Genomic DNA, 461373 nt, shown 5'->3' with positions numbered 1-461373 from the left:
GCTTATCAAAGATGCAACTTTCTTTGAATGGCTGCGTGATCAGGTGGATGGTATTCTAAAGCGAAATGCTGATACCATGAAATATTTGATCTGGAGAAGTGCGCAATTACATATGGACCACATCGCGAGTGGCGATCCTTTTGAACTGGGATCTTCACGTCCCCTAGACTTTGGGCACTGGAGTGCGCATAAAATAGAACAGCTGAGTGACTTTCAAATATTGCATGGCGAAGCTGTTGCCATTGGTATTGCACTGGATACAACGTATTCTTTTTTACAGGGATATTTAAATGAATGTGATTACAAGGAAATACTGCGTGTACTGCAAGCTTATGAATTACCTATTTTCCATCAACTATTAAAAGATGAAAGGGTCATATCCGATTTACTCGACGGTTTGGAAGAGTTTAGAGAACATTTAGGAGGTAAATTGACCATTATGCTGCTACGTGCGGTGGGTGTAGGTCTGGAGGTACATGAAATGGATCACGATCGGATTAGGGAAGCGCTTGCACGTTTAAAGAAGTTAGATGAAGTTCAACAACAAAGGAAATTGGTTTCGCTTCCAGATTAAATTTGAAATTATGTATACAGCAAATGGACATTTAACTTATTGTACGAATATACATGCCGGCGAAAGTTGGTCGGCACACTTTAAAGTGTTACAGACATTTCTTCCGGCGATTAAAGAGCAAGTAGCTCCGCTACAACGGATGGGGATAGGGCTCCGCGTTTCGGAAGAGGCCAGTCGAACATTGATTCAGCCAGCGGAGCTGGCAGCCTTTAAAGACTGGCTAAAGCAAGAACAGCTTTACGTATTTACTATGAATGGGTTCCCCTACGGTGCTTTCCACCAAACCAGCGTGAAAGACTTGGTACACCAACCGGATTGGACTACCAATGAACGTTTAAGTTATACAAAACGACTCTTTGATATCTTGGCTGTGTTGTTGCCGGAAGGAATGCATGGGAGCATATCAACCTCTCCATTAAGCTATAGGCATTGGGAACCGCACAATTGTCAGGAAAGGCGAAACGTAGCGACCCAAAACATCGTCGCTGTGGCGATCTATCTCCGACAGATTGAGCAGGAAAAAGGTATACACTTGCATTTGGATATCGAACCCGAACCGGATGGCCTTTTGGAAAATGGAGACGAGTTTTTGGATTGGTATATAAACGACTTAATCCCTACCGGTAGCCGCTTGCTTTCCGCTGCTCATCATCTATCTGATGTGGAAGCAGCAGGGATACTGAAGCGTTACATTCAGCTATGTTACGATGTCTGCCACTTCGCTGTGGGTTATGAACAACACGAGGAGATAATAGAAGCCATTAGAAGTGAAGGCATACAAATTGGGAAAATACAGGCCAGCGCGGCCATTAAAGCCTCCATGTCACCCCTAAGGGAAGATAGGAACCAGCTAAAGGAAGTGTTTAATGCATTTAATGAAGATACCTACCTCCATCAGGTGATTGCAAAAACCACCGAGAACGGTTTGATCCGATATCGTGATTTACCCGATGCACTCTTGGATGTGGACAACCCTGATGTGGAAGAGTGGCGGGCGCACTTTCACGTACCCTTGTTTATAGATAATTATGGAAATATTGCTTCTACACAAAACGATGTGCGGCAAATTTTAAGTTTGCAGCGATCAGCAAAATTGAGCGATTATATTGAGGTCGAAACCTATACCTGGGAAGTCTTACCGCAAGCATTGAAAATGCCTTTGGTAAGCTCGGTAGCTAGGGAAATTAACTGGGTCAAGGATCAAATTATTTAATGGAGATGTTACACAAGACCGTTGTACTGGATGTGGTTGGCTTATCAAGTTCCTTGATAGGGGAGCATACACCGTTTTTACAAGCTTATGCCGCGGAACATGGATTGCAACCTATTGCGCCGATGTTGCCGGCGGTAACAACGTCGGTGCAATCCACCTATCTAACAGGCAAGTGGCCCAAGGAACATGGGATTGTAGGAAACGGCTGGTATGATCGGATCGATTGTGAAGTGAAATTTTGGAAACAATCGAATAAATTGGTGTTAAGCGACAAGATTTGGGAAAAAGCGAAGGAGCTAGATCCTGACTTTACATGCGCGCAATTGTTCGGTTGGTATAATATGTACTCGCAGGCAGACTACTCGGTTACGCCTCGACCAAATTACCTGGCCGATGGACGGAAAATTCCCGATTGTTATAGTCGGCCTGCCGAGCTGAGAGATTATTTACAACATCGGCTAGGGCAATTTCCTTTGTTTCAATTTTGGGGTCCTGGTGCAAATATTAAGTCAACCCAATGGATAGCCGACGCCGCCATGCTTACGGATAAACGTTTTGATCCGACTTTAAGCGTTATATACTTGCCGCATTTGGATTACGGTTTACAAAAATATGGCCCTCATGCCTCCAAAATAAGGAAGGATTTAATGGAAATTGATCGCGTTGTGCAACAGCTGGTCCATTATTATCAGGAACAACATGCGCGAATTATTATTTTATCGGAGTACGGAATTTGTCCCGTTAATCGGCCAATCCATGTGAATCGATTATTGCGGAAGGAGGGTTTGTTGCAAGTTCGGGTAGAACGCGGTTTGGAACTGCTCGATCCCGGGGCTTCGGCGGCATTTGCTGTAGCGGATCATCAGGTTGCTCATATTTATGTACAGAATAAGCGTAAAATTCCGATGATCCAACAATTGTTAGCGCAACTTGAAGGGGTGAAATTAATACTGGATCGGGATGCGCAGCAGGCTTATCATATACAGCATGAGCGGTCCGGCGACCTCTTGTTAATGGCGGATGCACAGAGTTGGTTTACTTATTATTTTTGGTTAGATGATAAAAAGGCACCGGATTACGCGCGCGCTGTAGATATTCATAAAAAACCCGGTTATGATCCGGTGGAGCTCTTTATGACATCTAAAGGACGAGCTTTTTATAAACTGCTGCGGAAAAAACTGGGTCTTCGCTATGTGATGGATGTGATCCCTTTAGACGCAACCCTTGTTAAAGGTTCGCATGGTAGCCTGGCAATCGATCCCGCTTATTATCCGGTAATCATGAGTGACGTCACGAAGCAAAATACGGGTGAATTGACCGCTATAGACGTTTATCGGGTTATATGGGAGGCGTTGAGTAGTTAAAGAGTTGAGTAGGGAACTAGTTAGGTAGTGATGAACGATGAGTGATGAATGATGAACGATGAGTGATGAATGATCAACAGTGGGAAAATAGGTTTTTTTACTTTTTACTTTTGAATTTTTACTTTATCAAAATGAGTGATGAACGATGAGTGATAAATGATCAACGGTGGGACAGTTGCTGCCTAAAGCTTGCCGCTTATGGCTTAAGGCCTATAGCTTACAGCCGCTAAGGCCTCGAGCTAGGGAAATAAGCTGATGGGCTGAAAAGCTGATATCCGAAAGCCTATAGCCTACTGCCTAAAGCTTACCGCTTATAGTTTACAGCTAATAGCTCCTATCAGGATAGAACAGGATGAAGAAATACATAATAAAAGCTATATTGGCTAAGAAATTACCGATTATTACCTAATCAAAATATGAATTATTGGCGTTTCCTATTTTTTCGAACAATTATCTTACTATGGACGTGTTTTCTGTGCTGGAAATGCGCCCCCGATGATACCGATCAATCATTTGCTGCTTTGGAAGAAGCTTTTCAACAACCGCCCGACTCCATCCAAACAAGCGTCTATTGGTATTGGATTTCGGATCATATTTCCAAAGAAGGGGTTGTGAAAGATTTGGAAGCGATGAAAGCCGTTGGTATTAATCGCGCATTTATCGGCAATATCGGTTTAGAAGATGTGCCTTACGGAAAGGTCAAACTTTTTTCGGATGGGTGGTGGGAAATTACGCATGCAGCTTTAAAAAGAGCGGGTGAGCTAGGCATCGAAATCGGTTTATTCAACAGTCCCGGCTGGAGCCAATCGGGCGGGCCTTGGGTTAAAGCCGCCCAAGCGATGCGCTACTTAGGGGCAACGGAAACGTTGGTGAGGGGCGGCAAGCAAGTTGCCGTTAAACTGCCGCAGCTGGGTGAAAACTTTCAAGATGTGCGCGTCCTCGCATTTCCCGCAAGCGCAGAATACGGACAATCAATTGCGGATGCTAGTCCTGAGATTTTGGCACAACCTAGCTTAAAGAACCTCCCCTTACTGATCGATCAGGACACACAGACCCATGTGAAGCTGCCTGCCGGCTTAGCAACAGCAATTACCTTTACGACGGATAAGGATTATAGTGCCAGAAGCCTAACCATTACGCCTGCGGCGCAAGCGATGATGCTTCATGTCCGCTTGCAAGTTGCGGTCGATACCGGTTACCGGGAAATCAAATCATTTAAGATCGATCGTAGCAATAGCCAGCTCAATGTCGGTTTCGAACCGTACGCTCCTGTATCGGTATCTTTTGCAGCTGTTCGCGCCAAGAAGTTTCGCCTAGTCTTTACGGAAGTTTCGGAAAATGCCGCCTTGGCCGAAATAATACTGAGTCCTTTACCGCGTGTAGCGCGCTTTAAGGAGAAAGTTTTGGCGAAGATGCATCCGACTCCGCTTCCTTATTGGCATGATTATCTGTGGGAGACACAAGCTCCTGTCGACGATGCGGTACAGTTGACAAAGCCAACCACTGTGTTGGATATTACGGATAAAATGGACGCTGACGGTGCCTTGATTTGGAATGCACCGAAGGGTGACTGGATTGTTTTACGAACCGGCATGGTACCAACAGGTGTCAAGAACGGTCCTGCTTCACCGGAAGGAACCGGATTAGAGATCGATAAAATGAATCACCTCCATGTCGTTCAGCATTTTGATGCTTTCCTGGGCGAAGTTATGCGACGGATTCCGCCAGCCGATCGGAAAACGTTCAAGGTGGCTGTTCAGGATAGCTATGAAATGGGCGGTCAAAATTGGACAGACAATTTCATAGAAAAGTTTAAAAAGCAATACGGTTATGATCCTGTACCCTATATCCCCGCGATGTATGGGTATGTTATCGGCAGTCAGGATGAATCCGATCGCTTTTTGTGGGATTTGAGACGATTTATTGCCGATAAGGTAGCCTATGAGTATGTGGGCGGATTGCGTGATATCAGCCATAAACACGGACTAAGCATTTGGTTGGAGAACTACGGGCACTGGGGCTTTCCCGGTGAGTTTCTACAATATGGCGGACAATCGGATGAGGTGGGTGGTGAGTTTTGGAGCGAGGGTGATCTGGGGAATATCGAAAACAGGGCAGCTTCTTCCGCGGCACACATCTATGGGAAAAATAAGGTGTCGGCCGAATCCTTCACGGCTGCGGGAAACACCTATGGTCGATATCCTGCATTGATGAAACAACGGGGTGACCGCTTCTTTACTGAAGGGATCAATAATTCCCTGCTGCATGTTTATATTCATCAACCCTATGAAGATAAAAGGCCAGGCATGAATGCTTGGTTCGGAAACGAGTTTAACCGTTTCAATACATGGTATGCGGATATGGATTTATTTGTCGATTACCTGAAACGCTGCAATTTTATGTTGCAGCAGGGGAAATACGTGGCCGATGTGGCTTATTTTATCGGCGAAGACGCGCCTAAGATGACGGGGGTGCAGGATCCTGCCTTGCCAAAGGGTTATTCCTTTGATTATATCAATGGCGAGGTCATTCGGGATCGACTGAAGGTGAAGGATGGGCGATTTGTTTTACCTGACGGGCTGTCTTATCGTATATTGGTGCTACCGAAGTTGGAAACCATGCGTCCGGAGCTGCTCGAAAAAATTGAAGAACTGGTGAGGGATGGTGGTGTGATATTAGGGCCGAAACCAAAGCGATCGCCCAGTTTGCAGCATTTTGGGGAAGCGGACAAGAAGCTACGGGACTTGGCTGACAAACTGTGGGGAAATATCGATGCTAAAAAAATAAAAACGTATGCTTATGGAAAGGGCTTGGTAATGGATGGTATAGACCTGCAAGCGGCATTGGATAGCTTGCAAATACTTCCGGATGTTAAACTAGCGGATCGGGATACGGCTTTATTTATTCATCGCCGATTGGATGGAGGCGATATCTATTTTGTGTCGAACCAAACGGATCAAGCGATCCGTATAACACCTGAATTTCGTGTTAGCGACAAGGTTCCGGCGTTATGGAATGCGATCGATGGTAGCCGACGGGAATTGCCGGAATTTAGTCAAACTGAACAGACTACAACCGTACCGCTGTTGCTCGAAGCCTATGAGAGTGCCTTTATTGTATTCCGGAAGGCCAACAAGCTCGATGAGAAGAAAAATCGGTTGAACTTTCCGTCTCCTACAAAAACGGAGATCATCCGGCAACCATGGACGGTGATATTCGATCAAACAGCCCAGGGGCCGGATAAACCGGTAGTCTTTGATAGCTTGAGCGATTGGTCGAAGCATTCGGATGAGCGAATACGCTATTACTCGGGAGCTGCGAACTATCAAACGACCATTCAACTGCAGAAACCTAAGGAAGGGCAACGGGTATACCTTAATATGGGGTCCGTTATTGCCTTAGCAAAAGTCCGGATAAACGGTAAAGATGCAGGTGGTGCTTGGACTCCACCTTATAAAATAGACATCACATCTGCTGTCCAAGAAGGGAAAAATCAGCTAGAGATCAAAGTTGTCAATACTTGGGTAAACCGGCTGATTGGTGATCTGGGTATCCCACAAGATAAGCGTACCACCTGGCTGCCGATCAATCCTTATCGAAGGGATAGTCCGCTACATCCGGCGGGCTTGCTCGGGCCCGTGACGATTGAGACCTATGCGTATTGAAGTTGATAGAAAAAAATACTCCCATGAAGAAGAAAATCCTCCTTTCACTAGTGTTCTACTGCCTGGCAGTACCCATTTCCTTTGCGCAAAAAGCAAGTATCATACCTGTCAATCTCCGGTTTGAATACTTAGAAAACCCGATGGGGATCGATGAACAATTTCCACGCTTTAGTTGGACTTTGGAAGCGAGGGATAAAAAGGCTTTTGGACAAAAGCAGGGAGCGTATCGGATCTTGGTCGCCTCGAAAGCAAGTCTGCTGGATAGGGGGGAGGCCGATATGTGGGACTCCAAATGGGTCAATTCAGACGCGATGCAGCAGGTTGTCTACCAAGGAAAGCCCTTACTGTCCGACCGAACCTATTATTGGAAAGTTGCCGTAAAGGATGAAGACGGGAAGCCGTCGCCTTGGAGCAAGTCGGCGCAATGGACTACCGGCTTGTTTGAACCAGGTGAATGGCAGGCGGAATGGATTGGCACGGATCAGCTTTTCGATCCCAAACAGAAGGACTGCAATATTATTGATCCTTGGTTGCGTAAAACATTTGAGTTACCGCGACGTCCGGGCCGCGCATCACTTTTTGTCGCCTCCGTTGGCTTCCATGAAGTGTATGTGAATGGTAAACGGATAGGCGAGGATGTGCTGGCTCCGGCAGTAAGCGACCATACCAAGCGTGCACGTTACGTAAGCTACGATATTACACCTGCTCTAAAGAAAGGAAAAAATGTGGTTGCAATTTGGTTAGGAACGTCTTGGTCCATCCACGGTCCTTACGTTTCAGACCATCGGCCCAACACCCCTATCGTGCTGGCGCAGGCTGCCATTTATGCAGAGAAGGAACCGCAGGCTGATGCGAAGCCCATATTTTTACTAGCTACCGATGTTAGTTGGAAAACCCATCCAAGCCCTAATAAACTGCTCGGTATTTGGGATTCCAATCGAATGGGCGGTGAATTATGGAATGCCAATCAGGAAATGCCGGAATGGAACCGGCTTGATGGTGGCGATTCGGCTTGGAAAAATGTGGTGGTTTATAAACCGGAGTTGAAATTGTCGGCACAGCAGGTAGAAAAAAATTACCTGTTCGACGAAATTCGGCCGGTTAGTATAGAAGAAAGGGCGGACGGTTCATTTCGCGTAGATATGGGTGTTAATTTTGCGGGCTGGACCGAAGTACCGATAAAAGGAAATCCGGGAGATACTATTCAATTTCTCTATTCGGAACGAGAACAAGACGACATGACCTTCGGTTTACATAGCGCCTATATCATAGGTGCAACGGGTAAGGGCGTTTTTCGGAATCGATTCAACTATAGTTCGGGTCGGTGGATTACTATTAAAGGTTTAAAGAAAAAGCCAAAACTATCAGCTATTCACGGCTGGGTGGTGCGCACCGGTATTCAATCCGCAACGCAATTTGCGTGCTCCGATTCGTTGCAACAATGGATTTATGATAAGGTGCGGTGGACTTTTGAAAACCTTTCGTTGGGTGGATATATTGTCGATTGTCCGCAACGGGAGCGCCTCGGTTATGGGGGGGATGCTCATGCAACCTGCGAAACGGGTATGCTTAATTATCATATGGGTGCTTTTTACACCAAATGGATGGAAGATTGGCGTGATGTAAGTGGAACGGAGAGCATCGTCGGTAATATGTATGATAGCACCTTTGCCCGTAAGAAACTGATGGGTGGCCGAATCCTTAACAATGGTATCCTGCCACATACTGCTCCGACCTATATGGGGGGTGGTGGGCCTGCATGGGGCGGGATTGTGGTGACCTTACCTTGGGCAATGTATCAACAGCAGGGCGACAAGCGGATACTGGAAAAGAATTTTGAATTGATAAAAAATTGGCTGGCTTTTCTGGATTCAAATACGAAAGAGGGTCTCTTGCAGCGATTTGGCGGGCATTGGGATTTTCTGGGCGACTGGCTCTGGCCGGGAGCTACTGCTGAAGGAATGAATAATGATAAGCCCGAAACGCTCTGTCTTAATAATTGCTACCGGGTGTACAATTTAAGGACAGCCGCAAAAATTGCAGATGCACTTGGCAAAGAGAAGGAAGCTAACCAATGGGAGGAACAGGCGAATGTCTATAGTAAAGTTATTCACGATCGTTTTTTTAACAAGACGGACAACAGCTATGCCGATAGCTCCATGGCGAATCTGGCCGCAGCACTCTTAGCGGATATTATGCCTAAAGATTTGCGTCCTCAGGTGATGGAAAGACTGGAACAAGAAATTCTGCTTAACAGGAACGGTCATATTCATGTGGGTATCACCAGTGGTGCGCTGTTGTTTAAATTGCTCCGTGAAAATAACAGAAACGATTTGATTTATAGCATGACTTCCCAAACGGATTATCCGAGCTGGGGCTACATGAAAGCGAATGGCGCAAGCACCATTTGGGAGATGTGGGAGAAAGATCTACCCGGGCATTCGCTCTTACATAGCTCGTACCTTTATCCGGGAGCGTGGTATATAGATGGTATTGCTGGCATCAAACTGGATCCAAAGCGGCCTGGATATCAACATTTTGTTGTGAGTCCTCCCAGCGCCTTACCCGCGCTGCGATGGGCGGAAGCTTCATTCAACTCTCCTGCGGGCCTTATTGAAGTGAAATGGAAAAGGGAGGAGCGCTTAGCCCTGCAGGTTATTGTGCCACCCAATTGTAGTGCAACATTGCGATTGAAACATGAAGATGATATTGATGTGGAGCCCTACGGAAATTATATCAAAAAAATCGGCCAGCAGGGCGGTGAAGTGATTTATGAACTGCAGGCCGGTACGTATTCTTTTTAGCGGATTGATCACCTTTTAATAATAAATTATGATACGGAAAGTAAATGAACATGTTTGGTGGAAATGTACTTGTTTGATCTTGTTATTTTGTGCTATCGCTATGGGAGAAAGTCAGGCACAAAAGCTTAGTTTATATGGCTTAACTTGTGAATATCAAAAAAATCCCGTTGGCATTGATATCGCAGTTCCACGGTTAAGCTGGAAGATAAAGGCGACGGAAAAAGGGGTGATGCAAACGGCTTACGAGCTGAAAGTAGCCACTGATGTTGGTGGATTGAAAAAGGGAAATACGTGGCATTCGGGAAAAGTCGCAAGTGATGCTTCGGTACTTATACCCTTTGGCGGAGCTACGCTGGAAAGTAAAACGCGTTACTTTTGGCAAGTCCGTGTTTGGGATAACAAAGGAAACGTTTCGCCATGGAGTGAGGTAAGTTTTTGGGAAATGGGCTTGCTCAATCCTACCGATTGGAACGCGAAATGGATTCAGCTTGATCAGGCAACCGCGCCTATTTCCAATCCCAGTCCTCAATTTAGGAAAGTGTTTGACCTGAATCAAGGGATAAAAAAAGCAAGACTCTATATCACATCGCATGGCTTATACGAGGCTTATCTGAACGGTGAAAAGGTAGGGGATGCCTATTTTACCCCTGGATGGACCAGCTATCATAAGCGTTTGCAGTATCAGGTCTACGATGTTTCCAAGCAGCTCAAAAATGGACAGAATGTTATAGGCGTTCTACTGGGCAATGGCTGGTTCAAAGGAAATTTGATGGGTGGAAACAATTTTTACGGAGGCGACCTGGCTCTTTTGGCTCAGCTGGAAATCGAGCTTGAAAATGGGGAAAAGATGAATGTTTCCAGCGATGGTACGTGGAGCTGCTCAACGGATGGCCCGATCCGAATGACTGACATTTACAACGGCGAAACTTATGATGCCCGTATGGAGCAGGTTAATTGGACAACTGTTGCTTTTAAGGATGATACATGGAAGCCCGTTAAAGTGAACGATTCACTTGCATACCAACGGCTAGTCGCATCGCCCGCTCCACCCGTGACGGCACAGGAGAGTATTCAACCCCTTAAGATTATCACAACACCAAAAGGCGAAAAGGTGATTGACTTTGGACAAAACCTGGTGGGATGGATTCAGTTTGACGCCAAGGGAAAATCAGGTGATTCCCTGGTTTTCTATCATGCTGAAGTATTAGATAAAGAAGGTAATTTTTATACGGAGAATCTGCGTTCGGCTAAGCAGCGATTGACTTACATTTTCAAGGGGAGCGGCTCGGAAACGTATCACCCTCGTTTTTCTTTTCAGGGCTTTCGGTATGTGAAGATTGAAGGTGCTAACGAAAAAATCAATTTAAATAATATAAAAGCAGTTGTTCTACATTCAGATATGCGTCAAACAGGGGACTTTGCAACCTCGGATAGCTTGATCAATCAACTGCAGCACAATATCCGCTGGGGGCAAAAAGGAAATTTTTTGGATGTCCCTACGGATTGTCCACAGCGCGATGAACGATTAGGTTGGACGGGCGATGCACAGGCCTTTTTCAATACGGCAGCTTATAACATGGATGTCGCTGGTTTTTTTATGAAATGGTTGCAGGATGTAAAGGCCGACCAGTTCGCCAGCGGTGCGATACCACACGTCGTACCCTATTACTGGAAAACGAAAGAGGGTGGCTCGGCTGGCTGGTCGGATGTGGCTACGATTATTCCGTGGAATTTTTATCGTCTGTACGGCGACAAGCGGATACTGGAGCAGCAATACACCTCAATGGCAAAATGGGTGCAGTTTATGGTAGATAATAGCACGAATGACCTTTGGAATAAAGGGTTTCATTTTGGTGATTGGCTTTTCTATATTCCTAATGATGATCGGGATGGACGGGCTGCTATTACCGACAAGTATCTTATTGCCCAGTGTTTTTTCGGACATTCCGTACAATTGATGATCAATGCAGCCGAGGTATTAGGAAAAAGGGAGGATGTTGCCCGTTATCAGCAATTGCTGCAGCAAGTGAAGACAGCCTTTATGAAGGAGTATGTAACACCGTCAGGTCGCTTGGTTTCAAGCTCACAGACAGCCTATGTATTAGCCCTGCAATTCGATATGTTGCCGGAGAATCTACGTGCACAGGCAGCAAAACGCTTAGCCGATAATATCAAAAGCTATGATAACCACCTTACCACCGGCTTCTTGGGGACACCCTACCTTTGCCACGTCTTGAGTCGATATGGCTATGAGGATCTCGCTTATACCTTATTAATGCAGCGTACCTATCCATCCTGGCTTTATCCGGTGTTGAAAGGTGCTACCACTATTTGGGAGCGCTGGGATGGTATTAAGGCGGATGGTTCCTTTCAAAATAAAGACATGAACTCGTTTAATCATTATGCATATGGAGCTATAGGCGATTGGATGTATCAACAGGTTGCCGGTATTCAGGCGCCAAGTGAGACACCGGGCTATAAAGCGTTTGTGATTGCTCCGCGACCTGGAGGTGGATTGTCTTTCGCCAACGCTTCGCTTGAGACGATCTATGGAAAAATCGTCTCGAACTGGAAAATTACCGGCACGAAGATGCAAATGACGGTAGAAGTTCCGCCGAATACCACCGCAAAAGTATTTTTTCCCAATGCGGTGAAAAACTCGGTGAAGGATGAAAAGGGAATTGTAGTGGATAATTCCGCTGTGGAAATAGGTTCCGGTAAGTATAGTTTTACATTTGATGTGGTACGCAATTAATCAAAAATCTGTATCTTTCGACTTTGTAACCTATATCCATGAAGTGTGATCCGTTTTTTGAGTATATAAAGATTGATGAGTTTTCGGCAACACCAAAGTATTTACAGCTAACGAATGCCATATTGAATGCCATTAAAAATGGTAAAATCGATAAGGATACGATGCTGCCCTCTATTAACGAGTTAAGTTTTGTTTTAGAGGTCTCAAGAGATACTGCTGAAAAGGGTTATCGGTATCTCAAGAAATTAGGGGTGATCGATTCCGTGCCCGGTAAAGGGTATTATGTGAGCCGTACCGACTTCAGGCAAAAAAGAAGCATCATGTTACTTTTCAATAAATTGAGCGCACACAAGAAGATTGTGTATGATGCCTTTATAAAAACGCTCGGAACGGATGCTGCGGTCGATTTTTATATTTACAATAACGATTTTAATCTTTTTAAAAAGCTCTTACAGAACCAAAAGCAGGATTATACGCACTATGTGATCATCCCTCATTTTGTGGAGGAACGTGAAAAAGCCGCCGAAGTAATCAACCAATTGCCAAAAGAGAAATTGCTCTTGTTGGATAAAAAAGTACCCGGAGTAGAAGGCGATTATGCTGCCGTATATGAAAACTTTGAAGAAGATATTTACCATGCCTTGGAAGAGGCCAAAGGGGAATTGGCTAAATACCATACCTTAAAATTAATTTTTCCGGATAAAAGTTACTTTCCACGAGAGATTATAAAGGGATTTTACCGCTTTTGTCAGCAATATGCTTTTGACCACCTGCTTGTGAGCGATATTGCGAAAGAGCCGATCAGTGCAGGCGAAGTTTATATCAATCTAATGGAAGACGATTTAGTGATTTTGTTGGATCGTATTATTTCCATGAAATTGGAAATCGGAAGCCAGGTTGGTGTCATTTCTTACAACGAAACCCGCGTTAAACGATTTATACTGAACGGCATAACCACCATCTCAACTGATTTCGAAAAAATGGGCACGACCGCTGCCAACCTCATATTGGAAAACTCCAAGCAACATGTCGAAGTGCCCTTCTATTTGTTTAAGAGAGCGTCTATTTAGTTATTGGTTATTAGTTGTTAGTTATTAGTTGTTAGTTATTAGTTGTTAGTTATTGGTTATTAGTTGTTAGTTATTGGTTAATAGTTGTGCGTTGCGAGTTGCCAGTTGTGAGCAGAGACGCTTATAAGGGCTAGGTTAGTTGTTGGTTATTGGTTACTAGTTGTTGGTTATTCGTTATCGGTTAATAGTTATTCGTACTAACTACTTAACCACTAGACTATTTAACGACTTAACTAGATTAGTTATTCGTTATCGGTTAATAGTTATTCGTACTAACTACTTAACCACTCGACTATTTAACTACTTAACTAGATTAGTTATTCGTTATCGGTTAATAGTTATTCGTACTAACTACTTAACCACTCGACTATTTAACTACTTAACTAGATTAGTTATTCGTTATCGGTTAATAGTTATTCGTGCTAACTACTTAACCACTAGACTATTTAACTACTTAACTAGATTAGTTGTTTGTTAACGGTTGTTAGTTATTCGTACTAACTACTTAACCACTCGACTATTTAACTACTTAACTAGATTAGTTATTCGTTATCGGTTAATAGTTATTCGTACTAACTACTTAACCACTCGACTATTTAACGACTTAACTAGTTATCACATCGGCTAATTATCACATTAGCTAATTCCCTACTCAACTATTTAACGTCTCAACGACCCGATCGCTTCCCCCACTTCAATCGGTAAATCGGATTCCAGCACATCGGCGCCGTCTTCAATAATGGCTCGGTAGGCTTTTGCGCGTTCTTCTTTCGTTTTTACCTTGTCATAAGTGGGCGCTGCCGAAATCATACAGCGTATGCCTTTTGCATGCAGTAACTTGTACATCACTTGATTATCGGGTTTTATATCGGGTCCGATATAAGCGATCATTTGACTGGCTGGTATTCCCACATCCTCATAAGGCTTTAACGCATCGGGGGTTTTTACAAAAGCAGAGAACATTTGATTTTTATGCTGTTCGTAATAAAATTTCGCTTGCTCGGCATTGTGTACTGTTACCATCACAAAGGCTTCTGCTTGGTGCTTTTTGATTAAGGCGGCGGTCATTTCCATCGGTACATCCTTTTTGTCGAGGTTTAGAACCGTTTTACCCCTTGCCCACTCGATTGCTTCAGAAAGGGTAGGGATATGGTAAGGTGTGACGTTTCCGTTAACATCTTTTAACTTGAACTGTTTAAGTTCTTCATAGGTGTAGTCGCTAACCTTTCCTGTGCCGGTAGTCGTGCGTTCAAGCGTCGCATCGTGCATCAATACGATGATGCTGTCTTTCGTAAGCCGTGGATCGATTTCATAAAATGCTTGTGTATATTTTAGCGTATTTTCGAATGCTTCGATCGAGTTCTCGGGAAAGCCTTTTTCCGTACCGCCCCGATGGCCTGAAATAATGGGTTTATTGCCGGGCCTATATTGGAAAAAGCGGTGTAGCTCTTTTGCCGTTTTAACGGAAATAACATGTAACTTTTCTTGAGCGGTAGCGGGGCGACTTAAGCTGCTGACAATAAAAAGGCTTAATAGAAATAATTTATTCATAAGGTAATTAAATTTTAACGTGTATTCAATTGATGAAGGCTTAATATCCCCTGATTGTCCAGTTCAAAAAGAGTGATGGCAGAATTTTCCTGAACAATCCGACGATAATTTCGCAAAGGCATTCCCAATTTGTAGGCAAGATATAACCTGTTGACGGTGTTATGAGCCACCACCATAATGCTGCGATCGCGATGCGTCTGCAACATTTCCAAGAAAAAAGCATCTACGCGTTCCACAATTTCGCTACCGGTATTACCGGTACCACCGGCTCGGGCAGTTTCGGGTGCTTTTTCCCACGCATTCCAAAGTTCAGGATCTTCCCGCACAAATTCCTCCCTGGTTTTTCCTTCCCAATTACCAAAGTCAAGTTCTTTTAAACGCTCCTCCTTCTGTATTTGTATCTTGCCCTCAATGGCTAGAGCGGCTGTTGTAAAAGCCCGTTGCAAGGGCGAAGCATAGACGGCTTCGATGGGTGTATCCTTCAGAAAGAATGCCACTCGTTTTGCCTGTTCTACCCCCCTTTCCGTCAGGCCTATATCTGTTAGGCCACAGTAGCGGTTCCCGTCTGCATTATAGGCTGTTTCGCCATGTCGTAAAAGATATACCGTTAACATGTCGCAATATATTGTTTGTCGATTAACAGATGAATAAATTGATGATAATTTTCTTCGTATATGGAAATAAGCTCTTTTTCCGGCAATACCTCTTCAGTTATCTGTGTCATGTGGTTGACGGCTTCTGTCATAGAGCCATATATGGTTTTGGACGCAGCAGCTATTGCCGCCCCCAATACACCGGTTGCTTCCCGGGATTTATAAATGGGCTTCTTGAGTACACTGCTTCGGATACGCAACCAGGGAGCGCTATTGCTGGCCCCCCCGGCGGTGAAGATAGCGCTTACCGGCTCGGATGACAGACCTTCGATTTGTTCATAAGCATAGCGTTCGATATAAGCCACGCCTTCCATATTGGCCGTATAACGTTCTTCATTCGATATGCTTGGAGGAGCAAAACCCATTGCATGCGGTGAAGTAAAAGGGAATCGTTCGCCTTTTTGTTTTAATGGCCAGGCAAGATGTGAGGTGGGCAAGAGTCGAGCGGCATGCGCGTTTAATATCGGCAGCTCTTTTTTATCAAAATCCAAACTAACCCAATCGGCACCGGTGTTGCTCGCGCCGCCCGGCATCCAATATCCTTCGGGATGCCGATGGCAATAAATGCTACCGCTGGGATCAATGATTTTGTTACGGGTTACGCCCTTAATCACCATGGTAGTCCCAATAGTCGTATTCCAATCGCCTGGTTTGACGGCGCCGGAGGCTAACTGTGAAGCGCAACCATCGGTAAGACCTACTACGACCTTTGTTTTGTCCAATCGTAGTGCCCCTGCTAAGTCCGTGGCCAATTCGCCAATTACCGTTCCTGATGAAACCACCTCCGGTAGCCAGGTGGTTGTAATAAGTCGATCGAGGTAATCCGGCCAGCAATAACGGTCTACATCAAAACCTGTTTTCAATGCATTGGTGTAATCCGTTATATCGAACCGGCCACAGAGTTTGCCGGTAATGAAGTCGGCAGCATGGATCCATTTGTGTATCCGTTCCGTCTTTTCCGGATAATTTTTGTCGAACCACCTGATTTTGGAAAGTCCACACGATGCATTAAAACCGGTAAATCCATCCGGATTGTACTGTTTTGCCAGCGCTTTGCAGTATTGACCCTCTTCGGCCGAACGGGTATCACTATACATAAGTGCGTCATGTAGAGGAATGCCGTTTTTGTCTATCGGAATAACGGTTCCGGATGTAGAGGTTGTCGCAATGGCTTTGATCGCCCGGGGCGCAATATCATTCGCTGTTTGCTTTCTGATTTCCAACAACGCTTCAAGCGTATGTTTCCACCACATATCCGGCGACTGCTCTTCTCTTGACCGGGCGGTAAGTTTAAAAGGAGTGGATACTGTCTGTATAACCGTTCCGTTTGCCTGAACAAGTGCTACCCGAACCCCCTGCGTGCCAACATCGATTCCAATGATATATTCCTTCATTTTACCTGCTTAAATGTTTTACGGACTTTAGACCATTCTTTATAAAGGGCTAAGTAGCGATCGCGCTCGCGGGGAACGCTTGTGTCCAGCACATGGGTTTCATAGGACACGGTTTGTAAAGCTTCGGTACAGATCAGCGCTGCTCCGATGATGGATGATTGTCTATAAGTATCGCGGATGATGATCTTTTTATTAAATAAGTTGGCCAGAAACTGCCGCAACGTTTTACTCTGTACCCCACCGCCGCATGCTAATACATAATCCTTCGAGTGCCCGCTAACCTGATCAAGCGTTTTGTAATTTTCGTAAATGCTGCAGGCGATATCCCACAATATGGCCCAGACAAAGTCGCCCCTCGTGAGCTGGTGGGAAACGGGTGCATTGAAAATAAAACCTCCTTTGGTTAGGGGCGATTTTTCGTCTGCGATCAGCGACCCTAAAGACGCGATACACTGGGGCTGTGATACCTTGTTCAGTTCTTCCTCAATAACCTCGTAATCTTCATTTGGATAAAAAATTTCTTTAAGGCGCTGGTAATTTAGGCCGGTGACACCCGCATTCGCTTCCAGTACAAAATAGTTGTCATCGATGTGCCGACTTGTCCAAGTACGTTCCGAGGCATCGACCAGGTAGTTGTCAACGATCTTAACAACCGGCGTGGTGGTGCCTGATACGATAACCACATCATCCGTATTGGGTGACACGCTTTTTATGGCCATTTGGGTGTCCGATCCACCGACAATGACCCGAGCCTTAGGATTAATGTTGAGTTCCAACGCTAGTTGGGAGCGGACAGGGCCTAGCACTGTTCCGGCTACATTTAGCGGTGGCAATAGTGCTGGAGATATTCCGAAAAGGTCGCCGTAGGCTGCTTCCCATTTCCCGCGCTCTACATCGTATAACAATGTCTCTGAAGCTTGCGAATGCTCATAAGCAAGGATGCCCGAAAATTTAAAGTTAACCCAATCGCTGATACTGGTAAAAGCTGTTATTTTTTTGCCTGCTCCCGTTTTTCTTTCCCTGAAGCCTACCAGCTTCAGAGCGGAAAACAGAGCGGTTGGGTATCGCCCTACGACCTTATACATGGCCGATTTGTCCTTTATCATGTCTTCCCATTCGCGTCCGCGATTATCGTGGTTAGACATGCCTATCAATTCACTTTCGTCCGGGCCAAAGACTACGATCCCTTCTCGTTGACTCGTTGCGGTAATAGCGATAATGTCGAGATTTTCTGTTTCCTGAAGCACTTGCTGGCTCATTCGAATGATCTGTCCCCATAAGCATGCCGGGTCGAACGAAATGGCGTCCGGATAGTCAGCATCTTTTTCATAATGAACGTTCTCCCGCCTAAGGGCTACGATTTTTCCGTCGGTCAGAACAGTTGCAACGCGTGCATTGCCCGTACCTATGTCTACCACTAAATAAGCTAATTGCTTTTCCTGATTCATAATTTACAGCTTAAGGCGCTAAATTTCTTTGTTGACAAGTTGTTTAATACGTTTGTTGCCATTTTTGAAGAATTCCTTTAAGCAATTATTCATAATGTCAGCATGGTGATCTTCAACTTCAAATGTTGCGCCTGCAATGTGTGGAGTTGCCAGCACGCGTTCGTGATGAATCAGCTTATAATCCATTTCGTCGGGCGGTTCATGGTCAAAGACATCCAATATAGCTCCGCCGATTTTTCCTTCCGTTAGCGCTTGCAACAAGTCCACGCGATTTACGACCACGGCACGGGCGGTATTTACAAAAATAGCATCAGCCTTCATCTTGCTAATTAAATCTTTATTAATCATACCTTTCGTTTGCTCCGTAACAGGTAGATGTATTCCTACAATATCAGCGGTGCTGAAGACCTCCTCTAAAGATACTTTTTTGAAATTTACATTTTCGGAAGTATAGTAGGGATCATAATATACGATGTCGGTCGGAAAATGTTGCAGTAAATTGGCAATGGTTTGTCCAACGGCACCAAAGCCAACCATTCCAACTTTTTTTCCGGCAAGCTCATGTCCCTTGAATTGAAGATAAGAAGCATGAGCACCGGCCTCCCATTTTTTCGCCTCGAGCCATTTAATACCGGCCAGTGTGTTACGCATAAAGGTAATCAAGTTGGCTATAAACATTTCGGCGACGGCCTGTGCATTTCTTGCCGGTGTATTAAACACCGGTATGCCTAATTCAGTTGCTTTATTTATTGCGACATTGGAGGGGGTTCCCCGGCAAACACCGATAAATTTTAAATGAGGAAAGGTGGCGATGACCTTCTCGGTAACCTGGTCATGTTCCGTGATGAGCGCATCCGGTTGTTCCTCAGTAAGTAACGCTATCAGTTCTTCTTCTGTGTAAGCACTTCCTTTGATTTTCCACTCGCGGTATATAATTTCTCCGAACAATTCCTTTAGTTCGCCTTGAGCTTTCTCATGGTAAGGGGCCGTTATTAATATTTTCATTTACGTAAAGTTTTCTTGTTTCTATTTGTGTTTTGTTTTTGGGTAGCGTTATAAATAGCGTTAGCAAGGCGCTTATAAAATATAATATGGCCAGAATCCAGATGATGCCAGCATTGCCGATTGTGCTGATGAATAAACCCACTAAGGCAGGACCGACAAATACAGGAAGTCCCGCACCGAGGTTTAGAATTGCCATAGCAGCGCCCTTGTCCTTTTCTACGAGTGAAGGAACGAGCGCAGAAAGTGGAACATAACCAGCTAATAAAGCTCCCCATAGCACACCGGCCAACATAACTGCCCAATAACTTCCTTGGGTCCATGCAGGGATATAAAAGATAAGGAGTGTGGTAAGGCCACAGCCAATGCCTCCGAACCAGATGATTGTGTTGCGCCATCCGAGACGGTCGCCCACAAAACCAAAAATTAAATTAAAGGCAATGTTTGCGGTAAAAATAGTTCCCCAGATCTGTAACCATTCTTTGGTGCTGATATTAAATTGCGCCATATAGATAGGTAAGAAGACAGGAAATGCAAATTGCGCCGTTGTATTGATAATCCGTACAATCCCTCCTAAAAGCACCTTCGGTTCCGCTTTAATAATGGTAAACCCTTTCAACAGCTCTTCCTTCTTACTGGTCGTTTGCCCCTGCGGTTGATGGGTATTAAAAGATTCTTTGTTAAACACGAGCGCAAAAAGAGCACCCAAAGCTACCCAGAAAATTGAACTCCAAAGGGTGTTCTGATATCCTAATTTTTCGATCGCCCAGCTGGAGTAATATGCTCCAAGCACGTTTAGGCCGCCGGTGAATACAAACCAAAACCATCCAACGGCTCTTCCAAGCATTGCTTTTGGTGTTTTGTAAGTAATCCAAACTAAAAATGAATAGGCAAACAAGGGATAGCCAAATCCACGGATGGCGTAGGTTATTAGCATGATGGGGTAATTCAAATTCGCCATGCCAAAGCCCACAAAACCAACGGTGCCGATAATGTATAATAATAGCCCGGCTAACATCGACTTTCGTGGGCCGAATGTTTCTGCTAATACCCCCGATAACCAAGACGATATGGCTATCGTAACGCCATACACGGTAAATAAAGCAGCGGATTGTTCAATATGCATATTGTGTGAAAGCAGGTAAGGGCTCAGCCAGCCCTGTTCAACCCCGTCACCCATCATAAAGATCAATATGCCCAAGTATCCCCAAGTCAGTGTTTTTGGAAGTCCGACTTTTGTTAGTAGGGAGGAATTTTCGTACATCATAGTTCCTGTTTATATTGGTATTAGTTGGCATCAAATAAACAAAAAGAAATAAAAAATAACAAATTTAAATATAAATAAATAAAATTAAAGTTTAGCCATTGGTATGCACGAGCAACACCAATGGCCATACGGTTATCTCGACTCCCACCCGGCATTCTGTTTTAGATCGGGATTGAGGGTTATTTCCTCGATAGGAATAGGTCTTAAATACATGAAATCGTCAAATATCCGTCGTAAATTGTTTTGTGCGACAATATTTCCGCTTGTTTGATTTGTCAAATAATGTTGCGTGCCGTTAATGACAAAATATACAATACCCTTTTGCGGATTGGAGGGTACAGCGGTTACAAAGGAGACATCGTCTTTACCATCTTCATTGAGATCATATGGTGTATTCATTGCAGGAACATAAAGTCCGGTATAAGGCTTAAGTAACAAATTAGCCAACTTCCAGCGCATGAGATCATCATATCGAAAGCCTTCCATGGCTAGTTCAATAGCACGTTCTCTGCGTATTTCAAGCAGCGCAGCGCTGAGGTTTTGATCGGCAAAGTATTCCTGTTCCAGATAAGTGTCGGCTGTTAAAGGCATTGCCGTGTTGCTTAAACCGGCACGTTCGCGAAGCAGTTTGATGGTTAAGTTCCATTCCGCCTCTGTGAAACGGTTCAGCTCGGCCATTGCTTCGGCATAGTTCAGTAACACTTCCGCATAGCGCATCAAGGGAAGTGAGTTGTTGTTTTCGGCACGTCCATCGGTTGCTTTCGAATCGAGCGTAAATTTGTAGGGCATGTAGCCGGTGTAGGTATAAGTGAAGTCGGGCGGTGCCGGCTGGCCCTCCCGTTGATAGCTGCCCATGCGAATGCACTGTTGTAGGCGGAGATCTCTGTTTTTTACTTCCTCCCAGAAAGGGATCTGATTGTAGTTCGCCTGATCGGTAAATCGACTGCCATCGCGATTTAAGAATGTATTAACGAATGTTTTCGTGAAACTGAGCCGCCGACCGTAGGTTGCACTTGTCCAGTACCAATTGGCATCGTTCAGTACGCGCAAGGAGGCGTTGTTGATTGCTGCCAACATGATTTCGTTGGTTTTTGGTTGCTCATTGATAAATAGGTTTCGGAAGCTCGTCGTCGGGTCCGATTCTATGTTCAAACGGTATTGGCCGCCGTCAATTACTTGCTTGGCTGCATCAGCGGCTTCTTGCAGCCAAGTGTTTGCCGTGGCTTGAAGACTGAGTTCTTCATGATACTTGCGATAAGTGCCTTCGAAAAGACAGATTCTGGATTTGAAGGCCAAGGCTACCGGTCTGCTGATTTGGGAAGACGTGGGATCAATGGCCGGTGAAATGTTCTCGCAGGCAAAATTAAGATCTGCTAGAACTTTTTCCATTACATACGCACGTGAGTCCTGCGTTTTGTATAAATCGGGATCATCAATCGTGAGTGTTTTTTCTTGCCAGGGAACGTTGCCGAATTGTTTTACTTTATTAAAGTAGAAATAGGCACGGAAGAAACGGGCTAACCCCTCAAAATGCTTACGTGATTCGTCGCTTATTTGCGCTCTTACCATTTGCTCGAGGAAGTAGTTGATGTTTCGAAGTGGCTCCCAGGTCCATCCACCGGCTTGTGCGGCCGAATAACTACCCGATAAATAATTGTCGATCGTGGAGCCTACGAGGAAATCACTTGTTTGGTCACCTCTGACGATATCATTGGCGCTAGGCAAATTGTTGTAGAAAGAATTCGCATATAATTGCAGATCCTTTTCGGTATTGAATGCATTTTCGGGTGAAAGCTTGTCCGGTGGATACTGCTCGAAGGATTTTTCGCAAGCAGTTAACAAAGCGAGTGTAGCAATAAAAAATATCTTTTTCATCCTATATTTTCTTTTATTCATTTTTTGCTTGTTTTAAAAGGCATTTTGAATAGATTCTTATTAGAGTGTTACGTTGATTCCCAGTGTATAGGTTTTGAGCATCGGATAAGCCATGCCCTGTCCTGCATTTGGATTCAGCTCCGGATCGGCACGTTCTATGTTTTCCGGATCCATGTTGGGATTGTGTTTGAACATGGGCGACCAGGTCCAGAGGTTTTGGCCGGTGAAGTAGACGCTCAGGTTTTCGATGTTGAGCTTACCTAACCACGACTTCGGCAAATTGTAGCCGATCGAAATACTTTTCAGGCGGATATAGGCGGCATTTTGAAGGTAACGGGTCTGATTAAACGTTAGTTCGCCGCGCGAATTAAGTGCCGTATAGCCGCGTAGGCGAGGGAAATATGCATCGGGATTTTCTTCTGACCACATGTTATTCACAACATAAGTTGGATGCCAGCTGTACGGACGATTGTAAGGTCCCCAGAAGAGCGCGTTGTCTGCACCAGGCATAAATTCACGCTTCCCAACCCCTTGAAAGAAGCTGGTTAAGAAGAAATTGTTCCAGCTAAAATTAGCATTAAAACCAAATTGAAAGCGAGGCTCCGTATTGCCGATAATCACTTGGTCGCCGGGATCGCCTAAGGTATTGGTTCCTTGGTCAATTTTTCCATCGCCGTTTATATCTTTAAATTTAATATCGCCCGGTAGGATTTTGTTAGCGGCTGACACTCGTATAAACGACTGGTCGATTGCGTAATTATCGATTTCTTGCTGACTTTGGAAGAAACCGTCATTAACAAAGCCCCAAATGTCTCCCACGCGTTGTCCTTCGTAATAGGTCGTAATCAATCCGAGTGGATTGTTGAAGCGTGTGATGAAAGCCCTGCTGTCCGCCAGCGTAAACCGTAGGTCGTAATTGATTGGCTTCGACGTTTTGATCTGGTCGCGCCAGTTAAGACTTAATTCCCAACCGATTGTTTTCAAATCAGCGTAGTTTCCTTCGGGGACATCTGTTCCAAAAATGCCTGGTAAGGGAAGTCCAACCGTAAACATATCGATTGTTTTCCGGGTATACCAGTCGAACGTAGCATTCAGCCTGTTTTTAATGAAGGACAAGTCGGTCCCCAAATTAATAGTGGTTGCTTTTTCCCAGGTTAGCCCGTTTGGTATTACGCCGGGGTTAGACGTGTAATTCGGCCGAATACCTCCCAAGATAAGACCAGATCGGCTGACGTCCATTATCTCCAGGAATTGGTAAGGGTCAATATTGCCATTACCTAAGCTGCCGTAGGAGGCTCTCAGTTTAAATTCACCAATCGCCTCTTTTAGACCGTTTTTCCAGAAGTTTTCTTCAGAAACGCGCCAACCGCCTGAAATGGACGGGAAGAAACCCCATTGCTGTCCGCGCGGAAATTTAGACGATCCATCATAGCGACCGTTCGTTTCGAGTAAATATTTACCGTCGTAATCATAACTAATCCGATAGAAACCTCCGGCAGTCAGCCATTCGTTTCCTCCACCTGTTAAGAGAAAATTTTGTCCATCAATTAAAGAGAAATCAGGAAGCGAAGGATTGATCAAATTATCACGTTCCATATAACGGCTCGACAATTTTGATCGCTCGTAATTATAGCCAAGTACGGCGTTGATATGGTTTTTTCCGAAGTCTTGTGTGTATTGACCATAGGCATTGAGCGCTAGATAGGTTGTGTTGTCAATAAGCTCGTTCATTTTGCTGATCCCTCGCTCGAGCGTAACACTGGGTGCATTGCTATACGGGACAGGCGTGTACAGGCGTGTGCGATTGAAAGCGGTTTTTTCAAAGGTGAAGTCGCCGTTGATTTTTAGCTTATTGTCGAAAAAATTGGTAAAAATCCGGGAGGTATTGCGGGTTTGTCTACGGGATTCATCCCAATGATTATTACCGGAAATAAAGCTGCCGAAAACAATGGAAGCATTTTCCGTGAGCGTTCCATCCGGATTACGCAACATGGCTACCGGAAAAGCTTCATCCGAAATACGTCGCCATACCGGGGTATTGCTTGGATGATTCAGTATGGGTGTAAAATAGGCTCTTTCGTTATAGGTAATGTCGTTTTCCACACGCAGCCATTCTTTCACCTGTATGCTTCCTTTAGCGCGTAAATTATATTGGTTGTATTTATCGGGATTATAACGAAAAATCCCGCCTTGGTTATTGTAGCGACCTGAGAGATAGAATGATGTCTTTTCACCACTGCCGGAGAAGCTTAATTGCTGCTCCATTGAGGGCGTGTGGTCAGCATACAATTCTTTCAACCAATCTGTGCTTCCATAATAAACGTATCTTCCGGTAGCCGGATCAATATCGGTAGAAGGGGTGTTGCCGGCCTCATGCCGCTTACGCAATTCTTCCAGGTATTCTTGCGACCAAGGAAACACACTATTAGCTTTTTGCGGGTCTGCATTGTAGTCGTTCCACGAGCTAAAAGCCTCATTGAACGTTTTTGCCCACGGATATCCTTCCGTTACCAGATCCGGGCGTATGGTATGATCATTTCTGGAATAGCCGGATGAATAGTTAATAACCGATCGTTCTTTACTGGGTGTTTTCGTTGTTATTAATACGACCCCGAAGCTACCGCGGGCACCGTAGATGGCTGCGGATGCCGCGTCTTTTAAAACAGTGACGCTTTCAATATCATTGGGATTCAAGAGATCGGCATTGCCCGGTACACCATCTATAAGTACCAGCGCCGATCCTCCGGCACCAATGGAGGTCGTTCCGCGAACATTAAAGGTAGCGCCACGCGTAGGTTTTCCATCGGTCATTTTAATGTTCAGGTTTGGTATAACCCCTTGGAGCCCCCGAGTAGTGCTTGCGAGGGGGCGATTTTCAAAAACCTCTTTTCCGACTTGATCAACAGCGCCGGTTAAATTTGCTTTCTTTTGTGTGCCATAACCAACCACTACCACTTCTTCCAGATCGGCCTGCCCGATTTTCATGACGACATCCAGTTGGCTTGCGCCTTGTGGGTTCAGCTGTTGTGTGATGTAACCGATAGCAGAGAATGAGAGCGTAGCGCCATCTGGAATTGATAAGCGGTAGATCCCATGCTCATTAGTAGTTGTTCCGATGCGTTTATCTGTCCCGATAACGGTAACTGAAACACCGGGTAAGCTTTCTCCACTGTCTGTCACGACTTTTCCATGAAGCGTTTTTAGCTCCTGTCCATTGGCTAGAAAAATGCAACAGAGGCAGTAGAAAAGGCTTAGGTAAATCTTTCTTTTCATTTTTTTTAGTTTTATTGATTGTTTATTTTTGTTTATAAATATTTTATAACGTTGCCAAAATTCCCTTTTGAATGTTAAAGCTTTGTTAAGTACAGGTTATTAAATCCTTTTATAGCTATTGTGCAAGGGTTTGTACTTCAGAATTCAAAATGGATTGACGCTTTTACTTGATATTTAACTACCTGCTGGTAGGCTGTATTTCGGTTGCTAACTGGTTTTAAAGCCTCTAAGATAGAATATTTAATAAAAAATAACAAAATAAATGTTTTAAAAAGTTTTAATAAATAAAAAATAACAAAATAAAACATATTTGATATGATATGATATTTAAGAAATAATAAGTACTATTGCAGTAGAATCCGTGATTATGAGGAATATTACCAAAAGACATGAGGCAATCATCAAGCTGATCAAAGCAAATGGAAGCGCAACCATTCCGGAATTGGTAGAGATGACAAAAGTTTCGGGGGTTACGATAAGAAAAGATTTGAAATTTTTGGAGGATAAGAACTTGTTGTTTTGTACCCGAGGAGGGGCTTCATTAACCAATCCGTATGCGAATGATCGTCCAATTGTGGAGAAGGCGTTGATTAATCCGGATAAAAAGCAAAAGATTGCGAAAGCATCTTTATCGTTGATCGGACAAAATGATTCCATCATGATTGGATCGGGTACAACCGTGTTCGAATTAGCAAAGGCATTGCAGCCAAACCAGCCGATTACGGTTATAACACCTGCGATTAAAGTGGCCTTCGAATTAAGTGGAAGAAATAATATTGAGGTCCTTCAATTGGGTGGCTTGGTGAGGCCAAGTTCTTCTTCTGTTGCCGGGGCGCATGCGGAATATATATTGGAAACGATTTCTTGTGGTATGTTATTCCTGGGGGTTGACGGAATCGATATAGATTTCGGTTTATCCATTAGTAACCTGGCGGAAACGGGCCTGAACCAAAAAATGATACGTGCGGCCCAGCAGGTGGCGGTTTTGGCCGATAGTACAAAATTTGGAAAAAGAGGGATTGGTAAGATTTGCGAACTCAGTGATATCGCTTACATCGTCACCGATGAGGGGATTCCGTCGAGCATGGTTAAACTCTTGGAAAAAAAGGGAATTAAAGTGGTAATTGCGTCGTAAATATTAAAACGCTATAAATTCCGTAATTTGCTGATTCGTGAAGTGAAGTGTATCTTCTTTAAAAAAATCCATTTCTTCATTCAGCTCTTGCTTGATATAGGGGATGTGAATGCGTAAAGGAAGTGTATGAAGATTAAGGTAATGACAAACACCCGTGAAGTGCTCGATCCCACGGATATTGCCATATCTGCCGGAGCTGATTCCTACCAGTGCTGCCTTCTTTCCAACGAAGCTGTCCGGAAATAAACAACTGTCGATAAAAGTTTTCAAGACACCTGGAAAGCTCCCGTTGTATTCCGGAATAACAAAAATAAATTTTGTTGTGGCGCTGATCCTGTCTTGTATGGGTTGAAATGCGTCACTTCTCGCCCCGTAAAGATCACTAACAATAAAATTATCCGGCAGTGATTCGAGTGACATGATCTCGGACCCATAACCTTTTTTGCCAAGTTGTCTGTAGTAATAGTTCGCTACTTTTAGCGAGTAGCTGTCTTTGCGATTGGTGCCGGCTATAATTGTGATCATTGTTAATAATATGTGTAAAATCTAAACCCCTTCTGGTTTTTAAGCTGTGTAAAATTTGTATCTTAGCAACCTTGTTTAAGGTGTTTAAAAACTGCGAAGATACTAAATAAACGCATTTTTAAACAAGGAGAGAAGAAAAGGGTGCGCTTTTTTTGGGGAAACCGAATCAATTTTTTTCGGGGAAAATGCTCCATTAAGGCAATATTAAGAAGACATCCTAGTTTAATGGATTATGACGGATTTAAAGCGGGAAACCATTAGGCGAATATTTTTTACTTAGGACTTATAAATTACAATGGGTAAAATCATAGCGTTAGCCAATCAAAAAGGAGGAGTGGGTAAGACCACATCCTCGATTAATTTAGCAGCGAGTCTTGCCGTATTGGAGTACCGAACACTTTTGGTGGATGCGGATCCTCAGGCAAATTCAACCTCCGGTATCGGTTTCGATCCAAGGGCTATCAAATCGAGTGTATACGAATGTATCATTAATGATTTAGATCCCAGAGAGGCTATCCAAAAAACCGAAACACCTAATTTGGATCTGCTCCCTGCACATATTGATCTTGTAGGGGCTGAGATCGAGATGATCAATCTCAATGATCGTGAGTATAAAATGCGGTCCGTATTGAAGCAGGTAAGTGACGACTATGACTTTATTATCATCGATTGTTCGCCCTCTCTCGGATTAATTACCATTAACGCATTAACAGCGGCAAACTCAGTGATCATCCCTGTTCAATGCGAATACTTTGCGTTGGAAGGATTAGGTAAGTTGCTAAACACCATTAAAATTGTTCAAAACCGCTTGAATACCAATCTCGAGATTGAAGGCATTTTGCTAACCATGTACGATGTTCGCTTGCGTTTATCCAATCAGGTAGTTGAGGAAGTGCGCTCGCATTTTAACGACCTGGTTTTTAATACCATTATCCAACGAAATACGCGTTTAAGTGAAGCTCCGAGCTTTGGTATTTCCGTGATCATGCACGATGCCAACTCAAAAGGAGCCATTAACTATCTAAATTTGGCGAGAGAGATTTTAATTAAAAACGGTTTACAGAAAGAGCAAGAGGAGGCAAAAATATAATGGCGCAACAGCGAAAAACAGGTTTAGGAAAAGGCTTAAGTGCATTGCTGAATGATACAGACGAAGTGGTAAAGCAAACAGCAGCCAGTCAGCAGTCAACCGCAGTGGGAATAGGGAAGGATGTGCCTCCGGGATCAATTAGCCAGATTAAAATTGACGCTATAGAGGTAAATCCTTTTCAGCCAAGAACAGATTTTGACGCAGACGCCTTAAATGAGCTTGCTGATTCAATTAAATTACAAGGTCTGATTCAACCCATTACCGTACGCAAAATGGGAAATGGGAATTATCAGTTGATTTCCGGCGAACGACGCTTAAGAGCATCTAGGATTGCAGGACTGACAGAGATTCCGGCATACATAAGAACAGCTAATGACCAACAGATGTTGGAAATGGCACTCATCGAAAATATACAACGGGAGAATCTAAATGCAATAGAGGTTGCCTTAAGTTTTCAGCGCATGATTGACGAGTGTAACCTGAAGCAGGAAGAGTTAGGTGATCGGGTAAGTAAAAACAGATCAACGGTTACCAACTATCTTCGTTTACTAAAATTACCACCGGCTATTCAGGCATCTATCCGCGATGGAAAATTGAGTATGGGGCATGCCCGTGCCTTAATCAATGTCGCCGATGTCGATAAACAACTGTATATTTTTCAGGAAATTATTGAAAAAGGATTATCTGTACGGAAAGTTGAGGAGCTGGTCAGGCTCGTTAACGACAGTACTTACAAGAATAAAGCGAAGCCTGATACTAAAGAGAAGCCGCTGTCGTTTGAGTTTCAAAAGATCCAGGATGACCTGGCCTCCAAATTTTCTACTAAAGTAAAGCTCAACGTAAAAAGTAAGGGTGGAAAAGGTACGATTGAGATTCCGTTTATGTCGGAAGATGATCTTAGTCGGATTCTGGAGTTATTAGATTGGTAATGACAACATTTCGGTTTCTCTCTTTACTTGTTTTTTTTGTGATGGCCTGCTCTTGTGTGCTAGCACAGGTGCCCGATAGTATTAGAACACCTAATGATATCAGTAAAGATCGTTTCAATATGACTGATACCGCTAATGTGCCGAAAAAGGAACGGAAAAGACGGGAACAAAAAGAGGAAGAGCAGAAGCCGGTCGTTTACAAAGATTCCGCTCGTTTAGCATTAGAAGCTTTGACGAAAAAGGCAGTTCGCCGATCACTTATTTTGCCGGGATGGGGGCAATTGTTTAATCGTGGTTGGGGCTATGTAAAAGCTCCGATCATCTGGGCAGGTTTCGGAGGCTTAGGTTATTCGTTTGTATTTGCACAGAATAACTACAGTGAGACCTTAGAGGAGGTTCGCTTCCGTCTAGCCAACCAGGGGCTCAGCCAGAATCCAAAGTATCCTGACTACGTGACAACTGAATGGCTTATCGGGGCGAAAGATTTTTATCGACGAAACCGAGATTTAACCATTCTGCTTACCGTTGGATGGTATGCGCTGAACGTAATCGACGCTTACATCGATGCGAAATTTAAACGCTATGATATGAGTGACGACCTCACTTTTAATATTCGTCCTACCCTGATGCAAGCTCCCGGTATGTTGGCTTACCGTTCGACTCCGGTAGTGGGGCTAAAAGCAACCTTTTCGATTAAGTGACAAAATTTACTACATTTAGGAGTTTTAAGTAAAATCGTATATTGCAAACCTAAACACATAGCAAAATATAATGAACATAGCCTTGATTGGTTACGGTAAAATGGGCCGTATCATAGAAAAAATTGCTTCTGAACGAGGTCATACGGTGGCATTGATTATTGATGAGAATAATCGACATGAGATCATAGCGGACGATTTTTCTGACATTGATGTTGCCATCGATTTTAGTACGCCACAAGGGGCCCTTCAAAACATAAATCTTTGTTTTGAAGCAGATACGCCCATGGTTGTGGGAACAACGGGCTGGTATAGTCACCTGGCGGAAATTGAAGAAAAATGTAAAGCAGGTAACAAATCCTTACTTTACGGGTCTAACTTCAGTATTGGTGTTAATGTGTTCTTTCATATCAATAAGTTATTGGCTAAAGCTATGAGTCCTTATAAACAATATGACGTCCAAGTAGAGGAAATCCATCATACTCATAAACTGGACTCCCCAAGCGGTACGGCCATTACGATAGCAGAAGGTATTTTGGAACATAACGATGATAAGGATGAATGGGTAAACAACCTGGTCGGAGAAGGCGACGAAATCATACCGAAGAAAAATCAGTTATTGATCGAATCGCATCGGATTGAGGAAGTACCCGGCACTCATACGGTATTGTACAGTTCGGAGGTGGATCAGATTGAATTTAAACACACAGCACATAGTCGTGCAGGCTTTGCTTTAGGTGCGGTCATCGCCGCGGAGTGGTTGCAAGGTAAGAAAGGCTTCTATGCTGTTACGGATATGTTTGATTTTAATAGGTTTTAGCTGTTAGGGTTTAGCTATTAGTTATGACCAAACGCTAAATGCTAAACGCTAATTCCTAAGAGCTTTTTTAATTATTGATATCTTATTTGTTTCTTAAGGCATCAATGAGCCCTCCGGGGTTTTGACCATCCCTACGGGAGGCAGGCTTTTTAATTTTTACTTTTTAATTTTTACTTTATAAGGCATGTTAACAGCTTTTTTGGTAGTATTTTTTCTGGGCACGCAGATCGGTTTATGGTTACTTTTTGTGAAAGCAGGAAGGCCCGGATGGGAATCACTGACTCCTTTCTATCGTGAATATATTATTACTAAACTTACCGGAAGACCATGGTGGTGGGTGATTTTGCTAGTAGTCCCTATCATCAATCTTTTCATCGGTATTGGGCTGTACATAGATTTTGTTCGATGTTTTGGTCGGCGTTCTTTTCTCGATCAAGTGGGGACCATTATCGTACCTTTTATCGTCTTCCCCTTATGGGGCGCTGATAAAACGGTTACCTATTGGGGAGCTTCGGCTACAGAAGAATTTAAGAAGAAGTATCCTTACAAAAAGTCTGCGACCCGGGAATGGGCTGACGCCATCGTCTTTGCTGTTGTAGCCGCAACGTTGATCAGGACTTTTTTAATTGAAGCTTACATGATTCCCTCCGGCTCTATGGAACGGAGCTTACTTACCGGGGATTTTCTTTTTGTTAGTAAAATAAACTATGGACCACGTCTTCCGATGACGCCGATTGCTTTTCCTTTTGCTCATCACACCATGCCAATAACGGGCACGAAGGCCTATTGGGACGGTTTGGAAATGGATTATCGTCGATTACCGGGCTTGCAGAAAATCAAACGTAATGACGTGGTGGTATTTAATTATCCGATGGAGGCTGATGCACCCTTTAATAGACCGGTGGATAAACGGGAAAACTATATAAAGCGTGCGATCGGTATACCGGGTGATACCATTTCCATTGTAAATGCACAGGTTTATGTTAATGGAAAACAGGGCATAACGCCCGTGGAAGGTCAACTTATGTACGAGGTGACCACGGATGGTACCGATATTAATCTAGACCGCATTAACGATATGCGGATCGACGGTGGATCAACGGGGCAAGCGAACCAGTACGTTTTCTATCTGACACCTTCGTTGGCAAATACAATCAAAGGATGGGCAAACGTGAAGGAAATTAAACCGCTTATTTATCCGAAGGGAACCCCTGAACCTACACAGGATATTTTTCCCCAAGGGTCAGATTGGAACAGAGATAATTATGGGCCGGTCATTGTGCCACATCAAGGTTGGACGGTTCAATTGAATGAACAGACCGTGCCAATTTACGAACGTGCTATTACGGTATATGAAGGCCACACGTTTGAGAAAAAAGGGGATGGTTATTATATTGACGGCACTAAAGCAACGAGTTATACCTTCAAAATGAATTATTATTGGATGATGGGGGACAATCGCCATAATTCGTTGGATTCGAGATTTTGGGGATTTGTGCCGGAAGATCATATTGTTGGTAAGGCCCTTTTTGTATGGCTTAGTTTAGATGACAAAGGATCTTTCTTTGACAAGATCAGATGGAATCGTATTTTTATGGGAATCCATTAATTTTAGTTATTCGTTGAGAGTAGTTAAGTTGTTGAGTAGGGAATTATTCATTCGTGTTCACTTTAAGGTATTCATGAGCTCGCTATGCTCGGTTAGTTAATTAGCCGATTAGCCAATTATTCATTAATGTTTATTTAAAGGCATTCCCTGAAAGACTCGGGACGGGCATGAGCTCTCCCGAGTCTTCGGAGTCGGTTAATTAATGTGATAATGTTGGTACGAACAACCAACAACGAATAACCAACAACTAACCTAGCCCTTAGGAGTGCCTCTGCTCACAACGGACAACTAATAACCAATAACTAACAACTAATAACTAATAACCAATAACTAACAACCAATAACTAACACTACGCCCCTCCACCCAATGCTCTATACAACTCAACTCTAGCCAGCAATAATTGTTGTTTAAGGCTTACTAATTCCAGTTCACTGTCAATCGCATTCTGTTGCGCCGTAATGACTTCCAGATAAGTAGCATAACCTGCTTTAAATAATAATCCCGCTTGTTTAATACCTAGTTGAGCAACCTTTACTCGATTTTCAGCAATTTCATACTCTTCCTGCAATTTTTTAAAGGTTATCAACGTATTGGTAATTTCATTAATGGCATCCAATACAACCTGTTGAAAATCCAGTTCGGCCTTATCCCGTTCGAGTTTAGCAACTTCGATGTCCGTTTTTATTTTGCGTTTATTAAAGACAGGAGCTGTCAAACTCCCTATTATACCCCCAAATAGAGAGCCGGGAATTTTAAACCAATTTTTGGATAACATACTGTTTACCCCGCCTTCGGCTTCTATGGTCAGCGTCGGATAACGATAGGCCTGTGTGACGCCGACATTTGCATTAGCAGCACGTAGCGCGAGCTCAGAGGCACGTACGTCGGGTCGGTGACTCACCATGTATAGCGGAACACCGGCCGTAACAGAATCTTCGATCAAAAAATCAGTCAAGGAGGCATCGCGTGGAATACTATCGGGCAATTCACCGGATAAAGCTCGCAAGCTATTTTCTTGAATGACTACCTGACGCTCCAATTGCGGAATAAGCGATTGAGCTGCTAAACGTTGCGACTCGGTTTGCTGGATAGCGAGCGAGGTTACCTGACCCGCATCCCGTTGCAATTTGACAATGCGTAACGTGCTATCGGTCAACCGCAGGTTTCGACGGGCTACTTCCAATTGAGCATCTAACATCAATAAGTTGTAATAGCCTTCCGCGATATTGGCAACCAATTGCGTTTGTAAGAGTTTACGAGCCTCATACGTTTGCAGATACTCCGCTAGGGTCCGCTCATTCATGCGCCGAATTTTACCCCAAATGTCCAGCTCCCAGCTGAGTCCAATACTGCTCATATGCTGCATGGTATAATCAAATAAGGTTTCCGGAGCTTCTTTACCCTTCGTTTCGTAATATTTCGAGGAGGGATTAGAATAGAAGTTTTTGGATCGGTATTGCCTATTGACGCTTCCCAAGGTAGCATTGATGTCGGGAAGAAATTCTGCACGTGCCTGGAAAACACGTTGGTTAGCGATCTGAATGTTTTTCAGAGCTTTCCGCATATCGTAGTTACTCACAAGGGCCGTGTCAATAATCTTACGAAGTGTAGTATCGACAAAGAATTCGCGCCAATAGATGTTGCCTATTCCGACCGAATCGGCGGGACTGATTTCATCTCGATATTTTTTGGGAAGGTTCAAATGCGGCCGCTTATAATCTTTCCCTACTTTACAAGCATTAAGTAATAGACTAAGGAATATCGTCAAAAGTGCTATTGAGCCGAAGTGCCTTGTTTTTATATTTTTTTTAATCATCTTCTTCCTGAATCATTTTGGATTTTACCTTTTCATCAAAATGCTGAAAAACCATATAAAGAACGGGGATAACAAATACACCAACTGTTACGCCGAATAACATACCGCCTGCTGCACCGATACTGATTGAATGATTACCTTGTGCCGACGGCCCGACCGTCCACATCAAAGGAATCAAGCCCGCAACGAAAGCCAGTGAAGTCATTAGGATCGGTCTCAATCGTAAGCGGGCTCCTTCAATCGCGGCATCGTAAATCGACAAACCGGATTTACGTTGTTGAACGGCAAATTCCACAATGAGAATGGCGTTTTTCGCCAGTAGTCCTATAAGCATGATAAGGCCAACCTGAACATATATGTTGTTTTCGAGTCCGACCAGATTGACAGCTGTATAAACCCCTACGAGACCAACCGGAACCGAAAGTAAAATGGCGAAAGGTAAAATATAGCTTTCGTATTGTGCTGCCAGTAAGAAATAGACAAAGAGAATACTTAACGTAAAGATTAGAATGGTTTGTCCACCACTTTGTCGCTCTTCCAAACTCATGCCGGTCCATTCATAGCTATAGTTTGCTGTCAACACCTTTTCCGCCACCTCATCGACAGCTTTCATCGCGTCACCGGAACTATGGCCTGCCGCTGGTGTCGCATTGATAGCAATAGCATTAAATAAGTTATAGCGATTGACGGTTTCCGGACCAAAGACTTTCCGCAGTTTTACCAAGGTATTGGCTGGTACCATGTCACCGTTTTTATTACGGACGAAAATCGATTTAAAAGACTCCGGGTCATTGGTAAATCGGGCGTCTGCCTGCATGTAGATACGATATTGTCTGCCAAAGCGACTGAAATCGCCAGCTTGTACCCGGCCGTAATAGCCTCGTATGGTTGTCATCAGATCCTTTGCGGTGACACCTAGGGCCTGTGCTTTTACAAAATCGACCTCTAGCTGATATTGTGGGAAATTGGCTTTAAACGGCGTAAATGCTGTTTCAATTTCAGGTCTTTTTTGCAGTTCTTGAATAAAATTGTTCGCCACCTTGCTGAACGATGCAAAAGTACCACCGAGGCGGTCTTGTAATACGAACTCTAAGCCACTAAAATCACCAAACCCTTGTACCGTAGGACGTGGATAAACGCTAAAAGTGGCTTCGCTAATCTGAGAAAGATCCTGACGGATACTATCCATAAAAGCGTTAATGTCTTTTATCTCTCCTCGTTCCTTATGGTCTTTTAGATTGATATAGCCTACCGCAAAGGCCGGGCTGGCCGTGGCGTCAATGGCATTGTAACCGGAAATAGTCGTCATGCCTGAAATCTGCTCGCGTTTTCTCACTATGCTGTCGGCTCGCTGTAATACTTCTGTCGTTCTCGCTAAAGAAGCCCCAGGAGGCATAGACATAGAAAAGGTAACAAAACTGTCGTCTTCTGTGGGAATAAAGCTTGACGGTGTTCTATTCATCAAAAAAATACCGGCTGCGGAAAGCAAGGCTAACAGGGCCAGGGTAAGCCATTTCTTACGCAGCAGGAAATTTAAAGAGCGTATATACTTATTGGTAAGTGTATCAAACGCAACATTAAATCCATCAAAAAACCGCCTCGAATATTTGGACAATTTGCTTCCTTTTAACTCCTTTTCCTTATCATCATGGTGGTTGTTTCTCAACAACAAAGCGCATAGTGCAGGACTTAATGTTAATGCATTGAGCGCCGAAATCAAGATAGCAGTAGCTAGCGTATAGGCAAACTGTTTATAAAATAGGCCGGACGGACCTTCCATGAAACCGACAGGAAGGAATACTGCCGCCATTACCATGGTAATCGATAAGATGGCGCCGGTAATTTCGCTCATCGCAGAAAGTGTTGCTTTCCGCGGAGATAATCCGGTACGTTCCATTTTTTGATGAACCGCTTCTACGACAACAATGGCATCATCTACCACAATACCAATGGCTAAAACGAGCGCAAACATGGTTAAAACGTTGATGGAAAAGCCAAATAGAAGTAGGAAGAAAAAAGTTCCTACCAACGATACCGGGATGGCGATTGCCGGAATCAATGTGGAACGAAAATCTTGCAGGAATATAAAGACAATGACAAACACCAAGAAAAAGGCTTCGAATAAGGTGTGTTTCACCTGACTGATCGACTCGTCTATTTGATCACGAACACTATACGTGATTTCATATTTGATACCCTCGGGAAAAGATCGCTGTAACTTTTCCATCACCTTTCGTATTTGTCCATCGATTTCCACGGCATTCGAGCCACTCGTTTGGACTACGTTGATCGTTAACCCCGGGAAGCCGTTTACTTTGTTGTCCGATCCCACATTAGAAGCACCGAATTCGATACGAGCGACATCTTTAAGGTAGAGCACAGAACCGTCTTCGTTGGTCCGAATAACTAGATTTTCATAATCCTCCGGATTACTGAAACGACCGCGATGTTTCAAAACGGTTTCGAAAACCTCATCGGATGCTTCACCGAATTTTCCCGGGGCGATTTCAAAGTTTTGACTCTTGATGGCATCGATGACATCTTGAGGTACCAAGCCGTAAACAGCCAATTTTTCCGGATTAAGCCATGTACGCATGGAATAATCTCTAGCTCCAATTCGACTGATGGCGGCAACACCTGGGACGCGTAATAACTCGCGGTTAATATTAATTTGCGCATAGGCTTGCAGGAAGGTTTCATCATAAACCGTATCAGGGTGATTACTGAAAATATTCATAGTCATGATGACACCATTCTGCTTGGGCATAACACTGATGCCCGCTTCGTTTACTTCTGCGGGAATTTGGCTGGCGGCCTTTGAAACACGCGTCTGGACATTAACGGCCGCTTGATCGGGATTGGTGCCTGCTTTGAAGAAAATATTGATACTGCCGGAACCGGTATTACTGGCGGTAGATCGTATATAGGTCATATTGTCGACCCCGTTAATAGCTTCTTCAATAGGTAGTAAGACACTCTGCGCCACCGTTTCAGCATTGGCTCCGGGATAAGATAAAGTAACGCTCACGCTCGGAGGGGCAATTTCGGGAAAACGTGTGACAGGTAATTGCAGCATGCCGACAATGCCCAACATGACCAATAAGATGGATATGACGGTAGCAAGGACGGGTCTGCTTATGACGGTTTTTAACATAGTTTTTTCCTCTCGCTAATGGAGTTAATAGGTATTTACTTTAACACGGGGATTTTAACTGCGTTTGGGATTTTGTAGTTGTGGATTAATGGCTAGGCCGTCTTCCAATTTGTCAAAGCCTGACAGTACGACGCGGTCGCCCGGCCTTAGTCCATCTTTAACAATATAGTTAGGGCCGCTGACTCCATCAAGAATGACGGCACGCATCTTTACCTTGTTATCCGGCGTTACAATATATACAAAGGTTTTGTCTTGTAATTCAACGGCAGCTACTTGAGGCATCAACAAGACGCCGGGTTTCTTTTCTTCCATCTTAAGGGTACCGGTATTCCCTTGTCTGAGAACATCATGCGGATTGGCGAAAGAAGCCCGTAAGGAGATGGCCCCCGTTGTTCGGTTTACTTGACCATCAATCGCATCTACAATCCCTTTCTCCGCATATTCGGTACCGTCGGCCAACATAAGGCGAACGTAGGGAATTAACATGTCATTGTTAGCAGACGAGTCGTTTGATCGTCCACCTTTGGTGAAATGTAGGAAATCTGCCTCGCTCATCGAGAAATAGACATACACTTCGCGAGTATCCGAAAGTACCGTGAGCGGCTGGGAGTCTCCTTTGGTAACCAAGTTTCCGATGCGTTTGGGAATTCTGCCTATGTATCCGCTCGAGGGAGCTTTAATATTGGTGAAGCCAAGATTTATCTTGGCAGTAGCTACTGCCGTTGCCGCTTTTGCTACCGAGGCTTTAGCAACCTCGTTGTTCGCTTGTGCCGTACGGAGCTGAACGTCTGATATTACATCGTTTTCTACCAAAGGTTTGAGGCTCTCGACTTCCAAACGGGCATTTTTTTCTTTAGCCTTTTCAACTGTTTCTTCTGCAATGGCATTTTTGAGCGCCTCCAAATAAGGTTGTTCGTTGATTTTAAAAAGATTTTGTCCCTGTTTCACGTAGGCACCTTCATCAACATATATTTTTTCTAGAATGCCCTCAACCTGTGGACGGATTTCTACATTTACTTTTCCTTCGATGGTTCCGAGATAATCTCGTTCTGTTAAAGCCGTACCGGTGTCAACCATAAAAACCGGAAGACTTAATCGCTTGTTGCTTTCATCTTCTGCGTTGGAGGAACCGGAATGGCAGCTGCTTGTAATTGCTAATAAAAAAAGACCTGTATTGAGTGTTAAAAGGGATTTAATGTTTTTACTCGTTTTAATAATCATTGATGTTTTTTATGTTTTAGTGTTTAAGCATGTTGTTGCTTTTCAACAAAACATTTTCAAATAAGTTTGCTTTTATAAGGACATAAAGCCAACCTGTAGGTTTCAGAATTAATGCCAAAAACGTCATGCTATGTTCGGTGATGGTAAACTAAGGTCATTCGCTAGCTTTAGTAAATCATCAAATACACTTTTAACAACAGGGATGCCATTTGCTTTTCTTTCTATGGTTGCAGCCCGCTCGGGTTCGCCGGGAATAATGACAGGTTGATTTTTGTCAATGGGTTCTGCGTTCTTAAACCGATGAATCCAATTATCCATATGCTGTTTAAAATCGTCAAGAGGACGGAAACCATCGGCTCTCAATGCGCCTAAAAAATGTCCCAAACCTTCTCCTACGGGTTGAGGATGAGGCTCTAAATAAGCAACAAAAGGCGGTGCCCAAGGGCCATAATTAGCGCCCGAAAGCACGGCACTTAGAATGTCAACCGTGGCGCTAAGTCCAAATCCTTTGTGACTACCGTGCGCTCGATCGCTTCCTAATGGAAGTAAGGCCCCTCCGGATTTAAGCTCATGCGGATTTACCGAAGGAGTGCCGTCTTTCGTTTGTACCCATCCGTCAGGAATAGAATATCCATTGCGCTGAGCAATTTCAAGTTTACCGTTAGCAGCAGCGGATGTCGCCATATCTATAACTACCGGCGGATACGCTCCTGCCGGAAATGCATAACACATGGGGTTAGTCCCTAACATCCGCTCTTTGCTGAAAGTGGGGGTTACTAGCGGACTGGCATTGGTCATGGCATAACCGATCATATCTTGTTTAACAGCTAATAAGGCATGATAACCGGCAATGCCGAAATGATTGGAGTTGCGTACAGCGACCCACCCGGAGCCATAGTCTTTCGCTTTTTTGATGGCAATTTCCATGGCATAAGGTGCTACTACCAAACCTAAACCGCGATCCCCATCTACGGTAGCCGTGGTGGGCGTTTCATGTACAATCCGTATCTCCGGTGAAGGATTTAGTCTGCCTTTTTGCCACAGCCGAACATATCCGCTTAGTCGTGCCGTCCCGTGGGAATCAATGCCCCGTAGATCGGCTGCAATCAGCACATCCGCAGCCAGTTTAGCATGCGCTGCCGTACAACCGATCGTTAAGAATACTTGTTCAGTAAATTCACGTAGGCTGGTTTCGCTTATTATAAGTGTGTTTTCCAATTGTTTGTGTTTCTTTTTGTTCAAGTGCTTCGCAAACTTAATAAATTGTTGTTAGTTATCGTTATTAGTTATTCGTTGTTGGTTATTAGTTATTCGTACCAACATTATCAAACTAACCGACCCCAAAGACTCGAGGGAGCTCCTATAAATAATGCCTTTAAATAAACACTAATGAATAATTAACCAACCCACTACTTAGCTATTTAACGTCTCAACCACTCCACAATTTCTCTACTTCACGCCCATGCTTCATTGGCTAATTCACCAATTGGCTAATCGGCTAATTAACTAATCCCCTACTTAACTATTTAACGTCTCAACTACTCAACAAAAAAATAAAAAAATCATGCAACCTTTTTACTGCTCTTGACATCTAAGAGAAAAAGGGAACATAATTTGAAGCAATTATACACCATCGATGATCTATTGGAAGGTTGCCGCCGGGGAGAGCGAAAGGCACAGGAGTCGCTCTATCGGGCAATTGCTTCGAAGATGTTCAACCTTTGTTTGCGTTACGCCACATCCGAGATGGAAGCAGAGGATATGTTGCAAAATGGTTTTATCAAGGTGTTTCAGTGTGTAGCTGGTTTTAGAGGCGAGGGGTCTTTCGAAGGTTGGATACGAAAAATCTTTGTAAATACAGCGATAGAGATGATACGGAAGAATAAGCGAATACAGAACACAATAAGTGTTGACGCCGTTTTTGACGAAGAACAACAGACATTTGATATGGAAGGGCTGGAGGTACGTGATTTGCTTGCGCTGATTCAACAATTGCCTGACGGTTATCGTATCGTATTTAATATGTATGCCCTGGAAGGTTATTCACACAAAGAAATAGCAGAAGCACTGAGTATCAGCGAAGGTGCTTCAAAATCGCAATTGTCCCGTGCGCGGGCATGGTTAAAAAGTAAATTGGTAATGTTAGAAAGAGGGGGTAATTATGGATCGTATGCGGAATGATATTTTTGATGAGGAAGTTCGGAAAAAACTTGATTCTTTTGAACCGCAGGTCTCGAACAAAGTATGGTCGAATATCGCCGAACAGTTGGATCAGCAGACAACCGGATCGGGAGCAAGGTCGCTTCAAGTGAAGAGAGCCTTGATGAGGTGGTCGATAGCCGCCATGATTGCGCTTACTTTAGGGGTGGGGATAACTTATATCAAACAGCCACGCAAAGTTGTATATTTAAGTGCAAAGAAAGAAGTTATAAAAGACGAAGGGGCTGCCTTACCAATGCCGGTGACCAAAAGCAATAATGGAATCGGTAAAGGCGAAAAGATGGTTCATAGGAGCGTATCCCCTGCGAAAAGGAATTTAAAGGAGCGAATAGACGGGCGGAAAATAACGGTATCGGAAAATAGGGCAATGACAGATCCCGATGTTATTATGGAAGACACGGGCAACCGGCCCATGATCGTCAATGAGGTAGTATCAGTCGCCGTATCTCCAGGTAATGGACGCGTGGAGCAACCGGCGCTACAGTTTGCTTTTATTGAGACTCCGACGTTAAAGGATACAAAGATGAAGAGCCAAGAAAAGAAAAATTTCGGCATAGGTGAGATTTTAAATTATGTCGTAGGTTCGGTTGATCATGGCGATGCAAAGGTGCTGTCTTTTGCCAGTGATGATGAAGGCACATTGAAAGTAGCCGTTGATTTGAAGGCATTGAAGGTTAGGCTGTGATGGGGGAATGGTTAAGTAAGGGGGATAGTCAAGTAGTTAAGTAAGGGGGATAGTCAAGTAGTTAAGTAGAGGAATAGTCAAGTAGTTAAATAGGGAAGTAGTTAAGTAGATACGATTTGACGACTCCACGACTCGACAACTTAACTATTTAACGACTCAACGACTCAACCATTTAACCTCTCAACGACTCAACAACTCAACGACTCAACTATTTAACGTCTCCAACAACTAATAACGAACAACTAATAACTACATATATGAAGCATATTTTATTTACAGGGTTAACTTTTTTAGCGTTGATTGGCACCGTTCAGGCAAGCAATACTGAATTATCGAAGGTGGAGGGGATACGTGATACAACGGATATGGACACCGTAAAAACTGAACGGAAGCGAAAGCTAACCGTCAAATGGAGCTCTGATGGAGATAATATGGTCAAGGTTGAACGTTGTAATCCTTGCGATAGCTTAAATAAAAGTAAGAGTACTGACTTTTTGAAGCAGAAGCCGAAGGTTATTTTAGGAATCACATTTTCCCGCTTTGATTTAGGATTGGCTACCTTACTAGATAATGGTAGTTTTACGCTTAGTCCGGAGAACGATTTTCTAAGGAACCGAACATGGAAAACAATTAATGTGGGCTTTGATGTTTTCCAATTCGGCTACCGCTTCAACGAAAAGTTTAGATTGTTTTTGTCTGCCGGTTTTGATTGGACCCACATCCGCCTGAAAAATGACATCATATTCGACCGGAATACTACACCGCTAAGCTACACCGAATCGGATATACATTATAGCAAAAACCGTTTCAGCTCCAGTTATCTTAGGATACCGATAACCTTCGAACATCGATTGGGCATGGATCGTGATTTACGAATTGCCTACGGCCCAATTGGAGGTTTCTTGCTAAGTGGAAGCCAAAAATTTAAGAGTGAAGAGGAAGGCAAACGGAAAGTTAAAGACGATTTTAATTATGCTAAATTCCGTTATGGTGCTTTTGCACGTGTAGGCTATAAATGGGTCGGTTTATATGCCAAGTACTATTTCAATGATATGTTTGAGAATAGTCCACAGCAAGAGGGCCTGAGAAATATGTCTTTCGGACTGATGTTCTTCTTCTAAAAACTTTTGCTTTTATAGGTCGATCAGTGCTATCACGATCGACCTAGTTCATGAATGCCTAAAATTTTTTTATCTTCGAGGCGTTTACACTATAAGTGTAATGTTTTTTGATGGCAAATAATACAAATACACCTTCCTGCGATTTTATTCCTTCGGATACGCAAAAGCAAGGACTCGCATACATTCAGGTCGATAATTTATCAAAACGTTTTTCGGATAAACCGGATAGTTTAGGGTTAACCCAGATCTCCTTTGGTGTGGAGCAAGGTAAAATCACGGCGATCATAGGGGAAAGTGGAAGCGGAAAAAGCACACTGTTGCGATTAATTTACGGTCTTGCAAGTCCTGATGAAGGGGAAATTCGTTTCAAAGGATGGAAGGTGCCGGGGCCCTTCGATAAATTGATTCCGGGGCATGAAGACATGCGTCTGGTATCTCAGCACTTTGATGATTTAAATACCTATGCTAATGTTTGGGATAATGTGGCGTCTCGTTTATCAAATACCAACTTACTGGAAAAACACGATAAAACGGAAATCGCCTTAAACAGTCTGAATATTTTGAGGCTATCCAAACAACGTATTGCTGATCTAAGCGGAGGCGAGAAGCAGCGGGTAGCCATCGCCCGGGCACTTGTGACCGGACCGCAGGTCTTATTAATGGATGAGCCCTTTAATCAGGTAGATGCTTCATTCCGCGACCACTTGCAGCAAGATATCCGAAAGATAGTAGATGAGATCGGCCTAACGGTCATTATGGTATCCCATGATCCAAGTGAAGTACTGGCTTTATCGGATGCTTTATTAATTTTACAAGACGGTAATTTAATGGGGGTCGGTAGCCCGAAAGAAATATACAATAATCCACCCAATGCGTATACCGCTAGGTTATTGGCAAGGAGTAATATATTGTCCGAGGAGGAAGCTAGTTATCTATTACCGGAGATAAGTGCAAAAGAGATCATTATCCATCCGGAGTGGATACGAATAGATGAGATCGTACGGACTACTACGCCATTTACTATTCAGAACATCCTTTTTAAAGGCTTTTACGAAGAAATTATATTGTCGGATGAGAAGCTCCAATTGCGATGTATCAATAAAATGCCGAATCGATATCAGCTTGGACAACAGGTATCAATTGAAGTCTTGCAACATAAAGCGATTAATTAAGCCTCTTATCCAGGACTTCTAATAGCTTATCAAACTCTTCTTCCGTATAACCAAGGGATAAATAGATGATTTTGCCCTCTTCATCTACCACGACGTTTCTAGGAATACCGCTGTTTGCGTATTTTGAGAATATTTCCCGCTTCACATCAGGGAGGATGGGAAAGGTGTAGCCCGTTTTTTCAATGAATGGCCGCAGTTTGTCCCAATTCTCTTCACGGCCGAAGACGAATAACTCAAACTTTTTGTTAGTCTTGTAACGATCGTAAATTTCTTTCTGAACGCGAGGGAGTTCTTTTCGGCAAGGAGGGCACCATGTTGCGAAGAAATTGATCAATACGACCTTTCCTTTATAATCCTGTAGGTTTTTTAAGCTGCTGTCGGCTAGAGTGAACGAAAAATCAGGTGCCTTATCGCCTATTTTTACCAACCATTCTTGCTGATCTTGTGCATAGGAAAATGCCCGTAGAAAGCTTATCAGGAAAAGGAACATGTATTTCATTGCTGTTGTTTTATTAGTTATTAGGACAAAAGTATCAAGATAAAAGTATTAGGACAAAAGTATCAGGATAAAAGTATCAAGGCGAAGACTGTTATGTTATTATTCTAGCACACACATCTATTGTCCTATGTCCTACTACTTACCTGCCTGCAGGCAGGTGGTTATAACGGTACCAATACAAAAGTATCAAGCCTGCCTGCGGTAGGCAGGTATCAAGACAAACGCGAAATTATTTGCCTGTCAGTTGGGATTACTTTCTCCCGTTGGTCGGTCAGTTTCGGTTTTAACATAGAGAAGGAGGTGTTTATATTAAAAAAACCTTTATTTTGTCACTTTCTTCCGAAGAAAGTAACCAAAGACTCGTCGCTTGGAACTTTGCTTTAAACGGTAATGCATCAACGTGCAAACCGCAAATTTCCTAGGCGACATTGTGGCAGAACGGAGGGCTTTTACTTTTAACCGGACGTATTAGCTTTAGCCCTAAATATAGCCTCGTGTGTGGGAAGAACGGCCTTGGAGGATATCGACGCAACGAGCAGTAAAGCATTTGCACCCTCGCTCATATTGCAATCCCCAAGCGGATTGACGAAGTGAAACGGCTCCAATACGCGCTAATGATGCTTTGCCATCAGTTGCAAGGCAGCCTACACAAGCCTTGATTTATTCAGGCTTGTTTATTTTTAAAGGTGTTCATGAACTCATCACTACGTTCTTCGGTTTGCTCAACTTTTATCAAGAAAAGTTGATTAAGAAAAAGGTTCTTTTTTAAAAACGAAATCCCTTTGACAGCTATGGTTCTATGTCATGTTACCTAGACCTTATGTCCAAAATTCGCTCATTATAAAAAAAAAGCTCACAACTAGGAATCAAAAAACTTCTTTACTGCACCATTTTATTCGCACAGGTTGAGCTTGCAAAAGCCTCCGGTTTCGCTTTGAATACAAAGCCCATACTTAAAATGTATCCCATAGCTTCATGAAGTGCCTGATTGGATTTAAACATAGGATTAGTGTTAATATCGGCATGTACTTCTAAGTCGACATGATAGGTGTCCAAAATATCGCAAAGTGAATAAGCCGTTTCAATAGAACGCTGTACTTCCGCGAGCATTCGTTCTTTGATGCTCATTTTAAGCAGGGACCGTTCTTGGTGAATGAACATAAAGCCACCTTTCTTTTCGCGGATAAAAGCAATCACCGTTGCAAAATCAGTGATTTGCCCTTTTACCTGCGAGTCGGTGCCGATGCAGACTTTGAGCTTGTTTCCTAATGCATATTCTTTCGAGATGGCTGTGCTTACTTCTTCGAGAAGTGGTTTGCGAATGGGTTCTCCGCTAAATTTTTTCCAGGTCATAAATTAAAGGTATTACGTTAAATCTAAATAGCCCTTGCCTGCGTATCGATCTTTGCTATAAAGTTAGCGCATTTGAAGTGTTTCCTGATAAAGAGAATGTGGTTTATTTGTTAACATTTGGTTAATTATCAACACGTTGGGTTGTTGAGAGGTTAAGTCGTTAAATAGTTGAGAAGTTAAATAGTTAAGTAGTTGATTAGCCAATGTGGTAATGTTGTAGGTAAGTGCGTGCCTAAAGCTTACTGCCTATAGCATAATGCCTCGCAATAGTTGAGTAGGGAAATAGTGAATTAGTGAATTAGCCAATTAGCAGATTAGACAATTAGCCAATGTGGGTAGATGGCTGCCTAAAGCTTACTGCCTATAGCCTAACTCCTCGCAATAAATAGTGAATTAGTCAATTAGCCAATGTGGTAATATTGTAAGTAGGTGCGTGCTTAAAGCTTACTGCCTATAGCCTAATGCCTACTAACAAATATCCAATATTTTACATCAGATTCTTCGTCCTTTTTAAACAAAATACGTTACTTAGCTGTATTATTAGATTAGATATTAATCTTATTAGTACTTATCGTAAAAAAAATAGCAATATGAACTTTAAATCTCAAATCATGACGCTGGTAACGGGCGCTTTCATAGCAGCTTCTTTGTCGGCATGTAATCAATCTGGCACAAAATCAACAGAAGGAACCGACAGCACTACTGCCACTGAGGCTGCAACGAGTGCGATCAGTGTTACACCTGTCGCAGATTCAAAGGCATTTCCAGGTGCTGAATTGGCCGTCTCTTCTATTACGGCTACACCGGGTGCTTCCCAGGATTCAGTGAAGTTGGAGGTTAAATATGCGGTAAAGAATTTTACGTTGACAGAACATACAGCCGATCATAATGCGGATCATATGGCTAATTCAGCGGAAGGGCAGCATATCCATTTTATTTTGGACAACCAGCCTTATACCGCACTTTATAAACCGGAAAATAGTGTAAGTCTGAAGAAAGGAACCGAGCACTATTTATTGTCCTTTCTTTCACGTTCTTACCATGAATCCATAAAAGAGCCAAAGGCTTATGTTTTAAAGCATTTCAAAATTACCGATCAGGGAAAATATGAGGAATTACCCGTTCCTGCGGATGCCGCTTTATTCTATAGTCGTCCGAAAGGCGAATATAAGGGAAAAGATACCGAGAACTTATTGCTTGACTTCTACCTAGTGAACACGGAGTTATCGGCTTCGGGCAACAAAGTGAAAGCAGAGATTAATGACACTACGATCACGTTGGATAAATGGGGACCTTATGAAATCAAGGGAGCTCCAAAAGGGAATCTAAAAGTCAAATTAACGTTGGTAGGACCTGATGGAAATGAAATAAAAGGAGACAATACTTCTATAACAAGAGAAGTTAAATTGAGCGAATAAGAAACAATTTTTAAAGAGGGGGCTGTTAGTGATTATATCCTGGCAGCCCTTTTTTATACCCCTCATTTTATCTAAGTTTGCTTCGTAAACAATAATACTATGCAAGATTATACCTCGTATTTGTCGACAGTTGTGAAGGCTTTAGGTTTGGATGAAGCATGCGTAAAACTACTGGAAGAAGACATCAACTTAACACAGCAACTTCATCATATTGATCAAATATATGAGCGCATCTCTTACATAGGAACAAGCTTGAACGTGTCTCGAGAAGCGGAAAAACTAATCGAAGAACTTGCTGAGCGTATTAATATCGTGGTTCACAAACTGAAATTTATAGCAGATAACCAACGACCTACTGTTAAAGTGGTAGCCGAATCGACGCTTGATAACGAACCGGAGGCTTATATTAATACCATTATACGAACTGCAGGGGGAAGGGTATATAACGAAGTACTGGATACGAAGGGACCTCAGCTTTTCATCTTTCTAGCTCAAAATAGGAGTATGTTTCAATTATTAGGTGAAATCCCAGGCTTTTTAGCAGATGAGGAATGGGAAAACACGCCGGCTATTAAGGAAAATAAGGTGTTTTTAATTGACGGCGAAAAGCACTTACTTGCTAGTTTGCCCGAGGCCGCAGATGATGTAGAGCTTTTGGCAGAAATTCTTTACCCTCAATATTTTGTGTTTGGCGGGGAGGGAGAATCGTGGATGAAATTTGAGCTTAGTTAATTCGTTGGGTAGGGAAGTAGTTAAGTAGGGGAGTAGTTAAGTAGAGAAATAGTTAAGTAGGGAAATAGTTAAGTAGAGAAGTAGTTAAGTAGGGAAGTATTAATACGATTTAACAACTCGACAACTTAACGTCTCAACTATTTAACGATTCAACGACAAAAGAAGATGTGTTTTTTATGTTGAGGAAAAATATATAGTTATTCGTTACCGGTTACTAGTTATTCGGCCAGTGTTTGACGAATTACCAATAACCAATAACGAACAACTAATAACTAATAACAAACAACTAATAACTCGCAACTATTTCACCAACTTCTTGTATTTAATCCGCTTCGGTCCTGTGTCTCCCAATCGTTTCTTCCGGTTCTCTTCATACTCCGAGTAGTTTCCTTCAAAGAAATAAACTTGGGAATCGCCTTCAAAAGCGAGGATGTGTGTACAGATTCGATCTAAAAACCAACGGTCGTGTGATATAATCACGGCACAGCCACCAAAATTCTCGAGACCCTCCTCCAACGCTCGAAGCGTATTCACATCAATATCATTGGTTGGTTCGTCCAGCAGTAAAACATTGGAACTTTTCTTAAGCGTAATGGCTAAGTGCACGCGATTGCGCTCACCGCCCGATAGTACGTCGATTTTTTTCTGCTGGTCGGCACCATTGAAGTTGAATTTGGAAACATAAGCCCGGGAATTAACGGTGCGATTCCCTAGGACGATATTATCGTGCCCTCCGGTGATATTTTCCCAGACGTTTTTGTTCGGATCTAAGTCGTCATGCATTTGATCCACATAACCCAATGCAACGGTTTCTCCTACCCGGAAGGAGCCGCTGTCCGGTTGCTCTTGTCCGGTGATTAATCGGAACAATGTAGTTTTTCCTGCACCATTTGGTCCTATAATACCAACAATGCCCGCAGGAGGAAGTGAAAAAGTGAGGTTTTCAAACAGCACTTTATCGCCGTAAGCCTTGGTTACATTTTGCGCTTCAATCACCACATTTCCCAAACGAGGGCCTGGAGGAATAAAGAGCTCCAACTTTTCTTCCCTTTCCTTCGTTTCTTCAGAAGCCAACTTTTCGTAATTGGAAAGACGGGCCTTGGATTTAGCGTGACGCGCTTTCGGAGCCATCCGCACCCATTCCAACTCCCGTTCGAGTGTTTTTTGGCGTTTACTTTCCGTCTTTTCTTCCTGTGCCAGACGTTTAGCCTTTTGATCTAACCAGGAAGAGTAATTGCCTTTCCAAGGAATACCTTCCCCGCGATCTAGCTCCAAAATCCATCCGGCCACATTATCCAAGAAATAGCGATCGTGTGTTACCGCAATCACCGTTCCTTTATATTGTTGTAGGTGCTGTTCCAGCCAGTCGATCGACTCGGCATCCAGGTGGTTCGTTGGCTCGTCTAACAGTAACACGTCCGGCTCTTGAAGTAGAAGCCGACATAATGCCACTCTTCTGCGCTCGCCTCCTGACAAATTGGCAATGGATGCGTCGGGGTCGGGGCAGCGCAGAGCATCCATGGCTCGTTCAAGCTTATTGTCCAATTCCCAAGCACCGGTGGCGTCGATTTTATCCTGTAGTTCACCTTGTCGATTCATTAATTTTTCCATCTCATCCGGGTTTTCATACACCTCCGGCAACCCGAATTTTTCATTAATTTCCTCGTATTCCGTTAAGATGGCCTTCGTTTCAGCGACTCCCTCTTCCACTACTTCTTTCACTGTTTTTGCGGGGTCTAAAATAGGTTCTTGCGCTAAATAACCCACCGAATACCCCGGAGAAAAAACAACTTCACCCTGGTAAGATTTGTCTAAACCGGCTATGATTTTTAAGAGGGAAGATTTTCCGGAGCCATTTAAACCAATTACGCCAATTTTAGCACCGTAGAAAAAAGATAAATAGATATTTTTTAGTACCTGTTTTTGAGGCGGGTAAATCTTATTTACACCGGCCATCGAAAATATTACTTTCTCGTCTGACATATTCGTGATAAAATTCTACTGCAAAGATGGCGATATTTAGTCATAAACGCGTAACTTTAGGTATCATAAAGACTGACAAGAATTGCATATGAGAGAAATGGCGTAATTGTTGATAAAAGTTACATAAAGCGCTCAAAGTTTTAATTAATAATTTTATACATTAGAGCATTAAAAGAAAGGTAAATACATTCATGGAAGCAAAATTCTCGCCACGCGTAAAAGACGTTATCTCCTATAGCAGGGAAGAAGCGCTTCGACTTGGACACGACTACATCGGCACCGAGCATCTCTTGCTGGGCCTGATCCGCGAGGGAGATGGTTTAGCAATCAAAATATTAAAGCATGTGGGGGTAGATACTGCCCGTTTACGCCGCTCCATCGAAGAGGCTGTAAAAGGGACGTCATCCACTTCGGCTAATCTTGGCAATATTCCACTGACGAAGCAGGCGGAAAAAGTGCTCAAGATTACTTACCTAGAAGCTAAGATATTTAAGAGCGAAATTATTGGCACCGAGCATCTATTACTTTCTATCTTAAGAGACGAAGATAATATTGCTTCTCAGATACTTCAGCAATTCCATATCAATTATGATATTTTCAAAGCTGAGGTAGAGCAGAACAAAACGGAAATCACCGACCAAGCAGCCGGTTCGGCTGCGGGAGATGATGATTTCCGCGATGAAGATAGCTTCAGCCAACCTAAAAAAGTGTCAGATATTAAATCGAAAACCCCGGTACTGGATAACTTTGGTCGCGACTTGACCAAAGCTGCAGAAGAAGGACGTTTAGATCCAATCGTTGGACGTGAAAAAGAGATTGAACGCGTATCTCAGATTCTTTCACGTCGTAAAAAGAATAACCCGATTTTAATTGGTGAACCGGGAGTTGGTAAATCGGCTATTGCCGAAGGCTTAGCCTTGCGCATTGTACAACGGAAAGTTTCTAGGGTGCTCTTTAACAAGAGAGTAGTTACCTTAGATTTGGCTTCCCTAGTCGCAGGTACTAAATACCGCGGTCAATTTGAAGAGCGGATGAAGGCGGTGATGAATGAACTCGAAAAATCACCTGATGTGATTTTATTTATCGATGAAATTCATACCATCGTGGGCGCCGGCGGAGCTTCCGGATCACTGGATGCTTCGAACATGTTTAAACCAGCTTTGGCACGTGGAGAAATTCAATGTATCGGAGCTACTACGCTGGATGAATATCGCCAGTATATTGAAAAGGATGGCGCCTTGGACCGTCGTTTCCAAAAAGTAATGATCGAACCGGCAACGCATGAGGAGACGATTGAAATTCTTAACCGTATCAAGGATAAGTATGAAGAGCACCACGCGGTAACTTTTACACCGGAGGCGATTGAAGCCTGTGTGAGTTTAACTACTCGCTACATTACTGACCGATTCTTGCCGGACAAGGCTATTGATGCCTTGGATGAAGCAGGGTCACGTGTTCACCTAACAAATATTCATGTTCCTCAGAGCATCATTGATATTGAAGAGAAAATCGAAGATATCAAAGTGGAGAAGAATAAAGTAGTTCGTAGTCAGAAGTATGAGGAAGCTGCTAAGCTTCGTGATACGGAGAAGAAATTACTGGAAGAGTTGGATCGTGAAAAGCAAGCTTGGGAAGCAGAAACGAAAACCAAACGTTATACCGTTACAGAAGATGATGTTGCTCAAGTGGTGTCGATGATGACCGGTATTCCTGTTCAACGTGTTGGACAAACCGACAGCCAAAAGCTGTTAAACATGGCCGAATCGATGAAAGGAAGGATTATCGGACAGGACGATGCGGTGAAGAAACTTGTGAAGGCGATTCAACGCACCCGTGCCGGTTTGAAAGATCCGAAAAAGCCAATTGGTTCCTTTATCTTCTTAGGGCCTACAGGTGTCGGTAAAACGGAATTAGCGAAAGAGTTAGCACGTTTTATGTTCGACAGCGAGGATTCTTTGATCCAGATCGATATGAGTGAATACATGGAAAAATTTGCTGTATCACGTTTGGTAGGAGCGCCTCCAGGATATGTCGGTTATGAAGAAGGCGGTCAGTTAACTGAAAAGGTACGTCGCAAACCGTATTCTGTAGTTCTATTAGATGAAATCGAAAAAGCTCACCCGGATGTGTTCAACTTGCTATTACAGGTATTGGACGAAGGACAGTTAACCGATAGTTTGGGTAGAAGAGTAGATTTTAGAAATACGATCGTTATCATGACTTCGAATATCGGTGCCCGTCAATTGAAAGACTTTGGTCAAGGCGTAGGTTTCACTACTAGTGCGAAGGCTACACAGGCTGAGACGCATTCTCGGAGTGTCATCGAGAATGCCTTAAAACGCGCTTTTGCTCCGGAGTTCTTAAACCGCGTAGACGATGTGATTGTGTTCAATTCACTTGGTAAAGAAGAGATCTTCAAGATTATCGATATCGAGTTAAAAGCATTGTTCACCCGTATCCAAGGTTTGGGCTATACCGTGAACTTAACAGAAGGTGCAAAAGAATTCATTGCGGAGAAGGGCTTTGACAGTAATTTCGGAGCTCGTCCATTGAAACGTGCCATTCAGAAGTACTTGGAAGATCCAATTGCGGAAGAAATTCTGAAAGGTGATTTAGCAGATGGCGCTACTTTAGAAATTGACTACAATAAGGAAAAAGAAGAGATTGTGGTAAATGGCTCACATAAGAGCGATAGTAAGAAGTCGGCTAAGCCTACAGATATCGAGAAAGAGCATGAAGATGAGAAAGACGGAAGCAATAGTAAGTAGCTAAGGGCTTTCAGCAATCGGCTATCAGCTTAATATAGAAAAAAGCGTCGCGCATTTGCGTGACGCTTTTTTTGTTGGGGATTTGTTAAATCGTTGAGTAGTCGAACCGTTGATTTAATTAGCCAATAGTTGAATAGGAAAATAGTTGAGTAGGGGAGTGGATCCAGTTGTTAATATGCTTTTGAGCCTCCTCAATTCGTTTAATATCTTCTTCTGCCCAAGCGGAAACTTTTAATATTTTCTTTTTGTAGGAAGAGAGATTCTCCACTTTTTTTTCTTTTTGTTTAATAGAAAGTCAACAAAGTCGCTTACCTCTTTTTGTGAAGCGGCATCAAGTAAATTGTATTTTATTTGAATGTTCGTCATGGCATCTTTGTTATTTCTACTACAAGGATAACAAAATGAGGTGAAATTACGTTATTCACTATGCGTTGAAAAAGAGGATAATGCTACTCCATACTCCATATTAACTACTCCCTATTCACTAAATTAAAATTATGGAGCGATTCTTGCTTAAACCTTTTCATGTTTTGTCACTCTAAGAAGTAGATACTCGTTGAGTGGTTGAGACGTTGAATAGGGAATTAGCTAATTAGTTAATGTGATAATGTTAGTACGAATAATGATAACCGTTAACAATTAACTAGTCTAGTTAAGTAGTATTGCCCTTACGAACGCCGTCACCAATAACGAACAACCAAGAACGAATAACGAATGGCTGGCAACAAATAACCAATAACGAACAACTAAAAACAAATAGCGAATGAAGAAGTATTTATTTTTAATGATTGCCTTAGTAGGTTTGGTAGGTATGAGTGGGTGTAGTAAAGATGATGATCCAACTTTTAATCCTAATAGAACATTTGTAATGGAATTACCTTCGTCTTCGTGGAGGTCTATTGATAATGGAGAAGCTTGGGAGGTTGAAATACCACTTGATGAGTTGACAAGTGAAGTTTTTGAGAACGACGACGTTTCGGTTCATCTTATGTTTGAGGACGAAATTTATGAACCGTTAACGACGGTATATAACGGGATCGCTTATCGCTATGATTATGCAATTGGCAGCATACTATTAGACGCCAAATGGGCAGACGGAAGGGGAGGGGTAATGGAAAACCGTCCTCCAACAAGATATGTGAAAATAATATTATCAGAATCTTGGTAATAAATCAAATAATATTAGCGGAGAATAAACTTGGATATTGTTACTTCTCCGCTAACCCTAAAACTGTTGGCGCTACAAGGCTTGCTAATAACTCAAGCAAGGTCTAAATAAATCAGCTCTATCAATTTCCAGCCAAATCGTACATTTACTTACTCTTTATCATCTAATCATTTCTTCTTCGTTTTTTCTGCCTTTGCTTTAATACGATCGATTTCGGTCTTCTTTTCTAAAAGTATGGTGTAAAACCATTCAGCTTCTCTTAGTGGTTGATGGTCAGGGCCGATGGCCGTTGCCTGATTTTTTATATACATTTCCTCATTAACGCAAAAAGCGTGTAAGAAACCGGCGGGATTCATTGTTTTTTCGCCAATCATTTTTCGTTGTTCTAGCCAGTCGAGTTGATAATAATGCAAAGAAAAATAGACAAATACCAAGGCTTCTTTGGGTAATTTTTTAAGGCATTTCCATTGTACATCAAAGGTGGCGGGCAGCGGAGGTTGTTCCATTTTTGATTTAACGAGCATAATTTCTTCCTGTGCCAGTATTTGATATGCTTCCTGCGCATAGTCAATACTTACCAATGCTACCCGGAGAAAAGCTCCGGGACGGGGGTTGATATTACGCTGCAAGAAGGGAATATCTTGCTTTGGTGTGAGCGCATCGATAGTGATCTCTACGGTACCGTCTGGCTGAATCGAACAGCGGGGAAAAACATGCAAGGTTTTCTCAAAAGGAGCATCCGGATTGAATTGGAAACCGATAAAGGGGCTAGGATCTATTTGGTTTAGGTTTTTGTGGCCAGCGGCTTCCGGGAGTTGACTGACGCATTTTTGCATAACCGCATTTAACCTGCCCGAAACATAAGGATCCATATACTCAAAAAGCAAACTCCCTATCTGTCGGATAATTTTGGTTGCATTGCTGCTGATACCAAATTCCTGCGCAGCAATGCGGGTATTGGTGGTTTGCTTTACCACTCTCGGCATACTTTGTACGATGGATTCGCCATTTACATCCCGATAAACTTCATGTCCTTTTTTTCCGCTCAGTCGTCCGTTTTTGTTAATCTTCGCCATAATTTATATATTCGCTTTTAGCCAATACTTGGCCGTTTCAATTATTAATTCCGGTTCTTCTTTTCCTCATACCAAGTCTATACTTTCTTCATATCTTCTTCGCCTTTATTGAACATGCAATCTATATCATTTCCAGGGTGAGTCCAGGTTTTTAACTTAAAACGTGGACTCACCCTGGACTCAATGTGGACTCACCCTGGACTCACCCCGAAGAAGGTCCCTAGCAAATGGCTACTTGGCCATTTTATAGTTCAAAGAAATTTGCTGTTTTTAATAGGTATTTGAAAGGAGCGTTATTGTATTAAACGCGAAGACAAGATAATAATTTACAGGCGAAACTGAAAATTTAAAGTATAAACCTATATACATTTACCAAAATATTTTATTCATCTTGAATGTCTTCCTCCTAGTTATCGGGGGATGGCAAAAACCTCCTGACTGAGTACGTCGTAGCGGAGTCCTTGCTGTTAACGCTAAGGCAATATCTAAACAAAAAAGCAACGGAAATTCCCCGTTGCTTTTTGCTGAAAAATATAATTATTGAACACTTACCCTTCAATACCGAATTTCTCCAAAATGGTGCTGGTAACACCGGTAGAAGAATATCCACCATCGTGGTATAAGTTCTGCATGGTCACCATGCGGGTCAAGTCTGAGAATAAGGTAATACAGTAATCAGCACATTGTTCTGCGCTGGCATTGCCTAGTGGTGACATGGCATCGGCAAAATCAAAGAAATCGCCAAAGCCTTTGATACCCTGTCCGGCAGTGGTTTTGGTAGGCGACTGTGAAACGGTATTAACACGTACCTTTTTGGCGACACCATAATGATAACCGAAGCTTCTCGCAATGGATTCTAAGGCAGCTTTGATATCAGCCATATCGTTGTAGAAGGAGTAGGTGCGTTGAGCGGCTGCATAGGTTAAGGCTACTACACTTCCCCATTCATTAATGGCATCTAATTTCATCGCTACTTGAAGCATTTTGTGCAATGACAAAGCTGATACGTCCATGCCCTTTTGAAAGAAGTCGTAATTAGCTTCGGTATAAGGAATGCTTTTACGCACGTTTACACTCATACCAATGGAGTGTAACACAAAATCGATTTTACCGCCTAAAATCTCTTGAGATTTGGTGAATAGATTGGTTAAATCGTCTACACTGGTTGCGTCCGCAGGAATAATTTCCGCACCTGTTTTTGAAGCCAGTTCATTGAGTTCGCCCATACGCATAGCGATAGGAGCGTTAGTTAACACAAATGTAGCACCTTCTTCATGTGCTTTCTCGGCAACCTTCCATGCAATAGAACTGGAATTTAACGCGCCGGATATAATACCTCTTTTACCTTTCAGTAGGTTGTATGCCATATCGGTTTGATTTATTGTAAACTGTATTTATATAAGGGGGTAAAATTACACTTTTTTTCATTAGAATAATCTATTTTTTAATGGCAATGAAGCTTGCATGAGCTTAGATTTATTCTTATCTTTTTTGAGTTGCAACTCATGCAGGTTTCATCTATTGGGAAGCGCTCTTTAGGGAAGATGAAGTTTTGCTGTCAGCTTTTTTAATTTTTAATTTTTAATTTTACCTTATTACGTACCTTTGATGCTAATCATGTATAATATGACAAGAACCTTCGTTTCTTTTCTTCTATTCAGCATTGCGACGCTGGCACCGGCATGGGCGCAAGACTTAAATGCGCGGGTGCAGATTTTGTCGCCGCAGGTTCAAGCAACCAATAAGCGTGCTTTCGATGTATTGCAGCAAGCAATGACGGACTTCCTTAATAATAAGAAATGGAGTAATCAGCAAATCCTGCCTGAAGAACGTATCGACTGCAGCTTCGTTATTACAGTGAAAGAGTGGGACGGTAGCAGCAACTACAAAGCCGAGGCGCAGATTATTTCAACGCGCCCAATCTACAACACCACCTATAACAGCCCTATTCTTACTTTATCCGATAAAAACTTCGATTTCACCTATACAGAAGGAGAGCCCTTGGATTTTTCCGCGCAGCAATATCTAAGCAATATCACTTCATTGTTAGCCTATTACGCCTATCTTATTGTCGGGCTCGACGCTGATTCGTTTAGTGAGAAAGGTGGAACACCCTATTATACACTGGCGCAGAACGTACTGAACAATGCGCAGACAGCCAATTTTGCAGGCTGGAAATCGATCGAGAGCATGAACAACCGTTTCTGGTTGGTAAATAACATGCTCGACAATAATTATGAACCGCTACGTAGCTTTTCTTATCGTTATCATTTAGATGTATTGGATAAAATGGCAGATAATCAGAATGCTTCGAAACGAAAGTTGATCGACTTGCTACCGCTCCTAGCGAAGGTAGATCGGATGGCGCAGGGGGCCATGTACAACCAAGCTTTTTTCACTGCCAAATCCGATGAGTTGGCAAACTTAATCGGCGGATTAACAGGACCGGAGAAAATAAAGGCAATCAATATATTATCAGAGGCCGACCCGGGAAATAGCAATAAGTATGAAACAATAAAAAGTCTTTAAAAAAAACACGATCCGATACAGATGCTTAAGCGCTTATTAATAAAAAACTACGCTTTAATAGATGAACTTGATATCAGTCCTGCCAAAGGACTCAATATATTGACGGGTGAAACCGGTGCAGGGAAATCCATTATATTAGGAGCCTTATCCCTCATTCTCGGGCAAAGAGCCGAAAGCAAATACTTCTATAATCAAGCGCAGAAATGTGTAATCGAAGGTTTTTTTCAAATTGAAGAATATAATCTAGGTGATTTTTTTCAGGAAGAGGATCTCGATTATGAGCCTGAAACCATCCTCCGTAGGGAAATAAGTGCTGACGGAAAATCACGAGCTTTTGTAAATGACACCCCGGTTACGCTTAGCACCCTTAAAGCATTGGGCGAACGGCTGATTGATATCCACTCGCAGCACGCTACCTTGGAAATCAATACAGAGGATTTTCAGCTTATGACCCTTGATAGTGTGGGTGAAAATGGATTGCTCTTAAAAACCTATCAAGAAACCTTTAGGAAATATAGACAGGTAACACAGGCTCTTCATGACTTGATAGAGGAAAGTAAGCAGGCGCAAAGCGAGGCCGACTATCATCAGTTTTTATATGACGAACTGGCCGCTGCCAAATTGAATGGCGATGAACAGGAAGCCTTGGAACAGGAGCAGAATCAACTGAGCCATGCGGAAGAAATTAAGCGCGCCTTATTGGCTGCCAACTTTTTGTTAAGTGAGCAAGAGCAACCTGTTATTAATTCATTGAAGGAGGCAGGACTGCAGATACAGCAAGCGGAGCGTTATGTCAGTAATCTCCATGAGTTAAGTGAACGCTTGCAAAGTGCTTTGATAGAAATTAAGGACATTGCGGAAGAAGTAGAACGGACCGAGCAGCACATTCTTTTTGATGAGGGACGTCTAACCGAGGTAAACGAGCGCCTGAGTTTACTCTATCAATTACAACAGAAACATCATGTAAGCAGTGTTGCAGAGCTTTTAGCCATACAGAAAGATTTGGAAAACAAGCTTATTAAACTCTCGTCCAATGATGAGGAGATTGCAAAACTTAAGGCAGAGAGCGATGCGCTCCGTGAGACTAGTGAAAAGCTAGCCGAAGAACTAAGGGCCAATCGACAAAAGGCCATCCCATTGGTACAAAAAGCAGTGATTGAGGTGTTATCAGAAGTAGGTATGCCAAATAGTGTTTTGTCTATTGAGCTGGATTCAAGTACATTGCGTTTATCCGGAGCAGATACGGTACGTTTCCTTTTCACAGCAAATAAGGGACAGGTGCCACAGCCATTAAATAAAGTTGCCTCAGGTGGGGAATTGTCGCGATTGATGCTGGCCATTAAATCGCTCATTGCTAAAAGTTCGGCACTTCCAACCATCATTTTTGATGAAATTGATACCGGTATTTCGGGCGAAGTTGCCCTTAAAGTCGGAAATGTTATGGAAGAAATGGCTAAACACATGCAGGTTATTGCCATCACCCATTTACCGCAAATTGCATCGAAGGGAAATGCCCATTACAAAGTCTATAAAGCAGAAGCAGGAGAAGTAACACGCAGTAACATGAGGAGGCTAAACGACGAAGAACGGGTGGTTGAAGTTGCGCAAATGTTAAGTGGCAGCAATCCGGGCGAAGCGGCTTTGAAACATGCCAGCGAGTTGCTGAAACATCGATGAAATGTTTTTATTTATAAAACATTTCATCGATGTTCTATTCATTGTACATTCCTGTAGAATAGGGCTGTTAAGGTGCCTGATCCTGTACACACCTGAAGCCTAGGTTATTGCTTGCACTACTCACTTCTCCTTTTCCTCTGCTACCTGCTTTGTAACGTTCACAATATTGCTCGTTACATAAAAACGAGCCGCCTCGTTGGACACGCTTTACCAATCCTGGTTCGGCGGGATCATAACTATCACTTGGGCCCTTGGGATTATCCTTCTCCGCATGCTCATAAGCATCGGGACGATAGAAATCAGCACACCATTCCCAAACATTTCCGTCCATGTCATATAAACCATATGCGTTTGCTGGAAAGGATTTTACGGGAGCAAGCTCCACAAAGCCATCTTCCGCCGCATTACTCACCGGAAAATTTCCCTGATAAGTATTGGCAACCCATTTACCTTGCGGTTTTAATTCATCCCCCCAATAATACTTTTTTCCCACTTGTCCGGCACGCGCAGCATATTCCCATTCCGCTTCGGTGGGCAGGCGCTTTCCGGCCCATTTGGCGAATGCCTCTGCATCTTCATAGCTTACTTGAACAACGGGTTCGTTTTCCTTTCCATTAATGTTACTCCCAGGCCCTTTAGGCTGTCGCCAAGAAGCTCCGGGCACATACTTCCACCATTGTAGATGGTTATTTAGATTTACCGGCTCTTTGGGGGGCGTGAATACCGCCGATCCCGGAACGAGTAAATCCCTCGAAACTCCGGGGAAGTCGGCCGGGTCCAGAGCCCTTTCCGCTACGGTGATGTAACCGGTAGCCTCTACAAACTTAGCGAATTGCGCATTGGTTACCTCGTGCTCATCCATCCAAAAATCATGGACCTTCACCTCATGAATCGGCTGGGTATCAGCAAACTCGCTTGAACCCATTTGAAAAAACCCTCCTTTAATAAAAACCATCTTCGCATCATCAGCTCCTTGTAACAGGTTTTCTTGTGTCTTTTTTACGGCTGCAGCTCGTGAAGGAATCCCTTCTGAAACACACATTGCTACGGAGTCTTTTTGATTGGCTGATTTATCCGCAGTTGAATTACAGGCTGATAATATCATTGCTCCGCCTACCAAAGCCTGAATCCATCGATTGCTATAGTTGTTCATAGATTGCATAATATCGCTTGCACTGTTTGCTCCTTCTTTAACCTGTCGTAAATTTCATTCCTTCTCCTATTCATCTATCCGAAAAGAAGCATTGCCAGTACTAAGGTAAGGATGATATTAAATAACTGAGCGATTAGAAAAACCCAAAATGGGCGCTTGCTATTCTCTCTGATTAAATCCTTAAAGTTTGTTTCTAAACCGATACTTGTAAACGCAAGGGCAAACCATAAGCCTTGTATACTTTTTATATCCCCTTTTACCGACGCCACCGTATCGGGTTGCAAGAAAAATGAAAATAATAAAGACGCGGCGATAAAGCCTAAAACAAATTTGGGGAAACGTTCCCAAATGACACCTAAACTCGGTTTGTTTGCGGCTTCCTTTCCTGCAGGATGATTGGTATAGGTCCAATAAACAGAAATAGCAAGTGCAGCTACTCCCAATAAGACGTTTTGAGAAAATTTAACGATCGTGCTTATTTTTAGCGCCGTTTCGCCTACCAGGGAACCGGAGGCTACCACCGCTCCCGAGGTATCGATACTTCCGCCTAACCAAGCTCCTGTTACTTCTTCCGAGAAACCAAAATAATTCGCGATGTAAGGCATGATAATCATCATGGGAATAGCCGTAATTAACACCATAGAGACAACATATGATAATTTCTTGGAGTCGCCTTGTATAGCGCCTGATGTAGCGATGGCGGCAGAAACCCCGCAAATGGATACGGCACTGGATAACATTAAACCCAATTCTTCATCTATCTTAAACTTCTTACATAGCCAAAAAGAAAAATACCACACTGACAATACAACAACTAAGGATTGGATGAGGCCTAGTGAACCCGCTTTGAGGATATCGGAAAAGATCACATTTGTTCCGAGCAATACCAAGCCTATTTTCACCAAAAGTTCGGCCGATAAGGCTTCTTTAAGCCAAACAGGCAGTTTAACCGTATTGCCTACCAATAGGCCTACAAGCAGACTGAAAATAACGGCTTCCAATCCCAGATCTTCCATCGTTTTATTGCCTGCTAATAGCAAGGCGAGTGCCGTTAAGAAAAATACAACGGGAAAACCGAGCAAATATGGCTTTATTCTTCTACCTGTTAACAGCCCCCCCAGAATCAGCAGCGCAAAAGTAAAAATAAGCTGCTTGAATAGCTTGAGGAGGTTCGCAGCTTCAAACACGGAAGACAAGCTCTCAATAGCTGACCATTTGTACTTGGGTGCTTCCACGTGAAAACCTAAAATAGCAAGGCCGATAATGATGAAACCCAATATCACGACGGTCCAATCCTCTGTAAGAAAATTCCGCTTCGGTAGATTTTGTAATTCCGGCGATAAATCTTGTTCCTGAAGAACGGTTTCGGCCGATGTTATTCCTTCACTCATATTTTTTAGTATCTGATTTGATTAGTATGGAATCAAATCTATCATAATATGTTAACATGAGAAAGGATTTTTTTAAAAAATCCTTTCTCATTACCAGCTTAAGCGGTGAACCTCGGTTGAATTCCGTCGGTTTCCAAGGGTGCGGTTACTTCTTCCTTTGTGTTATTTACTTCCACCTCATTTGGTTGGATGTTTTCGCGTACCATCGGGCCATGTGCAGCCAATTCGCTTCCGGGCACGCTGGATTTTAATAGGGGCCAAAGGAGCTGTGCGTACCACTCATCACCTTCATAATGAGAAATACCATAAGATTTCGGGTATTGCCGGGTTATTAACGCCGTCCCAAAAATAACATCCCAAAGGAAAAACATATTACCGAAATTTCCTTTGTAATATCCTATCCCATCATCGGTTGTATCTGCATGGTGAGCATGATGGGTTGCCGGTGTGGAAATCGTTCTTTCAAGTATCCATGCAAGTGGATGAAGCCATTTTTTTTCATAAAAAGGTTTATCCCATTTAATACTCGAATGTGCCATTTTAGTAATCAATGACTTTATTCCCTTTGCAAACAAAGCAGGGTAACCTAAACCTAAATACACTAAAATAACTGTTAAGTAAGTTTGCGAGAAAAAGATCGTATAAATAATATTTTGTCTGGATGCCATGGCCATTCCCATATACGAAGCCGAATGGTGTGTTCGATGAAATCGCCAAAGCCAGGGGATTTCATGATGAAGCCGATGATACCAATATTGCGTCAAATCGTCATAAATACAGATAATCACAAAGCCCCAGAAAAAGGGAACCCACTCAAATGCATCCTTTGCGTGCGGTAAAACGAAGGGAACAAGTTTCAACCCAAAATAAGCCACTAACGGCCTTGTCACCAATCTAGGCAAAGCATAGCAGGCAAGGTCAAGTATTTTTTCATTTCGATTCCATTCCTTTCCGTAAAGGCCTAACGAAAACTCAGCAATACCGACAATCAGCGTCAGCACCGCAAGCCCCCATGTGTTTAAATTTTCAAATATGGCTTCAATAAATTGTATCATAATAATGTGTCATTAAGGGATAATGGATAATAGTTCTACACGCATCTACTTAACCCAAGGTTTTTCACCGGTCAAATAGAAATAAAGAAACATGAGCAAAATGGGTAGTGCATAAATAAATATACTAAGCAGGACATTTCTTACAATCCGATCTTTAACTTCTTTTTCCAATTTCATTTCAATACCTCCTATGCAATAAGTTTTTGTAAAAAGCTAATCGTAAAAAAGATAATCAACACGGGAATGGCTGTTACTACAAGGCCTACCAGTATTTTTTTTGCCAACAAAACAATATCTTGAAAAGTCATGTCATTAAATTTTATGTTTATTCAACTCGGTAAGAATTTCTTCTTCCGAACTCAGTCCGTGTTTTTTCCAAACCACCTCTTTTCCCTTGTATAAGATGAGTGTCGGTAATGCGTCCACAGCTAGCGCTTTCGTTAGCTGCTTATTATCGTAGGCTTCGATATTAACCAATTTAAGTTTATCCTTATTTTCTTCCGCTAACTTCTCCACGATCGGTTTCAGTTTTTTACATCCGCCACAATAACGAGATCCGACATCAACTAATACCAACTTTTCTGATGTAATTTGCTCGTTAAATCCTGCCAATGACAAACCATCTCCCACTGTCGATTCAACGGGTTTCCCCTGTGCTATCCATTTACTAAGTCCTCCCGGAAATTCATACACCTCCTTAAAATGCAGTGCGCGCAAAACCGCAGCCAACTTAGCACTTCGCCCGTTGCCAATAGAGTAAATAAATACGGGCGCCTCCTTTCTTAATTTCGATGCTATTGATTTAAACTGCTTTTCATCGGATACATTCAGCGCTCCCTTTACATGATTTTGTATAAACTCTTCTTCAGAACGAGCGTCCAAAATTTGGGGATCAGGTCCGGCAGCCAATAGCTTTTTTTCAAATGTCTCGAAAGGCAATAGGTTAGTTGTTTTTTCTTGTGCCATTACTGCCTCTAGCGTGAACAGTAATAGCACGCCTAAGATTAATTGTCTCATCTTTCTATATCTGATTTATTTGACACCGAGTTATTATTGTTTTGACAATGTATTTCGCCTATCAGCAACATCATCCCAGGTTATATAGGGGTATATATTGTTTTTCTTTGCTTCCTCCTCGAATAACGCTTTCAGCTCCTCGAGTTTAGCGGGATTTTTCTTAGCCAAATCATGTTGTTCATTGAAGTCTTCATGAAGGTTAAATAGCTGCCAGTCGATATGGTCGGGGTCTTCAAAGCTCACATTGCGACTTTTCCCCCCTTTACCATCGGCAATCTTAAAGGCCAAGCTTGCCTTCCAACCGTCTTTATAGATAGCCCGTGAACCGAAAATGTAATAGTATTGGACGGAGTGACGTGATGGAGCGTTCTTTTCAGCAAAAGAATACAACAAAGACGTTCCTTGAATGGTATCCTGTTTAATACCACGGATATACGCAGGCGCTTTAATATTGAGAAATTCCAGCGTGGTGGGCAATAAATCGTTCACATGGCCGTATTGATTCCGAATCCCTCCTTTATCCTGAATCGATTTCGGATAAAAAACAATTAACGGATTTCGTGTTCCGCCCTCTGCGTGCGCATCTTGCTTCCAATATTTAAATGGTGTATTGGCAGCTTGAGCCCACCCTAAAGGATAGTTTCCATTGGTGGCTTGAGGAGTGCCGATCAGATCGAAATTTGCCAGATTGACCTTGAGCGCCTCCTCTTCGCTCAGATCTTGTTGCAGGGCAGCTGTCGGTGAGCGCTTGATGGTACCGTATAAAGTTCCTTCTTTACTGGCTCCGTTATCTCCGAGAATGACAAAAATTAACGTATTATCCAACTGATTGATCTCTTTTAGGTGATTCACTAAACGACTTACTTCATAATCGGTATAAGTTAAATAGCCTGCATAGACTTCAAAAAAGCGAGCATATACCTTTTTCTGGTCAGCCGATAACTTGTCCCAGTCTTTGATATTGGGATTTCGTGCAGGCAAGTTGGCATTAGCCGGTATGATACCCAATTCCTTTTGCCTTTTAAATACTTGTTCTCGGTAATGATCCCAGCCCTTATCAAATTTTCCTTTATATAAATCTCGCCATTTAGCTTCCACCTGATGCGGTGAATGCGTAGCTCCCGGGGCATAATACAAAAAGAAAGGCTTATCCGGGGCAGCGCTTTTCTGTCGGTCGATAAAGCTGATCGCTTTATCGGTTATCTGCTCGCTCAAATGCTTGCCATTGGGCGTGACGTGTGCATTGTCTTCTACTAAATCCGGTTCATATTGGTCTGTTGCCGACCCAAGAAAACCAAAAAAATGTTCGAAACCCTTACCGGAAGGCCATCGGTCAAAAGGGCCTGCATCCGTTGCGTCCTGATCAGGTGTCAATCCGTACTTCCCCACGGCGAAAGTGCTGTAACCCTGTTCTCTTAATATTTCGGCGATGGTACCTTTGTCAGCAGGTATTCGGCCATCCCAGCCCGGAAAGCCAAATGCTGACCATCGGTGGGAGAAACCACCCTCATGTACACGATGGTGATTACGGCCTGTTAGAAGAGCCGCTCGCGTGGGCGCACAGATGGCTGCGGTATGGAAATTGGTATAACGCAAACCATTGTTCGCTAAACTGTCAAAAGTTGGGGTATTAATTAAACCACCGAACGTACTGCTTGCTCCAAATCCAACATCATCCAATAAAATCCAGATGACATTTGGCGCGTTCGAGGGGGCTTTTATGGGGTCTACCCAAGATTCCTTTGAATTCGCATAATTGGTGCCAACAACACCTTTAAAAGGTTCTTGCTGTTGCGTGATATTTTGCCCCTGTACTGCCGAGAGCGTACCTAGCAAAAAGAGAGAAGTATTGATTATTTTCTTCATAATAATAATTGATTATTGGGAGTCATTTTATCTTACATATACAATGTTTTTAAAAACCGGGGTTTTGTGTTAGCAAATGATTGTTGTCGATTTCTGATTGCGGAATAGGGTATAATCGATGTTTCTCTGCAGCGTTAGTCTTACCCACCTTATGTAGACTTTTTACAAAAACACTGTTGCCCGAAGCATCTTTCTCTCTGATCAGATCAAACCAACGTTGATATTCATATACTAACTCCAGCCTTCGATCAAGGTAAACCGAATCGCGAAATTGATCCTTGGTGAGGCCAGGTGTCAAATCGGGTAGTCCCGCTCTCCTTCGCACGCGATTGATCGACTGATACGCTTTAAGGGTAGGGCCATTCTGCTCATTTTCTGCTTCGGCATGAATCAATAAAAGTTCCGCATACCGAATAATAGGTACATTGGCGGCTGATTCACTTGGGACAGCCGTGGAATTGGGATCCCACCATTTATGAAAAAACGGCGTCGAATCTCCCGGTACGGCGGGGTTGTTAAGCGGAAGCGCATATTGACGTCCGTTGGTTGGACTGATGAAACTGGTAACAAAAGTGACAGATCGGCGTTTATCGGATGGTTTATACAATTTATAGATACTGAAAAAATTATCGCTACCTTCTTTATAATAACGTACCATATGCGCATAGTTCCCTCGCAATCCCGGAACACCGCTCAATATGGCACGTGGATTTTCATTATTACCCTGATTAAGGGAATTTGACTTAAACTGGGCTGAAAAGATGTGTTCCTTCCCATTTTTAAAATCGGGAAGAAATACCTCGGCATAGTTTTCGAAAAGATCGTATCCGTAATTTCCGGTACCACCATCTTGGGCAGAGAGCACTTCTTCAGCTGTTAGCACGGCATTGGCATAATTGTCCTCCAGCTTCAATGGTAAAGATGCTTCCGTTAAATAAACTTTTGCCAATAAAGCTTTCGCAGCGCCAGCCGTTGCCCGGCCGATATCGGGCGCTGCATAGCGATCCGGCAATACTTCCGCAGCTTCCTTTAGGTCCTTTTCAATCTGTGCGTAGACCGCTGTGCTAGGTGTCCGCGCAATTGCATAATCGTTGGCATCAATATAGGTTTCATAACTAAGTACTAATGGAACGTCGCCATACAAGCGAACGAGATTAAAGTAGTATAAGGCACGTAAGAATTTTGTCTCGGCCAGTAACCTGTTTTTTAAACTGCTGTCGAAATCTATGTTGGGGATTTTTGCTAAAGCCACATTGGCACGCTTAATAGCCGCATAATGCTGCTGCCAGATTTCATAAATTCGGAGATTGGTAGATGAGTGGGCCAGAACGGAAAGTGACCGTACATCCGGGTTCGTCGCTCCAGGGCCTGGATCCTCATCATCACCGGCCATGTTCATCCCGGTATTAAATAAGGTGTTGTAAGGTGTTTGAACAGAAGATCCGCCCGAGTTAAGAAAAAAATATACCGCGTTTACCGCATTGAGTGCATCATCCTGTGTCTTATAAAACTGATCTTCCGATATAACGGAGGCGGGCTCCTCTTCCAGAAATTTCTTGCAAGAAGAAAAACTAAGTCCGATAATGAGTATTAAGATATAGCTAAGAATTTTCATATTTCACGCGTTATTTATAATGTCAATGAGAGTCCAAGTTGAAAAGATCGACTATTAGGGTAAACACCTTGGTCAATTCCCTTATTAATTAAAGATTGTTCGTTTAAGCTCACCTCCGGATCAAAGCCCGTATAGTCGGTCCACGTCCATAAATTTTGTGCTGATACATAGATGCGAAGTGAATCGAAGCCGGAATTTCCAAAAACTCGTTTAGGTATGGTATATCCAAATGATAGATTTTTCAAACGGAGGTAAGTTGCGCTTTCAATAAAGCGGTCGGAAATGGTAATTGCCGGGTCTTGAAAAGCAGCCTTTACATCCGTATCGGTGTGGTTAGGCGTCCAGCGGTTTAGCAGCACTTTGGACGCATTTACATAACCGGTACCTAGTTCCAAATTAGCCCGATTGGCATTGTAAATTTTCCCGCCTACAGAACTCTGAAAGAAAACGGATAAATCGAAACCTTTATAAGAAAAGTTATTGGTAAATCCGGCCGTGAATCCAGGTTGATTGGAGATTACAACCCGATCCCCTGCCTGTGTAATTTGGCCATCACCGTCAATATCCTTATATTTTTGTCCACCTGGATTTTTGTTTTGTTGCGGTGTTAGGGGCGTGTCGCCTTCTTGAATGATGCCATCGGTTTGGTAAACGATAAAAGAGCCCAATGGATAGCCTACCTTAGCAATGGAGGGTTGTGAGATTACCGGAATAATTTGATCGACGCCCTCTCCCAAGTCAAGAATCTTGTTTGTATTTTTAGCGAAAACCAAGATAGATTTCCAGGTAAAATCTCCGATCAAATTATTCGAGTTGACATATACCTCTATTCCTTGATTAGACACCGCCCCTATATTCTGATAGATGGTGGATGCTTGTCCGCCTCCGAACTCGGCTAAGCCTGACGTCCCGGGCACGGTACGGCTTAGGAGCAGATCGGTCGTTTTTTTATAATAGTAGTCTGCAACTAAACTGATCCGATTGTTAAAAAAACCTACGTCAATTCCACCGTCAAATTGAAAGGTCTTCTCCCAGCCCAAATCCGGGTTTGGGACCGTGATAGGTGCGAAACCGTGTACGGTTGTATTTGAGAAATTATATCTAAAGTAACTCAATCGCGATAGCGACTGATAGGACGGGATATTTTGGTTGCCTGTTGTACCCGCGCTTAAGCGCAATTTAAGTTGGCTTATCTGTTTTACATTCTTAAAGAATGCTTCATTACTCACATTCCAACCAAACGCCGCTGAAGGGAAATATCCCCATTTATTCCCAGCCCCAAACTTAGAGGATCCATCAGCCCTAAACGTTAGGGTGAATAGATATCGACTGTCATAAGCATAGTTCACTCTTGCCAGATAGGAGGCAAGCGACCATTCATTGGCAATCGAGCTCGGTGTTCTATTGGTTACGCCCGTCCCTAAATTGTTAAAGCTAAAGGCATCGGTCGCAAATCCAGCTGCTTCCGCAACGGTGCCTTCACTGTTCGATTGCTGTGCGGTAAACCCTACCACGGCATTGATCCTGTTCTTTTCACCGATCACCTTGTCGTAACTTAACGTGTTTTCGTTTAACCAGTTGGAGGTAAAAACAGAGCCGACTTGTGCCAAGCCACCTAAATCCAAACCTTCGGCGGTGGTTTTTGGTAAATAACGATTCTGTTTATTATCGACAATGTCGACACCTATCAGCACTTTCGCTTTTAATCCTGTAATGATTTCATATTCACCCGCGATATTCCCCAGCAAGCGATTGGTTTTTGTTTCATTTAACTGATTGTATAGGGAGTTGATAGGGTTCTGTAAACTTGATTCGAAAGGACTATAAATTACATACGAACCGTCGTCCTGATAGATGGGAAGGGACGGGGGGGTCAATAATAAATTAGCGACAACTGCTGTTGGGGCAACATCGGCTTTCGACTGGCTTGCTGAAATATTGCTTGTAAACTTTAATTTTTCATTGTAGTCGTGGGCAACATTTATTCGTCCGGATATTCTTCTAAATCCGGTGTTTTGTAGAATCCCATCTTGATCAAAATAGTTGCCTGAGATAGCTAACCGGGTTTTTTCGCTCCCTGCTAAAATAGACAAATTGTGGTTTTGAATAGGCGCTTCCCGAAAAGCGGCCGCCTGCCAATCGGTCCCCACGCCACTCGTATCTAATGAATAGCCCGACACCGCTGGGAGCGAAGCTGATTTACCTGAGTTAACGGCCGCATCCTTTCGCAACTGCCACCATTCCCCCGCGTTCAATAAAGGGATGGTTTTTATCACCTCCTGGAAGCCATAGTACCCATCATAATTTATAGAAGATTTATTCCGACTTCCACTTTTAGTAGTGATAATCACCACGCCGTTAGCGCCCCTCGATCCGTAAATCGCAGTTGCCGAAGCGTCTTTCAATACATCAATAGACTCAATGTCAGAGGTGTTAATGGTAGATAAAGGGTTTATTTTGGAACCCGTAGTGACGCCGGCGTCGTTTAGTGAATAGTCGTTATTAAGCGGGAAGCCGTCTATAACATATAAGGGATCACTGCCGGCCGTAATGGAGTTATTCCCCCTTATCTGCACACTCACTCCGCCGCCTGGCTGACCAGAGGTTTGCGTAACAACCACGCCCGGTACAGATCCTTGTAATAGGCGCTCCGGAGAAGCGACAGGTTGGCTCTTTAGCTCTGCCGGAACAGAAGCAACCGATCCCGTCAGGTCACCACGTTTTTGTGTACCATAACCTACCACTACCACGTCTTCCAATTGGTTGAAGTCGGGCTCTAGTCCAATGGCTATTGGACTTCCCGTTGCAATAACTTTCTTAACTTTATAACCAATATAGTTAATGATAAGTGTATAGGGGAACTTTTGTCCAGTGATAAAATTGAATTTCCCATCGCCATCCGTACTAGCTTTATGGGTGGTTCCTTCAATCGAGACAGTGGCGCCCGGGAGTGGCTCTTTCGAGTTACTATCAAACACTTTTCCATCCAGTGTGGAATTGATCAAAGGCTTTGTAACCTGTGCACATAGATTTCCGCTTAAAAATAAAAGAAGAGTTGGCAAAAATATTTGCCATAAATTTTTGTGGAACGGAAAAATAAGCCTATATAGTTTAGCAAAATGATTAATCATTGTATATTATTGTTAGTTGCATACAGCTTCGTAATCGACACGAAGTGATTAGGAAAAGCAAAAGATGAAATCGTTAGAAAATGGAATAATTTGCGGAGATGGGTTGTTAGCAACAACAGGAATAGCACATGGCTGATTGCATAGAATGGATCGTAAAGGCGGGACTATTTAGGCGTTTTTTAATGACCTCTTCCTTCTTTAAGGGCGTTCTTTGTTCAATTGTATTCATTTGTATGTTTTTGCTGATTTTAATAAATAGACTACTTATTTAGTAGACATTAAACTCAACACAAATATACAGGCATGGAACATGCATCGTTAGGAATAAAAACTTCCTATTTAGGCTATAAATTTTACCTATTTGGCCTAAGATCGCTTATGTAATGCTAAAAATCTACTTCAATTCCGAAACGCTTTTTTAATGCTTGTTTTGCGGCATGGTATCCACACATCCCATGCACACCTCCACCGGGAGGCGTTGAAGAAGAACAAATATAAATGTCTTTCGCAGGCGTGCCGTAGGGCGACCACCGCAAAGCGGGTCTGGTATATAATTGTTTAAGATCCATTACGCCTCCATTGATGTCGCCACCTATATAGTTTGGATTGTAGATTTCATAGGCATGTGTATTCATGCATTGCTTGGCAATTATTCGATCTTTAAATCCCGGAGCATATCGTTCTACTTGTTGTTCAATGGCCATGGTCATATCAACAGTTGAACCGTTTGGGACATGGCAATAGGCCCAGGCAATTTGATGATTCCCCATTACGCGGGTGGTATCGAACAAACTCTGTTGGGCAAGCAGTACAAAAGGTCTCTCCGGATGTTTCCCTTCCCAGACTTGTCGTTCTGCATGGGCAATTTCCTGTAGACTATTACCGAGATGTACAGTGCCGGCTTTTCTGCATTGCTCTGACTGAAAGGGTATAGGACCGTCAAGCAACCAATCAATTTTAAAAACACCCATCCCATAGCGATATCTGCCAAGTTGTCTCCGATAGGAGGCATGGAATCGATCCCCTGCAATTTGTATCAATTGCTTTGGCCCTAGATCAAAAAGAAATGCTCGGGCCGTAGGAAGCTTTTTAAGCGAGTCTACATAAAAACTTGTTTCAATGTCCCCGCCAATCGACTTAAAATAAGAAGCCAAGGCATTGGCTATTTGCTGCGATCCGCCTCGGGGAATAGGCCAACCTCCGGTATGACCGGCGATAGATAGCACCAATGCCACCGCCGATGTAGTCATATAATCTAAGGGCAACATGGAGTGAGCCGCCATACCTGCCCATAGAGCTTTCAGTTCTTCGGTTTGAAAGCGTTTTGCGAGTTGCGTTGCCGATAGAAGTGCGTTCTTGCCAAAACGTATGAGCGGGAAAGGATTCGAAGGTATATGAAAAGGGGCTAATAAGTCGCTGATCAGTGTGGGCCATAACTTTGTTAAGGGTTTAAATAAATGAATGTAGGCGTTTTTATCTGTATTGAACTGACCGGATGTTTGCTCTAGTGAAGAAAAAAGCCCTACAGCCTTCCCCCCGTCTAGGGGATGAGCCGCCATAATCGGCGGATTTATGTAAGTTAACCCATGCTGTTCAAGAGGTAACCTCTTGAAAAAGGGAGATTGAAGTGCCATCGGATGTATAGCAGAACATATATCATATATATTTCCTGAATCCATAAATTGTGCGGATCGTAGGCCGCCTCCTATTGTTTCCTTCGCTTCTATCAGTAAAACTTCCAATCCGGCTTTCTGCATGGTGATGGCTGCTGCCAACCCATTGGGGCCGGAACCCACCACAATCGCATCGTAAGAATCCCTTGTCATCTGTAAATAATTAGTTCGTTCGTGTTTGTTTTATTTATGAACCCTTTGTGGTTTAAACACAACCGGATATTGTAAATTACGTGAATAAATTTACATTCCACTGTGTGATGAACATGAAATTTTAAACATGGAGGTTCCTCTTTTATAAAGATAGATGCATGGAATATAAATTTCGAAATGGCAGCGGTAAGCAATAGGCGTTAGACTTGCACAGGCCGCCTCATTATCACCGTGGCGAATTTTATTTAGTATTTAAAAATCGGATCTGTTACTTTTGTAATATTAATTTAGAAAGTGTTATGGGATTACGTATAAAATTTAGGTATATGTTGACCTGTTGTTTGTACGCTTTGTATCTACAAGGGTGTGCAATGGCCACACAGGAAGAAGGACCTTTGACGGCCAAACAGTATCAACAAAAACTAAAAGATAACTCCTCTGAGACTGTTCAGTTGATCGACGTGCGGACTGCTGATGAGTTTGCGGATGGACATCTTGAGCATGCGCTTAACATTGATATTAAGGATAATGATTTCGACAAAGAGCTTAGTCGTTTGGATCGGACAAAGCCTGTATTTGTATACTGCCTGGGAGGAAGTAGAAGTGCAAAGGCAACGGCAACATTAAAAGAGCTTGGATTTAAGGAAATATACGATTTAAAAGGTGGTATTATGGCCTGGAAAAATGAAAATTTGCCTGTAACACCCGGAGAGAAGCCAGTGAAGAAAGACTTATTCACCAAGACAGATTTTGACAAGATTTTGCATGAAAACAAAGTTGTTCTGATTGATTTTTATGCAGATTGGTGTATCCCTTGCAAGGAGATGGAACCGACTTTGAAAAAATTAGCTAAGGAGTATGAAGGAAAGGTGTTCATTTATCGGTTAAATATTGATCAAGCCAAGGCTTTGACCCGTGCGATGAAGGTGGAGGGAATACCGGTTTTTCATCTTTATAAGCAAGGAAAGTTAGTAAAGGAAGCGCAAGGCTTTCAGCAAGAAGAGCAATTGAGAAATTTATTGAAATCTATATAAATAATTCAATCGATACAAAGGGAAACGTTACATTTCCCTTTGTATCGATTGAATCGAGTATTAAAAATTGGTTCCTTCTTTATCCCACCAAAGACGGGTCCCGCCATTGTCGGGGCCTCCTAAAAGTTGGATGGCTTTTTGAACCTCAGCAGCATTTGTATTGTATTCGTTCTGAGGGAAAGGTAGCCTCCTAATCTGTACTTCAGTATCGATCAGGCCTCCACTGTTATTAACAACCACCGGGAAAATCCTCGGATAGCCGGTCCGTCTAAATTCACTCCAAGCTTCCTGACCTTCAGGAAAGATAGCTAACCATTTCTGTGTGATAATGCGCTCCAGTTTTTCTTCTGCTGTCGCGCCTTCGTTCCATTGTACGGTAATGGTTGTCGGTGCGGGGGCATTATTGCGGCTGTTCCGAGGGTCAACATAGGCAATAGGTGTATTGGTGTTATTTTGTATATAAGCGTTGGCTCCTTGTACACCCCATTGACTAAAGGAGCTTTGGATGCCCTGTTCATAAAGAGCCTGTACGGATCCACCGGCATTGGCCCATCCCCGAAGAGCGGCTTCTGCTCTTAGGAAATATACTTCAGCGGCGGTCATCAACATCGGTGCGGTACTTGCGCTAAAGGTAGGCGTACCATCGTTTATGTTGAGCGAAGAATAACCGATATAAGCGTCTTTCGTTAGCCCCGCAGCACCTGCCCGAATCCCTTTGTACTGACCGGTTATGACCTTGTCGGTTGCCTTGTCCATGTATTTGGCTATGCGCGGATCTTTATAGCCCACCATATAAGATTCCAGGGAGGCATTGATTCGGGTATCCCCCCAGTTTTTAGCTATAAAGTAAAGTGGGTTGGAAAAATTGGCATCCGATGGAACCGTTATGCGGAAATTATCGGCGTTATTGTCGATGACACCACCATTGGCGGGATCCAGTGCCTTTTCAGCTTCGGTTTGCGCCAACTGAGGGTTTGCTTTTACGATACGCATCGCCAAACGTAAACGGAGCGAGTTGGCCAGACGAATCCATTTTTGGAAGCGTGTTTTGTTATCAACTCCCTGGTAGACCAGGTCTGCCTCCCCGATATTCGCAGGCACCTGTGTTGTGTCGGTACCGTTATTGAAGGTTAATAATAAATTACGTGCCGTGTCGAGTTCCAGGAACAGCCGTTTATAAATATCTTCCTGGCTATCATAGGGGATACTGCCGGTAATACCTACACGGCTGTATGGAATAGGGCCGTAGATATCAGTTACACGGCTGGTTGCTTCTGCCTTTACTACCAGGGCGGCTGCCCATACTGCCGGATATGTTTCTGCAAGGCCGTTGTTTTTAAGCTTATTCAGCGAATTCAGAACGTTTACATAAAGCACTTTGAAAGGTTCACCGTTCCAGCCGTTGACCATCGCATAATTGAGGTTGTTCTGTCCGCTGTTAAAAGGTGTGGGTGACATAAAATAGCCACTGTAAACATCGGCATTCAGATTCTGCTGCACCTGGTACGAATTCGGATCGCCGCCACCTGAAAAATTATAGATAGACATTTGCGCCTGACGGAAGAAAATTTCCAGATCCTGACCATTCGGCTTCAGATCTTCATCCGAAACGCCAGTATTATTGGTGTTGAGATCCTCAAAATCTTTTGTACAGCTGCTAAATCCGATCGCCAACGCTGTAAAAAGGACCATATATTTATTCAAAATTTTTGTCGTATTCATTAGAAAGTTGCATTTAGTGTTAAACCATAGCTGCGTGTAGCGGGCATCATGAAGATATCCAGACCGCTCAATGTATTGCCGGTTGACATCGTTACCTCGGGGTCAAAAGGAGCCTTTTTGTAGAAATAGATAAGGTTTCTTCCAACGGCTGACACTTTCAGGTTCTTGATAAATCCTTCTTTCAATGGGATGTCATATCCGAGTGTAAGTTCGCGTAGACGGACTACCGTTCCATCATAGATATAATTGCTGGTTACAGGCCCGATACCACCGGTTGAAGTATACCAAACCTGCGGATCGATCGTATTCACTGCGTTGCCTTGCGGATCTACACCGTTGATGGATACCCCGCCTGCTAAACGCGCATCGCCGGTCGCCTTTGATACGCCATAACCGTCCATAACGGATTGGGTTACGGACAGGACATCATAGTTGAACTTTCCGTCAATTAAAAATGAAAGCGAAAATTTCTTATAACTTAAATTGTTGTTCCACCCCATTTGCCAGAGCGGATTGGCGTTACCAAGCTTGGTATATTCCGAATTTTTCAAGGGGATGCCGTCCGCGCTGATCATAATTCTGCCCTGATCATCCCGTTGGAAATCCTGCCCGTAGATATCGCCAAAAGAGCCTCCAACTTCAAATTTTGAAGCAAAGTTATTTCTACTTTCACCCGTTAAAGCAAACTCCTGAATGTTATCGGAAAGTTCGATGATTTTGTTTTTGTTATAGGAATAATTCAGGCTCGTTGTCCAGTTGAAATTTTCTGATCGAATGGCATCGAAACTGATGAGTGCTTCAACACCCTGATTCTGGATGTTTCCTGCATTGATTGCGTAGGTGTCATAGAATGAAGCCTGACTGGCGGCAATTTTAAAGAATTGATTTTTTGTGTTCGTCTTGTAATAGGTTAAGTCTACCCCCAAGCGGCTATCAAAGAATTTCCATTCCGTACCGATTTCCAACGAGTTGGTAATCTCCGGTTTCAACTCTTTCAGGAAGGTAGTGGTGTTCATTCCGATTACACCGTATGGATTCAATGTGTTCAACAGATAGGTAGTATATGGAGGAAGATCATTACCGACCTGGGCGTACGAACCACGGATTTTCGCGAGATTGATAAAATCCGGGAAGTTGAGTTTTTCATTCAGGGCAAGTCCCAAACCTACAGACGGGTAGAAGAAGGAGCTGTTATTCGTGAAACTCAATGTACTCGACCAGTCGTTTCTCGCGGTAAGATCCAAAAATACCCAGTTGTCATAGGACAGGTTCGCACTGGCAAATATAGATTGCAATTGCCTTCTATTTCTGGCTAGGGTGCTGATATTTGGTGTTTCGGAGTTTTGCATGGTAAACACATTAGCGGTTGATAAACCGGCCGTGCCGCTGTTGTAATTTGACCCTTCTGTTTTCCAATCAGTAATGCTTGTACCTACTACACCGGTAATGCTTAGTTTATCCGCCACCTGGAAGTTCATGTTGGCGATCAAATCGGCATACTGTTGCGTAATTGTGGTATTTGTATAATTATAGGCGCCACCCGGGCGAGCTAAAATGTTATGTGTGCCGGCAAAGATCTTTGTTTCGTATACTTCACTGGTACGATCAAGACTTCCACGTGCCTGAACAGAAAGCCAGGGAGCCACTTTGTATTTGGCGCTGGCATTCAGTAATAACCGGTTTCTGTTCGAATAGTTCTGGTTGCGGTTAACAATCCACCAAGGGTTCTGTTGAGTGGTTTCGCTGTCCGAAAGAAATGGCCAGTTCTGATCATTCAGGTTTTTCTGTGCGTTGAATTGCTCAAAGGTCTTATAAGGGGCAATATCCATGCCCCGTGGAAATAGGTACAATCCTACCATCGGATTGAAATAGAAGCCCGTTTGCGGTGCATTATCCAACTTCTGGGAGATGTAGTTCGCACCGGCCGAAACCTGTAGTTTGTCGTCCAAAAAATTAGCCGTTTCCTTAAAGTTGAGGTTATGTCTACTTAGGTCGTTGTTGGGCTGTATACCCTTTGCCTGTGTATTGGCATACGAAAAATAGGTCTGCATTTTATCATTACCGCCAGACAGGCTCAGCGAGTTTGTTAGATTACTTCCTGTTCGCAGAAACGCAGACACATTATCGTACTTCCTGCTGTCAGTTGCGGCACCCCAGCTGTTTAAGGAAGAGGTATTGGAAACCCCATCCATTCCCTGGCCGAAGCTGTTCTGGAATTCAGGCGTGTAAGCTGCTCGATCTATTAAAGCGCTGGAAGAGAAGTTAATGACCGCTCTGCCGGATTTACCGGATTTGGTAGTGATCAGAATAACCCCATTTGCTGCCTGACTGCCATATAAAGCGGCCGCTGAGGCACCTTTCAGGACTGATATGTTCTCAATATCCTCTGGATTAATTGTAGAAATGGGATCACCGGGATCGCGTTCACCTCCGAACACATTCCCTGGTTGTGCACCGGTTGTATTGTTATTAATAGGCACACCGTCGATCACATATAATACCTGATTGTTTCCGGAGGCCGATTTGTTCCCACGGAGTACAACTTTGGCCGAACCTCCCGGTCCGGACGAGCTGGGAGCAATGTTAACACCCGCCACTTTACCATTTAGCGTATTAATGAGATTCGGGCTTTTTGCTTTATTTAATTCCTCAGCACCGACCTGTTGGGTGGAATAGGTCAGCGATTTTTGCGCCCGGTTAATACCAAGTGCAGTTACTACCACACCTTCAAGCTCTTGTGCCGAAGCGGTTAGCGTAATATTTAAGGTAGTGGTCTGCGCATTGATCGGCATCGTTCTGGCGTCATACCCAATAGAACTGATACTTAAAGAGCTGGCATTTTCGGGTACATTTAGCTGAAATTTGCCATCGACATCAGTTGATGTAGCGATATTGGTTCCGACCACTTTAATAGTAGCCGCGATAATAGGAGATTGATCCTGTGCATCGGTTACTGTACCCGTTAGTTGTCGTGTTTGTGCAAATGCACTCAAATGGGGCATAGTTAACATCAAAATCGCAAAAAACAGCGATTTCAATGAACACAACGTTTGGTTATTGATTTTCATTGGAATGAATTTGTTTTTTAATGGCAATGAAGCTTGCATAAATTATTCATTTGCATTTGTTTGTTCATTTCGTGTCTAATCCAAAGGTGTTATTCATGAACGTTTATGTTCAATGGTATCATGAGCTCATGTCACTCGGTTCATGCTACCTTCGGCGGTTCAATGACATTCATGAACTCACTACATTCAGTTATTTACTGTCTTCAGTATTGCAATTTATGCAGGTTTCATCTGTGTTACATTTTATGATATAAAAGTTCTTTCGATAAAGCCTCACGCTTTACCGTTGCATTCCTGCCTGTGCTATATTTGGCAGGTCCAGTTTATCATAATCTTAGGTTTGAAGGGTTATCGCCTCAACGGGAGGGGGATTCGTATGAGGTGCAAACGTGTAAAAAGTTGAAACAGGTAAAAGGGTATATTGCCAGTTGGTTGCTGACAACAAATAGAGATTAAATTGGGTGAATCTCAGTTTTGAAAAATAGTTAGCCATGTGTGATAATAAAACGCCATACATAATCTTTTCGCATCAACGGTTCCGTGCACGCAGAAAGAAATCTCAGAAAAGTAAAATGTGTTTGTTTTAGTATGTTGTTAAAAGCTTTTAGCAAGCATACGGTTCAAAGGTAGGATTTAATTTAATAAGTACGAATACGGGTCTCGTTTTTTGAGAAAATAACGAGAAATGTTACAAAGATAAATCCTTTACGACGCTCAGGTTGAGAATAAAAATGATTGGGTAAAGGATTTATCCTTTATTTACTCTTCTAAATGTGCGTCTACAGCAATATTTGTATTTAACAATTTAGAGATGGGACAGTTCTTTTCTGCATCGGTTACCAATTCATCTAACTTCGTTTTAGGAATACCGGGGATTTTTGCCCGAACCGTTAGAAAAGAGCTCGTAACGCTTCCGTCCTTTAATTCGATGTTACAGGTAGTTTCCAACTTTTCTACTTCAAAACCTGCCGCATCAATGTTAAAGGCAAGTTTCATGGTAAAACATCCGGCATGAGCTGCCGCGACGAGTTCTTCCGGATTGGTGCCTTTTGCATCTTCGAAACGGGTTTTATAGGAGTAAGGAGTTTCCTCAAGTACATTACTTTGTGTGGTTAGTGTGCCATTTCCTTCTTTTCCTGTTCCTTGCCAAACGGCCGTTGCGCTTCTTTTCATTTTAAAATTGTCTTAATTTTTCTATAAAGTTTGATTAACAACAAATATAATGCAGTTTTGTTTCTTTCAAAGAAGTACGTAGGTCCGATCTTGAGCAAGGTGGAAGCTTCGAACGAATTAATTATTTACAGATGAAATCGAGATGTAAACCGGACGCATATTAAAATAAATAATAGGATGAAATTGAATTTATTACGTTTTGTTTTTCTTTCTTGTTTAAGTATGTTGACTTTGACGGCCCAAGCCCAGAAAATCGATAAAGAATTTCGAAGTTTTTACAAGGGGCTTCAGCGAAATATAGAGACGGATAGAGTGGATGCGATAACAAATATCGTACATTTTCCTTTACAAACGATTTATTGGGTAGACGAGCTGAATAACCTAAGTGAAGAAGAAAAGCGAGATGGTTTATTAGAGTCTGAGGATTTTGATCGTTATCGATCGGTTATCTTCAATGAAGATGTAAAGCGAATAATTCCCCTGCGACAAGTGGAGCAAGTGCAGCAAATTGATATTGAATCGAGTGGCGACTATTATAAAAGGCTTGCTGAATTAATTGACCCTGGTAGTACGTTGCTGGAACTGTACTGCCAATACGGAGAATATGATACAGTAGGAGATAATTATTTTGCTTTTGTATTTGGCAAAGTCAATGGCGAATACCGGATACTTGCCTATTATACGGACACAAGAGTTAAAGAGTAGGGGGTTAAAATACCCCCTGTATAATTCTTTTGGTCGGTTCCGGGTTACCCATTGTGTAAAAATGCAATACAGGTGCTCCCATTTTTATAAGGTCTTTACACTGCTGGATCATCCATTCAATGCCAACATCTTTTACCTCTTTTTCACTTTTGCAGGCTTGTACGGCCTTGCTTAACTCTAAAGGTATATCCAAATGGAAAACCTTCGGCAGGCTTGTAAGCTGTTTACTGGTGGTAAGGGGCTTTAATCCCGGAATAATGGGGATGTTAATATCGTTAGCACGGCATTTATCAACAAAGGCTTTATATTTATTGACATCAAAGAACATCTGGGTCACAATAAAATTGGCGCCTAGATCCACTTTTTGTTTCAGGTATTGGAAATCAGTTTCAAGGTTCGGCGCTTCGAAATGCTTCTCTGGATATCCCGCCACCCCAATGCAGAAATCGGTCTTCTCAGTATTGTCCATATAGTCATGCAAGTATTGACCATTATTCATGTTAACGACGTGTTGTAGCAGATCGGATGCATAGGCGTGGCCTCCGGGAGTTGGTACAAAGGAGCTTTCGCTTTTTCGTGCATCGCCACGTAGTACAAGAACGTTATCAATACCTAAAAATTGTAAATCAATTAAAGCATTTTCCGTTTCTTCTTTTGTAAATCCACCACAGATAAGATGTGGTACGGCATCTACCTTGTATTTATTCATAATAGCTGCACAGGTTGCAACGGTACTTGGCCGTTTGCGATATGCCACCTTTTCCAGCAAACCGTTTGGATGTTGCTTGTAAATATAGTCTTCTCTTAAATAAGTAACATCGATAAAAGGGGGATTGAACTCCATTAAGGGATCAATGGTATTAAAGATGCCTTGAATACTTTGCCCTTTGATGGGAGGGAGCAGTTCGAAGGAGATGAGGGTTTTGTTTTTCGCGTTTGAGATATGATCTGTTATTTTCATTAATTGGTTATTCGTTGTTAGTTATTTGTTGATCGTTTAAATTTCGATTTAGCTTCAGAAAGCCTCTATAATATCTTATGAACCCGTTAAGTAATTTCTTGCATTTTTCGACTAGATGTAAGCAAAAATTAAGATGTTCTTGGCATAAATATGTTAAATCAAAAGATAATATTAATTGTGTTTCTAATTCGTAAAGTGAGCCTCTAGCAATATAAAAGAATTGTAAGCTATCTTTTGGACTGTTTCTGCCACACCCTTCAGCGATATTGGATGGAATTGAAACAGCACTTCGTTGAATCTGGTTTGTTATTCCGTATTGTTCTTCTTTAGGAAAGTTTTTTGTTGCTAGATATATTTCTTTTACTAGTCCTCTGGTCTCTTTCCATACGTCGAGTTCAGTATAAGGTTTGTTGCCACTTTTCATTTTAATGTTCTTATTTTGGTTAATTTGTATTTATGTATCGCTCAAAATAATCATTATGCAACTTTTTTACACTAATAACTTTTAGTTAGGTTAACCAACAACCAACAACCAATAACTAACAACCAACAACCCGCAACTAATACCCCAAATTCGGGCCCAACCATCTTTCAACGACCTCTACCGTTTCATTCTTCCGTTTGGCATAGTCTTCTATTTGATCTTTTCCTAACTTCCCAACACCGAAGTACCTGGATTCAGGATGAGAGAAATAGAAACCGCTAACGGCAGCGGTTGGATGCATGGCTAAACTTTCGGTTAGGTAAATGCCGGTGTTCTCTTCGGCATCTAAAATATTGAAAAGCGTAATTTTCTCTGTATGTTCCGGACAGGCAGGGTATCCCGGTGCCGGGCGGATTCCGGCATATTGTTCCTTAATCAATTCTTCATTGCTAAGTTGCTCATCGCTGGAATAACCCCAGTATTCTTTGCGCACCATTTCGTGCATCTTTTCGGCGAAAGCTTCAGCCAGTCGATCAGCCAAGGCTTTTACCATAATGCTGTTATAATCGTCATAATTCTTTTCATATTCGGCGACAAGTTTATCACAGCCAATACCGGTGGTAACGGCAAAGCCTCCCCAATAATCATTTACGCGACTGCCGACCGGAGCAATAAAATCCGATAAGGCATAATAGGGTTGGTCTTTTGCTTTTTCCGCCTGCTGACGTAAGGTATGGATCCGTGTTAGTATTTCCTTTCGCTCTTCATCCTTATATAAAACGATATCATCGCCAGTAGCGTTAGCCGGCCAAAAGCCAATCACACCTTTAGCGGTTAACAATTTGTTGGAGACGATTTCTTGTAATAACTTTTTCGCATCATCAAACAGTTTGCTTGCTTCTGTACCGACGGTTTTATCGGTTAAAATACGAGGATAGCTGCCGCGTAGCTCCCACGTATGGAAGAAGGGAGTCCAATCGATATAAGGTAATAAATCGTCAAGCGGAAAGTCATCAAACACCTTAGTGCCTAAAAAGGCGGGTTTGGGAGCTTGGTAGCTTTCCCAATTAATTTGAAATCTCTTTGCTCTCGCTTCTTCAATAGGTACTAGCTTTTTCTCCGATTTCTTTCGAAGGTGATTCTCTCTGGCTTGATCGTATTCGGCGCGAATAGTGGCAGCATAACTCTCTTTACTTTCCGGGTTGAGTAAGTTACTGGCAACGGTAACACTACGGGAAGCATCTAATACATGCACAATGGTGCCCGAATAATTAGGAGCGATTTTTACGGCTGCATGAATACGGGATGTGGTGGCCCCTCCGATCATAATCGGAATTTTAAAACCTTCTCGTTCAGCTTCTTTGGCAACATGCACCATTTCATCAAGGGAGGGTGTGATAAGACCACTCAAACCTATAATATCAACTTGGTGTTTTCGGGCTTCGTCCAATATTTTTTGGCTAGGTACCATAACGCCTAAGTCGATTATTTCAAAGTTGTTGCAGGCTAGGACCACGCCGACAATGTTTTTTCCAATATCATGCACATCCCCCTTTACCGTAGCCATCAGAATCTTGCCCGCATTTTTTCTGTCGCCGGCCGAAGGGTTCTTCGCTTTTTCGGCTTCAATGAAAGGCAGTAAGTAAGCAACAGCTTTCTTCATGACGCGAGCCGATTTCACAACCTGGGGTAAAAACATTTTTCCCGCTCCGAAAAGATCGCCCACGATATTCATTCCGTCCATTAATGGACCTTCGATGACTTCCAAAGGACGAGGGTACTTTAGGCGGGCTTCCTCCACATCGTCGTCCAAAAATTCGATAATTCCTTTAACCAACGCATGTGATAATCGCTCTTCAACCGGGCCGCTGCGCCACTCGGCACTTTTTACTTCTGCCTTATCTTTACTTTTAACGGTTTCTGCAAATTCGACTAGGCGCTCGGTAGCATCTTCCCGACGATTGAGTAAGACATCCTCCACATAAGTTAGTAGGGTTGGATCGATTTCTTCGTATACTTCCAACATGCCGGCATTAACGATGCCCATATCTAACCCGGCTTTGATGGCGTGATATAAGAATGCTGCATGCATCGCTTCACGAACAACATTATTGCCTCTAAAGGAGAAAGATATATTACTTACACCGCCACTCACCTTCGCCAGCGGCAGATTTTGCTTGATCCATTGGGTCGCGTTTATAAAGTCGACCGCGTAATTATTGTGCTCTTCTAAGCCGGTAGCAACGGTTAAGATGTTGGGATCAAAAATAATGTCTTGTGGAGGAAAGCCTACCTCATTTACAAGTATATCGTAAGAACGCTTACATATTTCGATGCGGCGTTCGTACGAATCAGCTTGGCCAACTTCATCAAAAGCCATAACTACAACAGCGGCGCCGTAGTGCATAATGGTCGTAGCTCGTTCCTTGAACAAATCTTCCCCTTCTTTCAGAGAAATGGAATTGACGATGCCTTTACCTTGTAAGCATTTCAAACCTGCTTCAATGACTGACCATTTTGATGAGTCGACCATGATAGGAAGCTTGGCAATGTCCGGTTCGGAAGCAATGAGATTCAAGAAGCGGGTCATAGCGGCTTCTGAATCCAACATTCCCTCGTCCATATTGACATCAATTACTTGCGCTCCGCCTTCTACCTGTTGGCGGGCAACTGATAACGCCGCTTCAAAATCGCCGCTGAGAATGAGTTTGGCAAATTTGGGCGAACCAGTTACATTGGTCCGCTCGCCAATATTCATAAAGACGCTATCTGGGGTATAGGTAATGGGTTCTAAGCCGCTTAAACGTAAAAACGGCTCTGGTTTCGGTACTTTTCTTGGTTTTGCTTTCGCCGCTTTATCGGCAATACACCGAATATGTTTTGGCGTGGTACCACAGCATCCACCAACGATATTGACAAAGCCACTTTCAATAAAATCTTCTATTAAGTGCGCAGTTTCGTGCGGTTGTTCGTCGTAACCGCCAAATTCATTTGGTAATCCGGCATTGGGATAAGCGGAAACATAACAGCCCGCTTTTTCTGAAAGCTCTTCAATATGCGGACGCATTTCTTTTGCTCCCAAGGCGCAGTTGAGACCTATACTTAGGATATTTCCATGGTTAATAGAATTAAGGAAAGCCTCTACGGTTTGACCGGAGAGTGTTCTGCCACTGGCATCGGTAATGGTGCCGGAGATCATGATATCGATCGATTCACTGCGTTTACCGGCCGCTTTTAATTCGTTTTCATATTGGATGATAGCAAAAATGGCTGCCTTGGCATTCAGGGTGTCGAAGATCGTTTCAATCAGCAGGATATCAGCACCGCCATCAATCAAGCCACGTACTTGTTCATAATAAGCATTTACTAGATCGTCGAATGTTACTGCCCGATAACCGGGATCGTTAACATCGGGCGACAAGGACGCGGTTCTGTTGGTTGGACCGATTGCACCCGCTACGAAGCGGGGTTTCGCCGGATTTTTGTGTGTAAACTGCGTGGCAGCCTCTTTGGCAATTCGAGCTCCCTCGTAGTTTAACTCATACACCAAAGATTCCATTTGGTAATCTGCCATTGATATTACCTGCGAGCTAAAAGTGTTCGTCTCAATAATATCAGCGCCAGCTTCGAGGTAAGCCTCATGTATCTCTTTTATGATAAGCGGCTGGGTTATGTTCAGTAAATCATTATTGCCTTTTACTTCACAGGGGTGATTTATAAACCGTTCGCCACGGAAATCAGCTTCGCTGAGTCCATAGGGTTGAATCATCGTGCCCATTGCACCATCGATGATCAAAATGCGTTTGTTCAATTCTTCTCTAATACTCATACGGCACTTAAACCATATACAGGTTGTTATCTATCTCCCAAATAGATATTTTATCGTTAAAATGATGCTTGCATTGAGAAAAAGCCTAGAAAATGACTTTTGCTTATCTTTCCCGATATTGAATCAGGTAGAATGTAGCACCTTGTAAGCACAGGTTGCCAAGACTTCGCAGGGTCTAATCCCTCCGTCTTTCTCAATAAGCATTGCAAATGTCGGTAATAATTTGATGATTATCAAATGTTATTTGAATGATGTGGTTAGGCGAATTTTTTAAAATGCTGCTGTCCGGTCTATTGGCCGTCTATTCATCCATAGGGATCATATGTTTAAGTTTCTGACCGGATTGGCTGTCTTTGCAGATTAATTCAATATAATCAACGTTTGGTTTAAAAAGCGAGCCACCATTGATCCGCACAAATATACGTTCAACGATAGCCGGCTTATTGTTAATGGAAGTAAAGGCTTCATATTGTTTGCTTAAAGGGCAATAAGCCAAACGGAAGGGGATGCTTTTACATGAAGTTAAGCGGATTTCGTATTCATTATCGCTTACCTTTTTGTGGTCAATTCCATAGGCAAATTTTCGTTGAATATAGGATAGATCTTTCCGCTCGCCATCTTCTTCATATAAGATCCAATAGGCGCTAACGGGCTCATCTTCGTCAATTTTACCATCTTTTTTGTTCAGCGTATAAACGACCGTGTTCTTGTTGGGATCGCGTTGTAGATAAAATAATTGCTCCTTTTCATTCGGAACCGGCAACTTCGTCTTGTCTACTTGTTTGCTGGAATTGTTGCTGGAATCCTGTGCACATACATGATTGCCATAAAGAGAGGATGCAACCAATAATAAAACAAAAGTCTTCATAGGCCATTGGTTTAATATGATGCTTTAATTTATTATCTTTTTGGATTTAGGAGCAAGCTTTGTACCAAACTTAACGAAAATGTCTTGCATTTGCAAATCCGGAGAAAAGAGCGCTTACAAGCGGGGAAGACAATAGAGAGGAGATGTATTATATGAAAAGCAGTGTCAATTTTTAGCTAAACCCGGATTTGAAAGAGTTAGTAGAGCCGTTTCGTTAATTGCTCTTCTACGGCACGAAAGACTTGAATTGGTTTATGGTTACGCCAGCTCATTTCATCTAGGTGGCCACCAAAATTGATAAAATAATCAATGTTTGAATTTTTGAATTCATCAATTACATGGTGTCTGAAGTTAAGTCCTGCAATCCAGCCATCCTCTATTTCCTGAAACCATTCTTCATAATAGCAATCATCCGAAGCGTGGAAATTCAATATGTTTTCACCTATGAGAATAAATTTGTTAATTCCTTGCGCAATCATCAGTTCGATAACTTCTCTTTTAAGTAACATGATGTCGTTGTTAATGGCATCATTCCATTCGCCAATCATTTCAATGATCGCATATTGATGATCATAATCAGCAAAAAGTATCTTCAGATACAAGGTGTTGGAACCGAAGTAATCCCATTGGGGATGTAATAGAAAATTATAAATCTGCTTATCGAATTCAAATTCGTTATACTCGGTACCGTAAAAGGGCGAAAGTTCATCTTCTGATGCGACGTAGTCGTCTCGCCAACGATAAAAGGGTTCAATCTCGTGCATTGTTTGTTCAGTGTTTTGCCAATAAAGAACTTTTCTTCTGTAATAAATATTTTATTGACTGGTGTATGTTAACGGAGTAGTTTAACAGGCTTGTTAAAAGACAGTCCAATAATGCAAATATTCTACACAAAATTAGATAAAATTGCTTTGATATACAATAAGACGCTGCGAGCTGAAGTGTTGTCTTGATAAGGACCTAAGACGCCTGCCTGCCGGCAGGCAGGTAAGTAGCAGGACATAGGACAATAGATATAGGTGATAGAATAATATAGTCTTGAAACTTAAGTCTTGATACCTGATACCTATATTCACTTGTGCTATAAACTCACATATTTATGCTATTAAAACAAAAAAATGCTAAAGCGAAATCCCTGTAAAATCCTCCCTTTCTGTTAGAATTTTCTTTATTATAGTTAACTTAGCAGCACTAAAACACTATGAGTCCCGAAACTAGAAAAAACTTACTAACCGCTGCCACTTATGCCGGGGTGCTTTTCGTAGGTTTATTGTTGGGGCAAAGTTTTGTGGATGAGGAGTCAAAAAATTCTTCCGGAATTCTACCCTCCGTTTTGGTTGATAAAAGTGGCAAGCTACAACGATTGATCCAAGTTGTAAATGACCGGTATGTAGACGTAGTGGGCATCGATACTCTTCAGGATTTTGCGATTAAGCAAGTTTTATCTCATCTGGACCCACATTCAACCTATATGCCGCCTAGCCTTGCAAAGGCGATGGGAGAAGAACTGAATGGCAGTTTTGATGGTATAGGCTTAGAATACTATCGCCTTCGCGATACACTTATGATTACGGCATTGACGCCTAATGGTCCTGCAGAGAAGGCTGGTGTGGAAATAGGCGACAAGCTAATAGGTGTGGATGATAAACCTATTTCCGGTGTAAATATGAAAGAACAGGAGGTTGCGGCAAGAGTTCGGGGAAAAAGAGGCAGTACGGTTAATCTCTGGATTAATCGAAAGGGGGTCGATTTAACGGAACCGATTAAAGTAATCCGCGACAAGATCATCGTAAGTAGCATTGATGCAGCTTATATCATTGACACGGCTATTGCTTATATCAAAATTAAGCGTTTTGGTGCGCAAACGGCCAGTGACTTTAGAAAACATATAAATCGAATGAAGCAATATGGTGTGGATAAGCTCATTATCGATTTAAGGGAAAATGGCGGGGGCTATTTGCGTGCAGCAACGGCTTTGGCAAGCGAATTTTTTAAGGAAAAGAAGTTGTTGGTTTATACGCAAGGAGCTCACGAACCCCGAACTGAATATTATTCAAAAGGGGATGGTGTTTTTGAAGAAGGTGAGCTTGCCATTTTAATCGATGAACGTTCCGCATCGGCCAGTGAAATTGTGGCAGGAGCTGTACAAGACTTAGATCGAGGTATCGTTGTTGGTAGACGTTCTTTCGGAAAAGGGCTTGTTCAAGATCAATTTGATTTTGACGATGGTTCAGCCATTAATTTAACGATTGCGAGATATTATACTCCATCTGGTAGGAGTATCCAAAAATCCTATAAAGACGGATTGGAAAAGTATTTTAACGAAATCAATCGGAGGTACATTTCCGGAGAACTGACTCAGAATGAAAACACTAGTCCACTTGATACATCCTTATTGAAAGGAATGCTTTATCATACGAGTTCGGGTCGCCCTATTTATGGTGGTGGGGGCATTATGCCGGATATTTACGTGCCGATCGATACGCTGGGTGCCAATAGCTTCTATAAAAAAGTGCTGAAGACTAACCTGATAAATGATTACGTTTATAGCCGGCTGGTTTCAACTCCCGCGGACTTTTCGATTGATCATTTTTTAACTCACTATAGTTTACCAAAGGACACATATAGTAATTTCGTGGAGTTGGCAAGACGTAATGAAATCGAGTTTAATAAAAGGGAAGTTGAGGTCGCTCGTAAACTCATAGAACTCGATATGAAAGCGCTGATAGCGAGGTTTTTCTTCGGGAGTGAAGCCTATTTTAAGATAAAAAACGGGTCGGACCATATGCTCGCACGAACCATAGAAGCGTTGAAACGCTGATTTGTTTTTCGATAACGTTCTCGGTGATTTCCTCCTAAATTTTTGCCATTCAGAGCGGTTTCTCATTTTTTTGAATAATGCAAAGGGATAGATCCCTTCGTATTACCAACCCTAAGTGAGAAATTATGAAAAGAATCTTGCCTTTTAAAGCCTTTCTGCGAACATTTTTGCAAATATGGATGGTGTTTTTAATGCCTATTGTGGTATGTTCACAGCAACGCGGCAACATAGGGGGCGTCGTTAAGAGTCAAAGCGACGGACAACCAATCCCCGGTGTAAGTGTAAAAGTAAAAGGAGCGAAAACCGGTACCTCTACTGATACCAAGGGAAATTTTAGTTTAGCGGCAAAAGAGGGTGATGTACTGGTTTTTTCTTCCGTTGGTTACCAGTCTAAGGAAGTGCCTATTAGTTCCGATCAAATGCTAAATATCACCTTGGTAGAAGATGCTGCTCAATTAAGCGAAGTTGTTGTTACCGCATTGGGTATAGAACGACAAACACGATCACTAACCTATGCCACCCAAGAATTGAAAAACAATGATCTGACAAACGTTAAAGATCCTGGCGGCAATGTAATGAATGCCTTAAACGGTAAGGTAGCCGGTGCGGTTGTTACGCCCGCGGCCACAGGACCGGGTGGTGCTGTGCGTGTAGTTTTACGAGGTAACCGTTCAATAAGTGGGAACAATAACGCATTGATTGTGGTAGATGGGGTACCCATCGATAATACGATGACCACCGAACAAGGGGGCGGTGGATCGGCAAACACGGTGGCTACACAGCAAAAGAGCTTAAGTAGCGGATATTCAGGAAGTGATGGCGGTGCAAGTATCAATCCGGAAGATGTAGAATCGGTAACTGTGCTGAAAGGACCGGCTGCGGCGGCACTTTACGGAAGCCGCGCTGCAAATGGCGCCCTCATGATCACGACTAAGAAAGGTAAAGAGGGAGCTGTACGCCTTAATTACAGTGGAGGCGTGGCAATAGATAAGCCTATGCTGTTAATGGATCTACAAAACAGTTTCGGTAGGGGTAACGGTGGTGTGTTCGGAGCGGATGCGGCCGGAAGTTGGGGTGCGCCTACGCAAACATATCCAAATAATGTTCGTGATTTCTATGATACCGGAACGACACTGAATAATTCGATAAGCGTTTCAGGTGGTACCGGAAAGATGCAAGGTTATGCTTCTTATACCAATAACATCATCACCGGTATTATTCCAAAAAATCGATTGGATAGAAATACGCTGAATTTACGCTTAAACAATGAAATACTTCCAGGGCTGACGACAGATATCAAACTTACCTATGTCAATCAAAAAATAAAGAATAAACCCCGATTAGGGGACAATGGTGTAACGAATGAGGCGCTCATTATGCCTCGGGACCTATCTCCGGAAGAGTTAAGGGATTTTGAAACCATCAATGAGGAAACGCTACAACCACAACCAAAATATTGGACAAACAGTTCCTTTTTTCAAAATCCTTATTGGGACATCTATCGCATGTCTTTAAATGAAGAACGCAATCGTATCATGTTGGTTGGATCCGTTAAATATCAATTGACCGATTGGTTGTTTGCTCAGGGGCGCTTCAGTTTAGATCGGTACGATGATAAAATAACAGGTTCTTTTTATGCCGGAACGCTTCCTATTCCAACGCTTACCGGCGGCAGGTATCAGGAGAACAATGTGAATAGGTGGGAACGCAATATAGACTTCCTCTTATCGGGAACGAATAAAATTGGAGCTGATTTTGGAGTGAACTATAACATTGGTGCAGCAGTCTTGAACAATAGCGGCTATAATACGCAGGCTCTGGCGAATGGATTGCGTATACCGAACATGTTTGATTTAAATTTTGCGAGCACACCTGCTTTCAGTAACATCGTGGCAAAGAAGGAAATCCAGTCGGTTTACGGAAGTGCGCAATTGAATTATAAGGAACAACTATACCTGGATGTCACTGCAAGAAACGACTGGTCGTCCACACTGCCCGCACCTCATAGTTATTTTTATCCATCTTTTGGGTTGTCGGGTCTGCTTTCTGAGATGGTTCAGCTCCCATCATGGGTGAGTTATGCTAAGGTGAGAGGAGCTTATACACAAGTGGGAAATGATGCGGATCCTTACTTGCTTCAACAGACCTATTCTTATAGTCCGGGCGCCGGTAGTGGTTTCGTAGCACGTGATCAGATTAAATATATTGACAACTTGAAACCCGAAAAAACAAAGGCATGGGAAATCGGTACTGAGTGGCGATTTTTTGATGGGCGATTAGGTTTGGACGCTTCCGTCTATAAAACGAATACCGTAAACCAATTAATCTTTATCGGACTTCCTCAACCATCTGGCTACAATAATCAGTATGTTAATGTAGGTGATATTCAGAATAAAGGTATGGAATTGATGTTAACGGGTAATCCAGTTAAAAAGGAAGGATTTAATTGGAATACGACCGTGAATTTTGCGCTGAATCGAAATAAGGTGTTATCCTTACTTCCAGGAATTGAGCAAGCGAGCATTTCCCCTTCAACCAATTTTGGGAGCTTATTAATCAAGCCCGGGGGAGCCTATGGGGATATTTATGGCTATAAGTGGGCAAGAAATGAGGATGGACAGTATCAAATCAATGCGAATGGTCTTCCTGTCGTAGAGCAATTGCAGAAGATCGGAAATTTTAATCCCGACTACACGTTAAGCTGGTTGAACCAGTTCGATTACAAACAATTTAATTTCTCCTTTATGGTTGACGGTCGTGTTGGTGGTACCGTTGTTTCGGGAACAGATGCTATGTTAGCCTACTTTGGTTTAGGTGATTATACGACCGCTTACCGGGATGGCGGGCTGATTTTAGCAGGTGTTCATGCAGATGGAAGCCGGAATACGACCGCCATATCCGCTGAACAACTTTGGACTCAAGTTTCGCAGGGAGGTACAAATGCCTACGGTGAATTTTTCACCTATGATGCTACCAATTTCCGACTTCGAGAACTCTCTGTAGGTTATACGTTGAACATGAAACGATCTCCTATTAAAACGGCTCGTTTTTCATTGACGGCTCGGAATTTGTTCTTTTTTTATCGCGGGAAATCAAAGCTCGATATTCCGGGTATTGGAAAAAGAACCTTGCCGGTTGACCCCGAGGTAGCCATAGGAACTAGCAACTTTCAGGGTATTGAAAGTGGGATATTACCGTCCACACGCAGCTTCGGGTTTAATGTAAATCTATCTTTCTAATCAAAATCTGCAATTATGAAACCGAGAAGTAAATAATATTGACATACAGTACAATTATTATTTACTCGAGTTCTCATCAGCAATTAAAAGAAATAATACGATGAAAATAAGAGCTATCTATATAGTCGCATCCATTTGGTTACTGGCAATAGCAGGGTGTACCGGCGACTTCGACGAAATTAATACCAATCCTTCCAAACTGACCGAAGCCGGTGCACGTGAGCTTCCTTTTATGTTTTCGAGAGCACAATCGGCAGCAACCATACATCGCCCTTACTATCAGACGATATCGATCCTAATGCCGGACTTGTACGCGCAGTACTATGCGCTCACAACGACCAGTTTCACTACCGATCGATATGCCATGAATGATGGCTGGCTTTCCCGACCTGCTATTATTACCTACGTTCTTACGATGCCTCAACTTCAGGCAATCTTTGATAATACAGAACGGAGTTCGGGGGAATATGCCTTAGCCAATATCATGAAAGCTTATGTTTTTCATAGATACACCGATCAATATGGACCTGTTCCTTATTTTAAAGCCGGTAGTACGGATAGTAGCATTCCCTATGATTCGCAAGAAGCAATCTATGATGACCTATTTAAGCGACTTGATTCTGCCGTCACCAATTTAAAGAACGGTACAGCAACGAATATCTTTGGTAGTCAGGACTTGATCTATGGTGGCGATGTTGCCAAATGGATTCGATTTGCGAATACATTACGATTGCGAATGGCTATGCGTATATCCAAAGTGGCTCCCGACCGGGCAAAACAAGAAGCGGAAGCTGCGGTTGCCGGCGGTGTCATGGTAGCTAATAGTGAAACCGCCAGCATCGAACGCTCATTAAATGGAGACGATGCCAATGGCTTGGCCTTTAATGCAGCAAACAATGAATTTAGCATGAGTTCTACCATGGCGTCATACTTAAAGGGCTATCAGGATCCTCGGCTTCCTGTTTTTTTTCAAGCAGCGGTGGCCACCGGAGAATTTAAAGGACTTCGTAATGGGTCCTCACCGACGGCAATCAATCTGCCGGGAAACAGGCCTAATCAGACTTCAAACTTAGGCCTGAAATGGGTTCAACGGAATACGGATAATACGGCATGGGTTGCGCAATTAGGTGCAAGGCAAGAGGTAATGGCAGCCGCGGAAGCATATTTTTTATTAGCCGAGGGGGTATTGAATGGATGGAATATGGGAGGTGGTACGGCGCAAAGTTATTATGAAAAAGGAATCGAATTAAGCCTGCAACAATGGGGTATTAATGATGCATCCACAATCAATGCTTACATACAAAGTGATGCTCGACCTATGGCGCCGGGTGATGAAGCAAATTCGCAAGCAGTGAGTGAAATACCGGTTCGCTGGGCCAACAACGAAGCTATGCAGCGAGCACAGATTGCTACACAAAAATGGCTGGCCGTGTTTCCGGATGGGATAGAAGCTTGGGCAGAGTTCAGGCGCACGGGCTACCCTACGATGTATCCGCTTTTACAATCGGATAACGCCGATTTGCCGGTGGGGACATTTATTAAAAGACTGCCATACTCGTCAGTGGAGGCTTCCACAAATGGTGCAGCCTTAGCAGAAGGGAAGAAGTTATTAGGAGGCCCCGATAACGCCGCTACCCGTGTATGGTGGGATGTGGATTAATGATCAAATTAACGAAAGGTGATAATATCAATGCGTCAGCAAGTGCAAGTTCCCGCGGTATTTGAAGAAAAGGAAGCAGCGAATGATTATATCCTGGAACATTATCGGGACTTGGCATCGCGCGCGTCTAACCATTGCTTGTCTGCAAATAAAAGAAAAGAATGGAAGGACATTGCGCCGGCTCTAAGGCAAAAGGTCATTAAAGAAGCTAACCTAAGTTTTTTCAAGACCTTAGACTTTGATGTGAAAGAAACGGCCAAAATTGAGCGGTCAACTTTTCATATCAAAAATATTGCCTTTCAGACCAGACCGTCTGTTTATGCTACTGCGAATCTATATCTGCCAAAAATAGAAGGGCGGTTACCGGCAATTTTAGTTGCCCACGGACATTGGGCCGGAGCAAGAAATGCTGGCCTATTTCGTCAAGTAGCACTTGGTTTAGTAAACGCCGGTTATATTGTATTGACCATGGATGCTTGGGGGGCCGGCGAACGGGGCAGCGTGGCGCATCTAGAAGAATATCATGGTGGCAACTTAGGTGCATCCCTATTTAATATAGGAGAAACCTTAATGGGTATGCAACTGACCGACAATGTGAGAGCGTTGGATTTTTTGTGCTCGCTCCCCATGGTAGATACACAGCGAATAGGTGTTACCGGCGCAAGTGGGGGAGGAAACCAGGCCATGTGGTTAGCGGCTTTAGATGAGCGCATTAAAGCAGTTGTTCCCGTAGTAAGTGTGGGGACCTTTGAATCTTATGTGATGAATAGTAATTGTGTTTGTGAGCTATTGCCAAATGGCTTGACTTTTTTGGAAGAATCACATGCGTTAGGATTGATAGCACCCAGGGCACTTAAGGTATTGAGCGCAATAAGAGAAGATAATCCCTCCTTTTATCATAGTCAGATGCTACATTGTTATAAATATGCAGAAGCGATATATGCTAAATTGGGAGCAAAAGAGAAGTTGGCATATGAATTATTTGATCAAGAACATACCTATTCAGTAGAAATGCTTCGAGCCGCTGTCGATTGGTTTGATCTTCATTTAACAAATAGTAGAAAACAGGTGCATAGAATGGAAGATGCGATTAGTAAAGAAATCGATCAGGAAGTATTGATAACCTACCATCATGCGAGGCCGGTATTTGTGGAAACTACTGAACATTTTTGTCGTGAACGAGGATCGATCTTACACAGCAAAAGTTTATTGGATGAGGCATCGATTCCGGATAAGCTTAAAGAACTAGAGGGTGTACTTGGACACATTGAGGACAAAAAGCTTAGACAGATTATAAAAAAAGGAAAAGAAGGGCTGTGGCAAAAAGTCGTTTTGGAATGCACCAATAACCAGAAAATACCTTTGCTTTTATATGAGCCGGCCAAGGGCTGTACCACATCTTGTAAAGTATTCTTTCATGGGGAGGGAAAAGAAGCAATTCCTCTTCAACTACTAGAGCAGGCCTTCGAGGAAGGGAGCATGTTACTATTAGTAGATCTTTGGGGTTTAGGTGAACAAGGGTCGCCTGCAGCGTTAAAATTAGACGAACATCTGCCTCCTTTCCATACATTGGCACGCTCGGCTTTATGGTTGGGACGAACCGTGCTTGGCGAGTGGTTCTCGGATATGCAAGTCGTATATAGATGGCTAATCGATCAGCAATTTGGATCATTGACCTTTGTCTGTTTTAAAGAACCAAGTGTAGCGGCGCTGCTTTTTTCCACGATGCACAATTTGAAGTCTTTAGTGCTTTATGACTCGCCTTATAGCTATATTTTTGATAGTAGAGAGGGCGTAGATTATTATAATATGTCTATTCATCTTCCGGGTGTCCTTTACTGGGGAGATATCATGACGATGGCCGGTTTAAGTAAAGCGGAGGCCATAGAATTTGTTCGTGCTCGAAGTATGTCGGGTAGGTTGATTGACCTTGAAACAAAACAGCAGTTGGAGAAAGAAATAGCTGTTTTGAAGGCAAGATGGGATCAGGAACATAATATCAATTTTATCATTAACTAATGTTAAATACTAAAATAATATGAAAAGTAACCGTAGAGATTTTTTAAAATATGCAGGGATAACGGGCCTTGGCGTAGTGGGTGGAACAGGTTTAAGTGCATGTAATGATAAAGATGGTTCGAAAGCAAAGGAGGAAGATGGGGCATTGATGCACATTCTAAAAGCGAGTCAAAAAGATCATCACCAAACATTCAATATGTGTGGCTATGCAGCGCCTAAGATGAATGTTGTACGAATTGGATTCATAGGTGTGGGAAATCGAGGAGGTGCGGCAGTTGAACGTATTAGTAGGTTGGATGGTGTAGAGATTAAAGCGATATGTGACATACGTCCCGAACAAGCAAAAAAAGCGAAGGATCGTATTCAATTTTCCGGGCATGAAGCCACTTTGTATCATGATGGTGCCGAAGCTTGGAAGCATGTGTGCGATCGGGATGATATAGATCTGATTTATGTTTGTACGCACTGGGCTCTTCATACACCGGTTGCAGTTTACGCAATGGAACATGGAAAACATGTAGCGGTCGAGATTCCTGCAGCAACTACCGTTGAAGATTGTTGGAGACTGGTAGAAACATCGGAGAAAACGAAGAAGCATTGTATGATGCTTGAAAACTGTTGTTACGATTTCTTTGAATTGTTAACGCTCAATATGGTTCGGCAAGGTTTCTTCGGGGAACTCATTCATGGTGAAGGGGCGTATATACACGATATTTTAGATAGTTTTTTTGATAAAGACGCTAGATGGAATCTCTGGCGTTTACGGGAGAATGCAAAACGGAACGGTGATCTATATCCGACACATGGTATAGGTCCTGTTTGTCAGGCAATGGATATAAATCGCGGAGATTATTTGGACTATATGGTGTCTATGTCGTCCAATGATTTTCTCTTGAAGCCTTTAGCCGAAGAGAAGGCTAAGGAGGATTCAAGTTTCAAAGAATTCATCAACAGTCCTTTTAGGGGAAATATCAATACGAGTACTATACGGACAGGGAAGGGACGGACCATTATGCTGCAACACGATGTGTCATCACCAAGACCGTACTCCCGTATCCATCTATTGAGTGGAACAAAGGCGACGGCACAAAAATATCCACTACCCGGCAAGATTGCTACAAGCCATGAAGGGTGGTTAGAAGACGAGGAAATGAAGTTGCTGGAAGAAAAGTACACGCCTCCCATCGTGAAAAAGATAGGCGAATTAGCGAAAAAAATCGGTGGACATGGAGGAATGGATTTTATGATGGATTGGCGTTTGATCGACTGCCTCCGAAATGGTTTACCGCTAGATATGGATGTTTACGATGCAGCGAGCTGGAGTGTTATCGGTCCTTTGAGCGAATGGTCAGTAGCAAACGGAAGCAAACCCATCCGTATACCGGATTTTACTTCCGGCAAGTGGAAGGAAAATCAACCCTTAGATATGTCGTTAGCGGAAGGAGCAACAACGGGCGCAAGGGTTTAGTGTTGGTAATGGATACAATCATAACATATGTAGAAAATAAAAACTATGGATATTCGTATATTAAAAGACCCAAGGGAACTGGGGCAGGCTGCCGGGAAAGAAGCTGCCAAATTAATTAATGAAGCGATTAATGAGAAGGGATTTGCTAATATAATTTTAGCAACAGGTACCAGTCAATTTGAAACGATTAATCAGTTGATAAAAGAGCAGGTGGACTGGTCAAAGGTTACAATGTTTCATTTAGATGAATACATTAATCTACCGATCAGTCACCCCGCCAGTTTTCGGAAGTACTTGAAGGAGCGCTTTCTTGCTCATGTTCCGTCGCTGAAAGCGGCTTATTTAATTGACGGAGAGTCGGATTCGGGCGAGGTACGAAAAGAACTGAACGACTTGATTCGTCAACATCCGATTGACGTGGCCTTGGTAGGGATTGGGGAAAACGGGCATTTGGCATTTAATGACCCACCAGCTGATTTTGATACGGAAGAGCCTTATTTGGAAGTTATCTTGGACAGGCAATGTCGGATGCAGCAATTAGGAGAGGGCTGGTTTAACTCGCTTGATGAGGTGCCCTCAAAGGCTATCAGCATGTCGGTACGGCAAATCTGTAAGTCAAAGCATATCATTTGCTCAGTACCGGACGCCAGAAAAGCGCAAGCCGTTAAAGATAGCGTTGAACAAAATGTTAGCAATGCTTATCCTGCCAGTATTCTACAGAAACATGCTAGCTGTTCGTTATATCTAGACGAAGCAGCTGCAAGTTTATTAAAATAAGTAGGATTTTCGCTTTAAGCTCTTTGTGTCGACTCTCTGACGATTAATTCTGCAGGTAGTATAATCTCCTGACAAGGAGTTTGCTTTTTAGTTATATGTTTTAAAAGCAATTCACAACTTATGAAGCCGATATCAAAAGCGGGTTCAGCGACCGTACTGATACTTGGACTTACTAAACAGGAAATAGGATCATTGGTGAAACCGATGATCCCTATTTCTTTTCCAATTATTATACCCTGCTTCTTCAGGGTTATACTTGCTCCGACAGCCTTTCTGTCGTTTACGGCGAAAATAGCATTCGGTTTCATGTTTTTTGCCAACTGTAGCAATTCCATTGCGTCTGACTCACCACATTCTTGTGAAAAACCGGAAGCGATAATCCACTCTTCTCTAATGGGTAGACAATGTTTTTTTAAGGCGTCAAGGTAGCCTGTTAGCCGCTTTTCCGTTAATGGAAGATTTCTGGGGCCGGCGATATGTGCTATTTTGGTGTAGCCTTGCTCAACCAAATGACTGGTGGCAAGAAAAGCTCCATTGTAGTCATCTTGTACCACCTTGGAAGTTTCTACCTTTTCAATTACTCTATCAAAAAATACAATAGGTATTTTATTACGAAGAAGGTGCTGTAAGTGATCGCCGGTTTTACAACAGGTAGAAATTAAAAGGCCGTCTAAATTCGCAATAGAAAGATTGTTGATAATTGCCAGTTCTCGCTCCGGCGAATCGTTTGTTACATAAAGTACGATATTATACCCATTATTATAGGCGGCTTCCTGTATGCCTGTAATAACTGTAGAAAAATAGTAATTAGTTATAAATGGCAACACAATGCCGATATTGTGGGATTTTCCGTTAGCTAAGCCCATGGCATTAAAGTTCGGTTTGTAGTGTAGGGCGGTTGCCATTGCTTCGACCTTACTTTTTGTTTCCAAACTTACGTCATGGGCATCTCGTAGTGCCCTCGAAACGGTTGAAACAGATATATTCAGTGCCCGAGCTATATCCTTTATTGTTACGAGATTAGACATGTTGATAAAAAATAAGCTTTCGGTTTTCGAGGAAAATACCAACGCTACCGATAAATAGCCTCAGTTTTAATCTCAATTGGTCTGCCCGATAAAGATAATGATAATCTGCTTACATACCAATAAAACGATAGAATAGCCTTATTTTTGTCGGAAAAATATCTGAATCGGTACGCCGGTGAAATCGAAATGCTCACGTAATTTATTTTCGATAAAGCGTTTATATGGATCTTTAATATATTGCGGGAGATTACAGAAAAAAGCAAACATAGGTGATCGTCCTGTAATTTGCGTAACATATTTGATTTTGATGTACTTTCCTTTAGTTGCTGGGGGTGGATAATTCTCGATAATGGGAAGCATAACATCGTTCAGCTTCGAAGTCGGGATTTTCTTATACTTATTCTCGTAAACCTTTGTTGCTACTTCTATTGCTTTAAAGATCCGTTGTTTTTCGATAACAGACGTAAAGACAATGGGATAATCCGTGAATGGAGCCGTTTTATTTCTGATCTCCTCTTCAAATCTTTTAAGGGTTTTATGATCCTTATCTACTAAATCCCATTTGTTTACGAGCAACACAACACCTTTTTTGTTTTTTTCTGCTAAATGGAAAATATTTACATCTTGTGATTCTAGTCCTTCAGTCGCATCGATCATAAGAATAACAACGTCCGCTTCTTCTAATGCTTTAATGGTACGCATGACCGAATAAAACTCAATATTTTCCTTCACTTTTGTTTTTCGACGCAGTCCGGCGGTGTCTATTAACATGAATTCGTGCCCAAATTGATTGTAGTGAATTTGTATTGAATCTCGTGTTGTGCCGGCAATAGGCGTTACGATATTGCGTTCTTTGCCTATTAAGGCATTAATGAAGGATGATTTGCCGACATTAGGCCGACCAACAATTGCATATTTGGGTAGGCTGCCTTCATCTTCCTGCACTTCGTCAAAGTGTTTTACGACTTCATCCAATAGTTCGCCGGTGCCTGAACCGGTCATGGAAGAAATATTGTAGATTTCGCCTAGTCCTAAAGCATAGAAAGTGGACGCATCCGTATGTAGTTGATGGTGGTCAACTTTATTGACAACGACAAAAACGGGTTTATTTGAGCGACGTAATAGATGTGCTATATCGTCATCCAAATCGGTGATTCCGACAGTTACATCAACCATGAATAAAATGACCGATGCTTCTTCAATGGCTATTAACACTTGTTCTCGGATAGCAGCTTCGAAAATGTCCTCGGACCCATGCACATATCCGCCTGTATCAATGACCGTAAAAGTTTTTCCCACCCATTCAGCTTGACCATAATGCCGATCGCGAGTTACCCCGCTCATGTCATCCACGATTGCTTTTCTACTTTCTGTTAAACGATTATATAATGTTGACTTGCCAACGTTTGGTCGGCCGACTATGGCAATGATATTAGACATTTTGTTCCCTTTATCCCTTAAGTGTTGTTTCCCATCTCTCCGATTTTGACGAGAGACGTCTCATAAAGCCGCAAAGTTAAGGATAAGGATTGACATTGTTAGGCTATGATGGATATATTGTATGATCAAGTAGCAAGACATAAGTACAAGGCAACAGGACATAGGTATCGGGTAGCAAGACGACTATATTGCTCTATCACATATCCTGTAGTCTTATGTCTTGCTACTTATGTTCTTTAATTGTGTCAAGGTAAGTAGTATAAGCTCTTAATAAACTTAAAGGCGGTATCGTAGACAGATTAGTCTGCCGATTGCATTCGCAAAGTCACTATCTAAGCCAGCTCCTTTGAATACCCATGTGCGGCCCTCCCGCTCGATAACATAGGTGTTTTCATCCAGCAAAATTTCAATCTCATTAGTTGAGGCGGTGATTTTCGTTGGTTTAATTACCCTAAAATAATAATCGAGGTGTTGGTAGGTAATTCTAAATAGTTGACCCTTATTATTTAATATATCTTCTGTGTGATTGCTTTCCATAATCTATCCGTGTGGCTAAAATACGAATATTGGCGAATAAAAGAGCACAAGTTTTTGCAGTTTTTTTCGCACGGTTTTGGAACGTTTTTTCTCGCTTGAAGCTCATTTATTTAGCCTTTGACTTTTTTGAACTTACTTTATTTTTTGCCGAGCAAGAGGAGTGGTATCGTAGTTTTAAAAGCCAGTTTTTTCGTAATACTTTTGTGGAATAAATCCCTGAAGAACCCGTAGCTTTTTCTTACAGAAATAACCAGATCTATATCATGTTCATTTGCAAAGTGAATAATCGCTGAGGCCGTATCTTCGTGATCAATATAGTTATATGTCGGATTCAAATCATCCAGCAACTCGTGAAGCTTGTATTGCTCAGGTATAGTGTCGGCAATTGGTTCAGATGCGGTGGGTTGTATGTTAAGGATATGAAGCTTTAAGCTCAGGGTACTAACAAAATGACGGATATGTTCCAGGGGAAGTGTGTCTTCCGTGTGTTTCAAATCGCAAGCAAGAACGGCCTGTTTCGGCGGACTGAACGTGTGTGTGGCAGGTACGAGTAGTACGGGCGTGCTGATTTCTTTAGCTACAGTTAGGGCATTACTCCCCATTAATACTTGTTCAAGATTACTTTTGCCTGTTGTGCCAATCACAATTAATTCTGTTTGATTTTCCGCAATCATTGTTTCAATGCCTGAAACCAATGTCTGGTCATTTGCTTCCGATTTTATACTGATTGATTTTGGGGCAATTTTTTTGAGCGCTACCCGTAGTTCCTCCAGTGCAATTAATGATTTCTCACGCTGTGTTTGAAGTTGCTGTCGGTTAGGAATTGGAATGTCTGTTGTTACATACAATTCATTATCGTATGAATGATAAATAATGAGGGTGTCAACAAGGAGACTTGCGCTTAGATGAGCAGCGTAACATGCTGCAGCATATGCTGCTTTTGAAAAATCCGTTGCTATAATGATCGACTTCATAATACATAGCATTGGTATACTATAAAGTTACGGAAAAATCGCGGGAATCAACAGTTTTTTTGAAAAATAGCAGAAACGAAAAGAACCCTAAATAAAAAAGGAGATGTTTTACACCTCCTTTTTTATTTGATCGCAAAGCTTAATGCGATACTAGGCTATTAATTATTTCGTTAAGTGTTGCACTCGGACGCATAGCTCTTGAGGCCAGCGTATCGTCAGGCGCATAATATCCTCCTATATCTACCTTTTTGCCTTGAGAAGCGTTTAGCTCTTCATTAATTTTGCCTTCATTACTAATTAGCTTTTCTGCCAAATCAGCAAACTGTGCTTTCAGCTCAGTGTCCTGATCCTGTGCAGCTAATGCTTCGGCCCAGTATAAAGCTAAATAGAAGTGGCTCCCCCGGTTATCAAGTTCGCCAGCCTTTCTAGATGGTGATTTTTGGTTATCTAAAAGTTTGCCGGTTGCTTGGTCTAAGGTATCTGCAAGCACAAGGGCTTTAGGGTTGTTATAATTTGTTCCTAGATGTTCTAGTGAAACAGCGAGTGCAAGGAATTCACCTAATGAATCCCATCGTAAATGGCCTTCGTCCAGGAATTGCTCAACATGTTTTGGAGCAGATCCACCGGCCCCGGTTTCAAAGAGCCCGCCACCATTCATTAAGGGGACAATGGATAACATTTTTGCACTCGTTCCAAGCTCAAGGATTGGAAATAAATCCGTCAAATAATCGCGAAGCACATTGCCCGTTACAGAAATTGTATCTTGTCCTGCTTTAACTCGTTCTAATGTGAACTCAGTTGCTTTAACAGGTGATAATATGCGAATGTCTAAGCCTGTAGTATCGTATTCAGGTAAATAAGCATTTACTTTTTTGATAAGCTCGGCATCGTGTGGGCGCTCCGCGTCTAGCCAAAATACAGCAGGTGTTTCAGAGGCGCGTGCACGTGTTACAGCAAGCTTTACCCAATCGCGAACAGGGGCATCCTTTACTTGGCACATTCTCCAAATGTCACCCGTTTCTACCTCATGGCTTAATAAGACGTTTCCTTTGGTGTCAATGACTTCAACTTTACCATCCCCGGTAATTTCGAAGGTCTTATCATGCGATCCATATTCTTCCGCTTTTTGTGCCATTAAACCAACATTGGGAACCGTACCCATAGTCGCCGGATCGAAAGCACCATTTTTCTTACAGAACTCGATGGTTGCATCATAAACTCCTGCATAGCTACTGTCAGGAATAACCGCTTTGGTGTCTTGAAGCTTACCGTCAGCATTCCACATTTGCCCTGAACTTCTGATCATGGCAGGCATGGATGCATCAACAATTACATCGCTCGGAACATGAAGATTGGTTATTCCCTTGTCTGAATTGACCATAGCAAGGGCAGGACCATTAGACAATATGTTCTGTATCGCGTTGTTTATTGCTTCTTTTTTGTCGTCGGGAAGTTTATCTATAGCGCTTAATACATCCCCTAAACCACTGTTTGGATTGGCTCCAACAGCTTTAAGATCTTCACCGTATTGCGCGAAAACATCCTTAAAAAAACTTTTTACCGCATGTCCGAAAATAATCGGATCGGAAACTTTCATCATCGTTGCCTTCATGTGTAGCGAGAATAAAACTCCCGTTGCTTTAGCGTCAGCGATTTGGGCATCCAAAAAAGACAAGAGTGCTTTCTTGCTCATAACGGTAGCGTCGATAATCTCGCCTGCCAATAAATGCGTTTTCTCTTTCAGTACGGTTTGATTCCCTTGTTTGTCCGTGAAAATTATTTTCACGTCCGTTTCTTCGTTAATTGTTAACGATTTCTCATTATGACGGAAATCACCGCTACTCATGGTTGCGACGTGCGACTTTGAAGCGGCACTCCAGGCTCCCATGCTATGAGGATGCTTTTTTGCGTAGTTTTTTACTGCCTTTGGTGCACGGCGGTCTGAATTTCCTTCCCGTAATACCGGATTCACCGCACTTCCTTTTACTTTGTCGTATTTCGCTTTAATATCCTTTTCTTGGTCGTTTTTGGGTTCTTCGGGATAATCAGGTAATTTATAGCCTTTTGCTTGCAACTCTTTGATAGCTGCTTTTAATTGAGGAACAGAGGCGCTAATATTAGGAAGCTTAATGATATTGGCTTCCGGTTGAGTTGCTAATTCGCCTAATTCGGTTAATGCGTCAGAGACTTTCTGCTCTTCAGTAAGAAATTCCGGAAGGACGGCGAGGATTCTGCCGGCCAAAGAAATATCTCTGGTTTCTACATCAATGCCGGATGATGCTGTAAAAGCTTTAACAATTGGAAGTAGAGAGTAAGTTGCTAAAGCAGGAGCTTCATCGGTTTTGGTGTAGATAATCTTGGATGTATTTGACATAATATACTTAAATTTTTACTTTTTGAAACTAAAGCTTGCTCGTGTTACACTTACACGTATGCGGAGCACAAACTTATGTAAATTGCTTTTATTATGCAATTTAAAAGATGAATGTAGGTAGGGATTTAATAACGGAGAATAAGGGAAGCCAAAAATAAAAAAGCCGACCAAAATTTTGATCGGCTGTAGTAGCGGGGACACGACTCGAACGTGCGACCTTCGGGTTATGAGCCCGACGAGCTACCAACTGCTCCACCCCGCAGTATATTTTATTTTAAAATTGCTTTCCTACTGCTGAAAAACAATATTTGTTTTCGTTTGATTGGAGTGCAAAGATATATTTTGTTTCTTTGCTGTGCAAATAAAATTTAAAAAAAATGTCACACAAAGCTGGATTTGTAAGTATAGTAGGGAAGCCAAACGCTGGTAAGTCAACCTTAATGAACTCATTAGTAGGCGAGAAGATGTCCATTGTTACACCTAAAGCACAAACAACGAGGCATCGTATTTTGGGTATTGTAAATGAGGAAGATTACCAAATTGTGTTTTCAGATACACCAGGTGTTATCAAGCCTGCCTACAGTTTACAAGAATCCATGATGAATTTTGTTCACGGATCGTTAGTGGATGCTGATATTATTCTTTTTGTTACTGATATTAACGAAAAGTATGACGAAACAGATGTGATAGAAAAACTACAAAAAACAGATTCGCCGGTGGTTGTCTTAGTAAATAAGATCGATAAATCAAATGAAGACGATGTAAAGGCGAAGATAAACTACTGGCAAGAGACACTAAATCCGACCGCCATATTCGCCATTTCTGCTCTTTTAGGACATAATATTCAGGCTGTTTTCCAGTTTGTGCTGGAGCATTTACCGGTTCACCCCCCTTTTTATGAAAAAGACGAACTCACTGATAAATCGGAGCGTTTTTTTGTGTCTGAAATGGTTCGGGAAAAAATTTTTAAATTGTATGAAAAGGAGATTCCTTATAGTACAGAGGTAATTGTCACATCATTTAAGGAGGAGGAACAATTGGTCAGAATTAGTGCAGAAATCATTGTTGAGCGTGATTCACAAAAAAATATCATTATCGGTACGGGGGGGAGTATGATCAAGAAAGTGGGCACCTATGCACGACAAGACATTGAAGAGTTCTTGCAGAAAAAGGTTTTTTTAGAGCTTTTTGTAAAGGTAATTTCAGACTGGCGAAGCAAGAAGAATTACCTTAAGCGCTTTGGCTATGAGCAATAGAGGGTGACAAGTTGCGTTGAATAGACCATCGATTCCATTATTATAATTAGGGAATCGATGGGTTAAGCTACCCTTTCCTCAAACTCTTGAAAACGAGTAGCAGGCTAGCGAACATTAATAAGGCCGCGAAAGAAAAAGGTGCTCCCGGAAAATATATCGGTGCATTAGCGCCTGCAAATCTGGCGAATAAAAAGGTCATAATCGGTGGTCCGATAATAGCGCCCATACTCATTAAACTCGTTAAGCCGCCTTGTAATTCACCTTGCTCATTATCCGGTATCTGGTTGGATAAGAAACCTTGAAGCGCAGGATTGGCAATCGCGCCTAAGGCATAAGGGATAAGGAAGGCGTACATCATCCAACTTTGGCTAGCAAAAGCAAATAACGTTAAGCTAATCGTATAGAGCATTATGCCAATAACGATGGCACGTTTTTCTCCCAGTTTAGGTAACAAAATACGAGTTAAACCTGCTTGAACAGCGGCAAAAGCCACCCCCATAAAACCAAGAGAATAACCAATTTCCTGTTCGTTCCATTTGAATTTTTCGATCGTAAAAAACGACCATATACTTTCCATGGAGTGGCCTGCAATGTTGATTAGCAACAAACTAAGTATGAGTCCGGCAACTGCGGGAAATTTACTTAGATGTTTGAAGGAACCGATTGGGTTAGCACGAGACCAATCGAATGGACGTTGATTTTCTTTTTTTAAAGACTCAGGCAAAACAAAGAAGCCGTACAATAAATTTAGAAAACTAAGCAGCCCTGCTACAAGAAAGGGGGCATGTGTACCATATTTTCCTAGTAGTCCTCCTATAACGGGTCCGATAATAAAGCCAACACCAAAAGCTGCACTGATTAAACCAAAGTTTTGTGCGCGTTTTTCAGGACTGCTGATATCGGCAATATAGGCAGAAGCGACGGTATAGCTGGCACCCATAGCGCCAGCTATAATGCGGCCTAAAAATAACCACCAGATAGTAGGAGCGAAGGCCATCAAAAGACAATCCATCCCGAATCCAAAGAGCGATAAAAGAAGGATAGGACGTCTGCCATACCGATCACTTAAGTTGCCCATGATAGGAGCACATATAAATTGCATCATCGCATAGGCAAAGGTGAGCCAACCGCCGTATTCAGCTGCTATGCTTATGTCGGCGTGAATCAGGTTGGAGATCAGTTTCGGTAAAACAGGGTAAATTAGGCCAATTCCGGTGATGTCAATAAGCACCGTAATAAAAATAAACGCAAAAGCTGCGCGAGATGTAGATTTCATTTAATATAGTAAGTTATAGCAGATATGCGTTTCTCTTTTCTAGTAAACGCTAAACGTAATAAGTGAATAGATAGGGTAAAACATTTGTTCCTATCCGTACAAACTCATACCAAAGTTTGTTTATCGAAGGGGAGTTGCTATCATAATGATGCAAAAATAGCTAAAGATTTGTAGTGGCAAAAATAATTGACAAATTTCTTCCACTACAATACTTTATATAAAGGTTGTATAACACGAGAATCGTGCTTTGAGCGCAAATACCACCTCCGAGGTGCCGCCGGGGAGGTAGTATACTTAAAATTAAAATTTTGCTTCGTCTGCGCTAGGGCCGTAGCTGCCCGGAATGGGAATATTCAGTAGCCTTAAGTAAACTCCAAGCTGTGCACGATGATGGGAAGTTTGACTGAATGCAAGCCGTATCATGCCATATTTAGTACCATCCCATAATATATTCTCTGCCTGACGTAAAACCCATCTTTTTTCAAGATCCTCCAAACGAACCTTATTAAGTGCCTCGTTGCCTTGTTGAAGGGATGCTTCAAACATGGATAGTAATTCTTCATTGTTAGCGCAGGATTTAGGACTATATCCGCTGACAGCGAAATCCAATTCGTCGGTGTCGACAGCCAAAGCAATCCAAGAAGGTAATTCAGCAATGTGAACCGCAAGATGTTGCATTTTCATACTTTTTTCGTGCGGGGCCCAGTCGTATTTGTCTTCGGGGATAAGTTTCAGAAACTTCCTAGTGGTTTCCGCTTCACCTATCAATTCTTGTTTTAATGCTTTTATCAAGTCCATAATATTCTGTTTTTTGAAACAAAGAAAGAATGTATATTGACAACCCTATGTCAGTATACTTAAATCATTTGTTATTTATTTTCAGTAAGCAGCATTTTAGCTAAACGGTCGTCCCGGTCGTAAATGTCTTTTCTAAAGTTAATCTTTCCCTCTCGATCAATGAACGCAGTAAAGTAAGCAATAAAGACCGGAACCGTTTTCTTTAAGGTTACGTATTTTTCTTTTCCTGCATGCATGGCTTTATAGATGGATTCCTTATTCCAGGTTGAATCACTTCTTAGAAGGAAATTGGCTAATTTCTCCGGCTCGCTTACTCGGATGCAACCATGGCTAAAGGCTCTGCTGGACTCGTTGTACAAAGATTTTGCAGGACTGTCGTGCAGATAAATATTATAACTATTCGGGAATAGAAATTTTACCAAACCTAGCGAGTTTTTGGGGCCGGGCTTTTGCCTGACATTAGGTAATCCACCGCTTTTTCCTGTGATTTCCATATTATGTTTAGCAATATAGTTACGATCTCTCCGCATGCCGGGGAGTATTTCGTTCTCTACGATACTGGGTGGCACATTCCAGTAGGGGCTGAAAACAACATATTTTACGTCACCGTGAAAGATAACGGTTTTATGCATGGCTTTGCCCACCACTACGTTACAGCTCCAGAGCAAACTATCTGCATGATAGACGTGCAATTTGAATTCGGGAATATTGACGGCCAAATAATCGGTTTTTAGACTTACCGGTAGCCATCGACTGCGCTCCATATTCACGGCTATCTGCTTTAAGCGCGCTGCCGGAAGTACATTAAGCTCATTAATGGTACCGCTTCCAATTGCACCATCAGGACGTAATCCATGTCGGGATTGAAAAGATCTCACACCGGAAAATAGTGTACTATCGTATAAATTGGTGAGCGTATCTCCTTGATAATCGCCTAAAAGGAATAATCGTGTCTTTATCTGTCTAAGGACGGTTGATGAATCTCCGATTTTGTAACTTTTCTTGTCTGCGATAACAGGATTCCATTTGTGTTTGGCCGCTAATTCCCTATATTTCTTCAGGTATCCTCGTAGTTGTTCGTACTGCCGGTATACAGGCTCGATAGAGGCGCCTGTTTCATTAACAGGATGTTTTAGGAGACTATCCAAATAGTCGGAATAAGATACTCTTTTCTTAGGAACAAACCAATCGTTCGCTTTCACATTGGCGTCATCCATGCCCTGCCAAGCGACATCGGCAAAGAGGAAGTACTGCGATGTGAGCATGAATTCCAGTTCCTCATTGGTTATTTTAGTTCCTTTATGCTGACTGTATGCGTCTATCAACGAATCCAAATGTTTACTATATGGAAGTTCCCCATCAATCCCTTCGTCTTTTAGATTAAGCATCCTGTCAGTTAAATTTCCTGCTTGTTCAATGAGCCCTTTATCATCGAACCAAGCGAAATGATAGTTCCTGTTCCGGTAAAACTTCCTTACCTTTTCTTGGTAGGGACCTAGATTTTTATACGCATTAAAGAATGTATCTAATCGTGCGCTATCAAAACTTAGTTCAGTTTGCTCGCTGAAATTTCCCGGTATGGTTTTATTCCACTCTTTTAAAGCTTTTTTATGCAATGAATCAATGGGATTTTTTTTCTTTTGCTCGGTGCCTTGATTACATCCAGACCACAAAGCGGATAACATGAATAAGTAGAGTAGCGTTTTTTGAAGGTTCATATATTGCTTATTTAGGATTAAAAACTGATTTCTATCATGCGGTTTTCTCCTGTAAAGTCATAAATCTCATCGAAGATATCTAAAAAAATATTTCTTATAAAGTAAAGAAATATTTCAAACATAATAGGGGGCCAAATTGTTGGAGGAGAGGTTCTGATTACCATGATCGAAATAAAGCAAACATCAGGTATATACACGTTGCTAAATAAGCAGATTCTTCCTCTATCGATCGACGAAGCTTGGTCTTTTTTTTCTGCGCCGAAAAATTTAACTAAGCTTACCCCTACAGCGATGAATTTTGAAATCACCAATGGAGAGTACGACGAGATTTATGCAGGACAGATCATCACATATATGGTTTCGGTTCTGCCCGGAATGAGAACGAAATGGGTGACTGAAATCACGCATGTTTTAGCAAAAACTTACTTTGTAGACGAACAACGATTCGGACCTTATGCGTTATGGCATCATGAACACCACTTTAAAGAGACGGACAAAGGTACCCTGATTCATGATAAAGTAGTGTATAAGCTTCCGTTAGGGACAGTGGGCCGGTTTGTAGCAGGAAGGTTTATAGAAAGTAAATTGCGCACGATCTTTGGCTATCGCGAAGCTTTTTTGCATCGCAATTTTGTGCAGCTTAATGCTTGATAAGTATTAAATGGTTTACACGGTCACATGGTGATGGTTTGGCTGCTACTTTCCAATCGACTTTAAGTATTGCATTTGCTGAAAAACGATTAAAAATTAAAGTTTTTTAAACAAAATAGTTTGGATAAGCGTAACCTAATATACATTTATTATATTAAAAACATGTATTATGGGAACACTTAATGAAAGAAAAATTGCGATTTTAACGGAAGATGGGTTTGAGGAGGTTGAATTGACCAGTCCGAAGGAAGCGTTGGTAAAGGCGGGAGCAACTGTTCACATTGTCTCTCCAAAAGCAGGAACGGTGCGAGCAAAAGAAGGCGATGAATGGACGGGAACATATCCGGTTGATAAAAATCTAAAAGAAGTATCCGCTTCGGATTATGACGGACTGCTTTTGCCGGGCGGCGTTATCAATCCCGATAAGTTACGCACTAATCCGGACGCGGTTCAGTTCGTTAAAGATTTTTTTGTAGCGGGAAAACCGGTTGCTGCCATTTGCCATGGCCCGCAGACATTAATCGATGCCGAAGTGGTAGAGGGTAGGAGAATGACTTCAGTAGCTGCTATTAAAAAAGATTTAATCAATGCAGGCGCTCAGTGGGAAGATAGCGAAGTGGTTACCGATCAGGGCTTGGTCACTAGCAGAACCCCGAAAGATTTACCGGCTTTTAATGGTAAAATCGTGGAAGAATTTGCAGAAGGCAAACATGAAGGGCAGCACGCATAGTTTTGGGGGAGTATCCCCCATTATTCAATCATTGTAATTCTTGTTCTGGCGAAGGCTTCGGGGAAGTTTGTACGGATATATTTTACCATTTCTTCTCGTACATAACATCTTAGATCGAATGCATCCCCTGAGTTTCTACAGCTCATTAAACATCGAATCTCCATTGTTTGCTCTCTTAGATCGGTTACTTGTAATACATTCACTTTGCCATCCCACAGGCGGTTACCCTTCAGCAGTTCGGCAAATTTCTGGCGTAAATTTTCAACTGGAACCAGAAAATCAGTATAGATAAATACAGTACCTAAAATTTCGGCAGTTGTTCGAGTCCAATTTTGAAAGGGTTTCTCGATAAAGTAATTGATTGGCAACACGAGACGACGCTTGTCCCAGATGTTCAAAACTACGTAAGTTAAATTGATTTCCTCGACCTTCCCCCACTCACCTTCAACGATGAGTACGTCGTCCATGCGTATGGGTTGGGTAAAAGCAATCTGAAAACCGGCTAGCAGATTTCCGAGGGACTTCTGAGCTGCAAAACCGACGATAATTCCTCCTATTCCTACACCGGTTAGTAGCCCTGCGCCTATTTTACGCATGCTCTCAAAGCTTAGTAAGATAATGGATACCGTAATGACAACAATGAGCGTTATCAACAATTTTCGAATAAAGACAATTTGCGTACGAATTTTCCGCTCCCGAAGATTGTTTTCTTTACTTATATCAAAACGGTGGTAAAGATAATCTTCGAACACGCGTAACATTCGGATAATAATGATCGCAAAACATAGCGTTATTAGAATCTCTGTTGTTTTAGAAATAACTACGTAGCTAGAAGCATTGAATTTAGTTAATGGAAGTAGGGAACTAAAGGTCAAAAGAGGAATGAAAATGGTGAAAATTTTATTGAAATGACGAATAATGGATCTGAAAATTGAATACGATAGTTCTTTTTTTGACTGTTGTTTAGCTAAGGGAAGAAGTATAGACTTCAAAATGATGCCAATGGATATCGAGAACAGAATTACGGTTAAATTCCAAATCCAATCTGGCATTTCTTGTGAAAGGTGTTGCAAATAATCAAGCATTGTATATTCAATTGTATAAAAACAGACAATAATAGAACAATAGGTGTGGGTTGGAGTTTTAAATTTCTTCGTTTCTTCTGCCGAAGAGGGAAAAGCCGGTATTTAAACAACTCGACTTTGACTGATTAAGCTGACTGAACCGGTGATTAGTTTCTGTTTTTCGAACAGACAAAATGGATGTAATGACTGATCGCTGCGCGTAGCTGAAGAGTAAAAAATCTTTTGGATGTTCTGCTGTTGGCTTTAAGTAGAAGAAAGGTAAAAAAAAACGGTTTGATTTCCAGTTTGTTGTAAAAAAAAGCTATGGTCCGGGGCGCGAAACATTTGGGGGAACGGGGGAAATTCGTACCTTTGCCATCCCGTTCGGAAGGCGGGCGCTCCGCAAACGAAGGGATGCGGTTGTTTTTTGAGGTACGGAGGTGAACGGCAGGGGAGGAAAAAATATTTTAAAAAAATATTTTGGAGAAAAGAAAAAAGCTGTTACCTTTGCACTCCCAATCGGGAGAGAGGGGACGACGGAACGGGCGCGATGCCCGGGAAGGTGAAAGAAAAAAGCAGGAAGTACCGGAGGGGTGACCCGATGGATACGGCGGAGGCCGAAGCGTGAGCGGAGGCGTTTAAAGTTCTTTAAGAAATCAGATTCATGTAGCGTAACGGACGGCCTGTTTTTTGGCGGAAGTCAAAAGGACAGGCCTGAACGGTCCGTCGGCCGGAAGATACAAAAAAGATCGGAAGGCTGCACTGAAAGAAGTGCGAAAGCCGAGATCGGAAACTTAACATTATACAATGGAGAGTTTGATCCTGGCTCAGGATGAACGCTAGCGGCAGGCCTAATACATGCAAGTCGAACGGGATCGGGGGCTTCGGTCCCCGTGAGAGTGGCGCACGGGTGCGTAACGCGTGAGCAACCTGCCCGTCCCAGGGGGATAGCCCGGAGAAATCCGGATTAATACCGCATGAGAATGCAGGTCCGCATGGGCCTTCATTTAAATATTCATAGGGGACGGATGGGCTCGCGTGACATTAGCTGGTTGGCGGGGTAACGGCCCACCAAGGCGACGATGTCTAGGGGCTCTGAGAGGAGAAACCCCCACACTGGTACTGAGACACGGACCAGACTCCTACGGGAGGCAGCAGTAAGGAATATTGGTCAATGGGGGGAACCCTGAACCAGCCATGCCGCGTGCAGGAAGACGGCCCTACGGGTTGTAAACTGCTTTTGCACGGGAATAACCCCCGGTATGTATACCGGGCTGAATGTACCGTGAGAATAAGGATCGGCTAACTCCGTGCCAGCAGCCGCGGTAATACGGAGGATCCGAGCGTTATCCGGAATTATTGGGTTTAAAGGGTGCGTAGGCGGCGCGCTAAGTCAGGGGTGAAAGACGGTGGCTCAACCATCGCAGTGCCTTTGATACTGGCGCGCTTGAATGTACCTGAGGTAGGCGGAATGTGGCAAGTAGCGGTGAAATGCATAGATATGCCACAGAACACCGATTGCGAAGGCAGCTTACCAAAGTACGATTGACGCTGAGGCACGAAAGCGTGGGGATCGAACAGGATTAGATACCCTGGTAGTCCACGCCCTAAACGATGAACACTCGATGTCGGCGATAGACGGTCGGCGTCCAAGCGAAAGCGTTAAGTGTTCCACCTGGGGAGTACGCCCGCAAGGGTGAAACTCAAAGGAATTGACGGGGGCCCGCACAAGCGGAGGAGCATGTGGTTTAATTCGATGATACGCGAGGAACCTTACCCGGGCTTGAAAGTTACTGAATTGTCCAGAGATGGACAGGTCCTTCGGGACAGGAAACTAGGTGCTGCATGGCTGTCGTCAGCTCGTGCCGTGAGGTGTTGGGTTAAGTCCCGCAACGAGCGCAACCCCTATGTTTAGTTGCCAGCACGTCAAGGTGGGGACTCTAAACAGACTGCCTGTGCAAACAGAGAGGAAGGCGGGGACGACGTCAAGTCATCATGGCCCTTACGTCCGGGGCTACACACGTGCTACAATGGGGGGTACAGAGGGCAGCGACACCGCGAGGTGAAGCCAATCTCAGAAAGCCCCTCACAGTTCGGATCGGGGTCTGCAACTCGACCCCGTGAAGTTGGATTCGCTAGTAATCGCGTATCAGCAATGACGCGGTGAATACGTTCCCGGGCCTTGTACACACCGCCCGTCAAGCCATGAAAGCCGGGGGTACCTAAAGCATGTAACCGCAAGGAGCGTGTCAGGGTAAAACCGGTAATTGGGGCTAAGTCGTAACAAGGTAGCCGTACCGGAAGGTGCGGCTGGAATACCTCCTTTCTAGAGGGCCCTCGGGCCGTTCGGTTACGCCATGAAGATTTCTTGAAAAAAGAGAGAGAGAAAAAAGAGGAAAGTGCCACAGTGCCCCTTCGGGGTCACCGGTGCGGAAGCGAAGCAGTCCCGTAGCTCAGTTGGTCAGAGCACTACACTGATAATGTAGGGGTCAGCAGTTCAAATCTGCTCGGGACTACCTGAAAAGGGAGGATGGTCACGGGGACAGTCCGCAGTGATATAATGCAGGGTGCTGTCAACGGTTCGAATCCGTTATTCTCCACGCTTTTCAAATTCAAAAGTAAAAATTCAAAATTCAAAAACGCGGTACGCCGGTCGTTTTTACTTTTTGATTTTGACTTTTTAATCTGAAAAAAAAGTTCTTTGACATATCGGAAGAAAAAACACAAGAGAAGACAACAGCAGAGACGTTTCTTTCCTACGGGGAAGGGACATGACACAAAAGCATCCCCGTACGGCAAAAGGGTACGGGGAGAAGAAAGTAAGAAAGGGCACACGGGGGATGCCTAGGCTCTCGGAGGCGATGAAGGACGTGATAAGCTGCGATAAGCGCCGGGGATCTGCAAATGAGATGAGATCCGGCGATTTCCGAATGGGGAAACCCGGCATGTTGAAGACATGCCGTTTAACAACGCGAACGCGCCGAACTGAAACATCTAAGTAGGCGCAGGAAAAGAAAATAAGAATGATTTCCTGAGTAGTGGCGAGCGAAAGGGAAAGAGCCCAAACCGGATATGTTACGGCATATGCGGGGTTGTAGGACCACAATGTGGTACAGTCGGAAGAAGTGGAAGGGTCTGGGAAGGCCCGCCGTAGAGCATGAGAGCTGCGTACACGCAATGAAGACCGGCCTAGTGAGTTCCTGAGTACCGCGGGGTCGGAGACGCCCTGTGGGAATCCGGCGGCACCATCCGCCAAGGCTAAATACTACCGAGAGACCGATAGTGGACCAGTACCGTGAGGGAAAGGTGAAAAGAACCCCGAACAGGGGAGTGAAAGAGAACCTGAAACCGTGTGCTTACAAACTGTCGGAGCCCCAATGGGGGTGACGGCGTGCCTTTTGCATAATGAGCCTACGAGTTACACTTCACTGGCGAGGTTAAGCGGTTAAGCCGCGCAGCCGAAGCGAAAGCGAGTCTGAACAGGGCGTACAGTCAGTGGAGGTAGACGCGAAACCTTGTGATCTACCCATGGGCAGGTTGAAGGTGCGGTAACACGTACTGGAGGACCGAACCGATAAACGTTGAAAAGTTTCCGGATGACCTGTGGGTAGGGGTGAAAGGCCAATCAAACTGGGAAATAGCTCGTACTCCCCGAAATGTTTTTAGGAACAGCGTGGACATTGAGTCTTCCGGAGGTAGAGCTACCGATTGGGTGCGGGGGAGTCACATCCTACCAAATCCAGACGAACTCCGAATACCGGGAGATATGGTCCGCAGTGAGGCGCAGGGTGCTAAGGTCCTGCGCCGAGAGGGAAAGAACCCAGACCACCGGCTAAGGTCCCCGAGTGTACGCTAAGTTGAACTAACGAGGTCCGGTTGCCCAGACAGCTAGGATGTTGGCTTGGAAGCAGCCATTCATTTAAAGAGTGCGTAACAGCTCACTAGTCGAGCGGCCGGGCGTGGATAATAAACGGGCATAAAGTGTACCACCGAAGCCGTGGGATAGAAATATCGGTAGGGGAGCATTCCGGCACGGGAGAAGCGGTTACGTGAGTATCCGTGGACGTTCCGGAAAAGCAAATGTAGGCATAAGTAACGATAAGGCGGGCGAGAAACCCGCCCACCGAAAGACCAAGGTTTCCTGATCAACGCTAATCGGATCAGGGTAAGTCGGGACCTAACGCGGACCCGAAAGGGGCAGCGGATGGCCAACGGGTAAAGATTCCCGTACTCTTGTATGCTGCGAAGCGGGGACGGAGGAGTGACACCGCCGCGCACTGACGGAATAGTGCGTTGAAGGCCGTAGGTAAACGTGACCCAGGCAAATCCGGGTCGTGTGCCGAAGGCCGAAAGTACGGCAAACCTCCGGGGGCGCCGATAGCGCGGGTAACCATACTCCCGAGAAAAGCCGCTAAGCTCCAGGCATATAAGACCCGTACCGCAAACCGACACAGGTGGTCGGGGAGAGAATCCCAAGGTGCTCGAGTGAATCATGGCTAAGGAACTCGGCAAAATGGCCCTGTAACTTCGGGAGAAGGGGCGCTTCCTCCGGCGACGGAGAAGCCGCAGTGAAAAGGCCCAGGCGACTGTTTAACAAAAACATATGGCTTTGCCAAATCGAAAGATGACGTATAAGGCCTGACACCTGCCCGGTGCCGGAAGGTTAAGAGGGGATGTCAACCTTCGGGTGAAGCATTGAATCGAAGCCCCGGTAAACGGCGGCCGTAACTATAACGGTCCTAAGGTAGCGAAATTCCTTGTCGGGTAAGTTCCGACCTGCACGAATGGTGTAACGATCTGGGCGCTGTCTCGGCCATGAGCTCGGTGAAATTGTGGTACCGGTGAAGACGCCGGTTACCCGCAACGGGACGGAAAGACCCCATGAACCTTCACTATAGCTTAACATTGGGACTGGGTGCAGGATGTGTAGGATAGGCGGGAGATTGTGAAGCGGGTTCGCCAGGATCCGCGGAATCGTCCTTGAAATACCGCCCTTTCTGTATCCGGTTCCTAACCCCCCTTTGGGGGGGACATTGTTTGGTGGGTAGTTTGACTGGGGTGGTCGCCTCCAAAAAGGTAACGGAGGCTTTCAAAGGTAAGCTCAGTACGCTTGGTAACCGTACGCGGAGTGCAATGGCAAAAGCTTGCTTGACTGTGAGACATACAAGTCGGACAGGGTCGAAAGACGGACATAGTGATCCGGTGGTTCTGCATGGAAGGGCCATCGCTCAAAGGATAAAAGGTACTCTGGGGATAACAGGCTGATCTCCCCCAAGAGCTCATATCGACGGGGAGGTTTGGCACCTCGATGTCGGCTCGTCACATCCTGGGGCTGGAGAAGGTCCCAAGGGTTCGGCTGTTCGCCGATTAAAGTGGCACGCGAGCTGGGTTCAGAACGTCGCGAGACAGTTCGGTCCCTATCTGTTGTGGGCGCAGGAAGTCTGAGTGGGGCTGACCTTAGTACGAGAGGACCGGGTTGGACCGGCCGCTGGTGAATCTGTTATGCCGCCAGGTGTACGGCAGAGTAGCTATGCCGGGAATAGATAAGCGCTGAAAGCATCTAAGTGCGAAACTAGCCACGAGATGAGACTTCCTTACAGGGCCGTGGGAGACTACCACGTCGATAGGCGGCAGGTGTAAAGGTAGAGATACCACAGCCGAGCCGTACTAATAGCCCGAAGCTTTCTCAAGCGCAGCAGGCTGTTGTCTTCCTGTTTTTTTTCTTCCGTTATATATGTCGACCGGGTTATAAGTTGTAGGTTATAGGTTATAAGTTGCAGGTTATGGGAACTTAAAACGAATAACTTAAAACGTAAAACTCAGATAAGATATTCAGGTGCCTATATCGGCGGTGTCCACCTCTTCCCATCCCGAACAGAGAAGTTAAGCCCGCCAGAGCCGATGGTACTGCAGTAACATGTGGGAGAGTAGGTCGGTGCCGATCTTTACAGAAGGCCGCCGTGCATTGCACGGCGGCCTTTCTTATTATATCCCGTCCCAAAACAAAGCGTGCCGTCGAAAGCAAGACACGTATTCCTCCATACTGTATCATTATCGTAAAAAATATAGACCTTCCGTTCTATGTTCTAGGAAATCTAGGAAATGGCTATATGACTCTTATTAAGGAGCGCTAAGTGAAGGGGAGCAGACCGTTATAGCAGATACAAACAAGTTGTCATTACAAGAAGCTTATTCACCTTCGAAAAAGTCAATCAAAGAAGCCATATATACTTGTTGCCATCCTTCTACAATGTCTTGGTAATCTGTATCAGGAATATTTGTATGAAGAAGTTCGAGAGATGTTCCCTTTTTATGGGGATGAAGCTTGATCGTAACGATGGATGGCTCCATTTGATCACCAAAATACCACTGTTGGACTAACTTCTTGTCCTTTTCCAAAATCAAATTTTTTCCGGTAATACTACCATCCCAAAGAGAAAATTCTGAGTTCGGCGTATTGGACATGCTTACTTCATCGCCAGTCCATAACCTAATAGCCTGTTCCATAGTCAATGCTAAATAAACCTCCTCAGGGTTTGCGGGAATAATAAAATACTGCTTAAACTCTTTCATTTCATGTTAAGTCTTCGATAATAACAAGATATTGACTAGGAAAAAAGAATATTATCAAGCAACTAATTCGGTTGAATTGTACTCTCGATAAAATAAAGTAATTCCCTATTTGCTTCATTATAGGCTTCGAAAAGTGCTTTTTTTGCCGTAAGTGATCCGCCAATATTGGGTCTCGAAACAATGTTCGCAATATTCCGTGTAAGTGTTTTGCTAGTTTCTGTCCGATTGTCTTCGATAACAACATGAAATCCAGCGACGGAATTCCATTTGTTTTTGGGTAAGGCCCCCCAACTGAAATCACCTTCGCTATTACCAATAGCTGATGATGCATCAGTGCCTGAGGCCGAATGATATGCTGTTATAGCAATTCGGACAGTAATCTTATTCTTTTCTGCAGGTGAATGAAACTGGGTTGTATCTAATATATTAATAATTGCACTAGGGTAAGAAGTCATAATCCCTTGAGCTATATGATTTATTATGTCCTGTGATGAACATTCCACACGTGTTGTGTCGGTGATTTTTCTCAGATCAGAAAATACAATATTTAAATTAATTCCCCGTAACTTGTCGTTGCCAGTGCCAATTTCAGCTGTCGGTGGGCACCATACGAGTATTTTCTGTCCAAATGCATGGACTGAAAAGAGAAAAAAAACAAACATTAATAAAAATTTCTTAGTCATCTTCTATACGGTTGATTATTACAAGCTTGTCGTAAACAATTAATTCTCTGTCAGCGCTTTTTCCATTCTTAGGTATTCTATCTGTCCCTTTCTAAAAATTTCGCCAATCTCAACAAAATGATGCTTTTTATAAAAGGGAACAGCCGAAATGCGTGCATTACACCAAATGATCTTCGATCCTTGTTGATAAGCATATTGAGAAATGTGATTTAATAGGGTCGACCCGTAGCCTTTATTTTGATATCTACTATCCGTTGCGAATTTTCGGAATTGCGCTTCCTCACCTCTCACAAATAACGATACGACAGCAATAAGTTCATTATTATCGTATAAACCAAAATGAATGCCCAGGTCATCTTCATCTAGAATGATCGATTCAATCGAACTTTCCGGATAGAGAACCGCTTGGCGTAATTGCATGGTTACTGTCGGGGCTATTTGTTCGATTTGTGTCATGTCTACATCAAAAATTTACGCGAGCAAAAATACAGCTTTTTAAACCTTATTCGTTATTTTCTTTCACTAATTACGGACTTGAGTAGTAATTTGTATATTACTTTGCTATTAATAAATCGGATTTTGCAAAATACTTAATCTATTGTTAACGTTTTCTTAACATATAGTCTATATTTTCGTAACCATTATTTAATATAAAGATGAAAATAATTCGGCTATCACGTATTGTGTGTTTTATGGTATTCTCTTTCTGTGTAGATGAAGTATTGGCACAGCGGGAGAGAGACGAGTTTCCTACATTAAAAAATTTTAAAGGGTTGCAGTTTAAGTCTAGTGACTCTACAATCTACATGAATTTTCGCTTCAGGATGCAAAATCGATTAGGTGCATCAACAATTGATGGAGATAATCTTGGTATTCGGGAATTTGATGCCAGGGTTAGACGCCTCCGTATGCGAGTGGATGGATATTTATACTCACCTAAATTCTCTTACACCATTCAGCTTGCCTTTACTCGAGGAGATCAAGACTTCGATGATACAGGTGTTGCAAATATAGTTCGTGACGCGGTTGTCTTTTATAACTTTACCCCTAATTTTTATATAGCTTTTGGCTTAAATAAATTGCCTGGCAATCGGCAGCGAGTTAATTCGTCAGGTCAGTTGCAATTTGCCGATCGGTCAATCGTAAATGCTGCGATGAATATCGATCGTGACTTCGGTATAAAGGCTTACTATAAAAATAAGATAGGTGAAACCGCAGTTTATCATTTAAAAGGTGCTATAACCACAGGTGAAGGTCGTGTTGCCAATAATACCGACAAGGGGCTTGCTTACACGGGGCGTGCGGAACTATTACCTTTAGGGGCATTCACCGATGACGGCGACTATTCCGAAGGTGATTTGATGCGGGAAAGAACGCCAAAGGTTTCATTTGGCGGTGGCTATAGTAAAAATGTGGGTACAACGAGGAGTGGTGGGCAGATTGGGTATTATCTATATGAACCTGTTACCCTTCAAACCTATTTCGCAGATGCTATTTTTAAATATAATGGTTGGGCATACCAGTTCGAGTACATAAAGCGTACCGTGGATAAAGCAATTACTTATAATGAAGCAGGCGAATCGGCTTATGCTTTTAACGGCCAAGGTATCAATCAACAAATATCCTATTTATTCAAGAGCAATTATGAGCTGGCTGGACGCTATTCATGGTTGGAACCCGGGGCAAGCATCGGGGATTACCAGCAAGAAACCGAAGTTATTGAATTAGGCGCAACAAAATACCTACATCAACATCGGATCAAATTTCAACTGAATGTGAATTATCAGACTAAGCAGGGAGTCTTTGCGCTTGATGGTAAGGGAAATCGATGGGGAGGGGTTTTTCAGGTAGAATTAGGTATTTAACTTTTTAGCATACAATAGGAAGAGATCACTTGCGCAAAGTGATCTCTTCTTTTTTAGTTTACTCCTGTTCCAAAAACGGATAACGATAATCCGTTGGTGGGTTAAATGACTCTTTGATGGTGCGTGGAGAAACCCAACGTAATAAATTGATCATTGAGCCTGCTTTGTCGTTCGTACCGGAACCTCTTGCACCTCCAAAAGGTTGTTGGCCAACCACAGCGCCCGTACATTTATCATTTATATAAAAGTTGCCTGCGGCATTTTTTAATGCATCAGAGGCTTGCGCTATGGCATAACGATCTTGTGCTATAACAGAACCGGTAAGGGCATAAATCGAAGTTTGATCTATTAATCGTAAGGTATCTTCCCATTTTTCGTCTTCATAGACGTAAACAGTAAGTACCGGGCCAAACAACTCTTCTTTTAAAGTTACATAATCCGGTGTTTTGGCAAGGATTACCGTAGGTTGAATGAAATAGCCAACGCTTTTATCGTACTCGCCACCGATAATTACCTCTGCATCTTCATCTGATTTTGCTTGATCAATGTATCTTGTAAGCTTATCGAAAGACTTTTCGTCAATAACGGCGTTGATGAAATTTGAAAAATCTTCAGTAGGTCCTACCTTAAAGGAATTGATATCTTTCGTCATTAATTCTTTAAGCGCAGGCCATAGTGACTGTGGAATATACACGCGTGACGCCGCTGAACATTTTTGGCCCTGATATTCGAAAGCCCCTCGAACAATGGCGGTGTTCGCCGCTTTTATATCAGCCGATCGATGAACTAAAATGAAATCTTTACCACCGGTTTCACCAACTATACGTGGATAACTTTTGTATTTATGGATGTTTGTCCCAATCGTTTTCCATATTTCTTGGAAAACGGCAGTAGATCCGGTAAAGTGTATGCCGGCAAAGTCCGGATGATTAAAGACCACCTCACCTACATCCGGCCCATGTGCATAAATCAAATTGATAACGCCTGCCGGTACGCCTGCCTCGTGGAAAATTTCCATTAACAAATGAGCTGCATAGATTTGCGTGTCAGCAGGTTTCCATACAACCACATTTCCCATCATAGCAACACAGCTAGGTAAGTTTCCCGCTATTGCAGTAAAGTTAAAGGGAGTTAATGCGAATACAAATCCCTCCAAAGGCCGTTGCTCTACGCGATTCCACACGCCATCAGAAGAAACAGGAGGTTGTTGCGAATAGATTTCGCTCATATATTTCACATTAAATCGGAGAAAGTCAACGATTTCGCAAGCTGAATCGATTTCTGCCTGATATGCATTTTTTGACTGCCCTAACATAGTGGCCGCATTTAGCTTGTAACGGTATTTACCGGCTATTAAATCGGCGGCTTTTAAGAAGATACTAGCCCGATGTTCCCACGGCAAATCTTCCCAATTTTTCTTTGCTTCTAAAGCAGCGTTAATGGCGTCGGTTACGTGGTTCTTGCCGCCTTTATGATAATATCCCAATAAGTGTTTGTGGTCATGCGGAGGTCTTAACTCGCCCTTATTTCCAGTCCTTATTTCTTGGCCACCTATAAACATGGGAATATCCGCCTCCTGCGATCTTGCAGTACGCAAGGCTTCTTGCAATAAAGCGCGTTCCTTACTTCCGGGAGCATAGGCATATACCGGCTCGTTTATAGGGGTAGGGACACTAAAAAATCCTTTTAACATAATATATTTTTATTTTGTGTGATACTTGGCAAAGGTACCAAAAGCCCGATAGCTCTGCAATTGAAATCGGTATTTAACCGTTTGTTTATTACCTTTGTTACTTGGTATCGAAAAAAACAGATGAAAAAACTGCGCCTTTTATTACTTCCGTTCTCTTGGCTATATGGCGCTATCTTATTTTTCAGACATTTTATTTACGACCGAGGTTTCGCAAATAGTTATGGTTTTGATAAACCGGTCATTGTTATTGGCAATTTAGTACTTGGTGGGGCAGGTAAAAGCCCGATGACTGAATACCTTTTGCGTTTATTTGCCGGTGTAAGCATAGCGACGCTAAGTCGAGGTTATGGAAGGAAAAGCACCGGGTACCTCGAAGTGCAGGGAGGCAGTACGGCTGAAAAAGTAGGGGATGAGCCGTTGCAATTTAAAAGAAAATTTCCATGCGTTACAGTCGCTGTTTGCGAGGATAGAGTGGAGGGATTGAGACAGCTGATGCCAAGCCACGATATTTTTGTTTTAGACGATGCTTTTCAGCATAGAAGACTAAAGCCAGGCATTAGTATTTTACTGTTCGATTTTGAAAGCCTTCAGGAAAACAAATGGGTACTCCCCGCCGGATATTATAGAGATTTATTTATGCGACGAAATTTCGCTGATATTATCGTTATTACTAAGTCGCCGGAGGCACTTTCAAAAACGGATAGGCAGCGATGCCTACAATTACTAAAATTAGAAAGAGAACTCCCCACATTTTTCTCTTATATTGAATATGGCGATTTAGTAAATTTGATGACGGATGAAAAAGAGTCTTTTCCAATAAACGCCCGCCTAATAGTAATGACGGGTATTGCCAATCCAACACCGTTTTGCAATTATTTAACAACAAAAGGCAACGTATTGAAAATGATTGAATTTCCGGATCATCATCGTTATACAGCTGGTGATTTACTTAAGATAAAAAGGTATTGGCAATCATTGGGCGATTGTTTAATCGTAACGACAGAGAAAGATGCCATGCGTTTGCGAGATCCGGAACTGCGCTCGCATATTGAAGATTTGCCTTTACATTATATACCGATAGAAACGAAATTTCACCATAATGCGAGTGGACCAAGTTTCGACAACTTAATTAAAGATCAAGTATTTGGCAAGCAGGTGTAAATAACCCTTTTTAAAAGATAAAAGTGATTATATGTATAGATCATTAGGAGAAACCGTTACTTATATTGAACAAAGAATAGGAGATTTTAAACCCGAAGTGGGCATTATTTTAGGAACCGGTTTAGGTGGTCTCGTGAAAGATATAGCGGTTGAGCACCAACTTATGTATGCTCATATTCCGAACTTTCCTGTTTCTACCCTTGAATTCCATTCGGGTAAATTGATTTTCGGTACCTTAAGCGGTAAAAAGGTAGTAGCAATGCAGGGTAGACTTCATTATTATGAAGGTTATAATATGCAGGAGATTACATTCCCCGTACGTGTTCTAAAGCTGCTCGGTATACAAAAGTTGTTCGTATCGAATGCCTCAGGATCATTAAATCCAGCGATAAAGAAAGGTGATCTTGTCTTTATTGATGATCATATTAGCTTGTTGCCTGAAAGTCCATTACGTGGTCCGAATAACGATGATCTTGGCCCTCGCTTTCCGGATATGAGCGAACCCTATAACAGAGATTTTATACAAAAAGCGTTAAATATTGCGGCGGAAAGTAACATCCGAGTGCATAAAGGCGTTTATGTTTCTACGGCTGGCCCTAATCTGGAAACTCGTGCTGAATATAAGTATATGCGCCTAATAGGTGGCGATATTGTAGGAATGAGTACAGTTCCGGAGGTTATTGTGGCTAATCACATGGGCTTACCGGTTTTTGCTGTATCGGTAGTTACTGATGAGGGTTTTCATGAAAATTTGGAAGTCGTATCAATCGAAGATATCATTGAGGTAGCTAAAACGGCAGAACCAAAGATGACGTTAATTTTAAAAGAATTACTAGCTTTGCCAGAATGATTAAGCATTTGCGTGCCTGTTTTTTCCTTTTTGTTTTGTGTCTTTTCGCCGGTCATAGCTTTGCTCAAGAGCAAGAGGAGTGGGGCGCCGATTTGGATTCGCTTCGTCGAGCGGAAGAAGCACAACAGGACTCGATTATTTACAATGCGTCTTATATACGGTATACAACTTTAGATCGTTTGAAACAGGGGACATTTACGGTTCCACTGGATACAACCTTAAAGGGGTTTCAATATTACAATCCCCAAACGAAGCCTAAAAGTCCGACAATGAATCTTGGGAACTATGGGTTAGCTACGCGTGATTTACTGTTTTCTCCTACAACAGAAATTGGTTTCAGAACGGGGTTTACCGCTATGGATCGCTATCTTTTGACGCTTGATTCTATTCGCTTTTACAGGGCGCGATCACCCTTTTCCGAATTGTATTTTGTTACCGGAGATCAGGTTTTTAGTGCAAAAATAGGTCAGAATATCAAGCCAAATTGGAGTGTTGGCGCTAATTTTAACGCATCTTTAGCACGAGGATTTTATCAAAATCAGCGTTACAACGATATACAGCCTGCAATTTATACTTGGTATGAGTCGCCTAACCTGCGGTACAACTTGCAATCAGCGTTGATATTTAATACGCTCGTCGCTACAGAGAATGGCTCAATTCTAAACGATAGCATATTCCGGGTACAGCCGGAAAATTCGAATCCTGAATCCTTTGAGGTACGCTTAAGTCAACAACGAGAACAACGTCCGAGAAATACCTGGACAGATCACAGCTTTTTTTTACGACAAAGCATGTTTATTGGTCGACTCGATACGCTTAATAAAGGAACGCAAGAACAACAAGTATTGCCAACCATGTCAGTGGCACATAGTTTGAAACTCAATCGTAAGAAATACAAGTTCTTCAAGAACGAAGCTGATCCTAATGGAGCATTGCCTTTTAGTGAATCTGTTTTAACCAATGATTCGACCATGTTGACAACCATTACCAATGACTTTGTTTATAGTTTCTCGCTGCGTGGAAAGTCCGTTTCATTTATTAAAAATGAGGTAAAACTCGATTTAGGGTTGCAACATGATCTTATGTTTTATAAACAAGGGCGAGACTCGTTAAGCGTTCAGGATACGCTTGCTTCCAATCGGTACCGGGACATGTCTTTTCAAAACATTACTTTAAAAGCTGGATTGGGGTATCGCTTTAGTGATCGTGTAAATATTACGACAGACTTTAGACAGATAATTACCGGGCGGAATTTTGGTGATTTCCATTATGGAGCACAAGCTAATCTTCTGTATAACAATACCGTTGGCCGACTCGTACTCGCAGGGTATTTTCAGAATCAATCACCGGAATACCTTGCAGAGTCTGTAAACTATACATACCACAAATGGGACAATAATGATCGATTAGATAAAATCAAAACAACCAACTTATCGGCTGCTTATGAAAATCCCCGTTTTCGTTTTTTAGCAAAAGCTGAGTACTTTTTAATAAACAACTATACGTATTACAAAGAAGTTGACAACCCGGATCATCGATCCGAATTGTTACGGGTTATTGAAGTGGCTCAACACGAATCGCCCATCAATTTATTGAAGTTGACCTTAGGTAAGGATTTTACTTTTTTTGACAAATTGCATTTTGATAATTACGTTGTATACCAAAAATCAGATTACAACGATATATTGATGACACCGGAGTTTTATACTTGGCATAGCTTCTATTATAATACCATTTTGGTAAAAGTAATCAATCTTAATATTGGTTTTGACATCCGTTTTAACACCCCTTATGTTGCGCCTGCTTATGCAATCAACATAGGGCAATTTTATCGGCCCTATTATGGAGGTGTAGATGCAAACGGGAACGAGATTACACCAATTGAGTTTTCTAGCTATCCGATTGTGGATCCTTGGGTGACAGCAACCTTAAAAAGAACAAATTTCTTTCTGAGATATGATAATGCCAGTCAGGGACTCTTCTCAAGAGGGTATTACACCGTAAGGCGCTATCCGATGGCTCCTGCCGGCATGCGGTTCGGCGTTAGCTGGAAGTTTTACGATTAGTATATTATCGTCCCTATCTAATCCCTTCACAGCAATAAATAAATAAAATTACAGAAAGAGAAAGAATCAAATGATTACCTTTGCCATTTAATAATACTGATATGAGTAAAGCAATTATAAAAACTGAGAAAGGTGATATGACGGTGCAATTTTATGATAAAGATGCACCTGGACATGTGGCAAATTTTATTAAACTCGCGAAATCCGGCTTTTATGATGGTACGGTATTTCATCGGGTGATTCCTGATTTTGTGATTCAGGGAGGAGACCCAACCGGTACGGGAGCAGGGGGGCCGGGATATACGATCGACTGTGAATTAGATGGAGAGAATCAATACCACGATCGCGGTGTATTATCGATGGCTCATCGCGGTAGAAATACAGGTGGATCGCAATTTTTTATTTGTCATAGCAGAAATAATACCGCTCACCTGGATCGCAATCATACCTGCTTTGGCAAGGTTGTCGAAAATGTCGATGTTATTGATGACATCCGTCAGGGAGACAAAATTTTAAGTGTCGAAGTCATTGAGGAATAAGTGATATTGTAAACGTTTTAAAAAGGGATATAGATGAATTTAAGAGGAATAGTTTCCGTCACAGGACGTCCGGGTTTATTTAAGCTGATAGGACAAAACAAAACAGGTTTCATTTTGGAAAGCCTGGATGAAAAACGTGTGAAGATTGTTGTTAATATATCAACTGCAAAAATGGCTTCCTTGGAAGATATAACCATTTTTGGAACGGAAGACGATATTAAACTTGTCGACATTTTTGAAAAAATGAAAGGTCTATCGTCGTTGCCGGATGCAAAGAAAGATAGCGGTGACAAGTTGCGTGCGTTTTTTAATGAAGTTGCGCCGGATCACGATGAAGAACGTGTATACTCTTCCGATATTAAGAAAATAATTAACTGGTTTGTCATTTTAAAGGGATTTCCTTTGTTTGATGAAGAAGCTCCTGCTCCGCTTGATGCTGAAGTTGTAGGGGAGGATAAAAAAGTAGAAAGAGAAGAACTCGCGAAATAGCGATCTGCATCCAATAAACGGGGGTGTCCTTTTTTAGGCCCCCGTTACGTTTTAAAAGTAATCGCTGATTAAAGAATGAAAATAATCAATGCGGCTAAAGCAATGCCAATTACAATCATTATCCACATATTTTGACTTTCTTTACCGGTATTGATTCCCTTATAGTGATATTTTCTTGTGCTTGGTAATTTCATGAGATCCTCCTTTACAAAATGGTGAAAACCTGGTAGCTTTGTGATGGGTTATTTTACTTAAGTGTTCTACTCCCTCATTTGTTTGATGAAAACTCATCAAAAATTCCATAAAAAAGTAAAAAATTACTCGTGATGATAAGGTTCGCCTCGAAGAATGCTAAACGCCCTGTATAACTGCTCGACGAAAAATAGGCGAATCATTTGGTGAGAAAAAGTCATGTTGGACAGAGAAAGCTTGTTTTTCTGAGCACGGACATATAGGCTGTTATCGAAGCCGTAGGGTCCGCCAATTATGAAGACTAAATGCTGGGTTCCATTCAACATGTGCCTTTCTAAATACTTAGCAAAATCAATCGACCGGGGAGCCATTCCTTTCTCGTCTAAAAGGACAATCGTATCTGTTGCGTTCAGTTGTTTTGAAATTTGTTCAGCTTCCTTGGCTTTTTGCTGATCAGGGGATAGATGCTTCGTATTCTTAATATCAGGGATAATAGTCATCGAGAAATTTATGTAATGCTTAAGTCTTTGCAGGTATTTGTCAATTCCTGTATTTAGATATGACTCATCCGTTTTTCCTATACAAAGCAAGGTGATTTTCATTTGTATTCAAGTGTTGCGTGCAGAGCAGCGTTTTATATGCCGTTTTTTACGATGTTAAATTTCGTACAATTGGAAATTAATACACAAAATAAAGGATATTAATACACAAATCCCTTTTTTATAAATAATAAATATATTTATTTTTTAATTTTGCGGAAAATTAATTAATGTGAAGGCTTAGGGGCGTTTGCTTCGGGCGTTTTTACAATTGTTAAACCATCGGTGCCAGTCTAAGCGCACCTAAAAATCATTTCCGATGAAAAAAGTCGTACTGTTAACATCTCTTTTTGTGTCACTTTTATGTTGTCTACATGCACAAGAAACAAATCCTGATTCTATTTGGAAAATTCATGGTGAGAATACATTTCTAATCAATCAGAGCACGTTTTCCAACTGGGCTGCAGGAGGAATAAATTCCTTATCGGCCAACTTAGTGCTGAACTATGATTTCAACTATAAGAAAGATAAATGGAGCTGGGATAACAAAGTTTTAGCGGCATATGGTTTGACCAAACAAAAAGATTTAGGCTGGCGGAAGAATGATGACCGTATTTTACTAAACAGCTTATTGGGATATCAGGCTGCGCCTAAGTGGCTATATACTTTCTTTATGAATTTCAACTCGCAGTTTGCAAATGGATACAATTATAATGCGGATGGAAGCAGAGAAGCGTTAATTTCTGCCGGATTGGCACCTGCGTACCTGAGTTTTGGCCCTGGTATTGCCTATAAAGAATCGGATAATTTCCGTTTCAATTTATCACCTGCATCCCCTAGGTTTGTTTTTGTAACTAATCAGGAACTTGCAGATCAAGGGGCCTTTGGAGTTGATCCAGGTAAAAAAAGCCGCTTTGAATTTGGTGCCTCTTTTGACGCTTACTATCGTAAAAATATCATGGAAAATATCGGCATAGAAAATATCCTACGCTTATACTCTAACTATTTAGAAGACCCAAAAAATGTGGATGTCGATTATACGCTCAATATTTTCATGAAGGTCAATCGATTTGTTTCCGTGAACGCCGGCGTTCAAATGATCTATGATGATAATACGGATGTTCCAAAAGAAAGGGACGGTGTGAATTACAAAGGAAAAGGTTTACAGGTTAAGCAAATTTTTGGAGCTGGTTTTACCTATAAATTCTAGACGTACATAGAGCCGATATTGGTTTTTTTACATCCCGAACCGTTAGCTGCAGTTCGGGATTTTTTTATTTCACCTATCGGTAATTCAATTTTAAGCCTTATCTTAGAAAGCTATGAATACCCCTATTGTTGCATTTTACCAAGAAAAACGCCAGCTGACACAAGATAAAATCAAGCGCTTTAATCGTATTATTAATCGGCTATCTTTCGCCCGATTAGCATTAATTCTAGGAGGAGGTGTAGTTTTATTTAAGGTGGTACAATCAGAAAGTGTCTGGTTGACGCTTATATCTTCTTTTCTGATTCTCATTGTATTTATGTGGCTGGTAGCGAAGCAAAGTAAGTTGACCAAAGATAAGGAGGAAGCAGAAGATGATTTAACGATAGTAGAGAATGAGTTGAATTGCCAAGCTGGGACGACGAGCATTTATAGTGATGGCGCCGAATTTATTAATGATAAACATGGATATACCAGTGATTTAGATGTTTTTGGAATCAATTCAATTTATCACAGAATAAATCGGGCTGCGACAATAGACGGGAGAAGTATGCTAGCTCGTTGGTTGTCTGTCGCAGCAACTGATAAAGAGATTGCAGATCGCCAGCAAGCGGTGAAAGAACTCGAAGAAGATCCTTCTTGGGGGTTGAACTTTTTAGCTCGATTAGTTTTCGCCCTAAAAGAACAATCTAATTTCAAAGATACCCTGGTCAGCTATTTGAATAAACCCTATGCCGATTTTGGAAATAGCTTGTTGCGCTTTTATACAAAGGTAGCGCCTTATATTTTGTCAATAAATATTGCCTTGTCGTTCTTTTATGGGACTCCTTTTTCAAACATTGCCCTGCTTTTGTTTATATTTAATATTTTGCTTACGATGGCCTATGCCGGAAAGGTTTCACAGATCGCCGCCGGTATTGGTCGGATGGGAAACTTACTGGAACGTTTTGGAAAGGTATATGAAAGCGTTGAACGTCGAGGATGGCAAGCCGATTTGCTAAAAGACGGTTTGCTGTCTAAAGGACAAAAGGAAGGGGAGAAGACCATATCACAAAGCATTAGAGAGCTCGGATCGTTGATTAACAAACTGGACTACCGTTTAAACATACTGGTAGCGACTTTTCTGAACGGTATTTTCCTTTGGGACTTTAGGCAAGTCTTCGCCATTTTGGATTGGCGTAAAACCCATCATTATGAGATGGCAAAGTTGTTTGATGAATTGGCTTGCTTAGAGGCCTTGGTAAGTTTTGCTTTTATAAGGATTAATGATCCTTCGTGGAATTATCCGCGTATTATACCAACCGATGCTCATATCCTGCAGGCCGAAGGTCTAAGACATCCGCTCATTCCTACGGTCAGTTCTGTGCCAAATGACTATTCTTTAGATGGTCATCGTCTGGCTTTAATCACCGGGTCTAATATGGCGGGGAAGAGCACCTTTCTTCGAACAGTAGGCGCCAATATGGTATTAGCGCTTAGCGGGGCACCCGTTTGTGCGCTGCATTTAGAGCTTTCAGTAATGCATATTATTACCTACATGCGTATCCGGGATTCATTGAATGAAAGTACTTCAACCTTTAAGGCAGAGCTAGATCGATTGGATATGATTCTAAAAGTGGTTAATACGCAAAAGAACACTTTCTTTTTGGTGGACGAAATGTTACGAGGCACCAATTCAGTTGACAAATATTTAGGCTCTAAAGCAGTTATAGAAAAGCTAATAAAAGACCGGGGGGTTGGTATGGTTGCCACTCATGATCTTCAGTTAGCGAAATTAGAAGACACCAATCCCGGCTATTTGAAAAATTATCATTTCGATATACAGGTGATAGAGGGGGAAATGGTTTTCGATTATAAGTTGAAAGAAGGCGCTTGTAAGATTTTCAATGCCTCTATGCTTCTCAAAAAGATTGGAATTGACATTTCACTTTAAGTGTGTGAATAACTAACACATTGTGCAAAACTTCGATTAACGCTCGAAGCTTTCAAAGATTATCTTTGTTAGAAGATCAAGGATATGTTCTTTGAAATACTTAGTCAGCGATTATGTTGTTAATGAATTTCCAATAAAGCACGGGCTTGTAACCATTTTCTAAGCTGTTTCCCTGGTTTAAAAGCATTTCAAAAGCCGGTACAAGTACTAGATTTCCGCTGAATAAGTAATCATCGTTTCTATTAAATTTTAATTGACGGTTTCTTTGGGTAAAGGAGATTAGCCGTGAGGACGATTATCTTTTTATAAATGCCTATACATAAAACGTAAAACTATGAGCCAAGAAAATGAAGTATTGTTAAGAGAAAATAAAGATCGATTTGTAATCCTTCCGATTAATTATCCGGCGATTTGGGATATGTACAAAAAGCATGAAGCGAGTTTCTGGACGGCTGAAGAAATTGATTTATCCGGCGACTTAAAGGATTGGGCAAACCTAAATGATGGAGAGCGCCATTTTATATCGCATGTTCTTGCTTTTTTTGCGGCGAGTGATGGGATTGTGAACGAAAACCTGGCCATAAATTTTATGAGCGAGGTGCAACTGCCGGAGGCTAGGAGCTTTTATGGATTTCAGATCGCGATGGAGAATATTCATTCTGAAACTTATGCTCTACTGATCGATACTTATGTAAAAGATCCCGTTGAAAAAGATCGGTTATTCCATGCCATAGAAACGGTTGAATGTGTTAAGAAAAAGGCGGAATGGGCTTTACGTTGGATTGAAAATGGCTCTTTTGCTGAACGCCTAGTTGCTTTTGCAGCGGTGGAGGGCATTTTCTTCTCCGGTAGTTTTTGCGCTATTTTCTGGCTAAAAAAGAGAGGGTTGATGCCTGGTTTGACATTTAGTAATGAATTGATTTCACGTGACGAAGGTTTGCATTGCGAATTTGCATGCTTATTGTATAGTATGTTGGAAGCTAAGCTTCCGAAAGAACGCGTACAGGAGATCATTATTGATGCAGTAGAAATTGAAAAAGAGTTTATAACGGATGCCTTGCCTGTTAAACTTATCGGAATGAACGCCGATTTGATGAAGCAGTATATCGAATTTGTGGCCGATAGGTGGTTGGTAGAACTTGGTAATAGCAAATACTATAACGCTACTAATCCATTTGATTTTATGGAACTTATATCCCTGCAAGGCAAAACAAATTTCTTTGAGAAACGTGTAGGAGATTATCAGAAGAGCGGCGTTACCGGAGAAAAAGGAAAAGCCAGCTTTTCTTTGGATGAGGATTTTTAATTAAAGCCATCAGCGATCGGAAGTCGGAAATTGGTTTCTGGAAAAAAGAAAATGTTCTAAATACTGACAGCTAAAAGCTAATAAAGGAGAAAAATATGTATGTAATTAAGCGAGATGGACGTTCCGAGTCCGTAAAATTTGACAAGATAACGGCACGAATTGAAAAGCTGTGCTACGGTTTAAATCCTGATTTAGTGGATCCTATTGATGTTGCACGAAAGGTAATCGAGGGTTTATACGATGGGGTTACCACTTCAGAGCTGGATAATTTGGCTGCTGAAACAGCTGCGTCTTTAACCACTAAACACCCGGATTATGCCTTATTGGCCTCTAGAATTGCCGTCTCCAACTTACATAAAAATACAGTTAAGTCTTTTTCGGAAACGATGAGCTTGCTCTATCATTACATCGACCCGAAAACAGGAAAGCCAGCTCCGTTAATAGCAGATGATGTTTACGAGGTGATTCAGGCGAATGCCATGGAGCTAGACAGCCATATTATTTACGATCGGGATTTCAGTTTCGATTATTTTGGATTTAAAACGCTGGAAAAGTCGTATCTGTTAAAGCTGAATGGGAAAATTGCCGAAAGACCACAGCATTTATTTATGCGTGTAGCAGTAGGTATTCATAAACATGATATCGAAAGTGTTATCAAAACCTACGACTTGCTGAGTGAACGTTGGTTTACGCATGCAACACCCACACTGTTTAATGCGGGTACACCGAAGCCGCAAATGTCATCTTGTTTCCTGTTGACTATGAAAGATGATAGTATCGAGGGAATTTATGATACCTTGAAACAAACAGCGAAGATTTCCCAAAGTGCAGGTGGTATTGGATTAAGCATTCATAACGTACGCGCTACGGGAGCCTATATCAGTGGTACGAATGGCACAAGTAATGGAATCATCCCCATGTTACGTGTTTTCAATGATACCGCTCGGTACGTTGACCAAGGTGGTGGTAAACGTAAAGGAGCCTTTGCTATATATCTTGAACCTTGGCACGCAGATGTTTATGATTTTATCGATTTGCGGAAGAACCACGGTAAGGAAGAATTAAGGGCACGCGATTTATTTTTAGCCCTATGGGTGCCGGATTTATTCATGAAACGCGTGGAAGAGAATGGCGAATGGAGTTTGTTTTCGCCTGATGAAGCTCCAGGCCTAGCAGAATGCCATGGAGAGGCTTTTGAAAAACTATATGAGCAGTATGAGCGTGAAGGAAGGGCTAGGAAAATAGTAAAGGCACAGGATCTCTGGTTTGCTATTTTGGATGCCCAGATTGAAACAGGAACCCCTTATCTCTTGTATAAAGATGCGGCTAACGGAAAATCGAATCAGCAAAACCTCGGTACCATCAAGAGTTCCAATCTATGTACTGAAATTATAGAATATACGTCGGCTGATGAAGTGGCTGTTTGTAACCTGGCTTCTCTTGCTTTACCGAGATATGTAGATAATGGTGAATTCGATCATCAAAAGTTGTTTGATATCACGTACCAAGTGACCATCAATCTCAACCGTATTATTGATAATAATTATTATCCGGTTGATGAGGCCCGTAATTCCAATCTTCGTCACCGCCCTGTCGGATTGGGCGTGCAGGGATTAGCAGATACCTTTATATTAATGCGTATGCCTTTTGAAAGCGAGGCTGCGAAGCAACTTAATAAGGATATTTTTGAGACGATTTACTTTGCAGCAATGACTGCCTCGAAAGATTTGGCAGTGAAAGAAGGCCCCTACGAGAGCTTCAAAGGTTCCCCACTTTCACAAGGTAAATTCCAGTTTGATTTGTGGAATGTTAAACCGGATAGTGGTAGATGGGACTGGGAAGGCTTACGTAAAGAAATTAAGAAACACGGTGTAAGAAATTCGTTGCTGGTTGCACCGATGCCGACAGCATCGACTTCGCAAATACTAGGTAATAATGAGTGTTTTGAACCCTATACCTCTAATATATATACCCGTCGGGTATTGAGTGGAGAATTTGTAATTGTTAACAAACATCTTTTACGTGATCTTGTGGAGCTCGGTTTGTGGAATAATGAGATGAAGAACCGTATTATTGCGGCCAATGGATCTATTCAGGACATCAACGAAATTCCTGCAGATATCAAGGAATTGTACAAGACTGTTTGGGAGATTAAAATGAGAAACATCATTGATATGGCTGCCGATAGAGGTGCCTTTATCTGCCAGTCGCAATCACTTAATCTATTCGTTAATACACCTACGACGGCGAAATTAACCTCTATGCATTTCTATGCATGGAAAAAGGGGCTTAAGACAGGTATGTATTATCTGCGCACTCAAGCGGCTACGCAAGCAGTTAAGTTTACAGTTGAAAATCAAGCAGGTAAGAATATGGAACCGGTTATTCCTGCAAAAATAGAATCAGTTCCGGACGATATCCCAACAGGAGCGGTATGCTCAATGGAAGAAGGCTGCATAACCTGCGGCTCTTAGGGTCAGAAAGCGCTTATTCGTATATAGGTCTCTCAAAAAAATGGAAAAGCTCCTAAGAATCATCTTGGGAGCTTTTTTAGATAAATTTTTCCCACGATGAATAATCAATTTTATATACGGTATTCATCTTGCATATGAAATGCAATTTATCTAAGTTTGGAAACCTTGAAATCAACTTTCGTCAAACATGAAATTGTTCTCTGTGAACGTTGTGGCACCTCGATCGAATGTCGGGCAAACTCGTATTCCAAATGTCAATGCAGCGCCGTGGAGCTGTCTGTCAATGAGGTACAATACATAAGTGAACGATACGATAATTGTCTCTGCGCAGCGTGCTTGCAAGCGTTGAAGCAAGAATATATAGAAACGAATGAACTATAAAATGACCCTGGAAGAAAAAATAAAACAATCAGAGACAAGTATTTTTAAAGCTGTTTTCCCTAATACAACGAATCACTATGATACACTATACGGTGGAACGGCTATGGCTTTAATGGATGAAGTTGCTTTCATTACCGGAACACGTTTTTGTAGAAAGCGATTGGTCACTGTTTCCTCTGACCGGATTGATTTTACAAAGCCAATACCGGCAGGTACCATTGTTGAACTCATTGGAAAAGTAGAAAAAGTAGGACGTACAAGTTTAAAAATAGGGGTGGAAATCTTTGTCGAGCAGATGTACGAAGAACATCGCGAAATCGCTATAAAAGGAACTTTCACTTTCGTAGCAATCGATCAAGATAAGAACCCAATACCTGTTCTAGACTAGCTCCATTTTATATTAGCCATTCGCTAGGTTTTGCAAGTTCACGATTGCATGCAATCAGTCTCACAATAAATTAATGGCAGCTTATTCCAAAGTTGTCAGGAATATCTTATTTTTAGCGTCTAAAATTTTAAGAATACAACGAATGAAATTACTCGAAGGAAAAACGGCATTGGTGACCGGTGCGTCCAAAGGTATTGGTAGAAAAATAGCTGAGAAGTTTGCCGAACAGGGAGCCAATGTGGCTTTTACGTATCTGTCTTCAGTTGAAAAAGGGCAAGCGCTGGAAGAGGAGCTGCAATCCTTTGGTACGAAGGTTAAAGGATATCGTTCAGATGCATCCAAGTTTGATGAAGCAGAGGAGCTTATAGGTAATGTTGTGAAGGAATTTGGTACTATAGACATTGTGGTGAACAATGCCGGTATAACCAAAGATGGTTTGTTGATGCGTATGACAGAAGAAAATTGGGATGAGGTTATTGATGTTAATTTAAAGTCTGTTTTTAATGTAACAAAGGCCGTTTCGAAGGTTATGATGAAGGCTAGAAAAGGTTCTATCATAAACATGAGTTCAGTAGTTGGTGTGCAGGGAAATGCAGGGCAAGCAAACTATGCGGCGTCCAAGGCCGGAATCATTGGTTTTTCCAAATCAATGGCAAAGGAATTGGGGTCGCGTAATATAAGAACCAATGTAATAGCTCCAGGATTTATCCGAACAGAAATGACCGATGTACTGGACCCGAAAGTTGTAGAAGGTTGGGAAGCAAATATACCACTAAAGCGTGCAGGAGAAACAGAAGACGTCGCAAATGCTTGCTTATTTCTAGCTTCAGATTTATCTTCTTATATAAATGGTCAGGTAATCTCCGTTTGTGGGGGTATGTTGTAAGAAAGGTACAGTGACGAGAACGAGCACAAACAGTAAGCCTATTCGCTAGGCTTGCTATTTTCAATGATAAAGATGTCTTCGTTGTCTTTTTTCATCAAATATTTTTCTCGCGCAAATTTTTGAAGCCTTGTAAGATTGGAGGTAAGTTCCTCCAAGTCTTTTTTCACGATGGCTGTTTCCCGTATATAGAACTCTTTTTCATCCTTTAAGTTTTTTAACTGCGATTGATATTTGTACTGGGAAGTGATATCATTTCGGTCAAAGAAAAGCATCCAGACGATAAATGCGATAGTTGCAATGATGTATTTGTTTCTAGCAATGTTGATTAATTGTTTCATGTCTGTGCTCCTTTCCTTCGCAAACCTAAGCATAAAATTTTACAATAAAAAAGACCTGCAATCAATTTGATTACAGGTCTTTTATTAACTGCTAAAAGTTGTTTATTTAGCAAATTTGAAGCTTTTTCCTAAAAACTTAGCATTACTGCCTAACTCTTCTTCAATACGTAATAATTGATTATATTTCGCCATCCGATCAGAACGGGATGCTGAACCTGTCTTGATTTGTCCACAGTTCAATGCAACTGCTAAGTCTGCAATAGTGTTATCTTCAGTTTCGCCCGAACGATGCGACATAACTGATGTGTAACTATTCGTTTGTGCTAAGCTAACCGCATCGATAGTTTCTGTTAAAGAACCTATCTGATTTACTTTCACCAAAATGGAGTTCGCTGTATCGTTGTCAATTCCCTGTTGAAGGCGTTTTACATTTGTAACGAATAAATCATCGCCTACTAATTGAACTCTTGCACCAATTTTCTCGGTTAACAATTTCCAGCCATTCCAATCGTCTTCGGCCATACCATCTTCAATTGAAATAATAGGATATTTCTCTGTTAATTGTGCCAAATAGTCCGCTTGTTCTGCACTGCTACGTACGGCCCCTTTATCTCCCTCAAATTTTGTGTAGTCATATTGACCATCTTTATAGAATTCTGATGAAGCACAATCAAGCGCTAAGCAAATTTGATCGCCTGGTTTATAACCAGCTTTTTCGATCGCTTTTAGAATCGTCTCGATCGCATCCTCTGTTCCATCAAAGGTCGGAGCGAAACCACCTTCATCGCCTACCGCGGTTGACAAGCCTCTATCGTGTAAGATCGACTTTAGATTGTGAAAGACCTCTGCTCCCCAACGAAGCGCTTCAGAAAAAGAGGGCGCACCAACAGGCATGATCATAAACTCTTGAAATGCAATAGGTGCATCGGAGTGCGATCCGCCATTAATAATATTCATCATTGGGATCGGTAAAGTGTTTGCATTCACACCGCCAATATATCTATATAGGGGTTGACGACTTTCTTGTGCTGCGGCTTTTGCAACGGCTAAAGAGACGCCTAGAATAGCGTTCGCACCTAAGTTTCCTTTATTTTCAGAGCCATCCAGCTCAATCATGATTTTATCTATCGCGTTTTGTTCGAAAACGTCGATACCTCTTAAAGCTTCTGCGATTTTAGTATTTACATTCTCGACAGCTTTCAATACCCCTTTCCCTAAATATCTTGATTTATCGCCATCGCGCAATTCTACCGCTTCATGCATTCCCGTAGACGCGCCGGAAGGAACAGCTGCACGTCCAACGAAACCGTTCTCAGTTGTTACATCTACTTCTACTGTTGGGTTTCCGCGCGAATCTAATATCTGCCGCGCATGTACATCAATAATTGAACTCATTTTGAATTTTTTTTAATATGGGTTTGAGCTAACTTCGTGTCTTTTTTACACGAAGTGTATTCTATTTCAAATATATTCTTTTACAGCTTAATAACAAAATTAAACCACCTTAATTTACGCTGTCAGCATGGCTGTGAAATCGTCAAAAAGATATCTTGAATCATGTGGGCCTGGCGACGATTCCGGGTGGTACTGAACAGAGAATGCTTTTTTCCCCTTTACGCGAATCCCTTCAATCGATTTGTCGTTTAAGTTAACATGCGTGATTTCAACTGTATCCGAATTACGCACGTCATCGGCTACGACCCCAAAGCCGTGGTTTTGGCTTGTGATTTCACATCGATCCGCGATGATGTTTTTGACAGGATGGTTGATGCCACGATGACCATTGAACATTTTTTCTGTTCTAATTCCATTAGCTAAAGCTAATAGTTGATGGCCTAAGCAGATGCCAAACATAGGTTTGTCGGCTTTTAGTATTTCTTTAACGGTTTCCAGTGCATATGGCATTGCGGCAGGGTCTCCGGGACCGTTGGAAATGAAGTAGCCGTCAGGAGTCCAGCTTTCCATTTCGGCAAACGTAGTTTTAGCAGGAAACACTTTGACATATACATCTCTATCGCAAAAATTGCGTAGTATATTTTTCTTTACGCCCAAATCAAGTACGGCAACCCGGTAACGAGCATTTTCATCCCCGAAGTGATAAGCTTGTTTAGTAGACACTTGTGTCGAAAGTTCCAGTCCCTCCATAGAAGGCACTTCTTTCAGCTTTGCTTTGAGTGCATCTATGTCTAGTATTTCAGAAGAAATAATAGCATTCATGGCTCCCTTATTTCTGATATGTCTTACGAGTGCGCGAGTGTCAACATCCGAAATTCCAACCAAATTTCCATCCTGGAAATAACCCTGTATTGATTCCTTTGCAAGTTTACGACTAAAGGGCACACTGTAATTTTTACAAACAAGTCCTGCAATCTGTATTTGATTTGACTCGATCTCTTCCTCAGCGGTTCCGTAGTTACCAATGTGCGCATTTGTGGTTACCATGATTTGGCCAAAGTAAGAAGGATCCGTAAAAATTTCCTGGTAACCTGTCATACCGGTATTAAAACAGATTTCTCCGGTAGTGGTGCCAATTTTTCCGGCAGCTTTACCATGGTAAACTGTGCCATCTTCTAAAAGTAAAATTGCAGGCAGTTTAGTGTAATTACTCATTTTTTATATACTGATTTATGTTCTTTGTTTCCTTCTGATCATCCATACAAAAAAAACGGCCTTTAGAGGCCGATAGACTTTTAATATGAATAAAAAATAATGGGTGTGCCGGAATAAATCCGGTTAAAATCGATAAGGATATGAAGCCGCTTACTTCAATTTTCACGAGGGACAAAGATACGCAAAATTTATCATATCCGCGAAAAAAATAAAAAGCTATTTAAGAACCGAATCATGTACGACCACCTTTTCCCAATATTGACTGTATTGTTCAATTGCTTTCAAATGAATTGGATGCGTTCCATAGGTCTCCAAATCTTCAAGCGAATTAAAATATACCAATAAATTATAGGTAAAGCTATTGTCCACTACATCTCGTGGTGTGCTATTTGCTGCTTTGCCATAGTGGAGCGATTTGATATTCGGCACTTTTCGCAGTTCTTCGAAAAATCCGGTGAAATCATTAATTTCTTTTTCAGATAGTCCTTTTTTTAACCAGAAAAGAACGTAGTGCGTAATAACTTCCTGTTTGTTTTTGCTCATGTTTTTACTGATATGGTTATTAATGCTGGCTTGTGTTAGCATAGGAGTCGCAGCTATGGCTGCTACTAAGCCCGATGATCGTTTAATAAAGAGACGCCTTTTCATTATTTATTTATTAGTTGCCATGTTATACTTCCGGTTCTTGTTGGCTAAGGCAATGCCAGCTACCAAGCCCCCATATTACATCCGTACTGTCAATACCGATTACATGATGGTGTGGGAAGCAATCAGCTAAGATATCCAGTGCCTTTTGATCATTCTTGTCACGGTAGGTAGGCACAACAACCGCTGCATTGCTGATATAAAAATTAGCATAGGACGCAGGCAAGCGCTGATCTTCATGAATGACAGGAGCGGGCATAGGCAATTCGATGATATCCAACTGTTTTCCGTTGAGTAAACGCATCTCCTTCAAAAGATTTAAATTATCCTGCAAAAGAGCATAATTCTCATCACTTTTGTTTTCTTCTATTACGGTAACAACGGTACTATCATTCACAAAACGGGTAATATCATCAATATGTCCGTCTGTATCGTCTCCAACGATACCATCTCCCAGCCAAAGGACTTGCTCCACACCGTAATACTGATAGAGATATGCTTCAATTTCATGTTGATTGAGATGCGGGTTTCTATTTGGGTTTAACAAACAAGATGTAGTCGTTAATAAGGTCCCTGTACCATTAAAGTCTACTGAACCACCCTCCATGACGATTTGTGGATGAACTACGGGAAGGTTTAACGCTTTCCCAATAAGGGTAGGTATAACATCGTCTAAATCAAAAGGCGGATATTTGCCGCCCCAGGCATTGTATCCCCAATCTACAATGACTTTGGGTATGTCTGCATGCGGGTTGATCAGGAATGCAGGCCCATGGTCGCGGCACCAAGCATCATTAGTGGGGTGGTCAAAAAACAAAATCTTACTTAGATCAACGCCTTCTTTTTCTAATTGTTCTGTAGCCTCTTGTTTCAGCTTTTCACTCCCGATATTAATGCATACCTGTTCTCCCGCTGATATCGCCTTGATGAATTTGCAGTAGGGTTTATATATAGTGTCTATTTTGCCCGGCCAGCTAGCTTCCTTATGCGGCCAGCTCAACCATGTTGCCCGATGTTTATGCCATTCGGCAGGAAAAAAATAGCCTTTATCTTTAGGGTAATTCATTTTACTCTTCGTCAATAAATCTTTTTGTTATCGATTCGTAGCTGTCAATCCTTCTGTCTCGCAAAAACGGCCAATGGGATCGATAATAATCAGATTGGTTGAGGTCGACTTCCGTTACAACCGTCTCTTCATCTTCATGCGAGGCCTTATAAACTAAAGCACCGAAAGGGTTGGCAATAAAAGAACCTCCCCAAAAACGAACACCCGCCTCAATTCCAACGCGGTTAACGGAAACCACCGGGATGCCGTTTGCTATAGCGTGCGAGCGTTGTATCGTTTGCCACGCATTATATTGTTCTTCATTGGTTCCCGCATCCTGCGTAAGAGCCCAACCAATTGCCGTTGGATAAAAAAGTAATTCAGCACCCATCAGCGCAGTGATTCTAGCAGCCTCCGGATACCACTGATCCCAGCAAATTAAAATGCCTATTTTTGCAAATTTCGTTTTAAAAACTTTGTAGCCGAGGTCTCCGGGAGTAAAGTAAAATTTTTCGTAGAAACCCGGATCGTCCGGAATATGCATTTTGCGGTATTTGCCTAGATAGGTTCCATCTGCATCGATTACCGCGGTTGTGTTATGGTAAAGACCCTGCGCTCTTTTTTCAAAGAGTGAAGCGATGATAACAACCTGGTATTCGGCTGCTACTTTACTCAATGCATCGGTAGATGATCCCGGGATTGCTTCAGCCAAGACGAAATTATCATAGTTTTCTTCGTCACAAAAGTACAGTGATGTGAACAACTCCTGTAAACATATAATTTGTGCCCCTTTTTCCGCTGCCACTTTTACTTGTTCAATGGCTTTTGCCAAGTTGGTAGCTTTATCGGCTACACAGCTCATTTGAACAGTTCCTATTTTAACCTTAGACATGTAATGATATTTTTTTGAATTCTAAATCGTGTTTAAAGCATGCTTTTAGTTTCCCGAAGCCAGTTTTTTTCCTATGCCACGGGTGATTTTAAAGCTTTTTTCGCAACCTAGCAACTGGAATATTCATCGCTTCGCGATATTTGGCTACTGTACGGCGAGCAATTGTATAACCCTTTTCTTTCAAAATCTCCGTTAACTTTTCATCGGCTAAAGGTTTTCTTTTGTCTTCATTAGCTATGCACTCCTCGAGGATTTTCTTAACTTCCTTATTTGATACCTCTTCACCGCTATCCGTTTGAATGGCCTCTGAAAAGAACGACTTTAATAAAAAAGTGCCAAATTCTGTCTGAACATACTTTGAATTGGCTACTCTCGAAACCGTTGAAATATCCATGTCGATTTTATCAGCAATATCTTTCAAGATCATTGGCTTCAAGTTACGCTCGTCACCCGTCAGAAAATAGGTGTATTGATAATTCATAATCGCATTCATGGTTTTCAATAAGGTCTGTTGACGCTGCTTAATAGCATCAATGAACCATTTTGCAGAATCGAGCTTTTGTTTTACAAACTGAACAGCCTCCTTCATTTTTTTATCCTTTTGCGCTGCCTTGTCGTAGTGTTCGAACATTTCCTGATACGATCGGCTTACGCGCAGCTCGGGGGCATTTTGCGCGTTCAGCGTAAGAATCAGTATACCGTCATTGTTCGTAATATGAAAATCAGGTATAATATGCAGTTGCTTTTCAGAAGCAGATCCGGCGTCACCAGGTTTTGGGTTTAGCTTTAAAATTTCATCTACAATTTTTTTTAATTCGTCGGAATTGATGTTCAACGCTTTTTCAAGCTTATCATAGTGTTTTCTTGTAAACTCATCTAGATAATTCTCTACCACTAAAATAGCTTCCCGAATGACGGGGTTGTCCTGATCTTTTTTTCTGAGTTGGATTAGTAGACATTCTTGCAAATCACGGGCGCCTACACCGGCAGGATCAAATGTTTGAATGATTTTTAGAATTTCTTCAACCTCCTCCTCTGTTGCCATGACGTTTTGCGAAAATGCCAAGTCATCTATTAAAGATAGTATAGGCCTCCGAAGATAACCGTCGTCGTCTAGGCTGCCGATTATCTGTTGGCCAATTAAAAAGTCTTTGTCGTTCAGTGCCAACAAATCAAGTTGTTGTTGCAGGTTTTCAAAAAAAGAATTTTGAATAGCAATGGGCATTTCTTTTCGGTCTTCCTCATCATCGCTGCTATTGTTAAGATTATTTCCATAATCGTTAACATCTTCTTCTTGCAGGTAATCATCTACGTTAAACTCGTCCCCTTCACTTCCTTGTTCTTCTTCATTATAATTGTCCTCGGGATCTTTGTCGGGGTATTCTTCTGCCGGTTCGTTCATGTTCGTTAAGCTCATGTCTTCCAGTGCAGGATTTTCCTCAAGCTCTTCCTTAATACGGGCGTCCAATGATACCGTTGGTACCTGCAGCAGCTTAATGAACTGGATTTGCTGCGGTGATAATTTTTGAAGTAATTTTTGCTGTAAACTTTGTTTTAGCATATCAAATTAATGGGTACATTATTGCTTTATGATCAGCACCCTTTGGTGCAAAAGTACAGATTTTTTAAACGATAAGGCGATCCCTTTGGTATTAAAATACTATTTATTTGCTTAAATTTTTATTTGAATAAACAAAAATATTTACTTTAGTGTTACAGAAATGTTGAACTAAAAACACGAAATATGGGTTTCGCAAAAGAATTTAAAGAATTTGCCATGCGTGGCAATGTGGTTGATTTAGCTGTCGGTGTTATCATCGGAGGAGCATTTGGAAAAATCGTAAGTTCCCTGGTGGAAGATATCATTACACCCGCTATTCTTACCCCGGCTTTGGAGGCCGCCAATTTGAAGAATTTGTCTGAACTGGTGATTCCGGGGACGGCAATTAAATATGGCAACTTTTTGTCGCAGGTAATTTCCTTTATTATTGTTGCTTTTGCCCTTTTCCTAATCATAAAGGGAATTAATTCGTTGAAGAAGAAGGAAGAAGCTGCCCCGTCCGCACCGCCTGTACCTAGCAAGGAGGAAGTTCTTTTGGCAGAAATCAGGGATATATTAAAAACTAAGAATTGATGTTTTTTATACTTTGAAGCACCCAAGACGCATAGTGGACTGATAAAAGCCCATCATTGCCCGCCGGCTCCAGCCCGGTAGATAATGATGACGGTGTAAGATCCTGCTCGGCGCTTAAGATAATATAAATAAAGCAGGCAAGATAATTTGATGACGGATCGACCGGGTATTTTTCGCTCACATATTTCAGCTCGACAGGTATGGATAGCCAGTATAGGAATCTATTTTAATAATATATTTCCGCTATAAAATAGCCTTCAAATAGCGGAAAAGAGCAAAATAAATTCATTTTCTATGTAGAAGCCATTGTTTTGCATGAAAAATAAATTTATTTAGGTTTGAATATTAAGGAATAAGCCTTACCTTTGCGATCTTGTTTTAAGAACAGAAAGATGTATAGGGTGCTACTCCTCATAATACAGGGGCAGCTTAAAAATATAAAATTAATAGTAATGAAAAGAACATTTCAACCTTCGCAACGTAAAAGAAGAAATAAGCACGGTTTTAGGGAGCGTATGGCCACTGCTAATGGTCGTAGAGTATTAGCTTCCAGAAGAGCAAAAGGCAGAAAAAAATTGACTGTTTCTGACGAACGTCGTCACAAAGCATAAGTTTATTTCTCCGGTACCTTGCTTTTTTACGCCGAAGCCAGCGCCGGTTTCGCTGTATAATAAATAGCATTTGGTATTTATGGTGAGATACACATTCAAAAAGGAAGAACGACTTTGTAACAAAAAACTTCTAACGAAGCTTTTTCAAAGTGGTTCTTCCTTTATTTTATACCCATACAGAATTTCTTTTTTACCAAGCCAACACCTTCCACATCCTATTCAAATTGTTGTTTCCGTTCCAAAGCGTCGTTTTAAACGAGCGGTTGACCGAAATCTTTTAAAGCGACGTACCAGGGAGGCGTATAGGCTACAAAAGCATATTCTGCATACTTTTATCACGCACCATGAGGAGGAACTATTGCTTGCTTTCCAATATATAGGCAAGGAAATCCTCGATTATCAAACTATTCATAAGCGAATGGGGATTGCATTAGCGAAAATTCAGCATGAATATAATACGCATCATATGGCAAAGGGGAATTAAAAGCATAATAGGTTTCATTTTTTTAATGTTAATCAAAGCGTACCGATTATTTATTTCTCCTTTATTTCCCGGAACTTGTAGGTATACACCCACCTGTTCTCAGTATGGTATAGATGCAATTAAAAAACATGGCCCATTTAAAGGTGGGTGGTTGACATTAAAACGTATTGGCCGATGTCATCCTTGGGGTGGGCATGGACATGATCCTGTACCTTGACGGAATAGCTTGAATGTTTTTTAGAAAATGAATATTTTACATATTGAAACGGCAACATCGGTTTGCTCTGTAGCGCTAAGCACTGATGGGGTAGTGCGAGCCTCTATAGACCGGCATGAACCTAATATTCATGCTTCGAAATTAACGGTTTTTATTCACCAGGTTTTAAACCAAGCGAATTGTAAAATTAACGATTTGGATGCTGTGGCAATCAGTAAGGGCCCAGGATCTTATACGGGTTTGCGTATTGGCGTGTCCACGGCAAAGGGCATTTGTTTTGCCTTAGACATCCCGCTAATTGCTGTTGATACCTTGGAAGCGATGTTTAAAGGATTCAGCTCAACGGTTGCTAAAACGAGCGGACAATCGGATCTTTTCTTTTGTCCAATGATTGATGCACGAAGGATGGAAGTTTACTCAGCCATCTACAGTGGGCAAGGGAATCAAATCCGACCTGTTGAGGCTCAGATTATTGGCGCGGATTCTTTTGAGGAGTTCTCGGAGCGACAACAAAAGATTGTTCTTTTTGGTGATGGCGCTAACAAATTTTCATCGCTGTTTGAAGGAAACGAAACGGTCGTAGTGTCCGGTAATTTTCTGAACTCGGCAAAATATCTTGTTGATGAATCTTGTCGAAAGTGGCACTGTGAGGCATTCGAAGATGTCGCGTATTTTGAACCTTTTTACTTAAAAGATTTTATTCCGACCACGCCAAAAAAGCACTTAAAGTCTTAGTCTAACTTATAAGCTGCTAATTTACGGCCATCCTTACTGATTAGCGCGTACCTATGTCCATCGTTCTTCAATCCGCCAAAATAGAACGGAGCATACCCTTCCAACGGAAAGCCCTTAGCGATTGAGCCATCGTCTTCAAATACGTACAAAAGCTTGGCATTAGTGGTTATACCAATGGTATGCGTTTTGTTGGCTGACGGAAAAAATAAGGGAGGTCCTGCAATTTCGGTATTGAAATTATGACTGAATAAGAGCGTACTGTCTTTACTTGAGTAGGCATAAAGCTGTCGATCATCAGCAAATATAAGCTCAGGAATGCTGTCGCCCTGTATGTTTTCAGTAGCAAAATGAAAGTTTTCCGTCCATTTTCCGAGGCTCGTTTTGGTTTGTCTTTTATCGAAGTAAAAACTTACTAGCATGCCGCTTGTATCGGTTGTAACAATTCGTGATTCAGATTGGTCGCTTGGGTTTGTTTCTACGCCAAAGTTATTCCGAAAAACATCATTGCCGGTGCTTTCAAGTAACGAAACTAAATTGCCGTTATGATTGAATAAGTAGACCTGGCCACTGCTTGTCAGCGCTATTACATAATTGAAGTCTTCTAAAAGTGCCGTTTTCAAGTTAAATAAAATATGACCCTTAACAGTTTTGTTCTTCCATTCGGGTAATTCTTTTCCATTACTGTCATAGCCAAGAATCCGTTGCTCGGCTGGAATGAATATTTTTTCATAATCCTTATTGACACGAAATAGGGTCATACCAGCCGTTGCGGGATGGTTTAGCACAATGGGGAAGCCAAACATAGGAGAGCCATTGGGAGCAAATCTATACAGTCGTTCCGCTGTGTTGAAAACCAAACTTTTATCAGGAAGCTGGGAAATACGCCCAAGGATCGGTCCTGACAAAGCAGTTCTCCACAACTCTTTACCTTCGGTTGAGAAGGCGTACAATCTATTGCTTTTATCCTGCGTAACAATAAAGTTCGTACTGTCGGTATAAGTCCAAACGCTGGGGGGATAGGCAATTTCACTGCTCAAATCGGCAACCCACTCCGCTTGTAAATTCGACTTATCAGCAGAAAGATATTTTGCGCTTAAATTGCTGTAGAAATTCCCATTGTATCCGCTCAGTTGAAAAGAAAATGCCTGAAAATCTTTAAAATTGAAATTTGCCGTATCGTTGTACACCTTCTCAAATGCCGGCTTTAAAAGTCGCTTGATATTCAGTTTTGCGTTTTCGTTATGAATAAAGAACGTGACATTAGATTTGTTTGCCTGCAGTCGGCTGAATTCTATAAAGGGAATGGTATTTATTAAGAGTTGCTTTTCTTCATATTGTTTTCTGAGTTGCTGAAGCGTGCTAATGGTGTTGGCACAAATTAAATAATTATTGATTAAGGTGAAGTATGGCCGTTGAAAGGGAAGCATCGGATCACCAAACGAATAATACAATAGATTGGAATTGTCGAACCTGCGTATATCTTCTGTAACGGCAGTGGTGAGTTTTTCCATATTTCTTTCGAAAATAAGTGAGTCCTTCACTTTAATAATTCCTAAAGTTTCCCTTGTGTTTAACTCAATCGATGCGAATTCATTGCCCCACTGATTTAATAAGGCTGTATCGAGATCGATTTTTTTAGACGACTTTATCAGTGCTAGTTGGTCATTGATTCGATTTAATTGATTGCGTTTTTTTAGCAGTTCAGTCAATTCTTGATGGAAGCCCTTATAGTTAGAAAGGGCAAAGGCGGCATAAGCTGCGGTGTTTGCCGGGAGCACTCGCTTCAGCTCGCCTTCTACAGCCGACTGCTTGGCGTAGATCGATAGGTAATTACCCTTCGCCATGGCATGGTCCATACTACTCAACCCGCTAAACATGAGGGCATCACTTTTGAAATTCATATTCAGCGATGACATGCCCTTCAGTCCTTCCAATAATTGTATGTTATTGCCCGGTTTTGTTCTTATTAAGTTATTAACGAACTTAAACACTTCGCTATGGTTCAAATGAAGGTTAAGTATGGAATTGTCGTTCTTATGCCCATTTTTGGCTAATTCTTGAAGAAAATCGGCCGATAGATGTGTCGCTTTATCGTCTGTGGCCCGAGCAATTAAATCACGTTGATGGCTGAAAAACGCTACTCCTGATCTAAAGGCGACGTAAAAGGAATTGTCAAGCGCTCGTATTTTAATGCTATAGAGATAAGAAGATGTTGAATCGGCTGTAATTGTTCCCACACCTTCCAGGTTTTTCTGCAACATTGAGGCGGCGTTTTCGGGCGTCAATTTTGTTTTAAAAGGAATCGTCAATAGCCAGTTGATGCGGTCCTTTGTGGGATGAAAAGAAAAATAGAGCGTTTGCTTCGTCGTAGGTTCCGAAAAGTCAGGACTCTTTAAAAACTGTTTATGTAGATAGCTAAGTTCATGTTGTGTTTCCTTGCCAAGGATTGCTTCAAAGATTTTAAAATCGTTGAAGATGTTATAGAAAGACTTATCGTTTTGGAAAGATACCAAAAAAGCGGCATCTGCCGGGATATAGGCCAAAGCGTTGTTTTGATTGCGACTATTACTTTGTAAACTTGTAAAATATAGTATGGCCGCTGCAATTACTGCAACGAATAATATGCTGGTAATTATTATTAGCTTTCTCATGGGATATAAGCAAAGTTAAAAAATTAACATCGCACCAAGCGAATATGTAATAGGTTTATTAAATTAGCGGATAAAACTGAACTGACTACATGAACAAACGTATTATACTTACAGCTGCTTTTTTTGGGATGATAGCGGTTGTTTTGGGGGCATTTGGTGCACATGGTCTTTCGGGTCGAATAAGCGACCAGAGCCTGGATAATTGGCATACGGCCGTTAACTATCAATTTTACCATACGTTAGCCCTTCTCTTTTTAGCTACTTTTTCGCGCGCAAAGAACATATTGATCAATCTTTCCTATATTGCTTTTACAATCGGTATATTTTTCTTCTCGGGCTCATTGTATTTGTTATCTACACGTGAGCTAACAGGAATCAGTGCCACACATATTTTGGGGCCTATAACACCCTTGGGAGGATTGGCCTTCATCTTAGGTTGGGCCAGTTTGTTTTTAGCTACCCTGAAAGGGAGGTAGTTGGCTCCACATTTTTATAATCTTATTATTTATGTTAGAACTTCAGGCGGAAGGACATCAACAGGAAAGAACTACAAAGTTTGTTGATGTTATACTGCCATTAGCTATTTCGAAAACTTACACTTATCGTGTACCTTATGAACTGACGTCGTCGGTGGCTGTTGGGAAAAGGGTTATCGTACAATTTGGAAAAAGTAAGATATACGCTGCAATTGTCTATGCTATATCATCAAAAGCACCCGAACGCTATGAGGCGAAATATATATTGGATGTTTTAGATGATTCACCGGTCGTTACTGCAGATCAGTTGAAGCTTTGGGATTGGGTGAGCGACTATTACATGTGTCATATAGGCGAGGTCATGCAGGCTGCCATGCCGGCCGTTTTCAAACTGGCCTCCGAGACGAAAGTAATGGCATCCGATCGATTGGCTTTGGTAGACAGAACTTCCCTCAATGATAAAGAATTTCTAATATTGGATGCTCTTGATTTGGCCGGCGAGCTGAAGGTGAGCGACATCATGAAGTTGTTAGGACAAAAAACGGTGTTCCCTATATTAAAAAGCCTGTTTAATAAAGATGCCATTGTCATATCTGAAGAGCTGCGGGAACGTTACAAGCCAAAGAAAAAGGCGTTCGTCGTTCTCAGCTCCTTTTTTGATCAGGGCGAGGAGCGGCATCTGCTTTTGGATAGTTTAGAGCGTGCCCCTAAACAGCAAGATGCCGTATTAGCTTATTTACAGTTGCGTAAAAGACAAGAACACATAGCAAAGAGTGAATTATTGGAAGCAAGCGGCTGTGGGCAGTCGGCCTTAAAGGCTTTGATAGATAAAGGCGTTTTTATCATTGAGGAGCGCGTTGTAAGCCGGTTATATGGTGAAGATGTTTTCGTGGAGTCCGGTTTTGATTTAAGTGCAGCGCAGCAAGAGGCGATTGAATCAATACAGCGTCAATTTTTAGAAAAAGACGTCGTGTTACTTCACGGTATTACCGCTTCCGGTAAGACCCAGCTATATATTCGCCTTATTGAAGCGGCGCTTACACAAGGAAACACGATCCTGTATCTTCTACCCGAAATCGCTTTAACTTCACAAATAGTAGAACGTCTCCGGATATACTTCGGACAGGAAGTGGGGGTCTATCATTCCCGTTTTAATGATAATGAGCGGGCAGAAGTATGGCAAAAAGTTTTAAAGGGCGAGATTAGAGTAATTTTAGGTGCTCGATCGGCCGTCTTTTTACCTTTTCAAAACCTGGGCTTGATCATTATAGACGAAGAACACGAAATTTCTTTTAAGCAATTCGATCCCGCCCCTCGTTATCATGCCAGGGACACAGCGGTCTATCTTGGACATTTACATCATGCAAAAGTGCTGTTAGGGTCAGCTACACCTTCTATTGAGACCTATTACAATGCCAAGTCAAACAAATATGGATTAGTGACCTTGTCGCAACGATATGGTGAATCTAAGCTTCCGACGATCCGTATTGTGAGCTTAAAGGAAGAAGGTCGTGATAAGCGACTGCAGTCTTATTTCAGTGAAGTGTTATTAAATGAGATTAAGCAGGCAATAAATAATAAAGAGCAGGTAATTCTTTTCCAGAATAGAAGAGGGTATACCCCGATGCTGTTGTGCCGCACTTGTGGATACACTCCGAAATGTACAAACTGTGATGTTAGTTTAACTTTTCATAAGAGTACAGGTAAATTACATTGTCATTACTGTGGATTTAAAGAAGAGCAGATCCAGGTATGTCCTGCTTGCGGATCCACGCACTTAGAGAATAAAGGTTTTGGCACGGAGCGGATTGAAGAGGAACTGTCCATGTTGATTCCGGAAGCCAAAATCGGCCGTCTAGATTTGGATTCCACAAGGGGGAAGGATAGCTTCGAACGGATAATTACCGACTTCGATGAGCAGCAGTTCAATGTGCTTGTTGGTACCCAAATGGTAGCAAAAGGATTGGACTTTGGTAAGGTTACCGTTATTGGAATTATCAATGCAGACGCCTTGATTAATTATCCCGACTTCAGAGCTTTTGAAAGAAGCTTTTCTTTGTTGTCGCAAGTAAGCGGTCGTGCCGGAAGGAGAAGTTCCGCAGGAAATGTTATTATACAGGCTTACGCAACCCAGCATCGCGTACTCGAGCAGGTCGTAAATCATGATTATGAAGGGATGTTTATGACTGAGGTTCAAGAGCGGAAACATTATGCTTACCCACCTTTTTATCGATTGATTAAGATTGACGTAAAACACAAAGATCAAAACGAGGCGTATAATGCTGCCCAACGTTTGGGTACCTTACTGAAGGAGGCCTTCGGTAATCGGGTTTTAGGTCCTGAAACGCCACTCATTTCGCGCATCAGAAATTATTTTATTAATACCCTGCTGATTAAAGTCGAACGTGATGGAACCAGTATACAAAAAGTAAAGACGGCTCTTCGCAAGCTACTCATCACTTTTGAAAGTAACAAGGCAAATAAAGGAGTTTTTGTGCAACTGGATGTGGATCCTTATTAATATAGATTGCCAAAATTAAATTGTACACTCAGGATGCCAACAGGGCCGAAATAATACTCCCAACCTTTTTCAGTTGGTCTTTTTTCAGTCGTTTCATCGTGGGCAATTTCTATCTTTTGAAAACTGTAAGCAACGGTTAGGTTGCTCTCGGCGGCTATGGTCACTGTAGGGATAATATTAAATTTTAGGCCGATAAAGGGAGATGCCAATATCGCATCTTTCCGATCGATAACAGCATCATTTGTAACGTTTATATCGCTGCCATTCATGTATGAGCCTTTGTATTTCTGGTATGTATAACCGAGATCCAGACCAAAGTAAGGCTGTAAACGCGTATAGGTTATATTTTTTTCAAACCCAATCTTGATGGTTGTGTTTTTTAAGTTTCCGTTGCCACTGCAATTGATGCAATTGCCATTGAGCGAAACATCTTTGTCGAAATACGAGCCGGCGATTCGGTAGCTTATTTGGTTGTCATTAAACTTGAAAAATAAACCATTAAATGCCGATGAATAAAAATGTTCACGTGTAGTTTGGTCCAGTATTTTGGGGAATTGTTCGTAGGCGAAGGCTCGTAATCCAACTGAATATAAAAACTCGGAAAAACGAGGTCCTTGCTTTTGGGGGATATGAATCGGTTTGTATGCTAGCGTATCAATACGTGTAATTTGCGCACACAATGGAAAACTTATACTAAAGAATACTAAGGCCAAAAGTACTTTCCTCATGTTATTACATTTAACGATCCAAAGACGCTAGAAAGATATGAAGATTTTGTCGAATGCGCCAAAAAAGTAAAAAATAATACCCAAGTCCTGAATTAATTAGGAGTAGACCATCCAAACGAGCTTCTTTTAATGCCAAAACAAACGTATTTTTGGAAGAGTAATGGCTTATAAATTTGTAGACAACTATCGGGAAAAAGGTGCCAGAAAGCAACTGGTTGAAACATTAAGAAAAAGAGGTATTGCTGATGAGGCAGTATTGAGCGCTGTTGGAAAGGTGCCACGCCACTTTTTTTTTGATGAGACCTTTTGGACACAAGCGTACAAAGACATCGCTTTTCCTATAGGCGACGGACAGACAATCTCTCAACCTTACACGGTAGCCTATCAAACGGAGCTGTTGCATATTAGGAGAGGGGATAAGGTGCTTGAAATTGGAACGGGTTCAGGTTACCAAACATGTATTTTACTCGAACTTGGAGCCGAAGTTTTTACCATTGAACGGCAAACTAATCTTTATAATAGGACTATTAAAGTGCTTCCCTACATGGGATACCAAGCCCACTTTTTTTTAGGAGATGGTTCAAAAGGATTGCCTCAATATGCTCCTTATCACAAAATTATTGTAACAGCAGGTGCACCTTTTGTGCCCGAAATCATGTTAAAACAATTAGCCATTGGAGGTATATTGGTTATCCCGGTAGGTGATGCAAAGACACAAAAAATGGTGACGGTTATTCGTACAGGTGAACAAGATTTTGAGAAGATCGAACTTGATACCTTTCGATTCGTTCCGCTTGTAGGCGATCAGGCCTGGTAGGTTTTACATCCTGTGCGCCGTCAGGATGCAAAGGCGTGGTTGCCGATGTTACAGCTTATAAGTTCGTGACAATTCCCTTTTTGTATCCCGTTCTTTGATACTTTCCCTTTTGTCGTAATCTTTTTTCCCTTGAGCAAGTGCAATTTCGACTTTCGCATACCCCCGCTCATTTACGAAAATCTTTAGCGGAATTATCGTGAAGCCCTTTTCTTCCCCTTTAATTTTTAATTTAGCTAACTCTTTTTTGGTCAACAGAAGTTTTCTGTCGCGCTTTGATTCATGATTATAAAAGGAGCCATGTGAATACTCAGCTATATGCATATTCCGAATATACAAGCCATCATTTAAGAACGCGCAAAACGCATCCCCTATATTCGCCTTGGACTGCCGGATCGATTTTATCTCGGTTCCCAATAATTGAATACCGGCAATATACTTTTCAAGGATATGGTATTCATAATAAGCCTTTTTATTCCTTATATTAATGTCGTTAGACATAACTCTTTATCTTAATCTATTTAATAAAAATGTTCTCGGCAACCTTTTGCGAAATGGTAGTCGTTTTCCCATCTATTTCAATCTCCATTGATCCATCAAAAGCGAAGCGCTTCTTGATCAGGATGGGGTCACCAATAGCTATGCCAAGTTGAGAGACATATTGTAAAAATTCAGGACTGTTATCTTTCACTGCATTTACCTTTTTCTTGCTTCCCAACGTGGCTTCTGCCAGGGTCTTTCTTTTTTCTGTAACCAGCACCCCTTTAGCAGAGGGAATTGCATCACCATGAGGATCAAATTGTGGACAACCGAGATACTTGTCCAATCGCTCAATCAGTTTTTCAGATTTGATATGTTCAAGTTGTTCAGCAACTTCATGTACTTCGTCCCAACTAAACCCTAATTTATCAAATAAAAACGTTTCCCAAAGGCGATGTTTTCGCACCACGGCAATTGCATGAGCGCGTCCTTGATCCGTTAAGGAGATTTTGCCATATTTTTGGTAATCTACTAAGCCCTTTTCCTTTAATTTCTTTAGCATATCTGTGGCGGTAGCAGGTCGCACGTGAAGCTGTGAGGCAATTTGATTCGTGCCAGCTTCTTGTTGGCCATTGCTGTCCTCTGCAATATGCAACAATACTTTCAGATAATTCTCTTCAGTAATCGATAACATAGGGGCAAAGGTAAAGAAAAAGTGGTCAACTATACCTACCTATTATTACCTTTGCTATATGTCGATACATAAAGAAGTTAGAAAAGTTACGGTAAATAGCATCTTAGAGATGAAAGCTACCGGTGAAAAAATTTCGGTATTAACGGCTTATGATTATACCATGGCAAGTATTTTAGATGCAGCGGGTGTTGATATAATCTTAGTGGGTGACTCGGCTGCCAATGTAATGGCCGGTTACGATACCACGTTACCAATAACCTTAGATCAGATGATATACCATGCCGCCTCAGTTTCCCGGGCAATCAAACGAGCCATGCTGGTGGTTGATTTACCTTTTGGAAGCTACCAGGGAGACCCATATGATGCTCTAAAAGCAGCCGTACGGGTTATGAAAGAAACGGGCGCCCATGCGCTGAAATTGGAAGGCGGGATAGAAATCAAAGAAGCTATCAAATTAATTATCAATGCCGGTATACCGGTAATGGGACATCTCGGACTTATGCCTCAGTCGATAAACACGTATGGTGGTTACGGTTTAAGGGCGACCGGTGTACATGAAGCGCATAAATTGAATACAGATGCGCAACTTTTGCATGAGTTGGGTTGTTTTGCCGTTGTGTTAGAAAAAATTCCCGCCAAACTGGCGAAAGAAGTAACGGATCATTTGCGTATACCAACCATTGGTATAGGCGCAGGTTCGGCAACGGATGGACAAGTGCTGGTTGTTCATGACTTATTAGGGTTGAATAAGCATTTTAAACCAAAATTCGTTCGCCAGTATTTGCAACTTGATCAACTGATTACCTCCGCGGTTCAACAATACATCGCAGATGTGAAGGCCGTAGAATTTCCGAATGATAGCGAGCAGTATTAAGTATGAATAAGCTGCTTCGTAACCAAAGGTGTTAAGATAGTTTGTAATATTGTTGTAGAACACACAGCCTTTTTGAACTAATCGCTATTTTTATAACAATCAAATCAGCTTACATGAAAAAAATCTGTCTACTTGCTTTATGCCTGTATCTATTTTTTAGTAAATCCTTTGCGCAACCGGATCCACCGGCCGATACGGTTATCTCCACGAAGCATACCACCGTCATTAAAGGGAGCAAAATTGCTTATAATACAAGCATCGGTATGCAGCCGATATGGAATGACGAAGGCAAAGCCATTGCAACGGTCAACTATACCTATTATGAACGATCGGACGTAAACGACAAAAAGCATCGACCCTTGGTGATCTCGTTTAACGGAGGGCCCGGTTCGGCGTCCTTATGGATGGAAATTGGTTATACAGGACCGCGGATTCTGACTTTGGATGATGAGGGCTATCCGGTGCAGCCATATGGAGAGATGCGCGATAATCCCTATTCTATTTTAGATGTAGCCGATATCGTTTACATTAATCCTGTAAACACCGGCTATTCAAGAATTCTGGATAAAAAAACAGATAAGTCACTGTTTTTCGGAGTAAATGCCGATATCAAATACTTGGCTGCCTGGTTGAATACCTTTGTTACCAGAATCAATAGGTGGCAGTCTCCCAAATATCTAATTGGAGAGAGTTACGGAACAACGCGTGTATCGGGCTTGGCACTTGAGCTTCAGGATGCGCAATGGATGTATCTTAATGGAGTCGTTTTGGTGTCTCCAACCGACCTCGGATTAAAAAGAGAAGGGCCGGTAGACCTTGCCTTGCGGCTCCCTTATTTTGCGGCTACGGCTTGGTATCATAAGGCGCTTGGAAGCGATATGCAGCAAAAAGACTTGGATCAATTACTGCCTGAAGTTGAAGAATTCACCGTAAACGAATTGTTGCCCACGGTAACGCGAGGTGGTTCGGTACCGATGGCCGAGAAACAACAAATTGCGTCGAAAATGGCGCGATATGCAGGGATATCAGAAAAGTTAATACTTCAGAATAATTTCGACATATCTACTCAGTTTTTTTGGAAAGAACTGTTGCGTGATAGAGGTTTAACCATTGGACGTTTGGATTCGCGCTATCTTGGTAAAGATAAAAAAGATGGGGGCGAGCGGCCGGACTATAATGCTGAGCTTAGCTCCTGGATGCACTCCTTTACTCCCGCAATCAACTATTATGTTCGCAACGAACTGAATTTCAAAACCGACGTAAAGTATAATGTCTTTGGTTCTGTATATCCTTGGGATCGTAGTGATGATCATACAGGCAACGATCTACAACAGGCCATGGCAGAAAACCCTTATCTGCATGTCATGGTGCAATCCGGCTATTATGACGGTGCTTGCGACTATTTTAATGCTAAATATAATTTGTGGCAAATGGATCCTGCCGGGAAGTTTCAGGATAGAATGTCTTTTAAGGGATATCGCACAGGGCATATGATTTACATGCGGCAGGTGGATTTAGAAAAAGCAAATGATGATCTGCGGGAATTTATTGCTAAGTCGACCGTAAAGAGCGGCGTTCCTGCAAAATATTAATAATATTATTAAAAATAATACAAACGCCTGAACATGCTGTTCAGGCGTTTTTTTTTGAAGGTGATATAGAATTGAACACCTTTCGGGAGTTGAAAAAAAAAGCGCCCCAGTAGTCCGTATTCCCTAAACAAAAGCCCGATACGCTTGTTCAATGAGAGTCGATATCTTAAGAAGTTCGTCACCACGGCAATTATTTGCAGGATATCGAAGAAGCTTACGCAGAATCCTTGTTACAGATATAATGAGATTTAAAAACTATGGAACGAAAAGTCTACCCTGGTAGTCCCTATCCGCAAGGGGCCACCTATGATGGCAAAGGAACGAACTTCGCTTTATTTGCCAGACACGCAGAAGGCGTTGAACTTTGCCTCTTTGATTCAGATCAATCAGATGCCAATGAAGAACGAATACCTATCAAAGAAAGAACCCATGATATTTGGCATATCTACCTTCCGGATGTGAAACCCGGACAGAAATACGGCTATCGGGTCCATGGCCCCTATAAACCGGATGAAGGACATCGCTTTAATCCAAATAAGCTTTTGATGGATCCCTACGCCAAGGCAATAGCCGGTGTTATCAAGTGGCACGAGTCTATTTTTGGATACAATATCAAAGATGGTGAAAAAGACCTAAGTTTTAACGAACAAGATAGTGCCCCATATGTTCCTAAATCGGTTGTTATCGATGATTCCTTCGATTGGGGGAACGATCGAAAGCCTAATGTTATGTACCATCAGACCATCATCTATGAAGCACATGTTAAGGGGTTCACTTATACACATCCCGATATCCCGGATAATATCCGAGGTAGCTATGCAGCTATCGGTCATCCCACAACTGTTCAATATCTAAAAGATCTTGGAATTACTTCCATAGAACTCTTGCCCATTCACCATTTTGTAAATGACTGGCATCTCCAGGATATTGGCCTAAGCAATTATTGGGGCTACAATACGATAGGTTTCTTTGCACCTGATGTAAAGTATAGCTCCAGTGGCATGAATGGTGAGCAGGTTACAGAGTTTAAACAGATGGTGAAAAATCTACATGAAGCAGGTATCGAAGTGATTTTAGATGTAGTATACAATCACACGGCAGAGGGTAACGAATTAGGGCCAACGCTAAGTTTTCGTGGCATTGATAATAGCTCTTATTATCGGCTTACTGAAGATGGTCGTTATTACGTAGATTATACCGGTACCGGAAATACTTTGAATGCCAACCTGCCAAATGTGCTGCAACTGATTATGGATAGTCTTCGTTATTGGATTTTAGAAATGCGTGTTGACGGCTTCCGTTTTGATTTGGCATCAACGTTAGCGCGCGAGTTTCATGACGTAAATAAGCTGAGCGCATTTTTTGATATTATCCACCAAGATCCAATTATCTCGCAGGTAAAGTTGATTGCAGAGCCTTGGGATATCGGAGAAGGGGGGTACCAGGTAGGTAACTTTCCTGCAGGCTGGGTGGAATGGAATGGAAAATATCGTGATTGTATACGCGATTACTGGCGCGGAGAGGAAAGTAAATTAGGTGAATTTGCCTCTCGATTTACCGGTAGCTCCGATTTGTATCGGGATGATTACAGAACACCCACAGCCAGTGTAAACTTTATTACTGCGCACGACGGTTTTACCCTGAATGATTTGGTTTCTTATAACGAAAAACATAACGAAGCCAATGGCGAGGATAACAACGATGGGGAGAGCCATAATCGTTCTTGGAACTGTGGAGAAGAAGGTCCAACTGATAATTTGGAAGTTTTGGCGTTGCGGTCTAAGCAAAAACGGAATTTTTTAACCACCTTGTTTTTATCTCAAGGTATTCCTATGTTATTGGGTGGCGATGAATTGGGACGTACACAACAAGGGAACAACAATGGCTATTGCCAGGATAATGAAATATCATGGTATAATTGGAAAGAGGCAGATCAGGACTTGTTAGCCTTTACCAAAAAATTAATAAACTTAAGAAAAAGCCATCCAACCTTTTGCCGCCGAAAATGGTTCATGGGACAGAAGATAAAGGGTGCCGGTGTTGAAGATATCGTTTGGTTTTTGCCGGAAGGTAATATTATGCCGGACGAAGCATGGGATAATGATACTGCTAAATCGCTCGCGGTTTATCTAGATGGTAGAGGGATTAGGTCGGTAGACCCTAAAGGCAATAAAATTTACGACGATCATTTTTATGTAATCTTCAATGCTCATCATGAGCCGATTGATTATAAGCTTCCAAATGAAAAATATGGAAGTAAGTGGACTAAAGTATTAAATACCGATGACGCTCAGCTAGAAGATGAGAATGGTTATCAACCGGGTGATGTCATCAAAGTGGCCGGGCGTTCCGTTGTTCTTTTTCATGCTCCTTTACAGGATTAATTTCACGATTATATTATGAGCCGATCACTTAATTTTAATGCTTTTGGAGTAGATATTCATACCGGTCAAACCACAATAGGAGTATGGGCACCGAGTAGTAAGGAAGTCCGCGTACATGTCGAAAATGGTGACGTAATCGACCTGAAGGAGGCCGGCTTTGGTTTTTGGTCTGCCAATACCGAAAAAATAAAAGATGGTACCTTATACAAGGTAGCTTTAGATCAGGAATCCGCTTTGCCGGATCCTGCCTCTCGTTTTCAGCCTCAGGGCGTCCATGGGTATTCTCAGGCTATCGACCTAAGCAAACGCAATTGGTCAGACCAACAATGGCATAACCTGGCATTGGAAGACTATCTTATTTATGAGCTTCATGTGGGTACGTTTACTTCTGATGGAACTTTTGACGGGGTTGTCGGCAAGCTTGATCACTTAATTGAATTAGGTGTAAACGCGATTGAGATCATGCCGGTAGCCCAATTTCCCGGTGAAAGAAACTGGGGCTATGACGGTGTCTTTCCTTTTGCTGTCCAAGCAAGTTACGGTGGGCCGCGCGCTTTGCAACGCTTAGTTGACGCCTGTCATCGCAAAGGGATAGCCGTTATTCTAGACGTCGTTTATAACCATGTCGGACCGGAAGGGAATTATCTCGAATCATATGGGCCCTTTTTTACCGATAAATACCATACGCCATGGGGAAAAGCCATCAATGTGGATGATGCTTATTGCGATGGCGTACGGCAATTTATTCTTGAGAATATGCGGATGTGGTTTCGCGATTTTCATATTGACGCACTTCGACTGGATGCCGTACATGCTATCAAGGATTACGGAGCAAAGCATATTTTGGCAGCCATGCGTGAACAGCTGGATGAGCTTTCAGCCGTCAGTGGAAAGCCGTATTACCTTATCGGCGAGTGCGATTTAAATGATGTCCGTTATATTACTCCGGTAAACGAGGGCGGTTATGGACTGCATGCGCAATGGATCGATGAGTTTCATCATGCCTTGAGAGTTACCGTGGGCGAGCCCCGAAACGGATACTATGCCGATTTCGAACCGCTAATTCACTTGGCAAAGTCTTTTCGCGATGGGTATGTTTATGACGGGACGTATTCACCTCATCGAAAAAAAACATTCGGCAATAAAGCGTCCGAAGCTAGTGGAAGTCAGTTTGTCGTTTTTTCTCAAAATCATGATCAAATTGGCAATCGTATGTTGGGCGAACGCAGTAGTGCCTTATACAGTGAGGGATTGCAGAAGGTAATGGCTACTGCTGTGTTGGCGTCCCCTTATATTCCTATGTTATTTATGGGGGAAGAATATGGGGAGAAAAAACCTTTCCTATATTTCGTCAGTCATACCGATGAAGAACTTGCAGAGGCCGTAAGAAAGGGTAGACGTGCTGAATTTAAGGACTTTCATGGCGAAGAAGATGCTCCTGATCCAATGGCCGTGGCTACCTACGAACAGTCGAAACTTAACTGGTCAGCCTTAGATGAATCGAACCATCGGGAAATTTTTACCTTTTATAAACGATTAATTCAATTAAGAAAGAAATACGAAGCATGGCATCGATTAGACCGTAAGCATATAAATGTTGAGGTCTGCAGCGATTCAGGTGTTTTGCTGTTAAATCGATGGTCCGATCGGGAGTCGTTATTTTTTTATTTTAATTTCAGTGATAAGATCCAAGAAAGAAAGGATCACTTTCTGCAATATCCCAGTGCTAAAATTTTTGATACTTCTGATTCCCGGTTCTTCCAGAACGATTTTGTAATACCAAGCCCACCAATTTTGCACTTAGCTCCGCAGAGCGCATCTATTTATTACCAAACAAGCAAATAACATGTATACTGTTTTTAATCCTGTAGCTACTTATCGTGTTCAGTTCCATAAAGGATTTACCTTCAAAGATGCACTGCAATTAGTTCCTTATTGGCAAGCTTTGGGTGTAAAAAGTCTTTATGCATCTCCCATTTTCGAAGCGGTGCCTGGAAGTACCCATGGATATGATGTCATAAACCCGCTTACAGTAAATCCGGAAATAGGAACGCTCGATGAATTGCGAACACTCACGGCAAAATGTAAAGCGCATGGACTTGCGTGGATACAAGATATTGTTCCTAATCATATGGCTTTTCATGATGCAAACACTTGGCTAATGGATGTTATGGAAAAGGGGACTAACTCGCCCTTTGCCAATGTGTTTGATACCGGGCTCGGTAATGTTTTTTTTCAGGGAGCTATTATGGTGCCCTTCTTAGGGTCGACTTTAGAAAAAGCCATCGATCAAAAGGAAATTAAATTGGTATGGAAGAAAAGCAAATTATGGTTAGCTTACTATGATCAGCTTTATCCTGTAAACTTGAATGCCTATCGAGCAATAATGGATCGTTTACTCAAACGCAGTCCAAATGAAGCAAAATCAGCGAAAAGTGCTTTGGATAAAGCAGAACAAACAAGAAAAGGGAGTGCGTCGGGGTTCGAAACATCATGGCTGAACTTTTTGGATGAATGGAATAAATATACGCAAGCGCCGGGAGTGCAAAGCCGATTGAAACGTTTACTTGAGCAGATAAATCATGACCAGGAGGCACTCATCGCGGTATGTGAGCAGCAATACTACCGCCTGTGCAGCTGGGAGGAAACGGATTTAAAAATTAATTATCGTCGTTTTTTTACAGTTAATAGTTTGATCTGCACACAAGTGCAACGAGATGATGTATTTACGCTAACACATCAATTCATAAAACAAATGGTTGACGAGGCCTGCTTTCAAGGCTTGCGTGTAGACCATATTGACGGACTTTTCGATCCGGAAAAGTATTTGTACGATTTAAGAAAGCTTGTAGGACCTGAGGTATACATTGTTGTTGAAAAGATTCTTGAAGATAAGGAGAAGCTTCCGGCCGTCTGGCCTATCCAAGGGACTTCCGGCTACGATTATTTAGCCCTTTCAAACAAACTTTTCACCGCAGACAGGGAACGTGCTTTCAATAAAATTTACAACCAAGTGGTTGGTCGTCATAACGATGATATTTGTCAACAGACGATAGAAAAGAAGTCTTATATTTTGCACCAACATATGCAGGGTGAGGCCGCCAATCTATTTGAATTTTTTCGACGGTCTAAGTTTTTATCGGATGTGGAACTCGAATCGCTTGATGTTACCCTGCTGAAAGAAGCGATCTCTTCCATCCTAATTTTTTGTCCAGTCTATAGATTTTATGGTAACAGCTTTCCATTAGAGTCAAGCGAAAGAAAGCAATTAAAAGCACTTTTTCAGGCTATTCGAGCTAACAAGCCAAATCTCATTGCTGCGCTTGACGTTTTGGAAGAACTCCTGTTGACAGTGCCGAAAAACAATAATAAACGTTTTAACGAGCGGCTATTATATTTTTATCAACGACTCATGCAGTTTTCCGGCCCTTTGATGGCAAAAGGTGTGGAAGATACGCTGATGTATACGTATAACCGCTTTATCGGCCACAATGAAGTGGGGAGTTCGTTGTCAACTTTCGGGTTTTCAAAGAAAGCTTTCCATATGGAGATGGAAGAACGGCAGCGACATTGGCCGCTGGCCATGAACGGAACAGCCACGCATGATACCAAGCGCGGAGAGGATGCGCGGGCTAGACTGCAAGCATTGAGCTGTTTGCCCAAAAAATGGCAGACAACGGTATCGAATCTGGAGAATGCGGTAAAGTCAAGGCAGATCGTCGTTCCTGAAGTGAATGACCGCTATTTTATTTATCAAACGTTATTGGCGACTTATCCACTCATTGAAGAAGAACGTGAGGATTATCCTACAAGGTTATCAGCCTATCTGGAAAAGGCACTAAGAGAAGGGAAAGTGCATAGCGATTGGGCGGAACCAGATCAGGAATACGAAGAAAAGTGTATTAATTTTGCTCTTTCCATGCTCGATGAGGAAGCAGGTTTATGGCCGCTATGGGCATCGCTATTGGAAGAAGTGGATAGGTATGGAATGCTTAATTCACTGGGACAGGTATTGTTAAAAACAACAGCTCCGGGAGTCCCGGATTTTTACCAAGGTGCGGAATACCAAGACCTTAGTTTTGTTGATCCCGACAACAGACGCAAGGTTGACTACAAGCTACGCTACCGATTTTTAAAGTCGATTGAGAAGAAAGATATTGATTTGCTCACATATTGGCGCGAACATCCCAATGGCAATATAAAAATGGCGATGATCGTAAAGCTGCTCCATTATCGATCACAGCACGCTAAGTTGTTTGAGCAAGGACTTTATTTGCCATTGAAGGTTAGAGGGCGGTATCGGAATCATATACTAGCTTTTTGTCGTCGATTCGGCCAACAATGGAGTATTGCCATTATCCCTTTATATATCGCTGAGTTATGTATAGATCAAGCTTGTCCAATTGAGGATATTAACTGGAAAGACACCAGGATCGACTGGCCTGAAGATATTCCCATCGATTTTGTTGATGTATTAAATAATGAAAATGGACAAGTAGAGCGGGCGCTGCATTTGGCTGATCTGTTTAGGAACCGTTTGCCGCTAACAGTTTTGCATGTAAATGGAAGTGAGAAAACGCGAGCCGCTGGCATTTTGTTGTCGCTCACTTCTCTCCCCTCTGCGTTCGGTATAGGCGATTTAGGGCCAGAGGCTCAACGCTTTGCTTCACAGCTTTCGCGTGCGGGCCAACGCTTTTGGCAGTTACTTCCATTAAATCCTACCGGAGCGAAGGAATATTATTCTCCTTACAGCGCTTATTCGGTATTTGCAGGGAACCCGATTTTAATCAGCCCGGAAGTATTGGTTCAAAAAGGCTTACTAACGGTTAAGGAATTGGCAGATGCAAGGCTACCTATGCATTCCCAAGTCTCGTATGATGAAGTTTCAGCAAGCAAACAAAAGCTGCTTCATGCAGCATTTTTACGCTTTATTGAAGGGAAGCGAAATAGCTATCAGGAAGGCTTTGAGCGTTTCATGCGGACTGAGCGTGATTGGTTAGATGATTTTGCAATGTATCTCTTACTGAAAAAACAGCAAGAGGGACAACCTTGGTATAAGTGGCCCGATAAATTGAAATTACGAGATAGACAAACCCTCGCTGATCTTGCAAAGAAGTATAAGGTGGACCTCTTGGAGCTGAAATGGCAACAATATGAATTTTTTAACGAGTGGAAAGTTCTGAAAGCACAATGCGAAGCATTGTCAATCCAATTGTTGGGTGATCTTCCGATATATGTTAATTACGATTCAGTTGATGTTTGGACCAACCGGCACCTGTTTAATTTAGGCGAGAACGGAAACTTGCGCGGAGTTGCCGGCGTACCTCCCGATTACTTTAATGCCGAAGGACAGCTATGGGGAATGCCAACCTTTAACTGGAAAGCCCACGAGCAAGAGAAGTATGCTTGGTGGCTAACCAGATTTAAAAAAAATCTCGAGTGGTATCATTCCATTCGTTTAGATCATTTCAGAGCTTTCTATGATTATTGGGAAGTCCCGGCATCTAAAGAAAATGCCGTGGAGGGCACTTGGAAAATTGGGCCACGTGAGAAACTCTTTAAATTAGTGAAAGAAAAGCTTGGAGCCGTTGCGTTAATAGCTGAAGACTTGGGCGATATAAGTCCAGGCGTCTACGAACTGCGAGACCGGCTTGGTCTCCCGGGGATGCGGGTTTTACAGTTCGCTTTTGGAGAGGATGCGCCTTACTCGCTTCATATTCCTCATCAGTATTCGATAAACAGTGTTGTTTATACAGGCACACACGATAACAACACGGTCGTTGGCTGGTACCAGGAAGAGCTTGATCGAGCAGGAAAAGATCGCTTGCAGTATTATCAAGGTCATAAGGTTAAGGGCGCTAACATCCATGAAGAAATGATCAGAATGGCTTATGCCTCTGTCGCTAAGTTGGCTATTATCCCTATGCAAGATGTGCTTGGCTTGGGCAAAGAGGCAAGAATGAATACACCGGCAACAACAGGAATAAATTGGAAGTGGCGGCTTTTAGACAATCAATTCCGCTTAAAGCATATTAAATGGCTCAGAGAACTTGCTAAAACATACGCCCGGTAAGCGTGCAAATATTAGGCAGGAGAAAAATAAATCGTTGATAATAAGTGGGCTATTGCGAAGGTTTGGAAATAATTTAAATTTTTTTTTGAATTATAAATCTTAGATGTATTTTTGCAGTCCCGAAACGGAGAAAGCAATGATGGCCCGTTCGTCTAGGGGTTAGGACGCAAGATTTTCATTCTTGAAACAGGGGTTCGATTCCCCTACGGGCTACCTCAGGGGAAAGATTCAAACTAAACGAATCTTTCCCCTTTTTTAATGCACCTAATTCGTTGTTGATCAGTAAAATAAGCGATAGCGCTTCATTAAGTCGGGCGGTTCGATGTTTGGTTCCGTCAAAGCACAAATTTTCGGGGTACATCGAACCAATAATTCTACGCTTCCCTTCAATATCTGCCTCCATATAGTGTTTATCGATATTTGAGTATATTTCTACTACTTCATCTAATAAGGTTTTTATTATTTTTATATTCTGGGATTTGCTTGGGAGATCCGCCAATAGTGCTTCCAGTTTTTTTAGTTCTTCACTACACTCCATTTTAATGATCTTAAAATCCTTACCATCGATTTCATCTTTCATTAATTTTTTTCTAGCATTAGATAAAATAGCCTCTTGTTCTTCAATTTTTTTAAACAACAGGGCACGTTCATCTAGTTCCTCGCGATTAGATGAATGATATTCGTCCAGGACAACCATTTTGAAAAGTTCTCCTGTTTCGGGCATGATTTTGTACTTTAACAACTCCCTTTCAAAGTATCTGTTCACTTCTTCTGCCTTAAATCTACAGCCACAAGCTGAGGAAGAACAGTGATAATAATAATAGTGCCGATGACGTCCTTTTGACGCACTTCCGGTTAACATTCTGCTACAATTAGGACATTGAAGAAATCCTCTTAACGGTAACATTTCTTTGGAAATCACTTTTGTCGCAACCGAGCGTTTATTGCCATTCAGTACATCCTGAACCTTATAGAAGAGTGCTTCCGATATTATTGGTTGATGCTGCCCCTTCACAAAGTCTATTTCATCGTCCTTGTGAGGAGGAACAATAACAACACCACAATACACCGGATTACGTATAAGTTTCCAAAAATTGTTATGCCCGCATTTTAATCCTTTTTCATTTGCCATTTTGCGAATTTGCTCTGCAACATAAATTCCCTTCGCCAGCTCTTCAAACACCCATTTCATAATAGCGCCCTCTGGTTGTTTGGGCATTATATATTTCTTTCCCTCGGGTGTAACCCTATTGATATACCCCAAAGGGGCTGCTCCCATCCATCTTCCTTCCCGTCTTGCCTTTCTCATTCCATAAAAAACATTTAGTGCCCTCCTGTCATTTTCAACTTCCGGAACTGCCAAATAAATGGCAAGCATCATTTTGTTCTCTGGAATAGACACATCCACAGGTTGCTCAATCGAGTTAACAGTGGCATTTAATGATCTCAACACGCCGATCATTTCATAGGCGGCTTCTATACTACGGCTGAATCTATCCCATTTGACACAAAGTATCTGAACAGCCATTTTACGTTTTTTCTTTAGCTTTATCATCAGCTTTTTCCATTCTGGACGGATAAATGTTTTGGCAGAATGATCTTCACGGATAATGCCTAAAACTTCTATACCGTTCAAAGTACAATATTGTAGGAGTCTGTCCTCCTGCTCTCTCAAAGAATAACCCCGTCTTGCCTGTTCATCTGTGCTTACTCGAATATAAAGGTAGGTTGGTGTCATGGCATTTTTTTTAGTAAACGAATATGCTAATCTTTCCTAAAGTATTGATTAATTGTTAATTTAGCTAAAATATACAAGAAATCCAAAATTATTTTTGATTGGTCTTCGTTGACTTCAACACCATTTTTTCTTAAAATTTTTACCGCGTGCTCAGGTGTTATATTTCTTTTTTCTAACAATCTTTTTGCCATATCATCTTTATATCTATAAAAGACAATGGTGCCAAAAACGTATTTCATCGATTCACAACCTAATAGGTAGTAGCTAAAAATAATAATGACCAGCGGATTCGATGGTAGAACTTTGCGATATTTAGCAACAAAATTCTGTAAAAGAACAACGAAATTATGTAATTTTTTATCTTATTTTTTTATTTACTTTGCAGTGCAGTGAAAAAGATATTTCTTATCATATTGACATTTTTCTATCTCGGTACATCTACCGGTTTTACCATGCATTTGCATTACTGCATGGAAAAACTGATAGACACATCCTTATGGCACGCCCAAGACGATGCGTGTAAAGTATGCGGTATGAGTAAGAAATCGGAAAAGAAAGGTGATTGCTGCAAGGATGAGCATAAACAGGTAAAATTGGATAAACTTCATAAAAGTTCCGAGAACATCTTTTTGGAACTCCAAAAAATCAGTTTCCTGTTACCGAAAATTCCGAATTATATTTCTGATTCCATAACTGTTCCAACGGTAACAGAAGAGAATCCGACAAGCAATTCGCCTCCCACGGCGATCAGGACACTGTTATACCTCAAAAACCAAGTTTTCCGAATTTAGTATTTAATTCCACTTCTTTTTTTCGATCTCATCGGAGGCTCGAACGGGATGGCATTTCTGTATGCCCTTAATAACGATTTTTAAACATCTAATTCTTTTTATTATGAAATCTATCAGATTAATGCTAGTAGCTAGTATGGCTATCATTGGTACCGCTGTATACGGTCAGGAAAAAAACACATCTTTTAAAGTTTACGGCAATTGTGAAATGTGCAAAAAACGCATCGAAAAAGCCGCCAACATCGAGGGCGTAGAAAGTGCAAACTGGAATGTCGACACAAAAATGATGGCCCTAGCTTTCAATGCAGGCAAAGTGTCCGAAAAAGATGTGCAAAAGCAAATCGCTAAGGCCGGGCATGATACACAGGATATCTCTGCACCGAATACTGCCTATAATAAGCTGCCAGGATGTTGTCAATACGACCGCAAAGATACATCTCAAGACGGACATAAAGGACATCAACAGGAAAAACCACAACAACACAATCACTAAACAATAAAATTATTGAAAATGAAGAATCTAATTTTTGGTCTGATGGCTATTGCAGCCTTCACATTCGCGGCATGTAATTCAAACTCAGAAAAGGAAGCCGATAATCACCAAAGCATGGAAAACGCGGAACATCAAACAGCCGACGGAAATGCAAATATTAAGGAAATCAAGGCCAGCTTTACAGACGTGGATCCCAAAGTGGCCTCATCCATCAAGCAGATCATCGATCATTATATCCATGTAAAAACGGCCCTCTCCAATGATGATGATAAAGAAGCCGCAAGTGGCAGCGAAGCAATGGCCGCAGTCATGGGTCAATTAGATAAATCTGCCCTGACGGCGGAACAAGCAGCATTGTATAACCAAAATGAAGCTGATCTGAAGGAGCACGCAGAACACATTGCGGAAAATGTGGGCAATATCAAGCATCAACGCGAGCATTTTGTGATGATGAGCGAAGACATATACGCACTGGTTAAAGGCTTCGGAGCAGGACGAACACTTTACAATGCACATTGTCCGATGGCTAGCGATAATGAGGGAGCTATGTGGCTTACAGAAGCGAATGAGATAAGAAATCCATATTTCGGAAGTAAAATGCTTAAATGTGGATCTGTGAAGGAAGTTATCAATTAATTTTAGTTTAGCCCGTAAGTGTATACGGGCTACTTTCACGCTGCTTCTTTATTATAAATTAACTCACAAATCAGTTTCCGCAGCAAAATTACTTTATCGATATGGTACATAAAGTTATCGAGTGGTCGTTACACAACCGTTTTATTGTACTGATGTTAAGCCTGGGCATATTTGTCTGGGGGGTAATATCGGTAAAAAAGAATCCCATTGATGCCATTCCAGATCTGTCTGAAAATCAGGTAATCGTATTTACCGAATGGATGGGAAGGGCTCCGCAATTGATCGAGGACCAAATCACTTATCCCCTGGTTACAAACCTGCAGGGATTGCCCCGCATAAAATACGTTCGGGGAAGCTCAATGTTCGGTATGAGCTTTATTTATGTCATTTTTGACGACGATGTCGATATCTACTGGGCACGTGAACGTGTATTGGAACGGCTGAGTACTGTTTCCAGTGCCTTACCTACAGGTGCAGCCCCGCAGCTCGGTCCGGATGGAACGGGTGTGGGACATATTTTATGGTATACCTTAGATGCACCTAAACTGGATCTTGGAGAACAGCGAGCTGTACAGGACTGGTACATTAAGTTTGCTTTGCAAAATGTTCAGGGAGTAAGTGAGATAGCTTCCTTCGGTGGTTTTCAGAAGCAATACCAGGTTACAGTTGATCCCAACAGACTGCTCTATTATAAATTATCTGTACCTGACGTGATCAATGCGGTGCGAACGAACAATAACGAAAGCGGTGGACGAAAATTCGAAATGAGCGACATCGGCTACATTATCAAAACAAACGGTTACCTGCAATCTATAGAAGAAATTGAAAACATACCAGTTGCCAACCAGAATGGAAATCCTATCAAAGTATCGGATATTGGCACGGTACAAATGACCGGCGAGGCACGATTGGGTATTTTTGATCAGGACGGAGAGGGCGAGCGTGTCGGTGGAATTGTTGTTATGCGTTACGGCGAGAATGCCGCCGAAGTGATCGATCGCATTAAGCTGAAAATGAAAGAGGTTGCAAAAGGACTCCCCGAAGGTGTCAAGTTTGATATTGTGTATGACCGCGGAGAGTTGATAAAGGAGTCGGTCGAATCAATAAAACGCACCTTGATAGAAGAGATGATCGTTGTTTCCATAGTGGTGATCATCTTCCTTTTCCACTGGAGAAGCGCCCTCAGTATCATTATCCAGATACCGATCACATTGGCCGTCAGCTTTATATTACTCAACGCTTTCGGAATTTCATCCAATATCATGTCATTGACCGGTATCGCTCTAGCTATAGGCGTCATTGTAGATAATGGTATTATCATGAGCGAAAATGCATATAAACATTTGTCAGAGCGATATGTGCAGTGGGAATCATCCAATAAAAAGTCCAGCGAGATATAAGATGAACCGTCCATGTTTAAAATTTCATTTTTATCACACAGGGGAATGTAAATTTTAAAAATGGTAAGCTCCATCTGATCAATGGATTAAAATTATTTACAGATGAAAAAATTGAAAAATATATTCAAAAGATCACCTCAATGGATTTCTGATGAAGAAAGAATAAAGGTTATCGAAAAGAGTAGCAAACAGGTCAGTCGAGGCGTCTTTTTTGCAACCGTTATCATTATAACCTCGTTTTTGCCTGTTTTTATGTTGACTGGACAGGAAGGAAAACTTTTTCATCCATTAGCTTACACCAAAACCTTCATCATGATTGTTGATGCATTTTTGGTTATTACACTGGCCCCTGTGTTGATCTCCTTTTTTATGAAAGGGAAGTTCAGGCCAGATAACGCAAATCCCGTCAACCGTTTTCTCAGCAGAATCTACGAACCGATTATCCGGAAGGTATTAAAATGGAGGAAAACGACTATAGCCATTAATGTTATCGCTCTTTTAATAACGATTCCATTACTTAAGAACTTGGGTACCGAGTTTATGCCACCTTTGGATGAACAAAGCATCCTCTTCATGCCTGTTACGCTTCCAGATATAAGCAACAGCGAAGCGAAACGCATATTACAGGTCCAGGATAAAATCATTAAGAGTGTTCCAGAAGTAGAAAAGGTGCTCGGCAAGGCTGGTAGGGCAAGTACTTCAACGGATAACTCTCCTATCAGTATGATCGAGACCATTATTATGCTCAAACCTAAAAGTCAGTGGAGAGACGGCATAACGAAGCAGGATATCATTGACGAATTGGATAAAAAGCTTCAGATTCCGGGTGTTGTAAACGGCTGGACACAACCGATCATAAACCGGATTAATATGTTGGCGACCGGAATCCGTACCGATGTGGGGATTAAAGTTTATGGGCAGCAATTGGACAGCATAGCATCGGTATCTGAACGTGTCAAAAACGCACTGGAGGGGATTCCGGGTGTACAGGATTTATACGTAGAGCCTATTACAGGTGGAAAATACCTGAATATAGATATTGACCGATCAGCACTGGGCCGTTACGGTTTAACCGTCGATGATATTAATCAAACCGTCGAATCGGCCTTAGGAGGTGCGCCTATCGGACAGACCATCGAAGGCCGTCGGAGATTTAGCATAAACGTTAGACTAAGTCAGGATTATAGAAACAGCATTGCAAAAATCGAAAGAATTCCTCTTAAGAGCCAGTCATTCGGAGAGGTTCCGTTGAATTCTGTTGCAAACGTCAAGTTTGAAGCGGGTCCTCCTATGATCACGTCCGACAATGCGCTGCTGCGGGGTGCAGTAATGTTCAATGTTCGTGACAGGGATCTGGGAAGTACGGTTAAGGAAGCTATTGACAAAATCAACGGCAGTCAGGGATTAATGCCGGACGGCTATTTCCTTGAATGGAGCGGACAGTACGAAAATCTGATCAGGGGGCAGCAAACACTGTTATGGATTGCACCCATTGTGTTCGTGATTATATTTTTCGCCTTATATTTTGCCTTTCATTCGCTACGGGAGGCGTTTCTAAGCCTTGTGACGATACCGTTCGCACTGATCGGTGGCGCTTATATGATTTATTTCTGGGGAGTCAATCTTTCCGTAGCCGTAGCAGTGGGATTTATAGCCCTGTTCGGGATTGCAGTAGAAACAGGTATCGTCATGGTAATCTATCTTAACGATGCCATGCAGCAATTGGTCAAACTGAAAGGCAACAGTAGCGATACCATAACCAAAGAAGATTTAAGGGAATATGTAGTACATGGTGCCGCAAAACGCCTCAGACCAAAATTAATGACGGTAAGTGTCGCGTTGTTCGGTTTAGTGCCTGTACTATGGGCAAATGGTGTAGGGATCGATGTTATGCAACCTATTGTACTTCCGATGATTGGAGGGGTGCTGACATCTTCTACGCATATCCTATTAGTCACTCCGTTGATATTCCTGATGACAAAAGAATATGAATTACGTAAATACGGAAAATTGGAAATATACGATGCAAACCATTAAGAAATTACTATTTATCCTCGTTTTATATCCTGTTTTCACTTACGGGCAAGACACATCTGTGCTACGGTTAGATACTATACTGAAACGCATTGATGAGCAAAATGAGCAGCTGAAATCTTATTCGTTGAAAGCGGAAGGATTTCAGTATAGCGCAAAGGCGGCCACTTCATGGATGGCTCCAATGGTTGGTGTGGGAACGTTTATGACACCATATCCGGGGCAGGAAATTATGTCGGATAGCGATAAAGGATCGCTTATGCTTCAATTTGAACAGGATATTCCAAACCCATCAAAACTAAGGGGAAAACGGGATTTCATTGCCTCACAGGGAAGGTCGGAACTTGAATCAAGAAAAGTTAAGCTCAACGAATTATATGCACAGGCTAAAATGCTTTATTATAGCTGGTTAATCGCCGAAAAGCGTATCAATATACTCAGAGAAAATGTAGTATTGATAAAAACCATGAAGGAAATAGAAGGTATTCGCTATGAATATAACAGGTCTTCCCTAGGTAGCGTATTTAAAGCAGATGCACGCATTGAAGACACTGAGAACATGATCCGTATGCAGGAAGGGGAAATTGCCAAAGCCCGTGCATGGCTCAATAGCTTAATGAACCAGCCGGGAAATACCTTGTTTGCCGTTGACACAACTTTTTTTCCGGTATTTACGCCTCAGGCAAGTTTGGACACTTCCATTCTGGCCACAAGAAGAAAGGATATTACTAAAATGGATGCGGATATAGAAAGTATGCGACTGAACATACAATCTATGAAAAAGGAGTCAAAACCGGATTTTAAAATCCGGTTTGACCATATGTCTCCGCTGGGAAAAATGATGCCGAACGCTTATAGTATAATGGGAATGGTCAGTATACCAATAGCTCCCTGGAGCAGTAAAATGTACAAAAACGAAGTAAAAGCGATGGAACTGAATGTACAGGCAATGCAAAAAGAAAGAACCGGCATGTTGGTGGAAAGTCAGGGGATGCTATATGGAATGCAGTACGAAATACAAAATATGCAGAAGCAGATCAGCGCTATCGAAGAAAAAGTAATTCCATCGTTGAACCGTGCACTTGATGCAAATTTTCAGGCCTACCAAGAAAATAAACAGGAGATCACCGTGGTAATCAATGACTGGGAAGCTGTAACAATGATGAGAAATTCGTTATTGGACGAAAAACTTAAACTGTACAAAATGATTGTAGATTATGAGAAAGAACTTTATAAATAGCAGTATGGTGTTTTTTTGCCTAGCGGCTCTGATTGTTGGTTGCCGGCATGGCAAATCGGATAAGGTTCCAGATAAAGGACATGATCGGCATGGCGAGTCTCCTATCGATACCGCTCTTCAATCGTTATTAAAGCCGGTAAATGAGCGGATAAAAGCCAACATATCGACAATTACTGCCGATAGCGGCATACAGGTTTTTATGGTTGAAGTTCCCGGTAAAGTGACGTTTGATAACAGGAATAATACATCGATCAGCGCCCGTGTTGGAGGAAGAATAGAAAAGCTATATATAAAGTATAACTATCAACCTGTTAGGCGCGGCCAATTGATCATGCAAATATACTCACCTGAGCTAGTTTCGGCACAACGTGAAATATTGCTTTTGAGTGAAAGTAAGGATACAAATCAGCAATTGTACAATAAGGCAATCAACAAGCTTCGTTTTCTCGGTTTGACACAGCAGCAGATTAACAGCATATTGCAAACAGGCCGACCAAACTACAAGGTTTCCATTTATAGCCCTGTTGACGGCTACATCTTGGAAAAAGGCACCACCCCTGCTCCTGTTACGGCGGTAGTTTCGACTCCCGGCACGGAAGACGGCATGGGGGGTATGTCGGGGGGAGATGCCATGTCTCAAGGTAGCACGAATGAACCTTCAACGGCAAAAACCACCACCAGCCCAATAATGCTACGGGAAGGACAATACATCAGCGTGGGTCAGGGATTGTTCAATATTTATACCAACAAGGATCTGATTGCAGAATTTTCCATTTCACCCAGGCTGGCTCCCATGGTCAAACTAAATGCTAAAATACTCTACAATAGCACTTCAAACCCGGCTAAAAGTTATTTTGATAAAATCGAGCTGCTCGAACCTACCTACCGGGCCGGAGAAAATTTCACACTGGCAAGGGTTTATGGAGCAACTACCAGCCTGCGTGCAGGCGAGTTACTACGCGGAAAAATTCCAACAACTACAACAAATGGTTGGTGGCTTCCCAAACAGGCTGTATTAAAACTAGGCAGTAGATCCATCGTGTTCAAAAAGCAGGGAGACGTTTTTGTTCCTACGGAAGTTAAAAGCGGGGTCACTGTAAATGAACAAGTTCAAATATTAGATAACATCAGCCATTGGTCCGTCGCGGAAAACGCTTATTATCTCGTAGATAGTGAAAGTTTCATCATAACCCAAAAAGACAGTTAATATGAAAAGAATAACTTTTTTGAAGTCAGTACTGTTCACGGTTGTATCGCCGTCCATTATAATTACTGCATGCTCAAAAAAAAAGAAAGATGCGGAAGGGAACGTTTCAGTTAAAACTTATACCTGTCCAATGCATCCCCAGATCGTTCAGAATAAACCAGGGACCTGTCCAATATGTGGTATGGACTTGGTTCCATTCGACAAAAACAACAAAGACAAAGGCCTAACCCTCAGCAAGGATCAACAGGTACTGGCTAACATCACTACAATTATAATCGGGGCTGAAGGATTTGAAGATAACAGTTATTTAAATGGAAAGCTCGTTGTAAATCCCGAACAGACTACATTTATAAGTAGCAGGGTTGCCGGAAGGATCGAGGAACTTTATATAAAAGAAACCGGTATACCGGTCGGAAAAGGACAGGCACTTTATAAAATTTATTCGGAAGACTTACTGACCCTACAAGAGGAATACCTATTGGCCGTTGCACAAGCTACGCAATTCAGTAAGGATAGACGATTTCAGGACATCCTGAAAGCTTCTAAGCAGAAGCTAATTCTATATGGCCAATCCGAAACGCAAATCAAACACCTTGCGGATACAAAAAAGACAGATCCTTACATTATGTATTATGCACCGCAAAGCGGCAAGGTGTCGGAGATTTCTGTTACCGAAGGTCAGTACGTATCGGAAGGCTCGACTTTGCTACAATTAGAAAACTATAATAATTTATGGGTCGAAGCAGATGTATATCCTTCTGAAATTGGTGAAATAAAGGAAGGACAAAAACTAAAAGTAATTGTTGCCGGCTGGGAAAATGATCCGCAGGATATGACCCTTCAGTTTATTACGCCAAACCTCGCAAGCAGCGAGCAAATTTTGCAGATTCGCGGAAGCATTGCCAATCCTGATAATCGTTGGCAACCCGGGATGCAAGCCAATATTATTCTCGCCAAAAAATCATCGTCCGAATATTTATCAATTCCTATAAATGCCGTTATCAATGATGGCGATAGCCGACATGTATGGGTTGCCTTAGATGAAGAACGCTTTGAACCGAGAAAAGTAACCACTGGATTGGAATCCTTCGATAAAGTTGAAATTAGGTCGGGGCTAAAATCGGGTGTTAAATTGGTCGTTACGGGAGCTTATTTATTATATAGCGAGTATGTATTGAAAAAAGGAAAACATCCTTTACAGGAGGCTTAGCCACTTTATTATGTTTTATAATAAACGAGAAAAAAATGGCGGCAGCAGCGAAAATATTTAACTTTAAGTAAATATTCTTATGAACAGATTAAGCAAATCGGTAGTCGTCATTGGAGTTTGTGTACTGTTGGCCGTAGTGATCATACAATTTATTCCAAAAAAGGAAAGGAATAATGGAGCAGCTGGTACAAATGCAATTACCTTTATATATAATGTTCCTCAGAGGGTAGATGCCGTGTTAAAAAAGGCATGCTTTGACTGTCATAGTAACCGTACGGAATATCCGTGGTACAGTAATGTCCAGCCCTTTGCCAAATTTATGGAAAGCCATGTCATTCAGGGAAAAGAGGAACTTAATTTCGATGAATTCGGGTCATATCCACTAAAGAAACAATACAATAAGCTTCGATCTGTCGAAAGTCAATTGAAGGATGGAGCTATGCCGCTAAAGTCGTACACGCTGATTCACCGGGACGCAAGATTAACGAAGGAGGAAGTTGATCTTCTGATCAATTGGTCTAGGGGAACACGAAACAAGATCAATGCTAAATTGTAAAGTATAAACGAAATAAACTATCAGTTATGGAACATTCTCATTCTCAAGGAAACGAGCACACTCGTCACAGCCATCATGACCATAGTCATGATACACATGGACAGGTAGCGCAGCCAAAGCACGGCAACGGAACACAACACGCACACAATCCGCCCATGGGACATGCAGGACACGACCATCATGCCATGATGATCGTTGATTTCCGTAAGCGTTTTTATGTAGTTCTTATACTTACCGTTCCGATACTCGTGCTATCTCACATGATCCAGCAATGGTTGGACATTCATGTCGAATTCCCGGGAGATCGATACGTTCTGGCAGCACTTTCGTCAATAGTATTCTTTTACGGTGGATGGCCTTTCCTTAAAGGGTGGACGGATGAAATGCGCAGTAAAGATCCGGGCATGATGACCCTGATTGGTTTTGCCATCACAGTTGCCTATGGATATAGTGTTGCAACGGTATTCGGATTAGCGGGGATGGACTTTTTCTGGGAGCTGGCAACTTTGATCCTGATTATGCTGTTGGGGCATTGGATCGAAATGAAATCCATCGCCGGTGCCTCCAGGGAGCTTGAATTGCTTGTACAACTGATGCCGGACGAAGCGCATCTGATAACGGGTGACCAGGTCAATGACATCAAAACTGCTGATCTGAAAAAAGGCGATGTCATACTGATCAAACCTGGAGAGAAAGTTGCCGCAGATGGTAGGATAATAGAGGGTGAAAGTTCTTTAAATGAAAGTATGCTTACAGGTGAATCGAAACCCGTGCAGAAGCGGAAAGGAAATGAGGTAATAGCCGGATCCATTAACGGAAACGGAGCCATCAGGATTTCAGTCGCACATGGGGCAGAACAATCTTATTTATCCCAAGTGATTCAACTTGTTCAGGACGCACAGCATTCGAAATCCAAAACGCAGCTCTTGGCCAATAGTGCTGCCAGATGGCTTACCTTGATCGCTATCTTAGCAGGTATCATAACTTTCTCTTACTGGTATTTTGCAGGAGGGAAAGATTTGGCCTTTTCCATCGAGCGTATGGTCACCGTGATTGTCATCTGCTGTCCTCATGCACTTGGTCTAGCGGTTCCCCTAGTAGTTGCCAAATCGACTGCTCAATCCGCTAAAAATGGTTTGTTGATCAAAAATCGTACAGCCTTTGAGAATGCCCGTAAGATAACAACGTTGGTATTCGACAAGACAGGGACATTAACAGTAGGTAAATTTGAGGTATCAAAGGTCGTTAGCTATCAAAGCGACCTGAATGAGCATGCAATACTACGATTTGCTTCGGCTTTAGAACAAAATTCAGAACATCCCATCGCTACAGGTATTATCCAAAAAGTAAAAGACCTTCAAATCGATATCCCAAAAACACAGAATTTCAACGCTATTACCGGTAAAGGAGTGGAAGCTGATGTGGAGGGAAAACACATAAAGGTAGTTAGTCCAGGTTACCTTAAAGAAAATAAACTGGATTTGCCCAGCGAACAGGAGTCGGATGAATCATCCACAGTCGTGTTTGTACTAATTGATGAGGTACCGATCGGCCATATTGCATTGGCCGATATTATACGCCCCGAATCTGCTGATGCTATTCGTAAATTACAAGATCACGATATTAAATCCATCCTGTTAACAGGAGACAATAATAAAGTAGCCGCATCTGTCGCTGAAAAACTCGGTATGAATAGCTTCTTTGCTGAAGTTTTGCCACATCAGAAACTAGAAAAAATCAAGGAACTGCAAACAAGAGGAGAGTATGTGGCGATGACTGGTGATGGTGTCAATGATGCACCCGCACTTGCTCAGGCAGATGTGGGTATTGCCGTTGGCTCAGGATCCGATATAGCGGCGGAAACGGCCGGTATTGTATTGGTAAACAGTAACCCAAAAGATGTCGTTAACCTGATACTTTTTGGAAAAGCTACCTATCGTAAAATGATTCAGAACCTGGCATGGGCCACCGGGTACAACGTTATCGCCTTACCCTTGGCTGCTGGTATACTTTACGGAGAGGGGATTCTTTTGAGCCCTGCCGTTGGAGCCATTCTGATGACTGTGAGTACCGTCGTTGTTGCTATCAATGCCAGTCTATTAAAAGTAGGAAACTGAAATAAAGGATTAAGATCATGAAAAGTAAAAATATAATGAAAATAATATTGGTAGGCTTTCAATTAGCATTTGCTACTATGGTCTCGGCGCAGCATACGCATCCTAATAAAAACACGGTTGACGATCTGCCGCCCCATAAAATGGAAATGGCGGAAGGTCGGGGAAAAACGGTTACCTATCATCTTTATGTGAGCGATACAACGGTCAATTACGCAAACAATAAAGAAGTAAAGGCAATTGCAGTAAACGGGCAGATTCCGGCACCGACGCTTGAATTCACCGAGGGTGATACAGCTGTTATTTTTGTTCATAATAGGCTACATCATCACGAGACCTCCACGCACTGGCACGGTCTATTATTACCCAATATCGAAGACGGTGTTCCTTATCTTACCACCCCACCCATAAAACCGGGTGGCGTTCGGAAATTTGTCTTCCCTTTAAAACAGAGCGGTACCTATTGGTACCACTCCCATACGATGCTACAGGAACAGAGTGGGTTATATGGGCCTATTTTAATACACCCCAGAAAGGATACACATCCCATTGATCACGATGTAGTTCTACTATTGTCGGACTGGACGAATGAAAATCCTTCGGAAGTTCACCGCACACTCCGACGTAACGATCCCGCAAGTGAGTGGTATACCATCAGAAAGGGTTATGCGCAAAGCCTTGATAAACTGATTTCGCACGGGTCTTATTTTCAAAGGGTAAAAAGTGCCTGGACAAGGATGCCTGCGATGGATCTGTCCGATGTCTATTACGATGCCTTTCTGGTAAACGGAAAACGTTCCATTGATCTGTCGCAATATAAGCCGGGCGACCGTCTTCGGGTAAGGGTGATCAATGGTTCCTCTTCCACTTATTTTTATCTGAATTATGGAGGAGGAAAAATACGCCTTATAGCCGCAGACGGCTTGGATGTTACGCCTATTTCCATTGATAGAATATTGATCGGAACAGCAGAAACATACGATTTCCTCATTACGGTACCATCTGATGGCGCATACGAATTGCGCGCAACTCCCCAGGATGTTTCCGGCTCTACCTCCGTTTATATCGGCTCAGGCGAGAAATTTAAGGCTGGGAACATTCCCAAACCAGATGTATGGGATATGGACAAAATGATGATGGATATGACCGTAAACTTTCCGGGACGTATGAAAATGAAAGGCATGGATCATGGATCAATGGAAAATATGGATACGGAAGGCATGGATATGGGCGGTATGGAAGAAAAAAACAAGACTCCAAAAAAAGTTTCACAGGAAAAACAGTCTCCCAACGATAACCAAGATTCCGGTCATGACATGAAGATGGATGACGAAATGAATAGGAAGGATTCCTTACAAAAACAGGACCACAGTGGGCACAAGATGGGGAGCAAGGATATGGGGAAAATGAAAATGGAACAGGACAGCACCGATCATACGGCACATGGGCAGCATATGAAAGAAGCCCAGCCCAGCGAAAAAGTAGATCATTCTATGCATGGCGAAATGACCGGCCATCAGGTGGGACCGGATTCAACGGCAGAGGTGGTGTTTAACTACGATATGTTGAGGGCATTGGAGAAAACTACCTTTGATCCTGTGCGTCCAAAAAAGAATTATCATCTTACACTGACGGGCAATATGTACCGCTACGTGTGGTCGATCAATAAAAAAGTGCTTTCCGAAGCCGATATGATCAACATAAAAAAGGGAGAAGTTGTACAGTTCACCTTGGAGAACACTACGATGATGAATCACCCTATGCATTTGCATGGCCACTTCTTCAGGGTGCTGAATAAAAATGGAGATTATTCTCCTCTTAAACATACAGTAGACGTTCCGCCAATGACCAGCGTAACCATTGAGTTTGCTGCGGACGAGGAAAAGGACTGGTTCTTTCATTGTCATATCCTGTACCATATGATGAGCGGTATGGCACGCATTGTCCATTATGAAGGAAGCGAACGTGACACCGCATTGGCTAATGCCCCGCTGAAGAATTTATTTAAGGAAGATCGGCAGTGGTTCCTTTACGGAAGCCTTGCCGCCAAAAGCCACATGAGTGAATTGCAGGCAAATTATTTCAACTCCCGAAATGCTTTTCGTCTGGAAGCAAATGCCAATTACGAAGGACAGTACGAAGCAGAAGTGTCATATGAACGGTACCTGAATGATTGGTTAAGGCCCTATATTGGTTTTCGCGGGTTACAGCAGAAATACTATAACGTATTTAACGGTAAACAAATTTTTGAGCAGGATTATGAACTGCCGGTGCTCGGTTTTAGGTATACGTTACCATTTTTTATTGAAGCAGATGTAAGTGTAAACATGAAGGGACGTGTACGGGGTGAGCTTGAAGGCGAACAATGGCTACTTCCCAAGATGTTCTTTAATTGGCGTGTGAATACCGATAAAGAATACCATTTAGACCTTGAATATATGCTCGCGAAAAAGCTATCCCTTTCAGCGGGATATGACTCAAGGTACCGTTGGGGAGGAGGCTTATTGGTAAGATTTTAGTTTTTAGTACAGTGATTATTTCATGTGATGCCTCCAAACAGAAGGCATCACACTTTTAGTTAAAAAATTATGTAAGCTTTTCTCGGAATCATGTAAAGAGTCGGGCCACGACCTTGTCTACCTTTGTAATATCAGAATCAAAGGAAATGTTAAGTAAAGAAAATATAGAAACCATTTCACTCCCCGTGTTGGGAATGACCTGTGCAGCCTGCGCCGTAAGCGTAGAGTCAATGGTCAAATCGCTCTTCGGAGTGAATAATGCTGAGGTGAACTATGCTACCCAAACCGTAAAGGTCGCATATAATCCGGCTACGGTTCAGCCAAATAAATTCAGGGAAGCAGTCCAGTCTATCGGATATGACCTAGTTTTGGATATGGAAAGAGGTAAAGAAGTGCAAGAGGAAACACAGAAAAATCGATACAAAACGCTAAAAACCAGAATTGTTGCTACTTCTATTCTAACTATACCCATTGTTATTCTCGGGATGTTCCTAATGGATATGCCCTACGCCAATTATATCATGCTGCTATTGGCAACTCCTGTACTGTTTATCTTCGGAAAAAGCTTTTTTATCAATGCATATAAACAAGCAAAACATGGAAGGGCCAATATGGATACACTCGTCGCTTTAAGTACCGGCATCGCTTACCTTTTTAGTGTTTTCAATACTTTTTATCCCGAATTCTGGCAGCAGAGAGGCCTTCATTCCCACGTATATTACGAAGCTGCTGCTGTAGTGATCCTCTTCATTATGCTGGGTAAATTGCTTGAAGAACAAGCTAAATCCAATACCTCTTCCGCCATCAAAAAATTAATCGGATTGCAACCAAAAACCGTCTTTATCATCACAGAAGAAGGCGAAAAGGAAATATCCGTTGCCGAAGTACAAGTTGGCGACAAATTATTGGTACGATCGGGAGAAAAGATTCCGGTAGATGGGGAAGTATACGAGGGGACATCCTATGTTGATGAGAGCATGATTACGGGCGAGCCCATTGCCGTTATCAAGGCCACCGGAGATACAGTTTATGCAGGTACTATTAATCAAAAAGGAAGTTTCCGTTTCGTTGCCAAGAAAGTTGGTTCCGATACCATGTTATCACAGATCATCCAGTTAGTACAGGATGCTCAGGGATCGAAAGCCCCCGTTCAGAAGCTTGTCGATAAAATCGCTGGTATTTTTGTACCGATTGTTATTCTGATTTCCTTAATTACTCTAGGCACATGGGTTTTAATAGAAGGTGAACATGCCCTTACACAGGGTATGCTGGCAATGGTTACGGTTTTGGTAATCGCCTGCCCATGTGCGCTCGGCCTGGCTACTCCTACCGCTATCATGGTTGGCATCGGAAAAGGTGCTGAACACGGTATTCTTATAAAAGATGCCGAGGCATTGGAGGTAGGCTATAAGGTAAATGCTATCATACTAGATAAAACAGGAACAATAACAGAGGGTAAACCGACAGTTACAGATATTCACTGGAACGCAAAATTGCCAATCGATCGATCGAAATTGGAAAGCATTTTTCTTGCGCTCGAACAACATTCGGAACATCCTTTGGCAGAGGCTATCATGAAACATTTTAAGTCCGCCGATATTGTTGCCGCGAATGTTCAACATTTTGAAAGCCTCACAGGTAAGGGGGTGGAGGCCAAATTTGAAGGCGACAGATATTTGGCAGGAAGCAGCAAGCTGTTAGGTGATCTTCATATTGAGATCCCTGCGATCCTAAAAAGGCAGGTGTCCGAATTGCAGGAACAGGCAAAAACTGTTATCTATTTCTTGAATGATAAACAAGTACTTGCTATAGTGGCTATAACCGATAGCATTAAAGAAGGATCAATAAAAGCTGTTGAGGTATTAACGAAGAAAGGCATAGAAGTCTATATGCTTACAGGAGACAACCAACAAACAGCTGCCGCAGTTGCTTCTCAAGTGGGAATCACAAATTATAGGGCTGAAGTTTACCCTACGGACAAAGCGGATTTCGTTAAAAAGTTGCAGGCAGAAGGAAAAGTTGTTGGCATGATCGGCGATGGTATAAACGATAGTCAGGCATTGGCACAGGCAGATCTTTCCATTGCTATGGGAAAAGGATCGGATATTGCGATTGATGTAGCAAAAATGACTTTTGTATCATCCGATTTACAGCAAATTCCCAAGGCGCTCCGTCTTTCGCGGCAAACGGTTAAAACGATAAGGCAGAATCTTTTTTGGGCATTTATATATAACCTGATCGGCATCCCCATTGCTGCCGGAATTCTCTATCCGATTAACGGATTCCTGCTGAATCCGATGATTGCAGGTGCAGCGATGGCATTAAGTTCAGTCTCTGTTGTTAGTAATAGCCTTCGTTTAAAATGGCAAAAATAATTGAATTAAAAACAACTAATGCGAACAAATAATATACAGGATTTTTCCTATACAAGCAGTGATGGTTGTCGCCTTTATGCGACTTCGATTAATGCTACCGAAAGAAACGAAAATTCAGTTGTCATTCTGATGCATGGAGGTGGCCCGGACCATCAAAGCCTCATTCCGTTAGCAAAAGAACTATCTGATAAACATACAATTGTTCTGCCGGATTTAAGGGGGTACGGAAGATCAGTTTGTTACGATAGAAACTCATATACATGGAATCGATATGCGACGGATGTTAGGGCGCTCATCGATTATCTCCAGGTACCTTCGGTAGTATTGGGAGGAGCTGGAATAGGAACGACGATAGCGCTCAAATCGGCCATGACTTTTGCGGACAGGATACAGGCACTGATTCTTATTAGTATTGAAGAAATTGAAGACGACGAAGCAAAAGTCAAAGAAATTGAGTTGTTGGAAACGTTTGCAACGCGAGTGTTAATTGATGGTTTGGAGGCAGCTTGGGAACCTATACTTAAGAATCTATCGCCTGTTATTGGAGATATGGTGAGAGATGCCGTATCCCGTTCGGAACCGGCAAGTATTGCGGCTGCAGCGGCAATAGTATACGACCGGGCCTTTTACAATTATAAAGAATTAGAAGATATTGCCATGCCAACGTTCATCATACCGGGAGATGATGACCGGCATCCTGCCGCACTCGCCAAAAATTTAGTGCGACTTTTGGCTAATGCACAGCTTTCGATCGCATCACTTTCAAACGACATTCGGACAGTCGATGATTTCTCAAAAACCTTGGCGCCATCTATAAAACAGTTTATAAATGATCTACCATCAGAGAAAAGTCTATATAAATAGTAAAGCAGTTTAAACTTATTAATTCATCAAATAAAATCATGGAAACATTAAAATTCAAAACAAACATCAAATGCAGCGGCTGTATAGAAACTGTTACTCCTTTCCTGAATAAGGTTTCAGAAATAGAAAAATGGCAAGTCGATACAGCTAGTGCGGACAAAATACTAACTGTTCAGGGAGATCAATCTCTAAATGACCAGAAGGTAATATATGCTTTGGAACAAGCTGGCTATAAGGCTGAAAAGGTCTAATTTCAAACAGGTAGAATTTTCTACCTGTTTTTTGTTTTTTTAAAAACAAAATAAGAATACATTATGTACTAGTATTAGGAACCGGTTCTCGGCGAAGTGATATGAGAAAAGTAGGAGCCATAAGTTTTGCAGCATTCTATCTGTTACTTACAACAGGTTTGTTTGTCTGTATTTTGCATTGTAGCGGCGCCTATCTGTTCAAAAACGATTCAACGACGATTTCGATAGCACACAATAATAAACGCAAAGATCACACATCAAAGAAAACTTGCGATAAAGGAAAAGACTGCGATTGTTGTAAGGAACATGGCGAATTTGTCATTAAGGAAAATATCCCAACCCATAAACAGGCGATAGACCAATCATTATTATATTGCGTTTTCAATCAAGAAAGCAACTTCTTATCTACATTTAATACATCCGAGGTAAAAATACAGCTGGGTACTATGGATACTGGGCCACCTAAGGTCCGAAAGAAGCCCATTTATATATTAAACCAAACTTTTCTTATTTGATTTCGAGCTTTTTCGTAAAACTCTTTCTAGGGGTTGGAACTCTATTATTTTATTAAGCTTGAATATTACATGTTATTACATTCGAGCTTTTTCGTAAAACTCTTTCTAGGGGTTGGAACTCTATTATTTTATTAAGCTTGAATATTACATGTTATTACATATTAAGAACATGGTGTGCGACCGCTGTATTATGGTTGTTCGCCAACAATTGGAAAATCTGGGATTGCAGGTGCCGGAGATATCGTTAGGTACCGTCATGATATTGCCCAATCCCACAGAGGATCAATTGCATCAAATAAGTTCCTCTTTACACATCTTAGGATTCGAACTACTTAGTAAAGAAAAGAATCAACTTATTGAACGGATAAAAAATGTTGTGATTCAGTTTGTTCACCATTCTGATCTTAAAAATTTAAATGAAAGTATAATGAGCCATGTCAGCAAGCGTCTAAATAAAGATCAGGCTTACTTAAGCCGTCTTTTTTCCGATTCTCAGGGCGTTACCATTGAGCGATACATTATTCAGCAGAAAATCGAAAGAGTGAAAGAATTATTATTGTATGGAGAGTTAACCCTCAATGAAATTTCGTACGAAATGGGTTACAGTAGCAATGCTCATCTTTCCAATCAATTTAAGTCCATTACAGGTATGACACCTAGCCAGTTCAAAAGGCTAAATAACCAGGTAAGATTATCACTAGATAAAGTTTAAAACATCTACTATGAAGAACATCGTTAAACTAACGCTGACGGCATTAACTGTCTTTACATTTTCGTCCTGTTCAAAAGACGACGACACCATTAAAATTGAGGAGCATGATAAAAACATGATGATGGATATCATGCATGAAATGATGGATAATATGAATGCTATGCAGTTCACAAAAGATCCAGACATCGATTTTGCCATGATGATGCGTATGCACCACGAGGGAGCGATTAAGATGTCCAATCAAGAATTATCCGCAGGAACTAACACTACTATGCGTACGACGGCTGAAACTATCATCGTAGCACAAACTGCCGAAATAGAAGAATTAACAGCTTTCATCGAAAGCAATGAGCCATCAGTTGTCAATGAAGAATTTCAGATGAGAACAATGGAAGGAATGGAAAAATCATCTAAAAATGCCGATTTACAGATTATCAACGGTAATATTGATGAAGATTTTGCAACGTTGATGATCGTCCATCATCAAAGTGCAATCGAAAGCAGCCAACTGCTCTTGCAATTAGGTAAAAATGAACAAACAAGAGCTATGGCAAGGAAGATAATCGACGACCAACAAAAAGAGATCGCCGAATTACAGGATTGGGTACTGACCAATCGGAACAATTAATCATTTTTTAACATCAAACATTTTATCTATGTCACATCAACGGTATCAAAACTGTATTGAAGCATGTAATGCTTGTGCAGTTATCTGCAACCACTGTGCTATCGCATGCTTAAATGAAGAAGATGTAAGCCATCTTAAAAGGTGCATTCAATTGGATCTCGAATGCGCAGCGATTTGTCGATCAACAGCTGAAGTTATGAGCTTGGGAAGTAACTACAGTGAACACTTTTGTAGAATCTGCGCTGAAATTTGCAACGCCTGCGCAGAGGAATGTGAAAAACATGCCAGCATGGGCATGGAGCATTGCCGCGAATGCGCGGAAGCTTGCCGCAAATGTGCGCAAGCATGTGAGGAAATGACCCATGTAGCTTAGTTGATCATCGGGGCTCTTTTGAGGATGGAGTCCCGATGATTCATAGTAAATTAATTGAAAGTCATATGCTAAACCGATGTTATCTGTATGTTTAATACCTATCTAACCTTAACAGAACCATTTGAAGAAAGGAAGATACAACAACCTGTTAGAATTGATATTATCGATGCCTTAAGAGGATTCTGTCTATTTGGCATTATCCTTGCGCATGCCGAGAGCATATACAGACTTTCAATAGGCATCCATGCCTTAAGTAATACCGATAAGTATATTAGTCTTATTTTAGCTCTTTTTGTACACAAAAAGTTTTATGTAATATTCTCTTTTTTATTTGGTTTAAGTTTTTCCATCCAACTAAAAAATGCTCGAAATAGAGAAGAAAAATTTTCATTCAAATATATTTGGAGACTCATTATCCTCTTTTGTATAGGCTTTCTGCACAATTTACTTTATCCATTTGACATTCTTCAGATTTATGCAGTAATAGGTTTACTCTTGCTAACACTTAAGGAAGTAACCGGAAGAAACTGTCTGTATATATTTATTTTCTTCTTTTTATTAAGTTCTCTTAGCTTTTCTTACAAAGAAGAAATATACACGTTTATTAGTCCCCTAAAAATAGGGGGCTCATATTTGCCACAGTTTGCTTCGAGGCAAATTTCATCGGGACTTTTCTTTATGATAATCGGGTTATTCATTTTTGGTAAATGGCTTGGAGAGAGAGATTTATTAACTTTTTCAAGAAATGTTATAGTACTAAGGAAATGTCTAATATATTCTATTTTATCCTTCATCATTCTTTGGTTGTCCAGTCATCTATTTCATGATAGACTTTTCCAATCGAAGATTTTTAGCTTTTTTATGTCTGTAAGGCTTTCAGCAATGGAACTAATGCTATCGTCAATTTACATATTTACATTTGCTCTCGGGTATCTTCTTTTTGCCAGAATAAGTATTTTAAAGTTAGAGGCATTTGCTGCTATTGGAAGAATGGGGCTGACCAATTACATTGTTCAGACTGTGTTCTTTTATGCTTTATTTCATAGTAACCTTAACCTTTCTAGAGCTTATGGCCTGTCAATCACTATTTTGCTTGCAATTATTTTTTATATAGCTCAGATAAAGATTTCACAATGGTGGTTTAAAAAATATAAACTTGGTCCTTTGGAATGGTTCTGGCGAATCAGTACTGACCTAAAATATCGTTGTAACATACATGAAAGAAACTTGTAAGATATGAAGCAACGGCCTAATACGGTTTCAGAAACAAAGCTTTTTGAATTTTCTTTCACCACTCCCCAGTATGTTGTCAAATAATCTGACTAAATCCCCTCAACTTTGACAGAAATAATGTCAAAGCCATGAAAAGGAACACACAAAAAAAGACCATTAGAAAAGCAGATCTATACAAGGATCTGAAACCGATTATCAAGCCCGTAAGAAATACCCGCACTAAGATCAGGCAATTGCTCCGGTCTTTTATCCCACTCCATTCATCAGTTTATCCCACTCCATTCATCAGAAGACAACACAGAAAGTCACCCGCAATTCTCCAAATAAGTCAAAGTAAATCAGGATAAAATGTTCAATGTATAATCGGAGTTCGTGCTATGTCTGGGCAGGTCCGTTACGGCCAACGAGAGTCGGCAGCAAAGATGTATTTTCGTATACGAAAATATCTTTGCCGTCCTTGAGGCCGGAGACTTTACTCGGAACTCGTAAAGTCTGAACTTTCTAAAAGGTGTGATTTATGCCAAGGAAAGAAATCAAAAATCAAGAACAGGTACTTACTAATCCGATTGTTATTAGAGTCACTTTAAATGAGTTTAATAAGCTCGAAAAAATCCGGAAAGAAAGTAATTGCAGGAGCATTGGAGAAGTGGTCAGAAAGACGCTCTTAAAACAACGGATAACTTACCTGCATAGGGATGTTTCTATGAATGGTCCTATGGAAGAGCTTGCATTGATAAGAAAAGAGATCAAAGCAATAGGTGTCAATATCAATCAGCAGACGCATCGTTTTCACACCAGTCAGAGTGAGGCTGAACGGGCTTTTTTTGCCCTTAAAACAGCCAGTACCTATAAACAGATGGAACCAAAAATAGAACGGCTATTGGATATCGTTTCAAAACTTGCTGAAAAATGGTTGCAAAGATCATGATAGGTAAAAGTATTCGGGGCATATTGCATTATAACGAGCAGAAGGTTGCGGAAGGTTCTGCCACGCTGATTATGGCCAGTGGGTTTGCAGATGACATCAAAAAGTTGAATTTCGCTCATAAACTTACGCGATTTGAACATCTAACCAATCTCAAACCAAGCGTAAAAACGAATGCACTTCATATTTCACTTAACTTCCATTCAAGTGAAAAATTGGTCGACGCTGAAATGCAACAGATCGCAGCAGCCTATATGGAAGGTATCGGGTTTGGTGACCAACCTTTTCTGGTATATCGGCATCACGATGTTTCCCATCAGCATTTCCACATCGCAACGGTAAATATAAAAAAGGATGGCAACTCTATCAACCTACATAACATAGGAAGGATAAAATCGGAACAGGCAAGAAAATTCATAGAGAAAGAATTTGGCCTGATAAAAGCGGAGAGCAAAACATATCATCCAGAGCCAGCTATAAAGGCAATTGATCCTGAGAGAATACAATATGGTCATTTGCCTACCAAAAGGGCAATCGGCAGTGTGGTTACGACGGTGATGAATAGCTATAAGTTCACGTCACTTGCAGAATTTAATGCAGTGCTCAAACAGTTCAATGTCGTGGCAGACAGGGGGAGTGAGGAAAGCGAAATGTTCAGAAAAAAAGGTCTTCTTTATTCAGTGCTGGACAGACAGGGCAATAAGGTTGGAGTTCCGATCAAAGCAAGCAGCTTTTATAGTAAACCTATCCTTAAACGGTTGGAAAGAAAGTTTGAACAGAATGTCGAGAAAAGGAAGCCGTATCGCGATGATCTAAAAGAGCGGATCGACCAGGTGCTTAACAGGTATGAAGGCATCACCAAACAGACCTTGAATACCGAATTACAGAAAAGTGAGATAGCGCTTTTTTTCCGCCAGAACGAAGAAGGATTTATATACGGCACCACGTTTATTGATCACCGGTGTAAAACCGTTTTTAATGGCAGCAGTCTTGGGAAAGCTTACAGTGCAAAAGCCCTGAAGGAAAAACTTGCCGAAAACGATAAGGTCAAGACCTATCTGGCGAAGCCAAAAAGAATAAACAGTTACCTAAAACCCCACAGTGAAGAAAAGCACCTTCAACATGCCGGAAAAACCAACTTTTCCAATCTGACTGTCTCCACTACAACCGATAAAATACTGAAAGACCTTCTGAATCCCGAGTATACCGGATATGCACCTTCTATTACTTCCAAAAAGAAAAAAAGACAGATAAAGCGAAAACAACCATGAACACAGGAGAAGATATACAGGGCTTAAGGAAAATTATAGACTTTTCCAGACTGATCAGCATATTCATATTGGCTATCCATTTTTACCTATGCTGTTATAAAGTTTTTGAACAATGGGGCTGGACAGCAGAAATTACCAATCGAATCATAAGTGTTATTGCAAAGACGGGCCTTTATTCCCACATCTTCTTGCCCAAACTTGCTGCACTGGGTTTGCTGTCGATATCCCTGTTGGGAGCAAAGGGCAAAAAGGATGAAAAGATGAAGGTAAGGGTGATCGTTTGCTATATTATTACCGGACTGTTACTTTACTTCATAAGTATACTTTGTTTTTATCTCCCTACACGAATAGCGGTCATTGCAGCACTCTATATGCTGATGACATCAATAGGTTACCTCCTGATCCTAACGGGAGGCGTATACCTCTCAAGGCTATTAAAAGAAAAGCTTAGCCATGATATCTTCAATACAGAGAATGAAACCTTTCCACAGGAAGAACGGCTATTGGAAAACGAATTTTCCGTTAACCTTCAGACAAAATATCAGCTTAAGGGGAAGATAAGGAACGGTTGGATAAACTTTATCAATCTTTTCAGAGGACTATTGGTAGCGGGAACCCCCGGTGCAGGGAAAAGTTATTTTGTCATCCGCCATATCATTGATCAGCATATAAAAAAGGGGTTCTCCGTCTTCTTATATGATTTTAAATTCGATGATCTGTCCAGGATTACCTATAATGCATTATTGAGATATCGGAAGAATTATGCCGTGAAGCCAACTTTCTGGGTGATTGATTTCGAGAAAATATATCACCGGTGCAATCCCTTGGATCCCGAAAGTATGGACGATATTACCGATGCTACGGAGGCAAGCCGTACCATTATGCTTGGCCTTAACCGCGACTGGATAAAAAAGGAAGGTGACTTCTTTGTAGAGAGTCCCATAAACTTCCTAACAGCCATTATCTGGTTTCTTCGGAAGTATGAAAATGGGAGATATTGTACCTTGCCGCATGTTATAGAGCTAATGCAGGTGGATTACGATCCGCTTTTTGCCGTATTACAACAGGAGGAGCAGATCAAGGTACTGATCAACCCATTTATATCTGCTTTTCAGAATAACGCAAAAGAGCAGCTGGAGGGGCAGATCGCCAGCGCAAAAATCGGATTGGCCAGATTATCCTCGCCCCAGTTATATTATGTTCTGAGCGGCAATGATTTTACCTTGGATGTTAATAACCCAAAAGCTCCAAAAATCGTATGCGTTGGTAACAACCCGCAGAAACTACAGGTGTTCGGCCCTATACTTTCCCTCTTCATTTCAAGAATGATAAAACTGGTCAACAGGAAAGGCCAACTTAAAAGCAGCCTTATTTTTGATGAGTTTCCAACGATCTACTTTAACAATATTGATAGCCTTATTGCCACAGCAAGGAGCAACAAAGTGGCCACGGTATTAGCCGTTCAGGATTTCAGCCAGCTAAAAAAAGATTACGGGGCCGACCAAGCAGATGTAATAACCGGAATTGTCGGGAATATTATCAGCGGACAGGTGACCGGCGATACTGCAAAAAAGTTATCGGAGACGTTTGGCAAAATTGTTCAGGATCGACAGAGTCTGAGCATAAACAGCAGTGACACATCCATCTCAAAATCTACGCAGTTGGATGCCGCCATTCCGGCAAGCAAGATAGCAACACTTTCATCAGGCGTGTTTGTTGGCGTTGTTGCCGACAACCCGGACTGTAAGATACCACAGAAAATTTTTCATGCAGAAATACAGAATGACCATGAAGTTATAAAGGCAGAAGAAGCTTCCTATAGAGATATACCACTTGTTGAAAAGGTAACAGCAGCAGATATACAGGAAACCTATCTCAGTATAAAAGATGATATACAGCAGTTGATAACAAAAGAGTTGGCAAAGATGACCGGATCACTTCCCAAAGAAAATGATACCCTTCCAAAAAATATTCCAACGCCTCCTGAACAGACTTCCCTGTCTTTATAAAGTACTTTTTTAATCGATTGTAAAATGGGTGGTTAATCCGCGCCACCCTCACCACCCATTTTATTGAAAAAATAATTTTTCCTTTATGAATAAAATTCAGGCTATGGTGGAATTACGACAAAGACTACAATCCCTAAAAACAGCTAACGAAAAGACCATCATGTTGTTAGAGGATCTCTTCTCCCCAATTTCATTTAAACGAAGCTGGGTGATTTCCTATCCTACAGGTATTTCTACTGCATATCTTTATTATATCACAGGTGGTCTGGTAAGAAGTGTGGTTTCTAAATCCAGTGGAGACTACTGCTTATGGATAATCGACAAAGGTTTTATAGTGCCGGGTAATGGCTTTCTATCCGGAACAAAAAAAGAGGAACTTATTCAGGTTTTAAATGATACAGAAGGATACGCCCTTAACCTTTTACGCGCAGATGCCATTGCACGCAACAACATCAATATGTACAGAATGCTGCTGGAAATTTATGAAGAGGCCGTAGTGGAAGGTGCCGGAAGAGAGATCATGCTGCGAATTAAAAATGCAACAGACCGATATAATTACTTTCTTATGGAATATCCTGATCTTGCCAGAAAATTGACCATTGAACAACAGGCCCAATACCTACAAATTGACAGGAGATATCTGTACAAGATTATCAAATAAAATCACTACTGTAAAATCGTAGGTTTTCTCTACATCAAGCCAAAAATAAGCAGATTTTCACACCGACGATTTTTATGGGGTGAAACCATTTTATTCCACACAACATTTCTTTCAAAACTGCTCTAGTTTAACATAAAGGCTGCTTAAGCATGTTTAATGACCTAAAAATTTATCGCTTTTGTGACAAGAATCTGTGTCTTTTACGACAAGACCATGTCTCATATCCGACAAAAGTTTTCGAAAACTGATACAAAGATTTATTTCTCACTTTCAGAACTTTATCATATTAGATCACAACTTTTAAGATACTAAGATGGATGCCTCGTATATCGACATAAAAAGAAAAAAGGAAAGGAAGAGTTGGCAAGATATAACATTGGAAGTAGTTGCTATTCTTCTCATTGCTCTTTTTGGTTTAACTGCATTTGACAAGGCAATTCGCTTTGAGAGGTTTTACAGCGAATTGGGTAAGTCCCCATTTCTTATGAATTATGCTTTCATAATTGCAATAGGGACACCATTGGTTGAGTTGGCAGTGGCCGTTGCATTAAGTATAGATAAAACAAGATTAAAAGGCTTGTACGCATCGGTTTTTCTTATGAGCTTATTTACCGCTTATATATACATGCTAGTTAATTACAGTTATTTTACGTCTTGCTTGTGCTCGGCAGCCGTTGAATCACTCACTTGGGAAGAGCATCTGATATTCAATATCATATTTTTAATTCTAGCCATAACCGGAGTCGCACTTCAGGAAACCAACCAACAAAAACAAATAGGATTATGAAAAAATTTTTGAACACCTTATTTCCTCATCCACCGCCATGATGAACAACTGTACGACGGTCTCTTCTACCATGAAAAGCGAATTAACAGATAAACTTGAATAACAAAAAAAATGAAAAAAATAATTTTAAGAATAACACTGGCCGCAGGGTTGGTCGGTGTTGCAAACTGGGTAATGAATGATGATAACAAAGTAAATGCTGCTGAAGTTTCAGTAACTCCGATGACTAAAGTTCAGGAAGTGTACAGAATAACAGATGAAAGCCATCCAAACTTTGGACTTGAAGGAGATTTGGCTACAGTCCAAGCACTATGTCCGTCTTCGGGACAAGAATGCGCTCAAGAAGTCGGAAATCCAAACAATATCGAGGAATGGAACGGAGGAGCAACTAAGTTCTAATTAGTCAGCCATGACAATTGTTCTTAAAATCGTTGCTGCAATCTTGCTTGGTCTCAGCCTTGTTTTCCTACTCTGGGAAAACACCGATTTTCCAAATAAGCGCAGCAACGGTTTTTTTAGAAAATTTTTAGATATAGAGTTACAGGACCCAAAAAGGATAAACTTCGGCAGTCCTTTAAGAGAAATAATATATTTTGATGATTCGAAGATACTTTTTTCAACTGATTCACCGGGCATCATAAAAGTCCTGCATCTTAGTGCTCTCAGGACAGAGACATTACAATGGAACTTATCTGATTCTCTTAAGGCAATAATAGGTAGTACATTCTCTTATTCAATGAGCGGAAATTGCGATGATGTCACCCTTTTTGCAAAAAAACTTGCATCTATTTTCGAGCTTGAACCACTATCCCAAAAAAGAATAACAGATAACCCTTTTTCATATGCGCTAAGAATTTCCCGACACTCCTTCGTGATCAGGCAGTATTCTCGTAATACCAAGGATATGAGATTTAGGTATATCAATACAAATGATCCGATTTCGCAATGGGAGCATGATATTACTTTCAAAAGCAATAATAGCGGACTAAGTACAGATGGTCAGCTGCACTATGCCGAGGCATTTGGCCTCTGTATCTATATGCACTATTATAACAACAACATTGTAATTTTTGACACTACTCTGCATAGAAAAAAAACACTGAACACTATTGATACAATCAAGTATAATCCCGATATGGATCGTCGAAAACCATTGCTGGTAACGAACAAAAAAAGCTGTATCTATAAAAATTTAATTTTTGTCTGTTCCAACTTGAAAGCAGACAATGAAGAGAGACAGAAATATTTGAAAAATGTGCCAGTTGATATTTACGATTTCATGAATGAAAAATATAAAGGGAGCTTTTATCTCCCTTTACATAATAACAAGATTTTCAAAAGCTTAGCTTACAATAAAGGTGTTATAGCGGCGCTGTATTATGATAATATCGTACTAATCTCCAGAATACGGGGATTAAATCGCCTAACTAGTCACTAACGATTAATAAGTCGACTTCCCGATATTCCCGAACCATTGTCAATCCTTTGTCCTCAAGCGTGTTTTTTAGTATTTCGCTATCCAAAGGACTATTGTTAACGAGTCCATTTTTTGGATCTCGCAGCTTAGAGTTTTTGAAATTTACTACAAGATCTATGGGATATTTCAGGCCAGTTTCATTTATGAATGGATCAGCGTTTACAAAACGGGTCAGTAAAAAGAAAATGTCGTCTATTGGCTTATTTACAATGCCGATCTCCGTATTTGTAAGTATTAATCTGGAGCTATCGCCGTCTGAAGGTTTTATCGGTTGTTTATTATTCCGGCGGATAACCCACACTGGTACCTTTCGTTTTTCAACCTTTCCCTTAATCGGGAAATAACGATTTAAATCTTCCATCGCAACACGGAAAATACTAGAATCTGCTGTTCCATAAGGTACATGGAGTTTGTAGATATATGTGTTATCATTATCGTATTCTTGACGATTGTTGTAATGTAAGTATGGAAATCGGCTCGGAAAGAAAGGTAATGGACGTAAATCTCTATTTGCATATCTCTTAAAATTTGCAGAATCGTTCACCTGTACCAAAACCCTTTTCACATTCAGCGGAGCTAATTGACCAAGTTTGAAATAGGAATAAACTTTATAAAACAAATTTATCGGAGTAAATTCCAAGCTTATGGATTTTATGTATTCGTTATTCCGATAGTGTTTTACACTGCCCCTACCATTTCCTCCCAACTGTAGGCTAGATAACCATATTTCAGGCTCGTCCGATTTTATGGAATCGATATTAGCTTGAAAATCATTCTTGGAAGCTACATTGATTTTATCGGTGTATAGAGCTAAGCGAATGTTTTTTTCCGTGATTTCCGATTCATATGTAATGGCTTTAATGATACCCGAGGAGTCAATAATTACTTCATGCGGTATTACCTGATGTGGGAACAATTTTCTCAGTATGGTATCCCGAACCAAAAATGGTATGGAAAAGTCAATCTCTTTTGTAATTTCTGATCGTCTCAGTAAGCCTTCTACCCGATTTTCGTCTTCATGTGTAACGATTAAGAACTGCACTTCATCTCTAAAAATATGTTGAAGTTTTTGAAATTTAGGAAGGGCATTGATACAGGGTTGACAGTAGCTTGCCCAAAAGTCTATCACTATAAGTTTTCTTTTAATGTCCGAAAATTTGATCGGTTCAGTTCTATCCTTTGGCGTGCCTAGTAGCAACTCGCTGGGTATAGTGTCATTTACCTTTAGTTCCTTAATATCCATGGATTGGGCATAGGCACCGTTCATGCTAAATAATATGATAGTAAATACACTCAAATAAAATCTGATTTTCATTTTAATAGCCATTATTTTGTTCAAGATTTGGATTTAGCTCCAACTGAGCTAAGGGAATCGGCCATAGCTTTATGGAAGTATCATTAAGCCTCTTTTCAACAAGCCATTCATTCGCCCATTCCGTAAATAATTCATGACGTACCTCCGTAGTGAGAATATCAATAAGATGTGTCTTCGAAATTTCATTAACGACAGGGGGCAGATCGGCACGATCTCTTATTTTATTGATATCCTGCAGCGCTTCTTCAAAATTCCCAAGATTCACAGCCGCCTCCGACCGGATCAGATATATTTCGGCCAATCTGAATATCACTTGATATTCTGTCAGATTTCCTCCTGACTGTACTTTGTATTTATAAGGAAATGCGAAAGACCTTTCTTCGACGGTTTTATTTCCAATCCATTCCTTAAATCTCTTGTCTTCAGGTAAAAATGACCGTATGTATTGGTCACTTAAGCAGAAATTAGGAATCGTGTTATTTGTTAAAGAAGGCGTTAAAATTCGACCGATGTTGGTGTTGTAAAAAGGAAATGATGGCTTTAGTTGCCAAATCGTTTCTTTACTTTCCTTTGCGAACACATTGCGCAAATCTTGTTCCAGCTCGTATTCTCCCTGGTCAATAACTAAAGATGCGAAGTCAAAAGCTTTCTGCCAATTTCCAACGGATAGATACACTTTAGATAACAGAGCGCAAGCAGAGAAATAATCGGGCCTGATTTTCTCACCCTCGCCTCGGATATCCGCAAGCAATTCGATAGCATCTGTTAAATCTGCTAAAATCTGTTCATGTATTGCTGCAGGTATAGCACGAGCTTCTCCTGCATTATTTTCATATGCATTTTCCGTAATTAATGGAACACCACCGTATAGACTTACAAAATAGAAGTAGCAGAATGCCCTAATGAACTTAGCTTCTCCCAATAATTGATTTTTCAACGATAACTCCAAAGAAGAAGCCTGGAGTTTTTGTATTGCCAAATTGACCTGATAAATCGTTTGGTATGTAGCGGTCCACATACTACCTACGATTGAGTTATTGATCTGGATCGCCTTATTTCCAAAATCGAGATAGCTCTGTTCAGATTTTGTATATTCTAAAATACCGCTGTACATAGACGCTGCGATCTGTATATCTGCGTTTAATGGGTGCGTTATAGTAGATAACTCACTGTATATACCGGAAAATGCGGCGTTTGCCGAAGTTTTATCATTAAAGACATTCTCGGAAAATAACTGATTGGGTGGCATATCGACCTCAACAAATTTTTTGCAGGATGCCAGATAAATCAAGATCATAAATAAGTATATGCTTTTCATTATTTTTAGTTTATTGATGCCTAAAAGGTAATTTGTGTTCCCAGAGTAACGGTCCGTAATGGTGGTAATACCGTCATATTAGTTACTTCGGGATCATTGCCTTTATAGCCTGTAATGGTTAGGAGGTTTTGTCCCTGTAGATAAAACCTTACTAGTTTCATTTTTACTCTATTGGTCACCGATGCGGGAAGTGAATAGCTTAAGGATATATTCTTTAGCCGTAAAAAAGATGCGTCCGCAAATGCCCCTTCTGAAATCAGGAAGTTTGTCCTCGCTGTTGTCGCGGGTGCAACGGTGCCGAACCTTTGTACATCGGTAATATCGCCGGGATTTTGCCATCGCGATTCAAACAGTTTTGGCATGTTGGCTCCCTGAATACCGGCTGTTGCCGGTAAACTGGAGAGATAATTTCTTGCATTCTTTTTCACAAACTGAATAAATACATCCAATTGAAATCGACCGTATTGCCATTGATTATTTAGTCCGCCGTAAAATTTTGTGCTTAAATCCTTGACGACTGATCTGCCGGCGTTTAAATCCACACTCCAAAGGCCGGTCATTGGATCTACACCCAAGTATGGATAAACCTTCATAATGTTCAACGATTCACCTATGGAATATTGGCTTGCATAACTAGATTTTTCAAGATTTGGAAAATCTAACAGCTTATTACCCGCAATGGTTATGTTGAATGCTGTGTTCCATTTTATTGCCGTGTTCGCAAGGTTTATGGTGTTCAACTCTATTTCCCATCCCCTATTTTCCACTAACGCCGGTAAATTTCTTGTAACTCCGGTAAAGCCTGTTTGTGTTGGAAGGGAATATTGCAAAAGTTGATTACCGCTTCTGTTTCTGAACCATCCTGCTGAAAACAAAATTTTGTTATCGAAAAAACCCAAATCGGCAGAAAATTCAAGTTTGCGATTGCTCTCCCAACCGTAATCTGGATTGTATAGGCGTTGTGGCTTTAACCCGCTAACACCATCGTAAGGATAGGCAACTCCTCCATACGTGTCCAAAAATTGATAATCACCGATTTTATCGTTACCGGTAGTGCCAAAGCTTGCACGCACTTTTCCAAAGCTCATTTTTGGCAATTTGTTTTTTATAAAATGCTCATCAGAGAATATCCATGCGATTCCGAGCGCTCCAAAGTTTGCAAATTGTTTCCCTGGTCCAAATCGCGACGATCCATCCCTTCTGCCTGTCAGGTTAATTAAATAACGATTTTTAAATTGGTAGTTTATTCTTCCGAAGACTGCCTGATATTTATATAAGCTGTATTGTTCACTTGCGGTAATTGATGCCGCTCCAGTGGTAGTATATAGAAGTTCTTCACTGCTGTAATCAGTTGCATTGATTCTCGTTCCTTTAAGAGATTCCTGTTGCCACGTACCTCCGAACAAAATGTCAAAGGCATGATCGCTGAAAGTCTTCCGATATGAAAGTTGGGGCTCTAAAATCCAGCTGCTAAATGCTGAATTTGAAAAACGGGATTCGCCGCTTGTTCTTGTAGAATTATTCCCAAATGCAGCTAAAGGAGTAACCTCTATTTGATCATTATCTGTTTTTGTATATCCATTATTTAATCGTAAGGTTACGCTTTTAAAAAGTGAGTATGATAAGTTGATGTTTGTAATAAGATTGGTTTGTAATTGATTATAATGATGTAAGGTCATCGAAAAAGGAGAGTTTCCATAAAGCATGGTACCATCATCTTCAAAAGGCTTTAAATTAGGAGTAGAATATATCCCGGAAGTCAGATCGAATGGTAGAATATTATTGTTGTCGTTGGAATAACCGACACTCATAACTGCCAGGAACTTTTTGTCATTTGTACTGTGATTAAGGTTTAACTGACCACTATAGCGCCTATTTAGTTCTTCGCCAGGATATACGTTTCCCTCCGATCGAAATCCTCCCGAGAGCCTAAAATTCGTTTCGCCGGTTCCACCGGATAACGTAATTTGACCATTGGTGACATTTGAGCTACTTCCGATCAAGAGATCCGTCCAATCTGTAAATGTATTTTGATCGTATTGCAGAAGATCAGGTGCATTTGTAACCGTAGGTGTAATGTTGTCGTTTTTCAATGCTTCCCTCCGCATATTCAGATATTCTTCGGTATTCATTAAAGGAACAATATTTGCGACCTTATTAAATCCGTTATATACATTAACATCAACTTCGGTTTTTCCGACGCTTCCTTTCTTTGTGGTAATTAAAATAACACCGTTAGCTCCTCGTGAACCGTAAATAGCAGTTGCATCCGCATCTTTTAACACTTCTATACTTTCTATATCGTTCGGATTTAAGTTATTGAATGGACTGCTTGAACCTCCCGTAACCGTTATCTGGCCTATACTATTACTCAACCAAGGTACCCCGTCTACAATATATAATGGCTCGTTGCCGTTGTCGATGGAACTTCTTCCACGGATAAGAACATTAAAATTTGATCCCGTACGTCCGCTCTGTTGTGTTATCTCTACTCCCGGAATTCTCCCCTGTAACGCAGCTATAGGATTGGCAACCGGTTGCCTTGAAATTTCTGCTGCGGTTATACGCCCAACACTACCGGTGTTGAAGCGTTTGGTAGTTTGTCCATAAGCAATTACGACGGTTTCATCTAGGGTATTTTGCTGTGGATCAAGTTTTACGGTATAGTACTGGCTGGTAGAAATATCGTACTGAATTTCCTTGGTTTGATAACCCAAATAGGTGGCCGTAAATGTTCCCTTGTTCTTTTTGGTTATGACAGTGAAATTCCCTTTCTGATCAGTCTTTATAGAGGTGATTTCGGTACGTACGGTGGCTCCTTCAAGCGGTTCGCCATTAACCGCTGACAATACATTACCCTTCAGCGTTATTTGCTGCAAAGCCACGCCGGTGGCAGCCTCCGTGGAGGAGGACTGCCGGGCGTGTGCCAAACAAACACAGAACAAAATCTTTAAGGTTATAAGGTATATGGTGTAAGGTTTAAGGTATGAGCTATAAGGATTAAGGCCGCGCAAGGCCACTTTGGCCAAATTGGGCTTCATGTCTAGCTTAGGGAAACATCTGTTAATAATCCCTAGAGTGCCATTTGCAATAATTTTATGTCGTTCGTCCCTGCACACGGTCGTTCGTCCCAAAAAATGGGGACGGACAGTAGCGTGGAGATAGGTGATATTTCTTTTATTAGTACTTTTTTTCTTGAACAGGGATTTAGCTGATAGCCGATTGCCGAAAGCCGATAGCTCGCCTTTTGGGCACAGCAAAGCCCTTATGAGCGTTAAATTCATTTTCTGTGATTACGGTTTGGTTAAAAATTAGGTTGAACTTCTTTTTGGAAAGAAGGGGAAAGGGGCTAAACAGGAGATTTAATGAGATTCTTGTATAGGTCCTTTTTAGTGCTTTTTTCCGCAGCACATTGAATCGTTAGATTGAAATTCGAGTTATTGACAGTGATTTCTTCATCAGTTAGTATTACTATCGGACGAAATTTAAAGGATTGATATGAAAAAAGCTTAGATAGACGGTAACCCTTTAGAACCTTTTCTAAAATGGTTTGGATTGATTTTGGTGTCTTTTTCTTTTTCATAATCTATTGTTAGGAACAGCAAAGAAAAAACAAATGTGATGAAAATTAGAGAAAATCGCTTCTAGTAATTGATGTTGTAGTTCAGAAAGATGAATTTGTACGGAAGTTTATTTAGAAGTATTTGTTCTTCTGTGGAAGTTTTACTATATTTACGATCGTAAAAATTTATAAAATGAAAATAGGGAAAAACATCATTGAGATCCGAAGAGCTCACAAGTATACTGAAGAGTTTATGGCCGACGAATTGAAAATTAGTGTTGATGAATACAAATCAATTGAAAATGATGATGTTGACATAACTTTAAGTATGTTGGACGCAATTTGTAGTGTTTTGTCTTTAACTCCTGTAGAATTACTTCAGCTTAACGAACCGACCAACGGAATAAAAAATTATTTTTTTAATCATAGTGATAATTCGGGAACAAATATTAAGATTCAGGGAATTGATCAAAAAGAAGTAAGGAAAGCATACAAAGAGTTGTATAGTGAAGAGCTAAAAAGGATACCCAAGCTTGAAAAGTTGTTGCGCGAAAACAATATACCAATAGATTTTTGAACCTTTTAACATGAAAGTTGGCGATAATATAAGAGAAATTAGAGAGACCGAAAAAAACTTTAAAAGGAGCTATATGGCCGATAGGTTAAATATCTCCGAAAGGGCATATGGGAACATTGAGAATAATGTTACAGATATCAGTTTAACTAGACTGGAAGAGATTGCTTCAATATTTGAATGTAGTCCAGAATATATCCTGAACTATAAGCAATCGAAGAAAGAATTCTATAATTATTTTCACAACAAAAGCGGCAATAAGGGGACTAATATTATGCATCAAGGCGGAACAAATGTAGAGTCCGAAAACAATAAGAAAATCCTTAAATTACAAGAGGAATTGCTAGAAAGCGAACGGAAACGAATCTCTTTACTTGAAGCACTATTGAAAAACAATAATATAGAATTTTAAATATTTAAGATATGAAGATTGGAGAGAATATTAAAGAAATCCGAGAAAAGGAAAAAGGCTTGCACAAAGAGGATGTAGCAAAGGCTCTCGGTATAACAGTTAAAGCGTATAGTAATATAGAAAATAATGTTGCAGACGTTACAGTGTCAAGACTTTACGAGCTATCGGAGATTTTCGGAGTAGCCCCAGAATATATACTCAACTATCAAGAAAAGGCCACTTATACAAACCACTTTAACAATTATGATGGTAATCAGGGAGTGAACATAATGTACCAAGGTTGCTCTTCTGACCAGATCAAGAATTTAGAGGAACAGGTCGATAAAAGTAAACGGGATGCAAATCGTCTACAAGCACGCGTGCAAACGAGGAATAATTGAAACAATAAAGAAAGATTAACGCGATGCTTGTTAAAGCATCGCGTTAATCTTTCTTTTTCCACCACTTATGCGTAAATTTGTTATATGGAACGAATAGTAATAGAGTTGACGAATCAAAAAGCTTATCGCTTATTGAAAGAGCTTGAAGAGTTAAATCTGATAAAGATGATGAAAAGCCCCGTCAAGTTATCTTCGTTAAGGAAGAAAATTCAAACTCCTATGAGCGAAAATAAAATAGATACACAATTGGAGAAATTGCGTAACGAATGGCGAAGAGATACCTAATTGATACATCAGCCGTAATTAAGTACCTCAACGGTACATTTCCAGATGCTTCATTGGAAATGATCGATGAGATAATAGATGGAGAATGTGTAATATCCTTTATTACAGAAATTGAATTGTTAGTATGGTCTCCTGAAAATCCCTCAGACATTGAAACGTTCCACCAATTTGTTAACAGCTCTACAATATTGGGAGTTGATGAGCGTATTGTTGCAGAAACGATAAGAATTAGGAAGGCTTATAAGTTGAAGTTGCCTGATGCCCTTATTGCCGCTACAGCTATTGTTAACGGGCTCACCTTAATTGCTGACAATGACAAAGATTTTCTTAAAGTCCCTTTGCTGGAATATATCAATCCAAAGAAAATAGATTATTAAGTGTTAAAATCAATCAAGTATGGTTGTTTTTGACCTGTTTAAGCAGAATACATAGGTCTGTCACAATATTTTCGTGAACTAATTGTCGGATCAGCAATACGACAATTGAGTTGGACGCACTTTATTGCTTTGATATCATTGAAAAGCGGGCTTCAACGGGAATTCTATTTGAAATCAAATTCATTTAAGATTTAAATCTTAAATGAATATTTTTACGGCGTGAAGTTCGTATCCTTATTTCTGGCCATTATTGTAGTCGTGCTTTCCGTCGCACCTTGCTGTGCTTTGGAAGGGGCTGATTCATGTGCACATGAAACAACGCAAAAGGAAAAACACGTATGCGACGGGCAATCAGATGATTCCTGCAAAGATTGCTCTCCGTTCTACTTATGCGGAACTTGCATCGGATTCACATTTACCACACAGCAGGCAGTTACCTTCGCCATACCGATCAAACCTGTAAAGCATAATACGGCTTACATTACGGCCGGACTGCCTCTTATTGCCCTTTCCATCTGGCAGCCGCCTAAGCTTTATTAAGTCCACATTTTACACACTGTCCGAGATGGACTTATTTATCGAAATCAGTATTACAAAATCAAATCATGAAAAGAACAATTGTGCTTCTGGCCATGCTGTTTTTTACAGCCATGGTCTATGCCCAAAACACATACAAAGCGATCATCAAAGACGCAAAAACAAATCAACCCCTGCCGGGAGCAACCGTAAAAGTTCTGGGGACAACACTTGGATCAACATCTGACAATACCGGTTCGGTAACGCTTACCGGAATAACTTCTGGCCGGCAGGTGATACAATATAACTATGTAGGTTTTCGGACTAAAACCGATACCTTAACCTTTCCGCTTGCCGAAACTGCAGCAGCTACCGTTTTACTAGAAGCAACCGAAGAGGATGAAGAGCTGGAAGAAGTGGTGGTTTCCGCTACGCGGAGCAGCCGTACCATCGACAATATACCTACTCGTGTGGAGGTCATCTCTGGCGAAGAACTGGACGAAAAGGGCAATATGAAACCGGGCGACATTCGTATGCTGCTGGCCGAAAGCACCGGCATACAAACGCAGCAAACATCCGCTACGAGTGGTAACTCGGCCATACGTATTCAGGGACTTGACGGAAAATATACCCAGATTATCCGTGATGGTTTTCCGCTGTACTCCGGCTTCTCAGGCGGCTTGGGCCTGTTACAGATCGCTCCGCTGGACTTACAACAGGTTGAGGTGATCAAAGGATCGTCTTCAACCCTTTATGGTGGTGGAGCTATTGCCGGGCTTGTGAACCTGGTTTCCAAAAAGCCTACCGAAGAACGTCAGCTCAATTTTCTGCTGAACGGAACTTCGGCACTGGGCTTAGATGCCAGCGGTTTTTACGCGCAAAAATTTGATAAAATTGGTATTACCGTTTACGGTGCCTATAATAAAGGAACGGCCTACGATCCTTCCGATATTGGCTTAACGGCTATTCCTAAGTTTGATCGCTTTACTTTAAACCCTAAACTATACTTTTATTTCAATGCAGCGACCACCCTGTCTGCCGGGATTAACGCCACCGCTGAAAAACGGATCGGGGGTGACCTGGAATACGTTAAAGGAAATGGCAGCGCAAACCACGCTTATTTTGAAGAAAACAAAACCGGGCGTTATAGTACGCAGATCGAAATGAATCACAAAATAGATGAAAACCAGAAGCTGACATTGCGCAATTCAGTAAGCTATTATGACCGTAGTATCGGTCTGCCAAACTATCTTTTTTCCGGTGTACAGGCGTCTACTTATAGTGAAGCTAATTATAGCCGGAATGGAGAAAAAGCGGACTGGGTATTGGGTATCAATTTCCTGACGGACAACTTCAAGGAAGACCGGAAGAGCGCCACAGTCTTAAGAAACTATAATTACAATACCATTGGTGCCTTTGCCCAGAACACCTGGAATCTGTCTGAAAAATTGAGTATTGAATCGGGCATTCGCGGGGATTATCACAATGCGTATGGCTTCTTTCTTTTACCGAAGATTTCCGGTTTGTGGAAGATCAGCGAACATTTTTCAACCCGCTTGGGCGGTGGACTGGGTTATAAAGCACCTACTGTATTCACAGAAGATGCCGAGCGTATTCAGTTCAGGAATGTATTGCCTATTGATGTAGCTAACACAAAAGCGGAGCGTTCTTACGGAGCTAATTATGATGTTAATTACCGTACCTCACTTTTTGATGGTAACGTAGGGTTCAGTATCAACCACATGTTTTTTTATACCCGCATCAACGATCCGATCCTGTTAGCTGCTGCAACCGGCGGTAACCTGGCCTATGTGCAAGCCAAGGGCAGCCTGGATACCAAAGGAATGGAGACGAACGCCAAGATTACCTATGCTGACTTTAAGCTGTTCATCGGCTATACCATGGCCGATGTGAATCAGCACACCCAAAGTACCAGCAACCCCTATCCGCTTGTTTCGAGGCACCGTTTGAACAATGTGCTGATGTACGAAATAGAAGATCAGTGGAAGATTGGCCTGGAAGCCTATTACTTCAGCAAACAAAAGCTCAATGATGGCGCTACGGGCAAAGGCTACTGGACCACCGGGTTCATGGCAGAAAAACTATGGGAACGCTTTTCAATCTTCATAAACTTGGAGAATTTCAGCGATACCCGACAGACCAAATTTGACACCATTTATACGGGAAGTATCACCAATCCTGTATTCAGGGATATTTATGCTCCTGTTGATGGCTTTGTTATAAACGGAGGCGTGAAACTCAGGCTCTAGTTCAATTTTAGAAACCCTGTATCTGTTTCAGATATACTTTGCCATTTTTTATTGAAGCAGATGTAAGTGTGAACATGAAAGGACGTGTAAGGCCCGAGCTTGAAGGTGAGCAATGGCTGCTTTCGCAAAAGTAAGGGCATTGGATTATCAGAAACAGGCAGCCACAGCCAGTGCACAACAGCAGGAAAGGCTACTGTTTAGCAACTTTCAAAATGCGATAAACCAGTACAAGCAAGAGCTGCAAGAGTTTAACTATTACCCGCAGAAAGCCGTGCCCAATGCAAGGGATATTGCTTCTGCGGCCCAATTGGGTTATCGCACCGGCGACTTAGTTACGTCGAATATCTTTACGCTATGGAAACGGCTACAGACATACAATTCGACTATTTAAGAAGCATTCAGCAGGTCAATCAGTCTATTATTACTATCTATTCGCTCATTAACCAATAAGATAAAAATGAAATTCCATATAAATCAAATAATAACGGTAGCGATAATTGCTTCGGTACTTCTTATTTCAGCCTGTGGCAATAATAAACAGGAAAGCGACAAGAACCCAAAACAAGAAGCTAAAGCAGCGGAAGCCCACGAAGAAGGAACAGCAACCATTGCATCGCTTACCGAAGAGCAAATAAAAACGGTAGGTATAGAATTGGGTTCAATCCAAAAAAAGGGACTTACCGCTACCATAAAAGCCAACGGTTTGCTCAGGGTGCCCAATAACAACAAGGCCAACGTAACTTCTATATATGGCGGTGTGGTAAAGGCACTTACTGTACAAATAGGCGATCATGTAAAAAAGGGACAGGTAATTGCTACAATTGCCGACTACTGCCGCTGTACCCAATGATGCTATTGTAGAAGCAGATGGCAGGTATTTTATTTTGCAGTAACGGATAGAGAACCAGAAGGATATGCTGAAGAAGAGGAAACACAACTCATCGGTTTTCTTTTTTTACGCTAATAAAATAGGGCCGTGCGCATTATGTACCATTTTTCTTATCTTAATTTAGGCCTGCTATCAGGATTTTTCCTAATGTTTGTGATGATCGCTCTGTCATCTTTCGCAGTTTTTTCGCCTTCGGTAATATTTATCGTAAAATCAACAGTATGTACCACCCCATCTATCCGAAACTGCACCCACAATCTGTAAATGCCAGCTTTTTCGACATGGGTTTCAGCATAAATTGGAAAACCTTCCTTTGATACAGGGTGGATGTGTAAGAAGTTTTTATCGACTTGGCCTATCATCACAATGTGCGCGGGTGCTCCGAGATAGTTTTCCATATCTTTTTCCTCTAATTTGCGACCATCTTTCTCCACAGTGAATTGCAAGCGTTGGTTTCCATTTGTCTTAAAATCATTTCCGTTTAACAAAGTTACAGTAAACCCGTCCGTGGCGGAGACAAAATTAACCGCAGTTTCTGCTAATTGTAAAGTCTTTTCACCCGTTAAATTGATTTCCTGCTTATTGATATCTGCCCCGGCGCCGATTGGTTTGTAATCAACAAACAACAAGTATTTTCCTGCTGATGGAAATGTTTCTAAAACGCTGTATGTTCCGTCTGCCTGTTCTTCAGGGTGGGTATGATTAAACCAGCTTAGGTCTTCATCCACTACCAGAAAATGCATTTTCCTTTCATGCACAACGTCCAATGGTACATTTTTGCCATGTTTGGTAATGGCAATGGATAGTTTTGTCGGTTTACCCACTTCGATCGCTTGTGGCTCAGAAGCAATTTTTACTTCAAATTTTCCTTTGCTATCGGAATGTTTGTGCTGTGCGTGCTGGTGTGTGTTCATATTTGATGATTTATTTTTATTGCATTCTGCATTGTAACGGCTTAACATTTCCAAGAAACCGCTGATTGTAGCAATATTGTTTTAGATTATGTGTTTAACCCTATCAATACCGTTTTAATATTAATCTAATTGTCTAAATGCGACTTTGAATTGGGTAATGCCGAAACTCCGTACAACAATACAGCCACGGCTAATACCATTTTTATACAAATTTTAGAATTGCGATGAAGCGCTTATTGGTTCAGCCTTAAAGCCTTTACTTTTGATAATCGCTACGATTTCATCTTCTGTAATACCTTCCGATTTTACGGTAAGGATTTTATCATTATTGGCGACGTCCACATTCCATTCGCAAACTCCATTTGCATTATCCAAATCTGATTGTACTTTTGATACACAACCTCCACAATTAAGGTTTGTCTTGAACTGAAGATTTTTATTTTTCATTTTCTTTTAATTTTTATTATTGTCTATGATACAAAGTTGAGCAAACAAAGGCTACTCCTACTTACGTTATTCTTGCTTTAATTTGTAAAATTTACTGATTAATATTTTATTCGTTATCCATGTCTTTCATACCCTTCTCGCCTTATTGTTTAAGGGTTTTGATAGAAATCGTCGCAATTAATGCCGTCACCACACATACGATGCCCGCCGAGAAAAACGCGGTCTGAAAACCGGCGTTTAATGCTTCAATGTCGGCTTCACCCTTTATTTTTACGGCCTTGGTTTCCATAGCAGAAATAGCTACGATGATGGCCAATCCGAAAGCAGAACCGACCTGATAACTTGTGTTTACCAGCCCGGAAGCGAGCCCGGTTTCTTCAGGTTTAGCGCCCGACATGGACGCAATTGTCCCCGGTATATAGGTTAAGGACATACCCACTGCACCTAATAAAGAGGCTGGCAGGACATTGATTACGAAAGACCCGTCTGCAGGAATATTGCTAAACAGCAACAGCGAGCTTGCAAGTACCATAAGCCCGGCTATTATATTTGATTTAAAACCAAACCGTGCTACGAGTTTTCCAGTAAAGCCTACCATCAGTACCATAATGGCGATGGTCATGGGTAGCAGGGCGAGTCCGCTGTGAAAGGCGGAATAGTGCAGGATCTGCTGTAAGTAAAGATTGAGGAAAAACCATAGCGGTATCCATGCTCCTGCCAATAACGCCATTACGAGGTTACCAGCTAAAAGATTGGGGACTTTAAAGATTCCTATGGGGACCAGAGGTTCGCTTTTTTGCTTCTGCACTATGAAGAAAACAATGAACAAGACCAATGATAAACCAAATAGGAAGGTGGTTCGTGCTGACTGCCAACCTGCATGTTCTGTTGATACAATGGTATACACCGTTAAAACAAGTGCAGCTGTAGTCAGTACTGCACCGGCAACATCCACTTTCCCTTTTCTAGTGGCGCCCCTCAGCAATAAGCGTTGACTGAAAAGCATTACAAGAAGTCCAACAGGAATATTAATCAGAAACACCCAATGCCAGGAAAGCCATTCGGTAATCACCCCACCAAGGAAAACCCCTGCCGAACCTCCAGCAGCGGCTGATGCCCCCCAGAAACCGAAAGCTTTGTTCAGCTCTTTAGGGTCGGTAAACTTGGATATGACCAGCGTAAGGGCTGCTGGGGCAATCAATGCCGACCCTAAGCCCTGTAAACCCCTGCCCATATTAAGTGCCGTTTCCGACCAGGCTATACCTGCTAACAACGATGCGGCAGTAAGGATAGCAAATCCCCACATAAAAATCTTGCGTGCCCCGAAAAGATCAGACAAACGTCCGCCAAGTAGTAAAACCCCACCAAACACAATCACGTACGCGTTAAAAATCCATTGCAGGCCGGATTGTGAATAGCCCAAATCTTCTTTTATTGCAGGTAGTGCCACCCCAATGATTGACGTGTCCATGATAACCACAAACTGTGCAGTACATAGCAAGAAAAGTGCTGCCCAACGTTTGGGGTATGGAGCAGCTTGGTCTGTCGCTTGTATTGTTTCCCTATTCATCTTATGAATTGTCTTTAAATTGTTCTTCTAAAATTTATCTTTTATCAAAGGCTCAAAAGCCCCAACGTATGTTGCAGTTCTGTATGGAGTACCCGCAGATTATAGGTTGCCCGCAGGTGGTTTATCCTTGCCTGTGTCAATGCCAGTTCTGCATCTGTCAGTTCAAGTCTTGAACTCAAGCCATTTTCAAAGCGATTTTCGTTCATTTGGTAGTTCAGCTCTGCCGAGTTTACCGTTGTTTTCTGTATCTCCAATTGCGATTTTGCTTCTTTCCATTTGCTGATGATAGTGGCCAATTGCGTTTTGATTTCGTCCTTGAAATCGTTCAGACGTATCTGTTCCTGTTGTAATCTGATATTTGCCTGACTGATCTGAGACCTAGTTCGGTTACCATTAAAAATGGGGACAGAAAGCTGCACACCTAAAAACGACGTTCTCGGCCAGGCATAATCTCCAAATCGCATGTCATCGGATTGCGCCTGCACTTGATATTGCCCTATCAACGATAGTGTAGGCATTAGTTCTGCCTGTGCCACTTTCATTTTTTTTTGTTGAAAATCAATAGCCAATTTTTGGACGCCCAAATCCTTGCGGTTTGCTTCTGCGGTTTTCAATGCTTCATCTACTGTGTAAAACTCGTACTGACTTCTCTGTAGATCAACATCGAGTTTATCGCTCAATTGTATATCGTTTGTTTCCTCCAAACCAATAAGCCTTTTTAGCTCAATGGTAGACACGTTAATACTGTTTTTTAGATACGAAACCGAAGATTTTAAATTTTCAACAGCGATAAAACTCCGTAAGGTATCAGATTTTAATGCGCGCCCCTGTAAAAACAGTGACTGGGCATCCTTCAGTGCTTTGATATTTCGTTGCAGGCTTTGCTCCAGCAAATCTAACTGTCCCATCATCATCAATATACCGAGATAGTTAGTAGATACCCGAAGCGCAATCCTGCTGTTGAAGTCTGCTGTTTTTCCGTGCTGCATCTTTTCGTTGATCAAAGCTGCTTTTGTTTGTCGCTTTATGCTGGGGGCAAAAATGGGTTGGTAAAGGGATATAAATCCATTGTAGGCATTTCTGCCACCTACAGCTATCTCTTGTACCGGCTTGCTCGTGCCAGCAAACGAGCCGGGCAGGAATATTGTCTGTCTGTCAAAGAAATGGGAGTAGGCTACGTTTGCCGATATACTTGGCAGCAAGGTGCCTCTCTTCTCCCGTGTCAGTGCCGCAGCGTGAATTTCCTCCAAGACCTGCACCTGCAGCGCCTTATTTCCCTCACTTGCCATTCCCAAAGCATCTGCAAGGGATAACAGTTTTTTCTGTGCCTGTAAGGGGCTGTGACCACCTAATAACAGAAAAGTTGTAATAATTATATATGCTGTTTTTTTCATTGTGACTTAATCGAAATTTATAACTAGGACACTGCCGATTCGCTTATTTCCTCTATGTTTTCTTCCACAACAGCCTTTCTGCGCTTACTGCTGGATAAATAGGAGTAAACTGCAGGAATAATAAATAGTGTGAGGATGCCCGAAAAGACCAAACCTCCCGCTATCACAATTCCTAAAGACTGGCGACTGTTGACAGTAAGGGCGATCGGCAATGCCCCAAATATCATCGCAAGCGATGTCATCAAGATGGGACGGAAACGTTGTTCGGCAGCTGTTATAGCCGCATCAAGCTTAGATAATCCGGTATCTTTTAGATGATTAGCGAATTCTACAATCAAAATTCCATTCTTTGTGATCAGGCCTACCAAGGTAATAATTCCGATCTGGCTGAATACGTTTAGGCTCTGGCCAAACCAGTGCAAACTGAGGACTGCGCCTGTTACTGCCATTGGCACGGTAAGCATAATGGTAAGCGGGTCGCGCAGGCTTTCAAATTGTGCCGCAAGTATCATATAAATAAGCACCAGCGCCAATATAAGGGTAAAAGTGATATTGCCTTGGCTTTCGGTGTAGTCGCGTGATTGTCCAGCCAATGAAGTCTTAAAGTTTTCTCCCAGCACATCGGCTTTTATTTCTTCAATTTCCTGTATGGCTTCGGCAAGGCTAACGCCGGGTGCGGGTGCAGCTGATATGGTGGCAGATGTGTATTGATCGTACCGGTAAATGGCTGCAGGACTTACCGCTTCCTCTGTTGTGATGAGGTTGCTTAAGGGGATGATCTGGCCTGTTGTGGAATGGACATAGACAGCATTAAGGTCTTTGATGTTATTCCTATGCGAACGAGACAATTGTCCGATCACTTCATATTGACGATCGTTACGGAGGAAATATCCATATCGCTGCCCGGAGAGAGAAAGCTGTAGCGTACGGGCTACCTCCTCTATGGAAACACCCATTAGGGCGGCCTTTTCACGGTCTATGCTGATTTTCACCTCGGGCTTATTGATCTTTAGGTCAGCATCTGCAAACATAAGTTTTTTACTCTGACGTACCGCTCCCAAAAATTTTGGAAGTACGGAAGTCAGACTGTCCAGATTTTGTGCCTGTAATACAAACTGTACGGGCATACCACCACCATATCGTGTACCGATTGTAGGCGGCAAGTAAGGAAATAAAAGAAATCCCCTGAAATTGCCCGATGCTGCTCCATATTGATTATACAGGTCCTGTATGGAAGCTTTTCTTTCTTTAGGATCTTTCAGGTAGATACTTTGTACGGCAATATTGACAGGTGCTGGGGCCGGAATGAACGAAATGGCCACCATCGAGTAGGTCTGGTACAATCCATCAGTAGAATCGTTTACGTATTTACCTACCTCCATCATGTTTCTTTTCATGTAATCGAAGGAAACGCCTTCGGGAGCAATGGCAATTAAGTTCATATTCGAACGGTCTTCTACAGGAGCCAGTTCTGATGGTAATTGCTTCCCTACGAAATAGATGAGCCCCGTAGTGGCTATCAGAAAGACCCAGGCCAACCATCTGACCCGCATAAAATTCTTAAGTAGATGGGCATATCCGTTATTCAATCGAACAAAGAATGGCTCTGTGACCCGGTAGAACCATCCCGGTCCCTCTTTCTTTTTTAGGAAATAAGCACTCAGCATAGGTGTAAGCGTTAGCGCTACAAAGGCTGAAACCAATACAGAACCAGACACAACGATAGCAAATTCCAGGAAAAGCTGACCGCTGATACCGCCCATGAATACGATAGGCAAGAATACGGCAGCTAAGGTAATAGTCGTAGAAATAACCGCAAAGTAAATTTCCTTAGACCCTTTAAATGCTGCCTGAATAGGTGTCATGCCTTCTTCTATTTTTTTATAGATATTCTCCAGCACTACAATAGCATCATCCACCACCAGCCCAATTGCCAGCACTAATCCTAAAAGAGTGAGGACGTTGATGGAGAATCCAGCTATATACATAATAAAAAATGCAGACAAGATCGAAACAGGAATCGCCAGCACAGGAATAATAGTGGAACGCCAGTCACGGAGGAAAAGGAAGATAATCAGCACGACTAATCCGAATGCAATAAATAATGTTTCTTCTACTTCCTTAATGGATTCGCGAACGGAGCGTGTAAAGTCAAAACCGACGATCAGACGATAGTCCGTTGGGATATCCTTTCGCAGTTGTTCTAGGCGTCTGTAAAACTCATCCACTACCTCAATGGCATTGGCATCCCGTTGAATCTGGATGGCCACCCCTACGCCGATACGGTTCAAGTTTCCGGTTTCATTGATGATGGCTGTACGCTCATTCATTTCACCAAGCTCCGCAGTTCCAACATCTTTCAATTTAATTACCGTATTGCCGGTTTGCTTTATCAGCATTTCATTAAACTCTTCTGCGGTTGTAAGCCGACCAAGTGTCCGTATGCTTAGCTCACTATTCTCGCCGTCTATCCGGCCGGCCGGAAGGTCAATATTTTCCCTGAGTAGAGCTTGTCTGATATCTTCAGGCGTAAGTTTATAAGTCGCTAGTTTTACGGGGTCAAATCGGAGCCGCATGGCATATTTATGCTCGCCTACGATAGCTACGTTGTTAATGCCAGGAATAGACTGCATTCTGTCTTTGATGACGGTTGATGCAATATGACTTACTTCTTTGATGTCCTTGGTATCACTTTCAACTTCAAGAAAGGCAACCAGATTATCCGCCGAAGATGCCTTCTGAACAATCGGTGGGTCCACATCAGCTGGAAGTTGCTTACGGGATTTGGCCACCTTATCTCTAACGTCATTCAAGGCGTCTTCAATATCGGTGTCGCGATTAAATTCTATTGAAATAACGCTTACCTGTTCCCGTGATTCGGAAGAAATTGTACGGATACCGCTTGCTTCAGCAATGGATTCTTCCATTGGTCTTGTAAGTTTGGAGGCAATTACATCAGGGCTTGCTCCGGGGTAAAACGTGATAACAGAAATAACCGGCGGTTCTGTCAATGGAAATTCTCGCACTCCCAATTGTTTCCATCCTATGATACCCAATATAACCAGCAAAAGAGAGAATACTCCTGCCAATACTGGTTTTTTTATACTTAGTGACGATATACTCATAACGTATTATTTTTTGATATAATGGCTTTTACTGGCATACCCTCGCTAATGCGTAGCATATTGGAGATAATGATACTGTCGCCAGTGCTTAAACCAGATGTGATAACAGCTTCTGATTCGGTTCGGTTACCTATGGTAACTGCCACAGGTTTCGCTTTTCCATTGGCTAGAATAAAAGCATTGTACCCACCCTCACCGGGCATGAGGGCTTCGGTTGGTACGCTTACGCCTTTAGCACCTTGGCCACTGATACCAAAATATATCTTTGCAGACAGACCCGCTCGGAATTTTCCATCGGAATTATTAGCCATGGCTTGAACCTGTAGGCTTCTGCCAGAAGCATCAAGTCCGGGTTCGGTCGCCACTACGGTAGCCTCAAGTTGTTGCTCAGAAAGCTCAGTAGTAAACCGTACTTTCGTTCCAGTACTTATTAATGGCAAGTATCTTTCGGGAATGGAAAAATTGATTTTGACACTGTTTTGGTCTTGCAAGGTAACCAAATCTGTACCAGGCCTTACATATGCTCCGGTATGCACTTTTGAAATACCAATTTTTCCTGAAAAAGGGGCTTTGATCACCGTCTTGTCAAGTTCTACGCGAAGCAATTCCTGTCGTGCCTCTAAGGAGCGGAAGTGCATAAGTGCCTCGTCGTACTCCTGCTGTTTTACGGTTTCGGTTTTCAGAAGATTGTACAACCGCTGTTTATTCAGTTGTGCCAGTTCCAGTGCAGCCTCGATTTCCTTTAAACGGGATCTGATATCGGCATCATTCAATGTGTAAAGTATAGTTCCCTGTTTCACGTAGCCACCATCTTTAAAAGCCACTTGGGTGATTTTTAAGGGTAATTCGCTGACAATGGATACTTCGCGATAGGGCATCATTGTTCCTACCACGATTTCATCGTGATTAAGCTCTTTTTCTTTTGCGATCATAATATCTACGGGTAATTTGGCTGCATCGTCATGAGCAGTCGCCGTTTCTTCTAATGCGTTTTCAGGCTTGCTCTCACAGGCAATCAATATATTACCCAACAGGAGAATCAAAACCCCAAACCTGAGTTTCGTATATTTGTATAACATGGTCTTATTATTTAATTGTGCAACAAATGATTAAACTTTATTATTTTATAGCGTGATAATTGAAATTTTTACAGTATTCATATGCTGAATTAACACTACAAAGTTGATCATTCACTAAGGGGTATGAATACGCAACTCCTTGTTTGATTTGTAATATTTACTGGTTTTTTTGCGTTCTAAAGATAATGTATGTAGCCAATGTCTGGCAGATACTTGCAGCTATCACAGGCATGGTATTTATTTATTGAATGGAAAGGTATTTCGAAATTTATTTTTAAAAAAGCTTCAGAAAAAAGAGCATAAGGAGGAAATCCTGCAACACTATTTTTGAGCATGTTATGTGCTTCAATGACTGGGACTCCATAGAGCTTTTCAAATTTGCCAATACTGTATTTTGAAAAAGAACCGTAGTGTAGGATAATCTTTAATGATAGCGGAATTTTTATTGCAAACTGCAGGGCTAAACGAGCTACTTCCTTTTTAAAGTTATTGTACATTATTTCAACCTGGGTAATGGCATCATCAAATGTGGGGATGTTATTGTATTTGTAAAACAGTATAGCATCACCCTCGATTTCAGAAACCTTTAGTGCTAGACGATTGCTATCCAAAATCGATTTCAGAAGTTTTTCAGTTATATATCTACCGACGAACATATTGGTATTAATGACAAAATCAGTAAACCCTGATATGTCCGGTATCATCACCATTCCTGTTTTATATTGGGTAATCTGTTCTTCCATGACTTAGGATTTTAGTATGATGAAAAGTTAGAATAGTATTTAAGGGTCTCCATATTGGGTTCAATCTTAACATGCTTTAACCTAGCGCATCACCCTACGAATTTTGCGAATTTATATTTAATTCATTTTGTATCAGACATATCCGGCCCGTTGATTTTTCATTTGCTGCTCAAGACGCTGTATTATTCCTGCTCCAATTAGGAAGCGGGATACCAAACCTATTTTACTTGTTCTCATCTTATGTTTATTTTATGACACTTCTTTATTCCCTCAAACTGACTATTCAAATAGCAAAGGCAAAGGTCGGATTGTAACGTAGGAGCAGCTATACGAAATGACGGTTAAATGTTATGAAATTTACTTTTTTGAATGACTTATATGGGCCGCGAACCATCAGAGCTAAGTGCTTCATCCCTCCGCATGTTGATGATATCCTTTTTTTCCTGCTTCATCGGTTTAAAATAGCGCGATGTAAAGCCCGTGTATCTTTTCAACTGGTTGGATAGATATGCCTGACTGCTATAACCCAACCGATGAGCAATTTCGGTCAAAGACATTTCGGTATAAACCAATAACTCTTTTACCATTTCAATTTTTCTGTGAATGATATATTTTTCAAGCGTCACTCCCTCAGCCGAAGAAAATAAGGCACTTAATGTATTGTAGTTCTTGTGCAGCTTATTACTAATTAAGGTTGTGAACTTAGTAGGCGTTCCGCTATCCAGTTGCATCCTGATACCTTTTTCCACTAATTCCTTTATCATATTTATCGTCTTTTGGTTCTTGTTGTATATCAGTTCAAAACCATTACTTTTCAACATCGTTTTGATGGCTTCCAACTTCTGTAAAACCACTTCTGTATCTTTTAAAACCATCTCTCCCAGTTTTATATTTAAAACCTCAAAACCCAAAGCTGTCATTTCCTGTTCAAGAACATATATACATCTATCGCACACCATTCCTTTTATCAATAGTGTCATAACATCTAGACCGTTTTAATCTCTTTATTCATAGATCAAAATTCAGCATTCGAACCCAGTAAATTATTATGATATTCCAGCTTTGATTTGTGAAATTTTATGAAAAGCAATATTTCAACATTAAATATTATAAAATAAAGGGGAAAAAGTATATAGCTACTCCTGCTGTTCTTATAGAATTTTGTAGCAGGTAACATCCTAAAAAAATGAAGAACAAAAAAAGTAATGAACATCAGGTTATAAAAGTGCTGAAAGACTACAACGCTGGGAAAAGCGGTCTGGAGCTTTACGAGAAATACGGCGTTTACGGCACAAATATTTTTGAACTGAGACAAAAATACAAGGATTTAGGAATGGATATTCTCGTAGAATTAGTAAATTTAAACGAAGAAAACGGCAAGTTAAAAACAATGTATACCGATCTGTACGTGCAATATCGAAAACTCAAAGATTTGCTGAAAGAGGATTTTTGAATGGATATGTTTACTGTACGGTAATGCATACATCCGCATTCAGTGGATAGCTTTGGCATAGTAAAATTATTCCCTCCGCAATATCTTGCTCGGTCAATGCACCACTATGAAGCATCCGAATTTCACCGCCTGTTTTTACCGCCCAGCAAGCCCCACAGGTTCCCTTCCTACAGGAGCTAGGAACTTTGATATGGTGTGCTTTCATCGCCCCTAATAAAGACTGCCTTGGCTGAACTTCAATGAGTGATGTACATTCAAAAGTCTGCATTTCATCGTTCACATAGTTGTCCTCATAATAGTTTACAATAACATCTTTGGTAGTACAGTCCGTTTCCATATCGTTTGCATCTATCTGTATTGGATCAAAATATTCCATATGGATATTTTCCTCGGGGATTTTCAAGCCAGTGAGTGCATCCTTATATAAATCCATTAGCCCAGTAGGTCCGCAGATGTAATAATGGGCATCATTAACTGCCGAAACTAGCCTTTTGATGACTGACCTGAGAACAAGCAAGGAAAACCTGCCTGCAATGTGGTTGATTTTTGTTGAGATAAATTCAGGGTCGGTGAAGGAATAGCAAATGTTCAGTTTCTCGTTTGTATGCATTGTCTCCAATTCATTCCAAAAAATGGTTTCTTGTGGCAATTTGTTACTATAGACTAACAGAGGAATTTGGTTTGTATTTTCAATGCTTTTTAACATGGAGAACAAAGGAGAAATACCACTTCCACCTGCCAACAGAACAATTTCGGATTGTTCTACAATTGACTTATCCAATACAAAATTTCCAAAGGGAGCCTCTATTTCCCAGGTTTCGATATCTGCTGCATTGTCTAAAATAAAATTGCTCATCTTTCCGCCAATAACCCTTTTAATGGTAATAGCAGGAAATTCATCAGATGGCTTAGAGCAAAACGAATACGAGCGTATCAACAGTTCTCCGTTTAAGCTAATTCTGATGTTAAGATATTGACCAGGCAAATAGGCAAATTTCTGATGCCCTGGATCAAAGCATATAGTAATCGCGTCTTTAGTTTCCTTTATAATTTTATGTGTTCGCCAGGTGTATTTCTTCATTCCCAAGTTGTTCTTACGCTACCTATAAAAAGAAAACCTCCGCTTTTACGCAAAGAGAGGTTAATAGAGCCCTTTATATAGAAGGTTGCTGGTCTGATAATTATAATTCGTTTTGGCTTTCCTGCCGTTTTCTGATGATTTCCAGCTTGTTTCTTCTTATCTGTTTGAAATGGGCAGATGTTAATCCTGTATAGGTCATCAATTGCTCAGATAGTTTTGTTGGTTTTCTATAGCTTAATGCTTTTGCAATTTGCGATATAGACTGCTCGGTGTATACAAGCATTTCTTTTACCTTTTCAACGATCCGCATTACGAAAATAATTTCGAGGCTCATATTGCAGTTGATGAGGAACATCTTGTTCAATTGTTTATAATCCGTTTTTAGTTCCTTTGTAAGCTGTACGTTGAATGGTGCAGATGTTCCTGTATACAATAGGTTCTGAATATGCTGGTCTGCTATATTGCAAACCTTTGTCATGATATCCGAACAATCGCCTGAATTTTGATTAAATAACATACCTTTTTACTTATAGACCAAGATTTTTACAGTTTTATACTTTAGAGGCGGTTTGGTAAAATCCCGGAGATGTACTAAAATATCTCCCCGAGATTTGCCAAAAAAACTAGTCACAGCATCCCGTTGAACAAGTCGAAGTTTTTCCGTTGTCGTTACCCTCTACTTTGTAACCTGCTTTTTCAATAACCGCTACCATCTCTTCTTTTATTTCGTCACTTTCAACTGAAACTGCAAGTTTTCCTGCTTCCAATCTTTCGATTTTGACACCAGCAATAGCATTGATAGCATTGTTTACTCTTGATTGGCAATGTGCACTTTGCATATCTGGTATGCTTAATTCTACATTTTTCATTTTGAACTTGTTTTTTATGTTACAAATTTCCGTATCAAACGGTGGCTATTATTATGTTATTCCATGTAAGATTTATGATTTTTACTGATTTCGAGATGCTGAGTTACGCTACAATGAACTTCCCTTTCATATAGATACAGTGACCTGGAAATGAACACAGGAAATCATATGAGCCTTTTGCTGGAGCGATAAAGGTAATTTCAGTAATTTGCCCGCCGCCAATTATATTGGTTTTAGCGATTACTGCATTTTCCATTCTCTTTGGAATATAGTCATTGTCCTTGGCATCTATCGCTGCATTGGCAAAAGCATTGAAGTCTGTGCCTTGTGCAAGTATGACAACATTATGCCCCATGGCTCCAACAGGTGCTTTACCAACATGTTTCAGCATAAGCTTTACGGTTTGACCCTCTTTGGCCTTGAGTTCGGTTTTGTCGAATTTCATATCATCGTCACCATTAATGGTAATGACTTCTTCATTTCTGTTTTCAGCCCGAATAGTTGCTCTCTCCGTTTCGGGATAATGATTTTCTATTGCTTTTTCGTTTTTAGCCGTATTGTTACAGGCATTTAAAGTGATTACGGACAATACTAACATGAACTTTTTCATTTTTACTTAAGATTTATCTGTTATCTGATACCACAATTTAGGGAGTTTTGCTACCGAAACAATACCTGAAATTTTTAGCTGTTGTATTTCCCTGGTCAACAAAATAGACCTTATGTCCGTAATAGATTTTCGGACAAGGCTAGCATTTTTTATATCGTTTTTATTCATGAGAAATTTCCTCTTTGACAGTTTAGCAATATCCAAATCTACCTAACGGCTAATGTGTTGGAAGTGTGATATAACCTGTAAAATTTGTAATTTTTACGGCTCTAAAAAAACGGCGGTTCGTTTTGAATGAACCACCGTTTAACAAACGCAATCAAGTCTAGCCTAGTTATTATTTTTTAATTTATCCGCCGGAGGACTGTAGTCAGTCAACGTTGTAACACGCACAGTGTCTACTCCGCTAATATCCCAAGTAATAGGGATCATCGTCATATAACCACACTTCGGACACATATCTCCTTCTGAACCGATCATTTCTTTATGCGAGGGACAACCGGTAATCAAATGCCCAGCTGCATCTACCAACTCGCCCTTTTCATTTCTGTTGTTGCCGATTTTTCCCGGGGATTTTTCCAGCAGTTCTGTAGCGTGGTCGTGTCCATCATCCGCAGCATGTACGTGATCGTTTTTTGCCTTTTTAGCATCGCTGCCGCAGGACGAAATAATCATGACCAACAAGGCAAAAGCCCCTATTAATAATTTGTTTATTTTCATTTTTGTTGAACTAATTTAGGAAGTTAATGATGTCACTTTTTCCATTTCAAACGTAAACTGTTGCTTACCACACTGACGCTGCTCAATGCCATGGCTGCACCGGCAATCATCGGGTTTAATAAGAAGCCGTTAATTGGGTAAAGAATACCCGCAGCAATCGGGATACCAATAAGATTGTAGATGAATGCCCAAAACAAGTTTTGTTTAATGGTTGCAACAGTCTGTTTTGATAATCTTATCGACTGCGGTATCTTGGTAAGATCAGATGAAATAATGGTCATTTTTGCCACGTCCATTGCGATATCCGATCCTTTACCCATTGCGATACTTACATCGGCGGTGGCCAAAGCCGTGCTATCATTGATACCATCCCCAACCATTGCTACTACTTTGCCTTGCTCTTGCAGTTTTTTCACAAAGTCTGCTTTATGTTGCGGTAATACTTCCGCTTTGTAATGATGAATACCTGCTTGCTCAGCAATGGCTTTAGCCGTTGCCTCGTTATCTCCAGTAAGCATATATAGGTCGATACCCATATCCTGCATTTCCTTGATTGCTGCTACTGACGTTTCTTTGATTTTATCGGAAATTGCGATTACCGATAGCGCTTGTTTGCTGCTGGCAAACCAAATAACAGTTTTAGATAGTTTACCCCATTCATCAGCTTGTTTTTGCAATTGTTCAGCAATAGTGATCTTGTTTTCGGCTAACAATTTTTTGTTGCCTACATAGTATGTTTCATTATTATGATCAGCTTTTGCACCTTTACCTGTAATACTGTCAAAATTCGACAGTGAAATAGTAGAAACTTCGTCCAGATGCTTTACCACAGCTTCTGCCAAGGGGTGCTCGGATTGCTTTTCAATGCTCAATAAAATATCTTTGGTCGCATCATCATTATTTAGCCATTGAATATCGGTAAGCTGTGGTCTCCCCTCGGTAATCGTTCCAGTTTTATCTAAAACAACGGCATTTACCTTTTTTGCCAGTTCCAGACTTTCTGCGTCTTTAATCAAGATACCCTTTTCAGCACCTTTACCTACCCCAACCATAATAGCGGTGGGAGTGGCCAGGCCCAAAGCACAAGGACAAGCAATTACTAATACGGTAACAGCGGCCAATAAACCTTGCACAATTCCATTGTTGCCTCCCAAAATCAACCATAGGACAAATGTAAGGATAGCAATGCTGATCACTACAGGCACGAAAATGCCTGCAATTTTATCAACCAATTTCTGTACAGGCGCTTTACTCCCCTGTGCATCCTGCACCATTTTGATGATTTGAGCAAGCATGGTTTCTTTACCCACTTTAACGGCTTGGAAGCGAAAACTGCCTTTTTGATTAATCGTTCCTGCAAATACCTTTTCTTTTTCTTTTTTTAGTACGGGCACCGGTTCGCCACTTAGCATACTTTCATCCACATATGAAGTGCCTGAAGTTACCATACCATCTACTGCGATTTTTTCGCCCGGTTTTACCAAAATAACATCCCCTACGTTCACCTCTTCAATGGCTTTTTGTCTTTCTGTGCCGTCTGTTTCTATTATAATAACTGTTTTTGGTTGTAATCCCATTAATTTTTTAATGGCTGATGAGGTATTCCCCTTAGCTTTTTCCTCCAATAATTTACCTAATAGAATAAAGGCAATGATAACCGCTGCGGCTTCAAAATACACGTGTGCGTGTAAACCTCTCCGATGCCAGAAGTCCATAAACAGCATATTGAATACGCTGAATATATACGCAATACCTGTACTTAATGCAACCAAGGTATCCATATTGGCAGAACGATGTTTAGTCTGTTTCCATGCGTTGATAAAAAAGTCTTTGCCTAGCCAAAGAACTACTGGAGTGGAGAAAAGCCACATGGTCTCATTGGCATAAGGTATATCCATGAAGAGCATACCAATAATGACCACCGGAAGCGATAAGATGATTGCCCAAATGGTTTTGCTTTTAAGTTTCCTGAATCTTTCGGTGTGAATCGCTTCCAGGGTTTCCTGCTGTTTGGTTTCATCTTCTATCAATAGGTCATAGCCAACACCCTGAACGGCCCGCTGAATTTTAGAAGCATCAGTCATGTTGGGTAGATATTCTACGGTAAGGTTGCCCGTAGCAAAGTTAACAGAAGCATTCACAACGCCCGGCTCGTATTTTACAATGCTTTCAACACTTCCTGCACAAGAAGCACAGGTCATCCCCAATACAGGGAAGGAATTTTTAATGGTGGGAACCCCATAGCCAAGATCTTTAATCGCCTGCACGGCTGCTGCTACCACCTCATCATTGTCCACTGTAATAGCAGCTCTATGGTTATTAAGCTCTACCTTATGGGTTTCAATGCCTTTTACCTGCGCCAATCCTTTGTCAACGATTAATGCGCAGTGTTCGCTTTCTACGTCCTCCAAAGGGAGATAAACGGTTTCTCTATTGTTATTTGCCGCCATTTTCTGATTGCTTTTATTTACAATACAAATTTGGCGACAATTATTTGGATGCCTATTGCAGAATTATGGGTTTGTTTTGTAAAATTTACTTTAAACCTTGTCCAAGGGTTTTCTTTTATCCTCTCGTATTTGCTTGAAATGACTCGTTGTAAGTCCGGTTACTTTTTTGAATTGATTGCTCAAATAGGCAACGCTCGAATAGTTTAGACGGAAAGCGATTTCGCTCAACGATAGTTCATCGTACACCAACAGTTCTTTTACCCTTTCAACTTTTTGAGCAATAAAATACTTCTCAATGGTTGTACCCTCAATTTCGGAAAACAGATTGGAAAGATAATTGTAATCGTGGTGCAATACATTACTCAATATGTCCGAAAGATTGGTTTTCGCATCATTGTCCTGATGGTGCACCAAATCAATGATAACGTTTTTTATCTTTTCAATTATCCTGCTCTTCTTGTCGTCTATGAGCTGAAAGCCCAAGGGGATCAAAGCATTTTCCATTGCCGCACGCTCCTTGGTGGTCAAATCTTTTTTTAGCGTAATTTCACCCAGCTTTACGCTATTAACCGCTATGCCAAGCTTTTCGAGTTCATGTTGAACTACGAGAATGCAACGATTGCAGACCATATTTTTTATAAATAATGTACGCATATTTCGCTAAATCAATATGAATATTTTGCATAAACATATATGACAAATGTAGAATAAAATAAGTATTTATTAAGAACGGTTAAGTGATGCGATTAAGCACCTGTATAGGAAAGTACATGAAGAAAACAGCTAACATCTGCTCTATTGTAGGGGTATATGGACAATTAACCCCCTGTTTATGCATACTATTTATGAAGGCACTTCATTGGTTATATTTTCATTGTTCATCACCAAAAATTCGCTATTGGCAATGCATAAAAAGCGGTATCGGTTTTTTGTTGCCAAGGTGCCTGATGAAAGTGCCAGCATTTTTCAATTTTGTCGAAGCTTTTTCCAATGTCTATCTTTCCCCATTGATAGCCCATTTTGTAAGACTTTCCGTTTGTGCTAATTGAACCAAATACCGTTGGGTACGATGATCCGGAAACGCCATTGGTATATTGCACAGCTTTTTCTATACGTAATTTCGTTCCAGCCGGAAATGTGACAATTTCTTCCAAGTCGGGCACTGCCATATTCTTTCGCTCTTCCACATATTGCCATTGCGGATGCAAACTATCTAACAGGATAAAGGGATAATCAGTGTTATCATTCATACGGATTTTTTCTTTAAACAGTATTGTTTCCCTATTCAGTACAACGGTTTTCCCCACTCATTCTTTGAACGGCTTGTATTTATTAAGGCTGGTGGACTTGGTTTTTATTGTGCCGTACAGGATAAGGAGAAAAAACCAACACCTCCAATGATTATCAACGCAACGATACCCATTATTTTCTTGATCGTCATATTACTTTTTGTCGGTTATATAGACCTCTGTCAATCCGTCGGATGATTTGAAACGTATGTTATATCCCGTTTGTTTCGATAGTTTTAGCGGCGGGGCATACTTTCTGTTTCAAAATCTGTACTATTGAGTTGTTCTTTTGGCTTATGGCCTTTATTCATTTCCGTATTCCTTGCAAGATAATAGTCTTCTCCTTCAACTTTGACTACTTTAAACCAGCCATAACCAATTTTTGCACCTATGGGGGTACCTTTTCCTTTGTACGCTTCGTAATGTCCAAAATAAATATCACCTGCTGCAGGAGCTTCTACCAGTCTGGGAGGTCTTGCACCATTAAGAACAGATTTTACGAGTTCATTCGCGAGGATACTTTGCAATAGTGTAGTCTTACCTGTTCCTGGTGGATCATTTACTGCCAGTATGTTGCCATTTGTTTGCTGTTCGTATACCAGCAGTGACTTTCGTTGGGAATTATTTAGCGGGAATTGATTGCTGAACTGTTCGTAGTGGCCAGGTTCTGCAAAAAGCAAATTGTCAGCTGGAATCTTTCGTATTGATTTGGGTGTAAAATCTAATATGCTGGATAGTAGTAAAGGAAAGGCTCCGCTTTTCTGAAGGTCGGCATAGGTGTTCAGGATATTTTGTGCAGAAATTAGTTTATCCGATTTGATGATGCACACTTCATGCTTCGCGTTAAATTCATCGAATACTACTTTATAGTTCCTATAACCTGTTATCTTTTCAAAGAACTTAGCGGCACTTTCCCAATAGTTGTCAAAAGATTTATAATCAAACCGATGGTTCTCCAGGGCACTATCATAACTGTCCATCGTGCTGAGAATGGGCCAGATACCTGACGCTATTGAAATAGGTTCTAAAAAGCTTCGGCATATCCAGGGCTTGCGCAGGGATTCGTCTACAATAATCGTTCCTTCATGAGTTAACTTAACCTCTATCCAGAAAGGGAAATTCTTTTTTATTTCACCTTTGTTCTTTCCGTGCGCTACTTTAGTTGATATATAAAATGGAGAGATGAGTATGTTGATAGATTTTAGATTTTCATTTGACAGATCAGATTTTGAACCAACGAAATGACCTTTTTTTTCACAGACATCTGGAGATATATCGGAAAGCTCACCATCTGCCAAGCTGTTTCTATAATATTTTAGCCAATTGCCAATAAGCGTATTCTTCATTAATGTTATAACCGGTATATTATATTTATAGGATAAGTTTGTCTCAGCGTTAAATTTAAATAAAACTTTAGGAATGCAAAAAGAATTTCGGTATACTCATAATAGATACAGAAATGTGCACATAAATTCATTTTAACTAGACTTTCAGTTAATAGTTTAAGATCAGAAATACTCCTGACATTTTGTTACCCCATCTTTTCACTACATCGAAAATCTTTACCTCCGCTGTAATGTCGCTATAAAACTTTCGCATACAGAAAAGCGACATTCACATATAGAATCCCGCTATTTAAACCAAGTTAGTTGGACAGACCTCCCTAACGCTCGAAATTCGCTATCGGATATCCAGAAAACCCGTGGCCATTGGTAGGGCGTAACCGAAAACCCTTGATCAGAGTAGGCAATGGTTTAATTATACATACAAAAAAAGATGAAACGTAAAAGTGGAAAATCCCGGATAGGAAAACTCTTCAGCCGGCCCATTACATTGCTCGCATTGGAGGCTGTTATGCTGGTAGCAGAAACTGAAGATAAATGTATCCCTTATGAGGGACTATAGAAGTAGTGTTTACCGCCCGGCGGTTTTCGACCGTCGGGCTAAATCATTAAAAAAATGGAGAATGCTCTTGTAAAAAGTCATACTCTCAGCTTTGCTATCAGTGGTATAAAGGTTCCTTTAGAACCTACAAACCCCTTCTGGTACAAATTTCAGGTGGTGAGTGCAAGCTTTCGAAATTTTCTTCCATCGATGGAATATGGAGAGCACGAGTCAAATTTCTTTAAACTGTTGACCAACCAGCAGCAAAGCTATTTTGAACAGTCACTCCCAGATGTACCCAAAAACCTTAAAGTTCGCTTTCATGGCTATGCTTTGCAGGATATAAAAAATAGACCCGGAGTAATTGCTACCTTTCATAGCGGATCTTTCCGGATGATCGGGCATTACCTGGCAAAAAATGATATTCCATTTGTACTGGTGGTTTCAAAAGACGGGATGCAAAGGGAAACAGAGCTGGTTGATTCTAAATATGACAACAAAAAAATAGAACACCTTGGTTTTAGTCTGATCAATGCCAACGATAAAAGTAGCCTACTGCGAATAAATAGAGAATTAAGGGACGGAAAAAATATTTTAGTTTATGTAGATGGTAATACCGGAACAGGAGACGACCTGACGAGCCGTAACCTTATATCCATCCCTTTTCTGAACCAACATGTCAAAGTAAGAGCAGGGGCAGCTTTTATTTCTTACCTGAGCAAATCCCCGATTTATCCGGTAGTTTCTACACGGCAATGGAAGCGTGTTCCCTGTCTCGATTTTTTTCCTCCGATATTACCGAATAAGGAGCTTAATAGGCAAATATTTATAGGGCAGGCCGTTTCACGAATCTATAAACATCTGGAGAAAGTTGTCTCCATAAAGCCCTGGCAATGGGAAACATGGCTGCATTTGCATGAGCATGCCGATATCGTCAATCCGATCGCGGAACAGATATCCGAACCAATTATCACAGAAGGAAAAAAGAAAAGACTGATCAGATTCAACGAAGAGGATTATAGCTTTTTCAGTATAACCGGCAAATATTTTCTTTTCAGGAAAAGAGATTATCAATGTTTCGATATCGAACACTGGTTATATAAGCGGCTGGAACAGATTTACAGAAGGGATTATCCTTTTACAGTCCCTTTATTACAGCGGAATCATATGAGCGATCTCATAACCGGCAGAGTTGTTCTGGAAATCTAAAAAAGAAGAGAATATGCAATCATTAGATGCTATCAGTGCAAAGAGAAATAACGTTCTTTGCACACTTTTTTACGGAAAATGGCCTAATTTTTTTATCTTGTGGAATGATGAACCAAAAAATCCGGAAGATATGGCCACTTTTTTCCGTAAACACCCCCTGTTGTTCAATTTTATCTGTTGGATAATCTATGCCCAGTTTGTATATATCTACAACCTACCCAAAATCAGTTATGTCGACTACAGTCATATACTTTTTCTCTGCTTGTTGTATTCGATTATCTTTTACAGTAATTTCTTTCTCTTTAAATTTATCGAAAGCCGGAAAATAAATATTGGGATCGCTATATTATTGGTAATCTCCACTTTCTTTATACTGGCAGCACTGGGCTATGTTTGCATCTATGGAATATTGCCGCTATTTGGGGCTAAATTATATTATGAGGATGTGCCGTTTAAACTGAGCCTGTACCTGCGCAATATACTTTCCCCTTATATCAAATACGCCAGCTATGCCATTATCGTGTATTTTATACTGAAATGGTTTGCCAATCTGGCGTATAAACGCCGGATGGAAAAAGCACATTACGAAATGGAACGGGAAAAGTTCGAATATGAACAGGCATTTTTAAGAGCCCAGGTCAATCCCCATTTTCTGCATAATTCACTAAATTTTATCTATACAGAGGCGCTCTCTTTATCCAAGTCATTGGCCGAGAGCATCTACCTGCTTTCCATGATGATGCGTTATTCGTTGGACAATGCGGTGAAAGGCAAACAGCTTGTGCCGGTGCATAAGGAGCTGGAATATCTGGAAATTTACCTCGAAATCAATCGGAGACGTTTCGGCAAAGGAAAAAATATTGTATTTGAATTTGAAGGCGATCGCTATCTGCATTCGATTCCACCTTTGTCCTTTATTACACTTGTGGAAAATGCCTTCAAATATGGAGACCTATCAGATCCGCTATATCCCTTACAGATCAAGATCGTGGTCAACCGGGATAAGATTTATTTCTATAGTTCCAATAAAAAAAGGATCAGCAAAACATTGGATACTTCGGGCAGCCATGTTGGCTTGAAAAATGTGGAACGGAGACTGAAAGGTGCTTTTAAGAACAAGGCGAGACTTAGTCGTACGGAAGACAATGAGATTTATACAGTTGAGCTATTTATTGATTTTTCCAGTGATACAAAAGAAATATAATGATAAACTGTTTCGCAATTGATGATGAACCTGCCGCACTGGAACAGATTTCCCGTTATCTGGAGCAGGTACCGAACGTCCATTTGATAGGAACCGCCACAAGGCCACTCGAAGGTTTAAAAATGATCCCGAAACTAAATGTTCATGCAGTTTTTCTTGACATGGAAATGGATGAAATGACGGGTACCGAAGTGATGCGCGAGCTTGACCCTTCGGTTAAAGTGGTGGTCTGTACTGCTTATACAGAATTTGCAATCGAAAGTATCGAGCTCGATGCAGTGGATTATCTGTTAAAGCCTGTTCAATTCGATCGATTTGCAAAAGCAGTGGAAAAGCTGAAGGAAAGGATACTGCACAGAACATTGGAATTACCCACAGTAAAAAACGATTACATCTTTGTACAGATCGAACATAAAGGAAAATTAAAGAAGATAGATTTCAATGATATCATTTATGTAGAAGCAAGGGGAAACGATGTAATATTCCACAAACATGATGAATTTGTATTGACTTCCATGCGGATGGACGATGTTGAATCCGAACTGCGTCTGACTGACGGTTTTATACGAATCCACCGATCTTATATCATATCTATAAAGATGATTGACCTGATCGATGAAGGTATGGTTATACTGAAAAATAAAACAGGGCTGATCATCGGAAAAACATATAAGGACTATGTTCTAAAGACGTTGTATCAACACTAATCACCAACATGAGATGTATGCCAGATCGAACCGAATTGTGCGCGCCGATGACCTTCATGAACTCATTAATGAGGTATTGATATCAGAAACGTATTATAAAGAGAGCTTCACGTCTTATAAACGGGTCATAAAACAATATTTTTTAAGTCTGGAAACAAATATCTCGGCTACAGTCCTCCATGAGCCGTTCAGCAGGTATACATTAATAGGAAAATACCAACTCAATATAACCGATGTAATGCAGGAGTGGTGGAGGAAACTTGAACAGGAAAAGGAAAGAAGAATAAAGATAGCTTACGGGAATAACTACCGGGCTGCGGTCTATTACTATGCACTGAACCAGGGAATCCGGTTTCTGGAAGGCTTATTTCAGCACTATCCCGATTGTTTTCACGAAGACAGACCACTGCCCCCTTTTATACCCTATTTCAGGTCAACAACCTTTTTGAGGAATGTACGCACATTATTGGGAGAGCTATATAAAAATCGCGTGGATCGACAGCTGATCGTCTCCCTACAAAACTACTTTTCCGGGTTTTCTGATAAAAGCATGATGAGTTATTTTAAATGGCATCATTGGCATTATGCCATCAGGCTTGTAGCTGAATTGCCTTCACGTCTGTCTTACCTGAAATATTCGGATCGCTACGAACGGGAGCTGATCGAACAGCTGATAACCCTGAATTTCAATTATGGCCCCTTCTGTCATCTTATCAAAGAAAAAATGGCAAAGGCTGTGGAAAATCTGGACGATGAATATAAAAAAGAAGAACAATGGCTAATTTACAGAAACCAGTTGGCGCTGATCCCTGAAGTAAAAAAACAGGCCGCCGATAACCAGATGCCGTCCATAAGGCAGCAACTTTTAACATACAGTAAACGTAAGCGTAAAGAGCTCCGCAAGCGTCGAAGCTTATGGTCAAAATTTCCGGTGGGTGCAATTGATCCGGCAACGGGCCGCTACCATTTTCAGGTTTCCCTTACCGAACGGCAGCTACTTTTCTTTTTCCGCGTGCTGTTGGAAATGAAAATACTTGTGGTGGATACCAAGAAAATGTTATTTGCTTTTATAGCAGACTTTATCGGAACACCCAACAGAGAACACCTGGCGCTGCATAGTTTACTGAGTAAGGATACCATTCCCTCTCAACAGGTGATCAATAAAGTAAAACAGATGTTAACCTCAATGTTGAATTACATAAATTCCAAGTATCCCTGATCAAGGGTTCATCCTATATAGCATCCCAAGCTCTCTCAGGTAAGCCAACAGTTCATCAAACCATTCGTCGTTGATCTTTGGATGTTCTGCAACCTTTTCCAGTCCGGCATTGAAAATATCTTCTATCGTTAGCCATCCAATTTTGTTGCACGTTTTAATAAAACTAGCGCTTAAGGGGTGCTGGTTCAGGGGAAGTGTCTCCAGGCCCGTTAATTTTTCCAGTTCCGACATCTTATTCATCGGCATAAAAATAAGAATATTTTACTACTTATTAGTAGTATCTAATTAGTAGTAACTTATTAATGGTAACATATAAATATCCTTATGGCTTATTTTGTTTGTATGTCGCAAAAGGAAATATCACCATCGGAAGATGAAGATTTAAGAAAACTGGGAGAAAGGATAAAAGCACTCCGGATCAAAGCCGGGTATGCCAATTACGAAAAATTTGCCAATGCCCATGATCTAGCGCGAGCACAATATGGTCGCTATGAGGCAGGCGAAAACTTACAGTACAAAAGCCTTTTGAAAGTCATGAAAGCACTTAATGTGACACCCAAAGAGTTCTTCAGTGAAGGTTTTGACTAATATTGCACATTTTTTCTCATTTTTTCACCACCTAATACCTTTAATAGGCCGTAAATAAGCTCTGATATTACACATGTAGCTGTTCCGACACCACCTTCACCACTTTATTTCCATCCGTAAAACCTGAGTATTTGTAGCGCACCAAAATTTTTGCTTATGATACTCGAAATCGCCAATAATCTTTACCGGCAACTTTCAGATGAGCTGGCAATGATCGAACAGGAAGAAATAACAGATAAGCTGGAAATTGCCAAAAAATTGCTGACTGCGCGTTCTTATCTCGTTGAACTTAAAAACAGGACTGTAAACTATACCTTTAGCAGTGAACAGGAAGAAATAGCTTTTTTTAAGACTAAAAAGCCTACGTTTATAAGTCAGGTACTTTATTATTCTGCCAGACAACGGATTGAATTGACGAAACCGGAAGGCACGGCCGATCAACTTAAGAAATATTACCGTTATCTCCTCAAAGGGATCGAGAAATTCTATCGCGACAACCGTGAACTTCACAGCTATCATCGTTCCGGAGCTGACCACCTCGACCGCCTTCTGTTTATGCGTTCGTCTACAGAACCACCGTCATGGCTCTGTCCGGTACGGATTGACTACGACGAACGTTTCTCCACCCCGGCAGATTATCTCATCGGTAAGATTCTTTCCAATGAGCGTATGACCACCTATCTACGGAAGCTGATAGATGGAAAGGACAATGTTACCGACATCGAAGCGGGGAACGACATGGTTTGGACCGGAGAAAGCATTAATTTGCTGGAAACTGCCTACGGATGGTACTGTACCGGACAGATCAACAAGGGTCACGCGGGAATAGGTGAAATTGTCCGTAAGCTGGAAATTCTCTTCAATGTAAAAATCGGACGCCCTTACAGAAGATTTGCCGAAATCAAGCAGCGCAAAAGGCTCAGTCGTACCAAATATATTGACGAAATGGGTAAAGCTATAATCCAAAAGCTGGATGATGAAGATGCATATCGCCCGGACATCCAAAATAGACGATTTTAAATCAGATTGTCCTTCAGGTGTTTACGCGTTTATTTTTGGGTACTACCCAGTAGGTTGTCAAGCAAAAAAACGTAGTCTATCAAACTTTGCTTCGTAAAAGCTGCATAATGGAGTGCAGCTGAAAGCAAAGTATTATGTTAAAACATATCACATGGCAGGAGTTCTTACTTGCCGCCACCTTGTTGACATTCCTATGGTATATCAGCGTAATCCTGCTCCTTTTCAGAAAAGAATTAAAAAGGTTGTTGACAGGTAAAAAACACGGTGCCGAAAAAAGACCACACAGCGGAACAAAGGAGAATGACCTCGATACAGAACAAACGGAAAGCGTGGACGATGACCTGATGGGTAAGACGAAACTTCCCGAAGGGATGAGTGTCATGGGCATGGACGAATTCTCTTTCCGGAAAAGGGATGAAGAGCACAAAGAAAAAATGCTCGGCAACATTCCCGATCTGCTGGAAGAGATGAAACAGCTTTTTCAGATCCTAAAAGACGAGGAAGGGACAAAAGAAGATTTCCTTATCCTGATGGATGGATTCAAACCACGCCTCAAGGCTATCCGTACCGATTCCAACCAGCAATCCCTTAATGAATTTATTACCCGGCATGCCCCTTTTCCCCTTTCGGAAAGAGAGTTGGAAAACTTCTGGGAATAAAATTTTTTAGAGAAACTTAAAATCATCCTTATATGAATCGCAACAATCATAAAAAACAGGCTATTGCCAGGATACTCTTCGCCTTATATATCTTTTTCAGTTATCAGTTTTTCCTTTCCATTCCACTATTTGCGCAGGACGGGGATGCCGGTATCCAGTCAGCAACCGATAAGGTGAAGGGGTATTTTGATTCGGGAATTGACCTGATGTATGCCATCGGTGCGGTGGTAGGCATTATAGGAGCTGTCAAGGTTTTCAATAAATGGAATGCTGGAGAACCCGACACGAATAAAGTGGCAGCTTCATGGTTTGGAAGCTGCGTCTTTCTGGTCATTGTGGCCACTGTTCTCAAATCATTTTTTGGTGTATAAAAAGAGCAGACTATGAGCGGCATTTATTCCATCAACAAAGGTGTTTCGCAGCCAATTGTGTTCAAAGGCCTCAAGGCGCAGTATATTATCTATCTGGCAATAGGGCTGGTTGTTCTTCTGATTCTCTTTGCGTTATTGTATATCATGGATACCAGTCTGTTGATCGTTTTACCCCTGATTCTGATGCTGGGCACAGCACATTTTTTATTGGTTTTTCATTTAAGCCACCGCTTCGGAACGCACGGCCTGATGAAATATCTGGCAAAGAGAAGGCTGCCCCACACCATACGATTCCGCTCGCGCCGTCTATTTACTTCTTTAAATGCACACACGCATTCCGTTAACCATAAATAAAAAAATGATATGATAGCCGAAGCAACAAACATATTTCCTATTTACAAAGTGGAGCACGACTGTATACTCAGCAGACAGGGAGATATTACGGTAGCCTATGAACTGACCCTGCCCGAGATTTTCACTTTATCGGAACGGGATTATACGGCTTATCACAGCACCTTTGTCAAGGCAATCAAGGTACTGCAAAACCATACCGTCCTACATAAACAGGATTGGCACACACAGGCGAGCTATAAAGCAGACTACGAAGGAAAGGATGGTTTCCTTGCCCGTAGCAGTGAAAAGTTTTTTAATGAACGACCTTATCTGGCTCATTCCTGCTATCTTTTCCTGACCAAAAAGCCAAATGGGCGCAAGCCTGCCACATCCGCTTATAACAATCTTTTACGGAGGACGATTGTTCCGGCGCAAACCGTGGACGAAAACCTTTTCCAACATTTTCTGGACAGCGCGGGGCAATTCGAACGGATATTAACAGATAGCGGATTTATTAGGCCGAGGCGATTGAGAAATGATGAGTTAGCGGGAACGTCGGTAAAGGCAGGGATTATGGAACGTTACTGTTTTCTGTTAACAGAAAACGAGCAGTCGATAGTACGTGACATTAATCTGCAAAATGGTTTGAAAATAGGTGACCGGTACTGTCAGCTGTATACACTTGCTGATACCGAGAACCTTCCTGCCCTGTGCGGAAGCAGGATCAACTATGAAAAATACAGTACAGATCGGACCAAGTTCAGTATTGGTTTTGCAAGTCCATTAGGGCAGCTCTTAAATTGTAATCATATTTACAACCAATATATACTGATCGAAGATCCGCAAAAAACGATCAAGGCGCTGGAATCTAAAAAGCTCCGGCTACAATCTCTTTCGATGTACAGCAGGGAAAACGCCCTGGCAATGGAGGCAGTCAACGGCTTTCTGAACGAGGCCATCGGTGAGCAGCGGCTGCCTATTAAAGCGCATTTCAACGTGCTGGTATGGTCGGATAAACCGGAAGATGCAGAACTTAGAAATCAGGTCAGTTCGGCACTTGCTCAAATGGACTGCACGGCCAAACAGGAGACAGACGGCATGGCCCAGATATGGTACGCCGGAATGCCCGGAGCAGGGGCCGATTTTCCCATCAATGATACTTTTGACAGCTTTGCCGAGCAGGCTGCATGTTTCTTCAATCTGGAAACCAACTATAAAGATAGCATCAGTCCGTTCGGTATCCGTCTTGGAGACCGGATAAGTGGTCGACCCGTGCATGTGGATATTTCGGACGAGCCCTGGAAACAGGGATGGATCACCAATCGGGCAAAATTTATATTGGGTCCTTCGGGTTCGGGAAAAAGTTTCCTGACCAACCATTTCATGCGGAGCTACCATGAGCAGGGTGCACATATCATTATTGTGGATATTGGCCACAGCTATAAGGGATTGTGCGATCTGGTAGGCGGTTACTATTTTACTTATTCGGATGATGACCCCATACGTTTCAATCCTTTCTATCTGCCTGAAGGTAGCTCGCTCGACACCGAAAAAAAAGAAAGCATTAAGACCTTGCTGTTATCCTTATGGAAAAAGGATAGCGAACCTTACAAAAGGTCCGAGTATGTTGCGATATCCAATGCCCTAACCTTTTACTACGCTTACTTAGACGAAAATCCCGACATCTTTCCTTCATTCAACAGCTTTTACGAATTTCTCTTATCCGAATATTCGCCGGTACTTAAAGAAGCGCAGGTAAAGGAAAAAGATTTTGACCTGGGGAGTTTTCTTTATGTACTCAATCCTTACTACAAGGGTGGGGAGTTTGATTACCTGTTGAACGCCAATGAAAATCTGGACTTACTTCATCAACGGTTCATTGTGATGGAACTGGATGCAGTGAAAGACCACCCCGTGCTTTTTCCTGTGATTACCCTTGTCATAATGGAAATGATTATATCAAAGATGCGGAAAATACCGCAGATCAGGAAAGTTGTGCTGCTGGAAGAAGCATGGAAGGCAATTGCAAAAGATAGTATGGCCGAACATGTGCGCTACCTATGGAAAACCATGCGCAAGTTCTTTGGTGAACCTATCGTAGTGACGCAGGAAATCGAGGACATTATCAGTTCGCCCATCGTAAAAAATGCCATCATTAATAATTCTGACACGAAGATATTGCTCGATCAGTCCAAATATGCCAACAAGTTTGAGCAGGTACAGGAACTGCTGGGGCTTACGGATAAGGAGAAAGCACTGGTGCTATCCATGAACAAAGCTAACGATCCCGACCACTCGTACAAGGAGGTGTTTATCAGCCTTGGTGGACACAGCAAGGTCTACCGTACCGAAGTATCACCCAAAGAGTATTGGACCTATACCACGGAGGCCAGTGAAAAGGTAAAGGTACAGGAATACGCCCTGCGATATGGTAGTATGCAGAAAGGTATTGAGATGCTTGTCAAAGAAACACTCGGTCAATAATGAATAAGCTAATGAAAACTATAAAAAATTTGACGCACAAAATCAGGAAGATTATGAAGAAGTATATGATTATGCTTCCCCTTAGCGCCGCCACGTTGTTTGTAGGTGTACCGAAAGGGGCCAGCGCACAGATTGCCCTAGCGGAAGTGATCCGCACGGGCGTAAAAAGGGTCATCAAAGCGGTAGATCTAAAGATACAACGCTTGCAGAACGAAGCGATATGGCTACAGAATGCCCAGAAAGTATTGGAAAATCAGCTTTCCAAGCTGAAACTCACCGAAATTGCCGATTGGACGGAAAAACAGAAAGAACTCTACCGTAAATACTATCAGGAACTTTGGGAAATCAAATCGGCTGTTACCTACTACAAACGTCTCAAGGAACTCACGGCAAAACAGGTTGAACTGGTAAATGAATATAAGTGGGCATGGAACCTCTTTAAACGCGATAAGCATTTTTCACCCGAAGAAATCTCCGTTATGGAAAAGGTATATACGGGAATACTGGATGCAAGTGTCAAAAATGCAGACGAGCTTTTATTGGTTGTAAACAGCTTTAAAACCCAGATGTCGGACGCCGCCAGACTGGAAATCATTGCCGGTGCAGCCGATAAGATCGATCAGAACCTTTCCGATCTAAAAAAATTCAATCATGAAAATATCAAACTGAGTATCCAGCGGGCAAAGTCATTGGATGAAGTGGTCACTTTAAAGGAGATTTATGGAATACAGGAATAAGCTATCGGTATTTCGCAGCGTACTGCGCAGCTCGTTATTATACTGGATTTCAGTATTGTTTCTTTCTGCTGTGGTTAATCCTGCCAAGGCTCAGACATTCTCGGAGTTTTTCAAACAGAAAAAGACGCAGAAAAAATACCTGCTGACACAGATCGCAGCCTTGCAGCTTTATTCGGGTTATGTAAGAGACGGTTATAATATTGCCCGTTCGGGACTGCAAACAGTAAAAGGATTTACCAATGGGGAGTTTAACCTTCACCATGCCTTTATCAGTTCCCTGAAAGCTGTAAGTCCCTTCATCAGAAACCATTTGAAAGTGGCCGAAACCATTAGTTTCCAGCTTGCCATCAGCAAACTGTTCAATATGCTCGAAAAGGATGATGGAATTCTCTCAAGTTCACAAAAGGCCTATATCGAAAAGATTCACGCTAAGCTGTCGGAGGATTGTAGCAAAGATATGGAGGAATTGCTGTTAGTTATTGCTTCCGGTAAAATCGAAATGACAGAAGACCGGCGCTTGCAGCGGTTAGATAAGGTTTTTGCGTCCATGCGGGACAAGTTCTCGTTTGCACAACATTTCGCGGGACAGGTAAATGTGTTAAAAGGACAGATAAGATCAGAATTAAAGTCCGTAAATCAAATCCACAATATGTATGAAACAGTTAATTGAAAAAGGCAGGTATTTTCTGTTTGCCGTAACTGCTTACTGCCTAACAATGGCATTGCCCTTACGGTCATCTGGGCAGTCTACCGAAATACAGCAATTGATCCTCAATGCAGAAAAGTTGAGCCAGTTCAAAAACATTTTAAGGGATATGAAAACGGGTTATGATATAATCAGCAATGGTTATAATACGATCAGGAATATAGCAGAGGGCAACTTTTCCCTGCATACCGTTTTTCTTGATGGCCTGATGCTGGTCAGTCCCGAAGTGAAAAAATATGGACGGATTGCCGACATCATCAGCTTGCAAGGTAGGATCAATTCGGAATATCGATCCGCACTATCACATTTCAGAAGTTCGGCAATATTCAACTCCGGAGAATTGGAATATATGGCTAATGTGTACGGAAGGCTATTGAACCAGAGCAAAGACAACCTGGAGGATCTTCTCCTGGTGATCACTTCCTCTCAATTGAGAATGAGCGATGAAGAGCGTCTAGCGCAGATCGACCGTATTTACAACGACATACAGGATAAGTTACTTTTCCTCCGGAAATTCAATGAATCAGGTAATGTATTGCTGGCGCAGAGGAAAAGAGAAATAAATGATATCAAAGGTATCAGTCAATTTTTTAACGGTAAAAACCCATGAAAAAAATTAAACTTGCGGCCGTCCTGTTGGCGGTTGTCGCACTTGTCTTCCCGCTTGCCAGTCGCGCGGATATTGCCCAGACCTTGGGCGGCATGCAGCCCGTACTGGACAGTGTGCGGGACGACATGCAGCCGTTAAGCGGAAAACTCATCGACGTTGCGCGTGCCATAGCTGGTTTTGGCGCCCTCTGGTATACCGCCAGTCGTGTATGGCGCCAGATTGCGGCCGCTGAATCCATCGATTTTTATCCGCTTTTGCGTCCATTCGGTCTTGGTCTTGCCATTATGTTTTTTCCCGCGGTTATCGATCTGATGAACGGTGTACTGCAACCGACTGTGCTTGCCACTGGGGCAATGGTCAGAGACAGTAATGATGCAATAATAGCACTCCTGAAACAAAAAGAGGCGGCAGTAAAAAAATCCGATCTGTATAATATTTATGTCGGAGAAGACGGTAACGGCGATCGTTCCGAATGGTATAAATACAAGTATCCCGAAAACGAGAACGGCTCCGGCGAGGGACTTTTGGAAGGACTGGGCCACGATATGCAGTTCTGGATGGAGAAACAATCTTACAATTTCCGCAATTCGGTAAAGCAATGGATGAGTGAGGTTTTGCAGGTTGTTTTCGCAGCTGCTTCTCTGTGCATCAATACGATCCGGACATTTTTCTTGATCGTGCTCTCCATACTAGGGCCCTTTGTGCTTGGTATAGCGGTCTTTGATGGTTTCCAGCAATCGCTTGTCCAATGGCTTGCCCGGTATATCAACGTCTTTTTATGGCTTCCCATCAGTAACATATTCGGAAGTATACTTGGCAAAATTCAGGAGAATATGCTCAAAATAGATATCGGACAGATCGGCCAGTCAGGTGACACCTTTTTCAGTACCTATGATACCGCTTACCTGATATGTGCGCCCGTAAAGGCTTTATAATAAATGTGTCTATGGCAAGACACCAGGCAAGGTTCCGATAGCCTGTCATTAACCGACTTATCTGAAAGGGAAACTGGACAGGGAGTGTAGCATGTCGGGAAAGCCGTAAGTCAGAAAGTTACCATTCTGCGACTGAATGGCAAGATGAAATGATAGATATGAGGATAAAATCCGAATTGATTGAATGGCAGTCCGAGTGGTCGGCGTAGGGACTTTGACGTAAGGTAACTATACTCGTCAGATTACGATAACCCGCTAAGGAATATGAGTAGTGTGGTCAGGAATAAATCGTAACACAACCATAGTAAATGGTAAAGGACGGAAACCATATCCGACAATCTATCGAGCCAAGTTATTATTTAGCTAAACGGGGATTACCTAAGTCGGAACGCCGAAAGGCTATGAGGTTAAGCCTCTGAATATCCGATATGGTAACGGAGCTTCCGTAGTAGTCCGAGCAAGGGAAAGCCTTGTACATGGCGAAGGGAAGCAGTTAAAGGTTTTAATACAATTAAAGAACAATGTGAGAGACATTATGAGAAATTCTGAAAAAGTATTAAACGGTCTATCAAAGCATAGTCCACAATTAGATTACAGGTATGAAAGGCTGTACAAGAATTTGTTCAACGAAGAAATGTTCTATGCTGCCTACCAACGCATTTATGCGAAGGAAGGCAATATGACAGAAGGTTCCGACGGGAAGACAATCGACGGTATGAGCCTTAATCGTATCTCAAAACTAATCGACTTGCTTCGAACAGAAAGCTATCAGCCCCAACCTGCTAGAAGGGTGTACATTCCAAAGAAAAATGGAAAGATGCGCCCGTTGGGAATTCCGTCTTTTGATGACAAATTGGTACAGGAGGTGGTTCGTATGACGCTTGAAGCCATTTATGAAGGACAGTTTTTGGACTGTTCCCACGGTTTTAGACCATACAGAAGTTGCCACACCGCGTTGGTTAAGATACAAAAGACATTTACAGGCGCAAAATGGTTTGTGGAGGGAGATATTAAAGGGTTCTTTGATGAGATAGACCATCATATTCTGATCGGTATACTCAAGGAACGCATCTCCGACGACAGATTTCTACGCCTTATATGGAAGTTCTTAAAGGCAGGTTACGTTGAAGAATGGACTTTTCACAACTCCTACAGCGGAACACCGCAGGGAGGAATTGTCAGTCCTATTTTGGCAAACATCTATCTGGACAGATTGGACAGGTATATGGTTAAGTATGCCAAAAACTTCGACAGGGGAACAAAGCGGAAACCTCACAATACGAGGTATACGTTCGAAAGCAGGAAGGCGCGGATGGTGCTTAAACTTAAAAATGTAAAAGATGAAAACGAACGTCAAGAATTAGTAAGACAAATCAAAGCTATTGACAAAGAGCGATTAACCATCCCCAGCTGTGATGAAATGGATGATGCGTTCAAGAGAATTAAGTACGTAAGGTATGCGGACGACTTCCTTATCGGGATAATTGGTAGTAAGGAAGATGGTAAACAGGTAAAGGAAGACATCAAGAAATTTCTTGAAGTAGAACTAAAACTGCAACTATCTGAAGACAAAACGCTGATAACCCATACGGAGAAGCCCGCCAAATTTCTTGGCTACGAAGTAACTGTACGCAGAACCAATGACGCAAAAAGGGACAGTATGAACAGGCTGATTAGGTCTTTCAACAACAAGGTAATCCTCCGCATCTCTATGGATACCATCAAGAAGAAGCTACTCGATTTCGGCATTGTCGAAATTCGAAGGAATAACGATGGGAAAGAATGGTGGAAACCTAGAGAACATACAAAAATGCTCAATAACGATGACTTGGAAATTCTCCAAATGTACAATTACACATTAAGGGGATTCTACAATTACTATTCTGTAGCAAACAACAGTGCCGTATTGAACTCTTACGGTTACATTATGGAGTACAGTATGTACAGGACTTTTGCCTGTAAATACAGAAGTACAGTGCGCAAAATACTTCGTCAATATGAACGAAACGGCGTATTTACCGTGAGCTACACTAATAAAAAGGGAGATGAACGTAGACAAACTTTTTACAAGGGTGGTTATAAAAGAAAACTACCTACTGCGGACGTAAACTTGGACAATTCCCAAACAGTTTATCATTCAACCAGTACAAGTCTGATAGATAGACTTAAAGCTGAGAAATGTGAAATGTGCGGAGCAACAGAGCGATTGGACATGCATCATGTGAGAAAACTCAAAGACTTGGATGGCAAAGGCTTTGCCGACAAGCTGATGATTGCAAGACGTAGAAAAACCATTGCCCTATGCAGGAGTTGTCACTTAAAAACACACGCAGGGTCGATAGACCGATCCTTTAATGGAGAGCCGGATACGCTGAGAGGTGTAAGTCCGGTTCGGGGGCGAGCATTTGAAAACCTACCATCGAAATATGGAAAGGCGTCGGGTGCTTAGCCTACTTATGCTGATCGGAATTGTAGGGTATTTCACTGTTCCCAATGTAGCTAACTACGTGGTGCAGGCAGGAGGAGCCAATGCGATGTTGCAGAAAGTAACCAGTATCGTAACCACTTCGGCCATGGCCGCGGGAGGTTTGGCGACAGGTGGGGCTGCTGGTGTAATGCAGGGAGGTTCCAACATCTTACAGGCCGGAAAACAATATTCCGGGCAGCAGGAAGGTTCGGGCTCATATGGTGCATCAGGTACAATGGGAAAAGGAGGAGCCTACCTCTATGACAAGCTTTCCGGTAAATAATTCAAATTAAAGACAAGCCTATGTTTACACAGTTCAGAAATATTGATACGGCCTTCAGGCATATAAAAAGGTTCAGTATCGCCCTGATATTGGCCAATGTTCTGACAGTCTGTTTCTGTGCCTACAAAAGCTATCAGATGGTAGAAGCAGCTCAGCAACGGATTTATATTCTATATAACGGGAAGGTGATGGAAGCCCTTGCAACACATAGGCAAGGTAACCTGCCTGTTGAGCTACGGGATCATATCAAAACGTTCCACTATTACTTTTTTAACCTCATTCCGGACGATAAAGCCATAGAGACCAGTGTTTCAAAGGCATTTTATCTCGCGGACGAGTCTGCCAAGAAGCAGTATGACAACCTGAAGGAATCGGGTTATTACAACAACCTGATCTCGGCCAATATCTCACAGGAAATTGAGGTGGACAGCACCGTGCTTGATATAGACCAATATCCCTACACATTTATCTGTTATGCTACCCAAAAGCTCACCCGCTCAACCAGCACGGCATTGAAGAGACTGGTCACCAAAGGGAAAGTACGCGACTTAAAGCAACAGACCGATAATAACCCACATGGCTTTCTGATAGAGCATTGGGAAGTCCTCAAAAACGAAAACCAGTTGCCATGAAACTCTACAGGAAACAACAGGATAGGAAGCAGCAGCAACATGAACAGGATGAAACGGCTTACCGGATAGCGATGAAAATCGTTAAGGGACAACAACGGTTTGCTTCCTTTTTGAATAAAAAGGCCAGTGGCTTACCCCGATGGGTTTTGCTATCCGCTTTCCTCTTATGCTTTCTCTCTATTGGAGCTTACTGTATTTACCTGTTGGTCCGGGCACTGAATTGAAATTGATCATCAAAAAAAACAATATCATGATAGAACAGGAAAAAAAGAGAGACACCCGTAAAATATGGCTTTTCTTGCCATTGCTCGTAATGCCCTTTTTGGTATTTGCATTTTATACATTAGGGGGCGGTAAGGGAACAAAGGACGATGCTCAAATCGAAAAAAAAGGCATCAATACGGAATTACCTAATGCTGCATTCAGGCAAAAAAATCAACCCCGTGATAAGATGGATTTTTACCGGCAGGCGACGAGGGATGAGGAAAAAAAGCAGGAGGGTATTGAAAATGTCATAAACAGGCTGGGTTTCTCGCCAGAGGAAAATCCAAAAGCCGAGGAAATTGATGAAAAGCTAAAAGCAATCCGGCAGGAAATCAGCAGGCCACAAGAAAAACAGAAAAAATTTCCTTTTGCGGTTGTAGCTGAAAATCCAATGGTGGAACCAAGACCCAAATCAGAGATGAACAGCGAAGTAGATCGGCTGGAATCTTTGATGAAAAGCATGCATGCAGACAGCTCTGATGATAGAGAGGTGGAGCAGCTCAATGGACTACTCCAGACGATTCTGGATATTCAGCACCCGGACCGGGTCAAAGAAAAGCTCCAAAGCGAAAAAGAGATGATTGCAGCCGAGGATAGCCTTTTCAGGGCAATACCGGCGATCATTACCAATAAACAAAAAGTAGTACAGGGAGCTACGGTAAGGCTTCAGTTGCAGGATAGTATGGTCATCAAGGGCCATCATATTCCCAAAGGCTTTTATCTGTTCGCTACCTGCCGGATAGCGAATCAACGGATTATGCTAAATATCCGCAATATCCGTTTGGGAACATCGATTATCCCCGTAAACCTAAGCGTTTATAGTCTCGATGGAATGGAGGGTCTTTACGCTCCCGAAGCGGTCATCACGGAAGCCGCAAATCTTGGGACGGACAATCTGGTGCGTGGAATCGGTATGTACGGGCTAGATGGCTCCATTGCCACGCAGGTAGCGGGTGCAGGTATGGATGCCGCTAAAAACATAATCAGCAAGAAAGTTCGGAAAATAAAGGTCAAGGTAAAAGCCGGGGAGTCTGTACTCTTAAAGAACAATGATTTAAAAAACACTAGATAGTTGGAAGACGGCTTTCCTAAAAGGAGAAGAAAACAATCATTTCATATTTAACAATATCCGTAAACTTAAAAATTGAATATTATGAATCTGAACAATTTAGAAGATAGGATCGATGAAGCTAAAAACCTTGGTTTTAGCCCAAAAACCATTGCACAGATTGAAGAGAATATCAAGTTGGGTGTTCCCGAATTTAAAGCATATGACAGTATGCCTGCAACGGCAAAAGGACAGATTGATTTTACGCTGCATTACAAAAAATCCAGCCAATCGGATTTCTATTATTTCAACAAATTTGACGCCGTACACAATAAGGTCGACCCACTGGAGATCGGTCAGAAATATATGGTTATCCTAAAAGGCGAAGATGGCAAAAACATAGTCAAGAAGCTTGATAACGTTAATGAAGCGATTGAACTGTTCAAAAAGCAGGAAGGAAATACCGAACTTGCTATTGGAAAAGATGCTGCCCATAAAAGTATGGTTGCCAACATGGAAAATGGAAAGGTGAATTTTGTAGCGAAAACTTTCCAATCTGCCTATTATGCCAATCCCATACCACAGACATTTTACGTAGAAGAAGGAAAAGGATTCAACAAGGAACAGGCCGGAAATCTGGTGCAGGGACGCGCTGTCTACCGGGATGATCTGTTGAATATACAGGGTATGGTTTATAAAGCGTGGGTGATGCTGAATACTGACAAGCCCCGTGACAGGTACAATAACCTGACGACAAGGATATTCCACGATCCGAGTTATGGTTTTGATCTTAAAGAATCTCTCAAGTCATTCAATATTAAAGATCTTGAAAATCCCGAAAGGGCGGAAAAGATCTTTACAGGAATCATGAACGGAAACAGGGAGCTCGTAAAAGCGGAGAAAGCCAATGGAGAAACGGTTAACGTCTATGTAGAAGCCTCGGTAAGGTTCCGTAAGGCCAATTTTTTCCTTGAAAATGGTAAACCTGAAAAACGGGAGGAATTTTTAAAGCCGGGAGTAAAAGCCGAACAACAGAGTAGAGTATCCAGAGAAAATAAGCAGGAAAGAGCGGCAGGTATTGCCCGGTAAAGTGATTTGCCGTATTTTAGGGTTTTGAACAATAGGTTTGGTTACCCGCCAAGCCTATTGTTCGGTATTAAACAATTATAATCACAAAGATTTGGGGGCTTTTCAAAACGACCTCTATATCTCAATCTTAAAAACAATCTGTATCATGGAAAAATTCGCAGCACTGAAAGAACTTATCGCATCGGCTGAAAAAGATGCAAAGGCATTTTATGAGAAAGGAAACAAAGCAGCAGGTACACGCTTACGTAACGCGCTCCAGAACACAAAAGCGTTGGCGCAGGAAATACGCAACGAGGTTACTGCAAAGAAGAATGCTAAGTAAGTTTACTAATTAAGCCGCTAGCTATATAGCGGCTTTTTTGTTTGCTAATATAGGCTGTTTTGAGTAATACTTTCTTAATATTTTTATTTAATGTCTTATATTTGAGTTTGTTATCTAAACTCCTGATTATGGAAGCATACAGAAATTTTAGGTGGGTCGTGTTGCTATCGATTTCATCTTTTACCTTTTCCTGTTCATCACCAAAGGAGAAAACAGACTTACAAGATCAGATTGTTGGTAAATATGCATCTCAAAGCGAATCCACTTTTGACTATTACAAAGATACGGTAGAAATCAAGCCAACGGATGAAGGAAAATTTGATGTTCAGGTAATAGCCCATTGGAGCAATGCAAAAAAGGATGACCCCAAACGTCCGGTAAATAAAGTTGCCGGGGTGTGGAATAAGGGAAAGCCGGGATCTATATTGGTTGCGGATTTTCAGACCAGTGATACGACGTTGCGTATTGTAGGTCAACTAAGAGGAGGTGTGAAAATTCTCAAATTTAATCTTGATAAAGCAATAGTGGAATGGCCAGGAGATGACGGTGAAACACTGATTTATACAAAAGTCGACAATTAAGAATAAAATTCTGGCCAATATGCTTGTATAATAATATTATTCACTCCTTCAAACTGAAAGAGGACAGCCGCTTCTTCGTGCCTTGAAGCCGCTATCCTCTTATTTTTTGCAACAGGCAGCCTCGTCCCTCAGCAGCCAGTTGCTTCCTGTTCAAGTCAAACCCTTCGTTTAATGTTCTTTTAGCCCATAAAACGCTTAGTGATTGCGTACCCCCGGCGATTCGTTAGCAAAAAAATTAAACAATCCCCAACCGAGCAAGCCTGCCCGTTGGTTTGCTCGAAAAAAATCTTCCTCGCTCGTCCCTCGCGAGCGTATTTTTTTCGGCAAAGCCTTGCACGGATGGGGATTCTATTAAGGTGAGGCTGCTTAACAATTGCCGGAGGGCCCTTGCGCCCGATGGACTTAAAAGTTAGGCGCTATGAAAAAAATTAAAGGCAGAAGCCCCCCATTGACGACAGGCAGCAGCAGAACGAAGCGGCTTTCCGCTCGCTCTGCTTCAGAAAAGGAATTACACGGACGGAATTATTGACATCAAAAAATAGAAATTATGAAAACTATAGAAATAAACAGCAAAAGCAATTTGGAGAATATTGTAAAGAACAGTGTGCAAAATGGAGTTAAACCACAGGACAATGTAAAATCTTCTTTGCCTCAGGAAAAACAGCAGGAGAAGATTCTAGATACAAAAAAAGAAGCTTCTCCAATAGCTGAACAAAAAGAGCCAAAAGCGGCAGAAACAGCTCCAAAACTAGAAAAACTTGCACTGAACTTAGAAAGCACCTTGAAGCTTGTGGAAGAATTGCACCGTCGAAAAATCCAACGGGATAAGCTGATCGATACCATTGATACACTTAATGCTTTTGAAGTAGCGCAGAAAGACGATGCAGAAGAAACCGATAGCAACCATTTTCAGGGCTGCGTACTATCGATCGACGACGACAAGCGAAGAGAGTTTAGCACTAAAAACCCTTACATCATCAAGAAAGTAGCTGAATACATTAACACGCTTTGTATGGATAGGTTAGCCGAGATTGAAGGTGAAATCCAACTGCCTGCTTAGTTATGGATGCCCCTTGTCATTTACGGCAAGGGGCAAATTAATTGCTCAAGTTATGGAAACAGCATTTTTGGAGTATTTGGACGGGCTTTATTGGGAAGGTTACGGGGAGGAATTCAGAGAAGAAAACCCTAGAGAGTTTCAGGTTCAGTTAACGGCCTTTATCTGTGAGCATGCAGGTACGACCACAAACAGTAATACTAAAATTAGAGGAAATGGCACACAACATCAATTATAACAGCAATACGGGAAAACATTCTTTTTTCAGTGTGAAGGAAATCCCCTGGCATGGCCTAGGTACAATATTGCAGGATTATCCCACAAGCGAGGAAGCCATAAAATGTGCGGGGCTTGATTACGAAGTAGCGAAATCACCCAATAAGCAGGTTTTCCCGAGCGGAAAAGAACGGTTTTCAGAAAACAGTTTTTTTACCTATAGAACCGACAACGAGGAAGTTCTAGGCGAGCATGTGGGGAAAGATTATGAGGTGGTACAGAACGCTTTCGCATTCGAATTTTTTGATAGCATTGTCGGGGCAAAGAATGGGATTCTGTATGAAACGGCCGGGGCATGGGGAAAGGGGGAACGCATATTCATCACCGCTAAATTGCCTGACTTTATCAGGGTTGGCCGTGACGATCTGATAGATCAATATCTTTTCCTTACCACTGCGCATGACGGGACAAACAGTATTACCGCTGCATTTACGCCGATCAGGATCGTTTGCAACAATAGCCTTAATGCAGCCCTTCGGACAACAGAAAGGATTGTTAAGATACGTCATACAATCAGTGCACACGAGAAGCTAAAAAAGGCACATAAGTTGTTAGGGATCAGTCATACGGTTAGTTGTGAGCTTCAGGAAATTTTTAACCGTTGGTCAAAAATCCATATCACAGACGCCAATCTCAAACGATTGATACAATTGGCCTTAGCTCCCAGTAAAGAGGCATTGGACAAAATATTTGGCGAGAAACAGGAGGAACTATCGACCCATTTCAATAAAAAGATTGATGCTGTTTTAGCGTATGCTTTTAATAACCCTTCTCAGATTGACCCAACCACAAACGGGACGCTGTATGGCTGTTATAATGCGGTCACGGATGCGCCCGTACTGGATGTGCAATAAATATACCTGTAGCGAGGTATTAGGCGAGTGTTCTTTGAAGCCTATCATCAACCGACTTATCTGGAAGGGAAACTGGACAGGGAGTGTAGCATGTCGGTGAATCCAAAAAGTCAACCAGTTGTCAGGTTGCGACTGAATTGGGAAGATGAAATGAATAGATATGAGGATAAAATCGAATCTGATTGAATGATGATCCGAGTGGCAACGGCACTAGCATTGACGTAAGGCAACTAAAATCGTCACTCTGATAGTACCCACTTCTCGCCTGTTTGGAAGTAGGGCATGAACAGACTATCGGCACGACTACAATAAGTAGTAAAGGATAAGTCATATCCGACAATCTAATCGAGCTATGTTATTGCACTTCTAAACGGGGATTGACCTAAATCGGAAAGCCACTGGCGTGGCTATGAGAGCAGTCTCTGAATATCCGACATGGCAACGGAGCCTCCGTAGTAGTCCGAGCAGGGGAAAGCCCTGTACATGGCGAAGGGAGGCAGCTAATATTTTTAATACAAATAAAGGAAAATGTGAGAGACATTATGAGAAATCCAGAATCTGTATTAAACAGTCTATCGAAGCATAGTAGAATTTCAGGTTACAAATTTGAAAGGCTCTATCGCATTCTTTTCAATGTGGAAATGTACTACACTGCTTACCAAAAGATCTATGCTAAAGCAGGAAACATGACCAAAGGCTCAAATGATACCACAATTGACGGTATGAGCTTACAACGGATTGAAAAGCTAATTGATACTATCAGAGATGAAACGTATCAGCCCAATCCATCACGAAGGGTTTATATAGCCAAGAAAAATGGTCAGAAACGCCCTTTAGGTATTCCGTCTTTTGACGATAAATTGGTGCAGGAGGTTATTCGGATGATACTTGAAGCCATATTCGAGAAGCAGTTTGAATATAGCTCTCACGGTTTCAGACCTCAGAGGAGTTGCCATACTGCACTGGTACAGGTCAAAAAGACTTTTAGCGGCGCAGCATGGTTCATTGAAGGGGACATTAAAGGTTTCTTCGATAATATCAATCATGAGGTACTGCTGAACATCTTACGGGAACGGATAACAGATGACAGGTTCATCAGACTTATACGGAAGTTCCTTAATGCGGGATACATTGAAGATTGGGTCTATCACAGAACTTACAGTGGAACTCCACAAGGTGGTATTATAAGCCCCATACTGGCAAATATCTACCTTGATAAACTGGATAAGTACATGAAAGATTATGCTACAAGGTTCGACAAGGGAAAGAGGCGACAAATTACAAAGATTGCCAAGAATAATGTATACCGAAAATCCTATCTGCTCGGGAAATTGAAACTTGAAAAAGATGAAAATGAGAGAGTGCTCCTGAAAAAGGAGATTAGAATGCTTGAGATAAAAAGACTTTCTATCGAACGCTGCAACGAAATGGATGCAAACTACAGGCGATTGAAATATGTGAGGTACGCAGATGACTTTATAATAGGTGTCATCGGTTCAAAAGACGAATGCAAGCTCATTAAAGAGGATATTAAAAACTTCTTAAATGAAAAATTAAAGCTGTCTCTTTCAGACGAAAAGACACTGATTACCCATTCAAAGAAACCTGCAATATTCCTCGGTTATGAAATCACTGTCCAAAGGTCTGACTTGCGCATGAGAGACAAGAATGGCTTTTTAAAGAAAGCCCACAACAAACGAGTTATGCTAAGGGTGTCCCGTTCAACCATACTGAAAAAATTACTCTACTACCGTCGGGTACAGGTAAAATATCACAATGGTAAAGAAGTCTGGAAACCATTGCATAGAGGTTCACTTATAAATAACGATGACCTCGAAATCTTAACAAGATACAACTCTGAAGTACGGGGCTTTTACAATTACTATTCATTAGTGAACAATCTCAAACAGATTAATCACTTTGGTTATATCATGGAATACAGCCTGTACCGAACCTTTGCGGCCAAGTACAAGTCATCTGTACATAAAATCCTCAACAAATACATGCATGACAAGGACTTTACTGTATTCTATAAAAACAAAAAGGGCAAAACTCTCAAACGTGTATTCTATAACAAAGGTTTCAAAAGAAACACCGAAGCTATTAAAGACAACAAGGTGGATAACCACCCAGATGTATACTTCACAAGGTCTATTACAAGCTTGATTGACAGATTGAAAGCAGAGAAATGCGAGTTATGTGAGGCAAATGGACAATTGGAAATGCACCACATCAGGAAAATGAAAGATGTCGAGGGCAAGCAACCTTGGGAGTTGGTCATGATGGCAAGAAGAAGGAAAACACTGGCGGTCTGTCACGATTGCCATAGAAAAATCCACAACGGTGAATAGACTGCATATATTATGTGGAGAGCCGTATACAGCGAGAGTTGTACGTACGGTTCGGGGGAGAGTTCAGGGAAACCTACCGATAGTAATATCGATAAGGCGTCAGGAGCTTATCCCACGCTATCTGCAAAATGTTCATGATTACGGTAGCGGAGAAAACAAATTAAAGTCCCTTATGTGTGGAATTTCCCAACAGCAGACACAAACGGCCTTTGATCTTTGCAACGGCTTTGCACAGGTGGGCGCAGCTGCATTGAATTGATGTTTTAACTTAAACGGAGGCGCAACCGTACAAAGAGCGCGGTTTTATTATGAAATCGATAGATGAATTAACAAACACGGATAAAGCCAAATTGATACATCAGCTTTTTCCCGAAGAAATAGCACCTCTTTTGGAATATACATCATCCTTTTGCGTTAGGTTATCTGAAAATAGAGCAGTTTACGAAAGCCAGTGGAGTAGCAAAAGTATAATAACATTTAGTTTTTGGCTTCATCTTGCAGGGGAAACGGAAAAACTCATTAAACGTTTGAAATACGATATGATCAAAAGCCGACATGTTTTTGCAGAACAATTGTGCTTTAACCATAACGCTATCTTTTTTAATGAATGTTTGGTGAGGTACGCTAATGAGAAGAGCACCAATGACAAATTTAAAAAGGCCGTAGATTTGCTGTATACCTGAGAACTTAGAACATATCAATTTTTAGTCCCCTTCGATTTTTATCGAAAATCAAGGGGCTTTTTTTGCCCCGCCTTAAGTGCCTTTTATGTTCTTTAAGCATTGCGCAATTCAAATGTCTAGTATTCTTAGTAACTTTTTAGTCCCCCAATTTAGTTTTGATTAGTCAAAACAATCACTGGATAAAATCTAGAACCTAATTTTGAAAATCGATTCGTCATAACTATAGGTTATTTTTTCGATAATATTTTTCAAAGAATTTGAAGCTATCAAATGTTTATCGTAACATTGCAATAAATAATTTTAATTATGGGTTTAACTAGAACAGAAATATTTACCGACGAACAGAATAAACTAGCTGTTCTATTGAAAGCGATGGCCCATCCCGCCCGTATTGCTATTTTGCAATACATCATGGCCTCAAAAACATGCATCAACGGAGATCTAGTGGAAGAACTCGGCTTGGCGCAGGCAACCATTTCCCAGCATTTGAAAGAACTTAAAACAGCAGGATTAATACAGGGTACTATTGAAGGAGTTAGTGTATGTTATTGCATCCATCCTGAAAATTGGAACTTATTGAAAGAAACCATCGGGACTTTTTTAAAAGGTTACATCGTTAGCAACGAGTGTTGTTAAAAAAAATTTATGTTAATATATCGTTAAATTGCAATATTATGAATACGAAAGATCTAATGAACTGGGGCGAGTTCAAAGCCCAACTGACTAAAAATGAGGAAGCCACCTTACAGTTTCAATATGCCGATGATAAATGGGTAGATGCTTCTTACCATATCACAGAGATCAAACAAGCTCCTATTACCTCCGTAGACTGTGGAGGCGTGATGAATGCTTGGACGGAAGTAATTGTGCAGCTTTGGGAACCCCAAACTGGCGACTCAGAAAGAGCAATGACGGTAGGCAAAGCCCTGTCGATTGTAGCGTTGGTAGAAAAATCTCTTCCGTTAAATCCTTCTGGGGTTGTCAAGATAGAATTTGGTAATTCGGAATTTGACACCCGCCAAATGTACCCAGGTGAGTTGGTTTTGGAAGGTGAAAACCTCATTGTTAATCTTATCCCTGATGCTACCCAATGTAAAGCCATCGGTCGTGGAGGCAGTTGCGGCACCAATGATAAAGGTGAAGAGTGCTGTGCGCCGGTTCAGGAAGAAGAAAGCAAAAGCGAGATGGTCAATTTAGCGACCGTTCAAAGTTGTACACCGGGATCAGGATGCTGCTAAACTATAGACCGACTAATGGAACTAAGAACAATGAATGACACAGACTGGCCAGCTGTAAGAACTATTTATCTACAAGGGATAGCTACAGGCCAAGCTACTTTTCAAACAGAAGCGCCGAGTTGGGAGGATTGGGATGGATCGCATCTCAAGCGTTCCCGTTTTATAGCAAGTATTGATGGGCACATCGCAGGATGGGCAGCGCTATCGCCCGTTTCAAGTCGTTGTGTTTATGCCGGTGTGGCGGAAGTAAGTGTATATATACACGAGGATTACCGCGGAAAGGGCGTGGGTAGTTTTTTGATGAACGCACTCGTAGAAAGTAGCGAAAAACAAGGTCTCTGGACACTTCAATCAGGCATTTTTCCGGAAAATGAAGCGAGCATCCGCCTGCACGAAAAGCATGGCTTTCGGCAACTAGGTTACCGGGAAAAGGTTGGAAAGCACGGAAACACTTGGCGTGACACTACATTAATGGAACGCCGGAGTAAGACAATAGGAATTGATTAAATAAGACAAAAGAGCACAATGAAGAAGATATTGGTATTATGTACCGGCAATAGCTGCCGGAGTCAACTGGCAGAAGGTTATTTAAGGCACTTCGCTCAGGGAAAGGCAGAAATATACAGCGCGGGTATTGAAACCCATGGTGTCAATCCAAAGGCCGTACAAGTGATGAAAGAGGACGGCATTGACATCTCCGGGCATACCTCCAATCTCGTGGATGAATACAGCCATATCGATTTTGACTATGTCATTACCGTATGCGATAATGCCAAGGAAAGCTGCCCGTACTTCCCTACTAAGGCGCAGAAGTTCCATCATAACTTTCCCGATCCTGCAAAAGCCGTAGGTACTTCCGAAGAAGTTCTTAATGAATTCAGGGCTGTAAGAGATCTGGTAAAAGCCTATATGAAAGACTTTATTGAAGAACATGTAAACGACGAAAGATATGTCAGCAAATAATTGTGCACCGGCTACCGGCCGCAAAAAACTCAGTTTCCTTGACCGTTACCTAACCTTGTGGATCTTTCTTGCAATGGCTATCGGCGTTGGTATGGGCTATTTTATACCTTCTACCGCTTCCTTTATTAATTCTTACTCAAGTGGCACAACAAACATACCTTTAGCCGTTGGGCTCATATTGATGATGTATCCACCGCTGGCAAAAGTTAAATACGAGAACCTCGGTAAAGTATTCAAAGATGTAAAAGTGCTTAGTGTATCCCTTATACTAAATTGGGTAATAGGTCCACTCCTGATGTTCTTTTTGGCTATCACCTTTTTAAGGGATTACCCAGAATATATGATCGGCCTGATTCTGATCGGCTTGGCGCGTTGTATCGCTATGGTGGTGGTTTGGAATGAACTTGCCGAGGGAAACCGCGAATACGCAGCGGGTCTCATAGCCCTCAATAGTATTTTTCAGGTATTGTTCTACAGTGTATTTGCCTATATTTTTATTACGGTACTACCTCCATTATTCGGAATTGAAGGAGCTGAAGTAAATATCACCATCGGTGAAATAGCCAAAAGTGTTGGTATTTATCTGGGGATTCCTTTTGCGATGGGGGTAATCAGTCGATATGCGCTCATTGCATTGAAAGGCGAAAAATGGTTTCAAGAAAAATATGTTCCTTTTATATCACCCATTACCTTGATTGCCTTGTTATTCACCATTGTAGTTATGTTTAGCTTGAAGGGTGAGTTGATCGTACAGATACCCATGGATGTAGTAAGGATAGCCATACCGCTGGTAATCTATTTTGCCTTTATGTTCATCTTCAGTTTCGTAATTGCTAGACGTTTTGGAGCCGACTACTCAAAAAATGCTTCGATCGCCTTCACAGCAACTGGAAACAATTTTGAGCTTGCAATTGCGGTGGCGATAGGTGTGTTCGGGATCAATTCAGGCCAAGCCTTTGCCGGGGTTATTGGTCCCTTGGTAGAGGTTCCCGCCCTGATCGCTCTTGTGAACCTCGCATTCTGGTTCCGAAAAAAATATTATACCAAAACAGTGCTTTCTTAAGTATGACCGTATCAAATAAAAACTACGATGTGATTATAATCGGAGGTGGGCAAAGTGCGCTTGCCTGTGCTTATTTCTTGCGACGTACCGGATTGAGCTATATTCTTCTCGATGAGCAGGACGAGCCCGGAGGAGCATGGCAGCATGGGTGGGAATCGCTTACATTGTTTTCACCGGCTGCATTCAGCTCTCTACCCGGTTGGTTGATGCCTGAATCTTCCGGTAAGTTCCCTTCAAGAGCCGAGGCGATTGCCTACCTGAAGGCTTACGAAGAGAAATATAAAATACCTGCTGAGCGACCTGTTAAAGTAGAGAAAGTTGCAAAAACCGATAATGGGTATACACTTAGTACATCAAGTGGCGATTATTTCTGCAAGGCGCTTATTTCTGCAACGGGCACCTGGGGCAGCCCTTTTATTCCGAACTTGGAAGGGCTTGACTCCTTCAAAGGGAAGCAGCTTCATTCGGCACATTATACCAATGCAAAGAACTTTCACGGTAAAAAAGTGCTGATAGTGGGCGGAGGTAATTCCGGTGCGCAGCTGTTGGCCGAGATCTCGAAGGTAGCGAATACGGTTTGGTCTACCCTAACACCACCAACATTCCTTCCCGATGAAGTAGACGGCCGGGTGTTATTTGATGTTGCTACAGCCAAGTATCAGGCCATGAAAGAAGGTAAACCTCTTGATACGAAACAGTATGACCTGGCAAATATCGTGATGGTCCCATCCGTGGTGGAGGCTCGCGAACGGGATGTGTTACAGAGCAAGGGGCGTTTTATTGCATTCACGGAAACTGGTGTGATTTGGGAATCTAACGAAAGGGAAGACTTTGATATAATCGTTTGGTGTACCGGATTTAAGTATGCAACTAAACACCTGAATGAATTGGGGATAACCGATGTCGATGGGCGCGTAGTTACCGAGGGTACATGTGCAAAGGCGGTAGCTGGACTATGGCTTGTAGGTTATGGAAACTGGACGGGCTTTGCCTCTGCCACATTGATAGGGGTAGGAAGATCTGCGCGTGCTACTGTAAATGAACTAAATGAATATCTAAACCATTAAAGAAAATGAAAATTGCACTTTTTTCCGACATTCACGCTAATCTACCGGCATTGGAAGCATTTTTTAAGGACCTTGAGACCCGAAATGTCGATGCGGTTTATTGTCTGGGCGATTTGGTAGGATATAACATCTGGCCGAATGAAGTAATCGATGAAATCCGAAAAAGAGGTATTCCTACGATTGCGGGGAATTACGATTTTGGTATTGGTAGAAGCAGTGACGACTGCGGTTGCGCTTACAAAACAGATGAAGAAAAAGCTATGGGCAAAGTTTCCATTGCTTATACCAATGAAGCCGTGAAGAAAGATCAACGTGCTTATCTCCGCACCTTACCTGCACATATCCGGTTGGAGTTTCAGCTGAACGATGATAAAATGGATGTGCTTTTAGTACATGGAAGTCCCAGAAAAGTGAACGAATATCTTTTTGAAGACAGAGAAGAAAAAAGCATGATCCGAATTATGGAACAGGCAGGAGCTTCCGTGATGTGTTTCGGCCATACCCACAAACCGTATCATCGTATCCTTTCCGTAAACGACGAAGACGGTAGCGTACGCTATTTGCATGCCATAAACATTGGATCGGTAGGGAAACCCAAAGATGGTGATCCAAGGGGCGGTTATGTAATACTCACGCTTAATCCTGACAGCAGTATAAGGGAAAAAGAAAGTATCTCCATTGAGTTTGTCCGTTTTGAATATGATGTAGAAAAAGCAGCGAAGGCAGTGGAAGACAGCCCTCTTCCAAACGGATATGCAGATATGTTACGTAACGGCTAAATAATTTACACTAATGAGGATTGCACTTTTTTCGGATATCCATGCCAATCTGCCTGCTTTGGAGGCGATGTTTACAGATTTAAATAAGAGACAGGTAGATGCGATTTATTGCCTAGGCGATCTTGTCGGTTATAACGTTTGGCCAAATGAGGTGATCGAGCTTATTCGTTCCCAAAAAATACCCGTCCTTGCAGGAAACCATGATGCCAAAGTTGGTGCTTTAGAGGCAAAGGAGGCTATCGAAACCCTTGGTAAAAACTATGCCTACCACCTTATTAACGATGTTAATAGGAAATATCTTCGTGATCTACCGGCACATATACGCTTAGCATATAAAACTGCGGATGAAAAATTTGATGTCTTAATGGTGCATGGTAGTACCAGGAGGAACGATGAGTATGTATTAGTCGACACCCCTGAAGAAGATGTTTTAGCGATGATGACAGAAAGCAATGCTTCTATTTTATGTGTGGCCCATTCTCATAAACCGTATCACCGCGTGCTTAAGTCCACGGGTGTTAATTATCTACACGTTATCAACACCGGTTCAGTAGGGAAACCTAAGGATGGGAATCCGCAGGGATGTTATGTTTTGTTAGAATTAACAGCAACAACATCTATGCTTAGTCCTGAGACCTTAAACGTAGACTTTGTGCGTTTTGACTATGATGTTCAAGCGGCAGCAAATGCAGTTGAGAATAGCCCACTGCCAAATGAATTTGCAGACATGTTGCGCAAAGCTTATTAAATGTCTAATTAGTCATGAAAGATATAGCTAATAGAAAAAACAGCTTAAGTAACGAGAGTGAATGCTGCGATATCAATGAAGTTGTCACAGCTTACTATAAGGAGTTAAAAGGTTATCTGATCAATCAGACAAAAGATGTAGCATTAGCTGGAGAACTTGTGCAGGAAATTATGCTGAAAGCCGCCGTGGCCCATCAGAACGGGACAGATGTGAAGAATATCAGAGCTTGGTTCTATCAAGTAGCTCGAACTACCTTGGCAGATCATTTTCGTCAGGTTAAAAAAGATGCTAAGATATTGTCTGCTATTGCGACAAATTATTCAATCGTTGACGAGCCAAATAAAGAACTAGAAGAGCTCGTTCAAAGATATATGGATCCAATGTTAGCGATGCTTCCCGATAAATATGCTATTCCCCTTAAATTAGCAGAACTCGATCGCTTATCCCATAAACAGATCGCCCAACAATTAGGGCTGAGCTTAAGTGCAACAAAATCGAGAATTTTACGCGCCAGAGCTCGTTTGTTGGAGCTTATTTACGAGTGCTGTATCGTTGAACTCGATAAACTTGGTAATTTTATCGGGTGCACTTTGAAATCTTCTTGTAAGCCTTTAAGCGAGCTATAAATCCGATGCAACAACGTTATGCAATTGTCTAGAGGCAACAATGTTCAGGTTCATAACAATCGCTATGAAAAATCTGATTTATAGCTTTAAAGAAAGTTATCGGAAATAAGTATAGGACAATTATCTTCAGGAGTAGCGGGGTTGCAGCAGGTAACACATTTTTTGACACCCTTTATCAATTGATTTCGAAGGGCAATCATATCAAGAATTTTTGCATCCAACAGCTGAACTTTTTTTTCAATCATGTCGCTTACATTATTACACGTTGCTTCCTTCTCTTCAATCATGTTCAGAATAACCGCTGATTCATTTAAAGTAAAACCAAAGTTTTTTAAGCGTTTAATGGTAAGTAATTGTTCGAGAATTTCTTGAGAATACTCCTTATAGTTATTATTCCGTCGTTGTTTCCTTCCAATATTTATAAGCCCCTGTTTCTCATAGAAACGGATTGTGTCTCTAGAAAGGCCCGATTTTGCTGACAATTCACCTATTAACATCTTTTTTTAAAAACTACTTGACCATTGACTATACTCCATGGTTTATATTTGCAAATATAATTTTTATTTGCATCATAATATGGCGGTACTAAAATCATTAACAATATTCCTACTTGCCGGAATATGTGAAATAGGCGGGGGATACCTGATCTGGTTATGGTTAAAAGAAGATAAGTCTATTTGGTACGGCATTATCGGCGGGATTATCCTTGCACTATATGGTATAGTGGCTACCTGGCAGACAGCTAATTTTGGACGCGTATATGCTACTTATGGCGGTATCTTCATTGTCCTCTCCTTATTATGGGCATGGAAGGTAGATGGATTTCGCCCCGACCGTTACGACATTATCGGTGCTTTGATCGCGTTGATCGGTGTCTGTATCATTTACTATGCACCTCGAACAATTCAATAGCATTATGAAGTACATACTTATTTTACCAATGATGGCCATTACGCTGGCCGTATCCGGACAGAATATAAACACAACAAAAGGTGTTATGAAAAAGAAAAAAACAGCATCGTGTACGCCAAACTGCACGGATGGTTGTGGTAGTACCAACGCGCTGACCTGCAAATTAACAAGCCCTGAAATACTAGAGCGGAAGGCGACTGTAATCGCCAGCCTGAAAAATCAGGTTCTAGAGAAAAAGGAGCTTTCAAATGGATATACGTACAAATTCAAAGGAGATGACAATGTTCTAACAGAGCTTACCGAGTTTATAAAGACCGAACGACTTTGTTGTGATTTCTTCGATTTTGGGATCAGGATTGCTGGAGATGCCTCAACTACATGGTTATCCATAACCGGTCCAGAAGGCACTAAGACTTTTATCGATACAGAATTAGGCCTGTAATAATGTATCCACAAGTAATTGCCGTCATTTTTTGCCGTCATCGGGGTTTTCCTTAATTCTTATTCGTTTTTGTATGCCAATAGCCTCAGCGCGTTAAATACCACAACCAAGGTTGATCCTTCATGTGCTACTACGGCTGGGCCGATGGAAGCTATCCCGAGAATAGTTAATGGAATTAACACAGTGACAACACCGAGGCTGATCCATAAATTTTGTTTAATGATACCTTTTGCTTTACGGCTAAGCCCAATTGCAAAAGGGAGCAAATTCAGATTGTCTCCCATTAAAGCAATATCGGCCGTCTCAAGAGCAACATCCGACCCCGCAGCTCCCATTGCGATACCAACGGTGCTATTAGCCATGGCAGGTGCATCATTAACGCCGTCACCCACCATCGCTACATTCTTTTCCTGCTGCCTAAGCTTTTTTATTGCATCAACCTTCTGTTCCGGAAGCAGGCCTCCCCACGCGTCAGACAGGCCAATCTCACCCGCTATAGCATCAGCTACCTTTTGATTATCACCGGTTAACATGACCATACGGCGGATGCCAACAGCTTCCAGACTGGACAAGGCCTCCCTTGCTTCCGGGCGGGGTGTATCCATAACAGCAATCATGCCTATGTAGTCTTCATTCCTTCGTATTATCATGGTAGTATTACCCTGACCTTCTAGTTCCTGTACTTTTTTTACAAAGGTGTCCGACGGTTTTTTTGTATCTAATGTTTCAAATAGGGCAAGGTTGCCAATGTATATTGTATCTCCTTCTAACTTCGCTTTTACTCCTTTACCGAGCACCGCTTCAAGACTCTCCGCAGAAGGGATGTTTGTATCATTGAGCCTTTTCATCCCGTCCCGTACAATGGCTTTTGCCAATGGATGGTCGCTTAGCGCTTCTACTGCTATAGTAATCTTGAGCAGGGTTTCTTCATCGATATCTTTAGAAGGAAAAACCGCCGTAAGTTTTGGCTTACCTTCAGTTAATGTCCCTGTCTTGTCGAAAGCTAAAGCAGTTAATGTTCCCAAGTCTTCTAGCGGTTTTCCTCCTTTTATAAGAACACCACCTTTTGCCGCTCGCGCAACGCCGCTGAGTACTGCACTGGGTGTAGATATTGCAAGGGCGCACGGACTGGCAGCTACCAACACGGACATCGCTCTGTAAAAACTGGCACTAAACGTTTCGTCGGTCACAAGAAACGCAAAACACAGTAAAAACACTAAAATCAGGACAGCAGGGACAAAAAGTTTTTCAAAACGATCTGTAAATTGCTGCGTGGGCGACTTTTGTGTTTGCGCTTCATTAACCATTTTAATCATCCGGGAAATTGTTGAATCATTGGCTTCCCGACTTACCTTCACTTCCAATGTACCGTTTCCGTTAATTGAACCCGAGAATACTTTATACTTTGCGTCAAGTGTAGCAGCTTTATTTACATCTATCTCTTCTTTCTCAAATGCCAGCTTATCAACGGGAATACTTTCCCCGGTAATTGGCGCCTGGTTGACCCCGCTGGTTCCTTTAACTACAATACCATCTGCAGCAATTTTAGTATTGGGACGAATAACGATAATGTCGCCGATATTAAGTTGTTCGATGGGAACTTCTTCAATTTTATCGGCATGTTTTCTAAAGGCCGTTTTTGGTGCCAGATCGGTGAGTGCAGCTATTGATTTACGCGCCTTTTCTAACGCAAAGTGTTCGAGTGCATGTCCTAAACTGAATAGAAATAATAAAAGAGCACCTTCTGTCCACTGTCCAAGTGCCCCAGCTCCGGCGGCGGCCACTAACATTAAAAAATCTATTTCAAATTCTCCTTTAGAAATAGCCTCATAGGCTTCTTTAGTAACATAGTAGGCTCCGAAAAAATAAGCTCCGAAAAGGAAACAAAGGGAAACCCATGGAGCGAGACCTTCTAAAAAGGATAAACCAAAGCCTATCCCTAATAATATCCCTGAAATAATGCTAAAAACGAGTTCAGCGTTTTTGCCGAATATACCCCCATGGACATGATCATGCTCCTTTGACTTACTCTCCTCATTCTTTTTGTCCAAGTGTTTATCTATCCCGTCACTTTTCTGTCCGATAAATTGTGCTTGCTCATTAGAAATTATTTTAATTCCCATAGCTGTTATTGAGCGTTCAACCTCCTTTTGATTGATTTTGTGATGGTCGAATTCGATATACATTACTCCCGTTCCCGAAACGGATACCGTCGTAAAACCTTTGATTCGCTTCAATCTGCTTTCAATGAGCCGTGCATGTCTTACATGTCGAACACCATCTGTGTGTATCAATAAATGTCCGAATTTTTCGGTAAATGTGGCTCCCGCTTTTTTAGCTAAGCTTTGTATTCTATCGATGGAGATAACATCCGGGTCATAGTGGAAACATAATTGAGCTTTACTTTGCTTATTTTGAGGTTTGAGATGTACCTTTTCAATCCCATTTCTGCCTTCCAGCAATTTTATTAAACGCTCAACGCAACGATCCCGTTCATCGGGGATTTCGGGAAGGAGTATGTCTAAGTTTATTTTTGTTTTTTTCATGGTCACCTCTGTTGGTTTTGGTACTTAATCCTTCTTTGCTACAATAAGGGATAGAATTTATATATAGTACAAAGTTTCAGTAACATTTGTTGCCTCTTTATCGCCGGAATCGTGAAGTGCAGGATAACGCGTTATCCTGCTTTACTATACCACTTCTATTCCTCCTCCTCACTGTTTTTCATTTTTGACAGCAGGTCATAGGCGCCGTTAACTACTATTTTGGTAGAGTCGATATTTTTCGGAAGAGTAACTTCTACATATCCCGCCTCTGATAGACCTGTCGTTACTTCGACCAGTTGGAAACCGTGCATCTTTTCAGCAGGAGCATTTTCAGATTTCACATTTCTTACACCTTTTTCAATAAATATGTATTTTTTGCCTAAGTAATCTACCACCCCGCCTTCAGGAAGTGCGTTTACCTCGTTGTTACCTGTTTCAATAAACGCCTTAATATAGGTGTTGGGTATCAGGCTCTCACTTTGGATGGTAGCTAAACAGTGTACCGTCACGGTTTTATCCGGATCAATTTCGCGCCCAACTAAAATGACCTTTGCTATTCTTTCCTCTGTCTCATTATTTAATGTAAATCGCACAGATTGGCCTTTTTTTACTTTCGATACATCTTTTTCAAAAACCTTAAGTTCTACATGAAGGTTGACGTTATTAACAATTTCGAACATTACATCGTTGGGTGCGACAAATCTGCCTACATTGGTATTTACCTTAGTAACGTAACCGTTAATTGGCGCATAAATATTTATTGTACTCCTGATATTTCCTGCATTCAATGTGGTAGCATTGATATTTATCAATTTTAAACGCTCTTTAAGGGCACTAGTTCTCGACAGCATTGTCAGATATTGCGATTTTGCCTGTTGCACAGTTTTTTGTGCATTGATGTTTTGCTTCGACAATTCCAATTGCCTTTTGTATTCGGCATCGGCGAGCTCCAATTGGCTGTTACTTTCCAGGTAGTCCTGCTGCAGCTGGACATAGTCCTGATTTTCAAGAACAGCAATAACCTGGCCTCTGCGAACTGAAGCGCCCTGCAACAATGAAGTAGATTTAACGATACCTCCCAACTGGGTTGTAATGCTATAAAGGTTTTCTGGCGGGACGTCTACAAATCCGTTTACTTTCAAAACACCGCTAAGTGATTTCTTTTCAACGGTTCCGATCTTTATCTGTGAACCTTTGTATTGAGCCGGAGAAAGTTCGACAATATCCGAATTTTCTTCTTCGGCAACTGCCGTTTCCGGCTCCTGTGTTTCTGTGGTTTTGGTTCCACACGAAGAGAACAGCATAAGGATAAGTACTGTTGCTACAAGTATTTGTTTGATATTTATGTTCTTTTTCATTGCTGGATTATTGATTTAAGCCAATAAGGTATTGTGCTGTATATACTGACTGATTGTATTGATTAAGGGCCTGTAAGTATGCAAAACGAATGTCGGAATAAGTCCGAAGAGCTACAGAGAACTCAAGGTAACCGATTTCGCCATTTTGAAATGCAACTTGTGCCTGCCGCAAAATCAGATTTGCGTTCGGCAGAGCACTGTTTTGATAGTAGTCAATGCTCTTCGAATTCTTCAATAAATCTTGGTTTGCCTGTTGAAATTGCGATTTCAGATTTGTCTGAGCTAAATCGTATTGTGATTCCGCTATTTGTTTCTGAATCTTTGCAGTCTTAATGCGGTTAGCAAAAGGTTTATAGAAGATTGGCAATGCTACACCTACCTGTATTCCCTGAAACCGCTTTCCCGCATCGAACACCACTTCTTGTCCGTTTACATTCTGTGAACCGATTATCGATTGGTTAAAATATCCTAATGTAAAGTCCGGGCCAGCTTTTGCTTTCTCTATACCGATGCTTTTATCTGCTATCTCTATCTGCTGTTTTTGCATGGAAAGCCACGGATTTTCACTAACACTGCCTGTATTACTTTGCCAATGTTCTTTTTTTAAGTCGCTTTCTGAGATTTGGATGCTGTCTTGCGTATTAAGGAGCCTTTTCAGCTCGGCCATATAGATCATAATATCTGCTCTATTTTTTTCGAGCTGATTGAGGACTTCATTTCGCTGCGTTTCAGCTGTTGTTTTTTCCAGCAAGTTAGTTTCCCCTGTCTGGTAACGCAGGGATGATGCCTTGAGAAAATTATTAAATATAGAATCTTGGGTATGGTAAAGCTTTTGAAGTGAAAGGAAATACGCAAGTTGTCCGTATGTGCTTTTTACTTGGTAGATTAGTTCATTCTCGGTAACACCGAGATTAATCTCGCTACTTTTAAGCTGGGCATCGTAGAGTTTACGCTGCTTACTAAATAAGAACGGATTCACAATACTTTGACTGATGGAAATATTATTATCTCGTTTGATTGTATTCATTTGACCATATTGAAGGTCAAAATTTGTTTTCCCAAAGTCAATCGAGGTCCCGCGCAATACTCTTTGCTGATCGATTTGCAATTCTGCCGAATTCACCATTTGGTTATTTTTAAGTGCTATCTCAATTGCCTCTGCCAATGTTACCCGTTGGGAAATTGAAGATGGTTCCTGTGCTTTAGAACTATAAGGAAACATCCAGAACGCCAAAAAAGCAACCACCGCAGTTCCTTTTACTACGTGCTTTTTTAGTTTGAAGGACTCAAAATAGGTATACAATACCGGCAAAACCAGCAGCGTTAGAATCGTTGATGTAATCAATCCGCCAATTACAACTGTTGCCAGCGGCTTTTGAACCTCCGCTCCGGCTGCTGTAGATAATGCCATGGGCATAAACCCTAAAGACGCGACAGTCGCAGTCATCAGTACGGGACGAAGTCTAACGGCTGTCCCTTTTATTACAATTTCTCTTAAATCCTTTATACCGGACTTTTTCAACCGATTGAATTCGGTTATTAATACAATTCCATTTAACACGGCAACTCCAAAAAGCGCAATGAACCCCACTCCGGCGGAAATACTGAACGGCATTCCTCGCACCAAAAGGGCAAATACTCCACCGATTGCTGCCATTGGAATGGCTGTAAAAATTAATATAGATTGTTTTATTGATCCAAAAGTGAAATACAATAATAAAAGTATCAGCAATAGTGCCACAGGTACTGCAACAGATAAGCGCTGGCTGGCGGCTTGAAGATTTTCAAACTGCCCCCCGTAGGTAATGTAATAGCCGGTCGGCAATTTAATCTGACTGCCGATTTTCTGTTCAATTTCTTCTACGACACTTTCAATATCTCTTCCCCTAACATTTAGACCTACAATAATTCTACGCTTCGTATCTTCCCGTTGTATTTGGTTCGGGCCTACTTCAAAGTCTACCGACGCCACTTGCGACAACGGAACTTTTTCACCATCGGGCGTTGATATAAACAGGCCGCGAACGTTATCGATGTTCTGCCTGTATTCTTCATCCAAACGAACTACCATATCGAAACGCTTTTCGCCTTCATATACCAATCCTGCCGCCTGACCGGCAAAAGCGGCATTTACGGCCTGGTTTACAGCTTCAACATCTATCCCGAAACGGGCAAGCTGGTCGCGATCCACCTTAATGACAATCTGAGGGAGACCGCTGGTCTGCTCGATATATAGATCAGCAGCCCCTTGGACGGTTGCAACGATTTTGCCTATTTTTCGCGAGAGATCGGTTAGGTGATCCAGATCATCACCGAAAATTTTAATTCCTATGTCCTGTCGCACTCCTGATATTAGCTCGTTGGAGCGTAACTGAATAGGTTGCGAAAAGCCAAAAGTTACGCCGGTGACCGGTTCTAGTGCCTCAGCCATTTTATCAGCTAACTCTTCCCGATCAACCGCACTTACCCAATCTTTTTTATCCTTTAGAATAATGGTCAGGTCAGTTGCTTCCATAGGCATTGGATCTGTCGGAATTTCTGCTGCACCTATTTTTCCTACTACCTCTATCACTTCAGGAAATTTGTCGATGAGTATAGCAGAAGCTTGATTGACTTTATCTATCGTTTGACTGAGGGAGCTTCCGGTAAGTAATCTTGTTTCTACCGCAAAATCACCTTCTTCTAGCGTCGGAATAAATTCACCCCCCATACGGGTAAAGGCAAAAACACTGAGGCCTAACAACACTACTGCCGTAAGTACTACAGTTACACGATTGCGAAGCGCTACACGGATCATCGGATCATAATACTTATGAAAAAAGGCCATCATACGATCCGAAAAATTGCGCTTATGACTGATCTTTTTGCTCAATATAAGCGCTGACATCATCGGTACATAGGTAAGGGAGAGAATGAAAGCACCTAAAATAGCAAAGGACACTGTTTGCGCCATGGGACCGAACATTTTTCCTTCTATACCTACAAGTGCAAGAATAGGGAGATACACGATTAGAATTATAATCTCACCGAATGCAGCCGCAGATCGTATTTTTGAAGCTGACTCATAGACCTCATCATCCATTTCTTTTTGTGAAAGCTTATTTGGGTTCCTGCTTAAACCGAGATGATGCATCGTGGCTTCGACAATAATAACGGCCCCATCAACGATTAATCCGAAATCGATGGCCCCAAGGCTCATAAGGTTTCCACTGACGCCGAATATGTTCATCATCGAAATAGCAAAAAGCATTGAAAGAGGTATAACGGAAGCAACTACAATTCCGGCCCGGAGATTTCCCAGAAATAGAACAAGTACAAAAATGACTATTAATGCGCCTTCTATTAGGTTTTTTGCGACGGTTCCGATCGCCCGGTCAACAAGAGCGCTGCGATCCAAAAAGGGCTCAATGGTAACGCCCTCGGGAAGCGTTTTATTGATACGTGCTATCTTTTCTTTTACCTTGCTTACGACTTCGTTTGCATTTGAGCCCTTCAGCATCATTACAATGCCACCAACTGCTTCCCCTTGACTTTTTTTCGTGGTTCTTGTCAATGCGCCATACCGAATAGCATTACCCAGTTTGACTTCGGCAATATCTCTGATCAGTACGGGCACTTGCTTTGGACTTTTCCTGACGACAATTTTTTTAATATCATCAATACTTCCCACTAAGCCCTCACTTCGGATAAAGTAGGCGTTGGGCTTTTTATCTATATATGCGCCACCTGTGTTTTGATTATTACGTTCCAAAGCACTAAAAACATCATTAATGCTTAGATTATAACTATTCAGCTTATCCGGATCAAGTGCGATTTCATATTGTTTTAACAAGCCTCCAAAGCTATTTACTTCCGCGATACCCGGCGTTCCCAATAACTGTCTACGTACAATCCAATCTTCGATCGTGCGTAATTCTCTTGCATCATACTTCTCTTCATAACCGGGTTTTGCGTGCACTACATATTGGTAGATTTCGCCGAGACCGGTTGAGATCGGAGCGATCTCGGGTTTACCCACATCCGAAGGAATATTGTTACCTGCTTCGGTTAATTTTTCGTTCACCTGTTGACGGGCCCAATAAATGTCAACATCGTCATGAAACACGATAGTGACTACTGAAAGACCGAAACGGGAAATCGAACGTACCTGTTCTATTTCCGGAATAGTTGACATCGTTTGTTCTATCGGAAAAGTTATTAGCCGTTCAACTTCAGGTGTCGCGAGTGATGGACTTTGCGTTATCACCTGAACCTGGTTATTTGTGATATCAGGCGTCGCATCAATAGGCAGCTGCTTTAACGAATATAACCCCCAGGCAATCAATCCCAGAGTCATCAAAGCAACAATCAGTTTATTCTCAATAGAGAACTTAATAATTTTATTAAGCATATCTTATTTGAAATGAATTAAAGCGTGTAGAATCATTCCAATAATCGCTAACAGCAAAATCACTGAAAGTAGAAATATACCAACTACCCTTAGGATCTTTATCCATTGAGGTTGCTTGTAGTTTTTTCCTGGACGACCTACGCTTTTTGCTGGGAATGACGTATTCTTTTTAGTCATAGCCTGAGCAATAATATTATTTGATTTTTGTAATTAAATGGACAGACCAGCGTCCATATACGCACAGAGACGTGCTTAAGAAATCACTTTAGGCGGTTGCCATACATTTATATGGACTTCCAGGCATTTTCCGGGAGTATGCCAATTATGAGATTCAAGAACAATAGGATCGGGACTGACAATAATGTAAGCCAATTGCTGTATTGAAGGTGTAGCACAACATGTACATTGACAGAAAGGCGTACAGCTATCTTTGTGATCCTGATTTTTCGATGAGGCAATAGAAAATTCTGTTCGTTTGTGAAGACTGGTAGTCGCAATTTTATCTGTACAGGGCATCATTACCTGAACCAGTACTATTAGTGCACATATATAAGATAACAGCTTCATTATTTGCAAATATATATATATTTTTATATTACGTAACTAACTTTCCAGTTTTTATATGATATTATAATGGCCTGAAAAGTTAGTTATTTTCAAAAAACAAACGACGACGGCAAACTCCGCTTCATTTCTTAATACTTTACTTTGCTAAATTTAATATTCGAAACGCCCCTCTCAATACAATAGCAAAGACGATTGTACCAACGATCAGGTCCGGTAAACGGGACGCAGTAATGAAAACCAATATACCTGCCAGCATAACACCAATATTTATAATTACGTCATTGGAAGTAAATATTTGACTAGCTTTGATGTGTGCCTCGTTACTCTTAGTTCTGCGAAGGATTACAAGGGAAAACGCATTCCCAATCAAGGCCAATAGCGAAATAACTACCATCATTCCAAATTCAGGTGTTTCTCCAAACCCCATGAAACGTCTGACTACCTCCGAAAAACCTAAAACAGCAAGTATTATCTGAAAGTATCCACTGGCTTTTGCAATTTTCTTTTTTCGGAGGATTGTCCCACCAACGGCATATAAGCTGAGTCCATACACGAGTGCATCAGCTAACATATCCAAGCTATCGGCAACAAGCCCCATTGAATGGGAAATAAATCCTGTTATGATTTCGAGTACAAAGAAAAATGCATTGATAATCAGCACATATAAAAGTAGCTTACGTTCTTCGCGCTCAGAACTAGCTACCGAGGTGTTATCTGTTTCTTCAGTCGAAATGAAACGATCCCCTAAGCTCAGCTCTTTAATGGCCATGGCTATGCGATCGATATTTCCGGTATGTGTCACAATCAGTTTTCTCTCCGGAAGATTAAAATCGAGGTGAATAAGCTCTTCAACCCCGTCTAATTTCATGCGGACCATTTGCTCCTCTGCTGCACAGTCCATGTTTTTTATTTCAAAAGTTGATTTTTTCATGGCTATAATTTTATTTTTAAACCACCGTTAACAACGAACCCATCGAGCGGCGCATATATATCACGGAATATTGGCCTTGTAACTGTTCCAGTATAAATACTGTCAAATCTAGTTTGCCGGGTATCTGTAAAGTTCTCAAAATTGACAAAAAGAGAGAAGCGTTCCCATATCTTTTCAGCCATAAAGCCACAGGTCCAATAGGGTTTTCCCGTGGTGCCGTCATTGAGGGCCTGACGGCTATAATAATAGGCTTCCAGTCCAAGCTTCCATTTATCCTCGATCTCATACATGAGGACATTATTCAACCGGTGGCGGGCAGTCAATGGATTCTCTCGCTTTTGTGTTCCTTCACGGAGCCAGGCGTCGGTAAAGGTGTAACCTATGAACAGTTTGAAATCACCGTAGCCCAGCTTTACATTCGTCTCCCAGCCCTTTGTATCCACATAACCGTCTACATTTACCAGTTGCACCGTTCCTGAACCGGTAAATTCTGTAAGTAATGGATCATTGATACGGGTATAAAAAAAGAGCTGGTTTACGCTCAGGCTTATATTCTCGAAAAGTGTAGTCCTATAGTTGATATCATAGCTTACACCATAGGACCGCTCCAGTTTATTCGCCTGCGGACTAATCGGCAATACCGAACGGAACTGGATACGCTCTGTCTCTTCTGTGAATATGGTAGGCGTTTTATAACCCAGCCCTCCACCCAAACGGGAAGTCACCTGGGGAGAGACCGTAAAGAGCGCAGAGATCCGTGGCAAGAACACGAAACCGTAATCGGTCACATAATCCCCGCGGATGCCCGTTTCCAATTGCAACCAATCCGTAGTCTTAAAGGTATTCTGAACAAAACCTCCGAATGTGTTTTGGCCATAGTCTCTTTTCTGAAAGCCATCTTTTGGGTATTCGCTGAAATTGTCCGTGTAGAGATTGATACCTGCTACCCAATCTGCTCTTTTGCCGTTGTTGTTGTAAGCGACCTCCGAATAGGTTGACCATTGTTTTCCGTCAAACACATAATCGGGAATAGTTATGGTCCTGTTGAAGTTGTTGACCGAGTTCTTGATGGTCAGGCCACTGTTTTCTGTGAACCGGTGATCCAGGGAGAATTGAGTTGAGAAACGGCTGCTTTTGTTCTTTTCAAAATAGCTATGGACATTATCCCCTTTCCCTTTTATGTAAAGGATATCCCCGCCTGTGCGGTCTTCGAATATGGTGTTTATCCCGAAGTTCATGGTTGTTTTCGGGTTGAAGTATACGAATAGCTTCGGGTTGAGTACGTACCTTTCCGTTTTGGGAATCGCGGTAAAACCGGTGCTGGAAGGATCGTAGGGCCTGCTGGAATTACGGGACGCAAATACCGTGAGACCTACCTTTTCAAACTTCTGTCCATAAAAACCGTTGATGTCCAGGCCCCCGGCAGAAGTACCGTTCAGCAGGAAGCGGAGTTCCCTTTCCTCCGTAGGTATCTTCGATACCAGGTTGACGAGGCCGGCAATGGCTCCGCCACCGTATAAAGTGGAAGAAGAACCTTTAATGATCTCCACCTGCTTCAGGTCCAACGGCGGCGTCTGCAACAGGCCGAGCCCCCCTGAGAAGCCGGCATATAAAGGGAAGCCGTCTTTGAGTATCTGTGTATAACGCCCATCAAGCCCCTGGATACGGATGCTGGAGTTGGCAGAGGTGGCCGAAACCTGTTGCGTTTGGATACCTGTGCTTTCATTGAGCATCATACGAATATCTCCCGGCTTCATATTGCCCTTCTCTTCCAGCTCTTCCCCTCCGATAAATTCAATACGCGTCGGAATGTTTTCGATGGTACGGGTACTCCTGGTGGAAGAAATAACTACTTCCTCCAGGTCTTCATCCGTTGCCTCAAGATAAACAGTAAGGGTATCCTCAGAGGCGGGAAAATCCAGTGTATCCCGTCGCTCCTCATAACCTAAATTCCTGAACAGGAAAATATGCCTTCCCTCGGATAAACCAGTAAGGGAAACGGTGCCGTTCTCATCGGTCGTTGCACCTTTGGTTGTTCCAATCTGTAACACAGTAGCTCCTGTAAGCGGTTCTTTTGTCTCCGCATCTTTCAGTATAGTTGTTAATGTATGCTGGGCCATGCACAGGTTACCTGTACAAAGCCATAGTATCAAGCCTATAGCTTTATTCATTCTTAAATCTTTGTGTGTAAATATAAAATACGCAGCCTTCAGGGAAGCTACAACTGCAAAACGGCGAAAATATTATGCGGCTTTAGGAGGTTGCCAGATTGTTCGGGGAAGTTCCAGCAAAGGGTATTCCTGATAGGAGAAAGGTTGTTGGAGAATTGGTGACAGTTCTTTGCTGACCGCCATTATGGCATTTGGCAGAACTGCCCCGCTACAGACTCCACATGAGAAAAAAGGTGAACAGGGACAGACCGATCTGTGGTTGCGCTCTTCAGCAGGCTTTTCCCTTTCGGCTAAGCTGTAAGTTTCATCAATGCAGCAATTATCTTCCGCCCCACAGGGTACAGCGGATAAAACAAGTACATAGATGGAAAACAAATAAACCAGCCATTTCATATCCCAAAGATAAGGAAGTAAGTGAAATAATGCATAGTAGCTATTAATATAAAAGCGGGCATAGAAAAAAACAATCTAAAATTCCGCATCTTTTTTTTCCATTCTCCGTCATCCTTCAAAAAATTAATAGTTATGAGTGAGAAAATGAAAATAACCATCTACGAAATGGGTGAATGCTGTTCTACCAGTTTGGTGAATTTGCCGGAATCGGAGTTTTTCTTGCTTTAAAAGTGAATCTCGGAAAAGACGGTTTAATAATTGTGAATTCGTTCGCTCATACAGAAACATAAAAAATTCCATATATAGATAAAATTTGGTATAATAGTGTATTATTAAAGTACGATATAGTGTATTATTAAAGTACGATTGATTTAATACCATTTTTAAACAAAAAAATCGAACTTTAGGATAGGTTGTTTTATTTTGATGTAATTTGAACGTATCTGTTAAACGGCTTAAATACAGGTGTTTGTAGCGAATATTGGTCGTTCTGTCATCTCCCCCTTCAGGGTCACCGGGCAGAGTGAGGTAATCTCAGCGTGATCGAGTTTACTCGAGCTGTCCATACACAATAAAACGCAACGGTGCGAAGTAACCTTGGTATAAAGGAGGATTTGGACACCGAAATTCCACAAAAACTTAACCGGCAATTTTTCTTAAATCGTCCAAAAAACGGTTCGATATCCTTCCCCTACGGGCTACAAGGGAAAGATTCAAAACGAATCTTTCCCTTTTTTGTTGTTTCCCTCTTGTTTATCAAAATAAAATTTAATGCGGATCATACCGAAAGTTTGGGGGGTAATTATTTTTAAGCATACAGTTTCATAACTCTGTACAGGAAGAAGGTTGTGTCCCTTACGCCACGAAAGACGCTCCTGAAAGCTTTGAGCTTTGCATTGAAAGATTCTGCTGAAGCATTGGTGCTTCTGTTGTCAAAGTAATGCAGGATGTATTGGTGATGTGCTGCAATGGATCTTGCGACACTCTCAAATGAAGCAATGCCCGTATTCTCTACCTGATTGTGCCACAGTCCCAACTTAGTAAAAGCAACTTTTTTGTCCTTGCATTTATTGAAGATGTCACCTAAGGCAATACCCAGGTCATAAGCCTGTTTTAGTTTGGGAAAGCGCATGAACAACAGTTCGCCCCGGTGTTTCTGGCTTTCGGACCATCTGCATGGATGCTTGAACAACAGGTGTCTCGACCTGGCCAACAACTGTTTTAGCGTATCTCCATTGGATAGCAACTCCGGTTCATATGGAATTCCCCGCTTTCGCGATTCCATTATCTTCTTGCTTTCTGCATCCAATACTTCCCAACGGTATTTGATGCGGAGTTCCTGCACTGCATCGTATGCTAACTTTTGGACATGGAACCGATCGATCACACGCCTGGCATTCCTGAAACATCTACGGATAGCCTTAGCCATGTTCGGAGCCATATCCATGGTCACCTCCTTTACCTTATTCCTTGAACGCAAGGGGATCCGTTCAAGAACCGCCATGATATCTTCGGCTTTTGTGCCCCTTATGGTGGCCAGAATAGTTCCTTTACGGCATTTCGCTGATTTACTGCTTACGATCGTATATAGTTCCCCGTTGCTAAAGCTGGTCTCGTCGATGCTCAGGTGTTCGGAGATGTTTTCAGGAAACAATGTCCAGCTCTCTGCATGTGACTTTTGGTTCCAATCATGAAAGTCACTGAGATGATTCTTGTACTGATCCTGTAGCTGCTTGCCATCCATTTGAAAGAATAATCCTACCAAATGGGCACTTACAGGGTGGTCATCCAAATATCTTCTTTAAAAAAAGCCCGAATTCCGTAGTCATTCGAGCACCCTCACGCACTAGGTTCCAATCTCTTGTGATGATCTGTCCGGTATCCGGAACCGTCCAGCGACGGCGACGGATATGTAGCGTAACTTTCTGACCTCGAATGGGAAAGTCGGAAATCTCGGTAGAAGGTATAAAGCCTTTTGACTCCAACTTGCTGTTCTCATAGCCGGCGGGAGCAATATTGAGCTCATCTAAATAAATATGGAGTTGATTGTCAACCTGATCGACTTCTAAAATTTGAAAATATTCTAAAAGCCCTTCGGGCATCAATAGGGATAATAATTTACGTTCGGCGTCTTGCAAGGGATATCTAGTTTAAAGATGCTAAACTAAGAAATTTTTAATACTCCCCCCAAGAATTCAGCTTGATCCTTTAATGCTTTATTGAGTTGGGCGGTTCGATATCCCGCTCCATTAAAAGGCACCTTTTCAAGGTACATCAAACCGATGTTTTGGGCCTCTTCTCCATGCGGGGCAACGCCATCCCTGTCGACTATGCCTCGCTATAATCTGCTTTTATACAATGTGCACTTTATTTGGTTAATAAAAAATCATGAAGGTGATGAGTGTAATAGATATGTGTACGAAATATAAAAAAGTTATACAAAGCCATATGGACGAATTATGACAATTCCAGCATAAAATGCTTAAAAACACTATTTATAGGAGTTGATGGAAAGATGCTTGACATCCTTGCATACAGAAGATTATCGCGTATATTTGAGAGTTGTAAGGAATTCGAAAATGAGGACAAAACCATTAATAGACTATTTCGAAAATCTCCTTCCTTTAAATGAAGAAGAGAAGTCTATCGTGGAAGAAGCTTTTAAGGAGCGAAGCGTTAAACGAAGGCATTTTATCCTTCAAAAAGGCGATATATGTAAGCATCATACGTTCGTAGTTGAGGGCTGTTTCAGAATGTACATGGTTGACGAAAAAGGGAAGGAATACAATTTGCAATTTGCTATTGAGAATTGGTGGATTACGGATATTGGCAGCTTCTATTCGGAAGAGCCAAGTAAACTATACATAGAAGCCTTGGAGAATTCGACCGTCCTTCAATTAGGAAAGGAGGACCAGATCAAACTCTTTGATGATAATATAAAATTTAACCGAATTTTCAGAGTCCTGACAGAAAATGCGCTGATAAGTGCTCATCGGAGAATCCTACAAAATATTAGTTCCACCGCGGAGGAGCGTTACCTCGACTTTTTAAAAATGTCTCCCCATTTTTTTAATCGTATCTCTAACGTTCAAATTGCCTCCTATCTAGGTGTAACGCCGGAGTTCCTTAGTACCATCCGAAATAAGATTGTCAAATCTTAATCTACCTTAAGGCTCTTTCTTAAACTACCTTATAGGTGAATGCAGTTCATCTCCCTCATCTTTGTAGCATAGTTAATCTTTAAAAACATTCAAGATGGAAAAGAAAATAATTGCCGTCGTTGGTGCGACTGGTCTACAAGGAAAAGGAGTCGTAAATGCATTAATTAAGGAGGGTTCTTTCAAAGTTAGAGCAATTACCCGAAACCCGGATAAATATCAAGGTAAGGCTGATGACGTGGTACAAGGTGATTTAATGGACCGTGAATCATTAACTCATGCCTTCCAAAATACTCACGGGGTATTTGTGGTTACTAACTTTTGGGAAGGAGCCGATGAATTGGCACAAGGAAACACGGCTATTGAGGCTGCAAAAAATGCTAATGTGAATCACTTCGTTTGGTCAACGTTACCAAACGTTGAAAAAATCAGTAACGGTCAGTTTTATGTTCCTCAATTTACAGGAAAAGCAAAAGTTGATGAATTAGTAAAAAATGCAGGATTTGCAAATTATACATTCGTTCAGCCACCCTTTTACTTTCAAAACTTCAAAGGTCACACAGCACCACAGCGGCAACAAGACGGCTCTATTGGGTGGACCTTACCCATCGACCCAACTAAGAAAGTAATTCACATGGCAGATATTAGCGACTTGGGAAAAGTAGTTGCAGGAGCGTTTTTAAATCCCAAAAAAGTAGGGAATGGCAGTTATTTGCCATTAGCGGCCGAATTAAATAGCTTCAATGATGTTTTGGAAGCTTTTAAAGCTAATGGAAAAGAATACACCTTCAATCAAGTTCCTGCTCAGGTGTTTTCCAGCTTCTTTGAGGGAGCAGAAGGAGTGGCGCAGCTGTTAGCCTATTTTGAGTCTTACACCTATATGGGGCCAGATACGGACGCCTCAATTCAAATGGCTAAAGAAATTTCAACGGAGCCGTTTACGACACTTCATGAATGGATTAAATTAAACGCGTTTTAAAATGAAAAGATTATTTTTCTTTCTACTGCTTGTATATTTGACCGTTAATATTTCATTCTGCGCGGAGTTTGACGTCTTGCCACAATAGCAATTGCAGCTAAAACGTATCTCAAACCAGTGAGTGATTCGGTGAATTAGGAAAAAGGAAGTTTGTAAATTCTGATAAATAGATTAATAGTAAGTAGGTTCGATTCCCCTACGGGCTACCTCAGGGGAAAGATTCAAATTAAACGAATCTTTCCCCTTTTTTATTGCTTCTAATTCACTGTTGATCAGCAAGATAAGCGATAACGCTTCATTAAGTCGAGCGGTTCGATGTCCCTTACCGTCAAAACACAAATTTTCTGGGTACATCGAACCAATGATTCTACGCTTCCCTTCTATATCTGCGTCTTGGTAATGTTTATCTATTCTTGAATACTTTTCTACAACTATATCAAGTAGCGATTCAATTGTCTTTAAACTTTCTGATCTACTTGGAAGGTTCTCCAATTGAGCTTCTAATTTTTTCAATTTCTCATTACATTCAGATTTGATAATTTTAAAGTCATTGCCATCGATTTCATCTATCATCAATTTTTTTCGGGCATTGGCCATTATCAGCTCTTGTTCTTGTATCTGTCTGTAAAGTATCGCCCGCTCATCCAGTTCTTCACGATGAGAGGATTTATATTCATCCATTACAACCATTTTAAGAAGCTCCCCCGTTTCAGGCATGAGTTTAAACTTTAACAGTTCCCTTTCAAAATAACTGTTCACTTCCTCTGCCTTAAACCTGCTGCCGCATACCGAAGAAGAACAGTGATAGTAATAATAATACTGATGACGTCCTTTGGAAGCACTTCCGGTTAACATTCTGTTACAGTTGGGACATTGGAGGAATCCCCTTAACGGTAACATATCTTTGGAAATCACTTTTGTTGCAACTGAACGTTTATTACCATTCAGCACATCCTGGACACGATAGAAAAGTGCTTCCGAAATTATTGGTTGATGCTGCCCCTTTACAAATTCTATCTCATCATTTTTATAAGGAGGAACAACGACGATGCCACAATATATCGGGTTACGTATGAGTTTCCAAAAATTATTACGCTCACATTTCAGTCCCTTTTTATTGGCCATTTTGCGAACCTGCTCAGCAGCATAAACTCCCCTCGCAAGTTCCTCAAACACCCATTTCATAATATCAGATTCCGGTTGTTTGGGCATAATATACTTATTTCCGTCGGGAGTAATTCTGTTGATATAACCCGTAGGAGCTGTTCCCATCCATCTTCCTTCTCTTCTCGCCTTACGCATGCCATAGAACACATTTAAGGCCCGTCTATCATTCTCCACTTCCGGCGCAGCCAGATAAATAGCAAGCATCATTTTATTTTCCGGTATAGAAACATCTATCGGTTGTTCAATGGCATAGATACTCGCATTTAAACTTCTTAAAATGCCAATCATTTCATAAGCTGCTTCAATACTGCGACTAAATCTATCCCATTTGACACAGAGTATCTGTACGGCGGTTTTACGTTTTTTTCGGAGCGTGACCAAAAGTTTTTTCCATTCTGGCCGATTAAAGGTCTTGGCAGAGTAATCTTCCTTTATAATACCCAGTACTTCTATTCGATTCGTTGTACAATAGAGCGAAAGTCTTTCTTCCTGTTCACGTAAAGAATAACCTCTTCTGGCTTGTTCATCGGTACTCACTCGAATATAAAGGTACGCTGGTATCATGGCGAAATGTTTGCAGTAATAAAATATGTTACTTATTCTTAAAGTATTGATTTACTGTCAATTTAGCTAAAATATATAAGAAATCCAAAATTACTTTGGCTTGGCTTTCATTGACTTCAACACCCTTTTTTCTTAAAATTTTTACCGCCTGCTCAGGGGTGACGTTTCTTTTTTCCAACAGTCCTTTAGCCATATCCTCTCTAAATATGTTGAGGACAATAGTGCTAAGAATGTAAATCATCTATTGGCAACCTCTTGGGGAGTAGTCAAAAATAATATTCTGTTTGAAGTATCAAGAAATCAATGACTAAAAAGTAAAAGACCACTGGCCTTCTTTAAATTAATTTGCTGCAAAATCACCTCGCGGATGGAACTGCTCTCTGACAACTGATCTGTCGGGTCTTAACTCGGGAAATATGTTATTGAAAAACTAAGCTTGTTAGTTAGATAAGAAGCTTAGTCGATTTGTTGCAGGCCGTCAGTGGATAGCTCGACTAAAATCAATTATATTCTATTGCAAACGATACTCGTAATGTGAATGATGCGATAAACCACTTAATGTCAACATGAACATGTCGTCTCAATACCATTTTCTTTCGCTTGGTGCTTAAATATCAGTAATAGTGGTAATATAATCCGTAAAATGTATACGAAACCTGCTTTTCAGGCTGCGAAATTTGTGAGTATTGAATTCGATAAGGAAAATCGCATTGAAAATGAAAAAAATCAGGCAGATAGGTCTTTTAGTGATCACCAGTTTGCTCGCTAGTTATCATCCAGAGGCAGTCGGCAGGTGTCAGACAGACCAGGATGTTATAGGTAAAAAGGTGTCGAAGAATGTTATTCGTGTTACTGCTCTGCCAGGCGTTTCGGAACATGCGCTTAAACGCTTAATAAAAGACTTTGGAAAGAGACATCCGGATATCGATATGCCTACTTGGCTCGTTGTAAGCGATGGGATTGTAGTAAAATTTTCGGATAATGAAGTTTCCTATTTGGTCAGTTATACTATCGACGGTAGCTGGAAACATACCATTGAACATTATCAGCCGAATTACATACCTCCAAAAGTTTCTCTTATACTGAATGCCAAGTATGTGGATTACAAAATACTTCGTAGTAAGAAGATTACCTCCTGTGATAAGGCAGGAGAGAGTTATATCGTGCAGTTGCAAAAGGATAAGCGATTCAAGGAAGTCCTGGTAGAAGGCAGGAGCTTTACCGAAATAAGTAATATGGAGGCTTTTTAGTTAGGTATTCTATTCGATAAACATATATTTCTTCATCGATATGTGCTAATTGACTATTTGTATGTCCATAATTTTATGGGACAGTTAAAGTTAAGTACGACGCGTCATCTTTACCCAATTGCTGTGTTAGAACCGTTCGTGCTGTTTATTGTTGTTTTAGTATGGAGCCAATGGCCGTTTTAACACGCGGTCATTGGTTACCATTAACAAAAAGCATTCATACAATCTATTGCGACAGATGAATAGAGGGCATTAGCTATCTTAAACGCAACAGATATTTACAAGAGGCGGTTTTGATTTTGCAAACCGGCGAGTGCTGAGGTTGTCGCTTTCTAGACCTTCAATCTTTATCTCCACTATGATACTCCTCATCAGTAACAGCTTCCAGCCATACCGTAGGTCCCTTTTCTCTTCCCGTGATAGCTATCTGAACGAAAGCGGTGTCTGCACTAGCACCGTGCCAATGGGGAATATTTGGTGGACATTTGATAACATCGCCTTTTCGCAATATCTTTTTTGGCTGTCCTTTTTCCTGATAGTAGCCAACGCCATCTGTTACCAACAATATTTGTCCCGCAGGATGCGTGTGCCATTTACTTCTGGCTCCAGGGTCAAAGGTTACATTTCCGACCGCTGTTTGATTTAAGCTATCTGCTTCTATCAATGGCGCTACCCATACTTCTCCCTTGAAATTATCCGTTGTATTTTTATTACCCTGAGGGAAAATAAGTGTATTTTGTTGTCTTGGAACTTCGTTTTCTTTATTGTTGTTACAAGCCGAAAAAAAGACAATTACAAGCGGCAAAAAGTATTTAAGATTATGCTTCATCTTCCAAGTTTTATAGATTAGTTTTATAAAATTCAAGTAATTTATTTACAGCCTGTGAAACATACTCTGGTTTCCAATAGGTTTGAATGTGCGTAGCACCGTCGATCAGGAATAGCTCCTTGTTTTTTGCATTGGCTGCCTTGGCAAATGCCTCATCTGTCATATATTTCGTATCAGCTTTGCTTCCTACAATCATAAGTAGAGGTTGTGTAATTAATTCGATCTGATCGGTGGCATCCCACGTCATTAGATCCATTAAGCTCGCCGTGGTATATAGGAAAGTTGAATTGGGGTGGGCATGGGTTCTGTAATAGTATTCATATCCCTCGCGGTACAGGTCGGTCGGCGTTTTTGCGATTTCTTCATCTGTGATGCTTGCCACACCTGAATATGCCGGTTTACCACCTACTTCTTCCTGGGCGCGCGCGTCCGATGCTTGTTTTAAGCGTTCCTGAACGGTGTTCAATTGAGAATTCTGAAATCCGTTACGTCTTACCTCCCCCGAATTGAACATGCTCAGGGTTGCAACGGCTTTAAACCGTTTGTCCGATTGGGTTGCTTTTAAAGTATACCCACCGCCTCCGCAAATACCTAGAACACCTAAGCGCTCGACATCAACACCTGGATATCGTGAAATATAGTCAGCCATGCCATGAATATCTTCGGTCCGGTACTGAGGTTTATCTGTATGGCGTGGCTCACCGCCGCTCGCTCCCTGGTACGCTGCATCGGCAGCAATGGTTATATAACCAGCCTCTGCCAGACGCTGTGCGTATAATCCGGCAGTCTGCTCCTTTATCCCCCCGTTAGGATGTGCTACCGCTACCGCGGGGTATTTCTTTGACGGATCGTAATTTGCCGGTGTGTAGACATTGGCGGCGATTTCAATACCGTTCAGTTTATATTTTACCGGATGGATGTTTACTTTTCCTTCTTCATTTTTAGTAATGGCACCGTCATATACCAGCGTAAAAGGATTTGATTCATACCTTTTCTTAGTTGATTGTGCATTTGCCATATCTGTTGTTATTATTGAAGTTGCCAATCCAATTATTAATGATAGTCGTTTCATAAGATTTATTTGCTTTTTAATACTCCATTCAAGACGGACTGTGCTGAGTTCGCCTCTTTTTTACCAATGGATGTTTTGATAATGCCAACGTACTGTTGCAGCTGATCTGCCGTTAAGCCTACGTTCATGCAGATTTTCAGATGTGATTGTAACATAGGCTCCACACCGCCGATAGCAGCGAGCACAGAAACCGTTACCAATTCTCTTTCCTTATATGTTAGCACATCCCGCTCAAAAATATCGGCGAACAGATGTTCTTTCAGAAATATCTCAATTACGGGTGCAAATGCCGAGTAGCCTGTTTGGGGACCACGTTGGGGAGTGTCTAAAAGTGTATCCAGAATAGCTTTGCCCCGATCGTATTTGCTGCAGTCATTTTTTATAGGAGAAGCTTCATTCCCCATCACGTCATTTACACCCCTGGATTTGCGCTCGTCGAGCACGGTCATAAAAGTCTGTAGCCCACGGATACTGCGAGGAAAACCGGCATAAGCGTAGACATGGACAATGACTTCCTTGATCTGATTGACTGTCAATCCTGCTTCAAGGCCTGCCTTCAGCTCTTCTTTTAATTGCTCCAGACTGCCTTTGCCGGTGAGGGCTGCAATGCGGATAATTGCCTGTTGCTTGGGATCTAAATCCTGAGCTGCCTTTGTTTGGGCATTGGCGCTCATTGTAACACTTACTGCTAGGAGAAATAGTATTGATTTAAAAAGTTTGCGTATCATTACTGGTATTCTTTTTTAACTAACTCCGTATATTTTATACTTCGGATTAACAGTACAAAGTTCAGGATTAAATAACGGTAATAGCTATACGGATTACGGTTTCTACTACCAATATTACTTACCTAGTTCTGTTACTTTTAGCCATTCAAACATAAAATCTGTTACCGCTTCATTGTTCAGATTCGAAGATGAAAGGCGCGTTCTGGCTTTCGTAACGCATAAACATGCTTTCCAGCGTGTAGAAAACGATGGCCTTTATTTCTTAATTTCTTCTGATCGGAAATTTAGTTCTCTTTTTCGGCCGCCTTCTCCATAACGTCCAGACGTGCTTTCTTGGGGTCAGGACCACCAACAATGGAACCATCCCCACGAAATTCGATGATCTCACCTTTTTTAGAATCGTAAACAGGCCATTTCGGAAGATCTTTACCATTAGGGTCACCGGTTTTGGCGAAGTTCGTCCAATAGGTGTTCATCTTCCTGGCAATATCATAATCCTTCGGAGCAACAGCGACTCCATTCCGGATGTTAAGGTTATTAAATACATAAGGGATTTCGGATGCGTGGGCTGCACCATAACGCATCCGTCCCTTCATGGCATCGGAAACGTAGGAGAAAAGATAAATATAAGCAGGATTACCGCCCGCAGCAAAGGACCTCGCGGTGAACCTGGCAGGTTCTGCCCATACCTTATCCGTATTGATCATGGTAAGCATTTCAGCGAATTCAATAGTGCCATCCGGATCGTAGGCAGCAGTCACTTCTTCTCTCAGCAGTCCGAACTGAGAGAGTAATTCATCTTTGGAGGTGGCGTTAACAAAACCGGCAGGCACTTCCGCACTGTTCGATCCAATAATAAGTGGAACACGTGTCTGTCTGCCTGCTTTGTAAGCGCTCTCGGCTGTCTCTACAACCAGTTTACCGTCCAGGATCGGCCCTGAATAAATAGGTAAGCCCGCTGGGCCATCACTTTCCTGTCCATTATCTACGATTTCCTCCACACTCAGCGAACGTAACTTGGCCAGTGCGGCGGAATCGACACCCTCAATCCCGTGTTTACGGGCAAAGTTTATTCCAATCGTTTCTGCTGAAACGGAGTAATGGGGATCGGCATCTTCCTTATCTATTGGCCTTCCGGTTAATACACCATCTCTGCCACCACCGGATTCGATGATTGCCTTCTGGAAAAGGCCTTTTGCACAAGGCATGGTCAGTAGCGAATGTACAGAAACACCACCGGCAGACTCACCAAAAATGGTAACATTGTTAGGATTGCCTCCAAATGCTGCGATGTTCTGCTGAACCCATTTGAGTGCAGCAATCTGATCCATGTAAGCGTAGCTGCCTTTTGGTTCTTGGGGATATTCTTTAGACAATGCAGGGAATGCAAAATGACCGAGACGGCCAAGACGATAATTGAACGTTATCAGAATGACACCCTGTTTCGCAAATTGGTTCCCCCACGTTCCGGGCTGGGAACTGCTTCCTCCCACGAAACCACCGCCATAAATCCAGACCATCACAGGTAATTTCGTTTCCGTTTTTGCTCCCGTCGGTCGCCACAAGTTAAGAAACAGGCAATCTTCCGACGTATTTTCCCTGATCGTTCTGGTAGTGCGAGGCCAACCCGCCTGCGCGCAATCAGCACAAAACTTACTGGCATCACGTACCCCTTCCCATGCTGCGACAGGTTGTGGCGGCCGCCAGCGATATTCACCAACCGGAGCTGCCGCATATGGAATCCCCTTGAAGCTTTCAACGCTATCGTCTGTCACGCCGCGGACCATTCCCGACACTGTACGAACTGTCGGTTCTCCAAGCGAACCAATATGGCCAGTTTGCTGTGCATGCAAACTAAAGCAGATCATGATCGCTAGTCCTGTTAATATTTTTTTCATATAGATATGTATAAAGATTAATAAGCAGCATGCCGCTATATACCTATCGTTCCATTTACCTCTGTCAATAAAATGAAGGTTTATCCCATTCGGTATCAGGTTCGCCTACACCTAAACTTTTCCCTATAAATCGCTCGTCCTCAGCCATGATAATATCAATGATCAGTTGGACAACAGCTTCCCTCGTGACCTGTGTACTCCTGAACGGGTCTCCTTTCATGGTAATCACATAATCCTTGTTATCTTTCTGATCATAAAGCCATGTTAACCTAAGTAAGGTATAGTCCAGGCCCGAGTCCTCTATGGCACGCGCCGATTTTATCTGTGCTTGCATTCGGGGAGAACCACCGATCATCATTTTGTTCCACCGGCCAAAGGCTCCAGGCACTTCATCGTATATACCGAGAACAGAAGCACCGATCACCCGTTTCACTCCGACTTTTTTCATGGCCTCTATAATTATATTGGTAGCCTGATCATCCCCCATATCGTTGATATAAACAACATCAATACCTATCATTGCTTCGGTTAATGTACCTATATCCCTGAAATCGCCGTCGAATATCTTTACCTGCGTGGAATCTATTGCATTTAATCGCGAATATGCATTTCTGGCATAAAGTACTAAATCATAGGGAGTCCGGGCAAGAACTTCTGCTGCAAGCAATTTCCCGATTTTACCTGCCGCACCTAATATCAATATGTTCATTTTGCTTAAGTTATCACTTGATCAAATCTATTTTCTTTAGCCAGTCCTGTACCTCAACTTGCACCTCTTTCTCTTTGTCCCCTTCCATCACGAATAAAATTCCATCCCTTTCCACCCCGCCTTTAGTTGAATAGCCTTCAAGAATGTTGCTTTGTGGGCATAATTTTTTTACCGTTTCAAAGCTGCTACCGACACCATAACCGGCATTCGTATTAAAGGGAACCACCGTTTTTCCACTTAGATCGTATTGACTAAGGAAACTTTTCATGGGTGGTGGTAATTGCATCCCCCAAGTAGGAAATCCTACAAAGACCACATCATAATTTGCTATATTGTCAATCTTCGTTTTCAATGGTGGGAGATAAGCTCTGGCATTTTCATCTGCTACCTGATCCACCGTTGTTTGATAATGTTCCGGATACGGCGTCTCCAATTCAAGCGCTACCAAGTCGCCACCCACTTTTTTTTGGATGATCTGTGCAACAGCTTTGGTGTTTTTTGTACGTGACAGATAAACAATCAATATTTTCTTATCTTGCAGAGAATCATCTTTTTCTATTGATGGCTCTTCCTTTGCCGCTGATGGCGGCTCGGTTGCCGAACAGGATGTTATTGCAAACAAGAACGTACATAACATTAACCAATGTGTTGTTAAACTTTTCATCTCGTCTTTCTTTTTATATGCAATTCTCCAGTTGCTATCATTTTTTTGTATCCCTATTACTTGTCGAGCCTCTTATCCTTTAACCATTTGGACAATGCATCGGCTACCTCTACATTGTTCAGATCTGAAAAAGGAAAATGGGTATTACCCTTAATGCCCACCTCCGGGAGATGTACTACGCTAGCATCCCCTCCGTGTTTATTAATTGCCTCTGCCCAGAGCCTTGCCATTTGAAGGCCGGAGCGCCAATGGTCCATGTTCCATACCTTAGTTGGTTCCTTTGCGATGTTATCTCCATAATAGATCACAATCGGCATCTGGGTTAGTTTTTCAAAGTCCGCCAAGGGTATTTCCACACCGCTTAATGCACCGAAAAGTCCTGTTGAATTTATCGGTTGCGGTAATTCCCCCTCGGGAAACATAAAACCGCTGTACGGTTCATAGGCTACGATTGCCTTGACTTTATCATTTTTGATAGCTGTCATCCAACCTGGACCACCTCCCTGTGAATGCGTCACCAGAATACCATCACCTATCTTATTGAACAGGGTGGAAACGGCATCTGAAATAACACCGGTATCAAAACTTCCCGTATTGGGGGTCATCTGCCTAAAGAACTGTTCAAGCGAAGCAGTATCTTTAGGAAATTGAACATTTGGAAAATAGTCAGGATAATTGCCAAGCCTAAATTGTGTGAACCAGAATTGCTCGTCTGCCGTAGGCTTAATGGTTGCTTCCACAGAACTCTTTCCCGCGTCGCCACGTCTCGGCTGGTCTAGTAGGTAAACTGAAAACTTTCTTCGGAGAAAAATATTCTGAAAGCCCTCCCGTCCATCAGGTGTTGTTTCCCATGTTTTTTTGGACTGTCCAGCTCCATGCAGAAAAACCAATGGAAGTTTATGAGCCTCTTCGGGAATTTGATAAAACGCATAGGCATGATCGCCGTGAAAGGTCTGTCCTTGTGGTTTCAAAGCGCTGTCCAGATCGAATGTGCCTGTTTCAGTGGTTTTTGTGCCGCCAACCATAAAACTACCCTGCTCTTTAATAACCAAGCTGTTACTGTTATTTTCTTTGGTTGTGGTACAAGATGAAAGGCAAAAGGCGGTACCGAGCAATATTGAAGACACTGCAAAAGCCCAGACTTTTCTGTTATTACGTCTATTTCCCATACTGTTATATTTTATTTACCAACTCTGTCCTGTAATTGCGAAGGATATCTCGCACCCACTATTTCAATATTTTTCAGTGCTGCTTCTATATTGTTCAATTCAGTCTCGCTTAAACGGACATCCACCGCTCCTATGTTTTCCTGTAAACGGTGCAACTTGGTTGTTCCCGGAATGGGCACGATCCAGGGCTTTTGAGCAAGTAACCATGCAAGTGCTGTCTGAGCGGGCGTTGAACCTTTGCCGGCAGCAATAGACTTTATTAAATCTATCAATGACTGATTGGCTTTACGGTTTTCTTCCGAGAAACGGGGAACAATATTCCTAAAATCTGTAGGGTCAAATTTTGTCTTATCGTCAACGGCTCCCGTTAAAAACCCTTTGCCTAAAGGACTGAACGGCACAAAACCTATCCCTAGTTCTTCCAGTGTAGGAATAATTTCCCTTTCAGGCTCACGGAAGAACAGAGAATATTCGCTTTGTAGGGCGGCAAGCGGTTGAACAGCATGTGCTTTGCGGATAGTGTCTGCTCCTGCTTCCGATAAGCCCCAATGCCTTATTTTTCCTTCGCCTATCAGCTCCCCGATAGTTCGGGCAACTTCTTCAATAGGAATATTCGGATCAACCCGATGCTGATAAAACAGGTCAATGTAATCGGTTTTAAGTCTTTTCATAGACGCTTCTGCCACTGCTCTTATCCTTGCAGGGCTACTGTCCAGTCCTTTTTTCGAATCCCCATCCTCAAATCCAAATTTAGTGGCAATTATCACTTTGTCTCGAAAGGGTGCTAGCGCTTCACCCAATAACGCTTCATTGTCAAATGGCCCATAACATTCGGCGGTATCAAAAAAAGTTATGCCAGCATCAAATGCTGCCCTGATCAATTGTATAGCATCCTGTTTGTCAGTAGCCGGACCATAGCCAAAGCTCAGTCCCATACAACCCAACCCCAACGCAGATACTTCCAATCCGCTATTTCCCAGTTTACGTTTTTCCATTATTTTGTTTTTTTTTAGACTATATGTCCAGTTTTCGTTCACTCAACCATTTTACCATTGCCGGATCCCTATGATCAAAGAACAAGCTTGATCCGCTATCCAAAGCCGCGATGCTTTGCAAGTCCTCTTGAGAAAGTTCAAAATCGAAAATTTCAAAATTTTCGGTCATTCGTTCCTTTCGAACCGATTTAGGAATGGCAATAATAGCTCGTTGTATTAGCCAGCGAAGGATAACCTGCGCTACTGATTTATCATATTTTTCGCCGATAGCCGACAATACTTCATTGTGAAAGATGTTGTTCTTCCCTTCTGCAAAAGGCCCCCAAGACTGTATCTGTACCTCGTTTTCAAGCAGAAACTTTTGTGTCTCCATTTGTTGATGGAAGGGATGCGTTTCAATCTGGTTGATCGCCGGTGTAAAACCGCTGTTTATGATCAGATCTGTTATTCTATCGGGGTGAAAATTAGCAACGCCAATAGCCCGCACCCTTCCTTCATGATATAGTTCCTGCATAGCCCTCCACGATCCGAAAACATCGCCGTAGGGCTGGTGGATGAGATAAAGATCCAGGTAATCGAGCTGTAATCTGTCCAAAGACTTTTGAAATGCGGTCTTTGTTTTTTCATAACCTGTATCCTGTACCCATAGTTTGGTCGTTATAAATAGGTCCTCTCTCGGAATTCCGCTATTTTTAATGGCATTACCTACGGCCGCCTCATTTAGATAAGAGGCTGCGGTATCAATTAGGCGATAGCCGGTTTCAATCGCATCTTTAACAGCCCTTTCACATTCTCTCGCATCCGGTATCTGAAACACCCCAAACCCAAGGATTGGCATTTCTATTCCATTATTCAAAACTAAATTTCTCATCTTGTTTTTAACTTTTTAAGGTTATGTTACAAATGTCGGGAGAGATTTATAACGGTTTGGTATACAGATTACTGTTTTTGATACCAATATTACTGTTCCCAGGCAATACGTAAAGAACATAGCTTACCATTTATTAGTTTTGTATAGAACAAACAATTAGCTTTATGGATGATATCATAAATTTTAAAAACATCAAGCAATACAACGCGTTCAATAATAATGAGACGTTGAATCCCTTGGTCAGCATCGTTGACCTGGGCAAAGCCGAACCACGTCAATTTCGCCGTTTGCAATACGATTTCTATACTATTTTTTTAAAGAGCGTAAAATGTGGCGACCTCCGTTATGGCTTAAAAAATTATGATTACGAAGAGGGAACCTTGATTTTCTTGGCTCCCGGACAGGTTATAGGTGAATACAAGGAAGAGTACTATCAGCCACAGGGCACAGCGCTCGTTTTCCATCCCGATCTTTTGCATGGCACCTCACTGGGCAAGAAAATGGCCGATTACACTTTTTTTTCCTATGCCGTCAGCGAAGCCTTGCATTTGTCCGAGCAGGAACGAAAGATCATTCTGGATTGCTTGGAGAAAATTCAGTTCGAACTGAAACGCAACATTGATAAACATACCAAGCAATTGATCGTCTCCAATATCGAATTGTTCCTAAACTATTGCGAACGGTTTTATGATCGTCAATTTATTACAAGGGACAATGTCAACAGGGGAATTCTGGAAAAATTCGAAGAATCGCTCAATAACTATTTTGAATCCGAAAAACCCTATAATTCTGGTTTACCCTCCGTCGCTTATTTTGCCGAGCAACTCCACCTATCCCCGAACTATTTTGGAGACCTGATTAAGAAAGAGACCGGAAAATCAGCACAGGATTACATTCAGAATAAAATCATTGATATAGCGAAGGATAAAATTTTCGACACTAGTAAGACGATCAATGAAATAGCCTATGAACTGGGATTTAAATATCCGCAGCATTTTGCAAGGTTGTTCAAAAACCGGGTCGGCTATACGCCAAAAGAATATCGGCATCTGAATTGATCAGCGCTGAAATTCGTTTTGATCATTTGTTTTTTCGCTTTAATCAGGTGCAAGACGTTCTTAGGAATTCGTACTGTACCTTTGCGAAGTAAGTTTTTGTTATCCCGTGAAAGATAAAGGAGTAATTTGTTAAAGAAATACAATTTGTGGCAACTGCTGCTGGTCAGTGCCCTATCTGCAATTTTTGTTATATACCCAGATATAACCTGGTTACCCTTTGAATTAAAATGGCTTGGTAATGCAGACAAGACAAGTCACATCGTATTTTTCTTGTTCCGGTACACCTTTTTTATCGGACTGATTTTTATATTGATCACGAGTAATCTCCGATATCTGAAGAACTTTTCCTATAAAAAGAGACTAGGATACAGTATATTGATCTCGGTTTTTGCCTATGCGCTTTACGGAGCGATTTCATTCTTGGCCTTTACCAAGGTCAGGCATTTTGGCAGCCTTGTACTTTTTCAATTTTTTATCGTTTCTGTCCTGAGCTCCCTTATGGGGCATATTGTGATGCTTTACTCGGAAAAAAGAAAAAAAGAGAAGCAGATTAAGGAATTAACACTTCAGCACCTACAGAGCCGGTATGATGCACTAACCAATCAGATCAATCCGCATTTCTTTTTCAATTCGCTCAATGGCCTGACTTCCCTGATCCGCAAGAAGAATGATGAAATCACCTTAGCTTATGTCGACAAACTTTCGGATGTTTTTCGTTACATTCTACAGAGTGATAAGAAAGGACTTGTTAGCTTAGCAGAAGAGCTTTCCTTTGTCGATTCCTTCCGATACATGATGGAAGTCCGTTTTGCCAATAAGCTGGAATACCATATTAATGTAGACAGCAGCAAGTTAGCATCTAGTTTACCTGTACTTTCTATCCTTCCGCTTTTAGATAATGTGGTAGTCCATAACATGATTGATAGCGATCACAAGATGGTCATTGATATATATCTGAACGAGCAGAACGAACTGGTGGTTTCCAGCCCCATTTACCCTAAATTAAGTGCGCCCTTAACCAATGGAACCGGTTTGAAAAACCTAGAAAGTCGCTTTCTGTTATTGATGAGTAAACCTATCAAAGTCGAAAACGACGGCATAAAATTTACCGTTTATTTACCGTTAAAGTGATCATTTTATGAAGGTACTGATTGTAGAAGATGAAACAGCAGCTTATGAAAGCTTGGTGGAAATTTTAAAAGAGATTGACCCCAAAATACAGGTCGTAGGTAATACAGAGAGCGTTGGTCAAACCCTTAACTGGTTAAAGGCGAACCCTGCGCCCGATTTAATATTAATGGATATTCATTTGTCTGATGGCTCGGCATTTTTGATATTTGACCACGTGGAGGTCGAAGTACCTATTGTTTTTACGACAGCTTACGATGAATACGCTATCGAAGCATTTAAAGTAAACAGTATTGACTATTTACTGAAGCCAATAAAAAGCAGCGATCTCCAGCGGGCATTACATAAATTCAGCAAATGGTCACATGTGGATATTATAGCATATTTGTCGAAGCTTGCCAATCTAAACCCTGCGGGAAGGTATAGAGACAAAATTTTAATACCTATCAAAGACAAATTACTGCCCATTGACCTACAGCACGTTTCTTATTTCTATACAACTGATAAGAACACATCCATCTGTTTAAAGGAGGGTATTAATTATCCATATTCCAAAACATTGGATCAGATCTTTTCGTCTCTAAATCCAAGGGATTTTTACCGGGCCAACAAACAATACATTATTGCGCGAAATGCTGTCAACAATATAACGGTCTGGTTTGATAACCGCCTTTTCATTACACTGGACACCGAAGTGCCGGAACGGATCTATATCAGCAAAAACAAAGCTGCAGAGTTTAAAGAATGGATCGTAGATAGCTAAAAGGATACGTCTCCAGCAAATACCCTTTCGCCTTTAGTCTTGTGTTTTTCGTTTTGGTGCGTTCCAACAACCAGGAATAAACTAATTTCCTGAATTTTACTTCATAAGAATCTATGTACCAATAGCATAATTATGGAGATCCGGAATATACACCAAAGCACAACATTTAAACAGCATGTGACTTCCTGTACAAAGGAAACGCATACTCATATAGATACGATCCGTGCATTTAATGATTTCAATAAATTTGAAACGCGGCATACCTTGGTCAGTTTAGTGAACTGGTCAAAGACACCATTAAAAGCCGATTTCAATTTGCATTTAGGCCTCTACGGTATAGCATTACGGTATTTGGAGAACCAGGAAGGAAAGCTATCGTTCATCTTACCGGGACAGGTGCTAGGCCTGAAGCGAAAAAACGAAGCGGATAACGCGAAGGGATACACATTGGTTTTCCACCCAGATCTGATACAAGGGACATCAATGGTAAATACAATCCACCGATGGAATTTTTTCAGTCATTGTCTTTTTGATAAATTTTTGCACCTATTACCGGAAGAACGTCAACTCGTGTCGGACTGTTTTACCAATATCGCACTAGAACTGGAATACTCGCTGGATAAGCACAGCAAAAAACTAATTGTCTCTCATATTGAGCGTCTGGTAAATTATTGCCAGCGTTTCTATAGCCGTCAATTTCCATTGCCTGAGAATTGTTCCACGGGAGTTTTACAGCGCTTTGATGAATTGTTGAATCACTATTTTTCAACCGAAAAACCGTCTGAAATGGGTATTCCTTCCGTGTCCTATTTTGCCGACAGGCTACATCTATCACCTAATTATTTTGGCGATTTGATAAAAAAAGAGACGGGCAAGCCCCCTTTAGAATACATTCAGCATAAAATAGTTGATGAAGCAAAAAATAAGATTTCTGAAGGCAAGAAATCTATTAATGAAGTAGCTTACGAACTGGGTTTTACTTATCCGCAGCATTTTTCCCGTTTCTTCAAAAAGATAGTCGGACAGAGTCCTAATGAATTTAGGGCTACCTGTTTAAGATAAAAACAACAAGAAATAATCACCAAAAGTAGGACTATAATCTACTTTTTGATGATTATTTCTCATTTCGGCAAATAAAAAATAGGGCGAATTTCATTTACTTTCTTGCTGGCGGCGGTGTCATTGTTTTGGTAAACGAAAGCGATCCCATCCTCCACTTGTCGTTTTTCTTTACGTAGACTTCCGTTACAATAAATGGATTAGTGACTTCATTACCACCTACCACAGCTAACAAGGTAATCCTGTTTAACAATATAGCTGTGTTATCGATTATTTCAACCGATACGTCATGGATATCCGCTTTCTTATAATGGATACCCCCACTCTCGATTACTTGGAGCTCCCGCTCTTTTCCCCAAGATCCTCCCATATGTACAAAGACAGACTTATCATCGAAAAGATCTTTCAGTTTGTCCACGTTCTTATCGGCCATCCATTGCCATTTCTCTTTGGATAGGTTAATGACTTCCTGTTCGATGGCAGAACTTTGCGCAAAAGTTTGCATGCTGATAAAGAGAAATATCAGCCCTTGAATTGTTGTTTTCATCTGTACGTAAATTTTAAGTGTTTTTAGGATTGAATTCGTGCTAATGTTTAATGCTATGGGTATCCCGCACAGTACTAAATGTCAAGGCTAACAATTTCCAACCATCCGCATCTTTTTTATAGACCTCTGTAACCGTAAATTCATTTTTTGCATCATTACCTCTAACCACCGCATTCAAGGTAATGCGGTTCCATAGGACGACAACATCGTCAACAATTTCGACTGCCACATCGTGAACATCTGCTTTTTTATACCAAATGCTTCCGGTTTTAATAATATCGAGCTCCTCATCCTTTTTCCAAGTTCCACTCATGTGAACAAATTTTGACTTATCATGGAAGAGCGAAGCCAGTTTGTCCACGTTCTTATCGGCCATCCATTGCCATTTTGTTTTAGAGAGATTCTTGATCTCTTCTTCTATTGCCGAATCTTGTGCGAAAGACAATTGTACACCCACTATGATTAATAATAATCCGATGATCCATTTTTTCATATTTCTTTGTTTAAATAATTCTTATGGAGATTTACTGTTATACCGATTAGGTTGATTTCAATTCATTGATGAACGGCTGGTTATAAAAGCGTTTTCCGGTAGCCCTATAAAGTGCATTTGCCACGGCAGCAAAAGCTGGTGGGAATGGAGGTTCTCCCATTCCTGTAGGATCTTCCTCATTTTTTACAAAGTGCACCTCAATCGTTTTCGGTGCCTCGTTCATTCTTATCAACCGGTATGTTGTAAAGTTATTCTTTTGCGGTACACCATCCTTGAACGGAAGTTCTCCATAGAGAGCATTTCCAATGCCGTCAATAATGGCTCCCTCAGCCATATTAGTAGCACCATCTTTATTAACCACAATTCCGCAGTCAATAGCAGCTACCACTTTTTCTACTTTTGGCGAATTGTTGTTCATCACCAGATCAACCACCTCTGCGACATAGGAGTTATGGCAAAAATAGGCCGATACACCACGGTGCACTCCCTGCGGTGTTTCCTTCCATTTAGATGTCTCACGTACCAGTTCCAATACACCCGCATAGCGTGCAGCATCGTAATCATTCTTTTCGCCAACAGGATTTGTCTTTGCCCGTTCCAATAGCTCCAGACGGAAATCTATCGGATCTTTACCCATTTCCATCGCCAGTTCATCCAAAAAGGACTGTTCTGCGGAAGCAATAAAATTGGAACGTGGCGCCCGGAAAGCCCCGATGGTAATATTAGAAGGGATTTGCCATCCCTCAGCAAGGTAGTTATCTATGGCACCTGCCGGAAAACGATCGGCATGTACGGGTGTTTCGGGAATTCCTCCTGCTTTTACATGGAAAGCAATGAGCTTGTTATCTTTATCCAGCGCCGCACGATAGGTAGCACTGTAGGTAGGGCGGTAAATACCGGCGGTCATCTCGTCTTCACGTGTGTAAACTAATTTAACAGGAGCTTTAACCTGCTGGGAAATAACCGCTGCCTCAATGAAATGATGCCCATAGGCTCTGCGACCAAATCCACCACCCATACGGGCCAGTTTGATCTGTATTTTCTCTTTTGGCAGACCAAGTCTTTGCGAAAGTGTGCCTATTATAAACTCCGGAGCTTGTATAGGTCCATATAATTCCGCTTTATCTGCCGTTACATGTGCAAAACAGTTCACGGGTTCCATGGTATTATGTGCCAGAAAAGGAGCAGTGTAGGTGCGTTCGAGGATTTTTGTGGCCGATCTGAAAGCACTTTCCGGGTCTCCATCTCTGCGGATGATATTTCCCGGTTTTTTACTAAACTCTTTCATCTTGGTTTGATGCATTTCGGTACTCTCCAAACCCGAAGGATATTTCGCCTCTATAGTTTTAGCGCCTGAAGTCCACGATGATCCCATCTTAAAAGTACGTTCCGGCTCTTGTTCCCATTCCACTTTTAAGGCTTTTTTAGCCTGCAAAACCTCCCAGGTGGTATTACCAACCACTACGGCAAACTTCGTGAAGCTGGTCGTGTCGAAAAAGTTCTGTACAATATCTCCGGTAAGCGAGTCAATTGTAAATATGGCTTTCACCCCGGGCATAGATTTCGCTACGCTATCATCCATCGATTTAAACCGCATGCCAAATGCTGGAGGATGTACCACCATCGCGATAAGCATGCCCTCTGTCTTATAGTCAATCCCGAATAAAGATTTTCCTTTGAGAATATTCTTGGTTTCCACATTTTTTTTGGAAGAGCCTACAATTTTGAAATCGGAAATATTTTTTAGCCTTACCAGTTCTGGTACCGGTATCTTGGCTGCCGTGGAAGCCATCTCGCCATATCCAGCTTTTTTTCCACTGCTTTTATGCAATAGCGTACTACGTTCGGTGGTAATTTCCGAAGCAGGAACATTCCATTGCCCTGCAGCTGCCAGGATCAGCATCTGCCTTGCCGTGGCGCCCGCCGTTCGTAAAGGAGACCAAGCTTGTCGGACAGATTGACTCCCGCCGGTAAATTGTCTTCCATAGCGTTCGGGATAAAAATCTGCCTGCTCCACGATAACCTGTTCCCAATCGATGTCCAGCTCTTCGGCCAGTATCATGGGCAGGGAGGTCTTTACGTTCTGTCCAAACTCAGGGTTTGGATTGAATAAGGTAACCACACCATTGTCACCGATCTTTATGTAACTGTTCATTTCGAACCACTCCTCAGGCATTTCAAGCGCTTTCTTTCCTGCGGGCTTGCAGCTGGCAAGCCAACTGAAATGCAGCACCATACCGCCGCCTGCAAGTAGCGCTGCTTTCAAAAAGGATCGTCTGTTTACGGTAGTTTTTATTAGGGTCATCGTCTTTTGCTTTTACAATTAATAATTGGCCGCCGTTTTAATCGCTGCTTTTATTCTCAGGTAAGTACCGCAGCGGCAGAGATTACCAGTCATAGCTGCATCGATATCGTCGTCAGTAGGATTGGGCTTGGATTTCAATAGCGCTGCTGCGTTCATAATCTGTCCGGCCTGGCAATAGCCACACTGGGGGACATCGTGCTCTTCCCATGCTTGTTGCAATGGATGGTCTCCATCTTCCGATAGACCTTCAATAGTCGTAATCGCTTTATCACCAATCGCAGAAATCGGCAATGAACAACTCCGTACTGCTGTTTCATCGAGGAGTACGGTACACGCACCGCAAGATGCCACACCACATCCATATTTGGTTCCTACTAAATCAAGATGTTCACGTAATACCCACAGGAGCGGTGTGGAAGGATCAACCTCTAGGGTATGCGTTTTTTTGTTGATGTTTAGTTTAGTCGCTGTCATGGTACTATTATTTATACGATTTCTTTAACTTAATTATCAGCTATTTTGATCGACTAGATTTGTTTAGCTTGTTAATGAAGGCTTGGTGGGTAACGCTAGAAAATGCGTCGGCAAGGGCCGCAGATATGGGAGGAAGGCTTGACTCGCTCAAGCCTCTTGGATCAATATCCTTTTTTACAAAATGAACCTCTATTCCGTTTGATGTTTTTTTCATCGGATTTTGCGATAATTGGTAAAATTGTTCTGCCGCTACTAATGATGCCTCCTTCTTCTCATAATGCGCACATTACAAAAATGTCATAAAAAGAGTAATCTGCTGTATACAAATTACTGATTTAACTACCAATATTACTGATGAAATAATTAATAAGAGGCGAATCGCTTAAATTTGGATTATCAGGTTAATTTATTAGCCTCCACTTTAAAGCAGAGTATGACGATCTTATAAATTTAACTGATTTTGCTTATGGGCAAATGACGGATCATTAATGAAAGAGATAAACGATATAATCCGAGCTTACGAAACAGCATTGCAAAACGGCTATAGTATGGCTCTTGCCACGGTTGTCAAGGTAGAGGGTTCCTCTTATAGGCAACCCGGCGCACGTATGCTTGTAACAGAAGACGGAAATTTAACAGGTGCGATAAGCGGTGGGTGTCTGGAAGGCGATGCTTTACGAAAAGCCTTACTAGCCATCCATCAGCAGAAGAATAAATTAATCACCTACGATACAAGCAATGAAGATAATACCGAATTTGGCGTGCAGCTAGGTTGTAATGGCATCGTCCATATCCTGTTTGAATTTATCGATACCGATAATGCAAACAATCCGGTAGCCTTGTTAAAAAAACTACAGGCCGACAGAAAGGAAGCCGTTATTGTTACGCTTTTTTCAACCAAACATCGGGACATGCAAAGAGGAACTATTTTGCTGGCGGATAAGGGAGGAAACGTTTTCGATCCATCCTCTGACATTGATCTCTCGGTATTGGAAGAAGATATTCATAGGGCTAGAGAAGAAAAACAACATTACCTAAAAAAACTATTTCGACAGGGACAAGAGCTGGAGGCTCTTATCGAATATGTCGCCCCCGCGATTAACCTTGTTATTGTTGGAGCAGGAAATGATGCGAAACCATTGGTAGGAGCAGCTGACCTCTTAGGCTGGGACACGACCATTATTGATGGCAGAGCAACGCACGCCCTTTTGCAGCGATTTCCCAAAGCGAAGCAAGTTATTTTATCAACAGCAGATCAAGTTGCAAGTGTTGTGAAAATAGACCCTTTTACGGTCTTTGTGCTGATGACCCATAATTACCATTATGATCTGGCGGTATTGAAATTGCTAATCGGGACAGTCACACCCTATATCGGCGTTCTTGGTCCCAAAACAAAACTGCAACGTATGTTCGACGATCTCGAAACAGCGGGAATAATACTGAACGAAAGGCAGAAAGAACGGATATATGGGCCTATGGGATTGGATATTGGAGCAGAAACATCGGAAGAAATTGCCATCTCCGTGGTATCGGAAGTAAAGGCTATTTTGAGAAGGAGGAGTGGCGGCCCACTTAAGTTTCTGAAAACAAAAATACATGAAGATATCCCGATAATTCCATGAAAAATAAAATCATAGACCAGTTCGGGCGCCTACATAACTATCTGCGGATATCGCTTACGGATAACTGTAATCTACGTTGTTTTTATTGCATGCCAGAGGGTCGATCACGCTGGACGATAATCTGTATAAACGTGTACTTGGTGTGCTGCTGCTATTTCCCATTACCCGGTTTTTCTTTTTCAGAAGTCCCGGTGCGCACGAACTGAAGCCTTATAATATTTTTGGAGCCGTTGCAATCGGTGCTACTGTTGGCCTGCTATCCGGTATGATCGGCATTGGTGGTGGGATCATCCTGTCTCCGCTGTTGATACTGTTGAAATGGACGGACCAGAAACAGACTGCCGCCATTAGTGCAGCCTTTATTTTTGTAAATTCGCTATCGGGATTGGGCGGTATGCTCACCCAGGGCATTACCTTCAATAGCGATATGTACATTTACATTGCCGTTGCATTTGGTGGAGGTCTGATGGGGGCTTATCTGGGATCGAAAAAACTGAATCAGGATGGCCTTAAATATGTACTGGCAACGGTGCTCTTGGTGGCTGCCTATAAATTATTGTTCACAACAGCTTAAAAAAAATATACAAATTAGAATATATGAAAGCGATTCTTACAACTTTTTTGATTTTATCCGCTGTATTTCTTCGTGCGCAGGACATGAAGAATCTTGACATTATTACGCCTGACAACAAAAAGACAACACTTACTTTTGAAGAGACAGCCACCTTTGAGATTCATTCGCTGGATAGCTTGCGTATATATAACCATGCAGGAGTGTACCGTTCAACGCTGAAAGCGGTAAAAGGTGTGCTACTGAAAGATATATTGAAGGACATTAGCTTCGGTGAAGAATCACCAAAGGTATTGAGCGAATATTACATCGTATGTATAGCAACAGATGGGTATAAAGTAGTGCTGTCATGGAATGAACTGTTCAACACGTCCATCGGGGACAGTGTAATGGTCGTTACTAATATCAAGGCAGCTACGAATGGAGAACAGGAAGATGAACTCGCGTTGATTTCGCCAAAAGATAGGGCCACTGGAAGGCGGTACGTAAAGCAATTACAGGCAATTAAAATTTTACGTGTAAGGTTGTGAAAGTAAAATATTGACGTGGTTCATAGTTTTTTTGATCGCGGTCAATGAAATTATCGTTAGGCAAATACAGTTCTTAAGAACATATATAATGACTTTACCGCCGCCATTAAATCCCTTACCCCCTTCTCACAATTCAAGTATCAGTAATAATGGTAGCAGATTCGGTAATGATGGTACTTTTTGTCGGGGCGTATCATCTACCTTTGCCTTTATAAGTTTAATACACAACAAAATGAAAAAGTTAACATGGTTTTTCGGCACGCTATGCATCCTTTTTCTGTCTTTTTGTTATTCGCTTGGAAATGCTAAAATTGAACGGGAAACGGTGTCATATCCAAAGGATGAAATCCTTGCACTATCCAAAAAAAAATGGAAGTGGATAATAGACCGGCAAATTGATTCGCTCCAAGTGTTGTTTGATGAGAACATTGTTTCCAGGCAACCTGAAATAAGAATGGATAAAGCTGGCCATCTCGATGTCATAAAAAACGGTAATATTCGGTACAAGCAAATAAGCGTTCTGGAAACCGATATCCAAATCATTGATAATATATCAACGCTGTTGACTAAGGTCGAGTTTAACTTTCCAGGTCGAAAGAGGGCGGAAATTAAATATGTCACGGAAGTATTCAAAAAATCTGGTGACGATTGGAAACTCATCCTTTTTCAGATTAATCCGATCTAAACCTCTCGGTTACATTACCCGTGGTGCGGAATCATCTCATCCGAATATTAAATCAAAATAAGGATTAGGCATTATGGCTTATTCCGGGCATTGCCCGGAAGTGTATTCCATTAAAAATTAAAATAGATAAATCAAGCATAACACATTAATATGGAGCAAAACAAAACATTGTCGACCCCATTAAGCCGGGTTACATTACTTGATGCGCTAAGGGGGTTTTCTTTATTGGGCGTGATACTGATGCACATGCTTCAACAGTTCAGTATTTTCTCATTCTCTCCCGATGCTCGCAAACCACTATTCCCAGCGATTGACGAAACAGTACAGTGGATTGGGCAAAATGTTATCATGGGTAGGTTCATAAATATTTTTGCTTTTTTATTCGGGTTGAGTTTTTTTATTCAACTCGATCGTGCGGCTAAAAAGGGAATTGACTTCAGGGGACGCTTCATTTGGAGGATGGTTGTCATGTTGGTCATAGGATTAATCGGCAATTGCTTTTACAGCGGCGAGATCATCTCTCTTTACGCCGTTTTCGGGGCAATTTTGGTTCTACTTTACCGTGTAAAATCGTGGATTTTGATCGCGATTGCAGCTTTATTACTTCTGGGGACGCCACGGATTATGCAGGTCAGTTACAATACTTTCCGGCAAACAGAACGGACAGAAAATCCTCGGCAAGAAATTAGGCAACGCCAAGCCGCTCAGATCGATGCAGAGGCCAACAAGCCATCTTTCATTAATTCGATAAAGCACAATTTTACTCGAGGATTACAAGGAAAGTTAAATTATCAATTCGGTTTATTTGGGCGAGGGTACATCACATTGGCATTGTTCATAATCGGCCTCGTTGTCGGTCGGTTAGGTTTTTTTGAGCGAGTGCAACCGAAAAGGAAAGTCGCTTTGCTATTTTCAGCCTTTGTAATTACTATTGTGCTGATAAGCTTTGTTGTTGGTCTACTTCCCGATTTGAATTTTCGTTCGTTAATGAACGGTGAAACGAAAAGCATTCTTTCCGGACTAACCATAATGACGTTGAATGATCTAAAAATAGTTGCCTTTTCAGGAGCTATAGTTACAGGGTTCACTCTTTTATATCAAAATAGGCGTTTCAGTAAATACCTAGATGTCTTTTCACCTTATGGGCGCATGGGGTTGACAAATTATGAAATGCAGAGCGTTATTGGATGTCTGATATTTTCGATGTGGGCATTTGGACCCATTTTCCAAACCTGGGGAATGACTGAATTATTTTTATTAGGCATAATGTTATACATTTTCCAGTTGATATTTAGTACGTATTGGCTCAAAAATTATTTATATGGTCCGTTAGAGTGGTTCTTACGTTCGGCAACTTATTTAAAGATGCAACCATTTCGTAAGTAAAATGAATTAGGAAGTTTTTTTCAAAATATATCCCTCAAGTAATCTGTAGCTTGGGGGCTTTTTTTATTTTATTCCAGAGCTTGTACGAAATGTATCATTATATATAATATATATCCCTTTGCTATAATGCCGACACTTTCCGATGATTAAACCTACTAATCACGAACTTACAAGGCAAAAAAGTTGGGTATGAGTTCCAGGTTAAATAGCTCACTTATCAATCAAACACTCGAATGTCTATCAGTTAAAAGTGATAACTCGCTAGATCTGCATTAAATCTTCAACCACTCCCCAACAAGTTGTCAAACAGCCTAATAAACCTTTTTCAACTTTGACGGAAGTTATCGTCAAACCATGAAAAAGACTATAAGAAAAAAGCTTACAAGGGCACCCGAGTTTCAAAAGAACTTACAGTTAAACATTAAACCTGTACAAAATACCCGAACAAATATTAGGCAGTTTTTACGTTCGTTTATTCCGCTTCACTCACCTGAAGAAGGGGAAGACATTGATCCTGTTAAACAATTAAAGTACGGCCAAATAGGTCTAGATAAAAACAATTCATTAACAGCTAATTCAAGTTTAGACTACGTTCTGGTAGGTCAGTTATGGCCCACGCGGGTGGGCAGCAAAGATGTATTTTCGTATACGAAAATATCTTTGCCGTCCTTGAGGCCGGGGACTTTGCTCGGAACTCGCAAAGTCTGAACTTTCTAAAAGGTGTGATTTATGCCAAGGAAAAAAATCAAAAATCAAGAACAGGTACTTACTAATCCGATTGTTATTAGAGTCACTTTAAATGAGTTTAATAAGCTCGAAAAAATCCGGAAAGAAAGTGATTGCAGGAGCATTGGAGAAGTGGTCAGAAAGACGCTCTTAAAACAACGGATAACTTACCTGCATAGGGATGTTTCTATGAATGGTCCTATGGAAGAGCTTGCATTGATAAGAAAAGAGATCAAAGCAATAGGTGCCAATATCAATCAGCAGACGCATCGTTTCCACACCAGTCAGAGTGAGGCTGAACGGGCTTTTTTTGCCCTTAAAACAGCCAGTACCTATAAACAGATGAAACCAAAAATAGAACGGCTATTGGATATCGTTTCAAAACTTGCTGAAAAATGGTTGCAAGGATCATGATAGGTAAAAGTATACGGGGTATACTGCATTATAACGAGCAGAAGGCTGCAGAAGGGTCAGCCACGCTGATTATGGCTAGCGGCTTTGCGGGAGACATCGAAAAGTTGGATTTCGCTCATAAACTCAGACGATTTGAGCACATGACCTGCCTTAAACCAAGCGTAAAAACGAATGCGCTGCATATTTCGCTTAACTTCCATTCGAGCGAAAAACTGGACGACGCTGAAATGCAACAGATCGCAGCAGCCTATATGGAACGTATCGGGTTTGGTGACCAACCTTTTCTGGTATATCGGCATCACGATGTTTCCCATCAGCATTTCCACATCGCAACGGTAAACATAAAAAAGGATGGCAACTCTATCGACCTGCATAACATAGGAAGGACAAAATCGGAACAGGCAAGAAAATTCATAGAGAAAGAATTTAGCCTGATAAGAGCGGAGAGCAAAGCATATCATCCCGAGCCAGCTATAAAGGCAATTGAGCCTGAAAGAGTACAATATGGTCATTTGCCTACCAAAAGGGCAATCGGCAGTGTGGTTACGACGGTGATGAATAGCTATAAGTTCACGTCACTCGCAGAATTTAACGCAGTGCTCAAACCGTTCAATATAGTGGCAGACAGGGGGAATGAGGAAAGCGCAATGTTCAGGAAAAAAGGTCTTCTTTATTCCGTACTGGACAGACAGGGCAATAAAGTTGGAGTTCCAATCAAGGCAAGCAGTTTTTATAGTAAACCTATCCTTAAACGGTTAGAAAGAAAGTTCGAGCAGAATATCGAGAAAAGGAAGCCATATCGCGACAATCTAAAAAAGCGGATCGACGAGGTGCTTAACCGGTATGAAGACATTACCAAACAGACCTTGATTACCGAACTACAGAAAAGTGGGATAGCGCTTATTTTTCGCCAGAACGAAGAGGGATTTATATACGGCGCTACATTTATTGATCACCTGTGTAAAACCGTTTTTAATGGCAGCAGTCTTGGGAAAGCTTACAGTGCAAAAGCCCTGAAGGAAAAACTTGCTGAAAACGATAAGATCAAGACCTATCTGGCGAAATCAAAAAGAATAAACAGTTACCTAAAACCCCACAGTGAAGAAAAGCACCTTCAACATGCCAGAAAAACCAACTTTTCCAATCCGACTATCTCCACTACAACCGATAAAATACTGAAAGACCTTCTGAATCCCGAGTATACCGGATATGCACCGTCTATTACTTCAAAAAAGAAAAAAAGACAGATAAAGCGAAAACAGCCATGAATACAGGAGAAGACATACAAGGTTTGAGGAAAATCATTGATTTTTCCCGACTGATCAGCATATTCATACTGGCTATCCATTTTTATCTAAGCTGTTACAAAGCTTTTGAGCAATGGAGCTGGACAGCCGAAATTACCGATAGAATCATAAGTGTTATCGCTAGGACAGGCATTTATTCCGACATTTTCCTGCCCAAACTTGCTGCACTGGGCTTGCTGTCGATATCCCTGCTGGGAGCAAAGGGCAAAAAGAATGAAAAGATGAAGGTAAGGGTGATTGTTTGCTATATAATTATAGGACTGTTACTTTACTTCATAAGTATACTCTGTTTTTATCTCCCTACACGAATAGCGGTCATTGCAGCACTCTATATGCTGATGACATCAATAGGTTACCTCCTGATCCTAACGGGAGGCGTATACCTCTCAAGACTATTAAAAGAAAAGCTTAACCATGATGTCTTCAATACCGACAATGAAACCTTTCCACAGGAAGAACGGTTATTGGAAAATGAATTTTCCGTTAACCTTCCGACAAAATATCAGCTTAAGGGAAAGATAAGAAACGGTTGGATAAATTTCATCAATCTTTTCAGGGGCTTATTGGTAGCAGGCACCCCTGGCGCGGGGAAAAGCTATTTTGTCATCCGCCATATCATTGATCAGCATATAAAAAAGGGGTTCTCAGTCTTCTTATATGATTTTAAATTCGATGATCTATCCAGGATTACCTATAATGCGTTATTGAGATACCGGAAGAATTATGCCGTGAAGCCAACCTTCTGGGTGATCGATTTCGAGAAAATATATCACCGGTGCAATCCCTTGGATCCCGAAAGTATGGACGATATTACCGATGCTACCGAAGCGAGCCGTACCATTATGCTTGGGCTTAACCGCGATTGGATAAAAAAGGAAGGCGACTTCTTTGTAGAAAGTCCCATAAACTTCCTAACAGCTATTATCTGGTTTCTCCGGAAGTATGAAGATGGGAGATATTGTACCCTGCCGCATGTTATAGAGCTGATGCAGGTGGATTATGATCCGCTTTTTGCCGTATTACAACAGGAGGAGCAGATCAAGGTACTGATCAACCCATTTATATCCGCCTTTCAGAATAATGCAAAAGAACAGCTGGAAGGACAGATCGCCAGTGCAAAAATCGGATTGGCCAGATTGTCCTCGCCCCAGTTATATTATGTTCTGAGCGGCAATGATTTTACCTTGGATGTTAATAACCCAAAAGCTCCAAAAATCGTATGCGTTGGTAACAACCCGCAGAAACTACAGGTGTTCGGCCCTATACTTTCCCTCTTCATTTCAAGAATGATAAAACTGGTCAACAGGAAAGGCCAACTTAAAAGCAGCCTTATTTTTGATGAGTTTCCAACGATCTACTTTAACAATATTGATAGCCTTATTGCCACAGCAAGGAGCAACAAAGTGGCCACGGTATTAGCTGTTCAGGATTTCAGCCAGCTAAAAAAAGATTACGGGGCAGACCAAGCAGATGTAATAACCGGAATTGTCGGGAATATTATCAGCGGACAGGTGACCGGCGATACTGCAAAAAAGTTATCTGAGACATTTGGCAAAATTGTTCAGGATCGACAGAGTCTGAGCATAAACAGCAGTGACACATCCATCTCAAAATCTACGCAGTTGGATGCGGCCATTCCGGCAAGCAAGATAGCAACACTTTCATCAGGCGTGTTTGTTGGCGTTGTTGCCGACAACCCGGACTGTAAGATACCACAGAAAATTTTTCATGCAGAAATACAGAATGACCATGAAGTTATAAAGGCAGAAGAAGCTTCCTATAGAGATATACCACTTGTTGAAAAGGTAACAGCAGCAGATATACAGGAAACCTATCTCAGTATAAAAGATGATATACAGCAGTTGATAACAAAAGAGTTGGCAAAGATAACCGGATCACTTCCCAAAGAAAATGATACCCTTCCAAAAAATATTCCAACGCCTCCTGAACAGACTTCCCTGTCTTTATAAAGTACTTTTTTAATCGATTGTAAAATGGGTGGTTAATCCGCGCCACCCTCACCACCCATTTTATTGAAAAAATAATTTTTCCTTTATGAATAAAATTCAGGCTATGGTGGAATTACGACAAAGACTACAATCCCTAAAAACAGCTAACGAAAAGACCATCGTGTTGTTAGAGGATCTCTTCTCCCCAATTTCATTTAAACGAAGCTGGGTGATTTCCTATCCTACAGGTATTTCTACTGCATATCTTTATTATATCACAGGTGGTCTGGTAAGAAGTGTGGTTTCTAAATCCAGTGGAGACTACTGCTTATGGATAATCGACAAAGGTTTTATAGTGCCGGGTAATGGCTTTCTATCCGGAACAAAAAAAGAGGAACTTATTCAGGTTTTAAATGATACAGAAGGATACGCCCTTAACCTTTTACGCGCAGATGCCATTGCACGCAACAACATCAATATGTACAGAATGCTGCTGGAAATTTATGAAGAGGCCGTAGTGGAAGGTGCCGGAAGAGAGATCATGCTGCGAATTAAAAATGCAACAGACCGATATAACTACTTTCTTGTGGAATATCCTGATCTTGCCAGAAAACTGACCATTGAACAACAGGCTCAATACCTACAAATTGACAGGAGATATCTGTACAAGATTATCAAATAAAACCTCTACTGTAAAATCGATGATTTTCTCTATATCAAGCCAAAAATAAGCAGATTTTTACATCGGCTATTTTTATGGGGTGAAACAATTTTATTCCGCGCTACATTTCTTTCAAAACTGCTATAGTTGAATGTAAAGGCTGCTTAAGCGTGATTAATGACCTAAAATTTGTCGCTTTTGCGACAAGAGTCTGTGTCTTTTACGACAAAACCGTATCTCCTATCCGACAAAAATTTTCGAAAACTGATACAAAGATTTATTTCTCACTTTCAGAACTTTATCATATAAGATTACAGATAATGAAAGTGGCAATATTTCAAAAAAATAATCTATTATGCAGACTTAACGGCAAGTTCCGGCACTTATGGGAAGCCATTCGCTCATGGAACTGGAAAGAAATACTTATGATTGGCACAGTTGTATTTGTCATCATTTTATTTTCGTATACCGCTGTAAGCAAACTGCTAGATTATGAAAAATTTGTGTTTCAAATGCGGCTTGCTCCCGTTCCTTTTATGAAAACTATGGCACCGGTTATTGGCAGGGTTCTTCCATGGATCGAATTGGCGCTGGTGGTAATGCTCTATAAGGAAAAAACAAGGTTGTTGGCCTATAAAGCCTCATTTGTGCTGATGGTTTTATTCGAAATTTATATTACATGGATGAAAGTTGTTTCCGTCAGGACCGGAATTACCCTACCTTGTACGTGTGGCGGGATTTTATCCCGAATGGGTTGGGAGCAGCACCTTTTTTTTAACGCTTCTGTAATTGTGCTTTTACTACTGTCGATTTATTGGCATAGAGGAAAATATCCAAACAAAAATAACAAACCATAATTCACATATTTTTTCACTCTAAAACTTTAAAATTATGAAAAAGTTAAGTTCAAAATCAAACATCCTTTTAGGAGCATTCTTGTTGGGAAGTTCAATTGCGGTAGCAACAGAACTCGCGAACCAACCAAATGCTCAGGAGACTAGGTATGACTGGGAAAGTACAAGCATTGCGCCTGAAAATCCCAGCTCGTCTTTGCAAAACGCAACCACTCAGGAAGCGATCGATCATTACGGCTGCGAAAATGGCGCCAATGTCTGCGCTAACGGCGAGAAGGTTAGTGGTCCGGGGCCAGATGCCACTACATTGAATTTTGGCCTATAACACTACTTTGAGATATGGAGTCTTAGGGCTCCATATCTCTTATAATGGTTATTGGATATTTATGTTTTTCCAATTTCGTATTAAAACCATATCTCTTTTCTAATATACCTTTAATCTCTTGATAGCTTGGAAGACGACCATTGTCAAATCTTAAAGCCACATCAATCGGAAATTTTAGTTCTGTTTTATCGATAAAAGGCGGGTCAGCAGGTATGCTATTGAGATTTGGCTTTACCTTTTCGTTTATGTAATGGAATAATTCTACTGGAGAAACACGTTTTGCCGTTAACCCATCTGAATTCACCTGAATATAAGAAGTATCGGCCTTTGATGCTTTCAGTAACCCGCTCTCCTTTACGTAAATGCTTGTGCACAATATCTTTTCCCGTCTTTTTTCAATATCAAATTTGAATACCCGTTTCAGATCATTCAACATAAAGTCAAAAAAAGCGGTATCCTGAAATGGTTTTGGGAGTGTCAGTTCGTAACAGTATAGATTATCCTTCATCCAATTTGCCTTGGTTTTATACTTCGATCGGTTAAACGATTCCGGGCACTCACTCGGCCAGAAGTATCTGGTCGAATCCTTGGTTTCTATCCGCATAAGGTGGTAGTAGTTCCGAATGGATTTTTCCATACCGACTACGGACCAAAGTAAATGAGAGAGCGAAACATTAAAGGAAAAGAAACGAATTATCTCACGCTTTTTAGGATTCCAAGATCTCCGATAAGAAAGCCCTCCCGGAATTCCTTCCATGTAACCTGTCAAAATAGACCTTGAAATAAAATTTGAATCGCCTTTATGGAACGTTTCATTAAAGTTGAAACCAATCGCGTCATTCTTGTTTTTGGTCAGAGATGATTTGCCCTCAATAAGCAGGTCTATATTTGATTGGGTTATCCCTTCCGAGCCGGTAATATTCCGTACTGTTCCTGAACTATCGATCCAAACGTTATGCGGAATGATCCGATGACTGAAAATTTGGTGTAATACGGAATCTCCCAGAAGAACCGCTACACTCTTCAGTTTTAAATCAGGGTGTTTTTCCAGAAACGATACTGTATGGTCCCTGGATTCATAAGTAACGGAAATAACATTTAGTTTATCTGCATTCACCTTTGCCAGCGAATCCAATATGGGCAATTCCTTTAGGCACGGTACACACCATGACGCCCAAAAATTAATAATCAATACCTTCCCCTTGTAAAATTCTTTCAGATCTTTTGCTTCCCTTTTGCCTAAAAAGCCCTTAAGAGCGATCTGTGGAACCTTGTCCCCGATTTTCAGGCTAGGCACTGCTCTATTCTGCGCATGTAACAGATTATTCAGAGATAAGGAAAGCATGATTATCAATGTTAGTTTTTTCATTAGTATCCGGGATTTTGAGTTAAATTTTGATTGACATTGATTTCACGCTGAGGTATGGGTAAAAGATCAGAATGTTCGGTCCAATTTGGCTTATATTGGCTCATCACATTATAAATGCGCTCTGTACGCTTTAAGTCGATATACCTATAGCCCCATTCCATAAACATCTCTACTCTCTTTTCTTGTTCCAGCGCCTTGAAGCATTCTTGGCTGTTTAAATCAGCGGGAAGTGAAGAAAGTCCGGCCCGTACCCGTATTGTATTAATATCGTCTATTGCACCCGCGGTATTTCCTAGGTGTAGTTCTGCTTCGGCTCTTATTAAATATTGTTCCGAGCAACGAAGGGCAATGAGGTACTCGGGAAAAGAGGTGCTGCCTGACGAACGATTTTTGTATTTGTAAGAATAATAGTAGGTTGTTCCGTTTGCTGTAATCGTTCCCGTCCAGTTAACTTTCCTTTGATCTTCCTCTTCGAAAGTCTGCACTAAACCGCTGGACAAGGGATATGCCGGTACCCCGGAAAGTGCTATCAGGTTCGTCGCATCCTGAATGAACCCGTTCTGTGTCCAGAATTGGAAAATGGTTTCTCTACTGCCGGATCGGAAAACAACAGACAGATCTGATAAAGGAGTGAAATATTTCGAATTGATCACTTCGCTGGCAGCAGAGTAAGCTTCTTCCCACTTTTCCTGTTGTATAAGCAGTCTCGATAGCAGTGCCGTGGCTGCCCATCGATTTGCCCTTGTTCGCGAAAGTGGTCCGTCAGGACTGGTCGAAAGTAACACCTTTGATTCGGTGAGGTCGTTAACTATCTGATTAGTGATCTCTGACGATTCGGTTCTTGCACTCGATGCATTCAGGGTAACATCGGTAGTGAGGATAAGAGGGACATCCCCAAACGTATTGGCCAGGTAATAATAGGCAAATGCCCTAATAAATTTTGCTTCCCCGATCGCTTTCGTGGAAATCTGCGAAGGAATAGAGGAAGAATTTGTGAGCTGCTCAATGATGTCATTCGCTTGGTAAATAACAGCATAAAGCCTGCTCCATATGTTCAATATCATAGAATTGGCTGCAAGAATATTTCCATTATAAAATTCCAGCACCTCTTGGTTTGATCCCTGATATTGGAGCTCATCAGTGTACAGACCCATGTACTTATTGTAAGAGACGTCTATAGAACGGTTGAACTGATCATACATGTTTGCGACGGCCCCGTTCAGCGTAGCCGTGTCAGCAAATACCTTGTCTGTGGTAAGCTGGTTCTCGGGTGTATTTATTTCCACCCATCTCTCGCATCCGGAGAAGACAATGATAAATAATGATAGGATAAATTTTATGTTTGCTTTCATATCAAGAGGTTAAAATGAAGCCCGTATCCCGAGCAAAAGCGTACGCGTGGGTGGTAAGTTGTTTGCGGACGTTGTTAAGGCTCCTGACTCAGGATCTAATAGCGCCGATCTCTTATCCCATAATGTAACCAGGTTCTGTGCTTGCGCATAAATTGTCAGGTTATCGATTTTGTTAAAAAAGATCCGGCCGAAGTCGTAGGAACAACCAATCGTTTTCAACCTGAAATACGACGCATCAAAGAAATTACCTGAAGATTGCCTGAACCGCGAGTTATTATTGGTGGAAGCAGCGGGCATATCTGTGACGGTATTTTCAGGTGTCCATCTTTCCAGAATGGTTGAAAAGCCATTATAAAACGATCCCGGTGTATAATTCAAACCTCCCATAGCCATTTGCTTGGCAAACTGTCCGAAGATATCGACCGTCCATTTGCCGAATGATAAATTACTCCCGATACCTCCATAATAATCCGGTGTTTGCTTCCCAATTGTGAAAAACGCATCTGTAGCGGAGGAAGGTAGCGATGTCAGCTCACCTGAAATAGTTTCAAATAAAGGTTTTCCTTTTTCATCCAAACCGGTAAACTTGTATCCATAAATTCTTGAAATATCTTCATCTATTACAAAAGTTCTTGCATAACTTGAATTTTCTAAATTGTCAAATTCCTTAAGTACAGTCTTGGGAATAGTAATGTTAAAAGTGGATGTCCACCTAAACCGATCGGTTGCTATTATATTGGTCGATACTTCTACCTCCCATCCGGAATTGCTTACTTTAGCGGGCAGGTTTGCCTGATAACTGGTGAAACCCGTCATAGAAGGTATCGTGTACGCAACTAATTGGCTGTTACTTGTATTCATGTATCGGTTGACATTTATTAACAGCCTATCCTTGAACAGCCCCACTTCAACGGCCATCTCTATTTTTTTGGTCTTTTCCCAACGGAAATTCGAATTGGCGATACGCAGGGGCGCGAGTGCAGCAACGCCTTCATATTGGTAGCTGGAATTGCCGTAGGTAGAAAGATATTGGTAGTCGCTTATTTGGTCATTTCCTGTCGTGCCGAAACTGGCACGGAGCTTTCCATGGCTTAAAATGCCGCTGGATTTTAAAAACCTTTCTTCGCTGAACAGCCATGCAATCCCTACGGCGCCGAATGTTCCGATTTTGTTGTTGAGACCGAATCTGGAAGATGCATCTCTCCGTATGGCACCGTTCACAACGTACTTTTCTTTGAGACTGTAAGTAGCGCGACCGAATACCGAGGCATATCTGTATTGTGAGAAACTGTTGGAAAGCAAATAATCTGTTGCTGAGGCTAGGTTCTCCATTAAACTGGCTGTACTGAAATTATTGGCTCTGATAAATTCACCTGACGAATTGTTGTTCTGATATGTTCCGCCCAGCATGAGAGTTAAATTGGACGAACCGAAGCGTTTCGTATAATTAATCTGAGGCTCTATGATCAACGAGTTATTGCCATTATTACCAAAATTGGTATAATTGATTGACCCGGGGTACAGCGCGATACCTGGAAAAACCTGTCGCTGCACAAAATTGATCCTGTTATAACCGGCACTTACTGCAACATTAATCGCTTCGTCAAGGTTATACTTAAGCTGAATATTGGTTAAAAAATTGTCATTCTTCGACTTGGAATAGGCATTCATCTCCGCAACCACGTTCGAACTGTGCCAGTTGAAACTCCCATCCTCGTTATAGATGGGATAATTCGGAGGGAGCATTAAATTGAAGTATGTATTGGAGGAGGGGTTGACCAATCTGTTATTATCCAGCGTGAAAAAATTTGATAAATTTACCTGAAATTTTTGATTAGCGGATTGATGCTGAATGTTGGTGGCCAAACTTCCTCTTGCGTATTTGTTGTCGCCCGGAAGATAGGTGCTTTCCGCTCGATAGTTTCCGTTAACTGTAAATTGGGTTTGAGCGTTCCCTCCTGAGACTCTTGCAGATAGGTTGGTAATACTGCCCGTGCCGCCGAGTAAAAATTCCGGCCAATTTCGATTTAGCGTGTCGTTCCAAACGGTCAGCTCCGGCGCATAATCAGCTGAATTCGGATCCGATGAAGGCGATCTTCCATCGTTTGTAAAGGCTTCCTCCCGAATAGTCCGATATTCTTCCATGTTTAGTAATTTGGGAAGGTTTGCCACTTGGTTCAGGGCATTTGATATGTCGATCGCTATTTTCGTATTTCCTTGCTTCCCCTTTTTTGTAGTAATTAGTACCACCCCGTTACTTCCGCGACTTCCATAAATAGCAGTAGCGTCAGCATCTTTTAGAATAGTAATGCTTTCAATGTCGTTTGGGTTGATGGCATTCAAAGGACTGGCAAGACCATTGATCGCACTGGTAGACAGGACACTGATTGACGTTAAATTGCCGACTGAGGAATTGAAAGGCACGCCGTCGATTATATATAGTGGACTTGTTCCCGCGGCAATTGAACCCTTGCCCCTGATCTGAATGCTTATATTGCCACCAGGTAACCCGTTTGTTGTCTGTACGAACACACCGGGCATCCTGCCGGACAGGGCCGATAATACATTTGTTACGGGTTGTTGGTCAATTTCTTTTGCGGAGATGGAAGAAACGCTTCCCGTATTAAAACGTTTGCTGGTTTCTCCATAACCTATAACTTGAATTTCATCGAGCACATTTTCTTCAGGAGAAAGAGCGACGATATATTCATCATCGTCGCTAATTGAGAAAGGTAGGGACTTGCTTCTATAGCCCATATGTGATATACGTAATGTTCCTTTTGTCAAAGCAGTCTTGATAATAAAATTTCCATTTGGTTCCGTCTTCGTAGAAATGTTATTGCCAACAATACTTATAGTTGATCCCGTAAGTGGATCATTATTAACTGCTGATAACACTTTGCCCTTAAGTACATATTGCCGTAAAGCCACGCCGGTGGCAGCCTCCGGAAAGGAGGACTGCCGGGCGTGTGCCAAACAAACACAGAACAAAATCTTTAAGGTTATAAGGTAAAAGGCGTAAGGTTTAGGGGCGCGCAAGACCACTCCGTTCAAACCCATCTTTATGCCTGTTTTATATGGGTATCTATTGGCAACCTTTAAAGTGTGATTCACAATGATCTTATGTCGTTGGTCCCTGCACACGGTCGTTCGTCCCAAAAAATGTGGACGGACAGTAGTGTGGAGATTGGTGATATTTCTTTTATTAGTACTGTTTTTCTTGAATCGGGATTTAGCTGATAGCCGATTGCCGAAAGCCGATAGCTCGCCTTTTGGGCACAGCAACCCCCTTATGAGCGTTAAATTCATTTTCTGTGATTACGGTTTGGTTAAAAATTAGGTTGAACTTCTTTTTGGAAAGAAGGGGAAGAGGGCTAAACAGGAGATTTAATAAGGTTCTTGTATAGATTCTTTTTAGTGCCTTTTTTCTCAGCACATTGAATTGGTAGATTGAAATCTGAAGTGCTGACGATAATTTCTTCATCGTCAACGAGAGTTACTACCGGATAAAATTTAGTTGGTTGGTATGGGAAGAGCTTAAACTGAAGACAACCCTTGACCTTTCTTAAGACGGCTTTAATCGATTTAGGTGTCTTTTGCTTTTTCATAATCTATTGTTAGGAATAGCAAAGAAAAGACAATTGATACAAATGTTATAATATTTTAGGTTGATTTTTATTTGTTTTAGGTTGACTTTTATTATATTTGTGAAAACGAAAATTATGGATACATATTTTAAACCACGTAGAACACACATCGGCAAGAATATTTCGAAACTTCGCAATTTAAAAGGAATAAAGCAAGAAGCTCTTGCAATAGAAACCGGATTCTCACAACGTGAAATATCCGATATAGAAAATTCTGAAACTGTGGCAGATGAGATTTTAGCAAAAATTGCGGAAGCGTTAAATATCTCGCCAGAAGTCATAAAGTCCTTCGACGAAACGTATGCCTTTTACAGCATTGATAACAAACTAGAGAATGTCGAAATAAAAGATACTGGACATGGAATACATCAAGTTTTTAATCCAATTGAAAAAGTTGTAGAATTATATGAAAGACTATTGGCAAGTGAAAAGGAGAAGTTAGAATTTATTAAGCAGCAATCAAAATAAAGCGCAATGGAAATCAACGCTAACAAGACATCATTACATAAAGGCTTAAAGATGGAGCGGTTGCGAAAGTTACGTGGAATGACTCAATCAGATTTAGCATCGAAATTAGGAGTAACTAAGCAAGCAGTTTCTAAGCTCGAACAATCTGAAAATATCAGTGATGAAAAACTAAAAGAGATAGCTAAGGCCCTTGAAGTAACCTTCGAGGGATTACGGGATTTCTCAGAAGAGAAGGTTTTATATAACACAAACAACTTCTACGAAAACTGTGGCGTAACGGCAACCAATATAAGTTCAAATATTGAGAATATTCATAATCCATTAAAAGAAACCATTGAAATGTTTGAAAGGCAATTACAGGCGGCTAGGAAAGAGTTGATTGAAGCTTTGAAAAGTGTCAAATGACTCGGTTCGAAATATTGTTTACTGTAGGTTAAGTACTTCAAACAAGAGATAATTGAAACAATAAAAAAAGGGAGTTAGTAGTTGGTGCATCCTTACTATACACTTTAATGACGTTAATATAAATAAAGTGATTACAGGTGGTTTGCAACTGATAAATAGGGGAATTTGCAAACCTAAAGATATGAGCTAGAACCAAAAGTAAAATACACACCTAATGCCTCTTCATACAAACATACTTGATTTAATATCCGGACGGACTGTAGAAAACGACCGAGTCGAATATAAAAAAGGCTGGAATCCGGGAGCTATCTATAGGAGTATATGTGCTTTTGCCAACGATTTTGATGACATAGGCGGAGGGTATATTATTGTAGGTATAGAAGAGATAAATGGCAGACCAATCCTACCACCGATAGGGATAGATGAGGATGATATAGATCGGATTCAAAAGGAGATGATAGGGTTTAATAATCTAATCAATCCTGCCTATTACCCTAAACTAAGTATAGAAGATGTGCAAGGGAAAAAGGTTTTGGTAATCTGGGCTCTGAGTGGTCAGAATAGACCTTATGAAGTTCCGGACGAGATCAACGCAAAGGAAAAGCGGTATTATTACTATATTCGGCAGTTGGGTAGCAGCGTCAAAGCGAATAAGCAACAACGTGAAGAGTTAATCTCCATTTCCAATAAAATACCATTTGATGATCGCCCGAATACAAATGCATCTATTGACGATATATCCTTTACATTGTTGAAAGAACACCTAAGGCAAATTAACAGCAGACTGCTGGATTGGGTTGATATGCATTCAAAAAAAGAGATTTTAGGGCAAATGGAATTGCTTTATGGACCTCCTGAACTTCAATATCCAAGAAATGTTGCCTTAATGTTGTTCAGCGAAAATCCCGAAAAGTTTTTTCCTTATTCACATGTCGAAATAGTCCATTTTCCTAAGGGCGCTGACGATCCCGAATTTTTTGAAGCTGCCCCGATCGATGGGCCTGTTCCCCAAATGATTCGTCAAACACTTTTGTATTTGCGTACAACTGTACTAAAAGAGAAAGTAAGGAAGGTAAAAGGACAGGCCGAAACCATAAGAGTCTGGAATTATCCTTACGAGGCTTTAGAAGAAATAATAGCAAATGCGCTTTATCATCGCGATTATCAGACGCGGGAGCCTATTGAAATACGCATTTATCCTAATTTTATTGTAATAATAAACTATGGTGGTCCTGACAGAAGCATAAAAACTTCAGCATTTCAAGCTGGGCCAATATTTCCTCGACGTTATAGAAATAGGAGATTAGGCGATTTTCTTAAAGAATTGGATTTAACTGAAGGAAAGGCAACTGGTATTCCAACAATAAAGCGAGCATTGCTGCAAAATGGATCTCCCGATGCTGTATTCGAAACTGATGATGACAGAAGCTACTTTCAGGTAACATTGCACACGCATCCTGATTTTATTGTTGAATTAAGAGATGACAAAGGAGCCGATGGCGGAGTAAGTGGCGGAGTAAATGGCGGAGTAAACGATCTGTTGATTTTGATTGCTGAAAATCCGGGCAATCGGGTTCCTTTTTTTGTAGAAAAGATGAATGCCCCTGCTCGATCTATAGAAAGGTGGATAAAAACACTAAAAGACGAAAATCGAATTGAATTTAGAGGGGTACCGAGAACTGGTGGATATTGGAAAACAAATAATTGAACGTTCAACCACTAACCTGTTAGATATGTGGTATTTTTCATGACCGACATTCTCTACATCCAAACCTGCAATAGCTTATGTCAAAAATTCAATAGGACATAACTTGCTGATATGAGATTCGGTAATAATTTCTCTGAGAAGAATCTTAGGCGAATGATTCAATTTGCCATCATATTTTCAGATGAACAAATTGTCATATCGCCAATACGACAATTGAGTTGGACACATTTTATTGCTTTGATACCCTTGAAAAGTGAGCTTCAACGGGAATTCTATTTGGAATTATGTAAAGCTGAAGGATGGAACGTAAAGACGCTTCGTGATAAAATAAGTAGCATGCTCTACGAAAGAACAGCCATTAGCAAACTGCCAGATGAATTAATTAAACAGGAATTACAGGCACTCCGAGACGAAAACAAAATGAGTCCGGATTTAGTTTTTAGAGACCCCTACCTTCTTGATTTCTTAAATCTGAAAGATACCTATAGCGAACAACATCTCGAGGATGCCATTTTAAGGGAGCTTGAGCGGTTTATTCTGGAGTTGGGCCAAGGATTTAGTTTTGTGAAGCGTCAAAAGCGTATGATTATCGACGGAGAGGACTTTCGGTTGGATTTGCTGTTTTACCATCGAAAACTTAAGAGACTCATTGCCGTCGAGCTGTAGTTAGGTCGCTTCAAAGCAATGTATAAAGGCCAGATGGAACTTTATTTGAGGTGGTTGGAGCGATATGAGATGGAAGAAGGTGAAAATACACCGTTAGGGTTGATTCGTTGCGCCGAAGGTAACCACGAACAAGTGGAACTCCTACAGCTTGATAACGCAGGTATCAAGGTGTCAGAATACCTTACTCAGTTGCCTAGTAAAAAATTGCTGAAAGAAAAATTACATCAAGAAATGTCAAAAAAGCAAATCGGGAATAAAGCAGAACAGGGCGATAGAACTTGACAGTTATGACACGGCTAGTATAAAATAAGTAAATAGAAGTTATAAAAGGCAAGACCGCGGAGGTATCAATATGGCAAAGATAAACGCACGACCACCCTTAAGTGCCGTGCAGATAGAACTGCTCAAACTATTTTCTGTGGATTTACCTGAAAGCCAATTGCTGGAATCAAAAAGTATGATAGCTAAATTTATATTAGACCCGCACAAGATAGTGCAGATGCTATTTGGGACAAGAAGGGGTATACTAAAGAAGAACTGAATAAAATATTCGACAGTAAATCATAATTATGGTTCGTAACTATTAAGAAAACTATGCCATTGTAAATACGAAACCCCTCTATAGCTACGTTTGGGACGTAATGAGGGGCTTCAACCTAAACCTATTAAAACAAAGATAACAAATTATTCCTTTTGATAAACCAGTTGTCCAACAACCATATGTCAAAATGATTTTCGTTGGTTAAGTTGTTTACCTTTGCTGATTCCAATATCCGTTCTATACACCTTTTTCTATCCCCTCTCTAAGTATTACAAATGGAGATTCGTCGAAATAAGATGTGCTTTCCAAAAAGTCTTGAAGATTAGGATATCTGATATTATCAAGACCTGATTGGCATGACTTGTTATCCAGTTCAAGGTGTCTTGACATCTCATTGAAGGCTGATCAATACACCAAAATCAAAAACGCGCCAATCGGGTCAGATGACGGAGAAATGCTTATTTGATAGTTCTACATTCCCGTCAACACTAAATGACAAACCATGCATGTTCAAAACCTTCACATGTAGAAAAGCGACATTCACATATAGAATCCAGCCATTCAAACCAAGTTAGTTGAACAGACCTCTCTAACGCTCGAAATTCGCTATCGGATATCCAGAAAACCCGTGGCCATCGGTAGGGCGTAACCGAAAACCCTTGATCAGAGTAGGCAATGGTTTAATTATACATACAAAAAAAGATGAAACGTAAAAGTGGAAAATCCCGGATAGGAAAACTCTTCAGCCGGCCCATTACATTGCTCGCATTGGAGGCTGTTATGCTGGTAGCAGAAACTGAAGATAAATGTATCCCTTATGAGGGACTATAGAAGTAGTGTTTACCGCCCGGCGGTTTTCGACCGTCGGGCTAAATCATTAAAAAAATGGAGAATGCTCTTGTAAAAAGTCATACTCTCAGCTTTGCTATCAGTGGTATAAAGGTTCCTTTAGAACCTACAAACCCCTTCTGGTACAAATTTCAGGTGGTGAGTGCAAGCTTTCGAAATTTTCTTCCATCGATGGAATATGGAGAGCACGAGTCAAATTTCTTTAAACTGTTGACCAACCAGCAGCAAAGCTATTTTGAACAGTCACTCCCAGATGTACCCAAAAACCTTAAAGTTCGCTTTCATGGCTATGCTTTGCAGGATATAAAAAATAGACCCGGAGTAATTGCTACCTTTCATAGCGGATCTTTCCGGATGATCGGGCATTACCTGGCAAAAAATGATATTCCATTTGTACTGGTGGTTTCAAAAGACGGGATGCAAAGGGAAACAGAGCTGGTTGATTCTAAATATAACAGCCAAAAAATAGAACACCTTGGTTTTAATCTGATCAATGCCAATGATAAAAACAGCCTGTTGAGAATAAATAGAGAACTAAGGGACGGTAAAAATATTTTGGTTTATGTAGACGGAAATACCGGAACAGGAAATGACCTTACAGGCCGTAACCTTTTGTCCATCCCTTTTCTTAACCAACGGATCAAAATAAGAGCTGGAGCGGCTTTTATTTCTTATATTAGTAATACTCCGATTTATCCTGTAGTTTCTACACGGCAATGGAAGCTTGTCCCTTGTTTGGGTTTTTTTCCTCCAATATTACCGAATAAGGAGCGCAATAGGCAGATATTTATAGAACAGGCTATTTCACGAATCTATAAATATCTTGAGAACGCAGTTTCCGAAAAGCCCTGGCAATGGGAAACATGGCTGCATTTGCATGAGCATGCTGATATCGTCAATCCGATCGCGGAACAGATATCCGAACCAATTGTCACAGAAACGAAAAAGAAAAGGCTGGTCAAATTCAATAAAGAGGACTATAGCTTTTTCAGTATAGCCGGCAAATATTTTCTTTTCAGGAAAAGAGATTATCAATGTTTCGGTATCGAACGCTGGTTATATCAACGATTGGAACAGATTTATAGAAGGGATTATCCTTTTACAGTCCCTTTATTGCAGCGGAATCACATGAAAGATCTCATAACCAATAGAGTTGTATTAGAAATCTAAGAAAAGAGAATATGCAATCATTAGATGCGATCGCTGCACAGGGAAATAACGTCCTTTGCACACTTTTTTACGGAAAATGGCCTAATTTTTTTATCTTGTGGAATGATGAACAAAAAAATCCGGAAGATATGGCCACTTTTTTCCGTAAACACCCCCTGTTGTTCAATTTTATCTGTTGGATAATCTATGCCCAGTTTGTATATATCTACAACCTACCCAAAATCAGTTATGTCGACTACAGTCATATACTTTTTCTCTGCTTGTTGTATTCGATTATCTTTTACAGTAATTTCTTTCTCTTTAAATTTATCGAAAGCCGGAAAATAAATATTGGGATCGCTATATTATTGGTAATCTCCACTTTCTTTATGCTGGCAGCACTGGGCTATGTGTGCATCTATGGAATATTGCCGCTATTTGGGGCTAAATTATATTATGAGGATGTACCGTTTAAACTGAGCCTGTACCTGCGCAATATACTTTCCCCTTATATCAAATACGCCAGCTATGCCATTATCGTGTATTTTATACTGAAATGGTTTGCCAATCTGGCGTACAAACGCCGGATGGAAAAAGCACATTACGAAATGGAACGGGAAAAGTTCGAATATGAACAGGCATTTTTAAGAGCCCAGGTCAATCCCCATTTTCTGCATAATTCACTAAATTTCATCTATACAGAAGCACTTTCTTTATCCAAATCATTGGCCGATAGCATCTACCTGCTTTCCATGATGATGCGTTATTCGTTGGACAATGCGGTGAAAGGCAAACAGCTTGTGCCGGTGCATAAGGAGCTGGAATATCTAGAAATTTACCTCGAAATCAACCGGAGACGCTTTGGCAAAGGAAAAAATATTGTATTTGAATTTGAAGGCGATCGCTATCTGCATTCGATTCCGCCTTTATCCTTTATTACGCTTGTGGAAAATGCTTTCAAATATGGAGACCTATCAGTTCCGCTATATCCCTTGCAGATCAAGATCGTGGTCAATCGGGATAAAATTTATTTCTATAGTTCCAATAAAAAACGGATCAGCAAAACATTGGATACTTCCGGCAGCCACATTGGTCTGAAAAATGTGGAGCGGAGACTGAGAGGTGCTTTTAAGGACAAGGCCAGACTCAGGCGTACGGAAGACAATGAGATTTATACAGTTGAGTTATTTATTGATTTTTCCGCTGATACAAATAAACTACCATGATAAACTGTTTCGCAATTGATGATGAACCTGCCGCACTGGAACAGATTTCACGTTACCTAAGCCAGGTTCCGGACATCCGTTTGATTGGAACCGCCACAAGACCACTCGAAGGTTTAAAAATGATCCCGAGACTAAATGTTCATGCAGTTTTTCTTGACATGGAAATGGATGAAATGACGGGTACCGAAGTGATGCGCGAGCTTGACCCTTCGGTTAAAGTGGTCGTCTGTACTGCTTATACTGAATTTGCAATCGAAAGTATCGAGCTCGATGCAGTGGATTATCTGTTAAAGCCTGTTCAATTCGATCGATTTGCAAAAGCAGTGGAAAAGCTGAAGGAAAGGATACTGCACAGAACATTGGAATTACCCACAGTAAAAAACGATTACATCTTTGTACAGATCGAACATAAAGGAAAATTAAAGAAGATAGATTTCAGTGACATCATTTATGTAGAGGCAAGGGGAAACGATGTGATATTCCACAAACATGATGAATTTGTATTGACTTCCATGCGGATGGACGATGTTGAATCCGAACTGCGTCTGACTGACGGTTTTATACGAATCCACCGATCTTATATCATATCTATAAAGATGATTGACCTGATCGATGAAGGTATGGTTATACTGAAAAATAAAACAGGGCTGATCATCGGAAAAACATATAAGGACTATGTTCTAAAGACGTTGTATCAACACTAATCACCAACATGAGATGTATGCCAGATCGAACCGAATTGTGCGCGCCGATGACCTTCATGAACTCATTAATGAGGTATTGATATCAGAAACGTATAAAGAGAGCTTCACGTGTTATAAACGGGTCATAAAACAATATTTTTTAAGTCTGGAAACAAATATCTCGGCTACAGTCCTCCATGAGCCGTTCAGCAGGTATACATTAATAGGAAAATACCAACTCAATATAACCGATGTAATGCAGGAGTGGTGGAGGAAACTTGAACAGGAAAAGGAAAGAAGAATAAAGATAGCTTACGGGAATAACTACCGGGCTGCGGTCTATTACTATGCACTGAACCAGGGAATCCGGTTTCTGGAAGACTTATTTCAGCACTATCCCGATTGTTTTCACGAAGACAGACCGCTGCCCCCTTTAATACCCTATTTCAGGTCAACAACCTTTTTGAGGAATGTACGCATATTATTGGGAGAGCTATATAAAAATCGCGTGGATCGACAGCTGATCGTCTCCCTACAAAACTACTATTCCGGGTTTTCCGATAAAAGCATGATGAGTTATTTTAAATGGCATCATTGGCATTATGCCATCAGGCTTGCAGCTGAATTGCCTTCACGTCTGTCTTACCTGAAATATTCGGATCGCTACGAAAGGGAGCTGATCGAACAGCTGATAACCCTGAATTTCAATTATGGCCCCTTCTGTCATCTTATCAAAGAAAAAATGGCAAAGGCTGTGGAAAATCTGGACGATGAATATAAAAAAGAAGAACAATGGCTAATTTACAGAAACCAGTTGGCGATGATCCCTGAAGTAAAAAAACAGGCCGCCGATAACCAGACGCCGTCCATAAGGCAGCAACTTTTAATATACAGTAAACGTAAGCGTAAAGAGCTCCGCAAGCGTCGAAGCTTATGGTCAAAATTTCCGGTAGGCGCAATTGATCCTGCGACAGGCCGTTACCATTTTCAGGTTTCCCTTACCGAACGGCAGCTTCTTTTCTTTTTCCGCGTGCTACTGGAAATGAAAATACTGGTGGTCGGTACCAAGAAAATGTTATTTGCTTTTATAGCAGACTTTATCGGAACACCCAATAGGGAACACCTGGCACTACATAGTTTACTGAGTAAAGATGTAGTCCCTTCACAGCAGATCATCAACAAAGTTAAACAGGTGCTAACCTCCCTGTTGAACTATATCAATTCCAAGTACCCCTAATCAGGGGTTCATCCTATATAACATCCCAAGCTTTCTCAGGTAAGCCAACAGTTCATCAAACCATTCGTCGCTGATCTTTGAATGTCCTGCAACCTTTTTCAGTCCGGTACCGAAAATATCTTCCATTGTCAGCCATCCAATTTTGTTGCACGTTTTAATAAAACTAGCGCTTAGGGGGTGCTGATTCAGAGGAAGGTTCTCTAAGTCCGTTAGTCTTTCCAGTTCCGACATTTTATTCATCTCCATAAAAATAAGAATATTTTACTACTTATTAATGGTATCTAAATAGTAGTAACTTATTAATGGTAACATATAAATATCCTTATAGCTTATTTTGTTTGTATGTCGCAAAAGGAAATATCACCATCGGAAGATGAAGATTTAAGAAAACTGGGAGAACGAATTAAAGCGCTCCGAGTCAAAGCCGGATATGCCAATTATGAAAAATTTGCCAACGCCCATGATCTGGCACGCGCACAGTATGGCCGCTATGAGGCAGGCGAAAACCTACAGTATAAAAGCCTTTTGAAAGTCATGAAAGCACTTAATGTTACGCCCAAAGAGTTCTTTAGCGAAGGGTTTGATTAATATTTCACATTTTTTCTCAATTTTTCACCACCCAATACCTTTAATTGGACCAAAACAGGCTTTGATATTATACAGGTAGTCATTCCGGCACCACCTTCACCACTTTATTTCCCTCCATAAAACCTGAGTATTTGTAACGCACCAGAATTTTTGCTTATGATACTCGAAATCGCCAATAATCTTTACCGACAGCTTTCAGATAAGCTGGCAATGATCGAACAGGAAGAAATAACGGATAAGCTTGAAATTGCCAAAAAATTGCTCACTGCACGTTCTTACCTCGTTGAACTTAAAAACAGGACCGTAAATTATTCCTTTAGCAATGAACAGGAAGAAATAGCTTTTTTTAAGACTAAAAAACCTACGTTTATAAGTCTGGTACTTTATTATTCAGCCAGACAACGGATTGAATTAACAAAGCCAGAGGGCACGCCCGATCAGCTTAAGAAGTATTACCGTTATCTCCTTAAAGGGATTGAGAAGTTCTACCGCGACAACCGTGAACTTTACAGCTATCACCGGTCTGAAGCAGACCACCTCGACCGCCTTCTGTTTATGCGTTCGTCTACCGAACCACCATCATGGCTCTGTCCGGTACGGATTGACTACGACGAACGTTTCTCCACTCCGGCAGATTATCTCATCGGTAAGATTCTTTCCAATGAACGTATGACCACCTATCTAAGGGAGCTGATAGACGGAAAGGACAATGTTACCGACACTGAAGCGGGGAACGAAATGGTTTGGACAGGAGAAAGCATTAATTTACTGGAGACTGCTTATGGCTGGTATTGCACCGGGCAACTCAACAACGGTCAGGCAGGGATAGGAGAAATTGTCCGTAAACTGGAAGTGATGTTCAACGTAAAAATAGGGCGCCCATATAGGAGGTTCGCCGAAATCAAGCAACGCAAACGACTCAGCCGTACCAAATATATGGACGAAATGGGTAAAGCTATTATCCAAAAACTGGATGACGAAGATGCATACCGCCCCGACACCCAAAATAGACGATTTTAAATCAACCTGTCCTTCAGGTGCTTAGCCGTTATTTTCGGGTAGTACCCGGTAGGTTGTCAAACAAAAAACCGCAGTCTATCAAACTTTGCTTCGTAAAAGCTGCACAATTGGGTGCAGCTGAAAGCAAAGTATTATGTTAAAACAGATCACATGGCAGGAGTTCTTACTTGCTGCCACCTTGCTGACATTCCTATGGTATATCAGCATTATCCTGCTCCTTTTCAGGAAAGAATTAAAAAGGTTGCTGACAGGTAAAAAACACGGTGCCGAAAATGGAGTCCGCAATGGAACGAAGGAGGATGACCTCGATGCAGAGCAAGCGAAAAGCGTGGACGATAACCTGATGGGGAAAACCAAACTTCCCGAAGGGATGAGTGTGATGGGCATGGAGGAATTCTCTTTCCGGAAAAGGGATGAAGAGCAGAAAGAAAAAATGCTCGGTAGCGTTCCTGATCTACTGGAAGAGATGAAACAGCTTTTTCAGATCCTGAAAGACGAAGAAGGTACAAAAGCAGATTTCCTTGTCCTGATGGATGGATTCAAACCGCGCCTCAAGGCTATCCGTACCGATTCCAATCAGCAATCCCTTAATGAATTTATTGCCCGACATGCCCCTTTTCCCCTTTCGGAAAGAGAACTGGAAAACCTTTGGGAATAAATTTTAGAGAAACTTAAAACCATCCTAATATGAGTCGCAACAATCAAAAAAAACAGGCTATTGCCAGAATACTCCTTGCCCTGTATACCTTCTTCACTTATCAATTTTTACTGTCCATTCCGCTATTTGCTCAGGACGGGGACGCGGGTATCCAGTCGGCAACCGATAAGGTGAAGGGATATTTTGATTCGGGCATTGACCTGATGTATGCCATCGGTGCAGTGGTGGGCATTATAGGGGCCGTCAAGGTGTTCAATAAATGGAACGCGGGAGAACCTGACACCAACAAAGTGGCCGCTTCGTGGTTTGGAAGCTGCGTCTTTTTGGTCATTGTGGCTACTGTTCTCAAATCATTTTTCGGTGTATAATACGGGCAGATTATGAGCAGTATTTATTCCATCAACAAAGGCGTTTCGCAGCCGATGGTGTTCAAGGGGCTTAAAGCGCAGTATATTATCTATCTGGGAATAGGACTGGTCATCCTGCTGATTCTCCTTGCGCTACTGTACATCATAGGGATTAGCCTGCTGATCGTTTTGCCACTGATCCTGTTGCTAGGTACAGCACATTTTCTATTGGTTTTTCATTTAAGCCACCGCTTCGGAACGCACGGCCTGATGAAATATCTGGCAAAGAGAAGGCTGCCCCACACCATACGATTCCGCTCGCGCCGTCTATTTACTTCTTTAAATGCACACACGCATTCCGTTAACCATAAATAAAAAAATGATATGATAGCCGAAGCAACAAACATATTTCCTATTTACAAAGTGGAGCACGACTGTATACTCAGCAGACAGGGAGATATTACGGTAGCCTATGAACTGACCCTGCCCGAGATTTTCACTTTATCGGAACGGGATTATACGGCTTATCACAGCACCTTTGTCAAGGCAATCAAGGTACTGCAAAACCATACCGTCCTACATAAACAGGATTGGCACACACAGGCGAGCTATAAAGCAGACTACGAAGGAAAGGATGGTTTCCTTGCCCGTAGCAGTGAAAAGTTTTTTAATGAACGACCTTATCTGGCTCATTCCTGCTATCTTTTCCTGACCAAAAAGCCAAATGGGCGCAAGCCTGCCACATCCGCTTATAACAATCTTTTACGGAGGACGATTGTTCCGGCGCAAACCGTGGACGAAAACCTTTTCCAACATTTTCTGGACAGCGCGGGGCAATTCGAACGGATATTAACAGATAGCGGATTTATTAGGCCGAGGCGATTGAGAAATGATGAGTTAGCGGGAACGTCGGTAAAGGCAGGGATTATGGAACGTTACTGTTTTCTGTTAACAGAAAACGAGCAGTCGATAGTACGTGACATTAATCTGCAAAATGGTTTGAAAATAGGTGACCGGTACTGTCAGCTGTATACACTTGCTGATACCGAGAACCTTCCTGCCCTGTGCGGAAGCAGGATCAACTATGAAAAATACAGTACAGATCGGACCAAGTTCAGTATTGGTTTTGCAAGTCCATTAGGGCAGCTCTTAAATTGTAATCATATTTACAACCAATATATACTGATCGAAGATCCGCAAAAAACGATCAAGGCGCTGGAATCTAAAAAGCTCCGGCTACAATCTCTTTCGATGTACAGCAGGGAAAACGCCCTGGCAATGGAGGCAGTCAACGGCTTTCTGAACGAGGCCATCGGTGAGCAGCGGCTGCCTATTAAAGCGCATTTCAACGTGCTGGTATGGTCGGATAAACCGGAAGATGCAGAACTTAGAAATCAGGTCAGTTCGGCACTTGCTCAAATGGACTGCACGGCCAAACAGGAGACAGACGGCATGGCCCAGATATGGTACGCCGGAATGCCCGGAGCAGGGGCCGATTTTCCCATCAATGATACTTTTGACAGCTTTGCCGAGCAGGCTGCATGTTTCTTCAATCTGGAAACCAACTATAAAGATAGCATCAGTCCGTTCGGTATCCGTCTTGGAGACCGGATAAGTGGTCGACCCGTGCATGTGGATATTTCGGACGAGCCCTGGAAACAGGGATGGATCACCAATCGGGCAAAATTTATATTGGGTCCTTCGGGTTCGGGAAAAAGTTTCCTGACCAACCATTTCATGCGGAGCTACCATGAGCAGGGTGCACATATCATTATTGTGGATATTGGCCACAGCTATAAGGGATTGTGCGATCTGGTAGGCGGTTACTATTTTACTTATTCGGATGATGACCCCATACGTTTCAATCCTTTCTATCTGCCTGAAGGTAGCTCGCTCGACACCGAAAAAAAAGAAAGCATTAAGACCTTGCTGTTATCCTTATGGAAAAAGGATAGCGAACCTTACAAAAGGTCCGAGTATGTTGCGATATCCAATGCCCTAACCTTTTACTACGCTTACTTAGACGAAAATCCCGACATCTTTCCTTCATTCAACAGCTTTTACGAATTTCTCTTATCCGAATATTCGCCGGTACTTAAAGAAGCGCAGGTAAAGGAAAAAGATTTTGACCTGGGGAGTTTTCTTTATGTACTCAATCCTTACTACAAGGGTGGGGAGTTTGATTACCTGTTGAACGCCAATGAAAATCTGGACTTACTTCATCAACGGTTCATTGTGATGGAACTGGATGCAGTGAAAGACCACCCCGTGCTTTTTCCTGTGATTACCCTTGTCATAATGGAAATGATTATATCAAAGATGCGGAAAATACCGCAGATCAGGAAAGTTGTGCTGCTGGAAGAAGCATGGAAGGCAATTGCAAAAGATAGTATGGCCGAACATGTGCGCTACCTATGGAAAACCATGCGCAAGTTCTTTGGTGAACCTATCGTAGTGACGCAGGAAATCGAGGACATTATCAGTTCGCCCATCGTAAAAAATGCCATCATTAATAATTCTGACACGAAGATATTGCTCGATCAGTCCAAATATGCCAACAAGTTTGAGCAGGTACAGGAACTGCTGGGGCTTACGGATAAGGAGAAAGCACTGGTGCTATCCATGAACAAAGCTAACGATCCCGACCACTCGTACAAGGAGGTGTTTATCAGCCTTGGTGGACACAGCAAGGTCTACCGTACCGAAGTATCACCCAAAGAGTATTGGACCTATACCACGGAGGCCAGTGAAAAGGTAAAGGTACAGGAATACGCCCTGCGATATGGTAGTATGCAGAAAGGTATTGAGATGCTTGTCAAAGAAACACTCGGTCAATAATGAATAAGCTAATGAAAACTATAAAAAATTTGACGCACAAAATCAGGAAGATTATGAAGAAGTATATGATTATGCTTCCCCTTAGCGCCGCCACGTTGTTTGTAGGTGTACCGAAAGGGGCCAGCGCACAGATTGCCCTAGCGGAAGTGATCCGCACGGGCGTAAAAAGGGTCATCAAAGCGGTAGATCTAAAGATACAACGCTTGCAGAACGAAGCGATATGGCTACAGAATGCCCAGAAAGTATTGGAAAATCAGCTTTCCAAGCTGAAACTCACCGAAATTGCCGATTGGACGGAAAAACAGAAAGAACTCTACCGTAAATACTATCAGGAACTTTGGGAAATCAAATCGGCTGTTACCTACTACAAACGTCTCAAGGAACTCACGGCAAAACAGGTTGAACTGGTAAATGAATATAAGTGGGCATGGAACCTCTTTAAACGCGATAAGCATTTTTCACCCGAAGAAATCTCCGTTATGGAAAAGGTATATACGGGAATACTGGATGCAAGTGTCAAAAATGCAGACGAGCTTTTATTGGTTGTAAACAGCTTTAAAACCCAGATGTCGGACGCCGCCAGACTGGAAATCATTGCCGGTGCAGCCGATAAGATCGATCAGAACCTTTCCGATCTAAAAAAATTCAATCATGAAAATATCAAACTGAGTATCCAGCGGGCAAAGTCATTGGATGAAGTGGTCACTTTAAAGGAGATTTATGGAATACAGGAATAAGCTATCGGTATTTCGCAGCGTACTGCGCAGCTCGTTATTATACTGGATTTCAGTATTGTTTCTTTCTGCTGTGGTTAATCCTGCCAAGGCTCAGACATTCTCGGAGTTTTTCAAACAGAAAAAGACGCAGAAAAAATACCTGCTGACACAGATCGCAGCCTTGCAGCTTTATTCGGGTTATGTAAGAGACGGTTATAATATTGCCCGTTCGGGACTGCAAACAGTAAAAGGATTTACCAATGGGGAGTTTAACCTTCACCATGCCTTTATCAGTTCCCTGAAAGCTGTAAGTCCCTTCATCAGAAACCATTTGAAAGTGGCCGAAACCATTAGTTTCCAGCTTGCCATCAGCAAACTGTTCAATATGCTCGAAAAGGATGATGGAATTCTCTCAAGTTCACAAAAGGCCTATATCGAAAAGATTCACGCTAAGCTGTCGGAGGATTGTAGCAAAGATATGGAGGAATTGCTGTTAGTTATTGCTTCCGGTAAAATCGAAATGACAGAAGACCGGCGCTTGCAGCGGTTAGATAAGGTTTTTGCGTCCATGCGGGACAAGTTCTCGTTTGCACAACATTTCGCGGGACAGGTAAATGTGTTAAAAGGACAGATAAGATCAGAATTAAAGTCCGTAAATCAAATCCACAATATGTATGAAACAGTTAATTGAAAAAGGCAGGTATTTTCTGTTTGCCGTAACTGCTTACTGCCTAACAATGGCATTGCCCTTACGGTCATCTGGGCAGTCTACCGAAATACAGCAATTGATCCTCAATGCAGAAAAGTTGAGCCAGTTCAAAAACATTTTAAGGGATATGAAAACGGGTTATGATATAATCAGCAATGGTTATAATACGATCAGGAATATAGCAGAGGGCAACTTTTCCCTGCATACCGTTTTTCTTGATGGCCTGATGCTGGTCAGTCCCGAAGTGAAAAAATATGGACGGATTGCCGACATCATCAGCTTGCAAGGTAGGATCAATTCGGAATATCGATCCGCACTATCACATTTCAGAAGTTCGGCAATATTCAACTCCGGAGAATTGGAATATATGGCTAATGTGTACGGAAGGCTATTGAACCAGAGCAAAGACAACCTGGAGGATCTTCTCCTGGTGATCACTTCCTCTCAATTGAGAATGAGCGATGAAGAGCGTCTAGCGCAGATCGACCGTATTTACAACGACATACAGGATAAGTTACTTTTCCTCCGGAAATTCAATGAATCAGGTAATGTATTGCTGGCGCAGAGGAAAAGAGAAATAAATGATATCAAAGGTATCAGTCAATTTTTTAACGGTAAAAACCCATGAAAAAAATTAAACTTGCGGCCGTCCTGTTGGCGGTTGTCGCACTTGTCTTCCCGCTTGCAAGTCGTGCGGATATTGCCCAGACCTTGGGCGGCATGCAACCCGTACTGGAGGCCGTGCGGGATGACATGCAGCCGCTAAGCGGAAAACTCATCGACGTTGCCCGTGCCATAGCTGGTTTTGGTGCCCTCTGGTATACCGCCAGCCGTGTATGGCGCCAGATTGCAGCCGCCGAATCCATCGATTTTTATCCGCTCCTGCGCCCATTCGGTCTTGGCCTCGCTATTATGTTCTTCCCGGCGGTCATCGATCTGATGAACGGTGTACTGCAACCGACCGTGGTTGCCACTGGTGCAATGGTCAAAGATAGCGATCACGCAATCATGGCGTTGCTGAAACAAAAAGAGGCGGCAGTAAAAAAATCCGATCTATATAATATCTATATCGGAGAAGACGGTAACGGTGATCGTTCCGAATGGTATAAATATAAATATCCCGAAAACGAAAACGGCTCGAGCGAAGGACTTTTTGAAGGACTGGGCCACGATATGCAGTTCTGGATGGAGAAACAATCTTATAATTTCCGCAACTCGGTCAAACAATGGATGAGCGAGGTTTTGCAGGTTGTTTTCGCAGCCGCTTCCCTTTGCATCAATACGATCCGGACATTTTTTTTGATCGTGCTCTCCATACTCGGGCCCTTTGTGCTAGGTCTGGCGGTCTTTGATGGTTTCCAGCAATCGCTTGTAGGGTGGCTTGCACGATATATCAATGTCTTTTTATGGCTTCCCATCAGTAACATATTCGGAAGTATCCTCGGCAAAATTCAGGAGAACATGCTCAAAATAGATATCGGACAGATCGGACAGTCGGGTGATACCTTTTTCAGCACCTATGATACCGCTTACCTGATATGTGCGCCCGTAAAGGCTTTATAATAAATGTGTCTATGGCAAGACACCAGGCAAGGTTCCGATAGCCTGTCATTAACCGACTTATCTGAAAGGGAAACTGGACAGGGAGTGTAGCATGTCGGGAAAGCCGTAAGTCAGAAAGTTACCATTCTGCGACTGAATGGCAAGATGAAATGATAGATATGAGGATAAAATCCGAATTGATTGAATGGCAGTCCGAGTGGTCGGCGTAGGGACTTTGACGTAAGGTAACTATACTCGTCAGATTACGATAACCCGCTAAGGAATATGAGTAGTGTGGTCAGGAATAAATCGTAACACAACCATAGTAAATGGTAAAGGACGGAAACCATATCCGACAATCTATCGAGCCAAGTTATTATTTAGCTAAACGGGGATTACCTAAGTCGGAACGCCGAAAGGCTATGAGGTTAAGCCTCTGAATATCCGATATGGTAACGGAGCTTCCGTAGTAGTCCGAGCAAGGGAAAGCCTTGTACATGGCGAAGGGAAGCAGTTAAAGGTTTTAATACAATTAAAGAACAATGTGAGAGACATTATGAGAAATTCTGAAAAAGTATTAAACGGTCTATCAAAGCATAGTCCACAATTAGATTACAGGTATGAAAGGCTGTACAAGAATTTGTTCAACGAAGAAATGTTCTATGCTGCCTACCAACGCATTTATGCGAAGGAAGGCAATATGACAGAAGGTTCCGACGGGAAGACAATCGACGGTATGAGCCTTAATCGTATCTCAAAACTAATCGACTTGCTTCGAACAGAAAGCTATCAGCCCCAACCTGCTAGAAGGGTGTACATTCCAAAGAAAAATGGAAAGATGCGCCCGTTGGGAATTCCGTCTTTTGATGACAAATTGGTACAGGAGGTGGTTCGTATGACGCTTGAAGCCATTTATGAAGGACAGTTTTTGGACTGTTCCCACGGTTTTAGACCATACAGAAGTTGCCACACCGCGTTGGTTAAGATACAAAAGACATTTACAGGCGCAAAATGGTTTGTGGAGGGAGATATTAAAGGGTTCTTTGATGAGATAGACCATCATATTCTGATCGGTATACTCAAGGAACGCATCTCCGACGACAGATTTCTACGCCTTATATGGAAGTTCTTAAAGGCAGGTTACGTTGAAGAATGGACTTTTCACAACTCCTACAGCGGAACACCGCAGGGAGGAATTGTCAGTCCTATTTTGGCAAACATCTATCTGGACAGATTGGACAGGTATATGGTTAAGTATGCCAAAAACTTCGACAGGGGAACAAAGCGGAAACCTCACAATACGAGGTATACGTTCGAAAGCAGGAAGGCGCGGATGGTGCTTAAACTTAAAAATGTAAAAGATGAAAACGAACGTCAAGAATTAGTAAGACAAATCAAAGCTATTGACAAAGAGCGATTAACCATCCCCAGCTGTGATGAAATGGATGATGCGTTCAAGAGAATTAAGTACGTAAGGTATGCGGACGACTTCCTTATCGGGATAATTGGTAGTAAGGAAGATGGTAAACAGGTAAAGGAAGACATCAAGAAATTTCTTGAAGTAGAACTAAAACTGCAACTATCTGAAGACAAAACGCTGATAACCCATACGGAGAAGCCCGCCAAATTTCTTGGCTACGAAGTAACTGTACGCAGAACCAATGACGCAAAAAGGGACAGTATGAACAGGCTGATTAGGTCTTTCAACAACAAGGTAATCCTCCGCATCTCTATGGATACCATCAAGAAGAAGCTACTCGATTTCGGCATTGTCGAAATTCGAAGGAATAACGATGGGAAAGAATGGTGGAAACCTAGAGAACATACAAAAATGCTCAATAACGATGACTTGGAAATTCTCCAAATGTACAATTACACATTAAGGGGATTCTACAATTACTATTCTGTAGCAAACAACAGTGCCGTATTGAACTCTTACGGTTACATTATGGAGTACAGTATGTACAGGACTTTTGCCTGTAAATACAGAAGTACAGTGCGCAAAATACTTCGTCAATATGAACGAAACGGCGTATTTACCGTGAGCTACACTAATAAAAAGGGAGATGAACGTAGACAAACTTTTTACAAGGGTGGTTATAAAAGAAAACTACCTACTGCGGACGTAAACTTGGACAATTCCCAAACAGTTTATCATTCAACCAGTACAAGTCTGATAGATAGACTTAAAGCTGAGAAATGTGAAATGTGCGGAGCAACAGAGCGATTGGACATGCATCATGTGAGAAAACTCAAAGACTTGGATGGCAAAGGCTTTGCCGACAAGCTGATGATTGCAAGACGTAGAAAAACCATTGCCCTATGCAGGAGTTGTCACTTAAAAACACACGCAGGGTCGATAGACCGATCCTTTAATGGAGAGCCGGATACGCTGAGAGGTGTAAGTCCGGTTCGGGGGCGAGCATTTGAAAACCTACCATCGAAATATGGAAAGGCGTCGGGTGCTTAGCCTACTTATGCTGATCGGAATTGTAGGGTATTTCACCGTTCCCAATGTAGCTAACTACGTGTTGCAGGCAGGAGGAGCCAATGCCCTATTACAGAAGGTAACCAGTATGGTATCTACTTCGGCCATGGCCGCAGGAGGTTTGGCGACAGGAGGGGCAGCTGGTGTAATGCAGGGAGGTTCCAACATCTTACAGGCCGGAAAACAATATTCCGGCCGGCAGGCTTAGGCTCACATGGTGCATTAGGTACTACGGGAAAAGGAGGAGCCCACCTCTATGACAAACTTTCCGGTAAATAATTCAAATTAAAGACAAGCCTATGTTTACACAGTTCAGAAATATCGACACGGCATTCAGACATATAAAAAGGTTCAGCATTTTCCTGATATTGGCCAATGTACTGACCGTCTGTATCTGTGCCTACAAAAGCTATCAGATGGTAGAAGCGGCTCAGCAACGGATTTATATTCTATATAACGGGAAGGTGCTGGAAGCCCTTGCGACACATAGGCAAGGTAACCTTCCTGTGGAATTGCGGGATCATATCAAAACGTTCCACTACTACTTTTTTAACCTCATTCCGGACGACAAAGCGATAGAGGCCAGCGTCTCAAAGGCATTTTATCTCGCGGACGAATCTGCCAAGAAGCAGTATGACAACCTGAAGGAATCGGGTTATTATAACAACCTGATCTCGGCCAATATCTCGCAGGAAATTGAGGTGGACAGCACCGTGCTTGATATAGACCAATATCCCTACACATTTATCTGTTATGCTACCCAGAAGCTCACCCGCTCAACCAGCACGGCATTGAAGAGGCTGGTTACTAAAGGGAAAGTGCGCGACTTAAAGCAACAGACAGATAATAACCCACATGGCTTTCTGATACAGCACTGGGAAGTCCTCAAAAATGAAAATCAGTTGCCATGAAACTATATCGGAAACAACAGGATAGAAAGCAGCGGCAACATGAACAGGATGAAACGGCCTACCGGATAGCGATGAAAATCATCACGGGACAGAAACGGGTTGCTTCCTTTTTGAATAAAAAAGCCAGTGGCTTACCCCGATGGGTTTTACTATTCGCTTTTCTCTCGTGCTTTCTCTCTACCAGCGCCTACTGTATTTACCTGTTGGTCCGGGTACTGAACTGAAATTGATCATCAATAAAAAACAATATAATGATGGAACAGGAAAAAAAGAGAGACACCCGTAAAATATGGCTGTTTTTGCCATTGCTCGTAATGCCCTTTTTGGTATTTGCATTTTATACATTGGATGGCGGCATGGGAACGAAGGATGATACCCAATCCGAAAAGAAAGGCATTAGTACGGAATTACCTGATGCTGCATTCAGGCAGAAAAACCAGCCCCGTGATAAGATGGATTTTTACCGGCAGGCGACAAGTGATGAGGAAAAAAAGCAGGAGGGTATTGAAAATGTCATAAATAGGTTGGGTTTCTCGCCGGAAGAAAATCCAAAAGCCGAGGAAATTGATGAAAAACTGAAAGCAATTCAACAGGAAATCAGCAGGCCACAGGAAAAACAGGAAAAATTTCCTTTTGCAGCTGTAGCTGAAAATCCAATGGCGGAACCCAGCCCCAAATCAGAGATGAACAACGAAGTAGACCGGTTGGAAGCCCTGATGAAAAGCATGCATACAGACAGCGCCGATGATAGGGAGGTGGAGCAGCTCAATGGTCTGCTCCAGACGATTCTGGATATTCAGCACCCCGAGCGGGTCAAAGAAAAGCTACAAAGCGAAAAAGAGATGATTCCAGAGAAGGATAGCCTTTTCAGGGCGATACCGGCGATCATTACCAATAAACAAAAGGTAGTACAGGGAGCTACATTGAGGCTTCAGTTGCAGGATAGTATGGTCATCAAGGGCCATCATATTCCCAAAGGCTTTTACCTGTTCGCTACCTGCCGGATAGCGAATCAACGGATCATGCTGAATATTCGCAATATCCGCTTGGGAACATCAATTATCCCTGTAAACCTGAGCGTTTACAGTCTTGACGGAATGGAGGGCCTCTATGCACCCGAAGCGGTCATCACGGAAGCGGCAAATCTCGGGACGGACAATCTGGTGCGTGGAATCGGTATGTACGGGCTGGATGGCTCCATTGCCACGCAGGTAGCAGGTGCAGGTATGGATGCCGTTAAAAACATAATCAGCAAAAAAGTCCGCAAAATAAAGGTTAAGGTAAAAGCCGGGGAGCCTGTACTCTTAAAGAACAATGATTTAAAAAACACTAGATAGTTGGAAGAATCCGCTTTCCTAAAAGGAAAAGAATACAACCATTTCATATTTAACAATAAACGTAAACTTAAAATTGAATATTATGAATCTGAACAATTTAGAGGATAGGATCGACGAAGCTAAAAACCTTGGCTTTAGCCCAAAAACCATTGCACAGATTGAAGAAAATATCAAGCTGGGTGTTCCCGAATTTAAAGCATATGACAGTATGCCTGCAACGGCAAAAGGACAGATTGATTTTACGCTGCATTACAAAAAATCCAGCCAATCGGATTTCTATTATTTCAACAAATTTGACGCCGTACACAATAAGGTCGACCCACTGGAGATCGGTCAGAAATATATGGTTATCCTAAAAGGCGAAGATGGCAAAAACATAGTCAAGAAGCTTGATAACGTTAATGAAGCGATTGAACTGTTCAAAAAGCAGGAAGGAAATGCCGAACTTGCCATTGGAAAAGATGTTGCCCATAAAAGTATGGTTGCCAACATGGAAAATGGAAAGGTGAATTTTGTGGCAAAAACTTTCCAATCTGCCTATTATGCCAGTCCCATACCACAGACATTTTACGTAGAAGAAGGAAAAGGATTCAATAAGGAACAGGCAGGGAATCTGGTGCAGGGACGCGCCGTGTACCGGGATGATCTGCTGAATATACAGGGTATGGTTTATAAAGCATGGGTAATGCTGAATACCGACAAACCCCGTGACAGGTATAATAATCTCACGACAAGGATATTCCACGACCCGAGTTATGGTTTTGATCTTAAAGAATCACTCAAGTCATTTAATATCAAAGATCTTGAAAATCCGGAAAGGGCGGAAAAGATCTTTACAGGAATCATGAACGGAAACAGGGAGCTTGTAAAAGCGGAGAAAGCCAGCGGAGAAACGGTTAACGTTTATGTAGAAGCCTCGGTAAGGTTCCGTAAGGCCAACTTCTTCCTTGAAAATGGCAAGCCTGAAAAACGGGAGGAATTTTTAAAGCCGGGAGTAAAAGCCGAACAACAGGGTAAAGTATCCAGAGAAAATAAGCAGGAAAGAGCGGCAGGTATTGCCCGGTAAAGTGATTTGCCGTATTTAAGGGTTTTGAACAATAGATTTGGTTACCGGCCAAGCCTATTGTTCGGTATTAAACAATTATAATCACAAAGATTTAGGGTTTTTCAAAACGACCTCTATATCTTGATCTTAAAAACAATCTGTATCATGGAAAAATTCGCAGCACTGAAAGAACTTATTGCATCGGCCGAAAAAGATGCACAGGCATTTTATGAAAAAGGAAACAAAGCAGCAGGCACACGCTTACGAGGCGCACTTCAGAACACAAAAACATTAGCGCAGGAAATACGCAACGAAGTTACCGCAAAGAAGAATGCTAAGTAAGTTTCTTGGTTAAGAAGAAAAGCCGCTATGGTATGATAGCGGCTTTTTTGTATGCCAATTTAGCCTGTTTCGAGTAATACTTTCTTAATCTTTTTTTTATTAGTTTATATTTGAGTTTTGTTAGCTAAACTCCTGATTATGAAAGCATGCAAAAATTTTAGATGGATCGTTTTGTTATCGATTTCATTTTTTACGTTTTCCTGTTTATCGCCAAAAGGGAAAACAGACTTAAAAGATCAGCTAATTGGTAAATATGCATCTCAAAGTGAATCCACTTTTGACTATTATAAAGATACAGTGGAAATAAAATCAACGGATGACGGAAAATTTGATGTTCAGGTAGTAGCCCATTGGAGCAATGCAAAAAAGGATGACCCCAAACGTCCTGTAAATAAAGTTGCCGGGATATGGAATAAGGGAAAGCCGGGATCAATATTGGTTGCGGATTTTCAGACCGGTGATACCACGCTGCGTATTGTAGGTCAACTAAGAGGAGGTGTGAAAATTCTCAAATTTAATCTTGATAAAGGGGTAATGGAATGGCCGAAAGATGACGGAGAAACACTGATTTATACAAAAGTCGACAATTAAGAATAAAATTCTGGCCAATATGCTTGTATAATAATATTATTAATTCGTTCAAACTGAAAGAGGACAGCCGCTTCTTCGAGCCTTGAAGCCGCTATCCTCTTATTTTTTGCAACAGGCAGCCTCGTCCCTCAGCAGCCAGTTGCTTCCTGTTCAAGTCAAACCCTTCGTTTAATGTTCTTTTAGCCCATAAAACGCTCAATGATTGCGTACCCCCGGCGATTCGTTAGCAAAAAAATTAAACAATCCCCAACCGAGCAAGCCTGCCCGTTGGTTTGCTCGAAAAAAATCTTCCTCGCTCGTTCCTCGCGAGCGTATTTTTTTTCGGCAAAGCCTTGCACGGATGGGGATTCTATTAAGGTGAGGCTGCTTAACAATTGCCGGAGGGCCCTTGCGCCCGATGGACTTAAAAGTTAGGCGCTATGAAAAAAATTAAAGGCAGAAGCCCCCCATTGACGACAGGCAGCAGCAGAACGAAGCGGCTTTCCGCTCGCTCTGCTTCAGAAAAGGAATTACACGGACGGAATTATTGACATCAAAAAATAGAAATTATGAAAACTATAGAAATAAACAGCAAAAGCAATTTGGAGAATATTGTAAAGAACAGTGTGCAAAATGGAGTTAAACCACAGGACAATGTAAAATCTTCTTTGCCTCAGGAAAAACAGCAGGATAAGACTATAGATACAAAAAAAGAAGCTCCTTCAATAGCTGAACAAAAAGAGCCGAAAGCGGCAGAAACAGCTCCAAAACTGGAAAAACTTGCACTGAACTTAGAAAGCACCTTGAAGCTTGTGGAAGAATTGCACCGTCGAAAAATCCAACGGGATAAGCTGATCGATACCATTGATACACTTAATGCTTTTGAAGTAGCGCAGAAAGACGATGCGGAAGAAACCGATAGCAACCATTTTCAGGGCTGCGTACTATCGATCGAGGACGACAAGCGGAGAGAGTTTAGCACTAAAAACCCTTACATCATCAAGAAAGTAGCCGAATACATCAACGCGCTTTGTATGGATAGGTTAGCCGAGATTGAAGGTGAAATCCAACTGCCTGCTTAGTTATGGATGCCCCTTGTCATTTACGGCAAGGGGTAAATTAATTGCTCAAGTTATGGAAACAGCATTTTTAGAGTATTTGGACGGGCTTTATTGGGACGGTTACGGGGAGGAATTCAGAGAAGAAAACCCTGGAGAGTTTCAAGTTCAGTTAACGGCCTTTATCTGTGAGCATGCAGGTACGACTACAAATAGTAACACTAAAATTAGAGGAAATGGCACACAACATCAATTATAACAGCAATATGGGAAAACATTCTTTTTTCAGTGTGAAGGAAATCCCCTGGCATGGCCTAGGTACAATATTGCAGGATTACCCCACAAGCGAGGAAGCCATAAAATATGCGGGGCTTAATTATGAAGTTGCAAAATCACCCAATAAGCAGGTTTTCCCGAGCGGAAAAGAACAGTTTTCGGAAAACAGTTTTTTTACCTATCGAACCGATAACGAGGAAGTTTTAGGCGAGCATGTGGGGAAAGATTATGAAGTGGTACAGAACGCTTTCGCATTCGAATTTTTTGATAGCATTGTCGGGGCAAAGAATGGGATTCTGTATGAAACGGCCGGGGCATGGGGAAAGGGGGAACGCATATTCATCACCGCTAAATTGCCTGACTTTATCAGGGTTGGCCGTGACGATCTGATAGATCAATATCTTTTCCTTACCACTGCGCATGACGGGACAAACAGTATTACCGCTGCATTTACGCCGATCAGGATCGTTTGCAACAATAGCCTTAATGCAGCCCTTCGGACAACAGAAAGGATTGTTAAGATACGTCATACAATCAGTGCACACGAGAAGCTAAAAAAGGCACATAAGTTGTTAGGGATCAGTCATACGGTTAGTTGTGAGCTTCAGGAAATTTTTAACCGTTGGTCAAAAATCCATATCACAGACGCCAATCTCAAACGATTGATACAATTGGCCTTAGCTCCCAGTAAAGAGGCATTGGACAAAATATTTGGCGAGAAACAGGAGGAACTATCGACCCATTTCAATAAAAAGATTGATGCTGTTTTAGCGTATGCTTTTAATAACCCTTCTCAGATTGACCCAACCACAAACGGGACGCTGTATGGCTGTTATAATGCGGTCACGGATGCGCCCGTACTGGATGTGCAATAAATATACCTGTAGCGAGGTATTAGGCGAGTGTTCTTTGAAGCCTATCATCAACCGACTTATCTGGAAGGGAAACTGGACAGGGAGTGTAGCATGTCGGTGAATCCAAAAAGTCAACCAGTTGTCAGGTTGCGACTGAATTGGGAAGATGAAATGAATAGATATGAGGATAAAATCGAATCTGATTGAATGATGATCCGAGTGGCAACGGCACTAGCATTGACGTAAGGCAACTAAAATCGTCACTCTGATAGTACCCACTTCTCGCCTGTTTGGAAGTAGGGCATGAACAGACTATCGGCACGACTACAATAAGTAGTAAAGGATAAGTCATATCCGACAATCTAATCGAGCTATGTTATTGCACTTCTAAACGGGGATTGACCTAAATCGGAAAGCCACTGGCGTGGCTATGAGAGCAGTCTCTGAATATCCGACATGGCAACGGAGCCTCCGTAGTAGTCCGAGCAGGGGAAAGCCCTGTACATGGCGAAGGGAGGCAGCTAATATTTTTAATACAAATAAAGGAAAATGTGAGAGACATTATGAGAAATCCAGAATCTGTATTAAACAGTCTATCGAAGCATAGTAGAATTTCAGGTTACAAATTTGAAAGGCTCTATCGCATTCTTTTCAATGTGGAAATGTACTACACTGCTTACCAAAAGATCTATGCTAAAGCAGGAAACATGACCAAAGGCTCAAATGATACCACAATTGACGGTATGAGCTTACAACGGATTGAAAAGCTAATTGATACTATCAGAGATGAAACGTATCAGCCCAATCCATCACGAAGGGTTTATATAGCCAAGAAAAATGGTCAGAAACGCCCTTTAGGTATTCCGTCTTTTGACGATAAATTGGTGCAGGAGGTTATTCGGATGATACTTGAAGCCATATTCGAGAAGCAGTTTGAATATAGCTCTCACGGTTTCAGACCTCAGAGGAGTTGCCATACTGCACTGGTACAGGTCAAAAAGACTTTTAGCGGCGCAGCATGGTTCATTGAAGGGGACATTAAAGGTTTCTTCGATAATATCAATCATGAGGTACTGCTGAACATCTTACGGGAACGGATAACAGATGACAGGTTCATCAGACTTATACGGAAGTTCCTTAATGCGGGATACATTGAAGATTGGGTCTATCACAGAACTTACAGTGGAACTCCACAAGGTGGTATTATAAGCCCCATACTGGCAAATATCTACCTTGATAAACTGGATAAGTACATGAAAGATTATGCTACAAGGTTCGACAAGGGAAAGAGGCGACAAATTACAAAGATTGCCAAGAATAATGTATACCGAAAATCCTATCTGCTCGGGAAATTGAAACTTGAAAAAGATGAAAATGAGAGAGTGCTCCTGAAAAAGGAGATTAGAATGCTTGAGATAAAAAGACTTTCTATCGAACGCTGCAACGAAATGGATGCAAACTACAGGCGATTGAAATATGTGAGGTACGCAGATGACTTTATAATAGGTGTCATCGGTTCAAAAGACGAATGCAAGCTCATTAAAGAGGATATTAAAAACTTCTTAAATGAAAAATTAAAGCTGTCTCTTTCAGACGAAAAGACACTGATTACCCATTCAAAGAAACCTGCAATATTCCTCGGTTATGAAATCACTGTCCAAAGGTCTGACTTGCGCATGAGAGACAAGAATGGCTTTTTAAAGAAAGCCCACAACAAACGAGTTATGCTAAGGGTGTCCCGTTCAACCATACTGAAAAAATTACTCTACTACCGTCGGGTACAGGTAAAATATCACAATGGTAAAGAAGTCTGGAAACCATTGCATAGAGGTTCACTTATAAATAACGATGACCTCGAAATCTTAACAAGATACAACTCTGAAGTACGGGGCTTTTACAATTACTATTCATTAGTGAACAATCTCAAACAGATTAATCACTTTGGTTATATCATGGAATACAGCCTGTACCGAACCTTTGCGGCCAAGTACAAGTCATCTGTACATAAAATCCTCAACAAATACATGCATGACAAGGACTTTACTGTATTCTATAAAAACAAAAAGGGCAAAACTCTCAAACGTGTATTCTATAACAAAGGTTTCAAAAGAAACACCGAAGCTATTAAAGACAACAAGGTGGATAACCACCCAGATGTATACTTCACAAGGTCTATTACAAGCTTGATTGACAGATTGAAAGCAGAGAAATGCGAGTTATGTGAGGCAAATGGACAATTGGAAATGCACCACATCAGGAAAATGAAAGATGTCGAGGGCAAGCAACCTTGGGAGTTGGTCATGATGGCAAGAAGAAGGAAAACACTGGCGGTCTGTCACGATTGCCATAGAAAAATCCACAACGGTGAATAGACTGCATATATTATGTGGAGAGCCGTATACAGCGAGAGTTGTACGTACGGTTCGGGGGAGAGTTCAGGGAAACCTACCGATAGTAATATCGATAAGGCGTCAGGAGCTTATCCCACGCTATCTGCAAAATGTTCATGATTACGGTAGCGGAGAAAACAAATTAAAGTCCCTTATGTGTGGAATTTCCCAACAGCAGACACAAACGGCCTTTGATCTTTGCAACGGCTTTGCACAGGTGGGCGCAGCTGCATTGAATTAACGTTTTAACTTAAGCGGAGGCGCAACCGTACAAAGGGCGCGGTTTTATTATGAAATCGATAGATGAGTTAACAAACACGGATAAAGCCAAATTGATACATCAGCTTTTTCCCGAAGAAATAGCACCGCTTTTGGAATATACATCCTCCTTTTGCGTTAGTCTATCTGAGAATAGGGCAGTTTATGAAAACGAATGGAGCAGCAAAAGTATCATAACATTTAACTTTTGGCTTCATCTTGCAGGGGAAACGGAAAAACTCATTAAACGTTTGAAATATGATATGATTAAAAGCCGACATGTTTTTGCAGAACAATTATGCTTTAACCATAACGCTATCTTTTTTAATGAGTGTTTGGTGAGGTACGCTAAAGAAAAGTGCTTGAACGAGAAGTTTAAAAAGGCGGTAAATCTGTTGTATAGCTGAGAACTTACAATATGCCAATTTTTAGCCCCTTCGATTTTTACCAAAAATCAAGGGGCTTTTTTTTGCCGCGCCTTAAGTGCTTATAAAGTCCTTTTAGAACCTAAATCCAACTTGCTGATGTGCGTTTTTTTTTTTTGCTGGGCAAGTTGTTTTATTAACGTATTTCTTGGCCCTTCTTTCTCAAACTGTTTTATATATCTTATACGATAATTGACGAGTATATCAACATTCTTCGAGATTATCAATATGAGAGATTCTAGTGCATTGTTCCTATCTTTGCAAAATGTTTTACAGAAGAAAGCTGTTGTTGGGGTTATTACAGCAATTTGGCAATGTACTGGATAAAATACAGTTGCAAAAATTGCTCTTTTTAGTCACTAGGTCTCAAAGCTCTAGCAGTTACCATTTTGTTCCGTATAAATACGGCTGCTATTCGTTTCAAAGTATGTCTGACCTCAAAACTTTGAATAAGTACAATATTGTGCATATTGAAGAAAATTCAATTAGTTATATATCAGACGTCGATTACTTAAAACAACTTAAAGTCGCCGACCAAAAAGTTATTAAGGACATCAAGAGAATATATGGCAAAAAAACAAATGAGGAGTTGATGAGAACTACCTATATCTCCCATCCATATTACGCCATAAATAGTTTGGTCGCTAAAAGGTTATTGACAGAAGAACAATATAACAAGGTGGTAAAATCAAGGCCAACTGATAATACCACGGTTTTATTTACAATCGGTTATGAGGGACTGTCTTTGGAAGAATACATCAACAAATTGATTAAAAATAACATTAAACTGCTGTGTGATGTGAGGAATAATGCTGCCAGCATGAAGTTTGGTTTTTCCAAATCTCAACTAAAAAATGGGTGTGAATCGGTAGGAATCGAGTATACACACTTTCCTGAAGTGGGTATCAAATCAGAGTTCAGACAAGAGCTTAACTCTCAAAAGGATTATGATGAGCTTTTTGATGAATACAAAAAATCCGTTATTAAGGAAACCCTTTCAAGTCAAAAAAAAATTTTCACATTATTGCAAAAATATCACAGAATTGCGCTAACTTGCTTTGAAGCTAACATTTGCCAATGTCATCGTAAACCTTTGGCTGAAGCTATCACCCACCTCGAGGAGTGGGATTATGAACTTAAGCATATTTAACTTGGTAACAAGAAAAAAGATCCTTATCACCGTAACAACCTATCCATTACCATCAAGAAGCTATGATGAGCTAGTTTGCACAGCCGGTATTTTAGAGGACGGAACATGGATTAGAATCTATCCTGTCCCGTTTAAGTTCTTGTCCGGGTTGAGAAAGGACGGAATTGTAACTACATACAAGTTCACTTGGATAGAACTAGACGTCCAAAGACGTCGGGATGATTTTCGACCTGAGAGTCACTCTCCTAGAAATTACGATTTTTCTGATATTGTGGTTAAAGAAAGTATAGCAATACAAGGATCCACTAAGTCTAAGAACATAGCATGGAATCTAAGAAAGCAGGTGTGCACTAAAAATCTATACACGAGTATTGATAAATTGATTGAAGACTCTAGAGCACCTACAAACACTTCATTAGCAACATTCAAACCGCATAAACTTATCCGCTTTGAAATTGAAGAGGATGATCGGGAATGGAAAAAGGAATGGAAAGACCAATTAGCCCAGCTTGATTTGTTCTCATCACTCGAAACAAACCATGCGCCACGGAAGCTCATAGAAAAGATTCCGTATAAATTTTTTTATAAATTTGAGGATGAAAATGGAAAACAACCTAGATTGATGATAGAGGATTGGGAGATAGGCCAATTGTATTTTAATTGTTTAAAGAAACATAAAAGTGAAAAGGTTGCATTGGCAAAAGTGAGAGAGCAATATTGGGATAATTTTATAAAAAGGGATATTTATTTGTTTTTAGGAACAACAAAAGAGTGGCATTTAAAGAGATCTCTAAACCCGTTTGTTATCATTGGCGTATTTTATCCCCCCGTTATTAAAGAACAAGCAGCGATCATCAATCCTCAATTAAGTTTGTTCCCATTTTAACAGAAAAAGCTGTTCGATTAGGACTTAAACTTACTCATTTGGATGTTCTCCTCCTCCCAACCAGTCGCCGGTCAAGTGCCAGATCTCGTAATGGTATAACCAAAGACATGCCCATGGGATGATAGTTTCGCTGATCAGATCGCTGAACTTAAACTCGCCGTATAAAGGTCGATAAAGACAGAGTTTCTCCTGCGAATACATATGCGGGATTTTCTCGTCATTAAGATTGCGCTTTAGCTTAGGATCAAGTACAAATATGTCAGGATGCTGATTGAGAGAATAAATAACTTTTATGCTATATGCGCTGCTTCGCGAAGTAGGCTGTAAGCTTCCGATCGCTTTCAGTCTGCCGCTTGATACTGTGACATTAAACCCAGGCCATCTGCTACGTATAGCCTGTGCTTGAACGAGTACAGTTTTAGGATTCAATATGCTATTTGAATAACGCATTAGTAACCATAAAAAGTGTTATTTTTGATAAGTGTGCTTGATGATGTTCCCACTTGAACTATATTGCCTGAACCTCGACTGATTCCAATAGCCTTCTGCCTTCTGAAATCTTCCAGTTGCTCAACTTGACTTCGTTGAGCATTTATAAAGAGGTCGCTACCAAACAAACCTTTCAATATTTGCCCTTCCTGAAGGACTCCATGCTCCTTTTTCAATTCTTGCCACTCATTGTATAAATGATGTAGGAAGTTTTTAAATGCTTCATAAAAGGCCGGCTCTTTATCCCATTTATCAGTAAAGTCTTCCTGTTGATTTACCGGGTTTAGTATTTTTATACGATCAGGCAAGTATTGAATGTTTTCTGACATACGATTAACTATGCCTTCGACAGTATCAAAAATACTATCCTCCCCGTCATAGTATTGTCCTGCAATTGTTGTTAAAATGATGCTGGAGGTTTTATACGTCGCATCCTTTTGGAAATATACATCTCTGTACCTCTTTATTAGCTGGACAGCACGCTGTAACGGCTTTTTGTATCGAAAATTATCTGCTGGTATGTTCTCTGCTTGAAGAGCTTTTTCCAGTAAACTAGTCTTAACAGAATTGGCCTTATCCAAAAACCATTTCGCATATCCACGGGGGTTACTGCTAACCCAAAGTCCTAAAGATCGATCTGGGATGCAGAGCCTATCGTCATCCCAATCAAATTCTTGGATACCAGGCAATATGTCCATGTGGAAGTCTCCATGATACTTTAACCGTAAGCACCTGTTTTTAGCCTCCAGTATTTCTTTGTATTTCTCATGCTCCATTAGCCTGCGTTTTAGTTCTATGTAGATTTTTTGAGGCGTGTGTGAAATATGAGAGGTCTTAAGATGCAAGGCAATATCCAGGTCGAACTCATCTTTGCCAATAGGCTTTACGGTTGTTAAGATGCGTACTGATCCGTGAGGATAAACTTCATAAGCAAATGGCTTGAAAAATTTTTCATCTTTCTCAATCCAGTTCTTTACAGCTTCATAATGCTGTTTCATTCGGTCATACCTGGAGTCTCCAAGTTGCAAATTTTCTGCCATCTTATCAAGAATGTCATCAATTTGTGTTTTTTTGTCACTCAAACTAATCATCGTGGTAAAATTTTAAACGTATGTGGTAATATGATTTCTCCTTTTTCTGTAGCGCCCCGCCTTATTTCATCAGGACTGGCAAAGATTATCTCTCCTTCATTGTTTAGAAGGTTTGCTATAGCTTTTTTTTGTGCGTCTGTCTCAAGTCTTAGTTCGTATATCTCTGCATATCTGAATTCATCAATTGGAAATACAGGAGACGGTATCACACCCTCTTTATGATTGCCAATGAAAGCATACTTGACGTGTTTAAAAGGCTCCGAAGGAAGAAGGCCAGGTTCAATAAGCTCTTCATAGAATTCCCTCCATGGATCGATTTCCCGATTTTTTCTACTCTCAAACCATTTTAAAAATTCAATAAGTTTTTTCCTTTTATTTATTCTAATCCTTAAATCATGTTCTGTGTCCTCGTCTCGGGGAACTAAGTCGCAAGGTTCAATTCCGAGCTTATCAAACAACTCCCGATTCTCCTCCTTGAAGTACTTGAACGCTCCCCCTATGGGCTGATAGCCGATCCTATCTTTCTTGTGCCTTTTAATGAGTATATACTTTCCATTAATCTCGATCCTGAACAAGTAAGCAACTGTTATCCTTACTGGCTTATTGGGTTTAATAATGAAAGTCTTTAGCATTCCCCAACGTCGTCGGTTCTCAACTAAGAAAACAATGAATTCGATAAGACTTCCTAAGACGAAACCTAACGAAATCTTGAAAATTGTGGCCTTGGATTCACCACTCTCTAAAAAGAAACAGATAGCGAATCCAAGGATACCAATAATAAAACTTACTTTCCCTTTCATTCGAATGTTATTTGTCTTTTGGAGGAAACGGATCATTTCCGTAAGAATTCTTATCCCTAATCTGGCCATTAGGTCTATGGATAACAATTTCTGATTTTTGGTTAATAGCAATTCCGCGCGCTATCTTGACAGCTTCTGACTGTGTTTCAACTACTTTGGTCGCTTTTGTGTTCCCGGCTCCTTTAACAGCCCAATTATCTCCTTTGGGCACGACATGTTGGTTTTTTTTACTCATAATATCCTAAATTTGACTTAAAATCAAGCTTCATAATATATTTTAGAAGCTCTCAATTACATATGCTACCATTTCATTTTTTTTTGCCACTAATGGCAATTTTTTTTCGGAACTTAGCATCTAACCATAGATTAAGCCAATGAATCTTGTTGAAGCTATACAATCGATCGATTTAGATGCGGTCATAGACCGGATGAATGCCTATGCATTAAACCGCTTAGGTTCTGTAGGAATAAAAAGCTTCAATGGAAAAGAGCCTGTTGACTTTGTAGGCGACGTAATTCTAAAAGTTATAGAAGGAACAAGAGATTGGGATAATGCCACCTGTTCGTTTGATGATTTTTTATTCGGATGCTTAAAAAGTGAGATAAGTAATTTTTTTAAATCAAATCGCGTTAAATATGATGATGAGTTACCCGAACTGATGGCATCTAACTCCGAATACGATTTCGAAAAGAAAAGGCTTCGATTGGGAGAACTCTTAAAGGAAGCGGGGGCTGACGATGAAGAATTAACTGTTTTTGAATGCTGGATGGATGGAATGTATAAACCTGCTGAAATTTCCTCGGATTTAGGAGTAGAAGTTAAAGTGATTTATAATGTCACGAAACGTCTTCAAAGAACATTGTCAAAAATTAAATCAGAAGCAAAAAATATCATATGAGCAAGGATATAAAAAATAAAATAGATGAGGCATTGGTCTCCTTCTATAAAGAAGCAGATAAGGAGCTTATTGATGATTTGCTAAATGAGAATATTCAAGATATAAATGAATATAACAAGAAGAAAAAGCAAATTATTTTTTTAGCCAAGGCAAAAGCACAAAAGAAACGTAATGACGATCTACAGGCACTTGTTGTAAAATTTCAGAAAGCAATAGAATCAAACATTGAGAAGCCTGTAGCTATGTTAAAACAATTTATCCAAGGCAATCCATCCTTTGCTCTGTATCGCAACCTTGATAAGCTTTCGAAAGAAGATCTCATTGAGATTATCAAAGATCAAAATCTTGTTCAATTATTAGAAGAATTGGAAAATAATGAGAAAAGCCACTAATGCACATATACAAGCAAAACGGTTGTTGGAAAACTGTGGCCTAGACGAGATTACTGATTTAGATATGGATTTATTCATTGCAGGTTTAGATGCAATGTTAATAGAAGAAGAACTCAGCAATTGTGATGGTAAAATAATCTTTGGAAACAGTAAAGCAGTTATAAAAGTAAATTCAAAAATACAGTTTCCCGAAAGAAAGCGTTTCGTTGCCGCTCATGAAATAGGACATCTGATAATGCATAAAAATATGCAACTTCCCGATGATACCTTTGCAAATTTTAATATAATAGAAGGGATGGAAAATGCTTTAAAGAATGGTAAGCAAGAATTGGAAGCGAATGAGTTTGCATCGGAGCTTCTGATGCCCGAAAGTTTATTTTATAAAGAAGCTAAAGGAAAGAAATTTTCACCTTTACTTATCAAGCAACTATCCGAAAGATTTAAGACCAGTCTTACAGCTACTATATTCCGTTATATACAATTTGAGCAACTTCATCCTTTATGTTTGGTTTTTATTGAGAATGGAAAAGTCAGATATTGGAAGAAGTCGGACAGTTTAATTGTCTGGATGGGTGATTATAATAGACTGTCGCCCCCCTCGGATTCCGTCGCTGTGGAATACCTACAAAATAATTATGATTTCATCTATAAATTGGAAGAAAAAGCGCAAACGATAAATAAATCGACGTGGTTCAATTTGAACCAGTATGAGGAAGATACCCCGTTTTACGAATACTGTATCCCAACAAGACGTTACAAAACCATTCTTAGTATTATTTGGGAAGATTAAGAAATTAGCTAGCAATTCGTCGTAAATCATCCAGAAAACGGTTCGATATTCTTCCCCTAGGGTCTACAAGGGAAAGATTCAAAACGAATCTTTCCCTTTTTTGTTGTTTCTTCTAATTGAAAGAATTAAAAGGTGTTTGTTTTTAAAGGTAATAGAACGCCATATTTTCATTATGATGAATGGTTGTCCGAAAAGATCCTCGGCGTATGGGCGAGATGAGGCAAGTTGTAGCTCGCGCCTAATATTGGTTAACCAAGAATTGAATTTAATTTATATTTTTATAGCTTTATAGACAAACACATATGGCATCAGGTTTTTTTGCGATTTTAGATGATATAGCTTCATTGATGGACGATGTTGCGGTAACCAGTAAAATAGCAACGCGTAAAACAGCCGGTATATTGGGCGACGATTTAGCAGTCAATGCCGAAAAAGCGACGGGCTTTCTTTCAACACGTGAATTACCGGTGCTGTGGGCTATTACGAAAGGTTCTTTGATCAACAAGCTCATTATTGTTCCAATTGCATTGACCTTAAATGTGTTTTTTCCCATTGCGATAAAAGTATTCCTGGTGTTGGGCGGCATTTATTTAGCATTTGAAGGTGCTGAAAAAATAGTTGAGTACTTTTTTCATCGAAAGAAGCCGGGACATGAGGTAATTGAGGAACGTGAAGAAAAAAATGGAGATGTTGAAAAAGCAAAAATTAAATCCGCCATCACTACCGATTTCATTCTTTCAATAGAGATTGTAATTATAGCATTAGGTGCTGTTTTAGATAGAAGTCTAACCATCCAAATTTTAACCGTTTCGGTTGTAGCTCTTTTGGCAACCATAGGAGTTTATGGCATCGTTGCGCTCATTGTTAGGATGGATGACACGGGGTACAGGTTAATCAAGTATTCCAATGATAAGGGATTATGGTCGACGCTTGGGCACTTATTGGTTAAGTCGCTCCCCTTGGTTATCAAGTTCTTGAGTGTGATTGGTACAATCGCCCTTATATTGGTTTCAGGTGGTATCTTTGTTCACAATATTGAATATTTGCACCATATTTTGCCGAACATACCATCCATTCTCAAAGAATTTGTAATTGGGTTAGCAGTAGGCTTAATCGCAGTGGGAATTTTTACGGTCGCTAAAAGGATGTTTTCTTCCGGAACAGCCACCAATCACTGATCCTATACATAAAGCCAATTGGATTGAAGTGGATTCGTTGCATAGCATGTTTTTTTGAATTATATGGCATTTCTTGTTGATAATCAACTAAATATTTATATTTGTCTTGAGGTTGCGTAACAGTTATGCACCTGTTTTTTCACCTTTACCTTCTTAAATTATGATCTCAACAACTAAAACACAGCGTCTTTTCAGGGTGTTATTAGGATTGCTTTTGTTATTTACAGGTACCGGACACCTCACTTGGTTACATATCCCATTCCGTGCACAAGTACCTTCCTGGCTACCATTAGATCCCGATTTAGTCGTCAATTTATCGGGCGCAGTGGAGATTTTGCTTGGTATTGCATTGCTGTTTTGGGTGTCAAAACAAGTGCCGATAGGATGGTTAACCGCTTTGTTTTTCCTGCTAATTTTTCCGGGGAACCTCCAGCAGTATTTAACCCATGCGGACGCTTTTGGTTTAAACAGTGATTTTTTACGGTTATTACGTCTTTGCCTACATCCGCTGCTTATTATATGGCCTCTCTGGAGTACCGGTGCTTGGATTGCTCGGAAGCAACACAATACGGCTATACATAATCGGTGATCGGCTAAAAATATTTTAGTCTAAATAGTTTATTGTCATTTGTTATAGACAGGAAGCTCTGATATATTTGTAGTCATTACATCATCAAGTATAACAAGCTGTCTAAATGAAGGACGATATTTTAATACAAATAGGCAATCAAATCAAAGAACGACGTAAGAATAAAGGAATTACCGTTCAGGAACTAGCTGACAGAGCTTCGGTAAGTAAAGGACTGATATCGCAAATAGAAAATAACCGCGTCATCCCTTCCTTGATGGTGTTGATTGAAATCATCAAATCTTTGGATGTTGATTTGAACATTTTTTTTAAGGATATCGGTGTCAACAAAAACAATAAGACAATTCTGATAAAGAAAAAGGACGAGTATAGCCATTTTGAAAAAGAGGAAGCGATCGGGTTTCACTATCACCGAATTTTCACCAGAAATATTAAAAACTCAACGGTTGATATTGTTTTACTGCAACTAGAGCCCAATGCTTCAAGACCAATGGTAGAAACACTGGCTTTTGAATATAAGTATATCTTATCCGGCGAAATCGAATATAAATTCGAACAGGAAAGTGTCCTTTTGAGTGCAGGAGATTCGTTATTATTCGACGGTAGGATTCCTCATACCCCCAAAAACATCGGATCTTATAAGGCGGTTATGCTGGTGGTTTATTTTTTCGAAGAAGATATGGCCTAACGAAGAGGAGCTAGAAGGTAGGAACTCATTATAAGGAAGAATGGCGGAGCATATGTTTTGACATTGTTGGGTTATTCACTTTGACCGATTATCTCATCAGGAATCCAGCCCTCTTCATGAGTTGTTATATTTTGCACCCAACTCCAACCGTTTAAAGATCGTAGGATCATGATTTGCTCGTCCGCATTAATAGTTAGTTCTTTGGCGGAATAATTCTCCAACAGGCAACCACTTCTTTTATCTTCTGAAAAAGCAACGATCTGACGAGGTATCCACCCTTTATTACTATCATTCTCTGCCCAGATCCATCCTCTCCACTTTTCTTCAGTTTCCTCTTTTCCTAGTCGTACGATTTCTCCTTTTACCAGTGTAATCGGGTTTGAGTAGGGTGTTTTATAGGGTTTCAGCGTTTTATATTTCTTCTCCATTCTACTTAATCGCTGGTGACGCTATTGCTTCTAGCGAACGTTGGTTCGTTAAGAAAGAACAATAGATTCCTTGTTATATTTATTACGGTATTCAATCGGAGACAAACCGGTGATTTTTTTAAAGGTCGAACGGAAAGCTTTTGTGTCGGAATAACCAATTTCGTACATCAACTCACTTACCGTTTTTCTACTTGTTTCCAATTCTTTTTTTGCAGCTTCCATTTTTACCCGCTGTATATATTCTGTTACTGTATTGCTGGTTGCTTTCTTAAACCGTCTTTCCAAGCTTCTACGTCCGAGAGCAAGCATGTCTGCCAGTTGATCAACAGTTATTTTTTCCTGGAAATTTTTTTCAATAAACTCCTGGGCTTTAATAATCAGATCGTCTTCATGTTCCTTCTGCCCTTTAAACATAATGAAAGGTGATTGACTATATCGATCAATGTCGATCATAAACGTTTTGGCAATCAGTACAGCAATTTCTCTTCCAGCATGTTTCTCTACTAAATATAAGAGTAGGTTAGTATAAGAATAAGCGCCACCGCTTGTATAGATTCCACGATCTTCGGTCATAATTTTATCGTCAACGAGCCTTGCGTTCGGATATTGCTGTCTAAACTGGTTGGCAAATCGCCAATGTGTTGCGCATTGTTTGCCGTCTAATAGACCCGTTGCGGCCAAAAAGAAAGCGCCGACGCAAAAACTAGCTAATTCGGCACCTTGCATGTACTGTTTGACAACCCAGGGAATAAAGGCCGCATTAAGCTTGAGCGCATTTTCCAGATCACCCAGCATAGCGGGAATAATGATCAGGTCTGTTTTGCTTACCTCTCCTATAAGATGATCCGGTTTAATCGTATACACACCGTTTCGTTGGCTGGCATTCGGGTTAATCCCAACCAGTTTAATGTCGAAAAGAGGGGGTCTACCAACTCGAACAAAGCATTCGTTTACTTCTGAGAAAATCTGGTGCGTGCCTTCAATGTTAGTGATACTGGTGTGTCCTTCGGGAATCAGGATCGATATGTGTTTCATGACCTAAGATTGTTTGTTTTCTAATTGGTTTTTGCTTAATAACGCAAATATAAACGGTAATATTGTCGCAATCAACCACTTTGTGTTATTTTGTGCAATATGCTTATTCGTCTATTCCACACCCTGATTTTGTCGTTTTTCACCTCCGTTATTTAATGAATTCTGCATAACTTTGACTTATTAAAGTGTTATTTCGGCGGTCAAACGCGAGGTGGAAATTATTTATTCTGTTTTGATCTGAAGTAACGCTCAGATGCCAAATTAAAAACCATACAATATACTTATAAATCTGAGTCAACGCTCAGCGGAGAAGAATAGATAGCACCTATTTACCGATAGTAGGTAGGGAAGTTTAAACACATAAAACAAATTACTCCAATGAAAAAATCAATTATTTTGATCGCCTTTTTACTGTTTGTCTTAGAGGCGGCAAAAGCAACGGATAACGCGAAAGATTCGTTGCTGACTGTTTTTAAACAGTCGGAAACTCGCTTGTTTAATGACGTCGCCGGGTTAAGCGAACAACAAGTAAACTTCAAAGCAGATACCGCTAGCTGGTCTATAGGGCAATGCCTTGAACACATTACCAAAACAGAACATATGCTTTTAGGTATGGTGCAGGATTTGATGAAGCAGCCGGCCAATCCTGAAAAACGTACAGCATTAAAGGGCACGGATAGTGATGTGATTGGTATGATGCAGAATAGAACGCAGAAATTTAAAGCACCTGAACCTTTACAGCCCGACAAACAATCCTATCAATTGCCCAAAGTGTTGGACGATTTCAAGAAACAACGTGCAATTACATTAGACTTTATTAAGAATACGCCACTTGACGACTTACGAAATCACCTAACCATTACACCCGCCAAAGAATACGCCGATGCATACCGGATGCTTTTGTATATAGCGGGGCATAGTTTAAGACACACTGAACAGATAGAAGAAGTGAAGGGCGCAAGCACCTTTCCAAAAAAGTAATATATGAAGGGAGGGTGTCTTCTATGTTCGTATATGTAACAATTCTCAGACACCCTCTACATAAATTTACACTTTGTAATAATCCTCCCAGCCTTTTCTTGGCGGCGGCCCTACAAGTAGCTCGTTCGCGGTTTTGTTATTGGTTATCACCTTTTTGTCACGATCAAACAATAATTTCGTGTTTAGCTGTTGTGCTAATACACCTAAACAAAGTACTTGACTTAGTGGGCCCGCAATATGGAATGGCGAACGAGTTTGTTCTTTCCCTTTACAGGCCAGTAAAAAGTTCTTGAAATGGTTTGACGGGCTGATGGGGACTTCCGGTAATTTTGACGCCATTTCTTTCGCTTTTTCTTCCGGAATAATGGATAAGGTGCTCCCGTGCGAACCTCCCTTAAAGGTCAGTTCCTTACTATAGATAATTTTACCGGGATTAAGCTTGGCGGGTTCGATTTTTCCTGTACTTGGCGGTGGGATATTTGGATCCAATCCCGAAACACCGTATCCCTCCGGAATGGGAGGTAAATTGTTTACACCATCGTACCAAGTAATCTCTAGCGCAGGCATTTTCTTCCGCTTCGGAAATTTGAAAGATAGTGTTGATGCTTGCGGAAAAAAGAAATCATTATGGCCTTCGAGTTTAATGGCGTTTACTTCTTCAGGTAGCCCTAGGTTTAGAAACTGGTGCGCTGTATCCAGAATGTGTGCCCCCCAGTCCCCCAGCGCTCCAAGGCCAAAATCATACCAGCAACGCCACTGTCCATTTACATAATCATGATTGTAGTTGTGAAAAGGTCTAGTGGTAAGCCATTTATCCCAGTCTAGCGTTTCCGGAATAGGTTCGGCAGACGGCAGTGCACTGATATTCGTGTCCCAGCCATGCCAACGGCGCGGAGAATTCATATGCGCTGTGATTGCCGTTACATCTTTTATAATACCGGCTTCAACCCAAGCCTTAAACTGGAAATAGTTTGCTTCAGAATGGCCTTGGTTGCCCATTTGTGTTACTACTTTAGGGTATTTATCCGCAGCTTTCATCAGTAACTCGCATTCATTGAATGTTCTTGCCATTGGCTTTTCTACGTATACATGAATACCGCGAGCCATCGCCTCCATGCATATTGGGAAATGCGAAAAATCGGGTACGCCCACGGAAACCGCTTCAATTTGGCCTCCCATTTTATCGAACATTTCACGGAAGTCCTTAAAGCGCGGCACGTCCGGAAATTGTTGTAAGGTTTTTAGCGTATGGGGAGCGCCCATATCAACGTCGCATAGTGCAACTATGTTTGCTAAACCGGTGCTATAAAGTGCTTGAATGATCTCGCCACCCCGATTGCCTATGCCGCAACAGGCTAGATTTACCCTTTCGCTCGCCTTGGCGCGTTTTATTGGGGCGAAAGAATTGGCGTGTAAGATAGTAGGCGCAACGGCAGCGGCGGCAGATAACATCATTGCCTTCCTGAGAAATAACCTTCTTGAAACGTCTTTTGAATTCATGTTTTTTAATCGGTTAGACCTTCCTGTGCGTTTAATAACAAATACACATAAAAGGTTCTGTACTCTATTTTTATTGTATTAGTTTATCAGTAAGCTGATACCATTTAGTGTCAACCAGGTATCAATGCGAATTCGATTCGAAAGATAAGCTTTTGTGAGACAAATGTGAAAAGCTAAAATGTAACCTTTATGTTATGTGAATTTCGTAGACATACGGCTTAAAGGAGACATGCGAGGGATTTTATTTCAGTGCCTCAAAACTATCCTTAACCATATTCCAAAACTCGTCCAGCGCGATGATTCTCGGTTTAAAAAATGAAATCAAGGTTGGCCAATCTGCTTGGTTAAATACGCTCACAGGATCAATTTGGCAGTATATTCTGCTTATGATTTTTCCGTGCTCGTCTTCCGTATGCAATTTCCAGGACCAAGTTTCATTCAAGTATCCTTCCAGTATCTTTTTGAATTCCTTAAACTGCTCAAAGAACAGTTCCTGTATTCCCATATCCGGATGGTTGATTTCAATAGCGATATAGGCTTCTTTTTTGCCAGCATCCATTTTAAAATATAGATGCTTAAAACCCGTTTTGTAGTTGATCCAATTTATCTTCATTCCTTCCGACGAGGGTACGGAAGCCATGTATTGCCCAAAGGTGGTCCAAAAAGACTGTTTTAATTTAGAGGCTTCTTCTTTAGAATACAAAATGTCAAAATTAAACCTTTACTGTTGATTGCAAAAATACGTTTTCCATTGGTTATTAGGAACTAACTATCGGACTATTTGACAGCTTGCTTCTGTTTTTCCTTGCTATCACAAAAACCGGACTTGCAGTATATGCCATGAAATCCGTATCTTCCCAAGCGTTTCGAGCAAATGCAAAGCGATGAATCCATCGGAATAAAGACTAAACAACATGCTAACAGGCCAATTGAACCGCAAACAGCTTATTGCCATTCTCTTTTTGGGCGTGTCTCTATTAATTGCCATAGTGCAATGTACAGAGCAGGAATCGGGTGATGTACGTGGTAAAAAATATGCCAATCGTACGAGCTGTGTGCAATGTCATAATGATATCGCTCAAAACTATCTTCATAATGCACATTTCAATACCAGTAAAGAATTACACACGCCCTCTGCTACAGATAGCATGGGACTAGAGGAGAACGTATACGTGTTTAACGAGAAGACCAAGGTAGGTGTTGAGAAGCGAGCAGACGGTTTATATCAAGTAGCTTACGTAAATGGAGAAAACGTGAAAGAAGAGCGAACAGCCATGGTCTTTGGTGCGGGCAAAAGCGCCTATACATTTGCATTTTGGTACGGGAATAGGTTGATGCAAATGCCCTTGAATTACCTCGTTCCCGAACATGAATGGGTTAACAGCCCGGGATTTCCCACCGAGCAGATATATTTTGGTAGGGCTATTATTACGCGATGCTTGGAGTGTCATAGCTCCTTTGTGCAGTCTAAAATTATCGCTTCTGCGAACTTTCAACAGGAAGAAGAGTTTCTTAAAAATTCATTGATTGCGGGGATCGATTGTCAACGTTGCCATGGGCCGGCCGCAGAACATGTGCAATTCCACCAAGAACATCCCAACGAGAAGGAAGCTAAATATATGGTCAAATATCAAGAATTATCCCGTTCACAAAAAGTCGATATGTGTGGTGTTTGCCATTCGGGTACTAATTTGAAAATGTTGAACTCGACCTTTTTCTTTAAGCCCGGAGATACGATTAACAATTTACCGGAGTATACGAGTTATACCGGCGAAGATCCAGATGTTCATGGTAAACAAAAGCAATTGTTAATGGCCAGCAAATGTTATAAACTTAGCAATATGGATTGTGGTAGTTGCCATCAGACACACACTAACCTAAGCCCTGACCTGGCTGTCTATTCGCAGACTTGCTTGCAATGCCATCAAAAGATAAAGCATCCGTCATTGGATGAAAAGGCGTTACATCTTGCCAAAGATAACTGTATTGATTGCCACATGCCCGTCAAAGTCTCAAAAAGTATTGGTTTTCAAAGAAGTGCGAGCAAGGAAAAGATTCCATATAAACAACGAACGCATCGGATTGCGGTATATTGATGTTTTGGTCAATATTTTACTCACTTGTTGACCAGAATCCATTTTTTTATCTGCCTGCCTTAGACAATGAGGTTTTTAGAGCCGTTCGGGCTTGTGAATCCAAAACCGTGTAACAAAGTAGCCTCTGTGCTTAGGCATAAGGATAGCATGTATTAAAAAACCATTAGAAATGTAGTGCTAATGTCATTGTTTAATCTTTTTCGTATGAAATTAAAATAATAATTACATTACTCAGTTATAGAAAATAATAGTATATTGCGTTCACGATAAGATACTTACATAAAAAGCGAATTCATGAATAGATTATTAGCCGTAACGCTGTTTTTTTTATCAATGGTGTTAAACTTTCATACGGGTTTAGGTCAAGAAAAGAAAAAAACGAAAAGTGTACAGACAAAAAGAACAAAAATAGAAGATGATGATACAAGATTTATACAATCGTTAATAGATAAAGCGAAACCTGGAGATACCATAAAGTTGGCGAAGCGAATTTACCATGTACGTTCTTTGCAGCTGAAAAGTGGTGTTAGTGTCCATACCCTGGGCACTTTGAAACAGATCAAGCCAGATAGCGCAGAAAACTTTACCATGGGGAAACAGTATTCGGAGCATCCGCTCTTTTACGGTAATAAGGTAAAAGGCTTGTCCCTTCGCTTCAACGCATTTACTTATGGAGAGGCCGTTCGTTTGGATAATGCTGAGAACATAACGATTCAAGACGTGGTCGCTTTTGGCGATTCCACAAAACTTTATTCTTTTTCCGGTATTTATTTGTTTCGCAGTAAAAATATCAATATAGAAAATGCCGAATTGGCTTATTATGGAATGCCGAGAAAAAGTCCCAATTATTACCAACGGGGTACCGGCATTCGCCTTCAAACGTGTAGCGATGTAACCATCAATGAAAATCGTATTCATCACAATGGCGAGAACGGTGTCTTTCTGCACAGCTGTGCGAACATTACCCTTAATCGGAATAAGATCAGCCATAACGGAATGAGTGGTATTCAGGTAGCCTTTGGAAGCGTTGGACTTGAAAATACGTATCAAATTACAAATAATTTGATTTTTGCTAATGCAGCTGATGCAATCGATATTAATAATCCGGATATATCGAGGCAAATAAATTTAGCGGCCCTTATAGAAGGCAACACGAGTTATGATAATGGATGGGTAAAAGGTGAAAAGACACGGGACGGTTCTGGTATCGCTACATTGGTGGGGCTCAAAAATATCATGGTCCGAAATAATAAATCGAATCGGAGTAATCGGCCAGCTGTTTATCTTCGGGACTGTGATGCAGTTCAGGTGATTAACAACAATGCCGATAATTTTGCTGAAATCGTAGGAAGCCAAGGGCAAATCCATTTATATAAAAATACCTTTGCCGGCTTACGGTTATTGTCTGATTTGAAGGCTAAAAAATTGATGCTTGATTCCAATAATATTCGTTATTTAGCAATACCAAACGGAATTATGGTTGATAGTTTAGTGTTTTTAGCGAACGATCTAAAAGGTAATATCAATGTAAATATGAGTGGTCAACTCATATTTAAAGATAATGTTTTATCAAGTAGTTCTCCTAGAGGAGGTATTTCTTTATGGAAAGTTAATGGAGCCGTTTTATCCGGCAATGAAATATCTGCCAATAAAAGTGACGCTTTGTATGTGCATAATGAGGCCATGAATGTTGTTATTGAAGCGAATAAAATACGTTCTTCAACCGTGTGCATCAAAGACGCTGGTTCCCAGCAGTTGAAAATTATCAAAAATACTCTTGCTTCTGATACTTCCAATCGTTCGACATCGACCTTGATATCGACCAATCCGAAAGATTTAACCCTGAGTAACAATACCTATTACTTGGGTGAGAAAGAGGCAGAGCGGGCCGTGGAATTTGAGGGAGAAGGAACCGTTTTTATAGACGGAGAGACGCATAAATTATTCACCCCAGACGGTAATAATTAAGTTTCTCGGTGTTGCGTGGTCACGATGTTCGCATAAATAAATCCCTTGCCAGGTCCCTAGGGCCAACTCGCCCTGACGAATTGGTATTAAAATTGAACTGCCCAATATAGAGGCCTTTAAGTGCGCCGGCATGTCGTCCGGGCCTTCATAATCGTGCATATAATCCGGATCATTTTCCGGTACGGTTTTATTGAAAAAAGTTTCAAAATCACCTCTAACCGTTGGGTCAGCATTTTCATTGATAGTTAGCGAGGCCGACGTGTGCTGTATAAATACCTGGCACATTCCTGATCGAAATTCCCGAATGCCTGGAACTGCCTCTATAATCGATGGCGTAATAAGATGAAAACCACGCCTTTTACGAGGAATCTGTATTTCTTGTTGGAATATTTTCATGTTGAAACAATTTTTCTTTTAATCCATGAGCGTCTCTTGGCTACGGTGTGAACGCTACCAGCCTCTTCTGCTCTTAAGGGTTGTTATATGCGCTAAATGATGGTTGCAATGCCATGCATAAAGTCCGATGTTTTCGTCTAAGGCATATGTTCTGCCACTTTGGGGATGGATAAAAGTTCGCTTCAGATCGTCTGCCTTTAACGATTTTAATAATACCACCCATCGCTTATGTAATCCTTTTAATAAAAGCAGAGAAGGTTCGATTGCCAGACTTTTTGCGTCCGCTAATTCGGCCCAACGGTCTTCATAATAAGGCTTGATGACAGGCGTATCCTCCGTTAGGCTTAGTTTAAAGCGCACGAAGCTGTTTACATGGCTATCAGCGCAATGATGGACCACTTGTCTTATGGTCCATCCCCCTGGTCGATAAGGGGTGTCTAATTGCTCATTACTCAATTGCATTACTTCTGCGGCAAGCCGTTCCGGAAAAGTTTCAATGATGTCTATATAATCAGCTATCTGTTCTTTACTAATGATTTCAGGCCTTTGAAAAGTGCCGACGGGAAATTTTAATTGATCCTCCATTTTTTCTGCTGTTGTTTAACAAACTTAGGTAAAATGCGTGCTATTTACGAAATTGAATTGTACAATGACATTATCTTTTGCTTACCATACGCTTGGTTGAAGACCGGCCATCAATGAGCCTCTTGTCTTTGATTATAACGCCGTTTAACTAGATACAGCAAGGCAAGGCCGGCTATTCCCGCCGCTAAGAAGATTAAGCGAGGGATCATCGTCAATCGATCTTGATAAAACCAACCGGAGCAGAGAGCTCCGATGCCAATCCCTACTTCGAGCGCTATATACATGGTTGCCATGGCTTTTCCTCGATGAGCCGGGTCGCTTAAATCCACTGTCCATGCATTGGTTGCCGGTGATAACAAACCGGTTGCAATACCGTAGATAAACGAACCGGTCAATAAGCCCGGTACCGATTGAAATGAACCTATGATGGATAAGGAAATAATAAGAACGATAAGGCCAATCTTAATAATCGTTGTTCTGCCATATCTGTCAGATGTTTTTCCCGCTACGAAGCGAATCAGTAAAGAAGAAACGGTAAAGACCATAAAGAACAACCCCTTATTTTTTAAGCCGATATACTCGCTCCAGTCCGGAATCAACGTAAGTATAGTGCCATAAGCAAAGTAGGATAGCAAGGTCACAAAAGCTGCCGGAAACACACGTAAATCGATGATGTCGTTTTTTGTGATCTTAATTGATTGCGAGGAGAAGCGTTGTTTTTTTGCTAATGTCTCTTTCAAATTAAGTAAGATGCCAATGGAAAGAAAGGCCAGGAGAGAGGAGCAGTAAAAAAGCGTGTCTATTGAATAACTCGCTGTAATGGCGCTGCCGATAGCAGGACCAATGGCCATACCCGTACTAAAAAATAACCCGTGAATACCAAGAGCCTCTCCCCATCGCGAAGAAGGAGCGATGTCGGCTACATAGGCTGCTGTAGCGGTTGGCTTAAAGCCCGTGGAAAAGCCATGCAATAAGCGTAGGAATAAAAAACCGGAAACACTGCTCAAGATAGGGTAAAGAAATCCACATATAAAGCAAACGCTTGAGCCTACCGCCATAACGGGCACGCGTCCTATTGTATCAGTGAGTTTACCACTAAAGGGTCTTGAAATCCCTGCCGTTAATGTAAATAATGCTATAATTAATCCTTTATATTCTGCTCCTCCTATACTGCTTAAGTACGATGGTAGTTCGGGTATCAGCATGTTGAAACTCGCCGAAAACAAAAGTGAGCTTGAACAAAGCAACCAGAAATTTAGCGTGTATAGCTTTTGCTCCATTAATTGATATACCGTTTGTGTTCGATAAGTGAAGGTTGCAAAGATACATATCCTAGCGCTTAAGGAACAAAACAAGTGCTATTCGTAACAATTGCTATTTGGATTCATGTCCCTGATTCCTCGACATCCAAAAATCAACACGATCAATTCCCAGCTTCTCCGGGTCAAATATGGGTTCCTTCGTTCTCTTCCGCTGCTCCTCGTAATCTTTCAACAATTTGAGTGCAGGTTTGCGTAATAAAAGGATCGCTATAATATTTAACCAAGCCATCAGTCCTACGCCGATATCGCCTAAAGTCCAGGCCAATTTAGCAGTTTTTATCGATCCGTAGTAGGTTGCTGCTAAAAATAGGACCCGCAATAGCATAAGCATCCATTTTTTTTCAGTTCTTTTAAGCAGGTAACTGAGGTTTGTTTCAGCGATATAATAATAAGCCATGATCGTTGTGAAGGCAAAAAACAAAAGAGAGACAGCGACAAATCCTGAACCCATAGACGGGAAGTGGGCATTAATCGCCTGTTGTGTAAAGGCAGGACCTTCTTCAACGCCTGGTAGATTTTCGACTAGGAAGCCTCCCGACGGACTCTTTACATTGTATTTTCCTGTGAAGAGAATCATGAATGCTGTAGCTGTGCAAACGAACAAAGTATCAACATACACAGAAAAAGCTTGCACCAAACCTTGTGTAGCGGGGTGCTTCGTTTCAGCAGCTGCTGCAGCATGAGGAGCCGTGCCTTGGCCAGCTTCGTTGGAATAAATCCCTCGCTTTACACCCCAGGCAACCGCCATGCCAAATATGCCGCTGAAAGCTTGCTCTGTCCCGAATGCAGAACGGATGATAAGCATAAACATATCCGGTACCTGCTTGATATGTAATGCTATAATAATTACGGCCATTAAAATGTATGCGCCTGCCATAAAAGGTACTACGAACTCAGCTACTTTTCCAATGCGTTTAACGCCGCCGAATATAATGAGTGCTAATAACGATACAACAATCAATCCGGTAAGGTATTGAGGTATTTCAAAAGCGTGGAACGCACTCACGACGATACTGTTGCTCTGTACACCGGGAAGAAAAAGCGCTGTGCTGAAAATGGTAGCAATAGCGAAGAGTACGGCATACCATTTTATGCCCAAACCCTTTTCAATATAGTAGGCCGGGCCACCGCGATATTGCCCATCGATTTCACGTTTGTAAAGTTGACCGAGGGTAGCTTCTATATAGGCAGAAGCAGAGCCTAAAAAAGCGATAGCCCACATCCAAAAAATAGCTCCCGGACCACCCATGGCAATAGCTGTAGCTACACCTGCAATATTACCTGTACCAACCCTCCCCGATAGTGCAATGGCAAAAGCTTGAAATGAACTAACTCCTTGATCGGAAGATTTACTGCCAAATAGTAAACGTAACATTTCTTTGATCGATCTTAGTTGGACTAACCGCGTGCTGAAAGAAAAGTAAATTCCAGCTCCCAAGCACAGTACAATTAGAGCGTCACTCCAGATGATATTATTGATGTAATTGGCAATTTCCTCCATTTTATTATGCGTAAAGGTTAAGTAATTCTGTGAAAGCTGTAATGATAGAAAAAAAATGATACAATTAGTAATCTTTCTCTCTAAAATGTCGTTTGTTTAAAAAAAAAATCAGAATAGCCGTGCTTTATCTCAAGAAATAAAATGATTCATCAGTTGTATAGCTCAAATTTATAACAGTCAATCGGCTTAGTCTTTGGATAGTTTTAAACATCGAACTAAAAACAGGTGTAAACCATTCTTTTTCTCTAGGGAAGTACTAGCTAGAGAAACAACAGAAATCAAAAAAGTATCAAATAAATTTGACACGATGAAAATGTGATGAATTGTATTATCTTTAATAGAAAAACATACGGATTATTTGCAGCGCCAATTTATGAAAGGTTTTTTTGAGCAGTTGAAAACTAATTTAGGTTTGCGGGAAATCTTTCTTTCCAAGGAGCAAATGCTGACAGGTTTGGTGGATCTGTGCATGTTGCTGACAACGACCTACTTTGTTATATTCAGTTTATTGAGGAGCGTGCTGCTGGTCAGTTTTTTGGCTGTATTCTTAGTGTTTATCACTTGCTTTAGATGGTTAATACGGAAACGAAAGATTCGGATACAGTATGCAATTCATTTTTTGATTTTTATTATTACTTTTTGTCTGCTTGTTCCGTTAATGTATTTTACCGGCGGATTAAACTCCCCAATCACGTCTTGGCTTGCCCTACCTCCCTTGATATTTGTACTATTATTCGGAAATAGGAAAAATACACGTTGGTGGTTCGGTGTAATCCTTTTCATTCTAACTATTTTTACGCTTCTTTCTCAAAGTGAGTATGTTTTTCCAAATCTTATTGCACCGCATTTGCGCGATATACATTTATTTGTATCTACTGTCGGAGTGATCATCTGTATTTTCTTTATTGCTGTCATTGCCGAGCATTGGAAAAGAAATTTATTGAGCTCACTTGATCGTACAAAGAGAATGCTGGAAAAATCAAATGAAGCCGCTCGGATTGGTCAATGGGACATCAACTTCGGAGAAAATAGTATTCACTTGAGCAAATTTGCAGGAGAAATTTTTGGTTTAAAAGAGAATGAACTGTCTGTCAATGCGTTTTGTGGCCTAATAAAGGAGAAGGAACGTTTTCAATATCTTCTTGAGAAGCTCAAACAATCAAATCGCGATCAAGAGGGACGTATGGATGAGGTATTCTCCATTCTTTCATCCCGTCGATTGGAAGGATGGATCCGCTTCATTGGAATTCCGCTGTACAAGGGAGGGCAATGTATTGGTGCCTATGGATTAATACAAGATATTCATGAGCAAAAAAATACAGAATACAATCTGATAAAAGAGCGGCAACGCTTGAAGTACGTCTTGCAGGGTGCTAACCTAGGTACTTGGGAGTGGAATGTTCAGACAGACGAGATTTTATTTAATGAGCAATGGGCGGCGTTTTTAGGGTATGAGCTGATGGAGGTGCAGCCAATAACAGGGAGTGCCTTTCAGCGTTTTATTTATCCCGAGGATTTTGATAAGGCGAAGAATGCTATGGAGTCGTATTTTTCGGGAGAAACGGACATCTATCAGTGCGAAATGCGTATGATACATAAAGCGGGACATACGGTTTGGATGCTCGTGCAGGGAAAGATCTTGTCGTGGGATGATAAGGGCGCTCCGTTATGGATGTATGGTACGCATTTGGAAAACACCAAAGAAAAGCAATTACAAGAAAATTTGCGACGGAGCGAAAGTTATGCGCATTCACTGATAACCAGCATTCCGGATTTATTGTTTGTCTTAAGTAGGGATGGTGAATTTTTGGATTATAAATCGCATGAAAAGGATTTATATACCAAACCAAATCTGTTTCTCGGTAAAAACTTTAAAGATATTTTTCCTGCAAAACTGGGGCTATTAATCGAAGAAAAGATTGAACAGTCTATTCGTACTGATTCATTGGTCGAATTTACTTATAGCTTAATCTTGCATGAGCAGGAAAAGTATTATCGTGCACGCGTGGTCCCCTTCGAAGGAGATAAGATCATCGTTTTATGTAGAGATGATACGGTAAATTTCATTGCAGAAAGGGAACTGCGGGCGTTAAATGCAAAATTTAAGAGCATTGTCGATAATAGTCCTATTGGAATTGCGCTTGTTGAATATCAGACTGGTATTTTTCAGGAAGTGAATCCGGCAATTCCGATGTTTACCGGATATACGAGAGACGAGTTACTTCGGTTATCTTTTTCGGATATCACACCTAGAGCCTATCACGAAGCAGATAAGCTACAACTTAAGCAACTCCACAAGAACGGACGCTTTGATAACTATGAAAAGGAGTATCTTCGAAAGGATGGAAAGCGGGTTTGGGTTTCTGTTACCGGTGTCGCATTTACAGACGTAAACGGAGAAAAGAAAATCCTTACGATCGTTCAGGATATTTCTCAACAAAAAGAGCAGCAAAGGGCATTGAAGGCGGCCAAAGAGCAGGCGGAGATCGCAAACAATGCTAAGTCTGAATTTTTGGCTAACATGAGCCATGAGATGCGAACACCATTGAATGCAATTATTGGCTTTACCGACTTGTTATTAAAGAGTCCTTTGGGTGAAGCACAAAAAGAATATATGCGAGCGGTGTTTCAGTCCGGACAATCTTTGCTCGATTTGATAAATGATCTCCTGGACCTTTCTAAAATTGAGTCGGGAAAGCTTGATTTAGTGCTCGAATCGGTCGATCTCATTAAGCTGGCAAAGCAGGTTGTTGAAATATTAAAATATCAAGCAAATAAAAAGGGACTCGACTTTAATCTGATATTATCTCCCGAGCTACCCCCGTTGGTTTTGTCCGATGGTCAACGGTTGCGTCAAGTGCTCTTTAATCTATTGAGCAATGCACTGAAATTTACGGAAAGAGGAAGTGTTGACTTGGATATTCAAGTAGAACAACATCTTTCAGCGAAAGAAGTGATTATCCGTTTTTCCGTTACCGATACGGGAATAGGAATAGCGGAAGAGAACCGTGAGAAAATATTTGAAGCCTTTGTGCAGGAAAATTCATCCATTATTAAACGATTTGGTGGAACTGGCCTAGGATTAACCATCTCCAACAGGATACTTTCCTTAATGGGAAGCCAACTGAAATTGAGAAGTGAAACCGGAACCGGTAGTACTTTCTATTTCGATTTGTTGTTGACCTTGGTAGACACTGACCAGCCTTCGGAAGCTGAAAGGTCTTCTTTTACCGCGTCGGACAGCCAGTTGTTATGCGATGTTACCATTTTATTGGTTGAAGACAATTCAACTAACATGCTTTTGCTAAAGTCTTATTTTAATAATATTATTCCGCACGCAAAACTTTTAGAGGCCGGTGATGGGCAGAAAGCTTTGGAGTTGTTTAAAAAGTTTAAACCGCATCTTGTCATCACCGATTTGCAAATGCCTAAGATGAATGGTTTTGATCTGACCACGGGCATACGATCATTAAATGATGGAAGGGAGGTGCCCATTATTGCCTTAACTGCCGGTATTTTAAACGGCGAAAAGGAAAAATGTTTAGCTATCGGAATGAATGACTATTTAAGTAAACCTGTTTTACAAGATACCCTCCGAAGCATTGTAGAAAGGTGGCTGACAGAGGAACAAAAACAACTGATAACGTGTGTTGAGCAGAAGCCGGAAAACCTCGCGAATCTTGGCGAGCGTTTGTCGAAAGTATTAAATGTAAAAATAGAAGACGCTGTTGAAATCATCGAAGTCGCGAAACAGGCGCTTCGAGAATCTATAGTAGAGGTAGACTCCTTTTATAATCAGGCCGATATTAATGCAATAAAGCATACTGCGCATAAAATTCGAGCTACAGCACTTATGTTGGGCTTTTCCGCAATGCATAAAATTGCGTATGAAATAGAAACGGGCGACTTAACATTGCAGCAAATTCAAACAATGATTAACAAGCTAAAGCAAGAAATTCACTATGTATTGAGCTACCTTTTATAAGAACTTTTATTTATGGTTTCGAGCAAAGCTTAGACTAGGAGTATGGACGATTAGGGGTTAGCTGTTAGGTACATTAAGCTTGAAGGGCTGGTAGCTGCGATTTTTCGTTTGAGCTTTAGCATATATTAACTAAATTGCACTCCTACAAACTGATCAATATTGCCATGAAGCTTTTAGCATTTACTTTTATGTTAATTTTCAGTATCGCCGGTGTGCTTGTCGAAGATAGATTGAATGCACAAGAGTTGCAAGTCAGCACTAGAGACGGTGTGTTGGAAGGCGTTAATGAGTCGGGAGTTTATGTTTTCAAAGGGATTCCTTTTGCAGCCCCTCCCATAGGTCCTTTACGTTGGCGTGAACCACAGCCCGTGAAAAAATGGCAAGGTGTAAGGAAAGCCGATAAATTCGGCCCACGTGCCATGCAACGCCCAATATTCGGTGACATGAATTTCCGATCAAATGGCATGAGTGAGGACTGTCTTTACTTAAATGTATGGACGCCTACGAAAACTTTTCAGGAGAAACTGCCGGTATTGGTATATTTCTATGGCGGCGGATTGATGGCAGGCGATGGTTCAGAACCGCGGTATGACGGGGAAAGCATGGCTCGGCAAGGTATTGTGGCAGTCACTGTTAATTATCGTTTAAATATATTCGGGTTCTTTTCCCATCCTGAGCTAAGTAAAGAGTCTCCTTTTAAGGCTTCAGGAAATTACGGTTTACTGGACCAATATGCGGCCTTAAAATGGGTACAAGCGAATATAGCTGCTTTTGGCGGCGATCCGAATAAGGTAACGATCGCGGGTGAGTCCGCAGGGTCTTTTTCAGTCAGTGCTCAAATGGCTTCACCTTTATCAAAAGGGCTCTTTCGAGCAGCAATCGGTGAAAGCGGTTCGCTGCTTGGCAACCGACCTTTACCTACTCTAGCTGAATCTGAAAAGAAAGGTATAGCCTTTGCATCAGCAATAGGCGCTCCGTCATTAGAGGCTTTACGAGCACTTTCGGTGGATAAGCTATTAGAAGCGACTGCTCGTCCGGATGCAAATTTTGGTGTGAACATCGATGGTTATTTATTCCAAAAAAATCCGGCGGATGTTTTCAAGGACGGAGAACAGGCTAAGGTGCCTCTATTAGTGGGATGGAATTCGGAAGAAATGAACTATCGGGCCTTGCTAGGGAGTTTGCAGCCAACTAGGGAGAACTTCACAAAAGTTGTTAGAGAGCGATTCGGAGAAGATGCCGAAGCCTTGCTTGCTGTTTATAAGATAGATACGGATGAGGATGTAGAGCGGGTAGCAACTGATTTTGCGGGCGATCAATTTATTGCCTACGGCACTTGGCGTTGGTCAGATTTACACAGCCAAACAGGAGAAAACCCGGTATATCGCTATCTTTATGCAAGACCCAGGCCGGCAATGCGCGCGGAAATGGGCGACGCGGTAGCTGGTTTGGCCGGCGGGGTGATAAAAGGGGGAGAGGCAAAAAAACAGCGGATACCACTGTCAAAAGGAGCGGTGCATTCTGCTGAAATAGAATACGCACTAGGCAATTTGCCAACCAATAGGGTTTACGACTGGCAAGCCGACGATTATAAAGTATCAGCGGTATTGCAGGCTTATTTTGCTAATTTTATTAAATCCGGCGATCCAAATGGTTTAGGGGTGCCTGCCTGGCCGGCTATCCAGCAGGGCAACGCTGCAACCATTATGCACGTCGATACGGTTTCCGAAGCGATAAAAGAAAAACACCGAGATCGTTACTTACTGTTGGAAAAATTGGCTACTATGAAATAGTATTTTAACGAGTTTATGCGAGATCCACTAACGTATTTGCATGTCGTGATCTCCCGCCACTTACGGGCGGGCAGAAATACTATGTGACGATTCCAATAATAAGCGGCTCATCAGATTAAATTTTTCTTTATATAGCGGGTGTAAGTTTCCATCAGTATGGAAAAGATCGTTTCGTACAACGGGGATCGTATAGGGCAGTGTCCAAGCGCGAAGCGACTTGGCAACTGCATCCATCGCATTAATACCCTGCATGGCGTGGCCACCGCTAGCCCAGCATACCAGTCCGACTGTTTTGTTGGTGAGATATGGTGGATTTGCTTTACTGCTTATTTCCAGCCAATCCAAGCAATTTTTCATAATACCGGTCATACCGCCATGATATAAAGGAGTCAGCCAAATATGGGCATCGGCCTCCGTGAAAATACCTGTCATGATTTTCACCGATTGTGGTATGTTGACAAGACTGAGATCAAAAAAAGGAATGCCGGCATCAGCAAGATTAAATTTCGTGACCACAGCTCCTGCATCCGTTAGCCGGTTGTGAAAGTAATTACTGATGGTTTTGGAAGTACCCGTGTTCCGTTTTTCCAGGGCTCCGTTAAATATTAACACATTCATGTTTAATCAATTTGTTTGAATACAACTTTGGGCATGCCGATTTCACCATACATTAAAGCTTTAACACGGTAAGTAAGCAAAATGTTGGTGGCACCAATATAAATAGCTTCCGGAATTTGGGGATTGGCTTTTAAAACTACTTTTTGACCCCTGAGATATTCAAAATCATTCTTCTTTATTTCTTCTATCCATAAATCCATCAGGTACTCACGTTGATGTTTGCAGGAAATGAGATCGGTGAAACTGCTCAGCTTAGCGGCTATATACATGTAAACCCATTGTGGGATAATTGCGTCAATAGCACAGAACAGAGATACCGCTGTACCCTTATAAACCGACCAGTCAACACGTTCCATGTTTTCCTTAAACTCTTTTTCTTTAAGAATTAAGCCTTTATAAAGGTAAGGAGCTAGATCAAAATCTTTGAATTTGACGGTCGGTTTATAGTCCATTAAATTCATTGATTTAATATCCAATGTTTGTATTTTATTGGCTACATTCTCTATGCTGTTCATAAATCTTACAATTATTTCATATTGGCATACATGATTTGCAACGTAACCCAATAAAAGTAAAAAGCATTATTTTCTATCGTCTTCATGGCGTACCAGTTTATTTGAGAACACCCTCTTTAATAAGGGTATTTACCGCAAAGTTAAGTTCTCAAAGCAATAAACAAAGTGATTTCTTTGTTTATTGCTTTGGGATGACGTAGCTATCACTGCTCTATTAACCGTTACAAGAAAGATCAAATAACTTTAGATTACGCCTAAGTGGTTCGTTACGGTTTTAAAAAATCAGCGCATCCGATGGGCAGATACGCTGAGCTAACCAATTATAAAACCTAATATATATGAGAAGAGAAGACAAATTGAATACGGAACAAATATATAAAAAGTCTACTAAAATAGTATACTTTTTTTTAAAAAAAATTATCCCTCCTGTGAATGCTGAATTCCAGCTACAAAAACAACTTGGAAGAAGTTCGGATTTCCAAGATAGAAGGTAGCACTATTTTGGACTCGTCCTGATCGATAGGCTTTCCTTTTAATGCCTTCAATAGCAATTCCGCAGCTACTTTTCCCATTTCAAAAGCGGGTTGAGTAATGGTCGTGATGGCCGGATTAAGGATGCTTGCATGCATCAAATTAGAAAAGGCGGCTACTTTTATATCGTTGGGAATAACTAGGTTGCGTTCAGCGCAGGCCAAATAAGTAGGGAGAATGAGTTTTTCAACAGAGGCAATAATAGCGTCAGGACGACTCTCTGCCTGTAGCAGTTGATGGATGGCTTTTCGGTTTTCCTCATCTTGATTTGTACATATTAAGAGATTTTTGTCTTGTAGACTAAGGGCGTATTGATGAAGCGCGCTTTTATAGCCATTCATGCGTTGCGTGCTAATATTCAGTGACTCAGAGAAAAGAAGAAAGGCGATGTTTTTACAATCCTGTTCTATTAAATGTGCTGTTAATTTATAACTTGCTTCAAAATCATTCGTGATAATTTGTCCGTCACCAACGCCCTCTAAAACACGGTCAAAAAATACTACGGGAATGCCCGCTTGTTTGAGTTTGTTTACAGCGGTCACATCCTGACTTTGACTCGTTACTGAAATAAGAATACCATCGACACGCCCGTTTAAAAGCTCTTTTAAAATGAGATTTTCTTTTTCAACTTGTTCGTGGGTTAAATAAACCAGTACATGAAAGCCTTCCTTTTGGGCTACTGTCTCTACACCATTAATAGCTTGTGCGAAATAACTATCGGCCACTTCGGGGATAACAACAGCAATAGTTTTACTTTTTTTGCCCCGTAAGCTACTGGCGTGGGCATTCGGAATATAATTCCACTCGCGAGCTAGTTTTAAAACCCGTTGTTTTGTTTCCTCACTGATGTCATAGCTATCGCGAAGTGCTTTAGAAACCGTTGCAGTTGATAATTTCAGTTCCCTTGCCAGTTCCTTCATCCCGATGGTTGCCATATCTATGCTTTATATAATTGGTTTTACGTAAACGATTAAGTAAATATATCTAATCAAAAGCGATTTATCCTAAAGGAAATATTGCAAATTTGGGTAAACGATGCGTCGTTGAGTAGTTTAATAGCAAAATAGTTGAGATATAAAGTTGCTCTTTGGTAAGGACTTTGCTTAATATCAACGACAATGGCTAATAGTCAATAACCAACAACGAATAACCAATAACAAGCAACTAACGAACAACTAATAACTAATAACGAATAACCAATAACCAATAACCAATAACCAATAACAAGCAACTAATAACGAGTAACCAATAACAAACAGCTAACAACTAATATTATGAACAATCAAACGAATTCAATGGTTAATCATAACCCACTTACAGATTTAGAACATTGGGAGGATGATCTGCTGCGTCGTTACCCCGATCCCGACACGATCGCTACAGCAAAGACAAAAGAGGAATATCGAAATTACGAAGAACCGGCTCGCGATAGTGTGAAAGAATTTTATCGGTTAAATCATACGTATCAAACTTTTGAGTTTGTTGAAAACAAAAAGAAGGAATTCTTGCAATTCAACAAAAAGGAGATGCCGATATGGGAAGCCTTTGATTTCTTAAATCAATTGGTAGACGATTCAGATCCCGATACCGATTTGGATCAGTTTCAACATCTGTTGCAGACTTCGGAAGCGATTCGAGCAGATGGCCATCCCGATTGGATGGTGCTAACGGGGCTCTTTCACGATTTGGGAAAAGTACTCTGTCTATTCGGCGAGCCACAATGGGCTGTTGTCGGTGATACATTTCCGGTAGGTTGCGCTTTTTCGGATAAAATTGTCTATTCGGAGTTTTTTAAATATAACCCCGATTCTCAAAACGAGACGTTTAATACCAAATATGGTATTTACGAACCCAATTGTGGGTTAGATCAGGTGCAACTCTCCTGGGGACATGACGAATACATCTATCAGATGATGAAAGACTATTTGCCCGAAAGCGCTTTGTACATGTTACGTTATCATTCATTCTATGCACAGCATCGAGAGCATGCCTATGATCACTTGCTGAATAAACATGATCAGGAGATGTTCTATTGGGTTAACTTATTTAATCCGTACGATTTATATTCCAAAAGTCCGGTACCCCCTAATTGGAAGGAACTAAAACCCTATTATGAAGACCTGGTAGCCAAGTATTTGCCTCCAAAGCTGAAGTTATAAATTAGCTGTTGTGCGATAATTATGGCAGCGCCATCATTGTAATATCAATCCAATTTCTATATGTTTGTCTTTGACAATAGTGAAGAGACAAAAATGACCGTCCCTCATCCTATCCAATGCCCTCCTAAACAACGGGCATTGGATAGGATGAGGGAAAGAAATTGAACCTCTTAGAACTTATTCATCCAAATTATTTAACGCTATCCATGCCAAATCAACTCATTTTTTGGGATTATCTCGTATTTGCTTTCTACTTGGTAATAATTGTTTCATACGGATATTGGATTTATAAGAAAAAGAAGAAAAACGAAGCAAATAGTACCAAAAATTTCTTTTTGGCAGAAGGATCACTTACATGGTGGGCCATTGGCGCATCGATCATTGCTTCCAATATTTCAGCCGAACAGTTTATAGGAATGAGTGGTGACGGTTTCTTTGCCGGTATTGCCGTAGCTATCTATGAATGGTTGGGGGCGGCCGTATTAATATTGGTAGCGATCTTTTTAATGCCTGTTTATATCAAGAACAGGATTTATACCATGCCCCAGTTTTTAACGATGCGCTACAATGAGCAAGTAGCGCTTATTATGTCGATTTTCTGGCTATTTCTTTATGTGTTTGTTAATCTAACTTCCATCCTGTACTTAGGTGCGCTAGCGATCAATGGACTGTTAGGCGGTGCTTATTTTCACGAAATTATGATGGTGTTAGCTTTGTTTGCCATTTTCATCACCTTAGGGGGCATGAAGGTGATCGGCTATACCGACGCGATACAGGTTGCCGTGCTAATAATAGGAGGCTTAGCAACCACCTATATGGCTTTAACCATTGTAAGCCAGAATTTCGGATTGGGAAAAAACGCCTTCGCTGGATTTAATGTCTTGCTGCAGCAGGCTCCGGATCATTTCCATTTAATGTTTAAAAAACCTACCGCCGGGGCCCCACAAGAGTATGTTGACAAATATTTAATCCTACCGGCATTTGGTATGTATGCAGCGGGTCAGTGGATCAGTAACTTAAACTATTGGGGTTGCAATCAGTATATTACGCAACGAGCCTTAGGGGCCGATCTAAAAACCGCGCGAACGGGGATCTTATTTGCCAGTTTGCTTAAAATTTTAATGCCGGTTATTGTTATGTTGCCTGGAATCATCGCTTATGTATTATACAAAAATGGCATGCTGCCTGCTATGGAAGGACAGAATAAAGATGCTGCCTATGCGTCTATATTGACATTTCTGCCTGCCGGGCTAAAGGGGCTGGCGGTGGCGGCCTTAACCGCTGCTATTGTAGCTTCATTGGCGGGAAAGGCTAATAGCATATCCACCATATTTACCATGGACGTATATAAGAAGTATTTGAATAAACGTGCTGACGAAGAGCGTATGGTGAGAACGGGTCGTATTGCTGTCGTTGTTGCGATGCTTTTAAGTATTGCGTTTACTTGGAATGATCTGTTAGGTATAAGTGGAGAGGGTGGCTATACTTTTGTGCAAAAATATTCAAGCTTTATCAGTCCCGGTGTGCTGGCCACCTTTTTGTTGGGTATGTTTTGGAAGCGTACCAGTGGCGCGGCCGCTGTAGTCGGTATATTAACCGGCTTTGCTGCTTCTATTTTCTTTAACCAATTGGCGGTACCCCTGCTAGGACCTGAAACATGGTTATATTCAGCTTTTAAAAACTCCGAAGGCGTGTATGAGATACCCTTTTTTATATGTTTAGGTTGGTCTTTCTTTACGACGGTACTTGTCATGATAGGTGTAAGTTTAGCCGGCCCGAAAATCAGTCCAAAAGCCTTTTCTCTTGACAAAGCGATGTTTAAGCTGGAGCCGTCTACTATTATTTTAAGTATTACTACTATTTTATTACTATCCGTCATTTACGCTAGATTTTGGTAAATATATACAGAGCTCGCTAAGCCGTTTTTATCATATACAATTTTTAAGAAGCACCACCAATTATAAACCGAACGATGCCTTTAATGAAAGCTTAACATATAATAAGGGTTGAGCTAAAAGTGGCATTTTAATTTTGAGGCCATGCAGTTAACGGAAGAGCTAAAGCAAGGCGACTGGACCGCCTTTAATGCTGTTTATAAGCAATACCATCAACAGCTTTATTTCTTCATTAAAAAAAAGACGAATTCGGACTTTCTGGCGGAGGAAGTCGTGCAGCTTACTTTTATTAAGCTCTGGCAATGCCGTACAGCTGTTAATGGTCATATAGATCTTTCGTTGCAGTTGTTTCATATGGCCCGTCAAGTTATGATCGATGAGCTACGCAAGGAAGCAACGCGCACTAAGCACGAAGGAGTTTGCGCCGCTACACCCTTTACCGATAACCTCGTCCAAGCAATAGAAGCTAAAGATTTAATCCGGCTTTTTGATAACCAGCTGTCCGATATGCCACAGATTCGTCGACTTATATTTAACCTAAGCCGAGAGAAAGGGTTGAGTCATAAAGAAATCGCCGAAATGATGGGCATTTCTATGAAAACCGTAGAAGGACATATTACAAAAGTATTGAACCGGTTAAAGCAATATATGTATACCCTGTTCCTTTGATTTACCTGAATTGAAATAGCTGTTCATACTAATGTTAAATAATTGTTAAGTATCAAGGGACTCCCTTCCGGCAAACGTATTGTTTGTATATGAAGGGAAAACAAGATATCAGACGATCTATATGGCGTTGGCCAACACGTTCGATAAAAAGATACTTTACCGAACGAGAATGGGAGACCTTCCGGTCACCGGAGGAACTTGGACAAGAGAAGTCAGATCAGCTATTTGCTTCTATATCCAACAGATTGCAAAAACATGATTCGTCTCGTGTCAATAAGCGCCTACAGGTGTATTGGCCGGGTATATATGCGGCCGCAGCTACTTTCTTGCTTTTGCTAACGGTGATTGTTCTTTGGCGATCCTATATATCGTCGACTACCGAAAAAAAACAGAAACCGCAGGTAGCATCGCTCAACACTGTACCGCAATGGAAAGTTTATAACAACACAACAGAAAAGGCGGTCCGTGTGCGCTTACCGGATTCTTCATGGATGGTATTATATGCACATAGTTCCGCAAAGCATTTAGAGAAATTTAATGACGGAGAAAGAGCGTTATTTCTAAGTGGTAAGGCCTTTTTTGAAGTCGCGAAAGATGAACAGAAACCTTTCCGTGTTTACGCAGGAGGATTGAAAACAACCGTACTGGGTACTTCATTTACCATTAACACGTTGGGCAAAGGAGAAAACACCTATGTGAAACTGCATACGGGCAAAATTCAAATAGAGCCTTTGCAATTATCAAAAAACTTTCGGAAGAAAATTTTATTACCCGGTCAACATTTCACCTTTAACCGCCTAAGACAACGAGAAATTCCGGTTACGCTTGTTTCTAAGCGGAATAAGGACAATGAAATGCGTTCTTTCGAGAAAAGCGGCTTTACGCTCCATTTCAATAAGATGCAATTGAATGAAGTGCTGCAAGTGTTGGCTGAAAATTATCAAGTGGAGATCGTACTTGAGCCGAAGCTTAAAATTGAACATATAAGCTATACCGGCGAAATTAATATGCAGCTCGAACCGATTGATAATGTGTTGGCAAATATTTGTTTGTTAAACGGACTAACACTAGAACCAAATCAGGGCAACAGATTTACTATCCATAAAGGGAAAACACAAATACCATAACCATATCAAACACTTAATTAAATTAATTTCAAAATGAATGTATTAAAGCAACTAAAAACAAGCATTTTGCTGATTACCTGTGTGCTTTGTCAGCATGTTTATGCGCGGCAGGGGCAACCCATGGTATCAGGTATCGTGCAGGACGTGCTGGGCCAACCGCTTATTGGGGTAAGCGTGAAGGCCATTAATCAAAGTAGTGGAAAGAGTTTTCAAGCGAGCACATCTGAGAAAGGACTATTTCAATTCATGCAGATGCCGCTTGGAGGTCCTTATGACTTTGTCTTTAGCTATATAGGCTATCAATCGGACACACTGCGGAATTATCAGCTGAGTGCAGGAAAACAGGTAACATTAAGTGTTAAACTGCAAGAAGAAGCAACAGGTTTAGGTGAGGTCGTTATTGTTGGGTATGGTACAAGTAGCAAGCGCGAAATTACCGGGTCAATTACCTCGGTAAGTAGCGAAGAGTTCAACGCCGGGGTTTTTAGTACGCCCGGGCAGTTATTACAAGGTAAAGTTGCGGGCTTAAACATAACCCGAAGCGGTAATCCAAATGAAAAACCCACGGTAATTCTTCGAGGCCCAACTACTTTGCGCGCAGGGTCGCAAGAGCCTTTTTATGTAATTGATGGGGTGCCGGGTGCTTCCATCGATTTGGTAGCGCCGGATGATATCGAAAGCATTGACGTATTGAAGGATGCGGCTTCCACAGCCATTTACGGCTCTCGGGCAGCTAATGGTGTAATTATGGTTACCACTAAGAAAGCTAAGGCGGGTGCTACCCGGCTTTCTTATAGTACCTATGTGGCAGCCGAGCAGATTTCCAACACCATTGACATGTTAAGTGGTGAAGATTTGCGTGCCTACCTTGGTGAAAATGGTAAAACGGCTGCCCAAGATGATGGGAGCAATACGGATTGGCAAGAAGAGGTAAGCCGCACAGGTATTTCCCATAATCACAATCTGTCGTTTAGTGGAAGTGGTCAAAGCTCTTCTTATGGTGCCAGCGTAAATTACTTAAATAATCAAGGGGTTATTAAAGGCACTTCCATGGAACGATTTATTGTGCGAGGTTATATGGAACAACACGCTTTTAACGATCGCTTAAAGCTCAACTTAAATATTACCAATAGTAACACAGATAGTAAGTTGGTGCCCAATGAGGTATACAGCAATATGCTGACCTATTTGCCAACAGTTGCTGTAAAACAACCGGATGGCTCTTATACCGAAGACTTTTCAGTAACTCGCGGCTATCTGAATCCTGTTTCACTTATTGATAACAATGATATCCGTCAAAAAACAAAAGTGTTTTTGGCAAGCGGTGGTGCGAGAGTAACTATTCTCGAAGGATTCGATTTTACCACCAATGTGTCTTATCAAGATGAACGGATTGACAGTAATGTCTATTATAACCGATTTTCAGGATTAGCGCAGAATCTAAACGGACGCGTTATCCGAAATACCGTTAGTAATACAAAAAAAATCCTGGAGTCGTTCTTTAATTACAATCGTAGCTTCGGTGAGCATGGCGTAAAACTGTTAGCTGGTTATTCTTGGCAAGAGGATCGTTTAGGAGATGGTTTTCAAACTACTAACCAGGGATTTGTGACGGATGGTTTGTCTTATAACAACCCGGGTTTGGGCGATTCAAACGAAATACCGGTCGATTATGGTACCAAGCGAATTCAGACATTAAGACTCATTTCTTTTTACGGTAGGGCAAACTACCAATATAAAGGCCGGTATCTATTACAAGCCAGCTTAAGAAGAGATGGATCATCGGCCTTTGGCGAAAACAATAAATGGGGTTTGTTCCCAGCGGTATCCTTAGGGTGGTTAATTGATCAGGAGGCGTTTATGCAAGCATTACCGGTTATCAGTAGCCTGAAATTACGTGCCGGTTACGGCGTTTCCGGCAATTCACAAGGATTCAACGTGTTTACATCCAGATTCCTTTATGCAGGTACAGGGCGTTTTTATTATAACGGTCGCTTCGTTAATGCGATTGGACCTTTCCAAAATGAAAACCCCGATTTAAAGTGGGAACGAACAGCTACACTTAATATCGGGTTGGATTTTGGTTTGTTTAACAATAAACTTTCCGGTTCGGTGGATGTTTATGACAAGCGTACCTCCGATTTGCTATGGACTTATCCCGTATCAGCTACGCAATATTTTGTACCTGAATTGACAGCTAATGCCGGTGAAATGTCCAATAAAGGAATCGAGCTCGCTTTGCAGGCTACTCCGGTTAACCGAAATGGTTTTAGCTGGACAACAGCTATTAACCTGGCGCATAACCGCAATAAAATGACATCACTGAGCAATGATAATTTTGAATTGCCGCTGATACAAACCGCTTACTTAGGAGGTAGAGGACAATCGGGGAATGCTTCGCAGCGTGTACAAGAAGGTTATGCATTGGGTTCCATCTATACATGGCGTTATGCCGGAAAGAACGCCGAGGGTGTATCGCAGTTCTATGATAAAGATGGGAACTTAACAACTGCACCAACGTCAAACGACTTTTATTATATCGGTAATGCGCAACCTAAACTGATTTATGGTTGGAACAATACCTTTAAGTATAAGAGTTTTGACTTAAATTTCTTTCTCCGCGGAGTTACCGGTAATAAAATTATCAATGCAACCCTAGCCGATATGAATGCGCCTAATAATGCTACGCAAACGAATATACCACAGTTTACCTTAGATGAGCGGGAGCCTATTAATGATAACAATGCCTATTTGCTGTCGGATCGTTTTGTTGAGAGCGGGAGTTATCTGCGTTTAGATAACGCGACCTTAGGTTATAACTTTAAGAAGGACAAAAGTATGATTCGAATATATGTGGGTGCTAATAACTTGTTTGTTATTACAAATTATCGAGGAATTGACCCTGAGATTAGCATGGGTGGGATAGAGCCGGGAATTGATAATCGCAATTATTACCCCAAAACTCGCTCCTTCATGTTGGGTTTAAACGTGAATTTTTAATGGAATTTAATGTTCAATAAAGTAGACAGCAATATGATAAATAATGATGGTTGTATTGCACTAAAGATATACAAGATGAAAAAAAGAATATTTTTAATCGCCATGTTTATTGGGATGATAGCTGCAAGCTGTACGAAGCTGGACGTACCTGTTGAGTCGGAGCTGACTCCCGATAATTTTCCAAATACACCGGAAGCTTTTGTGGCTGCAACAGGACCCATTTATACACAGTTGAGGTCTGGTTATGCTGTTAACTATTGGCGTATGCAGGAACTTTCTACCGATGAAGCTATTATCCCTGCAAGAGATGGGAATTATGATGATGGTGGGCAATATAGGATGCTGCATAAACATAATTGGAATCCGGATCATCCAACGATTAAAGCGGTTTGGGAATGGGGCTTTGGTGGTATCCAAACGTGTAATCGGCTGTTGGCACTGTTCGAAGATGCGGTAGAGAGTGATTCGAAGAGACAAACCCTAGCGGAGATTCGGACTATGCGAGCGCTTTTCTATTTTTTTATGATGGATTTATATGGAAATGTACCCATTTCGATTGCTTTCGGTTCATCCGAACAACCAGCTACTTCAAGTCGTTCAGAGGTCTTTAATTTTATCGAAACGGAGTTGTTGGCTGCGGTTCCTGATTTATCGGTCGAGACAGGTATGTTGACTTATGGTCGTCCAACTCGTTGGCTAGCCTATGTAATGCTGCAGAAACTTTACTTAAACGCCGAATATTATACGGGTACGCCGAAATATACAGAATCGGTGGCGTACGCTGATAAGCTCCTGACTGAATCAAATTTTTCACTTATGAGCGATTTTACAAGCTTGTTCATGCCGGATAATGGTCCAAACAGCGAGACCATCTTTGCAGTGCCTTATGATGCCAATGTGGCTCCGGGAAATCAATTCTCACGATTCGGATTGCATACAGCTCTACAAGATAAATACGATTTACCCTTTAGACCGAGTATTGCCTTAAGCACTATCGCCGATTTCTATCGTTTGTTTAATCTAGCGGGCGACAAACGCAATGAGACTTGGCTGGCTGGAAAACAAGTAGATTTTGATGGTAATCCGATTTTGGTCAAAACAACCAATAAAGGCTTAGATGCAAGCTATAGCGGGCCGGACCCAGGGAAAGAAATTCAATGGCAATTGGAATTTACGCCCGAAATGCCTTTACGTTTGGAAGCTACGATGGACGTCGGCAATGATGAACTTGGCAAAGCCCGCGGTGTACGTTCAATAAAGTACTACCCCGATAAGAATACGCATCCCAGCAATCGTGATTCTAACAATGATGTGCCAGTATTTCGTTTGGCGGATGTTTATCTAATGAAAGCCGAGGCGATTCTCCGAGGTGCCGCGGCAACCACCGTGAAAGGTGAATCACAAACAGCAGATGTACTTGTAAATAAGATCCGTAGGCGTGTGGGCGCGGATGAAGTAATGGGTATTACTTTAGAAACTCTTCTAGACGAACGAGCAAGGGAGTTTGCTTGGGAAGCTTGGAGAAGGAATGATTTGATACGCTTTGGTAAATTTGAAGATGCTTGGGGATTTAATCCCGGAGGGCAAGCACCAACCTATCGCATTTATCCGGTGCCTACCAGCGAAATGAGATTGAATACGAAATTAATACAGAATCCTGGCTACTAGCACGCTAAACCTGTCTTAAAACTGAGCCGTTCTGCAAAGAACGGCTTTTTTTATAAACAATTGTTAAGTAACGGCAAGTGCCGGTTTTTACTCTTTATTTTCGGTTTAATAACTTTAAATGGTTGTTTTTTAGTAGTTTGATTTGTTTTTAGCTAGTCTATGTTTGGAGTTAACCAAAATTTAATATTTAAATAGTTTACTAATAATATACAAAGTTTAATATTGTTGTGTTTAAAAACACCTAATGTTAAAAGTTTGTTTATGTTAGTTCAACCTTCATCTCAGTTACGGCAGAAATCAATACTATTACTCCTGTTGACGGTTCTTTATGGCTATTCCTTCGGGCAATCTCCCGTAGTCAGCGGAAAAGTAACCGATTCGCTGACCGGCGAAACCATTCCCGGCGCGACCGTTCGTAACATGAGCACCGGAAAAATGGTGTCAACCGATCAAAATGGAAATTTTAATGTTTCGGCAAATTCGGCTGACTCGCTACAGATTGCCTTTATTGGCTATTTGACCAAGCGTATGATTGTCGATACAAAAAAAGAACTTATTATTGCCCTCGCACCTAATCAACAGGGTCTAAATGAAGTAGTCGTTACCGCACTAGGTATTAAAAAGGAAAAGCAGGCGGTTGGTTATTCTATTCAGGAAGTAAAAGGGCAGGATTTAGTAAAAGCGCGTGAGCCGAGTGCTATTTCCAATTTGGCAGGTCGGGTTGCCGGTCTCACGATCACACCAAGCACCAATCTCTTCGGTGACCCCGGTATTACTTTACGAGGGCGTAATAATGTGTTAATTGTAGTTGATGGTATGCCCATTAATACAGATTCCTGGAATTTAAGTCCTGATGATATTGAGTCGTATTCTGTATTGAAAGGCGCTAATGCTGCCGCTCTATATGGTAACAGAGGGCAAAATGGTGCGATTGTCATTACTACAAAACGTGCCAAGGCTCGAGACAAAGGCTTTCAAGTCGAATTTAATTCGAGTACCCAATTACAGACCGGTTATAATGCGATACCAAAAATTCAAACAGCGTACGGTCCCGGTTCCAATTATGAATATGCTTTTAAAGACGGTAGAGGGGGCGGGATTAATGATAATGATTACAATATTTGGGGGCCGCGTTTCGAGGGGCAACTGATTACACAGTATAACAGTCCGCTTGACCCGCAAACCGGCGAACTGGTGCCATTGCCTTGGACGGCAAAAGGAAAAGACAATTTAAAGGAGTTTCTGGAAAATGGTTTATTAAGTACAAATAACCTGGCTATTTCCACTAAAGGAGATCGGGGAGATTTCCGATTGTCGGCATCCCAGATGTTTCAGAAAGGCACGACACCTAACACAAAATTAGGAGGAACCAACGTAAATCTCTCTGGCGGTATTAATGCCGGCAGTAAGCTTCGCTTTGATGCGAGTATCAATTATAATAAACAATATTCACCCAACTATCCGAATTTAGCTTATGGTCCGCAAAGTCCCATTTATATATTAACGCTTTGGGGAGGCGCGGATTACGATATTAATGATCTCCGAAATTATTGGCAACCGGGCAAAGAGAATGTACAACAATATAATCGAGAGTATACGATTTACGATAACCCTTGGATGACAGCTTATGAAAACCTGCGAACTTATGATAAAGATGATATTTATGGACATATCATGATGAACTATAAGTTAACGGAGAAGCTGTCTTTCAATGCTCGTACGAGTGTTAGTACTTGGAACCGGAATCGCACAATTAAAATCCCGATATCAGCCAACTTATATGGCTACACTATTGGTGGAAGTAGAGTGGGGGGCTATCAGGAAACGTATGATACCTTTTGGGAAAACAATACGGAAGCGTCCTTAAAGTATCAAGACCGGTTTTTTGAAGATGTTGGTTTCACGGGATCCATTTTCGGGAACTTGCGAACCGTGAGCGCTAAATCGCTGTTTGCACGGACTGACCGTGGGTTAACAGTACCGGGAGTGTACGACTTGAGTAATTCGGTTATGCCTACCATTGCCACTAACGATAGGGCTTCCAGACAGGTTGGAAGTGTATATGGTTTTATTGATCTCGACTACAAGAGTTTATTGTATTTAAGTTTGACCGGGCGTGTTGACAAATCATCCACTATGCCCCTAAAAAACAACACCTACTTTTATCCATCGGCGTCTCTTAGTGCTATTATCTCCGAAATGATTAGCATGCCCAAAGCGATAACATCCTTGAAAGTGCGCGGTGCTTACGCAGACGTTGCCAGTGATTTTGTAGACGAAGATGCCCAGTACGATATCTACAAGTTGTTACCCTTTTATAGTAATTATGGGAGATGGGAAAATACCTATACCGGCGTTAATTATACCGGTGTATTGCCTAATCCTGATTTGTTGGCGGAACGTGTGAAGACATTTGAGCTAGGGCTTGAGGCTAGATTTTTTAATGGACGACTAGGCGTAGATGCAGCTGTTTTTAGAAATTTAGAAGGGCCGCGGATTATTGAGCTTGCTACATCCCTAACATCGGGTGTCAGTGCTCGACAGACAAATGGTTTAACGCTCTTACGCAAGGGGCTGGAGTTAAGTGTAGATGGTACGCCCATTGCCCGTGATAATTTCTCGTGGAATGTGCTTGTCAATGCCTCGACGAATCATGCCTGGTTACATGAAATTGACGGCGTGCAAAATCGTTATGGAAATATCCATGTCGGCGAACGATGGGACAGTTATTATATAAAAGATTTCCAACGGGATGATGAAGGGAAGCTTATTGTAGGGACAAACGGTCTACCTGCCTATAATCCTTATATGACGAAAATAGGACACAGCGATAATAACTGGGCTGTCAGTGTTAACAACACCTTCAAGTATAAGGCCTTTAGCTTAAGTTTTATGTTCGATGGCCGATTTGGTGGTTTGATAAAGAATGTACAAGACGCCAAACAGTGGGGATCAGGCACTCATCCGGAATCTGCCAATGAGTACCGTTTAAAGGACTGGCAAAATCGAGATGTGGACGGGTATAAAGGTAGTGTTATGACGGACGGCGTAAAAATCGTCAGCGGTCAATTGAATGCCGATCAAGATGGGAATGTAATTTCTGACACACGTGTTTTCGCTCCAAATGATATTCCGGTATTATGGCAAGCGTGGGCGACCAATTATTATCAATCCGATCCCATTGCAACGAAGAAAAGAACCTTTGTAAAGTTGCGAGAGATTGTGTTGAGCTATAACTTCCCGTCATCCTTTCTCAAACGGACCAAGTTCTTTGATACGGCAAGTGTCTCTTTAGTCGGGCGCAATCTGTTCTATTTTACAGGCAAAGGGACGCAAAATATGGATCTGGATCCGTTTACAGGTTCTAGTTCTGATTACCAGACGCCATCCGTCAAGAGTTTTGGCATCAACCTCAATGCAACTTTCTAATACTTCCATGGACCCGAAAAATATACTAATGAAAACCTTCCAATCAATAACGCTCATTTTGCTGCTAGCTTGCATGGTGAGTGCCTGTAAAAAAATTGAAGATCTACAAAAAGATCCGGCCGCCGTTTATGACCCCGCGCCTAAACTTATTTTCACCGGATTATTGATGCGTGCTTCCGATGCGCCTTGGAGCCAAGATCAGCGTCACAATCAATACATGACGCAGAATGAGGCCTATTATGCCGGACAGCCTTATAATTGGACTACCGGATCCTATGAGGACGCATATGGCGCACTCCGCGACGTAAATCGCATGGAAGTGGAGGCGCAAAAGGCCGGTGAACTCGGTGCTGTTTATCTCAGTATGGCTAAATTTTTCAAAGCCTATTTTTTTTGCCGGGCAACGGCCATGTTTGGTGATATACCGATGTCAGAAGCTATTAAAGGAGAGGCTGACAACAACTTTCAGCCCAAATATGATACACAGCAAGCGGTATATGCACAAGTGTTGAACTGGCTAGAGGAGGCTAATACCGAGCTTGAGGCGCACGCGGCGCAGGGCGCTTCGTTAGAAGGCGACTTTTTTTATGACGGGCAAATTGATAAGTGGCGCAAGTTGGTGAATTCGTTTAAATTGAGGGTATTGATGGATTTGAGTAAGCGTGCGGATGATACGCCTGACTTACGTGTAAAAGAACGTTTTGCCGAGCTATTGGCCAATCCATCACAATTTCCGCTTATATTATCCAATCAGGATAATTTTCAGTTACTATACAACACCATCAACATGTATCCTTTATGGCCTTCAGATGGTATCGTCATTAAGCGAGATGCACGTAATACGTTAGGCGCTACATATGTAGATATTCTAAAGGAAAGCAGAGATCCGCGCTTACTAATTCAGGCGCTTCCGGCAGAAGGGCTCCGTGCTGATCCCGATAATCCTTTTACCGCTTTTCAGGGAGGAAAAACCGGTGATCTACAAAGCACACTCTTGAAGCAGGCTACCGAGGGCCAACTTTCGATGATCAATTTTGATTATTGGATAGCTTCCCCTTCCGGTATTCCGGCCATACAGCTCGGAGCCTCAGAAGTTCAATTTGCTTTGGCCGAAGGTGTTAATCGTGGATGGGCGGCAGGCAACGCTGCGGAACATTTTGAATTAGGTATCGAAGAGTCCATGAAATTCTATGGTGTGCCTGCTGATCAAATCAGTACATTCTTAGCGGGCAATCCCTATAAGGGAAATAATGAAGATGGTCTTCGGCAAATTTTAACACAAAAATATGTAGCCTTCTTCGAAAACTCCGGAAAACAGGCCTTCTTTGAACAGAGACGCACAGGAGTTCCAACATTCAGTGTTGGGCCTGCAAACGCAAATAACAATGAAATACCAAAAAGATGGGCTTATCCCACTGCGGAATATAGTACTAACGAAGCGAATTTAAAAGAAGCGCTTCAACGACAATTCAAGGGTTCTGATACCCAGAATGATATCATGTGGTTGATTAAATAGTAAGCAAATTCATTATCTCTTATGAATTATCAAAGAAGAAATTTTTTAAAAGGAGCAGGCTTGTTGTCGGCTTCTTCTTTACTTGCTTTTGCCAATCTAAGCGCTTTTGCCGCTGAGAAAAATAAGAAAAACATAAAACGGGCACTGCGGATTGCGCATCTTACAGATATCCATTTGCTTAACGAAGCTAATCCAAAAGCTGCCTTTGCCAAAGTGTTAAAGGATGTAAATACATTAAGTGATAAGCCGGACTTGATTATTAACACAGGTGATTCACTTATGGACATGAATAATAAAACAAAGGAAGAGGTAACCAACCTTTGGACAGCCTGGGATGAAGTTATTCAATACAATCATCTGCCGGTCAAAAGTTGTATCGGTAATCACGATGTCTGGTACCTTTCTTCGGAGCATGCAGCATACGGGACGTCAAAGGACGATGCGTATTATGGAAAACAATGGGTTAAGCAGAAGTTGGGATTACCTGGTGAATATTATACTTTTGATAAGGGGGGATGGCGATTTATTGCCTTGGATAGTATTCATTATGTAACTGATAAGGGTGGCTATACTTTTGGAGAAGAGCAACTCGAATGGTTAAAAGATCAGTTGTCAAATACACCGAAAGATATGCACGTACTGATTTTTTCGCACGTACCTATTATATCCGTTACTCCCCTACTTTATGCCGCACAACGTAAACCTGCCAAAGAACTCGGCTTCCCAGGGGGGGATCAACACGTGGACGTAATGGACGTAAAAAAAATATTCAAGGAAAGTGGCAAAGTTAAAGTTGCGCTCAGCGGCCATGTACATTATGTAGACCAAGTGGATTATTTGGGTGTCTGTTATTATTGTGGCGGAGCCGTTTCGGGGAATTGGTGGAATGGCGTTTTGGATGATTTCCCGCCCGCATATTCTATATTGGACTTATACGAAGATGGCTCGAGCCGATACGAAACCATTTATTATTAACCGAAACAGATTAACATCAATGTTCCTACGGATTAACATGACTTAGTTCTTTATTCTTAACAAAAAATTAACATAAACATTGTTTATTTATAATAAACAATGTTTATAATTGTCTTATAAATGGAATTGGTTTTTTATCGATTAAAACAATGCAAGCAAAATTTGATCTTATTGTTGTAGGAAGTGGTATTTTGGGAACCTTTCATGCTTACCATGCGCTTCTGAGAGGATTAAAAGTGCTTTTACTCGAGAAGGATAACTACCCTGTAGGCGCAACCGTGCGAAACTTCGGTCAGGCCGTACCTTCCGGGATGGTGGATCAATGGTTTTGGTATGGTGTAAAAGGACTTGAAGTTTATCAAGCACTCCAGAAAGAATTTGATATTTCGGTGCGCAATAATGGAAGTGTTTACATTGCTTCTGATAAAGACGAACAACAACTTATTCACGAACTAAAGACGCATTATGACACTGTAGGATATGCCTGTGATTTGCTGAGCAGTGATCAAGTGCTGAAAAAATACCCGGCTATTCGATCGTCTTACGTGCAAGAAGCGCTGTTTTTTCCTCAAGAAGTAAGTTTAGAACCCGACAAGATGATTCATCGAGTACATGCCTATATGCAATCGCGGTTTGAAAATTTAACACTTAATTATAATGCACCGGTAATTGGTGCCGAGCAATTAAACGAAGGTGTTTGCGTAAGAAGATCGAATGGCACATCTTACTTGGGGGCTAAGTTGGTGATCTGTAATGGCAATGAGTTTAAACTACTCTTTCCGGATATCTTCAGTGCCAGCGGACAAATGGTTAGTAAATTACAGATGCTGCGTACGGTTCCAATGCCGAAAGTTGAATTGGAAGGTAATATTTTGACAGGATTGACCATTAGACGCTATGAAAGTTTTGAAATGTATTGTCCCTCATTTAACCAAATTGGCACGCCCGAGCATTATCTTGAACTTAAAAAATGGGGTATTCATATACTATTCAAAAAGGCAACTGACGGAAGTTTTATTATAGGTGATTCACATGAATATGCCGATTCGAATCAAGTGGATGATTTAGGCTTTCAAATTAGTTCTTACATCAATCGGTTGATGCTTAATGAGGCGCAACGTATTGTCAATTTCGATGTACAACAAATCGCCGGTAGCTGGGCAGGGTATTACCCGCAACACCCTGAGAAGAATATTGTGGAAATAAATGTAACAGATGACATCCACATCCGTACTTGTATTGGAGGAAAGGGCATGACGGCAGGAATAGGTTACACGGAAGCCAGTATTCAGCAACTCTTCGATCATTAGGTACGAATCGTCAATACACAATGGAAAATACAAAGAAAAGTAACGTGACAACCTGGTTGTCGCGCACATCGGATATTGCCTTTATTTTATGGTGTTCCATCGCCGCTTTCGGAGCGTACTTTTGCATGTATGCTTTCCGTAAACCTTTCAATACCGGTCATTACGACGGCTTGCGTCTTTTTGGTATGGACTATAAATCTGTTCTTATCATTGCGCAAGTGTTTGGCTATATGTTGTCCAAGTTTATCGGTATCAAGGTAATTGCCGAGCTAAAAAGCGCCCAACGTGTTTGGCTGATTATTTCACTTATTCTAGCGGCCGGTCTCAGCCTATTGCTGTTTGCCCTTGTTCCCTTTCCATACAATTTTATCTGCTTATTTCTAAACGGGCTCCCTTTAGGGATGATTTGGGGGATTGTTTTTAGCTTTCTAGAGGGGCGACGATTTACGGAATTATTAGGTTTCGGTTTAAACATAAGTATCATCGTGGCATCCGGCGTACTCAAAACGATATACGTTTTTATACAACAACAAATTCACATTAGTGAATTTTGGATGCCTTTTATTGTTGGTGCGCTGTTCTTTCCCTTTTTTCTACTATTTGTATGGATGCTTGCCGTTATTCCCGTACCTAACGAAAAGGACCGACTATTGCGAACGGAAAGAATACCCATGGATAAAGAAACAAGGAAGCATACGATGGCACTTTATGGTGTCGGAGTAGTGACAATCGTTGTCGTATATGCATTTTTAACCGTTATGCGTGATTTCCGTGATAATTTTTCGGTAGAGATCTGGGATGAAATCCAACCAGGCTACGTGGGGACTGTTTTTGCCACCACCGAGATTATCAGTAGTATAGTTGTGATTCTGTCAGTGGGTTTGATTGCCTTTATACGAAATAATCACAAGGGTTTTCTGTGCACACTCATATTAATGGTTTTTGGTGTGCTTTTGAGTGGTACCGGTACACTGCTCTTTCAAATGCATTACTTAAATGCTTACTCTTGGATGATGTTATTAGGAATTGGGCTGTTCCTGGCTTATACACCGGTACAAACAGTCCTATTTGAACGAATTATTGCACTGTTTAAGCTGAAAGCAAATGCTGGTTTTTTTGTATACATCTGCGATTCTGTTGGATATCTCGGAAGTGTAGCGCTTCTTTTATTTAAAGAATTCGGCTTACCGGGTGTGAGGTGGTCATCTATACTAATTTATTTTTCTTACGCCATTACCCCCATTTGCCTAATTCTCCTCCTTGCCATATTTATTTTTTTTACGGATAAGTTAAGGTCGAAAAAAAAACAATCGGTTCATGCTGAAGCGGATATCATACTAAAATAAATCCATCCAAATGAGTGCAACACAAAAGATACAAAGCACTTAGGCGGAAATTGCTCGATATTTTTAGTTTTACATTCAATAACCTACAATGATTAGGTGTCGGATTAATACTAAAACAACAGCTAAAACAATGTTTAAAAAAATTGTAAAAAAAACGAGTGTGCTTGCATTCGTAAGTGCTTGTCTTGCCTGCTCATCACCTGCAAAGAAAGAGCCGAAAACAGCCAAACTTACACTAGAACCGGGTTTTTCGGCTACTGTTATTGCAGACTCTTTAGGCGCGGCGCGTCACATTGCGGTCAGTCAGCAAGGCGATGTATACGTTAAATTGAATAATTTAAAAGATGGAAAGGGAATCTATTGTTTGTCAGACACGGATCGTGACGGGACGATCGACAAAACAGTCGCTTTTGGTGATTATACCGGCACAGGTATTTTAGTCGATCAAAAATATCTGTATGCATCATCTAACACAACTGTATATCGATATAAGCTCGATCAAAATCAGCAGGTGACTGATGTGGACCACCCTGAGGTTATAGTTAAAGGGTTGGTTGCGCATGCCATTGATGGTGCAAAACCGCTGGTGATTGATAAGGAACGGAATTTATATGTAGCAGTTGCCTCCTATTCAGATGCCTGTGCAGACGAAACAAAAGACGGGAAATCTTGTCCTTTACTAGATTCCGTAGCAGGTATTTGGCGATTTGACGCCGATAAGTTAAATCAGGAGTACAGCGATGGTGAACAGTATGCAACGGGATTAAAGGGGGTGATGGGATTTGCATGGAACGATGTATCCAATTCACTTTATGCCTTACAGCATGGCCGGGGCAATTTTCATGAAAAGTTTCCGCAATATTTTGATGCAACCTATTCGGCTACCTATCCCGCTGAAACGTTATATGAGCTAAAAAAAGGGGCTGATGCGGGCTGGCCCTATATTTACTACGATCATATTCGGCATAAAAAATTACTGGCTCCCGAATTTGGAGGGGATGGTAAAAAAGAAGGTGATAGTAAGTACTTGGAGCCCGCCCTGGCATTTCCAGCACACCTGGGGCCAAATGCGATGCTCTTCTATACAGGGACTATGTTTCCTGAGAAATATAGGAACGGCGCTTTTATTGCTTTTCATAATCAATCGCCGGAACTGCATAAGGGTTTCTGTGTCGCCTTCGTGCCTTTCAAGAATGGTAAGCCGACAGGGAATTGGGAGATTTTTGCGGACGATTTTGCAGGAATCGACTTGAAAAATCCGACGGGCCCCAGTCAACATAAACCGTGCGGATTGGCTCAGGGTCCGGATGGAGCTTTGTATGTAAGCGATGACCTGCAGGGAACCATCTATAAAATTACTTATAACGCTAAAGGATAACAACTACTTTTTCTGCTGAACGCTTTAGTTTCGATTTAACACACAAATGAAAGTGTTTATATTAAAGGAACGATTTTTTTAATCAACTTTTTCTTGGCAAAAAGTTGAACAAAACCCAAGGCTGTGTAGGCTACCTTGCAACTGATGGCAAAGCATCAACGGCACGTATTGGAGCCGTTTCACTTCCTCAATCCGCTTGGATACTGCACAATGAGCAGGAGTGCAAATGCTTTGCTGCTCGTTGCTGCGGTATCCTCCAAGGCCGCTTTTCCCACGCACAAGGCTATATTTAGGGCTGAAGATGTAATACATTGGTTAAAAGTAAAAGCCCTCGTTCTGCCAAAATATCGCCTAGGAAATTTGCGGTTTGCACGTTGATGCACTGCCGTTGTAGCAAAGTTCCAAGCGATGAGTTTTTGCGTCACTTTTTGCGGAAAAAAGTGACTAAAGAAAACGTTCTTTTTTTAAAGCGATTTCCCCATGTGGATACCTCATTTTTTCACTGTTTGGTATACTGTTTACTATACAATATCGACACACCTACACTAGGATTCCTTTTATTTCGTATTAAGCTCCAAAGGGGGCGTAATGCAGAAGAAGAATAGAAGAAAGAGAATAATAACTATAGCCAAGGAAAGTGTTGATGCTTATCGTAACAGAAAGCAGTTAATTTTATCATTAGCCAGTCTACTTCTTATTGGAGGAGTGATTTATACGTACCTGATGGCGCGTGTAACGCTTGGCAATAAAACTGAAGTGAAACAAGTGATAACAAGTAAAAGTGCCTTGTTGCAATTAGAAGATAGTTTATCGCTGACCAATAAACAACTTTTACAATTAAATACGCAGGTTGAAGAGCAACTACGTGCTGAACGAAGTGAATTACGGCCTATTAATGAAAATGGGGCCAATAAAGTTTCAAAGACCAACAAGCAGCTTATCATTAGAAAAATAGAAGCGATCTTAAAATATTTGAAAACTCCACTTAACCAATTTAACCAATTACCGGCGTATTTCATCAATAACGCTTCTTTAGAACAACAGATTAGATCGTATAATGAAGAGTTGGCTAAGCTACAGCAGGTGTATAAAGAAAAATCGAAATACGATACCTCTTATTTTATCCCAATTGAACGTTCGCGAGATGATCTTATTAACAAACTGGACACTGAAAAAAGGGAGCTCCTTAAGCCAAATAGAGTCCCACAGCGTAAAAGGTTCTATACGCGGCAACCTTCTGAAAAACTCATCGCCCTTTTCAATAGCCGGGATTCAATCACGGAGATTTATTCAGATCAGCTTGAGCGATATCAAAAAAAATTAAGTCAAACACAAGTAAGTGATTTAATGGATTCATTGGTAGCACCTCAGATTCAAACGGTGCAACCCGCCGAGATCTCTCGGTACATATTACTTCCCAACAGTGCATTGAAATGGTTATGGGTTGTTTTGTTGCTTGCTGTTTTTGTAGGGATCATACCCTTTTTTATTGGCTTTTTTAGAAGGTATAAATCCCCCATTGTAAAGCGGCTCGAAGACCTTGACATCTCGCTTCGAACAGAAAGCAGTAAGCTGGAGCTAAATAAAAATGTAAATCAAGAGCTTGTTGCCTTTAACTACGGAGAACTCATTCAAGAAGTTGAACGTTTAGCAAAAAAGCCAAGTCTTATTGTCTTTAACTCTGTTGAGGCAGAAAAAGAACAATATATAATAAGTGTACAACTTGGAGCTTTATTGGCGAAGCTTGGAAATGAAGTGCTTCATATAAATCTCTCAAATCAATTTGATCGACAATATATGGATAACGTATATACATACGATTTTATTGAGTTTATTGGCAACGCTGAGCGTATAAAGAATCAGCTTTGTCAAACGATGGAGAAGAAAACGGAAGGCCCGGTACTGGTTAATATTGTTAAAACGTTTCGAACGGGCGACGTGAAAGGTGAATCCGGCTTGAATGACTACGGGAGCTTGCAGCATTTTTTTGCGAAGGCAGGGTTAAAAGAAATACTCTTAACGCTTAAGCAACACTTTAATTATGTTATCATTGGTACGCCTGATTTTTTAGCGCTTGACTCCTCTTTATTGGCTGTTCCTCAAAAAGAAATAAACGTTTATGTCTTCAAAGCAGGAATCACACAAAGAAAATCAGCAAACATGTTGTGTAAACTAAGTGAGTCCGAATCGACAGCAACGATTCATGTATTAGACTTTTCAGAAAAAACGATTCAACAAATCTCGCCAAATTTGCTGGCTAAAACGAAGCAAATAAAAACCTTAGCATAAATGAGTAGAATGTCTATACAACACCGTGCAAATATAAAAGCTAATACGGTGATTCGCGGATTGCGATCTTGTTGATTTAAGGTTCGGATGGATTGTTAATACGCTCGAATTTGCGGCAGGAAATATTCCGGTATGGGTGTGTTTTTCTTGTAAATTTCTTCGGGGGCGTCCAGAATCCAGTGTTGGTGGGAAAAATATCTCCAGGAAGTTGCCGCTAAATCAACGGTGGGATCAATAAATGGGTAATAGGGGCTACCATTTACGGAAACCATACTTTGCGCAAATACCGAAACTACTTGTCCTCTTTGCTTATATTCCTTTGCTAAGCGCTGGGCGAATTGCCAAATAGCATCCGGGGCTGTACTGACAAGGTGTAGTTGATGGGGCATTACGTATTCGTTTAACCGAATCTGTTCTTTCTTACCGGTTTCTTTATTAACAACGTAAAATGTGATCTGCCCGGATTTTCGTCTGAGCATCATACGCCATGCCAGGCGATGGCCTTCTTCCGTCCAGAGTACGTCACCTGCTATTAGGTGATGGCGCAACGGTAAATAGAGTTGCCAGAGTACATAAGAAGCCAATAGAAGCAATAAATATTTGCTCAAAGGGCGGGGAGGAGATGAAACGACACGATATGGATTATTCGTCAAATATTGTCCAAATCGCTTTCGAATTAATTCAGGTGGAAAACAAAATATAGCTAATGCTAAAGCAAAATAAGGGAAGATACCGATGTGTAAAGTGATTGAATTGAAAATATGAAATAGCAGTGCGGCGATAAATGCAATAGTACGTGTAGGTTTCCATAATAGAAGGGGTATTACCAGTAGATCAAAGCCAATGCCAAGCCAGGATAATAGTCGTGCAAAATTTTCAGAAGAAAGTAGGTCGGCGAAATGACTCCAGGAAAAATGTGTACGGTACCAAGTTGACGAATCGGAAAGTCGTAAATGCAAATATTGTCCATTGTACCAACCGGGATATAACTTTGCAATACCGGCAAAAGTGTATACAATCAATAATTGAGTAACAAATAAATAGCGTTGCCAATTAAACATGCTTTGCTGACCTTTTGTACGTCCTCGTCTAACATCCAGTGAAAGTGCGCGATTCGCCGGCATAAAAACCATAAACCATGCAATGAGCATCACTAAATAGTAATGATTGTTGTAGTTTGATTTTTGCATGAAATAAACCAACGACCAACCCAAACTAAACAGGAGAATGCTGACCCGATAACGGTAACCGATTGCGATACAGAGCCCAGATAATCCGAGTACCACAAATAAAAGGTACATGATATCTCCTAATAAAAATTGGGTCCATTCGAAACCAAAAAAGGGGAATGTAAAATTAGGGTCGACGAAGGTTTCCTTTACCCAGCCCGTTACAATAGCCCCCCAACATTCCAGCAAAGCCAAGAGCCCAAAAAATATCCTAAAAAGAATGAGTTGGATATGGTCGATCTTTTTAAAAAGCCAAGGCATCTGCATGGTATCTTCTGTAACCAAACTTACATAACAGATATTAAGTTTGCAAAATTTGCGGCATAGGTTTTCAGGTCATTGCTTTAAAAAAACACAACCATACTGATTGACACTGTATATTGCTTAAAAACAGCCATAAGGTTGCTGTTGAGTTAGAATATGTTCATTAAATACCTATTTTTGGAGGATAACCGTATACGGACTTAACATGAAAAGAAGAAGCCTTTTAAAAGGATTGTCCCTGGCCGGACTGGTTGGTATATATAAACCTTCAACCTTACTTGCTCGTACTGAAATAAATAACGATACAGCGTCGATCAATGGCTCACGCGATCGGGCTTATTGGGTCTCGTTAATGGATAAGATAGCGAGTCCGGTACTTGACAATATGAGTAAAGGCCTGTTACGAAAAAATATGGATATGCGGGTCAGTCCGATATGGGATAACCGCGATATAGGAGTCGGATATTTAGAAGCTTTAGGTCGTTTAGCTGTTGGTATGGGGCCCTGGCTTGCTTTAGAGGAGGTGAATGCCAATGAAAAAGTAATCCAATCACGATTAAAGAAGCAATTGCAGGATAGTATTGCAAAGGGAGTTGATCCGAAAAGCGCAGATTACCTAAGTTGGGACAAAGGATCTCAACCCCTAGTGGATGCTGCTTTTTTAGCACAGGCTTTCGTGAAGGCCCCGAAGGTATTGTGGGAACCGCTAAGCGACGGTACTAAGCAACAATTAATCCACGAATTTAAGCAGCTTCGACGCATAAAGCCTTACGAAAGTAATTGGTTGCTCTTTGCCGCTATGATAGAAAGCTTTCTTTTGGAAATAGGTGAAAATGTGGAGGAAAAAAGAATTGATTATGCTATTGAGAAGATCGTGACTTGGTACAAGGGAGATGGATGGTATAGTGATGGAGCGGTTTTTAGTTTCGATTATTATAATAGTTATGTTATTCAACCCATGCTGGTGGATATTTTACGAGTGAATGTGAAACAGGGGCGCCGTACACGGGACGAATTTGATCGGGCGTATAAACGCATGCAACGATATGCCGAATTTTTGGAGCGCATGATTTCACCGGAAGGAACGTATCCGATCTTCGGAAGATCGGCAACCTATCGTACGGCCATTTTTCAGCCTTTGGCGCAACTGGCCTTAGAAGATGCCCTGCCTGATTGGATTACACCTGCACAAGTTAGGAGTGCAATAACAGCCGTGAAGAGGCGGGTGTTTATTCCGGAGAGCTTTACAAAGGATGGTTGGCTAACTTTAGGGATTATCGGGGATAGGCAAAGTGGTTTGGCAGACAGTTATAGTAATACGGGAAGTATGTATTTAACATCATTATCTTTCTTGCCCCTAGGCTTGCCTGAAAAACATCCTTTTTGGTCGGACCCTTTTCAAGAATGGACCATGTTAAAAGCATGGAAAGGAGAGCCTTTTAGAAAGGATTACCACGTAGATTTTTAAGACTAAAATAGGTGTTAAAATGTTTTAGCAGAATGTTAAAATATGTTAAAACCCCAAAAAAAGTTTTGCGATGTACCTGCTCCTTATTATCTTTGTGTCATCATAATTTAGGTTTATAATTGGTTAGTAAAGGTCTTCAATCTCCCCGGTTGGAGACCTTTCGTTTTAGCTAATTGTTAAGTTATACTATCCTTTTGAACAAACCCTCATGTTTAGTAAGCAACCGTGAAGCGTTGTTTAATATGTTGCGGATTTAAAGCTTCGTCAACAATGGCTACGGCCAGATCGTCTACCGTTATCCAACTTCTTCCAGCTTCATCAGCAACAGGATAATCAGTACCGGTTCGATAAGTACCTTTTCGTTCTCTCGGTAGGCCATGGTGCATTTCAGGTGCAGGGCTTATAAATGTCCAGTCGATATCTTGTTCTTGTTTTAGGATGTTTAAGTAATCACGGGCGGCCTGAGCGCCGGGTTTCCACTCAGCCGGAAATTCGGGTGTATCAACGATCTGTAAACCCTCAGCAGCATATAGGCTGCCTGCACCTCCAATTACCAGTAATCTCTTTACGCCAGCTTTTTTTACGCCTTCTTGAATAGCTTTTGAGCCGGTTAAGAAATCATTGTACAAGTTTGGATTTGTCCAGCCGGCATTATAAGAACTGATCACAAGGTCGAAACCTTGGATGGCTTTTACAAAATTTTCTGTATCAAGTACATCAACCTGGGTGATGTGCAGCTTTTCATCCTGTGTATTTAATTTAGAAGGATCTCTCAGCAAGACGGTTACCTCTTGCCCTCTATTTAATAACTCGTTTAAAATAGTTTCGCCAACAAATCCCGTGGCGCCAATTAATGCAATTTTCATTTTATTCGTTTTAAGTTTACGTTATAAGCTTTAACAGCTTGTTTTATATAGATTTTGATGCTTAATTAATTATGCAAAATTTTCCAACCGGCGTGCCAATTATAATGGTTTTTTATTCCCAGTTGCATTAACAGAATCTGCATATTTTCCAATGTTCTACTTTTGCTCAAATTTCCGGCAATCACCGGCCTAAAACCAACTTCTTTCACCAGTGCTTCCGTCTGGCTTAAAGCGGCCTCATCGTCACCCGCTAAAAAGCAATCAGCCACGTGATTTGAAAATACAGGCTGACCAAAATTGGCTGCAAAGGTGGTATTAAATGCCTTCACGACTTTCGAATAGGGTAAAAGAGCTTGCAGTTCTTCCGCTGCACTGGTATGCTCGGGCAAAAGTGATCCCTGAAAATCAGGTGTTATCGGATTTGAGATGCTGATAACGATCTTTCCCGTAGTCACCGGTGCGATTTTGGCCGCCAAATCCTTCTCTGCGCTATAAGGAACCGCCAAAACAATGATATCAGCTTCCCAACTGGCATCGACGGGACATAAAATCCAGTCGCTATCCACTTCTTGATTTATCTTTTTCAATTGATGATATAAATCTTGAAGCTTGGCCTGGTTTGTTCCCATTAGTAATAAACGATAAGAACTCCCTGCCAAGCTCTTCGCTAAGGCAGAGCCCATTTGTCCGGTGGCTCCAACAATAGCAATCGTTTGTTTTGTATTCATATTTCCTTCGTTTTGTACTACAAAGGTAGAGACAAATGGAGCCCTATTCTGTTGATATGAAATAAGAAATAGGATTGATATAGATCAAGAGGAGGTATAAGGTTTAGGGTGTAGGGTTAAGGTATCGAGACTTCGTGTCTTATGTCCACTGTCTTGATACGAACAATTACTATTAACTATTTCCCTATTTTACAACTTAACTTTTCTTCAGTAATTGTTTTCTAACCCGACTTAAGGTTTCAGGAGTCATGCCAAGAAAGGAAGCCAGCATATGTTGAGGTACTCGTTGGCCGATATGGGGATTTTCGGCAATAAAGCCCAGGTATCGCTCTTCTGCCTGTGTAGTAAGTGTACAGGCAATTCGACGTTGCATGCTGATTAGACTATTCTGCATCAGGATACGCATATAGCGTTCCATTGTCGGAATCGCTTGTAACATCTCTTCCATCGCCGGTTGCGTAATAAGCAAAACTTCTGCTTCCTCTAATACATCAATATCGTAGCTAGCGGGAGTACCCGTTAAAAAACTGTAGCTGTCACTAATCCACCAGCCTTCCGGCGCAAATTGAACGATATGCTCGTTCCCTTTGTCGTCCACCTGATAAGATCGCAACATGCCCTTTTCTACAAATACGATGTATTTGCATGGATCTCCTTGTTGGAGTACATACTGTTTTCTGCGGTATTTTTTTGGAATGAAAAAAGTTTTTAATTGTTCCATTTCCGCTTCCTGAAGCGAAATTTTTCTGTTAATGTGTTCAAATAAAATCTCGAACATAGCGTTATCGGAAAACCGAAGCAATATATTAAAATTCGGTGAAGAACTTTCTTATATTTAAGCCATATTTAAGGAAATACATAATTACAAAAGGAATGAAGAAAGTCAGCACTGTTTTACTACTCTTAATAATCAGTTTAGCGGTTTCGTCTAATCTACAGGCCCAAAGCATTTTTGACAAAGTTAAAAAGGCAGTAGAGCAGCAGAAAAATGCGGATAGTAGCACCACGAATAAATCAACGAGCAGCAATAATAGCGCGGTGGAGAAACTAAGTAGCACTGATGTTTCGGGTGCATTAAAGCAAGCGCTTAATATAGGTGTCGAAGAAGGTATAAAAAAATTAGGAGCCGAAGATGGTTTTTATAAGAATAATCTGGTAAAGATTTTACTACCTGAAAAACTACAAAAAGTAGAATCCACTTTACGAATGATGGGTATGGGAAGCTTGGCTGATCAGGGAATTAAACTATTGAATAGAGCGGCCGAAGATGCCGTGACTGAAGGCGTGCCTATTTTTGCTAATGCGATTACATCCATGACTTTTGATGATGCAAAGAAGATTCTTTTAGGTACGGATACAGCGGCCACCAGCTATTTAAAGGGAAAAACATCTGCACAATTGTATCAGGCTTTTGAACCAAAGGTTGAAAATTCGTTAGGAAAGGTGGGTGCCGATAAAGTATGGAATCAAATCATTACCAAATATAACAGCATCACTAAACAAAATGTTACCCCTGATTTGAATCAGTATGTAACGGAAGAAACGCTTAATGGTGTATTTAAAATGGTTGCCGAAAAGGAAAAAGGTGTGCGCGATAATGCGGCGTTCAGAAGTACGTCCTTGTTGAAGAAGGTGTTTGGTGCACTGGATTAACCCATTTCCTGCTTCTTTGCAAGCCTATAAACTATGGTCTAAACAACCGTTTAAGAAGGCAACAAACAGGGGGAGCGACTGTGAAATTCTTTTCAGTGCTTGTTTTGGCGTATATCCAAAATGCTTTTTATAGGTACTGATAAAATGGGATACGCTGCGGTAGCCCAATATGGAGGACATCTCATTTACAGAATAATCTTCGAGTAGCATTTTTTCAGCTTGTTGCATACGTAAATGGATGACATAAGCGTAAATGGTTGTCCCATATAGATTTTTGAAACCCTGCTTCAATTTAAGCTCGTTCAACGAGAACATCCGGGAAAGTTGTTTGATAGTAGGCGGATTGTCGAAATGTGTGGTTAGGTATGCCTTGACTTTTTCAAGCGTTGTATATAACGTGTTTTCTAATCCTTTATAAGTAGTATCCAGTTGAGTATGTTCTACGTAGGATAGAAATAAAAGCTCTTTCAGTTTTAGCTCTATAAAATAACGTTGATGTAAACCGTCATAAGTTGATCGAAACAACTCTTGCAATATTTTCAGAACCGGGAGGCTAATGGCACAAATTTCGTCATTCGAACCGCTTTCATCCCTCTTCAACACACGTTGCACGAGGGAATCTTTAGCCGCCCAGTGTTCTTTTTCTACGAGTTTGCGAAAAAAGTCGCTCGATAGGTAAATGGCGACATAATTTACCTCATTCCCTCCCCGCATGTCAAAGTTGCGATGATAGTCTTTAAAATAGTTCCTTCGCATTATCCCTATATCAAGGTCGCACGAGGAGTCTTGTAAAGGCTCCATCATGCGCGATTTCCCGTTCAAGAAGAAGCTAAGTTGAATATGCTCGCCCTCAACAATAAATTGATCAGTAACTTTTTTCCGAATCGAAAAATAGGTTTCCAGCATCAGAAAGCCTGAGCTGTAGCGAGATTTACTTTGGATATCGGCGCGTTCACTTGTTTCATTGACTTGGCTTTCTGTTACTAACTCTTCCTGATTGTAAGCATTATCCAGCCTTATATCACAAACTACGGTTTCTGACTCTATTAATTTAGAATAAATATACATAATTCTTTTTGCGCTATTTTTATTCCGTTTTCCGTCATCCAATCTCTTACGACCTCTCTATTTTTGAGCGAAATTATTTAAAATAAGTCTAAATACCAATTCCGATACAGGAATATGAAATGGTAAAGATGCTCAACCAAATCAAAGATTAAGGATATACGTGAAAAGATTTTTATTTTACCTTTCGTTTTTTTTCTTCTTTTTCCAAGCGGCACGAGCGCAAGAGCCAAGTGCTCTCTTGTCGGGCCATGTAAAAGATAAAAACGGTCGACCCATAGCGCAGGCCGGTATTTATGTAAAGTATACCAAATTCGATACCATAACAAGCGAAGATGGCTCATATTTTTTGCATCTATATCCGGGCGATTATGAGATCACCTGTTCGGCTTTAGGCTATGAAACGCAATCGATCAAAATTCATGTTGGAAAAGGAAAACAACAAAATCTATCTTTTACCTTAAAACCTGATGCGCGGATGGCACTCAACGAAGTGGAGGTTATTGGAAAATCAGCCATCAAAGAAGTGCGAGAAACTCCTTACAACGTGGTGGCACTAGATGCGAAGTCTTTATATAATTCAACCCTCGATTTAGGTCATATGTTAGATAGGGCTTCGGGGGTTAAAATACGAGAAACCGGCGGTACCGGCTCCAATATGTCGGTTTTCCTCAATGGATTCACCGGGCGACACGTGAAGCTGTTTATGGACGGTGTGCCGATGGAGGGTTTTGGCTCTGCTTTTCAATTGAATAATATTCCCGTTAATATTGCCGATCGTATTGAGGTGTATAAAGGGGTAGTACCGATTGAATTTGGAGCAGATGCTATGGGCGGTGTCATTAACATTGTCACCAATCAAAGTGCAAACAGCTATTTAGATGCGTCCTATTCCTACGGCTCTTTTAATACACATAAATCGAATATTAGTTTAGGGCATACCACACCTAAAGGCCTCACATTCCAACTGAATGCTTTTCAGAATTACTCGGATAACGATTATCGGGTTTTTACGACGGTGCAATATCCCAACGGTAACCAAGAGGACCAATGGGTACGCCGCTTTCATGATACCTATCATAATGAAACCATTATGGCGAAGATCGGCTTTGTGAAGAAACCCTGGGCCGATCGCTTATTGTTGGGTTTAACATTAGGGCAGGAGCACGCGGATATCCAGCATGCCAATATTATGAAAATTGTCTATGGACAAAAGGAGCGAAGGGCATCGACCATACTGCCATCTTTGACCTATGAGAAAAAAGATCTGTTTGTTGACGGGTTGAACCTACGCCTGACAGCAAATTACAACAGTAATTACAATCGAAATATAGATACCGCTGCTCGTCAATATAATTGGTTGGGCAACTCGTGGACAAAATCTTCAAAAGGAGAGTCGGGTGTGCATACACTAGGCGAGTTCCGTAACAAAAATGCCTCGGCTACGGCCAATTTAAGTTATCGCATCAATGAGATGCACTCCTTCTCGGTTAGCGATGTAATAGCTGGTTATAAAAGGCAAAACACAGATGAGGTGGCTATTCTTGATCCGATATCGGCAGCCGATACGATTAAAAGGGAGAACCGAAAAAATATCTTTGGTGCTTCTTACCGCTTTAGTTATAAACGCAGATGGGTAACCTCAGTTTTTATGAAGCATTACACCCAAAACATTACCGGGCCGGTTGATACCTCCAGGACTTCAGGTACTTCTTCTTACGCTCGTTTTGATAAAGCTTATCATACTACCGGATACGGTATTGCCAGTACTTATTTTTTACATAAACACTTGCAGTTGAAAGTGTCCTGGGAAAAAGCCTACCGCTTGCCTACCGAGAACGAGTTGTTTGGCGATGGGGTGCTGGAGACGGGAAATGCTTCGTTACGGGCAGAGAATTCGTATAACTATAATCTGGGTTTGACGTTCAATAAGCAACTCACGAGTGATCATAATCTGTATGTAGATGTAGCAGGTTATTATCGGGATATTAATGATTATATCCGTCGGTTAATTGATCAGCGCTTGGGAGGGGCGGCTTACAGCAACCACGGCAAAGTGCGTAACGTTGGTGTAGACACCGAGCTTCGTTATTATTATCGAGACATTTTTTCGCTTGGCGGAAATGTAACCTATCAGAATATGCGCAATAAAGAACAATTGGTTTCCGAAAATAGCACACAGCTAAGTAATGTTTATGACGATCGGGTACCGAATGTGCCTTATTTCTTTGGAAATGCTGACGCTGCTTATTTTATTCGTGATTTTTGCGGCAAGGGTAATGTGCTTTCCTTAGGCTACAGCCTAAACTTCATTGGCCAGTTTTACCTGCATTGGGAAAGCCAGGGCGATCGTAATACGAAGCTCGAACTACCTCAACAACTTTCGCACGACTTTAATATGAGCTATATGATGAAGAACGGACGCTACAATATCGCATTTGAAGCACGCAATTTCACCAATGAAATGCTTTATGATAACTATAGCTTACAGAAACCGGGCAGAAGTTTTGCGCTCAAGTTGCGCTATTTCTTAGTGAAAAGACATTAACAGAAATATATACACTCAATTTTCATGAACATGATTCAATTCAACACCTTTAAAAAAAATAGTTGGTTGCTTGGTCTGGCGGTGTTTGGCCTTACAGCTTGCAGTAAAAGTGATGGTCCCGATACCGGGGGCGGTGATTTTAATGGCCAAAAGTATTTTATTGCTGCTACAACCGGTACAGCGACCTATTTGTTAACAGCGGATGATTTAACCAACCATAGTGATACCATTACTACTACAGGTAATGGTGTGGAGCTGCTCACGACTTATACCACTTGGGTAAATTATGGTACAAAGGCCACCGTTGGTCTTTATTATGCGCAGGGGAATCCGGGCGTTGGCGTTACCTATGGTTTAGCATCGGATGGTTCCTTGGCACCTGTTGGGAATGAATTTTTGATTAATTCGCGGTTTACTACTTATGGGACATATGACCATTATGTGTTAACAGGCGTAAGTGGACAGACTTTAGATGATGGTAGTATTGGTTCTACTTTCAACTTTATCGATATGAACAATCGCAGTCAACTCACCCAAAAATCCATCAATACAACCAATTTTACAGGAAATGGAGATATAGCCACTTTTTCGGGCATTGTTGATTTAGGAAACGGTGAGTTCTTAACAGGGGTAGTAGCTTCGGGGCTGAAAGAAGAAGGTTCAGGTGGAGGAAGTAGCACTGGCAAGGTAAACTTCCCGGACAGCGTTTGGGTGGCGGCGCTGGATGCCGATTTGAATGTAAAGCGAATTTATCGGGATGATCGTTTAAGTTACAGTTCCGGAAGATTTAAATCCCAATACTATTCACAAATAGCCAAAGATGGAGAGGGGAATGTATATGTGTTCTCCGGTTCTTATGATGGTACAACAACCAAACCGGCTGGCGCTTTACGCATTAATCGGGGTGCCGAAACATTTGATCAGGATTATTATTTCAATATCCAAGAAAAGTCCGGTGGTTATCGCTTTAGAAAAGTATGGCATATTACAGAGGATTACTATTTACTCGAATTCTACAATAGTGTTCAATACGATACCAATACGCCTGCAACGCAATATGCGATCGTAAAAATGGGAGATCGATCCTTCACCTGGTTAACCAATGGTTTCCCATCGAAAGATCAAATAACAGCCACAGGTCTTCCTTTTGCCGATGGAGGCAAGTTGTATTTTCCGGTGACAACCGATACAACGGCTCCTACCATTTATGTGATTGATCCAACGACAGCCAGCGCAACGGCTGGTCTAGTAATACAGGCAGAATCTGTCAATTCGGTAACAAAATTAACACTTTAATAGCTTTTGTCGGACATCTCCGGTATTCGTTTTCAACGAATACCGGAGATCACTTTTACCTTAACCATTGAGCTATGATTGCTAAACAAAGGACTGGACAGAAAAAATACACCCTGCGAAAATTTATTGGTGATATTCATTTATGGTTGGGTATCGCTAGTGGATTGATACTGTTTATAGTATGTCTTACGGGTACGATTTATACCTTCAAGGATGAAATAACCCGCTTTTTGAATAGGGAGGTTTACCACGTCGTACCGAAGGCCGGGCAACAACTGATCCCGGTAGATCAGTTGATTGCACAGATTTCGAGGGAAACCAAGTCGCGTGTTACCGCCGTGACCATACCGAACAATCCGCAAGAAGCCTGGACCTTTGCAACTCAACCGGTCAAAATAAAAAAAGAATTAGCGAAAAAGCCCAGGCAGGACAGAAAAGAAGGTAAAAGTGGCGAGGGCAAGGCCGGTGGACATGGCCGCAATAGAGGTACCAACTATCTCGTGAACCCTTACACCGGCGAAATACAGGGGACAACACAACATGCATCATCCCAATTCTTTTTGATAATGATGCAAGCGCATCGCTGGTTACTCATTGAGGGAGGAGTTGGTAAAATGATTGTTGGAGTTGCTACGTTGATTTTTCTGATACTCGAAATTTCCGGATTGGTATTATGGGCTCCTGCTAAATGGAAGCAGATGAAAAAATGGAAAATGTGGAAATCGGGATTTACCATTAAAACTTCCAATTGGAAACGATTTAATCACGATTTGCACAATACCTTAGGTTTCTATTCATTTATCCTATTAACCATTATGGCATTGACGGGCCTTTGTTGGTCTTTTGAATGGTATCGTGATGGGGTAAGCAATGTAATGGGTGCAAAGGTTTTCGGTGGAAGGAATGAAAAATTCCCGGGGTCCGAGCTTAAGGGGCAAAACCGGCGGTCTTTGGAAATAGCGGATTATATAGCTTTGGCTAATGCGCAACTCTCCTATAAAGGAGACGTTCGGATTAGCTTACCGGCAGATGAGGCTGCTTCGGCTGTAGTTTATAAGAACAAAACCGGTTTTTTTGCGCCTGCTGCGACGGATAAAGTAGTGATTGATCAATATAGCGGTGAATTAATTAAAGTCGATCGATTTGGTGATAAACCACTGAACGAACGCATCGTTGCTTCCATTAAACCTTTGCATCTTGGAGATATCTACGGCACTTTTTCCAAAATTCTTTATTTTATCGGTTGCTTAATAGCTACCAGTTTGCCTGTAACCGGTACGATTATCTGGATCAATAAGCTTAAAAAGAAATCAAAAAAGACAAGTGCGAAGAGGAACCTTGGCCAACCAGTTGAATTTAAGGCGCGTGTTCGTGATATGCGCATAGAAATAGAAGAATAGATCGGAGTGATGGAAAGGAGGGGAGCCTAAACGACTATTATATGCTGTCTGGAACAAACAGAACATATTTAAAGTTGTTGTAGAATGAAATATACCATACATACATTATTTGTGTTTTCTTTCTTAATGATGAATTTGCAGGCAAAGGAGAACGATAGTCTTTTAATTGTTGGGAAAAAGAATAAAATTGTTTCCCGGCAATTGAAAGAAGAACGATCTATTTGGATTCATTTGCCGGAAAACTACCACGATAAACGCGCAATCAATCATCATTATCCCGTAATTTACGTGTTGGATGCCGAACTGAATTTTTTAACCGTAACCGGAGTACAGGCCGCCTTACATCGCGGAGGCCGTAGCCGTAAACCCGATGCCATTATTGTTGGGATTGAAAATACCGATCGTACCCGGGACTTGACGCCGACACCGGCAGTTAGCGAGCGTGGACATGCCACTTTAACAAATAGCGGTGGTGGAGAACGCTTTGTCTCCTTTCTTGAAAAAGAACTGCTTCCCTTGGTGGATAGCCAATTTCGTACGAGCAAAAGACGCGTTCTCATCGGCCATTCTTTTGGCGGGTTAACAACCATCAATATCTTTCTAAAACACACCCAATTATTTTCCGATTATTTAGCTATCGATCCAAGTTTATGGTGGGATGATTCCAAATTGTTGACAGAAGCAAAGGAGATTCTGCAAAGATCGCAATTTGATCACGTTGGTTTATTCGTCGCCAGCGCCGGAATGGAAAAAAACATAAATCCAAACCATGAAAAACGCTTGTCATTGCCTGATATGCTCAAAGAAACGACACAACCAACCTTACGATGGCATTATAGGCGTTTTGATGAAGAGAACCATGGGAGTGTAGTGTTACCCGCACTATTTTATGGTTTACGCTTCCTTTATCAGGATAACTATCAGCCCTAGTCTCTTAAGCGTCTAATTTCTTTATGCCAATTTTTTGTGCACTATAGATTCCATTATGTCCACTGAAAAAATAAGCCGTATAACAAGCGATGGCGAAGTAGAGTACATATTCTCCTCCGAACAGCTCAACGCCCATAATAGTACAAGCTAGGGGAGTATTGGTGGCACCGGCAAAAACGGCCAGAAAACCTAAGGCAGCAAAAAGACTGACGGGTGCATCTAATAACGTTGATAAGGTATTTCCCAAGGTTGCTCCAATATAGAATAGCGGTGTCACTTCGCCACCTTTAAAGCCGCTGCTTAGGGTGACGCTGGTATAAATGGTTTTCCACAGCCAACTCCAGGTATCAGCCCCGCCAGCTTGGAAAGCGGATGGGATGGTAATCGCGCCATTATATTCCGCATCAACACCTAAGCTCAAATAATCGGGTTTACCTAAAATAAATGTTAAGAGAATGATCGTTAGCCCACCCACCATAGGCACAATCCATGTTTTAGAAAAAACGCTAAGGAAAAGATGCTTCATCCTATGGACCATTTGCGCAAATAATAAACTGGCTAAGCCAAAGGCAATTGAGGCGATTACAACTTTTATTAACAGCAAAGGGTTCAACGAGAAATAGGCGTCAAAATAATTTGGAATATCAATTGCATCGATCCGGTAACTCGTATGATGGACCTGCCATGCCGAAACGGTAAGGTCGCCGATAAGGCTTGCCACTAAGCAGGGAAAAACGGCTTGGTATTGAATGCGTCCGATGGTTAACACTTCGAGCGCAAAGATGGCACCGGTTAGTGGTGTACCAAATACGGCACCAAAACCTGCAGCTACACCAGCGGTCAATAGAATACCAGTTTCTTTGTCGTTTAAACCAAACCATTTGCTAAAGGCTTGCGCAATACTTCCTCCAATTTGTACAGCCGTACCCTCTCTGCCGGCAGACCCTCCGAAGAGGTGGGTAACAACTGTGCTCAATAAAACCAAAGGTGCCATACGTTTCGGAATACCTCCTCCCGGTTCGTGAATTTCGTCGATAATTAAATTATTACCCCGTTCGGCATTTTTTCCGTACAGTTTATAAGCAAAATGGATAAGCAAACCTGCTAGGGGGAGGAAATAAAGTAACCAAGGATGCTCGAAACGAAAATGGATGCAAAGATGAAGCAACCAAAGAAACAGGGCAACCATGCTCCCTATCGCGATAGACACAGGGAGGATAATAAGGGTCCACCGCAGTAGATTTTTCAAAACGCGAACCTGTTCAAGCAAGAAAATTTTATCTATCATGGTATACAAAGCTATGTGTCTACAAAATAGGCTCTAATAGACCGCATATAAGTGTCTATCGCATTCCTTTTATTTTAGTAGACGCCATCAGCTTTTTTAAGGCGGTTCAGTCGGAAGGCATCATTTCCGTTTCGCAAAAATAGCAAAATATACGGTATTTAACAATCAGTGAAACCTCTCTTTTTTATTCCATTTCGATAAATGAGTTGCTAACAGAAAACGGTCTATCTTCTTCACGAACACCTCTTTCCTTATCTGGATTTGCACCCATTTCCAATACTAAGATGCCTCCATTGTTTATAGCTGAATAGGTGAGGTAATTTTTCGAATAGTCCTGCCCGTTTAAAGAGGCCTTTTGTATGTATACGTTGTCTGCGTTATTTTTATCCGCCTGAATAATGAATTCTTTCCCATTTTCTAAACTAATGGTGATTTTATTAAATGCCGGGCTTCCCAGGACATATTGATCGGTTCCGGGACAAACGCTGTAGAAACCGAGGGCGCTTAATACATACCACGATGAGGTCTGTCCTTGATCCTCATCACCAGGATAGCCGTTTTCTGTGCTGTTATATAGCCTGCGCATAACTTCCCGTGCATGATACTGCGCTTTCCAGGGCTGACCCGCGTAATTGTATAGATATACCATATGCTGAATCGGTTGATTGCCGTGAGCATATTGTCCCATATTCGCCATTACCATTTCGGTCATCTCGTGAATCAAGCCGCCATAAGTGCCTACATTCACGCGGTTCGGTTCCGTAAATACGGAGTCTAATTTAGCAATAAAGTTGGCATCTCCACCTAAGAGTTTAATCAGTCCTTCTGTGTCATGGAAAACCGACCAAACCCAGTGCCAGGCGTTTCCTTCAGTAAAAGGACCACCCCATTCGGCGGGATCAAAATTGTTGTTCCAGTTACCATTTTTATCTCTTCCGCGCATAAATCGGGTTTTGGAGTCGTAGACGTTCCGATAGTTAAACATTTGCCGTTTAAAAATGTCCGCGTAAAAGGGTTGATTGGTCATTTTTGCAAGTTGGTAACCACAGAAGTCATCATAAGCGTATTCCAACGTTTTGGCAGTAGCTTCTCTTACCTCCGGATAGGGGACATAACCCAACTGGTAATATTCCTTCCAGCCATCCCTGCCATTGGCTGGCCCCCATGGTCCCTTGTTAGTAGCCTCATGTAAATAAGCCTCCAGTGCTTTTTTAGGGTCAAATGTACGAATACCCTTAGCCCAAGCATCGGCTAGTAGCGAAATGGCATGATTGCCGATCATACTTCCTGCTTCACTGGGAAAAGACCAGGAGGGTAGCCAACCACACTGTTCGTAAGCGGCAAGTAGCGCCTGCATATACTGGCCATGCATTGTTGGATAGAGAAGCGCATTTAAAGGGAATTGTGCCCTAAACGTGTCCCAAAAACCGGTATCCGTAAACATATGGCCCGGATACACTTTTCCATCATACGGACTGAAATAATAAGGTTTACCATCCTTATCATACTCAAAATACTGACGGGAAAAAAGACTTGCTCTGAAGAAGCAGCTATAAAAGGTAGCTTTGTCTTCTTCACTGCCTCCTTCCACCTTAATTCTTCCCAAATGTTTATTCCAGATAGTAGCCGCACGATTTTTGGTTACTTCCAGCTTTTTATCATCTCCCAGTTCTCTGTCTAAATTAAGTTCAGCCTGCTCTTGACTGATATAAGAAGAGGCCACTTTAACTTGTACAGTTGCACCTGATTTGAACACCAAATAAGCACCTTTTCCATCGCCTTCTGCTTCCAAAGTCCGTGCATCGGTCGTGTTTTTCCTGTTCTCCCACGTACCATAATCAAGAAACGGCTGATCAAACTCGGCCACAAAGAAGCTTTTAAAACCCTCTTTAAATCCGCGACCATTATGTACATAGCCAATGATTTTCCTTTCTTTGGGTAGAATTTTAACCAAGCTATAACCCGTATAACCATCAAGCACTAGAAACGCCTTATGTCCCTTTGGGAACGAAAAGCGCAAATGCGCGCCTCTCTCGGTTGGAGCCATTTCTGTTTGGATATGATTATCCATTTTTACCTGATAGTAATAGGGCTTGGCAATTTCATTTTCATGTGAAAATCCCGTCGCTCGCTTTTCTTCGTCTACCTGTAGACTGTCAATCGTTGGAAAAAAAGAAAATACAGCATAATCATTTGTCCATGAACTGCATTGGTGCGCTTGTTGAAAGCCGCTTAAGGTTTTCTTAAAATACTGGTATTTCCAACCGTCTCCATTTTTTCCGGTTTGTGGCGTCCAAGTATGCATACCAAATGGCAATGCTGTTGTTGGATAGGTATTCCCTCGAGTAAGCTCATGCTTGGAATTAGTCCCTTGTAAAGTATTGACATAGTCAGCCAGTTGTTTTTCTGCTGCTAGGCCCGATGAAGAGCATAAAAGAAGTAAGGTAACTGTTTTTAGTTTCATGACGGTTTTTTTGGTTATAGCTATTTCTATCGGTTTCAAATATAATTAAATCGTTTTAGCTTTCTTAAGAATTTTTTACCTTACATTTTATACCGGTAGTTACCCACCACCACCTAACTTGAAACTTAGCGCGCGGATTTGTGTAATCGAGGTCACTTTGAAAGTGTAGCGGCTTAAACTGTTCTTTTCTTTAAGGTAATGACGCTGATTTCAGGCCAAATACCTACTCTTCCTGAAAAGCCTATAAAACCAAATCCGCGATTTACGTTAATATATTGCTTTCCTTTATTATATAGGCCTGCCCATTGATTGTAAATATATTTAACAGCGCTCCACCTGAAACCGGGAATTTCGATGCCGAATTGCATGCCGTGTGTATGGCCCGCTAAGGTTAGATGAACCGGCATGGGGTGCCGTAAAATTTCAGCTTCCCAATGAGTAGGATCATGTGACAATACGACCGTGAAGCTATCACGATCTACGGTAGCCATCGCTTTTTCGAGATTGCCATAGCGCGCGAAATTCTTACCCCAGTTTTGTACACCAACCAAGTTGATGAATTGACCATTTTTCTCCAATTTGACATGTTCATCAAGCAATAAACGGAAACCCATTTCTTTTTGCATGGTCTTTAATCGGTTCAAATTGGCTGCCTTTGCATCCGGAGAAGACCATTCGGTATAGTCGCCGTAGTCGTGATTACCTAATATGGAATAGACACCAAAGGGAGCATTTAATCGGGCAAATAAACTTTGCCATTCATCCAATTCGATGGACTCATTGTTTACCAAATCACCGGTGAAAACCAATAAGTCGCTTTTCTGCTCATTTGCTAGTTCTATTCCTCTTTTAACCGAGGCGTGATCCGTGAAGCTGCCACAATGTATATCGGATAGTTGTGTAATGGTAAAGTTATCAAAGGCCTCGGGTAAATCTTCGAAATATAAGGTATGATGATGCACTTTATATTGATATTTACCTCGAGACATCCCGTAAATGATGGCAAGGAAAGGGACGGCGCTAACGCCAAGTATAATTTGACCAATGAATTTTCTTCTTTCGGGATAAGGGATGTTGTTCTTGAAATTCCATGCATAGCTTCCTAAACGAGTGATATCCTCCAAGAGGAGGAAAGGAAGTACTAATAACTTGGGAACCAAGCTAAGTAAAACAAAACCGACGAGTACAAAGATGTATTTGGCCGGTAGCAGTTTTGGGTTTATAAATATTAAAAAGAGTACGATTAAAATCAACACAAGATCAAACAGCCAATAAGCCCAATGAACTCCATTTCGAGTTGCACTTGATAGATTTTGCGTAACTGACTTTAGCGATTGAAAAAAGTAAAAATCTAAAATCAACCAAATTGGTATAATAAATAATATTCTACTGAACATTCCTTTAGTTTTTAATGCATTAGACGTACAAGGTAGGAAAATGTTGTAGCATGTGTTAAGAAATTTTTATGAGTACAGCTATAAATGAAATTAGCCTTACATTCATTTATTTCCATTCGTGTTCTATTCGTTTTCCATTCCTGTGATATTCGTGCGCTATCCGTACTATGTACGCTCTATAGAAAAGCAAGGAAACACGGGTATACACCAAAGGGATACCGAATAACAGGTGGATCTAACGTGGACTAAAGGTGGATTTCACGTGGAGTTGACGTGGAATGCAAGGCCAAAAATTTACTGAGAATGTTTAGGAGGAGAAGGGTATCACAAATTTACGAAAAAACGATGGATTTTGTCGTTATATGGTGTTTTCGTTAAATTGTTTCTCTCCATGTAAATAGTATCATGAAGCTTATACTGAATGAAATAAATTACTTCCTATTTGCGCTTTAGCGAGGAATTATTTATGTTTGGATAATGACAAGGTCTGTTTAATAAACCAATATAAAATATTTATGCAAGTCTTTCACACAACAATCAGTCTATTGAGATGTTCGATAAAGCCAACGTTGGCACTACTGTTTGTAAAAGATTTCGGTATGATCGTCGGATACTAAAAACACATATATGACAGAGAAAAATTATGATGCCATTGTTATTGGGTCAGGTATTAGCGGTGGTTGGGCCGCTAAAGAACTTACAGAGAGCGGATTAAAAACGCTGATGTTGGAACGTGGCCGGAATGTAGAGCATGTAAAGGATTATGGCTTTGCGGCAAAGGATATATGGGATTACCCATACCGTAATAATAGAAGTCAAAAAATGCTTCATGAGCATCCTATACAGGCTCGTTATTGGCCTATGACGGAAGGTAATGTCAATTTTTTAGTCAATGAAATTGATAATCCTTATGTAGAAGTCAAACGTTTTGATTGGGTTAGGGGATATCAGGTAGGAGGAAAATCATTGATATGGGGACGGCAGAGCTATCGTCTGAGCGATGTAGACTTTACAGCTAATCTTCGCGATGGGATTGCGGTCGACTGGCCCATCCGTTATAAAGACCTCGCTCCTTGGTACAGTTATGTGGAACGCTTTGCCGGTATAAGCGGTAATCGTGATGGGATTTCTATTTTACCCGATGGCGAATTTTTGCCACCGATGGAACTGAATGTTGTAGAGAAGGATGTAGCAGCTCGTATTAAAAAGCACTATAGCGATAAGCGCGCGATGATTATCGGTCGAGTTGCCAACATCACGAAACCGCTGCCCGGAAGGATTAACTGTCAATACCAAAACCAATGTAGCAACGGATGTAATTTTGGAGGCTATTTTAGTACACAGTCGTCTACTTTACCTGCGGCGGTCAAGACGGGTAATTTAACCGTTCGGCCATGGTCGATCGTCATGGAAATTCTTTATGATAAGGACTCGAAGAAAGCCAAAGGTGTTCGGATTCTAGATGCCGAAAATGGACAGACTTATGAGTATTTCGCTAAAGTCATTTTCGTAAATGCATCGGCACTTAACTCCGCTTGGGTATTAATGAACTCTGCGACGGATATCTGGGAAGGCGGATTGGGTAGCAGTTCGGGGGAATTAGGGCATAACGTAATGGATCATACACTAGGTAACGGAGCTAGAGGGATTGTAGAAGGCTATGAGGATAAATATGTCTATGGCAGACGAGCAAATGGCGTGTACATACCGCGTTTTCAGAATATCGGTGATGATAAACGTTCATTTATTAGAGGATATGGTTACCAAGGTGGAGCAGGTCGGGATGCATGGCAACGATCTATAGCTGAATTGAGTATTGGGGCGGGGCTGAAGGAAGAATTATGCGAACCGGGAGTTTGGTCGATTGGCCTTACCGGTTTTGGTGAGATTTTACCTTATCACGAGAACAGGGTATATATCGATAAAAATCGGAAAGATAAATGGGGTTTACCGGTTTTGGCAATCGATGCAGAAATTAAAGAGAATGAAAAATTGATGATTGATGATATTATAAAAGAAGGAAAAGAGATGCTCGAAGCTGCGGGGGTTAAAGAAGTAACGGGATACCGTAGTGTATTTGCCATGGGACAAGGCATTCATGAAATGGGTACGGCCCGTATGGGACGAGATCCCAAGACCTCCGTGTTAAACGCTCATAACCAAGTTTGGGATGCACCTAATGTTTTTGTAACAGATGGCGCTGCCATGACTTCCTCGGGTTGCGTTAATCCCTCGCTTACTTATATGGCCATGACGGCGAGAGCGGCTGCTTTTGCTGTAGAAGAGTTGAAGAAAGGGAACCTTTAGGCGTTCATCCATCCATTGTAATTCCCTTCCTTTTTGCTACCTTAGTGATGCAAACAGGAAGGAGAAAGAGAATCATCTGATGGTAGGTGGGGGTATTGTCTATTTCCGCTAATATTGGGCGTTCCTAAGCAATGGTATCGTAATTAATAAATGAAAACACATACCACAAATTACAAAAATACATTCATTGAAGTAGCGGATGATTGTACTGCAAAAAAGGGCGAAATTCCTCTGGAGAAAAAATCCGGCAAAACGATTGCCAACATGCAGTTTGATCTGATTATGAAACATCCTTATCAATACACCTCTGATGATATCTTGTTTCAATGTTTTGTCTGGAAGAATGATTTAAAAGGCGATCTGACTGCTGCGAGAGCGGATTTTTTTTCCAAGGGACAGGCCTGCTTGCGATCTTCTCCTTTAGCAAAGCGCTATGGATGGGGCATTCATAGTAACGAAGAAGGAAAGGTGGCTTTGTATGGTGTCGACTCGGACGACTATGCTTATTTCTGCAAGGATAAGCAATTAAAAATAGTAAAAGCAATGCGTTCGAAAAGAGTGTAGTTTGTTCATCAATAGTAGATTATGGTTAAACAAAGCAAAACACTTCGTACCTGCGACCAAGGACATCAGTATTATAAAAGTAGCGATTGCCCCGTATGTCCCCTATGCGAACAGCAACGCGCGGTAACCGAAGATTTTCTTGCTGCAATTGCTGCACCTGCCCGAAGGGCCTTGGAAAACCAAGGCATTACAACCTTGCGTAAATTGGCAAGCTTTAGTGAAAAGGAAATTCTTAGCCTGCATGGTATGGGACCTGGATCGATCCCGAAACTTAAACAAAAGCTCGAAGAGAAAGGGCTGGCTTTTCGAAAATAGAAGGCCGTTGTTGCCAACATATCCCCGGTAAAATAATTATAAAACGGATAGCCTATTGAGATTGGTAATATCGATTTCTTTTTCCATAAAGATGCTTTCAAGCGCATCGAAACCATGTTTCTCCCGATATTTACATTCGGCATCTGAAATGGGGATTAGCAATAAGAAATGAACCTTTTTGTTGGAGAGTTTCATTTGCTCAAGCTTTTCTTGCCACATCACCGGCTCCACAAAAAGCAAATGTTTTAAATGGGTGCCCTTATGGTACATATCAATCATGTTCTTAAACACGGTGCCGGGTTGACAAGTCCACTTGTTCTTGGTAACGAAGAAGCCTGCCGTCGATAATATATTTGCCCATTTATCGCTACTTTCGTTACCTGCTATCATCAATTCAATTGGGATGTTTTTTAACACGCCCTTGTTCATTTCTATTTCATTGGGGTAATCTGATAAGCCTATCGTACAGTAAATCTTACTTTTTGGATCCATTGGGTCGATGCAGTTTAGGATATGGAGACTATTTTCTCTATTGTCATCGTAGTAAGCATAAACCTGTGGATCAATGCCAATGGCTGCAGCTACAGCATGCGCTAGCTGAACGTTATCTTGACTGGGAAGCATTTGATTATGTATAGGGTAATCTGACATGTGTTTTTCGTAGTGTAAAGAAATAATATTTTCTACAAAAAGCAAAACGAAGAAACCGCTTTCTCGCCAGAAATCTATAATAAGCTATTTGGGTCCGTCCGGTCGATAAAAATTAACAGCGTTTTATCTCTTTCTGATAAAGCTTGTTAAATCCCGAGAAATCTTGAATTAAGATAATCGACGTGATGAGGCGATCAACCAAACTAATAATATTGACATAAGGCCTGTGATAGGTCTCACCGGATTTGACAAGCGTGAAGATGTTTTCTCCCACGACAATTACCCTGTCATCTCGCATAACGAAAACGGAAGGGGTCAATTTTTGGAAAATAGCTACTGAAGGCAGCAGATTCTTATAGAAATTAATGACATTCTGTTTGCCTTTGAAAATTCCGCTTATGGGTGTGCCTTCCGGAATGGTGGAGTGGAAGATTACATCTTCTGCCAAACTATTAAATATCGGCAGCATATTGCCGGTCCGGTCAGCTTCGGTATAAATGTTTTTCACGATATTCAATGCTTCAATTTTATCCATGGCTGTATCAATTAAAGGGTCCCGTTTCCTTCCAATAACGCTTTACAAAATAAATAATCGTATTTAAGGAGCTATGCGCTAAAACACGACAAATAAAGGGTAATTTGCGTATCGCTTCAGAGCAAAAATACTAATAAAATACGCAGTATTACTAATTGATTTAGTTTTAATTTTTTGTTAAGGATTTCATTAAAGTCAACTGGAGAAATATTACTAATGCCGGAAATTGATTAAGTTTGAGTAATAAATTCTAATCCGCTTAAACTCAATCGATGAATAAAAAAAATGGCATATTGCTTGTCTTTGTTTTACTGAAGTTTATATTGCAATATGCTTTGGTAAATTCAACGTACGAATTGCATCGTGACGAATTTTTGCACCTCGATCAGGGAAACCACTTAGCATGGGGATTTTTATCTGTTCCACCGGTCACCTCTATCATATCAAAAATAATTTATTTTCTGGGTAACACCCTATTTTGGATTCGATTTTTTCCGGCTCTGTTTGGAGCCCTCACCTTGATATTTGTTTGGAAAGCAGTCGAAGAGCTTAAGGGAAATCTTTTTTCTTTGATATTGGCTGCTACGGCCATACTTTTTTCTGTTCTTTTACGCTTGAATATTCTTTATCAACCCAATTCATTGGATGTGCTTTGCTGGACGGCTTTTTACTTCATCTTTTTGAAATATATCAATTCGGCGGATAGCAAATGGCTTTATGCGGGCGCACTTATCTTCGCTTTAGGCTTTCTGAATAAATACAATATAATTTTCCTGCTGGTTGGACTTTTTCCTGCGTTGCTTTTGACCCCGCAACGAAGTATTTTCCTTAAACCATCCTTTTATATATCCACTTTATTAACCTTACTGCTTATCGCGCCAAATCTTTGGTGGCAATATAAGCACCACTTTCCCGTATATCATCATTTAAAAGAATTAACGGATACACAATTGATTAATGTCAGTAGAGTAGGCTTTTTGAAGGAACAGGTCATTTATTTTTTAGGTTCTTTGTTTGTTCTCTTTGCTGCCTTTTATGCATTGGTCTTCTATGCTCCTTTTAAAAAGTATCGGGTCTTCTTTTGGTCTTTTTGTATCACCTTAATGGTGTTTATTGCTTTAAAAGCTAAAGGATATTATGCTATTGGCTTATATCCTATCTATTTGGCTTTTGGATCCGCTTATCTGGGAGAGTTATTAAAAAGAGGAAGCACTAAGGTTAATAATTTACGCTTTGCCTGCGTTTTGCTCCCTTTTTTGTTTTTTATACCGATGTACCATACTGCATTCCCGAATAAGACTCCGGCCTATATCTTGGCGCATCAGGCGACCTATCGTGCTTTGGGCTTGCTTAGGTGGGAGGATGGTAAAGATCACCTTCTACCGCAGGATTTTGCTGATATGCTGGGATGGAAGGAATTGGCAAACAAGGTTGATCTTGCTTTTTCAAGGCTTCCGAAAGGAGAGCATACACTGGTGCTTTGCGATAATTACGGACAAGCAGGTGCCATCAATTATTACAAGAAGACAAAGGAGGTGACTGCCGTTTCCTTCAATGCCGATTATCTTCATTGGATAAATTTGGATAAAAAGTATGTTCATTTGATACGTGTAAAAAATTACAGAGAGGTAAAGGAGGAGTTAAAGGAAACCAGTCCCTTTTTTGCCGATACCTTTGTGGCTGATTCCGTAACCAACCCCTACGCGCGTGAATATGGGACGACTGTCTTCATTTTCAGGAATACCCATATTGATATAAACGAACGTATCAGGCGAGAAATTAACGAAAATGAAATTAGGGACTAATCATGGGGTCGTTTACTTGATGGACAGCCTATCAATATACTATTTTTGTTTCGACTGCAATTGTTCGATTGCTGTCTGCCTTTGGCAATAAGACATGATAAGTGACAGTAGCCGCTACGGCACTTATATCCTGATGAAAGGTGACAACTAATCGTTCCTCTCCCGTACAGCTTTTTTTTAACTCATACGTTATTGAATGATTGCCTGATTTTAGTCCTTTTCTTCCTATTAACAGGTCATATTTCTCGAAATCGATGGCTGGATGACAGCTCCCTGTTACCTTTTCATCATAAGTATGCTTCGTTCGGATTAATTCATGTGTTTCCTTTAGATCGATATGAAGTGCATAGCGAGTATCGGTACACCCGTAAACTTCTTCAAGGGAAGGTAATGGCACATACATAAGTAGCATGCATTCTTTGTCCTCCCTATCTTCTTTATCGCAAGCGAAAATTGAAAGGAAAAAAGAGATTAATATGATTCCTCGTTTCATAACAGGCTTTAATGAGGTTAGGTCTATACAACGATTTCCCTTCAAAAAACGCGACAACTATGTTCAAAATAGCGGTGCATAGGTTAAATCGATTTCCGGTAGGGGTCTTCTGCTCTAATGTTGTCTTATCATTAGCTGATGCGCAGCAATGAAATTTTTTAAAAGATGACGATTTTCTTATCAATTTGCTTTTGGACCGGATTCGCTATCCTTTCCTTTATCCTTTTATCCGCGATGGTTTTGATAGGTGTTTTTGTTTGGGTTTTAAATCTACTGCACGAGGCAACAGGGGATATTTAGTATGTGCAATTATGGCGAGCTTCATTTATAAGAATAGCAACATCGGTAAAGGGTTTATCAAGGGCGCCTATCACATCTCTTTATTTTTATTAGAACGCACAGAATAGATTTTCTTCATGCGTTGCAGCTTATAATGATCCAATCGCTGGGTTGTAAAGATTATAAAATTCTGAAACTCTTGTATTTGCCTTGTGTCAAAAAATATTTATCCAAATAGCAAAAAACCTAGAAAGAAAAACGATGAGCTTCTGAAAGGCGCATTTGAAGAATGGTTCCCGGAGTTTTTACGGTTCCTTTATCCCAACAAATAAAGTTAAGGACTGATTTAGGATGATGTCTCAATTATGAATAGGCCTCGTCCATTTTTCAGAGATTTCTGTCAAAGTCAAATATACTTTTCTACACTCATTTTCTTATACAAAACTAGATATAGGCGTTTAAGGAGGGCTTTGCCCAGTAGGTAGGCCGTCGGCTAAAGACTCTTCCCAAAAGAAGAAAATATTTAAAGATCAAAAAAAGGCCCTAAATACGCAGGCCTCCAATATAGATAATAAATCGACACATGCCGTCGAGCCCCGCGCTTATACCTCTCTTGAAGATGGCTTCGGTGGTTCGATTAATATTGGTCGGAACTCAATGGGTACTCGTGGCGAGCTCCATGGGGAAATTCCCCATCGAGTGCACCTTCAGTGCCGCTCAAGTTGGCTCGCAGGGGAGAGGACAGGGAGAGGAGAGAGGCTGGCTTTTTCTGAGACGAACAGGCTTTATCCAGACATCACATTTAGGAATGTTCCTGTTCTAACAAAAACGTGTTCATTTGGAAGGTGTTCTTTCGTAAACGAGCTGGTTTCTTCGATCTGTGTTCGACCGGTGCCAGTAAGTTATTGAGTGTTTTTCGAGAATGCAATGGCATAAGCGCTGTGGAATGATATGTTATGCGCCCTTCTCTTTCATTACCTTGTAAAGCTCCTTAAAAACAAGCGAGTAACTTTATGCAATCGATTGTGTTTCAGCAACATTTGCATCTGCTGGACTTTTTGACGAAGTTTATGTCAGGTTATCTCTTAGAACTCCGTCAACGGTATTGGGTGGAGTCATGTTGGCATCAATGAATAATGACGTATTATGAACTTAAAAACACAAAAATTAAAAGGTATGCTATGTGGTGCTATCCTCATTGGAGTGACTTCTGCATGCGGCCAAAACCAACAAGAACAGGAGCGGAGAACTCCTTTGGATTTGGTCAACTTTAAGGAATTACCCGACCCGACGGCAGATACATTGTCTGATTGGTCTAAAGTAGAAAATGGATTACACGCTTCTTTTGTGACGATTGATAAACGTTTTCCGAAGTCCATAGCTCCTGACTTCGCCGTCGAAAAGCAAGCGTCTGTGACAGGGTGGAGAGGAGAGCGTGTCTCTGCTCAAATATTACTATGGACAAATGCTGAAATTGCCGGTGCGCAAGTGGACGTATCAGGTTTTCGTGCAGAAAGCGGCAGCGATTTGCCATCGGATATAGCGTCTACCCATTTTGTTCGTTATGTGATGACAGATGAGTACGCCGGGGGATGTGGTCATCGTAAGCCGGAAGATTTCGCCTCGTCTCTGTCGCCCGATATGTTAGATAATCTGAACTCTTTCGATCTCGAAGCAAAGAAGGTACGGCCAGTTTGGGTAACATTACGTATTCCGGAAGACGCAAAACCAGGTTACTATACGGCAAAGGTACAAGTGAAAGCTGCTGAAGTACCCACGCAAGAACTGAATCTCTCTTTACATGTTATAGATAAGCTCCTGCCTAAGCCATCGGAATGGACTTACCATTTAGATCAATGGCAACATCCATCGGCAGTAGCACGTGTAGAAGGGCTCGAAATGTGGTCGGAGGAACATTTCAAAGCGCTGAAACCACAGATGCAGATGTTAGCAGACGTCGGGCAGAAAGTGATCACTGCGACCCTTAACAAAGATCCTTGGAATGTGCAGACATTTGACCCTTATGCAGATATGATTATATGGACAAAGCAAAAGGATGGTTCCTGGAAGTATGATTACAGCGTATTTGATAAATGGGTGCAGTTTATGCTGGATCTTGGTGTTAACAAGATGATAAATTGTTATTCCATCATCCCTTGGAATAATGAAATCCATTATAATGATGAAACAAGTGGTGAATTGGTAAATGTCGAGGCTAAACCGGGTACACCTATATTTGAGCAATTATGGACGCCGTTCTTAGAAGATTTCGTAGAACACCTTCGGGGGAAGGGGTGGTTGGAAAAAACAAATATAGCCATTGATGAACGTACGAGGGAAGAAGTGGACGGTGCTTTGACTTTATTACAAAAAGTGTCACCGGAATTAGGTGTTTCTTATGCTGATAACCAAAGAACTTATCGACGTTATCCGAATAGCGACGATGTTAGTATTGCAATGGGACACCCATTTTCGGAAGAAGATCTAAAAGACCGTCAATCACGGGGATTGAACACGACGTTTTATATCTATTGCGGTAATGCGTTTCCCAATCAGTTTACATTTTCTGACCCAGCGGAATCTGTCCTCGTGGCGTGGTTTGCAGAAGCAGCGAATTTTGACGGTATGTTACGATGGGCATTCAATTCTTGGGTAGAAAATCCATTGTTAGATTCCCGTTTCCGTACCTGGCCGGCGGGCGATACCTATATCGTCTACCCAAATGCTAGAAGCTCGATTCGTTACGAGCGACTGTTGGAGGGGCTTCAAGACTATGCGAAGATTCAAGTTGTGAAACGAGCACTGGAAAATAAGGGAGACCAAGCTAACTTAGATCGGTTGGAAACGGCCATCCAGAAATTGAAGATTACGAAACCTAACCAGACTTGGAATCAAGATCTCAACGATGCAAAAGGATTGCTTAATGAGCTTTCGGTTCAATTGGTACAATAGGAGGAAAACAACTTTTGTTCAAATAAGAGGCTTTCTGAAAAGCTTCACTAAAGAAGATTCCCGATACCCAGAAGTGTCGGGGATTTTCATTGTCGCCTTAAATATTATAATTTAAGAGTGCTTGTAACGAAGAAAGGACCTCAAGGCTCTTCCCTCAAACCGTCCGAGCCTATTTCCGGAAGATATTTTTTTCCAGCCCCCCTTTTAACCATCCTGTTCGACTTATTGCTTATTTACTGATCAACAACGAATTAGACGCAATAAAAAAAGGGAAAGATTCGTTTAATTTGAATCTTTCCCCTGAGGTAGCCCGTAGGGGAATCGAACCTATTGGGCATTAATCTCTTTATCAGTATTTTACAACCACCCCTTTTCCCTGCTCACCGAATCACTCACTGGTTTGACATACGTTTTAGCTGCAATTGCTATAATGCTAAGATACAAAAATTCCTGTGATGTAGGAATGAAATATTAACGGTCAAGTGTATGAGCAGTAGCGGATTTAAAAGTACAAACCTTTCAGTTTAGCACAAAGTTTATTAAAGGCAAAGACCTTCGATTTACCACTTCACCCGCTATTGCTTATACACAATGTTGTGCGTTCGCCCTTTATTTTTAGTCGGTTTAGTCAATTTTCAAAGGTAGGATTTTTTAGGGTAGGGAAGGCACTCTCTCTTGCAAGTTTTGGTCAAGAGTAGGCTGGTGCGACTTGCAAGAGTGTGTGCCTTTGTGTCGGATTAACTTGCACAGCAACTTAATTTCGATACGTCTTTTCCGAAAGTTATTGCTGCTAATTTGATGCCTTCTCCCAAAGTCAAATAAGGGTAAAAACTGTCTGCCAAGTCTTTTACAGTTATTCCGTATTTGATTGCCATACTTAATTGTTGGATAAGCTCTCCACCTTCGGGTGCGACTACTCTTGCACCTATCAATTTATCCGTTTCGGTGTTGCGAATAAGTTTGATAAATCCCCTTGTGTCATTTGCTGCAATGGCTCTCGGTACGTCTTTCAATTCCAATTTTGAAACTTCAAACGGAATGCCTTTGGATTCTGCCTGTGCTTCGTCCAAACCTGCACCTGCAATTTGTGGGTCAGTAAAAACCACCCAAGGTAAAGAAGAATAATCGGCTTTGTTTTCTGTTCCTGAGAAAGCATTTTCAACGGCAATTTTACCTTCAAAGGCTGCTGTATAAACAAATGCGGGGGTGTTAGCTACGTCTCCTGCTGCGTAAATGTTGGATAGATTGGTCTCCATCTTCTCATTTACTGCAATATGACCACTTTGGGTGAGTTTCAAACCAATGTTATCTAATCCCAATTGACTTGTATGGGGTTTTGTTCCTGTGGCAATTACTACCTTTCCTTTCTCTACAATTTGCGTAAATGAACCATCAGGGCATTTGCAATGAATTATCGTTTCGTTTCCGTTCTTCTCGAATTTCACGGCTCTGAAATTGGGTAATATTTCAATGCCTTCTTTTCGCATTTGGATTTCCAATGCTTCGCTGATGTCAGGTGTTTGTGTTCGCAATACACGGTCTGTAAATTCAATAATGCGGACTTTTACGCCTAAACGATTGTACGCCATTGCAATTTCCAAACCTATATAACCTGCTCCCATAATGGTCAGGCTTTTGGGTTTTTCTTCCAAGTCGAAAAGAGAAACATTGGTCAAGTAGTCAATTTTGTCCAATCCTTCAATAGTCGGAATATTGGTAGTAGCTCCCGTTACGATTAAAAATTTGATTGCTTTGTATTCCTTGCCGTCAACTTCAATGATTTTATTGTCTTTGAAAGTTGCCCAACCTTTTAGCATAGTCAAGTTTTCAAAATCGCTTACAACATCCATATATTTTTTTTCTTGAAGTGTGGCTACCAATTTTTTCTTATCCTTAATGATTTGCGCAAAATCAATGTCAGCGCCTTTTGGTTTGATGCCTTCAAAGTTGGAATGTGTAGCGTGATAAGCCGTTTCACCCGCACGAATAAGATTTTTAGAAGGTACACAACCCACATTGACGCAAGTCCCGCCAAAGTCCAACCCACCGTTTACCATTAAAGTCGATAGACCTAAACTTTCCGCTTTGATAGCTGCCGAAAATGCAGCCGAACCGCCACCGATAATAATTAAATCAAATTGATTATTTCCACTGTTTCCATTATCAGGGATTTCACCTTTTACACGATAATTTTTCGTACCGTTGATGGTGCTGATGATTTCTTCTTTGCTTGTTTTGGCAGGGTCAAAAGAACATTCACAAGTGGCTTTTGAATAGCTCACATTGGCTTCTTTTACGCCTTCTTTTTTGGTAAGCAGTTTTTCAATTCCTGTGGCACAATGGTCGCAGGTCATACCTGTGATGTCAAATTTTACGGTTTCTTTATTCATTTTGTAATTATTTAATTAAATACTTAAATACAAAAGGCAAAAAAATACTATTTCTTGCCAACCACTTTGTAACCTGTGCCGTTGATTGCTTCTTCAATTTGAGCTAAACTCACTTTGGTTTGGTCAAATTCTACTTTGGCAGTCGCTTCTTCATAAATCGCATCTACCTTAATAATACCTGGCAATTTGTTCACGTCATTTTCTACGTGTGAAGCACATCCATTGCAAGTCATTCCTTTTACATCAAAAGTTACCGCTTGAATGTCAGAGGCATTGACGATTACCACTTCCTTATTGTCGTTTGAAGGATAGAAAATGTGTGCGTATTTTGGAAATGCAAGCATCAAGGCTGCAAAAACGGTTACAATTCCCAAAAATGTTTTTGTCTGCATAAAAGGTTTCTTTTCGTCTTCTTCGCAATCACATTGGATTTCTTCGGCTGTTTGTGGTTTGAGTTTCTGATACCAAGCAAAGCCCAATACCAAAACGGTGATACCGATAAGATAAGGTCTTGCTGGTTCCATCCACGAAAAGGTAGATGCCACTCCTGAAGCTCCTGAAATAAGAGCCAATACAGGTGTTATGCAGCAAAGTGATGCTGCTACTGCCGAAAGAACTCCCGCTCCGACAAGTTTGTTGTTTTTCTTGTTCATACTGTTTCCTTTTTTGAATTGTTAATGATATGCTTAAAAAATGGGCGAAGTAAAGTCAATTGCTCTTGTTTTAAAGAGTAGAAAATGGTTTGCCCTTCTCTTCTTCCTTCAATGACGTTTCCGTCTTTTAGCTTTCTGAGGTGTTGCGAAACCGCAGGGATGCTCATTCCGAGAATGTCTGAAAGGTCGCAAGGGCATAATTCGTTTTCTTCTTCTAATAGAAATAAGATTTTCAATCTTACTTCGTTTCCTGCCAATGCTAAAAGTCCACTCAGTTGGGTGAATGCCTTGTCGTTGGTTTGAAGTATTTCTCTACAATTGTCTATTTGAACCTTGTCGGCAAACACTCTGATACACGATTGGTTGTTTTCCATAATTTTCTTGTTTAGGATTAATAACGCAACAAAGATACAAATAGTTTTCTTATTTAAGCAAATTCTTAAATAAAGTTTCCAACAAGTCTTTTGTCAGCGGTGGGTGATTTAGCTCTTTTGGTTTTTTTAGGGTTGGCTTTTGTGTCGGCAAAAACCAAATGTGCTAAATGTGCGGTGGGTTTTAGGGTGACGCACAACTCTCAAATATACGCAATAATCTTCTATATGCAAGGATGCCAAGTGTCTTTCTGTTAACCTCTATAAATAGTTGTTTTTAAGTGTCTTGCTTTGGTGTTATCAGATTTTGTGTATTGCGTATTTTGTATAACTTTCTTAGATTTGCTTTGGCAGATAATACAAAATACGCAGTATGGAAGTTGTTGATTTTTCTGGTTTTGATTTTCGGGAAGGCAGGCACAAGGATGCCGCGGTCATTTGGATGGATTTCAAATACGACCGGTCAAAGATTGATTTGGTCAAATCGCTGAAAGGTAGGTGGAGCAGGTCTGAGAAGTGCTGGTATGTGCCGGACAACACCCATTTCCGCACACTGTTTGGGATGGAAATCCCACCGGTTGGCAAAGGGGTATTGTCCAAATTATCACCTTTGAATGCTCGGGAGTTGCAACGCATGAAAGAGGTATTGCAGATGAAAGCCTACAGCCCGTCCACCATAAAGACATACATGGTAGAATTTGCACAGCTACTGTATATTTTGAAAGATGTGCCCGTTGATTCACTCGGCTACGACCGTCTCCGTGCTTACATCCTTTATTGCATCAATACATTGAAGATTTCGGAAAGCCAGCTGCACAGCAGGCTCAACGCCATCAAATTCTATTTTGAACAGGTGCTCCATAAACCGGATTTCTTTGCCGAAATCCCACGGCCGAAGAAGCCATCCACTTTGCCAAAAGTGCTGAGCCAAAAGGAAGTAAAACGGATATTCGACACAGTACGAAACCGAAAACATTTGCTGATGCTGCAACTGTGCTACGGAATGGGATTGCGAGTAAGTGAGGTTGTCCATCTGAAAGTGAGTGACATCGACAGTGGACGGATGCAGGTACTCATCGAAGCGGGCAAAGGAAAGAAAGACCGGTATGTACCGCTACCGTCCGCGGTGCTGGATTTGCTGCGGGAATATTATAAAGCGTACCACCCTAAAACTTACCTTTTTGAAGGTCAGTACGGTGGGCGGTATTCCGTCCGCAGTGTCCAAGCTGTGTTCAAGAATGCGATGAAAGCCGCAAAGGTAAACAAGCCGATAGGGATACACGGTTTGCGGCATAGCTACGCCACACATTTACTGGAATACGGCACGGACATGTCATTCATACAGCAGCTACTTGGTCACAATGACATCAAGACCACGATGCTTTATGCAAAGGTCGGCAATGCGCAAATTAATTCAATCAAAAGTCCGTTGGACAGGATTTTGTAGCTACAGATTTAAAGATTATCACAATGGGATTAAATTACTTCAAAAGCAGAAAACGTTTTGATTTTTCCCCACATCCGTTTGATGTTGGCAACGTACTTGGTTTGAAGAGGGGGTATGGTAACAACCATTTCCTGCTCAAAATCTACGGAATTGACAAAACCGGGTTTGAGGACTATTACACGCACCACCTGAATCATTTCCTGTCCACAGGGCAGGGTTCCGAAAAAGATTTCCTTTCCCATGTGTGGTACATCGTGCAGAAACGGATTGAACATTTCGAGCGGAAAGACCCGTTCTCATCCGAGCATCCCCGGCATCAGTCAAACATCGGGAAACTTACCGAATTCCAGCAATACCTCGGCACGCGCGATAAGTGGAACATTAGGCCAAACGATGTGCTGCTGAAAGAAAAAGACGGAAAGATAGCCGAACTCGAAGCCCATATCCAAGATTTGGAAGAACAGTTGAAAGCGCATACGAAATATGGGGTTGCACAGAAAGTGTATGTTGAGGACGGCTACCTGCCCACGCTCATCGACCTCATCCAGCAACTGCGCGAAGTGGAACTGCCCAATGGGAGGTCGCTGCTCAAAAGCGACCACCACAGCCCGTATTACAAACTGGTGGCGAAATACTTCAACCACGGCGGCAAGGAAATCCCATTGGATACCGCTCGCAACTATTTCGTGGGCAAGGGCGAAGCCCCGATAAAGGGTTCGCAGGTGCCGGATGGTAGGAAGTTGTTCCGCATCGTCCCCGTAGACGAAGCCTAATCGCCTACCCGTTCAATCCCCGAACATGACCAAGCCACCTCGGTTGGTCATCCATATCCCTGTCATATCCCCCAACTTTGTCCCAACGGAGCGGGTGCCGCCCGATGGAAACACCGGATACCACCCTGTTTGGCCGCAGCGCCAAACCGTGCTGTTCGCACGCTCCGCCAAATTGCCATTCCCCGATGGGAATGGAGCAAGCGGAAGTTGGGCATAGCCCTACTTGCTTGCCCCCACGGTATCGCCATGGGGGTTTCGGGTATCCTCCGGGGATACCCCAATGCGCTGGGATAACACCAGCGCAAGGTTCCGGTATACTTCGCGGTATACCGTGCGCTATGTAACCGGCGCAAATCAATATCCCGCTATCGGGATATATGGATATGGGAACATAATGATAGAGATATGGAAATAGACATCGTCACACGGGAAGACCTCCGGCAGTTCAAGCGGGAAATGCTGGAAGAGTTCAAGCAAATTATCGGAAACAGGGAAAAAGAAAATCTTGGCAGGGAGTGGCTGAGAAGCGCAGAGGTGCGCAGGCTGCTGGGCATATCGCCGGGTACGTTGCAAAGCCTCCGTATCAACGGCACGCTGCCGTACCGCAAAGTGGGCGGCAGCATGTACTACCGCAGGGAAGACATCAGGAAAATGATGGAGGGAGGTAACGGCAATGGGTGAACGGATGGAATTGCCCAAGCACGCGTTCAGTGCATTTTTTGAGCGGATCGGCGATGACGGGCGTTTGCTGCCCACGCACATCGGATTGGTGGCGGCATTGTTCTACCACCACGATTGCGGCAACCCGCAAGGCTATTTCCACGCCAGCCGCAGGAAGCTAATGCGCTTCTCACGGATACGCTCCATCGCCACGTACCACAAATGCCTGTCGGAGCTTGTGGCCTATGGCTACTTGGAGTACCGCCCCTCATGGCATCCGGCCAAGGGCAGCAGGTTCAGGTTCATCATCCACGGGGAGGGAGGGGTAAATGGTCAGGATTGATGAGAACACGAAGTCTGTCCGTTTCCCCGAAGCGGTGGACGAGCGGCTCACCCTGCTTGCGCGGAAGCTTGGCCGCACCAAGCGCGAAGTGGTCATGCAGATGGTGGATTATTTCTACAAGAGCAAGAAAGACCCCGCCGACCTGAACGATGAGGTGCTGAAAAAGGAACTGTCAAGCGGCATCAGCCGTATCCTCTCGTTCATCCGCAAACAGGAGGGTGATATGCTGGTGCCGATGTACTCGGCTATGGAGGAATTGATGGCCATCGCCAAAGCGCAAAGCCCGCTTTTGAAAAGCATCGGCAAAGAGCAGTCGGAGGCAACCATCATGGGCAGGGAAACCATCGGCTACCTGAAACTGGTGGACGGTACGCTCAAAAAGATACTTGGCAACATGCGGGAAAGGGAAACATTGAAGTCTAGGTTCCGGCAGGTACTGGATTACTACATTACCCAACGGGAAGCCCTCGGCTGGCCTGTATCGGCGGCAAAAAAGGAGGAACTGGCCAAACATGCAAGGCAATCACTGGATAATCTGTAATATAGGATTATGTATATCAACATCACCAAATCGGAAACGGGTGACAACAAAGGCAGCAGCGGTACGCTGGTACATTACCTCGAAAAGGAAAACCGGATGCAGCCGGAGAACGCAATGGAAAACAAACCGGAGCGTTGGTTCAACGGAACGGCCAATGACATCAAACCCCATGAAGTAAGGATGGGCATAGACCGCAACGTGGCCAAGCTGGGCAGGGACGACAGCAAGTTCTTCCTCATCAACGTCAGCCCCAGCCAAAAGGAACTGGCGCACCTCGTGTCCAAATACGGCGAGGACGTGGCAAGGGAAAAACTCAAGGAATTTGCCACGAGGGTAATGGACGAGTATGCCCGTAACTTCAAACGCCCCGGCATCGAAAGCCACAAGGATTTGCTTTGGTTCGGCAAGCTGGAAAACCACCGCTATTACGGCCACAACGACAGGGAGGTAAAGAGCGGACAAAAGAGAAAAGGGGAACGCAAGGAGGGGCGGCAGATGCACGTCCAGATCATCGTGAGCCGCAAGGATATCACCAATACAGTCAAGCTAAGCCCGCAGAACACGTCACGTGGCGGGAACAAAGCCCATTCGCAAAAGCTGGGGCAGTTCGACCGCACCGCGTTCAAGCAGTCGGGCGAAACCCTGTTCGATGAACTGTTCGATTTCGAGCGAAACCTGAAAGACAGCCTGCAATATGCCAACACGATGAAGAAAGGCACGGCACAGCAAAAGGCGCAGATGCACACGCTCACGGAATTAACGGAGCGGCATCCGCAGGGTCAGCCGTTGGCAATGGAACTGGCGCATGATGTCGCCCAAGGCATGTTCGAAAGCGTGGGTGATATGCTGGCCACCACGGGCAGCATGGCTGCCGACCTGTTGGGATTGCTGTTGGCTCCGGTGGAGGGAGCGGGTGAGCAGCAAAACCCCATCGAGGAGGAGGAGAAGCGGCGCAAACGGAAAAAGAAAGCGCAGTCACGGGGTGTCAGGCGGTGAGTTTTACGGGTGGTTCAGGGCATCCGGCCTTTGCACTGCCCGGCCAAATTACCCACGGCGTGGGAAAGGTCAAGGGTATATAAACGCCGCCACCCACAGGCCTTTACCCTCCGGCGCCCTTGACCCAATTCCCCCGCCTTGCGTCCGGTGGCCTAAGCGGTAAAAATGCCTTGGTGTGTGCAGATTTTTAAAACCCGACTCCTGAAATGAGCCGATATGAGCCAGTAAGAACCAATAGTGAGCCGATATCGAAATGTTAGTCGTGTGTATGCGAGGGATACAAAAAAAGCCATCCGTTTGCGGGATGGCTTGCTTTATATTGTAAGAATTCTATCAAAGCTTTTCGATTTCTTTTATAGTCAGCTTGGTGAACTTGGCTATTTGTTCAATCGAGATACCATCTTTTTTCATTTCGCGTGCGATGGCAATGGCTTCTTCACGCTTCCCCCTATTCTTTTCCCTATCCAATAATAACTGTTCTATACCCATGGTATCCCTCCTTTCTGTTAATTTTTCTACCTCTTGTTCAAAGATAGTATTTACTTCTGAATTATCAAAGCGCACATAGTAGCGCAGGAAATTCATCAGTCCCCTGATTTTTTCCTTGGCTATTCTACGGATAAGCAATTCACGGGCCAACTGGATTTTTACCTGCAATAAAGCCTCATCACTTTGACTGCCGTTGTTTAGGTTTTTCCCCGCAAATGCCGCCTTGGCAGTTAAGACGACCAAGGCAAACGGATTGTTGCTTGCCAAAAGGGCTTCATCGTCCTGCTCGGCAATTTTGTACATATTAAACCTATACGAGATGCCTGTACCCATAAACTCTTCCTCATAGGTATTCGGTCTCGGTTTTTTGCTCGCCTCGGTCAGGATGGCATATGCAGAAATGCGCTTATGGTATTTATCAAGTATCCGGTAATAATAGGTGAACATCCGCAAAGAGAAATCCCTGCGGTAAGTGCCCTGAACTTCCACATGGATTAAAACCCATTCCTCAATGCCGTCATGGGTGTACACCTGTGCCAGCTTGTCAACCACTTTGGGAGCAAACTCATCATCTTCTGGAGGGAATAACTGCTCCAGTTCCTTGTCGAGGAACGTGATGCCCCTGCTTAGGTCAAAAACCCTGTCCGCATCGGGATGCAGGAAGCGGAGGAAGTCGTCAAAAACATCTTCCAAAATCCCTTTCCATAGGTAATCATCTTTTTGCTTCATTGTTTTGCTTGGTTGTAAGTGGTAAAAGTATGAATAATTTTCGGTCACATTCCTGCCAGCCGCTTCTGCAAGGCCTCCATATCGCTGCCAATCCGCGTATCCAGTAACTTGGCATAATGCTGGGTGGTCTTGATGCTGGTATGCCCCAGCATCTTGGAAACCGTTTCGATAGGCACGTTGTTGGCCAGTGTCACCGTGGTGGCGAATGTGTGCCGCGCCATGTGGAATGTCAGCGTCTTGGTGATACCGCACAGGTCGGCGATCTCTTTCAGGTAGCTGTTCATCTTTTGGTTGCTCAACACCGGAAGCACCAGTCCTTTTGCCACGCATGGTGGATAATCCGCATAGCGTCCGATGATTTCCAAGGCTTGTGGCAGCAAGGGGATATTGGAGGCAGTTTCCGTTTTCTCCCGGCTGGTCAATACCCACAACCTGCCGTCTATGCCCTTGGCGATGTCCGTCTTTTGCAGTTTCCGCACATCGGCATATGACAGCCCCGTATAGCAGCAGAACACGAAGATGTCGCGCACATGAGAAAGCCTTGTTATGGAAAGTTCCTTTTGGGCTATCCTGTCCAGTTCATCCGGCGTGAGGAAATCCTTTTCCCTTGGCTTGGCTTTCGTTTTGTAGAACGCAAAGGGGTTTTCCGCAATCCATCGGTGTGCAAGACACTGGTTTATGATTTTACGCAGGTGCTTCATGTACTTGGCTGCCGACACCGCGCTGCACCCCATGTCAGAGCGCAGGAAAAACTCATAGCCCGCGATGAACACATGGTCGATGCGCCGGATGTCGATGTCCGTTTCACCATGGCATTTTTCCAGATAGGAGGTCAGGTGTGCAACAGAAGTGTTGTAGCCTTTCAGCGTGTTGGGTTTAAAGCCTTTCCCAAGCAACGCTTCCATCTTCCGGTTGTGTTCGGTAAACGTTTCCATCAAATACCGCCGCTGCACGTCTTTGCCAAGGTACTTTAGTTTCAGCGTTTCGGCGGTGATTTCCGCGCCGTCCTTTACGAGTTGCAGGTGGGCATCGGCCATCTTTCGCTCCATCGTGTCGAGGTAGGCGTTCAGGCCACGGATATCCTCTTTGGTACCTTTTGCACGATTGGTCTTGGCATTCCAGCGTACGGGGTCACATTCACGGCCAGTGGACATTTCCTTGGGTTCACCGGCCACGGTGATACGCATGTAAATCGGCTTGGGGCCACCCACATAGTTTTTTGGTTTCTTCAAGTAGAAGAGCAAGGAATAATTTGTACTCATGATAATACATCATTTATGGTGAACAAAATTAGCCTTGCAGCCTATGGTAGTCAAGATGTTCAGTTATTGAACAGGTTGTCGTTCAACAACTTAATGCACTTTCAGTGAGTAGCGGTAGGTTAGGGATTGACTCACTGAATTACTCACTGTTTTTATGTGAATAATTGAATGAATCAGGATGCTGTAAAAAACAAAAAGCCCGCAAACGTTTAATTTGCAGGCTTTTGTATGTTTTGACTTCAAGATGTGTAGCCCGTAGGGGAATCGAACCCCTGTTTCAAGAATGAAAATCTTGCGTCCTAACCCCTAGACGAACGGGCCTTTTTTATTCCGGAATGCGTGTCCGTTTTTCGGTCTGCAAAGATAGACAAGGATTTTATATTTCAAAAGACAAATTTTAAATATTTTGTTAGAGCTTGACTATCAGTAAATAAAAATTACAGCGCTTTCTTAGCCTTCTTATTTGTCAACAGTAGTAGGACGCTTCCCGCGATGCCGGATAATACGGAACCGGCTAAAATGGAAAATTTAGCTTCGGCTAATACATGCGTAGCATTCGCGAAAGATAAGATGGCAATAAAAATCGACATGGTAAAGCCAATTCCTCCCAGCATACCGACTCCTAAAATGTGTTTCCAAGAAGCACCGTGTGGTCGATTACTAATTCTTAATTTAACAGCTAACCAGGAAAAAGCAGTAATCCCGACTGGCTTTCCAAGAAACAAACCAAGCGCTATTCCTAATCCTAAAGGTGTAAATAAACCTTCTAGCATGCCATCTTCATATTTGATGTTCGTGTTTGCCAAAGCGAATATCGGCATGATCAGGAAATTCACCGGCTTTACTAATAGATGCTCTAATTTTTCTAAAGGAGACTCTGTAGCGTCCGGCGTGGTAGGTAAGGTAAAAGCTGTAAGAACACCGGCAATCGTTGCATGAATACCTGAATGGTGAATGAAATACCACATGAATATTCCCGGAATTAGGTAAAAAATAATTTTTTTGACTCCTAACTTATTGAAAATCAAAAGTAGGGCGAACAATAGACCGGCATATAGGAGGTATTGATATTGCAGGGAGGTTGAGTAAAATATAGCAATAACAAGTATGGCCATTAAGTCGTCTACAATAGCCAATGCCGCCAAGAATATTTTCAATGAGGAAGGTACTTTATTGCCTAAGAGCGTGATGATAGCCAAGGCGAAGGCTATGTCAGTTGCCATTGGAATGCCCCAACCTCCTGCGAATTCCGAGTTTTTATTGAAAAAGGTATAGATCAATGCCGGTGCGATTACACCACCGAGTGCAGCAAATACAGGTAAGGTTGCCTTTTTGATCGATGCCAGTTCACCTTCTACCAATTCCCGCTTAATTTCCAAACCTACTAAGAGAAAGAAAATGGCCATTAATCCGTCATTAATCCAAATGATAATAGGATATTCCAAATGAAGGGTTTCAGAATGGTAACCTACTTTCATTTCTAAAAAATTATTAAAAGCACCACTGAAGGTTGTGTTGGCAATGATAAGGGAGATGACAACACAAAGAATCAGAATTACCCCACCCGCAGTACCGGATTTTAAGAACTCTTGAAAGGATTTGAAGTTAATTATTTTAGCCATACTGGCGAAAATAGCAAAAAAAGCCTGTATTTGGCAGAAAAAATGGTAAAACTATAGGGGTATGAAAGGGCAAAGGTGTCATAGTTTTAAAATAATATGAGAACTATGAAGCTGTTTAAATTATTGGCGATTATCGCTATTATCGTAACAAGTGCATCAAGTACAAAAGCGCAAATAGGGGATTGGACCATTGGCTTAAAGGCAGGAGCCAACTACGCTAATCTTCATTCGGATGCACAAGGACTAAATGACAAAAAAGGAAAGGTAGGTTTTACGGCGGGTGCATTCGCTCGCATAGGCCAAACAGTTTTTTTTCAACCGGAGCTCAATTTTGTACATTTTTCCAATGAATTTCAATACAACGGTCAAAGGCATAACCCAAAGTTGAGCCAGTTAAATGTGCCTTTGATGTTGGGATATAAGCTGCTGGACCAAGAAGCACTTGCGTTAAGAGTTTCTTTAGGGCCTGATTTTAGTTACAATCTGAATGAGCCGGATGTGTTTAAATCCGGCGACTTTAAAAAATTCAACATAGGCGGCGTTTTTAATGTGGGGGTGGACATAGGAAATATTACCTTGGATGCGCGCTATAGTAGAAGTTTTACCGATCTGGACAAGCGTCTTGGCCAAAAGGCAGGCATATACTCATTAGCTGTCGGATTTAAGATTTTTTAGGTAACAATAAATTGTTTTGTAGACACTTATCTTTTTGTTGTTTTTTAAAAAAGTTATAACAGCTTAGAAAATTTTGTGTTTATGGAAAAAAGTATTAGCTTTGTGCTTTCATAATTTAGGTTTATAATTGGTTGACAGGCCTCTAATCTCCCCGATTATTGGCCTGTTACTTTTTAAAATTATTTAGTATTTTTATACTTTAATAACCATTTATAAACAGAACATGCGTCTCGTCTTTTTTGCCTTATTACTGGTGGGCTATATGCGTAGTGCTGCGCAAGAAGAAATTGTTCCTTCGCCTTCTCAAGTATTAAGCGAGGTGCATTTTAAAACCTTAATGGGTGGAGTGGTTGTTTTGCCCGCCTTGTTGAATGGTTTTCCAGATACATTAAATTTTATTTTAGATACCGGGAGCGGGGGTATTTCCCTGGATTCTTCCACGGTTGTTTCTCTTGGATTGAAACCGACGCCAAGCGCCACCCGCATCCGAGGCGTTGCAGGCATTAAACAGGTTAGCTATCTATATAATCAGCATCTTAAGTTCCCGGGATATACGGTTGATAGCTTAAATTTTCATATCAACGACTATTCTTTTCTTTCAAGTGTGTACGGGGTTAAAGTTGATGGGATCATTGGCTACTCATTATTTAGCCGATATATAGTGAAAATAAATTATGATGATAGCCTGATGCATATCTGCTCGCAAGGCACCATTCGTTATCCAAAGGGAGGTTTTCTTTTAAGGCCTAACATAAAAAGTTTAGTGGTGCAGCGGGCCTTATTAAAAGATAAGCACCAAGTGAATGCGCGCTTTTTGCACGATATCGGTGCGGGTGTATGTGTTATGCTTTCGAAAGAGTTCGTTGAAGATAGTACACTGTTAGCATGGAATCGAAAGCTATGGCCGAAAGAAGGACATGGTTTGGGGGGTAAGATACAGATGGATTTAACGGTTATTAAGGAGCTCCGTTTTGGTCCGTACAAATTTAAACATGTCCCTACCTTGATTTTTGATGATGTGTATGATGTGACTTCCTATCCCTACTTGGGCGGCCTGATCGGGAACGATATTTTCAGGCGTTTTAACATGATCTATAACTATGAAAAGGGAGATATTCACCTCATACCTAATAACAGTTTTCGGGATCGGTTTGATTACGCCTATTCAGGCTTGGACTTGCAATTAATTGATGGAAACATAGAAATCGGAGGCGTGGCGAAAGGGTCACCCGCAGAATTGGCCGGGTTAAAAGTTGGCGATTTGTTGCTCGCTGTAAATGGTGATTTCAGTGTGAATTTTGCCCAATATAAAAAGGCGCTGCAGCGGCCAAAAAAGGAAGTCATGTTGCTGGTACGACGAAAGGAAGAACTGCTAATATTTAAGTTCAAGATAAAAAGTATAAAACAAGTTTTTTAGTCACTTAACCTAATTTTACTTCTATGCGGATAGCTTTGATGAAGTGGGGCTTATTCATGAGATAGAATATTGATAATATTGTCGAAAGGATCCTTTAAAAAAAAACGCCTTACTCCCCAAGATTCATGGGAAGGTCCATAAATGATCTCAAAGCCATGTTTTGTTATTTCCGTTAATGCTTGGTCTAAGTCGTCCACTTCGATAGACAAATACGGTACAGGCAGGCCGTCTCCTCCCTGCGAGGCGAAACTTACTTGCGTTCCGCTTTCTTCAGAGGACGCATAAGTTGCGATCCATCCATGGTTCATCACGTTTTGTAAGCCTAATACGTCACCATAAAAGGTTGCTGCCAATTCAATGTTATCTGTTTCTATATTTGCTACAATACGTTTTACCTTCATGAGCTTACTTTTTCTTTGTCCCCTTAGATGAAAATTTATCTAGCTGAAAACAGGGGTTTTCCAGGTTCAATCAGCCTAATTTAAGAATCTTTCTTTATTATTGTAAACGTTGCTTTTGAAATCGCTGTGTTTTTTGGGATGTGTATTGCAAACATGTTGACCTTAAAATGAAATATAATGAGTTACTTTTGGAAAGCTTACATGTTCTTCTTCGCGGTTCCCTTTCCGATGATATTGTACTATAGTATCAATTACAATTCTGAAATAAGGGGAGACGGTACAAATCCTTGGTTGGCTTTAACCTATCTGTTAATTTCGCTGGTATTGTGGACGATCGTTTTATATAAGCTTTATCAGCGATGGATCGCACTCACTTTACAGACGAAATCAAATATTGAGTCGCTGCTTCGTGATGGCGTGTTAAAGGATGGGGAAATTGTGGACGTGAAAACGCTTAAACCTGTCGCAAAAGACGTTGAAACCTTGGAGGTATCGGTGCGGTTTGAGAATTTTTCAGGCACGAAGGTTTTACAGACAATACCTATTAATGATAGTAAGCCGCAACAGAATCGATACGAAGCAGGTAAACGTATAAAACTACGGATTGATAAAACCTTAAAAAGTAGCCCCGTCTTCATACCGGATGGGGTGCAAGTAGAATTAAGGAAAAGTCAAATGTTTCTTTCTATCATAGGATGGTTATTGGCTTTAGGGCTTGTTATCGCCTATTATATTTTCTCCTATCAATTGGAAAGCAGAGGCACCGGGTGGCGATTCCTTATCTTCTGGCATCCCTTATTATTATGTCCTTTAATTTTATTGCTCAGCTTCCTCGGCTTGGATGCTTTACTGGGACAACTTAGTGGCTTACCCAAGGATGTATTACGATTGATCTTCTATGGAAAGCAAGCTACCGCGAGGATTTTAAGCGCAAAACAAACCGGTACTTACATTAATGAACAGCCACAGGTGCGGTTTGAGTTGGATTTTAAGGACGAGAGGGGTCGGACGCATAGGGTAAGTCTTAAGAAAATCGTAAGTCTGCTGGAGGTGAGTATAACTCAGCAACAGACGGTAGACATTTTTTATTTAGAAGAAGATCCCCAAACAATAGCTTTTAGCAAGGATCTGAATGATTAATTTCAATAGGGTATTTAAATTTTCATGAAAACTTACAAACTTACTATCTTATTGATAGGTTCCCTAAATATTATGGTTGCTTGTAACAGTATAACCAAAAGCATTCGAGATACTTTTGATGACTCTTCAAAAGCTGAGAAAGATACTGCGGCTTCAGCAAGTAACCTCATGCCGGATACTAGTAAGCAAGAAACTGTTCAACAAAGAAAAATATATAAAGAAGTTACACCACCTCCGGTAAAAGATTTTTTAAGTGATACCCTTGCCCTTGGAAAGGCAGAGCAATCCTTAAGGAAACTTCCGCAATATAATGGAAAGAAAATCAGACTATATGACGATATTCACTTTTACGATGATGGAAGGGTGATGCTTAATCTTCAACATCCCGAGAATCCGGAGTATATTGATGCTTACGAATATGATGATGGGGTATGGAGTGAGCCAAAGCCTGTTCAAATTTCTATTAGAACTAATCTACAAAGTAAGCTGTTTGATCTGGATAGAATTAAATTCAGAACGGTGTCAACTATTATGAATAACTATAACGAAAAGGCGGGAACGATAGAGGGAGCAAAACCGGTCAACCATGTGTACGGTATTGTTTGGGATGGTGAATTTATTTGGTATCCTCGAAGTATAAACGGTTCAAGGCAACGTTTTGCCATCGACTTTAACCTAGATGGTTCGGTGAAAATGTTTAGGCGTGAGTAGTTGGACAATATGAATTTAGCCTTAACATTGGTTTTCTGTTTTGCAAAAAAGAGTGCTTAGCTGTTTATCGCTTTCCAGATTAAATCTTTAAGTTCCTGCAGTCCTTTTTGTGCGACGGAGGAAATGAAGATGTAAGGGATTTGCTCTGGAAGGTCTTGCTCCATTTCCAGCTGTAGTTCCTCGTCTAGCATATCGGATTTTGTAATGGCTAACAGACGGGGTTTATCCAAGAGCTCCGGATTGTAAGCCGTGAGTTCGTGTAAGAGAATATTAAACTCTTCTGCAATTGAGCGGTGAGTGTCAGCAGGAACCATAAAAAGCAATACGGAATTACGCTCGATATGTCTTAAGAATCGATAACCCAGTCCCTTTCCCTCAGAGGCGCCTTCAATGATGCCAGGAATGTCGGCCATCACAAAAGATTTGTTATCGCGATAAGATACGATACCCAAATTGGGAACTAATGTTGTAAAGGGGTAATCGGCTATTTCGGGCTTAGCTGCAGAAACTACGGAAAGTAGCGTGGATTTACCTGCGTTCGGAAAACCGACCAAGCCTACATCAGCCAATACTTTGAGCTCCAAAACAATCCATTCTTCTATGCCAGGCTCACCAGGTTGAGCAAAGCGTGGTGTTTGTTGCGTTGGTGTTTTGAAATGCCAGTTGCCTAATCCGCCGCGCCCCCCGGGTGTGAGAACCTTGGTTTCACCGTCTTCGGTAATATCAAATAGGACTTCCCCTGTTTCGGCATTCCTGGCGATAGTGCCCAACGGAACTTCCAAGATTTCATCTTTTCCGTTCTTGCCATGTTGCAATGCGCTGGAGCCCGGCCCGCCGGGCTCAGCGATAATGTGCTTTCTGTATTTAAGGTGCAAAAGCGTCCATAATTGACTATTGCCCCGCAGTATAATATGGCCTCCTCTGCCCCCGTCGCCCCCGTCAGGTCCACCCTTTGCTGTATGTTTGTCGCGATGGAGGTGGGCAGAGCCAGCCCCTCCATGACCGGAACGACAACAAATTTTAACATAATCGACAAAGTTTGAACCTTGAGCCATTTTTTGTTATTGAATTACTGGAATTAATAGCGGTCTACAACAGCGCATATTGCCTTAAAAATCTCATCAATGGATCCTATTCCATCAATATTCTGTAGTTTTCCTTGTTGCTGGTAATAACCGGCAACCGGTGCTGTTTTTGAATTATATTCTACGATACGTTTGCGGATGATTTCGGGATTAGCATCGTCGGCACGACCGGAATCTTTTCCACGTAGTAATAGTCTTTTTTCCAGCTCGTCTTCATCAACCTGAAGTGCTATCATGCCGGATATTTGCGCTCCTTTTGATGCTAAGAGTTTGTCAAGAGCTTCAGCTTGCGCTACGGTACGTGGAAAACCATCGAAAATAAAACCCTTTGCCTCTTGATTACTATCAAGCTTGTTACTGATCATACCGATTACAACTTCATCAGGAACCAGCTTACCATCATCCATCAGTTTTTTAGCTTCTAGTCCTAAAGCAGTTCCCTGCGCAATTTCACTTCTAAGGAGGTCTCCTGTAGATAGATGGACTAATTGATACTTTTCAATAAGTTTTTGGGATTGTGTACCTTTTCCGGCGCCTGGAGGGCCAAATAAAACTAAATTTAGCATGTTATGAATTTTTTGCTCAATGTGTTTTTACATCGAGACACGGTTAAACTTGTACAACCAACGGTTTCCACAATCTACATCTTTGCCGCTAGCTTTCTTCGGAACTTTACTTCTTTGAAGTTTTGTACGTTGTTAATGATAACAAAAGCCTTGCCCACTTAAGAATTCGGCCCTTGTTACATTCGTATAAATGACTCTTTAGTAAAAAAGAGCGGTCGCAAAGGTAAGGCTTATTTTTTTATTTTTTTGCATTCAATCATGAAAGATTCATATGTGCAAACAGGCGCTAAACGATAAGTATCCGAATACTTTGTAAGAAGGAAGGTTTGTTTTATAGGTGGATGATATGTTTTAAGTCAAAAGAACCTAATGTGCTGACTATATACGGGAAAAGAAAGATGATGGATAAAACATCATCTTTCTTAGATATGCTTTAGCGTGTGGTGTAGCCACCGTTTGCAAAAATGGTTTGTCCGGTGATCCACCAACCATCTGTTACCAAAAATTCAACTAACGGCGCGATATCTTTGATGTCTGTTAGGCCACCCAAAGCGGAGGCAGATTTATGATAAGCCACCGCATCGTCGCTTTCTTGCCCATAAAAGAAGGGGGTATCCATTGGTCCGGGCGCTACTGCTGTAACGGATATGCCACGTTCACCGAATTCCTTCGAAGCCGATCGCGTAAAGTCTTCTACCGGTGCTTTTGCACCGGCATAAGTTGAATAATAACCGGTATAGGCAGCAAGTAAGGAGGTTACAATGGTACATATTTTTCCGTTATCGTTAAGCTGTTTTCCAGCCTCCTGAAGGAAGAAATAGGCTACTTTTGAATTGATGTCAAACATGTTGTCATATTCTTCTTCTGTAGTATCTACGAATGGTTTTTTCAATACACGTCCTACCGTATTAATCGCAATATCGATTCCTCCATATTTGCTTTTTGTTTCTTCAAAAAGCTTTTTGATATTGGCAATCTGGGTGAGATCAGCCTGAAAAAGAAACGCATCACCACCCGATTGTTTTATAGCTGCAAGTGTTTGCTCGGCATCTGGCCGGGTCTGCTCACTGTTGTAATGAATTGCGACTTTTGCACCTTTTGCTGCCAGATTTCTACTCAGCAAACCTCCAAGGTTTTTACCTCCACCGGCAATAAGAACTACTTTTCCATTCAAATCATTTCGTGCCATAGCATTTAAATTTTAAGTTTATGAATTAGACAAAAATCGGATTCGGTTCACTATTATTATGGTGAACTTTTCGGATTTTTATTTAAGAGACCTTCGGTGTCCGGGATTCCCGGAATTGACCGGGAGTTTGACCGGTCATTTTCTTGAAGAATTTTGAAAAATTAGAAGGATCATAAGTTAAGAGAAGCGCAATTTCCCTGACAGGATGTTCAGAATCAGACAAAAGCCTTTTTGCCCAATCAATTATTTTTAGATCGTAGAAATGACAAGGATGGTGGCCCCTCGTCTTTTGTATTGTATCAGTTAAATGATTGTGCGATACAAAAAGCTTTTCAGCGATTTGCTTAAGGGACATCATTTCTGTGGCTCGCGCCTCAACGATATCCAGTAGATGCTTATCTAATAAGCGAAAGTATTGTTCCGTGATCTCTTCACTCCTTGTAAGCTGTTTCTCGTTTTTCATCGTAGACTGATTAACGGTTTTATTAAATCAGTTGAATTATTTAGCGTTAATCGCAAGTTAAAAATAATTCTATAAAGACGAATAGCGTATAGTCCTGAAATTTGCGGCTTGTTTGGGCATTTCGCCAAATACCGGAAATTCAGTTCGCAAGTTTAAGGAATAGTTTACTGAGCTCCTTATTGATTTTTAATCGAACAATACGGATATTTAATTGGAATAATTTTTACAAATAAGTTGTCCGAAAAGATTGTTTAACATGTATTTTTATGACAAAAAAACGCTTCCTATCCCTTTGTCTGTTCATTGTAATGATATTTGTTGTGCATGCACAGTCGTTAAGGATTAACGGTGTATATATTGGTGCAGAGCTATATACCACACCCTTTCAAGGCATGCAGATCAATAATATCGTGATCTATTTCAGAAACGATGGTACCTTTAATAACGCATTAAGCCAAACTGACTGGAAAACGAAAGTTAGCGGTTATTATACAATTACAAATAATATCGTACAGCTGACATTCCAAAACGGGGATGAAAGCGAAAAGTATACGTTGGCAACCAATGGTAATCTCGAAAGCACCGCTGGTGTGAAGCATACTTTACATAAGGTGAAGAAAGTGGCGGTTCTTCCCGCGGGCGTATATGAAAAAAGGAATGCTTCTACCAGTGGGGGTATGGGAACAGGTACGCCGGCTGTAGGTGCTTTTTCTTCAAATTATCTGTATTTTGATGGAAAGGGAAATTTTTCGATGGACCGTTCCGGCATGGTAGGAGTAGCAGGAGATGCAACAGGGGGTACCGTGGGTGGCCAATTTGAAAAAAGGGGTATAAGCAGTGGAACGTATCAGCTTGGCGATGGAGAAATAACGTTTACATTCGGCAATGGAACAGTTTCCAAACATAGCTTCTTTTATAGTCCACCGAACGAAGAAGACCTGGTTTTGCTGGATGGAGAATTCTATTTCCGACAGGAAGAGGGGGAAGCGACTATAACTACACAACGAACAACAGAGGATAGCGGCCCCGCCGACCTATCTGTGACAACCCGGCTTCCTACACCAGCCGATCTATTAATTGGTCTCCGGAGGCAGTATGGTGGCGAAAGTATAGATAAGATAACAACTGTCAGAGAAATTGCCACCATAACAGGTAATATACAAGCTACCCTTGTAACCGATATTGTCAACAATAAAATACGCGCCGAGCTGCGACGAAACGGTAAGTTGCTGCTGGTAAAACAGCTGAACGGAAATGAAGGCTGGCAGTGGGTAGAGGGAGTAAAAAAAGCCCTGTCGCAAGACGAAAAAGAGGAGCTAATGTTAAGCTTGTACCAAGGGGTGCTGGGTTTACATAAAAATTTAAATAGCTATTTCTTAAGCGGAGTTGTCTCTCCATCCGGAGACGATTATATCATTACTTTCTACAAAAATCAGCATAAAATTGTTTATTTGATTGGCAGTGATTATTCCTTGAAAGGAAACGCCTATACCATTCATGCTGATCCCAATATGTCCATTTATAAAGATTTTAGGGAGACAAACGGCATCACATACCCCGGTACTACGGAATCTTCCGATGGAAAGACAAAAGTTACCGCAACCACTACTTCGATTGAGTTTAATCCGGTTTTGATGAGTAATGACTGGAAGATACCGTAGAAATATAAAAACGAACGCAATAGAACGGACAAATTAAAGTGGTAGAAAATTAAGAGCAAAAAAAGTTGAGAGTATAAAATTATTCGAAGGAACAGGGTTTCTATAATGGATGCTATAGAAAGGAGCCGAATGAAAAGTGAAATACCAAGTACGCAAGGTTACATTTGGGCTAGAAAAGAATAAAGATTTTTGCAAAATAAAAAAGCGAAATATATTCATTATATATCTCGCTTTCTGATGTGCACTTGAAGGGAGTCGAACCCCTAACCTCCTGATCCGTAGTCAGGTGCTCTATCCAATTAAGCTACAAGTGCGTTCCGAATTGGAATGCAAAGATATGAACGATTGTTAAAATTCCAAAAATATTTAAATAAAAATAGCTTAAAAATTTTGTGCTCTTTGTTAAATAATTGATTATGTGGGTAAAAAAAGAAGTGATTTTTTTGATGGGATGTATTTCAGTGAATATTTGTACATCTTGGTACAAGATATGTGGTAAAATGCATGCATTGGTAAAACTTATTTTTAGCTTTGAAGTTTATAAAGAACATGAATTATCAGTTTTCCGTACAACGAAAAAAAATACGAGTGGGGGATATCAGCGTCTCTTATTTGCTGAAAGAGTCTGCCCGTCCAACGAAGACCGTCATTTTTATCCATGGCTTTCCCTTTAATAAAAATATGTGGATATATCAGTTAGAAGCACTACCGGAAGACATTCGAGGTATTGCTATGGATGTGCGTGGCCATGGGAGGAGTACAAGTGGACATGGTTACTTCAGTGTGGATGTTTTTGCACAGGATTTAATCGCGTTTGTAGAGAGATTGGGATTGGATAAAGTGGTGTTGTGTGGAATTTCTATGGGAGGTTATATCGCTTTACGGGCTTATCAATTAGCTCCTTCAGTCTTCCATGGAATGGTGCTGGCCGATACGAACTCGCAAGCGGATTCAAATGAGGCTAAAATTAAACGCTTCGATACCATACAGTCGGTACTAAAATATGGTAGACGAACTTTTGCTATAGGTTTTGTAAGGAATGTTTTTTCGGAGACGAGCTTGCAGACAAGGACGGAAGAGGTCGACTTGATTCGTAGTAGCATCAGAAGGAATGATATCCGTAGTATATGTGCAACTCTTTTGGCTTTGGCTTCAAGAACGGATACAACAGAAAGTCTGCATACCATCCCTTTTCCTTGTTTGATCATTAGGGGAAGTGAAGATAAGTTGATGACCCGAGAGCAAGCCCAAGTATTGAAAGAGCATATTAAATATGCAGAATTAGTGGAGATTGAGCACTGTGGGCATCTGCCTAATTTAGAAGCCCCTGAAATTTTTAATCAGATCTTGGAGCAATATCTTGCCAAACTTGTTTAGTTGTGGGTATTGTGCTTTGTGGGAGGTTGTTCGCTGAATTCTTTCTTTTTGGCAGGGCTTTTTAAATTGGCCGGCTCTTTTTTGTATTGCGTGTCTTTCTTTTTTTTAACGACTTTATTATCCTCCGGTGTAGATTGCTCGGAGTCGTGGGGTTCAAACTTGTTTTTGCTTTGCCTGTTCATGGTGTAACGATTTGTTTGTAGAATGTTTACGTTGATTTAACACAAAAACACATTTTTTGTTTTAACTGCACAGTTAGGTAAAGTAAATTTGCCTATTCCTAATATATCAAACGAATGAGGGTAGCTATTAATGGTTTTGGTCGTATCGGCCGAAACACTTTACGAAATATAATACGAAGAAATGATGCGATTGAAATAGTTGCCATTAATGACTTGGCTGATGTAGCGACGCTTGCACATTTATTTAGATATGATTCGGTACATGGTCCGTTCGAAGGGCAAGTCGCTATCAGTGGTGATGATTTGGTTGTAAATGGAAAATCCATTCGGATTGTTAACGTCCGTTCTCCACAGGATTTACCTTGGGATACGCTCGACATTGATGTGGTGGTAGAAAGTACCGGAAAGTTTACGGCTAAGAACCTGGCAGCGGAACATTTGAAGGCGGGCGCGAAAAAGGTTTTGATTTCGGCTCCCTCTCCTGATAAGGAAGTGCCAACAATCGTATTAGGAGTAAATGATGAAACGGTCGATTGGAGTAGTCCCATTTTGTCTAATGCTTCCTGTACCACAAATAATGTAGCTCCACTCATTAAAGTATTGGATGCACATTGGAAGGTTATAGATGGTTATATAACGACCGTCCATTCCATGACCGGTGATCAGAATCTGCACGACGCGCCACATAAAGATTTGAGACGAGCGCGAGCTGCTTCTTCATCCATTATACCGACCACAACAGGGGCTGCGAAGGCAGTAACGAATGTTTTTCCTCATTTGGATGGAAAATTAGGTGGTGCAGGCATCCGTGTGCCTGTATTGAATGGTTCGCTAACTGATTTTACCTGCATATTGGAGAGAAAGCCGTCGGTATCGGAAATTAACAATGCGTTTGCTAAAGCAGCTGAAAACGATCTGAAAGGAATTTTACAGTATACGGAAGATCCCATCGTTTCGATCGATATTGTCAACTCACCTTTTTCCTGTATTTTCGATGCCCAACTAACGTCAGTTGTAGGGGGACTGGTAAAGGTTGTGGGCTGGTATGATAATGAATTTGGGTATTCTAATCGCTTAGTAGATCTATTGCTTAAGTTAAAAGCTAATCAGGCTTTTTAGTTATCGATTTGATGTTTAGGGAATAGGACTTCGGAGCGTGATGTGTTTAAGTCTATGTTAATTCACGCTTTCCGCGGTATTGCTTTATTGCAGAAGCAAGCATTTTTCTATATGTTTGCTGCGACAGTGCAAGCTGCAAGGTTAATGAACAGGGGGCTTTCGAGCTTTTGCGAGACGGAAGTAACCCGTAATGGCATACTGAGCAGCAGGTTCTTTTTTACTGACTTAGCAACGCGAACAACATATTATTAATAACTATTCAAATGAAGACAATTGAAGATTTTAACTTTTCCGGGAAGAAGGCTTTAGTGCGGGTGGATTTTAATGTGCCATTGGATGAAAATTTTAATATCACAGACGATAATCGTATAAAAGGAGCAAAACCAACAATCGAAAAGATTTTAAAGGACGGTGGAGCTGTGATTTTGATGTCGCACCTTGGACGACCAAAAGATGGGCCTACCGACAAATTTTCCTTAAAACATATTGTAAACCATCTCTCTAAAGAGCTGGGTGTTCAGGTCGCTTTTGCAAATGACTGCATTGGTCAAGAGGCAATTGATAAAGCAAAGAATCTAAAAAATGGCGAGGTATTGTTGCTAGAGAATTTGCGCTTCTATAAAGAAGAGGAAAAAGGTGATGAGACTTTTGCCGAAAAATTAGCGGCATTGGGTGATGTTTATGTAAATGATGCATTCGGTACTGCCCACCGGGCTCATGCATCAACAGCAGTGATTGCGAAGTTTTTCCCTCAGGCTAAATATTTCGGTTATTTGATGGCCGCAGAATTAAAAAACGCGGAAAAGGTATTGAATAATCCAGAAAGACCATTTACAGCTATTATGGGTGGTGCAAAGGTTTCTGATAAATTAGAACTGATTGATGCATTACTTTCTAAAGTGGATAATCTGATTATCGGTGGCGGAATGGCCTATACTTTTGTGAAAGCAAAAGGAGGAGAAATTGGACAATCGCTTGTTGAGTTGGATAAACTTGACTTAGCAAATAGCTTAGTGGAAAAGGCGAAAGCAAAAGGAGTCCAGTTGATTTTGCCTACAGACTCGCAGATTGCCGACAAATTTGCAAATGATGCTGCTGTCTATGATGGTCCGAACAACCAAATACCAGCCGATAAGATGGGCTTAGATATTGGGTCCGAATCAGCGAAGAAGTTTTCAGAAGTTATTAAATCGTCTAAAACTATTTTGTGGAACGGACCAATGGGTGTGTTTGAGATGGACACTTTTGCAAAAGGAACCAAAGCAGTTGCGGAAGCGGTGGTGGAAGCGACGAAGGAGGGGGCTTTTTCTTTAATAGGTGGTGGCGACTCTGCTGCGGCTGTTACAAAGTTTAATATGACAGATGATGTAAGTTACGTAAGTACCGGTGGAGGTGCCCTGCTTGAGTATATGGAAGGTAAAGAGCTGCCAGGAGTAAAAGCAGTGAACGATTAGTTTTACCTAAAGATATAAGACAGCAAAGGAGGGACACTGCCCTCCTTTGCTGTTTATTTTTACAGAAATTATTGCGTTGGTTCATTTGAATCTACCGCTGTTTGCACTTTGTGTGCGACGGTGGCCTTGTTGACTACCGATTTGACACTTTTAATACTTCTTGCCGTCTGTTCCGCTTCTCTCATGCTTTCTTCATCCGGAAAAGTGCCGGTAAATGTTGCGATGCCTTCTGACACAACAACTTGTGCTCCTGGTTCTAATACGTATTCAATTTCCTGCTGGGCACGCTGATCCTTCAATGATTTTGAGCTACATGATATTAGCCAGAAACATACTCCCATTACTATAACAGGTAGTACGAATAACCGTTTGGAGTTCATGACTGCTAAAATTTGATTCTAAATTATAATTGGCCGCTATTTGTTTTATGGATGCGGTTTTCTCTAATACAATTTTGGTTGTATAATGTTTTAAACTGTTGCTCCTCAGTTGTTTAATCTGTTATAAATTTAGGGATATTCCATCAATGTTACAATATTTTTCAGTATTTCATTCGGTTTTTTTCAGCTGATATTTTTTCTTTTTTCGTTTGAAGGGGCTGATGGTCGAAGGTAAAAAAGGACTTGAAGCGCTTAAGAGACTGGTTTTTTCCAATCGTCAATTTATGGTTGGAAATTGCGAAAAAATGGCGGTGAGTGGGAGGAAGTACCTGTGGAAAACTTTTTTGTGGGAGAAAGTGGGAGAAAGTGGAAGATTTATCTAATTTTACATTTGATTATTTGGATAAACTGTATAGATGGCTCATTTTCTCGGAGAATTTGAATGCAAGCTAGATACCAAAGGAAGAATGGTATTACCTGCCGGCCTCAAGAAGCAAATGCCTGAGGTGGAGCGGGAAGGGCTTGTTATTAACCGGGGGTTGGAAGCTCATCTAGTGATTTATCCAAGAAAGGAGTGGGATCGTATTATGGAGGAGTTGAGTAGGCTAAATACCTTCGAGCGTAAGACTCGGGAATTTGTGAGAAAATTTATGCGCGGAGCCACTGAACTTACTTTGGATGCTGCTAACCGGGTATTAGTACCCAAGCCTTTGTTAGAATACGCGGGAATTGACGGGGAGGTGGTCTTGGCGAGTCAGTTTAACAAGATTGAAATGTGGGCCAAAGATGCTTATGACGCGCAATGGGATGATGAAGGAGATGATTTTGCTGCTTTGGCGGAGGAGGTGATGGGGAATTTAAATAAAAGACTGGATGGATAATGGTTATCATTTACCGGTCATGTTGCAAGAATGCATCGAGGCACTTGCCATAAAGCCCAATGGCGTTTATGTAGACGTCACATTTGGAGGCGGGGGGCATTCGAGTGCTATTATCCAACATTTAGGTGAGGAAGGGAGACTCATTGCTTTCGACCAAGATCCGGACGCTTTAAATAATGCCCTGCCGGATGAACGGTTTACGCTGATTCATCAAAATTTTAGGTATTTAAAGAATAATTTGCGTTTACAGGGACTTAAACAAGTTGATGGGATTTTAGCAGATTTGGGTGTGTCTTCGCATCAATTTGATGAAGCGGAAAGAGGGTTTTCCATTCGTTTTGATGCAGACTTGGATATGCGAATGGATCGAGTAGGTGAATTAGATGCAAAAGGTATTTTGAATTCGTATTCCGAAGAGGATTTGCATCGCATTTTTGGGATGTACGGAGAAGTTCAAAATGCAAAAAGCCTGGCCAAGGTAATCGTGACAAGTCGTTTGTCGAGGCCTATTAATACGGTGTCTGACTTGAAGTCCATCGTATCGAAATTGGTTCCGAGGGGAAAGGAGAATAAGTACTATGCACAACTTTTTCAGGCCCTACGTATAGAAGTAAATAAAGAATTGGAGACCCTGCAAGAGTTTTTGGTACAGGCGCAAGCGGTTTTAAAGCCGGGAGGAAGGTTAGTCGTGATGTCGTATCATTCACTTGAAGATCGATTAGTTAAGAACTTTATGGCAAAAGGCAAATTTAAAGGGGAGGTTGAAAAGGATTTTTATGGGAATGAAATAAAGCCTTTTATGCTGGTGAGTCGAAAAGCCATTATTGCTTCGGAGGATGAAATAAGACAAAACAACCGAGCAAGAAGTGCTAAATTACGGGTGGCGGAGAAGTTAAATGGTTAAAGGTATGTTGAACAGGTACAAAAATGAAGGATTAAGTGAAGAGCAACAAGAGGCCTTGCAAAATGATGTAGAAGCGAAAGCAGATGAATCAAAGGACTTTCTGAAATCGCTGTTAACACCTAAAGGCTTTTCCGCGGCAAGGGCGGTTGCGGCGGTTCCTTTTATTGGTTATTTGGCACTTTTAGCTATTATATATATAGCCAATCGGCATTTTGCAGAAGACAGTGTACGTGAAATCGACACCTTGTCAAAAGAAGTAAAGTATTTGAGCTGGGAATATAAGTCGCTAAAGGCCGATCTCATGCTTAAGAGTACACAGAGTGAAGTGGCGAGGAAGGTTGATACGATCGGACTGAAGGCTTTGGTTGAGCCACCAAAGAAAATCGTTTTAGGGCAAGAAGATATTGTTAATAAATAAATGAATATTAGAACAGACATATTGTTGCGGGTGTACCTCTCCTTCGGGGCTATGGTTCTCTTTGCGGTGGCTGTACTATATAAAATGTTCAGCCTTCAGGTTGTACAGGGAGCGCATTGGCAGGCAATGGCAGATAGTTTGTCTACCCGCTATCAAACCATAGAAGCCACTAGAGGGAATATTTTTTCAGTAGATGGAAGTCTGCTTGCCACATCGGTACCGGAATATGATGTACGCATGGATATGATGGCGCCAGGTATTCTGGAAGACGATGTCTTTTATTCTAAAGTTGATTCATTAGCTGCGCGTTTGGCATCTTTCTTTCAGGATAAATCGGTTGAACAGTATCGACGTTTATTGCGTAAAGCCAGAAAGGATAAGAACCGTTATTTTTTGGTGAAGAGAAACGTGAGCTTTCAGGAAATGAAAGCCGTGCGTTCTTTTCCCATATTTAAATTGGGGAAATACAAAGGAGGGCTTATCGCGGAGCAAAAAAACAAAAGGATTTTGCCTTTCAAAACCTTGGCGGCCCGAACAATAGGTTATAAAAATGATAACGTGCAGCCCGTTGGTTTAGAGGGGGCCTACGCTGAGTATATGGACGGCGTTAGTGGGAGCAGGCTGGTACAACGAATTGCCGGCGGAAGCTGGATGCCTATCAACGAGGATACGGAAGTAGCTCCAACCGATGGAGCTGATATCATATCTACTATTGATATCAATATGCAAGATATTGCACAAAAGGCGCTCGAAAAACAGTTGATTGCCAGCGACGCAGATAATGGCTGTGTGATTTTAATGGAAGTAGCAACTGGGGAGGTGCGCGCTGTAGCGAATTTCACAAGGGTGGAAGAAGGTGTTTATAAGGAAAAGTTCAACTATGCCATTGCGCAAAGTTCTGAGCCCGGATCAACGTTTAAATTGGCCTCTTACATGGCGGCGATTGAAGATGGTAAGATTGATACCAGCGATATTGTAGATACGGAAGATGGAACATTTAGAGTCTATAGGCATACGATTCGGGATTCGCATAAAGGAGATGGCAAGATTTCAGTAAAGCGCGCCTTTGAAGTTTCATCTAATACCGCGGTCACCAAATTAATCTATAAATATTATAAAGATAATCCGTCTGCTTTTACAGATAGACTCTATGCAATGCATCTAAATGAGCCGCTCGGGTTACAAATACCGGGAGAAGGGCAACCTTTGATAAAAACGCCTAAAAGCAGATCGTGGAGCGGGTTAACGCTCCCTCAAATGGCTTATGGATATGAACTAAAGATAACGCCATTACAAATGCTTACGTTATACAATGCGGTCGCAAATAATGGTAAAATGATCGCCCCACTTTTTGTAAAAGAGATTCGGCGCTTAGGCAATACTGTAGAGAAGTTTGAGGCAAGAGTGATCAATGAGAAGATTGCTTCAGACCAAACGATTGCTAAAATGAGGGGAATGTTGGAAGGGGTCGTTGAAGAAGGAACCGCTAAACAGCTAAAAAATTCTCTTTTTAAGATGGCGGGTAAAACCGGAACAGCCCAAATGGCAGATGGAGCCGCCGGATATAAAACCAAAAGAAGGTATCAAGGGTCTTTTGCAGGATATTTCCCGGCAGATAACCCAAAATATTCGATGATTGTCGTTGTACAAAATCCAAGGAAGGGAGGGTACTACGCAACCACGATTGCCGCGCCTGTTTTTAAGGAAATTGCAGAAAAGGTATACGCAGGAGACAGTCGGATGTATCATGATTTTAAGAAATTGCAAATGGCTTCCGTACCAGCTGCTCCGCCGATTAAATATGGCTTTCAGAAGGATAGTCAATATGTATTCGGTGCTTTAGGGTTAAAGTCGACACAACACCTGAAACAAGATACGGCGAAAGTGTTGTTATCGGATGATCATCTACCGGAAGATAAAATCCCTGATTTGAAAGGGATGGGGCTTAAAGATGCCATGTATCTATTAGGCAATATAGGAGTAAAGACCTTTGTAAAGGGAAAAGGTAGAGTAGTTAAGCAATCTGTTAACCCCGGAGAGCTGGTAAATAAAGGTGGATTTATTACAATTGAGTTAGAATGATTTCGCTATCGAAAATATTGAATGGTGTATCTATAAAACAGGTTATAGGTAGCATGGATGTGACTGTTCATGCGGTACGTTTTGATTCCCGCCAGGTGGTAGATGGTGATCTTTTCGTTGCTGTCAGGGGAACTCTTACCGATGGTCATGTATTCATAGATAAAGCAGTTGCCCTGGGAGCTAAGATAGTGGTATGCGAGCAGCTACCTCAAGACCTTAGTGGGCACATTACCTATATACAAGTTGAGAATGCAGGCTTTGCACTAGGGTTGATAGCTGCTAACTTTTATGATAACCCATCCGCCAAATTGAAGTTAGTGGGCGTAACCGGCACGAACGGAAAAACGACGGTTGCGACGTTACTATATAAATTATTTATTGAACTCGGATTTAGAGTTGGCCTTATTTCGACTGTACAAAATAAGGTGAACGAGCGCGTCATTGAATCAACCCATACCACACCTGATCCGATAAGCTTAAATGAGCTTTTATGTGAGATGGTAAACAGTGGTTGTGATTATTGCTTCATGGAGGTTAGCTCGCATGCGGTTGCACAGCATCGAATTACAGGTTTGTCCTTTGTTGGTGGTGTTTTTACCAACTTAACGCATGACCATTTGGATTTTCACAAAACTTTTGATGCCTATCTAAAAGCGAAAAAGGCTTTTTTCGATATGCTGCCTAAGTCGGCTTTTGCCTTGGTGAATATAGATGATAAAAATGGAAGCGTCATGCTCCAGAATACCGACGCTTACAAAAAGACATACGGTTTAAAGAATATTGCCGACTTTAAAGGGAGGATTGTGGAAAGCCATTTCAATGGTATGCTAATGCAAATCGATACACGTGAAGTATGGATACGTTTAGTTGGTGCGTTCAATGCTTATAATTTGTTGGCAGTGTATAGTGTTGCCATTCTTTTGGAACAGGATACGACCCGAGTGTTAACGATTTTAAGCAGATTAACCGGAGCAGAAGGTAGATTCGATACGCTGGTTTCGGGTAACGGTGTTATTGGTATCGTGGATTATGCGCATACGCCTGACGCGGTGGAAAATGTCTTGCGAACGATTGTAGATTTGCGAAAAAATAAGGAACAAATAATAGCTGTATTAGGGTGCGGCGGAGATAGGGATAAGACGAAGCGACCCGAAATGGCGGCGGTAGCCGCAAACCTAAGTGATAAGGTGATTTTAACCTCAGATAACCCAAGAAGCGAAGATCCGCAACAGATTATTCGCGAAATGGAAGCTGGGATACCTGCCGATAAGAAAAGACATGTGTTTTCCATCACGGATCGCTATGAAGCCATCAAAGCAGCTGTTCATCTTGCACAACCGGGTGACATTGTTCTCATAGCGGGCAAGGGACATGAAAAATATCAGGAAGTTATGGGGGAAAAAAGACCTTTTGACGATAAAGCAATATTAAAGGATCTTTTTAAAGAGGTAAACGACTAATAATAAACAATATACCAAAGGGGATGCTGTATTATTTATTTACATATTTACATGATCATTTTAATTTACCTGGTGCCGGGGTATTCCAGTATATCTCCTTTCGCTTTGGTATGACCGTTATATTGTCCCTTATTATTACTACTGTTTATGGTGGTCGGCTTATCGGTCTGCTACGGAAAAAACAGGTTGGTGAAACGGTGAGAAGCTTAGGGTTGGAAGGCGAGACGCAGAAGCAAGGTACGCCTACAATGGGTGGGCTAATTATCATCGCCGGTATTCTTTTACCTACGCTGCTGTTTGCTAAGTTAGAGAACGTTTATATTATTCTAATGATCATTGCTACGGTCTGGATGGGAACCGTTGGTTTCATAGATGATTATATCAAAGTATTTAGAAAGAATAAAGAGGGACTCGCCGGAAAATTTAAGGTGGTTGGACAGGTAGGATTGGGAATTATTATTGCCTGGACAATGCATGATCATCCGTCTATTGTGACAAGACAGAAAGTGAATGGCCCAATAAAAGGTGAGAATATTGAAATGCAGCAAAACTTTGATGGTACGAAAAGCTATTACAACGTAGAAGTTAAATCTACAAAAACAAATATTCCTTTTTATAAGAATAACGAGTTTGATTATGGAAAGGTATTAAGCGTTTTTGGCGTTCCGGATGGAAAATATGCTTTTTTTGTTTTTTTAGCTTTCGTCGTATTTATCATTACCGCTGTGTCAAATGGTGCTAATATTACGGACGGCATTGATGGTTTGGCAACAGGTACATCCGCTATCATAGGTGCAACATTAGCCATTTTGGCCTACGTGTCGGGTAATAGCATTTTTGCCGATTATTTAAATATCATGTATATCCCCAATTCCGGTGAGCTAGTAGTGTTTGCGGGCGCCTTTGTTGGGGCTTGTGTCGGGTTTTTATGGTATAATTCCTATCCTGCTCAAGTCTTCATGGGTGATACCGGGAGCTTGGCTATTGGTGGCGTTATCGCTGCTTTTGCCATCATGATTCGTAAAGAATTACTCATACCTGTATTATGTGGCATCTTCCTCATTGAACTTGTATCAGTCATTATGCAGGTATCGTATTTTAAATATACAAAAAAGAAATTCGGAGAAGGAAGAAGAATCTTCTTAATGTCTCCGTTACATCATCACTACCAAAAGAAGGGCTATCATGAATCGAAGATCGTTACTCGATTCTGGATTGTCGGAATCATATTAGCTGTTATTACAATTGTAACGTTAAAAGTGAGATAATAACGAGATGGAGCATAGGAGTCATCATACACGTCAAAAGAAACCACTGCTAGTAATTCTGGGAGCAGGGGAAAGTGGTTTTGGTGCAGCTGTTTTAGGAATGAAACAGGGCTTTGACGTGTTTGTGTCGGATGGAGGCGAAATCAAAGAGATATATAAGAGTCAGCTAAAACATCATCGCATTCCATTTGAAGAAAAGGGGCATTCGATCGATAAAATTCTAGTCGCTGATTTAGTCATTAAAAGCCCGGGCATACCCGAAAAAGCAGGGATTGTACAAGCCTTAAGGAAACAAAGGATTCCTGTGATAGGAGAAATCGAATTTGCGGCACGTTATACGGATGCGAAGACCGTTTGTATCACTGGCTCAAATGGCAAATCGACAACCACGATGCTTACGTACCATATCCTCCAAAAAGCGGGTATCAACGTTGGCTTAGCGGGAAATATCGGGAAAAGTTTCGCCCTACAGGTCGCTACGGAACAATATGAGGTATATGTGCTCGAAATTAGCAGCTTCATGTTGGATGATATGTACGATTTTCGAGCTGATATTGCAGTGCTGTTGAATATAACGCCCGATCATTTGGACCGCTACGATTACAAAATGGAAAACTATGTTAATTCTAAATTTAGAATTACTAGAAATCAACGCGGGAACGACATCTTTATCTATTGTAAAGATGATCCGGAAACAAATAAAGCGCTGACCGCGAAAGAAATTAACGCAACAATGTATCCTTTTAGCTTGACAGAAGAGGTGCAATATGGGGCTTATTTGAATGAAGAAAAAGAAATAGTAATAACATTACCTAACCAGGAAAGATTTATCATGTCTATTAACGATTTAGCATTACAGGGAAAACACAATGTTTACAATAATATGGCTTCTGGAATTGTTGCCAAGGTTTGGGAGTTACGGAACGAGTCGATTCGGGAGAGTATGGGCGACTTTGTGAATATTCCGCATCGTTTGGAGCATGTAACCAAAATTTCCGGGATAGAATTTATAAACGACTCAAAAGCAACGAACGTAAACTCTGTATGGTACGCATTGGAGAGCTTACCAGGGAAAATTGTATTGATTATGGGAGGGGTAGATAAGGGCAATGACTATAGTATGCTTCGTGAATTGGTGCAAAGTAAAGTGCGCGGTATTGTTTGCCTAGGTAAAGATAATCGTAATATTCATAACGCTTTCGAAGCTGATACGGATGTAATTGTGAATACCCAAACAATGAGTGAGGCCGTTCAGATTGCTTATCATATTGCACAAAAAGGGGATACGGTGTTGTTGTCACCTGCTTGCGCCAGTTTCGACCTGTTCAAAAATTATGAGGACCGGGGCGATCAGTTTAAAGCGGCTGTGCGTGAGCTTTGAATAAATTGATTTATTTTATAATAACGAATTATGGAGCGTATATTCAATAAACTGAAAGGAGACAAATGGATTTGGATAATAGTCATATTATTATCCGTTTGGTCTTTATTGGCCGTTTATAGCTCTACAGGAACTTTGGCTTATAAAGAGGGGCGAGGAACTGAAACATACTTGATCAAACATTTTACGCTTATTTTTGCGGGCCTTATCCTGATGTATTTTTCCCATCTTTTGGATTATAGGTATTATGCGGGAATCTCAAAAATTTTGATGATCATTACCATCCCGCTTCTTTTGTATACCCTATTGTTTACCGAATCAGTGAATGATGCCAACAGGTGGGTTACCATTCCGGTTATTAACCAAACGTTCCAAACATCCGACATGGCTAAATTGGCGCTTATAACCTTTTTGGCTAGGATGTTAACTCGAAAGCAGGAAAATATAAAAGACGTAAAGAGAGCATTTATGCCTATAATGGGGTCAGTTTGCATTGTTATCATTCTGATTGCTATTGCAAACATGTCTACGGCCATTATGCTCTTTGCGGTGAGTATTTTATTACTTATTATCGGACGCATCAGTATTAAGCAAATAGCTTATGTAAGCGTAGCGGGTGTTTTCTTGCTTACATTAGTTGTGCTCTTAGGCCCTCGTCGACAAACCTATATATCCCGTGTAGAAACGTTTTTAGGCAAAGGTGAACCCGATCCGGATAAGGAGTTTCAGGCTAATCAGGCCAAGATTGCAATTGCGACCGGTGGCCTGTTTGGTAAAGGCCCCGGAAATAGTACACAGCGTAATATGTTACCTCACCCTTATTCTGATTTCATTTTTGCTATAATCATAGAAGAATATGGTGCCGTAGGAGGCGTCGTTTTGGCAGCTTTATATCTAGTATTTATGTATAGATGTATACGTATCGTTACGCAGAGCCCGAAAGCCTTCGGCGCCTTATTGGCTGCGGGCTTAGGTTTTAGTTTAACGATCCAAGCCTTTGGAAATATGGCTGTGGCCGTGGGGCTTGGGCCGGTAACAGGTGTGCCTTTACCCTTGGTGAGTATGGGGGGGACGTCGATTTTGTTTACCAGTGTGGCATTCGGAATTATTTTGAGTGTAAGCCGAAATATTGAAGAACTTAAGTCAAAAGGAAAGGAAAAGGAAACTAGGGGTAAAAAGGCAAATGACAAAGTGATTGTTGGTGAAATTCCGGCAATGGCATAAACTTAAAAGGTATGGAAAGCAAGACAAAACGTGTGATTATTAGTGGAGGAGGAACAGGAGGACATATTTTCCCTGCCATCGCCATTGCTAATGCGTTGCGACGTCTGGAGCCGTCTATTGAAATTCTATTCGTTGGTGCTAATGGGAGAATGGAGATGGATAAGGTGCCTGCCGCTGGCTATAAGATTATCGGTTTGGATATCCAAGGTATCAATAGGCAGTCGCTGCTTAAAAATATACTCCTACCTTTTAAATTGTGGAAAAGTATACAGCGGGCAAGAGCTATTATCCGAAATTTCCGCCCGGATGTAGTCGTCGGTGTGGGCGGTTATGCCTCGGGACCTTTATTGCATGCTGCCGGTCGACTGAATATTCCATATCTAATACAAGAGCAAAATTCATATGCGGGCATAACAAACAAGAAATTAGGAGCGAAAGCATCAAAGATATGTGTGGCTTTTGACGGGATGGATCGCTTTTTCCCCAAAGATAAATTGCTGATTACGGGAAACCCCATTCGACGTGATGCCGTTGATATTGTAGGGAAGGAGTTTGAGGCGAAAGAATTGTTGGGCTTAGATCACGATAAGAAGACGATTTTACTAACAGGCGGCAGTTTGGGTGCTCGAACGCTAAACGAAAGTATACTGAACGGTCTGCAAAAAATGCGTAAGGCTAATTTGCAGATTATATGGCAGTGTGGAAGCTACTATTATGAAAAAATGCAAGATGTGCTCAAAGACGATGGGTTGGAGGATGTTTGTTTGAAGCCCTTTCTCCACCGCATGGACTTAGCTTATGCGGCAGCTGACGTAATCGTTGCGCGGGCGGGGGCCGGCACAATTGCTGAATTATGTGCTGTTGGAAAACCGGCAATCCTGGTGCCGTCGCCAAATGTCGCTGAAGATCACCAAACAAAAAATGCGCTGGCATTGATCAAGAAAAATGCAGCGATTATGGTGGAAGATTTGAAGGCACAGGAAACATTAATGGACGAAGTGATTGCGTTAATAAAGGATAAGGAAGAATGTAAAGTTTTATCAGCAAATATAAAAAATTTGGCAAAAGTGGATGCTGATGAAGTAATCGCGAAAGAGGTTTTAGAACTTATTAAACTTAACAAATAACGGGCACGTAAAGGTTGACAAATGGAAAATACGGTATTGACAGCGATAAAACAAGTGTTCCTGATAGGTATAGGCGGTATCGGTATGAGTGCGCTCGCCCGTTACTTCCATCATAAAGGAATGCGTGTTTATGGCTATGACAAGACCGAAACTTCTTTGACAAGGCAATTGACAAGTGAAGGAATCAATGTTTTTTATAGCGATAACATAGACCTGATTGCGCCACCGTTTGTTGAAGATCGAGAGGGCAGTTTAGTGATTTATACACCTGCTGTTCCAAAAGATTTGGATTTGGTAGCTTTTTTTCAACGGCTGGGCTATCGCTTGTATAAACGATCTGAAATCTTGGGAAAGATAAGTGAGTCGCATTTTACGATAGCTGTGGCGGGCACCCATGGAAAAACGACGACAAGTAGTATGATTGCGCATATTTTAACAAGTAGCGGGCGCCCTTGTTCTGCATTTTTGGGTGGGATTGCAGCTAATTATAATACAAATTTACTGCTTGCGGATTCTGATTTATTCGTAGTAGAGGCGGACGAATTTGACAGGTCATTCCTTACGCTGCATCCCAATATTGCGGTGGTGACGGCGACTGATCCTGATCATCTTGATATATATGGCGATTCAGAACATATGTTAGAATCTTTCCGGCTTTTTGTAAATCAAGTAGCCAAAGATGGCAAACGTATTATTAAGGAAGGTTTGCACTTGCCAACAGATATTCGTTATGCAGTTGAAAAAAGGGCGGACGTATACGCAACAAATATCCAAATAAGGAATAAATGCTTTTATTTTGATTATCTGGGTTACAATAAATCCATTTTTGATATTAAGCTAGGTATTGCTGGCAAACATAATATTGAGAACGCCGTTGCAGCAATCACCGTTGCCAAGCTGTTGGGTATTGACGACGAGGCGATTAGCGGATCACTTGCTTCCTTTAAAGGAGTTAAGCGTCGTTTCGAATACATTGTAAATCGCGAAGACCAGGTTTACGTGGACGATTATGCGCATCATCCGGAAGAGTTGAGGGCTTGTTTGTCTGCTATGAAAGAACTGTATGGTGACAAGGAAATTACCTGCGTTTTTCAGCCCCATTTATTTACACGTACACGTGATTTCGTCGACGAATTTGCGGAGGTGCTGGGCTTGGCAGACGTTTTGTTATTAATGGATATATACCCTGCCAGAGAGCAGCCTATCGAGGGAGTGAATTCAGATTGGTTATTGAGTAAAGTGCAGTTAACACATAAGTATAAGCAATCGGCATCGGATGTGTTGGCTTATATAAAAAGGGAACGGCCGCCAGTGCTGCTTACTGTTGGGGCAGGTGATATTGATCTGTTAGTAAATCCAATAAAGGAGGTTTTGACAAATGTTTAATAGCATCAAAAAGATCAATTGGCGTCGGGTGACTTATTTATTCACCTGGGTGTTAGCCTTAGCCGGTTTTTTTGTGCTGATGGGGTTTATTAATACCAAAAAGAATGAGATAGCCTGTAAAGGAGTTAAAATTATTGTTCCCGGATCGCAGGCTTTTGTTTCGCAGGAAGATGTATTCGACATTATCGAAGAAAGCGAAGGTCCGCTGACAGGACACCTTTTGAAAAACGTGCCGATACACGAGTTAGAAAATAAGTTAGCGCAAAATCCTTTTATTCAAAGTGTAAAGGTTTTTACCGAGATGGACGGCATGGTGCATGTTAAAATTGAGCAACGGGAGGCCATCATGCGTATCATTAATAATGTTGGAAATGATTTTTATATTGATAAAGAAGGTGTCAAATTTCCCACATCTAAATTGTACGCACCGCATATCATAGTTGCAAATGGGAATGTATCAGAACGTTTTGATGG

402 protein-coding genes, 6 tRNA genes, 3 rRNA genes, 1 pseudogene and 2 riboswitches (2 of these 414 running past the window's edge) are annotated in these 461373 nt (G+C 41.6%); of the genes and pseudogenes, 257 read left to right on the top strand and 155 right to left on the bottom strand.

Annotation, left to right across the window (positions count from 1 at the left end):
- The 7 genes from ACH11B_RS02310 to ACH11B_RS02280 form a co-directional block, all read left to right on the top strand.
- Positions 1-574, top strand: partial view of a 3-dehydroquinate synthase gene (locus ACH11B_RS02310; RefSeq protein ID WP_377612969.1) — the final stretch only. Its footprint begins 617 nt before the window's first position; only the last 574 of its 1191 coding nucleotides appear in the window; its start codon lies beyond the left edge, outside the window; the stop codon is at positions 572-574.
- A 10-nt stretch (positions 575-584) separates the two neighbouring features.
- Entirely contained in the window at positions 585-1787 is a 1203-nt protein-coding gene (gene eboE, locus ACH11B_RS02305) for a metabolite traffic protein EboE (protein ID WP_041387853.1), read from the top strand.
- Positions 1788-1792: 5 nt separating this feature from the next.
- Positions 1793-3151 carry an alkaline phosphatase family protein gene (locus ACH11B_RS02300; RefSeq protein WP_377612967.1) on the top strand — a complete coding sequence of 453 codons (1359 nt, stop codon included), beginning with the start codon at positions 1793-1795 and terminating at the stop codon, positions 3149-3151.
- 416 nt (positions 3152-3567) lie between these two features.
- Positions 3568-6816, top strand: coding sequence for a glycosyl hydrolase (locus tag ACH11B_RS02295; RefSeq protein ID WP_377612965.1), 3249 nt, complete (start codon positions 3568-3570; stop codon positions 6814-6816).
- Between the two features lie 23 nt (positions 6817-6839).
- Entirely contained in the window at positions 6840-9620 is a 2781-nt protein-coding gene (locus ACH11B_RS02290; RefSeq protein WP_377612963.1) for a family 78 glycoside hydrolase catalytic domain, read from the top strand.
- Positions 9621-9648: 28 nt separating this feature from the next.
- Positions 9649-12375: a glycoside hydrolase family 78 protein gene (locus tag ACH11B_RS02285; RefSeq protein WP_377612961.1), complete on the top strand. Its 2727-nt coding sequence runs from the start codon at positions 9649-9651 to the stop codon at positions 12373-12375.
- A 38-nt stretch (positions 12376-12413) separates the two neighbouring features.
- A complete protein-coding gene (locus ACH11B_RS02280) occupies positions 12414-13445 on the top strand; it encodes a winged helix-turn-helix domain-containing protein (RefSeq protein ID WP_013663750.1) in 1032 nt (343 codons plus the stop codon).
- A 660-nt stretch (positions 13446-14105) separates the two neighbouring features.
- Here ACH11B_RS02280 and ACH11B_RS02275 read toward each other — a convergent pair.
- From ACH11B_RS02275 to ACH11B_RS02240, 8 genes are all read right to left on the bottom strand, one after another.
- On the bottom strand, positions 14106-14996 hold the full coding sequence (locus tag ACH11B_RS02275) for a glycerophosphodiester phosphodiesterase family protein (protein WP_377612959.1): 891 nt from the start codon (positions 14994-14996) through the stop codon (positions 14106-14108).
- A gap of 14 nt (positions 14997-15010) precedes the next feature.
- On the bottom strand, positions 15011-15610 hold the full coding sequence (locus ACH11B_RS02270; protein ID WP_013663748.1) for a histidine phosphatase family protein: 600 nt from the start codon (positions 15608-15610) through the stop codon (positions 15011-15013).
- On the bottom strand, positions 15604-17043 hold the full coding sequence (locus tag ACH11B_RS02265) for an FGGY-family carbohydrate kinase (RefSeq protein ID WP_377612957.1): 1440 nt from the start codon (positions 17041-17043) through the stop codon (positions 15604-15606). The genes ACH11B_RS02270 and ACH11B_RS02265 overlap by 7 nt, the downstream gene beginning before the upstream one ends.
- Entirely contained in the window at positions 17040-18491 is a 1452-nt protein-coding gene (locus tag ACH11B_RS02260) for an FGGY-family carbohydrate kinase (protein WP_377612954.1), read from the bottom strand. The genes ACH11B_RS02265 and ACH11B_RS02260 overlap by 4 nt, the downstream gene beginning before the upstream one ends.
- Before the next feature lie 18 nt (positions 18492-18509).
- The gene (locus tag ACH11B_RS02255; RefSeq protein ID WP_013663745.1) at positions 18510-19496 is read right to left on the bottom strand and encodes a 2-hydroxyacid dehydrogenase; all 987 of its coding nucleotides are present in this window, start codon (positions 19494-19496) and stop codon (positions 18510-18512) included.
- On the bottom strand, positions 19465-20760 hold the full coding sequence (locus ACH11B_RS02250; RefSeq protein WP_377612952.1) for an MFS transporter: 1296 nt from the start codon (positions 20758-20760) through the stop codon (positions 19465-19467). Before ACH11B_RS02250 ends, ACH11B_RS02255 begins: the two co-directional genes overlap by 32 nt.
- A gap of 132 nt (positions 20761-20892) precedes the next feature.
- Complete coding sequence (locus ACH11B_RS02245) at positions 20893-22656, bottom strand: RagB/SusD family nutrient uptake outer membrane protein (RefSeq protein WP_377612950.1); 1764 nt, start codon at positions 22654-22656, stop codon at positions 20893-20895.
- 39 nt (positions 22657-22695) lie between these two features.
- Positions 22696-25908, bottom strand: a complete 3213-nt coding sequence (locus ACH11B_RS02240) for a SusC/RagA family TonB-linked outer membrane protein (protein ID WP_377612948.1) — start codon at positions 25906-25908, stop codon at positions 22696-22698.
- Positions 25909-26275: 367 nt separating this feature from the next.
- Here ACH11B_RS02240 and ACH11B_RS02235 point away from each other — a divergent pair, with 367 nt between their 5' ends.
- Complete coding sequence (locus tag ACH11B_RS02235; RefSeq protein WP_377612946.1) at positions 26276-27043, top strand: DeoR/GlpR family DNA-binding transcription regulator; 768 nt, start codon at positions 26276-26278, stop codon at positions 27041-27043.
- A 3-nt stretch (positions 27044-27046) separates the two neighbouring features.
- On the opposite strand, the gene ACH11B_RS02230 is transcribed toward ACH11B_RS02235, so the two are convergent.
- A complete protein-coding gene (locus ACH11B_RS02230; RefSeq protein WP_013663740.1) occupies positions 27047-27568 on the bottom strand; it encodes an NADPH-dependent FMN reductase in 522 nt (173 codons plus the stop codon).
- Between the two features lie 295 nt (positions 27569-27863).
- Here ACH11B_RS02230 and ACH11B_RS02225 point away from each other — a divergent pair, with 295 nt between their 5' ends.
- From ACH11B_RS02225 to lepB, 5 genes are all read left to right on the top strand, one after another.
- Entirely contained in the window at positions 27864-28658 is a 795-nt protein-coding gene (locus tag ACH11B_RS02225; protein WP_013663739.1) for a ParA family protein, read from the top strand.
- The gene (locus tag ACH11B_RS02220) at positions 28658-29587 is read left to right on the top strand and encodes a ParB/RepB/Spo0J family partition protein (RefSeq protein ID WP_377612944.1); all 930 of its coding nucleotides are present in this window, start codon (positions 28658-28660) and stop codon (positions 29585-29587) included. Before ACH11B_RS02225 ends, ACH11B_RS02220 begins: the two co-directional genes overlap by 1 nt.
- Entirely contained in the window at positions 29587-30288 is a 702-nt protein-coding gene (locus ACH11B_RS02215) for a DUF5683 domain-containing protein (protein WP_013663737.1), read from the top strand. Before ACH11B_RS02220 ends, ACH11B_RS02215 begins: the two co-directional genes overlap by 1 nt.
- Positions 30289-30358: 70 nt before the next feature.
- Positions 30359-31105 carry a 4-hydroxy-tetrahydrodipicolinate reductase gene (dapB, locus tag ACH11B_RS02210; protein WP_377612942.1) on the top strand — a complete coding sequence of 249 codons (747 nt, stop codon included), beginning with the start codon at positions 30359-30361 and terminating at the stop codon, positions 31103-31105.
- Between the two features lie 184 nt (positions 31106-31289).
- A complete protein-coding gene (gene lepB, locus ACH11B_RS02205; RefSeq protein ID WP_377612940.1) occupies positions 31290-32714 on the top strand; it encodes a signal peptidase I in 1425 nt (474 codons plus the stop codon).
- 350 nt (positions 32715-33064) lie between these two features.
- Here the strand turns inward: lepB and ACH11B_RS02200 are convergent, their stop codons facing one another.
- The 4 genes from ACH11B_RS02200 to ACH11B_RS02185 all read right to left on the bottom strand — a co-directional run bounded on the left by ACH11B_RS02200 (position 33065) and on the right by ACH11B_RS02185 (position 40148).
- Complete coding sequence (locus tag ACH11B_RS02200) at positions 33065-34531, bottom strand: efflux transporter outer membrane subunit (protein WP_377612938.1); 1467 nt, start codon at positions 34529-34531, stop codon at positions 33065-33067.
- Entirely contained in the window at positions 34524-37685 is a 3162-nt protein-coding gene (locus tag ACH11B_RS02195) for an efflux RND transporter permease subunit (protein ID WP_013663733.1), read from the bottom strand. Before ACH11B_RS02195 ends, ACH11B_RS02200 begins: the two co-directional genes overlap by 8 nt.
- A 54-nt stretch (positions 37686-37739) precedes the next feature.
- Positions 37740-38906 carry an efflux RND transporter periplasmic adaptor subunit gene (locus tag ACH11B_RS02190; protein WP_377612936.1) on the bottom strand — a complete coding sequence of 389 codons (1167 nt, stop codon included), beginning with the start codon at positions 38904-38906 and terminating at the stop codon, positions 37740-37742.
- A gap of 123 nt (positions 38907-39029) precedes the next feature.
- On the bottom strand, positions 39030-40148 hold the full coding sequence (locus ACH11B_RS02185; RefSeq protein WP_377612934.1) for an Ldh family oxidoreductase: 1119 nt from the start codon (positions 40146-40148) through the stop codon (positions 39030-39032).
- A 372-nt stretch (positions 40149-40520) separates the two neighbouring features.
- Between ACH11B_RS02185 and ACH11B_RS02180 the strand changes: the two genes are divergently transcribed.
- The 4 genes from ACH11B_RS02180 to ACH11B_RS02165 all read left to right on the top strand — a co-directional run bounded on the left by ACH11B_RS02180 (position 40521) and on the right by ACH11B_RS02165 (position 44104).
- Positions 40521-41087 carry an RNA polymerase sigma factor gene (locus ACH11B_RS02180; protein WP_130858550.1) on the top strand — a complete coding sequence of 189 codons (567 nt, stop codon included), beginning with the start codon at positions 40521-40523 and terminating at the stop codon, positions 41085-41087.
- Positions 41068-41811 carry a hypothetical protein gene (locus ACH11B_RS02175; protein WP_377612932.1) on the top strand — a complete coding sequence of 248 codons (744 nt, stop codon included), beginning with the start codon at positions 41068-41070 and terminating at the stop codon, positions 41809-41811. Before ACH11B_RS02180 ends, ACH11B_RS02175 begins: the two co-directional genes overlap by 20 nt.
- A 257-nt stretch (positions 41812-42068) precedes the next feature.
- Positions 42069-42932, top strand: coding sequence for an outer membrane beta-barrel protein (locus ACH11B_RS02170; protein ID WP_013663728.1), 864 nt, complete (start codon positions 42069-42071; stop codon positions 42930-42932).
- 110 nt (positions 42933-43042) lie between these two features.
- Positions 43043-44104, top strand: a complete 1062-nt coding sequence (locus ACH11B_RS02165) for an ABC transporter ATP-binding protein (RefSeq protein ID WP_377612930.1) — start codon at positions 43043-43045, stop codon at positions 44102-44104.
- Here the strand turns inward: ACH11B_RS02165 and ACH11B_RS02160 are convergent.
- Together ACH11B_RS02160 and ACH11B_RS02155 are read right to left on the bottom strand one after the other, a co-directional pair.
- Complete coding sequence (locus ACH11B_RS02160) at positions 44097-44603, bottom strand: TlpA family protein disulfide reductase (RefSeq protein ID WP_377612928.1); 507 nt, start codon at positions 44601-44603, stop codon at positions 44097-44099. The two genes, ACH11B_RS02165 and ACH11B_RS02160, sit on opposite strands and share 8 nt — an antisense overlap.
- Positions 44604-45482: 879 nt before the next feature.
- Complete coding sequence (locus ACH11B_RS02155; protein ID WP_013663724.1) at positions 45483-45956, bottom strand: ribonuclease H-like YkuK family protein; 474 nt, start codon at positions 45954-45956, stop codon at positions 45483-45485.
- A 590-nt stretch (positions 45957-46546) separates the two neighbouring features.
- Here ACH11B_RS02155 and ACH11B_RS02150 point away from each other — a divergent pair.
- Positions 46547-47374, top strand: a complete 828-nt coding sequence (locus tag ACH11B_RS02150) for a hypothetical protein (protein WP_377612926.1) — start codon at positions 46547-46549, stop codon at positions 47372-47374.
- Positions 47375-47473: 99 nt separating this feature from the next.
- The gene (locus ACH11B_RS02145) at positions 47474-48106 is read left to right on the top strand and encodes an ABC transporter substrate-binding protein (protein ID WP_377612924.1); all 633 of its coding nucleotides are present in this window, start codon (positions 47474-47476) and stop codon (positions 48104-48106) included.
- A 300-nt stretch (positions 48107-48406) separates the two neighbouring features.
- Here ACH11B_RS02145 and ettA read toward each other — a convergent pair whose 3' ends face one another.
- Positions 48407-50089: an energy-dependent translational throttle protein EttA gene (ettA, locus tag ACH11B_RS02140; RefSeq protein ID WP_130858545.1), complete on the bottom strand. Its 1683-nt coding sequence runs from the start codon at positions 50087-50089 to the stop codon at positions 48407-48409.
- 191 nt (positions 50090-50280) lie between these two features.
- Here ettA and ACH11B_RS02135 point away from each other — a divergent pair, with 191 nt between their 5' ends.
- The gene (locus ACH11B_RS02135; protein WP_130858544.1) at positions 50281-52857 is read left to right on the top strand and encodes an ATP-dependent Clp protease ATP-binding subunit; all 2577 of its coding nucleotides are present in this window, start codon (positions 50281-50283) and stop codon (positions 52855-52857) included.
- A gap of 118 nt (positions 52858-52975) precedes the next feature.
- On the opposite strand, the gene ACH11B_RS02130 is transcribed toward ACH11B_RS02135, so the two are convergent.
- Positions 52976-53125 carry a hypothetical protein gene (locus tag ACH11B_RS02130; protein WP_377612922.1) on the bottom strand — a complete coding sequence of 50 codons (150 nt, stop codon included), beginning with the start codon at positions 53123-53125 and terminating at the stop codon, positions 52976-52978.
- 495 nt (positions 53126-53620) lie between these two features.
- Between ACH11B_RS02130 and ACH11B_RS02125 the strand changes: the two genes are divergently transcribed.
- Entirely contained in the window at positions 53621-54025 is a 405-nt protein-coding gene (locus ACH11B_RS02125; RefSeq protein ID WP_377612920.1) for a hypothetical protein, read from the top strand.
- A gap of 167 nt (positions 54026-54192) precedes the next feature.
- Here the strand turns inward: ACH11B_RS02125 and ACH11B_RS02120 are convergent, their stop codons facing one another.
- Positions 54193-55101 (bottom strand): hypothetical protein, encoded by a 909-nt coding sequence (locus ACH11B_RS02120; RefSeq protein WP_377612918.1) that lies wholly within the window; start codon positions 55099-55101, stop codon positions 54193-54195.
- A gap of 548 nt (positions 55102-55649) precedes the next feature.
- Positions 55650-56468, bottom strand: coding sequence for an enoyl-ACP reductase (locus ACH11B_RS02115; protein WP_013663709.1), 819 nt, complete (start codon positions 56466-56468; stop codon positions 55650-55652).
- 259 nt (positions 56469-56727) lie between these two features.
- On the opposite strand from ACH11B_RS02115, the gene ACH11B_RS02110 reads away from it, so the two are divergent.
- Together ACH11B_RS02110 and recN are read left to right on the top strand one after the other, a co-directional pair.
- Positions 56728-57630: a DUF4835 family protein gene (locus tag ACH11B_RS02110; protein WP_289552533.1), complete on the top strand. Its 903-nt coding sequence runs from the start codon at positions 56728-56730 to the stop codon at positions 57628-57630.
- A gap of 21 nt (positions 57631-57651) precedes the next feature.
- Positions 57652-59307 carry a DNA repair protein RecN gene (gene recN / locus ACH11B_RS02105; RefSeq protein ID WP_377612916.1) on the top strand — a complete coding sequence of 552 codons (1656 nt, stop codon included), beginning with the start codon at positions 57652-57654 and terminating at the stop codon, positions 59305-59307.
- 67 nt (positions 59308-59374) lie between these two features.
- On the opposite strand, the gene ACH11B_RS02100 is transcribed toward recN, so the two are convergent.
- From ACH11B_RS02100 to ACH11B_RS02065, 8 genes are all read right to left on the bottom strand, one after another.
- Positions 59375-60469, bottom strand: a complete 1095-nt coding sequence (locus tag ACH11B_RS02100; protein WP_377612915.1) for a formylglycine-generating enzyme family protein — start codon at positions 60467-60469, stop codon at positions 59375-59377.
- Positions 60470-60534: 65 nt separating this feature from the next.
- Complete coding sequence (locus ACH11B_RS02095; RefSeq protein ID WP_013663705.1) at positions 60535-61851, bottom strand: YeiH family protein; 1317 nt, start codon at positions 61849-61851, stop codon at positions 60535-60537.
- 98 nt (positions 61852-61949) lie between these two features.
- Positions 61950-62906 (bottom strand): sterol desaturase family protein, encoded by a 957-nt coding sequence (locus ACH11B_RS02090; protein ID WP_377612913.1) that lies wholly within the window; start codon positions 62904-62906, stop codon positions 61950-61952.
- A 312-nt stretch (positions 62907-63218) separates the two neighbouring features.
- Positions 63219-63923, bottom strand: a complete 705-nt coding sequence (locus ACH11B_RS02085; RefSeq protein WP_289552527.1) for a thioredoxin domain-containing protein — start codon at positions 63921-63923, stop codon at positions 63219-63221.
- Positions 63924-63956: 33 nt separating this feature from the next.
- Positions 63957-65789 (bottom strand): arylsulfatase, encoded by a 1833-nt coding sequence (locus ACH11B_RS02080; RefSeq protein ID WP_377612911.1) that lies wholly within the window; start codon positions 65787-65789, stop codon positions 63957-63959.
- 49 nt (positions 65790-65838) lie between these two features.
- Positions 65839-67404 (bottom strand): RagB/SusD family nutrient uptake outer membrane protein, encoded by a 1566-nt coding sequence (locus ACH11B_RS02075; RefSeq protein WP_377612910.1) that lies wholly within the window; start codon positions 67402-67404, stop codon positions 65839-65841.
- 14 nt (positions 67405-67418) lie between these two features.
- Positions 67419-70535, bottom strand: a complete 3117-nt coding sequence (locus ACH11B_RS02070) for a SusC/RagA family TonB-linked outer membrane protein (protein ID WP_377612909.1) — start codon at positions 70533-70535, stop codon at positions 67419-67421.
- Positions 70536-70921: 386 nt separating this feature from the next.
- Entirely contained in the window at positions 70922-72361 is a 1440-nt protein-coding gene (locus tag ACH11B_RS02065; RefSeq protein WP_377612907.1) for a phytoene desaturase family protein, read from the bottom strand.
- Between the two features lie 371 nt (positions 72362-72732).
- Between ACH11B_RS02065 and ACH11B_RS02060 the strand changes: the two genes are divergently transcribed.
- A complete protein-coding gene (locus tag ACH11B_RS02060; RefSeq protein ID WP_289552520.1) occupies positions 72733-73395 on the top strand; it encodes a thioredoxin domain-containing protein in 663 nt (220 codons plus the stop codon).
- Positions 73396-73455: 60 nt separating this feature from the next.
- On the opposite strand, the gene ACH11B_RS02055 is transcribed toward ACH11B_RS02060, so the two are convergent.
- The 3 genes from ACH11B_RS02055 to ACH11B_RS02045 form a co-directional block, all read right to left on the bottom strand.
- On the bottom strand, positions 73456-75117 hold the full coding sequence (locus ACH11B_RS02055; RefSeq protein ID WP_377612905.1) for a RagB/SusD family nutrient uptake outer membrane protein: 1662 nt from the start codon (positions 75115-75117) through the stop codon (positions 73456-73458).
- Positions 75117-78185 (bottom strand): SusC/RagA family TonB-linked outer membrane protein, encoded by a 3069-nt coding sequence (locus tag ACH11B_RS02050; protein WP_377612903.1) that lies wholly within the window; start codon positions 78183-78185, stop codon positions 75117-75119. Before ACH11B_RS02050 ends, ACH11B_RS02055 begins: the two co-directional genes overlap by 1 nt.
- Positions 78186-78944: 759 nt before the next feature.
- Entirely contained in the window at positions 78945-79358 is a 414-nt protein-coding gene (locus ACH11B_RS02045) for an OsmC family peroxiredoxin (protein ID WP_013663694.1), read from the bottom strand.
- A gap of 177 nt (positions 79359-79535) precedes the next feature.
- Between ACH11B_RS02045 and ACH11B_RS02040 the strand changes: the two genes are divergently transcribed.
- Positions 79536-80063 (top strand): hypothetical protein, encoded by a 528-nt coding sequence (locus tag ACH11B_RS02040; RefSeq protein WP_377612901.1) that lies wholly within the window; start codon positions 79536-79538, stop codon positions 80061-80063.
- 4 nt (positions 80064-80067) lie between these two features.
- Here ACH11B_RS02040 and metF read toward each other — a convergent pair whose 3' ends face one another.
- From metF to ACH11B_RS02015, 5 genes are all read right to left on the bottom strand, one after another.
- Complete coding sequence (metF, locus tag ACH11B_RS02035; RefSeq protein WP_130858529.1) at positions 80068-81024, bottom strand: methylenetetrahydrofolate reductase [NAD(P)H]; 957 nt, start codon at positions 81022-81024, stop codon at positions 80068-80070.
- 7 nt (positions 81025-81031) lie between these two features.
- A complete protein-coding gene (locus ACH11B_RS02030) occupies positions 81032-81448 on the bottom strand; it encodes a four helix bundle protein (protein ID WP_130858528.1) in 417 nt (138 codons plus the stop codon).
- A 136-nt stretch (positions 81449-81584) separates the two neighbouring features.
- On the bottom strand, positions 81585-85277 hold the full coding sequence (gene metH / locus ACH11B_RS02025; RefSeq protein ID WP_377612899.1) for a methionine synthase: 3693 nt from the start codon (positions 85275-85277) through the stop codon (positions 81585-81587).
- A gap of 100 nt (positions 85278-85377) precedes the next feature.
- Positions 85378-85480: riboswitch (SAM riboswitch) on the bottom strand.
- Positions 85481-85578: 98 nt separating this feature from the next.
- On the bottom strand, positions 85579-86145 hold the full coding sequence (locus tag ACH11B_RS02020) for a DUF4833 domain-containing protein (protein ID WP_130858526.1): 567 nt from the start codon (positions 86143-86145) through the stop codon (positions 85579-85581).
- Positions 86146-86342: 197 nt separating this feature from the next.
- Positions 86343-86909, bottom strand: coding sequence for a hypothetical protein (locus ACH11B_RS02015; RefSeq protein ID WP_013663688.1), 567 nt, complete (start codon positions 86907-86909; stop codon positions 86343-86345).
- 437 nt (positions 86910-87346) lie between these two features.
- Here ACH11B_RS02015 and ACH11B_RS02010 point away from each other — a divergent pair, with 437 nt between their 5' ends.
- The 6 genes from ACH11B_RS02010 to ACH11B_RS01985 all read left to right on the top strand — a co-directional run bounded on the left by ACH11B_RS02010 (position 87347) and on the right by ACH11B_RS01985 (position 98129).
- Positions 87347-88966 carry a S41 family peptidase gene (locus tag ACH11B_RS02010; protein ID WP_013663687.1) on the top strand — a complete coding sequence of 540 codons (1620 nt, stop codon included), beginning with the start codon at positions 87347-87349 and terminating at the stop codon, positions 88964-88966.
- Positions 88967-89091: 125 nt separating this feature from the next.
- Positions 89092-92205 (top strand): SusC/RagA family TonB-linked outer membrane protein, encoded by a 3114-nt coding sequence (locus ACH11B_RS02005; RefSeq protein ID WP_377612897.1) that lies wholly within the window; start codon positions 89092-89094, stop codon positions 92203-92205.
- A gap of 100 nt (positions 92206-92305) precedes the next feature.
- The gene (locus ACH11B_RS02000) at positions 92306-93865 is read left to right on the top strand and encodes a SusD/RagB family nutrient-binding outer membrane lipoprotein (protein ID WP_377612895.1); all 1560 of its coding nucleotides are present in this window, start codon (positions 92306-92308) and stop codon (positions 93863-93865) included.
- A 30-nt stretch (positions 93866-93895) separates the two neighbouring features.
- Positions 93896-95884, top strand: coding sequence for an alpha/beta hydrolase family protein (locus tag ACH11B_RS01995; RefSeq protein ID WP_377612893.1), 1989 nt, complete (start codon positions 93896-93898; stop codon positions 95882-95884).
- 19 nt (positions 95885-95903) lie between these two features.
- A complete protein-coding gene (locus tag ACH11B_RS01990; RefSeq protein WP_377612891.1) occupies positions 95904-97352 on the top strand; it encodes a Gfo/Idh/MocA family protein in 1449 nt (482 codons plus the stop codon).
- Between the two features lie 45 nt (positions 97353-97397).
- A complete protein-coding gene (locus tag ACH11B_RS01985; RefSeq protein ID WP_377612889.1) occupies positions 97398-98129 on the top strand; it encodes a glucosamine-6-phosphate deaminase in 732 nt (243 codons plus the stop codon).
- A gap of 14 nt (positions 98130-98143) precedes the next feature.
- Here ACH11B_RS01985 and ACH11B_RS01980 read toward each other — a convergent pair whose 3' ends face one another.
- The 6 genes from ACH11B_RS01980 to ACH11B_RS01955 form a co-directional block, all read right to left on the bottom strand.
- On the bottom strand, positions 98144-99157 hold the full coding sequence (locus ACH11B_RS01980; RefSeq protein ID WP_377612887.1) for a LacI family DNA-binding transcriptional regulator: 1014 nt from the start codon (positions 99155-99157) through the stop codon (positions 98144-98146).
- A 138-nt stretch (positions 99158-99295) separates the two neighbouring features.
- Complete coding sequence (gene der / locus ACH11B_RS01975; protein ID WP_377612885.1) at positions 99296-100597, bottom strand: ribosome biogenesis GTPase Der; 1302 nt, start codon at positions 100595-100597, stop codon at positions 99296-99298.
- A gap of 276 nt (positions 100598-100873) precedes the next feature.
- Positions 100874-101134 (bottom strand): hypothetical protein, encoded by a 261-nt coding sequence (locus ACH11B_RS01970; RefSeq protein ID WP_013663679.1) that lies wholly within the window; start codon positions 101132-101134, stop codon positions 100874-100876.
- A 137-nt stretch (positions 101135-101271) separates the two neighbouring features.
- Complete coding sequence (locus tag ACH11B_RS01965) at positions 101272-102108, bottom strand: universal stress protein (protein WP_377612883.1); 837 nt, start codon at positions 102106-102108, stop codon at positions 101272-101274.
- Between the two features lie 139 nt (positions 102109-102247).
- A complete protein-coding gene (locus ACH11B_RS01960) occupies positions 102248-104482 on the bottom strand; it encodes an NADP-dependent isocitrate dehydrogenase (protein ID WP_377612881.1) in 2235 nt (744 codons plus the stop codon).
- A 189-nt stretch (positions 104483-104671) separates the two neighbouring features.
- A tRNA-Met gene (locus ACH11B_RS01955) sits at positions 104672-104744 on the bottom strand.
- 115 nt (positions 104745-104859) lie between these two features.
- Between ACH11B_RS01955 and era the strand changes: the two genes are divergently transcribed.
- Positions 104860-105738 carry a GTPase Era gene (gene era, locus ACH11B_RS01950; protein ID WP_130858517.1) on the top strand — a complete coding sequence of 293 codons (879 nt, stop codon included), beginning with the start codon at positions 104860-104862 and terminating at the stop codon, positions 105736-105738.
- Positions 105739-105805: 67 nt separating this feature from the next.
- Here era and ACH11B_RS01945 read toward each other — a convergent pair whose 3' ends face one another.
- The 3 genes from ACH11B_RS01945 to ACH11B_RS01935 form a co-directional block, all read right to left on the bottom strand.
- Complete coding sequence (locus ACH11B_RS01945; RefSeq protein ID WP_013663675.1) at positions 105806-107014, bottom strand: TCR/Tet family MFS transporter; 1209 nt, start codon at positions 107012-107014, stop codon at positions 105806-105808.
- Between the two features lie 300 nt (positions 107015-107314).
- Positions 107315-107812, bottom strand: coding sequence for a DinB family protein (locus ACH11B_RS01940; RefSeq protein WP_289552503.1), 498 nt, complete (start codon positions 107810-107812; stop codon positions 107315-107317).
- 71 nt (positions 107813-107883) lie between these two features.
- Entirely contained in the window at positions 107884-109530 is a 1647-nt protein-coding gene (locus ACH11B_RS01935) for a murein L,D-transpeptidase (protein WP_377612878.1), read from the bottom strand.
- Positions 109531-109692: 162 nt separating this feature from the next.
- Here ACH11B_RS01935 and ACH11B_RS01930 point away from each other — a divergent pair, with 162 nt between their 5' ends.
- Both ACH11B_RS01930 and ACH11B_RS01925 read left to right on the top strand, forming a co-directional pair.
- Positions 109693-110181, top strand: a complete 489-nt coding sequence (locus ACH11B_RS01930; RefSeq protein ID WP_377612876.1) for a hypothetical protein — start codon at positions 109693-109695, stop codon at positions 110179-110181.
- A gap of 169 nt (positions 110182-110350) precedes the next feature.
- The gene (locus ACH11B_RS01925; RefSeq protein WP_013663670.1) at positions 110351-110911 is read left to right on the top strand and encodes a type 1 glutamine amidotransferase domain-containing protein; all 561 of its coding nucleotides are present in this window, start codon (positions 110351-110353) and stop codon (positions 110909-110911) included.
- A gap of 20 nt (positions 110912-110931) precedes the next feature.
- Here the strand turns inward: ACH11B_RS01925 and ACH11B_RS01920 are convergent, their stop codons facing one another.
- The gene (locus ACH11B_RS01920; RefSeq protein WP_041387840.1) at positions 110932-111963 is read right to left on the bottom strand and encodes a mechanosensitive ion channel family protein; all 1032 of its coding nucleotides are present in this window, start codon (positions 111961-111963) and stop codon (positions 110932-110934) included.
- 816 nt (positions 111964-112779) lie between these two features.
- On the opposite strand from ACH11B_RS01920, the gene ACH11B_RS01915 reads away from it, so the two are divergent.
- The 5 genes from ACH11B_RS01915 to rrf all read left to right on the top strand — a co-directional run bounded on the left by ACH11B_RS01915 (position 112780) and on the right by rrf (position 117919).
- Positions 112780-114301, top strand: a 16S ribosomal RNA gene (locus ACH11B_RS01915).
- Between the two features lie 116 nt (positions 114302-114417).
- A tRNA-Ile gene (locus tag ACH11B_RS01910) sits at positions 114418-114491 on the top strand.
- Between the two features lie 9 nt (positions 114492-114500).
- A tRNA-Ile gene (locus tag ACH11B_RS01905) sits at positions 114501-114575 on the top strand.
- Positions 114576-114788: 213 nt separating this feature from the next.
- Positions 114789-117665 (top strand): 23S ribosomal RNA (locus ACH11B_RS01900).
- 142 nt (positions 117666-117807) lie between these two features.
- Positions 117808-117919: ribosomal RNA gene (rrf, locus tag ACH11B_RS01895) — 5S ribosomal RNA — on the top strand.
- The 16S, 23S and 5S rRNA genes sit together here with 2 tRNA genes alongside, the layout of an rRNA operon.
- Before the next feature lie 245 nt (positions 117920-118164).
- Here rrf and ACH11B_RS01890 read toward each other — a convergent pair.
- The 3 genes from ACH11B_RS01890 to ACH11B_RS01880 all read right to left on the bottom strand — a co-directional run bounded on the left by ACH11B_RS01890 (position 118165) and on the right by ACH11B_RS01880 (position 119687).
- Complete coding sequence (locus ACH11B_RS01890) at positions 118165-118548, bottom strand: SRPBCC domain-containing protein (protein WP_013663668.1); 384 nt, start codon at positions 118546-118548, stop codon at positions 118165-118167.
- Positions 118549-118610: 62 nt separating this feature from the next.
- Positions 118611-119231, bottom strand: a complete 621-nt coding sequence (locus ACH11B_RS01885) for a hypothetical protein (protein WP_013663667.1) — start codon at positions 119229-119231, stop codon at positions 118611-118613.
- A 39-nt stretch (positions 119232-119270) separates the two neighbouring features.
- The gene (locus ACH11B_RS01880) at positions 119271-119687 is read right to left on the bottom strand and encodes a GNAT family N-acetyltransferase (RefSeq protein ID WP_013663666.1); all 417 of its coding nucleotides are present in this window, start codon (positions 119685-119687) and stop codon (positions 119271-119273) included.
- Between the two features lie 200 nt (positions 119688-119887).
- Here ACH11B_RS01880 and ACH11B_RS01875 point away from each other — a divergent pair, with 200 nt between their 5' ends.
- Positions 119888-121096 (top strand): porin, encoded by a 1209-nt coding sequence (locus tag ACH11B_RS01875; RefSeq protein WP_013663665.1) that lies wholly within the window; start codon positions 119888-119890, stop codon positions 121094-121096.
- Positions 121097-121154: 58 nt separating this feature from the next.
- On the opposite strand, the gene pruA is transcribed toward ACH11B_RS01875, so the two are convergent.
- Positions 121155-122789 carry an L-glutamate gamma-semialdehyde dehydrogenase gene (pruA, locus tag ACH11B_RS01870; protein ID WP_013663664.1) on the bottom strand — a complete coding sequence of 545 codons (1635 nt, stop codon included), beginning with the start codon at positions 122787-122789 and terminating at the stop codon, positions 121155-121157.
- A gap of 120 nt (positions 122790-122909) precedes the next feature.
- Between pruA and lpxK the strand changes: the two genes are divergently transcribed.
- The 5 genes from lpxK (at position 122910) to ACH11B_RS01845 (ending at position 127894) form a co-directional block, all read left to right on the top strand.
- Complete coding sequence (gene lpxK / locus ACH11B_RS01865) at positions 122910-123950, top strand: tetraacyldisaccharide 4'-kinase (protein ID WP_377612129.1); 1041 nt, start codon at positions 122910-122912, stop codon at positions 123948-123950.
- 31 nt (positions 123951-123981) lie between these two features.
- Entirely contained in the window at positions 123982-124800 is an 819-nt protein-coding gene (locus ACH11B_RS01860) for a purine-nucleoside phosphorylase (protein WP_013663662.1), read from the top strand.
- Entirely contained in the window at positions 124797-126866 is a 2070-nt protein-coding gene (locus ACH11B_RS01855; RefSeq protein WP_013663661.1) for a putative porin, read from the top strand. The genes ACH11B_RS01860 and ACH11B_RS01855 overlap by 4 nt, the downstream gene beginning before the upstream one ends.
- Positions 126867-126967: 101 nt before the next feature.
- Complete coding sequence (locus tag ACH11B_RS01850) at positions 126968-127405, top strand: peptidylprolyl isomerase (protein WP_013663660.1); 438 nt, start codon at positions 126968-126970, stop codon at positions 127403-127405.
- Positions 127406-127438: 33 nt separating this feature from the next.
- Positions 127439-127894: a DUF5606 domain-containing protein gene (locus tag ACH11B_RS01845; RefSeq protein ID WP_013663659.1), complete on the top strand. Its 456-nt coding sequence runs from the start codon at positions 127439-127441 to the stop codon at positions 127892-127894.
- Between the two features lie 317 nt (positions 127895-128211).
- Here the strand turns inward: ACH11B_RS01845 and rlmH are convergent, their stop codons facing one another.
- Positions 128212-128688 carry a 23S rRNA (pseudouridine(1915)-N(3))-methyltransferase RlmH gene (gene rlmH / locus ACH11B_RS01840; protein WP_013663657.1) on the bottom strand — a complete coding sequence of 159 codons (477 nt, stop codon included), beginning with the start codon at positions 128686-128688 and terminating at the stop codon, positions 128212-128214.
- A 256-nt stretch (positions 128689-128944) separates the two neighbouring features.
- Between rlmH and ACH11B_RS01835 the strand changes: the two genes are divergently transcribed.
- The 7 genes from ACH11B_RS01835 to fabG all read left to right on the top strand — a co-directional run bounded on the left by ACH11B_RS01835 (position 128945) and on the right by fabG (position 137200).
- Entirely contained in the window at positions 128945-129835 is an 891-nt protein-coding gene (locus ACH11B_RS01835) for a DUF3078 domain-containing protein (protein ID WP_130857882.1), read from the top strand.
- Between the two features lie 112 nt (positions 129836-129947).
- Positions 129948-131765 (top strand): MutS-related protein, encoded by a 1818-nt coding sequence (locus ACH11B_RS01830; protein WP_130857883.1) that lies wholly within the window; start codon positions 129948-129950, stop codon positions 131763-131765.
- Between the two features lie 334 nt (positions 131766-132099).
- Entirely contained in the window at positions 132100-133071 is a 972-nt protein-coding gene (locus tag ACH11B_RS01825; RefSeq protein ID WP_013663653.1) for a ribonucleoside-diphosphate reductase small subunit, read from the top strand.
- A 95-nt stretch (positions 133072-133166) separates the two neighbouring features.
- Positions 133167-135545, top strand: coding sequence for a ribonucleoside-diphosphate reductase subunit alpha (locus ACH11B_RS01820; protein ID WP_013663652.1), 2379 nt, complete (start codon positions 133167-133169; stop codon positions 135543-135545).
- 156 nt (positions 135546-135701) lie between these two features.
- The gene (locus tag ACH11B_RS01815; protein WP_083812267.1) at positions 135702-135926 is read left to right on the top strand and encodes a cysteine-rich CWC family protein; all 225 of its coding nucleotides are present in this window, start codon (positions 135702-135704) and stop codon (positions 135924-135926) included.
- Position 135927: 1 nt separating this feature from the next.
- Complete coding sequence (locus ACH11B_RS01810; protein WP_041387838.1) at positions 135928-136314, top strand: acyl-CoA thioesterase; 387 nt, start codon at positions 135928-135930, stop codon at positions 136312-136314.
- A 142-nt stretch (positions 136315-136456) separates the two neighbouring features.
- Positions 136457-137200 (top strand): 3-oxoacyl-[acyl-carrier-protein] reductase, encoded by a 744-nt coding sequence (gene fabG / locus ACH11B_RS01805; protein ID WP_041387837.1) that lies wholly within the window; start codon positions 136457-136459, stop codon positions 137198-137200.
- A 38-nt stretch (positions 137201-137238) separates the two neighbouring features.
- Here fabG and ACH11B_RS01800 read toward each other — a convergent pair whose 3' ends face one another.
- From ACH11B_RS01800 to rpoN, 7 genes are all read right to left on the bottom strand, one after another.
- The gene (locus ACH11B_RS01800) at positions 137239-137538 is read right to left on the bottom strand and encodes a septum formation initiator family protein (protein ID WP_041387025.1); all 300 of its coding nucleotides are present in this window, start codon (positions 137536-137538) and stop codon (positions 137239-137241) included.
- A gap of 102 nt (positions 137539-137640) precedes the next feature.
- Positions 137641-138933: a phosphopyruvate hydratase gene (eno, locus tag ACH11B_RS01795; RefSeq protein WP_013663648.1), complete on the bottom strand. Its 1293-nt coding sequence runs from the start codon at positions 138931-138933 to the stop codon at positions 137641-137643.
- Between the two features lie 114 nt (positions 138934-139047).
- A complete protein-coding gene (gene carA / locus ACH11B_RS01790) occupies positions 139048-140148 on the bottom strand; it encodes a glutamine-hydrolyzing carbamoyl-phosphate synthase small subunit (protein ID WP_013663647.1) in 1101 nt (366 codons plus the stop codon).
- A gap of 216 nt (positions 140149-140364) precedes the next feature.
- Positions 140365-140796 (bottom strand): Dabb family protein, encoded by a 432-nt coding sequence (locus ACH11B_RS01785; protein WP_377612126.1) that lies wholly within the window; start codon positions 140794-140796, stop codon positions 140365-140367.
- Positions 140797-140818: 22 nt separating this feature from the next.
- Positions 140819-141859, bottom strand: a complete 1041-nt coding sequence (locus tag ACH11B_RS01780; RefSeq protein WP_377612124.1) for an agmatine/peptidylarginine deiminase — start codon at positions 141857-141859, stop codon at positions 140819-140821.
- Position 141860: 1 nt separating this feature from the next.
- Entirely contained in the window at positions 141861-142730 is an 870-nt protein-coding gene (locus tag ACH11B_RS01775) for a carbon-nitrogen hydrolase (RefSeq protein ID WP_377612122.1), read from the bottom strand.
- Between the two features lie 88 nt (positions 142731-142818).
- Complete coding sequence (rpoN, locus tag ACH11B_RS01770) at positions 142819-144291, bottom strand: RNA polymerase factor sigma-54 (protein WP_013663643.1); 1473 nt, start codon at positions 144289-144291, stop codon at positions 142819-142821.
- A gap of 183 nt (positions 144292-144474) precedes the next feature.
- On the opposite strand from rpoN, the gene mscL reads away from it, so the two are divergent.
- From mscL to tsaB, 5 genes are all read left to right on the top strand, one after another.
- Positions 144475-144864: a large-conductance mechanosensitive channel protein MscL gene (gene mscL, locus ACH11B_RS01765; RefSeq protein ID WP_013663642.1), complete on the top strand. Its 390-nt coding sequence runs from the start codon at positions 144475-144477 to the stop codon at positions 144862-144864.
- Between the two features lie 452 nt (positions 144865-145316).
- Complete coding sequence (rpmH, locus tag ACH11B_RS01760) at positions 145317-145475, top strand: 50S ribosomal protein L34 (RefSeq protein WP_041387836.1); 159 nt, start codon at positions 145317-145319, stop codon at positions 145473-145475.
- A gap of 79 nt (positions 145476-145554) precedes the next feature.
- Positions 145555-145959: a ribonuclease P protein component gene (locus ACH11B_RS01755; protein ID WP_130857888.1), complete on the top strand. Its 405-nt coding sequence runs from the start codon at positions 145555-145557 to the stop codon at positions 145957-145959.
- Positions 145922-146176 carry a membrane protein insertion efficiency factor YidD gene (yidD, locus tag ACH11B_RS01750; RefSeq protein ID WP_013663639.1) on the top strand — a complete coding sequence of 85 codons (255 nt, stop codon included), beginning with the start codon at positions 145922-145924 and terminating at the stop codon, positions 146174-146176. Before ACH11B_RS01755 ends, yidD begins: the two co-directional genes overlap by 38 nt.
- 27 nt (positions 146177-146203) lie before the next feature.
- Positions 146204-146911 (top strand): tRNA (adenosine(37)-N6)-threonylcarbamoyltransferase complex dimerization subunit type 1 TsaB, encoded by a 708-nt coding sequence (tsaB, locus tag ACH11B_RS01745; protein ID WP_377612120.1) that lies wholly within the window; start codon positions 146204-146206, stop codon positions 146909-146911.
- Here tsaB and ACH11B_RS01740 read toward each other — a convergent pair.
- The gene (locus ACH11B_RS01740) at positions 146908-149562 is read right to left on the bottom strand and encodes a hypothetical protein (RefSeq protein ID WP_377612118.1); all 2655 of its coding nucleotides are present in this window, start codon (positions 149560-149562) and stop codon (positions 146908-146910) included. The genes tsaB and ACH11B_RS01740 overlap by 4 nt on opposite strands.
- Positions 149563-149651: 89 nt before the next feature.
- On the opposite strand from ACH11B_RS01740, the gene ACH11B_RS01735 reads away from it, so the two are divergent.
- Together ACH11B_RS01735 and priA are read left to right on the top strand one after the other, a co-directional pair.
- Positions 149652-150038, top strand: coding sequence for a DUF423 domain-containing protein (locus ACH11B_RS01735; RefSeq protein WP_013663636.1), 387 nt, complete (start codon positions 149652-149654; stop codon positions 150036-150038).
- A 31-nt stretch (positions 150039-150069) separates the two neighbouring features.
- Entirely contained in the window at positions 150070-152559 is a 2490-nt protein-coding gene (priA, locus tag ACH11B_RS01730; RefSeq protein WP_377612116.1) for a primosomal protein N', read from the top strand.
- Here priA and ACH11B_RS01725 read toward each other — a convergent pair.
- A complete protein-coding gene (locus ACH11B_RS01725) occupies positions 152556-153287 on the bottom strand; it encodes a hypothetical protein (RefSeq protein WP_130857892.1) in 732 nt (243 codons plus the stop codon). The two genes, priA and ACH11B_RS01725, sit on opposite strands and share 4 nt — an antisense overlap.
- Before the next feature lie 160 nt (positions 153288-153447).
- Here ACH11B_RS01725 and ACH11B_RS01720 point away from each other — a divergent pair, with 160 nt between their 5' ends.
- On the top strand, positions 153448-154104 hold the full coding sequence (locus tag ACH11B_RS01720) for a protein-L-isoaspartate(D-aspartate) O-methyltransferase (protein WP_130857893.1): 657 nt from the start codon (positions 153448-153450) through the stop codon (positions 154102-154104).
- Positions 154105-154152: 48 nt separating this feature from the next.
- On the opposite strand, the gene smpB is transcribed toward ACH11B_RS01720, so the two are convergent.
- Both smpB and ACH11B_RS01710 read right to left on the bottom strand, forming a co-directional pair.
- Positions 154153-154602 (bottom strand): SsrA-binding protein, encoded by a 450-nt coding sequence (smpB, locus tag ACH11B_RS01715; protein WP_130857894.1) that lies wholly within the window; start codon positions 154600-154602, stop codon positions 154153-154155.
- A 16-nt stretch (positions 154603-154618) separates the two neighbouring features.
- Positions 154619-155275 (bottom strand): metal-dependent transcriptional regulator, encoded by a 657-nt coding sequence (locus ACH11B_RS01710; RefSeq protein WP_013663631.1) that lies wholly within the window; start codon positions 155273-155275, stop codon positions 154619-154621.
- Between the two features lie 58 nt (positions 155276-155333).
- Between ACH11B_RS01710 and panB the strand changes: the two genes are divergently transcribed.
- From panB to ACH11B_RS01680, 6 genes are all read left to right on the top strand, one after another.
- Complete coding sequence (gene panB, locus ACH11B_RS01705; RefSeq protein ID WP_013663630.1) at positions 155334-156149, top strand: 3-methyl-2-oxobutanoate hydroxymethyltransferase; 816 nt, start codon at positions 155334-155336, stop codon at positions 156147-156149.
- Positions 156150-156262: 113 nt separating this feature from the next.
- Complete coding sequence (locus ACH11B_RS01700; protein ID WP_013663629.1) at positions 156263-157741, top strand: S10 family peptidase; 1479 nt, start codon at positions 156263-156265, stop codon at positions 157739-157741.
- Between the two features lie 257 nt (positions 157742-157998).
- Positions 157999-160125 carry a glycogen debranching protein GlgX gene (gene glgX, locus ACH11B_RS01695; protein WP_377612114.1) on the top strand — a complete coding sequence of 709 codons (2127 nt, stop codon included), beginning with the start codon at positions 157999-158001 and terminating at the stop codon, positions 160123-160125.
- 15 nt (positions 160126-160140) lie between these two features.
- Complete coding sequence (gene treZ, locus ACH11B_RS01690; RefSeq protein ID WP_377612112.1) at positions 160141-161970, top strand: malto-oligosyltrehalose trehalohydrolase; 1830 nt, start codon at positions 160141-160143, stop codon at positions 161968-161970.
- 1 nt (position 161971) lies between these two features.
- Positions 161972-166198, top strand: coding sequence for a malto-oligosyltrehalose synthase (gene treY, locus ACH11B_RS01685; protein ID WP_377612110.1), 4227 nt, complete (start codon positions 161972-161974; stop codon positions 166196-166198).
- Positions 166199-166339: 141 nt separating this feature from the next.
- A tRNA-Glu gene (locus ACH11B_RS01680) sits at positions 166340-166411 on the top strand.
- Here the strand turns inward: ACH11B_RS01680 and ACH11B_RS01675 are convergent.
- The gene (locus ACH11B_RS01675) at positions 166374-167936 is read right to left on the bottom strand and encodes a recombinase family protein (RefSeq protein WP_377612135.1); all 1563 of its coding nucleotides are present in this window, start codon (positions 167934-167936) and stop codon (positions 166374-166376) included. The two genes, ACH11B_RS01680 and ACH11B_RS01675, sit on opposite strands and share 38 nt — an antisense overlap.
- 26 nt (positions 167937-167962) lie before the next feature.
- Positions 167963-168175, bottom strand: coding sequence for a hypothetical protein (locus tag ACH11B_RS01670; RefSeq protein WP_377612108.1), 213 nt, complete (start codon positions 168173-168175; stop codon positions 167963-167965).
- Positions 168176-168325: 150 nt separating this feature from the next.
- Here ACH11B_RS01670 and ACH11B_RS01665 point away from each other — a divergent pair, with 150 nt between their 5' ends.
- The 26 genes from ACH11B_RS01665 (at position 168326) to ACH11B_RS01540 (ending at position 196178) form a co-directional block, all read left to right on the top strand.
- Complete coding sequence (locus ACH11B_RS01665; RefSeq protein WP_377612106.1) at positions 168326-168727, top strand: HYC_CC_PP family protein; 402 nt, start codon at positions 168326-168328, stop codon at positions 168725-168727.
- 103 nt (positions 168728-168830) lie between these two features.
- Positions 168831-169220: a heavy-metal-associated domain-containing protein gene (locus ACH11B_RS01660; RefSeq protein WP_377612104.1), complete on the top strand. Its 390-nt coding sequence runs from the start codon at positions 168831-168833 to the stop codon at positions 169218-169220.
- Between the two features lie 18 nt (positions 169221-169238).
- Entirely contained in the window at positions 169239-169856 is a 618-nt protein-coding gene (locus tag ACH11B_RS01655; protein WP_377612102.1) for a DUF3347 domain-containing protein, read from the top strand.
- A gap of 101 nt (positions 169857-169957) precedes the next feature.
- On the top strand, positions 169958-171256 hold the full coding sequence (locus ACH11B_RS01650; RefSeq protein ID WP_377612100.1) for an efflux RND transporter permease subunit: 1299 nt from the start codon (positions 169958-169960) through the stop codon (positions 171254-171256).
- Positions 171257-171358: 102 nt separating this feature from the next.
- Complete coding sequence (locus tag ACH11B_RS01645) at positions 171359-173293, top strand: efflux RND transporter permease subunit (RefSeq protein WP_377612098.1); 1935 nt, start codon at positions 171359-171361, stop codon at positions 173291-173293.
- A complete protein-coding gene (locus ACH11B_RS01640; protein WP_377612096.1) occupies positions 173244-174530 on the top strand; it encodes a TolC family protein in 1287 nt (428 codons plus the stop codon). Before ACH11B_RS01645 ends, ACH11B_RS01640 begins: the two co-directional genes overlap by 50 nt.
- Positions 174508-175737, top strand: coding sequence for an efflux RND transporter periplasmic adaptor subunit (locus tag ACH11B_RS01635; protein WP_377612094.1), 1230 nt, complete (start codon positions 174508-174510; stop codon positions 175735-175737). Before ACH11B_RS01640 ends, ACH11B_RS01635 begins: the two co-directional genes overlap by 23 nt.
- A gap of 1 nt (position 175738) precedes the next feature.
- Complete coding sequence (locus ACH11B_RS01630) at positions 175739-176947, top strand: efflux RND transporter periplasmic adaptor subunit (protein WP_377612092.1); 1209 nt, start codon at positions 175739-175741, stop codon at positions 176945-176947.
- Between the two features lie 79 nt (positions 176948-177026).
- Positions 177027-177503, top strand: coding sequence for a heme-binding domain-containing protein (locus ACH11B_RS01625; protein ID WP_377612090.1), 477 nt, complete (start codon positions 177027-177029; stop codon positions 177501-177503).
- Between the two features lie 26 nt (positions 177504-177529).
- Positions 177530-179620, top strand: a complete 2091-nt coding sequence (locus ACH11B_RS01620; protein ID WP_377612088.1) for a copper-translocating P-type ATPase — start codon at positions 177530-177532, stop codon at positions 179618-179620.
- A 35-nt stretch (positions 179621-179655) separates the two neighbouring features.
- Entirely contained in the window at positions 179656-182136 is a 2481-nt protein-coding gene (locus ACH11B_RS01615) for a multicopper oxidase domain-containing protein (protein ID WP_404274005.1), read from the top strand.
- 146 nt (positions 182137-182282) lie between these two features.
- A complete protein-coding gene (locus tag ACH11B_RS01610) occupies positions 182283-184511 on the top strand; it encodes a heavy metal translocating P-type ATPase (RefSeq protein WP_377612084.1) in 2229 nt (742 codons plus the stop codon).
- A gap of 18 nt (positions 184512-184529) precedes the next feature.
- Entirely contained in the window at positions 184530-185375 is an 846-nt protein-coding gene (locus ACH11B_RS01605; protein WP_377612082.1) for an alpha/beta fold hydrolase, read from the top strand.
- Between the two features lie 38 nt (positions 185376-185413).
- Positions 185414-185626, top strand: a complete 213-nt coding sequence (locus ACH11B_RS01600) for a heavy-metal-associated domain-containing protein (protein WP_377612080.1) — start codon at positions 185414-185416, stop codon at positions 185624-185626.
- 663 nt (positions 185627-186289) lie between these two features.
- Positions 186290-186853 (top strand): helix-turn-helix domain-containing protein, encoded by a 564-nt coding sequence (locus ACH11B_RS01595; protein ID WP_377612078.1) that lies wholly within the window; start codon positions 186290-186292, stop codon positions 186851-186853.
- Between the two features lie 10 nt (positions 186854-186863).
- The gene (locus ACH11B_RS01590) at positions 186864-187481 is read left to right on the top strand and encodes a DUF305 domain-containing protein (RefSeq protein ID WP_377612076.1); all 618 of its coding nucleotides are present in this window, start codon (positions 186864-186866) and stop codon (positions 187479-187481) included.
- Between the two features lie 28 nt (positions 187482-187509).
- Positions 187510-187854, top strand: coding sequence for a four-helix bundle copper-binding protein (locus ACH11B_RS01585; protein ID WP_377612074.1), 345 nt, complete (start codon positions 187510-187512; stop codon positions 187852-187854).
- An 87-nt stretch (positions 187855-187941) separates the two neighbouring features.
- Positions 187942-189087 (top strand): DUF418 domain-containing protein, encoded by a 1146-nt coding sequence (locus tag ACH11B_RS01580; protein WP_377612072.1) that lies wholly within the window; start codon positions 187942-187944, stop codon positions 189085-189087.
- 128 nt (positions 189088-189215) lie between these two features.
- Positions 189216-189434 carry a hypothetical protein gene (locus ACH11B_RS01575; RefSeq protein WP_377612070.1) on the top strand — a complete coding sequence of 73 codons (219 nt, stop codon included), beginning with the start codon at positions 189216-189218 and terminating at the stop codon, positions 189432-189434.
- 170 nt (positions 189435-189604) lie between these two features.
- Complete coding sequence (locus ACH11B_RS01570; RefSeq protein WP_130858299.1) at positions 189605-190015, top strand: mobilization protein; 411 nt, start codon at positions 189605-189607, stop codon at positions 190013-190015.
- Positions 189997-191283, top strand: coding sequence for a relaxase/mobilization nuclease domain-containing protein (locus ACH11B_RS01565; RefSeq protein WP_242627397.1), 1287 nt, complete (start codon positions 189997-189999; stop codon positions 191281-191283). Before ACH11B_RS01570 ends, ACH11B_RS01565 begins: the two co-directional genes overlap by 19 nt.
- Positions 191280-193292: a conjugal transfer protein MobC gene (gene mobC / locus ACH11B_RS01560; RefSeq protein ID WP_130858298.1), complete on the top strand. Its 2013-nt coding sequence runs from the start codon at positions 191280-191282 to the stop codon at positions 193290-193292. The genes ACH11B_RS01565 and mobC (ACH11B_RS01560) overlap by 4 nt, the downstream gene beginning before the upstream one ends.
- An 85-nt stretch (positions 193293-193377) precedes the next feature.
- On the top strand, positions 193378-193953 hold the full coding sequence (locus ACH11B_RS01555) for a Crp/Fnr family transcriptional regulator (RefSeq protein ID WP_130858297.1): 576 nt from the start codon (positions 193378-193380) through the stop codon (positions 193951-193953).
- 313 nt (positions 193954-194266) lie between these two features.
- Positions 194267-194740 (top strand): MauE/DoxX family redox-associated membrane protein, encoded by a 474-nt coding sequence (locus tag ACH11B_RS01550; protein ID WP_130858296.1) that lies wholly within the window; start codon positions 194267-194269, stop codon positions 194738-194740.
- Between the two features lie 111 nt (positions 194741-194851).
- Positions 194852-195139, top strand: a complete 288-nt coding sequence (locus tag ACH11B_RS01545) for a hypothetical protein (protein WP_130858295.1) — start codon at positions 194852-194854, stop codon at positions 195137-195139.
- 10 nt (positions 195140-195149) lie between these two features.
- A complete protein-coding gene (locus tag ACH11B_RS01540) occupies positions 195150-196178 on the top strand; it encodes a hypothetical protein (protein ID WP_130858294.1) in 1029 nt (342 codons plus the stop codon).
- Here the strand turns inward: ACH11B_RS01540 and ACH11B_RS01535 are convergent.
- Genes ACH11B_RS01535 through ACH11B_RS01525 form a run of 3 tightly spaced genes read right to left on the bottom strand, consistent with a single transcriptional unit; the run spans position 196168 to position 202134 of the window.
- The gene (locus tag ACH11B_RS01535) at positions 196168-197532 is read right to left on the bottom strand and encodes a TlpA disulfide reductase family protein (RefSeq protein ID WP_165447079.1); all 1365 of its coding nucleotides are present in this window, start codon (positions 197530-197532) and stop codon (positions 196168-196170) included. The two genes, ACH11B_RS01540 and ACH11B_RS01535, sit on opposite strands and share 11 nt — an antisense overlap.
- 1 nt (position 197533) lies before the next feature.
- A complete protein-coding gene (locus ACH11B_RS01530) occupies positions 197534-198850 on the bottom strand; it encodes a RagB/SusD family nutrient uptake outer membrane protein (RefSeq protein WP_130858292.1) in 1317 nt (438 codons plus the stop codon).
- A gap of 20 nt (positions 198851-198870) precedes the next feature.
- Positions 198871-202134: a SusC/RagA family TonB-linked outer membrane protein gene (locus ACH11B_RS01525; RefSeq protein WP_130858291.1), complete on the bottom strand. Its 3264-nt coding sequence runs from the start codon at positions 202132-202134 to the stop codon at positions 198871-198873.
- Between the two features lie 471 nt (positions 202135-202605).
- Between ACH11B_RS01525 and ACH11B_RS01520 the strand changes: the two genes are divergently transcribed.
- The 9 genes from ACH11B_RS01520 (at position 202606) to ACH11B_RS01480 (ending at position 208076) form a co-directional block, all read left to right on the top strand.
- Positions 202606-202989 (top strand): helix-turn-helix domain-containing protein, encoded by a 384-nt coding sequence (locus ACH11B_RS01520; RefSeq protein WP_130858290.1) that lies wholly within the window; start codon positions 202606-202608, stop codon positions 202987-202989.
- A 10-nt stretch (positions 202990-202999) separates the two neighbouring features.
- Positions 203000-203398, top strand: a complete 399-nt coding sequence (locus ACH11B_RS01515) for a helix-turn-helix domain-containing protein (protein WP_130858289.1) — start codon at positions 203000-203002, stop codon at positions 203396-203398.
- 11 nt (positions 203399-203409) lie between these two features.
- The gene (locus tag ACH11B_RS01510) at positions 203410-203778 is read left to right on the top strand and encodes a helix-turn-helix domain-containing protein (protein WP_130858288.1); all 369 of its coding nucleotides are present in this window, start codon (positions 203410-203412) and stop codon (positions 203776-203778) included.
- Positions 203779-203862: 84 nt separating this feature from the next.
- On the top strand, positions 203863-204063 hold the full coding sequence (locus ACH11B_RS01505; RefSeq protein ID WP_130858287.1) for a hypothetical protein: 201 nt from the start codon (positions 203863-203865) through the stop codon (positions 204061-204063).
- Positions 204045-204440: a type II toxin-antitoxin system VapC family toxin gene (locus tag ACH11B_RS01500; protein ID WP_130858286.1), complete on the top strand. Its 396-nt coding sequence runs from the start codon at positions 204045-204047 to the stop codon at positions 204438-204440. Before ACH11B_RS01505 ends, ACH11B_RS01500 begins: the two co-directional genes overlap by 19 nt.
- A 219-nt stretch (positions 204441-204659) precedes the next feature.
- Positions 204660-204980: a DUF6660 family protein gene (locus ACH11B_RS01495; RefSeq protein ID WP_130858285.1), complete on the top strand. Its 321-nt coding sequence runs from the start codon at positions 204660-204662 to the stop codon at positions 204978-204980.
- 65 nt (positions 204981-205045) lie between these two features.
- Positions 205046-207226 (top strand): TonB-dependent receptor domain-containing protein, encoded by a 2181-nt coding sequence (locus tag ACH11B_RS01490; protein ID WP_130858284.1) that lies wholly within the window; start codon positions 205046-205048, stop codon positions 207224-207226.
- 112 nt (positions 207227-207338) lie between these two features.
- Positions 207339-207617: a hypothetical protein gene (locus tag ACH11B_RS01485; protein WP_130858283.1), complete on the top strand. Its 279-nt coding sequence runs from the start codon at positions 207339-207341 to the stop codon at positions 207615-207617.
- A gap of 66 nt (positions 207618-207683) precedes the next feature.
- Positions 207684-208076 carry a biotin/lipoyl-binding protein gene (locus tag ACH11B_RS01480; protein WP_130858282.1) on the top strand — a complete coding sequence of 131 codons (393 nt, stop codon included), beginning with the start codon at positions 207684-207686 and terminating at the stop codon, positions 208074-208076.
- A gap of 149 nt (positions 208077-208225) precedes the next feature.
- Here ACH11B_RS01480 and ACH11B_RS01475 read toward each other — a convergent pair whose 3' ends face one another.
- From ACH11B_RS01475 to ACH11B_RS01440, 8 genes are all read right to left on the bottom strand, one after another.
- Positions 208226-209029 carry a hypothetical protein gene (locus tag ACH11B_RS01475; RefSeq protein ID WP_207303812.1) on the bottom strand — a complete coding sequence of 268 codons (804 nt, stop codon included), beginning with the start codon at positions 209027-209029 and terminating at the stop codon, positions 208226-208228.
- A gap of 213 nt (positions 209030-209242) precedes the next feature.
- Complete coding sequence (locus ACH11B_RS01470; protein WP_130858281.1) at positions 209243-209476, bottom strand: heavy-metal-associated domain-containing protein; 234 nt, start codon at positions 209474-209476, stop codon at positions 209243-209245.
- A gap of 142 nt (positions 209477-209618) precedes the next feature.
- On the bottom strand, positions 209619-211046 hold the full coding sequence (locus tag ACH11B_RS01465; RefSeq protein ID WP_130858280.1) for an MFS transporter: 1428 nt from the start codon (positions 211044-211046) through the stop codon (positions 209619-209621).
- A gap of 44 nt (positions 211047-211090) precedes the next feature.
- A complete protein-coding gene (locus ACH11B_RS01460; RefSeq protein ID WP_130858279.1) occupies positions 211091-212440 on the bottom strand; it encodes a TolC family protein in 1350 nt (449 codons plus the stop codon).
- 23 nt (positions 212441-212463) lie between these two features.
- Positions 212464-215565, bottom strand: coding sequence for an efflux RND transporter permease subunit (locus tag ACH11B_RS01455; RefSeq protein ID WP_130858278.1), 3102 nt, complete (start codon positions 215563-215565; stop codon positions 212464-212466).
- Positions 215562-216644 carry an efflux RND transporter periplasmic adaptor subunit gene (locus ACH11B_RS01450; protein ID WP_130858277.1) on the bottom strand — a complete coding sequence of 361 codons (1083 nt, stop codon included), beginning with the start codon at positions 216642-216644 and terminating at the stop codon, positions 215562-215564. The genes ACH11B_RS01455 and ACH11B_RS01450 overlap by 4 nt, the downstream gene beginning before the upstream one ends.
- 176 nt (positions 216645-216820) lie before the next feature.
- Positions 216821-217387: a DUF2652 domain-containing protein gene (locus tag ACH11B_RS01445; RefSeq protein WP_130858276.1), complete on the bottom strand. Its 567-nt coding sequence runs from the start codon at positions 217385-217387 to the stop codon at positions 216821-216823.
- 374 nt (positions 217388-217761) lie between these two features.
- A complete protein-coding gene (locus ACH11B_RS01440; protein ID WP_130858275.1) occupies positions 217762-218367 on the bottom strand; it encodes an AraC family transcriptional regulator in 606 nt (201 codons plus the stop codon).
- A gap of 206 nt (positions 218368-218573) precedes the next feature.
- On the opposite strand from ACH11B_RS01440, the gene ACH11B_RS01435 reads away from it, so the two are divergent.
- On the top strand, positions 218574-218840 hold the full coding sequence (locus ACH11B_RS01435) for a hypothetical protein (RefSeq protein ID WP_130858274.1): 267 nt from the start codon (positions 218574-218576) through the stop codon (positions 218838-218840).
- Between the two features lie 10 nt (positions 218841-218850).
- Here ACH11B_RS01435 and ACH11B_RS01430 read toward each other — a convergent pair whose 3' ends face one another.
- The 9 genes from ACH11B_RS01430 to ACH11B_RS01390 form a co-directional block, all read right to left on the bottom strand.
- Positions 218851-219921 carry an iron-sulfur cluster-binding domain-containing protein gene (locus ACH11B_RS01430; RefSeq protein WP_130858273.1) on the bottom strand — a complete coding sequence of 357 codons (1071 nt, stop codon included), beginning with the start codon at positions 219919-219921 and terminating at the stop codon, positions 218851-218853.
- 100 nt (positions 219922-220021) lie between these two features.
- Positions 220022-220438, bottom strand: coding sequence for a hypothetical protein (locus ACH11B_RS01425; protein ID WP_130858272.1), 417 nt, complete (start codon positions 220436-220438; stop codon positions 220022-220024).
- 106 nt (positions 220439-220544) lie between these two features.
- Positions 220545-220790, bottom strand: a complete 246-nt coding sequence (locus ACH11B_RS01420) for a heavy-metal-associated domain-containing protein (protein ID WP_130858271.1) — start codon at positions 220788-220790, stop codon at positions 220545-220547.
- 103 nt (positions 220791-220893) lie between these two features.
- On the bottom strand, positions 220894-221400 hold the full coding sequence (locus tag ACH11B_RS01415) for a plastocyanin/azurin family copper-binding protein (protein ID WP_130858270.1): 507 nt from the start codon (positions 221398-221400) through the stop codon (positions 220894-220896).
- Between the two features lie 330 nt (positions 221401-221730).
- Positions 221731-222120, bottom strand: coding sequence for a hypothetical protein (locus ACH11B_RS01410; RefSeq protein WP_130858269.1), 390 nt, complete (start codon positions 222118-222120; stop codon positions 221731-221733).
- 32 nt (positions 222121-222152) lie between these two features.
- Complete coding sequence (locus ACH11B_RS01405; RefSeq protein WP_130858268.1) at positions 222153-224570, bottom strand: heavy metal translocating P-type ATPase; 2418 nt, start codon at positions 224568-224570, stop codon at positions 222153-222155.
- Between the two features lie 90 nt (positions 224571-224660).
- Positions 224661-225224, bottom strand: coding sequence for an AraC family transcriptional regulator (locus ACH11B_RS01400; RefSeq protein ID WP_130858267.1), 564 nt, complete (start codon positions 225222-225224; stop codon positions 224661-224663).
- 227 nt (positions 225225-225451) lie between these two features.
- Complete coding sequence (locus ACH11B_RS01395) at positions 225452-225820, bottom strand: hypothetical protein (protein WP_130858266.1); 369 nt, start codon at positions 225818-225820, stop codon at positions 225452-225454.
- A 275-nt stretch (positions 225821-226095) separates the two neighbouring features.
- A complete protein-coding gene (locus tag ACH11B_RS01390; protein ID WP_130858265.1) occupies positions 226096-227205 on the bottom strand; it encodes a hypothetical protein in 1110 nt (369 codons plus the stop codon).
- Positions 227206-227635: 430 nt separating this feature from the next.
- Between ACH11B_RS01390 and ACH11B_RS01385 the strand changes: the two genes are divergently transcribed.
- The 5 genes from ACH11B_RS01385 to ACH11B_RS01365 are packed head-to-tail and all read left to right on the top strand — an operon-like array spanning position 227636 to position 232082.
- A complete protein-coding gene (locus ACH11B_RS01385; RefSeq protein ID WP_256377669.1) occupies positions 227636-227764 on the top strand; it encodes a hypothetical protein in 129 nt (42 codons plus the stop codon).
- A gap of 54 nt (positions 227765-227818) precedes the next feature.
- Positions 227819-228952 carry a hypothetical protein gene (locus ACH11B_RS01380; RefSeq protein ID WP_404274004.1) on the top strand — a complete coding sequence of 378 codons (1134 nt, stop codon included), beginning with the start codon at positions 227819-227821 and terminating at the stop codon, positions 228950-228952.
- 13 nt (positions 228953-228965) lie between these two features.
- Positions 228966-230156 carry a sensor histidine kinase gene (locus ACH11B_RS01375; RefSeq protein WP_130858263.1) on the top strand — a complete coding sequence of 397 codons (1191 nt, stop codon included), beginning with the start codon at positions 228966-228968 and terminating at the stop codon, positions 230154-230156.
- The gene (locus tag ACH11B_RS01370) at positions 230156-230863 is read left to right on the top strand and encodes a LytTR family DNA-binding domain-containing protein (RefSeq protein ID WP_130858262.1); all 708 of its coding nucleotides are present in this window, start codon (positions 230156-230158) and stop codon (positions 230861-230863) included. Before ACH11B_RS01375 ends, ACH11B_RS01370 begins: the two co-directional genes overlap by 1 nt.
- Before the next feature lie 13 nt (positions 230864-230876).
- Positions 230877-232082, top strand: a complete 1206-nt coding sequence (locus ACH11B_RS01365; RefSeq protein WP_130858261.1) for a hypothetical protein — start codon at positions 230877-230879, stop codon at positions 232080-232082.
- Here the strand turns inward: ACH11B_RS01365 and ACH11B_RS01360 are convergent, their stop codons facing one another.
- Positions 232083-232322 carry a hypothetical protein gene (locus ACH11B_RS01360; protein WP_130858260.1) on the bottom strand — a complete coding sequence of 80 codons (240 nt, stop codon included), beginning with the start codon at positions 232320-232322 and terminating at the stop codon, positions 232083-232085. It abuts the gene before it with no gap.
- Between the two features lie 102 nt (positions 232323-232424).
- On the opposite strand from ACH11B_RS01360, the gene ACH11B_RS01355 reads away from it, so the two are divergent.
- From ACH11B_RS01355 to ACH11B_RS01195, 33 genes are all read left to right on the top strand, one after another.
- On the top strand, positions 232425-232670 hold the full coding sequence (locus tag ACH11B_RS01355) for a helix-turn-helix domain-containing protein (protein ID WP_130858259.1): 246 nt from the start codon (positions 232425-232427) through the stop codon (positions 232668-232670).
- A 156-nt stretch (positions 232671-232826) separates the two neighbouring features.
- A complete protein-coding gene (locus ACH11B_RS01350) occupies positions 232827-233690 on the top strand; it encodes an RteC domain-containing protein (RefSeq protein WP_130858258.1) in 864 nt (287 codons plus the stop codon).
- 134 nt (positions 233691-233824) lie between these two features.
- Positions 233825-234349: a hypothetical protein gene (locus tag ACH11B_RS01345; RefSeq protein ID WP_130858257.1), complete on the top strand. Its 525-nt coding sequence runs from the start codon at positions 233825-233827 to the stop codon at positions 234347-234349.
- Between the two features lie 32 nt (positions 234350-234381).
- Entirely contained in the window at positions 234382-234720 is a 339-nt protein-coding gene (locus tag ACH11B_RS01340) for a DUF4134 domain-containing protein (protein WP_130858256.1), read from the top strand.
- A 12-nt stretch (positions 234721-234732) separates the two neighbouring features.
- Entirely contained in the window at positions 234733-235074 is a 342-nt protein-coding gene (locus tag ACH11B_RS01335; protein ID WP_130858255.1) for a DUF4133 domain-containing protein, read from the top strand.
- 9 nt (positions 235075-235083) lie between these two features.
- Entirely contained in the window at positions 235084-237537 is a 2454-nt protein-coding gene (locus tag ACH11B_RS01330) for a TraG family conjugative transposon ATPase (protein ID WP_130858254.1), read from the top strand.
- Positions 237538-237590: 53 nt separating this feature from the next.
- Positions 237591-238274, top strand: a complete 684-nt coding sequence (locus ACH11B_RS01325) for a conjugal transfer protein TraI (RefSeq protein ID WP_377612851.1) — start codon at positions 237591-237593, stop codon at positions 238272-238274.
- Positions 238258-238944, top strand: a complete 687-nt coding sequence (locus tag ACH11B_RS01320; protein ID WP_013663562.1) for a hypothetical protein — start codon at positions 238258-238260, stop codon at positions 238942-238944. Before ACH11B_RS01325 ends, ACH11B_RS01320 begins: the two co-directional genes overlap by 17 nt.
- Positions 238928-239590 carry a TerB family tellurite resistance protein gene (locus ACH11B_RS01315; protein WP_404273998.1) on the top strand — a complete coding sequence of 221 codons (663 nt, stop codon included), beginning with the start codon at positions 238928-238930 and terminating at the stop codon, positions 239588-239590. The genes ACH11B_RS01320 and ACH11B_RS01315 overlap by 17 nt, the downstream gene beginning before the upstream one ends.
- The gene (traJ, locus tag ACH11B_RS01310) at positions 239587-240525 is read left to right on the top strand and encodes a conjugative transposon protein TraJ (protein ID WP_377613100.1); all 939 of its coding nucleotides are present in this window, start codon (positions 239587-239589) and stop codon (positions 240523-240525) included. Before ACH11B_RS01315 ends, traJ (ACH11B_RS01310) begins: the two co-directional genes overlap by 4 nt.
- Positions 240526-241060: 535 nt before the next feature.
- Positions 241061-242974: a reverse transcriptase domain-containing protein gene (locus ACH11B_RS01305; protein WP_404273997.1), complete on the top strand. Its 1914-nt coding sequence runs from the start codon at positions 241061-241063 to the stop codon at positions 242972-242974.
- Positions 242952-243275, top strand: coding sequence for a hypothetical protein (locus ACH11B_RS01300; protein ID WP_377612853.1), 324 nt, complete (start codon positions 242952-242954; stop codon positions 243273-243275). Before ACH11B_RS01305 ends, ACH11B_RS01300 begins: the two co-directional genes overlap by 23 nt.
- Positions 243276-243295: 20 nt before the next feature.
- Positions 243296-243907 (top strand): conjugative transposon protein TraK, encoded by a 612-nt coding sequence (gene traK / locus ACH11B_RS01295; protein WP_013663559.1) that lies wholly within the window; start codon positions 243296-243298, stop codon positions 243905-243907.
- Entirely contained in the window at positions 243904-244131 is a 228-nt protein-coding gene (locus tag ACH11B_RS01290; RefSeq protein ID WP_041387017.1) for a hypothetical protein, read from the top strand. The genes traK (ACH11B_RS01295) and ACH11B_RS01290 overlap by 4 nt, the downstream gene beginning before the upstream one ends.
- Before the next feature lie 26 nt (positions 244132-244157).
- Positions 244158-245243: a conjugative transposon protein TraM gene (gene traM / locus ACH11B_RS01285; RefSeq protein ID WP_041387823.1), complete on the top strand. Its 1086-nt coding sequence runs from the start codon at positions 244158-244160 to the stop codon at positions 245241-245243.
- An 81-nt stretch (positions 245244-245324) separates the two neighbouring features.
- Positions 245325-246308, top strand: a complete 984-nt coding sequence (locus tag ACH11B_RS01280) for a hypothetical protein (RefSeq protein ID WP_377612855.1) — start codon at positions 245325-245327, stop codon at positions 246306-246308.
- Between the two features lie 145 nt (positions 246309-246453).
- Positions 246454-246630 carry a histone H1 gene (locus ACH11B_RS01275; protein WP_289551693.1) on the top strand — a complete coding sequence of 59 codons (177 nt, stop codon included), beginning with the start codon at positions 246454-246456 and terminating at the stop codon, positions 246628-246630.
- Positions 246631-246758: 128 nt separating this feature from the next.
- Positions 246759-247211 (top strand): hypothetical protein, encoded by a 453-nt coding sequence (locus ACH11B_RS01270; RefSeq protein ID WP_377612857.1) that lies wholly within the window; start codon positions 246759-246761, stop codon positions 247209-247211.
- A 547-nt stretch (positions 247212-247758) separates the two neighbouring features.
- The gene (locus tag ACH11B_RS01265; RefSeq protein WP_377612859.1) at positions 247759-248271 is read left to right on the top strand and encodes a hypothetical protein; all 513 of its coding nucleotides are present in this window, start codon (positions 247759-247761) and stop codon (positions 248269-248271) included.
- Positions 248272-248323: 52 nt separating this feature from the next.
- Positions 248324-248506, top strand: coding sequence for a hypothetical protein (locus tag ACH11B_RS01260; RefSeq protein WP_013663553.1), 183 nt, complete (start codon positions 248324-248326; stop codon positions 248504-248506).
- Entirely contained in the window at positions 248484-249398 is a 915-nt protein-coding gene (locus tag ACH11B_RS01255; protein ID WP_404274003.1) for a DUF932 domain-containing protein, read from the top strand. The genes ACH11B_RS01260 and ACH11B_RS01255 overlap by 23 nt, the downstream gene beginning before the upstream one ends.
- A 542-nt stretch (positions 249399-249940) precedes the next feature.
- Complete coding sequence (locus ACH11B_RS01250; protein WP_002979465.1) at positions 249941-251749, top strand: reverse transcriptase/maturase family protein; 1809 nt, start codon at positions 249941-249943, stop codon at positions 251747-251749.
- Positions 251742-252008 (top strand): hypothetical protein, encoded by a 267-nt coding sequence (locus ACH11B_RS01245; protein WP_404273995.1) that lies wholly within the window; start codon positions 251742-251744, stop codon positions 252006-252008. The genes ACH11B_RS01250 and ACH11B_RS01245 overlap by 8 nt, the downstream gene beginning before the upstream one ends.
- Before the next feature lie 49 nt (positions 252009-252057).
- Complete coding sequence (locus ACH11B_RS01240; RefSeq protein WP_377612030.1) at positions 252058-252432, top strand: hypothetical protein; 375 nt, start codon at positions 252058-252060, stop codon at positions 252430-252432.
- Positions 252433-252738: 306 nt separating this feature from the next.
- Positions 252739-253068, top strand: a complete 330-nt coding sequence (locus tag ACH11B_RS01235) for a helix-turn-helix transcriptional regulator (RefSeq protein ID WP_130858037.1) — start codon at positions 252739-252741, stop codon at positions 253066-253068.
- Between the two features lie 38 nt (positions 253069-253106).
- The gene (locus ACH11B_RS01230; RefSeq protein WP_377612032.1) at positions 253107-253670 is read left to right on the top strand and encodes a DUF6428 family protein; all 564 of its coding nucleotides are present in this window, start codon (positions 253107-253109) and stop codon (positions 253668-253670) included.
- 15 nt (positions 253671-253685) lie between these two features.
- Complete coding sequence (locus ACH11B_RS01225; RefSeq protein ID WP_013663548.1) at positions 253686-254177, top strand: GNAT family N-acetyltransferase; 492 nt, start codon at positions 253686-253688, stop codon at positions 254175-254177.
- Between the two features lie 18 nt (positions 254178-254195).
- Positions 254196-254633: an arsenate reductase ArsC gene (locus ACH11B_RS01220; RefSeq protein ID WP_013663547.1), complete on the top strand. Its 438-nt coding sequence runs from the start codon at positions 254196-254198 to the stop codon at positions 254631-254633.
- Positions 254620-255696, top strand: coding sequence for an ACR3 family arsenite efflux transporter (gene arsB, locus ACH11B_RS01215; protein WP_377612036.1), 1077 nt, complete (start codon positions 254620-254622; stop codon positions 255694-255696). Before ACH11B_RS01220 ends, arsB begins: the two co-directional genes overlap by 14 nt.
- A 2-nt stretch (positions 255697-255698) precedes the next feature.
- Positions 255699-256763 carry an ArsO family NAD(P)H-dependent flavin-containing monooxygenase gene (locus ACH11B_RS01210; protein ID WP_013663545.1) on the top strand — a complete coding sequence of 355 codons (1065 nt, stop codon included), beginning with the start codon at positions 255699-255701 and terminating at the stop codon, positions 256761-256763.
- Between the two features lie 5 nt (positions 256764-256768).
- The gene (locus tag ACH11B_RS01205) at positions 256769-257542 is read left to right on the top strand and encodes a metallophosphoesterase family protein (protein ID WP_013663544.1); all 774 of its coding nucleotides are present in this window, start codon (positions 256769-256771) and stop codon (positions 257540-257542) included.
- 13 nt (positions 257543-257555) lie between these two features.
- The gene (locus ACH11B_RS01200) at positions 257556-258290 is read left to right on the top strand and encodes a metallophosphoesterase family protein (RefSeq protein WP_377612038.1); all 735 of its coding nucleotides are present in this window, start codon (positions 257556-257558) and stop codon (positions 258288-258290) included.
- A gap of 14 nt (positions 258291-258304) precedes the next feature.
- Positions 258305-258916, top strand: coding sequence for a sigma-70 family RNA polymerase sigma factor (locus tag ACH11B_RS01195; RefSeq protein WP_377612040.1), 612 nt, complete (start codon positions 258305-258307; stop codon positions 258914-258916).
- An 86-nt stretch (positions 258917-259002) separates the two neighbouring features.
- On the opposite strand, the gene ACH11B_RS01190 is transcribed toward ACH11B_RS01195, so the two are convergent.
- Positions 259003-259413, bottom strand: coding sequence for a MerR family transcriptional regulator (locus ACH11B_RS01190; protein WP_377612042.1), 411 nt, complete (start codon positions 259411-259413; stop codon positions 259003-259005).
- A 79-nt stretch (positions 259414-259492) separates the two neighbouring features.
- Between ACH11B_RS01190 and ACH11B_RS01185 the strand changes: the two genes are divergently transcribed.
- Positions 259493-259828: a YnfA family protein gene (locus tag ACH11B_RS01185; RefSeq protein WP_377612044.1), complete on the top strand. Its 336-nt coding sequence runs from the start codon at positions 259493-259495 to the stop codon at positions 259826-259828.
- A 4-nt stretch (positions 259829-259832) separates the two neighbouring features.
- Entirely contained in the window at positions 259833-260270 is a 438-nt protein-coding gene (locus ACH11B_RS01180; RefSeq protein WP_377612046.1) for a hypothetical protein, read from the top strand.
- Positions 260271-260329: 59 nt separating this feature from the next.
- Here ACH11B_RS01180 and ACH11B_RS01175 read toward each other — a convergent pair whose 3' ends face one another.
- The 8 genes from ACH11B_RS01175 to ACH11B_RS01140 form a co-directional block, all read right to left on the bottom strand.
- Positions 260330-262816 carry a heavy metal translocating P-type ATPase gene (locus ACH11B_RS01175; RefSeq protein WP_013663542.1) on the bottom strand — a complete coding sequence of 829 codons (2487 nt, stop codon included), beginning with the start codon at positions 262814-262816 and terminating at the stop codon, positions 260330-260332.
- 155 nt (positions 262817-262971) lie between these two features.
- Positions 262972-264174 (bottom strand): efflux RND transporter periplasmic adaptor subunit, encoded by a 1203-nt coding sequence (locus ACH11B_RS01170; protein ID WP_013663541.1) that lies wholly within the window; start codon positions 264172-264174, stop codon positions 262972-262974.
- A 7-nt stretch (positions 264175-264181) separates the two neighbouring features.
- A complete protein-coding gene (locus ACH11B_RS01165) occupies positions 264182-268564 on the bottom strand; it encodes a CusA/CzcA family heavy metal efflux RND transporter (protein ID WP_377612049.1) in 4383 nt (1460 codons plus the stop codon).
- Between the two features lie 252 nt (positions 268565-268816).
- Positions 268817-269131 carry a DUF6660 family protein gene (locus ACH11B_RS01160; RefSeq protein WP_013663539.1) on the bottom strand — a complete coding sequence of 105 codons (315 nt, stop codon included), beginning with the start codon at positions 269129-269131 and terminating at the stop codon, positions 268817-268819.
- Between the two features lie 136 nt (positions 269132-269267).
- On the bottom strand, positions 269268-270062 hold the full coding sequence (locus ACH11B_RS01155; RefSeq protein ID WP_013663538.1) for a cation transporter: 795 nt from the start codon (positions 270060-270062) through the stop codon (positions 269268-269270).
- Between the two features lie 2 nt (positions 270063-270064).
- On the bottom strand, positions 270065-272233 hold the full coding sequence (locus ACH11B_RS01150; RefSeq protein ID WP_041387016.1) for a TonB-dependent receptor domain-containing protein: 2169 nt from the start codon (positions 272231-272233) through the stop codon (positions 270065-270067).
- Between the two features lie 1201 nt (positions 272234-273434).
- Positions 273435-274418: a transposase gene (locus ACH11B_RS01145; protein ID WP_377613094.1), complete on the bottom strand. Its 984-nt coding sequence runs from the start codon at positions 274416-274418 to the stop codon at positions 273435-273437.
- Positions 274411-274764 carry a hypothetical protein gene (locus ACH11B_RS01140; protein WP_013663362.1) on the bottom strand — a complete coding sequence of 118 codons (354 nt, stop codon included), beginning with the start codon at positions 274762-274764 and terminating at the stop codon, positions 274411-274413. Before ACH11B_RS01140 ends, ACH11B_RS01145 begins: the two co-directional genes overlap by 8 nt.
- A gap of 441 nt (positions 274765-275205) precedes the next feature.
- Here ACH11B_RS01140 and ACH11B_RS01135 point away from each other — a divergent pair, with 441 nt between their 5' ends.
- Positions 275206-275787, top strand: coding sequence for a Crp/Fnr family transcriptional regulator (locus tag ACH11B_RS01135; protein WP_130857975.1), 582 nt, complete (start codon positions 275206-275208; stop codon positions 275785-275787).
- A 94-nt stretch (positions 275788-275881) separates the two neighbouring features.
- On the top strand, positions 275882-276763 hold the full coding sequence (locus tag ACH11B_RS01130; protein ID WP_130857976.1) for an NmrA/HSCARG family protein: 882 nt from the start codon (positions 275882-275884) through the stop codon (positions 276761-276763).
- Positions 276764-276934: 171 nt separating this feature from the next.
- Here the strand turns inward: ACH11B_RS01130 and ACH11B_RS01125 are convergent, their stop codons facing one another.
- Together ACH11B_RS01125 and ACH11B_RS01120 are read right to left on the bottom strand one after the other, a co-directional pair.
- Complete coding sequence (locus tag ACH11B_RS01125; protein WP_377613454.1) at positions 276935-278494, bottom strand: recombinase family protein; 1560 nt, start codon at positions 278492-278494, stop codon at positions 276935-276937.
- A gap of 28 nt (positions 278495-278522) precedes the next feature.
- A complete protein-coding gene (locus tag ACH11B_RS01120; protein WP_198140301.1) occupies positions 278523-278687 on the bottom strand; it encodes a hypothetical protein in 165 nt (54 codons plus the stop codon).
- Between the two features lie 523 nt (positions 278688-279210).
- On the opposite strand from ACH11B_RS01120, the gene ACH11B_RS01115 reads away from it, so the two are divergent.
- Positions 279211-279744 (top strand): hypothetical protein, encoded by a 534-nt coding sequence (locus ACH11B_RS01115; protein ID WP_289552474.1) that lies wholly within the window; start codon positions 279211-279213, stop codon positions 279742-279744.
- A 340-nt stretch (positions 279745-280084) separates the two neighbouring features.
- On the opposite strand, the gene ACH11B_RS01110 is transcribed toward ACH11B_RS01115, so the two are convergent.
- The 9 genes from ACH11B_RS01110 to ACH11B_RS01070 form a co-directional block, all read right to left on the bottom strand.
- Positions 280085-280573, bottom strand: a complete 489-nt coding sequence (locus ACH11B_RS01110; protein ID WP_013663442.1) for a cupin domain-containing protein — start codon at positions 280571-280573, stop codon at positions 280085-280087.
- Positions 280574-280583: 10 nt separating this feature from the next.
- The gene (locus ACH11B_RS01105; protein ID WP_289552473.1) at positions 280584-281645 is read right to left on the bottom strand and encodes an alpha/beta hydrolase; all 1062 of its coding nucleotides are present in this window, start codon (positions 281643-281645) and stop codon (positions 280584-280586) included.
- A 5-nt stretch (positions 281646-281650) separates the two neighbouring features.
- Positions 281651-282373 carry a carboxymuconolactone decarboxylase family protein gene (locus ACH11B_RS01100; protein ID WP_289552472.1) on the bottom strand — a complete coding sequence of 241 codons (723 nt, stop codon included), beginning with the start codon at positions 282371-282373 and terminating at the stop codon, positions 281651-281653.
- A 284-nt stretch (positions 282374-282657) separates the two neighbouring features.
- Positions 282658-284271, bottom strand: coding sequence for a carboxylesterase/lipase family protein (locus ACH11B_RS01095; RefSeq protein ID WP_289552470.1), 1614 nt, complete (start codon positions 284269-284271; stop codon positions 282658-282660).
- Positions 284272-284335: 64 nt separating this feature from the next.
- Positions 284336-284980, bottom strand: coding sequence for an NAD(P)H-binding protein (locus ACH11B_RS01090; RefSeq protein ID WP_289552469.1), 645 nt, complete (start codon positions 284978-284980; stop codon positions 284336-284338).
- 13 nt (positions 284981-284993) lie between these two features.
- Positions 284994-285644 (bottom strand): flavodoxin, encoded by a 651-nt coding sequence (locus ACH11B_RS01085; protein ID WP_289552468.1) that lies wholly within the window; start codon positions 285642-285644, stop codon positions 284994-284996.
- Between the two features lie 56 nt (positions 285645-285700).
- Positions 285701-286813 carry an alpha/beta fold hydrolase gene (locus tag ACH11B_RS01080; RefSeq protein ID WP_289552466.1) on the bottom strand — a complete coding sequence of 371 codons (1113 nt, stop codon included), beginning with the start codon at positions 286811-286813 and terminating at the stop codon, positions 285701-285703.
- An 11-nt stretch (positions 286814-286824) separates the two neighbouring features.
- Positions 286825-287808, bottom strand: a complete 984-nt coding sequence (locus ACH11B_RS01075; RefSeq protein WP_289552464.1) for an aldo/keto reductase — start codon at positions 287806-287808, stop codon at positions 286825-286827.
- 19 nt (positions 287809-287827) lie between these two features.
- Positions 287828-288679: an aldo/keto reductase gene (locus ACH11B_RS01070; protein ID WP_289552462.1), complete on the bottom strand. Its 852-nt coding sequence runs from the start codon at positions 288677-288679 to the stop codon at positions 287828-287830.
- 164 nt (positions 288680-288843) lie between these two features.
- Here ACH11B_RS01070 and ACH11B_RS01065 point away from each other — a divergent pair, with 164 nt between their 5' ends.
- The 4 genes from ACH11B_RS01065 (at position 288844) to ACH11B_RS01050 (ending at position 292690) form a co-directional block, all read left to right on the top strand.
- A complete protein-coding gene (locus ACH11B_RS01065) occupies positions 288844-289737 on the top strand; it encodes an AraC family transcriptional regulator (protein ID WP_289552461.1) in 894 nt (297 codons plus the stop codon).
- A 144-nt stretch (positions 289738-289881) separates the two neighbouring features.
- On the top strand, positions 289882-290868 hold the full coding sequence (locus tag ACH11B_RS01060) for a sensor histidine kinase (protein ID WP_289552460.1): 987 nt from the start codon (positions 289882-289884) through the stop codon (positions 290866-290868).
- A gap of 7 nt (positions 290869-290875) precedes the next feature.
- Positions 290876-291628 (top strand): LytR/AlgR family response regulator transcription factor, encoded by a 753-nt coding sequence (locus ACH11B_RS01055; RefSeq protein WP_377613453.1) that lies wholly within the window; start codon positions 290876-290878, stop codon positions 291626-291628.
- A 132-nt stretch (positions 291629-291760) separates the two neighbouring features.
- Entirely contained in the window at positions 291761-292690 is a 930-nt protein-coding gene (locus ACH11B_RS01050; protein ID WP_289552457.1) for an AraC family transcriptional regulator, read from the top strand.
- A 94-nt stretch (positions 292691-292784) separates the two neighbouring features.
- Here the strand turns inward: ACH11B_RS01050 and ACH11B_RS01045 are convergent, their stop codons facing one another.
- Genes ACH11B_RS01045 through ACH11B_RS01030 form a run of 4 tightly spaced genes read right to left on the bottom strand, consistent with a single transcriptional unit; the run spans position 292785 to position 296506 of the window.
- Positions 292785-293234 carry a nuclear transport factor 2 family protein gene (locus ACH11B_RS01045; RefSeq protein WP_289552456.1) on the bottom strand — a complete coding sequence of 150 codons (450 nt, stop codon included), beginning with the start codon at positions 293232-293234 and terminating at the stop codon, positions 292785-292787.
- A gap of 40 nt (positions 293235-293274) precedes the next feature.
- On the bottom strand, positions 293275-293727 hold the full coding sequence (locus tag ACH11B_RS01040) for a nuclear transport factor 2 family protein (protein ID WP_289552455.1): 453 nt from the start codon (positions 293725-293727) through the stop codon (positions 293275-293277).
- Positions 293728-293773: 46 nt separating this feature from the next.
- Positions 293774-296032, bottom strand: coding sequence for a xanthine dehydrogenase family protein molybdopterin-binding subunit (locus ACH11B_RS01035; protein ID WP_289552454.1), 2259 nt, complete (start codon positions 296030-296032; stop codon positions 293774-293776).
- An 18-nt stretch (positions 296033-296050) separates the two neighbouring features.
- Complete coding sequence (locus tag ACH11B_RS01030; RefSeq protein WP_289552453.1) at positions 296051-296506, bottom strand: (2Fe-2S)-binding protein; 456 nt, start codon at positions 296504-296506, stop codon at positions 296051-296053.
- A gap of 488 nt (positions 296507-296994) precedes the next feature.
- Here ACH11B_RS01030 and ACH11B_RS01025 point away from each other — a divergent pair, with 488 nt between their 5' ends.
- The 12 genes from ACH11B_RS01025 to ACH11B_RS00970 all read left to right on the top strand — a co-directional run bounded on the left by ACH11B_RS01025 (position 296995) and on the right by ACH11B_RS00970 (position 307536).
- Positions 296995-298128 (top strand): XdhC family protein, encoded by a 1134-nt coding sequence (locus tag ACH11B_RS01025; RefSeq protein WP_377613452.1) that lies wholly within the window; start codon positions 296995-296997, stop codon positions 298126-298128.
- 76 nt (positions 298129-298204) lie between these two features.
- Entirely contained in the window at positions 298205-298702 is a 498-nt protein-coding gene (locus ACH11B_RS01020) for a TSUP family transporter (RefSeq protein WP_377613451.1), read from the top strand.
- A 23-nt stretch (positions 298703-298725) separates the two neighbouring features.
- On the top strand, positions 298726-299229 hold the full coding sequence (locus ACH11B_RS01015; RefSeq protein WP_377613450.1) for a molybdopterin-binding protein: 504 nt from the start codon (positions 298726-298728) through the stop codon (positions 299227-299229).
- Positions 299230-299461: 232 nt separating this feature from the next.
- A complete protein-coding gene (locus ACH11B_RS01010) occupies positions 299462-299914 on the top strand; it encodes a nuclear transport factor 2 family protein (protein ID WP_377613449.1) in 453 nt (150 codons plus the stop codon).
- Positions 299915-300064: 150 nt separating this feature from the next.
- Positions 300065-301300, top strand: coding sequence for a DUF418 domain-containing protein (locus tag ACH11B_RS01005; RefSeq protein ID WP_377613448.1), 1236 nt, complete (start codon positions 300065-300067; stop codon positions 301298-301300).
- A 354-nt stretch (positions 301301-301654) separates the two neighbouring features.
- Positions 301655-302008 carry a hypothetical protein gene (locus ACH11B_RS01000; RefSeq protein ID WP_377613447.1) on the top strand — a complete coding sequence of 118 codons (354 nt, stop codon included), beginning with the start codon at positions 301655-301657 and terminating at the stop codon, positions 302006-302008.
- A 21-nt stretch (positions 302009-302029) separates the two neighbouring features.
- The gene (locus ACH11B_RS00995) at positions 302030-302440 is read left to right on the top strand and encodes a mobilization protein (RefSeq protein ID WP_377613446.1); all 411 of its coding nucleotides are present in this window, start codon (positions 302030-302032) and stop codon (positions 302438-302440) included.
- Positions 302422-303708 (top strand): relaxase/mobilization nuclease domain-containing protein, encoded by a 1287-nt coding sequence (locus ACH11B_RS00990; RefSeq protein WP_377613445.1) that lies wholly within the window; start codon positions 302422-302424, stop codon positions 303706-303708. The genes ACH11B_RS00995 and ACH11B_RS00990 overlap by 19 nt, the downstream gene beginning before the upstream one ends.
- A complete protein-coding gene (gene mobC, locus ACH11B_RS00985) occupies positions 303705-305717 on the top strand; it encodes a conjugal transfer protein MobC (protein WP_377613444.1) in 2013 nt (670 codons plus the stop codon). Before ACH11B_RS00990 ends, mobC (ACH11B_RS00985) begins: the two co-directional genes overlap by 4 nt.
- 85 nt (positions 305718-305802) lie before the next feature.
- Positions 305803-306378, top strand: coding sequence for a hypothetical protein (locus ACH11B_RS00980; RefSeq protein ID WP_404274002.1), 576 nt, complete (start codon positions 305803-305805; stop codon positions 306376-306378).
- A gap of 299 nt (positions 306379-306677) precedes the next feature.
- Positions 306678-307214, top strand: a complete 537-nt coding sequence (locus tag ACH11B_RS00975; RefSeq protein WP_377610185.1) for a MauE/DoxX family redox-associated membrane protein — start codon at positions 306678-306680, stop codon at positions 307212-307214.
- Between the two features lie 34 nt (positions 307215-307248).
- Positions 307249-307536 (top strand): hypothetical protein, encoded by a 288-nt coding sequence (locus tag ACH11B_RS00970; protein WP_377610183.1) that lies wholly within the window; start codon positions 307249-307251, stop codon positions 307534-307536.
- 22 nt (positions 307537-307558) lie between these two features.
- On the opposite strand, the gene ACH11B_RS00965 is transcribed toward ACH11B_RS00970, so the two are convergent.
- The 4 genes from ACH11B_RS00965 to ACH11B_RS00950 form a co-directional block, all read right to left on the bottom strand.
- Complete coding sequence (locus tag ACH11B_RS00965; RefSeq protein ID WP_377610181.1) at positions 307559-308905, bottom strand: TlpA family protein disulfide reductase; 1347 nt, start codon at positions 308903-308905, stop codon at positions 307559-307561.
- Entirely contained in the window at positions 308905-310257 is a 1353-nt protein-coding gene (locus tag ACH11B_RS00960; protein ID WP_377610179.1) for a RagB/SusD family nutrient uptake outer membrane protein, read from the bottom strand. Before ACH11B_RS00960 ends, ACH11B_RS00965 begins: the two co-directional genes overlap by 1 nt.
- A gap of 9 nt (positions 310258-310266) precedes the next feature.
- The gene (locus tag ACH11B_RS00955; RefSeq protein WP_377610177.1) at positions 310267-313566 is read right to left on the bottom strand and encodes a SusC/RagA family TonB-linked outer membrane protein; all 3300 of its coding nucleotides are present in this window, start codon (positions 313564-313566) and stop codon (positions 310267-310269) included.
- A gap of 65 nt (positions 313567-313631) precedes the next feature.
- Entirely contained in the window at positions 313632-313865 is a 234-nt protein-coding gene (locus ACH11B_RS00950) for a hypothetical protein (RefSeq protein ID WP_377610175.1), read from the bottom strand.
- A gap of 114 nt (positions 313866-313979) precedes the next feature.
- On the opposite strand from ACH11B_RS00950, the gene ACH11B_RS00945 reads away from it, so the two are divergent.
- The 9 genes and pseudogenes from ACH11B_RS00945 to ACH11B_RS00905 all read left to right on the top strand — a co-directional run bounded on the left by ACH11B_RS00945 (position 313980) and on the right by ACH11B_RS00905 (position 322836).
- Entirely contained in the window at positions 313980-314372 is a 393-nt protein-coding gene (locus ACH11B_RS00945) for a helix-turn-helix domain-containing protein (protein WP_377610174.1), read from the top strand.
- Between the two features lie 6 nt (positions 314373-314378).
- Complete coding sequence (locus tag ACH11B_RS00940; protein WP_377610171.1) at positions 314379-314777, top strand: helix-turn-helix domain-containing protein; 399 nt, start codon at positions 314379-314381, stop codon at positions 314775-314777.
- Positions 314778-314991: 214 nt separating this feature from the next.
- Positions 314992-316485: an RNA-binding domain-containing protein gene (locus tag ACH11B_RS00935; RefSeq protein ID WP_377610169.1), complete on the top strand. Its 1494-nt coding sequence runs from the start codon at positions 314992-314994 to the stop codon at positions 316483-316485.
- Positions 316486-316596: 111 nt separating this feature from the next.
- Positions 316597-317433 (top strand): annotated as a pseudogene (locus ACH11B_RS00930) (YhcG family protein).
- Positions 317434-318394: 961 nt separating this feature from the next.
- Positions 318395-318523, top strand: a complete 129-nt coding sequence (locus ACH11B_RS00925) for a hypothetical protein (RefSeq protein WP_256377669.1) — start codon at positions 318395-318397, stop codon at positions 318521-318523.
- A gap of 54 nt (positions 318524-318577) precedes the next feature.
- Positions 318578-319711, top strand: coding sequence for a hypothetical protein (locus ACH11B_RS00920; protein WP_404274001.1), 1134 nt, complete (start codon positions 318578-318580; stop codon positions 319709-319711).
- A gap of 11 nt (positions 319712-319722) precedes the next feature.
- Positions 319723-320916, top strand: a complete 1194-nt coding sequence (locus tag ACH11B_RS00915; RefSeq protein WP_404274000.1) for a sensor histidine kinase — start codon at positions 319723-319725, stop codon at positions 320914-320916.
- Positions 320913-321620 (top strand): LytR/AlgR family response regulator transcription factor, encoded by a 708-nt coding sequence (locus ACH11B_RS00910; protein WP_377613382.1) that lies wholly within the window; start codon positions 320913-320915, stop codon positions 321618-321620. The genes ACH11B_RS00915 and ACH11B_RS00910 overlap by 4 nt, the downstream gene beginning before the upstream one ends.
- Before the next feature lie 13 nt (positions 321621-321633).
- The gene (locus tag ACH11B_RS00905) at positions 321634-322836 is read left to right on the top strand and encodes a hypothetical protein (RefSeq protein WP_377613381.1); all 1203 of its coding nucleotides are present in this window, start codon (positions 321634-321636) and stop codon (positions 322834-322836) included.
- Here ACH11B_RS00905 and ACH11B_RS00900 read toward each other — a convergent pair whose 3' ends face one another.
- A complete protein-coding gene (locus ACH11B_RS00900) occupies positions 322837-323082 on the bottom strand; it encodes a hypothetical protein (RefSeq protein ID WP_377613380.1) in 246 nt (81 codons plus the stop codon).
- A gap of 96 nt (positions 323083-323178) precedes the next feature.
- On the opposite strand from ACH11B_RS00900, the gene ACH11B_RS00895 reads away from it, so the two are divergent.
- The 26 genes from ACH11B_RS00895 to ACH11B_RS00770 all read left to right on the top strand — a co-directional run bounded on the left by ACH11B_RS00895 (position 323179) and on the right by ACH11B_RS00770 (position 345244).
- Positions 323179-323424 carry a helix-turn-helix domain-containing protein gene (locus tag ACH11B_RS00895; protein ID WP_377613379.1) on the top strand — a complete coding sequence of 82 codons (246 nt, stop codon included), beginning with the start codon at positions 323179-323181 and terminating at the stop codon, positions 323422-323424.
- A gap of 156 nt (positions 323425-323580) precedes the next feature.
- On the top strand, positions 323581-324444 hold the full coding sequence (locus tag ACH11B_RS00890; RefSeq protein WP_377613378.1) for an RteC domain-containing protein: 864 nt from the start codon (positions 323581-323583) through the stop codon (positions 324442-324444).
- 133 nt (positions 324445-324577) lie between these two features.
- Positions 324578-325102: a hypothetical protein gene (locus ACH11B_RS00885; protein WP_377613377.1), complete on the top strand. Its 525-nt coding sequence runs from the start codon at positions 324578-324580 to the stop codon at positions 325100-325102.
- Positions 325103-325131: 29 nt separating this feature from the next.
- Positions 325132-325470 (top strand): DUF4134 domain-containing protein, encoded by a 339-nt coding sequence (locus ACH11B_RS00880; protein ID WP_377613376.1) that lies wholly within the window; start codon positions 325132-325134, stop codon positions 325468-325470.
- Positions 325471-325482: 12 nt separating this feature from the next.
- A complete protein-coding gene (locus ACH11B_RS00875) occupies positions 325483-325824 on the top strand; it encodes a DUF4133 domain-containing protein (RefSeq protein WP_404273999.1) in 342 nt (113 codons plus the stop codon).
- A gap of 9 nt (positions 325825-325833) precedes the next feature.
- The gene (locus ACH11B_RS00870; RefSeq protein ID WP_130858254.1) at positions 325834-328287 is read left to right on the top strand and encodes a TraG family conjugative transposon ATPase; all 2454 of its coding nucleotides are present in this window, start codon (positions 325834-325836) and stop codon (positions 328285-328287) included.
- 53 nt (positions 328288-328340) lie between these two features.
- On the top strand, positions 328341-329024 hold the full coding sequence (locus ACH11B_RS00865; RefSeq protein ID WP_377612851.1) for a conjugal transfer protein TraI: 684 nt from the start codon (positions 328341-328343) through the stop codon (positions 329022-329024).
- Positions 329008-329694: a hypothetical protein gene (locus ACH11B_RS00860; RefSeq protein WP_013663562.1), complete on the top strand. Its 687-nt coding sequence runs from the start codon at positions 329008-329010 to the stop codon at positions 329692-329694. Before ACH11B_RS00865 ends, ACH11B_RS00860 begins: the two co-directional genes overlap by 17 nt.
- Positions 329678-330340, top strand: a complete 663-nt coding sequence (locus ACH11B_RS00855) for a TerB family tellurite resistance protein (RefSeq protein ID WP_404273998.1) — start codon at positions 329678-329680, stop codon at positions 330338-330340. The genes ACH11B_RS00860 and ACH11B_RS00855 overlap by 17 nt, the downstream gene beginning before the upstream one ends.
- A complete protein-coding gene (traJ, locus tag ACH11B_RS00850) occupies positions 330337-331275 on the top strand; it encodes a conjugative transposon protein TraJ (RefSeq protein ID WP_377612864.1) in 939 nt (312 codons plus the stop codon). The genes ACH11B_RS00855 and traJ (ACH11B_RS00850) overlap by 4 nt, the downstream gene beginning before the upstream one ends.
- 535 nt (positions 331276-331810) lie before the next feature.
- Positions 331811-333724: a reverse transcriptase domain-containing protein gene (locus ACH11B_RS00845; protein ID WP_404273997.1), complete on the top strand. Its 1914-nt coding sequence runs from the start codon at positions 331811-331813 to the stop codon at positions 333722-333724.
- Positions 333702-333950, top strand: coding sequence for a hypothetical protein (locus ACH11B_RS00840; protein ID WP_377613372.1), 249 nt, complete (start codon positions 333702-333704; stop codon positions 333948-333950). The genes ACH11B_RS00845 and ACH11B_RS00840 overlap by 23 nt, the downstream gene beginning before the upstream one ends.
- A 91-nt stretch (positions 333951-334041) precedes the next feature.
- Positions 334042-334653 (top strand): conjugative transposon protein TraK, encoded by a 612-nt coding sequence (gene traK, locus ACH11B_RS00835; RefSeq protein ID WP_377613371.1) that lies wholly within the window; start codon positions 334042-334044, stop codon positions 334651-334653.
- Positions 334650-334877 carry a hypothetical protein gene (locus tag ACH11B_RS00830; protein WP_187340823.1) on the top strand — a complete coding sequence of 76 codons (228 nt, stop codon included), beginning with the start codon at positions 334650-334652 and terminating at the stop codon, positions 334875-334877. The genes traK (ACH11B_RS00835) and ACH11B_RS00830 overlap by 4 nt, the downstream gene beginning before the upstream one ends.
- 27 nt (positions 334878-334904) lie before the next feature.
- Positions 334905-335990: a conjugative transposon protein TraM gene (traM, locus tag ACH11B_RS00825; RefSeq protein WP_377613369.1), complete on the top strand. Its 1086-nt coding sequence runs from the start codon at positions 334905-334907 to the stop codon at positions 335988-335990.
- Between the two features lie 82 nt (positions 335991-336072).
- Positions 336073-337056 carry a hypothetical protein gene (locus ACH11B_RS00820; protein WP_377613368.1) on the top strand — a complete coding sequence of 328 codons (984 nt, stop codon included), beginning with the start codon at positions 336073-336075 and terminating at the stop codon, positions 337054-337056.
- 144 nt (positions 337057-337200) lie between these two features.
- Positions 337201-337377 carry a histone H1 gene (locus ACH11B_RS00815; protein ID WP_187340820.1) on the top strand — a complete coding sequence of 59 codons (177 nt, stop codon included), beginning with the start codon at positions 337201-337203 and terminating at the stop codon, positions 337375-337377.
- Between the two features lie 138 nt (positions 337378-337515).
- A complete protein-coding gene (locus ACH11B_RS00810; protein WP_377613367.1) occupies positions 337516-337968 on the top strand; it encodes a hypothetical protein in 453 nt (150 codons plus the stop codon).
- 548 nt (positions 337969-338516) lie between these two features.
- Entirely contained in the window at positions 338517-339029 is a 513-nt protein-coding gene (locus tag ACH11B_RS00805; protein WP_013663554.1) for a hypothetical protein, read from the top strand.
- A 52-nt stretch (positions 339030-339081) separates the two neighbouring features.
- Positions 339082-339264, top strand: coding sequence for a hypothetical protein (locus ACH11B_RS00800; RefSeq protein ID WP_377613366.1), 183 nt, complete (start codon positions 339082-339084; stop codon positions 339262-339264).
- Complete coding sequence (locus ACH11B_RS00795) at positions 339242-340156, top strand: DUF932 domain-containing protein (RefSeq protein WP_404273996.1); 915 nt, start codon at positions 339242-339244, stop codon at positions 340154-340156. The genes ACH11B_RS00800 and ACH11B_RS00795 overlap by 23 nt, the downstream gene beginning before the upstream one ends.
- 542 nt (positions 340157-340698) lie before the next feature.
- On the top strand, positions 340699-342507 hold the full coding sequence (locus ACH11B_RS00790; RefSeq protein WP_002979465.1) for a reverse transcriptase/maturase family protein: 1809 nt from the start codon (positions 340699-340701) through the stop codon (positions 342505-342507).
- Positions 342500-342766: a hypothetical protein gene (locus tag ACH11B_RS00785; protein ID WP_404273995.1), complete on the top strand. Its 267-nt coding sequence runs from the start codon at positions 342500-342502 to the stop codon at positions 342764-342766. The genes ACH11B_RS00790 and ACH11B_RS00785 overlap by 8 nt, the downstream gene beginning before the upstream one ends.
- Positions 342767-342815: 49 nt before the next feature.
- Positions 342816-343190 (top strand): hypothetical protein, encoded by a 375-nt coding sequence (locus ACH11B_RS00780; protein ID WP_187340814.1) that lies wholly within the window; start codon positions 342816-342818, stop codon positions 343188-343190.
- Between the two features lie 283 nt (positions 343191-343473).
- On the top strand, positions 343474-344358 hold the full coding sequence (locus ACH11B_RS00775) for a DUF488 family protein (protein WP_187340813.1): 885 nt from the start codon (positions 343474-343476) through the stop codon (positions 344356-344358).
- The gene (locus tag ACH11B_RS00770) at positions 344339-345244 is read left to right on the top strand and encodes a hypothetical protein (protein ID WP_187340812.1); all 906 of its coding nucleotides are present in this window, start codon (positions 344339-344341) and stop codon (positions 345242-345244) included. Before ACH11B_RS00775 ends, ACH11B_RS00770 begins: the two co-directional genes overlap by 20 nt.
- A gap of 30 nt (positions 345245-345274) precedes the next feature.
- On the opposite strand, the gene ACH11B_RS00765 is transcribed toward ACH11B_RS00770, so the two are convergent.
- Genes ACH11B_RS00765 through ACH11B_RS00750 form a run of 4 tightly spaced genes read right to left on the bottom strand, consistent with a single transcriptional unit; the run spans position 345275 to position 347859 of the window.
- Complete coding sequence (locus ACH11B_RS00765) at positions 345275-345694, bottom strand: hypothetical protein (RefSeq protein WP_187340811.1); 420 nt, start codon at positions 345692-345694, stop codon at positions 345275-345277.
- The gene (locus tag ACH11B_RS00760) at positions 345694-346824 is read right to left on the bottom strand and encodes a nucleotidyltransferase (protein ID WP_187340810.1); all 1131 of its coding nucleotides are present in this window, start codon (positions 346822-346824) and stop codon (positions 345694-345696) included. Before ACH11B_RS00760 ends, ACH11B_RS00765 begins: the two co-directional genes overlap by 1 nt.
- Positions 346821-347624 (bottom strand): hypothetical protein, encoded by an 804-nt coding sequence (locus tag ACH11B_RS00755; protein ID WP_187340809.1) that lies wholly within the window; start codon positions 347622-347624, stop codon positions 346821-346823. The genes ACH11B_RS00760 and ACH11B_RS00755 overlap by 4 nt, the downstream gene beginning before the upstream one ends.
- Before the next feature lie 7 nt (positions 347625-347631).
- Entirely contained in the window at positions 347632-347859 is a 228-nt protein-coding gene (locus ACH11B_RS00750) for a DUF2188 domain-containing protein (protein WP_187340808.1), read from the bottom strand.
- Between the two features lie 139 nt (positions 347860-347998).
- Between ACH11B_RS00750 and ACH11B_RS00745 the strand changes: the two genes are divergently transcribed.
- The 6 genes from ACH11B_RS00745 (at position 347999) to ACH11B_RS00720 (ending at position 352160) form a co-directional block, all read left to right on the top strand.
- Positions 347999-348523, top strand: coding sequence for a sigma-70 family RNA polymerase sigma factor (locus ACH11B_RS00745; RefSeq protein WP_187340807.1), 525 nt, complete (start codon positions 347999-348001; stop codon positions 348521-348523).
- A complete protein-coding gene (locus tag ACH11B_RS00740; RefSeq protein ID WP_187340806.1) occupies positions 348520-348915 on the top strand; it encodes a hypothetical protein in 396 nt (131 codons plus the stop codon). Before ACH11B_RS00745 ends, ACH11B_RS00740 begins: the two co-directional genes overlap by 4 nt.
- Complete coding sequence (locus ACH11B_RS00735) at positions 348899-349705, top strand: ImmA/IrrE family metallo-endopeptidase (RefSeq protein WP_377610284.1); 807 nt, start codon at positions 348899-348901, stop codon at positions 349703-349705. Before ACH11B_RS00740 ends, ACH11B_RS00735 begins: the two co-directional genes overlap by 17 nt.
- A gap of 302 nt (positions 349706-350007) precedes the next feature.
- Positions 350008-350883 (top strand): DUF808 domain-containing protein, encoded by an 876-nt coding sequence (locus tag ACH11B_RS00730; protein WP_130857977.1) that lies wholly within the window; start codon positions 350008-350010, stop codon positions 350881-350883.
- A 160-nt stretch (positions 350884-351043) separates the two neighbouring features.
- Positions 351044-351472: a hypothetical protein gene (locus ACH11B_RS00725; RefSeq protein ID WP_130857978.1), complete on the top strand. Its 429-nt coding sequence runs from the start codon at positions 351044-351046 to the stop codon at positions 351470-351472.
- Positions 351473-351578: 106 nt separating this feature from the next.
- A complete protein-coding gene (locus ACH11B_RS00720) occupies positions 351579-352160 on the top strand; it encodes a helix-turn-helix domain-containing protein (RefSeq protein ID WP_377610283.1) in 582 nt (193 codons plus the stop codon).
- Between the two features lie 71 nt (positions 352161-352231).
- Here the strand turns inward: ACH11B_RS00720 and ACH11B_RS00715 are convergent, their stop codons facing one another.
- Together ACH11B_RS00715 and ACH11B_RS00710 are read right to left on the bottom strand one after the other, a co-directional pair.
- On the bottom strand, positions 352232-352588 hold the full coding sequence (locus tag ACH11B_RS00715; protein WP_013663530.1) for an SH3 domain-containing protein: 357 nt from the start codon (positions 352586-352588) through the stop codon (positions 352232-352234).
- Positions 352589-352636: 48 nt separating this feature from the next.
- Positions 352637-353623: a GlxA family transcriptional regulator gene (locus tag ACH11B_RS00710; RefSeq protein ID WP_130857980.1), complete on the bottom strand. Its 987-nt coding sequence runs from the start codon at positions 353621-353623 to the stop codon at positions 352637-352639.
- Between the two features lie 378 nt (positions 353624-354001).
- Between ACH11B_RS00710 and ACH11B_RS00705 the strand changes: the two genes are divergently transcribed.
- Entirely contained in the window at positions 354002-354604 is a 603-nt protein-coding gene (locus ACH11B_RS00705; protein ID WP_377610280.1) for a DinB family protein, read from the top strand.
- 66 nt (positions 354605-354670) lie between these two features.
- Here ACH11B_RS00705 and ACH11B_RS00700 read toward each other — a convergent pair whose 3' ends face one another.
- Both ACH11B_RS00700 and ACH11B_RS00695 read right to left on the bottom strand, forming a co-directional pair.
- Positions 354671-356104 (bottom strand): Gfo/Idh/MocA family oxidoreductase, encoded by a 1434-nt coding sequence (locus ACH11B_RS00700; protein ID WP_377610278.1) that lies wholly within the window; start codon positions 356102-356104, stop codon positions 354671-354673.
- Between the two features lie 241 nt (positions 356105-356345).
- A complete protein-coding gene (locus tag ACH11B_RS00695) occupies positions 356346-356807 on the bottom strand; it encodes a DUF4268 domain-containing protein (protein WP_013663526.1) in 462 nt (153 codons plus the stop codon).
- A 211-nt stretch (positions 356808-357018) separates the two neighbouring features.
- On the opposite strand from ACH11B_RS00695, the gene ACH11B_RS00690 reads away from it, so the two are divergent.
- Complete coding sequence (locus ACH11B_RS00690; protein ID WP_377610276.1) at positions 357019-358200, top strand: hypothetical protein; 1182 nt, start codon at positions 357019-357021, stop codon at positions 358198-358200.
- Positions 358201-358494: 294 nt separating this feature from the next.
- Positions 358495-360168: a right-handed parallel beta-helix repeat-containing protein gene (locus tag ACH11B_RS00685; RefSeq protein ID WP_013663524.1), complete on the top strand. Its 1674-nt coding sequence runs from the start codon at positions 358495-358497 to the stop codon at positions 360166-360168.
- Here the strand turns inward: ACH11B_RS00685 and ACH11B_RS00680 are convergent.
- The 4 genes from ACH11B_RS00680 to ACH11B_RS00665 all read right to left on the bottom strand — a co-directional run bounded on the left by ACH11B_RS00680 (position 360142) and on the right by ACH11B_RS00665 (position 363972).
- Positions 360142-360564 carry a secondary thiamine-phosphate synthase enzyme YjbQ gene (locus tag ACH11B_RS00680; RefSeq protein WP_130857985.1) on the bottom strand — a complete coding sequence of 141 codons (423 nt, stop codon included), beginning with the start codon at positions 360562-360564 and terminating at the stop codon, positions 360142-360144. The genes ACH11B_RS00685 and ACH11B_RS00680 overlap by 27 nt on opposite strands.
- A gap of 54 nt (positions 360565-360618) precedes the next feature.
- On the bottom strand, positions 360619-361149 hold the full coding sequence (locus tag ACH11B_RS00675; RefSeq protein WP_130857986.1) for a YfiT family bacillithiol transferase: 531 nt from the start codon (positions 361147-361149) through the stop codon (positions 360619-360621).
- A gap of 110 nt (positions 361150-361259) precedes the next feature.
- The gene (locus ACH11B_RS00670; protein WP_013663521.1) at positions 361260-362429 is read right to left on the bottom strand and encodes an MFS transporter; all 1170 of its coding nucleotides are present in this window, start codon (positions 362427-362429) and stop codon (positions 361260-361262) included.
- Between the two features lie 94 nt (positions 362430-362523).
- Positions 362524-363972, bottom strand: a complete 1449-nt coding sequence (locus tag ACH11B_RS00665) for a sodium:alanine symporter family protein (protein WP_130857988.1) — start codon at positions 363970-363972, stop codon at positions 362524-362526.
- Positions 363973-364345: 373 nt separating this feature from the next.
- Here ACH11B_RS00665 and ACH11B_RS00660 point away from each other — a divergent pair, with 373 nt between their 5' ends.
- Both ACH11B_RS00660 and ACH11B_RS00655 read left to right on the top strand, forming a co-directional pair.
- Positions 364346-367957, top strand: coding sequence for a PAS domain S-box protein (locus tag ACH11B_RS00660; protein ID WP_130857989.1), 3612 nt, complete (start codon positions 364346-364348; stop codon positions 367955-367957).
- 164 nt (positions 367958-368121) lie between these two features.
- Complete coding sequence (locus ACH11B_RS00655; protein WP_377610273.1) at positions 368122-369750, top strand: carboxylesterase/lipase family protein; 1629 nt, start codon at positions 368122-368124, stop codon at positions 369748-369750.
- Positions 369751-369810: 60 nt separating this feature from the next.
- On the opposite strand, the gene ACH11B_RS00650 is transcribed toward ACH11B_RS00655, so the two are convergent.
- From ACH11B_RS00650 to ACH11B_RS00640, 3 genes are all read right to left on the bottom strand, one after another.
- Positions 369811-370368, bottom strand: coding sequence for an NADPH-dependent FMN reductase (locus tag ACH11B_RS00650; protein WP_377610271.1), 558 nt, complete (start codon positions 370366-370368; stop codon positions 369811-369813).
- A gap of 2 nt (positions 370369-370370) precedes the next feature.
- Positions 370371-370883 (bottom strand): DUF2480 family protein, encoded by a 513-nt coding sequence (locus ACH11B_RS00645; RefSeq protein WP_013663516.1) that lies wholly within the window; start codon positions 370881-370883, stop codon positions 370371-370373.
- 446 nt (positions 370884-371329) lie between these two features.
- Positions 371330-372349, bottom strand: a complete 1020-nt coding sequence (locus ACH11B_RS00640) for a LacI family DNA-binding transcriptional regulator (RefSeq protein ID WP_130857992.1) — start codon at positions 372347-372349, stop codon at positions 371330-371332.
- Positions 372350-372688: 339 nt separating this feature from the next.
- Between ACH11B_RS00640 and ACH11B_RS00635 the strand changes: the two genes are divergently transcribed.
- The 13 genes from ACH11B_RS00635 to ACH11B_RS00575 all read left to right on the top strand — a co-directional run bounded on the left by ACH11B_RS00635 (position 372689) and on the right by ACH11B_RS00575 (position 394175).
- A complete protein-coding gene (locus ACH11B_RS00635; protein WP_130857993.1) occupies positions 372689-373573 on the top strand; it encodes an inositol oxygenase family protein in 885 nt (294 codons plus the stop codon).
- A 206-nt stretch (positions 373574-373779) separates the two neighbouring features.
- Positions 373780-375471 (top strand): sodium:solute symporter family transporter, encoded by a 1692-nt coding sequence (locus ACH11B_RS00630; RefSeq protein WP_013663513.1) that lies wholly within the window; start codon positions 373780-373782, stop codon positions 375469-375471.
- 141 nt (positions 375472-375612) lie between these two features.
- Positions 375613-376137 carry an RNA polymerase sigma factor gene (locus ACH11B_RS00625; protein ID WP_013663512.1) on the top strand — a complete coding sequence of 175 codons (525 nt, stop codon included), beginning with the start codon at positions 375613-375615 and terminating at the stop codon, positions 376135-376137.
- An 89-nt stretch (positions 376138-376226) separates the two neighbouring features.
- Entirely contained in the window at positions 376227-377264 is a 1038-nt protein-coding gene (locus ACH11B_RS00620) for a FecR family protein (protein ID WP_130857994.1), read from the top strand.
- Positions 377265-377297: 33 nt separating this feature from the next.
- Complete coding sequence (locus ACH11B_RS00615; RefSeq protein WP_377610269.1) at positions 377298-380264, top strand: SusC/RagA family TonB-linked outer membrane protein; 2967 nt, start codon at positions 377298-377300, stop codon at positions 380262-380264.
- Positions 380265-380339: 75 nt separating this feature from the next.
- Positions 380340-381932: a RagB/SusD family nutrient uptake outer membrane protein gene (locus ACH11B_RS00610; RefSeq protein ID WP_242627381.1), complete on the top strand. Its 1593-nt coding sequence runs from the start codon at positions 380340-380342 to the stop codon at positions 381930-381932.
- 261 nt (positions 381933-382193) lie between these two features.
- Positions 382194-385361 carry a SusC/RagA family TonB-linked outer membrane protein gene (locus ACH11B_RS00605; protein WP_377610267.1) on the top strand — a complete coding sequence of 1056 codons (3168 nt, stop codon included), beginning with the start codon at positions 382194-382196 and terminating at the stop codon, positions 385359-385361.
- A gap of 28 nt (positions 385362-385389) precedes the next feature.
- Positions 385390-386877: a SusD/RagB family nutrient-binding outer membrane lipoprotein gene (locus ACH11B_RS00600; RefSeq protein WP_377610264.1), complete on the top strand. Its 1488-nt coding sequence runs from the start codon at positions 385390-385392 to the stop codon at positions 386875-386877.
- A 21-nt stretch (positions 386878-386898) separates the two neighbouring features.
- On the top strand, positions 386899-387852 hold the full coding sequence (locus tag ACH11B_RS00595) for a metallophosphoesterase (protein ID WP_130857998.1): 954 nt from the start codon (positions 386899-386901) through the stop codon (positions 387850-387852).
- 149 nt (positions 387853-388001) lie between these two features.
- A complete protein-coding gene (locus ACH11B_RS00590) occupies positions 388002-389162 on the top strand; it encodes a TIGR03364 family FAD-dependent oxidoreductase (RefSeq protein ID WP_377610262.1) in 1161 nt (386 codons plus the stop codon).
- 20 nt (positions 389163-389182) lie between these two features.
- Positions 389183-390508, top strand: coding sequence for a DUF5690 family protein (locus ACH11B_RS00585; RefSeq protein WP_130858000.1), 1326 nt, complete (start codon positions 389183-389185; stop codon positions 390506-390508).
- 130 nt (positions 390509-390638) lie between these two features.
- Complete coding sequence (locus ACH11B_RS00580; RefSeq protein ID WP_242627382.1) at positions 390639-391886, top strand: sorbosone dehydrogenase family protein; 1248 nt, start codon at positions 390639-390641, stop codon at positions 391884-391886.
- A gap of 588 nt (positions 391887-392474) precedes the next feature.
- Positions 392475-394175 (top strand): hypothetical protein, encoded by a 1701-nt coding sequence (locus tag ACH11B_RS00575; protein ID WP_130858003.1) that lies wholly within the window; start codon positions 392475-392477, stop codon positions 394173-394175.
- A gap of 95 nt (positions 394176-394270) precedes the next feature.
- Here ACH11B_RS00575 and ACH11B_RS00570 read toward each other — a convergent pair whose 3' ends face one another.
- Positions 394271-395689, bottom strand: a complete 1419-nt coding sequence (locus ACH11B_RS00570; protein WP_207303802.1) for an HTTM domain-containing protein — start codon at positions 395687-395689, stop codon at positions 394271-394273.
- A 184-nt stretch (positions 395690-395873) separates the two neighbouring features.
- Here ACH11B_RS00570 and ACH11B_RS00565 point away from each other — a divergent pair, with 184 nt between their 5' ends.
- Positions 395874-397136, top strand: coding sequence for a DUF2264 domain-containing protein (locus tag ACH11B_RS00565; RefSeq protein ID WP_377610259.1), 1263 nt, complete (start codon positions 395874-395876; stop codon positions 397134-397136).
- 212 nt (positions 397137-397348) lie between these two features.
- On the opposite strand, the gene ACH11B_RS00560 is transcribed toward ACH11B_RS00565, so the two are convergent.
- The 3 genes from ACH11B_RS00560 to ACH11B_RS00550 all read right to left on the bottom strand — a co-directional run bounded on the left by ACH11B_RS00560 (position 397349) and on the right by ACH11B_RS00550 (position 399508).
- Positions 397349-398002, bottom strand: a complete 654-nt coding sequence (locus ACH11B_RS00560) for an NAD(P)-dependent oxidoreductase (protein WP_013663504.1) — start codon at positions 398000-398002, stop codon at positions 397349-397351.
- A gap of 65 nt (positions 398003-398067) precedes the next feature.
- Complete coding sequence (locus tag ACH11B_RS00555; protein WP_130858005.1) at positions 398068-398730, bottom strand: NADPH-dependent F420 reductase; 663 nt, start codon at positions 398728-398730, stop codon at positions 398068-398070.
- Between the two features lie 196 nt (positions 398731-398926).
- The gene (locus ACH11B_RS00550) at positions 398927-399508 is read right to left on the bottom strand and encodes a Crp/Fnr family transcriptional regulator (protein ID WP_377610256.1); all 582 of its coding nucleotides are present in this window, start codon (positions 399506-399508) and stop codon (positions 398927-398929) included.
- A gap of 95 nt (positions 399509-399603) precedes the next feature.
- On the opposite strand from ACH11B_RS00550, the gene ACH11B_RS00545 reads away from it, so the two are divergent.
- The gene (locus ACH11B_RS00545; protein ID WP_377610254.1) at positions 399604-400383 is read left to right on the top strand and encodes a DUF4197 domain-containing protein; all 780 of its coding nucleotides are present in this window, start codon (positions 399604-399606) and stop codon (positions 400381-400383) included.
- Positions 400384-400407: 24 nt separating this feature from the next.
- On the opposite strand, the gene ACH11B_RS00540 is transcribed toward ACH11B_RS00545, so the two are convergent.
- On the bottom strand, positions 400408-401451 hold the full coding sequence (locus ACH11B_RS00540) for a helix-turn-helix transcriptional regulator (RefSeq protein WP_130858008.1): 1044 nt from the start codon (positions 401449-401451) through the stop codon (positions 400408-400410).
- Between the two features lie 160 nt (positions 401452-401611).
- On the opposite strand from ACH11B_RS00540, the gene ACH11B_RS00535 reads away from it, so the two are divergent.
- The 4 genes from ACH11B_RS00535 (at position 401612) to ACH11B_RS00520 (ending at position 407622) form a co-directional block, all read left to right on the top strand.
- Positions 401612-403996 carry a TonB-dependent receptor domain-containing protein gene (locus tag ACH11B_RS00535; protein ID WP_377610252.1) on the top strand — a complete coding sequence of 795 codons (2385 nt, stop codon included), beginning with the start codon at positions 401612-401614 and terminating at the stop codon, positions 403994-403996.
- A 24-nt stretch (positions 403997-404020) separates the two neighbouring features.
- Entirely contained in the window at positions 404021-405292 is a 1272-nt protein-coding gene (locus tag ACH11B_RS00530; protein ID WP_377610250.1) for a DUF4374 domain-containing protein, read from the top strand.
- A 74-nt stretch (positions 405293-405366) separates the two neighbouring features.
- Complete coding sequence (locus tag ACH11B_RS00525; RefSeq protein ID WP_377610248.1) at positions 405367-406692, top strand: PepSY-associated TM helix domain-containing protein; 1326 nt, start codon at positions 405367-405369, stop codon at positions 406690-406692.
- Between the two features lie 84 nt (positions 406693-406776).
- A complete protein-coding gene (locus ACH11B_RS00520; protein WP_377610246.1) occupies positions 406777-407622 on the top strand; it encodes an alpha/beta hydrolase in 846 nt (281 codons plus the stop codon).
- Positions 407623-407626: 4 nt separating this feature from the next.
- Here ACH11B_RS00520 and ACH11B_RS00515 read toward each other — a convergent pair whose 3' ends face one another.
- From ACH11B_RS00515 to ACH11B_RS00505, 3 genes are all read right to left on the bottom strand, one after another.
- Positions 407627-408910 carry a voltage-gated chloride channel family protein gene (locus ACH11B_RS00515; RefSeq protein ID WP_149106258.1) on the bottom strand — a complete coding sequence of 428 codons (1284 nt, stop codon included), beginning with the start codon at positions 408908-408910 and terminating at the stop codon, positions 407627-407629.
- 71 nt (positions 408911-408981) lie between these two features.
- Positions 408982-409047: riboswitch (Fluoride riboswitch) on the bottom strand.
- A gap of 47 nt (positions 409048-409094) precedes the next feature.
- Positions 409095-411374 carry a GH92 family glycosyl hydrolase gene (locus ACH11B_RS00510; protein ID WP_377610244.1) on the bottom strand — a complete coding sequence of 760 codons (2280 nt, stop codon included), beginning with the start codon at positions 411372-411374 and terminating at the stop codon, positions 409095-409097.
- 173 nt (positions 411375-411547) lie between these two features.
- Positions 411548-412771 (bottom strand): metallophosphoesterase, encoded by a 1224-nt coding sequence (locus ACH11B_RS00505; protein ID WP_377610242.1) that lies wholly within the window; start codon positions 412769-412771, stop codon positions 411548-411550.
- Between the two features lie 627 nt (positions 412772-413398).
- Between ACH11B_RS00505 and ACH11B_RS00500 the strand changes: the two genes are divergently transcribed.
- The 3 genes from ACH11B_RS00500 (at position 413399) to ACH11B_RS00490 (ending at position 415957) form a co-directional block, all read left to right on the top strand.
- A complete protein-coding gene (locus ACH11B_RS00500) occupies positions 413399-415078 on the top strand; it encodes a GMC oxidoreductase (RefSeq protein ID WP_377610240.1) in 1680 nt (559 codons plus the stop codon).
- 150 nt (positions 415079-415228) lie between these two features.
- Positions 415229-415642, top strand: coding sequence for a DUF6157 family protein (locus tag ACH11B_RS00495; protein ID WP_377610238.1), 414 nt, complete (start codon positions 415229-415231; stop codon positions 415640-415642).
- A 21-nt stretch (positions 415643-415663) separates the two neighbouring features.
- Positions 415664-415957, top strand: a complete 294-nt coding sequence (locus ACH11B_RS00490) for a DNA-directed RNA polymerase subunit alpha C-terminal domain-containing protein (protein WP_130858017.1) — start codon at positions 415664-415666, stop codon at positions 415955-415957.
- Between the two features lie 36 nt (positions 415958-415993).
- Here the strand turns inward: ACH11B_RS00490 and ACH11B_RS00485 are convergent, their stop codons facing one another.
- Positions 415994-416608, bottom strand: coding sequence for a suppressor of fused domain protein (locus ACH11B_RS00485; protein WP_377610236.1), 615 nt, complete (start codon positions 416606-416608; stop codon positions 415994-415996).
- Between the two features lie 112 nt (positions 416609-416720).
- Positions 416721-417143 (bottom strand): nuclear transport factor 2 family protein, encoded by a 423-nt coding sequence (locus tag ACH11B_RS00480; protein ID WP_130858019.1) that lies wholly within the window; start codon positions 417141-417143, stop codon positions 416721-416723.
- A gap of 272 nt (positions 417144-417415) precedes the next feature.
- Between ACH11B_RS00480 and ACH11B_RS00475 the strand changes: the two genes are divergently transcribed.
- The gene (locus tag ACH11B_RS00475; protein WP_377610234.1) at positions 417416-418948 is read left to right on the top strand and encodes a glycosyltransferase family 39 protein; all 1533 of its coding nucleotides are present in this window, start codon (positions 417416-417418) and stop codon (positions 418946-418948) included.
- Positions 418949-418979: 31 nt separating this feature from the next.
- Here ACH11B_RS00475 and ACH11B_RS00470 read toward each other — a convergent pair whose 3' ends face one another.
- Entirely contained in the window at positions 418980-419441 is a 462-nt protein-coding gene (locus tag ACH11B_RS00470; protein WP_377610232.1) for a hypothetical protein, read from the bottom strand.
- Positions 419442-420303: 862 nt separating this feature from the next.
- Between ACH11B_RS00470 and ACH11B_RS00465 the strand changes: the two genes are divergently transcribed.
- Together ACH11B_RS00465 and ACH11B_RS00460 are read left to right on the top strand one after the other, a co-directional pair.
- Positions 420304-420543 (top strand): hypothetical protein, encoded by a 240-nt coding sequence (locus ACH11B_RS00465; RefSeq protein WP_377610230.1) that lies wholly within the window; start codon positions 420304-420306, stop codon positions 420541-420543.
- A 323-nt stretch (positions 420544-420866) separates the two neighbouring features.
- Complete coding sequence (locus ACH11B_RS00460; RefSeq protein WP_207303803.1) at positions 420867-422672, top strand: DUF4091 domain-containing protein; 1806 nt, start codon at positions 420867-420869, stop codon at positions 422670-422672.
- A gap of 737 nt (positions 422673-423409) precedes the next feature.
- On the opposite strand, the gene merA is transcribed toward ACH11B_RS00460, so the two are convergent.
- From merA to ACH11B_RS00445, 3 genes are read right to left on the bottom strand one after another with little or no spacing between them, the layout of a single operon-like run.
- Positions 423410-425062, bottom strand: a complete 1653-nt coding sequence (merA, locus tag ACH11B_RS00455) for a mercury(II) reductase (RefSeq protein ID WP_073178051.1) — start codon at positions 425060-425062, stop codon at positions 423410-423412.
- 47 nt (positions 425063-425109) lie between these two features.
- Positions 425110-425715, bottom strand: a complete 606-nt coding sequence (gene merTP / locus ACH11B_RS00450) for a mercuric transport protein MerTP (RefSeq protein WP_163518371.1) — start codon at positions 425713-425715, stop codon at positions 425110-425112.
- Positions 425712-426089: a metalloregulator ArsR/SmtB family transcription factor gene (locus tag ACH11B_RS00445; protein ID WP_058699658.1), complete on the bottom strand. Its 378-nt coding sequence runs from the start codon at positions 426087-426089 to the stop codon at positions 425712-425714. Before ACH11B_RS00445 ends, merTP begins: the two co-directional genes overlap by 4 nt.
- A gap of 370 nt (positions 426090-426459) precedes the next feature.
- Between ACH11B_RS00445 and ACH11B_RS00440 the strand changes: the two genes are divergently transcribed.
- Positions 426460-427533, top strand: coding sequence for a tyrosine-type recombinase/integrase (locus ACH11B_RS00440; RefSeq protein ID WP_377610227.1), 1074 nt, complete (start codon positions 426460-426462; stop codon positions 427531-427533).
- A 23-nt stretch (positions 427534-427556) separates the two neighbouring features.
- A complete protein-coding gene (locus ACH11B_RS00435; RefSeq protein WP_286849197.1) occupies positions 427557-428306 on the top strand; it encodes a hypothetical protein in 750 nt (249 codons plus the stop codon).
- Between the two features lie 4 nt (positions 428307-428310).
- On the opposite strand, the gene ACH11B_RS00430 is transcribed toward ACH11B_RS00435, so the two are convergent.
- Complete coding sequence (locus ACH11B_RS00430) at positions 428311-428664, bottom strand: hypothetical protein (RefSeq protein ID WP_377610224.1); 354 nt, start codon at positions 428662-428664, stop codon at positions 428311-428313.
- A 47-nt stretch (positions 428665-428711) separates the two neighbouring features.
- Here ACH11B_RS00430 and ACH11B_RS00425 point away from each other — a divergent pair, with 47 nt between their 5' ends.
- From ACH11B_RS00425 to ACH11B_RS00410, 4 genes are read left to right on the top strand one after another with little or no spacing between them, the layout of a single operon-like run.
- Entirely contained in the window at positions 428712-428987 is a 276-nt protein-coding gene (locus tag ACH11B_RS00425; protein ID WP_377610222.1) for a helix-turn-helix domain-containing protein, read from the top strand.
- A gap of 4 nt (positions 428988-428991) precedes the next feature.
- Positions 428992-429309, top strand: a complete 318-nt coding sequence (locus ACH11B_RS00420) for a hypothetical protein (protein ID WP_404273994.1) — start codon at positions 428992-428994, stop codon at positions 429307-429309.
- Complete coding sequence (locus ACH11B_RS00415; protein WP_377610218.1) at positions 429296-429850, top strand: BfmA/BtgA family mobilization protein; 555 nt, start codon at positions 429296-429298, stop codon at positions 429848-429850. Before ACH11B_RS00420 ends, ACH11B_RS00415 begins: the two co-directional genes overlap by 14 nt.
- A gap of 9 nt (positions 429851-429859) precedes the next feature.
- Positions 429860-430846 (top strand): DUF5712 family protein, encoded by a 987-nt coding sequence (locus ACH11B_RS00410; RefSeq protein ID WP_377610216.1) that lies wholly within the window; start codon positions 429860-429862, stop codon positions 430844-430846.
- 333 nt (positions 430847-431179) lie between these two features.
- On the opposite strand, the gene ACH11B_RS00405 is transcribed toward ACH11B_RS00410, so the two are convergent.
- From ACH11B_RS00405 to nhaA, 4 genes are all read right to left on the bottom strand, one after another.
- Positions 431180-432064 (bottom strand): Rpn family recombination-promoting nuclease/putative transposase, encoded by an 885-nt coding sequence (locus ACH11B_RS00405; RefSeq protein ID WP_377610214.1) that lies wholly within the window; start codon positions 432062-432064, stop codon positions 431180-431182.
- Between the two features lie 44 nt (positions 432065-432108).
- Positions 432109-433326, bottom strand: coding sequence for a site-specific integrase (locus ACH11B_RS00400; RefSeq protein ID WP_377610212.1), 1218 nt, complete (start codon positions 433324-433326; stop codon positions 432109-432111).
- A 249-nt stretch (positions 433327-433575) separates the two neighbouring features.
- Positions 433576-433647: transfer RNA gene (locus tag ACH11B_RS00395), tRNA-Glu, on the bottom strand.
- A gap of 116 nt (positions 433648-433763) precedes the next feature.
- Positions 433764-434948, bottom strand: coding sequence for a Na+/H+ antiporter NhaA (nhaA, locus tag ACH11B_RS00390; RefSeq protein WP_013663409.1), 1185 nt, complete (start codon positions 434946-434948; stop codon positions 433764-433766).
- Positions 434949-435053: 105 nt separating this feature from the next.
- Here nhaA and ACH11B_RS00385 point away from each other — a divergent pair, with 105 nt between their 5' ends.
- Together ACH11B_RS00385 and ACH11B_RS00380 are read left to right on the top strand one after the other, a co-directional pair.
- The gene (locus ACH11B_RS00385) at positions 435054-435623 is read left to right on the top strand and encodes a porin family protein (RefSeq protein ID WP_377610210.1); all 570 of its coding nucleotides are present in this window, start codon (positions 435054-435056) and stop codon (positions 435621-435623) included.
- A gap of 223 nt (positions 435624-435846) precedes the next feature.
- Positions 435847-437040 (top strand): pepsin/retropepsin-like aspartic protease family protein, encoded by a 1194-nt coding sequence (locus tag ACH11B_RS00380; protein ID WP_013663407.1) that lies wholly within the window; start codon positions 435847-435849, stop codon positions 437038-437040.
- Positions 437041-437090: 50 nt separating this feature from the next.
- Here ACH11B_RS00380 and ACH11B_RS00375 read toward each other — a convergent pair whose 3' ends face one another.
- Complete coding sequence (locus ACH11B_RS00375; protein ID WP_377610208.1) at positions 437091-437441, bottom strand: VOC family protein; 351 nt, start codon at positions 437439-437441, stop codon at positions 437091-437093.
- A 177-nt stretch (positions 437442-437618) separates the two neighbouring features.
- Here ACH11B_RS00375 and ACH11B_RS00370 point away from each other — a divergent pair, with 177 nt between their 5' ends.
- Both ACH11B_RS00370 and ACH11B_RS00365 read left to right on the top strand, forming a co-directional pair.
- Positions 437619-438581, top strand: a complete 963-nt coding sequence (locus tag ACH11B_RS00370; RefSeq protein WP_130858319.1) for a hypothetical protein — start codon at positions 437619-437621, stop codon at positions 438579-438581.
- Positions 438582-438605: 24 nt separating this feature from the next.
- On the top strand, positions 438606-439292 hold the full coding sequence (locus tag ACH11B_RS00365) for a hypothetical protein (RefSeq protein WP_130858320.1): 687 nt from the start codon (positions 438606-438608) through the stop codon (positions 439290-439292).
- Between the two features lie 56 nt (positions 439293-439348).
- Here ACH11B_RS00365 and obgE read toward each other — a convergent pair whose 3' ends face one another.
- From obgE to ACH11B_RS00345, 4 genes are all read right to left on the bottom strand, one after another.
- Positions 439349-440347 (bottom strand): GTPase ObgE, encoded by a 999-nt coding sequence (obgE, locus tag ACH11B_RS00360; protein ID WP_013663403.1) that lies wholly within the window; start codon positions 440345-440347, stop codon positions 439349-439351.
- A 23-nt stretch (positions 440348-440370) separates the two neighbouring features.
- A complete protein-coding gene (locus ACH11B_RS00355) occupies positions 440371-440943 on the bottom strand; it encodes an adenylate kinase (RefSeq protein WP_130858321.1) in 573 nt (190 codons plus the stop codon).
- A gap of 433 nt (positions 440944-441376) precedes the next feature.
- Positions 441377-442132, bottom strand: a complete 756-nt coding sequence (locus ACH11B_RS00350) for an SDR family oxidoreductase (protein WP_013663401.1) — start codon at positions 442130-442132, stop codon at positions 441377-441379.
- Positions 442133-442214: 82 nt separating this feature from the next.
- The gene (locus ACH11B_RS00345; protein ID WP_130858322.1) at positions 442215-442595 is read right to left on the bottom strand and encodes an AraC family transcriptional regulator; all 381 of its coding nucleotides are present in this window, start codon (positions 442593-442595) and stop codon (positions 442215-442217) included.
- Between the two features lie 266 nt (positions 442596-442861).
- On the opposite strand from ACH11B_RS00345, the gene ACH11B_RS00340 reads away from it, so the two are divergent.
- Positions 442862-444256, top strand: a complete 1395-nt coding sequence (locus ACH11B_RS00340; RefSeq protein ID WP_377610206.1) for a hypothetical protein — start codon at positions 442862-442864, stop codon at positions 444254-444256.
- Between the two features lie 240 nt (positions 444257-444496).
- Here ACH11B_RS00340 and ACH11B_RS00335 read toward each other — a convergent pair.
- Positions 444497-444570: transfer RNA gene (locus tag ACH11B_RS00335), tRNA-Arg, on the bottom strand.
- Positions 444571-444805: 235 nt separating this feature from the next.
- Between ACH11B_RS00335 and ACH11B_RS00330 the strand changes: the two genes are divergently transcribed.
- Positions 444806-445633: an alpha/beta fold hydrolase gene (locus ACH11B_RS00330; protein ID WP_130858324.1), complete on the top strand. Its 828-nt coding sequence runs from the start codon at positions 444806-444808 to the stop codon at positions 445631-445633.
- Here ACH11B_RS00330 and ACH11B_RS00325 read toward each other — a convergent pair.
- A complete protein-coding gene (locus tag ACH11B_RS00325) occupies positions 445630-445815 on the bottom strand; it encodes a hypothetical protein (RefSeq protein ID WP_013663396.1) in 186 nt (61 codons plus the stop codon). The two genes, ACH11B_RS00330 and ACH11B_RS00325, sit on opposite strands and share 4 nt — an antisense overlap.
- 114 nt (positions 445816-445929) lie before the next feature.
- Between ACH11B_RS00325 and gap the strand changes: the two genes are divergently transcribed.
- Positions 445930-446934: a type I glyceraldehyde-3-phosphate dehydrogenase gene (gene gap, locus ACH11B_RS00320; protein WP_130858325.1), complete on the top strand. Its 1005-nt coding sequence runs from the start codon at positions 445930-445932 to the stop codon at positions 446932-446934.
- Positions 446935-447197: 263 nt separating this feature from the next.
- On the top strand, positions 447198-448388 hold the full coding sequence (locus ACH11B_RS00315; protein ID WP_130858326.1) for a phosphoglycerate kinase: 1191 nt from the start codon (positions 447198-447200) through the stop codon (positions 448386-448388).
- A 68-nt stretch (positions 448389-448456) separates the two neighbouring features.
- Here ACH11B_RS00315 and ACH11B_RS00310 read toward each other — a convergent pair whose 3' ends face one another.
- Positions 448457-448687 (bottom strand): BON domain-containing protein, encoded by a 231-nt coding sequence (locus ACH11B_RS00310; RefSeq protein WP_041386995.1) that lies wholly within the window; start codon positions 448685-448687, stop codon positions 448457-448459.
- Between the two features lie 497 nt (positions 448688-449184).
- Here ACH11B_RS00310 and mraZ point away from each other — a divergent pair, with 497 nt between their 5' ends.
- The 11 genes in view from mraZ to ACH11B_RS00255 are tightly spaced (at most 30 nt apart) and all read left to right on the top strand, a layout consistent with a single transcriptional unit that may run on beyond the window.
- Positions 449185-449649 carry a division/cell wall cluster transcriptional repressor MraZ gene (gene mraZ, locus ACH11B_RS00305; RefSeq protein ID WP_013663392.1) on the top strand — a complete coding sequence of 155 codons (465 nt, stop codon included), beginning with the start codon at positions 449185-449187 and terminating at the stop codon, positions 449647-449649.
- On the top strand, positions 449642-450553 hold the full coding sequence (gene rsmH, locus ACH11B_RS00300) for a 16S rRNA (cytosine(1402)-N(4))-methyltransferase RsmH (RefSeq protein WP_377610204.1): 912 nt from the start codon (positions 449642-449644) through the stop codon (positions 450551-450553). Before mraZ ends, rsmH begins: the two co-directional genes overlap by 8 nt.
- A gap of 4 nt (positions 450554-450557) precedes the next feature.
- Positions 450558-450971 carry an FtsL-like putative cell division protein gene (locus ACH11B_RS00295; RefSeq protein ID WP_013663390.1) on the top strand — a complete coding sequence of 138 codons (414 nt, stop codon included), beginning with the start codon at positions 450558-450560 and terminating at the stop codon, positions 450969-450971.
- Positions 450972-453053 (top strand): penicillin-binding protein, encoded by a 2082-nt coding sequence (locus tag ACH11B_RS00290; RefSeq protein WP_013663389.1) that lies wholly within the window; start codon positions 450972-450974, stop codon positions 453051-453053.
- On the top strand, positions 453050-454513 hold the full coding sequence (locus ACH11B_RS00285; RefSeq protein ID WP_149106255.1) for a UDP-N-acetylmuramoyl-L-alanyl-D-glutamate--2,6-diaminopimelate ligase: 1464 nt from the start codon (positions 453050-453052) through the stop codon (positions 454511-454513). Before ACH11B_RS00290 ends, ACH11B_RS00285 begins: the two co-directional genes overlap by 4 nt.
- A gap of 23 nt (positions 454514-454536) precedes the next feature.
- Positions 454537-455781: a phospho-N-acetylmuramoyl-pentapeptide-transferase gene (gene mraY, locus ACH11B_RS00280; protein WP_013663387.1), complete on the top strand. Its 1245-nt coding sequence runs from the start codon at positions 454537-454539 to the stop codon at positions 455779-455781.
- A 7-nt stretch (positions 455782-455788) separates the two neighbouring features.
- Positions 455789-457162 carry a UDP-N-acetylmuramoyl-L-alanine--D-glutamate ligase gene (gene murD, locus ACH11B_RS00275; RefSeq protein WP_130858328.1) on the top strand — a complete coding sequence of 458 codons (1374 nt, stop codon included), beginning with the start codon at positions 455789-455791 and terminating at the stop codon, positions 457160-457162.
- 30 nt (positions 457163-457192) lie between these two features.
- A complete protein-coding gene (locus ACH11B_RS00270) occupies positions 457193-458386 on the top strand; it encodes an FtsW/RodA/SpoVE family cell cycle protein (RefSeq protein ID WP_130858329.1) in 1194 nt (397 codons plus the stop codon).
- 11 nt (positions 458387-458397) lie between these two features.
- Positions 458398-459513: an undecaprenyldiphospho-muramoylpentapeptide beta-N-acetylglucosaminyltransferase gene (gene murG / locus ACH11B_RS00265; RefSeq protein WP_130858330.1), complete on the top strand. Its 1116-nt coding sequence runs from the start codon at positions 458398-458400 to the stop codon at positions 459511-459513.
- 21 nt (positions 459514-459534) lie between these two features.
- The gene (gene murC / locus ACH11B_RS00260) at positions 459535-460899 is read left to right on the top strand and encodes a UDP-N-acetylmuramate--L-alanine ligase (protein WP_130858331.1); all 1365 of its coding nucleotides are present in this window, start codon (positions 459535-459537) and stop codon (positions 460897-460899) included.
- Positions 460892-461373, top strand: the 5' portion of a protein-coding gene (locus ACH11B_RS00255; protein ID WP_013663382.1) for a hypothetical protein. It continues 352 nt past the right edge of the window; the window shows 482 of its 834 coding nt (coding positions 1-482); its start codon is at positions 460892-460894; the stop codon falls past the right edge of the window. The genes murC and ACH11B_RS00255 overlap by 8 nt, the downstream gene beginning before the upstream one ends.

This window comes from Olivibacter sp. EAT-5 (genome assembly GCF_044784325.1).
Lineage (GTDB): Bacteria > Bacteroidota > Bacteroidia > Sphingobacteriales > Sphingobacteriaceae > Olivibacter > Olivibacter oleidegradans.
Note: the sequence above shows the minus strand (reverse complement) of the source record. Positions and strands in the feature narration are given on the sequence as shown.

Coding starts and splice junctions, on each gene's coding strand:
- rpmH (WP_041387836.1), top strand. CDS start 145,317: ATGAAAAGAACATTTCAACCTTCGCAACGTAAAAGAAGAAATAAGCAC.
- ACH11B_RS01995 (WP_377612893.1), top strand. CDS start 93,896: ATGCGTCAGCAAGTGCAAGTTCCCGCGGTATTTGAAGAAAAGGAAGCA.
- priA (WP_377612116.1), top strand. CDS start 150,070: ATGTTAGAACTTCAGGCGGAAGGACATCAACAGGAAAGAACTACAAAG.
- ACH11B_RS01105 (WP_289552473.1), bottom strand. CDS start 281,645: ATGAAACGACTATCATTAATAATTGGATTGGCAACTTCAATAATAACA.
- ACH11B_RS00490 (WP_130858017.1), top strand. CDS start 415,664: ATGGTTAAACAAAGCAAAACACTTCGTACCTGCGACCAAGGACATCAG.
- ACH11B_RS00565 (WP_377610259.1), top strand. CDS start 395,874: ATGAAAAGAAGAAGCCTTTTAAAAGGATTGTCCCTGGCCGGACTGGTT.
- ACH11B_RS00480 (WP_130858019.1), bottom strand. CDS start 417,143: ATGGATAAAATTGAAGCATTGAATATCGTGAAAAACATTTATACCGAA.
- ACH11B_RS02120 (WP_377612918.1), bottom strand. CDS start 55,101: ATGGCGAAGATTAACAAAAACGGACGACTGAGCGGAAAAAAAGGACAT.
- ACH11B_RS01635 (WP_377612094.1), top strand. CDS start 174,508: ATGAGAAAGAACTTTATAAATAGCAGTATGGTGTTTTTTTGCCTAGCG.
- ACH11B_RS00290 (WP_013663389.1), top strand. CDS start 450,972: ATGAATATTAGAACAGACATATTGTTGCGGGTGTACCTCTCCTTCGGG.
- ACH11B_RS00425 (WP_377610222.1), top strand. CDS start 428,712: ATGGAAATAGACATCGTCACACGGGAAGACCTCCGGCAGTTCAAGCGG.
- ACH11B_RS00830 (WP_187340823.1), top strand. CDS start 334,650: ATGAAACTATATCGGAAACAACAGGATAGAAAGCAGCGGCAACATGAA.
- ACH11B_RS00600 (WP_377610264.1), top strand. CDS start 385,390: ATGAAAACCTTCCAATCAATAACGCTCATTTTGCTGCTAGCTTGCATG.
- ACH11B_RS00770 (WP_187340812.1), top strand. CDS start 344,339: ATGAACTTAAGCATATTTAACTTGGTAACAAGAAAAAAGATCCTTATC.
- ACH11B_RS01525 (WP_130858291.1), bottom strand. CDS start 202,134: ATGAATTTAACGCTCATAAGGGCTTTGCTGTGCCCAAAAGGCGAGCTA.
- ACH11B_RS01125 (WP_377613454.1), bottom strand. CDS start 278,494: ATGATACCAGCGTACCTTTATATTCGAGTGAGTACCGATGAACAAGCC.
- ACH11B_RS01830 (WP_130857883.1), top strand. CDS start 129,948: ATGAATACCCCTATTGTTGCATTTTACCAAGAAAAACGCCAGCTGACA.
- ACH11B_RS01425 (WP_130858272.1), bottom strand. CDS start 220,438: ATGTTATTTAATCAAAATTCAGGCGATTGTTCGGATATCATGACAAAG.
- ACH11B_RS01930 (WP_377612876.1), top strand. CDS start 109,693: ATGATCGAAATAAAGCAAACATCAGGTATATACACGTTGCTAAATAAG.
- ACH11B_RS00775 (WP_187340813.1), top strand. CDS start 343,474: ATGTTTTACAGAAGAAAGCTGTTGTTGGGGTTATTACAGCAATTTGGC.
- metH (WP_377612899.1), bottom strand. CDS start 85,277: ATGAGTATTAGAGAAGAATTGAACAAACGCATTTTGATCATCGATGGT.
- murC (WP_130858331.1), top strand. CDS start 459,535: ATGGAAAATACGGTATTGACAGCGATAAAACAAGTGTTCCTGATAGGT.
- ACH11B_RS00990 (WP_377613445.1), top strand. CDS start 302,422: ATGGTTGCAAGGATCATGATAGGTAAAAGTATACGGGGTATACTGCAT.
- ACH11B_RS00880 (WP_377613376.1), top strand. CDS start 325,132: ATGAGTCGCAACAATCAAAAAAAACAGGCTATTGCCAGAATACTCCTT.
- ACH11B_RS01240 (WP_377612030.1), top strand. CDS start 252,058: ATGAAATCGATAGATGAATTAACAAACACGGATAAAGCCAAATTGATA.
- ACH11B_RS00350 (WP_013663401.1), bottom strand. CDS start 442,132: ATGGCACGAAATGATTTGAATGGAAAAGTAGTTCTTATTGCCGGTGGA.
- ACH11B_RS02010 (WP_013663687.1), top strand. CDS start 87,347: ATGAGTCCCGAAACTAGAAAAAACTTACTAACCGCTGCCACTTATGCC.
- ACH11B_RS01250 (WP_002979465.1), top strand. CDS start 249,941: ATGAGAAATCCAGAATCTGTATTAAACAGTCTATCGAAGCATAGTAGA.
- ACH11B_RS00585 (WP_130858000.1), top strand. CDS start 389,183: ATGGAAAATACAAAGAAAAGTAACGTGACAACCTGGTTGTCGCGCACA.
- ACH11B_RS01235 (WP_130858037.1), top strand. CDS start 252,739: ATGGGTTTAACTAGAACAGAAATATTTACCGACGAACAGAATAAACTA.
- ACH11B_RS00440 (WP_377610227.1), top strand. CDS start 426,460: ATGGAAGTTGTTGATTTTTCTGGTTTTGATTTTCGGGAAGGCAGGCAC.
- glgX (WP_377612114.1), top strand. CDS start 157,999: ATGGAACGAAAAGTCTACCCTGGTAGTCCCTATCCGCAAGGGGCCACC.
- ACH11B_RS01970 (WP_013663679.1), bottom strand. CDS start 101,134: ATGGAAAGCAATCACACAGAAGATATATTAAATAATAAGGGTCAACTA.
- mscL (WP_013663642.1), top strand. CDS start 144,475: ATGGGTTTCGCAAAAGAATTTAAAGAATTTGCCATGCGTGGCAATGTG.
- mraY (WP_013663387.1), top strand. CDS start 454,537: ATGCTGTATTATTTATTTACATATTTACATGATCATTTTAATTTACCT.
- ACH11B_RS01480 (WP_130858282.1), top strand. CDS start 207,684: ATGAAATTCCATATAAATCAAATAATAACGGTAGCGATAATTGCTTCG.
- ACH11B_RS01205 (WP_013663544.1), top strand. CDS start 256,769: ATGAAAATTGCACTTTTTTCCGACATTCACGCTAATCTACCGGCATTG.
- ACH11B_RS00415 (WP_377610218.1), top strand. CDS start 429,296: ATGGTCAGGATTGATGAGAACACGAAGTCTGTCCGTTTCCCCGAAGCG.
- ACH11B_RS01965 (WP_377612883.1), bottom strand. CDS start 102,108: ATGAAGTCGATCATTATAGCAACGGATTTTTCAAAAGCAGCATATGCT.
- ACH11B_RS01085 (WP_289552468.1), bottom strand. CDS start 285,644: ATGAAAAGTTTAACAACACATTGGTTAATGTTATGTACGTTCTTGTTT.
- ACH11B_RS01265 (WP_377612859.1), top strand. CDS start 247,759: ATGAAAACTATAGAAATAAACAGCAAAAGCAATTTGGAGAATATTGTA.
- ACH11B_RS01010 (WP_377613449.1), top strand. CDS start 299,462: ATGAAAAAGTTAACATGGTTTTTCGGCACGCTATGCATCCTTTTTCTG.
- ACH11B_RS01530 (WP_130858292.1), bottom strand. CDS start 198,850: ATGAAAAGCATATACTTATTTATGATCTTGATTTATCTGGCATCCTGC.
- ACH11B_RS00755 (WP_187340809.1), bottom strand. CDS start 347,624: ATGAAAGGGAAAGTAAGTTTTATTATTGGTATCCTTGGATTCGCTATC.
- recN (WP_377612916.1), top strand. CDS start 57,652: ATGCTTAAGCGCTTATTAATAAAAAACTACGCTTTAATAGATGAACTT.
- ACH11B_RS00805 (WP_013663554.1), top strand. CDS start 338,517: ATGAAAACTATAGAAATAAACAGCAAAAGCAATTTGGAGAATATTGTA.
- ACH11B_RS01735 (WP_013663636.1), top strand. CDS start 149,652: ATGAACAAACGTATTATACTTACAGCTGCTTTTTTTGGGATGATAGCG.
- mraZ (WP_013663392.1), top strand. CDS start 449,185: ATGGCTCATTTTCTCGGAGAATTTGAATGCAAGCTAGATACCAAAGGA.
- ACH11B_RS00510 (WP_377610244.1), bottom strand. CDS start 411,374: ATGAAACTAAAAACAGTTACCTTACTTCTTTTATGCTCTTCATCGGGC.
- traJ (WP_377613100.1), top strand. CDS start 239,587: ATGAAAAAAATTAAACTTGCGGCCGTCCTGTTGGCGGTTGTCGCACTT.
- ACH11B_RS01945 (WP_013663675.1), bottom strand. CDS start 107,014: ATGAAATCTACATCTCGCGCAGCTTTTGCGTTTATTTTTATTACGGTG.
- ACH11B_RS00590 (WP_377610262.1), top strand. CDS start 388,002: ATGCAAGCAAAATTTGATCTTATTGTTGTAGGAAGTGGTATTTTGGGA.
- ACH11B_RS00710 (WP_130857980.1), bottom strand. CDS start 353,623: ATGAAACACATATCGATCCTGATTCCCGAAGGACACACCAGTATCACT.
- ACH11B_RS00500 (WP_377610240.1), top strand. CDS start 413,399: ATGACAGAGAAAAATTATGATGCCATTGTTATTGGGTCAGGTATTAGC.
- ACH11B_RS02000 (WP_377612895.1), top strand. CDS start 92,306: ATGAAAATAAGAGCTATCTATATAGTCGCATCCATTTGGTTACTGGCA.
- ACH11B_RS01150 (WP_041387016.1), bottom strand. CDS start 272,233: ATGAATAAAGCTATAGGCTTGATACTATGGCTTTGTACAGGTAACCTG.
- ACH11B_RS02155 (WP_013663724.1), bottom strand. CDS start 45,956: ATGACCTGGAAAAAATTTAGCGGAGAACCCATTCGCAAACCACTTCTC.
- ACH11B_RS01985 (WP_377612889.1), top strand. CDS start 97,398: ATGGATATTCGTATATTAAAAGACCCAAGGGAACTGGGGCAGGCTGCC.
- ACH11B_RS00630 (WP_013663513.1), top strand. CDS start 373,780: ATGCCAAATCAACTCATTTTTTGGGATTATCTCGTATTTGCTTTCTAC.
- nhaA (WP_013663409.1), bottom strand. CDS start 434,948: ATGGCTAAAATAATTAACTTCAAATCCTTTCAAGAGTTCTTAAAATCC.
- treZ (WP_377612112.1), top strand. CDS start 160,141: ATGAGCCGATCACTTAATTTTAATGCTTTTGGAGTAGATATTCATACC.
- ACH11B_RS00935 (WP_377610169.1), top strand. CDS start 314,992: ATGCCTCTTCATACAAACATACTTGATTTAATATCCGGACGGACTGTA.
- ACH11B_RS01710 (WP_013663631.1), bottom strand. CDS start 155,275: ATGTTATCGATTACTGAAGAGAATTATCTGAAAGTATTGTTGCATATT.
- ACH11B_RS01820 (WP_013663652.1), top strand. CDS start 133,167: ATGTATGTAATTAAGCGAGATGGACGTTCCGAGTCCGTAAAATTTGAC.
- ACH11B_RS02015 (WP_013663688.1), bottom strand. CDS start 86,909: ATGCACGAGATTGAACCCTTTTATCGTTGGCGAGACGACTACGTCGCA.
- ACH11B_RS01075 (WP_289552464.1), bottom strand. CDS start 287,808: ATGGAAAAACGTAAACTGGGAAATAGCGGATTGGAAGTATCTGCGTTG.
- ACH11B_RS02270 (WP_013663748.1), bottom strand. CDS start 15,610: ATGTTAACGGTATATCTTTTACGACATGGCGAAACAGCCTATAATGCA.
- ACH11B_RS02055 (WP_377612905.1), bottom strand. CDS start 75,117: ATGAATACGACAAAAATTTTGAATAAATATATGGTCCTTTTTACAGCG.
- ACH11B_RS01450 (WP_130858277.1), bottom strand. CDS start 216,644: ATGTTATACAAATATACGAAACTCAGGTTTGGGGTTTTGATTCTCCTG.
- ACH11B_RS00980 (WP_404274002.1), top strand. CDS start 305,803: ATGAATAAAATTCAGGCTATGGTGGAATTACGACAAAGACTACAATCC.
- ACH11B_RS01465 (WP_130858280.1), bottom strand. CDS start 211,046: ATGAATAGGGAAACAATACAAGCGACAGACCAAGCTGCTCCATACCCC.
- ACH11B_RS01535 (WP_165447079.1), bottom strand. CDS start 197,532: ATGAAAATCAGATTTTATTTGAGTGTATTTACTATCATATTATTTAGC.
- ACH11B_RS01000 (WP_377613447.1), top strand. CDS start 301,655: ATGAAAAAGACTATAAGAAAAAAGCTTACAAGGGCACCCGAGTTTCAA.
- ACH11B_RS01460 (WP_130858279.1), bottom strand. CDS start 212,440: ATGAAAAAAACAGCATATATAATTATTACAACTTTTCTGTTATTAGGT.
- ACH11B_RS02260 (WP_377612954.1), bottom strand. CDS start 18,491: ATGAATCAGGAAAAGCAATTAGCTTATTTAGTGGTAGACATAGGTACG.
- ACH11B_RS00795 (WP_404273996.1), top strand. CDS start 339,242: ATGGCACACAACATCAATTATAACAGCAATATGGGAAAACATTCTTTT.
- ACH11B_RS02280 (WP_013663750.1), top strand. CDS start 12,414: ATGAAGTGTGATCCGTTTTTTGAGTATATAAAGATTGATGAGTTTTCG.
- ACH11B_RS02160 (WP_377612928.1), bottom strand. CDS start 44,603: ATGAAATACATGTTCCTTTTCCTGATAAGCTTTCTACGGGCATTTTCC.
- obgE (WP_013663403.1), bottom strand. CDS start 440,347: ATGGCTCAAGGTTCAAACTTTGTCGATTATGTTAAAATTTGTTGTCGT.
- ACH11B_RS01610 (WP_377612084.1), top strand. CDS start 182,283: ATGTTAAGTAAAGAAAATATAGAAACCATTTCACTCCCCGTGTTGGGA.
- ACH11B_RS01650 (WP_377612100.1), top strand. CDS start 169,958: ATGGTACATAAAGTTATCGAGTGGTCGTTACACAACCGTTTTATTGTA.
- ACH11B_RS02300 (WP_377612967.1), top strand. CDS start 1,793: ATGTTACACAAGACCGTTGTACTGGATGTGGTTGGCTTATCAAGTTCC.
- traK (WP_013663559.1), top strand. CDS start 243,296: ATGTTTACACAGTTCAGAAATATTGATACGGCCTTCAGGCATATAAAA.
- ACH11B_RS00660 (WP_130857989.1), top strand. CDS start 364,346: ATGAAAGGTTTTTTTGAGCAGTTGAAAACTAATTTAGGTTTGCGGGAA.
- ACH11B_RS01275 (WP_289551693.1), top strand. CDS start 246,454: ATGGAAAAATTCGCAGCACTGAAAGAACTTATCGCATCGGCTGAAAAA.
- ACH11B_RS00325 (WP_013663396.1), bottom strand. CDS start 445,815: ATGAACAGGCAAAGCAAAAACAAGTTTGAACCCCACGACTCCGAGCAA.
- ACH11B_RS00405 (WP_377610214.1), bottom strand. CDS start 432,064: ATGAAGCAAAAAGATGATTACCTATGGAAAGGGATTTTGGAAGATGTT.
- ACH11B_RS01500 (WP_130858286.1), top strand. CDS start 204,045: ATGGCGAAGAGATACCTAATTGATACATCAGCCGTAATTAAGTACCTC.
- ACH11B_RS01380 (WP_404274004.1), top strand. CDS start 227,819: ATGGAGAATGCTCTTGTAAAAAGTCATACTCTCAGCTTTGCTATCAGT.
- ACH11B_RS00410 (WP_377610216.1), top strand. CDS start 429,860: ATGTATATCAACATCACCAAATCGGAAACGGGTGACAACAAAGGCAGC.
- ACH11B_RS00475 (WP_377610234.1), top strand. CDS start 417,416: ATGAATAAAAAAAATGGCATATTGCTTGTCTTTGTTTTACTGAAGTTT.
- ACH11B_RS00540 (WP_130858008.1), bottom strand. CDS start 401,451: ATGTATATTTATTCTAAATTAATAGAGTCAGAAACCGTAGTTTGTGAT.
- ACH11B_RS00740 (WP_187340806.1), top strand. CDS start 348,520: ATGAGCAAGGATATAAAAAATAAAATAGATGAGGCATTGGTCTCCTTC.
- ACH11B_RS02110 (WP_289552533.1), top strand. CDS start 56,728: ATGACAAGAACCTTCGTTTCTTTTCTTCTATTCAGCATTGCGACGCTG.
- ACH11B_RS00975 (WP_377610185.1), top strand. CDS start 306,678: ATGAAAGTGGCAATATTTCAAAAAAATAATCTATTATGCAGACTTAAC.
- ACH11B_RS00375 (WP_377610208.1), bottom strand. CDS start 437,441: ATGAAGGTAAAACGTATTGTAGCAAATATAGAAACAGATAACATTGAA.
- ACH11B_RS01290 (WP_041387017.1), top strand. CDS start 243,904: ATGAAACTCTACAGGAAACAACAGGATAGGAAGCAGCAGCAACATGAA.
- ACH11B_RS02070 (WP_377612909.1), bottom strand. CDS start 70,535: ATGATTAATCATTTTGCTAAACTATATAGGCTTATTTTTCCGTTCCAC.
- ACH11B_RS00615 (WP_377610269.1), top strand. CDS start 377,298: ATGAATGTATTAAAGCAACTAAAAACAAGCATTTTGCTGATTACCTGT.
- ACH11B_RS00330 (WP_130858324.1), top strand. CDS start 444,806: ATGAATTATCAGTTTTCCGTACAACGAAAAAAAATACGAGTGGGGGAT.
- ACH11B_RS00385 (WP_377610210.1), top strand. CDS start 435,054: ATGAAGCTGTTTAAATTATTGGCGATTATCGCTATTATCGTAACAAGT.
- ACH11B_RS01305 (WP_404273997.1), top strand. CDS start 241,061: ATGAGAAATTCTGAAAAAGTATTAAACGGTCTATCAAAGCATAGTCCA.
- der (WP_377612885.1), bottom strand. CDS start 100,597: ATGTCTAATATCATTGCCATAGTCGGCCGACCAAACGTTGGCAAGTCA.
- ACH11B_RS00420 (WP_404273994.1), top strand. CDS start 428,992: ATGGAATTGCCCAAGCACGCGTTCAGTGCATTTTTTGAGCGGATCGGC.
- ACH11B_RS00555 (WP_130858005.1), bottom strand. CDS start 398,730: ATGAATACAAAACAAACGATTGCTATTGTTGGAGCCACCGGACAAATG.
- ACH11B_RS01880 (WP_013663666.1), bottom strand. CDS start 119,687: ATGACACAAATCGAACAAATAGCCCCGACAGTAACCATGCAATTACGC.
- ACH11B_RS01035 (WP_289552454.1), bottom strand. CDS start 296,032: ATGACCCTAATAAAAACTACCGTAAACAGACGATCCTTTTTGAAAGCA.
- ACH11B_RS00370 (WP_130858319.1), top strand. CDS start 437,619: ATGAGTTACTTTTGGAAAGCTTACATGTTCTTCTTCGCGGTTCCCTTT.
- ACH11B_RS00905 (WP_377613381.1), top strand. CDS start 321,634: ATGTATGCCAGATCGAACCGAATTGTGCGCGCCGATGACCTTCATGAA.
- ACH11B_RS00820 (WP_377613368.1), top strand. CDS start 336,073: ATGAATCTGAACAATTTAGAGGATAGGATCGACGAAGCTAAAAACCTT.
- ACH11B_RS00940 (WP_377610171.1), top strand. CDS start 314,379: ATGGAAATCAACGCTAACAAGACATCATTACATAAAGGCTTAAAGATG.
- ACH11B_RS00270 (WP_130858329.1), top strand. CDS start 457,193: ATGGAGCGTATATTCAATAAACTGAAAGGAGACAAATGGATTTGGATA.
- ACH11B_RS01885 (WP_013663667.1), bottom strand. CDS start 119,231: ATGACTAAGAAATTTTTATTAATGTTTGTTTTTTTTCTCTTTTCAGTC.
- ACH11B_RS00690 (WP_377610276.1), top strand. CDS start 357,019: ATGCTAACAGGCCAATTGAACCGCAAACAGCTTATTGCCATTCTCTTT.
- ACH11B_RS01040 (WP_289552455.1), bottom strand. CDS start 293,727: ATGAAAAAATGGATCATCGGATTATTATTAATCATAGTGGGTGTACAA.
- ACH11B_RS01100 (WP_289552472.1), bottom strand. CDS start 282,373: ATGATACGCAAACTTTTTAAATCAATACTATTTCTCCTAGCAGTAAGT.
- ACH11B_RS02250 (WP_377612952.1), bottom strand. CDS start 20,760: ATGATGTACGAAAATTCCTCCCTACTAACAAAAGTCGGACTTCCAAAA.
- ACH11B_RS01015 (WP_377613450.1), top strand. CDS start 298,726: ATGAAAGCGATTCTTACAACTTTTTTGATTTTATCCGCTGTATTTCTT.
- ACH11B_RS00520 (WP_377610246.1), top strand. CDS start 406,777: ATGAAATATACCATACATACATTATTTGTGTTTTCTTTCTTAATGATG.
- ACH11B_RS02190 (WP_377612936.1), bottom strand. CDS start 38,906: ATGATTATTAAAACGAGTAAAAACATTAAATCCCTTTTAACACTCAAT.
- ACH11B_RS01200 (WP_377612038.1), top strand. CDS start 257,556: ATGAGGATTGCACTTTTTTCGGATATCCATGCCAATCTGCCTGCTTTG.
- ACH11B_RS00315 (WP_130858326.1), top strand. CDS start 447,198: ATGAAGACAATTGAAGATTTTAACTTTTCCGGGAAGAAGGCTTTAGTG.
- ACH11B_RS01400 (WP_130858267.1), bottom strand. CDS start 225,224: ATGCGTACATTATTTATAAAAAATATGGTCTGCAATCGTTGCATTCTC.
- ACH11B_RS01630 (WP_377612092.1), top strand. CDS start 175,739: ATGAAAAGAATAACTTTTTTGAAGTCAGTACTGTTCACGGTTGTATCG.
- ACH11B_RS02175 (WP_377612932.1), top strand. CDS start 41,068: ATGGATCGTATGCGGAATGATATTTTTGATGAGGAAGTTCGGAAAAAA.
- ACH11B_RS00705 (WP_377610280.1), top strand. CDS start 354,002: ATGAAAAAATCAATTATTTTGATCGCCTTTTTACTGTTTGTCTTAGAG.
- ACH11B_RS00955 (WP_377610177.1), bottom strand. CDS start 313,566: ATGAATTTAACGCTCATAAGGGGGTTGCTGTGCCCAAAAGGCGAGCTA.
- ACH11B_RS00845 (WP_404273997.1), top strand. CDS start 331,811: ATGAGAAATTCTGAAAAAGTATTAAACGGTCTATCAAAGCATAGTCCA.
- ACH11B_RS01260 (WP_013663553.1), top strand. CDS start 248,324: ATGGAAACAGCATTTTTGGAGTATTTGGACGGGCTTTATTGGGAAGGT.
- ACH11B_RS01375 (WP_130858263.1), top strand. CDS start 228,966: ATGCAATCATTAGATGCTATCAGTGCAAAGAGAAATAACGTTCTTTGC.
- ettA (WP_130858545.1), bottom strand. CDS start 50,089: ATGTCAGACGAGAAAGTAATATTTTCGATGGCCGGTGTAAATAAGATT.
- ACH11B_RS01935 (WP_377612878.1), bottom strand. CDS start 109,530: ATGAACCTTCAAAAAACGCTACTCTACTTATTCATGTTATCCGCTTTG.
- smpB (WP_130857894.1), bottom strand. CDS start 154,602: ATGTCTAACGACATTAATATAAGGAATAAAAAGGCTTATTATGAATAC.
- ACH11B_RS01520 (WP_130858290.1), top strand. CDS start 202,606: ATGAAAATAGGGAAAAACATCATTGAGATCCGAAGAGCTCACAAGTAT.
- ACH11B_RS00525 (WP_377610248.1), top strand. CDS start 405,367: ATGATTGCTAAACAAAGGACTGGACAGAAAAAATACACCCTGCGAAAA.
- ACH11B_RS00625 (WP_013663512.1), top strand. CDS start 375,613: ATGCAGTTAACGGAAGAGCTAAAGCAAGGCGACTGGACCGCCTTTAAT.
- ACH11B_RS01070 (WP_289552462.1), bottom strand. CDS start 288,679: ATGAGAAATTTAGTTTTGAATAATGGAATAGAAATGCCAATCCTTGGG.
- ACH11B_RS02215 (WP_013663737.1), top strand. CDS start 29,587: ATGACAACATTTCGGTTTCTCTCTTTACTTGTTTTTTTTGTGATGGCC.
- ACH11B_RS01270 (WP_377612857.1), top strand. CDS start 246,759: ATGGAAGCATACAGAAATTTTAGGTGGGTCGTGTTGCTATCGATTTCA.
- ACH11B_RS01590 (WP_377612076.1), top strand. CDS start 186,864: ATGAAGAACATCGTTAAACTAACGCTGACGGCATTAACTGTCTTTACA.
- ACH11B_RS00790 (WP_002979465.1), top strand. CDS start 340,699: ATGAGAAATCCAGAATCTGTATTAAACAGTCTATCGAAGCATAGTAGA.
- ACH11B_RS01860 (WP_013663662.1), top strand. CDS start 123,982: ATGTATAGATCATTAGGAGAAACCGTTACTTATATTGAACAAAGAATA.
- rlmH (WP_013663657.1), bottom strand. CDS start 128,688: ATGAAAATCACCTTGCTTTGTATAGGAAAAACGGATGAGTCATATCTA.
- ACH11B_RS01350 (WP_130858258.1), top strand. CDS start 232,827: ATGATACTCGAAATCGCCAATAATCTTTACCGGCAACTTTCAGATGAG.
- ACH11B_RS02220 (WP_377612944.1), top strand. CDS start 28,658: ATGGCGCAACAGCGAAAAACAGGTTTAGGAAAAGGCTTAAGTGCATTG.
- ACH11B_RS01800 (WP_041387025.1), bottom strand. CDS start 137,538: ATGAAACAATTAATCAACATTGCTAGAAACAAATACATCATTGCAACT.
- ACH11B_RS01595 (WP_377612078.1), top strand. CDS start 186,290: ATGTTATTACATATTAAGAACATGGTGTGCGACCGCTGTATTATGGTT.
- ACH11B_RS00575 (WP_130858003.1), top strand. CDS start 392,475: ATGCAGAAGAAGAATAGAAGAAAGAGAATAATAACTATAGCCAAGGAA.
- arsB (WP_377612036.1), top strand. CDS start 254,620: ATGTCAGCAAATAATTGTGCACCGGCTACCGGCCGCAAAAAACTCAGT.
- ACH11B_RS00485 (WP_377610236.1), bottom strand. CDS start 416,608: ATGTCAGATTACCCTATACATAATCAAATGCTTCCCAGTCAAGATAAC.
- ACH11B_RS01405 (WP_130858268.1), bottom strand. CDS start 224,570: ATGGCGGCAAATAACAATAGAGAAACCGTTTATCTCCCTTTGGAGGAC.
- ACH11B_RS01220 (WP_013663547.1), top strand. CDS start 254,196: ATGAAGAAGATATTGGTATTATGTACCGGCAATAGCTGCCGGAGTCAA.
- yidD (WP_013663639.1), top strand. CDS start 145,922: ATGAATATAATACGCATCATATGGCAAAGGGGAATTAAAAGCATAATA.
- ACH11B_RS00920 (WP_404274001.1), top strand. CDS start 318,578: ATGGAGAATGCTCTTGTAAAAAGTCATACTCTCAGCTTTGCTATCAGT.
- ACH11B_RS02225 (WP_013663739.1), top strand. CDS start 27,864: ATGGGTAAAATCATAGCGTTAGCCAATCAAAAAGGAGGAGTGGGTAAG.
- ACH11B_RS01390 (WP_130858265.1), bottom strand. CDS start 227,205: ATGAAGAATACGCTTATTGGCAATTGGCTAAAATATTATAGAAACAGC.
- ACH11B_RS01045 (WP_289552456.1), bottom strand. CDS start 293,234: ATGAAAACAACAATTCAAGGGCTGATATTTCTCTTTATCAGCATGCAA.
- ACH11B_RS01845 (WP_013663659.1), top strand. CDS start 127,439: ATGAATTTAAGAGGAATAGTTTCCGTCACAGGACGTCCGGGTTTATTT.
- mobC (WP_130858298.1), top strand. CDS start 191,280: ATGAACACAGGAGAAGATATACAGGGCTTAAGGAAAATTATAGACTTT.
- ACH11B_RS01165 (WP_377612049.1), bottom strand. CDS start 268,564: ATGCTTAATAAAATTATTAAGTTCTCTATTGAGAATAAACTGATTGTT.
- ACH11B_RS00875 (WP_404273999.1), top strand. CDS start 325,483: ATGAGCAGTATTTATTCCATCAACAAAGGCGTTTCGCAGCCGATGGTG.
- ACH11B_RS01600 (WP_377612080.1), top strand. CDS start 185,414: ATGGAAACATTAAAATTCAAAACAAACATCAAATGCAGCGGCTGTATA.
- ACH11B_RS00910 (WP_377613382.1), top strand. CDS start 320,913: ATGATAAACTGTTTCGCAATTGATGATGAACCTGCCGCACTGGAACAG.
- ACH11B_RS01515 (WP_130858289.1), top strand. CDS start 203,000: ATGAAAGTTGGCGATAATATAAGAGAAATTAGAGAGACCGAAAAAAAC.
- ACH11B_RS02065 (WP_377612907.1), bottom strand. CDS start 72,361: ATGACAAGGGATTCTTACGATGCGATTGTGGTGGGTTCCGGCCCCAAT.
- ACH11B_RS00860 (WP_013663562.1), top strand. CDS start 329,008: ATGGAATACAGGAATAAGCTATCGGTATTTCGCAGCGTACTGCGCAGC.
- ACH11B_RS01135 (WP_130857975.1), top strand. CDS start 275,206: ATGAGGACAAAACCATTAATAGACTATTTCGAAAATCTCCTTCCTTTA.
- ACH11B_RS00345 (WP_130858322.1), bottom strand. CDS start 442,595: ATGAAAAACGAGAAACAGCTTACAAGGAGTGAAGAGATCACGGAACAA.
- dapB (WP_377612942.1), top strand. CDS start 30,359: ATGAACATAGCCTTGATTGGTTACGGTAAAATGGGCCGTATCATAGAA.
- ACH11B_RS01470 (WP_130858281.1), bottom strand. CDS start 209,476: ATGAAAAATAAAAATCTTCAGTTCAAGACAAACCTTAATTGTGGAGGT.
- ACH11B_RS00760 (WP_187340810.1), bottom strand. CDS start 346,824: ATGATTAGTTTGAGTGACAAAAAAACACAAATTGATGACATTCTTGAT.
- ACH11B_RS02265 (WP_377612957.1), bottom strand. CDS start 17,043: ATGAAGGAATATATCATTGGAATCGATGTTGGCACGCAGGGGGTTCGG.
- ACH11B_RS01670 (WP_377612108.1), bottom strand. CDS start 168,175: ATGAAATACGTTTTTGGCACCATTGTCTTTTATAGATATAAAGATGAT.
- ACH11B_RS02165 (WP_377612930.1), top strand. CDS start 43,043: ATGGCAAATAATACAAATACACCTTCCTGCGATTTTATTCCTTCGGAT.
- ACH11B_RS01780 (WP_377612124.1), bottom strand. CDS start 141,859: ATGAATTACCCTAAAGATAAAGGCTATTTTTTTCCTGCCGAATGGCAT.
- ACH11B_RS00560 (WP_013663504.1), bottom strand. CDS start 398,002: ATGAAAATTGCATTAATTGGCGCCACGGGATTTGTTGGCGAAACTATT.
- ACH11B_RS01485 (WP_130858283.1), top strand. CDS start 207,339: ATGGCTGCTTTCGCAAAAGTAAGGGCATTGGATTATCAGAAACAGGCA.
- ACH11B_RS02195 (WP_013663733.1), bottom strand. CDS start 37,685: ATGTTAAAAACCGTCATAAGCAGACCCGTCCTTGCTACCGTCATATCC.
- ACH11B_RS01395 (WP_130858266.1), bottom strand. CDS start 225,820: ATGAATGATAACACTGATTATCCCTTTATCCTGTTAGATAGTTTGCAT.
- ACH11B_RS02145 (WP_377612924.1), top strand. CDS start 47,474: ATGCAAGATTATACCTCGTATTTGTCGACAGTTGTGAAGGCTTTAGGT.
- ACH11B_RS01440 (WP_130858275.1), bottom strand. CDS start 218,367: ATGACACTATTGATAAAAGGAATGGTGTGCGATAGATGTATATATGTT.
- ACH11B_RS01545 (WP_130858295.1), top strand. CDS start 194,852: ATGAAAAAAATAATTTTAAGAATAACACTGGCCGCAGGGTTGGTCGGT.
- ACH11B_RS01510 (WP_130858288.1), top strand. CDS start 203,410: ATGAAGATTGGAGAGAATATTAAAGAAATCCGAGAAAAGGAAAAAGGC.
- ACH11B_RS01180 (WP_377612046.1), top strand. CDS start 259,833: ATGAAGTACATACTTATTTTACCAATGATGGCCATTACGCTGGCCGTA.
- ACH11B_RS02235 (WP_377612946.1), top strand. CDS start 26,276: ATGAGGAATATTACCAAAAGACATGAGGCAATCATCAAGCTGATCAAA.
- traJ (WP_377612864.1), top strand. CDS start 330,337: ATGAAAAAAATTAAACTTGCGGCCGTCCTGTTGGCGGTTGTCGCACTT.
- ACH11B_RS00960 (WP_377610179.1), bottom strand. CDS start 310,257: ATGAAAGCAAACATAAAATTTATCCTATCATTATTTATCATTGTCTTC.
- ACH11B_RS01080 (WP_289552466.1), bottom strand. CDS start 286,813: ATGGGAAATAGACGTAATAACAGAAAAGTCTGGGCTTTTGCAGTGTCT.
- ACH11B_RS00890 (WP_377613378.1), top strand. CDS start 323,581: ATGATACTCGAAATCGCCAATAATCTTTACCGACAGCTTTCAGATAAG.
- ACH11B_RS01725 (WP_130857892.1), bottom strand. CDS start 153,287: ATGAGGAAAGTACTTTTGGCCTTAGTATTCTTTAGTATAAGTTTTCCA.
- ACH11B_RS00750 (WP_187340808.1), bottom strand. CDS start 347,859: ATGAGTAAAAAAAACCAACATGTCGTGCCCAAAGGAGATAATTGGGCT.
- ACH11B_RS00650 (WP_377610271.1), bottom strand. CDS start 370,368: ATGAATGTGTTAATATTTAACGGAGCCCTGGAAAAACGGAACACGGGT.
- ACH11B_RS01580 (WP_377612072.1), top strand. CDS start 187,942: ATGTTTAATACCTATCTAACCTTAACAGAACCATTTGAAGAAAGGAAG.
- ACH11B_RS00895 (WP_377613379.1), top strand. CDS start 323,179: ATGTCGCAAAAGGAAATATCACCATCGGAAGATGAAGATTTAAGAAAA.
- ACH11B_RS02170 (WP_013663728.1), top strand. CDS start 42,069: ATGAAGCATATTTTATTTACAGGGTTAACTTTTTTAGCGTTGATTGGC.
- treY (WP_377612110.1), top strand. CDS start 161,972: ATGTATACTGTTTTTAATCCTGTAGCTACTTATCGTGTTCAGTTCCAT.
- ACH11B_RS01575 (WP_377612070.1), top strand. CDS start 189,216: ATGAAAAGGAACACACAAAAAAAGACCATTAGAAAAGCAGATCTATAC.
- panB (WP_013663630.1), top strand. CDS start 155,334: ATGTCGATACATAAAGAAGTTAGAAAAGTTACGGTAAATAGCATCTTA.
- ACH11B_RS01490 (WP_130858284.1), top strand. CDS start 205,046: ATGAAAAGAACAATTGTGCTTCTGGCCATGCTGTTTTTTACAGCCATG.
- ACH11B_RS00355 (WP_130858321.1), bottom strand. CDS start 440,943: ATGCTAAATTTAGTTTTATTTGGCCCTCCAGGCGCCGGAAAAGGTACA.
- ACH11B_RS01320 (WP_013663562.1), top strand. CDS start 238,258: ATGGAATACAGGAATAAGCTATCGGTATTTCGCAGCGTACTGCGCAGC.
- ACH11B_RS01110 (WP_013663442.1), bottom strand. CDS start 280,573: ATGAAGCATAATCTTAAATACTTTTTGCCGCTTGTAATTGTCTTTTTT.
- ACH11B_RS01620 (WP_377612088.1), top strand. CDS start 177,530: ATGGAACATTCTCATTCTCAAGGAAACGAGCACACTCGTCACAGCCAT.
- ACH11B_RS02005 (WP_377612897.1), top strand. CDS start 89,092: ATGAAAAGAATCTTGCCTTTTAAAGCCTTTCTGCGAACATTTTTGCAA.
- ACH11B_RS00865 (WP_377612851.1), top strand. CDS start 328,341: ATGAAGAAGTATATGATTATGCTTCCCCTTAGCGCCGCCACGTTGTTT.
- ACH11B_RS01775 (WP_377612122.1), bottom strand. CDS start 142,730: ATGTCTAAGGTTAAAATAGGAACTGTTCAAATGAGCTGTGTAGCCGAT.
- ACH11B_RS00435 (WP_286849197.1), top strand. CDS start 427,557: ATGGGATTAAATTACTTCAAAAGCAGAAAACGTTTTGATTTTTCCCCA.
- carA (WP_013663647.1), bottom strand. CDS start 140,148: ATGAGTAATTACACTAAACTGCCTGCAATTTTACTTTTAGAAGATGGC.
- ACH11B_RS02080 (WP_377612911.1), bottom strand. CDS start 65,789: ATGAAGAAAATAATCAATACTTCTCTCTTTTTGCTAGGTACGCTCTCG.
- eno (WP_013663648.1), bottom strand. CDS start 138,933: ATGAGTTCAATTATTGATGTACATGCGCGGCAGATATTAGATTCGCGC.
- gap (WP_130858325.1), top strand. CDS start 445,930: ATGAGGGTAGCTATTAATGGTTTTGGTCGTATCGGCCGAAACACTTTA.
- ACH11B_RS01355 (WP_130858259.1), top strand. CDS start 232,425: ATGTCGCAAAAGGAAATATCACCATCGGAAGATGAAGATTTAAGAAAA.
- ACH11B_RS00380 (WP_013663407.1), top strand. CDS start 435,847: ATGCGTCTCGTCTTTTTTGCCTTATTACTGGTGGGCTATATGCGTAGT.
- ACH11B_RS01115 (WP_289552474.1), top strand. CDS start 279,211: ATGAAAAAAATCAGGCAGATAGGTCTTTTAGTGATCACCAGTTTGCTC.
- ACH11B_RS01025 (WP_377613452.1), top strand. CDS start 296,995: ATGAAAGAGATAAACGATATAATCCGAGCTTACGAAACAGCATTGCAA.
- ACH11B_RS01850 (WP_013663660.1), top strand. CDS start 126,968: ATGAGTAAAGCAATTATAAAAACTGAGAAAGGTGATATGACGGTGCAA.
- ACH11B_RS01645 (WP_377612098.1), top strand. CDS start 171,359: ATGAAAAAATTGAAAAATATATTCAAAAGATCACCTCAATGGATTTCT.
- traK (WP_377613371.1), top strand. CDS start 334,042: ATGTTTACACAGTTCAGAAATATCGACACGGCATTCAGACATATAAAA.
- ACH11B_RS00645 (WP_013663516.1), bottom strand. CDS start 370,883: ATGAACAGCATAGAGAATGTAGCCAATAAAATACAAACATTGGATATT.
- ACH11B_RS02275 (WP_377612959.1), bottom strand. CDS start 14,996: ATGAATAAATTATTTCTATTAAGCCTTTTTATTGTCAGCAGCTTAAGT.
- ACH11B_RS01065 (WP_289552461.1), top strand. CDS start 288,844: ATGGATGATATCATAAATTTTAAAAACATCAAGCAATACAACGCGTTC.
- ACH11B_RS01455 (WP_130858278.1), bottom strand. CDS start 215,565: ATGAGTATATCGTCACTAAGTATAAAAAAACCAGTATTGGCAGGAGTA.
- mobC (WP_377613444.1), top strand. CDS start 303,705: ATGAATACAGGAGAAGACATACAAGGTTTGAGGAAAATCATTGATTTT.
- ACH11B_RS01415 (WP_130858270.1), bottom strand. CDS start 221,400: ATGAAAAAGTTCATGTTAGTATTGTCCGTAATCACTTTAAATGCCTGT.
- ACH11B_RS00460 (WP_207303803.1), top strand. CDS start 420,867: ATGAACTTAAAAACACAAAAATTAAAAGGTATGCTATGTGGTGCTATC.
- ACH11B_RS01185 (WP_377612044.1), top strand. CDS start 259,493: ATGGCGGTACTAAAATCATTAACAATATTCCTACTTGCCGGAATATGT.
- ACH11B_RS01030 (WP_289552453.1), bottom strand. CDS start 296,506: ATGACAGCGACTAAACTAAACATCAACAAAAAAACGCATACCCTAGAG.
- ACH11B_RS00945 (WP_377610174.1), top strand. CDS start 313,980: ATGGATACATATTTTAAACCACGTAGAACACACATCGGCAAGAATATT.
- ACH11B_RS00670 (WP_013663521.1), bottom strand. CDS start 362,429: ATGGAGCAAAAGCTATACACGCTAAATTTCTGGTTGCTTTGTTCAAGC.
- ACH11B_RS01825 (WP_013663653.1), top strand. CDS start 132,100: ATGAGCCAAGAAAATGAAGTATTGTTAAGAGAAAATAAAGATCGATTT.
- ACH11B_RS02125 (WP_377612920.1), top strand. CDS start 53,621: ATGAAGAAGTATTTATTTTTAATGATTGCCTTAGTAGGTTTGGTAGGT.
- ACH11B_RS01155 (WP_013663538.1), bottom strand. CDS start 270,062: ATGAAAAAATCAACTTTTGAAATAAAAAACATGGACTGTGCAGCAGAG.
- ACH11B_RS01565 (WP_242627397.1), top strand. CDS start 189,997: ATGGTTGCAAAGATCATGATAGGTAAAAGTATTCGGGGCATATTGCAT.
- ACH11B_RS00295 (WP_013663390.1), top strand. CDS start 450,558: ATGTTGAACAGGTACAAAAATGAAGGATTAAGTGAAGAGCAACAAGAG.
- ACH11B_RS02030 (WP_130858528.1), bottom strand. CDS start 81,448: ATGAAAAGTGGCAACAAACCTTATACTGAACTCGACGTATGGAAAGAG.
- ACH11B_RS01640 (WP_377612096.1), top strand. CDS start 173,244: ATGAATTACGTAAATACGGAAAATTGGAAATATACGATGCAAACCATT.
- ACH11B_RS01055 (WP_377613453.1), top strand. CDS start 290,876: ATGAAGGTACTGATTGTAGAAGATGAAACAGCAGCTTATGAAAGCTTG.
- ACH11B_RS01385 (WP_256377669.1), top strand. CDS start 227,636: ATGAAACGTAAAAGTGGAAAATCCCGGATAGGAAAACTCTTCAGCCGG.
- murG (WP_130858330.1), top strand. CDS start 458,398: ATGGAAAGCAAGACAAAACGTGTGATTATTAGTGGAGGAGGAACAGGA.
- ACH11B_RS02150 (WP_377612926.1), top strand. CDS start 46,547: ATGAACTTTAAATCTCAAATCATGACGCTGGTAACGGGCGCTTTCATA.
- pruA (WP_013663664.1), bottom strand. CDS start 122,789: ATGTTAAAAGGATTTTTTAGTGTCCCTACCCCTATAAACGAGCCGGTA.
- ACH11B_RS01550 (WP_130858296.1), top strand. CDS start 194,267: ATGGATGCCTCGTATATCGACATAAAAAGAAAAAAGGAAAGGAAGAGT.
- ACH11B_RS01785 (WP_377612126.1), bottom strand. CDS start 140,796: ATGAAAAGGCGTCTCTTTATTAAACGATCATCGGGCTTAGTAGCAGCC.
- ACH11B_RS00685 (WP_013663524.1), top strand. CDS start 358,495: ATGAATAGATTATTAGCCGTAACGCTGTTTTTTTTATCAATGGTGTTA.
- ACH11B_RS01090 (WP_289552469.1), bottom strand. CDS start 284,980: ATGAACATATTGATATTAGGTGCGGCAGGTAAAATCGGGAAATTGCTT.
- ACH11B_RS02240 (WP_377612948.1), bottom strand. CDS start 25,908: ATGAAAAGAAAGATTTACCTAAGCCTTTTCTACTGCCTCTGTTGCATT.
- murD (WP_130858328.1), top strand. CDS start 455,789: ATGGAGCATAGGAGTCATCATACACGTCAAAAGAAACCACTGCTAGTA.
- ACH11B_RS00725 (WP_130857978.1), top strand. CDS start 351,044: ATGATCTCAACAACTAAAACACAGCGTCTTTTCAGGGTGTTATTAGGA.
- ACH11B_RS00720 (WP_377610283.1), top strand. CDS start 351,579: ATGAAGGACGATATTTTAATACAAATAGGCAATCAAATCAAAGAACGA.
- ACH11B_RS00765 (WP_187340811.1), bottom strand. CDS start 345,694: ATGCGTTATTCAAATAGCATATTGAATCCTAAAACTGTACTCGTTCAA.
- ACH11B_RS00700 (WP_377610278.1), bottom strand. CDS start 356,104: ATGAATTCAAAAGACGTTTCAAGAAGGTTATTTCTCAGGAAGGCAATG.
- ACH11B_RS01960 (WP_377612881.1), bottom strand. CDS start 104,482: ATGTCAAATACATCCAAGATTATCTACACCAAAACCGATGAAGCTCCT.
- ACH11B_RS00285 (WP_149106255.1), top strand. CDS start 453,050: ATGATTTCGCTATCGAAAATATTGAATGGTGTATCTATAAAACAGGTT.
- ACH11B_RS01095 (WP_289552470.1), bottom strand. CDS start 284,271: ATGAAAAAAATATTAACAGGACTAGCGATCATGATCTGCTTTAGTTTG.
- ACH11B_RS02075 (WP_377612910.1), bottom strand. CDS start 67,404: ATGAAAATTCTTAGCTATATCTTAATACTCATTATCGGACTTAGTTTT.
- ACH11B_RS01160 (WP_013663539.1), bottom strand. CDS start 269,131: ATGAAGCTGTTATCTTATATATGTGCACTAATAGTACTGGTTCAGGTA.
- ACH11B_RS01340 (WP_130858256.1), top strand. CDS start 234,382: ATGAATCGCAACAATCATAAAAAACAGGCTATTGCCAGGATACTCTTC.
- era (WP_130858517.1), top strand. CDS start 104,860: ATGTCACACAAAGCTGGATTTGTAAGTATAGTAGGGAAGCCAAACGCT.
- ACH11B_RS01875 (WP_013663665.1), top strand. CDS start 119,888: ATGAAAATAATTCGGCTATCACGTATTGTGTGTTTTATGGTATTCTCT.
- rpoN (WP_013663643.1), bottom strand. CDS start 144,291: ATGCTAAAACAAAGTTTACAGCAAAAATTACTTCAAAAATTATCACCG.
- ACH11B_RS01230 (WP_377612032.1), top strand. CDS start 253,107: ATGAATACGAAAGATCTAATGAACTGGGGCGAGTTCAAAGCCCAACTG.
- ACH11B_RS00870 (WP_130858254.1), top strand. CDS start 325,834: ATGATAGCCGAAGCAACAAACATATTTCCTATTTACAAAGTGGAGCAC.
- traM (WP_041387823.1), top strand. CDS start 244,158: ATGATAGAACAGGAAAAAAAGAGAGACACCCGTAAAATATGGCTTTTC.
- ACH11B_RS00365 (WP_130858320.1), top strand. CDS start 438,606: ATGAAAACTTACAAACTTACTATCTTATTGATAGGTTCCCTAAATATT.
- ACH11B_RS01300 (WP_377612853.1), top strand. CDS start 242,952: ATGGAAAGGCGTCGGGTGCTTAGCCTACTTATGCTGATCGGAATTGTA.
- ACH11B_RS00620 (WP_130857994.1), top strand. CDS start 376,227: ATGAAGGGAAAACAAGATATCAGACGATCTATATGGCGTTGGCCAACA.
- ACH11B_RS01570 (WP_130858299.1), top strand. CDS start 189,605: ATGCCAAGGAAAGAAATCAAAAATCAAGAACAGGTACTTACTAATCCG.
- ACH11B_RS01130 (WP_130857976.1), top strand. CDS start 275,882: ATGGAAAAGAAAATAATTGCCGTCGTTGGTGCGACTGGTCTACAAGGA.
- ACH11B_RS00970 (WP_377610183.1), top strand. CDS start 307,249: ATGAAAAAGTTAAGTTCAAAATCAAACATCCTTTTAGGAGCATTCTTG.
- ACH11B_RS00745 (WP_187340807.1), top strand. CDS start 347,999: ATGAATCTTGTTGAAGCTATACAATCGATCGATTTAGATGCGGTCATA.
- ACH11B_RS01435 (WP_130858274.1), top strand. CDS start 218,574: ATGAAGAACAAAAAAAGTAATGAACATCAGGTTATAAAAGTGCTGAAA.
- ACH11B_RS01940 (WP_289552503.1), bottom strand. CDS start 107,812: ATGGACTTGATAAAAGCATTAAAACAAGAATTGATAGGTGAAGCGGAA.
- ACH11B_RS01890 (WP_013663668.1), bottom strand. CDS start 118,548: ATGAAAGAGTTTAAGCAGTATTTTATTATTCCCGCAAACCCTGAGGAG.
- ACH11B_RS01210 (WP_013663545.1), top strand. CDS start 255,699: ATGACCGTATCAAATAAAAACTACGATGTGATTATAATCGGAGGTGGG.
- ACH11B_RS01365 (WP_130858261.1), top strand. CDS start 230,877: ATGTATGCCAGATCGAACCGAATTGTGCGCGCCGATGACCTTCATGAA.
- ACH11B_RS00505 (WP_377610242.1), bottom strand. CDS start 412,771: ATGTTCAGTAGAATATTATTTATTATACCAATTTGGTTGATTTTAGAT.
- ACH11B_RS02020 (WP_130858526.1), bottom strand. CDS start 86,145: ATGAAGACTTTTGTTTTATTATTGGTTGCATCCTCTCTTTATGGCAAT.
- ACH11B_RS01430 (WP_130858273.1), bottom strand. CDS start 219,921: ATGAAGAAATACACCTGGCGAACACATAAAATTATAAAGGAAACTAAA.
- ACH11B_RS01920 (WP_041387840.1), bottom strand. CDS start 111,963: ATGCCAGATTGGATTTGGAATTTAACCGTAATTCTGTTCTCGATATCC.
- ACH11B_RS01605 (WP_377612082.1), top strand. CDS start 184,530: ATGCGAACAAATAATATACAGGATTTTTCCTATACAAGCAGTGATGGT.
- ACH11B_RS00855 (WP_404273998.1), top strand. CDS start 329,678: ATGAAACAGTTAATTGAAAAAGGCAGGTATTTTCTGTTTGCCGTAACT.
- ACH11B_RS02050 (WP_377612903.1), bottom strand. CDS start 78,185: ATGAAAATCAATAACCAAACGTTGTGTTCATTGAAATCGCTGTTTTTT.
- lepB (WP_377612940.1), top strand. CDS start 31,290: ATGTTAACAGCTTTTTTGGTAGTATTTTTTCTGGGCACGCAGATCGGT.
- ACH11B_RS01660 (WP_377612104.1), top strand. CDS start 168,831: ATGAAATCTATCAGATTAATGCTAGTAGCTAGTATGGCTATCATTGGT.
- ACH11B_RS02230 (WP_013663740.1), bottom strand. CDS start 27,568: ATGATCACAATTATAGCCGGCACCAATCGCAAAGACAGCTACTCGCTA.
- ACH11B_RS01050 (WP_289552457.1), top strand. CDS start 291,761: ATGGAGATCCGGAATATACACCAAAGCACAACATTTAAACAGCATGTG.
- ACH11B_RS01475 (WP_207303812.1), bottom strand. CDS start 209,029: ATGAACACACACCAGCACGCACAGCACAAACATTCCGATAGCAAAGGA.
- ACH11B_RS01625 (WP_377612090.1), top strand. CDS start 177,027: ATGAACAGATTAAGCAAATCGGTAGTCGTCATTGGAGTTTGTGTACTG.
- ACH11B_RS00400 (WP_377610212.1), bottom strand. CDS start 433,326: ATGAGTACAAATTATTCCTTGCTCTTCTACTTGAAGAAACCAAAAAAC.
- ACH11B_RS01700 (WP_013663629.1), top strand. CDS start 156,263: ATGAAAAAAATCTGTCTACTTGCTTTATGCCTGTATCTATTTTTTAGT.
- ACH11B_RS01420 (WP_130858271.1), bottom strand. CDS start 220,790: ATGAAAAATGTAGAATTAAGCATACCAGATATGCAAAGTGCACATTGC.
- ACH11B_RS00675 (WP_130857986.1), bottom strand. CDS start 361,149: ATGGAGGATCAATTAAAATTTCCCGTCGGCACTTTTCAAAGGCCTGAA.
- ACH11B_RS00495 (WP_377610238.1), top strand. CDS start 415,229: ATGAAAACACATACCACAAATTACAAAAATACATTCATTGAAGTAGCG.
- ACH11B_RS01120 (WP_198140301.1), bottom strand. CDS start 278,687: ATGGCTAAAGGACTGTTGGAAAAAAGAAACGTCACCCCTGAGCAGGCG.
- merTP (WP_163518371.1), bottom strand. CDS start 425,715: ATGAACAAGAAAAACAACAAACTTGTCGGAGCGGGAGTTCTTTCGGCA.
- ACH11B_RS00900 (WP_377613380.1), bottom strand. CDS start 323,082: ATGGAGATGAATAAAATGTCGGAACTGGAAAGACTAACGGACTTAGAG.
- ACH11B_RS00815 (WP_187340820.1), top strand. CDS start 337,201: ATGGAAAAATTCGCAGCACTGAAAGAACTTATTGCATCGGCCGAAAAA.
- ACH11B_RS02135 (WP_130858544.1), top strand. CDS start 50,281: ATGGAAGCAAAATTCTCGCCACGCGTAAAAGACGTTATCTCCTATAGC.
- fabG (WP_041387837.1), top strand. CDS start 136,457: ATGAAATTACTCGAAGGAAAAACGGCATTGGTGACCGGTGCGTCCAAA.
- ACH11B_RS01345 (WP_130858257.1), top strand. CDS start 233,825: ATGTTAAAACATATCACATGGCAGGAGTTCTTACTTGCCGCCACCTTG.
- ACH11B_RS01255 (WP_404274003.1), top strand. CDS start 248,484: ATGGCACACAACATCAATTATAACAGCAATACGGGAAAACATTCTTTT.
- ACH11B_RS01225 (WP_013663548.1), top strand. CDS start 253,686: ATGGAACTAAGAACAATGAATGACACAGACTGGCCAGCTGTAAGAACT.
- ACH11B_RS01585 (WP_377612074.1), top strand. CDS start 187,510: ATGTCACATCAACGGTATCAAAACTGTATTGAAGCATGTAATGCTTGT.
- ACH11B_RS00470 (WP_377610232.1), bottom strand. CDS start 419,441: ATGAAACGAGGAATCATATTAATCTCTTTTTTCCTTTCAATTTTCGCT.
- ACH11B_RS01655 (WP_377612102.1), top strand. CDS start 169,239: ATGAAGAATCTAATTTTTGGTCTGATGGCTATTGCAGCCTTCACATTC.
- ACH11B_RS01005 (WP_377613448.1), top strand. CDS start 300,065: ATGGAGCAAAACAAAACATTGTCGACCCCATTAAGCCGGGTTACATTA.
- ACH11B_RS02090 (WP_377612913.1), bottom strand. CDS start 62,906: ATGATACAATTTATTGAAGCCATATTTGAAAATTTAAACACATGGGGG.
- ACH11B_RS01720 (WP_130857893.1), top strand. CDS start 153,448: ATGGCTTATAAATTTGTAGACAACTATCGGGAAAAAGGTGCCAGAAAG.
- ACH11B_RS00640 (WP_130857992.1), bottom strand. CDS start 372,349: ATGGCAACCATCGGGATGAAGGAACTGGCAAGGGAACTGAAATTATCA.
- eboE (WP_041387853.1), top strand. CDS start 585: ATGTATACAGCAAATGGACATTTAACTTATTGTACGAATATACATGCC.
- ACH11B_RS01190 (WP_377612042.1), bottom strand. CDS start 259,413: ATGTTAATAGGTGAATTGTCAGCAAAATCGGGCCTTTCTAGAGACACA.
- ACH11B_RS02285 (WP_377612961.1), top strand. CDS start 9,649: ATGATACGGAAAGTAAATGAACATGTTTGGTGGAAATGTACTTGTTTG.
- ACH11B_RS00580 (WP_242627382.1), top strand. CDS start 390,639: ATGTTTAAAAAAATTGTAAAAAAAACGAGTGTGCTTGCATTCGTAAGT.
- ACH11B_RS00515 (WP_149106258.1), bottom strand. CDS start 408,910: ATGATAGATAAAATTTTCTTGCTTGAACAGGTTCGCGTTTTGAAAAAT.
- ACH11B_RS00965 (WP_377610181.1), bottom strand. CDS start 308,905: ATGAAAAAACTAACATTGATAATCATGCTTTCCTTATCTCTGAATAAT.
- ACH11B_RS00995 (WP_377613446.1), top strand. CDS start 302,030: ATGCCAAGGAAAAAAATCAAAAATCAAGAACAGGTACTTACTAATCCG.
- ACH11B_RS00730 (WP_130857977.1), top strand. CDS start 350,008: ATGGCATCAGGTTTTTTTGCGATTTTAGATGATATAGCTTCATTGATG.
- ACH11B_RS01330 (WP_130858254.1), top strand. CDS start 235,084: ATGATAGCCGAAGCAACAAACATATTTCCTATTTACAAAGTGGAGCAC.
- ACH11B_RS01325 (WP_377612851.1), top strand. CDS start 237,591: ATGAAGAAGTATATGATTATGCTTCCCCTTAGCGCCGCCACGTTGTTT.
- ACH11B_RS01445 (WP_130858276.1), bottom strand. CDS start 217,387: ATGGAAGAACAGATTACCCAATATAAAACAGGAATGGTGATGATACCG.
- ACH11B_RS01925 (WP_013663670.1), top strand. CDS start 110,351: ATGGGAACACTTAATGAAAGAAAAATTGCGATTTTAACGGAAGATGGG.
- ACH11B_RS01990 (WP_377612891.1), top strand. CDS start 95,904: ATGAAAAGTAACCGTAGAGATTTTTTAAAATATGCAGGGATAACGGGC.
- ACH11B_RS00735 (WP_377610284.1), top strand. CDS start 348,899: ATGAGAAAAGCCACTAATGCACATATACAAGCAAAACGGTTGTTGGAA.
- ACH11B_RS00340 (WP_377610206.1), top strand. CDS start 442,862: ATGACAAAAAAACGCTTCCTATCCCTTTGTCTGTTCATTGTAATGATA.
- ACH11B_RS01615 (WP_404274005.1), top strand. CDS start 179,656: ATGAAAATAATATTGGTAGGCTTTCAATTAGCATTTGCTACTATGGTC.
- ACH11B_RS01540 (WP_130858294.1), top strand. CDS start 195,150: ATGACAATTGTTCTTAAAATCGTTGCTGCAATCTTGCTTGGTCTCAGC.
- ACH11B_RS01755 (WP_130857888.1), top strand. CDS start 145,555: ATGGTGAGATACACATTCAAAAAGGAAGAACGACTTTGTAACAAAAAA.
- ACH11B_RS01980 (WP_377612887.1), bottom strand. CDS start 99,157: ATGTCTAATCTCGTAACAATAAAGGATATAGCTCGGGCACTGAATATA.
- ACH11B_RS01315 (WP_404273998.1), top strand. CDS start 238,928: ATGAAACAGTTAATTGAAAAAGGCAGGTATTTTCTGTTTGCCGTAACT.
- ACH11B_RS01505 (WP_130858287.1), top strand. CDS start 203,863: ATGGAACGAATAGTAATAGAGTTGACGAATCAAAAAGCTTATCGCTTA.
- ACH11B_RS00780 (WP_187340814.1), top strand. CDS start 342,816: ATGAAATCGATAGATGAGTTAACAAACACGGATAAAGCCAAATTGATA.
- ACH11B_RS01360 (WP_130858260.1), bottom strand. CDS start 232,322: ATGAATAAGATGTCGGAACTGGAAAAATTAACGGGCCTGGAGACACTT.
- ACH11B_RS01410 (WP_130858269.1), bottom strand. CDS start 222,120: ATGAAAATAAACAAATTATTAATAGGGGCTTTTGCCTTGTTGGTCATG.
- ACH11B_RS01170 (WP_013663541.1), bottom strand. CDS start 264,174: ATGAAAAAGAACATAAATATCAAACAAATACTTGTAGCAACAGTACTT.
- ACH11B_RS00915 (WP_404274000.1), top strand. CDS start 319,723: ATGCAATCATTAGATGCGATCGCTGCACAGGGAAATAACGTCCTTTGC.
- ACH11B_RS00550 (WP_377610256.1), bottom strand. CDS start 399,508: ATGTTCGAGATTTTATTTGAACACATTAACAGAAAAATTTCGCTTCAG.
- ACH11B_RS02040 (WP_377612901.1), top strand. CDS start 79,536: ATGAAATTGAATTTATTACGTTTTGTTTTTCTTTCTTGTTTAAGTATG.
- ACH11B_RS00950 (WP_377610175.1), bottom strand. CDS start 313,865: ATGAAAAAGCAAAAGACACCTAAATCGATTAAAGCCGTCTTAAGAAAG.
- ACH11B_RS01810 (WP_041387838.1), top strand. CDS start 135,928: ATGACCCTGGAAGAAAAAATAAAACAATCAGAGACAAGTATTTTTAAA.
- ACH11B_RS02115 (WP_013663709.1), bottom strand. CDS start 56,468: ATGGCATACAACCTACTGAAAGGTAAAAGAGGTATTATATCCGGCGCG.
- rsmH (WP_377610204.1), top strand. CDS start 449,642: ATGGATAATGGTTATCATTTACCGGTCATGTTGCAAGAATGCATCGAG.
- ACH11B_RS00925 (WP_256377669.1), top strand. CDS start 318,395: ATGAAACGTAAAAGTGGAAAATCCCGGATAGGAAAACTCTTCAGCCGG.
- ACH11B_RS00680 (WP_130857985.1), bottom strand. CDS start 360,564: ATGAAAATATTCCAACAAGAAATACAGATTCCTCGTAAAAGGCGTGGT.
- ACH11B_RS00715 (WP_013663530.1), bottom strand. CDS start 352,588: ATGGAGAAGAAATATAAAACGCTGAAACCCTATAAAACACCCTACTCA.
- ACH11B_RS00665 (WP_130857988.1), bottom strand. CDS start 363,972: ATGGAGGAAATTGCCAATTACATCAATAATATCATCTGGAGTGACGCT.
- ACH11B_RS02060 (WP_289552520.1), top strand. CDS start 72,733: ATGGCCACACAGGAAGAAGGACCTTTGACGGCCAAACAGTATCAACAA.
- ACH11B_RS02255 (WP_013663745.1), bottom strand. CDS start 19,496: ATGAAAATATTAATAACGGCCCCTTACCATGAGAAAGCTCAAGGCGAA.
- ACH11B_RS02290 (WP_377612963.1), top strand. CDS start 6,840: ATGAAGAAGAAAATCCTCCTTTCACTAGTGTTCTACTGCCTGGCAGTA.
- ACH11B_RS02245 (WP_377612950.1), bottom strand. CDS start 22,656: ATGAATAAAAGAAAATATAGGATGAAAAAGATATTTTTTATTGCTACA.
- ACH11B_RS02085 (WP_289552527.1), bottom strand. CDS start 63,923: ATGAGACAATTAATCTTAGGCGTGCTATTACTGTTCACGCTAGAGGCA.
- ACH11B_RS02095 (WP_013663705.1), bottom strand. CDS start 61,851: ATGAGTGAAGGAATAACATCGGCCGAAACCGTTCTTCAGGAACAAGAT.
- ACH11B_RS00655 (WP_377610273.1), top strand. CDS start 368,122: ATGAAGCTTTTAGCATTTACTTTTATGTTAATTTTCAGTATCGCCGGT.
- ACH11B_RS00885 (WP_377613377.1), top strand. CDS start 324,578: ATGTTAAAACAGATCACATGGCAGGAGTTCTTACTTGCTGCCACCTTG.
- ACH11B_RS00465 (WP_377610230.1), top strand. CDS start 420,304: ATGCCGTCGAGCCCCGCGCTTATACCTCTCTTGAAGATGGCTTCGGTG.
- ACH11B_RS01835 (WP_130857882.1), top strand. CDS start 128,945: ATGAAAAAAGTCGTACTGTTAACATCTCTTTTTGTGTCACTTTTATGT.
- ACH11B_RS01335 (WP_130858255.1), top strand. CDS start 234,733: ATGAGCGGCATTTATTCCATCAACAAAGGTGTTTCGCAGCCAATTGTG.
- ACH11B_RS00800 (WP_377613366.1), top strand. CDS start 339,082: ATGGAAACAGCATTTTTAGAGTATTTGGACGGGCTTTATTGGGACGGT.
- ACH11B_RS02045 (WP_013663694.1), bottom strand. CDS start 79,358: ATGAAAAGAAGCGCAACGGCCGTTTGGCAAGGAACAGGAAAAGAAGGA.
- ACH11B_RS02200 (WP_377612938.1), bottom strand. CDS start 34,531: ATGATTAAAAAAAATATAAAAACAAGGCACTTCGGCTCAATAGCACTT.
- ACH11B_RS00530 (WP_377610250.1), top strand. CDS start 404,021: ATGAACATGATTCAATTCAACACCTTTAAAAAAAATAGTTGGTTGCTT.
- ACH11B_RS00810 (WP_377613367.1), top strand. CDS start 337,516: ATGAAAGCATGCAAAAATTTTAGATGGATCGTTTTGTTATCGATTTCA.
- ACH11B_RS01555 (WP_130858297.1), top strand. CDS start 193,378: ATGAATAAAATTCAGGCTATGGTGGAATTACGACAAAGACTACAATCC.
- ACH11B_RS00605 (WP_377610267.1), top strand. CDS start 382,194: ATGTTAGTTCAACCTTCATCTCAGTTACGGCAGAAATCAATACTATTA.
- metF (WP_130858529.1), bottom strand. CDS start 81,024: ATGAAAATAACAGATCATATCTCAAACGCGAAAAACAAAACCCTCATC.
- ACH11B_RS00545 (WP_377610254.1), top strand. CDS start 399,604: ATGAAGAAAGTCAGCACTGTTTTACTACTCTTAATAATCAGTTTAGCG.
- ACH11B_RS01280 (WP_377612855.1), top strand. CDS start 245,325: ATGAATCTGAACAATTTAGAAGATAGGATCGATGAAGCTAAAAACCTT.
- ACH11B_RS00635 (WP_130857993.1), top strand. CDS start 372,689: ATGAACAATCAAACGAATTCAATGGTTAATCATAACCCACTTACAGAT.
- ACH11B_RS02295 (WP_377612965.1), top strand. CDS start 3,568: ATGAATTATTGGCGTTTCCTATTTTTTCGAACAATTATCTTACTATGG.
- ACH11B_RS01740 (WP_377612118.1), bottom strand. CDS start 149,562: ATGAGAAAGCTAATAATAATTACCAGCATATTATTCGTTGCAGTAATT.
- ACH11B_RS01195 (WP_377612040.1), top strand. CDS start 258,305: ATGAAAGATATAGCTAATAGAAAAAACAGCTTAAGTAACGAGAGTGAA.
- ACH11B_RS00840 (WP_377613372.1), top strand. CDS start 333,702: ATGGAAAGGCGTCGGGTGCTTAGCCTACTTATGCTGATCGGAATTGTA.
- ACH11B_RS00595 (WP_130857998.1), top strand. CDS start 386,899: ATGAATTATCAAAGAAGAAATTTTTTAAAAGGAGCAGGCTTGTTGTCG.
- ACH11B_RS00610 (WP_242627381.1), top strand. CDS start 380,340: ATGAAAAAAAGAATATTTTTAATCGCCATGTTTATTGGGATGATAGCT.
- ACH11B_RS01370 (WP_130858262.1), top strand. CDS start 230,156: ATGATAAACTGTTTCGCAATTGATGATGAACCTGCCGCACTGGAACAG.
- ACH11B_RS01675 (WP_377612135.1), bottom strand. CDS start 167,936: ATGACACCAACCTACCTTTATATTCGAGTAAGCACAGATGAACAGGCA.
- lpxK (WP_377612129.1), top strand. CDS start 122,910: ATGAAAAAACTGCGCCTTTTATTACTTCCGTTCTCTTGGCTATATGGC.
- merA (WP_073178051.1), bottom strand. CDS start 425,062: ATGAATAAAGAAACCGTAAAATTTGACATCACAGGTATGACCTGCGAC.
- ACH11B_RS01175 (WP_013663542.1), bottom strand. CDS start 262,816: ATGAAAAAAACAAAAATAAACTTAGACATACTCCTTCCCGAAATCCCC.
- tsaB (WP_377612120.1), top strand. CDS start 146,204: ATGAATATTTTACATATTGAAACGGCAACATCGGTTTGCTCTGTAGCG.
- ACH11B_RS02100 (WP_377612915.1), bottom strand. CDS start 60,469: ATGCAATCTATGAACAACTATAGCAATCGATGGATTCAGGCTTTGGTA.
- ACH11B_RS01855 (WP_013663661.1), top strand. CDS start 124,797: ATGATTAAGCATTTGCGTGCCTGTTTTTTCCTTTTTGTTTTGTGTCTT.
- ACH11B_RS00445 (WP_058699658.1), bottom strand. CDS start 426,089: ATGGAAAACAACCAATCGTGTATCAGAGTGTTTGCCGACAAGGTTCAA.
- traM (WP_377613369.1), top strand. CDS start 334,905: ATGATGGAACAGGAAAAAAAGAGAGACACCCGTAAAATATGGCTGTTT.